This is a genomic window from Sphingobacterium sp. LRF_L2, assembly GCF_965644235.1.
GTDB lineage: Bacteria > Bacteroidota > Bacteroidia > Sphingobacteriales > Sphingobacteriaceae > Sphingobacterium.
Genome location: NZ_CBFFRI010000001.1, coordinates 115,343 through 576,715 on the forward strand (window position 1 = coordinate 115,343; position 461,373 = coordinate 576,715).

Sequence of the window (461,373 nt, forward strand, 5' to 3'; positions counted from 1 at the left end):
AATAAGGTATTTATGCCTACAATAATCTGCATAGCTCCCTTACGTACCTCGTTAACTTCCCGAGCCTGATTATAAGCCGGAGCCAGTAATGAAATCGTCACCGGATTTTTTGTTTCGGGAACATTATAATAAATACTCTGATCATGTAGATTGAACCCAAAAGAAGGTTTCACTTCTTGGGCAATACGTTTTAATAATGCTCCTTCCACTGTCTGCGTAGCCCTGGCATCGCGATTCAAATCTATTTGCTGTGCATTCCGCCTTGTGTAACGCTCTGCTCCATCTGGATTTAGCATCGGAATAAAGTGAATCTCCAAGTGTTCGTTCAACAGGTTTCTCAAGCTGTCGAAGCGATCATCCTTGCCTTCTAAAAAATTAAAAATATCGAACAATGCCATCGTAGCCGTTGGTTCATCGCCATGCATCTGCGACCAAAGCATCACTTTTTTGTTGCCTTGACCATACTTTAACTTGTAAATGCTTCTTTTTTCGGCGGATCTTCCAATTTCAGCGATTTCCAATACATCTTTTTCGCGATGAAACTGAATCAAAGAATCGATGTCGCTATGCTTAAATCGACGGTGAAATAATTTCGATTCTCTATATTTTTCGAATAGATTATTGAATTGTGCTGTATCTATTGTCATAGCATCTCTATAGTCGGATTGCGCTTTTGTTTTTTCCTCTGTGCAGGATTGGAGCGATACTAGCGTCGCTAAAATAAGAATCATTACTTTCATCTGTTTACTTTTGTTTCCGTTTATCAGATGGAATCTGAACGCCATGAACTATTCATTTTCCAATGCAATTAAATAGATTCGTTCAGATCCTTTTTAAGATAACGCTTTTTGAGATAACTGTATTACATACATGAACAGATTATTATATGCTGTTATCGGTTAAACAAAAGCCTATGTCCTGTTCCCACTTCCTGAATCTTTCCGTTAACAAAGGAAAGGTTGCCTGAAACAAAGGTATGAGTGATTGTAGAAGAAAAGGTATGACCTTCAAAAGGAGACCAGCCACATTTGGACAATATATTATCTTTAGAAACAGTATAGGGTTTATCTAAATCGACCAATACCAAATCTGCCCAATATCCTTCTCGAATAAAACCACGACTTTCGATCTGGAATAAAGTCGCTGTATTGTGTGCTGTTTTTTGCACTAATTGTTCTAACGTCATTTTTCCTTGTTTTACAAGATCGAGTAAAGCTTGTAAAGCATGTTGAACGAGAGGTCCTCCAGACGGAGCTTTTGCATATGCACTGGTCTTTTCCTCATAGGTGTGCGGAGCATGATCTGTCGCAATAACATCAATATGTCCATCTAAAACCGCACTTAAGATTGTATCACGATCTGTTGCTGTCTTTACAGCTGGATTCCATTTAATAAAATTTCCTTTTTCTTGATAATCTTGATCGGAAAACCAAAGGTGATGAATACAAGCTTCGGCCGTAATTCTTTTCTGCTCTAATGGTAAATCATTCGCAAAAAGGGATGTTTCTTTCGCTGTAGAGATGTGTAAAATATGAAGTCGTGCATTGTGCTTTCTTGCCAATGCTACGGCTTTTGACGACGAGAGATAACAAGCTTCTGCGGAACGTATCAAAGGATGCATATAGGGCTGTAAACCATCTTCGCCATATTTTTCTTTAAAAGCTACCAAATTCTGCTGAATGGTCTCCTCATCCTCGCAGTGCACAGCAATCAATGTGGGTGCTTGTTCAAATATTTGCTCTAAGGTGGTCTCATTATCCACCAACATATTTCCCGTAGACGAGCCCATAAAAATTTTTATTCCACATACATCTCGTGGATTCGTTTTCAAGACTTCCGCAAGGTTATCATTAGCTGCTCCCATAAAAAAGGAATAATTAGCCAATGATTTTTCTGCCGCAATCTCGTACTTATCTTGTAGCAGCTGTTGTGTTAGCGTATTAGGCACCGTATTAGGCATCTCCATAAAAGAGGTTGTACCTCCTGCTACTGCTGCCCTACTCTCATGCCATATGTCTGCTTTGTAGGTTAATCCCGGCTCACGGAAATGCACTTGGTCATCAATCAAACCTGGTAAAAGAAATAGACCGGAGGCATCGATAACCTGATCAGCCCCCTGTTCAATATGATCTGCGATTTTTTGAATACGTCCATCTTGAATATATACATCAGCTTGGAAGCTCTTTCCTTCGTTTACAATTTGAGCAGACTTGATAAGAATTGAAGACATGGAATAAATTAAAAAGTAAATATTGTGTGTATAAAGCTTAAAACATCTTTTCTATCAAAAACGTTAAGCGTTACTATTTTGCGTTTGCAAGTTACAAATACGATCGAAAAAAGCGAAAAACCTCTTAAAGAAAAAGCCCGCAATCGGGCGATTACGAGCTTTCCTATTAACCAATTATAAACTTAAATTATGAGACTGCAAATTTAACGTTTTAGTGATAAACCTCCAAGTTATAACTTGCATTTTTTCGCCCATAAATGCTATCTATCGACTTCACCAAGCACAATATCAATAGAACCCAATATAGCGATGAGGTCTGCAATAAGCTGTCCTTTACCTAACTCAGGCAAAACAGATAAGTTATTAAAACTTGGTCCTCTGGCCTTTACACGCTTAGGAATATCTGTTTTTTCCTGTGTCACGAAATGGAATCCTAACTCTCCTTTTGGGTTTTCCGCACGGATGTAATATTCTTGTGATTTTAAATTTACTTTCTTTGGAACCATCCCCCGGGGATCGAACTCTGGTGTTCTTTTAAAATCTGATCTTAAGCGATCGATACATTGTTCGATGATCCGGACAGATTCTTTAATTTCATCCACACGCACTTTATAGCGATCCCAGCAATCGCCTAATTCTCCCATTTCACCTTTACCAACAGGAATATCAAACTCAAGCTCTGGATAAACCGAGTAACCGTCTATTCTACGGAGATCCCATTTTATACCGGAAGCGCGCAGCAATGGACCGCTACAACCGTAATTGATAGCGACATCAGCAGGCAAAACGCCAATACGGGCTGTACGTGCAATAAATATTTCATTGTTAGAAAGTAAATCATCTAACTCGACAAGCTTGGGTTTAAAATACGTTACAAAATCTTTACACCGATCTTCGAAACCTACAGGTAAATCATAAAATAAGCCTCCAACCCAGATATAGTTATAGAGCATGCGCGAGCCAGAAGCCCATTCCAACATATTCATGATATGCTCCCGATCTCTAAAACACCACATAAAAGGCGTAAATGCGCCGATGTCGATACCATAAGTACCTATAGCTATAAGATGTGATGCTATGCGATTCAACTCACATACCAAAACACGGATGTATTCCACACGTTTCGGTATATTTCCCTCAATTCCCAACATACGTTCGACTCCCATCACAAAGGCATGACTGTTGTTCATGGATGCGAGGTAGTCCAACCGATCTGTAAATGGAATACTTTTTGCGTAATTCATAGACTCTGCATGCTTATCAAAACAGCGATGCAAGTACCCTAAATGAGGAATAATCTCTTTGACAATCTCTCCGTCTGTAATCAACTCTAAACGGAGAACACCATGCGTAGATGGGTGCTGTGGCCCCATATTAATAACCATCTCTTGCGAACTGATGGCTTCTATTTTTTTTCTATAGTTATCCAGTCCTTCTGTATAAGCCTTCATCACTATTTATTTTATAGCTATTCCATGATATGATTCTGCATCTTCATAATCCTTACGTAAAGGATAACCAATCCAATCGTCGGGAAGTAAGATCCTTCTCAAATCAGGATGATCGGTAAAAAATATACCCATCAGATCAAAAGCCTCCCGCTCATGCCAATCAGCAGTCCGCCAAACACTCGATACAGAGGGAACTTCCGGCAAATCGCGGAGATTCCTATCATTCTCTAGCTCCACCTTTAACGTTAACTGTGTTTGGTAAGGGATCGACGCGATATGATAAACCACGGTAAAGCGGTTTTCGGGATGGTAATCCACTGCTGTTATATTGGATAAAAAGTCAAAATAACAGCCTTCTGTATCTCTCAAAAAAAATGCAATCTCGACAAGATGCTTTTTCTGAATAACCAGTATAGGCTGTAATGCATGCTCTTCAACTCGGAGCACGACCTCTTGTCCGAAATTTTTTAAGAGGAGGTTTTTAATTTTTTCAAACATAGTTTAAGGAGCTAAACGTTGGATTTTCCAATCGCCCTGTTGAAATATATATTCTATGCGGTCGTGAAGCCTATTGCTTCTACCCTGCCAAAACTCCATTTTCAATGGTGTTACTTGATATCCGCCCCAATATGCTGGTCGTTGAATATTATCAACCTGAGCATACTCTTGGGTTAATTCATCTGCACGCTCTTCTAAAACTTCTCGACCAGCAATAACCTGACTTTGGGGCGAAGCTAAAGCGCCAATACGACTTGCCTTAGGGCGCGAGGAAAAATATTCATCAGAGTCTTCGGTAGGCAACTTTTCTGACCAGCCTTCTATACGTACTTGGCGTTGCAATTCGGGCCAAAAAAACAGTAAACTGACCTGTTTCCGGTTTACCATAGATTGTCCTTTTTTGCTGTGGTAATTGGTAAAAAAGCTAAATCCTGACGGTTTAATATCTTTCAGCAGAACCACCCGCGACGATGGAAAGCCATCATCACTTATTGTTGCTAGCACCATCGCATTAGGTTCTGTGACATCCGCTTGAAGAGCTTCTTCAAACCAACGTTCAAATTGCTGTATTGGATTGCTTAAAACATCACTTTCATCCAACTTATACTTGCTATAGTCCTCGCGTATCGCCGCTATATCTTTGTGAGTAATGGACATGGTATATGTATATTGATACAATGACAAACTTAATCAAAAGGAGTGGTTTTACCGAAAGTATACCTAAAAAATTGCTGTTTTGTGTAAAATATCTTATATTGAAACCAGCATGTATCGATCAGCTTGTTTGTTCGGTTTTCAGGAGTTTTGTCACACAGAATTGTTGTTTTTTTAGTTTGAGATATCATGTTTAACACCCACACCCCGGCAAAGGGAAGTCTTTTACTTTCCGAACCATTTATGCTTGACAGCAATTTCGAACGTTCCGTTATCTTGCTATGTGAACACAATTTAAACGATGGCACTATGGGCTTAGTGCTTAATCATAGGTCTACCTTTCTTCTCGCTGATATAGTTCAAGGTATTGAGAACCCCGACTTCCCTCTTTATATTGGCGGACCTGTCAATATGGAGGCCCTATTTTTTATACATAAGGCCACAGATAAAATTGATGGTGGTATCCAACTTGTCGATGACATGTATTTCGGAGGTGATTTTCAACAAGTCCTATTCTTGTTAAATGACCGTCTGATAACGCCCGAAGAGATTAAATTCTTCATTGGGTATGCTGGATGGAGCCCAGGACAACTTGAAGATGAAATCGCTCAAAATAACTGGGCTGTACACAGTAAGTTTCCTACAGATTTATTATTGGTTCAAGATGGGGAAGATCTGTGGAAACAAGCACTGATAAGCCTAGGACCAAAATATGCACATGTTGCTAATTTCCCTAAAAGCCCAAACCTAAACTAGTAGCTTATTAATCGTCTTTCGCAACAGCCTTTAAAAACTACTAAACAAATAGACATTAAAATTAAAAAAACACTATCTTTGCAGGAGTAAACAGCTCCTTCTTTCTGCTTATTTCGAGAAGGTTTGTTACAACGCAAGACAGCAAATATGATTAGACTGCAAAAGGTCAACAAATTCTTTCTTAAAAAAAAGGGAGCAGTGCATGCGCTGAAAGATGTCTCTCTAAATATCCATAAAGGTCAAATTTTCGGCATTATTGGCTACTCTGGATCTGGAAAAAGTACGCTCATTCGAACCATTAATTTATTAGAAAGACCTACATCGGGAGATATATTTGTATTCGAAAAGAATATCAGTATGCTTTCCGAACGAGAGCTCGTACCTTTTCGTAGAAAAATAGGTATGATCTTTCAACATTTCAACCTTTTGTCGTCTAAAACTGTATTTGAAAACATTGCATTTCCGCTCAGATTAACAAATACGCCAAAAGAAGTAATAGCTGAAAAAGTCAATAACTTATTAGATCTAATTGATTTATCGGAGAAAAAAGATGAGTATCCAGCGGCTCTTTCGGGTGGACAAAAGCAACGTGTTGCTATCGCTCGCGCATTAGCTTCTGACCCCGAAATCTTGTTGTGCGATGAAGCAACTAGCGCACTTGATCCACAAACTACGAAATCAATCCTTTCGCTCTTGAAACGCATTAATCAACAATTGGGTATTACGATTGTAATCATTACCCATCAAATGGAGGTTGTACGTGCTATTTGTCATGAAGTTGCCGTAATTTCTAAGGGAGAGATTATTGAAGTCAAAGGTGTTGATGATTTGTTTAACCAGCCTTCATCTCCTATAACTGCGGAGTTATTAAATCCATTTCTTACTGTCGATTAACTTATACCTATGTCTGAAGCAACTTTTTGGTTATTAGCAAAGGGAACGTGGGAAACCATCGTGATGACATTTACTTCAGGATTTTTCAGTTTTTTACTGGGGCTACCTTTGGGCATTTTACTTTTTTTAACGCGCGAAAGACAGTTGCTTGCTCATAAAACTTTAAATCGCGTTATTGCTTTCTTTGTCAATATATTCCGATCTATTCCATTTATTATTTTGATCGTGTGGATGATTCCGTTTACCCGAGCTTTAGTAGGCACTTCAATCGGTATGCAAGCGGCCATAGTACCGCTAAGTATAGGGGCGGCGCCCTTTGTAGCGCGACTGGTTGAAAACTGTTTGTTGGAAATTCCTTTTGGTGTGATCGAAGCTGCTCGATCTATGGGGGCAACTATCTTACAGATTATTGGAAGGGTACTTATCCCCGAATCTTTACCCGCTTTGATAAATAGTGCTTCTTTAACGCTGATTACATTGGTTGGATATTCTGCAATGGGAGGCGCAGTTGGGGCCGGAGGACTTGGTCATATTGGCTATCAATATGGATACGTAGGCTATGATGCGTTAATCATGAATATGGTTCTCTTACTCCTTATCGCTATTGTATTCGGCATCCAATTCTTAGGTGATCGTATCTCTAAGCATTTTGACCACAGGAAATAGTTTTCATATCATACGCTTTTTACTTAAAAAAATTAACATAAACTTACTATAAATATGTATCGCACCTTAAACCATAACATTTGTATATTCCTTGCAGCCATCTCGCTTTGGTCGTGTAACTCGGGGAATCAAAACAAGAATGTATTAAAAGTTGGCGTACAGGCGGGACCTGAATACAGCCTAGCGGAAACAGCACAAAAGGTAGCCAAGGAGAAATACAATCTCGATGTAGAGCTGGTATCTTTCAATGATTATGTTATGCCAAACGAGGCTTTACAACAGAAGGATATTGATGTCAATGTTTTCCAAAACAAACCTTATCTTGATGTACAATCAACGAGTAGAGGTTATGATTTTGCCATAGTGGGAAATACTTTTGTTTACCCGATGGCGGGCTATTCAAAAAAAATCAAACATATAAACGAATTAAAAGAGGATAATACAATCGTTATCCCGAATGACCCTACAAATCTAGGACGTGCACTTTTATTACTGCAAGAGGTCGGGTTAATAAAGTTAAAAAACGATGTAGGACTATTACCTAAATTGCAGGACATCACTGAAAACCGTCTTCATCTTAAAATCCTAGAACTGGAAGCGCCTCAACTTCCGAGAACGCTAGATGATGACAAAGTAACGGTGGCTGTAATCAACAACAACTTTGCGGCAAGCAATAATCTGACAGCCAAGAAAGATGGCCTATTTATTGAAAATGAAAAATCACCTTACGTAAATATCATCGTAAGCAGACAAGACAATAAAGAGGATGAGAAAGTAAAAACATTTGCCAAAGCTTATCAATCTGCTGAAGTAGAAGCAAAAGCTGAGGAAGTTTTTAAAGGTGGGGCGGTAAAAGGGTGGTAATGTAATTTCGCATCTCTGTCAGTTTCTATAGGAAAGCTTACAGAGATGCGAAAATTAACGCTTACCGTTCGTGTTCGGAAGACTTTGCCCAAATATTGATATGCCCATCTAAAGCGTATTGATCGATCGTTGACAATTCTGCTTCTGTGAAATCGAGTTTGTCTAATGCCCCTACGCAATCTATTACTTGCTGTGCGCTACTCGCTCCTATCAAAGCAGATGTCACTCCTTTTGTCTTTAATACCCACGCCAGAGCTAACTGCGCCAAACTTTGCCCTCTTTGTTCTGCAATCGCATTTAATGCGTGAATACGTTCGAGATTTTCGGTATTCAAAAAACTGGTAGACAAGGATCTATTTTTACTTGCTCTACTATCCGAAGGAATATTTTTTAAATATTTGTTGGTAAGCATACCTTGCGCTAGCGGTGAGAAGACGATAGAACCTAAACCAAATTCATCTAATGTATCTAAAAGACCATCCGTCTCTATCCAACGATTTAACATGGAATAGCTTGGTTGATGAATGATGAAAGGTGTTCCCAATTCCTTCAATATTGCATATGCTTCTCTTGTGCGGGATGCATTATAAGATGATATTCCTACGTAAAGTGCTTTCCCTGAGCGAACCAATTGATCTAAAGCAAGCATCGTCTCTTCTAACGGTGTCTCTGGATCAAAACGATGGGAATAAAAAATATCCACATAATCAACACCTAAACGACGGAGTGTTTGATCACAACTGGATATAATATATTTTCTACTTCCCCACTCTCCATAGGGGCCAGGCCACATCAAATATCCCGCTTTAGAAGAAATGATCATCTCATCGCGCAATCCGGCAAACTCTTCACGTAAAATACGTCCGAATGCCTTCTCAGCAGTCCCCGGAGGGGGACCATAATTATTTGCGAGATCAAAATGCGTAATCCCAAGATCGAAAGCTGTTGTACAAATTTCCACTTTTTTAAGATGGGAAACATCATCACCAAAATTCTGCCACAAGCCTAAAGAAATCGCGGGCAACAAGAGGCCGCTACGACCGCAGCGATTGTATTTCATTTTCTGATAACGATCAGGTTCGGGAATATATGTCATACCGTTTCTTTCTTATTTTAATCAAACTTAGATATTTTGTGTTTTTTCACAAAATACTCAAAGCAATTCGCAAAATGCCTATATTGTTTTTTATTTTATATACTATTCGCAATGTTCATGAAAGCTATATCATCGTTTTTTATTGCTTTAATCATAACAACAACATTAAACGCTCAAAGTCACAAGCTCCTATTTGAAACAGATTACGGGTCTTTTAAAGTATTGTTATATGATTTTACGCCTAAGCACCGAGACCTTATTTTAGAGGCTATTGCAAATGATGTTTATCAGGATGCATTATTCAACCGTGTTATTGAAAATTTTGTCGTTCAAGGTGGTGAACATGATATCGACATCGAGCGACGAGAAGCATTAGACCCCAAAGGGGGGAAACCTCGATTAGCCCCAGAGTTTGACTCCCGGGCATTTCACAAAATGGGTGCACTAGGTGCTGGTCGTGACAACAATTTGGAAAAAGCATCTTTTTTAAATCAAATCTATTTCGTCGTGGGAAAGCCGATAACCAACGAGATGCTGAAAGAGCTTGAGGAGAAAAAGGGAATAACCTATACCAACGAACAACGAAAAGTCTATCTCGATCAAGGTGGCCAGCCAAGATTAGATCATGATTACACTGTATTCGGTGAGGTTTACGAGGGACTGAATACGCTAATGAAGATAAGTCAAGCGAAGACCGATAGTGCGGACTATCCGATAAAAGCTATTCCCTTTCGCATCAAAGAGATAAAGGAAGAGTAGGCTTTACTTAACTACTCTTCGTAAAGTCGACTTGCCTCGACACCTTCTAAAGACAGCATAGAGATTATTTCTCTGTAGTCTAAAGACTTACCCTCGATAGTCAATAAGCGATAAGCCGAATCTAAATCAATTTGCCATTTATAGATTCCTTTTACTTTTCTTACAGCTAAATGTATTTTTTCAAATAGCGATGCGTGCTGTACATTTGTTTCAAAAATTAACTTTTCCATAGAAATCTGTGTTTACACATGTCTTAATTGACATGCTATGTTCAACCATATATCAACCGGTAGAAGTCAATGCTTCAAAGGGAATTTGAATATCGGCAATAAAAATCATAAATCAATGACTGTAAACACATTCCTGTAGCAAGAAGGGGAAATATTGTAATAAAAACAAAACAAGTCAATTAAAAAAAGGGAAAACGCAAACTTTTTTTTCTGCGGTCGGTTACCTATATAGACTGTATCAAAAATAATATGTTGACTTCTTTTATTGTTAGTGGAATTATCATTCTATGCTGTACAATCTTGCCACTCATACGTCAGGATTATTGGACATTTCGCATATTTGATTATCCTCGAATTCAAAAACTAATCTTAACACTGACCTGGATTGCTTTTCTGTTAGCGTTTGAGGGCTATAAATCAACCGTTCTGTTAACTTTCTCCGTCATCATGCTCCTGAACGCGATTTACTTATTTTACCTCATTTATCCTTTTACTACATTAGCGCCCAAACAAGTCCAGAATACTTCCTCGACACAAGAAAAGGACAATATCCGAGTTCTCATTTCCAACGTATATGAGGACAACGACGATATAAAAGGCTGTTTAGAAGTCGTATATCGATCTGACGCGGACCTTGTTCTGCTTTTGGAAACGGACGAGAAATGGGCTCGAGGGTTAAGCTGTTTGGATGAAAAATATGCTTACCAGGTTAAAGTTCCGCTAAACAACACCTATGGAATGTTGCTTTTTTCTAAGTACAAACTGCAGCAGATTAACATTCGTTATCTGGTGGAAGCTGATATTCCTTCGATTAGTTGCCACTTAGAACTCCCTAGCGGACAAAACATACAGATTTTCGCTGTCCATCCTACGCCTCCCGTCCCAAACGAGAACCCACGTTCTACAGAACGTGATAAAGAACTGCTACTTATTGCCAAGGAAGCTAAGGAATCTAAATTACCTGTTTTAGTTATGGGGGACCTTAATGATGTTGCTTGGAGTTACACTACTACTTTGTTTCTAAAGATGAGCGGACTACTTGACCCACGACGTGGCAGAGGTTTTTTCAATACTTTTCACGCTCATTATTTCTTTTTACGTTTTCCTTTAGATCATATCTTTCTTTCTCCCCATTTCAAATTAATCACGCTACGAAAAGAAAAGAACTTTCATTCGGACCATTTCCCCATTTTTGTTCAATTACAATATGAGGATACGGCTAATCGCGAACAAAAAGACGAAATACTTAAACCAGACGAAGAGGACAAAGAAATCGCACAAGAGAAACTAGAGGCCGAAACGTAAACGATTGTGTCTAGAATTTTATGGAGTAGAAAGCAAGAGTCTAAAAATTGACGAAGTTGTGGCAGATATAACGATTTTTGAAACAAAGCTGGCAAACGAGGACGAGCTAGTCCAATAAAAAATCTGTACCTTTGCGCAGTTTTTATTTTGAAGAGAGAATACATGCAACATATTTACGCTTCTAGACCATACGCCGCCATTACTGGGATCGGTGGTTATGTACCCCAACAGAAGAGAACAAATTTTGACTTGGAACAGGTATGTGACACATCCGACGAATGGATTATAAAACGTACAGGAATCAAAGAACGTCGCATATTAGAAAAAAATTTAGCTACTTCCGATATGGCTGTAATGGCTATTAAGGATCTTTGCACACAATTTGACAAAAACTTAGCTGACGTAGATGCGCTATTAGTAGCGACATCCACGCCGGATGTGATGATGCCCGCAACTGCAAATATTATCGCTAAGAAACTGGGATTAAAAAATGTTTGGGCTTTCGATATGAACGCAGCTTGTTCTGGTTTTTTATATGCCTTAGACATGGGTTCTTCATTAATTGAGACTGGACGTTACAAAAATGTTCTTGTGGTAGGAGCTGATAACATTAGCGCTTTTGTCGATATCCAAGATCGTTCGACAAACATTTTATTTGGTGATGGAGCGGGTGTAGTTTGGCTAGAGCCTTCGTTAGAAAATGGGATTATTGACGCTTTTATGCAAAGCAATGGTGACGGTCGTGAGTTTCTAAATATTGAAGGCGGAGGATCTCTCCACCCGGCTAACAATGATATCATTGAGATGGAAAAAAAATACATCCGACAAGATGGTAAAGTTGTCTTCAAGCAAGCTATCCAATCGATGAGTGATGCTTGTACGCAAGTGTTACGCAGAAATAATCTCGCGATAGACCAAGTGGACTGGTTGATTCCTCATCAGGCAAACAAACGTATTATTGATGCCGTTGGTAAAGAAATTAACATTTCGGCGGATAGAACGTTAAGTAATATAGAGTATTTGGGAAATACGATTGCAGCAACCATACCGCTGTGTATTTGGGAAAACCTTAAACGCATTCAAAAGGGCGATTTATTAATGTTAACAGCCTTTGGTGCTGGTTTTTCTTGGGGGGCAAGCTTACTACGCTGGGGAATATAACTAGAACGTTAAATAAAAAAAGCGGTCAGTATAGGTCTAAAAACTTTATACTGACCGCTTTTTCATTTCTTCGATTCTTACTGAACATTATTCAGAAAAATAGCGTTCTTTTTTAAGAATTTAGCTAAATTCAGGTCGCTAGCTTATTGAAATATGAAGATACTTACAGCAGATGCTATTCGAGAACTTGAGAAAGAAACAATTTTAAAGCAAAATTTAGGTCCTGCAATGTTGATGGAGAGAGCAGCCCGTGCCATCTTTCATGAAATTCAAAAAAAAGTAGGAGAATGTCATCGGCATTTCACCGTACTTTGTGGCTTCGGCAATAATGGAGGTGATGGTTTGGCTTTGGCCAGAATGCTAAATGAAGTGGGGCATGAAACCCAAATATTTCTTTTGCAACACGACCGTTATACAAGTGATAATCTTTTAAATCAGGAACGCCTGCGGAAAATTGGAATTGATATACATAACTTGGTGGACAAAACACAACTACAATTTCCTCCACAAAGCATTATTATAGACGCCTTATTCGGAAGTGGCTTATCCAGACCACTCACTGAGTATTATGCACACATTATCGCTCAAGTGAATGCTTCCGAAGAAAAAGTCATAGCCATCGATATCCCTTCTGGCATGCCAGCTTCGTCGGATATCGATTTGAATAGTTCTCCTGTTATAAAAGCAGATCTTACCTACTCATTTACTTGCCCCAAATTGAGCTTGCTGCTACCAGATTTTGCTGCATACAATGGTCGATTTGAAGTACTTGATATTCATTTGGATTTAGAAACTTTAGTAAGCCGTCCTAGCCCCTATTTTTACACCTGTTCTTCTCAAGTAAAACAATGGGTATCTCCTTCTGGAAAGTTTGCTCATAAGGGCAGCTTTGGACATGCCTGGATTGCCGGAGGAAAATATGGTAGCATAGGTGCATTGACCCTATCCTGCAAAGCCGCATTAAAAACAGGTTGTGGTTTAGTGACTGCGTTTAGCCCTTCTTGTGGTTATACGATACTACAATCCAGCTTTCCAGAGGCTCTCGTGCTTACCGATGATCAACCTGACATTATTTATAATTTCCCAGAGATTGATAGCAGGTATGCAGCATTAGCCATAGGAATGGGAATGGGCACTGCTCCACAGACTCAGAAAGCATTACAGGTCTTTTTAGAAAACCTTCAATGTATTTCACAGAAACCTTCATTACTACTCGATGCAGATGCGCTTAATATTATTTCTGAAAACTCCAATTTGATAACACTTATCCCAAGAAATTGTATTTTAACACCGCATCCGAAGGAACTTATGCGACTAATTGGCCATTGGAAGAATGATTTCGAGAAACTTGATAAAGTAAAAGCATGGTGTACACATCACCAGCATATCTTTGTGATTAAAGGTGCACACACGGCCGTCGTTTTACCAAACGGTGAAATACATTTTAATTCGACAGGAAACCCCGGAATGGCAACAGGAGGAAGTGGTGATGTACTTTCGGGAATAATCACATCTTTATTAGCACAGGGATATACAGCAGAGAAAGCTGCAATTCTAGGTGTATATCTCCACGGACTGGCCGGTGATATCGCTGCTTCTGAAATTCATGAAAAAAGCTTAACGGCGTCGGATATCATCGAGCACATATCCCATGCTTGGCATCGGATATCGCCATACGCAAATAATATATGCTAATTTTTTGAAGGCTAGATTTATTAAAAGCGTAACGCCCAATTTTCATTTATTGCTGCAGTTTATTTTGAAAGAAATGCCTTGGTGAATACCCTAAATATTTCTTAAAATCTTTTACGACATGGTTTGCATCATAATAATTGCACTGTACAGCAATACTATGAAGATTCCATTCAATGGAACTTGTCATCAGAAAGAAAGCTTTTATAAAGCGCTGCAGCTGTAGATATTGATAAGGAGCTAAACCTATGTACTTTTTGAATTGCCGTTGAATCTGCTTGGGATGTAGCTCTTGATTGCTGCTATGGTACGCTAGGACGCACCATTCCTTTTTATAAACCTGAGACTGAACGGCTCTCGGCACATGTTTCTGCATCCTTTTTTTAATCCAGTTTTTCAGTGTCTCCTGCAATCCTTCCGTTATTGTAGATGAGAGGTACATTTTCTTTAAATCGTCTGCTAATGTAGGAGCATAGTGGAATAAATCATGTACAAATGGATTTTGGATAGCATTTCTACCCATCAAAGAAGACCAAGCATGCGGATAAAAACGAACAATGGTTAACAGTCCATGCTCTATGTTTGGTGTCCAGGTTGCATTTTTAACTATTCCTGCAGATAACCAAATTGACCCAAGCTCTACCTGTTGCTTTCCTACTTGACACACACTGGAAGAAGAGGAATCCGGCATTAACATAATGGCAGGAAAACCATCGCTAAATAAGGAAATGTTAGGTCCCAATGCTGCCAAATCAAATTGATAAACACCTTCTATATAATCTACCAAGCTCTCATCTAAATCAAAATGTGTCAACTGCTGTAAAGAAGAAAATTGAATTGTAGCGAGACATTGAATGGGCATAAGACAAAAATAGGTAAATATGTCCAAATTTTACTACCTACCTTTTTTCCTATCGGCTAATTTTACATTAAAAAAATGATTATAGAATCTCAATCCGAACTTGTACAACTACAGGAAATTGGAAAAATTGTTGCAGAGACTTTACACCAAATGTTGCTGTATGTTAAACCGGGAATAACGACAAAAGAACTCGATGAATATGGTGGTCGATACCTTGAAGCCCAAGGAGCTCGATCTGCACCAAAGCTTACCTACAATTTCCCAGGTTACAGTTGTATCAGTGTTAATGAAGTCGTTGCACACGGTATTCCTTCTGAAAAGCAAGTTTTACAAGAAGGCGACGTGATCAATATTGATGTATCTGCTGAACGACAGGGTTTCTGGGCCGACAATGGGGCTAGCATCATTGTGGGACAAGATCTCCACAATCAAAGAAAATTAGTAAACAGTTCCTTTCAAATTTTAAATGGAGCCATCAAACGTGCTAAATCTGGAGTGCGCATAAATTTAATCGGTGACTATATTGAGCGCTCAGCGAAAGCTTCCAACTTTAAAATTATTAAAAATTTGGGGGGGCATGGAATTGGAAGAGCTTTGCATGAAGAACCAACAGACATTCTTAATTTTCGAGATCAAGATGATAAGAGACGACTTAGAAAAGGAAGTGTGATTGCCATCGAGACATTTTTAAATACAAGGTCGTCCTTGGCAATCGATCAAAGCGACGGCTTTACGTTAATTGGCAACAAGGGTGGTATTGCCGTACAGCATGAAATGACCATTGTAGTGACCGACAACGCTCCTATCGTGGTAACGCCTCCGCTCTATACAGATTTACTTTAATATAAAAAAAGATGAATACCTTCTATTTAATCTTCTATATATTTACATCATAAGATTTACTTATGACAGATTTAGTTTTTAGAGACGCAAATATTGATGATTTAGGGGTTATTGTAGCTATTTACAACAGTACGGTAGCTTCGAGAATGGTAACAGCTGATACAGAAGAAATAAGCACAGAAAGTAGAATCCCTTGGTTGGAAGCGCACGGTTCTCAACGTCCTTTATGGATTGTAGAAGATCCTTCTGGAAAAATATATGGATGGGTTAGCTTTCAGTCTTTTTATGGTAGACCTGCCTATAATGGAACTGCAGAAATAAGTATCTACCTCGATCCCGATGCTCGTGGTATGGGAATCGGAAAAAAAGTGCTTGAACATTCTTTGGAAAAAGCACCTTCGCTTGGCATAATTACATTACTGGCATTCATATTTGCTCATAACATTCCTAGTCTTGCTTTATTTTATCGCTACGGATTTGAAGACTGGGCAAATTTACCTCGTGTCGCCAAAATGGATGATGACGAGTACAGTTTAAAAATTCTAGGTAAACGATTAATTACCTAAGAGCAAAGCAACATTCTACGCAATGTTATTACAGCATCAAAAAAACACAAAAATTACTTTTGTGTTTTTTTGATGGAATCGGCCTTTGCCAGGGAATCCTGCTTCAAGGTATCTGTTGTACCGTAAAGAGGTTCGTCTGTTTGATTTAAATTATAACGTGACTTGTCCATTTCACTTACAGGTCCTGGATTTGAATCTTCAACTTTTTCGCTCTTCGAGTTGCCACAAGCAATCAACGATAAAGTAACTACCACCCCTGCAATACACATCATATTTCTCATAACTCTTTATTTTATTTGAATTTTGTCAACTACACTAAGTCTCTTGATAACGTAGTTTCGAAAATAAAACAGTCTAAGAGAGGAAGCAGTTCCATTTCCCACAACAAAACAGTATTTATCCCTACACATTCAGGGGATAGTACGCATTTGAGACAGCAAATTTAATTTCAATCGACCTGTATTTCAAACTACTTCTAGCCTGTTGAAGCTAATATTCACTTGAATAATAGAATGGAAAAATGAGAATAGCGTGAAAAAGCTACCTTAATACAATACACCTGTACTTCAAAAACAGCAAAAAAATAATTGCACATCCTTATTAACTTATAAATTGTCGTTAGATTTACTTATCCATCACCGCTCACCGCCTGAAAATAGATTTCTAAAGACTCTAATTAACAACAATAAAAAGATAAAGCTAAATCTATCCTATTTTACATCATTTTTCTATTTGCAATCCTTATATTTACAATAGTAAGACCGTATTACCCATTATTTTTTTCATCAATGAGAAAAACCTTTATTTTTTTTTACATATTAACTTCAGTTTTAGCAACCAAGTTAACATTTGCTCAATTAATGAAAGCTAAAGAGATCTTTAGCAAGGCCGATTCTCTACGAGGCACCTTAAGCCCTTTACGTACCTGCTACGACATCCAATATTATCATCTGGATGTACGCGTAGATATCGAAAACCGCTTTATTTCCGGTAGTAATCTATTCAAATTTTCAGCATTAAGAGATTTCGAACAATTGCAATTCGATTTATTTGAAAACCTCTCTGTAGATAAGATAGAGTACAGAGGAAAACCATTATCTTTTAAAAGAGCTTATAATGCTGTATTTGTAGACTTTCCATATCCGATTTTGAAGGGCAAAATAGACTCATTTACGGTCTATTACTCAGGACATCCTGTGGCTGCAACCCGAGCTCCTTGGGATGGGGGATTTGACTGGAAAACAGACAGCAAAGGCAAACCATGGGTAGCAACCGCATGTCAGGGTTTGGGGGCAAGTGTATGGTGGCCTAATAAAGATCATCAGTCCGACGAAGTGGATAGCATGCTTATATCTGTAAGCGTTCCATCTTCTGTCATGAATGTATCAAATGGTCGTTTGGTAAAAACCGAAAAAATAGATAAAAATTACACGAAATACCACTGGAAGGTCACGAATCCGATTAATAATTATAATGTCGCTTTAAACATTGGCGACTATGTACATACTTCCGAAATGTATCACGGAGAAAAAGGTCCCCTGAGCATTGATTACTACATCTTGAGAGAGAATAGCAAGAAGATTCCACATCTTCGTAAAAATGCAAAAGAGACTTTGGACGCTTTTGAGCACTGGTTTGGGCCATACCCTTTCTACGAAGACGGTTACAAATTAGTTGAAACAGCGCATTTAGGTATGGAACATCAGAGTGCGGTAGCTTACGGCAATAAATACCAAAATGGATACTTAGGTAGAGATGCTTCTGGAACAGGCTGGGGATTAAAATGGGACTTCATTGTCGTACATGAATCGGGACACGAATGGTTCGGCAATAATATTACCTCGAATGATCTTGCGGATATGTGGATACATGAGAGTTTTACAAATTACTCAGAGGCTTTATTTATTGATTACCATTACGGCAAGGAAGCGAGCTTAGCCTATGTTCATGGAAACCGCCAAGGCATACTCAATGATGCGCCGCTTCAAGGACCTTATCATGTCAATAAGGAGGGATCCGGCGATATGTACCCCAAGGGCGGCGTGCTGCTTAACATGATTAGAAGGATCATCGATGACGATGAAAAGTGGCGAAGTATATTAAGAGGGCTAAATAAAGAATTTTATCATAAGACCGTCGATTACCAAGACATTGTGAACTATCTCAATAGAAACAGTGTTACTAATTTTGACAAAGTCTTTCAACAATATATTCAATACAAAAGTCTTCCAATATTAGAGCTCCGCAAACTCAAAGATGGCAAGGTGCAGGCACGATGGATCGCCGAGACAGAAGACTTCGAAATGCCTGTGCATTTGTCTTTAAATGAGCAAGGATCTAAACGCTACAATATCCATTCTACTTTTACAACATTACCTCTCGAAGTCAACGACATACAAGAAATAAATGTGGATACTTTTAATTATTACATTGGTGTCTTAAGGCAATAAATTAAAAGAATATTCGTTACGCAGTGATAGTTGTTTTGAATGATTAAATGATTCAAAACAACTATCATTTTTTCCGTCATTACAAATGGGTAAAACCATTTTTTTTATTTAGGTTTGCATTAAATTTAAAAGATTAGACAATACATACTAAATGGGGTTATTTAACTGGTTTACGCAAGAAGTTGCTATCGATTTGGGAACTGCCAACACCCTGATCATCCATAATGATAAAGTAGTAGTGGACGAACCCTCCATAGTTGCTTTTGATCGGACTACGAACAAAGTTATTGCAATTGGTCGTCAAGCCATGCAAATGGAAGGAAAGACACACGATAATATAAAAACAGTAAGGCCATTACGTGATGGTGTAATCGCAGACTTCACGGCTGCAGAACACTTGATTCGTGGTATGGTTAAATTGGTTAACAATGGAAAATCTTGGTTTTTCCCATCGTTGCGCATGGTTGTATGTATCCCTTCCGGCATAACAGAGGTTGAGAAAAGAGCTGTACGTGACTCCGCGGAAATCGCTGGGGCCAAGGAAGTATATTTGATTCACGAGCCTATGGCTGCGGCTGTCGGTATTGGTATAGATGTGGAAGAACCTGTAGGAAATATGATCATCGATATCGGTGGAGGTACTACAGAAATTGCTGTTATTGCGCTTTCGGGTATTGTTTGTGACCAATCTATCCGCGTAGCTGGTGATAACTTTGACTCGGATATTGTACAGTATATTCGTCGTCAGCATAACATCATGATCGGTGAGCGTACCGCTGAAAAAATAAAAATTGAAGTTGGTGCTGCCCTTCCTGAACTTCAAGATCCACCAGAGGATTTCGCCGTTCAAGGACGTGATTTAATGACGGGAATTCCAAAACAGATTACAGTATCTTATACAGAAATAGCGCACTGTTTAGATAAATCTATATCTAAAATTGAAGAAGCAATCTTGAAAGCTTTGGAAATAACGCCTCCTGAACTATCAGCAGATATCTACCAAACAGGAATCTATCTTACTGGAGGAGGGGCTTTGCTCCGCGGCTTAGATAAGCGCATCCAAGCAAAAACTAAACTTCCAGTCCATGTTGCGGAGGATCCTCTGAGAGCCGTTGTACGTGGTACCGGTATTGCTTTAAAAAATATTGGAAGATTTAAATTTTTAATGCAGTAACGCTTTAAAATTTAAATATAGTATTCATACGCGATATAGAAGGAAAATGACTTCTATATCGCGTATTTGTTGACAGCATAATAAATGGATATTCATGAAGAACCTTTGGCTATTTCTAGTTAGATACAATGCTATTTTCTGGTTTATTCTCTTTTTCACAATATCCCTTATATTGGTGGTTCAGAATAATAATTTTCAACGTGCTTCGTTTATCAATTCCTCCAATGTTGTCGTAGGATCCTTTTATCAACAAGTCAACTCTTGGAAAAGTTATCTTTCTTTGCATGAAGCGAATGAAAAACTTGCTGCTGAAAATGTTCTTCTGCGAGAACAACTGCAAAACATATTACAAGCGGATACTTCTGGGGACTCTGTTCATATTGTAGACTCTATAGATCAGGGCCGCTACACATTCTTAGTTGCGAATGTCGCGAACAACAGTGTGCATCAGAAAAACAACTACTTAACATTAGATAAGGGTGCTGCAGATGGTATCGAAAAAGGAATGGGAGTAATAACGTCTAATGGCGTTGTTGGGATTATTATACAAACCTCTCCGCATTTCAGCTCTGTACAATCGTTGTTGCATCCGGACACTAAAATATCCGTTACGCTGGATAGCTCGTCTGTTTTTGGGTCTTTGGTATGGGGAAACAATATTGATCCTCGATTTGCAATGGTAAGGGATATTCCGAATCACGTCCAGGTTAAAAAAGGAGAAAAAGTATACACTTCAGGATACTCTTTATTTCCGGCAGGAATAATGGTCGGAGAAATTGTTGAAACAGGAATAAAATCTGGTGAGAGCTTTTTAGATCTCAAAATAAAATTGACAACGAATTTTAGTAATCTAAACCACGTTTATATCGTTCGTGATTTGCAGGTTAAGGAAAAGGAAGAATTAGAAGCAAACAGCCAAGATAATGGGTAAAGTCATCATTATAAATAGCATTCGTTTTATTGTATTATTGCTACTCCAAGTAGCCTTATTCAAAAATATAGGTTATTATAACGTTGCATCAACTTTTCCGTATATTTTGTTTCTATTTTTGCTTCCGATTGGCTTACCCAATTTACTTCTTTTTTTCATAGCTTTCCTAACAGGTTTAAGCGTAGATGCTTTTTACGATTCTGTAGGTGTGCATGCTGCGTCTTGTGTCGCATTGGCACTTTATCGAATTTTCTTTCATCAGATCACACTTGAAGTCGAGCTTAAGGATTCCTTTAATACTCCATCTCTTGGAGAAATGGGCGTAAAATGGTTTCTATCGTACATTTTCTTTGGAACCCTCGTGCATCACTTTGTTTTGTTTGTGGTGGAGACTTTTTCTACATCTAATTTTCTTTATACGCTAGCAAGCATCGTTTTAAGTAGTATATTTACAATATGCATCATCCTATTGATGAGTTTATTGGTTTATAAACGAAAATCTAGAATTAATAATATTTAACGTACTAACATAAGGAGACTTTACGTTCATGAATAGTTTTTTCGCACGTAAATTTGTCATTCAGGGAATATTTATTGCGATAGCATTAGTTATCGTAGCCCGGTTATTTTATCTTCAAATTATTGACGAATCTTACCTGCTTTCAGCCAACAACAATGTATTAAGGAAAGTTGTTGTATACCCTGCAAGGGGAGTTGTTTTCGATAGAAAGGGAAAGGTGCTTGTACAAAACGAGCCCGTTTATGATCTTATGGTCACACCTCGCGAAGCAAAAGATATTGATACGGCATTATTATGTCAACTAATCGATATTGATGTCGAAGGATTTAAAAATAGAATGGATAAGGCGCGGGAACATTCTCCCTACCGTGCTTCGATTTTTGAGAAACAGCTTTCGTCAACTACTTATGCTCAATTACAGGAACAACTCTATAAATTTAGGGGGTTTTATGTTCAAAACAGAACAGTAAGAAGTTATCCTGACAGTATAGCTCCTCAGCTATTAGGCTACATACAGGAAGTTAATGAAAAAGATATTGAAAAATCCAGTGGTTTTTACCGTTCCGGAGATTATATCGGTGGAAGTGGAATAGAACGTTCATATGAAGAACTGCTACGCGGACAAAGGGGTGTAAAAAATCAAATGGTTGATGCGCTAAATAGACCAAAAGGTGTATTTATGGAGGGCAAATATGACACCTTAGCTGTTTCTGGCGAAGGCTTAGTATCGACAATCGACGCGGATTTACAGCTTCTCGCAGAGAAACTAATGAAAGGAAAAATGGGGTCTGTTGTTGCAATCGAACCTTCAACAGGAGAAATCTTAACTTTCGTAAGTGCTCCCTCCTACGATCCAAATATGATGGTTGGTAGACAAAGGGGAAATAACTACATGAAACTGTTGAATGACGAAACGCGTCCTATGTTTATCCGTCCTATTCAAGCATCTTATCCTCCCGGTTCAGTTTTTAAAATTGTTGCGGCTCTGACTGCACAACAAGCAGGTATGATAACGGACCATACGATATTTAATTGTCCCGGAGGATATCGATATGGCGGAGGCCGTGCTTTTATGCGTTGTGAACACGTAGACGGACCGACCGATCTAATCAAATCTATTCAACGCTCTTGTAATACTTATTACGGTTATACCTACGCAAGAATGATTGATTCTCGTGGTATGTCTAGTCCAAAAGCCTATGACCTTTGGCGAGAAGCCTTAGGAAAATTTGGATTAGGCCATACTTTGGGTATTGATCTTCCTGGTGAAAAACCGGGATTAGTGCCTACTTCCGACTTTTACACCAAACGATATGGTAGCACGAAATGGCGATCCGGATTTAATATATCTTTATCTATTGGACAAGGAGAAATGGGGATAACACCTTTACAAATGGCTAATATTATGGCAATTGTTGCTAATAGAGGTTTCTATTATCGGCCACATTTGGTAAAGGGTATTGGAGAAAAAAAGATCGTCAAAGAAGAATTTAAAGAAAAAATAAGTGCGGGCGTAGACGCAAAATATTACGAACCTGTTATTGAAGGTATGAGTCGTGTAGTCAATATGCCAGGAGGTACAGGTTATCGTATTCGGATACCTGGCATAGAAATGTGTGGAAAAACTGGAACGGCACAAAATCCTCACGGAGAGAACCATGCTGTATTCTTTGCTTTCGCTCCTCGCGAAAATCCTAAAATTGCCATCGCTGTATTTGTTGAAAATGCTGGCTACGGTGGTACTTGGGCTGGTCCTATCGCAAACATGTTAGTAGAGAAGTATTTAAGGGATACGATATCTTTACCCAAATACGAACAGGACCGTATATTTAATGCGAATTTTATTCCGAAGTCTAAAAAGGAACCTGTATTAAAAAAAGATAGCAATAAAAAAGACAGCACGCAGCAGAACATAAAACAAACTAATGCCGCTGCTCCAAAAAAAGAATATTATGTACACCACAGCCAAGTGAGAAATAGATATGAATAGGACAGGCGAAAAAAGTTTTTTTGGAAGTATAGATTGGCTTTGTATTTTGCTATGGTTTTCCCTATGCATCATTGGTTGGTTTAATATTCATGCCGCAGTATTCGATGCCGAACAGCCTGGTCTTTTCAACCTGGCAACAAATTACGGAAAACAATCTATTTACATATTTACTGCACTTATTATTGGCTTTAGTATATTAATTATCGATGCTAAATTTTTTATTTCCACAGCACCAATAGTATATATTGCCGTGGTTCTGCTACTCGTTGCCGTACTTGTGGTTGGGAGAAATGTGGGCGGAAATCAAGCTTGGATACCATTAGGCAGTTTCAGATTACAACCTTCAGAATTTGGAAAACTAGCGACATGCCTACTGTTAGCCTCTTATTTGAGTAGTCAAACGAATAAACATCCTAATTTGCGGACAACATTAATTGGAGCTAGTATCGTCCTTTTCCCCGTCGCTCTTGTTATGCTACAACCCGATACCGGATCTGCATTAGCTTTTTTTTCACTCATATTTGTTTTTTATAGAGAAGGCTATGTGGGAAATAGCTTTCTGTTGCTCGGCGGATTGGCAATTTTTCTATTCGTACTTGCCTTGATTTTTCCTAATCAATGGCTTTTGATAGGTATACTATTCATCATCGCAGCAGGCTCGATGTATGTTTTCCGTAAGAAACGAAAACACCTAATCAACATCGCCGCTCTATTTATTGGCTGTACAGTCTACATTCTTTGTGTTGATTTCGCATACGAACAAATATTACAACCTCACCAACGTAACAGAATTGACATTATACTTGGTAAAATGGATGACCCCAGAGGACAGGGGTATAATTTAAATCAATCTAAAATAGCTATAGGATCGGGACAGTTATTTGGGAAAGGTTACTTACAAGGAACCCAAACGAAATATAATTTTGTTCCAGAACAAAGTACGGATTTTATCTTTTGCACCATAGGAGAAGAATGGGGATTTGTAGGCTGCGTTCTTTTAATCGCAATTTACATCACTTTATTAGTAAGGCTAGTTAATATTGCCGAACGGCAACGAACAGCTTTCGCCCGTATCTATGCATACGGAGTTGCTTCTATTTTATTCTTTCACTTCTTTATCAATATTGGCATGACTATAGGTATCGTACCGGTAATTGGTATACCTTTGCCTTTTATTAGCTATGGAGGTTCCTCCTTATGGAGTTTTACAATATTACTTTTTATTCTTTTGCGTTTTGACTCTAGTCGAAAGGGTCTAAATGGCTAAGTTGCTAGCATTATCTACAGACGCTTGAGAACATATTGAATAGTCTCATCGATAATCTTTCTTGGATCCTCAGCAAAAGCATCATCTACCCGACTTGCTAGTATTGCATTAATAGAAAGTGCGTGGTGCCCCAACGTATTTGCTAATGCATAAATTCCAGCTGTCTCCATTTCGAGATTTGTGATATGATGATCGTCACTCTGAAACCGATTGGCTCGTTGTATCAAATCAGGATATACATTGACAGCTCTTACAGAGCGTCCCTGAGGACCGTAAAATCCAGGAGCTGTCATTGTGATTCCCTTAGGCAAATCTTTGGCAATCTGTTCTAGCAATTTTTTACTTGCACTGCTGACGTAAGGTGTAAAAGACAATGTATCAAAATAAGCGGTGACAGCAGCCTGTATTCTCTCTTCTTCCTTGCTATAGTTTTTAACATAATATTGCATCAAGGTATCGAAACCTATAGCATATTCACTGGCCAATATAGTTCCCATTTTGATGTCACCTTGTATAGACCCCGATGTACCTATACGTATAATATCCAGACTCGTCAATTCAGACTTTAACGTCCTACTTTTAAAATCGATATTTACTAAGGCATCTACTTCATTAAACACGATATCTATATTGTCTGTACCGATTCCAGTAGAGATAACAGAAATGCGTTTGTTGCGCAGCCAACCGGTATGTGTAATAAATTCCCTTTTGCCTTTTTTAATATCTATACGATCGAAATATTTAGACACTTCTTCTACCCGATCTGGATCGCCTACAAAAATAACTGTAGCCCCCAGATCATCTGGCAGCAAATTTAGATGATAAATACTTCCGTCTGCATTTAAGATTAATTCTGAGTCTGGGATCATAACGTATTTAAATACATGTAGCTAACACCATCCATATTTTCTAATTTACGAATGACTTGATTAACCTGCAATTTTCTAATTTCCAGTTCCATAGAACATTTGTTATCGAAATTCTGATTTAAAATAGTCAAATTTTCTTCTTTAACCAAACGCATCACATCATTCATCTGCAAGTAATCAAAATTGATTTCATACAGATCATTAACAGTCTTTTCTACGATATCCGCAACACTCAGCGCTTCTAGCGTCGCATTTTTGTAAGCATTTATGAGCCCTGGAACTCCTAATAACGTACCTCCAAAATATCGTACAACCACGACTAATATATTCGTAAGATCTTTCGATAACAACACATTCAAAATGGGACGACCAGCGGTCCCTGACGGTTCCCCATCATCGTTAATACGATACACCCCTCTATCCGTCGTTAATCGATATGCCCAACAATGATGGCGTGCTTTTGGATGTTGATTTTTTAAATCAGCTATAATATTTTTCAATGAACTTTCGTCTCTAAAAGAAAAAGCATATGCAATAAATTTGCTTCCTTTATCTCTAAAAATTCCTTCAGTTGGTTTTTCAATGGTAAAATAAGTGTCTTCAAATAAACTCACAGATATGCGATAATTAAAACAGCAATAACAGCTAATCCTAGGCCAATTTTATTAAATAAGGTAAGTCTTTCGGAGAACAGTCCAACACCTACAAGGGTACCTATTAAAATAACACCAATGTTCATACCCGTAAAAACGATCGATGGACTTTCTGATAAAGAACGATGGGCCTTCATATAAAATAAAATGTTTCCAAAGTTAAATAATCCTAATAGGATTCCCCAAAATAGCGATCCAAAATTGATTCGCTCTTTTTTAAACAATACTTTAAATGCCAAAAATAAAAAGGCAAAAGACATTGCCAATATAAAAATAATGAGCATTGAGTATGTGTAAGGAACCTCACGATATAGGGCTACTTTTTTAAACAGTATATCGATTATACCCATACCAAAGAACACACAAACCGCATACCATCCCCCTCCTCGACTTTCGGCTGCATTTGTTTTACTCCATCCAATGGAAAAGATAACAGCAACGATTCCCACAATTATACCAATTAACTTCGCATTTTCGATTTTTTCATTAAAGAGAAAGAAAGCTGCCAATAATGGTATAAAAAGAGATAAACGTTGTGCAACTTCCGTTTTTACAATGCCATTATATTGTATCGCATATGCAATACATAAAAATATAGCAGGTAGTAATATCCCTAAAATCACATAATACATCCATGGCAAGTAGACGTATGAAGAACTTCCTCCTTCGGGCTGGAAGCTTACATAAGTCAATATAGCTGCAACAGGATAATTCCAAACAATTAAATGCAAATGATCGATACCTCGCTTTTTAGCTAACTTAATAATAATAGACACCGTAACACTACATAAAACACTAATAAATACGTACCACATACCGTTTTTTTGCAAATAATTTCACTTAGCGTTTCAAGTCTACAAAAAGTTATTCAATTTCTACTAGTTTATACTATTATAGTATGCTCATTCAATTCTTCGTTATATTGATTTATAAAAAATAACCTGCATAAAACCTTCTTATTTTATAACAAAAAAACTAAAAATAAACATCAAAATTAATAACAAAAAATCAATAAAAAACACATAAAAAAAACCACAAAAATAAAAAGCATCAGAGACTCAAAAACCTTCTTTAAATAAAAAAAAAGCTAAAAACAAGAAATAAACAGTTTAAAAAACAATGATTTTTTAGCATATTTTTTCACACAAAAAATAAGATTTTTAAAGCAAAAAAATAGGTGTAAAAAAAATATTTACAATTATAATTTTGGATATTAAAATATAACGCATATATTTGGATCATAATAACGAAGGAAATGATTAAACGCAACACATATTTTTATTTTGGATACTTTTATTTTAAAAGATAAGAGCTGGGATTTATATGGTTGTACAAAATAAACTAGAAGTCCCGAGAACATCGGGACTTTTTTTTGGATTAAAAGATAGATGAAAACAAAGATTGCTATACAAGGAGTGAAAGCCTCTTTTCATGAGGAGGCTGCTTATAAATATTTTGGAGAGAATATTGAAACCATCGAATGCGAGTCTTTCAAAAAAACCTGTGAAATGCTAAAGCAAGGCAAGGCAGATTACGTGGTTATGGCAATCGAAAACTCTATTGCAGGAAGCATCTTACCAAATTACAATTTATTAAGAGACTATCGCTTCCACATTATTGGCGAAGTACATCTTAATATACAGCAAAACTTGTTGGTACTTCCTGGTGTAAAATTATCTGATATTAAAATTGTAGAGTCTCATCCAATTGCAATTCGACAATGTGATGAATTCTTAAGCGACTACCCTGACTGGACCATTAAAGAAGGCATGGATACAGCTGCGTGTGCAAAAGCGATCGCAGACCATAAGTTGACCAATACTGCAGCGATAGCAAGTACTATGGCTGCGAAATTATACAACTTAGAAATTTTAGAGAAACGGATTGAGACAAACAAAAAAAATGCCACCCGCTTTCTTATCCTCTCAAACGAGGTTGTAGAACAAAAAAATGCGAACAAAGCTTCTTTGTCTTTTCAAACAGGAAATGCTGTGGGAGCCCTAGCGAATGTTCTCCAATGTTTCGCAGAACAAAATGTGAATCTCAGTAAAATTCAGTCGATGCCAGTGGTTGGTAAAAGAAATGAATATGACTTTTATGTTGATGTAGAATGGAAAAAACAGAGTGATTACGACGCTGCTATCCGAAAGGTTCTCAAACATACAGTGAATTTCAACATCATGGGAGAATATATTAAAAACGAAAAAGTATAACCAACAATCATTAAAACAGAAAATATAATACAAAATGAAACATACATTAGACATCGTTCCTTTAAAATCTTGGATAGATACAGGCGACAAACCTTTAATTATTGCAGGCCCTTGTAGTGCTGAAACAGAAGAACAACTCGTATCTACAGCACATTTATTAGCTAATACAGGCAAAGTTAATGTTCTGCGTGCTGGTATTTGGAAACCTCGCACTCGTCCAGGTGAATTTGAAGGTATTGGAAGCATCGGTTTAGAATGGTTAAAACGTGCAAAAGAAGAAACAGGATTATTAACAGCCACTGAAGTAGCTACGGCGAAACATGTGGAAGAAGCATTAGCTGCAGGAGTAGATATACTATGGATTGGTGCTCGCTCTACAGCAAATCCATTTACCGTACAAGAGATTGCTGATGCTTTAGTCGGTGTTGACGTCCCTGTACTCATCAAGAACCCTGTTAATCCAGATCTTTCTCTTTGGATCGGAGCTCTAGAACGTCTAAATCGTGCTGGCATCAAAAAATTGGGCGCAATCCACAGAGGATTCTCATCCTTCGAAAAAACAGCTTTTCGTAATGAACCTATGTGGGATTTGGCAATCCAATTAAAGTCAGCATGTCCTGAACTCCCAATCATTAATGATCCTAGTCACATCTGTGGTAACAGAGAATTAATTCCCTACATCGCACAGAAAGCAATGGACATGGATTTACAAGGTCTAATTATTGAGTCACATATTGATCCATCTGTAGCATGGACTGATGCGAAACAACAAGTTACACCAGCTGCATTAGCAGAATTGATAGATAATCTTGCCGTACGTCATCCAGAATCAGACAATCCTGCATTTGAAGATAAACTTTCTGAACTGCGTACTCAAATCGATAAATTAGACGATACTATTTTAAAACAAATAGGTGATCGCATGAAAATTGCAGAGAAAATCGGTGAATACAAAAGAGATAATAACGTCACTATTCTACAAGTAAATAGATGGGATGAAATCGTTCAAAAGCGATTGCAACTTGCTAAGGCTTTATCGTTGAGTGAAGAGTTTGCAGCTAAATATTTAGAGTTGCTCCACAATGAGTCTATTCGTAAGCAAAATGAAATCATGAACACAAAATCAGCTACGGAGGTATAATGAGTTCAAGTATTAAACTCATCCATCCCAGCAAAAAAATAAATGGCACGGTTCAACTCACTGGTTCCAAATCAGAGAGCAACCGTGCTCTTATTATACAAGCGTTAAGTAAAGGTATTGTAAACGTTCATAATGTATCAGAAGCGGCTGACACGATGATCATGACTCAGGCATTAAATACCAGTAAGGCGACACCTCAAGAGTCTACAATTATTAATATTGGTCCTGCTGGAACAGCGATGCGTTTTCTAACATCCTATTTAAGCTTGATCGACGGAAACTTCACCTTGACGGGAACTCAACGTATGCAACAACGTCCCATAGGAATTCTCGTTGATGCTTTAGGTTCTTTGGGAGCAGATATTCAATATCAGAAAGAGACGGGGTATCCTCCACTGGAAATAAAAGGTGGGATGAAGCAACTTAGCAACACCGTCTCGATTGCGGGAAATGTTAGCAGTCAATATATTTCTTCACTCCTGCTGATTGCAGCATCACTGGAGAAAGGCCTCAACTTAGAAATCGAGGGGGAATTAACCTCTAGACCTTATGTTAGCATGACACTTAACATGCTTTCAGAAGCTGGAATTCAACATGAATGGATCGGAAATACCATTTCCATCAAATCTCAAGAGTTCAAAGAAAGCTCCATCTATGTTGAGCCGGATTGGAGCGCGGCATCTTATTGGTATGCAATAGTTGCATTATCTAATCAGGGATCTATAATTTTACCTGGCCTTAAGTCACATAGCTTACAAGGCGATATTGCAATTATAGATATCATGGCTCATTTTGGTGTAGCAAGCTACTTTCAAGACGAAGGGCTGTGTCTAACAAAAGTTAACGAGGGAACCGACAAACAATTATTTGATTTCAAAGAATGTCCCGATCTGGCGCAGACGGTTGTTGCATTAGCTGCAGCTATCCGACGCGATATCTCTATCACTGGAGTAGAGACTTTAAAAATAAAAGAAACAGATCGGCTAGCAGCATTGAAAAACGAAATTGAAAAATTTGGTGCTACAATTATTGCAGATGGAGAAACCTACCATATAAAAACTGCAAATGTTCAAGTTCCAAATGAAATTTCTTTTGATACCTACGAAGATCACCGTATGGCTATGGCATTTGCACCGCTGGCTATGGTATTCGACAGTGTTGTCATCAATGAGCCTGAAGTTGTAGAAAAATCCTATCCTGCTTTTTGGGAGCATTTGCAGACACAAGGCTTTCAAATCAGCAAATAATTTCACTAAATCGGCAATAATAGTTTCTTGTTATTGCTGATTTGGTATATTTACCAAATATTATAGAATTATGGCTGGAAACTCATTTGGCAACCTTTTTAAAATAACGACTTTTGGGGAATCCCATGGGAAGGCAATCGGCGTCATTATAGACGGTTGTCCACCAAATATTGATATTGATGAAGAATTCATACAATCAGAGTTGGATAAGCGTCGTCCTGGACAATCAAAAATAACAACCCAAAGAAAAGAAAGTGATACCGCTCAAATTCTTTCTGGAGTGTTCGAAGGAAAATCGACAGGAACGCCTATTTCAATACTCATCCCGAATGAAGACCAACGCTCAAAAGACTATTCCCATATCGCGGATAAATTCCGTCCATCACATGCCGACTATACTTACCAACAAAAATATGGCATAAGAGATTATAGAGGAGGTGGGCGATCTTCTGCACGAGAAACAGCAGCGAGAGTTGCCGCAGGGGCCATTGCTAAACTTTTTCTGCAGACAAAGGGTATTGAAATTTTTGCCCATGTCTCTGCTGTTGGTAAAATAGAAGCTCCTAATCTCGACCTGTCAGATCTTCCACATCTACTGGAGACCCGAGAAAGTAACATCGTTCGATGTGCTGATCCAGCTACGGCAAATGAAATGATTAACTTAATCGATCAAGTCCGTAAAGACGGTGATACTATAGGCGGAAAGGTGTCTACAGTTATTCGTCATGTTCCTGTAGGACTAGGTGAACCTGTTTTCGACAAGTTACATGCAGAATTAGGAAAGGCTATGCTTAGCATAAATGCTGTTCACGGTTTTGAATATGGCTCTGGATTTGATGGGTCAGAGATGCGAGGTTCGGAACACAATGACATTTTCGTAAAAGAAGGCAATCAAGTTCGTACAAGAACCAACTTTTCAGGAGGAATACAAGGCGGGATAGCTAATGGAATGGATATTACTTTTCGAACAGCATTCAAGCCAGTCGCTACAATTATGCGCGACCAAGATACGCTAAATGAGACTGGAGATCCGACCACTATTTCAGGAAAGGGACGCCATGATCCTTGTGTTGTTTCTAGAGCAGTTATTATAGTTGAAGCTATGGCCGCACTCGTAATAGCAGATCAATATTTAAATTATAAAGCATATGCAGATGGAGAATAATTTTGTAGTAGCATCGGATATTGGTGGAACCCATATCACATCTGCAGTTGTTAATATTAATACATGGCAAATTCTAGAGAACACAATCTCTAGAAGCCATGTTAATTCGCACTCAGATGCTAAATCGATTTTCTCATCTTGGTGCTCTTCCATTAGCCGCGCTGTCGACCTTTGTGAAGCACAGGTTACAAAATTAGGTATAGCTATGCCCGGGCCTTTTGATTATGAAAATGGCATTTCTTTAATGAAAAACCAAGACAAGTACGATTCTCTTTACCAATTAAATGTTTCTAATGGAATACAGAAAAATTTAATTAATGAGAAGGACATACGTTTTATAAATGATGCTGCAGCTTTTTTACAAGGCGAGATATTTGCAGGACACTTAGAAAACAGGCCTAAAGTACTAGGAATAACTCTAGGAACAGGCTTAGGTTCGGCGGTATGGGAGAAGGGAGATAAAGCTTTCGATGCGGATCTATGGTGCACACCATACAAGAATAGTATTTTTGAAGAATTTCTAGTCACTAGATGGCTAACTAAGCGTTTTCACGAACTAACTGGAATACAAGAAGAAGGATTTAGGGATATTCTTAACAAACATATTGGAAGTAATGCATTTGATGAGCTCTTGCAGGAATACACCAATTCCCTCTATGATTTCTTAAGTTATTTTGCGGAAAAACATCAGAGTAAAACATTCATTTTAGGGGGAAATATTACGAATGCTTGGGATACGATAAAGACGTACAATTCTGCAAAGTTATCGGAATTTGAGATTTTTACCGGAAAATATGCAGAAAAGGCTGCTATCATAGGAGCCGCTTCTTTGTTCAAAATATAAATGAATACCCTAAACTTAAAAAAGTTTAGGGTATTCATTTTCATTATATTCGTTCATCATCTCATAAGCCAGCTCGATAACATCGTCTACGGAGGGCTTTGTAAAGTAATCACCGTCCGATCCATAAGGAGGTCTATGAGGCTTTGCATGCAAAGTTCGAGGTTGACCATCTAGGAGGTAATATCCTTTTTGATTTTCCATAATCTCTTGCAAAATGTAAGCACTGGCCCCACCAGGCATATCTTCGTCTACCACCAATAGTCTACTAGTTTTAGCGAGTGATTTTGAGCAAATTTTAGTTCTGTCGAAAGGTTGTAAACACTGTGCATCTATAATTTCAAGGGAGATACCCAACTTTTCCAATTCTATAGCTGCTTCTTGTACAACTCTAAGTGTAGCACCATAGGACACTACAGTTAAATCTTTCCCCTCCCGGATAAGTTCAGCTACACCTATTGGAACGGTAAAATCTCCCACATTTGCCGGCATTCGTTCTTTCAAACGATAACCATTTAAACATTCCACCATCAGTGCAGGTTCATCCGCACGAAGCAACGTATTATACATTCCAGCTGCTTGGGTCATATTACGTGGAACGCAAATATGTAAACCGCGAAGTCCTCCCAGCAAAACACTCATTGGTGATCCAGAATGCCAAATACCTTCTAAGCGATGTCCGCGGGTTCGAATAATCACAGGCGACTTTTGGGTTCCCTTTGTACGATAACTTAAGCTCGCCAAATCGTCACTAAGGACTGGCATAGCATATATAAGATAATCAAGGTATTGAATCTCAGCGATAGGTCTCAATCCTCTTAGAGCAAGCCCCATCCCTTTTCCAATGATTGCAGATTCACGTATACCTGTATCAAAAATACGTAGTTCTCCAAATTTCTCTTGCAAACCCGCAAATCCTTGATTTACATCTCCAATTTTCCCCACATCCTCACCAAAGGCCACAATACGTTCGTCTCTTCTAAAGTTAGCTTCAAAACAAGCATTCAGGACCTCACGACCATCTACAAGATGTGCATTATCATCATATACTGCCGCTATATTTTCTATTTGCAAAGGAGACTCTACAGTTTCCGTAAATAATTTATCGTTATATCGTCTGTAATTAATATCCTTTTGCTTTTCATACCAAGTTAGTAAAGCCTGTTTTTCAGCAGATTGAATTCCCCTTAAGTCTCTAATTGCTCTACGTACATTACTGTAAACCTCTTTCAAAGACGGCTCTGCGAGAGAACGCAAAGTGCCTAGTGGAATTTCCACTAAAGGATTATTAACAGCTTTCAAAAGCCTGATGGCCTCATCTAGATCAATCTGAATAGTTTTATGATAATCTGCCCAAGCACGGCGTTGTTCTGACCGAACAAACTCTTTAGCATCTTTCTCTAACTGATCAAGCTCTTCCTCCTTGGCTATTCCAGATTGTAAAATCCATTCCTTCATTTTGAGGTTACAATCAAACTCGCTTTCCCAAGTCAATCTATCTTTGGATTTATACCGTTCATGAGAGCCAGAAGTAGAATGCCCCTGAGGTTGAGTTATTTCCGTTACATGAACCACACACGGTATATGGTTATCTCGAGCAAATTGAGCTGCTTGCTCGTAAACTTCACAAAGCGCTGGATAGTCCCATCCTCTTACCTTGAAGATTTCTATACCGTTGCTATCTGCTTCTCGTTGAAAACCACGCAAAGCTTCTGAAATATCAGCCTTTGCTGTCTGGACCTCATTAGGCACAGAAATACCATAACCATCATCCCAAATAGAAATCACAACAGGTATTTGTTTAACGGCAGCTGCATTTACAGTCTCCCAAAATACACCTTCCGATGTAGACGCATTCCCAACAGTACAGAAAACCACCTCGTTTCCTTGTTTAGAAAAATATTTAAGATACGCTAGCTCTGAGTTTTCGCGATAGAGTTTTGAAGCCAATCCTAATCCCATAACACGCGACATCTGTCCACCAGTGGTAGAGATATCGGATACTGAATTTCTTTGCGCAGTTTGATCAAGCCAATTTCCTTCACTGTCCAATAATTGGGTTGAAAAATGGCAATTCATTTGTCGACCCCCAGAAGATATATCTGCCTCTAAATCCGGATTAGCATACAATTGGGAAAAGAAATGATAAATATTAGATATCTCTGCCGCAAATGCAAAAGTTTGATCACGGTAATAACCTGAACGCCAGTCACCCGGCTTAAAAACCTTGGCCAACGCAATTTGTGCAATTTCTTTACCGTCACCAAAAATTCCAAACTTTGCTTTTCCTGTCAGTACCTCTTTTCGCCCCAACAGACTAACAAACCTACTCTCTAGTGCTAATCTATAATCGTTCAAAATGATTTCACGAAAGTCATCAAAGCTGATCTTCGACGTTTCCAAATCATGATGTATGTTCATGGTGATATCCGACATATTTAATCGATGGTTTTAGCAAAAGTACTAAAATATACCTTTGATTCCCAATCCAAACCAGACAATGCTAATTCGAAAAAACTGTTGGTATCGAGATTACTTCAACTTAGACCGTTGTACCTCTTAGGATTATGATCTCATCCCTAAAAAACCAAAAGAAATTTTAGTTTACATCAATAATCGCTACTTTTAGACACTTTTTTAGGGAATGAAGAGATGAGCAACGTTGAAAGAAATAATATGGCGCAAACAAGTTTTTTAGGTGACTTAGAAAAAACTATTACAATCAACCATTTGATGAGTATTCCGTTTGCTGAACGAGATGAAAATTGGCGCAATGATTTTCTATTGAATATCTGTGGGGCAAATCTTAAAATTGGTGAGCCTCAGGTTGTCATGAGTGACGATGGTTTTCCTTACATCAATTTACAAACAGTATCAACCGGAGAGAGTTTTCAAGCTTATGTAATCGAAAATCAATTAGATGTTCTTCTACAGCAAGGTTTCGGAATCATAATTAATCCACAAAATGAACAATTAGATTGGGTATTCTCCTACGGGGATTTAGTAAATCTAAAATTAAGCGGAGAATTCTATTCCAAGCAAACGTTGTTTTCACCTACTAAAAGTTATTTGGGCATTGGGAAAGATGAAGAAATTCTAGTAGGTCAACCCAGCGAGAACATATTTCCTTATTATCTCAAAGCGCATATCCGTGAATTTCTGCAATATTCTGGTGTTAAACTCCCTAAAATAATGCTTATCGCTAGAAATTATCAGAGTGAAGAGAATGTTTCCCAGGACCTCGTATTTAACATCACTCCTGCACAGTTTGCTTCTGAAAAAGACTTCAATAATATCATGAATACGCTACAGTGGTTTTTACCCAAACATTATTCTTTCTTTGGAGTCGACGAAATGAGTATTAATAATGGATTTCAAATACTTTAGTTTTTCTTCTCTAGAACAAAATACAGTAAACCCCCGATTTTTATTAAATTTTAGGAAATAAAAAGGAATTCATGTATCTATTTAATGTTCGTGTTTACGGAATCTTAATCAATGAAAATGACGAAGTTTTGATCAGTGATGAAAAAACACAGAATGTATCTTTTACAAAATTCCCCGGAGGGGGACTGGAATACGGGGAAGGACTCATTGACGCACTCAAACGAGAATTTATAGAAGAGTGCGACCTGCCTATTGAAATCATTCAACATATTTATACAACAGATTTCTACGAAAAATCAAGTTTTAACGAAAGTCAGATTATTTCAATATACTACCAGGTTAAAGCATTGGAACCCCTTAAGTTTGAAATAAAGAAAAGTCCATTTGATTTCTCTAAAGAGAAACAACAGGATAAAGTTGAGGTATTTCGATTCGTTCCGTTAAAAAAACTCAAAGAAATAGATCTAACATTTAAAACTGATAAATTAGCTTGGAGGACCTTTTTAAGCAAAACAGTCAAAACCTAGCTTACGATTTCGTAACGAATAAGTTTTGACTGATCAAAAAAATGTTCAATTACATTACAGTTATATATTCTGTGTTAAGTAATACAACAAAATCATAACAACTATACAAGCTACGATTAAAAATTTATTCCGTCGTGAGTCGTTGTACGACTGTTCACTTTTAAACTTATATTCTCTCTTAAACTTATTGATATCCATAACGCCTCCTTTTTTGAATAGGATGATTTAAATCTCCAATTTACATAAAAAAAATCACTCATGGTGATAAGGTTCATTACGTATAATCGTAAAAGCTCTGTAAATCTGCTCGATAAAAAATAATCTAACCATTTGATGTGAAAATGTCATCTTTGACAAAGATAGTTTTTGATTTGCACGTTCATACAACTCGTCTGAAAAACCGTAAGGACCTCCAATAATAAATATGATATGAGACACAGATCCTATCATTTTTTGTTCTAAAAATTTGGAAAAGTCTACAGAACGATAGTCTTTACCACGCTCATCCAACAAAACAACGAAATCGACATTGTTTACCTGCTTAAGAAGCAATTCTCCTTCTTTGATTTTTTGCAAATCTTGCGTTAGGTTTTTTGCATTTTTTAGATCAGGAATGACTACAAGCTCAAAGTTAATATAATGCTTTAGCCTCTTCATATAGTTTTCTATTCCTTCTCTAATAAAACTTTCGTCTGTCTTCCCAATACATAACAAGCTAATTTTCATATTCTTTATTTTATATATTATACTTTCGTCTTCTTAAAATAAGGTCAAAAAAGAAAAAGCCTGGAATAATCGGGCGATTTTCCAGGCTTTAAAATATAACCTCTTTTGAGAGGTAATCAACCTAAACCTATTACAAAGGTATAACATAAATATTATAACTCACAACTGTTTTTTATTTAATAGTAATTTATTTTTTGATTTACAACTTAAACCACTGACAATCAGACACAAAAAAAAGGTTTTCAAACGGGGAGAATGAAAACCTTTACTAACCAATTATAAACCTAAATTATGATACAACAAAGGTAGTGTATTTTTGACACTATCCAAATTTTTTTTTCAATTCTTTTATCGCGCTAGTTCCGTACCTTTGTAAAAAAAGAACACGATGTTTACAGGTATTATTGAAACCTTAGGTACAATAACAAAAATTGAAAAAGACAAAAGTAACCTTGACATTTATGTAGAGTCTTCTATTTCAAATGATTTGAAAATTGACCAAAGTGTCGCTCATAACGGAGTCTGTCTTACAGTAGTTGAAGTAGATAAAACAATTCATAAGGTTACTGCTATTCAAGAAACACTTTCAAAATCTACGTTGGGTCTTCTAAAGATAGGTGACTTAGTAAATTTGGAGCGTTGCACGGCTGCTAACGGGCGATTTGATGGGCATATCGTACAAGGGCATGTAGATCAAACAGCAGTATGCGTCGAGAAAGAAAATCAAAATGGGAGCTGGCTGTTCACATTTGAATATGATCCTCTCCACCAAAATATAACTGTGGAAAAGGGCTCCATAACAGTAAATGGCATTAGCCTTACGGTAGTGAATTCTCTAAATAATAGATTTTCGGTGGCTATTATTCCATATACACTAGAGCACACCAATCTACAACAACTCGAAATTGGAAAAACTGTAAATTTGGAATTTGATATAATAGGTAAATATGTTTCAAAAATACTGTCTATGCAAAAATAAGCATAGCAGTATTTTGAAACAACTATTCAAGGTAATGTCCTTGTCGTACTAAAAGAGCTCTATATTTGTTAAACACGCTCGACTTAGAAATAAATCCTAAATAGCATTGTTCATCATCAATAACTGGCAATATCCAAACATCATCTCTATTCATTTTTGACATTACCACTTCCATATTTTCATTTTCGCGGATAACATCATTAGGTTTCTGAACCAGTTTATCAAATGTTTTGGCAGCCCCCTCCTCTTCTCCTAATAAGAGAGAAAATAGTCTTTCGCTGTAAATAATTCCGAGAAAAACACCTTCTTCAGAAACTACTGGAAAAATATTTCTTTTCGAATGAATGATATCCGATTTTCGATCCAACGGAGTCTCTGAAGGTCTTAAAATCACAAAATTTGTTTCCAGAACATAACGCAATTTCATCATACTAAGAACCGTCTTATCCTTGTCTTCATAGGATAGCAGATCACCGGAATCTGCTAAAACTTTAGTATAGATGGAATGTTTTAGCAGCGATCTATTGATTAGATAAGAAATCGAGGTAACTAACATCAAAGGAACCATTAATGTATACCCTCCTGTGATTTCTGCAATCAGGAATAATCCCGTAAGCGGCGCGTGCATAATCCCTGCCAAAGCTCCTGCCATTCCAGCCATCACAAAATTCGGCACATTTAACATTACAAAACCTGTTTGATTCATACCATATGCAAATGCAAATCCAATAAGCCCTCCCATTACCAAACTAGGTCCAAACACTCCCCCGTTTCCACCACCGTTCAACGTAAAAAGAGATGCAAATGATTTTGCGAATAAGGTTAATACGGTATAACAAATAACGACAACCCCCAAATGTTTATAATCTGAAAACAGACTATTTTTGACAATCGCATCAAATTGTCCATCTAATATCTGCTGAATTGTAATGTATCCCTCCCCGTATAATGCCGGAAACACAAAAATCAACAGTCCTAAAAAAATGCCACTTGTCCATACTTTATTATATGGATTTTTAATGGAAGAGAACCATTTTTTTACGGTATTACTCAATTTGGCAAAATAGACTGTATAAAGTCCTACAACAACAGCTAGCATAACATAGAAAAAAAGTGCTCCCACCACCCATTCAGTTGCTACGGTATGAAAAAGAGGTTCACTATAGAGTATTCTAGAAATAATTGCCGCTAAAGCTGCCGAGATCAGAAGAGGAATAAAAGCAGGAATAGAAAACTCTGGCAACAAAATCTCAATGGCGAAAATCATCCCCGCAATTGGACTATCGAAAGCTCCTGCAATTCCCGCCGCTGCGCCACAAGCAAGTAGCATCGTAATCTCCTTATAATGCAATCCAAAAAAACGCCCTATATTAGATCCTATAGCAGCTCCGCTATGTGCAATAGGTGCCTCTAGTCCGCAGGATCCACCAAATCCGACTGTGATAGCGCTGGTAATGATTTGGGAATAGATGTTATGTGGTTCTATTTTACTTGATTTTCTGGATATCGCATAGATGATAGGCGTAATGCCATGATCTAATTTTTTACCTTTCAAAAATTTCCGGACATAAATTACACTGAATAAAATCCCAAGTAAGGGAAGAACGAGGTAAAACGAATATTTGACTTGCCAATAAATATCATTTTGTAATGTAGACGCTATAAAATGTGTTAGCCCCTTTAGCAAAGCCGCTGCGATGCCCCCTATAATTCCAACCAAAAAAGCGAGTATAATCAGAAAATTTCTATTGGATATTTTCCGCATTCGCCAATGGTTTATCGTTTCTAATTTTTGCCAGATAGGATACTTCATCTTGTATGCATACTAGAGTTCAAAGCCTAATACTTCTTTTTTCTTTCTCGATCGAAATCTTTCTGGAACAACGTTTAATATCTCTTCCTTCAAGACCCTGACAGCCTGCTTCTTCACAAAATTATGGGTGGTCACTACGCTTATTTCTCGAACAGGTTCAGGAGCCTTAAAATAACGTACATTGCCCAATTGATCTTCATGATAACCTAGAATACTTAATTCAGGTAAAATCGTTACGCCCCCATTTATATCGACCATTCTTTTTAACGTCTCAACACTTCCCGTGTAATATTCAAAGGTTCCCTCAGAACTTTGATTATGTTTGTAATGACAAAGGTTAAGAACTTGTCCACGCATACAATGTCCTTCGTTTAGTAACCATAGCTTTTCAGCTGCAATTTCATCTGTCGTAACCATTCGCTTTTGATAAAGTGAACTATTTTCGGAAACGTAAGCAACAAAAGTTTCATAGTATAACGGAGCTTCACTTATTCCATTCTCCTGCAACGGAGTAGATAATATACCACAATCCAGGCGACCGACCTTTAACTCTTGAAGAATGCGTTCAGTAGTATATTCCCAAATTTGCAACTGCAATTTGGGATACTTTTTCAGAAAGACCGTCAACACATCCGGCAATAAATAAGGTGCTACTGTAGGTATAACGCCAACCTTCAGCTCTCCTGACAATTCCCCTCTTTCTTCCTGCAATAGCTCGTCGATCTTTTTACTTTCATTTAAAATAACACGAGCCTGTTTGATAATTTTCTCTCCTACTTCCGTGGGCACCACAGGTTGCCGACTTCTATCAAAAATTTTGGCTCCCAACGACTCTTCTAGTTTCTGAATTTGCATGCTTAAGGTTGGTTGAGTCACAAAACAATGCTCTGCCGCTGTGACAAAACTTCGATAGGTATCTACAGATATAATGTATTCTAATTGAACAAGCGTCATGCTATAAATTTTAACTATACAAAGATACCTATTTTTATACGTTTATAAGTTTTTCCTTACTATAGTATAGAACATTAAATGAGAAAGAAAATGTTTATTAACTTTGGTAGACGCTAAATTGAAACATTATAATGAAAAAAAATTTAAGAAATCATCTTGTATATATATTCTTATTGGGAATAATTACCTTTAATTTCTCCGCATCCATTCCCGACGAAGGAATGTTTCCTCTCAGTGAACTAAACAGAGCTGGACTGAAAAAAGCTGGATTAAAGATTTCTGAAAAAGATATTTATAATCCGGGCGAAGTCGGTTTGGTGGATGCCTTAGTACAGGTAAGTGGTTGTACAGGTTCCTTCGTATCTCCTTCTGGCTTGATTATAACCAACCATCATTGCGCGTTTAGCGCGGTACAACTGGCCAGTACGACAGAATTTAACTACTTAAAGAACGGTTTCGTAGCAAATGCATTAAACCAAGAAATTGAGGCGAAAGGATTGACGATCCGTATTACGGATTCCTATGAAGATGTTTCCAGCGAAGTTTTAAATGCAGCCGCGGCAGTGAATGATCCCATAGAGCGGATCAACACAATAAATAGAAAGAGGTCGGAAATTGCCCAAAGAGCCGAGTCTTCGGATCCCAGTATAAAGGCTGAAGTCTCCGAGATGTTTATTGGCAAAAGCTATGTTCTCTTCCGATATAAAACCATTGAAGATGTACGTTTGGTATACGTACCAAGACAAGATATCGGAGAATTCGGTGGCGAGACAGACAATTGGGTATGGCCAAGGCATACTGGTGACTTCTCTTTCCTACGTGCTTACGTTGCTCCAGACGGTTCATCCGCAAAATATAGTAAAGAAAATGTCCCCTATAAACCGAAGAAGCATCTTAAAATTAATCCCGCTGGAGTTAACGAAAATGATTTTATTTTCATTCTCGGATATCCTGGGCGGACATTTAGACACCGGCCAGCACAGTATATAGCATACCAACAACAGTTTTTATTACCTTACACAGCAGATTTATATGATTTCCAAAATCAGCAAATGTTAACAGCTGGGAAAGATGATCTAGCTACTGAACTGGCACTTGCCACACGTATAAAACGTAACGCAAATGTGCTGAAGAACTATCGCGGTAAATTAAAAGGGCTACACAATATAGATCTGGTTACGGAAAAATATAAAGAAGATCGTGAATTAGAACAATTTATCCGAAGTAAAACAGAATTAAACACCAAATATGGCACATTAATGAATGATATTGATCAACATTACAAAGCAGTATTTGAGGTTGCAAAAAAGGAACTTTGGTTTAACAACATATACAGCAGCACATCTTTATTACGAGTTGCTAGCGCTATAAACAGTTTCAAAATTGCGGTGTTAAAACAAAATGGAGTAAAAGCGCAAGAAGAATTCTTTAAATTAAACATTGAGGAGGTGAAAAAACATTTAGATGGCATTTATGCGAGCTACAACCTCACTGTTGATAAAGCCATTGCACAAAAAATGTTAGAAGACGCCTATGAATTCGGTGGATCTAATAAACTAGCATTTTTGACGAAACAAAATTTTCTTTCGAAGGACGACACTAAACAATACATCAACAGTATATTCGACAAATCAAAGCTTACAAATAAAGAAACTTTGTTTAGCAGCATTTTAAAAGATGTACAATCTCTAAAAAACTATACAGATGAACTTTTATCTCTTCAAAAAGAGATAAATACAGAAATGCTCGTTTTCAACGAAGAGCAAAAACGTCGGGAGGGCATTTTAAATAAATTAATGGGAGACTATGTCGCTGTAAAAGAGAAATACCAAGCTAAAAATTTTATACCTGATGCAAATTCTACTCTACGTCTTACATTCGGGAATATCAAGGGCTATAGTCCTGTCGACGCTACTTACATGAAGCCATTTACGACTTTAAAAGGTCTGGTAGAAAAGGGAAATTCAGGCTTACCTGAGTTTGAATATCCTGAGTCTATAAAAAATGCATGGCTTGCAAAAAATTTTGGTGCTTATGCAAAAAAAGATTTAAATGATGTGCCTGTAAACATCTTGTACAACTTGGATACCACAGGAGGAAACTCAGGATCGCCAATTATGAATGCAAATGGCGAACTAATAGGCGTCAATTTCGATAGATCTTACGATGCAACAATTAATGACTTTGCTTGGAATGAAAACTATAGCCGATCTATTGGCGTGGATATTCGTTATGTACTTTGGATTGCAGATAAAATAGATAATGCACAATTTATCCTAAAAGAAATAGGCATTTAGAAAAATAATCAGCTCCAGTGGGTAAAACTCACTTATTCACATGGAACTATTTTTTACAATCCAACGGAGATTTCTCATTGACCTAGAGACTCGTCTACAAGATAGAGGAACTCTTAAAACAATCTTTACATAGCGGCCCTATCTAATTGGAATTAGAATAGGGCCGCTATGTAAATGAAAATCTTACCGGTTGATTAAATCTTCTACAAATCAGAAAATTTCAAATAACCGACATGCAATTTATCGTCAAAAAGTCGACTTGCTGGAGATAAGCGAAGGTTGTATCTTTGGTACATCGAGGCTGGCAGAGCTTCTGTTACCTGATAAATGTCATCAACATCTAAACCATACTTATCATCAATATGAGGAGAAATGTGATTCTTGAAAAATGTGGTTTCTTTTGCTTTCTTACTCGCTTCTTCTATAGTGTTCGCGACAATAAGTTGTTTATAATGATACTCTTCGAAATCCTGATGTCGATAGCCTCCTAAATTTACAAAAAAAAGTTTTTCCAATTGCTCGTTTTCCTGTTGTTTGTCCACAACCTCAATCGAAAAACCATCTACAGTAGACACGTGACGCCAAACATCGACATGCAGTTTACCTTGTGCTTCCTTCCAAAACTGTTCCATATCAGATTTTAAACTAGATAAGGACTCTCCTATTCCAAAAAAAATATCATGCTGTTCCGTAAACCTTCCTTCTGGTTTACAGCCTAGCAAAACCATAAATAACTTTTTATCCATTATTACTCTTCCTGTACTTTATTTCTAAGTTAAGGATAATATCTCTTTTCTTTCCCTCTATAATAGATAAATTGCCTGCAACAAATACACCTTTCTTCCCATTTTTCAAATTTGAAATACCATAAACTGTAGACTCGTCATCTGGATTAGAGTCGCCTTCATACCGATACAAATGATCTATCTGATAATGGTCTGCATCATTAGCTATTTCATCAAACTCTACATTAAAGTCAATGACATACCCCAAAAGATGCAATTTAGCTAGCGCGACATCAGTAGTTTCGTAATTATGTGTAGTTCCCATATTTTAAAACTTTTTAAGTAAATAACAACGAGAAGAATGATTCGGTTTTATAATTTAAGACTTAGATGAATTAGATTGACAGTTTACTTTATTTATTGGACATACAGCCAAAATTGGCTAAGTTTGACTAAAATCTGGACAGCATAAACTTCGATAGACTATGGCTTATACGGCACCACAAACTCAAAATACAGCAGGCAAAGCATTCGAACGATTAATTACTATTTTGGACACTTTACGCATTGCATGTCCTTGGGATAAAAAACAGACGATGGAGTCTTTAAGGCATCTGACGATTGAAGAAATGTATGAGCTAACGGATGCCATCCTGGAAAAGGACCTTACAGAAATAAAAAAAGAACTAGGTGATGTCATGATGCATCTTTTGTTCTATGCAAAGATTGCGACTGAACAAGAAAAATTCACCATAGTAGATGTTCTCAATGCAGTCTGCGATAAGCTGATCGTTCGCCATCCCCACGTATATGGTGAAACATTGGCAACAAACGAAGACGAAGTGAAAAGTAACTGGGAAAGCATAAAATTGAAAGAAGGAAATAAGTCTGTGCTATCCGGAGTTCCAAAAGGACTTCCCGCCTTAGTAAAAGCTTATCGGATTCAAGACAAAGTACGTGGTGTCGGATTTGACTGGGAAGACAAAAGTGAAGTATGGAAAAAAGTAGAGGAAGAACTATCGGAATTCAAAAATGAATTTAACTTGGAAGATGGTTCTGAAATCAACCTTGATCGGGCAGAGGATGAATTTGGAGACCTAATATTTTCATTAATTAACTATGCACGTCATTTGGGCCTAAATCCTGAAAATGCGCTAGAGCGAACCAACAAAAAGTTTATCAAACGCTTCACACATATCGAAAACAGAGCCAAAGAAAATGGACAACAAATCAGCGAGTTATCTTTGAATGAAATGGATGTGTACTGGAATGAAGCTAAATATCTTTAGACGAATATTCAGGGCTCGTCGCAATCTAACGTTTCTACGTTTACAAAGAGTTTAGTAAATTGGTCAAACTGTGTACCATCATAGTTAATGTGTTCAATCAAACGATTAACGGCATTCCACCAACCATATACCAAAACGTAGTCAAAAGCAAGATCCAATCGATTAGATTTTTCCATATTACTTAGATAGTTATTCCATAGGATCTCGGGATAAGCATTTTTTTTCATCTGTTCTTTTACGAGCTTCATATAAGCCGCTAATAGATGTTCTCCGCCTTTATTTAAAGCTTGAGCATATTCAAACGCATCGCCATTCTTCGGAATAGCTTTCATTAAATCTTCGGGAGTATCCTTTGCACTTTTCTCTATCTTCTTAAATTCATAGGTTCTCTCCAAATAAGTAACGACGTCCTGTTTTAATTTTCTGAAATAGGAAGATTGTACCACATCTAGGTTTTTTATCCGATAAATCGCGGAATCGTACCTCGCAATAAACTCTTCTTTAGTTCCTCCATCGTCCACGTAATGCCCTTCATTAAATAAGACATATGTATCCAACAACTGCCTTTCGCTATATTTTTCACTGTTATAATATCCCTTATAAAAGCAAAGCCCATCTTGAAAAACAAAAGTTTTTATTTGTGCCACCAAGCTAATATTCCACATTAAAAACAAGATAAAAAACGTTGATTTCATGATGCTAAATTAGAAAACTAATATAAGGAGCTTGCCTTAAATTAGCAATTAATGCGTAAATTCGCGACATGAAAGAAACTGTTGTGAGCGGTATTAGAAGCACCGGAAAATTACATTTAGGCAACTATTATGGTGCATTAAGCAACTTTGTAAAAATGCAAGAAGAATACAACTGCTTCTTTTTTATTGCTGATTTACATTCGTTGACGACACACCCTACCCCAGGCGACTTAAGTCGTACTGTTAGAGATGTGGTTGTGGAATATTTAGCGGCAGGTATTGATCCAGAAAAATCAACAATATATGTGCAGTCAGACGTACCAGAAGTCGCTGAGCTATATTTATATATGAATATGAATGCTTATCTCGGTGAATTAGAACGAGCAACAGCATTCAAAGATAAAGTAAGAGCTAATCCAGATAATGTTAATGCGGGATTACTTACTTATCCTGTACTTATGGCCTGTGATATCCTTATCCACCATGGAACTAAAGTACCTGTAGGTAAAGATCAGGAGCAGCATCTGGAAATGACAAGAACTTTCGGTAATCGTTTTAATAGACTATACGACGTAGACTATTTCAAAGAAGCTTTTGCTTTTTCATACAGCGATAAACTTGTCAAAATACCAGGATTGGACGGTAACGGGAAAATGGGAAAATCCAATGGAGATGCGAGTTGTATATACTTAAGCGATACACCCGAAGTTATTCGTAAAAAAGTGATGCGAGCAGTCTCTGACTCGGGGCCTACTGAAATGAATCAGAAAAAACCCGAAGTTATTCAAAATCTATTTGATTTGATGAAAATTGTCTCTACAGATGATACTTTGGAACACTTCGAAAACTTGTATAATAATTGTTCTATTCGTTACGGTGATTTAAAAAAACAACTGGCGGAAGATATGATTATAGCTACAGAACCTGTACGATCACAAATCCAGGCATTATCCAATGACGACGAATACCTAAAAAAAGTTGTTAAGTTGGGTGCAGAAAAAGCTGCTGCAAGTGCACACAAGACAATAAGAGAAGTTCGCGAGATCATTGGAATTAGAAAATTATATTAAATAGAACTCAACTTAATATTAATATAATTTAGTTTTTATTTTTTTAACTTAACAAGGAACATGCATTTAGCCATCGTTGGAAATATAGGAGCAGGGAAAACGACGTTGACAGAGCTACTGTCGCGTCATCTGAATTTTGAACCTCAGTTTGAAGCCGTAGAAAATAATCCATATTTGGAAGATTTCTATAGCGATATGAAACGTTGGTCTTTTAATTTACAAATCTTCTTTCTCAATAGTAGATTTCGTCATATTGTCGATCTTCAAAGCCGTGGTATAAACATGATACAAGATCGTACGATCTATGAAGATGCCTATATTTTTGCAGAGAATTTATACGATATGGGCTTAATGAGCGCTAGAGATTTTGAGAATTACAGTAATATTTTCCAAAGCATTGTTCATTATATAAAGCCCCCTGATTTATTAATCTATCTAAGGGCTTCCGTACCAACATTGGTTAATAACATTCAAAAAAGAGGTCGTGATTATGAATCTGCCATTCGTCTAGATTACCTTTCTAAGTTGAATGAAAAGTACGAAAAATGGATTGGTAATTACAAGGAAGGTAAACTCTTGGTTTTGGATAAAGACAATCTTGATTTCACCAACAATCCTGAAGATCTGGGAAAAATTATAGAAAAAATTGAAGCAGAAATGTTCGGGCTTTTTTAACACCTTTATTTAACATGATGTTTGGCTTCAAGACAAGGAAAACCAAACATCATGTTCATTACTTCAATAAATAAGACAATCCTCAACGTTCTTTATATTAGCCCCTCATCTCTAAAACTGAAATAAGACCTGTCGGTAAAAATAACATGGTCATTTACCGTTATATCCATCGTATTTGCAGCTTGTACAATCTTTTTCGTTAATTGTTTATCCGCTTGGCTTGCGCTTAAAGTGCCGGATGGATGGTTGTGGATAAGAATTAAAGAATTTGCGTTAGTTTGTAATGCAAACTTCAAGATTAAACGAATATCTACTGGCGTAAAATCATTTCCTCCCCTACCTATCAACTGTTTGTCTAGAAACTTACAAGCTGTATTTAAATACAACACCCAAAATTCTTCGTGTGGCAGATCTTGCATTTGAGATTTAAAAAAATCATACACCCTTCGACTGCTATTCAGTATAGGTTGCGCTTCTGGTTCTGCCTCTGTTCGCCGTCGTCCCAATTCTAAAGCCGCAATTAGACTAATGGCCTTTGCTTCTCCAATTCCTTTATATTTGCATAAATCGTTTACATCCAATTTCGATAAATTGTGTAAATTATTCCTCACATTCGAAAGTATTCTTCGGCAAAGCGCTACCGCCGTCTCTTCGCGAGACCCAGAACCAATCAAAATGGCTAATAACTCAGCATCTGTTAAAGAACGACGCCCCTGCTCTAACAGTTTTTCTCGTGGACGATCAGCTTCTGACCACTCCCGAATAACAAGCTTGCTCATGGTTTTTCAAGTATATAATATGGTCTACCTAATATCGTAAAAATTCCATAAAATAAAAAACGAATTTACTGTCTATAAGCACCTTAACAATTCTTAACCAATAGAGTCCGTACATTTCCCCTAGAAACTTTATCTTTGCACTTCCATTAGTAAATAAGTAAAACTATGAGTAAAGCAATTATTAAGACAGAAAAAGGCGACATGACTGTACAGTTTTATACAGCAGACGCTCCAAATACCGTTGCAAATTTCATCAAATTAGCAAAATCTGGTTATTATGACGGACTAACTTTTCACCGCGTTATCCCTGATTTCGTAATCCAAGGTGGATGTCCTAACAGTCGTGAAGGAGCTACTGGAATGCCTGGTACTGGTGGACCTGGTTATAAAATTGATTGTGAGTTGACTGGAGAAAACCAATATCACGATCGTGGTGTACTTTCTATGGCACACGCGGGCCGCAATACTGGAGGTTCACAATTCTTTGTCTGCCATAGCAGAAACAACACAGCCCATTTAGATAGAAATCATACGTGCTTTGGTAAAGTGGTAGAGAATGTTGAAGTAGTAGATAATATCAGACAAGGCGATAGAATCTTGAGTATCGAAGTAATTGAAGATTAATTGACCGACGCATGAATTTAAGAGCTTTAGTATCAGTAACTGGAAAAGGTGGCCTTTTTAAGTTAATCGGCCAGAACAAAGGTGGATTTATTTTAGAGTCACTGGATGAAAAGAAAGTAAAATCCACAGTAAACCTTTCTACGACGAAAATGGCGACTCTAGAAGATATTACAATTTATGGTGAAGATGATGAGATTCGCTTAATTGATATTTTTGAAACTATTAAAGAAAAGAATTTAGCTACACCAGACGTAAAAGCCGATGGCACTACCCTTCGTGATTTTTTTCGTGAAGTAGCTCCCGGACACGACGAATCTCGTGTATATTCTTCTGATATCAAAAAAATAATATCTTGGTATAATATAATAAAAGAATTGCCACTTTTCGCAGAGGAAGCTCCAGCTCCTATAGGAGAAGAATAGCCCTGCTAATTTTTAAAAGGCAAAGATATTTCATAGGATATCTTTGCCTTTTTTGTTATTATCATCCTATCAATGTTCTCCTTATTTTAGAAAATAAGTACTTCCAAATATTCTGTCTTTTCTCTAGAAGAGATTTAGCTGTGCGTTATTATTTGGTCTTTCAAATAAATCCGTTCGAAGAACTGGGCGTTCATTTTCACCCATATACTTTTTTACTGACAATTTAAAAAGTTGCCGAATGCCTTCCGCAATTTCTCCATCTCCTTTTATACGCCTCCCCCACTCGCTATCATTAAGCTTTCCACCATGACAGGACTCAATACCATGTATAACCTTATCAGCCCTATCTGAATAGTTCTTATAAAGCCAATCTCGAAATATCGAAGCAATGGCTCCATTTAAACGTACAATTGTATAACCAGCCCACTTTGCTCCAGCATTAGCGGCTCGTTCAATTAACGCAGGCATTTCATCACTATTAATACCAGGTACTATAGGCGCAATCATTAAAGAGACAGGAATACCTCTTTCGGCAAGCTTTTCTATCAATTTCAACCGTGCTTCTGCAGTGGCAGTCCGAGGTTCCATTTTACGTCGAACTTCTTCCCGAAGACTATTAATTGTAACAGATACACTTACCAGTCCTAACCGCGACAAGTCAGTTAAGATATCCAAATCGCGCAGCATCAACATATTCTTACTAATCAAAGACACTGGATGTTTATAATTTAGTAGAGTAGATAGAAGCCCTCGAGTGATCTGTAATTTCCGTTCTAATGGCTGATAACAATCCGTATTCCCTGACATAAAAATAGGTTCAGGCTTATATTTCTTTTTACCAAACTCAGTCTTTAGTAAATCAACAGCATTATATTTTACAAGGATTTTACGTTCAAAATCAAGCCCCGCGCTGTAACCCCAATACTCATGTGAGTTCCTTGCATAACAATAAATACAACCATGCTCACAACCTTGATAAGGGTTTAGAGATCTATAAAAGCCAATATCTGGACTATTCACTTTGGAAAGAATAGCTTTTGGATATGTCGGTATAACTTTCGTTGCAGCTTCTCCTAAAAAAGGTTCGTCTAAGCCTTCAATATATTCCTGTACATAATCAACAGCAAAGAATTTATTATTAGGATTAACCTGTGCTCCTCTTCCTCTTAGGTAATTTTCAGCTTCTTCAGTATTCATAAAACAAAAATACTAAAATAATTAGTATTTTAAATTCTTAATACTCTTTTCTATGCTTAAATAACCAGTCATACATATCACTTTTATGAAAAAGACGTTCTACACTTCCATGCGTTCCACCAGGAATAATAGTTAAAACAGTTTCTGATTCAGGATTTGCCTTTTTAATTGCTTGATATATTTTTCTCGACTCTGACGCTGGAACCGCACGATCGGCACTACCATGTTGAATCCAGACGGGAACTGTAGCTAGTTTTTCAGCATCTCCTACTATTCCTCCTCCACATATAGCAACTGCTGCTGCTACAGATTCGGGGTACTTCCCTACGAAATCCATTGTACCATATCCCCCCATGCTCATTCCGCAAACATATACCCTCTTTTCGTCTACATTATAATTCGCTAAAACATAATTTAGCACATCTTTTATTTTATCTGGATCCCAACCACCAGCAGTTTGAGGAGCTACGACTAACGAAGATGGGATCTCCACTCCACGATTTTTGGCGTACAACACACCATATCGCTTCACGCGATTTAAATCATATCCAGATAGACTTCGGCCATGTAAAAAAATTAATAATGGACATTTAACTTCAGCTCGATACCCTACCGTATCAATAAGGAAATTATAGGCTGCTTCACCTTTTACGGCAAGCTGTTGCCCCGACACCATCTTCACGAAGGTTAACGTCAATACGAGTAAATATTTTCGCATGATGTGAAAATAAAAGTTGTAACGGTTATCATTTCTCTAAAATACAATTTCTATGTTAAAACGAGCGATCCAAATCGGTTTTATCTATGCGTTGTTTTCCTTATTTTTGAAAAAAGCGATGAGAATGAAACCGACAGTTACCATAATATATTGCCCAAAATGTGGCTGGTTGCTTCGTGCAGCCTACTTCGCACAGGAACTTTTAGTCACATTTGTAGATGATGTTTATGGTGTGACGCTTGTTCCGAGTGAAATTAGCGGACGTTTTTCTATCACAATAGATAACAATATTTTGTTTGACCGCAAAATTGAAGGTCGTTTTCCAGAAATAAAGGAAATAAAACAGTTGGTGAGAGACCAAGTTAATCCGAATAAGGATTTAGGTCACTCCGAATCAAAAACAAAAATTTAATTAAACAATATTTAGGTTAAGTAAAGTCTTTATTAAAGAAATTTCAAAAGATTTTAGCCTACGAGATCATGTGATGCTCTTATTTGTGATCTTCAAAAAAGCAAGAGATGAAAATACTACATACAGCAGATTGGCATTTAGGAAAAAGATTAGACTATTTCTCTCGTTTGCAAGAGCAAAGGAACGTTTTAGCTGAAATATGTGACATTGCAGACCACGAAGAAGTAGACGCCGTTATCATAGCAGGCGACCTATTCGACACCTTTAACCCACCTGTGGAGGCTATAGAACTCCTCTATAAAACACTTCGCAGACTTAGTATGAATGGCCAACGTCCGGTTATAGCTATTGCAGGAAATCATGATAGTGCAGACCGCATAGATGCCCCAGATATACTAGCTCGTGAATGTGGTATTATTTTCATCGGTTATCCAAAATCAAAAGTAACTCCCTTCGAAATACAACATGGCTTCGCTATCCGACAAACCGACAATAGTTTTATCGAATTAGTGCTTCCTAAATTTAATTATCCTTTACGTGTAATACATACACCCTTTGCCAACGAACTTCGCCTAAAACAGTTTTTAGGAACAGATAATAAGGAACAACAGCTAAATGAAATCCTTAAACATCATTGGGAAGAGATCGCCAACTTATATTGCGATCACGAAGGTATAAATATTCTAACAGCACATCTTTACATGTTGAAACGAGGAGGGGATCTACTTGAAGAGCCAGAAGGAGAAAAACCGATTCGCGTTGGATATGCCGACTTGATTTATTCTGACGGTATCCCTCGACAAATTCAATATACCGCATTGGGGCACCTCCACCGCTTTCAAGAAATTGGAGGACATCATTCACCGGTCGTCTACCCAAGTAGCCCTCTAGCTTATTCCTTCTCAGAAGCAGGTCAAGAAAAGGGGGTCGTTATTGTGAATATTACGCCCGATCAACCGGTTGAATATTATAAAGTTCCGTTAAAAACAGGTCGTAGCCTCTATCGCAAACGATTTTACAGTATTGATGACGCTGTGCTATGGTTACAAAACAATCCACATGCGTTAGTGGAGCTAACTTTAGTTAGTACCGAATTTATGAACTCTGCAGATTTAAAAAGAATACATGAAGCACATGATGGAATCATCCATATTATTCCCGTTGTTGAAAAGGAAAATAACACTTTAGGAAAAAGAGAATCTGTAAATCTCGACCAAGAAGTAGACGTTCTCTTTAAAGATTATTTTTTATATCGTTTAGGTCAGGAGCCTAATACAGAGATCATGGATTTACTAAAAGAGGTTATGAACAGTGAAACAGAAATGGAGGACTAATAGTGTTACCTATATATTTAAGTATCGAAGGATTATATTCTTATCAGGGGAAACAAGAAATAGATTTCACTCGACTCACTGAAGCAGGATTATTTGGAATATTTGGTAAAGTTGGTTCAGGAAAATCTTCTATTATTGAAGCGATTAGTTTTGCGTTGTATGGAGAAACGGAACGTTTAAATAAACAGGAAAAAAGAACATACAATATGTTGAATCTCAAATCTGATGCTGCCTGTATCGTATTTGAATTCTACAATTTTCAAGGGCGTCGATTTCGCTTCATAGCGCAATGGAAACGTCGAAAAAAATTTGAGGATACTACCACATTAGAACGTTTGGCTTACGAATGGCTAAACGAGGAATGGATACCATTGTCATCAAGCGATGGCACTGAAATAACAAGACTTACTTACCCAAATTTTAGAAGAACAATCATCATTCCTCAGGGTCAATTTAAGGAATTTTTAGAATTAAAAGGGAAAGATAGATCCGATATGATGAAAGAGATTTTTAATCTTAATCGATTCGATCTTGGTCCCAAAGTCGCTATATTACAACGAAAAAACAACACTTTTCTAGAGCAAATAAAGGGTGCATTATCTGGATTTGAGACAGTAAGTCTTGAAGTATTAAAAAAGAAACAAGACGATTTATCCAATGCACAAGAATCTCTACATCAAATAAAAACTGAAACATTTAGCTTGGAAAAAGAGCTGATACAGCTAAGTGAAAGTAAACGTATCCGTATAAATCTTATCAACAAACAAAAGGAAGTGGATGCCTACATGGCCGATCAACCAAAAATTCGTCAACAAGAGAAAGATCTACAGATTTATGAGAATACGAACTTGGCTTTTCGTGAAATACTAAATCACACGCATTTACTAAACAAAGAAAAAGAACAGTTAACCTACAAACTTGAACAATTAGCCATCAAGAAGAAAGACGTGCTTACACGTTTAGAAGAAAAGGAAGAAGAATGGTCTAAAATTGCTAACGATTATCATAATCTGGATCTTTTGAAAGCGGAAAGTGAAGATTTAAAACTACTGATTTTTATTGCGCAACAACAGGAACAAAAAAAACTACTAAACAAACGGCTTTCGGATGGTCAACCTCATATTCAGAAAGTAGAAAAGGAGGAGCAAGATCTTATACTTGAAATTAGAACAAAAGAGTCGATACTGGACGATCTCAAAAATAAAAAAATAGACACAACAGCGCTTTTGGCTTTAGAAACTTGGTATCAACAAAATGATCAGCTCACGATTAAGTTTTCAGAATTGATCACTCAACGCTCTCTTTTTGAAAAAGAGAGCGCAAAGGCAGCAGAAGAATTTGATCGTAGACAAGTTGCTCTAGAAAATTGGGAATCTATTCTTCAGCAATCAGAGACCGATTGGAACACACATCTTCTTTCTCTTCAAACAGAACTGACCCAACTGAAGGTAAATGTTAAACTTAGTGACTTTGCTGAAAATCTTGTCGATGGGGATCCCTGTCCCCTATGTGGTGCTCTGGATCATCCTACTCCTATGATTCCACACGATTTATCCTTACGTGAGCGAGAATTGTTAAAAGAACAACAAGATATTCATAGCGCACTAACAGATCTAAAAGAGAGCTTTCAAATATTGACCAGAGCAAGTATCATCTGGAAGGATAAACAAAAACAATGTGAGCAATTAAACAGCCAAATACTGCAAATTCAAGAGGCTCAAGAACAACACCTAGCCATCTTTCAATGGGAAGGTTTTTCTGCAACAGACAAAGAGTTTTTTTTAGCTTATAAAAATGAAAATCAGTTGCTGGAAAACACAATCCGAATAATGGAAAACGAACTTAAAGAGCTCGGAATAAAAGCAACAGAAACGCAATCAAAATTAGAAAAATACCGCAGTTCATTATCAACATTTGAGCGGGAGATACTCATCAAAGATAGTCTTATACAACAAAGTGAATCTCAGCTCCGCAAACTGAAACCTGGAGAGTTCACAAACTATAGAGAAACTGCATTGATTAATAGAAAAAAGCATCTAGAAAATCGAATCCACTACCTGGAAGACAGTTACAAGTCATTGACTGAAAATATCAACCGGTTAAAAACAGAATTCGCGACTGTAAATGGAGAACGATCTGCCTCTAAAGAACAGTTTCAACAGCTTTACCAACAACTTGGAGCTCGCCAGTCAGAGATATCGACATTACTCGTTGAGCATGGCTACAGTGACATTATTCAAGTTCAACAAATCTTACAGAAACACTTAAATGTACCTGAGCTAAGGAAAACCATTCAAGATTTTAATGTGAATCTTCAGACAGCCTTAAACCAAGTTTCAGATTTGCAATCTCGGGTAACGGTAGACGGCTTTGAAGAGACTACATATGAAGAGAAAACAAATCTTTATAGCATAAAAAAAGAGGAATTAGAACAGCAGATACGCCATGTAGGCGCACTAGAGAAAGAATATTCTCACCTTCAAGTTGAATTCGCAAAAAAAGAAAAATTGATCGAAGAGTTTCAAAAAGTAACATTAAGAAAAAACAATTTAAACACCTTAGAAAATCTGTTTCGAGGAGCAGGCTTTGTAAACTATGTTTCTAGTATACACTTAAAAAGGCTCTGTGAAATCGCAAACCTACGTTTCCACAGACTAACGAAAAATAACCTAAGTTTGACTATAAACGAAAGCAACGAATTCGAAGTAATTGATTTTCTTAATAATGGATTTAAGCGATCGGTCAAAACCCTATCAGGGGGACAGAGTTTCCAAGCTTCTTTATCATTGGCTTTAGCGTTAGCGGAAAGTATACAATCATTAAATAAGGCAGAAAAGAATTTTTTCTTTATCGACGAAGGCTTTGGTACCCAAGATGCAGAAAGTATGAATATTGTCTTCGAAACACTGCAGTATTTACATCGCGAAAACCGTATTGTCGGTGTAATATCTCATGTTGAGGAACTTAAAGAACGTATTCCTAGAGCAGTTACGGTAACTAACGATGTAGAAAAGGGAAGTTCGATACACTACCACTCATAACTCCTCGTACTCAAAAACCCGAACAAAGAACTTGCACATCATACCATGCAAAAAAGATATGTTATAGTAGTTGCCGGAGGAACTGGCAGTAGAATGAAGAATGCGTTACCAAAGCAATTTCTAACTTTATTGGATCGACCGGTGTTGATGCATACTTTAGATTGTTTCTGGAAAAGCGAGAGTAATCCAGAAATTGTAGTTGTTCTAAATCCAAAAATGGAAGACTATTGGAAACAGCTATGTAAATCTTTTAATTTCACAGTTCCCCATACTGTCGTCTTCGGAGGAGATAGTCGCTTCCAAAGTGTAAATAATGGCTTAAATTTTATTTTAGAAAAGGAAAAGAAATCCCTTGAAGAAGTAGTTGTTGCCATACACGATGGTGCCCGCCCTATCGTCAATTCAAAGCTTATTAAACAATGCTTTGAAGACACTGCAACATATGGAGCAACAGTTACGGCTGTCAAAAGCGTCAATTCAATTCGATTTGGAAACGAAGATAAAAGTAAGTCAATTGAAAGAGAACATGTCTGGATTGTACAAACGCCCCAAACTTTCAAAGCTGACATTCTAAGGAAAGCTTTTCTTCAAGAAGAATGTCAATCGTTTACTGATGATGCATCAGTAGTAGAAAAACTGGGCTATTCTGTACATATTATCGAAGGAGATTATCAAAATATAAAAATAACTTTCCCAGAAGATATTAGAATAGCCCAGCTTTATTTAGAGAATGCTTAATTATTTAGGCGGCACCTCTTATCACTCGAAGTAAGATTGCTATAATTGCAATTACCAACAAAATATGGATGATTCCACCCGATACATAGCCGCCAAAGAAACTGATTGCCCAGATTATCACTAAAATAACGGCGATTAAATAAAGAATATTTCCCATAACTTTTACAATTGAATTAAAACCCTTGTTTTTATAATATATCATAAGAACAAGGTTCGTTGCATAAAAGTTTTACTTATTTTAAGTAGTTGAAAATATTAAATATCTAGCTTCAACCCATCAAATGCTGCAAAGATTCCTTCCGGAAGCTGATCTTGAATAACTGTATGTTTACCAAATCGATGACTAATGTGCGTGAAATACGTTTTCTTTGAACCGATTTCCTCTGCAAATTGGATTGCTTCGTCCTTCGTAAAATGCGATATGTGAGGTTCTTCCTGCAACGCGTTAACGATTAAGATTTCCACCCCTTTTAACAAAGACTTAGAATATTCATCAACAGTTTTTGCATCGGTAATGTAGGCAAAGTTACCTATCCGAAATCCGATGACTGGCATCTTATAATGCATCACCTCTATAGGCATAACACAGATGTCGTGGATAAAAAAAGGTTCAGCCGCTACAATTGGCTTCAATTCCAAACGAGGAACCCCAGGGTATTTCAGCTCACCAAAAGCGTAATAAAACTCTCTTTTCAAGGCTTCGTGAGTCACTGAAGTTGCATAAATAGGGATTGACTCCTGTTGTTGGTAGTTAAAAGCCCTTACATCATCAAGACCTGCAATATGGTCCTTATGCGAATGTGTAATCAATATAGCATCTAAATGTCTTACATCTTCACGAAGCATTTGATATCGAAAATCAGGCCCTGTATCAACGACCAGGTTAAGTCCTTCAATTTCGATTAAAATGGCACTGCGTAATCTTTTATCTCGAAAATCAGAAGATTGACAAACTTCACATTGACACGCAATAACCGGAACTCCTTGGGATGTCCCTGTACCCAAAAAAGTAATCTTCACAATGGTTCCCCCAGTTTTTTTATCGTTTTATAAAATTCTTTTTTCTTATCATCCAACAACGAGATATCTATCTCCATATCTCCTAGTAACTGAATCAATGACTGAATTCTTACTTCCAAATTGGAGAATTTGTTTACCATTATTACCTTGGTATGCTGTAATACACAAGCTCCTGTACGAAAAGACCCCTTTTCATAACGAACTTTGTAGCCAAATTCTGCAAACAATTCTTCCAACTTCCCTAAATTATGCTGTGTAAATGCAATCACGATTGTAATATTTAAACAAAATAAAAAACTTTACGTTACATTTAAGATTTTAGCAACTAATTCTTAAACAACACCTTTTGCACATAGCTTTGTATAAAACCAGTGCCATAAGCTATCAACTGTGTGTATGCTGCGACAACACTCAAAAGTCCGACATAAAAACTCTTTGTCGTTGTCCAAGCATGAAGAAATAGCAAAAACGTGTAAATTAACAACAAAAAGTTACCCACAGTAGCAAAAAAACACCATGGCAAAAAACTTCCCGAAGAGAATACGGTAAAAATATTGGATAAGATCAAGATTAGTAAACCCAAAACAAATACTGTAGGCAATGCATGGACAAACTTTAGTTCCTCTGGAAAAAGTAGGTAAATATCAATCCTTCCCTTTCCGAAGAAATTGGTTTGTTTAAAAAACTGAAAGAATGTCGCACGCCGCTTGTGATAAACAAAACCTTCAGCAATCAAGCCTACTTTAAAACCAGCTTCGATCATTCGAATACTAAATTCAATATCCTCCGAACGGCGAGCTAACCTAAATCCCTTCGTCACTTCATAAACCTTTCTAGATATGCCCATATTGAAACTCCGAGGATGAAAAGCTCCTACATGTTTTTTATTACCTCGTATACCACCAGTAGTAAAAGGGCTAGTCATTGAATAGCTTATCGCTTTTTGAATAGGCGTAAACGAGGGGTGTGCTGCATCAGGTCCTCCAAAAGCATCCAAATGCTCTTTTTCTATTCCTTTCAAAATGATAGAAAGATAATCTTCTGGAACTAAAATATCGGAATCAAAAACAATAAAGTAGTCTCCCTTTGCTTTTTCAAATCCATAATTCCGCGCAAATCCCTGTCCCTCATTTTCCTTTTCAAAATAATAGACCTCCATCCTATCCCTATACGCTTCTACGATCTCCCTTGCAGGACAAGAAGAACCATCTTCCACTACAATAATCTCAAACATGGAATAAGATTGCTTCAGCATAGAATCAAGCAATTCTTTGATCTCATTTGGTCTATTGTATAGCGGAATAATAATAGAAAAAAACATATTAGATGATCTTTTCGATATGATACTTATTCCTATCAGACGAACTTCTAGCCAAAAGCTCAGCAAGAAATCCTGTTAAAAACAATTGTGTACCTATTAAAATAGCCACCAAAGAGAGATAAAAAAGTGGCTGATCAGTAACGTTTCTATAAGCAGTACCATTCGCAATACTCATCAACTTATCAAAAATTAGATAACAAGTAATAAAAAAGCCTATCATAAAACTTAAAACGCCAATCGTGCCAAAAAAATGCATTGGCCGTTTTCCAAATTTCCCAACAAAGAAAATTGATAATAAGTCCAAAAAGCCTTTAATAAATCGGCCGGCACCAAATTTAGTGGTACCATACTTCCGAGGATAGTGCTGTACAACCTGTTCTTGGATGTTTCTAAATCCCGCCCATTTTGCTAAAACAGGAATATAACGGTGCATTTCGCCATAGACTTCTATGCTTTTTACAACATCTTTACGGTAAGCTTTCAACCCACAGTTGAAATCATGCAAATTATATATTCCAGACATGCTACGTGTCGCTGCATTGAAAAGCTTTGTAGGAATGGTCTTCGTTAAAGGATCAAAACGCTTCTCTTTCCATCCAGAAACAAGATCTGCACCTTGATTTTTGACTCTATTGTACAATTCCGGGATCTCATCAGGACTATCTTGTAAATCTGCATCCATCGTGATTACAACTTCTCCCTCAGCAGCATTAAAGCCTACATTCAACGCAGCAGATTTTCCATAATTACGGCGAAATTTAATACCAATAATTTCTACATGTTGCTGTTTTAACTCTTGAATAACTCGCCAAGAAGAATCGTTACTTCCATCATCTACCAAAATTATTTCATAAGTAAAATGATGATCGATCATTACACGCCGAATCCAAGCTGTTAATTCTGGTAACGATTCTTCCTCGTTATATAAAGGAATTACAATTGATATATCCATATTAAATAAAAAAGAGGGCATTTTCGAGATACCCTACTTTGTCTTTTTGTTTTTAAATGCTATTGGTTATCTACTTCCGGGCGAGGTGTATCCTCGTTGGTGCTCACATTCAAAAAAGCTGGTCTTTCTCGTTTCAATATTGCAGCTAAAACGAGAGCAAATACGAAATACATAATTAAGCTTATACCAAGTCCCTTCAATGTCTGACCTATGGAAAAATTACGAGATTCATCACGAGCTTTTTCCAAATCTGCAACCTGCTTATCGATTAAATCATCATCAGCACCAATACTCTCCATCGTCTCAATAGTAAGATTAATTGTCTTATCGAAAAAAATCTGTTGAGGCTCAGGGTTCAGTAGATTAAAAACGCTACTGCCCAGACTGGAAATAGCTACAGCTAACGCAAGCATAATAAAAATACTTTTTAGCGCTTGGCTAAAGTTCCAGAAACCATTTGCAGCTTTTCTCAACAAGACCGAAAAATAAGCCGATAAGGCAATCATCAATAACCAAGTAACTCCACCTGTAACCATAGAGACAACCTTAAAATCAGTACCATTTATCATAACATACATGGAAATCACACTGACAACCAACAAAATAACACCAAGATAAAGGCCTAATTTAATCCCTTCTTTTTTAACAGTCTCCGATGGAAATGAATATTGGATTTCTTGACTCATAATTTTACTTATTAAAGTTTATAATAATCTGATAGGTAGCACTATCCAACGCTTTATTTATCGCCGCATTTTCGAATTCTTTCCATTGTTCTGTAGAAGGTGACTGTTCATTGAAAAAACTCATTACAGGATAAAAAAGATCTTTTAAATCGTCATTGTAAGGCAAGGCCGCTGCAACTTTCCCTATCTCTTCATAAGAACTTTCTACAAGAATTTGATTGGAAATAACCGCTTCATATATGGCATATTCATCTTGAAACTCATCTTCCTCCACCAATAAAAACTCCTTCAAATAGTCATCCAACGAAGGCTCTATATCATCATCTGCACATTCGTTAAGATATAAAAAGACATTTAATAGTTCCGTTCCGCGATCTATTGTATCTTCTTCAATTGCTTCCCATTCTTCAGACTCTAAATAATCTTCTTCTAATTTTTGGACATCCTCCGCGAAAAAATTCACCATGAGTAAATCAAAATAGATTTCACGAAGTTCTTCAAAACGTTGGTTATTATCAAAGACCTCGTCTAAATCCTGCAACTTATCCATAAAAGCAGCTTCTTTATCAAAAACTGCTGCAAGAGCATCCGCAAAAGTTACACTATCTATTTGTTCTACCGCGCTATATGCCGATATCCCTGCATCAAACGCCTTTTTTACTTTTAAATCCATAAATTATTTATTTTCGATCAATTGACCGTTATTAATTACCGCTTTTACTTTTCCTATCAACTCTTCCCCAAAGACTGGACTATTACTTCCTTTCGATTTGTTCGTAAAATTATCCAGTGTCCATTTTTCCTTTAAGCTGAACAAGACCATATTTGCCTCGCTTCCTTCTTGTAATGAGGGAACTTCTTGACCAAGTATTTCCCGAGGTGCAACGACTAGCTTGTTTACAATCTCTTCCGCTGTAAATCCCGCTTTAATCAAAAATGGAAGTGTCGTCTGAAGACCAATTATACCGTCTTTTGCAATATGGAATTCCACGTTTTTAAACTCCACTTCCTGTGGTGTGTGTTGTGATACAACAGCATCTACAGTTCCGTCTTTTAGCCCTGCCAATAAAGCGTCTATATCTCGCTGTTGGCGTAAGGGAGGGTTTACTTTAAAATTACTATCAAAACCAATAACTTCTTTATCTGTATAAACAAGATTGTGGGCCGCGACATCACAAGTCACCTTTACTCCCTTAAGTTTGGCCGCCTTTATTAAGTCTACAGATTCCGCGGTGGAAATACAAGTGAAATGAATCGGAGATTCATTATACTCTGCCAAAAATAAATCACGTGAAACCATGAGGGACTCGGCTAAATTAGGTTTTCCTTTCATTCCTAAATAGGTACTCATTTCTCCCTCATTCATTTGATTACCCCCAGCAATAGAATCATCTTCGGCAAATGAGATAATTAGAGCATCAAACCCTTTGCTGTATAAAAGAGCCCGTCCCATAAGTCCAGCTTGCTGAACACTATGATCTCCATCTGAAAAAGCTACCGCACCGACTGATTGCATATCAAAAAGCTCAGCAAGCTCTTTCCCTTCACGTCTTTTACTGATTGTCCCAATAGGATACACGTCAACCAAATTACCTTTAGCTGTATTTTTGATTAAAGACACTTCCGATCGGCTGTGTATAGGCGGATTAGTATTTGGATAAACAGCAACAGCCGTATATCCTCCAGCCATAGCGGCGGCTGTTCCACTAGTAATATCCTCTTTCGTTTCTAAACCCGGTTCACCAAAATTAGCATGTAAGTCAAAAAAGCCAGCGGAAACGAAACAGTCACTTCCATCAATAACATGTCTATCTGCCTTGTCGAGTTGCTTGTCTATCTTGCTGATCTTTCCATTTTCAATCTCGATATCAACGATATCACCGTTATTTGGATGACCAGGTAGTACAAGTTTAGCAGAAGAAATTAAAATATTGTTCATGGATATAAATTAAAGTAATTTATGTCAAAAAGTAGAAATAGATTAAAAAAGGTTTTTGTTTACTGCTGTAAGATTGGTAAACGCTCAAAAGTCTCAATGGAAATCCAATGAAATCTAACGTAAAATTTATCAGATCTGCGAGCTGCTTCATTGAAAAACAAATGTACAAAATATTTTTAAGCCGATTTGATAATGTATATATTTTTAAGGTTCTTTTCCCCAAGAATAACTATCCACTTGAATATCACATAAAGAAAAAACACGATCCACAACAGTAGCGGCAAGTTGTTCAAAACTATCAGGCCTACTATAAAATGATGGACTAGCGGGACAAATAATCCCCCCAGCCTGCGTAATCAAGGCCATATTATTAATGTGTATGATACTCAAAGGAGTTTCTCTTGTAACAAGAACAAGTTTCCTTCTCTCTTTAAGGATAACATCCGCAGCTCTCGTCGTTAAATCGGAGGAGGTCCCATGTGCAATACGCGAAAGCGTTCCCATCGAACAAGGACATACAATCATGGTATCAAATCCTGCAGACCCAGAAGCAAATGGCGCCATGAAATCGTTTTTTGAATAAAACCGATAGGGATAAGAACTATATTCTTCATTTCCCAACTCAAATTTCCAAACGTCTTTCGCATTATCAGACATCACCACAGTTACCTCTTCCACTTGATCTGTTAGTAAATGAAGTTTATCTAACAATAATTTCGCATATATAGAACCGCTAGCTCCGGTGATGGCTACCACTATTCTTTTTCTTTTCGTCATAACAATAAATCAAAGTTAACAAAAAAAGGGTCGAATAGTATATTCGACCCTACATCTACCTATGAAAAACATGCCCTTGGGGAGGGCAATACAAAAGTAATTCTTAGTTTAAGATTAGACAACTCTTTTACTCTAGATTTTCGGATATTGTAGTCTTTCCACTACAGGCCGTATAAATCAATCGATTGCACAATCTCTGGAATCTTATTACAAAGAATTAATATAATTTAAACGGATCAGTTTCTTGGCAAGAATCCATATAACACCTTTATAACTAGCAAAAAGAAAGGAATATCTTATTCTTTTTTATTTTCTACACGTTTTACACATCACAAATGTTATTCACAATTTATTTGATTTTCGTATTTTTTTATTTAATTCGTGAGCGTCAAACGATACAGGGATGAGTTTATACAAGTTAGAAGAATATATTGAGACAGGGAATCATCACGATTTGGAAATACTACTTAGAGCAAATGCGACATTGCTTAGAGAAAAAACCAGTCACGATATCTCACCTTTATTGCTGGCCTGTTATTATCATAAAGATCAGGTAATTAAAACGATACTAAATCATTTAAATACGATTACAGTACATGAAGCTTGTGCTATCGGATTGGTTCCGCAAGTAGAAATGATGATTAAACAGAAGCCTGATGTAATAGATGAGATATCATCCCATGGATTTACACCGCTTGGGATAGCAACCCATTTTGGACAGGAAGGCGTTGTACGTATATTATTATCAAAGCGTGCTGATCCGAATATTAGTTCTCAAAATGGGTATCAGGTGTATCCACTTCATACAGCCTTAACAGGAAATTACAATCAAATAAGTAAAATGTTGGTTGAGGCTGGTGCTGAAGTTAATATTTTTCAAAATGCTCGAATTACACCGCTGCATATTGCCGCTCAACAGGGAAATATTGACATGATTATCGTATTACTTGAAAATGGAGCCGATATCTCTTTAAAAACAGACTTCGGTGCTACTGCTTCTGATTTAGCCCTCGAAAAAGGTCATAAAGAAATTTCTGAGATACTAAAACCAACTTAGGGTTTAAAAAGAGATAATCCCACACAACATGACAAACACTTTTTTTGATTACAATAGTTTTTTTTCAACCATAAAACAGCTTGAGAATCTGAGGCATTACGTGCTAATAGACCTAATTGACTAAATTTTCGAACGATATTATTATCCTCAGCATTCAATCCCTGCAACCAACTGTAGGCTCGTTCTTGCAATTCTACATCCTTTATCATTTTACCATAGGTGAATATAATCGGTATAAATGCATTAATCACGACATGATCTTTAAATGCCTTTGAAAAAACTACCGAATGGATAGTAGATTGCTTGTCTAACCTAAAATGATTGTACCAAAAATTATTAATATTATCTATTTTTAAAAGCTCTAGAACTTGGTCAAGAGTTTTACAGCTTATAACTCTTTGAAACAAATAGGGATTTTTAGTATAAAAAGACACAAATTGAGCTAAACGAAAAGTAGGAAAATTAGGTGGTCGCATTCGCATAAAGCTCCATTCAGAAAACCTAATTTCCCTAAGTTTGTGCAAATGTTTTAATGAATGATATTCATTAATCAATTTCTCAATATACAAATCGTTATCCAAATCGTTTGCTAAAAAACCTGCCTGTCCGAAAAACATAGCTTCCAATTTTATCCTATTGCCGAAATACTTACGGAGTAATGTGATGTTGATTAGTTCCGCTAGTCGCAAAAACACATCAGCATTTACTTTTGTTCCAAAACTGCGACACAATTGAATAAATAGTACATGTTCCCAATCTCCTTTTACAGTATAGAAAAGCTCACGGACTCGGTAAAACTGCTCTTCAAGTCGATTTACGACCATTTTATCTAACAAATCGTACTTATGAATATCCTCTACCGACGAAAGTTGACTTTCGCAAGGTATCCAATTTTTATTTTCAAAAATGGACACATAAGTATCAATAACGCTAGCACTCAAATAGTGTTGCAACTGGAGCGTGACTATTTTCGTCCCATCTGCTCTCAATACATCCACTGGATTACAAAAAACAACATGCAAAACAACATTATTATATTTTTCATCCTCATGATGTTTGTGTTTTACCCAATCTTTTCCTTCCACATGCATTTCAACATGTCCAACCCATAAGGTATCGTCAATAACGATCTTGGCATGTAAAAAATCAGGCCCCGCATCCTTATTGTGTTCACCAATATGTAAAATCTTAATTTTTTCATCATCTAAGCTATAAAGTTCTAACTGGTTAAAAAGCCTAAATTGCCAGATGAAGTGGAGTAACTTTTCTGCAATCATAGCTAAAGATACAATAAAAAAAGTACATCTAACGTACAAGATTAACTTCCTTTAACTATTCTCAAAAACAGCGTCAAAAACACCTGTATCACTTTTGCAATAAAAAAGACTTTTTCCTAAGTTTATTAAAAAGTAAACAGATTATGAGTAACTATTCTAAAAAATTAAAAGCATCCCGAGGATTTCAATTAGAAAAGTTCCCTACAGATGTAACAAATGAGATCGGCATAGAATTCGCAAAAGTAGAATTAAAAAAAATCCGAAAAAAGATAGCAAAACTTCAGGACATTATGTATGCACACAATCGTTACAATGTACTGATCTGTCTTCAGGGCATGGATACAGCAGGAAAAGACAGCCTTATTCGCGAGCTTTTTAAAGATTTTAATGCACGAGGTGTTGAGGTTAAAAGCTTCAAAACACCAAGTACTCTCGAACTACAGCACGATTATCTTTGGCGGCATTACATAAACCTTCCACCGAAAGGAAAATTCGGGGTATTTAATAGAACTCATTACGAAAATGTATTGGTTACAAGAGTACATCCCGAATATCTTTTAAACGAGCATATACCCGATATTCATGAAACTTCCGAAATACCTAAATCATTTTGGAATGATAGGTTCTCCCAAATCAATAATTTTGAAAAACATTTAACAGACAACAAAATGATTGTCTTTAAATTTTATCTTCACTTAAGCAAAAATGAACAAAAAGAAAGGTTACTTCGCCGTTTAGAGAAAGGGGAACATAACTGGAAGTTTTCACCAGGAGATCTAACGGAAAGAAAAATGTGGGAAAAGTATATGGACTGCTATGAAGAAGCTATTCAAAAAACCAGCAAGCCAAATGCTCCATGGTATATTATTCCCGCTGACAATAAACAGATAGCACGTTATCTAGTGGCAAAAATTCTTTGGGAAAAACTATCAAAATATAAGGAGATCCAATACCCTGAACTCGAAGAGGATATTTACGAACAACTGAACCACTACCGAAAAGAATTAGAAAAAGATTAAAACTAAGGATAGAGGGACTTTTCTAAGTTAATAGTCCCTCTAAAAAATCTTCCTAAATTACACCAACACTAGCCCCTCCATCCAATGGAATAGCTGTACCTGTCAAAAAAGATGCATATTCTGAAGCCAAAAAGGCTACAAGTCGTCCGTATTCATCAGGCTTACCTAATCTTTGCATAGGAATTGACGAAATTCTATTTTTTTTCACCTCGGCAAATGAGATTCCTTTCTGCTCTGCCTGCAGTTTCATCAGCGTGTTTAAACGGTCTGTATCAAAAAATCCTGTCAAAATAGAATTCACAGTAACACCATACCTTGCCACTTCACCTGCTAAAGATTTGCTCCAGCTAACTAAAGCTGTGCGCATTGTATTAGATAATACAAGAGTTTCACTTGGTTCCTTTACCGTCATCGACGAAACATTAATCACACGTCCAAATTTTTGCTCCTGCATATACGGAATAGCAAGTGAAGTCGTAAATACAGCATTTTGAAACAACAGTTCAAAAGCTTGCTGATAATCTTGTTCCTCTTTGACCAACACCCCTCCAGCTGTTGGACCGTTGGTGTTATTTACCAGTATATCCACGTTATCATTCGCGAAAAAATGGCTCATCTTTTCCTTATGCGTATCGTAATCGTTAAAATCAGTAAGCAGATAACTATGATTTTGATTGTCTGAAGTACTTAATTCTTTGATTACATTTCTTAACTTATCTTCGTTTCTAGCCATCAAAACAACTTCAGCTCCGCAATCAGCTAATTCAATTGCAATAGCTCTTCCAATGCCTGAGCTTCCACCTCCTACTAAAGCTCGCTTTCCTTTTAATGATATCTGCATAAAACTTTATTATTGTGCTATTAAAACCGGTATCTTAACGGCGTGTCTTAATTTATTTACTGTTTCACCAAAAATAATATCCTTTAACCCTTTATGTCCATGACTACCAACTACTAATAAATCAGCATCATATTTTTCACAACTTCCCTTTATTGCTTTAATCCTGTTGTTGTATCCAAGTTCGAAGCTCACCACATACCCTCGATCTGCTAAAAAATCGGCATATTGCTTCACCCGAGCAAGATCCTTTCGGGCCTCATAATCGTCACTATGCCCACCCGTATATTTCACACTAGCACTCTCTACAACATGTATAAGAACCAATTTACAACCTATCGGATTAAATCGTAGTGCTTGGCTAATCACTTTCTCGTCAGATTTAGAAAAATCAAGTGCCAAAAGAACTGTCTTGAAAGAAGATGCTTCTTCAAAAACGAGCTCTTCAAACGCATTATGAACATCTAACGAAGTATGCTTTCTTTGCAAAATCCAAGGATAAACAACTGTCATGATTAACAAAAGTAAAAGTCCTACAGCTGCGAATACAATCAAACCTTGAAGCAGAACATTATCGACTTGCTGTATCCAATCGGTCACTTCAGCCAGGACAAGCTGAAAATTCAATATTGCAATTACAACCGCAATTGACCAACTGACAACTTTAAGAAGAGGGCTAATAACAAACTCTCCCATTTTCTTCTTATCGCTTACGAAGTGGATTAAAGGTATTACTGCAAATGCTAACTGCATACTTAACAAAACTTGTGAGAAGATAAGCATCTGTCCCACTTCTTTATCTCCAAAAATGACGATAACAATAACCGCAGGCACTATGGCTAACGTCCGTGTGAGGAGGCGCCTCAACAATGGACTGATACGGAGTCTCAAATATCCTTCCATCACAATTTGACCCGCCAATGTTCCCGTTATAGTAGAACTTTGGCCTGCTAGAATAAGCGCTATTGCAAATAATTTAGGAGCCCATTGTGTACTTAACGTAACCCCTAAAAGATGATATGCATCTTGCAGTTCTGCTACATCATGCATTCCATTTTTATGAAACACAGCCGCTGCTAAAATAAGAATAGCAGCATTTACAAAAAAAGCCAGATTGAGAGCTATGGCGCTATCAAAAAAATTATATTTTAATGCTTTCCGTATGGACTCAGGATTTCTTTCAATCTTTCGGGTTTGCACGAGAGCTGAATGCAGATACAAGTTGTGAGGCATTACTGTCGCTCCGATTATTCCGATAGCGATATAGAGTGCTGCATTATTGGGTAGCGAGGGAATAAAACCAGTAACTACTTCGTCTAAATGCGGTTTCGCGAAAAACATTTCGAGTAAAAAACACATACCAATCAACGAAACTAGCCCTACGATAAAAAGCTCTAACTTTCGCATACCCAAACGTTGAAGATATAATAAAAGAAAAGTATCAGCAAAACTAATGAGCACTCCCCATAAGATATCAATGCCAAAAAGAAGATTTAAACCGATAGCCATCCCTAAAATTTCCGCTAAATCACAAGCTGCTATTGCTATTTCGGCAAGCAAATAGAGTAAAAAATTCATTCTTTTAGGGTATATTTCTCTATTGCACTGTGCGAGATCCTTGCCCCGCACAATCCCCAAGCGAGCGCATAGACTCTGTAATAACAAAGCCATCACATTGCTCATCAATAATACCCACAAAAGGGAATAACCAAATGCACTTCCACCAGCGAGATCTGTTGCCCAATTCCCTGGATCCATATACCCCACACTTATTAAATAAGCAGGACCAAAAAAACTTAAAGCTTTCTTAAATTTAGATTTTCCCTGATGTATTTGCACACTTTCATGCACATCATCCAGCGACTTATGATGGGAATCTTTCATGGGCTGAAATATAACGATTCTTAGACAGAAACCCATATCTAAATCGTTCTTTTGGATCAGAATTTCGACAATTTGAGTTAAAGGAATAGAAATTCTTTAGATTCCAATTTTAAACACTTGGTCCTTTTACTAATTTTTGAAAGAGGAATAATCATTCTTTTAGGGTCGTTTAAAAAAGTAAATAAGATTTTTTTTGAGTGTTATCTTTTTATTACCTTTAGGTAACATTATAAACTTACAAATTATGCACACAAAAACTGAATACCTTATATGGGATAAGATTGTCCATAGTGCAAAAAGTAGAATAGACTTAAATAATTTGGGGTCTAAAGCAAGTATGGTAAGTCCGGAGATTATGGACAAATTTATATTGCACATTATTGCTGCATTTGCTTCCGGTGAAGAACATTGTAATATCGCTACTAATCTTCACAACGAATTGCATCACATTGGTCTAGATGTAAAGGAAGAGGCAATAGACAGAATAATTGCGGACAAGCATATTCTTTTTAGTGCCGAAATTTACGCAGCCTATCTTACCTTTTCCATGCTTGAAGACGGACATTCTGAACAAGAAGTGTTAGGCTATGTATGTGATCTACTTGACAGCCCTAGAATCCAATAAAACCTGTTGATTCACAAAATAGTTTAATAGATCATTACCGACTTTCTCTGAATAAGATACATCCGTATGGAGCTTTGGAGAATTTATGCCGCTATTCCATGCCATCGGAGAAACAAACACTCGTGCTTCATCCCAAACCCCCGCGTCGATAAAAGATTGTAAAGTCGCTGCCCCTCCTTCTATAATAATGGATTGCACATCCATTAAATAGAGTTGGTACAAAATGTTCTGCGGAAGATACAGCGAAAAATTTTCGAGTGCAATTTTTTTTACCTGAGGTTGCCAATCCGTTTTCTCGGCATTAAAAATTATCGTTTCCGCCGTGCCGTCAAAAAGTTGGGACGACAGAGGGATACGAAGGTCTCGGTCAATGACGACTCGCTTCGGATTTTTACCACGCCAAAGTCTTGTCGTTAATGAAGGATCATCAATCAGCGCTGTTGATGTACCAACTAATATTGCATCTTCTTCTGAACGCCATTTGTGCGTTAATTGTTTACTAGCCGCATTACTGATCCATCGTTGTTTCTGGTCGTCGGGAGCAAAGAAACCATTACGCGTTTCCGCCCATTTAAGAATAACATAAGGCCTTTGCTGCATAATTCTTGTAAAAAATCGGCGATTCAAGTGAATACATTGATCTTCTAAAACACCAACTTTAGTTTCAATCCCAGCAGCAGTAAGTTTCTGTATACCTAAACCATTCACTTTTGAATAAGGATCTACACAACCGATCACCACCCTTAGGAATTTATAAGAAACAATCATATCTGCACAAGGAGGTGTTTTACCAAAATGAGCACAAGGTTCCAAACTCACAAAAAGTGTTGAAGAAAGAAACATCTTTTCAGCCTCGTCCTTTCCTAGTTTGCGTAAGGCATCTTTGACAGCATTAACCTCTGCATGCGATCCGCCAAAAGGAGAAGTAAACCCCTCTCCTATGATTCTATTTTCGTGAACAATAACGGCACCTACCATCGGATTGGGGCTAACTGTCCCTCCTCCCAATAGTGCTAAATCCAAACACCTACGCATGTACAATTCGTCTCGCATCATTTTACAAACTTAGTATTTACAGAAGAATATCAAAAGTGTTTTAGGCTTTTGTAAGTTTGTAAAATGAAAGATTACAACATGCTTGCCAAAGAATACGAAGAGGAACTTTCTTCAATCTATGATCCAGGAGAAGTCAAACAACTATTCCTTATGGCATATAGCTTTATTACGGGTAAAAAAACAATCTTCTTTCCGTTAGAAAGTCGTCAAGAAATTCAAAATGAAATACAAATACGTTTTCTCCATATTTTAGAAGAATTAAAGAAAGGCAAACCTATACAACATATTATCGGGGAAGCCGACTTTTATGGACAACGTTTCCTGGTTAATGAACATACCTTGATTCCGAGGCCAGAAACCGAAGAATTAGTTGATTGGATTATTTCAGAAAATCGTTCGAAAAAAGATTTATCCATTCTAGATATTGGTACAGGATCCGGATGTATTGCAATTTCGTTGGCAAAACATCTACCGCAGGCAAGGGTACACGCTATAGATGTATCCGCAGAAGCTATCATAATGGCAAGGCAAAATGCGAAAAACCAGAAAGTCTCTATTGAATTTATCGAAGCCGATATTCTAGATTGGGCAAGTTATATGTCCGATAATCAGCAATACGACTTGATCGTGAGTAATCCGCCCTATATAACGCCATTAGAAAAAGAGCATATGCATATAAACGTATTAAACTATGAACCCGATAGCGCTCTTTTTGTAGAAGCACATATGCCACTGTTATTTTACAATACAATCGCGGATATAGGTCTTCATCATTTGCAACATGATGGAAGCATCTATGTGGAAATAAACCAATATTTGAGCACCGAAACCAAAGATATGTTTATGAAAAAAGGATACAGCGCAGTGGAAATACGTAAAGATTTAAATACTGCGGATAGAATGATCAAGACTTCCTTATATTAGCTGTATTTTTTCAAACTGAGAAACAACAAGTTAAAACAAAAGAAAGAAAATAAAAGTAGCACCATTTGGCAGGTATCAACTTTTTTTCTACCTTTGCATCACTTCAAACAAGGAAATATACTCCAAAAAGAAGTAAAGATTCCGTAGCTCAGCTGGTAGAGCAATACACTTTTAATGTATGGGTCCTGGGTTCGAGTCCCAGCGGGATCACAGAGAATAAAATCAAAACCCTGAAAATAAACAGATTTCAGGGTTTTTTTATTTTTATTAAAAAAAGAATCAAAATAAGCACGAAATCATATATTCTCGGTGAGTCATTCGGTTGCTGCTGCACCTCTCATACTGTTCGAAAAATGCTGATTTGTTTCTCATGGCCTATTATTCTTGAAAATAGGTTTTGAATTTTTGCGACTCGGTATCATATACAATAGCGAGCACCACATCATCTGCCGTCAGTATTACGCCATCTCTGGGTGCTGGCACAAATTCACTGGTATTCAGATAGATCTTTGCTTTTTCTCGAAAAGAGCGAATCCGCATCTTGTCGGCATAGTTTTCGGCAAAAGCAATGTAGGGCTGGTGCGTCACTTTATTGGAACAAAATATCAATAAACGACTGATCTGCTTTTCATTATTATCTACGATCACGGCGACATCCTGTATGCCATCTTCGTCAAAATCCCCAAAAGCGACGGAAGACTTAGAGCGAGCTTCATTCTGCGTGAGGCTGTAGGAATTGCCATCACTATACTGGTCATCCATTAGGATTTTTTTGACACCAGATGGCAATGTGGTAAATGGCGCCAACGAGAAATTCATTCTATACTTATCGAAACGATATTCCTCAATCAATAGATCGGCATTCAGTCGGAAAGTAGATTGGCTGTTGCGCTCCACATCAGGTCGAGCAAGCACTACCTTATACGCTTCTTTGGATTGCTCGTCATCCACCCACACTTTATCACCGAACTTAAGATCTCGATCTACTAAATCGTCGGTGTTCCCAATAATTCGGTAAGCAATCCAAGGCCCATTGTCGCCATCCCATTCAATGGGCAAGCGAGAAGGCACAGAATCTTGATGGAGGAACTCTTCCGGCACTTTTGTTTTTGAACTATCCACTACGTTTGTCGAATCGGCGACGATGAGCTTTGGCGTAGCTGTTTTATCTGATTGGTTGAATGTATACAGACCAAATACTATTCCAGCAATCACCACGCAAGCAATAATGCCGTAGATAATCCCATCGGATATTCGCTTATTTCCCGTTCCTCTATTCATGGTTAGTTGTTTTCGGTTAGCATCTGTTTAATTCCCAGATCATCTATAATTTTATCTCTCAAATCAGGATTGGGTAGCCTTTCGATGAATTTCATCTGTATGGGCACTAATCTTTTTTTATCCTCATCATGACGATAGTTGCTACGAAAAGCAAAAAGCAGACCTTCGATCAGATTTTCGATCCTTGGAATCGCTACAAATTCTTCGAAACTGTAGGTTTTATCCGATTCAAAAAAACCATCAAACAGGCGCAACAACTCCTTCATCCTACCGGAGTCTTGATTATGCTCGCTCTTTACAGCATCTTGGAGATACAACTGCAGCGCAGAAAAAAACTGAATTTGGCGAAATTCCAATTCAATTTCGCCCACATCATCTTTTAGATAATCAGTGCTTAGTGCATACGTCTCCTCAAAATCGTCGAGCGCATAAAAGCTAAATAAGAGGTCGTCATAACTATTGGCATCCTTTACCCATGCACGATAGAGTCGTAAAGACATTTCTGGACGGAGCTGGTAGGTTTTACAGATATTTTTAGGAGCTGTGAAGAAAGCAAGCATATCTTGGCGATAAAACACCATCGGATGTGCCTGTTGCGCATCCAAAATCTGCTGAATAAGTTGTGCTTGCTCCTCCTCGTCCGTACTTTGCGCCAATAGACAGAGGCAGGAATAGAGGTAAATGTTGCGATCGTCTTTTATGATAAGCGGCACCGTATCATCGCTAGGATCATAGCGGTCGAAAAAGGTTTTGTAGTGCTTTACCGCTGTCCTATAATCCTGTTTTTGATAATACGATCTCCCGTACAAGGTCTGGAAAGCATTGTGCAGTGTCGCAGGATCCGCCTCATTCATCAGTTTGAGACAGTCGTCGTATCGAGCGATATTTTGCGCCATAGAAGCCGCATTCCACAACATTTCTTTATCCATATAATACGCCTTGACCGCATGTTCGAACGCTTGCTCGTCCTCATCCAAGTTGGAATAGGCTGCCGATAAATTAGAATGATATAGCGCTAGCGTTTTCTTGTCGTCTACGTTGGCATATAAAGTGGCTAACCTGAATTTTTCTTTGGCCAGTTGGAAGTCCTGTTGTAGATAATAACACAATCCACATTGCGACAGCAGGTATGCATTTTTATAATCTTTTTCTAACAGTTCTTCATAAAGCTGTGCCGCCCGTGCATATTCCTCATCCTGATAATGGATCATCGCTTGGCTAGTCTTTTCTTCAATAAGACGATCTTGCGCATTAGTACATAAAGGTAAAACCAGACAACAGAGTATCCAGAAAGATTTTGTTATACCGTATACATTATTCATGGCTATTTCTATCATGTTGAGTCGAAATTTAAGCGATAAACCGTAATCTTCTATTTCCTGTTTACGATTCGCATCCAGGCATTTACAATTAGCGCCACAAGGATCGTATTTATTGACAAGACAAGAGATCGCCCGTATGAAACCGGCCGATAACCTGCTCAGCATGCTAATGATTTCGGCTGTCCGATGCAGCTATTCATGATGAGTAGCGATACTAATGAACTAAAGATTATCATTTGCGTGGATTTCAACCATGTTTCCCTCCTGTCGGTTTTGATGCTATGACGAATGATTAAATTTAAGCTAATTAATCAATATCACGTAGCACATTCACAATTCGCTGTTGCCCATTTATGAACTACTGCCCAAAGCACCACCAAGACGAATCTTAAATTACTTCTTGCAAATAATAAATCGTTGGATACGGTCATCATGGCAAATGCTATATTTGGGAATGCGAATACGGCATGAAAAATAAACTTGTCTTAGGATTACTTTTTGCCTGCCAGTTGGTACACGCACAACAGGTGGAGTTGGTCAAACCGCGATGGGAAGATTTTGTTCCAGTGGAGTGGAAAACCATCTTGCAGAAACAGGGCAACTTAAAGAAGGATGGTGCGGCTGATCTGGCGGTAATCTTTGAAGGCAATCTCGCGCTGCTCCTATTTCCAGATTTGTCGGTGGTAGATCGCTTACGAACCTCATGTTGCGTTTGTTTTGTTTACGGGGTTGCGAGTCTCAAAGGTGTGCTACCGATGTAACCATTTGAGTTTGCATTTGCGTATCCTTGTTGGATTCCATTAGCCCTTATCAATTTTATCTGTTTATACTTCGTTAATTAAAACATCACTATGAGAACACTAATTATGCTTACACTCATGCTTACTTCCACCACAGCCTTGCAATCCTGTGCGCAGGAAAGTGAATCCTATTGGCGCATCAAGAGCATTCATAGAGAAGACGGTGAACCATTCCTAGGACTGACAGCGATGTCGATGGAGGAAATAGCAGATTATAATTTTCACTTCGTGAAACGCAACGATAGCCTATATTTTGAATGGCCTGAAAAATTCGCTATCGGGTTGAACGATTTTAAAGAACTAAGCCAGTTACAGATTACAGACAAGGATTATTATGATATGTACGATCATCGCTTCCAGGGGAATAGTTTTCTAATCAAATTCGTAGATAAGGCGACCAATTCTAAATCAAAAAACACGATCATGGAATTTGAAAAGATAGATCACGAAGCGTACAAAAAAGACTTGGCAGAGGCTATTGCTTATCAAAAAACCATTTCGGATAAAATAGAAGACTTCAAAAAGACCTTGGCAAAGGATTCGCCCATCGTATTAGAACAGCTGGAAAAACTGCCCACAAAGGTCGACACCATATTTGATGACACGTATGATAGTGACATTATACTGCGCATACCCGAAAAAATAGCATTATGGGAATCCGGTGATCTTAAGAATGAAAAATTTGGTCCCATCAAAATTGGCACTTTTAAAGAGCACTCCAAAATCTACGATATCGAGCATGCAGATGACTATGGTCTGAAACAGCTGACGCTCTGGCTATCTACTGATCCTACTCCTTTTGATATGGAAAGTTTTATAGCAGAAAACACCCAGCTCGTGGTGGTCAAAGAGGAAAAAGACGCAATTGTAGGCTATACCATTAGTTACAATGTTGAAGAAGACAAGCCATTCATCCAATCCTTCATCACTCTAAAGTATTACTTAGTCGGCAAGACTCATGTATTTATTTACGGAGATGTCTCTGCTTCGCAAATGCAAAATGCTTCAGATATAGCTGAAATGAACAAAATACTCAATTTCAATCACCTGATTTTGAACCACATAACAATAGAACCCAATTCATAAAACAAGTCCTCACAATCTCCGAAAAGCATCTTTTAGTTAACAACTTACAATAAAGGCGATTAGCCCTGTAAAAGGAACTAATCGCCTTTAAACTTGCCAACAGCAATCATCATACCGCGATGAGGAGAGATATCAGATTGTTACGAACTGTCTTTCAATTGGTCCAAGTACTTTAAATCTACCAAAAAATATTTCGATTTTTGTACCTTGTGGGTCACAAAAAGGTGCTAGAAATAGTAACTTTTTTATTTTAAACGCTGTAAGCTAATAACAGCTGTACTATACAACACTATTTATCAATTATATAGCATTTACACAAAAAAAATAAATTATTTTTTTTTGTATCTATCAAACAGTTTCCTACCTTTGCAGCTCCTTCAAGATAAGGAAATAAAATTCCTTCTTGAATACAGAAAAAGATTCCGTAGCTCAGCTGGTAGAGCAATACACTTTTAATGTATGGGTCCTGGGTTCGAGTCCCAGCGGGATCACAAAAGAAAAGCTAATCGTGAGATTAGCTTTTCTTTTTTATAAGCTAATTACTAGCTTCTTTGGACCATACTAAGTTTTGGTGCATCCCCTCTTTCTCCCCTGTTTCCTTCCATGCCCCCCCCATAAACGACACTTAGTCTGAACCAACCCGATATAAATCTATCCCAACCGCATCACAGTCTATCACAACCGCATAGCAGTTTATTGCAAACTAGAATAAGTTTATCACAAACGTAAATGCGTCTGTCGCAAACGAAGACAAGTTTATCGTCAGCTTGCATCTGACACCCCAACCGCATATCAATCTGTAGCAACCGCGATTGCGTTTGTCACAAACGAAAATCAGTTTACCGCAAACGCTTCCAAGTTTATAACAAACGCATATCAGTTTATCACAAACGAAGTTCGGATACGACAAACTTACATCAGTTTATGACAAACTTTTTAGCATCTACCCTTATTTCGGCTCTCTTAAATAGCCTTCAGAAGGTCCTCTTCGACGTAAAAATCCTTCTCGTTCAAGCGTATAGGCTTGAGCAACCCCGAGCGAACGTTCCAATTATACTTGCTTTCGCGCATACCCAATTTTTCAATTTACTTTACGAATCCTCCTGCTGTAAATCCATCAAAACCATCCCTTCTTTCTTATTACATATTATTTTACATGCTTTGACAATTGCTCCCATTTCTTAACTATTTAAATGTTAGAGACCCCATGATGACAGGATATTTATCGTATTTCTGCCAGACGAAACAAACATACAATGCCGATCAAGAAAAAAATAGTACGGGGAGCGACTTGTCGGATAGTTGGCGGATCACTGGTTACATCTTGTCAGATACTGTCGATTGAATAACCGTTATTCGGATCTTCTTATAACAAACACGCTATCATCTTCGCTAAATGTTCATCCGCTGAAGTACATTTATGATACTCCCGTTATACTGTTTGGTTACTTCAGTAAAGAAAATGTATAACGACAGTAAGAAAAAAGTAAAGCGGCGACCGAAGAAAGGGCGAAGTTGGTCCGAAGAAAGTCAGAACAAAGGCAGAACAAGGGTAAAAGAAAAGGCAAGGAAAAGCTTAAAAAGGCATACACGTTCTTCGGCTTTAAAACCAATTATCTGTCAGTATGGTGTTACCGAAATAAACTTTCAGATACAAGTATAGATCATATTTTCTAAACTGTATCATATTTGGCAACGCAACATGTTCTAAAGAGATTAAATAATACACCATTATTCCTTACTGGATATGCCTGCTCTCACTCCAAGAATTCGGCATAATTTACTATCAGCGGAAAGAAATAATGGAAAAGAAAGAGCAATCCATTGACAAGAATAGCAAAAGAAAATAAGTGAAAATTAACACAAGTGATTTCTTTTCCATTCGTGATAAGCAGGATAAAGCACTTCGCTCCCCAGTTTTAAGGGAACGTCAGGATAACCTTCCATAAACACAACCTTATTTTTCTCTCGTTCAAAGAAATCTATATTAATTGCATAACTATTATGTATTCGATAAAAATTATCTTTCGGCAATAATTCGAGAATTGCCGATAACGAAATTTTGATGGTTAGTGTAGTTCCACCACAATAATAAATGGTGCTGTAGTTGCCTCGAACTTCAATATAAACAATCTTGCGACTATCAACTTTATGCTCTTCATCTCCGACCTTAAACACTAACGTACTATTTCTGCTGTGAATCTTCTTATCAAACAGTTCCATCAAACTTTCTATCTTTCGAGAAACTAGCTCCACCTTTCTCGCTGTTATTGGCTTCCCAAGAAAATGGATTGCATCGAAATCTGCCACGTGTTCATTATCATAGTTATAACCTGAGCAAAAAATCACGAAGACTGGCATTCTATTATTTTTCTGAGCACGATTATACGCATTAACTTCTTCTGTAAATTGAAAACCATCCATTTCAGGCATTTGCACGTCAACAAAAACAACATCTACCTGATGCTTCATAATAAGTTCCAATCCTTCAAACTGATCTCCAACTGTTATTACCTTAACTGGCATAGTCATAAATACCTCAACCAACCTCTTTAAACGTTCTAAATCGACAATATCATCGTCTATCAATAATATATTCAACTCTTTTTTAAATTGCGCAATCATTTTAATTTGTAATTATTTCTAATTCTAGTCGGTAGGTAGTCTCAGTAGAAAATATAGTCATTGTGGCATTCTCTCCATAAACAGCGTTCAATATCTCTCTAATACCTTTAATGCCCTCTCCTTCAGAAAAGCCTCTACACCATTTCCCTGCTTGTGACTTCTCATTCTCAATGAGAATACTTAATTGCTTTTTTGTATAAGTAACTTTAAAAAGAGCTAGTTTATCCCCAGAAGTTACCTCACCATGCTTACACATATTCTTAAACAAAGAAGCTAGCAATAGCGCAGGTATGGGTATATCACAGGCGTTTTCAGGAAAAACAATCAAGATATTAGCACCTCTTACCTCAGCTAGTTCATATACATATCTTTGTTCTACGGAAAGTGGGACCATACGGATATTTTCACAGCCATATGTATCTAGACTGTATGTTAATAGTTCATCTACAGAACTTATCTGACTCGCAGGTATAGGACCGCCAAGTTCCAGCCAATTAAACACCTTCCCAATCAAATTTGACGAAAAATGTCGAGCGAGGCCGTTCTTGGCAGAAGAAACAGCGTTGTACAAAAATCGTTCTTCCAATAATCGGATGATAACCTTGCAAAGAAAAAGAATAAGACTATACTTTGCCGCTTGAAGAAAGAAATGAGAAAAGTTCTTTAGATAAAGTATCCATGTAGCCGGCACCTCCTTATTCCACAGATTCGCAGATATGATATTATCAAATCCATGAAAAAAAAGATAACCTAGCAAAGCTAAAGAAATATACAAACCAACTAATACAAAGAAAAGATTTCTCCATAACTGCATATGCACATCCTTATACAAACGATAATAGATAAAGTCAACCAGTAGTAGAAAAACAACGGAGACTATAGCTCTAGAAAAAAATTGGCCATAAGTATAAAACTTCGTATTGGAGAACTGCATAAAAAGAAAATAAAGACTATATAACTCTATTTTAATCCACTGCCTCCAAGGCAACAAAATTTTTAATAATCTCATAAAATGAAAAATAGGTCCAAAAAGGTTTGTGAGAAACACCTTCTACACGTAGGACAATATAACATTTTTTTTAACAATCATCAAATCAATTCAGCTTGAATTTATTTGATGATTATGCCCGCCTCTTTCAAACAATTTCCATCACCGTAAAACGAGCATTCGTCACCTCAAAACGACAACGTAAACTTTTATTTGCTCACCGATAGAATTATATAGAGTTTAGTAATACGAACAGGGAAGTTCATTAAAAGAAGTCTGGCCGCGTGCTCACAAAAAGATAAACTTCTTCAATGTAATTTCAAAGGAGGTGAAAAATTAGACGAATGAAGTGGGTACGGGCGTCCCGCAATTCAGAAGCACCTCCGCTGTTCTTTTCGTTTCTCAGTTAGGTTAGTAAAAGGTTCCCATTCTCCCCGTTTGGGGCCTTTTTATTTGATTATTATAGAATACCTCAAAAAATACAATCCCTCATTTGTAAACAAGCTATAATAAAAAAAGAGCTTCACCCCAATAGTGAAACTCTTTTTTTATTATAGTTTTTTCTGCTTACTTCGTCGAGTATGAAGCCTTTACAAAAGGTGCGGCCAATAGGTAATCAATACTTTGTTTTAAACCTGTCTCCAAATCCGATGTGATTTCTTCCAATTCAACAAAAATATGCTTTACTCCAGCGACGTCAGTATTGGCGAAGATGGCGTCAAATCCAACCATTCCACTCTGGCCAATTTCACGATGGTCTTTAATATGAAGTGCACTGAAGCGTCCTGGATACTTCTTAAAATAGTCTACGGGACTTGCTTTACCTATTACAGTCCAATACACGTCCATCTCAAAGAAAACATTTTCTGCATCTGTATTTTCCAACATATAATCCAACATCACAACCTTATCTTCTACTTTCTCGAACTCATGCGCATGGTTATGATACCCATACTTGATTCCATTTTCCTTACACAATTTCCCTACTTCATTTAAGTATCGGCACTGTACCGCCAACTCTTCAACCGAGCTTGGCACACTTAACCAAGGTGTAACAATATAAATCATACCAGCAGCCTTATGTGCTTTAATACATTCTTTCCACCAAGCTAAAGATTCAGAAAAATCTCCCGAAGCAATCTCCTCTTTCGACAGTTCCTTTGTAGCATGAGAAGACACCACTTTCATACCTGCTTTTTCTACATTCTTTTTAAACTCTTCCGGTGAAGTATTGTAAAACTTACCATCGCGATAACCTGCCGCTTCAACAAAAGTATATCCCATGTCAGCTAGTTTTTTTAACACTGGATAATAATCCGTATTGTAAGCATTTGGATCTACATGACTTCCCATCATGCTTCGTACAGAATAAAGCTGAAGACCGATATCTTTCTTCACCTTTGCCTTTTGGGCATAACCATTCATCCCCATTACACACATACCTGCTAATAACAAGGATGTAATTAAAACTTTCATTTTCATTTGAACTGTGCTAATTGTTATAATAAAATAAAACTACGTTAAAACCTAATACACATTTGCCGCGATCTGATCTTATTTTACAGATACATTTCTTTCCTACCCTGTTTTTTTTATAAGGATCTCTCCTTTTCATAATTGAATACAAGGTAACACTTACCACCAAACACCTATTTGCAATAATATGGATAATCCCAAAGAAACCCAAAGCATATATTTTCTTTCAAAAAAAAGAAAAAAAATTATACTTAGTGTAAAAATTACACTATATTTGCATCATCATAATTTAGGTTTATAATTGGTTAGCTAAAGGTTTTCATTCTCCCCGTTTGAAAACCTTTTTTTTATCTACAAAATCGAAGAACTGCTATCTTTACTGAAAAGACAGACAGTTGTCCGGAACAATTAACGAACCATTTCGTATTTTTGGTTCATCTTTTGATACACTACTAAAAAACACAAGATAATGATGAAACCTCTACTCTTTGCATTCGTATTTCTTAGTGCATGCCAGACCAAAAACACAAAAAAAGAGAATCTTCAATCAACAGAAGAAATGAAGTCGAAGACTGATACGACATTGATTGCCTCACTCGAGGTTGATAGTGTGGTTACATTGACAGATAGCATATCGGTATTATTCTTAGTCAATAATCCGACAGAAGACACGCTACGTTTTACGCAATACCACACCCCGTTTGAAGGATTTATGAGCAATTTCCTCACGATTACTGACGAAAAAGGCAATGAAGTAAGCTATATAGGTGCAATGACCAGAAGAGTTATGCCACCTCCCGAAGACACCTATCACTCCTTAGCACCTGGGCAGACCGACTCCGTTCGATTTATATTAAATAAAGGTTATCGTTTCGACAAAGCAGGATTATATACTATACAATATAATGGAGGTTCTGTAAATGGACTATCGAGTGACACTATCGTAAAACTAAATATTCAATAGCTCCACATTTTATTAAATTTGACATTACTGAAGCCCATTCTACGAAACAACGGGCTTCAGTAATTATTATTCGGGTAATACATGTGTAACGCTAACCAAAGTAACATCTTTTAATGCACTTCCATACTGCCTTTTATCATAATACGCTAAAGTATCCAAGACACCTACAACAGTCACTAAACCTTGATCATTACTCAACAAGAAAGAATGGAGATCTTGATCATCATTTTCGATATGAATCCAGATCGGTTTAAATTCGGATTCATCATTAAATGGATAAATTGCAGAATCATCATACTCATATACTAATCTCCCTCTGACTCTTACCTCTTTTCCATGCAAGCGTGCTTTTTCACTGTGGACTTCATCAAAATACGACTGATCTTTGGCACTATCCCTCATCGCTACACTATCTTGAGCCCAATACTTTTCTACTTTCTGATAACGTGTATCTTTACAACTCGTTAACAAAGCTACTAATACCGCCGCACTTCCGAATTTTATCATTACTTTTTAATTTGAAGACTTTTCGCTAAAATTTCCATCAAGCCATCTAAAAAAACATTCGTTCCTCAATTATAAATTTGAGAAAAAATATAGAAACAAACCACAAAAATCTACGTCAATTTATGCAACAAACGCTGAATAGTACACCATTCCTGATATTCCACTTCATTCCATACTTTCCTAAATTTATTCAATAGCTCAAAAGATCGTTTTTTTAGATATTCCACATCGCGTTTATCAGATTCTAAACCCGCTAAAAAAATACTGTCGGCCTTTTCAATGGCAAAATTAAAAGCTTTCATAACTTAATATCTTTAGTCGGTTAAAATTAAGAACACAACCTAAATTACTGACATACTTTTAGTTAAGATTTTGTTAATTTTAAATACAGCTGTACTTTCACTCATTCAGTTCAATAACTATTTTCTCATTCAAACCTTCTACACTTCCAACCAGTTTATTATCTACCCACACACACAGTCGACTTTGATTGCCTACCGCATTATCATTCCAATCTTTTTTCCAAATGATATCTACATCGTGCCCGTGATATGATAACTTACCCAAATAGAAATAATCCCACTCTTCATAGGGAAGCAACGTTTCTATCGAGAATTTGTTCTCATGATACCCTTTAAACCCCAATAAATCGGCAATAATGATATCCGGAAAAGTCGAATGAAAATAATCCTGTTCACCGCCAAAAGACTCTCCAACACTCGGAATATACCATTCGCCGATATTCGGCTCGTCCACACCATGCATTACCGCCAACTTTTCAATGTAGTTATACAATAAAATCCTATCACTATTTTCAACATCCTTTTTGTAATTCTTTAAATAATTCGCAAAAGCCTTATACACAACAGAATTTTGAAACGGCCACCCACGCCCATTCCAGGCATAGGCTTGTTCATTGTAGTAGGGATGCTGCCTTTCCGCCGTAGTCATCCCTTTATCATGAAAAAAGCCTTTTTCCGAAGCAAACATCGACCAAGACTTAGCATACTTCTGATAACTGGAATCGGGAATCATATTAAAATACCAGGGGGTATAACCTACAGATTCGCGAACCTTAGCTTCAAAATCTTGCACACCGAATTCATTATCTCCGGCACTATACGAATTAAAAAAAACATCATCGTTGTTCCATAACACGTCCAAGACTTTTCGCTGCAATGTCTCTGCTTTATCAGCATAATACAATGATTTGGAGGAATCTCGCTTTTTTACCTTCTGCCCTAACAAGTCATACAAATTGGACAACGATCTTAAATTTGCGTAAGCATATCCGTTAACAGAAGGTCGCACCAAATAAAAATCTGGATATCCCTTGCGAAACGCCCTAGGATATTGCCTAGCCTGTGAAGATCGAGCCACCTCATCGGTCGTTCCCCACCCTAGATAAAGCTTTCGCCAGGTCTCATCTGTATATATAGCATAAGGTCCTCCACTTTCAATCAAACCTAAAACAGCAGATAGGCTAAACTCCATCCCATCATATAGATCTAATATCTTATACATTCCGTTTGTCTTTGAATCTACGCGTTTTACAGTAAAAAGGCTATCCCAAATCGTCTGATGCTTTTCCATACTGGGCAAAATTTCCCTCAACCACAAAGTGTCAGGATGTATGGTTAGATACGCCTCTATACCATCAATCATCCAACTGGAAAAATGATGACTTTCTGGTCGACTTAAATAAGTAAGAAAATTGCCATTTTCACGCTGATTTATTCTCGAAGCCGATCCGCTCATGAAATAATCAGCATAAGATTTTAAATACTTAGAATCTCGTAACCACCTGAGATCGTAAAATTGGTGTCCAGCAGGACAGGTTATTGCGCCGCTTAAAGAGGCCCAAGGCTTAAAACCAAAAAACTCTGTAACAACCCAATACTTCTTTTGATCTATTGCGTCCTCATATTCCCGAAGATGCTTACTAATCATCCACCACCTATAATTATACACCTTATTAATCGTATCGTTGGAAGAAATAAAAAGAGGGACATTTTTTTGCAGAAAATCTTTATTATTTGTTGCATTAAAGGGTCCATCAGAAATTGGACGTCCTTCGTAACTATTAAATTCATCAACAGCATCATTAAGCCCGATACGTGCCTCCCTTTCAAAACGTTGTAATTCGGAGTTATATATAGCATATTTATTCGAAGAACATGCTGTACAAAGGAATAATGAATATAATACCAGAAAGATTAAAAGAGAAGGTCGAGTCTTTTCAGTGTAATTTATCATAATATGAATCAGTCAACAGGGACAGCATATTGTCCCATGTTAACTAAGATAATAATTGTAAAGCACAAGACCTAGTCACAGATGGGCTAAAATGCATGCTAAAACGGTATCTCAAATCAGTTGACCTTTTTACTGAGGTTAACTATCCATAACGTTATTGGCCACGAATCCGCTTAAATCTAAAGCATTCCAGCCATTCTTAAGCTATTCTTCCATAGCCGTTTTAACATTTATAACATAACGCAGTTCCCCACCTGACTTTAATTAAGTTTCTTTCTACGGAACCATACGAACGGATCAAGGCCGAATGCCCTACATAACTCATAAAAAAAAGGCCTAACGGCCTTTTTCAGAATTATTTAATGTCCTCCCTTAGACAATCCATCATTTCTTACCTGCCCTAAAGTCTTCAAACAGTACAAACCGAAGATTAAAATGACAATATAGCATAAAGCCGGCACCAGAAACGACTGTTGAACTCCTATGTTATCTGCTAGATACCCCTGAATAATCGGAACAATTGCCCCACCTAGGATAGCCATTACAACGAGAGACGATCCCTGACTGGTATATTTTCCAAGTCCTGCAATTGACAAAGTATAGATATTCGAAAACATAATCGAATTAAATATACCAATTCCAAGAACACTATACATAGCCCATTCTCCCGTATTCAATATTGCGGAGAAAAGTAGGCACACATTCATGCTAGCAAACACAACCAAAGTACGGGCAGGCGCAGATTTCCCCAATAAGAATGCGAGAAAATTCAAGGCTATAAATACCAAGAAGAAACTAATCTGCGAAAAAGAAAGGCTTACTACGGCGTAAATAATCAAAAACACAGCTAACGACGTAACGAGCATGTAAATAATCTTTTTACCACTCGCTAATGCGTTATTGAGAGATATTGCTCCCAAAAAACGACCGATCATTGCACCTCCCCAATAGAGTGCTAAATAATTTTTACTTATTGCCTCATCAAACCCCATAATATCGGGCAATTCTAAAAAACTAATAATAAAACTTCCTACAGCAACTTCGCCTCCTACATAGCAAAACATGGTTCCCACGCCGTAAAGAAGGTGTTTAAAACGAAGTGCTCCCCATCCTTTGACCGGTAACGCATCATCGGTTTGAAAAGAAGGTAATTTAACTCTTGCAATTAAAAGTGCAACTAGTAGCAGAATACCTCCAAAAATTAAATAAGGAATACGCGTAGCTACAGCACTAAAACTTCCGTCAGAGGAAGAAAACAATTCAAAAATCAAATGTCCGCCAAGCACGGGAGCGATTGTGGTACCGAAGGCATTGAAAGCTTGCGTCATATTTAGACGACTGGAAGCTGATTCTTCTGGACCCAACAGGGAGACATAGGCATTCGCCGTAATTTGAAGAACCGTAAAGCCTAGGCCTAAAACAAATAGCGCACCTAAAAACAAACCATAAGAAGATAAACTTGCTGCCGGATAAAAAAGAACACAACCTGTAGCTGCCAAGAAAATACCGAAAATTATCCCTTTTTTATATCCAACTTTATTTATAGGATCTTCTATCAGCGTAGAAAACAAGAAATAAGCTAAAGAACCAATAAAATAGGCTCCGAAAAAGCAAAATTGAACCAGCATCGACTCAAAAAAACTCAATTTAAAGAGTTGCTTCAAATAAGGAATCAAAATGTCATTCATGCACGTAATGAATCCCCACATAAAAAAAAGTGCTGTAATTGTAATTAAGGGCACTAGAAAATTTTGTTTTGTTGTTTGTGTTTCCATATATGTAATTATCGAACATGCCGTAGCCTTCGAAAGAAGACTTACGACAATTCATCCGTTGTTTAGTTTAATCCTTTATTTTTTGTTGAATAAGCAATCGAAAAGCAGCTAAAGCTAACCCGTACTGTAGAATATGTACGGTGACCAATTGAAAATATAGTGGGCATCCCTCCAAAAAAACTCCCTCAAGTAAATCCTCCAAAAAACAACATGCTTCATAAAGAAGCGATGCAATTCTACGGTGATAAACTTACAAATCCAAATAGATAGGGAAATTTCCTACAATAAAAGTAAGTACCCACTATTTTACTATTCTTTTTTACTTCATAGACATCGAGTATATCAACCTAAAATTATGGTCGCCTATTTAAGGCCGATATCTGCAAAAACAAACCAGATATGTTCAAGACAGTATACTTCAACTTTCTCTATATAAACAACATCTATATCAAGATGTCTACAAGACGGAAGAGATACGTGCTAATGCAAACAGCAAGTTTAATCAGCAATATGATCTGTAACTTGATTAACGAGATCTAACGTTATTTCATAGGAAGTCCTCTTATCCCAAAGAGCAATAATCCATGCAATAAAATTCAAATTGAAAATATCCTTATTTTCTCTCGCTTCTAACATAGAGAACACCGTCTTTTGATACGTAGCCGAAAAGACAATTTCCGGTTTCAAAAGATATTTCTCCACTAAGCTCAAAAAAAACAGAACACGATCTTCATGCGTACTCTTAAGGTATTGACTATATTTCCGTTTAAAACTGGACAATCTAGAAAGAGCAAGATCTATATTTTGAAATTGTATATGAATCAAAATTTCCATCAGATGTTTTCGTATCGTCCATAACATACCCATTTTTTTCTCATACCATGCATCCGTATGATTCAACTTTGCCAACTCTTTTAGGCAGCGTTTATCACCATATTGCGCTAAAAACATAGCTAGACAAATTTGCAGATCTTCTATATCCTCTTGTTTACATATTCTGACGGACTTCATCTTCAAAGCTTTTTCCAAAGTAGCAATAGCGAGCTTTGACTCACCTTGAAAATATTGATTTAATGCAACCAATAGTTGATAACGCAAGTAAAACAGTTGATAATATCTTTTATTATTTTCAATCAAATTGAAAAGTTGAGCCAAACAGACCTCACTTTCTGAAAACCTCCTACTCCTCAAATTAAAATTTGCGAGGTAATATAGAATAGAAAGGTAATAAAATGCATGCGATTCATTATGTTGATTTAGGTTTTGAATAAAGCGATGGCTTCTTCGTATATACCCTTCTATCAGTGTGTAATCCTGATAAATAGACGCATATTCATTAGCAATAAATAAAATTTGGTAAAGAGACTTATAGTTCATAAAATCCACCACAGCTATTTTATATCTTTTAACTGTATTCGAAATCAACGCTGTAAGATTAACAATCTTTCCTCCATGATGTATTGCACTCAATTCTTTTCGAAGATAGGCATATGCTAAATTTAGCTTCACCTCCCGTTGCATGTTACTTTGGTTCGCCAAAAAGCGTTCTTCCATAGCGGCCAGAGATTCAGAAACATCCACATGGGCATATTGAATTTTTAACAACAAAATTTCATGTATTAAGTTAAACTGCTCGAGTTTCCCAGCTAACTTCTCGGCCTTTGACAAGCATTTAAAAGCAACTTTTGTCAGATTATTTTCGAGCAGAAAACGACCAACAACAACCATCCTAAGAACCTCATACGCCTCATTACTGCTGGTCTCAAAAGTTCGCTGAGACAAAAACAACAGAAGATTATCTTGTAATCTTTTACGCAAGGCATGGTAGGCATCTTTATTTTTAGAAGATTTATAAAGCTTTTTTTCATTATTTATATCGTCATTTTTTATCAAATTTAAGAGTCGGATATTCTTCACATCAATACGTTTATTTTTGTGCTTAAGAAACTCTTTAAAGCTATTTAAATCTGATTCATTAAATAAATTTACCAATTCTACTAGTGTATCCATTCGTTTAAATAAAAAATAAATTCGTATAAATTAACGAAAAATATCGTCAGTTTTTATCATTTTATCACTTTCAGAAAATAGTATTCAGACCTAGATTTGCTTCCATATTAATCACTAAAACATTTAAATATGGAATCGCTAAAAAATCAAATTGAAGAAAACGCATTAACAACAAAACGCGAAGAAAAAGTAAGAAATCCTTTTAAACCTACGGGAGCTTTCATTGGTGCATCTTGGTTTGCGCTGCTCACGGGCACCGTTGGGTATTGCGTCGGACTGTGGAACGCAGCAATGGAGCTCAACGAAAAAGGATATTATTTCACTATTCTGCTATTTGGTCTATTCGCTGTTATTTCCGTTCAGAAAAGTGTAAGGGATAAGTCTGAAGGATTGGCAGTAACAGAACTCTACTATGGTTTAAGCTGGTTTGCAACAATAGCATCAATCATATTGCTAGTGGTAGGCCTTTGGAATGCAAACCTGACCCTGAGTGAAAAAGGATTTTATGGTATGTCTTTTACACTAAGTATATTCTCGGCAATTGCTGTACAAAAAAATACCAGAGACGCTAAAATGTTCGACGAAAAAGAAATATAACTTAGCGGTTCCCCGTAGTCCTTGCTCTGCAAGGCTACGGTTTTTGAACTTATCGCTATAATTCCAAAATACCACTTAGAGAAAATCGTCCAAGTGAGAACGTTCCCAAAATTTGGGAACGTTCTCACTTAAAAAAAATCAATTCTTCCTTCAGCTCCCACCAACTACTAAATATATTTGATTCATTGCTAACCAAAAAAACTATGATGAATCAAATTAAAATGTCGCATACCGACCCCTGTCCATAACAGGTGACTCGCGCTATATAAGTACTTTTATATAGTTTTTCATGTATACTATCGTCCGAGTTAAAATGTTATTATAACCTATTTAAACCGTAAAAAGTATGATATTTTTCAAACAACTTTTAGGAGTTAAAGCTGTTGTTCTCTTCCTCTGCTGTATTCCAATATATACCAAAGCTCAGCTGGATAAATCAACAATTTCAAACAACAACGACACCTTAAAAACTTATCCTTTAATATATTATAGCATACCACAAGATAACTCTGTCTCTTCAGTCGCAATTTTATCAGGAAATAAAATTGCCCATACGCCTGTTGCCTCATACCCCTTGGCTCTTTCTGGAACACTCACAGGTCTTCGCGTTAATCAAACCAATGGACAACCTTTAAATGAGGAAATATCTATTGCATTGCGCGGACGTAGCCCCATGATTTTGATAGATGGCATCCCAAGATCCGTAACAGAAATAGGCATGCAAGAGATTGAATCAATCACTGTTCTAAAAGACGCAGTATCACTAGGAATGCTCGGGATCCGGGGGGCCGGTGGAGCAATTTCAATCGTCACAAAAAAAGGAAGCGCAACCAAGTCTGAAATAAATTTTTCTGGACAATGGGGAACCCAATACATGTTACAAAATCTTATTGGCGAACCGCTTGGTGCTTATCAGTATGCTTTATTGTACAACGAAGCCTTAACTAACGATGGCCTTTCTGTACAAAATAGGGGCTTCAACGAGACTACCCTCGCTGGCTATCGTAATCGGACAGATGACCTCATTTACCCAGATGTAAATTGGCGTGATGAGCTCTTAAAGGACCAAGCTGCGATAGCACGGTATAACCTGAATACACGTGGAGGTAATAATTTTGTACGTTATTTTGTCAATCTAGAACATCTTAGACAAGACGGATTCCTGAAAACGGACAATGCGAACAACTACAGTACAAATACAGGTGCAAAAGGTTACTTTATACGTTCGAACGTAGACCTAAAACTATCCGATAAACTTGAGGCTGGCATATACCTTCAAGGACGGTTGATGCAAGGGAATAGTCCTGGAAATGATGCTGCCCCGGCTATTTTCCAATCTATTCTGAATACGCCCAATAATGCATATCCGATATACAATGCAAATGGTACATACGCAGGGAATGCGCTATTCCAAAATAACATTCTTGCGCAAGCCATGGGATCGGGCTATTCTATTGCTAACACAAGAACAGTACTAACAGATTTCTATCTCAAAGGTAATATGGATCATTTAATAGCCGGACTATGGGTTAAAGCTAGAGCGTCTTTTTTTAGCAACTTACGTGAAAACTACATCAGAAATAAATCTTTTGCAGTTTTCCAATGGGTTAACAACGATCCAAACAATGCTTACTACAAACAATATGGAAACACCACAGAGCAAAATAACAGTAACAATATTGCATTCCAAAATCGTTCGAATTTTCAGGAGCTATCTATTGGCTATAGTAAAACAACCAATAAACATGAAATACAAGCTGTAGCTCTTGTTAATCGAGACAATCTTGTCAATGGTTCAAACCTCGCCTATACCGTACAAGGATTAGCTGGACATTTAGCTTATAATTTTGACAGCCGTTACCTCGCGGAGGTATCCTTTGCCGTTAATGGTGCCAATCGTTATCCTAATGATGGCGGATTCCGATATGGAACATTCCCCGCATTAGGTTTAGGTTGGAATATCCATAAAGAGACCTTTTTAAAAGATACACCTTGGCTAAATGCCCTCAAGCTATATGGCTCGTTTGGAGCTGTAGGGAGAGATAATGCAAGTTATTATACTTACCTACAGTCGTACAATGCTGCCCCTACGACTTACTTCGGATCGAGCGCCACAATTCCAGCTACTATTGGAGAATCCTATCTCGCTTATCCAGATGTAACCTGGGAAAAAGTAACAATGTTAAATATTGGATTAGATGCTCGCTTTTTTCAAAACCGCCTTACAATCAGCATGAATCATTACACGAACAAACATACTGACCTCAGCATAGTTAGAGGTACAAATAGCGAAACTTTCGGTATAAACTACCCCGCAGAAAATATAGGCAAACAACAATACTCAGGTTTTGAAGGAGAGCTAGGATGGCAAGAAACAAAACAAAAAATCGGGTACTATGCATTTTTTAATGCCAGTATCCAACAGTCAAAACTAATCTACGCGGGTGAGCCAACACCGGCTTACGAATGGATGGTGAAAACAGGAAATCCTGTGGGACAAGCATACGGATATATTGCAGAAGGTCTTTTCCGTGACGAAGGTGAATTACTATCTCACCCTACGATAGAAGGGTATCAGGCGCAATTAGGAGACATCAAATATAGAGATTTAAACAACGACAGTGTTATCAATCAGTATGATCAGAGTCCTATTGGCTCAACAAAACCCGAAATTTTGATTGGAACAAGACTAGGCCTTCAAGTTGGCGCTTTTGATTTCAATGCTTTTCTTCAAGGCGAATTAAACCGACAGGTTTATTTATCGGGTAATAGCTACCGTGAGTTTGCCAATGGCACAGGACAAGCTTACAGCTTTCATCTCGATCGCTGGACACCAGAAAACATATCGGCTTCCTATCCGCGTCTAAGTACGAATTCAGGCCCCCGTAATGGCGAGATAAATAATAATGTAACTTCTACCTTTTGGCTTCAAAATGGAAACTTCCTTCGATTACGCACCATTGAACTTGGATACGCATTGCCGCAATCTTTACTCCGTAAAGCTAAATTACAAACGGCTAGGCTATTTGTCCATGGATACAATCTATTCACAATAGGATCGAAAACTTTTCGTGATGCAGATCCTGAAAACTTTAAAGGATTGTATCCCATCCAAAAAACAGTCAGTCTAGGTGTACATATCCAACTATAAATTAAGATGAAAAAGATAACAACTTACTTAGCTATATTCACCTTTTTAGCGCTAGCATCTTGTGACAAATTTGAGCAGGAACCTAAAGAACGTATATTAGAAACAGACATCTTTGATGCCACGGACAAAGAGGGAATTCAAGCAAAAGCTTATCTATTTGGCATTTATTCCTTCCTTCCCAATGGATTTAATCGTATAGACGGGAATTTCTTAGATGCCGCAACAGATGATGCTATCCCCTCTTCCGAACGTTCTGCTATTAGTTTGTTTACCAATGGTCAACTAACAGCCGTAAATTATCCTGACAACAATTGGCAAAACAGCTACACGATCATTAGAAGATGTAACATCTTTATCAACAATATCGGGATTGTCCCGATCCCTGAAGAACTAATAAGCCGTTACATCGCAGAAGCACGATTCTTGCGCGCTTTTGCTTACTTCGAACTTCTCAAAAGATATGGTGGAATACCGCTAATAGGCGACCGTGTATTCGACTTAAAAGATGACATGCAGATTCCGAGAGCAACTTTTTCCGAATGCTTAGACTACATCGCGGCCGAATGTGATGCAATCAAAGACATCCTTCCAAAGGGATCAGACATTGCAGCTGTAGATTATGGGCGCGTCAATTCCGAAACTGCTTTAGCACTAAAATGCCGCCTATTATTATATGGAGCAAGTCCACTTTACAATGGCGGTGCAACAGCAAATGACCTAACAATTAAAAATCTAAACGGATATACAAACTATGACAAGAACCGTTGGAACCAAGTGATATCAACTGCTGAAGCAATTATAGCGCAGGGTTATTTCAAATTACCCGCAGCAACTGGAACTGCCGCATACAGAAACATCTTTATAACCAAGATAAACACCGATATTATTTTCGCAAAACAATCCGCCAATTCCACGATACTAGAAAACAACAATGCACCGATTGGATATGTAGCTCCCACGACGAGCAACGGACAAACGAGTCCAACACAGGATTTTTTAAATGCTTTTCCGAATAGCAACGGAACACCATATACTGGAACTTCCACCAACTTAGAGCAATATCAGAACAGAGATCCTCGCTTAAACGCTATCATTTTTTATAACGGTGTACAATGGTTAGGAAGAGCTGTAGAAACTTTCGAAGGCGGTTTAGATAAACCGAACAAACCATATCAACTGCAAACACGAACATCGTACTACCTACGAAAATTTTTAGGAGACTTTACGACAGCTACTACCTATGCCAACCAAAGTCACAACTTCCCGTATTTCAGATATGCCGAAGTATTGCTTAGCTATGCAGAAGCACTTAACGAGATGGAACGAACGGAAGATGCAACTAAACAGCTCATAGCTATCAGAACAAGAGCAGGCATTAGCGCTGGTTCTAATGGACGGTACGGAATTCCAGAAAATGTAGACCAAGCTACATTACGACAACTGATAAAAAATGAACGGCGTATAGAACTTTCCTTCGAAGAACATCGTTTTTGGGACATCCGTCGTTGGAAAGATGCAGAATCAATCAACGATAAACTTACAGGACTCACACTCAGTAAAACCAACGAAGCGATAACAGCTAAAGAAACAGTGGTGTCTGATTTCAAATTCAATCCAAAAAATTACTATATGCCCCTCCCATATGATGAGGTATTAAAAAACAAAAAACTTATCCAGAATGAAGGTTACTATTAATCTATCGACATTATGAAACCAATCATGAAAAACTTTGTATATCACGTTATATGCTTTATTATATTATCCAATATAACATGCCTCTATGCGCAACCTCGCCAAATGAGCGGGATCGTAAAAAATCTAGCAGGTCCCATGAAAGATGTCACCATTATGGAAAAAGGTATTTCTCAAAACCAAACAACTACAGATGACAAGGGACATTTCACCCTCAACCTAACGAATAATATCATTGTATTAACACATATTGGATACATTTCACAAGAGGTTAATATCCATGAAAGATCGTTTATTGAGATTCTGCTAACAGAAGATTCCAACGCGCTGGAGGATGTTGTCGTTGTTGGCTTTGGATCTACATCAAAAAAAACATTAACTGGTTCCGTAAGTTCGATCACTGGAGATGAAATACGACAAAGTCCGTCACCTAATTTACAGAACACATTAGCAGGCCGAATCACGGGTTTCAGTAGCCAGCAGCGAAGCGGGCAACCAGGCAGCGACGCAGCTACATTCTACGTTCGTGGCGTGAGTTCCTATACAGGCAATAATCAACCTCTAATCATCGTGGACGATATCGAGTTCACCTACGCCCAATTCTCTGCACTCAACGCAAATGAAGTAGAATCAATTAGCATTCTAAAAGATGCAGCAACAACATCGATCTATGGAATAAAGGGTGCTAATGGGGTTATTCTAGTGACAACTACACGCGGTAAAGAAGGCAAGCCACGCATTAGTTTTCAGTCCGAGTATGCACTAAGCCAGTTGACACGTCGCCCCACTTTCCTGAATGCCTATGAGTCTGCATTATTGTTAAATACCGCGCAAATTAATAGCAACAATTTAAATCCAAACCAAAGTTTTGTTCCACAATTTTCAGAGGATGATCTCGAACTCTTCCGTAATGGAAGTGATCCTTATGGACATCCAGATAATAACTGGACAGATATTTTGCTTCGAAAATTTGCCCCTCAATTTCGAAATAACTTTAGTGTAACTGGAGGTACCGATCGTGCAAAATATTTCGTTTCATTAGGTCAGCTTGATCAAGGTGGCCAATTAAAGGATTTCAGCGCAGATCTGAATAGCAAGTTTTATTACAAACGGTATAATTATCGTTCAAACATAGACTTAAAAGTAAACGCAGACCTGGATATTCGATTCGATTTTTTCGGAAATCTAGACGAAACCAACTCAAATAATGCTAGTGCAAACAACAATATATTTAGTGACCTCTCCCGCACGGCAGAGACTGCCCCATACAACTATCCCATCTATAATCCAGATGGAAGTCTAGGTTATAGTCAATGGCAACGCAACTCTTCTGGAAGGAACAACAATAACTTAGTAGGACGGCTAATGTATAATGGCTACTACCGCACATTTAGCAATAATATCAATGTCGCGACATCAGCTACCCAGCGCCTAAATTTTATCACACAAGGTTTATCTGTGAAAGGAACTTTAGGCTATCGCAATAACTACTTTTACACGAGAAGTATGCAACGCCCCGCGAGTGGAACAGGTTTTATATCTTACATCTATGACCAAAACACAGACACCTATTCCTTTGGACAACGCGACAATATCTATCGCTTGACCACCCCTTCATTAAGCTATTCCCCCGGAAGCACCAATGCTTCATTAACTCTTCAAGCTATTTTAAACTACAACCGAACCTTTGCGGAACACCATCATGTACAAGGCTTATTTTTGTATAACCAAAACAGTAAAACCGCAAACAACAGTAATAGGGATTATAATTTCATACCAGAAAATTTTAAAGGCTATACTGGCCGGTTTAGTTACGATTATAGAAACAAATATCTTATAGAAATTAGTGGTGCTTACAACGGTACAGATCGCTTTGCTGAAAACAAACGTTTCGGTTTTTTCCCCGCAGCCTCCGTGGGATGGAATGTTGCAGAAGAGCAATTTGTGAAAGATCATTTCTCTTTTATTAATCTATTCAAAATTCGTGGCTCCTATGGTCTAACGGGAGTCGACAACACGGGAGGAGTTTACTCTTACATACAAAGTTACACTATTGGAAGTGGCACCGGATTATTCGGCACATCCAACAACAACACCTACTTTACAGCCTTGGAAGGTACACTCGCAAACAGCGAAGTAACCTGGGAGAAGGAGAAAAAAATGGATATTGGCTTAGACCTAGCGTTGTTTAACAGAAAGCTAAATGCAACTATTGGATATTTTGCTAATGAGCGTTATGATATTCTTACCACACGTGGAAGCGTATCTGCCATATTCGGACAAACATTGCCTAATGTTAATCTCGGAAGAACAAATAACAAAGGTTGGGAGTTAGAAATCGGCTATACCGACAACATTCAAGAAAATTGGCGTTACACAATCAAAGGAACATATTCCTTAGCAAGGAATAAGATCTTATTTATGGATGAACCCGAGCCACTTTATCCTTACCAACGTCTTACAGGACAATCAATAGGCTCTGCATTGAAATACAGTTGGACAGGAGAATTTTACACCACAGAAGATATTGAAAACCCAGCAGTACCAAAGCCAGCTGTTGGAGGACGACCAGGTGATCTAAAGTATAAAGATTTAAATGGTGATGGTATTATCAACTCGAGCGACCAATCCTACTTTGGCTACACAAACTTACCAAATACAACTTATGGATTGACGTTAAGCGCGGGTTACAAAAATTTAAATGTAACCGTCCTGTTTCAAGGCGCAAGCAATTTTGTATCCAGTGCACAAGGAGCTATCATTCATCACAATGCAAGCAAGTCCCTCCCCATACATCAGCAGCACTGGACCCCCGAGCTAGGCAACAACGCCAAATATCCACAACTTTACACCACAGGCCTCAGTCAGAGCCCTCGTGATTTTTACTCAGATTTTTGGGCAATACCCGGAGATTACATCCGCTTGAAAACAGCTGAAATAAGCTATACGTTAAGCAGCGAGCTGTTAAGACGAATGCGGATAAAAGACCTTCGCCTTTATACCAGCGGCTATAACCTCTTGACTTGGACCAAACTGGACAAACTGTACAATTTAGATCCCGAAGTATTAGAATCAGTTGCGGACTTACCTTATCCCCCAACTCGCATCTTTAACTTCGGTATAAATCTAACCTTTTAATTCTTAACACATGAAAAAATATATTTTAGCGATCATTTGCGTTGGATTTTTTCTATCCTGTCAGAAGTCAAAATTCCTCGATGATAAAACCAATGTAATTTCAGAAGATGACGTATTCACTGATAGTGTTAGAACTTTGGGCTTTTTAGACCGAATTTATGTCGATATGGGATTTGCCTTTGGCCCTTATCGTTTTTCTTCTGCAGGAGGAGCGGGAACGACCGAACTAGCTACCGACAATGCGGAAGGCAATAACAACCTATCTGTATGGGCTGTCTCTTACGTTCAAGGTGCTATAGGTCCCAATAACGTACTAACAGGTTTCGCAACGGACAAGGATTTTTGGAATACACCCTATAAAAACATAAGACGTGTCAACTTACTATTATCTAAACTTCCTTCAGCACCTTTCCATGAATCTATAAAGCGGCGTATGCAAGCAGAAGCTCGTTTTTTAAGAGCTTTCTATTACCATCATCTCATCAGTGCATTTGGAGCTGTACCATTGATAAGTGATCAAATATTTGACATTAACGATATGATTAATATACCACGAAATAGTTATGAAGAATGTGTAAACTATATTGTTAGCGAACTCGATCAATCCGCTCAGATACTATCTACATACCGATACTCGGATATTGACTATGGACGCATTACTGTTGGTGCTTGTTTAGCTTTAAAATCGAGAGTATTACTCTATGCCGCTAGCCCATTATTCAATGGAGGCTTAAATGACAACGTTAACGAGCTTGCTCCTCTTCTAGGTTATGTCAATAATGAAAAAAGCAGATGGCAAATAGCTGCCGATGCAGCACAGCAGTTGATAAACAGCAACATGTATAGCCTACACGTGGATAATACAACCCGAGCAGGAAACGGGTTCTATGAAGTATTCTTAAAACGTGTCAATAACGAATACATTCTTCCATACAACCGTCCAGCTCAAAAGGAACTAGAATCGTATTATCTGCCTCCATCTCGCTCGGGAAGCTCTGTCATGAAGCCTACACATAATCTTGCTGAAGCATTCCCCATGCGTGACGGAAAAAGTATACACGAAAGCAGCTTATACGATTCTGATCAGCCCTACAGCAATCGAGATCCCAGGTTTGACTACTCTATTATCTACAATGGTTTGCCATATACTAGCAACACTGGTCCTAAAACAACGATTTTCACTTATACGAGTGCTGGCTCCGTTATCCCCAATAGCACTTCTGATGCCTACACCTCAAATAATTATTTTACAGGATATTTTTCAAGAAAAATGCTGGATGAAAATTTAGCTTCCAATACTGCTGGTAATACAGAACGTAGCTGGCCTTTAATTAGATACGCGGAGATATTATTAAATTATGCTGAAGCCATCAATGAGGCTGGTTTTCCAGAAAAAGCATACAACAGTTTAATAGAAATACGCCAAAGGGCAGGGATACTTGCTGGCACAGACGGACTTTATGGCCTTAACGCCAATATGAATACCGAAGAAATGCGTGCCATTATTAGAAATGAACGACGAATCGAGTTAGCCTTTGAAGACCACCGTTTCAACGACATCAGAAGATGGATGATTGCAGAAAATGTTTTAAAAGGATTTAACAAAATTGCGATTATTACGCGTACTGGTGAAAATGCATTTTCCTATAACATAGGATCTGCCCCTCGTCCTCTAAATTTTCGAAAAGCCATGTATCTCTTACCGATACCTTTATCAGAAATACAGAAAATGCCACTTCTATTGCAAAATCCGGGGTATTGATCGTAGTACCCCTTTTTTCACCTATTTGTCTTTTCATTTTACCAAATAAGAGTTATTTTAGGTATTATTATAAACATAAGCGGTCAAAAACCTATTAATAAATGAAGAGCGATCAAGTAACTATTGTCGATATTGCAAAAGAATTAAAAATCTCTAAATCAACTGTTTCTAGAGCCCTAACTAATCATCCGAATGTAAAGGCAGAAACACGTCAAAAAATTATAGAGTTAGCAGAAAAGCTAGATTATCAACGCAACATGCAATCGATAAGCTTGATAACCAATAAAACGAAGACAATAGGTATTGTACTCCCGGAATTCATTACGTCGTTTTTTCCACAGGTAGTCGTTGGCGCACAGGAAGAGGCTAGTAAAGAAGGTTACTCCGTACTTATTTCGCAATGCAACGAAGATTATGCCACGGAGGTCGCGAATTCAAAAGTTATGCTTGCCAACCGAGTGGATGGCGTTTTAGTTTCTCTCACCAAAGAAACACTAAATTTTGACCATTGGAAAATATTCGTACGCCGTAATATTCCTATTGTATTCTTTAACCGAGTATGTAATGAAATTATGGTTCCCAAGGTGGTTGTTAACGATTATGATGCAGCTTTCAAAGCTGTTGAACATCTCATATCTATTGGAAAAAGACGTATAGCCCATCTATCCGGGCCAAAACAATTGGTGATCAGCCAAAAGAGATTAAATGGTTACCGAGACGCATTAATTAAACATGGCCTAGAGGTCGATGAAGATCTCATTATAGATTTCGATTTAAGCCTTCCGAAGGTAAAAATATACGTTAAATTCTTAATGGAATTGGAAAATCCTATAGATGGAATTTTCGCAGTAAATGATCCTACCGCATTGGAAGCAATGCAAATTATAAAAAAGATGAAAAAACGTATTCCTGATGATGTTGCAGTTGTGGGGTTTAGTGACAATTACGGCTCTAGTTTTGCTGAACCGAGCCTAACGACACTGGCCCAGCCTGTCAAAGAGATTGGCCGAACCGCTGTACAATTGTTATTAAACCTTATTGATAAAGACCAAAGCGAATGGAAACCCATCATAAAAACCCTAGATGCAGAGCTTATCATTAGACATTCTACCGTTGCAGCAAAAGATTAACTGACCATATCTAAAAACAGTTAGGGAGCATTCCCGTTTAATATTCCCCATTCAAGATGTATTAATAAGTACATAGATGGCTAAATTTGCGTATAACGAATAAACCAAATCATCCATTTAACAGCCATCATCCTTTCTTAGAGATCCATTCCCCACCACGAATTAACCACCTTATTGATAGGTAAATAGCCTATTTTAAAAAATAGGCTACGGGATACGCTTTTGCAAGTCAATAAAATGTATTGTTCAAATATTTCAATACAAAAAATGAATAGATGACATTTGACTAAAGAAGAACATTATCGCTTCAAATCAATAGGCATCAATGTAGGGAATGTCCAAGCAAAATGGTGTTTTACGAAAGAAACAGGTCTATACGGAGCGGCGAAATCGTCAAAAGTAGAATCCTTATATACATCCTTCATCGACTCGAAAAGATTTGGAGGCCAAAAGCCGGTTATTGTATTTAAATCAGCGACATCGGGATTTTTAAACCAAGGCCATTCTTGCGCATGAGCCACATAATACTTCAAATATGTTAACGCTTTGTAAACAGATGCTCCCTCGCGTTCTAAGAAAAAGAGATTTTCTCCAGTTTCATTATAGATCGTCCAAAGTGACGCTGTTAATGGCGCTAATGAAAAGTACGTATACCATAATCCTTTTCCTTCGCGTTTAACTTCCTCAATCATATGCCCATCCGGTGCAATTTTATCAAACAAATCTTTTTTGATTAAATTGGTCGTATTACGGAAATCGACCGTATCTCGCAGGTAAGAAGCAGCCAAAAGCGTAGCAAACCGAGACCAGTCTCCAGAGTTATTATTCCGATATTGAATACTGTGAGACGCCTTTAGAAAAACATTCTTTGTCCATTCGTCAAACTGACGCTTATCAGATCTTTTCCACAATTTATCATCACGAAGCAACCCTGCTGCAATCATCAGCCCTGGACCTGCATAGGAAAGTACCAATGAACCATCCAGTTCCGCATATTCCTTATTTATTGTAGCCCATGCTTTCAAGAAATATAACGCTTTATTACCATATTCTTTTTCCCCACTCAACACATAAGCTAGAGCTGTACTATAAGCACCAAAAGCGTCTGTTTGAAGATGCATAGCCATTTCCCTATGCGTTTTTTTATCAGAATAGAAACCTGGTATTTTAAGATTCTCCACAGCGTGATGTTCAATTTGCAACATGGAATCTGCCTGCTTCAAGAGCTCTTTATAGGCTGTAAAAACAGGTTCCTCCCTGTTCTTAATCTTTTCCTTTACAAGCTTGATCTGCCAATTCGGATGCATACCGGAAGGCTGAGCATGTAACGATGGTAAAAAAAATAGCAAAAACAAAGTGAGTGTACTCAATTTCATCTGCATTATCTGGCTCAAAATGGTTAGTCTTTTCATTATATCATTTTCACAATTATCAAAAAAATCATTCTGATCCTAAAATAGCCGAAATAGAACCGATCTAGAAGTACTGATCTTCTTTATTTCTATAGAACCGTTCCCAACAATTGGGAACGGTTCCAAACAAGGAATTATTCTACTAACCACTTATGTTCTTTCGAAAGCATACAACTAGCATATAATGTACTAGATCGCTGCAAGAAATTACAATTTTGAAACTATTAAAACCAATACGTATTTATATAGGATCAAAATTTCTAAAAACTTTTTTTTCTCCACTATTTATTGGATATTGGCATATACGGTAACAACAACTAAAATACGTAAAGAATGGAAAAACCGGTAAATGCAGATGAATTCGTCGACCGATTTATGGTCGGTAGTATGGAGCATCTACGTCACCAACTATCTCCAGTTAAAATATTCAGGCTAACAGAGATTGCTCCTTATCTTAAAATCCCTATACCGCCAATATTTCTCGGCTATAACCTGCTCGTACATTTAACAGAAGGCTATTTCGAGCATCAAATTGGCCCCAAAGTCTATGTTGTTAAAGCACCTGCCGTATTAATAAACACCTACGGCAATATATCCGCCATACGATCAGTTGATACTTCAGCCAAAGGACACTGTGTGTTAGTGAATGATAGCGCGATGACTTCTATATTTCGAGAGCAGGAGATTTTAAATATCTTTACTGTCTCTCCACTGCTCAATCTATCTACCGAAGGCAATTCCAGTTTAGATAAGCTTTTCGGTTTGTTGTATGATGAACTACATACTGAGACGCCCTACAAAGAGCTTTCAGAAAGCCTACTAAAGTCTTTACTCCTAAAAATCATTAAGCTATCGGCATCCAATAATCAACTTAATCGAAGACAGGAAATTGCGATGATGTTCAAGCAATTAGTGCATAAGAATTTTAAAAAAGAAAAAAACATAAGCTTTTATGCTGACAGATTAGCTGTTTCTATAAACTATCTGAACAGATGTGTTTCCTCGGTATACAACAAATCTTCCAAAGAACTCATATTAGAAGTTTTAGTTATGCATAGCCAACTGCTATTATTTGAATCCACAAGAAGCATTGCCGATATCTGCTATGAGTTAGACTTCCCAGACCCTTCCTATTTCTCACGTATCTTCAAAAAGATAGTGGGTATTTCTCCTACCACTTATAGAAAAAATGCCAAATAGAAAACACACATGCACGATTTATCCTATTTTTTATACTGATTCAATCAAGATCTTTTTAATTCTACACATTAACTTTGTATAAAGTGGTCGTGCATACACCGTTAGTTTAAAGCATATTGATCATGAAAAGTTAAGATGTATTTATACTATAACGTTCTTTAAATCTACAGTTTTACTTTTCACACTTCAATTGTACCGGAAGAGGTTTCGATAAACTAATTTGGTATAGCACGTTTGGTACCACCCTTCATTCGATTACAATAGAAAAAATGCTTAACGTATTGCAGCCTCAAATTATCAGCCCAGATTTTGATGTTTTCATCAAATCGTTCAGGGAAAGGTTATCCGATTTATTCAATCATACTTACGATTACAATAATCTAAGTCTCGATCGTGGTTTACCCGACCACTTTTTAAGTGAGATTATGGATATGAAGCCTCTTTCTGTAGCTATTCCCGAGTGTTACGGGGGGCGAGGCGTTCTTGTTAAAGAGTGTCTTAGTGTTCTATCTGCAGCGTCTTACGAATCGCTATCGCTATCCCTTATATTTGGTATCAACATTGCACTCTTTCTCGAACCGTTTGCTAAATATGGAGATTCGTCTCTAAAACCAGCTGTTTTTCATAGATTTTTGGAAGAAAAAGCTATGGGAGGACTCATGATAACAGAAAAGGCTTATGGCAGTGATGCCTTAAATATGCGGACTTCGTACGAACAATATGGTTCTGGATACCAGATTAAAGGACAAAAGCATTGGCAGGGTTTAACCGGAGCTGCAGATTTTTGGCTTGTTACAGCACGTAAAAAAAATGCCCAAGGAGAACTCGCAAGAGATATCGACTTCTTTCTAACTGATAATAACCTTCCAGAGCAAAAGATTGATGTAGAACGTTATTACAACAACCTTGGTTTATATGCTATACCTTATGGCATTAACAACATAGATATAGAAGTTCCTCAGGAACACAGATTGCAACCGGAAAGTACAGGTATCAAATTAATGTTAGATACCTTGCACCGCAGTAGACTACAGTTTCCGGGAATGGGCATGGGCTTCATCAAACGACTATTAGACGAAACTTTAACACACTGTAAAAACAGACAAGTTTCCGGGCTAAGACTTCATGAAATCGATGCCGTAAAACAGCAGCTTTCACGTATACAAGCCGCATTTACAATTTGCTCAGCAATGTGTTCTTATAGTACCTCTGTGAGCTCTATCTCGGCAGATCTCTCAGGGAATGGCATTGACGCAAATAGCGTTAAGGCATTAGTGACGGATCTTATGCAAGAATCTGCACAAATATCTTTACAGCTTGCAGGTGCAAACGGATACAGACTTGATCATATCGCTGGGCGTAGCGTAGTCGATAGTAGACCTTTCCAAATATTCGAAGGTTCAAATGAGATGTTGTATTCACAGGTTGCCGAAGCGGTCACCAAGCTTATGCGCAAAAGCAAAGAACAAAATTTGCTTGCTTTTCTAAATGTTTATCACCTCACACAACACGCTTCACCTTATTTTAAGAAAGCTTTGGATCTAAATCTTTCTGATCAAATAAAACAAAGAGATTTAGTCACATTAGGCAAAGTCATTGCTAGAGTGATCTGTTTCCAATTTGTACTACAAATCGGAAACAACGGATTCAACCCGCAACTAGTCAGTATTACTCAAGACCACGTTTCAATGGATATCGCAATGCTTATTGGACAATTAGCGAGCAACAATCAAGCGGCACCTCAAATGGAATACGAAGAGAATTCTGATTGGACAAATTTTACAGCAATCTAAGTGCCCTTAAAAAAGAAAACTTTTAAATAAAATAATAAAGCGTGGTATTGATAGTGCCACGCTTTATTATTTTATAAACTGAAGAGTTCCGCACGCTATCGTTCAAGTCTAGCTGCAAATAGACCTTCAATCTGTTTTTTTAACACATTCTTCGTTTCTTTTACTATAGCCTGTAAATCCTTTTTCAGTATAGCGGTGTTTTCAATAAAACGTCGAACAGAAAGTACTGCATTCTTAAAATCAACTTTATCAACATCTTGTCCCTGAAGCGGGACATAAAATAATATATGATCTACAGTTATTTCCATATCCGAAGGAGATGCTTCTTTGATAATTTCAAATAAAACCGTTGAATTGAAATGGAAATAAATAGGATATGATATCCTACAAAAAGGTGTATTTATTTCACCAAAAGATTCTTGATTACTATCAAAAATTTCTAATTTCCCATTAATATCACTTAATTTAATCTCAAAATCATAAAAATCATCTAATTCCCCAAGCGTTTCCGCTAGTAATTTTTCCTGATCTGTAAAAGGATATTCATTCAACGTTGATCGCACCGCATCAACCGCCATCGACACGCGGCTTTTAATTTCTTCTACTAACTTATCATTAACTTCCATACAATAAATTTGACAGGTATATGCTTCTAAACAAGGAATCTACTTTTAACCGATAAAATAACCTCAGCAAATTCCTTTTAAATTGAATAATTAACTTAATATAGTAACGAACAAAAAAGCAGTGGATTCGTTCAACCTAATACAAAAAATCGAAGTCCTGACAAAAATTGCCAGGACTGATATGATTAAGATCCAACTTACAATAACTTCTAATAACCGTCTTTAGATATTATTTAAACGGTACATCTAGCAGTGCACCAGTATCTCCCTGTTCTTTCATCCATTTTTCCAGTTCTTTTCGCATACGCTTAATACGGTTACTATACTTGGATTCAGCGGCTAAATTATTCAACTCATAGGGGTCGTTTGCCAAATCGTAGAATTCTAGTTCAGGATGTTGAGATATTCGATCGGTTAAAAACTTAGCATAACGATCGGTTTTTGCCTTCTCCGCCCAAGAGGTGTATACTTGATTTTTATCACGCAGATTCGTCATATACTTGATATAATAACTACTATCAGGTTCCAGATTAACAATCAGCTTAAATCGCTCATCTCGAATACTTCGTATCGGAAACGCAGGTCCCTCGGGAAAGTTATTGTGGATACCATATGCAAAGTCCCTATGCTTAGCTTTATTGCCCGCTATTACCGGAAGAAAACTTTTTCCGTCCAAGGTCTTCAAAGGGCTTTCTCCAGCAATTGCGACAAGCGTAGGTGTTATATCCTCATATTGAACGATAGCATTCGTCTCCGAAGAAGGTTTCAATAGTTCTGGCCAACGAATTAACATAGAGCTTTTTTGACCATTATCGTACAGCGTCCACTTTCCTCCGGGAAACTGTGGACCTTGTTCGCCTAAAAAGATCACAACAGTATTGTCCAATAGACTTTTATCTTCCAATAGTCTTAACATATCCCCTACCTGATTATCCAACCTTCTAACCTCGGCCAGATATTTCCCAAATTGCTGACGCGTCGATTCTGTATCTACCCAATGTGCTGGTAGCTTAAGCTGTTGGGGATTAAACTCATTAGCATCACCTACTGTCCAAGGAGCATGAGGATTTATACTCATAATGAACAGACAAAATGGTGCACTATCCTCCTCTACGAAAGTAGCTATACTATCTAAAAAATAGTCATCGGTAGCTGCGACACAATTTTTTTCAAAACCTGGGATAATCTCAAAAGGAAATACAGCGCGAGGTTTTGTCATATGATCTTTACCACTTAAACCGACACGATAACCAGCTCTTTGCAAATATTGCGCAACACTTTCCAAACCCGATTTAACAGATTTATGATTTTGGTAAGAGCCGTGACGAACGGGGTACAACCCTGTAAATAGAGAAGCCCTGGTAGGTACACACATTGCTTCTGAAGCAATCATGTTATTAAATTTAAGTCCTTCAGCAGCAATCCTATCAATATTTGGCGTTTTCATATTCTGTCCGCCGTAGCAACTCAATTGCCTGCTATCCAGATCATCTGCCATAATAATCAGAATATTCGGTTGTTTTTTCTTTCCATTCTCCAAATTCGTCCCCTGAGAAAAAGCGCCAAAGGAATGCGTAATTGCGGCCAGTAGCACAAAAATGTTTATAAAAAATACAGTTCCTTTCATATTACTTCATTAACGTTAGCGAATGTAAAATGGGTTTCCCCCTTTTCTACTCAATTTATCATCTACTTGATTAGTCAAAACTGACAAATATTTTTCACCTTGAATTGATTTTCTATTTCATTCTATACCAATTTTGTCTCATCGAAGACTAAATTGAAAAGCTGGCTACACATAAAAATACATGCACCCACGAAACAGTGAACAACAATATCAACTTCAACTGATGTATTCCCAGTTGACACTTTATATATTTTTGAAAAGATCTAAAGAGCATAGAAAGAAAATGAAAAGATGAGATGGAAATTTCATTACCTTAGTCAAAGAAGAAAAGGCCCCTACATGAAGAACAATACCAATATCACAAATGCAAGTATAGAATCTGCCGGATTACCGAAAGATTATAAGAACGCTATTGCCGAATACATTTGGAATGGATTTGATGCAAAAGCCGATCATATCGAAATACAATACGAAAGTAATGAATTGGGATATCTAAATAATATCCGTATAATAGACAATGGTGAAGGAATAGACTACAATAGCTTAAATAGATCCTTTGGAAATTTCCTTGACTCCATAAAAAGAAGCTCATTAAAAAGAAGCTCATATACACGTGGTAGAAAAGGAAAGGGAAGATTTTCTTTTTCTCTATTCGCAACACGTGCTACCTGGCAAACAAAATATCTCGAAAATGAAATCGTTCAAGAGTATCAAATTATTATAGACCGTGATCAAAAAGAATCCTATGAAGACTCTTTTCGCATACCAACCCCCGGTGCATCTACAGGCACTACGATTATTCTCGAAGGAATTTTCGGACTCACGGAGAGCTATTTAACATCCGAAGACTTTCTTGATTTCCTTGCTCAAGAATTTGGGTGGTTCTTATTCCTAAATAAAGAGCAAAACTACCAGATCAAAATCAATGGCACCCCCATATCATACAAACATCTCATTTTAGAAAACGAAACTGTACTTTGGAGACTCGAAGACAACGAGCAAAAGGAATACAAATTTAAAGTCAACTTTATACGGTGGAAAAAAAATATAGGAGACCGTTATTACTACTATTTTTTAAACAGTCAAAAGCTTGAAGTCGCAAAAGAGCTAACAAGTTTCAATAATAACGCTTTAGATTTTCATCACTCCATATATATTGAATCTTCCTTTTTCAACTTATTTCAGCAAGAATCTTTAGAGATAAGTCGTGAAAACAACCTCTTTAACGATCTACAGCAACATGTTATATTAAAAAAACTTAATGCCGATTTGCGAATTTTCCTAGATCGCAAACAAAAAAAATACGTTCGGGAGCAAGTTGCCGATACCGTCATCGCCAGTATCCAGCACAAGTATATTTTGCCTAGATATAGCACCGAGATAGAAGATCAAAGGAGAAAAGTTCAAATCATAAACTTACTCCGGGAACTTTGTATCGCACAACCAAAGGTCTTCACCAGCATGAAAACAGATTACTTAAAAGCCTACATCGGTTTCATTGATTTACTGCTACAAACCGATAAACGATCCGAAATCCTTTGGGTTATTGAACAAACCATTCCCTTGGAAGACGAGGAAAAAATGACACTTTCCAATATTTTGAATACAACTTTTTAATGTCTTACTTAGATGCGATGGGATAATAAATGCTTGTAGAAAATTTCAGACAGGTAATCCGAACTTCCTTGTGGTGTAACAAAGAAAAAACAGCGCTGTATCTCCAGCCCTTTCACATCCACAACCCTCATATCGCCATTTTTTAATTCTCCAAACACAGAATGTATAGAGAGAAAGGCAAACGTATTAGAGTTTAAAAGATAGCATTTCGTACCTTCGGTGCTCGTTATTTCCATATCAATGCTCAAATCAGAAAAATTGATATCGGCTGACTTCAACGCGGCCAAAAGTACTTCGCGGGAACCAGATCCCATTTCCCGAACTACCAGAGGTAATTTCTTCAATTCGGCTTTGTTAATAACGCCTTTCTTTACATTCGGATTTTCGTTCCGTGTACAAAGAACAATCTCATCTCTAGCTATACTAGTATACTTTAGATAATGACGTTTAGACTGTCCTTCCACAATACCAATATCAACCTTACTCTCCTGTAGCATACTTTCTACATACTCTGTATTATGAATAGAAAGCACGAGTTTCACATCTGGATATCTTTCTTTAAAGGATGAAAGATATTTTGGCAAGAAGTAATTGGCTACAGTCGTACTAACGCCAATTTTTAGTGTCCCTTTGACCTCTTCCGAAAGGGCTGCAAGTTCAACATCTATTTTTCTATAAACATCCCGTAAACTTTCTACATTCCGAAGTAAAATTGCACCAGCTTCTGTTAATTTAATCTTCGAGCCATTGCGTTCAAACAACCTCATTTTGTAGAAAGTTTCAATTTCTTGAATATGTTTACTAACAGCAGGTTGACTTATAAATAATTCTTTTGCTGCCTTTGTAAAATTTAAACGAGTTGCAACAATGTAAAACACCTTCAGTCTGAAATCAAACATAAAACTCTCGCTATTGTATGTATAGAATGCCTAGCGTAAATGTATAAATAATGAGCCTAAAAACAGCAGCTTAAGTAGTGCACTTTAAAAAATTCTTCTATCTCATTTTCAACCGACACTATTTTTGTAAACGCGTTACATTTTCTTGCCATAAGCTAAGTGATTCCTTTTTATTTTCCTTTAATTTCGATTATTTCACTAATAAATGTACAGTATGCATATCGTCTTTTTTTCAGTCGCGGCATTGGCGATCTTCTTCTTTCTATTAGCATCTAAATCTATTCTCTCTGGCATTCTCTTATTCATCTGGTGTATCTTGATTTCTATTGCCGCAATCGGTAATGTATTTATCGAAACACCTATTTTCTTACCAGTAACTTTAATTGCTACAGCATTACTAACATTAATATTATACCTCAGACTTAAAACCGACAAGATAGACTACAGATTTTTTTTATGGATTCACATCTTACGTATACCCGTGGAAGCTGTTCTATTTGGCCTATATCTGAAGCACAAAGTCCCATTGCAAATGACTTACCTTGGTTGGAATTTTGACATCTTATTCGGGATAACCGCTGTTATATTGTTAGCTGTCCAGATACTTTGCAAAAAACGGTCTTTCATTAACCTCCGTATTATCTGGAATATTCTCGGGATAATTTCCCTTTTGACAATTCTATCAATAGGTATCCTTTCATCCCCTATCCCTTTACAACGCATAGCATTTGAACAACCCAATATTGCAGTACTTGAATTCCCCTTTGTACTACTTCCGACAATAATTGTTCCCATCGTAATGTTATCACATTTCCTTACGCTAAAACACCTGTTTTCACGATCAAAAAACGACGAGAAGAATGCGTTGCGTGGAGCATAAGAAGTGCTCATCATTTTTGAAAAAACACGAAATAAAAAGACCGTATTTCCTTTCAGAAATACGGTCAAAAATCAATAATCTACAAGAATTTAATCTTCTTCACGAAGGAAATTACCTGCAGCATCAAATTCGAGTTCGATATCTTTGAAAGTTAACGTGTTCGTAATCTCTATGGCATAACTTCCATCTCCCTCCAATTCAATTTCAGTAACGATGTAACCGTTATAGTTTGCCAATATATACTCAGCTATTTTAAGGGGTAATAATGCGGAAGAAATTGCCTCTTGCCCTTTACTTTCGATTTCCTTCCACACGCCTTGAGCGTCGAACTCAATCTTTATACCGTTAACAAGATAAACTTCGTAAGAAACTACACCATCATCCGTCTCCTTTTTAACTGTTACTACAGAAATATTTTCAAAGGAGGTCGTTAAAAAATCCTGTGCCTGTTCTGGCAAATCTGTAAGTGCAATACGTTCATCATCTTCAGTATCATCTAAGTCAACACCAATAAAATGCTGTTCTTTATCAAAAACCAAATCAATTCCATTATTCAGTTCTAACGTAAAACCATTGCTTTCTCTTTCGATCTCTACAACATAATTGCTTTCATAATTTGCATTAAGATAAACATAGATTTCAGACAACTCTCCTTCCAAAAAAGTCGTAGGAATAGCAATATCACCTTCACTCTCTATCTCCGTCCACAAACCATCTTTATCAAAATCGACCTCGAATTTATTGCTTAGCAAAACCTTGTAAATAGAATTATAAATATTTGCAGAACTAGCCATTGAAGCCGAAGTAACCGTAGCATCTGCAAAATAAGTGTTTAAAGTTGTGCGAGAAGCTTCTGGAAGTGCCGACTCTGAAATTGATTCGCCGTTGGTTCCTCCGTCTAAACTATCATCTTTACTACAACTTAATAGCGTTCCAAAAATAATTGTAGCTAAAAGGACGCGAAATACAGTAACATGTTTTTTTATCATACTTTCTAAATTATTTTGTTTCGTGCATGGTTTAAACAACAATTAAGCCAAAATTCGAAACCCTGATTGAGCTCATAACTATACCAGTCAAAATATAAAATTTGAAATGTTACCACCTTGCGTAAAAAATAAACTAAACTTTGCATCTAGTATTTGAAATTTTCGACGAAATACACGTCGCCATATATAAGAAAGTGTTTAAACCAAAATTACCTAACGAAAGCTAAATTAGCCTTCACAAAGGTCTTCGTTCCACGCCATGGTATTTGCGAAGGCCTTTTTTTCTTCTAAACTAAAATACTTCTTTGTTTAATTACTGTAATAAAGTTTGAAATACACAACATTTAAACAAGCAGTAAATTCCCTTTCCTACTTATTGTTGGTATATTTGGTATCCATGAGGGCAAAGAAAAATAAATCAAAAAGGAATCCTTATAACGGTACTCAACGCAGCGTCGAAGAAAAGAAAAAACTTTTTAAAAAGGCAGTTGGAAAAATTATCCGCGAAGAAGGATTCTACGGACTTGGGGTAAACAAAGTCGCTAATGTTGCCGGCGTAAGTAAAAACTTAATTTATCGTTATTTTGGCAATTACCGTAACCTCGTTGAGCAATATGCTACCGACGTCGATTTTTGGTTATCTGTTTTTCCAAAACTCGAATTTACAGAGGGAACTGAATTCGAGTATGCGAGTTCTGTATTGGTTGAACTGTTTGATTACCTCATTGCAAATCCCGAGATGCAAAAACTGATATTATGGGAGTTACATGATTCGAATTATAATACAGCAACTATTTTGAGAAAACGTGAAGAAGTGGCCGAACCCTTTTTCAAAGAAGTTGACAGTACTTTGTACAAAAAAGTCGATTTTAGGGCCCTTTGCGCTATATTAGTCAGTTCGGTTTATCATTTATCAGCTTATTCCGCCGTTCAACAAGAAACATTTTGTGGCATCAATCTACGTGACGAAAAAGAACGTAAGCGTATTTTTGATACCATAAAATTTATCTTAACAAGTATAGAAAAAAACAGCTCCCGAATCATATGAACACAACGGAATAACAGCTAACGTTAACTACATCTCTTATTTTCTTTCCAATTCATGTTACTTAAGAAGTTATCCCTTTATCTTGAGTATACGCATTCCAAAACCACAATAGTGCAAACATATAAACAGCATGTAATAACTGGGACTTTATTGCATCCCATTTCTCAATAGAACAAGATCCTAAAATCAATAAGCTCATCAATACCAATCCACAATAAAGTACATAGTTCACTTTCCAACCTAGCAATAGCCAAATCCCAATAAGTGCTTCAATAATAGGCAAAGCATAACTGAAAAGAAGAACTATCCAAAGTGGTACTATTGATGTTTCCATCGTTCGCACCATCCATTCACTAAATCCACTTAACTTTGGCAAACGAACTAATCCATGGCCTGCCAATGATGCTGCCAACGGTAATCTCAAGCAAAAAAAGGCAATTTTAAAATCTTTTCTAAACATATCAAACAATAATTTTAGGAGCAACTTTCACAATACATTTCTTTAAAACACTTTCTCTGGCGGCATCCATAACCAACATCGTCTTATAGCCATCCAATCCGGAAACTGCAATTGGAGCACTATTTCTCATCGTTTGATAAACTGATTCGAAATAAGCGTAATAGTTACCATCTTCTGTATCCACAGGAAGCACTACTTTTTCTCCCTCTTCCATATAACTCAACCGTCCTCTCATCTCTTCTGGCTCCACACTCCACGCATTTTCTTTAGGCTTCTCGCCTTTCAGTAATCGCTCTTCCTGTATATCAGAACGTAGTTTAATAAAACTTCCCTCAGTCCCGTGTAAAATATAGGCCGGTTGATGCATAAACGAAATATCCGTAGCTCTCACCTTTACTCTCTTGTCTGAATAGAAAAGTATTATTTCAAAATAGTCTTCCACAGGCGAGCTTTTTCGGAAGGCAGCAAAACCTGCAAAAACCGCTTCAGGTAAACCAAATAAATAAATCGCTTGATCGACCACGTGTGATCCTCTATTATTAAATTCACCTCCACTTGCAGGTTGCTCGGTATGCACATCTCCCCTCAATTCTGGCAAAAATATATCATAGGATATAGACGCCTCGACTATATTTCCCAATTTACCAGTCTCTAACACTTTCTTTGTTGTCAAAAAGTCGCTATCCCACCTTCGATTCTGGTATACAAAAAGATGTAAGTTCTTCTCTTTTGCTAATTCGTACAATGCTAAAGCCTGAGCAGCAGTATTGGTAAATGTTTTTTCCACAATCGTATGTTTTCCTGCGAGCAGAGATTGTTTTGCAAGTTCAAAATGCGTTTCAATAGGTGTATTTACAACCACAAGTTCTACAGAAGCATCCTTCCAAACCTCATCTACCGCATTATACGACTTCACCTGAGGGTAGTCTATTTGAATTCGCTTTCTATTTCTTTCAACAGCTCCATGCAATTCAAATGCTGGATGAAGATCAAAAAAGGGTGCAAAAAAAATGGAACCTGAAAATCCATATCCTAGGATGACAGTATTAATCTTTTTCTCTATCATAATCTTATTTTTTCGTCCATCGACTATTTACCGTCAGCAGACTTAAAATTAGTGTTCTGACAGCACTGCAATTTCAAAAAATTAAAAAGTGAAAAGACTGTAAAAAAAACACATATTATTGTATTTTCACACTATGAAACGAAAACAGTTTGCACCCTTAGAAATCGAAACCTACACAGCAGACACCTACCCACTTCCAACCCATAGTCATACTTACTACGAATTAATTTATATTTTAAAGGGTTCTGGTAAACATCACGTCAACAGCATTATTGTACCTTACAAAGGAGGCGATCTCTTTTTGATATCCCCCGACGATCAGCATCACTTTGCAGTCGCTAAAAGCACTACCTTTTGCTTTATCAAATTTACCGATAGTTACTTTGAAGAAAATAAACAGCTACTGCCAGATCTTTTCAAACAAACACTTCCTACAGCTATCATGAGACATCCCAATCTCAAAGAAGGAAAATTAAAATTCAACGAGACATATGCCATTCTACTAAGAAAAACAGTACAATACATTTCCATTCATGAAAAACTACAAATTGCGCTGCACTCACCAATTTTATTCTTTCAAATTCTTTCTATTTTTTTACTAATATGGGAGAGCGAATTGCTGCCCAATGAAGATACACATCAAAAACAGCTTAATAGAGAAAACATTATATACTATATTCATCAAGAGATTTACCATCCGACAAAAATCCGTATCAAGAATATTGCAGCTGCATTCAATATTGCGCCAAATTACTTTAGCTTATATTTTAAACAGAAATTTGGAACCAGCTATAAAGCTTACACCGATCAATACAAAATCAAACTTATTGAAAATAGACTACTTTCTAGAAAAATGACCATGAAACAGATTTCCTATGAATTTGGATTTGTGGATGAAAGCCACTTTAATAACTATTTTAAAAAGAGAAAAGGGACAACTCCAGGAGAATACCGTACAAACAATACCTAAAAAAATTAACTGCTTCCAAATAGAAGCAGTTAACCATTGTGAATTATAATTTATCTACCGATACAAATTACGAGGTTCACCATATAAAAACCAACAAAGAAACCCATATTTAAGAAATTTTCAAACCAACTCCTCTCTATACCATAAAAAATTCGAATATCATCACCTTAAACTATTTAAACAAGAATTTGAACACCTTTGCTTTTTGGGTTTATGCCCTGGCTAGCGGTTGAGCAACAAACTTGTCATAATGAATGGTCCCACCGCCTTAGGATCATTTTCGCGAACGGGTTCTGATATGTAGTATTCAAAACTACCATCTCTATCTGCACTAAGACCAGCTACTGCACAACAATCTGTAATAATTAAATAATCATCTGGTTCTTCTTTGACAAATCGGACAACGTAATCCTCATATGCTTTAGTCCCACGATCTAGAAATGCATGATCAATATATCCTTTCTGTGCAGCTTTAACCCAACTATAGATAAACATTATAGAACCCGTAGCTTCCAAATAATTTCCTTCGCGGTGACCTTGATCTGTCACCTGATACCACATACCAGATTCTCTATCTTGAAAATTTGCAACTGCATTTGACAACTCTTGTAAAATATAAATAAGTTCATTTCTCTTGGGATGTTCCACTGGAATAAAATCTAACGCATCCACCAACGCCATCATGTACCAACCAATACTTCGCGACCAAAAATTAGAAGACAGGCCGGTTTTCGGATCTGCCCATCCCTGTATTTTTCTTTCATCCCATCCATGATAATAAAGACCCGTTTTTTTATCATACAGATGTTTGTGTACATCAGCTAGTTGCAGCACAACATCATCGAATATTTTTGGTTCTTCAAATTCCAAAGCAAATTGTGCTAAGAAGGGCATCGCCATGTACAAGCCGTCAAGCCAAACTTGATGAGGATAAATCTTCTTATGCCAAAAACTGCCGTCTAACGTACGAGGATGACTTTTCATCTGGCTACGTAGAAGCAACAAAGCTTTCTTAAAACGTTCATCTCCTGTTTTGCGTAGAATTGGAAATAATATTTTTCCTGTATTCACCCGATCGATATTATACTCTTCAAGGTTATAAGTCTTAATGGATCCATCTTTCAGCACCATCATATCAGCATACTTGAAAACGTAATCGTAATATTTCCTTTGTTTTGTTTTTTCCTCAAGCTGTAATATGGCCTGCATCACTAATCCATGACAATAATTCCATTTGGGAGCCTTAGAGAAATCGATCATCCAAGCTTCAGGATTACGTTTAATCTCTGAGTTCACCATATTTATCGCATTGTCCTGCCCTACTAAACGAGATGTTAGAAATAAAAGAAAAATCACTGAAGTAGAACATTTGATTTTTTTCACCAACTTCATCATAACTTTTGGTTTTCATGTAAAAAAGGTTGCCAAGTTCCAAACAGGGCCTCTATATAATATTTGTTTGCATCAGGCTTTGTTAATTGGTGGGACCAAGCTACGCGTCGCCCTTTGTTTGCGCCCACCCCTATAGATTCATATTCCGCATAATACGCAGTCTTTTCATTCTCTGCTTTTCCCCAGTTATGCCAGCCCTCACCTTTATATGCCCATCCATGGTACAAGACAGGTAAACTACCTTTGCATAAGGACGCCATGGCCGTCCCAAATAGACACTCTCAGCTTTCACACTAGCATCTGCAGATAAATGACACCGATCAAAAACATAACCATAATCTTGATCTACTGCCGTAGACGCAGCTGTAATATACCCAGCCCGGGTACTATGTAGCTCACACTGTTCGAAATAAGCTGCTGAACCCCCAAAAACAAAATCTACCGACCCCGCTACATAACAATTCTTCAAATACTGTTTAGTACCATTTCCCGCATACCACGTATCCTGATGTCCAAGAAATCGACAATGTTGAAATGCAGCATGTGGCGCATTTATATTAATAGCTAAAGCCTGCCCCGCATTCACACCTGACGTATTCTGAAAAGTCAAATTTTCTGCAACAAAAAAATCGCCATAAACAAACGTTGATGCTGACCCCGAAGTTCCAAACTCTAATCCTCTCCCGTTCAATCGCTTCGCGTAATTATCATAAGTCAATATTGTCTCATCCCAATTTTGACCTCTTAGGCAAATATGTGTTTTCTCCGCTGGCACACGAATCACTTCTTTATACACCCCATTCTTGATGTAGATTATATAAGGTTTAAGTCTGCCAACAGGAGCCGCGTCAATCGCATCTTGCACCTTAGTGAATTGTCCCGACCCATCTATCGCCACAACAACATGAGGTTCCACATCGCCTATCGAATTATCGACCCGCGAAGTACAATCTTTGCTTTGTAATCTTGCTGCCACAACGACGAAGTTTGAAAGAAAAAGAACTAACAAAAGTAAGCTGTGACACACGACTTTCTCTGTAAAGCTGTATTCTTTTATTAAGTAAATATTCATCTGATTGTTATTTTATTTTTTATATTCAATCAATCTCTCGTTATTCTGAACCAATCAAAATCAGCATATCCCCCATCATTAGACGCCTTTAATCTACAACTAAAAATCCCGATCTTAGCACCGATCCATTTCCCTTCTTTGGCAGAAAAAGATTTGCCTAAGCGTTCGAAATTTACACCATCTATACTATAAAGAAAAAGACAGTCCTTACCCTTAGAAACCTGAACCCTCAAATAAACTTCACCATTCGTTAGATTCACACGCTCGACAATCGTCTCTGGTTTTTGTCTCTCTGCATTAACACATTCAATCTGGGCCAAGGTAAATCCTCTCTCGTCAAATTGTAAAGAAAGAAGTCCATAATCCAATCCCATAACAACTAATCCTGTACGTTCGGCCATCAACTTACTATCCGGTCTAAAATTGACCTTAGTCGTTGCGATGAAATCTGCTGCGGGCATCTTCTGCAGCATCAAATTAGGCACATCCCAAAGGTTTTTATAATTTTCAGGAACCTGAACAGAAAATAAGCGTAAGACTCCTTTTGCTGCATCACTAAAATACCACCAATCATGAGGGTTTGCATGCCATTGCCATTGTAGTCCAAGATTATTTTCATTAAATTCATCTGTCTCCACAGGATTTATCCTTTCAGACACATGGAGAGGCTTTTTATAGGTAGAAACGGGTTTACCAATGCCCGTGTTATCTGCATCTTCACCAATTACGGGCCAATCATTCTTCCAACGCATAGGTTGCAAATGAACGATCCGTCCTACGGTCCCTACATCTTGAAAATGAAAAAACCAATCCTCACCCTTCGGAGAATCTACCCACGCACCTTGATGTGGGCCATTCACTTCTGTGTCTTTCTGTTCCAATACCACTTTACGTTCGTACGGGCCAAAGATAGACTTAGACCGTAGCACTGTTTGCCACCCTGTGGCCACGCCACCTGCAGGAGCAAAAATATAATAGTACCCGTTCCTCTTATAAAACTTGGGACCCTCGATCGTAGGATCTACATCATGTCCATCATATATTATTTTACTGGTTCCTATCGCTTTCTTTCCATCAGCGCTCAATTCCGTAATAGCAAGCACACTCTTTATTCCAGCCCGACTACCGGCATAAGCGTGTACCAGGTATGCCTTACCATCTTTATCCCAAAAGGGACAGGCATCAATTAAACCTTTTCCCGACTTCACGAGCGCAAGAGGTTCCCACTCTCCACGAGGATCCTTTGTTTTTGTCATATAAATTCCAAAATCTGGATCTCCATAAAAAATATAAAAATCCCCGTTATGGAATCGAATTGCGGGAGCCCATACCCCATTTCCATGTTGTGGTCTATCAAAAAATTTTAATGGAATACCCGCTTCTGCCTGTAATCGAGGTATTGCGTAATTTATGATTTCCCAATTGACCATATCTTTAGAATGCAAAATAGGCAATCCGGGTACTGCATTAAAGCTAGAAGCTGTCATGTAGAAATCATCACCAACACGACAAACATCAGGGTCGGAATAGTCGGCATAAATAATTGGATTTTTATAATTTCCATTTCCTAAATCAGGAGACCAAACCTCCGAGAGATATTGGGCTTGACCAAATAAAGGAAAGTTAAACACAACGGTAAGCAGTCCCAAAATCACTGGAACATATCTCTTTTTCATCTGTAAATAATTATTCATTTCGGTATACTAGATCATGTTATAGTTATGCCTCTTCTCAATTATCACTGTTGGCGATTGTCAATATTTTAAATAAAATTCAGTTTTTTACTTTACCTCAAACACATATCGTCTCCCCTTCTCGGTTTTCAAATCCCACAATTGTGTGTCAGGGACTTCAAAAGGAGAGATGTCAGCTTGTGCGGCCTTTAGCACCTGTTTGATTGGGTGTATCTTATAATAAGGATTTGGATTCTCGCCTTCGGCTTTTATCAATTCGTTAGTTTTAAAACTCACATCGTTAGCCACACGTAACCTACATACGCCACCTTTCTCAGAGAGTATACTTACCCTTTTTAGTCTATTATTTTCCCACTCCAAATCCACTTCAAAACTTCCTCGTGCACGCAATCCTGTTACTTTTCCCTTGTCAAAAGCGTCAGGTAAAGCAGGTAATAAATACAAATTACCATCATATGATTGCAGGAACATCTCTGCAATTCCTGAAGTACATCCAAAATTACCATCAATCTGAAAAGGGGGGTGTGCATCCAGTAAATTCGGATACGTTCCTCCGCCTTGTCCCGTTTCTCCTAAAGGCGGGCTAAGTTGATCTTTAATTAATTTATATGCTTGATTACCATCTAACAGACGCGCCCACCAATTTACTTTCCAGCCCATAGACCATCCGGTTGACTTATCTCCCCGATAAAGAAGAGAATTCTTGGCAGCCTGTGTTAATTCCGGTGTCCGAAATGGAGATATTTGTCCGGCAGGATACAAACCATAAAGGTGTGAAATATGCCTATGTTTATCCGTTGTTTTATCCCTATCGATCAGCCATTCTTGCAACTGATTATGTTTACCTATCTGCATAGGAGGAAGTAGACTTAACGCTTGTTCTACAGAATCAGCCAACCTATTATCAACTCCAAGTATTTTACTTGCATCAATAAAATTATTAAATACATCAAATATCAATTGATTATCCATTGTATTACCTGCTGCAATACCAACGCTCCCTGGCATATACGAATTTTCTGGTGATATTGAAGGACTCAACACCAACCATTTTCCAGTTACATCTTTTTGCAACACATCCAAATAAAATAATGCTTTGCCCTTTAACACATCGTAATACTCCTTCAAAAAATCTTCATCGGCATTAAATAAATAATGTTGCCAAATATGTTGACTGAGCCATGCTCCTCCCATTGGCCACATACCATAAAATCCACCATCTACAATACCAGTAATACGCCACAAATCTGTATTATGATGCATATTCCACCCCCGCGCATGATACATCTCCCGTGCACTCTCCACACCCGTAGACGACAGGTCTTTCAGCATTTCAAATAACGGCTGATGAAGTTCTTTCAAATTCGTAACTTCCGCAGGCCAATAATTCATTTCGGTATTAATATTAACGGTGTATTTACTGTCCCAAGGAGGAGAAAGCTTATCGTTCCATACACCTTGTAAATTAGCTGGTTGGCCACCTGGTTGCGAAGAACTAATTAAAAGATAGCGGCCAAACTGAAAATACAAAGCCACAAGTTGTGGATCCGCAACCGAAGCAAATTCACGAACCCGCCTATCGGTAGTTTTTGCGACCTGATCATCTGTCCCCAAGTCCAATGTCACGCGATTAAAATAGGACTGATATTTTTTAATATGATTTACTAGCGCCTGTTTATATAAAACCCGCTCAGCTTTCACGATTTTAGTTTGAGCAAGTTGCTTTCCGTTTCCACTTAAATCATCATAGCGTTTAAAATTAGTTCCGATAGAAATATAAAGAATAACCTCATCAGCACCTTCAATACGGAGTCTATCTTTTTCGGTTGTCAAGTATCCCCCTTTTAAAACGGGTTTTACAACTCCGTAAAATTTAACCTTTCCTATTTTTGCATCCACATTTCCACTAATACCATGCAATGCCAAAGCGGCATCTTCTGTTTCTATCGTAGCATTTTTATGTGGCGACGACATTCCCAACAAAAACGAAATACTTTTCCCTTTACTTGCAGACAAACGTACCACAATAACATCATCTGAAAACGAAGTAAACACCTCTCGTTGATAACGGACATTTCCGACTTTGTAACTTGTCTTCGCTACAGCTTGGCTGATATCCAGCTCTCTTTCGAAATCCTGATATTTTTCGTGCCCCTCAAAGCTCATCCAGACACTCCCAAACGTTTGGTAAGGCATCCCATAGTCTAACCCTTCAGGAGCTGCCCGAGGAAACGTCTCATTAGAAAGCTTTTGTGCTTCCTGAGGCTTATCGTTAGCTAACAAAGTTCGAATTTTTTGTATCTGCATAAACGTTCCCTTAGGCACGTTATTTCCAGGTTCTCCTGCCCAAATGGTTTCCTCATTTAGCTGTAATTCCTCCTTTTCCGTCCCTCCATACACCATAGCACCTAGTCTTCCATTGCCTAGAGGAAGTGCTTCATTCCAATTTTTAGCTGGTTGGTCATAACGAAGCTTTAAAGTACTTTGCGCATACCCAAGATTTACCGAGATACATAAAAAAAACACACAGCGTACAAAGCATCCAAATTGTTTTGTTCTCATTGTATAATTTATAAAATAGTTATCATTTGATTCGTAGCTCCATGTCTTGTTTGAATGTGTGATGTGTCAAGCGTCGTATTTTTAATTATTACTTGTTCCGATTTAGAACCATTCAATTCCAACGTAAGTTGATCAGCTCCTTTCGCTTCTAAGTTTTCGAACGCTGCCTAACATTTTCCATATAGATGGTTGGTTTGAGGTTCCTGTACAACGGGAATATGAAGCCAAGGATCATTATTTTACCCTCCAGCTTATCAATACAGTACACAAATAAATTGCTATTACGATCTTTCTCATAAAAAAATGATCATCTAAAACTATAATAGTTGAAGCTGTACTTTCTTTAAGTCCTCTTCACGAGAACTCCTCCCAATCTCCAATGTGAACGAACCCGATTCAGGCGCCATCGTTTGGTATGTATCACTCCACCACTCTAATTCTTTCATTCCTACAGTAAAAGAAACATAGACAGTCTCTCCTGCAGGAATAAAAACCCTTCTCACTGCGCGTAAGGTTCTTATTGGTCCCTCATCGTCGTCATTTCTTTTCACATACAACTGCACAATTTCTTCCCCGTCTTTAAGAGATACATTTTTTACCGGCACCGTCAATGTTGTTGAATCTCCTATATGCAAGTTCGCTTTGGTTAAGACAGGTTTATCATATGTAAAGCAACTAAAACTCAAACCGTATCCAAAAGCAAACAAAGGTTTATCTCTGAAATAACGATAAGTTCGTCCCTCCATATCATAATTCTCAAAATCAGGCAGTTGAAATACATCCCTATAAAAGGTAATAGGTAAACGTCCAGAAGGATTATGATCCCCAAATAAAACTTCTGCCACAGCCTGTCCTCCAGCTTGTCCAGGATACCAGGCCTGAAGAATAGCCGGACAAATCTCCATTACTTCTCCCAAACCTATGGCAGAACCAGAACAATTTACATAGACAACAGGCTTTTCCTGTTTTCCCAAAATCCGTAAAAAATCTTGCTGCACATCAGGTAGACGAATATCGGTCCGATCTCCTCGTTTAAATCCGGGCAGATCTACGCCCATTTCCTCCCCTTCCACAGATGGAGAAATACCACCCACATAAATAATCACATCCGCCCCCTTCACTCGCTGCAGCGACTCTTCAAAATTTACATCTTCCTTAAAGCCAATATCCATGTTTAACTGTGCATCACCACTATGATATATAAAATCGACCTCCACAGGATAACTTTTCCCCTTCTCCACTACAAAAGAATACGCTATCTTCCGCGCACCATGTCCTGTACGAATACTTCGAACAATCTCCCCATCAATTTTAATATCCGCCTTTCCATTTACATAAAGTTCCAAGGTAGCTTTGCCAGCAGTATCGGGATAGAAAACCGTAGAATATCTGGCAGAGAAATCAGTCAATGCTACTCCAGGAGCAAAAACCGTAGCGCCGGAAGTACACAATGCAAATGCAGAACTTAGCTGTTGCTCCACAACAACTTCACCTTTTCGCTCTATATTATTCCAATATTGGGCTAAAACACCTTGGGTATTCCCTAAGCGACACCGATCAAAGGCACTACGAAACAGAGAACGTTCTACCAAACCACTGACTGGCTCATAAATTATTTTATCATTTTCACCCAATGCGGATTTTATACCTTCAAGAATAGTAATCGTATGTGCAGGTGTACCGTTGTAATTTCCCCATTGCATAACAGAATCATTCGCATTAGGTCCCATCACGGCCACTGTCAAACCTCCTCTTTTCAAAGGCAGTACATTATTGCTATTTTGCAAAAGAGTTATTGATTTACGTGCCACATCTAGGGCGAGGGCATGGTGTTTTTCCGAAGCAATGACATTCGGGTTTATCTTTGCCCAAGAAACTGTTTCGATATCGTCCATTTCACCAAGTCTGAACCGTGCTAATAGCAATCTTTTCACCGAGATATCAATATCCGCTTCGCCAATATCGCCCTGAGCTACAGCCGCTACGAGATCTTTATAACTCGAACCACAATCCAGATCGGTACCGCTACGTACCGCATCAGCGGAAGCTTTCGCCGCATTCTCATGGGTATGATGAGCGTTCTCCTTATAAAAATCAGCAATAGCTCCACAATCAGCCACAACAATACCATCAAATCCCCATCTCTCCCGCAGAATTTGCATCAAAAGTTGGTCACTAGAACAACAAGGTTCTCCCTCAAATCGTTTATAGGCGCACATAACTTCACGCACGTTACCGTCTTTTACCAATGCTTCAAATGCAGGGAGATAGGTTTCATATAAATCACGTGGTTTTATCAGTTTAGCATCAAAAGAATGTCGATTCCATTCCGGTCCAGAATGAACAGCAAAATGCTTCGCACATGCGTGCAATTTATCATATTTTGACAGCTCCGTTGGTCCCTGTAATCCCTTTACCGCAGCGACTCCCAAAAGGGATGTGAGAAAAGGATCTTCGCCATATGTTTCAATACCGCGGCCCCAACGAGGATCGCGTAAAATATTAATCGTAGGCGTCCACATCGTCAACCCCTGATATCGACCGAATTTTCCAGCATTAACATATAACGTGTTTTTTGCCCTAGCTTCATCTGATACCGCCGTAAAAACCTCTTGAATCAATTCCTCATCGAATGTCGCAGCCATACCAATAGGCTGAGGAAAAACAGTCGCTAGACCAGATCGAGCAACACCGTGAAGCGCTTCATTCCACCAATTGTAAGATTGAATTCCCAATCGTGTAACCGGTTGCGAAACGTCTTGCATAAGAGACACCTTTTCTTCCAATGTCAACCTCCCCACTAAATCCTCTGCCCGTTTTTCGAAGGACAGGTTTACATTTTGAAAGGGATATTGCTGTCCCACACCTGTTAAAGGATATACGAATCCTAAACAAAAAATGCTATAGACAAAAACTTTATCTAGTACATAAGTCATTAACATAGAAATTTTTATTTGCATATTATCATTTTTAATGACCACTCTAGGGCCCTCGGTTTATAATGTAAAGATCGTGTGGCAATGACGATACCATTGCATAACAAAATCACGAACGAAAATAGGCTTAGCTAGGCTATAAAAGGTTTAATAATTACCAAAAAAGGTACATTTTAAACACCTACACTATTCTCACAAAAAAATTACTTAAAAACAGTATTTTGGTCATCTATTTTTTCACACTTCTATTTGCTTTTGTAAAAACTCCTTAGGCGAACACCCATATTTTTCCTTAAAACAAGTACTAAAATATTTGGGATATTTAAATCCCACTTTGTAAGCTACTTCTGTGATATTATAGCCCCCATTTTTCAAATACATAACAGCTTTTTGCAGACGGATATCGCGCACAAATTCCACTGGTGCTTGATTTGTAAGACTTTTAAACTTATTATAAAAGCTATTCCTACTTAGAGCCAAAGTTTCTGCTACGGTGTCGATTGTAAATGTGGGATCTATCATCTTCTCCTCTACGATAGCGAGAACCGTGCGTAAAAATTCTTCATCTTTATCTACCAACACAACATTCGACGCAGTCGGGATTATCGTTTTCTTTGCCACAATTGCTTGTACTACTGTTTTTCTTCGCTCTAAAATGTTTCGAACCGAAGCCATTAGATAATCCATATGAAACGGTTTTGTCATATATAAATCGGCACCATATGTAACACCTTCCATTTTACTTTCTATCGCATGTTTCGCTGATAACAAAACAATCGGAATATGACTGGTTTGCGGATTACTTCGAAGTTGTCTCAATAATGAAATACCGTCCAATTTAGGCATCATAATATCGCTAATAATAAGTTCCGGCAAACGAGATACAGCCATTTCATAGCCTATCTCTCCATCCTCGGCTAATATCACTTCGTAATGCTCTTTTAGCTGTAAAGCCAGAAACGTACGTAAATCCGAATTATCTTCCACAATCAACACTTTCCCCTTTTCATCGTGATCCCCTACAGAAACTAGTATATCTTCTGTTAAAATTCCCCTATTACCACCTTCCTTCTCATCATCTATTTTTCCTAAACTAAGATTAACTTCATCAACAATAGGCAGCAATTCCGCTTGTTCCACAACGGGCAAAGTAAACGTCACAATTAATCCTGTCGGTTTCGCATTTTTCGCTTCAATCGTTCCATGATGGAGCAATATTAACTCACGGCTCAACGCCAATCCAACTCCCGTACTCTTCATCCCATCCTTCGCCGATTCATGTCCAACATAGAAAAGGTCAAAAATATTCAAGAGTGCATCATCTGCTATACCAGGGCCTTGATCTTTTACCGCTAGGTAAATCCTTTGCTCTTTCTTGTCTAAAGAAAGAGTAATTTCAACTTTAGTATCCGCAGGTGCATATTTCAAAGCATTTGAGAGCAAATTACACAATACAATTTCGATTTTTTCCCTATCTATCCAAAGCGGTAGAACATCAATTTCAGTTAAAAAGATCAAACGAATGTTAAGCTCTGCAGCGTATACGGCGAAACTATCCCGTGTCGATTTCACTAAATCAACTACATCAACCAATCTCGGTCTCAATACATATTTATCTTCTTGAATTCGTCGAAGTTCCAACAATTGATCCACAAACCCTCCCATTCTCGTTGCGTTATTCTTTACCATCTGCACGTATTTCTTCCCATCAGCAGACAATCCCTTTTCTTTCAATAATTGATCAATGGGTGTCGCGATCAAAGTCAGTGGTGTACGTAATTCATGTGATATATTCGTAAAAAAGTCCATTTTAATATTGGCTAATCTTTTCTCCAACAACACCTTCTGTTTAAGATGTAACATAGATTTAGTCACCATCTTCACGATCCAAATAGCTAAACTAAGAATTAAAACATAACATACGTAAGCCCACCAACTTGCCCACCACGGAGGAGACACAACAATCAAGATCCGCTTAAAAGGCATTGTACTATAAAGATCTGTTTCACACTTAACTTCAAAAACATATTCACCAGGCTTTAAATTGGTAAATGAAGCACGGTTTATGGCACCATTCTGATGCCATGAACTATCCAATCCAACAAGGCGGTAATAAAAATTCTGGTGGTTAGCATTATGATTATTTACCGCAAAATCTATACTTAGATTGTTCTGATTATGGGACAATAAGAGACGATCTAAGTATTGAATATTAAACATCCCTTTTCTAGATCGAGGATTCCATTCTTCACTATTTACTAAGAGCTTGGTAAAAACCAATGGCGGTGTGTTACTCTTTCGTTCACTATTTTTATTCTTATAGATCAGTAAGCCCTTCGTTGTACCCCAAATAATCTCATCTGTATTAAGCTTAACCACCACTTTTTCAGAAAAACCAGCATGCGCAAAATGAACATTAGCGTCTACGTTGAAAAATCTACCACGTGCTGTATCAAAACGAACGATCCCTCCTTCCGTTGCGAGTAAGAGATTACCGGTAGCATCCACTACACAACTCAAAATAAATCCATTTGAAAGCCCTTCCCCAGCTCCATACTTGGTAAACAGCGGTTTTTCAAAAGGATCGCCTGATACCTTTATCAAACCTCCACCCGCAGTACATAGCCACATATTACCTTTCGAGCCACTAAAAATATATTGGATATCATTATCACCCAACATAAATTCTGTTTCAGCATTATTAACAAAATGTTTGCTTTTCTTTGCACCATCGTATACAAAAAGTCCAGTTGTAGTCGCTGTCCAAAGGTTACCACTTTCATCCAAAGCCATGTGTCTAACCTTTATCTTATTTTGTCCATTCAATGCGTTCGTTCCTGCTAATACCTCCTTAAAGCCTGTATGTCCAAAGTTCTCTTCCAACTTGAATAATCCTTCATCAAACGTTCCAACCCAAAGTACATCCTTATTGTCTTCCACAAGAAAGTAAATTTGAGTAGCATTCAACAAACCATTCTCTCGGTTATAATGTTCTAAACGATAAGTATCGGTAGGCCCATCTCCTATTGGTATAGCTTTATGTAAACCTTTATCTTTTGTACCAATCCAGATATTACCGCGCCGGTCTTCCAAAAGAGCATAGATAGCACCAAGTCCATTACGAGGAACATTTAAGAATTTAGGCTTACTATATTTTCCATCCTTCAACATATAGAGGTCACCATTTTTCATCCCGATCCAAAGTCGCGCATAACGGTCAGATAACAAACTACGAACTTCTTGTGTTACTCCCCTTTTTTGATTTTGGAACTCGGGCAGCAACACCTGTTGAAAATCAGCTTGCTGTATCATCATTTTAACGAGTCCATCCTCTTCCGAACAAAACCAAGCAACACCATCAGAATCGTAAAAAACGTTATAATTATATTGAGGCAACTCGGACATTTTCCCTTGAATATCAACAGTTTCAAACCGCATATCTTTACTTACTGGATCAAAATATCCAAAGCCTCCTCCTTTCATCGAAATCCATATCGTCCGATTAAAGTCTTCAAAACATCTAAAACCTACCGATCCGCTAAAATGTGTTGTAGGCGGGAAGAATTTTTGAGACTTATTGGCTTTCCTATCCAAATAAGTTACTCCAGGTCCTTCATGTTCCAGCCAGATATTACCAAAAAAATCTTCATAAATAGCGTAAAGTGGTCCGGTATTGGAATACACGACAGTTTGCTGCCCACTAGCAATATGAAGCTGCCAAAGCTCCCCCCGAACATTTGTCAAATACAGGTGTTTTCCAGATTTTGAAAAAAAAATATCATTTATAGCTACATTTCCAATCTCCAAAACACGAAAAACTTCATGCTTTTTATCATACAAAACCAGTTTATTCGAAGCCCCAGCAAATGCGATAAAACATTCATCCTCTGATATTTTAGTTATCGATCTACCTTCTGTTGGATTCTCGGCGAGCCTCTTTATCGATAACTTTCCCTTGCCGGATGCTAACAAAGAAATACCTCTATCTGTGGTTACCCAATAATTTTGATCTTGGTCCTGATGAAGAATATTAATCTCATTTGAAAAAATACGAGAAGACTGCTCCCCTCTTACATCAAAACACTGTATATGTTCTTCAGGATTTTTTTGAGAAACGGCAATTAACCCCAAATTTTCTGTCCGCAGCCAAATGTAAGCCGTATCCAATGCTAATATTTTCTCTATGAAAATTCGCTTCTTAAACCTCTTTTCCAATATTTTAGATAGTGAATGAAACGTTTCAGTCACCTTATCGAACCAATAAACTCCTTTATTATAAGAAACAATCCATAATTTATTATCTGAACCATCCAGCAATTGTGAGACACGCCGGCTTTCTAAATACGTCATATCGTCAGCAGAAAACTGACTAAAATTTTTGAATGTATATCCATCAAACCTATTGATACCATTCCAAGTACCAAACCACATGAACCCATCCTTATCCTTTACAATGGAGCTCACATTATGATGCGACAATCCATTTGCTCCTGTATAGAAATTTAGCTTCACTTTTTCCTGCGCATAACCATACTGCAAGAAAAAAAGTAAAAACATTATCCTTCCAATGCTTGATAAGCTCATTATTTTTTACTTTGATGATACTGCAAGAACAATCCGTTGATTGGCGCCTGTAGTTCTAGACAAGGCGGGATTCGGCGATCTCATAAAATGCATGATAACACTACTTTTCATTATTTATCAGGTTTACAGTCTAAAGACACAAGTTGTCTTTCAGACATCAGCGACCTTTTTCACAGGTTTAACTAGTCGTTTTAACAAATTTACATAAACTACCTGTAGTAAGAAAGTCTAAAACTCATTAAATTTTGAACCTTATTTATCGATCAAAGCTTCGTTTCCAACAAATAAATCCACAAGTCAACCAAATTCCTCGAAACGTATAGCACATTTCGAGGAAATAAAATTACGAACCTAGATACATGAACACAACTAAACTTACTATGTACAAATAAAAGGGTCTTTAAAATTATTGCTGAGGCAAGCCATAGCCATTTGTTATTTTTCCATTTGATTTATTGATCGTTTCGAAAGGAATCGGAAAAAAATAACGAGGCGGATCTTCTACCGACTTAATACCAGACAAAAGATTTCTATCGTATACACTTTCATTATTCACAAGATCAATCCCCCAATTTGTTCTCGAATAGCCATCAGCAACTAAAGCCATTGCTTCAGTACTTTCGGGATCTATATAGGTAAACAAACCACGAATAGCGACATTATGATTCGTGCCAACCACTTTACCACTCACATCCGATTGCGACCAATCATATTGACCACGCCAACCAGGGTAAAGTGCAGGATCATTTTCACTCGTACTTTCGTAAGTTAATGGGTTATCAAGTTTTACTTTTTTGGTATAAATGTAATTCGATATAGTCTTTCCATTGGGAAAAGAGTGATAACCTTTCGCACGTAAATCTGAAACCATTATCGACATCGCATTTCTGACTGCAATAGCATCTTCGGAGAACTTTCCAGATCGAATCATATCCCAGCGACGTGTACCTTCCCCAACAAGTTCTAACTTTCTTTCGTTCCAAATCGTTTGTTTTAAAATAGTTCCTGAAATTCCCGATAAATTATATGCTGTTGTTCCAAATGCTCTTGTACGTATCTGATTAAGCAATGCTAAAGCCCCAACATCATCACCTAATTCCGCCTTTACTTCTGCTAACATCAGTAAAACATCTGCCATACGGAGGATAGGAAAATTAATACCAGAATTTCGTTGTCCAGCTGTATAAGGCGGCGACATCCTATTCTCGTCCCATTTATTTAGAGCAATTCCACCATCCAATTTTGATCCTGGAATAAATGTCAACATCGCTTCATTACCATCCCCCGTACTTCCTGTAACGGTAGCGCTCACGTCACGACGCCGATCTCCTTCCTCATAACCACCATAATAGAATGTAGGGACAATACGTAGCGCACCAAAGGTCTTCGTTGGCGCGGCATTAGTTCCACCTCCATTCGATGGACGACCAAAATTATATGGATATTCACTCGTTGTCGTCTGTCCGCTCTGTCCGCCTTGAATATTTCCAATCTCAAAAATAGACTCTGGACTGACTTCCAAGTCCTGCATATATTGAAAATGCCGTTGATACGGATTCGTTGTATAGGAACGCGTATCCACATCAATTAACCGAGCTGTTCCGCTGTTATCTACCGCTTTTTCAAAATATTCTTCAGCGATTTGATAATAAGTCTGATAGTCGGTACGCCTAGCATATACAGAATTATACTGTTCGTTACCTACCCTGGTAAATTGTACATCGCCATATAATCCAGATACATCCGTACGAATAGTTTGATAGCTCCCCGAATATAACGCCAACTGCCCTATCAATGTATTCACAAATGTCCTAGACATACGCTCCGCAGTGATATTCCCTTCGCCTAGTCTATACATCAAAGGTTCCACGGATTTCAATTCTGCTATTAATATGTCAAACACCTCAAACCGCGAACTCAGTACGTAATCCTCTACATATCTATTCTCGTAACCGTAGGGTACATCACCAAAATGTTTCAACAGGTTAAAATAACAGAAAGCTTTCATCGCTATTGTTTCTCCATACAACTGCGTCCAATCTGACAAAGTTGAATTTTCAACATCCTGGATATAAGCTGGTTTTTCTTTGATAAGCTCTGACAGACGTAGTGCTCTAGCCAATGTGGCATACAAATTATCAAAAGGATTCTTCATCGCATCAACTGTCATCGCTTCCGATTGCATAATAGCATTTAAATTATTGGTAGAATTCGCTTCCGGATACATTTCGCAATCAGAACCTATAGGATCATTCCAATTGTAAAGCGAAGTAGCGACATTCTGCCTATAATTGGCATAACACCAAGACAATATTTTAAAAGCTTCCGGAGGGGTATTGGTAACAAAAGCGTCATCGGTATTAGATGGCGACTCTGTATCCAGATAATTCTTACATCCTGTATAGATCGTACAAAAAAATAGAAACGATAAATAAATAATAATTTTCTTCATAACTAAAATCCGCTTATTATTAAAATCCAAGATTTAAACCAAAAACAAACGTACGTGCCCTCGGGTAAGCCCCCCAATCCAAACCTGTTGTTGGATAAGAAGCATTATTCGTTGCAGCATTCGCACTTACTTCCGGATCAAGGCCAGAATACCCAGTCAAGGTGACCACATTAAATATGCTGGCATACAACCGTAGCCGATTTAATTTAACCTTAGCCGTCCAATTTTTTGGCATTGAGTAACCCAATGTTAGGGTATTCAACCGTAAATACGATCCATTCTCTATCCCCAAAGAAGATGTCACGCCGTTTTCATTGTAAGCTAATGGTAATGTAGCATTTGCATTCAGGGCATCTAGTTGCGCAGGATCCGTATATCGAACCAGTTGTCCATCTACCACATCGTACAAAGCATAGGAATTTTTCACAATAGCCAACTTATTTTCATACACACCACTCTCTTTGTAGCCATACAGAGACGCAAGTTTATTTACGTTATACACTTGATTTCCATAACTCCAATTAAAATATGCCGATAAATCGACGCCCTTATAATTGGCGCTCAGGTTAAATCCTCCAGTATGTATAGGATTCATATCGCCAATCACACTAAGATCCTCATCACCAATTTTACCATCTCCATTCAAATCTCGGTACTTGACTACACCAGGATAAGCAATTTGTCCTGTAGGACGTTCATTTGTACCAATACCATGTACCGCACCTATAAAACTACCGACGTCCGCTACACCATCTTTTAAGGTGTAGACACCAGCTGCGTAGTTAAAATCATTGGTAGTATAAAAACCGTCATAGGTAAGTCCACGGATCAAACCAACAGGCTTACCTTCCTGCAACACATAATCATACACAGGATAGGTACTCGAACTCGCCCATGAAGTTCCATACAATCCCGAAACATTATCCGCCAAATGATCCACATTCCCTCGATTAAAATTGATGTTTCCCCCCACACGAACACTCCAATCGTCTCGTTCTATCAACGTTCCAGATAGGGAAAGCTCAACACCTTTATTACTCGTCTGTCCAATATTAGCTAGTATAGACGTAAACCCAGTAATACCTGGAATGGTGGTAAGCATAAGCAGATCCTTTGTGGTATTTTTATACAAATCCACCGTTCCAGATAATTTCCCTCCAAAGAGTGTAAAATCAACACCCAAATTACGCGTAATCGTAGTTTCCCATTTCAAGTCTGGATTTGCCAACTCGGAGGACGTAAGGTCGTAAGCTGATTGATATTGGTTATTCAATACATATTGCCATCTCAAATCCGTCTCAGACGTCCAGTTCTGCATCCACCGTCCAGGATCTATACCATCATTTCCTACCGCACCATAAGAAACACGTAATTTAAGATCATCTATCCAGTCCGATTCTTTTAAAAATGATTCATCTGAAAGTCGCCAAGCTAAAGCTGCAGCTGGAAAATACCCCCACCGATTACCCGGCGCAAATTTCGATGAGCCATCCGCTCTGAAAGTCAATGTAAACAGATATCTTTCCAGAAAGCTGTAATTAGCTCTAGCGAAGAAAGAGAGTATACGTCCTGGTTCACTGATACTAGAGGAAAAGGAACTCGTCCCTGCATCTTGATCAAATTGGTTAATCATCGCAAACGCATTATCCTTTGTAAAATTCGAAGGAAAGTGATTTGCCGTTATTCGCATCGTATTACCGCCCGAATTCGATATTTCTTGGCCTAGTAAGACATTAAGACTATGTTTATCCGCGAAATTTGTCGCATAAGATAGGGTATTAATCCAGCGGGAATTCCAACTATCAGACTTTGCATAATCTACCGATCCGGCGAACATTTTTTCGCCAGTCGCATCATCCAAATAATTGTTATAGATGGCTCCTCCCCATATCTTCGATTCACTCCAGGGCCTACTCAGATTCAAATCAGTACGATAAGTCAAAAACTTGGCAATTCGCCAATTCAACGAGGCATTTGCGCGTAAATTCTGGGCTACTTCTAAGGGCTCATAATCAGAGATTCTTGCGACTGGGCTGTAAGCATCCCAACTCGAAAACTTTCCATATTGCTCCATATTACCTTCCCTCAAGGCATTTAAATCACCCAATATATTTCCGGTAGCAATAGGGCGAAAACGATAGGCAGAAGACAATAAAGAGCCACTACCATTCGTGGTCCCTTCATTTCCTAAGTTTCGCATGTCAGTATAACGTGTATCCAATATAAAATCCAGATTGTCAGTAATCTTCTGATCAACTTTCAACGAAATATTAGCCCGCTTGGAATAGGAATTCAATTTCATTCCCTGATCATCGATATAATTAGCAGCAAATAGAGCCTTCGTTTTATTTGTTCCGCCAGAAACAATGACATCATGATTATGTGTCACAGAACGATTGTAAACCTCACGTTGTATATCGTCAGAAGCCATATCTTTATAAGCTTCTATGCCGTCCGTATTTGTTGTAGCGTAATCGCCAATGCCATAAAGTTTTTCAAAAGACGTTCTGTATGCATTTCCATTCGCATCTGCATTCGCCCATACATACTTGAGGTAATCATAAGGGCTAAGTGACTCCAAGTATCCTGTTGGTGTATTTATCCGTAAATAATTGCTATAAGAGACATTTACCCGGCCTTCTTTAGCCTGCTTAGTCGTCACCAAAATTACGCCATTAGCTCCTCTAGCACCGTAGATAGCCGTTGACGAAGCATCTTTCAATACATCAATACTTTCCACAAGTTCACTAGGCACATCGTTCAATGAACTTACAATCATACCGTCCACCACGATCAAGGGTTGATTACTCTGTGAAATCGAACCTCCACCACGCACGCGAATGGAAACGTCTGCATTCGGTCGGCCGTCTTGTGAAACCACATTTACACCAGGCAACTTTCCTTGAATAGCCTGTGCTACGTTTGCAACAGGAATCGCGGCAATATCTTTACCACTTACCGAAGCAACCGATCCTGTCAGATCTTTTCTTCTTACAGTCTGATAGCCTATCACAACCACTTCATCCAACTGTTCATCGGCTTTATTCAAAACGACTTCTAATAATACATTATCTACAAGCGGACCAGCTTGCCGATGTACGCCCAAATAGCTGACTGAAAGATAGGTTATCGTATCCGATACCGTAAGCAAAAAATCACCATTTAAATCGGAAAAGGTCGCGGTTTGGTCATCTGCCAAGGTTCGTATCGTAGCACCTTCAATAGGTAGTCCTTTACTATCTTTCACCTGGCCTCGAACGGTCTTACTTTGACCTAACGCAATTCCGATCGATGAACCTACACATAACAGCGTAAGTAGATAAGGAAAACTTGTTTTAAGACGCTTGTTTTTAAAACATCTATTTTTGATAAAGAAAAATGCAACCGATTGCATTTTGTAAAAAAAAGGAAGACATCTATCCTCGAAAAAAGAAAAAAGAATTCCATAACGAGCAACGATAGCTAGATAGCCTTGTTTTACACAAAAACTTTTAAAATTACGCATATGGTTTATAGTTTACTTTGGTTTATGTCGACAACCGAAATATCCAGAATATCGACATAACAAAACTAGAATTAAGTTTAAAATCTAAGGTTCATATTTTACCAAAAAAGGTACAATTATTCCTTCATTCCACCTTAAAAACAGTGAATTTTAACAAAATTCATCCAAAAAATTAAAAGCTTTATTTTTCATTTTCAGTATTTAGGTTTTTTATCTATCCTTGTAGCAAGATGCTAACTAAATCACTTGTTACCAGACACAAAAGCATAAAACCTACTATTTATTTAGATGATCAAACTCATGTTTAAAACACCGCTTTATACGACCTTTTTATGTATCATGCTGCTTCGTTTCAACGTTGCTCATGCACAAGATTTCCCTCGGGATACGAGCTTCAATCTACGCGATGATTATGCGAAAAACGTTAAAAAGTACCCCTTCATTAAAGCAGTACCGATTTTGCAAGAAGGAATTGAAGCTATACGGGATATCCCTTATTTGTCAAAAAGTAAACGGCAGCTTCATCTCGATTTATATCGTCCTCTAGTGGCCCCCCGTAAGATGCCTGTTGTTATCATGATTCATGGTGGAGGCTGGCGATCTGGCAGCAAAGAGATGATGGCTGGCTTTGCATCCCATTTATCCTATTATGGCTATACTGTCATCGTACCCGAATTCAGGTTATCTTTAGAGGCAAAATACCCCGCCGCCATTGACGATATAAAAGATGTTATACAATGGTGTTACAAAAATGAAAAAAAACATCAACTCAATAATCGTCAACTGGTCGTTTTAGGAACTTCTTCTGGAGCTCAAATGGCTAGTCAGCTAGGCAATAATGTAGATGCAGCGCTAAAAATAGCGGCCACTATAAACGTAGACGGCGTTTTAGCTTTCCGACATCCCGAATCTTCCGAAGGAAGTCCAACCAGTGAATGGTTAGGTGGAACGTACGAAGAAGCAACTGAAAACTGGCTTGAAGCATCTGCTTTACATCATGTCAGCAACCATACAGCTCCCATTCTATTCCTAGCAAGCTCTATTCCTCGCTTCCAAGCAGGAAGAAACGATATGATAAAAAAATTAGAAGAAGAACATATCTATTACGATCTAAAAACCTTTGAGGACGCTCCCCATACGTATTGGTTTTATGAGCCTTGGTTTACCCCCATGCTCGAAAAAATTGATTCATTTCTCACAAAAGTACTTCCACAAACTAAAACCAAAAAAATAGTTACATATCTTCACCAACAGTAAAGCAGAAAACAAAAACTGAAAATTTTATTTATTAATAATTATAAACAAGAAAATATTCGTTAGCACTGCAACAAAAAAAGCAACGACCATTAAAAATTCTTGTGTAATCCCCTCTTCCTAATTTATCAAAATCGCTATATAAAGCAATTTTCATTACGATAATGACAACAAAATTCTCAAATAGAAATAAATTTACTATCATTGGTTGCTTTAACTAGTATTAACCTGTGATCTTGTTGATGAGGTGGTTTCTTCGATGGAAAAACCATTCGATAATTTTCAAAAGGGAAAAAGGTCATGAGTGAGAAAAATCTGAAAAAGATAAAATATAGCGGATATGATGATAGGCAGTTAATCGATCTTCTACAACAAAGAGATTTAGCTGCATTCGACGTTATTTATGATCGTTATTGGTCAACACTATTTAATGAAGCTCACAAACGCGTTCGTGACCTCGCTTTGTCCGAGGAAATAGTGCAAGATGTCTTCACCTCATTATGGGATACTATTCCTCAAAGAGAAATAGCGGATTTAGGAGCCTATCTTTTTTCCGTCATGCGCTTCCAGGTTTTTTCAAGTTATAAAAGAGCTGAAAGAAAGCAATTCATAACGAACAAGTACCAGCAGATCCAAGGACAAATAGTTGGAGAAAATACAGATCAAGCATTTCTTGAGAAAGATCTAGTTACCTTTATAAAACATTGGTTACTCAGTTTGCCGGAGAAACGGCGTGAGATATTTCGATTAAGATACCTTGAGGGGTTTTCAACAAAAGAAATTAGTGAACGAATGGACGTATCCCAAAATACAGTTCAAAATCATTTAGGTTTGTCGTTATCAAAATTAAGATTGCTATTAAAAAAGCATTTCACACTTCTTCTATTCATTTTTTTAAACTATTAATCAACACTTTAAAAAAAAACTTTTTTTTCATTAGTACATTTCCCACTCTTATCACACTATATAGCTGTAACGCAGATAAACTAACCGTATGCAGCACAAAATAGATAAAGAGTTTGAGGTACTCGTAGAAAAATATATTCGAAAAGAGACTTCTGCAGAGGAGAATAAAGTTGTACATGACTTTTTTGATTCTTTTGCTTCTGAGCCTGAAATTCTAGAAGCACTTCCTCCAAGGGTAGTGGAAATAATCAAAAAACGCATGCATAACAAACTTATGCAGCGTTTATCGAACAACAGACGTCAACATCAGCCAAGAAAAGCGGGCTATTCTCGGAAAATAGCAGCAAGCATTGCTGTTGTTTTATGCCTATTTTCCTTTTTCTATTTTTACTCCCGAGAAAAAACAGAGACCAACCATACACTAAATCTGGTCAAGGGGCAACAACGCCAGATAATACTAGAAGATGGAACGAAGGTCACTCTAAATGCTTCGAGTAAGCTTATTTATCCGCAGTCTTTCAAAGATAAAACCACCCGCGAAGTAACACTCGAAGGAGAGGCATATTTTGATGTCGCAAAAAACCCCAAAAAACCCTTTCTCATTCATACCCCCCGAATGGAAATTAGTGTACTGGGAACTGCATTCAATGTTCGAGACTATAGTGAAGAGGCTACCGCAGAAACTGCCCTTATTCACGGAAAAGTAGAGATCTGGAAAGTTGGAAATCAAAGTAACAAATTCATATTAAGGCCAAAGGAAAAATTTGTATTAGCAGAGAAAAAGAAAGACATCAATATATCAGACAAAACTACATCCGTTAACAATCATCCTGAACCTAAAATTGAATCATTTAAAATCTCAGAAAGAGACGGCAGCGCACAAGAAACAGAGTGGATGCTAAAACGCATTACAATTCAGGATGAGCCCATGTCGCAAATCGCGTTACGACTCGAACGCATGTATGGTATAAATATACATATTACGAATACACAAGTATCTCTGCAAATGTATTCTGCAACATTTGACAACGAAAATCTTGATAATATATTGAAGGCTCTACAAACTGTAAATCCATTCATCGTAAAAAAACAGCCTAACGGAGATATAGAAATTAAATAAAAACACAATAAACACTATAACCAACTCAACATTTATGAATAAATTCATACCTAAACTGGGTAAAGAAGCACGGTTAACCTTGTTGTTAGCATGTCTCAGCGTTACCCATATCCCCAGCTTCGCCTATTCACAGCATGAAAAGATCGATGTATCTATCAAAAATGGGCAACTAGAAGATGTTTTTCAAGCGATCAACGAGAAAAGCAATTACAAAATGTTCTTTAGCAAAAATATGCTTCCTACCTCTAAAATTAATTTAGAAGGAAAGCAACTCAGTGTTAAAGATGTCTTGAGTCATTCATTGAAGGGCAGTAATCTAACATGGGAAATACTTGATAACAATATCATAGCTATCAAAGAAAAATCCCAAATACAGCCGAAGATTATTACAGGACAAGTAATCAATGAAAGCGGAAGCCCTTTAGCCGGAGTATCTGTAATTATGAAGAATTGGCAGAAGTTAGATTACCGAAATGTGCAGACAAGTACTGCGACAGATGCTGCTGGCCATTGGAGTATGCATCTTCCCGATGAAGATGTCATTCTTATCTTTTCGTTTGTAGGTTATCAAAAAATTGAAATATCTGCAAAAAAAATGTTGGAAGATCCTAAGCCACTCAAACTTCAACCAGAAAAAGGAAGCTTAGATGAAGTAGTCGTTATAGGCTACGGAACAACGACACGTAAATTAAACACCGGATCTGTCGCGTCAATTACAGCGAAAGACATTGAAACACAACCCGTAGGCAACCCATTGGCCGCACTCTCTGGCAGAATGTCGGGCGTTCTGATTGCACAAAACAACGGCGTACCGGGAAGTGCTGTACAAATCCAGATCAGAAATCAAAGTACATTGTCGGGAACGACCTCCGGGTCTATACCATTGTATGTCATTGATGGCGTCCCATTTACCAATTTCAATGGCGCACAGCCCGCAACCGATAATCTAAATTCCAATGGAATTTCTGCCTCTTCGGGGGGGCTTAGTCCGTTTAGCATGATTAATCCTGCCGACATTGAACGTATCGACGTTCTAAAAGATGCAGACGCTACCGCTATTTACGGTAGTCGTGGAGCAAACGGTGTTGTCCTTATTACGACAAAAAAAGGCACATCAGGCCGCACGCGTGTCGGTGTAAATTTCAATACCGGTATCACAGAAGTAGGGCGATTTATCCCCATGTTAAACCTGGAAGAATACTTAACCATTCGGAAAGAAGCATTTGCAAATGATGGTGTGACACCAACAGAAGCCAACGCCCCAGATCTAACTTTATGGGATCAAGAAACAGGTACAGACTGGCAAAAACTACTAATAGGAAATACAGGACACATCACTGATATACAAGCGAACCTTTCTGGAGGAGCCGAACAGACGAGGTTCTTTTTCAATTCTGGCTATAGAAGAGAGAGTTCGGTTTTTTATGGCGATAGCAAAAACACGAGATTTAGCTCCCGCTTAAATCTGGATCACCGTTCTAAGGATGATAAATTTAATGCTAGCATATCCGTAAGCTATGCAAATGATAACACTGATATGCCCTCTTCAGATGTCAGTTCTTACTATAATTTACCACCAAATCTTCCGCTATACAATGAAGACGGAAGCTTTTATTGGTCATCGAATTTCACAAACCCTTTAGCATTACTAAAAAGGAGGTATATTGGTACCACCAACAATCTCATTTCCAATGCAAACTTGAGTTATAAAATAATGCCGGGGTTGACGGCAAAGGCTAATTTTGGTTATACAATTACCCAATTGAATCAAAACAACAGAACACCGGCATCTAGCCTTAATCCAGCTAGTAATCCCAAAAGTTCGTCCACATTCTCCAACACCAAAGCACAAAATTGGATTATTGAACCTACTTTAGATTACAGTAAACAATTGGGGAACGGTAAATTAACAGCATTAATAGGTACGAGTTTCCAACAGAATTCTTCTAATTCACAAACAACTTACGGTTCAAATTACGATATTGAATCTCTTTTAGGCTCTTTAAGTGCTGCTGGAAATATAACTGCAAGCAACAATCTGGTTTATTATAAATACAATGCTGTGTTCGGAAAAGTTAATTACGATTGGCAGGAAAAGTACCTTATTAACGGAACTTTCCGTAGAGATGCCTCCTCGCGCTTTGGCCCGAACAACCGGTTTGGAAATTTTGGAGCTTTAGGCTTAGGTTGGGTCTTTTCTAAAGAGAGTTTTATTGAAGAGAACCTCCCCTTCTTAAGTTTTGGTAAATTACGCGGGAGTTACGGCACAACGGGTAACGACCAAATACCAAACTACATCCACCTACCACTTTATTCTTCTAGTACCACTGCATACTTATTAAACCCCGCAATGAATGTTTCCACATTGTCAAATGAAAATATTCAATGGGAAACGACGAAAAAATTAGAGTTTGCTTTAGATTTGGGATTTTTAAACGATCGGATCTCTTTCACCGCCAATTATTTTCGAAATCGTTCGGGCAACCAGATTTCTTCATTAACGATGCCTAGCCAAACTGGCTATAACAGTTATTATGCAAACCTTCCTGCTGTTATCCAAAATACAGGGCTAGAACTGGAATTAAACACCACAAACATTACCAACGATCAATTCACGTGGAAAACTTCTACCAATTTTACGTTCTTTAAAAACAAATTGCTCGAATTTCAGGGACTAGAGAAATCATCCTATGCCAATACCTATATTGTTGGAGAGCCCTTAAATTTTGTTCGTCTTTATCATTATGAAGGAGTCGACCCAACAAATGGTCAAGCGATCTACCAAGATGTAGATGGAGACGGATCAATCACAAATGCGGATACCTATATCGCTGATTTAGGCACACCTTTTTATGGGGGATTCAACAACACCTTTTTATATAAAGGATTCGAACTGGGGGTTTTCTTTCAGTTTAATCATCGGTTTGGTGTTACTAAAATCTTGAATACAAGACCAGGAACTTTTATAAATCAAAACGAGTATTGGTTAGGGCGATGGAACGAAGATAATACAAGTTCAGATATACCAGGAGCTACCGCAACTACAACAAGCAATTTATACAAATCATACGGTCAATATACGAGTTCAGATGCTGTTTATGGAGATGCCTCTTATATTAAATTGCGGTCGGTCAATCTCTCTTACCATTTGCCAACAAGTTGGACATCCCGGCTTAAGATGTCGAACTGCAGTATTTTTGCACAGGGACAAAACTTATTTACCTGGGCAAAAAACAAATATATTCTAGATACAGAGACGACCGTACAGGGAGGCCCTGCTGGATTAGGGACGGGTACTATTGGACAAGTGCTTCCGCCGTTGCGCACTATTGTCTTCGGATTTAATTGCCAATTTTAAAAGCTATCATCATGAAAAATATTTTAAATAAATCGCTACTTTATACCCCTATTATTTTAGGATCCTTCTTATTTTCTTCCTGCGAAAGCTTTGTTGATCTAGGATCCCCCCCCACACAAATACTATATGATGAAGCCTTTGCTACAGATGCCTCCGCTTCCACGGTTATTCGAGGATTGTATGTCGCTGCCGTAGGATCCATTACCACTGCAAATATGTCAACAATGACTACATTTTATCCCGGGATTGCAGCGGATGATCTCCAATACAATGGAACAGAAGCTTCTATAGCAGAATTTGCCGATAACGAATTGCTAAATACGAACGGTTACGTATCGAATTTATGGGCAAACCTATATACATTAATTAAAAATACAAACAATGCCATCGATGGTTTAGAAGCGTCGAGCACCCTGACACCTTCCACTAAAAGTCAACTTATTGGCGAAGCCAAGTTCTTGCGTGCTTACTTTTATTTCTACTTAGTTAACTTTTACGGAGGCGTCCCACTTTCGCTCAAGAACGATTATGCGGTTTCCGAAACCGAATCGTTAGGCAGAGCTTCGGTAGACGAGGTGTATGATCAAATCATTACAGACCTATTAGATGCAGAAGAAAAAATGTCAGAGACCTATATTACAGGGGCATCTCCAAGAGGACGTGCCAATAAATATGCGGCCAGTGCGCTTCTTGCTCGGGTGTATCTTTATCTGCAGGATTTTGAAAATGCAGAGCGCTATGCGACAAAAGTATTAGAAGTCTCCGATTACGCACTTCCTTCGACGGCTTCTAATTTTATAAATACGAGTAATGAAGTAATATTACAATTAGCCACCGCTACATACACAACGTTTGGTTACAATTACGTTACCACATCAACCAGCACCCCGCCGAACTATACGGTACCTCTTAGTGTATATTCGACTTTCGAAACATCGCCTAACATCGATGCTCGACGAAGCAATTGGATAAGCCCCAAGACCATTTCTACTACGACATATTATGCTGTTACAAAATATAAAGTAAATTCGGGCACAGGAAATGAATATCATGTTATACTACGTTTAGCCGAGCAATATTTAATACGAGCAGAAGCTCGTGCAAATCTTAATAACCTTAGCGGAGCAAAAGAGGATATTGATGCTGTACGAACCAGGGCCGAATTAGAAGGTGTAAGTAGTTCTCTCACCCAAGCACAAACGATGACAGCAATAGAAACAGAAAGATTGCATGAGTTTTTCGGAGAATATGGGCATCGTTGGTTAGATCTCAAAAGAACCAATCGTGCTACAGCCGTTTTATCCCCGATTAAAAGTGGATGGCAGTCGACGGATGTACTGTTCCCTATTCCAAATGCACAAATCTTAGTTAATGTAAATTTGACCCAAAACCCTGGTTACGATAAATAGAAGAAAAAAAATGAAACGAACTCATTTATTCCAATGAAATCTAACACTTATAAATAATAATATACATATGAAAAAAGCATTCGTAGCGGCTTTAGTTCTGACAGCAAGTCTTAGCTATGGCCAACAAAAAGAAGTCGACAAATTTCAAAAATACCGCCCTATTTGGGAAAATGGCACGCTTGATCAAAAAGATTCTTTAGCGACAGTCCTCATCAATGAGACCAAGAGCTATAAAACAGAACAGGAATACCGAACAACCATCAACCTTTTGCGTGCATTAGGTCATGAAGATAAAATGGAAGCGGTGGAACAGGTTGCCAAAAAGAAATATCCCAAAGGAAGCCTCACACGCGACGCCTATATCACAGCGGTATTTTACAAAGCAGAAACCAGCGATAGTAAAGAGAAAACATACAAGGAAATCCTAAAAAAATGGCCTGTAAAGAATTTTCCCGGTGAAGAGCTGACCTATGACTATATCCTAGCAAATCTTGCAGGAAGCCTTGCCAAAGAAGGAAAGTCACAACAGGCAACAGCCTACCTGGGTCAAATGCAAGAACGTTTTTGGCGAGGCAATGGTTATCTTCCTGTAGGACAGAGCCTATTGGCCGCGGGCGATACTACAGCCGCAGCTCCATTATTAAAAACAGCGATGGAAGATGCATATTATTACATCAGCCTACCGGAAGAGCAGAAAGATAACAAAGCTCGTTTTGCCTCGATGGGCTATGCCAGTTCAATGTCGGCCTATGTCAATATCTTGGTCAATCAAGCAAAATATACCGAAGCTCTTGAATATATAGAAAAAGCCTTACAAGTAGCTCCCGAACAAGCAGATGCACTTTCTTCAGTTTATTACAAATCGTTGATGGGAACAGGTCGCAAACTAGAAGCTTATAATATTTTAACAAAGCTATACGCAAAAGGACAGTTCGGAGTAGAAGATGATCTAAAAAGACTCTACAATGAATTAAACGGATCGCTGAATGGTTATGAGCGATTTAATGCAGGTTTGAAGGAAGAATTAGTAAAATCAATCCGTGACCATATTAAGGAGATGGCAACATTTAAACCTGCACCAGCTTTCGAATTGACCAACTTAAAAGGCGAAAAGGTTTCCTTGGCAAGCTTGAAAGGTAAGGTAGTAGTACTTGATTTCTGGGCCACATGGTGTCAACCCTGTATACGATCTTTCCCTGGTATGAAAGCTGCACAAGCGCAATACGAAAACGATTCGGATGTACAATTTTTATTCATCAACACCTGGGAACGTGATAAGAATTACAAAACCAACGTCGTATCTTTCATCGAAAAAAACAATTTTCCTTTTGAAGTTCTTTATGACGATCAAAAAGATGCAGAAACGGGTCAGGTTATGGCCGCTAAATATGGGGTACAAGGTATCCCTGCAAAATTTGTTATCGACAAAGAAGGCAATATCCGCTACTTCCTGACAGGATCGACACCAAATGTGGATTACATCAAGATGGAAATGAAAGAACTTATTGAAGCTGCAAAGAAACCTCATAAAGGTTAATTAGGCATAAACATTATATCAAACTAAAGGGGCATCAAAATGAATGCCCCTTTAGTTTATCTTAACCAAAAGATACTATAATGATTTCACCACCTCTAAAAAATCTAAAATAACATCACGCGGAATAGCGAAACAAGCCGTATGACTGTAACGTGCGATATTCAAGCCTAGAAATCGCCCCTCTACATCAACAACTGGACTCCCACATTCGTAGCTGTGAACCCTGGAATCGTGCAGAAATACATTTGAAAAACCATCTTTTCTTAAGGATTTTCCGCCTGGAATATGATTTGCCGGGTGAGAACTTTCCCGAAGAACTTTTGCATCGAGAACAACATCCGTACGAAAGTCTTTTTCTCCGCGCCGATAAGTAAGTTGAATAGTATCTCCCGCAAAATAGTTTAACATCTCCTTATTGATTTTTTCAGCACTAGACACATCATGGTCATTCACTCGAATCATTTTATCCCCATCCTTTAACCCAGCAATGTAGGCTGCCCCGGCACTATCCACTTTAGTCAAAGTAGGCAATCCATCTATTTCCTGCATGCGTGTGCCCAGACTACCCGAGCTAGTCCATGCAGGTATTATTTGCGAAACCATCCCTAAGGTACCAGTCTTCATACGTTGATCGTTCAACAAAGACCAAATGTTTATTCCTATATCATCAACAGCAATTGAATCCAACGCAATAGCTGTAACCTTGAAACCAGACTTTAATTTTTTCGACGTTTCTAAAGCAACCAAATCATGCTTCTTGTCTCGAAAAAGCACCTTTAAAGGATACGTTTTATTTTCAATTTTCAATACAGGATCTTTGCCGACTACACTACTCTTTGTCACAATAACCTGTCTTTTTTCAGAGAGAACAAAGACAGTCCCCAAAATGGAGCTAGTCTCTGACTTTACCAAACTATTAATAGAAACTACGGGAAAAGCTTTTTTTTCTGATATACTAGAAGAAACAACAGTTCTTTGATTGTGAAGCAATTCCAGTAAGGGATCCTCCCTTATCTCATCTGCATCTTTCGGATACACTTCGATATCTAAGGGCATTTGCAATACCGTCCAATACTTACGATAAATATCAACAGGTACCTCGAAGCTTTTCCCTTCAGCACGATCAATACGACTATGAAGCGCAACAACCCTCCCCAATGCATCAAATAACGGCCCTCCTGAATCACCAGGTTCCATGATACAGGTACTCACCACAAAACCATAAGGATCCAAATCATCTGTAATACGGCCAACACGTAGAAAAGGTGTATTTAACAATAAGGTTTCCGGATATGACCAACCAAAACACAGTTGATTTTCCTGCAACGAAGAAGACCATCCCATCTGCGCAAAAGGCCACAGTCCTTCACCTTCCATCTTCATCACCGCCACATCAGGAAGGTTCGTTTTACTGTCCACAACCAATCTTCCTAATGCCTTAGCAAACCCCTCTTTACCATCAGGAAATAAAACTTTATAGAGGTTTCCAGGTTTAGTTGCATGGGCTGCTGTCAAGATACTTCCATCAGCAGAAACAACGACACCACTAAAAGGTGCACTGTTCTGTTTACGCGTAACAGAATCCACTCCATACATTTTGATACAAGCAGGGTAAACTTTATCAAAAACATCTTTCGATGGCAATCTATTTTTCGCTGATTTTTCCTGTGCAAAGGCATTAATGACAAGAAAAAAACAAACAACAACAAATACTACATTATTTTTCTTCACTAGCGGCAATTTTAGGTTAATTTATATAGCGCAAATGTAGTAAAACGTCATTGATAAAATAATTCATCAATTTATTGTCATTAAATTAATACAAAAACAGACTATACCAGTTAAAAACCTACTCCACACCGACCCACCATTGTTTAAATTGCTGTGTACTATCCTGCAAATTCACAATCTCCCCTATGATTGGAGTGAGAAGGGGAATATTGTAAGCTTCATTAAGTGCTGTTAATCTGGATAGCGGTTCATCCCAAGGATGAAGTGCCAACACAAATTTAGAAGAATGAACAGGTAAGACACGCTTTGCCTTAAGATCTTGAGCAGCCTTCAACACATCTTCCGGTAAATTATGTATATAACGCCATGCTTCGTTGTATTGCCCATTGTCCAAAATAGCCAAATCAATTGGTCCGAATTTTTCGCCAATACGTGCATAATGCGTATCATAGCCACTATCTCCCCCAACATAAATTTTCATGGAAGGTGTCTGTAAAAGATAAGAAGCCCACAGGGTATTATTTCTCGAGAAACCCCGGCCGGAAAAATGCCGCGAAGGTTCTACAAAAATCGTAAATCCCTTATCCAACTCAACTTTTTCATTCCAATCCCTTTCTACAATTTTACGAGGATCATATCCCCAAAATTCGAAATGCGCACCAACGCCTAGTCCACAAATTACAGTCTTCACTTTATCTTTCAAGCCTATAATCGTTTCATAATCCAAATGATCATAGTGGTCATGCGAAATAAACAAAAGGTCGATTTCAGGCATATCCTTTACGCCATAGATATCGGCACCTGGAAATGATTCCGTTGTCTTAGGAATTGGAGAAGCATTTCCACTAAAAACCGGATCAACTAAAATTCGCTTTCCATCGATCTGTATAAAATAAGATGAATGCCCGAACCAAAGCAAAACATTCGAATCAAGTGGCAAATTCAACAAATCGGTCTTTACAGAAGGGATAGCCACTTTAGGTCTCCTTCTCGGTACCTTCTGGAAAAACTGTTTATAAATGACATCAATATATGTATGTCCTTCTACCAAGTCAGGAGTTACACTCAAGTTCTGAAACTTTCCATCCCTAAAATTTGGCGATTTTTGTATCCTTTCAAGCCTCACCGCATTTGGACTTTTACCAAATTTATCCTGTTGCATGTAAAGCACAGTTACTAAAACTAATACGGCGACTAAAATTAAGACTGTTATCATTACTTTTTTAACTATTCTCCAAAGATTCTTTTTCATTTGTTATCTGTATCACTTTATAATAGCAACGGAAAAGAAAAGTTATTTCAGCATATAATTTCAAGCATCCACCCGAAAAAACAATTACTCCGTTTTGCTGTCGACAAAAATACAGTAGTAAATTAGTGATTTGGACAAAAAAAACACCACGCTAATACACAGATTACGATAGTATGACTTATTGACAAACAATATCAGCGTAGATAGAACAAAATCACCTCATCTACCCTTGCAAAACAGTATCCGCTCTAAAGACAGTCTATACCAAAACAAAAAGGGCACCTATCGCTAGGCACCCTTATTTCAAAATTAAAAATAGAACTATTTTTTTGCAGTAAGATTGATACCGATCTCGATATCCTTGCTAATCATCCATTCTGCAGGATCAGTTTCAGTCGTACCAAACTTAATACCCCAATCTGCGCGATTCACCGTGAATTTAGCGTTCACTGAAACCACACCTTCACCTGAAACTTCAATTTTCGCTGGGAAAGAAATATTCAATGTCGTACCCATTAAAGTTAAGTTTCCACTAACTGTTTTGTTAGCACCTTCTACTGCTCCTTCTACAGCTCCGCTAAGAGCAGAAACACCTGTAATATGAAATTCAGCAGTCGGATTTGTTTCCACATTAAAGAAATCAGCATTTTTCAAGTGATTTTCTAAATCAGAAGCTTTTTTACCTTCTTCTGTAACAGAAGCCGAATCCACGTGTAAAGAATTCATATCGATAACAAAATCTCCAGAAGTAATTTCACCATTATCGACAGAAATTTCACCAGATGAAAGACTTAAAGTTCCCCAACGAGGAGCAAAGCCACCTTTGTGAAAAGCTTTCCAAGAAACATTAGATGCAGCTAAATCTACCGCAAAAACATCACCTTGTTGACTCGCAACCTCTTGCTCCGTAGACGTCGCCGTGTTTGATCCATTTCCTCCACAAGCTGCGAAAATCATACCTGCAGCTAATAATGCGTAAACATTTTTTGTATTCATGATTGATATATTGATTTTTATATTTCTCAAAACCTATTGTGTCATTCCTTACAGTTCGCAAAGCTACAACAGCAAATTGTACAATCCATTAACATAGATCAAGAAATAAAAAAAAGCCTATCATCCTATAAAAACAGCACGACAAATGTTTTATAGATTGTTCCACTTTGGAAATTCATCCTTCCATGCTGTATAACGCCATTCTTCAGCCTCGTCGTCTGTTATCAAGCACCGCTCCAAAGCACGAATACATTCGGTCTTATCCAGTTCCTGTCCGATAAATACGAGCTCAGTCTTTCGATCTCCCCATTGCGGATGCCAACGAGACTCAATATAATCACGGTTTGCTCGGAATCCTGTATAACGAAGACGCTCTTCAATAGGCATACTACACCACCATGAGCCCGCATTTTCAACCCGAAGACTTCCACCAGCCTGACTGAAATTAATTGCCTCATCCGGACGCGACGCCATCCAAAACAGTCCTTTTGCCCGAATAATATTATGCGGATAAGAATCATTAAGATACTGGTACCACCTCTGTGGATGAAAAGGTTTCGAGCTTCGAAATACAAAAGAAGATATACCATATTCCTCCGTTTCTGGCGTATGCTCCTGTTCCAGTTCTTTTATCCATCCGGCAGAAGAAGATGCCAAATCAAAGTCAAAACTATTTGTACCTACGATTTCTTTTGGTGCCACCTGACCAAAACTAGAACGGATAATTTTTGCCCCAGGATTCAATTTTCCAATAGCCGCTTCCAAAATTACGACTGTTTCATCAGCCACTAGATCCGTTTTATTCAAAATAATAACATTAGCGAACTCAATCTGATCGGTCAATAAGTTGACAATAGTCCTCGCATCCAGATCATCATCTGAAAGTTCCCGATCCTGCAGGGTATCCATGCTACCAAAATCCTTAAAGAAATTGAAGCAATCCACCACCGTGACCATCGTGTCTATATAGCTGAACGCAGACAGATCTATACCACTATTTTCATCCACATAATTGAACGTTTGGGCTACGGGTATTGGCTCGGATATACCCGTACTTTCGATAAGCAAATAATCGAATCTATTTTCCTTTGCCAATCGTTCCACTTCAACCATTAAATCCTCCCTAAGAGTACAGCAAATGCAGCCGTTGCTCATCTCTACCAAACGCTCTTCTGTTCTAGATAGTGTATTTTCCTTTTCTACAAGTTGCGCGTCAATATTCACTTCACTCATATCGTTGACGATGACGGCAACTTTCAAGTTATCCTTGTTGTGCAAAACATGATTCAACAACGTGGTTTTACCAGCCCCTAGGAAACCACTCAATACCGTAACCGGCAACTTTCTCTCTTCCATATGTAATATTTAGAACCTATACACTTAAACCTCAACCAAAGCCCTGCGCAGCCAAGTCAATACATTTTGATGATGTTCATCTCCATACAACGCGATAAAACGCTTCGTTTCCAGAAGATCCAAATCTTCATAAACGGCGATACGCCTTTCAAGAAAATCACCGGTAAGTGGAATGCCACACTTCACGACGATACATGCTCGCCAACTGTCAAAATCTTTTGGAATAATCATCATACTCTTCTTTGTTTTCAAAACTAAAAACAAAAAATAACAAATGCAACACAATTGCGTTTGTTATTTTTTTAATACTTTTGTCATGAAGTTTAAATCGCAAAAAAAGATGTATAAACAAGATAATGTGCCTTTGTTAAGAATTCGTAGTTCTAGGCTATTAAGCCAAGTCTCTTTTTATTTCCTGGTTCTAGTTTTTTGTTTTACCCCCTATTGCAGCTATGCACAAGGTAAGCCTCAACACCTAGCCGATCACCGGCCATTGATGAATAAGATTTGGGAAACCTTCGATATGCTAATGTATAAAGTAGAAAAAGCAGATGGAAAAACTCGCTATACAGCTTATTTTCCACCTGCTTTAAAAGACCTAAACGGAAAAAATGTAACGATACAAGGCTATATGATCCCTATCACCACAGGCAGAAAACATGCACATTTTCTCCTGTCCGTTCTTCCTGTTTTTCAATGCATGTTCTGCGGACAAAATGGAATACCATCCATGGTAGAAATCAAAATGAAAGATAACATAAAGATCAATTTTACAGACCGACCAATTACCGTTACCGGCGTGGTTTTGTTGAACGGCACAGATCAAAATCATGCAGAAATACAACTGCAGAATGCCATTGTTAAAAATAACGACTAGCCAGAATCAATAACATCGTCAAACGTTTACCGTAAACTAACGGATAGGCGCTTGCCACTATATTTGATGGTACGTGTTCCTTTTAGGTTCATGTCCACACCAATCGGCTGCTTCTCGCTAACCAACAAAACAGAAAAATGCCTATACTTTAGCATATTCGGAAATTCCCCCTGACGAGCGGCAAGTTCCAGCGTACCTTTCTTGTTATCGTACTTAATCTTAATCATACTGTAGAGGCCTTTTTCATAGTCGTAATTATCACCGGCATCTTCATACAATGTGAATTCCCCATCGGCACCGTCATAGACAAGTAGCGTAAGTTTATCCTGGGGTTTCTCCTCACTATATTGCAGTGGTTCTCCCCAAGGAACAATAGCCCCCGCCGGAACAAATACAGGGATACGCTCATAAGAAGCAGCTGCATCGATATGTTGCCCCCCAATATATTTACGACCATTGTAAAAGTCATACCAATCTTTTCCCTTCGGCAGGTAAACATCCCGGGAAGTCATTCCTCTAGAAGTCACCGGGTTCACCAATAAGGATGGCCCCCATAAATACTGGTCATTGATCGTAAAAACGGCAGTATCTTTCGGAAAATCCATTGCCAGTCCCCGGATCATCGAATAATCATTAAAATATGTTTGTGCCGCTAAACTATAATTATAAGCCAAAAGCCTATAACGCAAATCGATATAATACAGTATACTCTTGTAAGCAGGGTGATTATCAGGTGCAATGGCAAAAGGTTCACGAGCAGGAAACTGTCCATGAGCACGGAACAGTGGCAAAAAAGCCCCATACTGGTACCAACGGGTGTTCAATTCACGCCATTCTTCTAAATCAGCCTCCGTTGGTTTATAATACTTCCTTTGTACCAAAAAGCCTCCCGCATCCATCGTCCAATATGGAGTACCCGACATCGAGAAATTCACACCAGCAGCGATTTGGTCACGCATATCCCCCCAAGTGGACGCGATATCACCGCTCCATGCCGCTGCCGCATAACGTTGTTGCCCAGCAAAGAAAGAACGAGTAAGAATAAACACACGTTTATTTGGATCCGTTTCACGCTGTCCCTCATAAATTCCCTTTGCATTCATCAATGGAAAAGTATTGTAGTAACGCACCGAAGAGCCGATACTTGGCTGCAATACCGACTTCCGTTCATCAACACTGATATTTGAATGAATATCTGGTTCACTTGCATCCATCCACCAAGCATCCACCCCCTTCGAAAAAAGTTTATCATTCATCAGCTTCCAAAAAGCATCCCTAGCCTCTTGGTTATAAACATCATAAAATGTGGACGTATATCCCTTCCCGATCCAATCTTTACGTCCATCATAAATATTTCGCATATACAACCAATTATTTTCTTTAAACGACTTATACACGCTGGATCGTTCATTTATCTTTGGCCACACAGAAATCATGAACTTAAATTGTTGATCATGTAGACGCTGGATCATGCCCAAGGCATCTGGAAAACGTGATTTATCAAAATCATGACTTCCCCAATCCTGTTCTGCCCAATACGACCAATCCTGCACAATATTATCTATAGGAATACGACGTCTGCGAAACTCCTGTGCGACGCTCTCCAATTCAGCTTGTGTTTTGTAGCGTTCGCGGCTCTGCCAAAAACCGAAACTCCATAAAGGCATAATCGGTGATTTGCCGGTCAATTTCCTATAGCCTGACACAACCTCATCCATAGTAGAACCTGAAACAACAAAATAATCGATTGCATCCCCCGCTTCAGAAGAAAAGCCAAATCGCTGTTTATCATTTGCCTGAGGCGATTGCCAATTCAGCGTAAAATAAGTCTCATCCCCTTCCGGAATCCACTCGATCTTAATCCGATGCCGTTCATCTTTAATGAGTGAAATAGGCAATTCAAAAGTCCCCGCATTCCACGCTTCACGCCAACGATCCTGCAACAGTTTGCCATCTAACCAAATCTTGATATAGCCCGAATATTTCACGTGCAAAAAATGATTCCCCGAATAGGGAGAGGCAAGTTCTCCTTCATAATATACCTTCGCTTTCGATAGCTTTACAGCAGTAGGATACTTATGTTGATCACTCAAGTAATTATAATCGACAATTGATTCAGGACGTGAAAGATAAACCTCAGCCTCATTCTCTTTGTTCACATACGTCGCCGTAAGCCATCCCTCCTGTCCGTCCGCAGAGAACAACTTAAAGGCATTTAACGGTAAAAGTGGTCGCGTATCACCCGCTGTTGTAATCGAATAATTATGCCAGAGGATACCATAGTTCTTCGTCGATAAAAGAAAAGGCACAGCAATTTCTGTGTTATATTGTAGAAGCTTAACCTGACGACCATTATTATAGTTCATAACACCATTCTGGTGCTGCCCCAGTCCATACAAACCTTCCGATTTATCCACCTCAAAATCTTGTTGCAGTCTATAAAAAGCATCGCCATTGTATGCATCTGACTTAAAGGCATCTGTTTCCCGTTTTGCCTCTTTCACAAGAAGTTTGCCCTCTCCATCAAAAAAATGAATTTTTCCTGTTGGTAAGCTCATCCGCACTTGCAAATTCGCACTCCAAAGCAACAAACTATCGTTCCGTTCAATCAGTTTAAAATCAATGTTGTCTTGCTGAAGGGTATCCAAAAGAATTAAACTGCCCGTTGTTGGAAGCTTCGCATCAGCAGGCAGCGCACGCACACGTACAATGCGATCTTTGATCATATCAATGTAGATATCTTGATCTAGGGCCGTTTCCATTCCACGATATGATACTTTCACCCCCGTACCCGTTTTCTCATAAGTCGGGGATATCTTTTGTGCCCATGCCGATGAAGCTGTAGCAAAAACAATCGTCCCGAAAAGCACTTTCTTAAAAAACAGCATATTTTGTCTATAAAAGTTTGGTTAACTGACACCTGTAAAACACACAGGCTTCTACAAACTTAGAAAAATTCCTCCTTAAAGACAAGGATACACGTCCTTCTTACATTAATTTCCCCAAACAGTAATAACTAGATTTCTGGGACCGCCATAGTTCCGGTGTTCGCATAAATAAATCCCCTGCCAAGGCCCCAGATTCAAACGACCATCCGTAATCGGAATCATTACCGATGCTCCTAAGAGCGAACTTTTAATATGTGCAGGCATATCATCCGATCCTTCGTAATCGTGGAGATAATCTGGATCATTTTCACGCACATTCTTATTAAAAAAAGTTTCAAAATCAAGACGCACTGTCGGATCAGCATTTTCATTGATGGTGAGAGAAGCTGAGGTATGCTGAATGAATACCTGGCATACACCTATTGAAATAGCCCCTATTTCAGGTATAGCATCCATTACCTGTTTTGTGATCAGGTGGAAGCCTCTTTCTTTTGAGGCAATACGTATCGTGTTTTGATATATCATCATGTTCTTTGTTCATTATTAAATGGGCATATCCACTGTTCCGGTCCCGATATCGGAAATTTACGATTTCTTCTCCCATAAGCAAGCAAAATTCAAGCTTAAGTTTCAGATATTTGTATCCAATAAGAAGATTTATTATGCATTGGATAACAGCTCCCTGGCCTTGGTACGTTGCCGGCCCCTTGATTGCCTTGATTATGTTTTTGCTGCTATATATGGGCAAATCTTTTGGTTTTTCTTCCAATTTACGTACCCTTTGTACCCTTTGCGGTGCAGGAAAGACCGCTTCATTTTTTCGGTTTGACTGGCGCAAGCAACGTTGGAATCTGCTCTTTCTCGTCGGTTCTGTCTTCGGAGGCTTTATTGCGTCACATTACCTTTCGGACCATCAAGTTCCGGCGCTCCAAGCCGAAACTGTAAAGCAGCTGCAACAGTCAGGATTTGAGAGTGCAGGAACACAGTACATGCCAACAGAGCTGTATAGCGAACAGGCACTTTCCCAACCGAAAAACATCATCATTTTGCTTATTGCAGGCTTATTGATTGGTTTTGGAACACGATATGCTGGCGGATGCACCTCTGGCCATGCCATCTCTGGTATCAGTAACTTGCAGATCCCCTCGATGCTGGCTACAGCAGGATTCTTCATCGGAGGATTGATCATGATCCATCTCCTCTTTCCCTTTATTTTCGGATAATTTAACAACTGGAGCAATGAAAAATTTGATATATATATTTTTAGGAACATGCTTTGGCATTGTCATGTACAAATCAGAAGCCGCCTCCTGGTTCAGGATTTATGAGATGTTCAACTTCCAATCGTTTCATATGTATGGTATTATCGGTTCGGCATTAGGACTAGGCATCATCATCATGCAGTGGATCAAGCGTAGTCGCCTGAAAGATATTACAGGAGAAGACATTCATCTTCAAGATAAATCCAAATCGATTACGAGATACCTAGTCGGCGGTATACTGTTCGGATTGGGTTGGGCATTAGCAGGCGCTTGTCCTGGGCCGCTTTTCGTTCTTCTTGGAGCAGGATATCTCCCCATATTAATCGTTATTTTAGGCGCGTTATTGGGTACTTGGCTGTATGGACTACTCAAAGATAAATTGCCACATTAGTCCATCACGTGAAAAAAATACGGTAAATTTGTTGCCATAGAATAACATTTATGTTTTTTGAGCACGTATACGATAAAAGCCTATCACAGGCAAGCTACGTTATTGGATGTCAAGCGCAAGGTGTTGCGATGGTAATAGATCCCAAGCGCGACGTAGATACCTATTTGACTATTGCTAAACAAAATAACCTTCATATTACACATATTACCGAAACACATATTCACGCGGATTTCCTATCTGGATCGCGTGAACTTGCTTCCCTCACCGGAGCCCAACTTTACCTTTCGGATGAAGGCGGCAAGGACTGGCAATATCAATTCCCCCACGAAGGTCTCCACCACGGCGATAAAATACAAGTAGGCAATCTTACGTTTGAAATCCTTCATACAGGAGGCCACACTCCTGAGTCTATTAGTTTTTTATTGACAGACAATCCTGCAAGTACACAACCTGTGATGATCTTCACGGGCGATTTCGTTTTTGTCGGTGATATCGGACGACCTGATCTATTGGAGAAAGCAGCAGGCATCGCGGGTACACAAGAACAAGGTGCCCGTCAAATGTACGCTTCCATAAAACAGTTTGCTGCATTACCAGATTTCGTACAGGTATGGCCTGGACATGGAGCAGGTTCTGCCTGCGGAAAGTCGTTAGGCGCTGTTCCAAGTAGCACAGTAGGCTACGAAAAAATTAGAAACTGGGCATTCCAATATCCAAAGGACGAAGAAGGCTTTGTAGATAATCTTTTGGAGGGACAACCCGAACCACCGACCTATTTTGCAATGATGAAACACCTGAACAAAGTAGATAGGCCACTCCTTATCGAGGTTCCTAAACCAAAAAAACTTTCTAAATCGGATTTGCAAACAGCGTATCACGATGGTGTAACCATAATCGATACCCGACACAAGACAACCTTCGCAAAAGCACATCTACCGGGAAGCTTGAACATACAGGGCAATAACTCCTTTTCAACTTGGATGGGATGGGTTATGAATTATGAATCTCCCTTTATTCTCGTCGCAAGCGAAGAGCACATGGAAGATCTTACGCGCAAACTTATGCGTATTGGCCTTGATAACATCCTCGGGTATATCAGTTCCATAGACGACTTAAACATAACTTTAGAGAGCGCAGACATTATCACCCTTCAAGAATTCGAAAGCTATATAGGCAAAGAAAATGTCCAAATTGTAGATGTTCGAAGCGAGAACGAGTACCGTGCAAATCATATAGAAGGAGCCGATCATGTTTTCGTCGGTACCCTACCAGAAAACCTGCATAAGATTGATCAAAAAAAGCAGATAGTGATTTACTGTCAGTCTGGTGATCGCGCCACAATAGCACAATCGATATTAGCCAAAAATGGATTTGAAAACGTGAAGAACTTCTCCGGCGGCATGAAAGCTTGGCTGGCGAAAAATGAAAACCTATAATCGGACTCCATTCTTAAAACATGAAAAAGACCATCATTATCCTTGCCTTATTTTTTCAGATTTTAAGTCTGCAAGCACAGGACAGCCTATCTTACCAAGGAATAACATTGTATTCCGGAGATCTAATCTTCGTTGGAGCACAAGTAGACAATCTTTCAGGTGCAATTAATAGGGTCACGCAACGTAGCAGTGCTATATCATTCGATCATATTGGTCTGATCGAGCTGGCCGATGGCAAGCCTTGTATTTTACACGCCAGTACAGCCAAGGGTTCTGCTCGTGAGCCGCTAGATAGCTTAATCCAACGAAACAAGGATAAAAAACAAGCATATGCCATCTATCGAGTCAATACCGATTTTCAATATGCTATTCCGAAAGCCCTTGCTCAAGCCAAAACCATGTTGGGAAAACCTTACAATTGGAGTTATATACTGAACGACAGTTCTTACTACTGCTCTGACTACGTACAACGTGCTTTTCAATCGGCACAGCTATTTAACTTAGAGCCCATGACCTTCAAAAATCCAGAAACCAATAGCTTTGACGAGTTTTGGATATCCTTCTATGCCAAACTTCAACTCGATATCCCAGAAGGACAACCTGGATGTAATCCCAACGGCATGGCAGCAAATCCTAACATTCATTATATTGGTTCCTTTTCAACAAGCAATTGATTGATAGCCTCACGAATGTGAGGATAGGAAAATTGGAACCCCTCTTTCAATGTTAATGAAGTTGTCACAGGAATTGTCTGTAGCAACAGTCCTGGATCCACCCTTTTTACAGATGCCCCAAGCTTTAGCCCCCAATCAGGCAGTGAGATCGCTATAGGCACGCCCATACATTTGCGAAAAGTGTCCATAAATTCTTTATTCAATACCGGAAAGGGGCTACAAGCGTGATACAAACAAGAAGGATTCTGCTGCTGGATAATCCAAAGCACCAAACGCGACAAATCGAGCTCATGTATCCACGATACCATCTGCCTACCATTCCCCAGTTGCCCACCCAGTCCATAGCGAACCAAGGGATAAAGTTGCGCGAAAAAGCCCTTATCTCTCGATAAAACAGGACTAATCCGCAATGCTACCTTCTTGGTCTTTTTAGTGTTGCATCCAAAAAAAGAGTCCTCCCATTGCTGAGTTAAAACGGCTAGAAAATCTATGCCAAGTTCAATACTATGTTCATCGTGTACCCCCTGTAAACCACCAAAGAGAGAAACACCTGAAAAATTAATCCAAAGGCGTGGTGGCACCTTTAGTTTTCCAATCGCTTCTCCCAAAATACGCGTTGGTAATATTCGTGAAGTCTTCAAGATTTCTTTGTTTCTGTCCGTAAAACTGCACTGAATACTTTTGCCACTCAGATTAATTAACGTATCTGTGCCTTCCAAAATAAAAATCCAATCCCCTAATGTCTTTCCATCCCAATACACAAAAATTACTTCTGCAGACTTTCCGACCAGCCTGCGGTTCCTGGTCAACACAAATACTTCGTAACCGTTGGACAAGAAGGCTGTTGCGAGCAACCTTCCCAATTGTCCCGTTCCCCCAGCTAATACGACCTTAGCATGCATATTGCCTATTATAAATAAACCAACAAAACCGTTATTATTTTTAACAAAATAATCTGTATTAAATATCCTTTACATCGGCTAAAAAAGTTTCTCCACTCTTCTCAATATCCCATCCCACTACTGGATTAAAGTGATACCCTCCTTTTTCGCCTCTGGCCTCCACCAGCTGGTTATAAGTCGGCTGCTCATAACCTGTCTCATCAATAGCCTTGCTCAAAACTCTTGTGGGTTTCCCATCCCAGTTCCACATGAATCGAAAAGCTGTATGCGCCTTTTCTAAAACCGGGCCTTGTAAATGTGCATCCTGCCAAGTCTGTCCATTATCAACGCTCACCAGCACGCGTTTGACTTTACCTCTTCCACTCCATGCAATTCCACGTAGCTCCTGCCAACCTTTCTCAATTTTTTTAGGATAAGAAGGAAAAGTAATGATCGATCGTGCGTCCATCACCAAGCTAAACATCCGAATCTTTCCATCTTTGATTTTCTCGGTGTACTTTGACGTTTCCTCGCGAGTCATAACTGGTTCGTCAGTCAGTTCAATTCTGCGCAACCATTTAATTTGAGTATTCCCTTCGAATCCAGGAATAACCAAACGCATGGGATAGCCCTGTTGAGGACGGATAGCCTCCCCATTTTGACCGTACGCAATAATTGCTTCCGTTAGCGCCTCTTGTAAAGGCACACTTCTTGCCATCAAAGCCCCATCAGCACCTTCAGCCAATAGCCACTTTGCATCCGCCTTCACGCCCAAATCCCTTAGCACGGTAGAGAGCAACACTCCCGTCCATTCACTTTGGCTGGTCAGTCCACAGACCTCCCCCGGGGTCATCTCGCGCTTGCCGTATCTAAAATTGCCCGAACATTCGATAAAGCAAATACGAGATACCGAAGGATATTTTTTAAGATCCGAAAGTTTAAGGCGTATGGGCTTATCCAATAAGCCATGAATAAGTAACTCATGCTGTTCCGGGTCAATTTCCGGAATACCGGCATGGTGTCGTTCAAAATGCAAATCCGAAGGCGTGATACTACCTTGCAACTCCTCTAGCGGCGTTCGGGAAGCCGTTGCATAGGTGTTAATTTTTTTGGTATCCTCAAACTTAGAACGATAACCTTCTTTTGATGCAGATGCCCCCTGTACTTTGCTGGGATCCACCACAATTTTCGAATCGAAAGAAGGCTCTATCACCTGGTTCGCTCGATATTGGTAAACCACAAGTCCAATACCAGATACTAAAAAAACAACCACGACTGCTATTAACCAACGTACATACTTCGTGATCCTGTCTATATACTCTTTTTCCAGTGCCATTTCAATTTATCTAATTTCATTACCACCTCGTCTATCATCCAACACATATCTTTTCTTTGCAGGCATTTCTACCTCCGGCAGGGTCTTTTCATTAATCGGATCATCTGCTTTTGTAATACCATTCAGATAAAGCAAATAAGCTGTTATATCATACACCTCTTCATCACTCAGCGAGCCCGGAGCATCGAAAGGCATGGCTCGGCGCACATAGTCAAATACCGTCGTTGCATAAGGCCAGTAATTGCCAATAGTATTTTGCCCTGTTGAATCCGTAACCAATTTATCTTCCGGACCTTCATAGCCATTTGCTCCATGGCAATGAGCACATTTCCGCTGATAAAGCAATGCACCACGACTCACCTTCCCCTCTCCATTCGGAAGGCCCTTACCATCTGGACGCACATCAATATCCCACTTTGCGATAAAATTCTTATCCGCCCTTTTACCGATTCCAAATTCTGACGGCCATGTTGCTTCATAAGTATCCAGACCATCTGACCAATTTCCTATAGGCGGTGAAGCCGTATCCTTTATATTTTTTTCTGGTTGGCGTTGACATCCGATCAGTAAGCCAATCACCAGAACAAAAACGCATTTAATCATATTGTCCCGCAACAAGCTTTCCTGGCGACAACTTGTAATCCTTTTTTACCCTATCCAAAACCACATATATCGAATCTCTATTTTCGTCAATTCCCTCCAGCACCACTCGATTTCCAGCATCGACCACTTGATATCGTACGACAAACCGTTGTCGGATCTCATTCTTCGCTAAGGCATCAGACTTAGCGAACTCCCGAATACGACGTGTTGTACGCGCCTTATTATGTACATCGTCCACCTCATTACTAAACTTCGTTTTAATCGAATCCGGTATCCACTCAGTCAAAGAGATTGCTGGTGCTTCCGATTTTTCCTCCAAAGTTTTTAGGTAATTCCGCACGCCCCCATCGCCCCCCTCACCTGCCGTCACATTCCGTTGGTCGGGGATCAACTTAAATTTATCTTCCAGATAGAGGGTCCGGTTGTCCGTATCCGCATAATAATGAAAAGCCCGTTGTCCTCCCGCCACACCAGAAATTTCGAAGGTACGATTCACATCCCTTTTAGGATCACCCCCACCGTTTGATAAATCCAGTTTCAGGGGCTTATTTAGACGAAAAGTCAATGTAGACCAATTTTCAAAAGTCGCCGACTGCCAGCGTATCGTATCGTACGGATTAAAAGGTCTAAGTTGTCCATTCAATCTAAATTCTGTCACATTATAATTTCCGCGCAACTCTTTCACACCCGCAGAGGAAGGCTGTTTATAGGGGTCATAACGGAAATCTAAATATTGCAAGTAGAAGAATACTCCAACGAAAACAAAGATGATCAATGCCTTCAATCCCAACCTTACATAATTCAGCCCTGTAGAGAACAACGGAAAAAATAGAGATACCCTCGATGGAATTTCCTTCACAAACAACTTATAAAAGGGCACATAGTAAGGGACAAGTAGAAATAAACTCAATAGAACAAAATACGAGCTGTACACATGCACACCACCATCATAAGCAAAGTTCACTACAACGATAGCTCCAAGTGCACCTACAAGCAAGGCCGATCCAATCGCTACGGTACGCCTGAAAAACAATAATGTGCCTGCAGTAACTTCCAGCACACCAGCAAAAATCTGGTACCAGGGTACAATACCAAAAGATAACCAAAAGATCTTCTGCGCAGTCAGATCCCCATAATCTGTGTCTAGAATTCCCAAAGAAGGATAAGGCATCTGTACGGGAAGAAGCTTGGTAAATCCGAAACCAATGATCCCTAAGCCCGCTCGATAGCGGACAACCACATTTAACCAATAGAACAACCTATTGTATTCGGTACGATCTTTTTTCAATATCCTTAATAATAACGTCCATAACAACCCGGCAATAACCGAAAAGAAAAACGTATTCACCCAAATGCTATACCCCTCCAGGCGATAACCAAAAGTGGTTTGCCCAAACCAATTTACCCCAGACCCGAACCGGCAAATATCGTACAGATCACGGTAATCTAAATTTAGCCAATCAATTGCGGCCACATGTTTATACCACAACGGGTTATTGGGGATAGAGATAATAATAAAAAACAAAAAGCTGACGCGAAATCCTATTCGTTGGAAAGTCGTCCAATGCCTGTTCAGATTTTCTTCTTTCGATAAATTAACTACTGACATTTTCAAAAAATTTAAACGTGTTTACAATTTATAGCCCAGACTACGACGCCCAACTTTCTTCACCTCATACAGTAAATATTTCTTATCCACTTTGTGTAGAGCAACCTCTAAACTGTCCTTTTTCAGGTTCGTCCCAAGTAGATTCACATGTAAACTATCAGGTCTAACCACTTGAAATACATAAGAATCTTCGCCGTAATTTTCATTTGGATTTTTTAGCACGATCTTATCGCCATCAATCGTATAACGATAATAAAGGCGATCTCCCACCTGCGTATATTCATAATCACGCTGCGTATTTCCCCGTTGAAGAAAAGCAAGCGATTTCTCTGATTTAATTACGGTATTTTCTTTACGCACACTTAACGTATTCCATTGTTCAAAAACCACATCTTTCCACCTCAACGTATCATCAGGCGAATACGCCAGCGTATCTCCGTTCAACACAAAAGAGTCGACAATATATTTACCTGCAATGACTGGCAACCCCGGTTCTTCAGGATAGTGGAGCGAAATTGTTGGCTGCTGATACGTAACATACGATTTGACACCAATAAGCCCAATAAAAACCAGTGAAAAAATAAGTTTCAGCACAATACGCCATCTTCCTCCCCTCACCTTCCGCCACTCAAACACCCAAAAGGCAGGCTTGGTATTCTCCAATGCGACAATCAAAGACCCCAGACGCTGGGCATCGTAAAAAAAAATCGGCAAAGTCAACAGAACGATATATATCGAGACCAAATAAGCAGGTCCCTCATACGCTAAATCTCCAAGAAATGCATTTCCATAAAATGGGATAATAAAAATAACAGCCAAGAAAGAAGTCTTGCGAAACAACAAGAGAAATGCAGCGATAAGTTCGACGATTCCCAGGAAGACCAAGTAAGCCGGTGCTACCGACAAACTCAGCAGTAAATGCTTCCAATCTTCAAAATAGCCGTAACCGGTGTTGAGATGACTGATCGATAATTCGGGGACAAAAACCGGAAACACTTTGAGAAATCCTGCGATAAAAAGAATAGCTGCTAGCTTAAAGCGCGCGAAAATACGCAGGAAATAAAAAAGAGAAGCCTCTCTATTTGAATTCGTTTCCTTTTCCATCCTGAGCCAAACCAACGCTCCGATTAAAGCGACCCCTAAAGTTAGTATCCAATCATACAAACTACTATATTCACCAAAGTAATGCGGTAAAAAAGTAACCAGATTAAAAATATCTGTCAGAAAATACGTCCAGCTAATCGTCGTCAATATCCGATAAAAATCTCCTTGCAATGGAATACTAAGCAGTAGAATAAACAAAATACTTAGTCGAAGCAGTAGCTTCTTCCAAAGCTGTATTTGGTTCTGTTGTGTCATCTTTTCTAAAATTTAGGAGGAATAACCTGGGTTCTGTGTTAAAACTGGATCCGCCAATATCTGGCTATAAGGAATTGGTAATAGCAGTCTAAATGACTCTGTAATGCCAAGCACTGTTTGCGCCCTTCCAGTGCGCACCAGATCAAACCAACGATGCGCTTCAAAAGCAAACTCCAGTCTTCTTTCATTCTCGATCCAAAGAAGAATATCCGTCTTACTTGTCGAATATGCCCTCGTGCTCAGCAGTGCCCTTGTTCTGATCTTGTTGAGATCGTCGATTGCGAGATCATATTCGCCCAGTTCCGCATAGGCTTCCGCACGAATAAAGTAAAGCTCTGCGATACGAATAATATACGTAGGATCAGAATCGTCGGTACGGTAATACAGATTACCATACCAACGATCCTGATTATCCTTTGCAATCAATTCACTCCGCGCACCAGCTGTCGTGCTGTTTGTTAAAATAGTGATCAACTCGTCACTAGGAGCCCATTGGCGCGTTCCTCCATTTGTTTGCGGTTGCCACTGCGTCATGTGCGAATTAGGCTCATCAGCACTATAAAACAATTCAAAAACCGACTCTTTTGTTCCAGTCACATTATTTTTAAAAAAAGCATAATAGGGATTTAGCAATTCATAATTTGCTTGATCATCGATCAACAATTTCGCATAATCTCTCGCCTGTTCCCAATCCTTCTGGTACAAATAATAACGTGCTTTCAATGCCCAAACCGTCTTTTTCGTAAACACAAACCGATCCGTCGTAGCGGATAAAAGCTCCTCCGCACGATCCAAATCTGCAATCACCAATGCATAAGTTTCGGTCACCGTACTCCGCACAATGCCCATATTCTCGCCCACAGCCTCTGTAGGCTCCGTAATAAGCGGCACCCCACCCCATACACGTACCAAGTCAAAATAAGCCAAAGCGCGAATCGCATAAGCCTGCCCTAATACAGCATCCTTTACCGTAGAAGAAATATTGTCTCCGCTATAGTCATTCAATGCTTTGATGACGTTATTAGTCCGATTAATGGTCTTATAGATATCGATCCAAGTCGATGACAGGGTCGCATTTTCCGGGTTCACTCTATTGTTGATAAATTCCTGCACCAGAGATTGCGAACCTGTCCATTGCACGTTATCGCCCGATAAATAAGCAATAGATTGGTAATTTACGCTGTAGTAGTCACGTAGCCCCGCGTATACACCATTAAGCGCAGCATTGGCTGAAGTTTCATCATTGATAATATTTTCACCAGATATCGACGACTTGGGATCTACCTCCAAGAAAGAAGAACAACTGCTGCTTAAAGCAATAAAGAATATATAAAGATATTTTCTCATGATTTTCTTATAAAGTTAAATTAACACCCACTTGAAAGCTCCTTGGTTGCGGAGGCGTTCCTAAATCAATTCCTTGTTGATTCGCATCACTACTCGCTGCCGATTCAGGATCCAAGCCTGTGTACTTGGTAATAGTGAATAAGTTGGTTGCTTGCACATATACACGTAATTTGGATAAGGACAATTTCCCTAGGCTCTTTGGACGGAAATTATAGCCCAAACTCAATGTTCTGAAACGCAGGTAAGAACCATCTTCCAGCCATCGTCCGCCTCCATCTTTATAGTTGTTATTATTCACGCCATCCGAACGAGGTACATCTGTGATATCCCCTTCCTTCTGCCAGCGATCCAAATTAGATTTGAAGATGACACGCGCCGCATCCCTTGCTCCACCTGCCTCTCCAAAAAATCGGTTATGATTATAAATCTTGTTCCCTACAGAAAAAGTAAAAAATGTGCTTAGATCAAAATTTTTATAGGTAAAATCATTACTCAATCCGCCGAAATAGTCTGGCCATATACTACCAAGAATCTGCCGATCGTCAGTCGTTATCTGCCCATCATTATTCACATCCTCATATACAGCATCCCCGGTTGCAGGATCTACATACAATTGATTGTACACCCAAAAAGAATACATTGGAGACCCTTCCTTAAACTGAATCAAATTACGACTACCATAATTTTGCGGTGTTTCCAACTTTTCAATTTTATTGATATTTCGCGCAATGTTAAAAGAGCTGTTCCAAGAGAAAAACTCGTTGCGGATATTCTCACTAGAAATACTAAATTCAAAGCCTCTGTTGCTAATTTCCACGGCATTATTTGTATAGTTATTAAAGCCTGTCGTGGCAGGTAATGTCTCCGTCAACAAACCATCTTTTGTATACTTGTAATAGTAATTTATGGCGGTGCTTATCCGCTGGTTTAGTACAGTCGCATCCAGGCCTATATTGAACTGCGAAGTAGACTCCCAGCTCAACTGTTGGTTTGCCAATTGCTCAGGAACAATACCGGCTACCCCTTGATAGGAAGTACCTACGCCCGACCAAAGTTGTCTAGAAGCAAATGAGTTAATATCTTGATTTCCGGTAAGGCCATAACTACTTTTTATCTTCAATTCATTTACGAAAGACACCTCTTTCAGGAAACTTTCGTTACTCAGCCGCCACGCCACACCTACAGCTGGGAAATAGCCCCATTGATACCCTCTATTAAATTTTGAGGAACCATCTGCTCTTAAGGAAAAATCAATTAGGTAGGTATCAGCGTATGCATAATCCACTCTTCCGAAGAATGAAGCCAATTTGTATTGATCCCAATCCTGCGAACTCGTTGTTGTAGCCGCTGTATTTATCAATGTAAAATCATTCGTTGCAAACCCTCTTCCTTCAGCCGATGTTAAGGTAAAATAACTTCCTTGCAAGGTATTTCCCAACAGCGCCCCTATCGTGTGCTGTGGGTTTATTCTTTTTCTATAAGTAAGGGTCTGTTCATTGATCCAGGTTGTCGACTGTGAAATTGCTGAAGTAGCAAGCCCGACGGGAGCCCCTGCAATCAGCAACTTGTTCCAGTATTCATGTTCATCATACTGATTGTAATCTAGGCTAAATGTAGAACGGAATTTTAAAGAAGGCGTAATTTGGTATTCCCCATATATATTGCCAATATAACGCAAGCTAGTCGAGCCCACATCATAATTGTCCAGCAGTAAGGTCAGGTTATCAAAACCCGCTCTTCCTACCAGGACACCTTCCTCATTATATGGTGACAAATAAGTAGGTGTATGGAGTGCCGCCTGTAAAATTCCCCCCTGCGGCCCGTCGCCTGCACGGCCTTGGTTACGACCCGTACGAGAAAGTGCATTGCTTGATCCAATCTTGAAGTTATTGTTCACCTTTTGATCCAAGTTAAATCGAAAACCTGCTCGATCAAATGAAATAGGTTTGAGGATAGATTCCTGCTTGTTATAGCCTGCGCTTAAATAATATGCGGTATTTTCACTTCCACCATAGACTGAAAGATCAGCATTATATACCCCTGCCGTGCGGAAAGCCTCGGATAAACGGTCGTAAGTCTTTTGCTCAGCTGGCAACCCTCGTCCTCCATCCGCTACAGCGCGAAAGGGCTCCGTTCCGCCAATATTTCGAAAATACTCATTAACCAAGGTTGCATGTTCTTCACCCGTTGTAAGCTCCCATAGCTTAATTGCTTTGGCTTTGCCAGAATAGAGATTCACATCAATTTTTGCCGATTGAGAGTTTTTCCCCCTTTTTGTTGTGATCAAGATGACTCCATTTGCTCCTCTAGACCCATACAGAGCCGTAGCTTCTGCATCTTTCAATACTTCCACATACTCAATGTCCGAGGGGTTTAAGTCTGCTATAGGTGAAGTTGCCTTACCGCCTGTATTAATTGTTTGTAAACTTTGGGAATTAAGAAATACCCCATCGATAACATAAAGAGGGTTATTATTCGCATTAATAGAAGTTGCACCGCGCAAACGTATATGCAATGCTTCACCGGGAACACCTGTACTGGCAGCAACCTGCACCCCCGGTAGCTTACCTTGTAACTGTGCATCAAAACTTCCTGTTGGAATATCCTTTACAGCTTGTTGAGAAACTTTATCTACCGCTCCAATAAGATTCTTTTTGGCTATAGTGGTATAACCTACTACAACTACTTCGTCTAGATCTTCAGTACTTGGTGTTAAAGCAATTGTCGCTGGCGACTTCGATATAATTAACGTCTGCGTTTCGTAGCCGACAAAAGAAACCTTAACCTGAAAAGGCAATTTTTGCCCCGTCACAAATTGAAAATTACCGTTTCGATCGCTCTTTACACTATGTGTCACTGCTTGCAGTTGCAAGGTAACGCCCTCCAAAGTCTTTCCTGTTATCGCATCAATTACTTGCCCCGTCAGGGCTGCATTTATTATTGGGGTTGCTTGATCTTGCCCGTAAACGGAGTAAGAGGCCGTTCCCGATAGGGCAAACAATAGCAGAGCATAACGTAATACGTTATTTTTCTTCATAAAGTCGAAAAGTTAATAGTGAAAATTCAACAAATGCCAACGCCAATTGAAACTTGTTTTTGTTAGTAATTTTTGAAAGAGGGAGACAAAGTCTCCCCTTCCTTAATTAAGAAATATACAGATTAAACCCACACATTCGCATTCGCGTGGACAAACAGTAGAGATTGACATAGTTGTTGTAAAAAAAAGATTTCACTTGCCTTCTATCCATAACGGTCTTGTATAATTTTATGTAGAATAAATCTGTTTAATTAGTAGGCATTTCATAATGGCAGTATATCAGTATACCATTACAACCACCTGTAGTAGACAAATGTATGACAAAAAAACTAATAATCTACCAAATTAGTAGATTTTATTTTTTCATAATTTATTCAACTGATAGATGCACCTGTATACATTTCTCCACTTTTCCCTCACACTTGCGTCTATCGACGCAAAAGTTTAGGAGATATATACCTACAAAAAACAGTAAAGAATCGATTTTCAGATCTTACCACATTAACTCTTTTCGTCAACCCTCCGTTCATTCACGATGACCGTTATCTTTATTCGCAATTGTAGTCTCCCATCCTAGACATTCATTAAGGTTATCAAAATGGTAGCAAAAGCCACAGCTATGGTAGCATCGTCTGTTGGCTAGCAAGCTACTTTTGTGTGCACATTAAACAAGCAATGATATGAGAAAATTAGGGGTTACATTCGTATTGGTTACCTTACTTATAACCACACAAGCACAGACAACAAAAAAAGACACTTTTAGACTAATCAGAAATGCAACGATGATCTTCAATTATGCAGGTCATAAAATATTGGTTGATCCTATGCTTTCGCCCAAAGGAGCCTTTGGATCTATTGGTGGAGAAATCAAAAGTCCTACGGTAGATTTACCCGTACCTGTTTCAGAAATTGTAGAAAACATCGATTTGGTATTAATCACGCATACCCATCCCGACCATCTAGATGCAGAAGGCATTGCTCATCTTGATAAGAACACAAAGCTTATCAATCAGCCGGCCGATGAAGAAGCAATCCAAAAACTGAATTTCACGAATCAAGAGACACTAACAGATGCAACTGTTTGGAAGAATATCAAAATTACACGTACAATTGCCGAGCATGGGACAGGTCGTGTGTTAGATCTGATGGGCAAAGTTTCAGGCTTTATACTCGAAGCAGAGAACCACCCAACGATCTATATTGTTGGTGATGCTGTCTGGACCGACGATATTTATCAAAATATTAAAAAATACCAGCCCAACTATATTATCGTCAATAGCGGCGGTGCAAAAATGCCTGGATTCGACGCAACTCCTATTATTATGGACGAGCAGCAAACAATGAGCTTAATTCAGGAAAGCGGCGACGCTAAAGTGATTGCCATTCATATGGATGCCATCGACCACTGCCGCACGACAAGAGAAATACTAAAAAAGGAAGCTCAAAAATACAATATCAGTTCCGATAAGTTGCTCATTCCAGCAGATGGTGCCTTTATTTCGCTACATTAAGCTAAAAAAATCAAGAAACAGAAAGCCCCTATATTGCCAAGAAAAGCTATTTCGGATGAAATGAAATCCGTAAATTGCAACCATCAAAGCTTTTAAGTTAGCTGTAGGAAGACACATCAAACATTTTCCGCAGCTAACTTTATCATCTAGGAAATACGATTACTATGGAAACCCTAAAATTCCACAAAACAGAATGTGGCGTGGACGTCCTTTTGAATGTATTACATTTTGAAAGCCCCAAAGGCGTCTACCTAAAATCAGTTCCGTTCACCGCCGATTTCTTCGAAGTCATATTCATGAAGAAAGCCAGAGGAAACGTCATTTTAGGCGATCAAAAGATCGAACTTTCAGACAATAGCGTACTTTTTATTTCTGCATTTCAAAAACGACAGTGGAATTTTACAGCTTCCGATCAAGATTTCACCATTCTTTTATTTCAAGAGGATTTTTTAAATGATTTTTTCGCCGACAAGTTATTCGCCTACCGTCTTCTTTACTTTTACCAACTGCATTGCCCGCTAAAGATAGACGTTACAACAGAAGCTCTTGAACGTTTTTGCAGTATACTGGAAGAAATCAAAAGCGAATTGGTGCTTCCTAAATCGGACAGCGTACATATCATCCGTTCGCTGCTGTACTATATCCTTCAAAAACTCAACAGAGCATATGCTTCCCAAAATCAGCTGAAGCTCCAACAGGACGGCGAACACTACGCTTTTCAGTTCAAACGCCTCATCGAACTCCACATCAAAGAAAAACAGCGTGTGCAAGATTATGCTACTATGCTCGGCATCAGTAGAATTTCTTTAAATAAAGCTGTAAAGGAACAATTCAGCATTACTGCCACGCAGCTGCTCAAGCAGCGTCTACTCCTTGAAGTGAAAAACTATCTACTGCATTCTCAATTAACCATCAGTGAAATTGCGTACAAGCTGCATTTTTCGGAACCCAACCATCTTATGCGTTTCTTCAAAACCCAAACAGGCATCACCAGCAGCGAATTTTTATCTGAACATAGCAGCTCTTGATCCATAATTAACCTTGTACTACTTTGCCAAGAAAACCAAAAAGCCCCTATAAACGACACTTAGTCTGAACCAACCCGATATACGTTTGTCCCAACCGAATCACAGTCTATCACAACCGCATTGCAGTTTACCACAAACTAGAATCCGTGCATCACAAACGCAACTGCGTCTGTCGCAAACGAAGACAAGTTTAACGTCAGCTTGCATCTGACACCCCAACCGCATATCAATCTGAAACAGCCGCGATTGCGTTTGTCACAAACGAGAATCAGTTTGTCACAAACGCATCTAAGTCTACGACAAACGAAGATACGTTTATCACAAACGAAGTTCGGATACGACAAACTCATATCAGTTTATGACAAACTTTTTCTATGTTCTGCTGTATTTCGGTTCTCTAGCCTAGCATTCAACAGCTCTGCTTCGACCTACATACCCCTAAAAATCAAGCACATCGCATAGCGTAACTCCCATCGAACATTCGGATTAAAAGTACTTCCCCTGCATCTCATTTCTCATCGCGGGACTCAATAGCTCCTTTACTATCTGCGCCAAAACCCCATAGAAAGGAAATCAATTTGAACAATCAGTGGCGTTGAATACCGCCCTGTCACTATCTTACTTTAAAGCTAAGAATATTAACCCGTCTTCGACTAATGTTCGACTGTTCTTCGAGTGCTGTTCGACTCCGACTCGAAGAACAGTCGAACAACACTCGAACAAGGTACGAAGCAGGTACGAAGGAGAGTCGAAGAAAAGAGGATTAAATACGTCCTTTGTTGATGCTCATGCGGTAAGCTTCTTCTAAATCCTGTAGTCGGTAAAAATCTGTATTACCTACGCGTACAGCCTTTATCAGCCCCTCCTTCTTCATTCGATCAAATGTGCGAAGGCTTACTTTCAATCTTTCAGCAGCCATCGTACGCGAAAGCAAATCTTCCAACAGAACGGGCTCATTGCTATTTCGTTAAATTTTAACATACTCCACAAGAAAAGAAATTTTTAAAAAAAACAACTACTTATTTGACATTTGCATAAAATTCTTCTAAAAAAAACAATTTTCCCACAAATATGGCAAATCAACCAAGCATTCCCTAAGTAATCCATAAAGATTACAAACACCATTACTAACACACAATTCTTTACTAGATAATTTGTTAACGAATATTAAAATATCTAATAAACAACATGTTAATCCCCTGAACTGTACGCTTACAGCAAATTGGATAAATTGGTATCCCAAGCTGTAGAGATAATAGCACGATACCGGTTCTTACGATTATTGGCTTATGAAAAAATGCAACCGATGTCCGGTGCTTAAAAAAAGAGAAACCCGTAGCAGCGCACTTTCCGAAAGACTCTGACATGCAAGCCAGGTTTCTTGAAATTATTCAGGATATGAAAGAAAATATCGATATCGATGGGAACGATAATCTGCTGGATGAGCACAGTATCTTTGGCATACTCTCCGCGCTTCATCCACCCGACACCGTCTTAACCTACCAAGAAGTGTACGGACAATGGCCTAAAGGATATCCCTTAAATCTGGACGACTACCAAACCCTTTGATACGGGCATGTGGCATGAAACCTGCACGTTTGTATCCCCCTAAATGCACGTTTCTATCCCCTGACGCAGCCCCTTTCCGTTATACCTTTGTTTTGTTAGCCCGTCGCTAGCGAGATAAAGGTTTTCGTCATGAAAAAGACACAGATTATAGTATACACGATCATCGGCCTGCTGTTCCTCTTATGGATACCTGCATCCCTCGATAAAATTATCCACTTCGAGGCATTTAAACAAGGTATGCTTGCCCAACCTTTTGACGATCTGCTGGGAATTTTGTTAGCCTACACGCTGCCTATCGCAGAAATCATCACCGTTGTTTTATTGGTCAAACGTACCACTGCGAAAGCAGGCTTCTTGCTATCCTCGGTATTAATGGCCGCCTTCACCAACTATATAGGTATGGCATTATTACTAACGGAAAACAATCTTCCCTGTGTCTGCGGCTCCCTCTTACCAAAATTAGGCTGGCGCTTACATTTCTTTTTTAACATCATCTTTCTCATACTCAGTATTGCAGGATATTTTTCACAACGCAAATACAACAGAGCGATAGCTGCAAGGCAGCCATTGCCGCGGGCTGGTCGGCCAAAAGACGATATACTAACTTCTATTTCAAAATCTTAAATTTTAACAAAATGAAAAAGTTCATTTTAAAAAACATTATGCCAGCCGTTGCCCTGACGATCGCCGGCTTAAGCCTTTCCCTTATGTCATTCGGAGACAAAACGGCGAAAACAGAAACTTCTAAGTTGGCCGCCGTAACACTTTACTTTGCAGGCAACGCACACGATCAGGACGAAGTTGCCGATCCATCTAACTGGGCAGAAGACAACCCTGCATCATCCTGTGCAGGATCCGCAAAAGCCTGTTCGATGATCGTCGAAGACAGTGATCTACAGGGAGCAAGCGGAAGCCGCACCTTGAACCCTTCCAGAATTGAACTGCAGGCCGTTGGCAATGATACAAACGGCTACAAAGCTATTAAATCTGGTGGAACAAGCAGTACAAACCCAACCTTTGCCTATCAGAATTAACTGCTGACAACGGTAAAAAGGTACAAAAGTGAGAAGGTAGGGAACTGATCCCCTACCTTCTTTTTTTAACGTTCATCAACAGCTCCACAAGCCGATCCTTTATCAGATCGGATTCTGCTGCATACCGGTTAAACTGATGATATCGGCCGGCAACGGCAAGGCATACCTGTTATCATTAGGTAGCAGTTCCAGCACCTCGCCATTTATATTTCTACGCAGCACAATCCCCGCCCCCAACCTGTTCAGGCGTTTGATATCAATCCAGCGCAGCCCCCTCAATAACAGCTCCTTACGGCGTTCCTCTAAAATACGCGCCAGCAGCTGATCTGCATCCTGCAGATCCAGTGGAACATAAGCCTGCGCACTATACCTATTTTTCAGCAGGGTATTCAGATCGGCCAATGCAGCAGCTCCCTCCCCGTTGCGCGCATTGCACTCCGCCCGGATCAGATATAACTCAGCCGTCGTCATTCCCGAGAAAAGATACGTTGTCCCCGCATAAGTTCCCCTGAACTGGCAGTAGCCCTCGCTCCCCTTGTTAAAAAACACCTGCTTGCGGATATCTGCATCCTCGTAACTTCCGTAAAGAGCCGTATCGACAAATGCAACAGAATAAGTAATCGCAGGGCTGTAGTTGATCATCTGTGTATAAAACAGCGTTTCCTTATTGAAGCGTGAAAAAGGAAAAGTATTTGATGCCGTCAACGATGCCGCATCATTATAATCCAACAGCACATCGTTCAGCAACAGTACCGAATCCGCATACAGTTTTGCCTTCTCAAATTCACCCATACTCAGGTAAGTACGGGCGAGCAGCCCATAAGATGCAATCTTAGAGGGACGCAGCTGATGGATACTTTTCTCCGGCAGATAGGCTAAAGCTTTCCTGGCATCCTCCACGATATATTCATAGCAGACCTTCACCGATGCCCGCGTCGAAACCTCATAAGGATCAGAACTATGCCGGATCACTATGCCCAGGTCGGTATCGGCCGTCTGGGGATCAAAAGCCCGGGCATAGGTCCACAGCAGATGTAGATAGGCATGCGCGCGGAAAAAGTATGCAGAACCCATCACATTGTCCCAATCCGCACTGTTTCCGGTTGTTCGCCCGATATCTGCCAGATTCTCCAGCACCGTATTACATACATAAACGGGTGTGTAGCCCACCGCCCAATCATTGGTAAATTCATAAACGTACCGCTGCCAGGTGTAGACCTCCCGTCCACTAAGTGCCTGCGCATCGTAGACCGTTGCCGTCAAAAAATAATCATCGGCAGAAGCCTCACCGTATGAGTTTGTCGAAAAATTCATCGTGTTGCTCTCATCCAATAGACTCTGCAGGACTTCCAACGTATTGGGCGTCGCAAGCGCACTGTTGGATTTGATATCAAGATAATCACTGCAGCCTGCACAAACGAGCGCAAACAAACAGCATAGTAGAAATGGTCTCATTGTTTATAGATTTAAGTTCAGACCGACGGCATACGTCGTCGGCCGTTTCATACTTCCCTGGAACATCGGATCGATGCCCTGTTTATTCGCTGTCCACAGCAGCCCCAGATTTGTCACATTCAGATACAACGTGAACGGATATTTCCGGGCGATCTTATCAGAAAAGCCAACACGCACATATTCAAAACGGATATGGTCTGCTTTCAGGATGTTGATCTCCGCATACTTGTAGAAGCTCTCTCTGTTGCTATTCACCGGATATATCAGCGAAGGCACATCGGTATGCAGTTCATCCCCCTCGTTCTGCCAGCGATCCAGAAAATCGGCCTGACCAACGCCCGTAGAGAACAACGTACTATAAGAGGTCACATCCTTCCTAAAATAATAATCGGCCATGAACGACAGGTTGAAAGCCAGGTTCATCTTCCAATAGGCGAAGGTGTTCATCAAAGATCCAAACCACTGCGGCGTTGACGAGCCTACGAACAGGATATTGCCGTTTGTCTCATCCGCTGAGGCCTGCGTGCGGATCTGCGCATAATCCGTACTCAGCTCGCCGAACAGATAACCCTGAGGATTCCCCTGGGCATCCAATCCGCCCCATTTATAGGCCGATATCGCATTCAGGGGCTTACCCGGAACCGGTGTTATCGAACTGGAAGAAATAAAAGAACTCAGCCCCATGGTCGAGGTGGAATAATATTCCAGCGTCTTATTTTTGTTGGTGCTCACATTGTAGGTCGTCTGCCAGGAGAATCTACCCTCCATATTTTTCATGCTCAGCAGTAACTCGGCACCCCTGCCCCGCATACTTGCCACATTCTTCATAACAAAAGATTCTACCCCCCAGGCCGTATAATCGTAAGGGCTCATCCCATAAAGATCCACCCCCTTTTTCTGGTAAAAATCAACATTACCGTGGATACGTCCTCTCCATGCATTAAAATCCAGACCGACATTCCAGGTTTCCACCTTTTCCCAGCGCAGGGCAGGATCGTTCAGCTGACCGATCTTCATACCCACGAAATCCGAATACAGCTGCGGCGACACGCCCGCCACCGGCAGAGGTGTACGCCTTAGATCTACATTCCCACTCTTGCCATACGTTGCCCGCAGCTTCAGCGTTCCAAATCCCCTATCTGCCATGAACTGTTCCCTATCGAGGTTCCAGAAGGCCCCTACCGACCAAAAAGGGCTCCATTTATCATTTGTCTGCGCACCGAATATATTTGCGCCATCACTTCTCATACTTGCTGTCAGACCATACCTATCCATCAGCGAAGCTGCCCAGTTGCTGTAAACCGATATGAAGCGGTTTACCGTTTCGGTAAACACAGGCTGGCCGGTTATGTTGGAAGAACTGAGCGAGATTGCAATGGGATAAATAGCCGTATAATCCACCGCAACATAACTTAACGGATCGTCCTTATAGCCATAGAGCGTAGAGCTCTCCCCATTCTCCTTACGCTGCCGCATTTCCCATCCGGCCATCCCCACAAGGTTGAACAGTTCCCATCGCTTATTGACATCCACCTGACCGCGCAGTGTATAGGACGCCACATCCCCACGAGACATGGATTTTATGCCTCCTTTCGGAATCGGAAAATCAACCAAGCCCGTCGATGTATTCGCCGCGGCAAACTGGTTGATCAGCACGCGCGCGTAGCGGCTCTGTTCGCTGTAACGAATATCATTCTGCTGTTGCTGCAGCTGCCCCTGGTAGGCAAGGGTGGCAGTCAGAAAAGACCAGGGCGCATAGCTCAGCGCAAAACGGCCGAAATATTCGTTCACCTTCGTTTCATTATCAACATAACGGTAGTCTTCCAGTGGGATATAATCCCAGGAGTAAAGACCCGAGAGCGCATAGCTATCCGTATATTCTTTACGGTAAGTATCTGCCAGTACCATCCCTTCGCCATTTTCATCAACAAACTGCAGGTAAGGTACTTTTTTGCTCCGGATGGCAAAGCTCGAATACGCCGGCTTTCCCACCTTACTGTTATCGTTGGTGTAGTAGATTCCGAAGTCGACATTTACTTTGTTGCCAAGACGTAGACGGTCCGAAAACTGCAGGTTCAGCTTTCTCTGCTTTGTAGCATACTCGTTCTTCTGATAGGTATAGCCCGCAAAAAGATTGAAGCGGTTCATATCCGATCGACCCGAGAGGTTCAGCCCGTACTGGTCTATCAACGGATGCTCCATAAAATAGTCCATATACTGCTGCCTCCCATCGATTGTAGCAAGAGCAGCCAGACGCTCCTCCATTACCCCGTCCGTCATTTCACCCTTCCGGTTTTTCAGCAGCAGTTCCACCGCCGGAGTCAGTGCATTCTGCGGATTACGGCGGATATTCGTATCGAAATAGCCCTTTCCGAAAAGCAGACGCTCCACATCTATAAAATCGGCAGCCGGCAGCTGGAACTGATCGTAGAGATCCGGTTTATCGCTGAAAATCGTTGTTTTATCGATCGAAAAGTTATACCCCGGTTTTGTACTTCCCTGTTTTGTGCTGATCACCAGCACACCGTTCCCGGCACGCGCCCCCCAGATCGAACTGGCAGCAGCATCCTTCAATATAGAAACAGACTCCACACTGTTGGGATCAATATTTTTGATATCCCCCTCGTAGATAAAGCCATCCACCACCAGCAGAGGATCTAGCTGCCCGTTTATCGTACTGATGCCCCGCACCGTAAAATTCAGCTTCCGCGTATCCGACACCGTTACATTATTATCAAAACGTACACCCGGCGATACATGGTTCAGGCGGTCAAGGATATTCACGCCAACCTGTTGGCTGAGCAGATCCTTATCCAGTAGCTGCACAGCGCCTGCCATCTCATTGGCCCGCAGCTTCTGATAGCCCGTACTGACCAGCACCTCCTCTATCTGTCCGTAATCCCTTATCAGCTCTATACGCAGTTCATCGTACGAAACGACAACAATAGACTTTGCTCCGTACCCCCTACGGGTTACCTGCAGGGTATCCGGCAATACCGCCCCGGAGAGGGCAAACACACCATCCTCCGCTGTTACCAGCGTTACGCCCAGACGGAGGCTCTTCACCGAAGCCAGCCCTATGCCCGAACCGTCCTCCGACTGTACCCGTCCTTTAAGTTGCTGCCCGGAACATTCCAGTCCCAGGATAAGTGCAGCAAAAAATACAATAATCAGTTTAATTGGTTTCATTGGTATATTTTATATTTTTAGGTGTAAAAACTACAATGGGTACAGCAACCTGCTTTTCAACCGGAGTGAGACCATGGACAGCAAGAAATTTCTCAACCTGCTCTCTGCTACCAAAATCCAGCCCCACAGGCACGTCGAATACCATACCCTTTGCTATTCCGCTGTGATCGACAACAGGTAGCTTCCAGGTCTCCTTAAAGCGGCCCAGCAATACCTTCCAACTCCTTTCTTCAGCATGCTTCCCCGCAGCACGCCTCTTACCCCGCTGTTGCGGTTCTACACTCACCGCATCCATAGGAACCAGTTCCATCACCTTCTGCAGTTTTTCATCACGGTGCAGCTCCACATCAAAATTGGTCCCGAGCACCTCGGATAGCCTCTTCCTCACCATTTCGATCGTAAGCGTATCTTTAGAAAACAGCTCGAAACAATAACCATCCTCATATGGAACAGGAGCTACCAGTTCACGGCGGAGATTCTCCTGTAGTGTTTCAGAGAACACGATATCATCGGTTTTTACCCCATGGAAAATCTCCGGAAAGGCTATATAAAAAAAGTACAGCAGCTCAAAGTTGGAAATACGGTAGAGCAAGCCCGCATCGTGCGTGTAGAAGGTACCCGAATCAAAACCTAAACCTTCTATATATCGTGTAAACAGCACATTCTGCTCCCGTGAAATGGAAGAAAACGGCAACTGTTCGGCGATCATCCTCGTTGGCGAAAAAGTCAGAAGATCTTTTTTAACAGGCCTCTGCAGCCCGCCGCTATGCAGCACAGCTTTGATATGTTCGGTGGTCACGGCTTCCGCATAGGTACTGCCGATATACCGGCCTTCAAATATCCAGACCACATGTGGCAGTGCTTTATGAGGAAAAAAGCGGTAGAGATCCCGGTCGGGAAAGACGTAGCACTGCCTATCCAATGCGGTGCCTGTCGATTGTTGGAAACGTGTAAATGTGTTTCGGATCTTTTCCGGTATATCCCCTGTTGTTTCAGCGTTTACGGGCAGGAAAAGCACGCTATCGTTCCAATCCTTTTCCAGGGCCTGGATCTTTGCCATGCTCCTCAAGCAGCTCCCACACCAGGTTGCCCAGAAATCCAATATGATCAACTTCCTATCCTGATAATCCCCCAATTTTATTGTTTCGTTGCCCAACGGATGGTTTACGACATTCAGAGGGAGTTCCCATAATGCCGGCGGAATAAGCTCGCCGATGGCGATAGGAAGGATTTCCGGAAGCCTATCGGCCCCGCTGTCCCTGCGGGGCTCCTGAGCAGTCAACTGATTACTAAACAACAAAACGAAACATATCCCGAAGCAGAACAGCGTCCGGCTCCGGTTATTTTTTGATTTAAACAGGTGGAATATCCAATCGAAATAAGACATATCTCTCCCACCCTTATAAAAATTCTTCATTTTTTTAAGGTGTTGTGCGAATCAATACAAGGATGGCAAAAAGCCCCTGCAGTGGCCTAAAACAGCCTATCCATTACCGCTTCGCGGTTAATAAATAAATTGAAAAAAAATACGAAAGCAGCGGGTTTCACTGTAATCAATACGGTTATGCATGTTTCGTATTCTAAAAGAAACCGACCTCTTCATAATTCAAAGAGAAAAATTTTGTACTAAACGAAAAGAAATATTTGCAAAGCAATAGAAGATTTCATAATTTTAAGCTGCAACACTTTTTACGTCGTGAAACCGATCTATTGACCAGGAAAAACCCATTTTGTTTTATACAAGCAGAGGTCGGTAACAGGCTGTTATTTTAAGAAGGAAGAGAAGGCTATCTTGTGGCCTTTCTGCTGAGAAAACCGTATCCAGAACCCCTTTGCGGGCGATTAATTCGCATGCTTGGTTCTATGTCCGATCGATCAGAACTCCCCCTACTGTTAACACCTGTCGCTTATGCACGACCTATTCCGGTGGCGCAGAAACGTTCTTTATAAGTAATGAATACGAAAACCGATGACATCGATCCTGGATCGGTATCTGCTGGTTTTTAGTGGTCTTGTTTAATCGTCTCATAATCCTTTTTTTGGTTATTAGAACGATGCACCCGGGAAGTTAGGAGATATGCTAATTGGTGGTTAAACCAATAGAGCGATGCTCAAAGCTTCTGAACTGGCGCTGTCAAGTACCACCACAACCGAAATTGTGGGTCCACAGAAGTCTAACATGAGCATCGCTCTATTGAACTTATATCGCAAAGATAATAAAATCCAATAGATAGCGAGCCCACGATCTACTCATGTGGAAATTGACAGCTTCGTTCATGAGTGACAATCGTTATGAAGTGGTAATGCCCCACTTCCGTATTTGTCGCTGTTTATAGTTCAAATATATAAATAATATAACGAATTAGGAAATTTTAAAACCAAATTCTACATAAAACAATTTAATGACTACCAAAATAGGTACATATTTAGACAAACTAAGTTCCAACAAAGCGAAGATATCACGTCTATCTGGGATATCTACAAATCGTATAAATTCTATTTCGAATAATGAAGACGCCAAACCTTATGCAGAGGAGTTTTATAAGATTATTTATTTAGCAAATGAACAGGCTGGTTTAGGAGAAGACTATTTCCAAAAAGCTGTAGACGAAATCTTTCCAAATCGGCCAAAAGTAAATCTTCTCGCGGAATTTAAAAACATGTCACCAGAGGGACAGTTTTTTAAAAAGTATACACAGAAGCAAACGGATATTGAACAAAGACTTGGAATAACCAATGGCAAAATCAGTAAGTATTTCGGAGACAACAGCAAGCGAGCGCTTGCAACTGAAATAATTGCTTTCGCTGATGGCATGGGGTTGGATCTATTAGAAGTGTTTAGAGAAATTTATGGGGGGATAAGACTAAACGATTAAGAATACAATATTGCTTTTGGTAAAGATATAACGACAAAAAAACCATTTTTTAAAATAAAATTAAAATTATGAACCTACTTTTTTTGAATCTAGGAACACAGGAGCTGATAATTATACTCCCTTTGCTAGTAATTTTTGTATACACGCTGTATCACGCGACTGCCAACAGAAACCTAAGCAGCAATCAACGTATATTATGGATCGTAATCATTCTCTTGACAAACATCTTGGGATGGATTGCTTATTGGATAATAGGGAAGAATGGTAAAGCGAAAGCAAGGCAGTGAAGGAATGTGGCTTGATGAAGGAAAACCAAAAATTAGATTAGAGCAATTAGATTATGAAATTCGACAAGCTAGTCATAAGCATAAAAACTACGCACGATGAGTTGCAGCGTTCGGCCGTAAAGGCTGTCAATCAGTCGCTCACTGTGCGTAATTGGCTGATAGGCTTGTACATCGTCGAATTCGAGCAGAAAGGGGAAGACCGCGCCAAATATGGTGAACGACTGCTACAAGAGCTTTCAGAGTCTGTGAGAATCAGAGGTTTGTCCAAAACAAACTTAAAGCTTTCTCGACAGTTTTATACGGCATATCCGCATTTGGTCTCCGCTGTTAAAGAAGTATTAGAAAATAACGGCATACAAGTCAATCGAATTGGTCAGTTGTTGACTGACCAATTACAAGATATTGATAAACAGTGTTTTAAAAATGAAAAATCGACAGATGATGAATTGGATCAATCAAAAGAAAATGTTAAGACTAGTGACAGATTTTTCATAGATTCCACAGAAATACTCTCAAAAATATCGTATACGCATCTCGTTCAACTACTGCCTCTACAAGATATAAGAAAACGTACTTTTTACGAAGTAGAATGTATAAAGCAAGCTTGGAGTGTAGAAGAGTTAAAAAGACAGATCAATACACTATACTACGAACGAAGCGGAATAAGCAAAAAGCCAGATCAACTGTCCAAAATTGTCAATCAGAAAGCGGAACGCTTGACGGCAGAAGACATCATTAAATCTCCATTCACCTTTGAATTCTTGGGATTCAAGGCGAAAGATGTGGTGTATGAAAATGATCTGGAGAAGGCTCTACTGGAACGCTTAGAGGATTTCTTGCTCGAACTAGGCAATGGTTTCTGCTTCGAGGCTAAACAAAAGCGTATCCTGATTGGTGGTGAATATTTCTTTATCGATCTGGTGTTTTATCACCGGGTACTGAAATGCCACGTCTTAGTAGAACTCAAAGTAGATGAGGCTAAGCATGAACATATCGGCCAGCTAAAGACCTATGTAAACTACTATAAAAAGGAGATCATGCAGGAAGGCGACAATCCTCCTGTAGGGTTGTTACTGGTGACCAACAAAAATAGTGCATTGGTAGAATATGCGATTGCAGATAGTGATCAGCAGCTATTCGTTAGTAAGTACCTCCTTGAACTGCCATCGGAAGAAGATCTAATCGCCGAGATAGAACGTGAGAAAAATATATTGCGGGAACAAGGTGTGGTATATGGGGAGGATTAAGACTATAATGATTATGAAAGGGCAAAGTATATTTACTATTTTAGCGGGTAGACAACCATTATAATATAATTACAAACAGAAAAACCATTTTAAAAATAAGATTAAAATTATGACATCACTATTCATCGGCACTCAAGAATTATTCTTAACCTTAATACCCCTAGCCTACGGCCTCTTCATCGTAGCCATATTTTATGGATTGTACAAAGTACTATCTATTCTATTAGACCGTTACTTGGTAGCCAAACGAGAACATACCTCAGCCCTACTTCAACAGAGCGAAGCACTGAAAGAAATCGCTTCGGCAATTAGAGATTCGAATGATAAACACAACACGCCACCAGAGATAATCTAACATGAAAGGCAAAAGCACTATGAATTCGTAAGAAAAATAAAAAATCTAAAGAGAATAAAAGTGAAGATTGATTGGTTGTGGTGGAAAGGCTTAAAAAAATAGATTTATTCAGTGCAATGGAAGCGGTAATTACAGACGTAATCAACATTATTGAAGAGGGGCGCCGGAAAGCATATCAAGCGATCAATTCTTCTATGGTCGAAGCTTATTGGCTTGCGGGGAAACGGATTGTAGAGGATGAACTGGAAGGTCAGGATAGAGCAGAATATGGTAATTAAAAAACTAGCTGATGCGCTTACGCTCTGATTTGGCAGTGGCTATCTCCTTCAACTTTGTACAACTATAAACTATTCTACACGACATTCTGTGATGAGGAGATTTTCTACACAGTGTGTAGAAAATTGAGTTGGAGCCACAACAAATCTATAATGAGGGTGTTATACAAAAACGCACAGCTATATTATCTGAAGGAAGCCGCAGATCAAAACTGGGCTGTTTGTGGTGATCGATCCAGATGGCTATTTAGTCCGCTTCACCCAAGAATTGGGGTTGCGAGAAGTAAGAGAACCGAATAGCTGAGCGACAGAATATATAACGTAAAATATGAAAAAAAATTTATTGCATCTGATTCTAATTCTACTAGTGTCAACAGCCGCGATCGATCGTTCATCAGCGCAAACGAACAATTCCGCACATGATGATTTTTTTCACACTGTGGTGAACAACCACAATCAAATCTTTCAGATGTCTTGTATTCCATCAGTCGTCGAAATTATTCTGAAGTATTATAAAGCAGTAGGTTTCAATTTCTACGACCTACAGAACGAGTGGCAAAACAAAACTGATGGTTCTTTCCGCAATTTTGACAACAAAGAGCTGTACGGTATCACTTTTCACCAAAAATTTGTACTGCCGCGAGATGAAACCTTTCCCATCGATAGCCTTTTCCAAGCTATAGAAAAAGAGCTAGCCTCGGGTAAAAAAGTGATTATCTCACTTCCTTCCGATACGGGATGGCATATGTTTGTTATCAATGAGCAGACGCCGGATGGAGAATTTATTTCATACAGCAAACTCGGATCCCACACATTGATCGTTCGAGACACCAAAGAAATTGTAAAGAAATCTAACGGTACAGAAATCATGACCTACACGATGTCATCTCGTTAGGACTTTGAGTAAGCTCCTTTCAGTCGGTTCTTTGATTTACCAAAAGGAGCTTACTGAATAATAATTCAATTAACTTCATATCCCTTATTTTTTTTCTTGCTCAAATTGACATTCCAAGGTCAACTTTACGAAATTACGGGAAACCATAAAATAATCTTATCCTATCAAGATATCTTTGATAAAGACATGCTTTCACAATAAATTGTGATCAAAATCATTTCTATTTAATAAGAAAATTAATTATTTTGGAATGAAAATTAAGACAAACCATTTGACCAATAGATACCGATATGCAATTCAAGATAAAGCTTAAGGCGTTTGAACCAAATACTCTTATCCCAATCAATTATCAATACTCTGTTTCCGCAGCTCTGTATAAGATTATGGAGAAAGGAAATACAACTTATGCGGATTTTCTACATAATACTGGTTATGGACGTGGCTTTAAATTCTTCACTTTTTCTGACATCAACTGTCCTTTTGAGGTTAAAGGCGATCGATTGCGTCTGAAAAAAGATGAACTGACTTTGGCAGTTTGCTTTCATGTTACGGAGGCAATGGAAAGTTTCATCAAAGGCCTTTTTACTTCTGAGAAGATTGATATCGCGGACAAAAAATCAAAAGCAAGCTTTCAGGTTGCATCGGTGGAGACCGTACCAAATCCTCTTTCGATGTATAACGAATCTGAAATTGTGTCGAAACTGTTGAAACCACTATCCCCTATTGTTTCGGGAGTACCGAATGATAAGGGCAACGATGATTACCTTGAACCTAGCGATCCTCGATTTATCGAACGCTTACTGCTCAACTGGCGTAGCAAGATCGAAGATTGCTATGATAAGGCTACTGCAAATGGTGCGCTGTTGATGATGGAGGTGATTCCGACGAAACATGACTTTAAATCTCGTTTAATCACCATTAAAGCGGATACCGAGGCCGAAACTAAAATACGTGGCTGGGTAAATTTTGAACTGAAAGTTACGGCAGAGAAACGATTTGTAGAGTTGTTGTTGAATGCGGGCCTAGGATTGTTTAATGCACAGGGAATGGGGTGTGTGGAGGTAAGTATAACATAAATCAAATATTGAAAACGAGAACTATGACCATATTTCAAACATACACTGGAAACGCTATGCTCAACAATGCATTGATGACCATAGAAGCACTCGCCAAGCTGAGCGACATATCGGAAGTCAATCCTAGTCTATTGTTAGAGCTATACAGAAAGTGTGACTTAAAAAGCACGAATAAACGCTTGAAAAGCTACACGATGCTTTTCACAAAGAATGGACCTTTGCATAATGACAAAACAAATGGCGACAGGATCTACGAATCATTGCTTAATACCATTATTTCGAACTACGAAAACGACGGACCTATAATATGTGAAATATCTGGGTTAAGATTCAAATCAACGTTTAGTAACCTTTATGAATTAGCATTAAAGAACGTTGGCTTTTCAGAAAAAGAAATCAAATCTAAGGACACCAATATTAGCAGGACTTGGTTTCCTTTAATAGGTGGCTTAGGTTCCGATGCACAAGCCTTGCCTCAGGCAAAGTTTACAGTGCAGATCCACCCTATATGTATCGCTATTCTCCAGTTCCTACCGTTGTCGGCCGTGTTGTATAAGGGAGGAATTTTACTAGTAGACTCTTCCAATTTTGGTTTATCCAGAGAGATGGTTTCAGCCAATGTAAAAACATTATCCGAAAAAATCCAAGCGGTTTCTTCAAAAGAATCCGTTGAAAATGTACGAGACTTTGCTAAAGGAGATTATTTGTTAAAGGCACTGTCCATTCTAACTGAAAAAGAGGATTATGAGGAAACTTATTCCGACTTGAATATGTGGAGCTTCTCCAATTCAGGCACGGGAGCAAGTTGCGAAATTGACAGAGTGCCAAACGCATTGATTAGGAAACTACAAAGGCTTTTAAGGAGGCCTACAGTCAGTACGGAACTAAAAGGAATTTTATCGAGAAATGAAAGCGCGTATAGTTTCCTAGACTCGCTGGAAGGAAACAAAGACTGGTTTTTGCTATACCCCAATGTATTTGGTAGTGGAAAAAAAGCAACTAAATATGATGGGGTTACTGCTGAATTTTTGGAAGCATATTACAATGCTATTGAAAAAGCAGAGCTTATCCCGACAGCAAAATACATTGCTGGATTAATTGAAAAATATAAATCAAGACAGTCAGAAAAGATACTAGATAAAACAGATGCTTGGGGCGATTCGGAATATAAACTTGAATTATTCAAAGTACTGGTAAAAGCGACAGAAAATAGTGAATGGAATTTGGAACAACATATTGCTATACTAGATAATACAGACGAGCTACCTATTAAAAACAATTACTATCAATACCAAAAGCTTATTCATTATTTCACTCAAAAAAAGATTCAAAGTGATACAATTACTAAAGTAGACATTCTAAACACTAGAGTGTTTAATGCGTGCAAATGGATTATTGGTTTGATTCAAAAAGATGAAAAAGTAAATACTATAAAATCTAACCTTACCAATCCGAATGAAAATCAAAAAGTTGGATTTAACAGAGTGACATTTGATGCATTGGATAAGACCGAAGTTAAATTCGAAGATATAGTTGAGATCTTTTATGATGAGGACTACAATTTCAGAAAATACGGATTGAATGAACTACTTCGGATTTTCTTTTCCCAACCAAATCAAGAAACATTTGAGTTCCGCAATTTAAAGAACCTTCTAAAAAACAAAGTCATTTTTCGGAATTGGATGAATAGAATACAAGAGTTTGCCAACGACTATCAAACTTATTTTTATGCTAACAACTTCAATTTAGAAACAGGAAAACCTTCTTACAAAAAATTCAAAAAAACGATTAATGCTTTAGTCAAAGAGAATGACAACTTCTATTCTTTACTAAACGAAGTGATTTATAACACGAATCATCATATCAAACAAGCAGAACAAAATAAGAAAGACAAATGGTCGATTGAAGAATTGATGACCAATCCACTTGGCAATAGCAACCACAACATTTGCACATTGGCAGTCAAATTTTTATTAAAACAAACAGCAATAAGCCCCATAAAAGAATCATTAACCAACGTAAATTAATAAAAGTAGATCATGGCAAAATTAAACAACATTACAGGCGCATTATTGATAGATGCAACCGCAACATTCTTAAATGGAGCAGGCCTGGGTGTACAAGAAGACAAAAATCGTGTAATTCCTAAAACGTATAAGGAAAAGGTTAACAACAGACTGGAAGATGTCCCTTATGTGTCTGCACAAGCATGGAGAAGATGGCTAAGAGATACCTGCAATGAAGAGAATAATTGGAATCCAAGTGAACTACGAGCCGTGGGTGAAGGCTCTGAAAAAGGAACAACCAATAAAATCTCAACAGAATTAAATCCAATCGAATTTCCCGAAGATGATTTATTCGGATATATGAAAGCTGGAGCAAAAGGTGAAGAAAGTGTTCAAAGAACCTCTCCTTTTAAATCATCCATATTGAAAGGTATCAAAAACATGCGTACTATTAATATTGATGAAGCCTTTGTGCATTTGAAAGAAGGTACACCACTACCTTACTCAACCAAGTTCTACTCCGCACATTTGGAGGGTTTTTTCAATTTGGAGTTTTATCGCTTAGGAGTATATGATAATCTTGGGAGTAAACAAGAACTTTCATCTGATATAGCAGAAAAGCATAGTGACAAATTAAACCGATCTAGCTTAGGTGCCAAATTCTCCCGCTATGAGCTAAAAAACGGAGAGGAAAACAGGAGAAACAATGCTTCAGGACTACTCAAAGGTTTAGCTTATTTGAGAGGTGGCGCAAAGCAAGCTGCATTTGGTGCGGATGTGTCTCCAAAAGTGTTAATTCTTGCCGGCTTGGAATCTGCCAATCCAATCTTTAACAATCTGTTTATTGGAACTGGTGAAAAACCAATCTTAAACGTTGAATTATTGCTAGAGCTATCAAACGACTATAAAAACAAATTAGCTACCCCTATTTATGTGGGGTTCAGAAAAGGGTATTTGCAAAATGAAGATGAAATAAATGAAAAACTAAAAGATGGATTCGTATTGGCATCACCAGTTGAAATTGTCAGTCAATTCAACCAAAACTATTTAACGAATGGATAAAATACTGGAAATACAATTTTCAGGATGGACTGCAACACCTCGGCTTCCGTTTATTCTTTCGGGAAATGCTGTGTGCATGCATACACCAAGTTATTCGCTTATTCTCGGTATAATTGGCTGTTGTATGGGAAGGCTTGTTTTGGCTAGTGAAGTCAAATTGGGATTCAAGTACACCTACGATACCACTGCACAAGACTTAGAAACAAGACAGCGATTGGAGTATGACGGACGTAAAGTGAAAACACATAGCAAAGGTACGGATGCTTATACCCGGGAATTTCATACTGATCCCAAACTCACCATATGGATTAACAAATTGGATTGGCAAAAATACTTTGACAATCCAATTGGTACACCCTCACTGGGTCGCTCGCAGGATATTTTGAAAATTGACAAAGTGTCAGTTGTCGAAGTAGAGAAAACGGATAGAGGAAACTTAGGAGGTTCATTATTACCTTTTACGGGCGGTTTACAGGCGGGCGGACAATTAGTACAGTTAGCCGAATCTTATCTTGAAAATGAAGAAGTGGGTTCTGGAAGAACACCACAATCCTCAAAGGTATTTATTTCTATACCGCACGATAATGATGCAGAAGTAACATTTAATAATCTATATAAAACCAAAGGGGAAAATTCTGTCACGTTTTATTTGCACGAATTTATTAATGAATAAGAATTACTTTGACCAGTTTTTCGCTAAAAGTGATGGTGTCACCACACTCGAAATGCATACCCGACATGTAATAACTGCCGGAGAAAATCTATTACGATCGCTTCCTTTAAATGGGGAAGAAAGAAGGCACTGGAATGAAAAGCTGGTCAGAGTAGCTGTTTTACATGATTTAGGTAAAATCCATAAAGATTTTGTCAAAAGATTAAGCGGTGAGAAAAGTAGCGATATTCGTCATGAACTTGTATCTCTACTATTTTGCATCAAATATTTACATTTGGACGATGATGAATTGTTTGCTATTGCTACCCATCATAAAGGAATTGTAAACACACATTCAACTGCAAAAGGGACCTTATCTCCGGATCATATTATAAATTACATTACTGAATGGTATGATGCCGATCTAGCAATTTTCTCCATAGAAAATATGCAAGCCTGGCTCAATATCTTTGACATAGAAGACGACCTTGTTTTACAAAACAGCGTTAAAGAATTGCCTAAAGATGTTAAAATGTATTTGAATGCCAAATATCAGAAAAAGGCCATTCAAAGCATTGCTATCAGAAAACAATTTTCATTGATGAGAGCATTGTTAATGGCAGCCGACCATTTGGGCTCTGCAAGAAAGGAGGATGACATACCTAAATACAAACAGCTTACGCTTGCCGATTTTCAACCGAGTAAAGATAATATCTATTTTCCTTTCCGACCTTTTCAAGAAAGATTACAAGAGATAAAAACAGATGTAATATTGCATGCTCCAACAGGATCTGGCAAGACAGAAGCTGCGTTGAATTGGGTATTTGCCAATCAATCTGAAAACGCCAGAGTATTTTACTTGTTGCCATATACAGCTAGTATCAACGCAATGGTTACTCGTTTGCAAAGACACTATAATGATGAAGTAGTTACGGCGCTACATTCCAAAACATTAGATTTTTTCTACGACCAAATTTCGGGAGAATACAGCAATAATGAGAAGGATTATCAAAAAATAGAGCAAGAAGCAAAGAACAAAAAATCCTTATCGAGAGAACTGTTTTATCCAATAAAAGTAGCAACACTACATCAGATTTTAAAAACTTCTCTAAAAGGGAAAGGTTGGGAATTTGCTTTGTTCGATTATAAAAATGCTTTGTTTATCGTCGATGAGTTTCATACCTATGATGCATTATTGACTGGTATGTTATTGGCAACAATAAAGCTGTATCGCAGGCTATTCAATGCAAAGTTTTTCTTCTTGTCAGCCACTATTCCTGACTTCATGTTACAACTTATCATCAGAGAAATATATGATGGGGACTACTCAAAACTGATACGACCTGATGCTAATAAAGAACAAGATAAAGTTGTATTAGAAAGAAAAAGGCATCAACTGTATTGCATGAGTGATGCAACGATTGAAGATGAAACGTATTTAATTAAAGAATACTTGAATGAAGGAAGATCTGTTCTAATTATTGTCAATAATGTGAAGACTGCTCAAAAGCTGTATAAGGAAATCCAATTTGCGGGCTCTGTACAACTATTACATAGTGGATTTAATAAGAGAGATAGAACAATTATCGAAAGAGCTATTACTAATGAAGATATCCTTAGCCGACCTCAATTATTGATTGCTACACAAGCGGTAGAAGTAAGTTTGGATATTGACTATGACATCGCTTTTATCGAAAATGCTCCGATTGATGCTTTGATTCAGCGTTTTGGCAGAATTAACCGAGCAGGCAAAAAGAATATCAATCCAATAGATAGAGAGATGAGCTTACAAAATGATACTGTTCCTGTTTATGTCTTTGAAAAATCAATTGGAAATACGCCGTTTTATGATAATAAGGTTTTAGCGGATACATGGACTGAACTCTCAGTCCTCAACAATTGTGAATTGGGAGAAGATGATTTAATCAACGTTTGTAATATCGTATACAAAGATGGTTATAACGAAGTGCAGCAAAGAGATTTTGAAACTGGCTTAAACAATACGATCATTACTGAATTTGAAGAAGATTGGATAGCTGGACATTGGCGAGATTGGGTAGATGATATTTTACAGAATAAGAACCAAAAGGTTGAAGTGCTATGTCGTAATCTTATTGAAGAATATGAAGCAAAAATCACTGAGCGAAGGTTTTTAGAAGCTAATCAACTGTTGGTTCAAGTATATAATTACGAAGCGAAAATTTCAAAAGATAGAAAATCTGGAGATGTTTTAATTGCAAATAATCTAACATACAATCCTATAATAGGTTATTACGTTGCGGAAGAAAATATTGATGATCAAATGCTGTAATAGAGACGAGTACTTTAGCTTTTATTTTTTGTTATCAAATATGTAAAATCTTAGTGTATTAACTATGCAAATCACCGGAACCCATATCGCCTATCTCCACACCTGCCACCGAAAACTGTGGTTATTTGCCAATGGTATTCAGATGGAGCATACTTCGGACACCGTAAGTGAAGGAAAACTCATTGCCGATACGACCTATCTTGATCGATCTCGCAAATACACCGAGTTAGCTATCGATGGGATCAAGATAGACTTTTATGATGCGAAGGACAAGGTAATACACGAAGTAAAAAAATCAGACAAAGTGGAACATGCACACATAGCGCAGGTCAAGTATTATATGTATGTATTGTCTAGAAATGGTATAGACGAACCTGAAGCTATACTCGAATACCCTAAGTTAAAGCAGCGAGATATCGTTCATTGGGATGATGACGTGATATTATTAGGCAGGCAATGGGAACATGAAGCTGATAAAATCATCAGTCAAGAGAATTGCCCTCCATTAATCAAAAAAGGGATTTGCAAAAACTGTAGCTATTTTGATCTATGTTATATTGATGAAGAATGAATGAAATAGAAATATATAAAACTGCAGATGCAGCCATTGAAGTTGACGTGACGCTTCAAGGAGATACTGTTTGGTTAAACCGTCACCAGATGGCATTGTTGTTCGACCGTGATGTCAAGACTATCGGGAAACATGTCAATAATATTTTCAACGAAGGAGAATTAGAAGAAAATGTGGTTGTCGCAAAATTTGCGACAACCAGTAAACATGGTGCAATTAAGGATAAATCGCAAACAAAGAATGTCACATACTACAATTTGGATGTAATCATATCAGTCGGGTACAGAGTAAAATCCATTAGAGGCACCCAATTTCGACAATGGGCAACACAACGACTAAAAGATTATTTGGTAAAAGGTTATGCTATTAACGAAAAACGTCTTGCTGAAAAACAGCAACAGGTAGAACATCTTAAAACAGGAATCAGAATATTAAGTCGAGCCATCGAACAGCAAGCATCCCTACAAGATAGTGTGACCTTGAAAGCTTTTGCAAATGGTCTCCAGTTATTGGATGATTATGATCATGAACAATTGGATCAAAAGGGCAAAACAGTAAAAGATACGGTATATCCATCTATAACAGACTATCTGGAGCTTATACTAAACATGAAATCAGATTTCGAGTCCGATGTGTTTGCCAAGCCTAAAGACACGGGTTTTGAGAGTTCTGTCAATCAAATCCAGCAAACCTTTGACAATGTAGAGTTGTATGCTACGATTGAAGAAAAAGCAGCCATGCTATTGTACCTCATTGTCAAGAACCACTCTTTTGTGGACGGCAATAAGCGTATTGGCGCTGCTTGCTTTCTTCATTTTTTGAACATGAATAGTCTTCTATTTTATTCCAATGATCAACCTGTCATCAGCAACGAAGCCTTAGCTGCACTCACCTTGTTTGTAGCGACGAGCAAATCCGATGAGATGGAAACGGTAAAACAGTTTATCATAAGTATTTTGAACAGAAGTGAATAACCCCGGTCTGCTATGAAAAAAACCTATTATCTGTTCAATCCTGGAAGGATGTCTCGTAAAGACAATACCCTGAAATTTATTCCAGTAGATGAAAATGGTTCAGAAGGTCAACCAAAATATATTCCTGTAGAAGGTGTAAGTGATTTATTCTGTTTCGGTGCATTGGATGCCAACAGCGCCTTATACAATTTTTTAGGAAAAGCTGGAATTGCTGTACATTTCTTTGATTACTATGAACACTATACAGGAAGCTTCCAACCTAAAGAATATCTACTCGCTGGGAAAATGCAAATCGAACAAACCAAACGCTACATCGACAAAAAGAAACGAATGGAGCTTGCTCGAAAGTTTGTCTCGGGAGCTGCATTCAACATGGGTAAAAACCTGCGTTACTATATTAATCGTGACAAGGACCTCTCTCCTATCTTGGAAGTAATGGAAAATTATGCTGGATTAATAGAGGGAGCTAACGCCATTGATGAACTGATGGGTATAGAAGGCAATATTAGGCAAACTTACTATAGCGCTTTTGATGGGATCGTTTCGGCAGACTTCCAAATGGAGAACCGCAGCAAACGGCCTCCTCAAAATGAAATCAATGCTTTAATATCTTTCGGCAATATGCTTTGCTACACATTGTGTTTAAGTCAGATATACCATACTCAGTTAAATCCTACAATCAGTTTTTTACATGAACCAGGGTATAGACGCTACTCTCTTGCCCTCGATATTGCTGAGATATTTAAACCGCTATTGGTGGATCGCATTATTTTCAGGGTACTGAATAAAAAAGAGATACAGAGTAAAGATTTCGACCATCAACTCAATAGCTGCCTACTGAAAGAATCAGGAAGAAAAGCATTTGTGCGTATATGGGAAGAAAGAATAAATGAGACGTTTAAACATCCAGTACTTAAACGCAACGTAAGTTATAAACATCTTATTAAATTGGAATGTTATAAGCTTACTAAGCATATCTTAGGTATGGAGGAGTATAAACCTTTTAAAGCGAGGTGGTAATATGTATGTTATTTTGGTATATGATATTGGAGAAAAACGGGTTGGTAAAATGCTAAAGCTTTGTCGAAGATATCTCAACTGGATTCAAAATTCTGTATTCGAAGGTGAAATAACGGAGGTTAAGCTGAAAGAACTTTTAGTGCATGCAAAGAAGATAATGTTTATTGAGGAGGATAGCATTATTATTTTTAAAAGCAGACAGGAGAAATGGATGGAAAAAGAGGTTTTAGGTAAAGAGAAAAATGAATTGGACACTTTTCTTTAACTCTCCATAAAGTTGTCGATGATGACATTCTTAGGTAGCTCTTTGACATATTGGTTGTGCGTTTTTGGTAAAATCGGCCTTAAATACATTAAAAAGTAGGTTGTCGATCCCCCACTGTTTTCGGCTTATTGTTGATCGACTAATTTTGGGATAAATATAGTGAGCTTTAAACACAATTATTACTACAATAAACGTACATTTGTGCACCGTTTTCGGACGGACCTTAATCGCACCATACAGGAATTGAAATTTCGTTGGGGTCGTGTAAAATAATAATATCGTACACCTTAATCGCACCATACAGGAATTGAAATTGTGTTGGGGGATATTCAAAACGGATTAGTGGACAAACCTTAATCGCACCATACAGGAATTGAAATATTGCTCCTTATCCGGGAACTCGGGAACCGGCATAACACCTTAATCGCACCATACAGGAATTGAAATAAGGAGATACGGAAAGTTACGGCGATGGTACGTTTACCTTAATCGCACCATACAGGAATTGAAATAAAAGAGGAAAAAACGGAATTAACGGAAAACGGGAACCTTAATCGCACCATACAGGAATTGAAATAAGTCGAAATACTTGTTTGATTGGATTTTGTCAAAAGACCTTAATCGCACCATACAGGAATTGAAATATCGACGGGGTTAGGCATCATAATTTTGTAGAAAAACCTTAATCGCACCATACAGGAATTGAAATAGTGACGATATTGTGGGGCAAAACCGGAATTACCGTACCTTAATCGCACCATACAGGAATTGAAATAATGGTTGAGGACGAAATTTTTATTAACAATTATTTAACCTTAATCGCACCATACAGGAATTGAAATACGGCTGCATCCGGGTTGTACACGGGTCGAATGAGACCTTAATCGCACCATACAGGAATTGAAATCATACACAAACAAGCCTTTGCCGGTCGCTTGTTCGACCTTAATCGCACCATACAGGAATTGAAATAATTAGCGGCGGAAATAAATAGTAACATTCCAGTCAACCTTAATCGCACCATACAGGAATTGAAATTGATGTTTATTACACCGTGTTGGATATGTTCGCACAACCTTAATCGCACCATACAGGAATTGAAATTGGGATTTAAGAGAGGTTATTTTGTCAGATTCCAACCTTAATCGCACCATACAGGAATTGAAATAAAATATTTTCTTTTATTTTTTAATTTTTCTCAAAACCTTAATCGCACCATACAGGAATTGAAATTTGGCGAACGGAACGGAATGTTTGTATTGGTTCGGTACCTTAATCGCACCATACAGGAATTGAAATTGGTTTGAGTTGCACGGGTGTAGTAATAAAGCCGGACCTTAATCGCACCATACAGGAATTGAAATATCGTTGAAACGCTACCTTTTGAATTTGCCCGAATGACCTTAATCGCACCATACAGGAATTGAAATATGTTTCCGTTTGTTACTCTAATTGGAGCAATTGGTACCTTAATCGCACCATACAGGAATTGAAATTAGTCCGCCCGCTCCTCTTTATACCGCTCCGCCTCACCTTAATCGCACCATACAGGAATTGAAATATCGTAAACAAACATTTTTTCCAACCCCTCCAATAACCTTAATCGCACCATACAGGAATTGAAATTTACTTAATCAATTTTTTATTGAAACTTAAACCAACACACCTTAATCGCACCATACAGGAATTGAAATGTCTGCGCGGCTAATTCGTGCCTGTGGTCGTGAAGTACCTTAATCGCACCATACAGGAATTGAAATATTGTAGTAGGTCAAAAAAGCGGAGAGAGTACAGCAGACCTTAATCGCACCATACAGGAATTGAAATCCTATTCTTCATGCAGCGTTTTCAAAAAGAAATGAACACCTTAATCGCACCATACAGGAATTGAAATTCGTAACGGTAGAAACTACCGACAGAGCTATTAGAAACCTTAATCGCACCATACAGGAATTGAAATCTTCTGATTTCGAAATAAACATAAACAATGTTTCACCTTAATCGCACCATACAGGAATTGAAATGAAGACGAGCTACCATTTTAAAGACGTCAAAATATTACCTTAATCGCACCATACAGGAATTGAAATTTATGTAAATACAGTCAAATAGGAGCGATTTATAAAAACCTTAATCGCACCATACAGGAATTGAAATTCGGAGAATGATGTTGATTACCCCATTTTTCAATCTGACCTTAATCGCACCATACAGGAATTGAAATTGAATCAAACGGGGTTAAGTTTTATTACGGACATCCGACCTTAATCGCACCATACAGGAATTGAAATTTGAAGACTGTTTATTATATTCAGCACCGTCTTTCGAACCTTAATCGCACCATACAGGAATTGAAATTGTGGTTAATACTCCTGACGGGTCAATACCGCCTAACCTTAATCGCACCATACAGGAATTGAAATACAGGATCCACCCACTGGGGCACATCAACAATAAGGAACCTTAATCGCACCATACAGGAATTGAAATAGCAGAGAAACATCCGCTTTTAGGTTCTCCAATCACCTTAATCGCACCATACAGGAATTGAAATAGTTTTTAAGGGTTGGCGGCAATTCGAAGGTTAAAACCTTAATCGCACCATACAGGAATTGAAATGATGCAGAAAAAGCGGTGATCATCGCTGAGGGTGACCTTAATCGCACCATACAGGAATTGAAATAACTGACGGCAAGTCAACTGTCCATCCGTAACCTGACCTTAATCGCACCATACAGGAATTGAAATACCCTATATTCCTAGGAAGTTTGCTTTTCCGCATAGACCTTAATCGCACCATACAGGAATTGAAATTCCTGTGAGCCTTTTCGTGTTCCCGCTTACAAAAACCTTAATCGCACCATACAGGAATTGAAATAACGGAGAAAGTTCTGCAATGGCTTCAACGGGGGTTATTACCTTAATCGCACCATACAGGAATTGAAATAATGGCGCAGTTTCAGGCACGGTGTACGAACAGACAACCTTAATCGCACCATACAGGAATTGAAATGTTGTTGCCGTTCCAAAAATTAAATCCCCTACAGGTTACCTTAATCGCACCATACAGGAATTGAAATAAGGCTATGTCAGGAAACTCACTCCAATAGAGTGTGAACCTTAATCGCACCATACAGGAATTGAAATTGAGTATTAACAAAACTTTATCGGGTGTAATGTAACCTTAATCGCACCATACAGGAATTGAAATAAAGATGAAAGTCTATTTCCTGAATTTTTGTCTTTACCTTAATCGCACCATACAGGAATTGAAATAATAGAAAAGGCTGTACGCCCATTCGCGGAGCAGGACCTTAATCGCACCATACAGGAATTGAAATAACAGTTTGTGAAACGATTTTAATAGGCTTTAAACAAACCTTAATCGCACCATACAGGAATTGAAATTACGCTGAAAGCATCTTGTTTATCAAAGGTCGCCTAACCTTAATCGCACCATACAGGAATTGAAATAAGCTTCGAGCCAGATCCATTTGTAAAATATGAGACCTTAATCGCACCATACAGGAATTGAAATTGGCTATCTTTAAGGTTATACGTATTTGCATACCACACCTTAATCGCACCATACAGGAATTGAAATTTGCTAAAAAATGCTAAATAAAATCAAAAATAGGACCTTAATCGCACCATACAGGAATTGAAATATGGTCAAAGTATGTAAGGTAAAAATTAGCAAAGTAACCTTAATCGCACCATACAGGAATTGAAATACATGGGGATAGACGGTGATGCGAATTAGATTACTCACCTTAATCGCACCATACAGGAATTGAAATCTATCTCTAATCTTGACAATGTCTCCTAAATGGGGCACCTTAATCGCACCATACAGGAATTGAAATTCAGGTGTTTTGATAAATTCAATCATGCTGTTTTTAACCTTAATCGCACCATACAGGAATTGAAATAAGAAAATGCAATTCTGCAAAACGACCAAACCGCCAAACCTTAATCGCACCATACAGGAATTGAAATCGACTTCTGGGATCTTATGCTCTGTTCGCCTGTAAACCTTAATCGCACCATACAGGAATTGAAATCAAGTTGCCACATGTTTGAAAATCTTGTGGCTAGGTACCTTAATCGCACCATACAGGAATTGAAATGAGCATCATTTCAGGAAAGACAGCGGTTAGCGGAACCTTAATCGCACCATACAGGAATTGAAATAAATCTAAAATCTATAAGTTTCAACCTGAAGGATGACCTTAATCGCACCATACAGGAATTGAAATTAGACAGGATTCATAAGGTTAGCCGGAGCTACATATAACCTTAATCGCACCATACAGGAATTGAAATATCAGCTAAAGGACTAGATAATCCGAATTCGAAAGAAAACCTTAATCGCACCATACAGGAATTGAAATTGAGGAGGTTAAGCGATTCGAACAGCAAAGGGCGAACCTTAATCGCACCATACAGGAATTGAAATAAACGGAAAGCGTCGGGTCATAATAGAACAATTCGCGACCTTAATCGCACCATACAGGAATTGAAATCTGCTTATCCTGTTGGAAGTTTGATTAAGTATACTATACCTTAATCGCACCATACAGGAATTGAAATATCGAAACAGTAATTCCGTACGTTCGTTTTCGTGTGACCTTAATCGCACCATACAGGAATTGAAATATCTTTGCCGCGCTGAACAAGAACCAAAGGCTTACGCACCTTAATCGCACCATACAGGAATTGAAATGATTTTAATTATACCGAATTCGGTACAATTAAAAAACACCTTAATCGCACCATACAGGAATTGAAATAAACGGAAAGCGTCGGGTCATAATAGAACAATTCACCTTAATCGCACCATACAGGAATTGAAATGTGAAAAGGAAGATATTCCGAAATATGAACAAAAACCTTAATCGCACCATACAGGAATTGAAATAATATTTTCACTCCATGCTTATCTAAGAGAATTTAACCTTAATCGCACCATACAGGAATTGAAATTATCATTTTTTGATAAACTAACTGATATGTACAAAAAACCTTAATCGCACCATACAGGAATTGAAATAAGAAGAGATCGATATTTTTATGAGAGAGGTATATTTACCTTAATCGCACCATACAGGAATTGAAATGATCTTAGGAAGTCTATAGCTGCTTCGAAGCCTGAAACCTTAATCGCACCATACAGGAATTGAAATTATATCCCCCTTCCTGAGATCGTCTATAGCTCTTTCAAACCTTAATCGCACCATACAGGAATTGAAATAAACTAAAGTTAGCTACCGTAGACGACGAGCTAGTAGACCTTAATCGCACCATACAGGAATTGAAATGTCGTATTCTTTATTATAGCTGTGCCTTTTTCAGAACCTTAATCGCACCATACAGGAATTGAAATGAATATCCATAATAGTGTCGCTATTTGGTGTTATCACCTTAATCGCACCATACAGGAATTGAAATATGTTACAGGCAATCGACAATCCTGTTATCCCAGATACCTTAATCGCACCATACAGGAATTGAAATTTCTTACCCTGCCGTGTCTTGGTCTGTTGCATCGATAACCTTAATCGCACCATACAGGAATTGAAATAGCTTCTTGGGTAGGAGATGGAATTTTATCCGTAAACCTTAATCGCACCATACAGGAATTGAAATAGATTGGCAGCAACTGTCGACGAGGCCTTTTGGGAACCTTAATCGCACCATACAGGAATTGAAATATGGCTACGGATTGCTTTATGGTCATGATTGACACAACCTTAATCGCATCATACAGGAATTGAAATTTGAAAGGCAAAACCTTCATGAAAGGATTACGAGAACCTTAATCGCACCATACAGGAATTGAAATTTTGGCAACATCGTAGAATTGTCGAATAACTGATGATACCTTAATCGCACCATATAGGAATTGAAATCGTCTTCCCGGAACGCGTACCGCCATTTAAGACGACCTTAATCGCACCATACAGGAATTGAAATGAAGTCGCGCACTTGCCAGAGGACATGCAAAAACCAACACCTTAATCGCACCATACAGGAATTGAAATGTTTGCAGGATGCTCTACATTTTGGAACATGGCTAACACCTTAATCGCACCATACAGGAATTGAAATGATCGAAAACAACCGGGTGTGGAACAAAGCCGCACGACCTTAATCGCACCATACAGGAATTGAAATGGAGATAATAAGATCGTGGTGTTTTTTCCTCCGATTACCTTAATCGCACCATACAGGAATTGAAATTATGATGAGGCAAAGATAAACGAGCATTCTGCACAACCTTAATCGCACCATACAGGAATTGAAATAACTGTACCTTAATATTGATCGAAATCGAAGTGAGACCTTAATCGCACCATACAGGAATTGAAATAAGTCAGAAGATAGAAGAGAGGGCGATATCACGATGACCTTAATCGCACCATACAGGAATTGAAATTTTGATCTTTGTGCATAAAGGAGCAGGGAAGGGTAACCTTAATCGCACCATACAGGAATTGAAATTGGAGATTAAAGAATCCGGAGCTGTGGCAGCCTTGACCTTAATCGCACCATACAGGAATTGAAATGCAAAAGGAAGCAGAAATTGAACTGGCTTTAATCACCTTAATCGCACCATACAGGAATTGAAATCCAATTCAGGTTATAGCAGGACAAGCAATAGAAATAACCTTAATCGCACCATACAGGAATTGAAATAGCATTTTTTTATTATATAACACATGAAGATAAAAACCTTAATCGCACCATACAGGAATTGAAATACTATTCGTTAATGCTATAGGCTCAACGCCTGAGGAACCTTAATCGCACCATACAGGAATTGAAATGAAGATCATGCTTATTTTGTGGGCACTCCACAGGAAGACCTTAATCGCACCATACAGGAATTAAAATCAGTAATTCCCGACAGTCAAGCATACCCCTATTAATTCAGATAATTTTAACAAAAATCACAATACGTTATCCTTACAATCATTATATTCGCACAAAACAAAAAGTATTGCATTAAAGAAAAACTAATTATGACCACTACCGTATTAACTGAACATCAAGAGGCGCTACGGCCGAATGCGCAACGAGCAAAGAATGTAATTCTAGTACTGAAATTTATTCTAGCACTTGAATTTATTGGCATCTTTTTAAATTACCTCCAGTACGAAATGTTGTCGGTTCCAGAAATATCCGAAGAAGCAGCCAACAGTAGCGACTCACGACGGCTGATTTTCGGGATCCTTTACGCAATATGTTTTATCGCAGGTGCCGTAACATTTATCCAATGGTTTCGACGGGCATACTACAATTTAAGTTTGAGAGACAGCTACCTTTCGCATACAGATAAAGACGCTGCGTATTGTTGGTTTATCCCCGTCCTTAACTTATTTAAACCCTATCAGATTATGAAGGATATGTATGTAAAGACAGCTGACCTATTGGAAAGCCGCCATCCTGATATTAAAGAAGGGTTATCAATACCATTACTCACTACTTGGTGGATATTTTGGATAGTTAATAATTTTGCTGGACAACTCTCCTTTAGGTTGATGAGCAAGGCTGATACAATCCTGGATTTAATAGAAGTTACATTTTTGGATATTGCTATCAACTTGATCAGTATTCCGTTAACGCTTTTGGCCATCAGGGTCATTCAACGTTATGCGAAAGCAGAAGAGCTACTAAAAGAAATCCCAGAAGATGACAATGAATGGCAAATAGCAGCTGCCGAGGATGGAGAATAGCATGTTGTTAAGATGTGTTAAACCTAGATAACTGTTATACAAAATAGAGAGGAACTGCCGTTAAGATAGTAATTTTCATAAATTAAGTTAATAATTGGTAAGTTCGTGAGAATCCTGAAGTTCATCCTTCAGGATTTCTTATTTTATGTTTTACAGAAAATTCATTGAATTTTGAGGATGCGCAAAACAGCATCATATCAATTCTATCTCTTTACAATAGGCCACCAATTGTTCATTTTTAGTAAAGCCGAGAACATCTTTCATAAGATTTAATCGTTTCTCTATAGTACTTAAACTCGATGGCTTTATACCTCGCTGCTGAAGGTATTCCGGCATCTGTTTTTGTGAAATACCTTCGTATAAAAACTTAACGATATGGAGGTCAAACGCTGTAAATTCATGCGAATTTTGTTCTTCTGTAAACTTCTTGCTATCTGGCGACTGATAAATACGATTTTGAAAAACAGCCTTCAGAGCTTCGGAAAGATGCTGTCCGTCTCGGCGGGCCTTTCTAACGAGGCCATCAATTTGATTATTCTTAAACATCTGATTCAGTACAGCTGAACGATCTTTTGCCGTCAACACAATAACTTTGATATCCGGTTGGATCTTCTTAACGGCTTTGATCAGCGAAAGGCCATCCTTAATTTCTTGTGGATTATCGTCATCTTCAAATTCGATATCAGTGACAAGCAAAGAATAAGGTTCGTCTTCGCAAATAGCCTTCTTGATCCACGTCAAGGCGTGATCACAATAGTAAACATATTTGGTGTGTTGAATACCTAGATCGTGCAAGGCCTTTTGTAATGAAATGTTAGTTATCTCGTGATCTTCGGCGATAAGTACTTTTTTGAACATACAATTATAGTCTTTTACAAAATTGGAATATCGGTAGTAATACTGAGTCCTTTCCCTAACTCACTGGCAAAGATAATTTTACCCCCTAGACTTTCAATACGGGAAACCGTATTGGCGACTCCTTTACCTTTGCCTTTTTCTTCCGGCACACCGATTCCATTGTCTTTGTAAAAGATTTTCAGATCATTACCGCTCCTTTCAAAACGTATCATCACCTGGCTAGCCTGACTATGTTTCTTCATATTGACCATCCATTCCTGAAGAACATGTTGTATTTCTTGCTTAATTTGTGTGTTGATGTCAATCCATTGTTCCACATCATTCCCCGCTATAATTACGCTGCAATCATCACCGGCAAATGACTTGAGCTTATTTGCGAGGCCTTCGCTATGAGATTTTTATAAGATCCCGCTGTTCTACCTCATGTGATATATCGCAAGATCGGTTATGCATGTCTTCCAACCGATCAAGCACGCCTTCTCGATCTATATTTACGTTTATCCGATATCAGGGCATCATCTGCCTATAAAAGTGGAATATCAATTGTAATACCGAGCCCTTCACCTAATCCGCCTGAAAATAATACGCTACCACCAAGATTTTCAATACGAGATATCATATTAGCTATACCTTTTCCTTTACCCTTCTCTTTTGACATACCTACTCCATTATCTTTATAATAGATCTTCAAGTGATTATCATTCCGTTCAAAACGTATTACAACCTGTCCGGCCTGACTATGTTTCTTCATATTGACCATCCATTCCTGAAGAACATGTTGTATTTCTTGCTTAATTTGTTTGTTGATGTCAATCCACTGTTCCAGATCATTCCCCGCTATAATTACGCGGCAATCATCACCGGCAAATGACTTGAGCATATTTGCAAGGCCTTCGCTATAAGAAATTTTTGTAAGATCCCGCTGTTCTACCTCATGTGATATATCGCGAGACCGGTTATACATGTCTTCCAACCGATCAAGTACACCGTCCCGATCAATGTCTTCCGTGTATTCGATTTCGGACATTACGCGATAGAGCCCGTTGGCAACTACATCGTGGATCTTTTTCGACAGATGGAGCTTCGTTTCCTGAATATTATTCTGTGCTTCGTACTCCAGTCGTTGTTTTCTTCTTCTGTGATATGATATTCCAATGAAAGCAGCTATGATAAACAACGCTGCGATACTCCCACTTAGCACCCGTTGGCGTATTAATCGATTCGAATTTTCTGCGTTGTCCTTCTGTAGCTGCAGATTGTCTGCTTTATTTTTTTCGACTTCATACCTAATCAATGCAAATTGATTTTTGGCTTCTGCACGAGCACGCTGTAAACTATCACCCAGTAACTGGTAGGTCTCAAAATATCCTTTTGTAGCGCTTTCTGAACTCAGTTCAATAAGCTTACTTAAAGCATAAATTTGATCTTCTGGATTTCGGATTCGTTCCGCAACCTCATACATTTTCTTGGCGTACCAAAGTGCTGAATCTAAGTCTTTAGCTTGGTAATAGTCTGTTAAATGTACATAACTGGCATTCAGCCCCAAAAGATCCTTCTCTTTCTTCCGAATAGACAATGCCTGAAGAAATTCTGGCAATGCATCATATGTCCTATTCTTTAACCATTTTGTTCTAGCTAAGTTGGAAAGTATACGTGCATGTTGCATCGATTCCTTTGTAGCTTGCGGAAGAATTTCTTCGAATATCCGAATAGCTTTATCATACTCTGTTAGATTCTGATAGCACATTGCCTTGTTATTTTTGTAGGTTATAGTGTAATCAAAATTATCAGAGTAATGAATCGCAACATCAAAATAGGATATCGCCTTTAGGTAATCAAACAAATTCATTGAAGTATTACCTAAGTTGTTATAAGTTGAACTAAAATATATATTATGACGAGGATCACTCGTATCGAGATAAGTCAAGGCTTGTATACCTGTTTCTTGTGCTCCAAAATAATCGCCTTGTTCATATTGTGTAATTGACATCTGAATAAGGCAGTTTGCAGTTCTTAAGCTATCGCGTTGTTCAATAAAAATATCTTTTGCTTGACTAAATGCAAGAAAGGCGCTGTCTGCCTCACCTTGATCTAGGAATTCATAAGCTTGGTTATAACGTAAATTATTAATAGGCTGTATTTCGTCTTCTCGTTGTCGCGAGCAAGACATGAAATACAACATGATAATATATATAAATAACGGTCTCAACCAGGTTTGTTTTTATACGCTGATTGAAGATAAAAAAAAACAAATAAAAAAAGGCAGCAGTCGCTGCCTTTTTACAATTTATTAAGTCTTTTAAAAAAGACGAGGGGGCCGGGTCGATCCATTCTCTCCGTTGTGATCGCTGGTAGCACTCGTTGTTTGTGTGGTCGACTGTCCACTATTTGAAGTATCTCCACTTGTTTGTCCGCCTTGGCCGAATAAAAGAGCCAATATTAAATACCACATTTTTCAAAAAATTAAAAGTCAAAAACTTGGTAGGTCCTCGCGCGCCGTGCACGGGATTGCTACTTGGGTTTTCAGAAGGCCTTCTGAATTTTTTGGGAAGTGGGAGTGTCCATCGCGGGAGGCAGTAACTGCTTCCCAAACCGGTTAAAGACTACCGCGACTTTTTCTCTTTTGTATTCTTTCGTGTCTTTTTGCAAAACAGAACGAATGTGTATCAGCTGATTACGGAAACAAATGTATTACAGGCAAACACCTAAACATCAAAGCTTTCCAATGTTTCCACTTGTTTCAAAATCTTTCAATAGTTTTCCAGATATTTCCAATTTATCTCTGTCTTTTTGGACAAAGCCAGAATTACGGTTTCCCGTATTTTGAAATGTTGAATAGGCTTAATTTTGAGATTATGTTTAATTTATTCCAACAGGCTGTAAGGACAGCCTACCTAGATTTGAAGAAAAATAATCGACTAGATTTTGTACGCGAATGGCCATCTACCAAAGACCTAAAAAACTGGTGTCTACAATGTTGTGAAAACAACTTAGATCAACACGATGAACGTGTGTTCAGAAACTTTTTTAACGCGACGCAATCGAATCAACCTCTATCCGAGATCATAAAAAAATTTGACACAGATAAATTACGTCCATTACGTAATTTCATTGTCGGAAATACGTTGGCGAGACCAAACTGGAATGTGGTCAAGTTACTCGCCGTACTTATCGACTTTCAACCACGTCCTTATCGGATGGAAACATGGGGAAAAACAGAAACGATTATTAGTCTAATCCAGACAGAGCTGGAGGAAATGTCTCCGTCCATTAGCGTAACGACGACTAATGATAAAGAAGAGGACAATTCTTATGCAAACGGGGAAACAGAAATATTTTTGAAAATTCAAGTGTGCCGAAGGGGACAAGTGGTACACAGGTTATAATCTGATTATTAAAATAGATTCTAAAATTTAGATACAGTCATGGAGAGGAATATAGGATTCTAAAAACCTGGGAAACAAAGCCTTTGTGGTTTATTGTGTGACGAGAAGATGTAGAACATACGTACTTTTTCGCACAAGGACTATGCTGCACGTTGCTCCGATTTTTAGGTATAACGGTGATTAGGATTACGCATGCTCATTTTATATTGTATAGCTTTGGAATCCTAACCTTAACCATGTAATGTCAAAGCATACAGTTGAAACGAATCATAATTCGTTTATCTCATAGATTTTTGAACGGTTCTTTCGGCAATAGAAAAAGTGACCAAGGTGATAAATAGATGGGAAAAGGATATTTCAAAATCTGAAGAAGCACTAAAAGTTCACATACACGCATAATTAAGACATTTCATCTTAGAAATTTTGGTTAAGGTGTTCGAAAGAACAGTTTCAAACACTTATTTCTTATTACGTAGTAGTAATACCAAAAGGTGGCATAATTTTTATAGCTATACCGTTTTTTAAAATAATTAAACACATGAAAAAACTGAATGCTATTCCCTATTTATTATTACTTGCGACAATCACTTTTATAACGGCGTGCAATCGGCCTAGTCCTGATCAGTTCTTCCAAACGACTATCCTAAACACAAATATTCTACATGAATTTGCATCGGAAAGATTTACAAAAACACTAGTAGAGAGCACAATAGAATTTCCAGATATACCTGCAACCAAAAATAAAGGAGACGAAGCTCAACAAATTGTACAAACCAAAACAGCTTATATCGAGCAAACCATTAAAAAAATTGAAGATGCAACGCCTCCGGATGAAGATGGAGAGACTATAAAAATCAAAGCTTTGGAACTGTATAATTTTGTACTCCCCATTTACAAGAAAGAGTACTTAGACTTAGCATTGTTATGTGACAAAAAAAGTGGAGATAGTGAAATCGCCAAAGCTTCTGAAAAGATCATCGCAACTTATGGCCCCAGCTTCGAACAAAAATACAACACCCTACTGGATTTAGGAAAAGCTTATGCGGAAAAACATAGTTTAAACGTTTCGTTTGGCAACTAACTTTTAGCGAAATGTATATTCTCGAAAATAGGGCTTAATACAATGAAGCCCTATTTCTTCTTTAAGATATTGTCGCTATACTATTTCTTAAATATCAACCTGTATTCTTGGATTGCTAACGTATCTTTTGCACGTAAAAATGACACATCGCCACTAAACTCATTAGAAAGTTGGCCAGAATACAAGCCTCTACTACCATTTCTATCGTAACTAAATTTATACACCAAAACGCACCATTCCAAAGAATGATAATTGCCATACGCTACGTTTACCGCATTTGTCAAATATCCTCCTCCAAGGGTAGGTTCACGTAATGGAGCCTGATACTTCAATATATAATCAAATCTATCGTAATTCTGTACATCTTCGACATAGGACCTTACAGAATACAGTAAAAATTGATCGCCCTCGTTTTTAACAATATACTTGTCCTTCATATTTGAATCGATGATAACTGTATCAGCAGATAAAAAAGTAATATCCCCAATTACAGGTCCACCTTGTCGATTAAAATAATTTTCATCCACAAACCTGTTAATGAGGCTTTTATTAAATTGTTCCTCTCCAGCGATAAAGAGTCTGATTTCTCCGTTTTTTACGAGATTCACTGCTTTAACAGTAACTGGAAATTCAACGATCATATCACCCTCATTTTTGTCACAGGAAAATAGCAATCCTAATATAATCGCCAAAGCAGAAAAACATTGTTTCATAATCTCACTTTTCATTTAGTCAATAATCTGATTTTTTCTTAAAGATAGGAATATTATCATGGTATTTTTTCAAATATTGATATCCCAACTCTACTAGTGAACACAATTAGAGCATTTCAATATTTTTAAAAATTTCACAAGGATTCCTCTCTATTTGCAAACTTTTGAAGCGACATTATCATCACGCCACTTCCTATTCCATTGACATAATTCATCTACCAACGATAAGAGCTCCTTTCCTTTTGAGCTCACACTGTAGACAATTTGTACAGGAATAGCATCTGAAATCACTTCTTTCGAAATAAGTCCCTGTGCAGTCAGATAACCGACTCGAGTAGCCAACATTTGTTCCGATATTTCAGGAATACTTTTTCTTAGAGACGAAAATTGGTTGTTCCCTAAAGATATCTCGTACAGTATGGTCATCAACCATCGCTTGCCTATAAGATCAAGCGTGTCATTGACGCCACAGCGTATTGACAAGATCTTTTTGTTCACTTGATTGGTCGAATTTTCTTTGATACCGCTTCCCATTGATCTGACTAATAAAAAAGTGAGTTATTGCGCTTTTCCATTGATCGGAATAGCTTTGTCCTAAAGTTAAACAAATTAGTTATGGAAATTAAAACAGTATTGCTCCCCATAGTAACAGATACATTCGAAAGCACCGTAGAATTTTATAAAAAGATAACAGGCAAAGAGGTTTCCCTCTATGCCGCACATGATGGCTATCAACTGAGTCAAGTCGATAATTTTGTTATTTTAGGAGCTGTGGATGGCCCTGAGGCACTCGAGATCCCTAGCCGTGTTCATGCCATCTTTGTCGTAGACGACTTAAACGCTTTTTGGAAAATATTAGAGAAAAAAGCTAGGAAAATAATCATTCCAATAAACCGTGTCAGTACAGGCGTACGATTTATTGTAGAACAACCTGACGGAAAAGTAATCGAATATATTCAAACCAATGAAAATTAATGCCTAAACGGAAGTAAAAATTTTGTTCGTAGTGCCTTAGGCAAACAACTGGAGGTGGTAAGTTTAGTAATAGCCACCTCAGTTATTTAACTTTGCATTTCATAAGGGTTTTCATAAATTTATAAAGAGATGATCAGTAGAGCAATAAAACACATTTTTAAATTGTCTGCATTAGAGTTAACAAAAGAGAATCTATTGACAATTAAGCACCTATATCCCGCTCTTCGAATAATGAAATCTAGACAATGCATAAGTTAAAAAGTGTTCCAATCCTCACAAAACAGGAGCTGAGGAGGCTAAATACTTATCAGATTTAAAATGAATGTTTTAAAGCGAGAATACGCATGGGTTATGGAGCTACACCACCGTCTTTCTTAACTTCTGATTTGCAATAGCGATTAATAGATTATCTAGATGTCGTGGTGAAATATGAAGTGTGGGCTTCAACTGTCTAAGATACCTCAAAACAGCCATACAACGGATATAAAAAGAAGAGTAATCGGTATCACATAGATCTGTTTTTGGCCAGCTTCTTGGAGATTTAGCGTCAGGGAATGCTTTAAAAAATATATTTAGAGCTTCTACGGCTCTGCTATCATAAATGAAATAGCTACTTGGCAAATGAAAATGCAAATATTTAGAAGCAAAGGATCGTTTGTTCAGTCCTGTAATCCCCAAAAAGGCTACACTTAATTGTTTATGCAACTGGAGAATGGTCTGAATCTGCCCCTCATGAAGATCTAAAATTCCTAAACCTACCCACTGTCCGATCTTATCAATTTTTGCATCTAAAGCTAAATCTTCAAATACAGAAACAACGCTCGTTGTATAGAAATCATCGTTGATCAAAGCTTCCTCCATTAAACCACTCTGTTCCCTGTTCTTTTTCCTTCGTTCTAGAGCTACAGCATATACCCTACCTATAATCAATGTTTTTGCAAGAACAGCTTGTCTTTCTATATTACTTGGGTATTTCTGACACATTTCATACAGAATTTGATTGGATAAATCCCATTCGTCCGTAGCATATTTGTCAAGAGATTCTAAAAAATCATCGATATTCATATTCCTTATATTCTTAGCGAGATGGCCTAGCAGATTCTATTTATATCGTTCAATTTTAACGAAACTACCATTTCGAAAATCAAGCTTTTGAATGTAATCCACGCTATTCGGACTTGATGCAACAGCCGCACCAATTACACCAAATAGCATCGAAGATACAAGAATAGACGATGCAGAAGCCGTTTCCAAAGAAGGGCCTGTAAAATAATAGTCTGTACCGTCTTTATATAGCGGATAAAAATCTCCCAAACAACTGATATAAGGGCTGCCATTGACAACTAACGCGTAGTACCATTTGGCACCTATTTCTTTCAACTTATCTTTTTTATTACGTTGATAAAAACGAGTCCGCGGTTTCTCTTGGTTAATCTCCATAAGGCCCCCAGATGGTGTTTGTTCTTTAAATTCCTGAAAATCCAGATAGAGCCCGTCCTTCAAGGTTTCAGTCTGATACAAAGGAATCTTCTGCTTCAAAAGTTCTGGATACCGTTCGATGTCAGCCAATGAATATCCTTGCTTTATATCAAACACAGGGTTCAGATTATGCAGTAGAAAATGGTTAACAATCTGGCTTGATTTATTTAATATTTTCTTCGTTACGTCAATGCCTCCCACAACTAAACAGGTATCTATTGCCGCAATTTCTTGATAAGAGTCCTCTCCCACTTTCGCAAAAAGAACAGCCGTAAAATCAAAGTACCCAAATTCTGACATTGCGCCCGTCACTTCTGCAAGGCAAAACTTGTCCAAACGCAATAGCAAAGTCCCTTCTTTCTTTTCTCCCGAAATTGCTTTCGTAAGCTGCTCTTGTAACTGGATATCTAACGAAGGCTCTGCGACCACTTGAGCCCTAGAATTGAATGCTCCAAGTTGCACAATTCCTAAATTACCTTTAAAATCCCTTCTATCAAGCAAAATCAGTTTATCAAACAAGGAAATAGAAATACTTTCCGACGGCGGGTTAAGCTTATAGATACGAGTCTTCTTTTGAGAAAATCCATAACTAAGACATAGCGATAGCAAGACGACTAATGTTATTCGAAACATGGGATTCTTTAAGTTAAAAATAGCAGATCTTAGAAATAAAGTACTAAATTAAATAAACAAAGCTATTTTTCAAAGCAACAATTTCTCGATTGTTTAGCTCATTATTATTTGCTAATTTTATATGAAAAAGAAATAGAATTACATCTATCGTAAATGCCTTTTCATGATCGATCAGGGAGCTGCTCCCAGACAGAAAAGGGTCAATCTTAAAAAATAATAACACATGCCGTGGAATCCAGACAAGTATAATCAATTCAAGAACATCAGGTATCAACCTTTTTTCGACTTGATGGAAATGATCTCTGAAAAGAATATTCAAAACGCTGTAGATATAGGCTGCGGAACTGGCGAACAAACCTCCATACTCGCTAAGAAATTTGAGAACACCTCTTTTTTAGGGATCGATTCTTCCAAAGAAATGCTTGTTGAATCCGAGAAACTGATCAATAATCGATTACAATTTCAAAATTTATCCATTGAAGATTTTGCAGAAAAGGAATCTCTTTGGGATCTGATTTTCAGTAATGCCGCTTTACAATGGTCCGACAATCATCAAACGTTATTTACAACGTTGATTTCCAAGCTGAACACAGGAGGGCAGTTTGCAGTACAAATGCCCGTACAAACAGAAAATAAACTCAACAAAATTCTACTTGATTTAGTATCCGAGCAACCTTTTTCTGACTACTTACACGGCTGGAAAAGAGAGTCTCCAGTGTTGAGCATAGACGACTATGCTCAGATCATGTTCGAAGGTGGCTTGCAAGACATTCATATCGTACAAAAGGCATATCCTATTATCGCCGAAAACGCTGAAAAATTGTTTGATTTTATTTCTGGCTCTGCTTTAATCCCTTATTTGCAAAGACTTTCAGAAGAACAAAAACAGATATTCATTACCGCATATAAAATTAGGATTGAAATCGAATTTAAAAAATTCCCTGCAATTTATGCTTTTAAACGTTTGTTATTGTATGGAAGACGATAGTGAGGTTCGGTATAATGTTTCTGTTCAGGTTTTAATAAAACAATTAAGACCAATTCACTACCATTAAAAATGAACAATTACACGGTGCTGATTGGCAATGATATCAATAACTTAAATCCGGGCATAAGCTGGTCAGATCTATTGACGACCATAAAAAACAAGTATAATATCTCTCCTTTAGAAAATGGGAAGAAGCCTTTTCCTATGCTTTACGAGGAGATATTCTTACATGCAATAAAACAAGATTTGATCAGTGAAAAAGAGCTTAAAATGTATATCGCCGATAATCTGTCTTTGATCAAGCCTAACGAAATCCATCATTTGATAAGAGAACTGCCTTGCAAGAATATAATTACCACAAATTATGAATTTAGTCTAGAGGGATTGAAGCCTGAACGGAACAGTAGCGTTATTAAAGAAACTACATATAGTGTATTTCGACAGTATGAAGTTCAACAGAAAACATATTGGCATATTCATGGAGACTGCCATAACCCTTCATCAATTAACCTAGGCTATGAACATTACTGTGGGCAGTTACAAAAAATGCGTGATTACGTTGTAAATGGGCCAAATTATACATCGGACAAGATCTACAAATCATCCCTAATAAAAAGATTAAGTCAAAAAAAACACTTAAAACTACAGTCTTGGATTGATTTATTTTTCACCCACGATATTCATATCTTCGGTCTTTCCTTGGATTTTGTTGAAATTGACCTTTGGTGGATCTTGACCTATCGTGCAAGGAACAAGTTTTATAAAAAAAGTGGCTTCATTACCAACAGGCTCTTCTATTATACTCCAGAGAAATATATAAAGGAAGCAAAAGACAAAATACAATTACTAATAGCCAATGATGTGGAGGTGATCGCCATCAAAGAAAAAGATAAAGCTAAATATTACAAAGCTGTGATTACGGAAATCAAGGCTAGACATAACATTGGATAAACATGATAAAACTAATAAAGGACAACATCACGAAAATAGAAGTGGATGCTATTGTCAACGCAGCGAATAGTTCTCTATTGGGTGGAGGTGGCGTGGATGGCGCCATACACAGAATTGGTGGAAAGCTCGTTATATTTGTTTGTTATGATGATGAAAATTAAAGAATATACAAGCATCTAGTGGACAACTAAATATTTATAAATGCTAACCAAACGTGACAGATTATATGACAGTTCTTTTTACTAAACGTTTGCTATTACGTCCTTTTACAAGAGAGGACGGAGAGGCAATGCATGCACTGAACGCGGATAGAGAGGTTCTCCGCTATACCGGAGATTCGCCATTTGAAAACGTGGAAGCAACAGCAAATTTTTTAGACGCATACGACCAATACGAAAAGTATAGTGTAGGTCGAATGTTAACAGTTCGACAAGATACCGGTGAAACTTTAGGATGGTGTAGGCTCAAATACCATCCTGAAAGCGATGAATATGACATTGGCTACCGTTTTTTCAAAAAGTATTGGGGGAATGGTTATGCTACTGAAAGTGCTAAAGCGGCTATAGAAGACGGATTTAATAGACTGCATATAACGCGTATCGTAGGAAGGGCACGTGTTGAAAACATCGCTTCTATCCGTGTTCTCGAGAAACTAGGGATGAAATGGGTGAACAATTTTGTGGAAGACGATGAAAATTGGGTGTTGTATGAAATTGTATGCTAGCAAAATATACTATTGTAATAGAAAACCTATTGATAAAGTCTGTAACCGGCAAACTATTTAGACACAAAAAAACTATAAAATAGTAAAGCATAGTTAGAAATAAAAAACAAAATATTCATCGATAAAATATAAATTTATCATTTCCGTATTAGCCTCGTATTTAAATTAATCCTGATACAAAATTTCCAACTGCATCAAATCTCAATTTTACAAAACAGCCATTAAACGATTTAAACGCACTTTTAATTTCTTTTAACAAATTTTAACAACAAATTTGTTACAAAAGAAAAACTATATCCTCTATATTAGACTTAAGTAAATGTTAATAGTTAATTGTTTTATCAAAAATAGAATGTCATGAAAAAATTAATCGTTTTCAATCTTCTTTTATCTTTAGGTGCAGGTTTAATCGTCAATGCAGGAAACTCTAACAAACAAGACACTACTACTTTTTCACTCGGACAGGATTCGAGTTCAATCGCCAGAACAGCAGATTCTGCAGCCTTTATCTTACCACAGGATTCTAGTCAGATCAGTAATATGAAAGACTCAACTACTGTCGCATCACTAAAAGATTCCAGTGTTAGAATGAACATGCTAGACTCAGCAGCTTTTGCTTATACAGCAGATTCCAGCGCTAGAGTAAACATTTTAGACTCAGCCGCTTTCGCTTATAAAACAGATTCCAGTGCGACAGTAAACATGTTAGACTCAGCAGCTTTCGCTTATGCTACGGATTCCAGTGCTATAGCTAACAGACTAGACTCAGCAGCTTTTGCTTATAATACGGATTCCAGTGCTAGAGCGAACATGTTAGACTCAGCGGCTTTCGCTTATAATACGGATTCTAGCGCGACAGCGAATAGGCTAGACTCAGCAGCTTTTGCTTATGCTACGGATTCCAGTGCGATAGCTAACAGACTAGACTCAGCGGCTTTCGCTTATACAGCAGATTCCAGTGCGACAGTAAACATGTTAGACTCAGCCGCTTTCGCTTATACAGCAGATTCCAGTGCTAGAGCGAACACGCTAGACTCAGCGACTTTCGCTTATACAGCAGATTCCAGTGCTACAGTAAACATGTTAGATTCAGCCGCTTTCGCTTATACAGCAGATTCCAGTGCTAGAGCGAACATGTTAGACTCAGCGACTTTCGCTTATAATACGGATTATAGCGCGACAGCGAATAGGCTAGGCTCAGCGGCTTTTGCTTACACTACGGATTCCAGTGCGACAGCGAATAGGCTAGACTCAGCGGCTTTTGCTTATTTAACAGATTCCAGTGCGACAGCGAACAGGCTAGACTCAGCGGCTTTTGCTTATTTAACAGATTCCAGCGCTAATGTTCAACCTTCCGATTTACAATTGGAAAAAAGACATAGCCATGTTCATTCAACTAAGATACTTGCAATACAGCATCAAAGACAAGAAGCTAAAGTCAAAGATTTCCCCTTTACTTTTGCATAAAACAAAAGCAATGAACTAAAATCAAAAAGGGCTAGATTATCGAAAGGTATTCTAGCCCTTTAGTATAAGAATTACACCTTAAAAATCTCAACAATTTATAGTATTTTGGTCTTCGGATTTCAAGACCAAGAAAATATGACCATATCCGTTACCATAGATGAAAACGACTTTTTAATTTATCAACTCTATATTACCTCACAGTCTGCACGTGTCAGGAAGAAAAGGTTAAGAAGTAAAATACTAGTACCAATAATATATCTATTTATGGGTATCTGTTCATTGATCTATGGAAGTATATTTTTGGCATTTTTCTTTTTTTTAGTTGGGGTTTTATGGTACTTCTTTTACCCTTCCTTGGAACGACGTCGCTATGTAAAACATTTTAAAAGTGTCATTAAAGAAAATTTTAGCGATAGATTTAATAAAGTAGCCTTTTTAAGTATAAGTGATGAATCTATCTCTGCTAGAGATGATTCCAGTGAAAGTAAAATTTCTACCTCAGAAATTGAAGCTATAATAGAAATATCATCCTCTATATTCATCAAAATTAATGGAGGAATGTCCTATATTTTACCAAAAAACAAAATAGAAGAAATAGATATGCTGGCAATCAACCTAAAAAAACTTGCAAATCATCTCAAGATCAACTACGTTATGGATAACGAATGGAAATGGAAATAATTCAACTTAGTTCATTGTTAACTTCTTATTGGCCTCCCAATACTCCGTAACAAGTTCAAAAAGTTGTTGTGCATCACCTTGTATTTCTGAAACTGTATACATGATTCGATAACGTTTATTCACATGATCATAGGACATTTTCCGAAAATAAGCAGAAAGTCTTCCGTCATATTTGCTACCGTCTTTAACTGTAAAAAACAACCAAGGTATCCCCCGCAACTTTTTCAAGATGGATGTCTTCGACATCGCTCCATTCGATTTCGCCAAACGCTTTTGATAGTAACGTTGTATTCCCCACAATATAGTTAGAATTAATTCGAATCAACGGAGACTTGTCTCTTAGTTTTAGAAGAGCATTAATCAACAGAAACAACATTATGGCTAAAATCAATGCCGATCCGACAACTAGTTTCACTTTCAAAACATGATCAAATACACCCAAGCCGTAAATAAGAGTGGCAGCAAGAACGACACAAATGCCAGTCGTCTTCAAAAACAGATTTTTACTTTTTCTTACATCACGATATAGTTGTATTTCCTCTTTCATTTTTCGTAACTATTTTTAGTTCCTAAAGATAAATATACATCCTCGTAATGAGAATTGCGCTATAACCAATATTTTCATTGGATAGGCAATGGAGTAAAGAAACTACATAATCGTCAGAAATATGCAATGAACTAGGTGCTAGAATTAGTAAATAAGCACTTGATCCAAAATGACACCTTCATCCAAAGCAGTTAATTTAAGCTCATGTTTTCTTTGCTCCTTAATTGGCAATTTAAAACGACGTATGGCCTGATTTCGTAACACATTTTGTTTCCATTCCTCGCTCCGCCCTTCAGTCTTATACGAAACTTCCACAGGAGATTGTCCATCCAACGACACCGAAACTCTTAACTTTTTCCCGTCTACAGCATGATTTGGAAGCAAACGTATATCAATTTCGACGGAGTCTTTTGATGTATGTGAAAACTTTACTCCAATTTGTTTACCCGATTTTATCGCTAGAGCTTTCCCTTGATAACCTAGGCCTTTTATTAGTTTGACATCCCCCTTTACCATCTGAAAATCGGAACCCTTGAATACGTATTGCAGAGGTATATCAGCGATTAACTCGTTCACGTTCTTCTCCTCTACCATCCGTCCAAAAACAGCTAAGTTGCGAGGTTTATAGTCCATGATGCGGTTCCATTTACCATTTTCCAATTCATTATAGCGTTTCGTCAACGAAACTATACTATCGAATGCCCGATGACTATCATCCCAACTAGCCTTCTGATGTCGAGCAAGTTGCGCATACAAAACTTTGTTATTCATCTGTGCAGAAGCCTGAACAGGGTACTTCACCAATTGAAAAAAGGCAGATTGTAACGTTTTTGGAATCTTAGATGCTGTACGTTCGACTTCATCGGAAATAGCACTATAGTCTTTTATACGTTGATTAATTTCTGAAGTGCTCCACGCTAAATCTTTTACTAACTTATAAGAAGGATCTTGCTCCTCTACACGTGTATTTCCCATATGCTCAGGCTTACGTATATAGGCTAAACGGTAATATTCCCATTGGATATCTGTCAGATCCTGAGCAAAAGTAGAACCAAATTTATCCCCCAACCATGTTGACAAATGTTTTTCTAATCCCATGTCATTAACCTTATCAATATTCCAAGCCATATCTAAAAAGAGCTCAGTTTGATATTCCGCTGGCTTAATATCACCAACATTTAATATCCACAACTTCCGTACTCCCTTATCATAAGCTAGGGACATTTGCTGATGTAGTAAAGCTGGATTAATGGTAGATAGCCATAAGTAATCGTGCGGACGTCCCCAATAGGACACATGATAATATACGCCATTCCCACCAGTGCGTCTACGTTCCTCATCCGTGGGAAAATGCTTCAAATAACCATAGTTATCATCACACCAAACCAAAGTTACGTCCTCTGGGACCTCAAGGCCGTCATTATAGACATCAAGCACCTCCTTATAGGGAATAAAGACCTGAGGCACGGTGGTCGGATCTGTATCAATATACTTCTTTAACAATTCCCGTTGATCAGGTATCACTTGCGCAAGTACATCCTTATGTTCTTTAAGGGTCTTTACTCCCTGCATCATACCATCATGCTTCCCTCTTAGACCGATCGTAAAGATATTTTCTCCTCCTTTCAACTGCGACAGGCGCTCCGACCAATAACGAAGCAGTTCTGACTTATTGGTCACGTAATTATACGCTCCTTTTCCTACAACATCCCATTCTCTTGCACTATTTCGCATCAGTGGCTCACAATGTGATGTCCCCAATAGAATACCATATTTCGCAGCGGCCTCCTGATTACCAGGGGTAAAATAAAACGGTATAGACACTTCATGCATTGCTGGCCACAGGGTGTTTGCACGCAACCTAAGCAAAAGTTCGAAAATACGGGAATACGTTTTTGGACCTATTTGCCCCTTACGATCAGAAGGTTCATATGTCAGGCTACTCCAAGGCATCAATCCCCAATCCTCATCGTTCAGAAAGATGCCCCTATATTGCACAGAAGGACTCTGAATATCGCTATAGTTTGATGGCAAGGCCAACTTTTGTTTTTTTGTTGGTACAACATCCCCCCACCAAATCCAAGGTGATACGCCAATTAAACGGGAAAGTTCCAATACACCATAAGCAGCGCCTCGTGCATCGCTACCAATAACCATAAGAAAACTTGTTCCTTCATCTTGCACAACCTGCAATTGAAATGTTTCCCAGCGGCCTTGAACTCTAGAAAAGTCAATATTATATTTAGAAAGTAATTGATCAAATGCAGGATTTTCACCTACTATCCCAACAACAATCCCTTCTTTCTCTATTGAGGACGAAATTTTAAACCCTTTTTCTGAAACACTTTTTCCATCATCAAGAAGCATCGATAATGCAGTTTGAACAACGACTTCCTTTCCTACATAGGAAATGGAGACCTCTTTTTTGGGATTGATCAAACAGAATTTTTCTGCAGCTTTTCCATAGGTAAATGAGATGCAAAACAAAATCAATCCGATAATTTTCTTCATTTTGTAGGGGTTCTTTAACACAATTTCTAAAAAACTCGTGGACATACGTACAGAGAATGGGTTTAATATGGCATGAATATTTGGCTAAATATATACATTACAAAGTAAGTCAGCAACCTGCTGCGTCCTAGTGGCTGTAAAACCATTATCAAAATAGATGACGTGCAAAGGAGCCTGTAAATTAATCGCGCTCTAACTGTGCAAAAAGTTCCACGATACGTTTTGTTTTTGAATTTTCTAAAGTTCCAGCATATTGCCCTGTTAAATTCTCTTGATTATACTGAAGCCAAAGACTAGATATCATAGCATGAAGACGATACATATCGATATGTACAAGCTGTATATCGACAGTAGACGAAGCAATTTCTCCCGGTTCTTTTTGGGACTGCAAAACAGCATCTGACAATTTGGTTAGCGACAAAAATGCCCTTTTTCTAGCTAATCGGATTTCATAACGTTCTCCTTTCTCTCCTTTTAAAATATAGCTGCAAATAGCCTTATAGTAAAGATTGTTTTCTTGCCAAGCATTGGATAGTAGAGATTGGAGATTTTTATTGTGTCGCACAGGTACTAAAAACCAACCCAAATAGGCTAGCGCACACCCTAAGAATGTGAAAATAAGACGATTTCTAAAAACGTCTGACCAGTTGTCGTTATGCAGATGAAGTGCTATAATCACCATCGCCGTTATAAAAAAAACACTGATCATGTAATAGCGCTTATTGAAGAGCAGAAAACAGAAAAGCAAAAATCCAATTGTAGTCAACAATAAATAGGTGTTGCTAAAGATAAAAATGATCGACAGTCCAATACATACTCCGCCCATCGTCCCCAACAAACGCTCTTTATTCCGCCTCTGCGTCAGAAGATAACTAGGTCTAGCAACTACAATAATCGTAATAAGTATCCAATAGGTATACTTCATATCTGACAAGAGCTCTCCCAGCAATCCTCCCAATAAAAAGAGAACCAACATGCGCAACGAAAACAAAAATAATGGAGAATAACTCCGGATATGGGCAAACATATCCCTAAGCCCCAAAGAAAGTGGCGGTAACAAATTACTAAAATCAAAGCTACGTGCGTAAAAATCCTCCATGAGATTATCTCCCTTTTTATCATGAAGTTGTGTGATTGAGCTTAAAAAATTTCTCGCATTAGCAATTGCTCCCTGAATAATCTCCCCTACTTCAATAGGATATTTCTCCTGTATATTTTTTAACGTTTCCAAGCAGTCTTCGATCTGATTTTGTACGTCAAGAAGTTCTCTACTTTGTCTATTTCGATTTCTTGAGGCCAGATCGGTTCCATCAGCGATAAATAGCACCAATTTTTTTACTACCGCTAGTGCTCCTGATGGTTCTAGTTTATGACGAATAAGTTCATAATCATGATCTATTGCAGTCGTCATTCCGTAAAGATCAATGAGAACATAGGCTCTTAACCATAGGGTGTATTCTTTCTCGTCTTTTCCCTTGATATAATTCCGTCCGCGCAACAGCAAATGCCTTACGGTTTCCTGTTGATCAGCTAACTTTATGCTCATTGCAGCAACTTGATGATAAAGCATATCTAACGGCTGTTGGGCATCGTAACATAAGGCCTTCAAACGCAAAAGATTTGCAGTAGTTCTATAAGCATTTGAAATCGCCCGTCTTAGCTCCCATAAAGGATCAAACGCAGCATGTACAAGATTGACAAGATAAAACCAAGCGGTTCCAACCCCAACTCCAAAAGAAAATTCCAGAATATTCGAGGGCTTTAGCCCCATAACAAAAGCGATGAGAAAAAGCGAGGTGACACCGATCATTCCCAACCGAGGCCCTAATGCGGAAAATAACGTAAAAAACCCTCCCAATACCCCTATCAATAGAATCAACAGCCAATTGTAAGGCAGACTATAACCTACAATCAAACTGACCGAAACTGCACAGACAACGCCCCATAAAGCTGCGCGCAGTTTCTCTTTCCTAGAACCGGGAAAATCAGTCATCGAAGCATTCAAAGCGCCAATAACAAATGGGATAGTGAGGTCAAGCCCCCAAATGAGGGCTATACAAACGGCCGGTAGCATCGCACTTATCGTCGTACGAAATGATTCGGCACCGTATTCTGCAAGCAGTCCCCTGATTATCTTATTAACGCTATGTAGTTTCGCTTTCAATTATATAGTAGTTTACAGAAATCGTTTCTTTGTATCAATTGAAGACAAAGTTACAAACTTTAATTATTCTGCCATTCTTCCCGTAATTCTACCCAGCAAAAGGCAACATTGTAACTTCTATTTAAACAATTTGTATATCGGCAACCTGCTCTACGGCAAGCATCGCCCGGGCGACCCTTTCCAAATTATTACTATTAAGACCTGCGATACACATCCGTCCACTCCCAACCATATACACACCGTAATTTTCCCGCAATTGTTGAACCTGCATAGCTGTAAAGCCAGTGAAACTAAACATACCTTGCTGATCAATCAAAAAACGGTATCTTGAAGGATCAGCCCCCTCCAGACATAAAATGTCAAACAATTTGTGTCGCATGGTACGCATACGTATACGCATTTGATCTACTTCTTCCAGCCATAAGCCCCGTAAATTTGCATCTCCAAGAACTTCGTTTACTAACTTGGCTCCATATGAGGGCGGACTTGAATAGTTTCTTCGCACCATTGCCTTTAATTGCCCCAAGACACGGGCCGCCTCTTCTTCGGCATGACAAACAACGGATAATGCGCCGACCCGTTCGCCGTATAACGAAAAAATTTTCGAAAATGAAGTACTGAGTAAGAAATTGATTCCACGATCAACCATTGCATGTATAGCATATAAATCGTCTTGCAAATCCTTCCCTAATCCAAAATAAGCCATATCAACAAACGGAATCAAACCTCTTTCGGCTATGATTGGGATAATGATATCCCATTGTTTTGGGCTGAGGTCTGCTCCAGTTGGATTATGGCAACATGGATGTAAGAGAACTACACTGTTGGAAGGTAACTGACTTAGAAACTGAACCATCCCTTCAAAATTCACTTGATTTGTAGAGGGATCAAAATATGGATACTTACGAACGGCTAGCCCTGCACCTTCAAATATGGCGATATGATTCTCCCAGGTGGGATCACTAACCCAAACCGTACTTGTAGGGAACCATTTTTTCAAAAAATCAGCCCCGACTTTTAATGCTCCGGAGCCTCCCAACGTCTGAATACTGGCAACCTGCTTCTCCCTGATAAGCGTTGAATCTTTACCAAATAGCAATTTCTGTACATTGTCACAATATTCCTGATGTCCCTGCATAGGCAGATACAACAACGGACTTTGCTCCCTGCCATACAAATTACTTTTAGCATTTTTTATGCTCTCTAATAAGGGTACGTTTCCATTTTCGTCATAATACAACCCTATACTCAAATTGACTTTTGACACCCGTTTGTCATTAATATAGGCTTCCATTAATGAAAGGATCGGATCTCCTGGATATGTTTCGATATGTGCAAACATTTTATTCTTTGTATTTATAAAACCAAAAAAATCCTCTTTAAAAAAAAGGAATTGCTTTATTTTATCACAAAAATCGAATTAGACAAAACAAAAAACAACAATAGAGTATGCATTCAAAAAATAACATAAAAAAATAACAGAAAAACAAGAAAAACAACAGATAAACAATCTATAAAATCATTATGGGCAACAATCAAAAAAGACTGCATTGGGCAATGCAGTCTTCAGACTAACTAACTAAACATTTTTCACGGATCTAGCGAAGGAACAAAAATCAGGTAAAATCTAGATACCGCTGACGAAAATTTTGGACTATCGGTGCTGTCCCTGCACTATATAAATGTTGTAAGTATTCTTAATCAATTTCCCCCACGTCGAACTCTTTTCCTCACACCCGTTACACAAAAGTATTAACCTCAGCAGCCATCTCCTAGTTGAATTTTAGCTTTCATTGCTTAAATTTTAGCCGTTTCGAAATTTCGATATGTATCAGCAATTTTTACACGAAATAATAGCTTGATATTTAGCCTTATTTTCATCCATTAGCGTTGATAGATCAATAAAGTAAAATGATTGCCAACATTTTGTTTGTTTTGCCTGTTTATTGTTTACATTATCCCAGCTCGTATAAACGCGAAAACCGCGCTTACCTTCACCTTTCGCACTTGTTAAGATAGATTCACGCGCTAAAACATGACGAGGAAATACAAAGAAACCTTGGTGTTCTCCTTCTTCTGCAAATACAAGATAAAAATCATAGGGATCTTCCCCATGATAGGGTTCGGTTTCCCCATTTTTGGACCGTTTCCATAAAGTCACAAATTTACCTACCTTCTTTGGGGTAACTTTCGCAGTCCTACATATTAACTTTACAGCATTAATTTTAAAACTCCCTCCAGCATACACTATGCAGGTAGGATCCTCTTCCACATCAGAAATGCGCTCTCCGGTAAGTTCCAATAAAAGCCGTTCAAATCGTTTCAAATTTTCCATAGGGGATTAAGATCGTTTCAGAAAAAATAACTCCAACGGCCAACAACATACCATCGCAATTACCAAGTGTACGAAATTACGGAAAGTAAAATAATATAGACTAAGCGGCACCAATTACAGCAACAGATTGAAGCTTATCTACTTCCTGAACAGCCTTTGAATACCCAACATCTGTTTTTTTTTCTACTGTACCTGTGGAATACATTTTTTCTTGAAGAACATCAATAGCAAACGGCATAAAACATTAATCCATACATTACAAATTTGAACACGAAAAATCACATTTTTGTGTTATCGACTTTACGAGTTCGAAATGGCCTATTTATATATTTTCCAATAATACGTCCATATCAAAATGATCTTTTAGCGCTATTTTCGCCGCGTGAAATCCTGACATACCATGTACCCCTCCTCCTGGTGGGGTGGCGGAGGAGCATATATAGGTATTCGCTAAAGAAGTGCGATAAGGTGTTAAAGATAGCGTAGGTCGGGTATAGAGCTGAAAAATATCCATTACTCCTCCATTGATGTCCCCGCCCACATAATTGGGATTGTATGCTTCCAACTGTATCGGGCTGAAAGTATGACGAGACAAAATTGTATCTTTAAAACCAGGAGCAAAACGTTCTACCTGATTTTCTATATCTTCTGTATAATCTTCTCCAGATCCATTGGGAACGTGACAGTATGCCCACCCCGTATGCTTGCCTTCGGGCGCCCTCGTAGAATCGAATATGCTCTGCTGTGTAAACAGGACAAAAGGTTTAGTTACTTTTTTTCCAAGATGACTATCCTTTTCATTTTTTGCTATTTCTGCATAGGTATTCCCCAAGTGTACGGTAGCTGCCTCCTGACACCTGATATCCTTGAAAGGCGTCTTCTCTGATAAGGCCCAATCAATCTTGAACACCCCCATTCCCTGCTTATAGCGTTTTAACTGTTTTTTATAGCTTTCCGTAAAATTCAAACCTTTGATTTGTAAAAGCTGTTTTGGTGTAAGATCCAAGATCCGTATACTGTGAGCCGGTAAATCGGCAACATCTTCCAACCAGAAATTTGTTTGTATTTCTCCTCCAATAGACAAGTAATAAGATGCCAAGGCATCGGCAATTGATTGAGAACCTCCTATGGGAATAGGCCATCCATAACGATTTCCTATCGCAGATAGTACAATAGCTATGGCTGATGTCGTCCAATTGTCTAAAGGTTGAATACCGTGAGCAGCCATTCCTGACCAAAGCGCTTTCGCTTGTTCTGTTGAAAACCGACTTGCAATCCAACTCGCAGGTTGTAAAGCATCGAGTCCAAAAGAAGCCAACTGTAATGGTTTTTTGGGAAAACGGAGAGGCCCCATGATCGCTAATGCGAGATCATCCCAATTGTCAATTACCTTTTTAACTAAGGAAGAATAAAGTTTGCCATCCACGCCTAATCCTTTGACAGTTTCAGCAAGATCGCGGTATAAAAATGCCGTAGCTCCATTCTCCAGCGGATGCGCTGCTGCATAACGAGCTTGAACAAATTGTAGACCATGCGCTTCTAACGGTAATGTACGGAAAAATGGAGAAGCCATCGCCATAGGATGAATTGCAGAACAAACGTCATGTCTAAATCCTGGCAACGTTAATTCTTTGGTTCGTAACCCACCACCTATCGTATCTGCCCCCTCAAGAAGTAGTGTAGATAGGCCTCGCTGCTGTAATGTGATCGCAGCCGCTAAGCCATTAGGTCCCGAACCTACTATAATTGCATCATATTTACGCATAAAAGCCCTTTCTTTTCACGAATATACACGAATAACTTAGCATCAGCAGCACACTAATCACATCCTGTGTTCGGTGTATCTTCTCCTTTTCCTTTTTCATCCGTTATTGTTGTATCTGACAATTCTTTATCAGCATTCTTTTTGTTCGTTTTCGTTGAATCACATGCAGCAATCAGAACCGTCGTTACTGCAGCTAGAAATCCAATTTTTATAAGATTTTTTGTCATCATTTTTATGTTATTTTACCGTTATATATTACTTACCTGTACAGGAACCATCTAAATGGATGTCGCTTCAAACTCCTGTGTAAAATACTTTCTATAGCGTTGCTTCAATTCTTCACGTTGTGTCGAATCCAGCTTCTGCGCTGCATCTGTTTGCGACACAACAGTCGAAACAACCTTATAAACAGCTTTCCCATTTTCAACATAAAGCACAGTGGGAGATGATATCCTCTTTATAGAATCCACTCCTAAAACAGCATATGGATTTAAAATATCATGAAATTTACGGAGAATAGCCTGATACCCCTTACTGCCGGCTTCCGTTGTGATAACTTGACCGTTCTCCAATTCTTTTTTATCACGTATGTCATGAATATTAAGATAGTAAATCGTAGCGTGTTCTTCCTTTGCGAATTCCAAAAGTGGCCCTATTGCATTTCTAAACCAAGGGCATTTTGGCCAACCAAATAACACTATACCATTTTCTAAAGCCAATACACTATCTTCATTCGTGTAAACAATACGTGCATCATCAGGAATAGAAACATGTACTTTGCTGCTATCATTCAGCCGCTCTAATTCTTCTTTAAATCGAGTGGATTCTTCTTTCTTTACTACAACATCAGAATTTCGCACAGCATTCTTTTTTGCTGCACTATTCTCACACCCCACAAGTAGTGTAAAAATGGTTACGATTCCAAAAATTAGTTTCATATGTAAGTAATTTGTTTTTTAAAGGTCATATGGAATGTCCAAATTATTTTCATTCGTATTTGTGCTTTGCAAGCATGGACATTTCATATGTAAATAGTTATTTATGAGTGTTAGATTTCATTGGAATAAATGAGCTCATTACATTCGGTTTGCAATAATGGACATTTCATATATAGTTTTTTTGCGCTTTATCGATCGCGAAAAAGCTTTTTTTTGAATCTTATTTATTTTCCTCCTATCTCTCCTTGTTCTCTCCATATGTCTTCACAAGCTCTCCCACATCATAGACTGTAGCTTCTGGATATTGTCTTTTGATAATACTTACTGCAATCGCCGATCGGTAACCTGATGCACAATGCACAGCAAGAGGTCTATCCAACGGAATCTTTTTAAGCTGCTCATCAAGTTCTGCCAACGGTATATTGAGTGTATTAGCGAATACAGGAGACTCCTTCGCCTCTTTTTCTGTTCGAACATCAAGAACCAAATATTTGCTTCTCTCCGAATCGAAATTATTTTTATTAAAAGCTGTAAAAGACTTTGCTTGATAATTTCCAAAAGTGACCACACCTTTGATAAGTTGTTCGTACCCTATTTTAGCTACCTTTTCGAGTTGAGGCTCGATATCAGATTCGGAGTCAACCACTAGATAAAATTTTGACGTTGGATCCACTACTGTACCTAACCATGTTTCCGATTTCAATCGATCTGGAATATTGATTGCTCCTGCCGCGTGAGATTTGCTAAATAGATCTGAAGAACGCGTATCTATAATTAGATCCTGCGCTTCAGCTAATGCGATGGGATCTAGCCGAGGAATAGCTTGTATTGCAACCTGCAAACCAATAGCGCCCTGCTTATTCAGTTCGACATCGAAAGGAAAGTACTTCGGTATGTAAGGTTGATCGTTTAACAAGAGTTTAACAAACTCTTGTTCTGAACGATTCTCAAAGGCAAAATTGTGAATTTTCTCTTCTCCTATCGTGCTTTGCGTAGCCCCCTTTAATGCATTACCACAAAGGGATCCTGCGCCATGTGCCGGATAGACGACAACGTCATCTCCTAATTTCGCATACTTCTCGTGAACAGTGTGATAAAGCTGTTGAGCCAACTTCTTGCGTTCTGTCGCCGCTTCACCAGAATATGCTCTTAAATCTGGTCGTCCCACTCCTCCGACCAAGAGTGCATCACCAGAGAATAACGCCACTTCCCTATCTTCAACTTTTAAAAGTATGGATATACTATCTGGTGAATGTCCAGGGGTATTCAGAGCGTGGAGAATAAGATTATCGGTGAGTTTTAAACTATCCCCTTCATCAAATTTTTCATGGGGATACACGGCATTCGCAAGCTTACTATTATAAATAGGAACCTGCCTCTCTTCGTGAATCTGCGCATGAGAACTTACAAAGTCTGCATGGGGATGCGTCTCTATCACAGCTATGATTTCAGCATCGTGGCTCTTAGCGTATGCATAATAGGGCTGAGGATCTCGTGCTGGATCAATTAGAACAACCTTTCGATCGGCCAAAATCGCATAGGAAAACTGAGACAGACCTTTATCTTCAAATTGTTTAATCTCATATCCTGTTTCTTTTCTTCGATTTACACGCGAACAGGAAAAACTTTGTCCCCCCGCTGCTACGGCGAATGCCACCATCGAATTATATATAAATATTCTTCTTTTCATATGTAAATAATTTGTTTTTTAAAGGTCATATGGAATGTCCAGATTATTTTCATTCGTGTTTGTATTTTGCAATCATGGACATTTCATATGTAAATAATTATTTATAAGTGTTAGATTTTATTGGAATAAATGAGCTCGTTTCACTCGGTTTGTTTTTTAATGGTCATATGGAATGTCCAGATTTCCTTTGGAGAGCTCACTTCGTTCGGTTTGCAATCATGGACATTTCATATGTAAATTATATGTCTTTAATACCCAAATCCACTTAATACGTAAATAGCGTATTTTTCATATACCACTCTTTACCCGTCAAATAAGTTTCATCAATTTTTTCTAGCGTAACATCTAACGTATCACTGTTTATATCCACTCCACTCAAGCGAATAACATTTGGATTGGGTCTTTCATAACGCCACTTCAGAATATGTAAACTATCTCCAGTAGCTTTTCCATATAGCGCTTTTAATCCCACATCTAACTTTTTATCGAGGAGTGTGCGAAGGTCTTTAGAAAACTTTTGGTTTTTGTCTAGCAGATATAATGAATTCGCCGAGGAATCTATTTCATAATAAAGATAACTTTTCCCTCCTGCTCGTCCGGTAAATTCATAGGTTTTCAATACATCATTCAAGGCCGGAGTTCCATTTCCTAAGTTAATATCGTTTGGTTTATTCACCTTATATACAAACGTTGAATAGCGCTCAAAAAAAGCCTCATGCCAACGTACAGAATCTTTTGGGGAATAGGCTAATGTATCGCCGTTAAGAACAAAACGGGTTACATTGTAATGTCCAGCTGCCTTTGCAAGCCCTGGATTCACGGGTTCTTTTAATCTACCTTCATTATAAAATCGATCATATCTATAATATCCATAAACGAAGACGAACAAAAAGATAAGCAGCGATTTCACACCTATATAAGAAAACTGAGCCCATTTTTGAGTAAATTTTGGCACATAATAATCTGGATTGACAACTTCTCCTTTGATAAATAATTTCCATATATCAGGAATATATTGAATCAAGAGGAACAAAGACAGTAAAACGAAATAGGAACTATAGACATGGACTCCGCCATCATAAGCGATATTTGCATGCCCAATATTAAAAAGAACACCAGCATTAATAATTGCGCCAATTGCAATGGTTGGCCTAAAAAACAACAAAGTTCCCGCAGCAATTTCTAAAAAGCCTAAAAATATCTCGTAGCGGTATGATACGCCCACAATTTGCCAATACAACTTGAAAGGTGCATATTCTCCAAAATCTGTATTTAAGTTTGCTAACGAGGGAAATGGCATCTGCATCGGAAAAAACTTAATAAAGCCGAAAGCAATCAAACCAAGCGCGATTCTATAACGTACAACAACCCGCAACCAATAGTATAGAACTTTATAATTCGTATACCTACTATTCCTCGCGAGGATAGTCCATATCGCAGTCACCAAAGCTGCTATAAGTGCCGTCAACCACCAAGAGGCATAGGACGCAAATCCCCATCGACCACTTTCTGAATCAATATCGATCCATCCCTCTCTCGAACCTCCGGCAATTGTTGCTAGAAAATCGTAAAGAGAATCTGGCGCGAACAACTTTCCATACCAACTTCCGTCCAATGGAATAATCAGTAAAAGAAAAAAAACAAAAGCAAATCTAAATCCTACTTTCTCTCCATATTCCCATATCACAACATCCTTTTTGTCCGTCAGTGAATTAATATTTTGTATAGTTCCCATATCTATATCGTTATTCATTTAATAAATCTGTATTGGATTTCTGCGACCTTCTTTCAAGAGATATTTCTTTTGAATTCTTTCCAACCTAACATTTAGCGAATCCCCTGCGTTATTTATACCGCTTAATAATATCGTGTCAACACCAAGCTTCTTGTAAGAAAACTGAAAAAAAGCTGTAGAATCGGTTTTTCCTGTTACCTTCAATAAAGTATTGTCCTTGCCTTTATCTTTCTTGTATGTATACCGATAGAAATGGCGTCCAGCATTTCCTGCTGATTCGTAATTTCTATTTTTACTAAAGGCTATCCTAGGCTTTAAACTATCTACTTTGACCGGCGAATTATCTCTCACACTCAAGGTATTCCATTCTTCAAACACAACGTCTTTCCATCGAACAGGATCATCAAAACCATATGCTATTGTGTCCCCTTTCCACACAAAATCTTTCACATCGTAAACACCTGCTATTCCAGGAATTCCTTTTTCTTCTGGAAAAGGATAATTCGTCTGCTTCCAATAAGTATAAGCCTGCACACTGAAAATCGCTATTAAAAGCAGAAAGAAAGCCTGCAAAAATGGTCGCCATCGTGCAACAAGAAAACTATATGTCGGACGATAGCCGTCAGGATAAACAGTACGTTGTTTTAAGACCAACAAACTGTAAAAGCGAGGAAAATCGTACAGAAAAATCACCAAGGCCAAAAGAAACAGAAACGAGCTATAAACTTGTTCGCCTAATTCATAAACATAATTGACTATGACGACATTCAACAGAACCGCCAACAAAAGTCCCGATCCAATAACAGCTGTGCGTCTGTTCAAAAGAAATAAACCGCCCAAAATTTCAAGAGCTCCAACGACGGGCAGATATCCTGCAGTAGCAATCCCATTTGTCAGATAATAAAGTTTCCATAAGATAAAATCACCGTATTCAGTATGAAGCTCACTTAAAGTTGGTTCCGGAATCTGTATCGGCAAAATCTTAACGATACCAAGAAAGACGATAGCCAAAGCTAGCCTATAGCGTAATAAAACACGAAGCCAATAATAGAGTGTCTCCGAATTAGTGTTTGATCTTTTTGCCAGCAATCTATTTATGAAAGGGGTTACAATCAATGCAAAAGTAAACGCTACGCCCCAATTGTAATATCCCCGAATATCTGTTCCGGCATATAGACTTTCCGAAACAAAAGAGGTTCTGTAGGTTGCCAATTGAAACCAATTCTCAAAAGAGAAAAAATCACCGTTGGCTAATGATTGAAATAAATGCAGATCATACGGAATAAATAACACCAGAAAAAACAGTAGGCCAAAGTGAAGAAGAAAATCACTTCTCCTTCCGGAAAATTTAGTTAGGGTACGCACTGTCATAACAATATTTTTAAAGAAGATAAAATCAAAAGATAGTGCTAATCTAAGCCAGGATTTTGCTCGAGATTGGCGTCAATAGCGATTTGCGAATAAGGAATAGGAAGAACCAGTCTATTAGCAGTAGAAATATTCAACACCTCCTGTGCACGCCCTGTTCTGATCAAATCATACCAACGATGGTTCTCCAAAGCGAATTCCACTCTATTTTCCAACTCTATTGCCGTTATTAACTCTTCCTGCGAAAGAGATGCAGTTATTACTGCAACATTCGCTCTCGTCCTTATCGAATTCAAGTCTACTAAAGACGCGGCAAGGTCACCTGTAGCATTTCGTTCTGCTAAGGCTTCGGCACGTATCAAATATAATTCCGCCGTTCTTATCAAAAAGGCCGGGTCTGTCCGATCCGTTCTGTAATAAAGGTTGCCAATTAATACGGTAGGCTCGGTTGCTGTAGATGTTTGATAAACCAATGCCGATCGGTCACCTCCAACAGCTGTATTAGTAAGCAAGGTAAAGATATCAGTAGAAGGACGGATCCATGCGGTTCCACCATTGGCACTGGCAAGCCACTGTCCCGCTTGACTGTTGGTATTATTAACATCATAATATAACTCAAATACTGACTCTTTTGTATTCGATGTATTATTTGCATAGAAAGACTTGTAAGGAGAAACCAACGCGTAATTAGACACATCTTCTATCAGGTAGGATGCATATTTGATCGCATTATCCCAATCTTTTTGATAGAGATAATACCGAGCCAGTAACGCCCAAGCTGTCTTTTTTGTAGCTCGGATACGATTGGTGGTTTCTGGCAACAATTCCTCTGCTTTAAGAAGATCTTGTAAAACTTGTGCATATGTTTCTTCAACGGTACTTCTCTTCACTTGAGGTAAAGAACTGGCAGAAGAAGTTGGAGCAAGTACTAACTGCACGCCTCCCCATGTTCTAGCAAGATCGAAGTAAGCTAATGCACGAACAAAATAAGCTTCCCCTGTCAATTGATTTCTGGATGTTTCCGTAAAAGTAGCCGTGAGCGACAATTGAGGAACTTTCTCTATCACATGATTGGCTCGGTTAATCGTATTATAGATCTGATTCCATGCCGTTGCCAAAACAGCCAAATCCGATTTAACAGTATGGCTAGTTAAGGTTTGGTGAACAGTTTGACTGCCTCGATAAACGATATTATCGGCAGAAAAAAAGCCCAATAATTGGAAACTATAACCGTAATAGTCATCGGACCTCAAAGCGCTATAAATTCCACGTACAGCCGTCTCTGCCGATGTTTCATCGACAATAGTAACCTGATCCGATACGGAGTCCTGTGGCTCTACATCTAAAAATGATGTGCAACCTGTAAAGGCAAAAGTTAAAAAATATACGGCTAAATATATTATGTTCTTTTTTTTCATCTTTTTAATTATTTATTCATTTATCTCTGTTTTCAATGCATTCATATAGATATCAACATGATGATTCCCAGAATAAGGCAAGAAAATGAGTCTTTACACTTGGTTTGAAAAAATCATGATCCTCGGTAAAATCTATAACGTCACCTGAACTCCAAATTGAAATGTTTTAGGTTGAGGAGGCGTTCCAAATGAACCTATCCCTTGTGCATTTGCATTGCTTGTTACATTCGATTCTGGATCCCCCGTGTATTTAGACCATAAGAATAAATTTGAGCCTAGAAAGTAGATTCTTGCATTCGATACCCCCACTTTTTGAAGCAATGGCTTTGGAAGTTTGTACCCAAAAGATAATTGCCTTAATTTAAGGAACGAAGCATCTTCCAGGTATCTACTATTTGCATCAATAGTGTAGTTTAAACCTACGGAAGTCAAGCGGGGAACATCTGTAACATCACCTTCTTTTTGCCATCGATTCAGTACATTTTTAAAAACACCCCCGCTACTTGGATTCCGTTCACGGAAATAACGGTAGAGGTTTAGTGAATAATTCCCATATTGAAATCCAAAATCCACACCTAAATCAAATTGTTTGTAGGTGAATGTATTACTGATACCGCCATAGAATTTTGGATAGGCATTTCGGAACACCTTTCTTGCGGAGGTCGGAAGTGAACCATCCTCAAGCTGCCCGTCGAATACTGCATTTCCTGTAGCAGGATCGACATAGAGCTGTTCATAAAGCCAAAAGGAATTGAGTGAATAACCCTCCTTGAGAATCACCCAATCCCGCGTATATTGCGTGATCTGTGTAGGGAGTTTCTCGATTTTATTTTTATTTCCTGATATATTAAAACCTGTGCTCCAAGAAAAATTCTCCTTCTTTATGTTGATAGAGTTTATGGAAAGCTCATAACCCTTATTACTAATCTCACCAATGTTGGCCCAGTAATTCGAGAATCCTGAAGCTGCAGCTATCGGTTGTTCTAAAAGGAGATCGGAAGTATATTTATTGTAGACATCGAAAGTTAATGACAGGCGTTCATTAAACAATGAAACATCTAGACCTAAGTCAGTTTGCGCCGTCTTTTCCCAACGTAAATTGTCATTTCCCAATTGGTATGGACCAACACCTGGTAGCGAAGCTCCGAAAGAATCTGCATAGCTGTCTCCACCAGACCATAGGCCTCTCGCTGCAAAATTGCTGATGCCAGCCTGATTTCCTGTAAGACCATAAGATGCTCGAATTTTCAGGTCATTTAGCCAAGAGATATTCGTTAAGAAACTTTCCTTACTAATTCGCCATCCAAGCGAAAATGCAGGAAAATATCCCCATCTGTTATTGGCGCCAAATTTAGACGATCCATCTGCACGTAAGGTAGCCTCTGCAAAATACCTATCTGCATAGTTATACCCAGCTCGTCCGAAGAACGACGAAATTGTATACTTACTCCAACTTTCGGAACCTTTGATTGTAGCAGCTGAAGAAATCAGTTTATAACTATCATTTGCAAATCCATTCCCTTCTAAATAGGAGTAATCAAAAACATTGCTTTGTAGCGTATTACCGATCAGCGCATTGAATTGATGTTCTCCAAATCCTTTTTGATAGGACAACGTTTGTTCATTGATCCACGTGCTGTTTCTTGTGATCCCAGAGGTTGCCTGATTGTCGTTCGCAATACCAATACTCGTTTTACTATTCCAATATTGGGACTCATCATATAAATTGTAATCTGTACTGAAGCTTGACCTAAATTTCAAACCTTTTGCTATTTCCAATTCAGCAAACACACTTCCTACATAGCGAAGACTTACGGTATTAACGTCGTAATTATCGACTAAGGTATAGGTGTTATCTGTCCCGTTGAGTGCGCCATCATCTGTAAAAATGGGCACATTGGTAGCTGTTGCAATAGCCGAATTAAACAAACTTACCTGAGGACCATCACCGGTTCTTGCTTGATTTCGATAGGTTCTGGAAAAATTGTTGGTCAAACCGATCTTTATACGTTTAGTCAGCTGTTGATCGAAATTAAATTTAACATTCGCCCTCGAAAAATCAATCACTTTGATAAACGCTTCTTGCCCTGTGTAACCTGCGCCTACGTAGAATCTAGATTTCTCACTGCCTCCTTGTATCCCTACACTATAATCTTGTAGCCTACCGTGCCTAAGCAAGAAGCCCAATCTATCGTATGTTTCTTGATCTTCAGGGTTCCCCTTTCCACCTTCCGATACAGGCCTGTAGGGTCTGTTTTCGTAAGTCTGATTTAACGCACTATTGTCGTTCCCCGAATTGATCCACCATTCGTTGGCCAAAGTGGCTGTTTCAGGTCCAGTAGCTAGTTCTGGTAAAAGGGATTTATTGGCCTGAGCCCAACCACTTTGTATATTGAGATCAATCTTCGTCCGACTTCCATAACTCCCCTTTTTTGTCGTTACTATAATTACGCCATTCGCCCCCCTTGAACCGTATATAGCCGTTGCTGCAGCGTCTTTCAAGACCTCAATAGATTCAATATCAGATGGATTAATATCTGTTAGAGGGGATGTCGTCCTTCCCCCTAAACCTATAGTTTGCAACGAAGTATTATTCAGGAAAACACCGTCAACGATATATAATGGATCACTGCTCGAATTTATAGAAGTCGTTCCCCGCACACGCAAGAAAATACTTTCTCCAGGCACTCCCGAGTTCGTGGTTACCTGCACACCCGGTATTTTCCCCTGCAGTTGCGCATCGAAGCTTGCTACGGGAATTTTATTTACTTCCGCAGCATCTATTTTTGAAATGGATCCAATAATATCCCTTCTCTTCTGCGTGCCATAGCCAACGACAACCACCTCATCAAGATTTTCTGCTGATGGTTGTAATAAGATTTTGATTTCAGGGTTGCTTGCTATGATACGCTTAGGCTTATAGCCTAAAAAAGAAACATTTAATGTAAATGGCAACTTCTGTCCCGTTACAAATTGAAAACGTCCAGCATCATCTGTCTTAACGCTGTGCGTTACACCTTCCAATTGTATCGTGACTCCTTCAATCGTTTGGTTAGTAATGGAATCTACGACCACACCCGTTAAAGTCGCATTAATTAATGGTTTTGATTTCTGAGAAAATAATGGCAGGAATAACCAATTTGACAAAATAATTGCCAATGAGTATCTCAATACTCTTTTTATAGTCATGAGTATCTTATTTAATAGTTAATAATTGCAAGTGCCAACGCCAATTGATTACTCGCTTTAAAGAAAATAGAAACAGACGTTTCTTAAATGATTCGATTTAGTTTAGTTTAGCCTAGCTACACATTCGCTCACCGAGCATTTCTGGTAACAGAGCAACATTTTTTTTCGTTGTAGGGGTTTGATTGTTGTACAGATAATCCATAACAAAACGTGTGACTTATTCTAGTAAATTAATATAAGGAGCCTTCAGTAATTTAAACAGTCTGAGGGGAATCTCCAGGTTGATTTTATTTTTGTTGTTCGTTTGACTTCACAAATATAGAAAACAAAAAAATAAAGTCTACTATTTTTATAGATATTTTTTTTCAAAAAATATCTACAGCAGAATTAGCCCACTTAAACATCCTTATTCGATGATTTTATCTACAAGAGCATGTTCACCTTTCTATTTTTTGCAAACAGATAGAAAAGTGAAGATTAATCATTTCACTCATTTCGCCCCTACACGATGACGTTGCATATAAAAGTGAATTTATGTAAGTTTGAAAAGACCCGCATAAAGTTGAAAGCTCGAACGAAATACATATGATGATAGGCAGAATATTTAGGCAATTCTATTTGCATATTATCACGTGGCTCATACTATTGCTGCTCCCTTTTATCACCTATCTTTATGAGCCCAACAAAATAGCTGATTTTGATCCCTATTTTGCGAAGGCTCATTTCATCAATATCATTTTTCTGGCCAGTAGTTTCTATTTTCATATATATTATATTGCGCCCAAATATTTTTTTACCAGAAAGAAAATTTTTCTTTTTCTTTTACTCGGTCTTACTTTCTATATCGTTCTTAATTTTTTGACCATACGTTTCAATCCTGCTACAGTTACCTCGTCTTCGAAAGAAACAATGTCGTTCATCCGTCTATTTGTTGGCCCTACAATTGTTTACGCCCTATGTATAATTATTGCCTCTATGGTATTTCTATACGAAGAACAGGCAAGACAAAAAGAACTCAACAAGCAAATTAAACTCGAAAAAACTACTGCAGAACTTACGATGCTGAAGTTGCAGATCAGTCCACATTTTCTGTTCAATACATTGAATAACATTCGTTGGCTAATTCGAAAACAGTCGCCAGATTCGGAACATTCCATCATAAAGTTATCGGAGATATTAAGGTATATTATCTACGAAGTCGATGGACCGAAGGTTGAATTTGTAAAGGAGATTGAGCACATGAAAAATTTTATAGCATTACAAACGCTTAGACTTCCAGTCAAAGGAACTATAGCGTTGCAAATTGCCGACGATATAAAAAACAGGCTCATCCATCCCTTACTTTTCATACATTTTGTCGAAAACGCATTTAAATATGGAGTTGATAGTAAAACATCCCCCGATATACAGTTTAGTTTCTATGAAGATCCTCATGGCATCACTTTCGTTTCTCGTAATAAAATTTTGTTACACAATTTAAACCCGCAAACCGAAGGTATTGGCTTAACGAACGCCCAACGCCGGCTACAACTGCTCTACCCGAACAAGCATCATTTGTCCATACATCGGGATGAAGAATATTTTGAAATAGTACTGCAATTAACCATCGATGAAGATTAAATGTATACTTATTGACGACGAACCATTTGCACTAAATCTATTAGAAGATGATTTACTCAGCTTTAGTCATATCGAAGTGCTGGCAAAGTTCTATAGCCCAATAGATGCGGCCGAATATTTACTAAAAAACGAAGTGGATGTATTATTTTTAGATATTCAAATGCCTGAAATGCTCGGAACGCAGTTCATTAGACAATTGGAAAATCCGCCGCTTGTAATTTTCACCACAGCCTATCATCAGTATGCTGTAGAAGGTTTCGAGCTAAACGCCATAGACTACCTGTTAAAACCGATAGGAAAAGAGCGATTAACGCTTTCGCTTCGAAAAGTAGAAGATTTGATAAGACTTCGCAAAAACCAAATACCGCAACAGGATAAAACGTTTATTGTGATTAACGTAGAGTATCAAAAGACTAAAATCTTTTTTAATGAAATCAACTATATTGAGGGACTAAAAGATTATGTTAAAATCTATCTAAAAAACCGTGCTCATCCATTATTGACCAGAAGTAATCTGCGCGGTATGGAAGCAAAGCTTCCTTCTTCACAATTTATAAGAATTCACAACTCCTTTATTGTAAATAAACTCAGTATCAAAAAGATTACGCAAACCAAACTTCTACTCCCCGATGTAGAATTACCCATCGGTAAAAAATATGCCGACAATATAACTTCATTTGATTGGGCAAACGCTATTAAAAAATAAACGTCTTAACAGCAAATCGATTGGTATACACATTAACCCGTTTTGTATACGGATTCTTGTAATCCCCCTAAATAGTTCTCAATTTTGTTCCTTAATTGGCATTTGTTCCTAGTAAATAAAAGCCAAGTTTATATAAAAGAGAAAAGATGAAGAGATTAATGTCATTACTTATTATGACCTGTTTTGCTTTAACCATTTTTGGGCAGCAAGTCACCAATCGTCCCAATTCAGCACCCACAGGTAAGCTCTCGGGGCAACTTGTGGATGAAGGGGGAAAACCCGTGTCACAAGCTTCCATAAACCTTCTTAAAACAATAAAGGACAACAATACAGGCCTGGAGAAGGATGTATTGGTAAAAAGTTTAAGTTCGGATGAAAATGGCAAATTTAACTTCAGTGAAATTCCTGTTTTTGATCAATTAAAACTTAAAATTAGCTCTATTGGCTATACTCCGTTGGAACTTCCCGTGGTATATGAACTACCAAAAATGGATTCCTCTAACAAATCAGGAGGACAACCCGACCCGGCTACATTAGCCAAGCTGATGGCGGCATTTGACAAGAATATTGGTTCGATACCTTTGGAGACTGACAGTAGGCAAATTGACGAGGTAACAGTGACAGCACGCAAAGCCTTATTGGAAATGGATATAGATAAAAAAGTGTTCAATGTTGAAAAAAACATTGTATCGGCAGGCGGGACAGCAATAGATGTGCTACGAAATGTGCCTTCGATTCAGGTGGATATCGATGGAAACGTAAAATTGCGGAATGCAAGTCCTACTGTTTTTATTGATGGCCGTCCTACAACACTTTCATTGGATCAAATTCCCGCTGATGTGATCGAAAAAGTAGAGGTCATTACAAACCCATCCGCTAAATACGATGCGTCGGGTAGCATGGCTGGTATCTTGAATATCGTACTGAAAAAAAACAAGAAAACCGGGTATAACGGCATGATCAATGCCGGTGTTGACCGCTTTGGAGGGTCGAATGTAATGGCGAGCTTAAATGCACGTCAAAATAAAGTGAACGTATCGTTTACAGGGATGAATATGCGTATGCGGACAAACGTTGACGGAAATAGCGAACGTACAAGCGACATCAATGGTATCAGTTCTCTAGTTAATCAAGATATTGAGAGTAAAACAAAAGGCATGATGACTTTTGGTCGTCTTGGAGTAGATTATGATTTCTCCGAACGAACAAGTTTATCTATCGCAGGAATTATTGCTGGAGGAAGATTTAAACCCAACGAAATCACCGAAATAAACACAAATTCAGAAGGTATAAACTCAATCAGCAACCGGATTTCAGAAACAGAACGTAGTTTCAAACCAAGAGGAATCCAAGCGGCTTTCGTTCAAAAGTTTAAAATAGATGGTGAAGAATTGACCGCTGACTTCAACTATTTCGGTGGAAAGAACAACTCATATGGACTGTATACGACCAATTATCCAAGCAACGGCAGCTCACAGATACAGATCAATGATGGTTCTGGAGATAATCAATTTATTACTGCTCAGATCGACTACGTAAGACCTTTTAAAAATGGTATGAAACTCGAAACAGGCCTACGAGCTCAAATTAACAATTTACAAAATATCAATCAAAATAAAATAAAAGCGGCCGGTGAGGATGATTTCGAAGATGTTGCTGCTGCATCATCGAATTATGATAGCAAAAACAGTGTCTACGCAGCTTATGTATCTGTCGACGGAGAAATAAAAAATTGGTTTTCTTACAAAGTGGGGCTTCGTGGTGAGCGTTCTATTTACAACGGAGAGTTGTTAAATACAGGCGAAAAATTTAGCAACCGCTATCCATTAAGCTTGTTCCCATCTGTCTTTTTAAGTAAAAAACTTACAGAGAAAGATCAGTTGCAAGTAAGCGTGACACGTCGCGTAAATCGGCCAAATTTCTTCCAAATAATTCCTTTTATAGATTATACAGATAGCTTAAATATTACCCGTGGTAATGCAGATCTTGTACCGGAATTTACCACCTCAGGAGAGTTGAGCTATAGCAACACACATAATGGAGGAACCTTTTTGGCTTCTGTGTATTATAAATATACCGATAACTTGATCACTCGCTATTTAACTCAGGAGTTAAATCCTATCACAGATAAGTTAGACTATATCAATACCTATATCAACGCACGCTCGAGCAAAAACTATGGTGCTGAATTTACCTACACAAAAGGATTAAAGAAATGGTGGGATCTAACGGTAGATATGAATATATACAATTCCGAGATAGAAATCGATGAGGAGACTTCCTCAGGAGATCTTTGGACCGTATTTGGTAAATTAAATAATACCTTTAATTTGAAAAAACACTGGAATATACAGCTTTCCGCTGATTATCAAGGAAAAACCAATGTACCTGTAAGTCAAAAACAAGAATTTGGCCCACCGATGTCTCAAGCACAAAGCTCTTCTCAAGGTTATATCAAACCTTTCTATGGTATAGATTTCGCAGTAAAGAAAAGTTTCCTGAAAAATGAAGCCGCATCCGTTACGCTCTCTGTTAACGATATCTTTCGAACAAGAAGCAATACGATAGTATCATATGGAGAAGGATTCTCGCAATCTTACTATAGGTTATCGAATCCCCAGCTGGTTAAATTAAATCTTTCTTACCGCTTTGGCAAAATGGATATGAACATGTTCAAAAAGAATAAAAACCAGAATTCAATGGAAGGTATGCAAATGCAATAAAAAATTGAGTATACAGTAAAAAGGGAGGCATATGCCTCCCTTTTTACTGTATATATACCTTTCGGAATAATTTACTTCTGTTCAACCTGACCACCAGAGGATTTATCTATCTTCAGTTTTTTCGGTTTTACAACATAATACACTTTTCCTGAAGAAGATACGTCGGCATTCAGTTCTTCAGAAACATTGATAGTTACTTTGGCAGACGAGCTTGCATCTACATTTGCCGTTTTAATTCGCATATCCGTCATGTTCACATTCGCAGATGAACTAATATCTACAATTGCTCTATTCGCTTGCCCCAACAAGTTTAATTTACCGGAGCTAGAAGCTTCGACTTCCAAGAAATTTGCATTTATCCGTGCATCAAAACGACCGGAAGATGTAATTTCTAAATCTACTTTTTCGGCCGTGATATTGCTCGCAAATAATTTTCCTGAAGAATTCACATCGATATCAATTTCAGAAGTTTTAATGGGATCCTCTATACGCAGAGACGCGCTAGAAGACACTTCTACATCACTTAACTTCCCATTGGAATAGACCGTAACACGATTAGGCTTCTTCGTCCGAATAGTAGAAAACGACTTATATCTAATATGCAATTTCCCATACTCAATTACCGTTTCTATTTTTTTTAGATGATCGGGGTCCTCTACCTCTACGACGACTTCATTACGATCTGAAACAATATATTTTGCCTCTATAGAGGATGAAACAGCAACGCCCTCTAATTTTCCAATTTTACGTACTTCTTTGTGTTGCGCTTGACTAAGAGTGACCAAAGTCACAAAAGCAAGGGTTAGTATTTTTTTCATAAAGTGGTATACTTTTGTGAATAATCTTTAATATTTGATTAATAAGGTTAAAGGTATTTACAATTTCTAAAAATAACAAGCGTTTATTTATCGGCAATACCCACCACTCGTTTTGCATCCCGTATTTTTTTTTTCAATACACTCTTAACAAAGCTCCTATGCAGAAAGATAATCTTTTGAATATCTTTGTAAAATGAAAGAGAAGGATTTAATGACGGAAATCTGGGAGTCCACATTTCAAGAACACCAAGCACTATGGGGCTTTTCTCCTACGCTGTCGGCAAAGCTTGCGAAAGACTTTTTTTTAGAAAAAAATGTAAAAAACATATTAATTCCAGGTATAGGCTACGGTCGTAATGCAAAACTGTTTATAGATCATGGAATCGAGGTTACAGGGATTGAAATTTCAAAGACAGCCATAGAGATGGCGCATACCTATTACGGTAGCCAGATGAAGATTCACGAGGGATCCGTTACTTCTATGCCCTTTGATGATGCAATATACGACGGTATATTTTGTTATGGCCTATTGTACTTATTGGATAAAAACCAACGTGCAAAATTCTTAGAAAACTGTTTTAGACAATTGAAAAAAGGTGGTTTCATGTTTTTTTCTGTCATCTCAAAAAATTCCCCCAATTATGGAAAAGGCTTACAAGTTGACGAAGACACCTTTGAAGTGACGAAAGGAGCACGAGTGTTTTTCTACGATTTAGAGGCTATAAAAGAAGAATTTCAAACCTATGGTTTGATAGATTTTATAGAAGTTGAAGAAATAGCCAATCCAGAAAAGCCAAACGTAAAGTTCAATTTCTTTACTGTCTACTGTAGAAAGGGTACTTAAAAAATACGGATAATTCAGATGGTCATTTTTGGCATAATAAATGCACATTTCGGTTCGTTAGCATAGGAGAGCAAATTACATCCTCGTTCTTTTTGAAATGATCATTTATAAACAACAAAATCACGTCATGAATTTATTTTTTAAACATTTTCGAGTATTTCTGTTACTCGCTTTGTTAGGGACTGTCTTCGTAGAGAGCAAAGCACAGGGTACAGACGAACAACGCTTCAAGGTAGAACTGAAACTCGTTGCTTCCAACAAAGAGGTTCTGATTAAATTAAACTCCGCATCTATAAGTTTTGCAAGGTATCCTTCGGTTTTAGCGGCAGCAGCAGATACTGCAAAAACAAAAATAACGGACGATGGAAGTAAAACCATATACATCAATCTGGATGGTGCAAACATCGGAAAGGAAGCATTATCCGTTCTAACGAAAAGAAACGCATCCCTGAAAGGAATAATCACCGTTACAGACAGCTACAGCAAATCGATCGTCAAAACTATGGAATTCAACGACGCCACCTTAGTCAATTTTTCCGATCAAGTTTCCTCCTACAGCTATACAAGTCTGCCGGGCAATATGGGATTCTCCTTAAGCAGCAAATCGATCACGATTGATGGTATCGTCATCGAGCCTTAAAAGTAAACAAAGGGAGCCTAAACAGGACTCCCTTTTATTTTGAATTGGCGTTGATTCTATATTAACAAAAAAAAGTAGGGAACAATAAAACTTATTGCTTACGCAGTGTAAATACGCGCGAAATATTAAACCCGAAATGAATCTCCCCTTTCTCCCATTTTGACAATGTGTTGGTAAACATCGATCGTTCACTAATACCCGAAGCATTCGAGAGGAAAAGTTGAAATACGTGTCCCCCGGTTTCAATATCTAGCCCTAAAGTAAAAGGATTAGCATTGCCATTGCGTTGAAACTGCTTTGGGACATAATAATACTCCATTGTCAACGCGATTCTCTTATTTAACTTGTATCTTCCACCAACCCCTAGTGCATACAATGTATTTTCTTCGGAAGAAAGGTTGGTCATATTAAAATGCATCAGTGTTGGTACGAGCTGTAGGCTTAGATTCCGATTAAATTTCCTAGCCAAGAGGAGCTGCTGGAGATACGAAACTCTATTCATAAAAGAATATTGTTGTATCTCTCCTTTTTCCGTGACAACATATATGCCTCCAACGTAGCTTAGCGTCAGTGGAAAATTCCGTTTTCCCTGCTTCCAAATAGCCCCTTTTACAAATCCATCGAATTCTTTATTTAACGTACTTCGACCTATCCCTACCATCCAGTCATTAGTAATTCCATAATCAAACCCGATCCGCGTCACCGCATTATCCAACCCCAAAAAATTATTTACACCATCGCTTACACTCCCAAACCTATGGTTAATACGCATATCCAACACGCCTATTTTACATTGTTCTACTGTGTGACCATTGGCTATTCTTGTTGTTTTGAAGGTTGCTGTTGTCTCATCGATTCCCTTTTCCCATTTCGAAACATCATCCTCAAATGCTTGAAATAACGAATCAATTTCTTGTGCAGCCATATCAAAATGAACGAAGATTAAGATAAAAAGAAATGCGATACTCTTAAAATATATCATAGTTATATTTATTGCTTTGAGAGTAACGTATGAACATTTATTTGTATAGCTTTAGCCAATTTCTTTTCGACTAAGCGCGGAATTTCTATTTCATAATCCGCTAGCAATAGGGTAAAATTTGCCTCCAACAAAATTTGATGATTATCTTTCACCGTTATAAAACCAGGTATTGCCACTTGTTTTTCTTTATTTTTGATTTTAATTACCCCTGTCGTATTCACATTGTATTTACCTGTTTTAGCAAAATCAACATGAGCAATATTTGTAACCGAAAACTTATAGGTGGCCTTCGGATACCGATCGCTCTCCAAATAATTTTCATTGAAATGTTCCTCTAGGAGCGCATTTTTAAACCTAAAAGATTTAATCGGAATAATAACCTGTCCCCTACCTTCATTTATAAATAGCTGTGCAGCTACGTCATTATTTTTTGCTTCAATAAGCTCCTCGGCGGCTTCCGATCGAAAACTCACTTGTCCACTTCGCGTTAGAAATGTTTGCCCTTGCGCAGAACCAAAAAAGAGGAAAAGGCAAAATAAAAAAGCTGTAACCCGCATAAGATCTAAAATTTTTATATTCGTTTAATTGTTCAGTGCACCATCTACTATCCAAGCTGTGATTTTTTTTATATTACAGTCGGACAGCTTGGAGACCGACTTGGGCATAGGTGATACCCCTGCTTCATGATTGATACTTTTCAAAAGAAGACCGTTATCGACCTGTTCTTTTAATTCGGAATAAGTTGTCAATGGAAAAGTTAAAATTGCTGAAGCATGATGGCATCCATTTATCGCACAGGAAATATTCATAATTGGGCGAATACTGCTGCCGTAAGAAACATTTTCTACATTACAATTATCCGAACCTGAAAGTTCTTCCAAACTATTCTTATAACAAGAAGAAAAAAAGCAAACAAGACTTAACGCGCAAAAAAGACAAAACACTTTCATAACTGATTTAAAAATTTACATTGACTCAAAACAACAACCAACGTGTAGCCACTACAAAAACCACTGATAGTTACCTTATCCCCTACATGAACGTGTTCATTACTATCGATCAAGGTACATTGAACGCCCAAGAGTGTCGTTTCTCCTTGTAGAAGAATTACTTGTTTTCCATCATCATTATAAGATATATCTTTGACCTCCCCTTCCACAGTCAATGGTTTGTTTAAGTATTTTTTATTCGCCGTTTGCTCGTCTTCCTCAAACAGTCGGGCAATTGAAACCGCGTTCACCTGTGTTGTTTCAAAATTTTCAATTTTCCGATGGGGCTTATTCCAGAATAACCCGTAAAAAACAATACCCGATAGAAGTAATACAAACACGATATAAGTCCATTTATTCTTCAACATGCACACGATATATTAGAAAGTTACGGATTGCCCGATATCTACAGATCTGCTATTCAGCACTACTCTATCAGAAAATCCTTTGGCTTCGACAACATAAGCGACAACGGATAAATTATCAATATTAACACCGTTCGGCACCGAGTAAGTAAATTTCTTCGAGTAGATTTCATCATCTACAAGCGTTCCTATAAGGTCTCCAAAATAATTTTCACTAAGGAAAGCACGTAACACATGATTATGCTCATAGTTATCTATCCATTGCAAACCACCATCTACCAAATCAGCCTGTTTATAGATAATTTTATTTTCCAGGACTGCAACTGCTAAACGATAGTTTGCCGTGTTTTTTTTGTTATTGGCAATACCTGCTACAATTTGCACTTGATCATCGCTAGTCTTAAGCGTGCTGATACTTATACCGACTGGCGATACTGCATCGAAACGAGATAAAAAAGAACTTGTAGTCGCATCAAATGATCCCACAGTAACCAGATCTTCGCGTTGATCCACGATTACAGCAGGATATCCCGTAATATTATAAAAGTAGTTTTGAAACTGCTTGTATCCTTTAAATTCCATAGGATCCTCCTCTTCTAATCGACCATGTACACTAATTATATCAATCCTATTTGGAAATTTTTCGTTAGCAGCGATCTTGAGCACTTCCGTCACGGACGGACAATACACGCAGTCAAAAGAGACAAATTCCATGATCAAAACATTTTTACCGCTACTGTTATTGATTGCTTCTGAATCTTGCCCTTCTTTTACGCCACTTCCTTTCGTACATGCAGAAAGGATAAGGCAAAGAAGAAGGTATTGGTTTAGCATAATTTTCATTCGAATAAATAGTTAAAGGTTTTAATAGTTGAAAAACATAATAGTGAACTACTTCAAGTAATTTCGGGCGAATTAGGCATTCAAAAAATATTTAGAAAGCCGATACAATAGATAGATTGAGCCCTGTATAAGCTGGCATATACAAACAAACCCCACCCGCACAGATTATTCCTTCTCGATTACGTCCATATTGAGCTGCAAACCGTGTTCGAGTTAGCGAATAACTGCATCCAACCTTATAATAGTGAATACCTGTTTGCCCATAGTTAAACATATCACCTATTAATACAGCCGATCTGGCTGACAACGAAAGTTCCACCAAACCTGCTACCCAATTTTTTTGATAATCTTTACTCCAAAGATGCTGACCTTCGAATCGTAGCGACTGTCTATCTGTTGTTTTCCAAGTAATATCTGCGACAGCAATCTGTGATGAATATTTTGTATCTTCTTTTCCAATCACAATAGGGTTGTATTGTTGTGCGGAATAGAGCATCCGAAGAAACCAGGTTTCACTAAGCCGCCTTTCCAAATCCACACCTATATCTTGATAGTAAAGCCTATCGCCTTTGGCAAAAAAGCGGTATCCATTTTCGACATCTCCTTTGAGGTTATAAAAGCTTGCGACATTTAAACCAATCTTCGTCCCATACTCTCCTCCAAACCATTGCCAGTCTTTTAACCGATAATGCAAATCCAGTTGCCCTCCAATCTCTCCATTCCCCATTGTATTATGTGGGTTCAAAGTGGCAAGGGAGTAACTATATTGTTTAGTCAATGCAGGCAAATAATTTAAATCACGACCTATCCCTGTAATATCCCTTGTCGTTCCAAATTGCATATATTCCAGTCGTCTAAAAGTTAAAGAGCTAGAAAATCCAGCTTTACTATAATCAAAATCGACAAGAAATGCACTTCCATCTTTATTCAGATCAGCACTATAGGTACTTTTGTCTGCCGTTTTATAAGCATATTCACCGGTTAGGGAAAATGCTCGAAACTGCCAATTTGCGTTTATTGAATACGCTCGGACATTAGGGTTGATATCCGCTTGTCCAGTATAGGGTACATACCTGTCAATGATGCTAATCTCCGAATTCAAACTCGACTGTTCCAGCTTAAGTAACCTATCGATATAGAGGTAAAAATCTAATCCTTTCACCGTCGATTCTGCCTTCTCCATGAAAGACCTTGGTCTACCAACAATCCCTTTTATTACCGCAACATCGCCAAAACTATAGGTAACTCGAACACCTTCAAGAGCAGTATTTAAGCCTAGTGCCCGTTCTTCATAGCTTCTTAAAATCAGACCATGCCCAAATTGCTCATAAAAATCTCCGACGGTAACAGAAAAAGCACTGTCTTGAAATGAAGCATATTTAAAAACCAAACCATTACCATGAAGTGAAGTGGGATATCCCTGCAAAACAGGCAAATAGGCCTCGTATTGTAAACCTCCCTTCAACTTATGAAACTGAAAATCCAATTTCAGATAATTATTACTGCCCAATTTATCTTCAGGAACAGCGGCCTTTGTCTGCCCATCTTCCAAATATCTAATCGTACTCGTTTCAAAACTCCCCGAAACATAAGACTGCGTGTAAGCATCCAACTGAAGAAAAGAAAATATAATCAACACAAAAAACCGACTCCATATGTTGCTATTCATTTCAACCCTTTAAGAATTTCCAAAACCTCAATTTCATTTCCAGGATAATAGCCCACCCGAGAATAAATCACCTTGCCATTTTCGTCTAGGACAAACAATTGCGGAATCATATTTACTTGCAATGCGCGTTTGAATTCCTGATTTTTATCAAGAAGAATATAGAAAGGCCAATCACGACTTCGTACTAAAGGACGTACCCTAGACGCTGTTCTCGTATCATCAATGGATACAGCCAACAGCTTAAACTTCACCTGAGATTGCCACAGCTTCCAATTTTCGGCAAAAGCATCCAGTTCTTGTATACATGGTTTGCAAGCTGTCGTCCAAAAAGAAACTACAACGGGAACTCTATCCTTCAATATCGCCTGTGTTTGGATACGATCTCCTTTCAGTGTCTCCATAGAGAAATCTGGTAACTGCTGTTGTGCAACAGCAGTACCAGTTAACAAACAAAAGATAAAAGTCAATAGCATCACATATTTTATATCTTTCATATTCGCTACCGAAAAGTGATTCGTTAAATAGCAGAGACCAAATTAATGTTCATGAGTATGTTCACCACTTCCGTCCCCTTGCTTCACCGTAAAATCAGACTCTACTTTTCCAACCTGTCCTTTCTGATCGGTAACTTTGATTATCAGACGGTACTCACCTATTGGAGCATCATCAGATAATTCTGGGTGATCGTGATAAGTCACTTCCTTTTGTCCCACGTAATCTCCTGTATACTCTTTTTTAAAACTGTAAGTACCATAACCGCTAGTTTGGTAAGCTTCCAGTTCGATCTTAGCGACGAGACCTGATGCGACAATGTCAGCCTCAAGATGTATTGCTTCTCCAATAAGTACAATCTTATCATCCGGTGAATCATGTGTTCCCAAATGTACCAATGCTACGGTAGGAGCTGCAGGTAATAAATCTTCGTTACTGTTACTGCAAGAAAAGAGGAACAACGCAAATAGATTCAAGAAACATAAGAAGGTCCTCAGTATATATTTTTTATCCATAATCATATTTTTTATCATGTTTTTTAATTCAAATCCGCTTAATAGAAAGCGAAGGTTTGCCACCTCTGTATAAATCGGCAAACCTAATTTTTTAATAACCTGGATTTTGAGTTATTCCTAAATCATTACCAGAAAGTCCTTTTGGTATTGGAAAGCGGTAGAATTTACCACTGACATTATCTGTTTTCGCATGAAGGTGTTTATAAATTTTTGCAAAAAACGGATAATTGGTTTTTACAGTACCCGAAGAAGTACCGTCGTTCTCGACGCCAAATTTACTAGCAATAGACTCTACGCTCTTGTACTGATCTTTATAATATTCAAATGTAGGAACATCAGCAAGAACCGTAGAAACAAGCTTACGCCAACGTACCAGGTTTGACCAATGGCGTTGTTCAAAAAACAATTCAAGATACCATTCCTCTTCCAACTGGGCATGTGTCAATGTCGTATAAGTCTCCAAGCCGGCCCGCTCACGGAGTTGGTTTACCAAGGAAGCAGCTTCGCTAGCTCTTCCAAGCTGTAATAGCGCTTCTGCTTTGATCAGCAAAACCTCAGCATAACGTATCTCAATCCTGTTAATATCATTAGGTTGTCCAGCTTCAGAGCCTGGTGCTACTTCGGTCAACACACTATTACGATGAATAAATTTGCCGATGCGCGGAGAAGTAACCGGAAAAACATAATCGTATCCTTTATAGTCTGCTGTTTTTGTCGGACTAGCGACTAAAGGTTCATCTTCGTTATATAAACGGGTCAAGAGAGAGAAGCGTTTGCGTTTATCTGTATCCGAAAATTTTTCCAATAAAGAAACATCTGCCGGACCAATATGGTTGTCTTGATACAGATCAAAGCGGAAGGTAAAAGGACAATGCGTTTGATGGTTTCCCTGTGCATCACCTTGACCATCTCCATCATGGTGAATCGTAAAGATATGTTCAGGCGAAACATTCTCAGCTGGCACACCAAAGTTATCTTCAAAATCAGCTTCTAGTCTAAAGTTCCCACTATTGATTACTTTATCAGCATATTCTATAGCTTTCTGTAGTTTATCAGTATCCCAAGTTGCAGCAGAGGGATCAGTCTTGCTTGTGGCAATAGTTCCCACTTCATTTTGAGACAAAGGTTTGCTGGCCCAGGTAAGATAGGTCCTCGCTAATATTGCATTAGCAGCGCCTTTGCTAGGATTAGAACGCTTTTGATCAAAAGCTGGCAAACTTGCCTCTGCTTCTGTAAGATCCTTTACGATTTGGCCATAAACATCGTCGATAGAGCGACGCGTAGTCTGTTCAGCCGTGGTTGATGAAGTTGTTAAGATAAGCGGTACTTCACCCCAAAGATTGGTTAAGTAAGAATATCCTAACCCCCGGATAAACTTGGCACGGGCTCTTGCTAAATCAATCGTCTCTTGCGAAAGATCTCCTCCTGCCTTACTGGAATCCGCTTTCTCAATGGTTCGATTTGCTTCACCAATACTTACATAGAGATAATTGAAAATTTTAGTAGGATACCAATTGTTTACATCGGTTTTAAATTGACTAACCAATGGTCCCGCCTCATCATCTGTTCCTTCAAAACTAATGGTATGCTCTGATGTCGATTCCAATAAAAAGGAATAAGATGAGCTTAGGCGTTGCCATGGTGAAAAGGCCGCACTTGCAGTAGCCAATGCCTCTTGATTGGATGACCAAGAAGATGCTCCAGTGATCACATTTGGATCATCTGAAGTACTCTTTTTACACGAATGTAAAGCCAGCGAGCTCAACGTTATAGCAGTTATAACGGCACGATTAAAATACTTCTTCATGATATTAATTATTTGATTAGTAAAACTATTTGATTTCAATAGATTAGAATGTTATACTTAACCCTGATAGAAAAGTTCTGGGCATCGGAAACGCACCTAAATCAGTGCCTTTCGCAATTTCAGGATCATAACCTTTATAGCCTGTGATGGTCAAAAGATTTTGTGCGGTTGCAAATATGCGCAAGCGCAATGGCCATTTTTTTACGGGCTGTCGTCCTTGACCAAATGTATAGCCGACCGTCAGTGTCTTCAATCTTAAGTAGGAAGCGTATTCTATATAGCGGCTGTCTACCTCAGAAGACAGTCTTGAATTCGTTATCCTTGGTACAGTCGTAGATGGATTATTCTCTGTCCAGCTATCCAACAATACTGCCGAAGCATTATACGCATCATTCGGACTCTCTAAATATCTTCGTAACTGATTATAAACACTATTACCCGATACGCCTTGCAGCAAAACAAAAAAATCAAAGCCACGATAATTTACAGCGGTAGAAAAACCATAAGTTAAATTTGGCTGAGTGCTTCCCAACACAATACGATCATTCAGATCAATATGATTATCCTGATTGACATCCCTAAATTTAGGGTCGCCAGGCTGCAGGTTCGTATAAGACGGGGTTGTAGGCAACGCCGTTACATCTTCATCTTTCTGCACAACGCCCTCAAAGAGAAGCCCTGAAAAAGAGCCAATAGATTCCCCGACCTTTAAAACCTCTACCCCTAATTTTTTCTCCGTTACACCATCGTAAAGTTCTGTTATGCGGTTTCTGTTATAGGCTATGTTTCCAGATAGTGTCCATTGAAAATTCGTCCTCTGAATAGGAGTAGCATGGAGTGAAAACTCAATTCCTTTATTCGTCAAATTCCCCACATTTCTCAATTGTTCATTTTCTTCACCTAATTTTGGCGGAATTAACAACAATAAATCAGAGGTCTTCTTTTGGTATACATCCAAAGTCGCAGCTATTTTATTTTCAAAAAAGGCGGCATCAATGCCCACGTTATACTGTTCCGTCGTCTCCCATCTTAAATCTTCATTACCACTGTTTCCAACCTTATAAGCAACCTCATCTCCGTAATAAATTGCTTCCAGCAGCTGCAGGTACTCATAGTCTCCAATTTCCTGGTTACCTACATTTCCCCCGCTTAATCTAAGTTTCAAAGAGCTTAAGTTTTTCACATCTCGAAGGAAGCTTTCATCACTTATATTCCAAGCCAATCCCAAAGAGGGAAAAAGTCCCCATTTATGATTTTTCGCAAAACGGGTGGAATAATCGCTTCGAAAATTAGCAGTCAAATGATAGCGGTCGAGCCATGCATAATTCACACGCCCTAACAAAGAATAGAGCTTACTTTCCGTAGCACCGCTTCCAATAGGTCTACTTCCGTAAGGCTTTCCATCTTGAAGATTATCTACACCCAACGATTCATTGGTAAAACCCGAACTCAGCGTAGAAATATAATTTGTTTTGGTATCCTGAAAAGTAAAACCACCTAAAACATCAAGGGAATGAAACTGGTTGATTTTTTTGGCATAATTCAACGTAAACTCAGACAATAAAATTTCCGACCTTTTATTGCCGATTCCACCGATTCCGCCGGGTTCAAGACCAAGAGCTGTATATGATGGTGAAAAATATCGTTGCGTAACATGTCCAATATTACTCCCTACGCTCACTTTTGCTGTAAGTTCTTCGATCGGCTTGTATTGTGCATAAAAATTTCCAAGGAAGCCGGTGTAGATCGTTTCTGCGGTGCTATTGTTCAGGTCTGATATTGGATTAGCCGTTTTCTGTCCTTGACGTAAATAAGCATACTCAAATGGATTGTTGTAATTATATTCACCGGTATTGGTATAAAAGGGAACCACAGGAGGTATATACAGCGCATATGTTAATGAATTTGCGATACCCGCTGAATAAGGCGAACTATTATAATTTACCTCCTCGAACGTAGTTAGGCTATTCTGTGTACTCTTATTTGCCGTTAAACTAAAGCCTACCTTGAGTCTAGAAAATACTTGGCGGTCATAATTTGCTCTCCCAACGAAGCGCTTAAATCCCGAATTAAGTACTACTCCATCTTGATTCAAATGATTCCCCGAGATAAAATACTGTGATAATTCGTCACCGCCACTGATAGACACCGCATGATTTTGAGATATTCCCGTCTGCAAAACCGCATTTTGCCAATTGTAACCTTCACCCAAGCTTGCAATCTCATCATCACTATAGCCTGGTTTATTCAGAAAATAATCTTTCTGCAAACGTGCCCACTGTTGTGCATTTAGCAGATCCAGTTTCTTCGCAGAATTTGCCGCACCAAATGTATATTGATAATCCACCACACTTTTATCTTTATCGCCCCTCTTGGTCGTTATCAGAATAACGCCATTAGAGCCCCTAGATCCATAAATAGCTGTTGCAGAAACATCCTTTAGCACATCTATCGAGGCAATGTCAGCAGGATTAAGCATATTCAACGGATTAAATTCTCCATCTATGCCTCCGAATCCAGTTTTTGTAGAAGAATTATCACTGAAATACAAAAATCCATCAATAACATACAAAGGGTTGTTACTGGCATTCACAGAATTACCACCACGAATACGTATTGTCGCGGGAGCTCCAGGCTGACCAGAAGCCTGCGTAACATTCACACCAGCTACCGCACCTCCCAACAATACGTCTACGGAAGGAGCCGTGTTATATTCTAAATGTTTCTTAGATACCGACGCTATCGCTCCTGTCAGATCTCTACGACGCTGTGTACCATAACCTACGACAACGACTTCATCAAGGATATCACCATCATCTGGTATCAGCGATATCTCGAAAAAAGTAAACGCGCCTATCTGACGTTCTATTGTCTTATAACCTATTGAAGAAAATACAAGAATACCTGTGGCGGCTGCCTGAAGATCAAATTGTCCATCTTGGTCTGTCGTCGTCAGGCTATTTTCTCCCCGCAGAGAAACCGTTACCCCTGCCAGCGGGTCGCCACTTTCATCCACGACTTTACCTCGAATTGTGGTCTGTAAATTACTTGCTTTGGCAGATTTAGTATTACTATCTCTCAATATAGCGATATGCTTTCCTGTGAGTGTATAACGATATCCCAAAGGCACCAGATGCCCTCGTAAAAGCTCCCCAATTGTATATCTTCCTCCTTTTTTTATCGTGATTTCCTTTTCCTCAGCAAGCTCTTTCGAATTGTATATAAATTTATAACTGCTTTGTTGTTCAATAAGTTTAAAAAGCAACGGAAAGGAAGTAACTCCTTTTTCTACTTTTACATAAGCAGATGATATATCTTGGGCTATACAACGATTCGAAAAAGCACCTAAATTTAAAATCAAAAGACAAAATGCCGTTATAACGATGTCTTTTTTAGGTATGCTTTTTAAAGATCTCCCCCAGTCTTTACAAACACGACTGGTTAGAAATAATAAGCCAAAGAATACCCTTTGCAAGAAAAATCTTACATCATTCTGTATATTCATATACTATTAATTATTGATTATTTGTTGACTATCCCTCTATTCTATATGTGTCAAAAATTGTTCATATAGCTTTAATAAAAATTTATATTATATATAGATTTAGTAGATTTTAATTGCAAAAAAAACTAACATCCTTTTCCTGAAATCTGCACACGTTTTCCTTCTTTATCATATTTCACGGTAAGGTTATTTACTGATGATATAATATCCAGAACTTCTTCTAACCTAACATTTTGGTCGAACACCGCGGTATAAATACACTTATCTAAGTTATTTCCAATGATTATAATCTCCTTGCCATACCATCGGGACAACACAGCTGCTATCTCTTTCAAGTTTTTCTCTGTAAATTGCAGTCGTCCAGAAGCCCATGCTACCGCATCATCTGCTGCCGTCTTTTCTACAGAAATCTGACTTGAAGTTTGATAAGATAGGTGGTCGTTAGCTACTAAATAATATACCCTATCTTCACCACGTTTTCCAACTTTAACCTTACCAGATTTTACAATAACATCTACACTTCTTTCGCGAGGAAAAGCTTTAATATTGAATGAAGTTCCCAATACCTGCGTTTCGATGTCACCACTTTCAATTTTAAAGGGTGAAGATGGATCTTTCTTCACTTCAAAATAGCCTTCGCCTTCAAGAATAACATTTCGACCATCAGCGAAATCCTTCTTATACTTAATTGTCGACTGGGCATTTAACCATACGATAGAACTATCTGGCAACATGACCTTCTTCACTTCCTCTACGGCCGCTGTTTTTGTAATATAAACGGCATTATTATTCAGAAAGAACAACCAATACCCCAATGCAGCTATAAAAAAAGTCGTAACTACACTCGCTACAGCAGATAACCATCTATATGGTCTCACATATACTACAGGGTTATTCGGATGTACATTATGCATTATCGCTTCCCATATTTCTGCTCGCAAAGTATCAAAAGAAGTATCTTCTTCTATTTGGAAAGGCTGTGCTTTTAAAGACGCTAAATACCAGCGTTCAAGAAGCTGCTTTTCTTCAGCAGACAATCTACCACTTTGGTATTTTTCTAAAAGATGTACTATCGCTTCTTTTTTATGCATCGTTATATTCTTCCCTTATTAAATGTATGACAGGATAAGTAGAGCTTGGTAGTAGAAAAATTTTATTTTTTTTCAAAAAAAGTAAAAGCTATACGATTTTACTTACAGAAGTAAATGATAATCAACAGTAAATCAGTTGAAAGATGGAGCTTACGCTTGAGAATCTTTATAGCATTGTTGATTTGCTTTTTTACGGTTTTATCCGAGATATTAAGCTGTGCAGCTATTTCTTTATGGCTTAACTGTTCTGTTCTACTCAATTCAAAAATCTCCCGCATTTTCGAAGGCAATAAGTTTATTTCTGCTTCCACAAGCTTGATCAATTCTTTGATGTCAAAGTTATTTTCTGTGGTTGGAGCATGTTGAGCGAAAAAATACTGCATAGACTCGATATAATGGTCATGCACTTTACTATGTTCAATAATATTAAATATTCTATTTCGAACCGAAGTATGTAAGTAAGAATGAAGTTCACCATGTATCTCAATCTTATCGATTTTTACCCAAAGTGTTGTAAACACTTCTTGTACCACATCCTTTGCCATCTCCACATTATTCATCATCTTTTGCGCATGAACAAATAGCTTCAGCCAGTAACGGTCATAAATCTCATTAAAAGCTATCTTATCTCCTTCAGCAAAACGTTGAAAGATCTCTCTATCGGATAAATCTTTATACATAATCAAAACTTTAAGTCGCAAATCTGCCACGACTAATCAATAGTTATATCAGCCTATACTGGTTTGAAAACACAAACAGCTGGGCACAAATCATAGAATTAAGAAAGGAAAGGAGCCGATTTAGCGGCAGTCCACAACGAATGGTATAAGTATTACCTAGAAAGACATTCGCATTCGAGAAAGATCATTCGCATATCGATCAGAAAAACGAGTAAAATAACAACTGCGAGTTAGCATTAATTTCTTCATAAACTGTTTTTAAGTTAAGTACTTTCGTCGCCAACGCCTATTGAGAAACGAATATGAGGCAAATATAGAGCAAAAAATAAAATCTACAAAAAAAGTAGATTTTATTTTACATCAATTATTTCAAATTATTCTTACTCCTTTTCCTCTGAATTTCGAATCACCAGACGATGAGTCATCCCCCAATCAATAAGTATTTCCGTCACAGGGAAGACCGATTTGCCATAATCTGTCACGGCATATGTCACACTAAGCGGTTTTGTTTCTTGGACAGTTCTCGTGATAAGATGATTTGCTTCAAGTTCTTTAAGTTCTTTGCTAAGCATCTTTGCTGAAATACCTTCAATACCTCGCTGTAAACTTTTGAAATTGATCAAACGGTCGGTTCTATTTGACAAATAACGAAGGATCATAAGCTTCCATTTCCCTCCCAATACATATAGGCTATCCCTTAATGCCATCAATTTCTCTGAACAGGAGCTCGTCCGTTTTAGTACATTATCTGTTACTTCTTCCATGTGGTGATATTGAGGTTACCGGTTACCTTGAGTATACCTATGGCAAATATACTCCATTTAGTCCATAATTTTGAACCACTCGATAATGGTCCCGACGGATGGCCTTATCCTATTATCAATCAATAAAAATATGGACATAACAAAACAAACTCCCCGAAGAATAGTTACAGGCATACAAGACGGAAAATCAACAATCATAGAAGATCGACTTGTAGAAAATGTCGTCGAACATTTTCCTGGGCTTTTTATTGCAGACGTCTGGAATACTGGCAACATGGCCTCTATTCTCGATCTTTCTCTACCGATTCCCAACCTTCCATTTCCAGAGACGCCCAAAAATGGGACGTATTTTCGGTATGTAGTTATACCTCCAGACACATCACTAGGTGTTACCATAGCCGAAGATAAACCACATCCACTCATGCATCAAACCCATACATTAGACTACATCATTATTCTTTCCGGTGAGTTATATCTGATGATGGAGGATGGTGAGACAAGGTTGACGGCGGGAGACATCGTGATACAACGCGGAACGAACCACGCCTGGAGTAACCGCTCAGATAAACCTTGCATACAATTAGCAATTTTATTGGATGCAAGCTAAAGTAACTTAACAGGCGCAATTGTTCTAATTACTTTTTGAGCGCAATTTTCATGATACTAAAACAAGCCCAATTATAGCATATGCATAGAAGATACGAAGAGCGTCGACATCGATGCGCTCTTCGTATAGGGAAAGTCAGCTATCTACATGATAAATATCATTTTCCATACTGAACAAGAGGCCCCTATTTCAAGCTCATTTTGGTCTGCCCTCTAGCAGTTCCCGTAAAATTAACAAACGATAGCGGTACAGATCATGCTAGAGGTACATACATAAAAGCGAAAATGCACATGAGTACATTCTCGCTTTATCCTTTCTAAGTATAAGAATTAAAAAATTAGCGCAAGACCTCCTTTAAAAACAATAAGGTATGTTGCCACGCGCGTTTAGCCATTAACTCATTATATTCAGGCGATTTAGGATCTGTGAAAGTATGACCCGAATTTGCATAGGTAATAATTTGCCAATCTGCCTTTCCTTCATTCATTTCCTGAATTAACCCTTGCAATACTTCCGGAGTAACCCCTTTATCCTCTGCCGGGTTTTCCACCAAAACCTTCGTCGTTATGACATTATTGGGTCTACCGACATCCTTTGCCAAACCACCATGGATAGACACGACTCCTTGAACAGGGAAACCAGCACGGGCAACTTCCAAGGCGCCAGTTCCACCAAAACAGTATCCGATTACAGCCAGTTTTTGAGGAACTGCGCCTGCTTTCTTAAGCTCTTCCAACGCTAGCGCTATCCGGTGTTGATAAGCCTTATAATCGGTCTTATATTTTCCTGCAATCTTCCCGGCACTGACGTTATCACTAGGAATGTTTCCTTCGCCATAGATGTCTGCAACAAAAGCAATATAGCCTTCCTTCTGTAATGCAAGCGCAGCATCTTTTGCTTCCTGATCAATTCCTTTCCAAGCAGGCAAGATCAGTACACCCGGCAATTTTTGTCCCGAATTGCTAGTCAACAATCCCTTTAGCTTCTGTGTACCATCCTCATAATCTACAGTTTTTAGTTCCTGAGCAGATAGCGTTATAGTCATCAGTATAAACGCCAATAAAGGCAACATTTTTCTATATTCCATTGTTACATATTTAATTTAAACAAATAACGATTAATTTTTGAAAGTGTTTCACGTTATTCAGCATTAATTCGAAGCAGGTTTGATAAAATTTTATTTTTCCTGTCGCAACAGCTACCCTTTCAAAGACCGACATTGTTCTTCCACACCTTCAGGTAAATAATAAGACACTGCTCTTCCCTCCCGTTTAGTCCGTTTCAATATACCGTATTCGCTCATTACACGCAGTACGTTATAGGTCGTAGCCCAAGATATTTTATGTACAGCGCGAAGATCCAACCAAAACTTTTCGACATCCATGATGGCACGCATTCTACAAACCTCTTCCACAATCACGATTCGGTTCTCACTAATTGTAATTCCCTTCTCGCGCATCAATTCTATGACTTGTTCTTTGCACATACATATTATTTTACACTATCTATTTTGGAATCAGGGTCTATTTGGAAAAAGAGAGACCCATTCAAGCATATAGCGAAGCTAACGGTTTCTTTAATTATGGAATAGCGAAAAACAGGAAAGTTATTCGCGATATTGAGAATATATAATATTAGGATTTAGGAGGTCAACGGATCATAAACCCAAGGTCGTTGAAACAAAATTTAAAAGTAACCGATTAAAATTCTGAAAAAGGCTTAAGACTTATCAAGTAAAGAATACACTTCCTTCATATAATAGGCCTCGTCGAGCGCATCTACTAAAGACAATATTTCAACATGCTCAAATGAGAAGGTTATTCCGGAATAGGGAGTGCGAAGGATGATGCGGCGAGTGCCATCAGGAAATTGAATCAACAAACTCTCAACCAGTAGTTGTTTCGTCATTCTTCGAAAAGCACAAAATTCGGCCAAAGAAAAATTCAACATCAAGTTTTTGAAAGATAAGTGCACAAGATCATGCCCTTCCCGAATACTTATAAATCCTGATTCATTTGATGTTAATATCTTCAACTTACAATGGTTTATGCACTTTTTGACACGACTAAGGCCAGATTACTTTTGCGCCTGTCTTACCTGCACACCCTTTTGTATGCAGGTAAGCAGGACTTAATACCATAAGTTCCACACCTATATTGAGACAAAGATAAATCTTATTTAGAAAGATTATAAATAATAATTTCGTTATTACTATTTTATGACAAATGCCCTATTTGTTGATCTTTTTGGAAGACTATTGAAAATAAGCTTAATTTCAATAGTCTTAATCTCTACGGGCAAAACTCATCTTCTGAAAAAGAAAAAGGGAGGCACGTAAGCCTCCCTTTTTCTTCATCCATAAATTTAACATCGTTTACAAGCTAATCAACGAAATAATATCACCATTCGGATCATTTGAAGGCTTTGGCTTTTCGCCTTGCTTAGGACGACCAGCACCTTGCGCTTTGTTAGACACGTAAGCATTTCCCTTCCCATCTACAACCACGGTATTAGGCAATGACCCCACTTCCACGGTATTGACAACAGTGTAATCCGCCGCATTTATGACTGTAACGGTATTCGCACCCCGGTTTGCAACAAACACACGATCATTCGCCGGACTATACGTAATACCAAGCGCTCCAGTACCTGCCGGTATTGTTTTTAGGATTGTTCCCTTATCCGCATCTAAAACGGTAACCGTTCCTTCCCCTTGATGTGACACAAACAAGTGATTGCGTTTCGCATCTAAAGCTAAGTTGATTGCTTTTTCAGCACCGGTCTCAAAACTATCGATCACTGCATTCTTTTTGAGATCGTAAAATACCACTTTTCCTTTACTGATTGTATATAGGCGATCTTTTGCAGGATCAATCGTCAGACCTGTGGCTCCTTTAATATCATTTAACATTCCGATGAAACTATTGGTTTTACCGTCAATAGCCCAAACACCACCCTGCACATCAGAAGCGTAAATTTTGTTATTTTTCTCGTCGATGACAGCCTCACGTGTATGGCCTTTTTCAGCTCCATTTTTTACATCCGCCAGCACTTTCTTCAATTTCAAATCGATAGCAAGCACAGAGCCACCACGTGTGGAAGTCCCATACAAGGTCTGCGTAGCAGTATTGATCCCAAGCCCAAAAGCAGAGGTTTCCAACATGATGCTATCTTTCACCTGTAGTGTATTCGCATCCAATTGGTAAATCGTGGGCTTCTCCGAATTACCACGCGTAGTAGTCACGTATACTGAATTGTTCTTACTGTTATAAACCAATTCATAGACCCCGTCACCTATTTTCGATGATTTTCTTACGGTCTGGGCCTTATTTACTTGTATTGTTCCGATAACCAATGTACAAGTAAGTGCTATTTTTAATATGTTTTTCATTATTGCTAAAATTTAAGTTTTAACTGATATCCATTCGCCAGAATACCAGATTTTTACTACTTGAATAAAGTAAATAGAAACGATTACAAGCTAAAAATTAGTCAGCTACAAAAGTCCCTGAATCTATTCCTGATACACCTGTTACCTTTAATCCTTTGACAGCTGTAGCCGTCTCAGGATCCAATACATAAAAACGAGACTCAGATGCTGTCGTAACTGGCATATACATTTTACCATTGTAGGCATACGGCCATTTCATTCCTAAATCAACAATATCTCCTTTATCAGGTACGCCCTGTAACCATGTCAATTTCTTTTCAGACATATCTAAAACAGCAAATTGCGATGCCGCGGCAGTATTACCTGGGACACCTGTTGCATTATAAAATTCTACTAAAAATTTATCATCCTTAATCAACCAAATTTTACGAAAATGATAACCACCAGAGGCCGTTTCAATATCCCAGTAGTAGTCCGCGTCAAATCCAGTAGCACCTTTTTTGATTAATAAAGCGCCAGCTTTCTTATCTCCTGTATAAGCTCCGGAGAAAACATAAACACTGCCATCTTCTGCATTACCGATTTGAGCATAACGAGCTGAACGGTATCGTCCTCCAGAAACTTCTAAACGATCGTCTTCGTATAATGCTTCTACCGCTAACGTAGTCCCATTAACCTTTGCAATAACAGCTTTATTTACACCCGAAAACTCTAAGCTTGTATAGAAAGAACCATCTCCCGCGTCTACAACTCCAATTAAAGAAGCTTCTTGCCCTTCATATCCAGCTATCGTAGTTGTAACCATTGATTTGGATTCCGCTCCCCCACTACTCATATTTATCCGATTGACAATTGCTCCTTTTGCATCATTGTTATTTGCATCTTTAATAGTTTGCCCACTACGAACAGCGTATATTACATTGCCAAAAGAACCTGCTGTAGAGAAACCAGACGAAATCACAAATTCATCCCCAATACTCGTCGCACGACCATCTTCAGCTATTGTGAAACGAGCTCCATAATGTGCATTTCCAGAACCATATTTCAAGCTCACAAACCCATCAGTACCATTCGAGACAAAATGTGTGAAGGTCATACTGTACTCATAGCCATTGTTATTCGTAGGGCTTATTTCAGCATTTGCATCTTCTAGATCATCCGTTACCATAAAATATGTAGCATCTCCATTTGGCGCTGCTACTAGAAATTTCCCTTCCACCGGTGTTTCTGTTTCGGGTTCTACCTCCGTCACAGGATCATTGCTTTTACAACCAACAATAGCTAAAAGAGCAAGACTCAATACCCATGATCTTTTTTGTAAAAAATTTGTTTTCATATTTATCCTTATTTACTGTTATTTTTTCTTTTTATAAAATAGTATCGCAACTTCACAGCGAAGCTTCTGCCTGGTTTTTGTAAGCTGAAATTGTCATACAGAAAAGCATTTTCTAGGTTACGCGCTTCAAAGGAGATATTGTATTTTCCGTTCTTCAACATATAAGTCGCTGAAAAATCACTGTACATTTGCCTCGGGATAACATCTTTAGAGTCAAGATATCCTAGATTAGGTGCATTTAAATACATTTTTTCAACGAAGTTGAACGTATAGTTGAGATTTAGTGTATTTCCATCTCCGAATAAATTATGCAAATAATAAGACGCATCTGCATTTCCGAAAAAGTAGGGTTGGTTTGGCATTCTTTCACCATAGGAGAGGTTTGGATTGGTTGACACACCTGGATTTGCATAAGGCTCCTTGTCGCGGATATTCATGTAAGTCACCGTAGTGCCTATTGTTGCTTTATTTTTATAATATAATCGAGCTTCGATATCAGTCCCCAAATTGGTCACGCGCCCATGGTTCGAATTAACAAATGCTGTAGCTTGTCCTTCTTTTGTACTAAATGTGCTTAACGATTTTTGAATAAAATCATAGGTATTTCTATAATAACCCGACCAATCCACATACAGGGTATATACTGAATTAAATTCCTTATTAAGCGTTAAACCAATATTATAGTTATTGGACTCTTCAGGCTTTAACGTAAGATTGCCTACTTCCAAAAGCTCATCACCGAATAACTCCTGATCAGTGGGTAAGCGATAAGCTTTTTCAGCAGAGGCCTTTATTTGGACATCCTTGAAAAAATAGGTCGTTGCTATACCGTATCCTATCTTACTATTTTTCTCTTCTCTTCTGGTAACCACACTTTCCTCTTCCTGTGGACCTGTTCCTTTATTAAGATAATGCTTTGCAAAAATATTGGTATTCCATTTCCGTTTAAATGTATAGCGATATTCTAATCCCATCGTATTCTTTAAACTTGTTCGCGTCATGCTATCAGCCGCTGTCGGCAGTTCGATTTCCGATAAATCAGGTTTTCGTTCATACCCAGAAATAATATCATTAAAGGAAACAGAGTGACTTTGGCTAATACGATATCCTATATTTGCAGTTGCGGAGGAATTAGAAGTTGAATAATTAGAAAGAACATTATTTCCTGCCTCGCCTCTCTTAAGACCTTCAACAACTTGTCCTGCCCAATTATATCGATTATAGGTCGTGTCAACAGAACCACTCTCCTGGTAATTATAATTTCCATTAATTCTTACACTCAATCCCTTTACAAGAAGATCTCTTTTATTATAAGTAAAGGAAGGAAGCACCGATTTACTATAAGCAGTGCGCTCCCCATAAGCAAACGCCATATCAGCTCCATTTTGTACATCTTTATGTACCTGTCCCAAAGTAATACCAAATAACATACGATCTGCCCAACTTTTACCTACTATTCCTAATTGGGCAATTAATGTCTCATTCCTATATTTATCGTGAAAGCGTTCCGACCATATTTTAGGTTCTCTAACACGGATGGCATCTTTCACCGTTGGCGTTCCCCCTCCCCAACCGTCATCATCAGTGCTAGCCTCCGGATAATAAAAATATCCTGTCTTAACCTTATAATTGTTGTCAGAATAATTTTGAAATGCTGTCAATTGTAGCGAAATACCAGAATTGAAGGTATGATTGAAACTGAGATTTGTCTTGTGCGTATTGAAAGAGCCGTAAGAATACGAAGCGTCCACAGTTGTATTTGCAGTCTGATTAGTGACAATATTAATCACCCCCCCTAACGCATCTGCACCAAATTCAATAGGTACAACACCCTTATAAATTTCAATACGATCGGCAACATTTACTGGAATATTGTTTAGCTGAAAAGCTGACCCAAATCCCTGCATAGGCACCCCATCCATAAACACTCTAATGTTCCGTCCAGTAAATCCATTTATCGTAATAGACATATCCGAACCAACACCGCCTGTTTCTCGAATCTTAACCCCCGATGCTCTGTCTAGTAAATGGGCCAAATCTAGCGTAGAATTATACTGAGATTTCGCATCAAGTGCAACAACATTAAAAGGCGTTTCCCTTACTTCCTGGATCGCCGATTTCCCATCCACTACGACCTGATCGATTGTCGTACTGGGGTCTATTTTCAATATAAATTGCTGGTGTTTATTCTCTCCCTTACCTAAACTAACTTTTTTCTTCTCTGCGATGTAACCAACCGCCGAACTGATTATTTCATATTCGCCTGATCCAACGACTAAGATATAATGCCCCTCTTTATCCACTTCTGTGCTATAGGCGGTATTCGGGATATAAACCGTCGCATTGGCGATAGCCTTGCCGTTACTGTCCCGAACAAACCCTATAAGTTTGGCCTGATCTCTATGTTGTGCAGTGAGCTGCAAGCTCCACAGTATCGCAATACAGAGGATCAGCACATTTTTTATCCGAGGATTTTTAAGTCCGTAATAATTTGAATACATTTAAAAACAGTAATTGATATTTAGATTAATTATAAACAACTTTGCAAAAGTATTCGGTTTAACCTAGATGAATTAGCGATTATTAGGACAAAAAATAACGAAATAAGGTATGCATATTTACTCGAAAATTGTGGAACTTGATCAGGAATTGGGGAATCTGATTATAGACGATAGTTATACAGAAGAAGCTCCTATAGAAACCAAAAGCCATCGTTTCGAAAATGAGAGTTTGCTGGTCGAAGCGGAAACTTTGTATACAGCCGGTTTACATATCGTCGAATCACACATCAAGACAAAATCTGCTTTTAGTAATAAATGGTTTACCAACGGTCCACACATCCGCTTTTTCTTTTACCTCAAAGGCAACTCAATGGTAAAGAATGGAGCTGGCAATCAAACGTACGATCACGACATTGGTATGCTGCAACGTAACTTTTTGGATTCCAATGGTGGAGGTGGTACCGCCCTGTTAAAAGCAGATGACGAAGTGCACCATATTATCGTGAAAATGTCCCGTGATTTTTATCTCCAACTGCTCGCCAACGAAAGCTGGATTGGTGAAGACGCTTTTCACGATTATATCGTAGAAGGCATTCCGGAAAACCGACCTAACGAAACGTTGTATATGGACTTAAAAATGTTACGTATTCTGCAAGATATTCTAAGCAGTAGTGATATACAACATCATCGCTTTCATTTCCTTAAGCTTAAGCTTCGCGAACTTCTTTTCAGCATTCATCAGCTCACCCATTTCGGTCCTGCTGCGCAGGTGTCCACGACTTCCCCTTCTTATTTGGATATGATGGAAAAAGTGCGGGGATACCTCATTTTACATTTAGATAACCCACCCAATCTACCCCAACTTGCCAAGAAGTTTGCCCTAAATGAAAAAAAGTTAAAGCAAGATTTTAAACTAGCTTATGGCAAAACCATTTATGCATTTGTAATTCAAGAGCGTATGGAGAAGGCTAAAAAGTTACTTTTTGAAAATTACAACGTAAATGAGTTAGCCACACTTTTGGGCTACCAAAGTGTATCCCACTTCATTAAAGTCTTCAAATCTTACCATGGTCACACCCCAAAAGAAGCCTTGCTTCACTTCAAAGCCATAGCCGCACGTAGTGTCAAAGGCATACAGATTATTGCTTCATCTTCTTTTCTCATCGACTGTTGTATGAATATTCTTTAGAATTCACCACTAGAACCGAAACCTATTTGCATCTCTGGTAGGCAGCGAAAAATACTCCTCGTCCCTTTGTCTAGGACTATATTACGCCGTTCTTATTTTGTAGATCTTTTGAAAAACCAAAATATCGCTGTAAGAGCAACGAGCGTAGCTAATATATACCAATTATTAATGTCGACAATTTTACGTGAAGCAACTGTCTTGTATGTATTTTCAATTTTCAAATCGTTCGTTGAATCGAGAATTTCCAATTCAACTGCCGAAGCTCTTGCTCCCTTCTCCCGTATCCATAAATAACCTGAATTTGCTCGCAAACCGCTATCGGCATGATAGGTAAATGATGTATCTGTCCAGAAATACAAATAACGATCTAGACTATCTTTTTCTTCCCATTGATAAAAGTATTGATGGCTTTTGCTTTCTTCGGTTAATCCATAGCTTCCGCTCTCCTGCTGTACTTTTTCTTTATACGTACGGCAGGAGGATAATAGTATGATTATTAGTGTTATTGTGATTGTTTTCATAATTTTTTTTGTTATGTAATGCTTTTGCTCTAGCAAAGGGCAAAAGCATTACTTTTTTTAATAAAGTTGTGCCCCTCAAGCCGGGGCAAGCTTTCTTTTTGTCCTTTGCCAGGACAGGGCATTACTTTTTTCTTCATAAAGTGGTTGCCCCTCGAGCCGGGGCAGGCTTCTTTTTTGTCCTCTATGGGCGGACTGCCCAGTTCTTTTTCCCGAAAAAAGAACCAAAACCTCGTCGCTGGAAACCTTTGCAGGATAAGTCTGTGCTAAGGCAAACTTCTACATATTGCAAAGCTTTCAAGGCGACATTGATTGTTAAGGATTTGTAGTGCAATTGTTCTTTCTTCTCAACTTTACGAATTCACGACTTTACAATCAAGTAACCTTGTAACTCTTCTATCACTCTGTAACTAATATCCTCGTAACTAATACTTACAACTTTACTACCCAATCTGATAATGCGTATACTGTTGCTAAATGCCGGCGTTTGGATTGTACTTGGTTGTTGACGTTGCCTTCGATGCTGATGATGTACTTGTCGGTTGTGGTTTTGATGAGGCCGACGTGGTTGATTCGCTTGGCGCTGCTGCTGTAGATGCCGAAGAGATCGGCCGGCTTTGGCAGCGATTCAGCACATCCCGATCTGCTTGTGCAATAGGATCGCGCTGCGGGAAAGAGTGCCGGGCTCCAGGGGTTCTTTGGTTGGCTGAGACCGGCTTGTGCGTAAGTCCAACAGATGAAAGCCGCACACCATGCGTGGCCTTTGCCAAGCCCGGTATAGCGGAGGTACTCTTCTACCCGATCGCCATCGTTGTTGCCGGTTTTCTCTTTTACGCCTAGTTCCTGCTCGGCAAGGACAACGATACGTTGGCGGAGATCAGGTATCGGCTCATCAACCGATACCACAACCACCGTATCTATCAAAACATTGGCCTGTTCCCCTTCGAACTGCAAAACGTTTTCTGCATCGAGCATGTCGCCTTCGTTACTTAGAAAACGATGGCCAAAGCCCACAAACAGGCAAATACCGATAAGAAGAACACCGAAAAATAAAGAATAGCCTGTTGCCATGATGTCAATTGATTAAAGTGGTAATTAAATTCGTTGCGGAAAGTCTTGAAGGGCTGCCAAAGGATTTCCTGCAACCATAGGCTACAGAAAATAGCAGTGATGCCCAACAATAGGCCCAAAGCAAAAACCGATAGGATACCGATATCCAGAACGCCGGCGGTAGGATCCACAAACTGTAAGACCGTACCCGTAAAGAAGAATACCCCGATCAGCAGTAGCAAAGCGATACCGACCTTATGTTTTCCTGATAATTCCAAGGCTATATCCTCGATAAGCCAGGTTGTATGTGCTGTTAATGTGTTCATATTAAATTTTATTTAGAAATTAGTGGCTGACGGAACCAAACCTCCCTGTTCAAAAAGGAAATGGAACAGGTATCGCCAGCCACTGTAGATTCATTACCGTACGATCATCGATGCAGATTCGCTCCAATCTCCAGTTCCCTTCGAATTCCTTGCCCTAACCCGTACATGGTATCTCCGTGCAGGAACCAATGAAGACACGATATTGCCACGGGAGCTCGTCGTCAGAAAACTATCTTCCCAGGTTACGATTCCCGAATCATCCAACACCTGTCCCAACTCGTACTCGTAATCCCAGATATCCTTTTGTGAAGTAAAATCCACACGCATCTGACCGCTCAATGGGCCATCTTTCAACATGATGCGGGCCACGACGATCGGTTCGTTCTTACTCCCCGGCTGTTTGGCCAGTATCAGTGCCGAACTCGTCAATGCAGCCAAATTTCCATTGGCCGTAGTATTGACATAATGTGCCAGCACAGTAAGGCCATTCAGCAGGTTATCCCGGCTTTCACGTTTGAGCCGTTTGTCCAGTACACTTCCTCCACGGATAGATGTCTCCTGTTTCAGTCTGTAATCTTCTGTCAGTGCCGTAAGCTCAGCGACTGTGGGATTGGGGGTTGTAAAATTTGCATTGTCCGTCATGGCGGTTACAATCTTGCCAGCCAGCACAGCCAGTTCATCGTGATTCAATTTGCCGTAATTGGTCACTACTTTCTCTTTTCGCATAATACTATGATTTATTTCTGTTAAACTTTTTTCGACTCCAAAAACGTGATCTCTTTGAACACGTCATCCTATAATAAGGAAGAGGAGGAGCCCTTGACCTATCTGCGTTTGTTTCCATACCCAAAAGTGGAGCTTGGACAGAAAAAATCAGAAAATTCGGCCAAGATCGGCCGAGATCAGACCGCCAGCGGTCAAGACCGGTCAACTAGCGTTAAAAAGCAACTGTCATTGAACCAATACCAGTTGGTATCACACAAAAGACAACTGTCATTGAACCAATGCCAATTGCTATCACAACAATGACAACTGTCATTAAACAAATACCAATTGCTATCACAACAATGACAACTGTCATTGAACCAATACCAATTGCTATCACAACAATGACAACTGTCATTGAACAAATACCGGTTGCTATCGCAACAAAGACAACTGTCATTGAACAAATACCAGTTGCTATCACAACAATGACAACTGTCATTGAACCAATACCAGTTGCTATCACAACAATGACAACTGTCATTGAACCAATGCCAATTGCTATCACAACAATGACAATTGGCATTGAACAAATACCAATTGCTATCACAACAAAGACAATTGGCATCAAACCAATACCTGTTGCTATCACGACAATGACAACTGTCATTGAAGCAATGCGAGTTGCTATCACAACAATGACAACTGTCATTGAACAAATACCAGTTGCTATCGCAACAACGACAACTGTCATTGAACCAACACCAATTGGTATCACAACAAAAGCAATTGTCATTGAAGCAATGCGAGTTGCTATCGCTACAAAAGCAACCGCTTTAGAGCTGCAAAAAAAACAAAAAATTATACCTTTCCCTTCGGTACGCTATACCATTTACGGACCAATTTCAGTTCACTCAGGCGAAAGCGCACACTTCTCCCCTTTTTGATATCGGTGATGTGACCTGTCTTGCGAAGTTCGGACAACGTAGAGCGGGCTATACCGAGAAATCCACAGGCATCATCGATATTGAGCAGTTCTTCGTCCTCAGCCACATCGCCCAGCGACAGCCCGCTACTTTTGCCATACGTCAAAGGGTCTACAGCCTCCAATGGCTTTGGCGGATCCGTCATCTGCAACCTTAATACACTAAGGTGCCCTTCGATCAGCGTTAGCTGCAAAAGGATTGCTTCCATAAAGTGTAGGGCATCAGGTTTCATAACAGACCATAATTTTGAACAATAGCAAACCTGGCAATAGCAAAAAAGGGCTACGCTATTACCTAAAGCCTGAGCGGTAAAAGAGAACATCAATAAGCAAAGTAACAGCTTCGTATCAGCTCCACTCTAACACAGTTTTCCACGAATAGGATTCGACTCCAGCCATCGATCGAAAGAAGGGTAAACCCCTCTATCCTGCTTCTTGATATCTACCTTTGTCAGGCCAAGCAAAATAATCTTTTTGCCTTCGATCCTATCGAAATACAAAAGCGATATCGCAAAACTGCGGTGGACCTTCATAAAAGTTCCCGGAGGAAACCGTTTCAGAACATCACTGAACAATCCGTTAATCGCATAACATTCATTATCATTTACCCATACCAGAGTCTGTTTTCCATTTGCTTCAAGACATCGGATTTCTTTGTAGCAGATCCTTTTGATTCGTACACCCCGATCGGAATAGAGAAAAAAATAATCCTCCTCAACAGTCAGCCGCAATAACCCTCTTTCTAGAAAACGTTGTTTCACACGTACAAGCGCTTTCGAAATCCTTTCGTAATCGACCGGTTTTACCATGTAATCTATCACGCCATGTTCGTAACAATCCGCGGCATAGTTCCGGTGCGCAGTAAAGGCAACCACCTGTACGTCTCTCAGACTCCGGTTGGACTGCTGAACCAACTTCAGCTGGGACAGAAACCTGAGGCCTGACAGGCGGGGCATATCCATATCCAGAATAATGATATCGACTTCTAACTTATACAGTTCTTTTATCGCGAATTGGGCATCTGTACCCGCATACACCACTTCGACATCCTGAGTCGACATCAGTTCGTTCTTCATATAGGTCACATGGTCCGGCTCATCGTCGATCACCATAGCCCGCATCTTTCTAAATTCTTCGTAGTTATAGATCATAAGCTATTAATTTGTTTTTCAGATTTATCGGGATAATCAGCTCCAGAACAAACCGATCTTCCTGTTCAAAATATCTCAGGGTATAAGTATCCCTATATTTTTCCTTCAATAATCTCTTTAGGCTACGTAAGCCTGTCTTCCCCTCCCCAAATGTCCATACCGAAGCATCTGCAATCAGGTTCTCCGTGTGTATCTTTAAACAATCGCCTTCCGGACGCAGTACAAAACGAGCTCCTGTACAGTCTCCTGCAAAATCACCATGCTTGCACATATTTTTATAGAGTGACACCAGCACGAATGGGAATATATCGATCTGCGGTATACTCTCGGGAAGCTCGATCCCTATAGTACACTTCCAATAAATCTTTGACATCAAACGCAGGTGATCTATCTCTTCTTCCAATGGGCATACTGATAGATCATCTGCCAAACTCCATTGCGCAACACGGGCCGAAAGCTTGGTATAGCTAACCGAAACTTCCGTGGGGTTCGGACAGGCTGCGCTATTGCAGACCACGTTCTGAGCTATATTCCCGACAAGATGGTTCAGCCATTCCCGCAGACCTTTCTGAAATTTCTCTTTTTTCCGTTTGAGCCTCTTTTTCCTCATGCGACGCACACCTGAACTTACCAGATTGATGATGAGCTCGGCCAGCACCAATAGCACACCTTTTATCGCGAAGTTGAAGTAGAAAGCAAAAAAATCGATCAGGTATTCATAAAAACGATGGGCGGACGGATCCTTTACGAGAATTCGTGTCAGAGAGTTTGGAAATACATAGAGATGGATATAGGCCGGAACCATCAGCAGTACAAAACAAGCGAGCCAAGATAGCAATCTACGCCGATGGATTCCACGGGTTAGCGTTACCTTAAATAAATATCGGTTCAGGTAGGTTATACCGACCATAACAGGTATCAAGTATATGACCAACCCGAGATGCTGCCAGCCATAGCGTACAACGTTGATAACTGCAATCACTACGATATAAGTAGAACATATCAACAAATGGATCCAGAACGGAAAAGGTTTCAATAACTTCGTCTGTAACATAGGTTCAAAAAAATGGAGTGCATAGCCACCCTTACGATCCCCACGCACAATAATCCGCCACTATAATACTCCTGGTTAGTTAAAATATATTTCCAAGCAATCTTAAATATAAAAACAAGTATTCAAAAAATAAAACATCCTTTAGCAATTATGAAAAAAATGTGATTTTTTCATAACAGATATCACAACATTTCACTTGTTTTCTCCCGGTAACCTCCCTTTGGGAATTTTCCGGATGCCATATTAACATCCAAAAGCGAATATGAAAATTAATACAAACAAAAGCGAAAAAAGGAGCAGATAGCTTTCCCAGCGCCCCTAGAATGCGAAATCAAGATCTACTAATAACTTTTACTCCCTTACAATCAGGTATTCATTCCCTTACAAAGACAATTCATTCCGATTTTCGTCACTTAGCCCATTTTTTAGTAACATGATAACACAAAAGGAACCAATAAGATGAAGAAAACATTCCATAGCGACCTAGCATTAAACGCCGCCCCCTTAGGAAACAGTGCGGTCGAGAAATGGACATCGACCACGAAGATAGGCTATATTGAAAAAGAGGCTCTCAAACTGCGGGAAGGAATCTTCGAGAGCCATTACGTACTGCCCCTAGCGTTACAACCTGCAATGTTATAAAACACAGCACATCTAAATAAGTAACAGTTATAAAGACATCCATATCATCTACCTGCTCGCACCAGCACATCCATTGCACAGCACAGCAGGCAGTAAAAAGACTGTATTCTACATTACGCCCCTATGAAAGGCACTTCTTTTTTAAATTTTGTCATATACTTGAAGTCTATTTAATAAATTCAAACATTCCTTCTGCGAAATCTGCTGTTCTACCTCCTCGTTCACTATTTTCATCGCCATAGCTCAGATAAGCTGTTACCTTATTCGTTTTTAAATCGATAACCTGACTCACGGTAAAACCATCGGCTTCTATCCAGTTTAAGAAAAACTGATGATTATTGATTTGCTTGTAGCTCACCTTTTCAGTACCTTCTATTTTGCTGCCATCTGCAGTTGCCTGACTCCAATGAAGTGTGTTTTCGTCAATATATTCCACTTCTGCTCTTAATTTGGGGTAGGTTAAGACGGCTTTTTTACCGATCAACACATAGGTTTGCGTATTAGTTTCTGTTATCTTGGTTGAGGAAGATTGTTTGTTGTATGTGCAAGAAGATGCTATTGATAATAGTGCAATAGCACCAATTGCTGATTTTGAGATTTTCATTTTATTAAACTTTAAACGTTTGACGTATTTTTTGTGATTAATAACGGTATGATTACCAATGCGGATAATAAGAAAGCCAATCCAATACCAAAAACTGTTCCATCCGAGAGTTTTCCAAAGAACATAGTCATCAGAAAAGCAATTCCTAGTTGTATAGAACCGAATAAAGAGGATGCCGAACCACTACTGTTTCCTGAAAAAGGAGTCATCGCTATATCAGTGGTTGTCGGGAAAAGTATACCCATTGGAAAAATATAAAAAAACAGCACGACTAGTAATATCGGGATTGATAGTCCCGCTTCCGACAGGATGATAAATATGAATGCAAATACGCACATCATAGCAGAAGCAAAAGAAACAATTTTCTTTGATGCGAACTTCTTCTGTAATGCGGAAGTTAAGTAAGCACTAAACATCATTCCCAAAGCATTCAAGGCAAATATTACACTAAAAATATCGCCCGACAAACCTGCTTTTTTCATAATCAGGAAAGGTGCATTGCCAATATAAATCATCAATGCTCCATTTAAAACACCTGCAATCAGGGTGTAGATCAAAAATTGCCTGTTTTTTAAGACGGCTAGATAGTTAACAACCACATTCTTTCGTTCGGATTGCATAGCATTCTTTTTGACAAGAGTTTCGGGGAGATAAAACAAACTCGCTAATATTCCGATCACACCAAAAATAGTCATGGCTTCAAAGGTAAATTCCCAACCGCCAATTTTGATTAACTGATTACCAATAATTGGAGCGATAATTGGAGCAACGCCCATAATAAGAGCAAGGATAGCAAAAATACTCAGCGTTTGACTTTTGCCAAAATAGTCTGTCACCACTGCACGGGCAATTACGATCCCTCCACATCCTCCAATAGCCTGAATAAAACGCATTGTCCATAACTGCTCAATACTGTGTACATAAACACATCCTAGGGAAGCAATCGTGAAAATAAGTAGCGATATAATAAGCGGTTTTTTACGACCGTATCGGTCAGCCAATGGCCCCCAGATCAATTGTCCGATGGCAAATCCACCCAAAAAGGTGGATAATGATAACTGTACCTGTGCTTCCGTTGTTTGAAAATAATCAGCAATCTGGACGAAGGCAGGTAAAAATAAATCAATGCTCAACGGTTCTAGAGCGGTTAAAAAAGCAAGAATCAATACGATGATAATCTGTTTTTTATTTAAATATTTCATTAATAATTACAAATAAATCTTAGGATACAAAAGTACCTTGACAAATCCGATTGTTATTACACAAAGTGGCGGAAGTGTAGAACATTTGAAGTCTTATTAATTAATATTAGTAGCCTATTTAGTACTTACGTTAAGTAAAATAAGTCTTGCTGTGAGTATCAATTAAGACAAAGAAATTGAAGAAGCCATTGCTGCCGGCAGAAACCATCAGTATGGATGAAATTGGCAGAGCAATAAATGAATGATTAACCTTGCATTTACTATTGAAAAGCTATGGTATAAAATAAACTTGAGTTGAAACAAGAATCTTTAATATCCGTTAGTAAAATTCTTGAAGACTTTTTTATACTAACTATTTGCTGTATGTTTTCTTTTGAATTCTTCAGGTGTAAAACCTGTCTTGCTTTTAAATAAACGGGAAAAATAAGCAGGAGAGTTAAAACCTAACTCATAAGCTATCTCTTTCATCGAGAGATGTTGAATTCCCATATATCGTTTGGCGGCGATAACAAGCCGGTTTATGATGTGTTGTTTGACCGTTTGACCTGTAAATTCGACCATCAGTTCATTAATCCTTCTTTTACTTAAATGAACTTCATTAGCATAAAAATCTACTTCTATTTCCGATTTAAAGTGCTTATTAATAAGCTGTAGAATAGTCAGCACTTTGTCCTTGTGCTTGCTTCTAAGGGTCTTATTTGGTTTTAAATGAATGATAAATGCCTGCATATATACCTCTAGTAATTCACGTCTTCGTAATCCTGAATACTCTTTTTCGATCAGGCTTATCAGTTGGAGGAGTGTCTGCGAAGTTTCTTGATCCAATGTTTCTTTCAGAAAATAGGGGAATATCATCAAGTCCGTTTTTAGAAAAAAGAGCGATTCAAAGAAGTCAATAGCAATTGGTAATAAAAATCCTTTTTTTGCTCCAACGTCCATTGTGTGCACCTGATGTGGCGAAAGAATGAAAACATCATTCTTTTGGATAGCGTATTGCTCAAAATCGATGGAATGTGTGCTATCATGTTCCACATCTGTAAACCAAAGGATTTCATAAAAATTATGACGGTGAAAATCTCTAAATCCACTTTCATCTGCGGATTCAATTCTTTCTAGCAAGAAGAACTCATCAGGTTCAAGATGATGTATGGGTATTAGCTGTTTCATTTATTTAAAATTTTATTAGTAGTAAACTTCAGTTAAGTTAAACTTTCTTCTATTCATAAACTTATAAAATCTATAAAACAAAAGATTTGAAGGGTCTATAGCGAGTAGACAAATAACGAATATTAGGACAAAAGATAGCGAAATTGGGGCCATACAGTTAATTCACAACAGAATTTAGGTTATTTACTTATTTTGTCAACATATAATTAAGCAGGTAGAACTTTTATCAAAAGTCTATAAAACTTCAAACATTAACATATGGACACGAAAGGTCTGTCTAGACGCAAATTTATAAATACAGCGGCATTTGCAGGAGCAGCAATACTTCTAAACCCAAGGCTATCACTAGGCCTATCAGCACAAGATGATAAAATAAAAAAGCTCATCGCCAAAGTAATTGGAATTGATACCCATAACCACATGGATATGCCTTTCAATCATGAAGAATTCAAACCTCAACATTATGATCTGGCAAATGAATTGGCGGTTTCCGGACTAACAACTTTCTGCATGACTTTCTGTGTTGATCGCCCTAAACTTACCCATGAAGGTGAAGCTTATGAACGTTTTTTATTAACTCTTGACGAACAAGATCAGTTACTCGAAGCAGACAATCTTAAACGTGCTCTCCACTTTGCCGATCTAAAGAATGCGCGAAAGAAAAACAAACAAATTGTTATCCAAGCCGTCGAAGGAGCCCATTTTACGGAAGGGAAAATCGAGCGTATAAAAGTAGCTTATGATCGAGGATTACGGGTTTTCGGTTTAATGCACGATGAGCAATCCACGCCACCGGTTGGCGATATCTATACAGAAAAACCTCAATTTGGCGGCCTTACCCAATTGGGAACTGACATTATAAAGGAATGTAATCGCTTGGGTATCCTTGTCGATCTTGCACATTGTAATAACGAAGCCATTGACAGCGCGCTGGATCTGTCGACAAAACCTATGCTGATCTCCCATACGGGACTAAATACAAGATTAGGAACAAATGAACGGATGGCGAAAATGATGATGCCCCGACTAATCAGCAAGGAACAGGCTAAAAAGTTTGCGAACGCAGGCGGCGTTATCGGCGTATGGACTCACCTTGCTGATACCCCATTGGCATACGCTGAAAATATAAGGGCTTTGGTCGATGTAGTAGGTTCGGAGCACGTATGTATTGGTACGGATTCTAAGATGGCTATAGCAAGTAACAGCAATGATAAATTTGGAAAAAAAACAAATCAAAGCTGGGAGGATACCAACAAAGGTTTCCTCTATATAGTTGCAGAAGCGTTGCTAAAAAGCGGATTTAGTGAAAAAGAAATCTTGCAAATTGCCGGTGAAAATTTTTGTCGGATATTTAACAAAGCAACAGCTGTTTAACTGTATAGCATAACGAAAATTCTACATAGGTTCAAGGGACAAAACATATTTATAATCAACTAAACGGGTGCTGTCCATAGTATTTTTTCGGTAACACCCGTTTAGCTCCCATTACCTTATGTACAATATTTAGCCGACACCTCTTGACAAGAACTCTTAACAATCTATTAAAATAAACTTAAAAAGGAATGTTGCTTTTTCTTAATTTCAAAACAACACTTTGAATTTTAGGCAGTAGGAGTAAAATAACGATTACGAAAACCAAGCCGATCAACATCATGTCATAATAATCTCGGGTGGCACGAGCCAATATCTGTTGAGCTACTATTTTGTTCAAATAGCCTGTCGAAATCCCTTTCGCGGTATAGATATCATTACCTGCATTCCAATATTGATTTTGAATATCCCGTAAAGTAACTTGCAATTGCGGGTTGATTTCTGTTAGAGTTTCTCGAATCTTTTCCTTTACGGCCGATTTTGCAAATAGTTGAAGTTCGTTGCTCAATGCCAAACTAGCTGTAAAACCCGTGAATCTTGCTAAGATACCAATAAGTGAAGCATTTATCGCGATTTTAGGAGGTGCTGATGAAGCGGTAAATGAAACAATCGGAACAAATAATACACCTGTCGCCACCCCATAAATAAACATCGGTAAGATGAAATCCATTGTTTCTCCCTGTATAGACACAAATAGTATCATATAAACATAATATAACGCCATAATCACAAAACCAACAATAATAATCCGTATCAGATTATATCCCGTCAAGATAAAACGAGAGGTAATAAACATGCTCAATATTGTACCTGCAATTACGGCAATCCATATCGGAATAGTACTCAGCGGATCATTGCCCAAGATCACTTCAATATAGCCGTACGCAAGCCCCGTACTGCCTTTGAAGATGTAAAACGTAAAAAGCAATAATAAGCCAATGACAAAATTCTTTGCTTTGAAAATCTGCAAATCGATCAATGGCCGTTTCAGCTTTGATGCTCTAACAACGAAAAGTGAAAAAATAATCAGATTACCAATACTTAGCATAAGGATTAAAGGGCTGTAAAACCATCCCAACTGTCGTCCATATACAAGAATGTATCCTAATGTTAAGATAAATGACACATAAAATAGGTAGCCTACCCAATCTACCTGATAGAGAGGTAGCTTTTTGGTAAACCTTGCTTTACTACTCATCGTAAATAGCACGATAAATGCCAGGATGATGAGTATAATAGTAAAGCCGTAGAATAGCCAGTTAAAATTAAAAAAATGAATGACCACGCTGGTATAGATGGAGTAAAATGGCACGGCAATTTGTATACTCCCGTAAAGAAGGCTATAAGCAATCACACGAGCACGTACAGATTGCAATCTTGGGAAGATAAGTTGTAATACAATACCTGACATCAATGCACAGGTAATCCCTTGAAAAAACTGACAAATGACAAACAATGTCCAGTCTTTGCAATGAAAACAGATAACAGAACAGATAGCGTTGATAACGAGGGCTATCAGCAGATATTTTCTAGGAGCAAAATACTTTACAATACGAAAATCAAGCGCCAAGAATGCTACTGTTGAACCGTAGATAACAACCATACCATATTGTACATCGGTAGGTTGTATTCCATAGAACCCCATTGCGGCAATCGGGCTGCCGTAATAAGCAAAGCTGAATAGACAAGTCATCAGAATAGAAAATATGACAGATCTTGCTCCCCATTCGGATACCCATGATTTGAAAATTGGTATTTTATGTGCTTGCATCATTAATCTTTTAAAACATAAACATTCGCATTCATTCCAGCAGACAGTTTCGCCACTTTGTTGGACTTATCCGTAAATCGAATCCGAACAGGAATACGTTGGATGATTTTAACAAAATTGCCCGTAGCGTTATCAGGAGGAAGTAATGAGTACCGGGCTCCAGTGGTTGGCGAAAGTGATTCGATGACGCCATTGAATTTCTCATTCGGAAAAGCATCCACCTCTATGGATACCGCTTGTCCAATACTGAACTTACTGATCTGTGTTTCCTTAAAATTTGCCAATACCCATTTTTCCTCGGCTTTGTTTACCAAAAAAGCTAATGTTTGTCCTGCTTGGATCAGCTGCCCCTCTTGAATAGTCTTTTTACCAATTTGTCCATCAAAAGGCGCGGTGATAACGGTATATCGAATGTCCAGTTCCTGTCTTTGAAGAAGTGTTTCTTTGAGCTTTATTTCAGCCTGTATAGCATTGCGCTGGGCGCTGAAATCATTTAGTTTGGATTCAGCAACTTGTAAAGAGGCTTTTGTCTGCTCATAATCCGATTGCGTTATCGACAGCGAAGCGCTGACCTTGTCGAATTTTTGTTGCGTAGTAGATTCATCGGCAAGTAGATTTTTATAACGGTCAAATTCTTTTTGTTGTTGGTCCAGTCTTGCTTTAGCACCTGTCAATTGCGCCTTTATAACCCCAATACTTTTAAGCTGTGTTTCTTCGTTCACAGCTAAGATAGGCAATTTGGCATGTGCGCTCATGAGTTCTGCCGCCGCTGCATCTTTTTTTAATCCGTACTCATCCAATTCAATCAGCACAAGTGTATCTCCTTTTTTTACCTGTTGATTGTCTTTGTAGTATATACTACTGACATAGCCACCTACTTTTGCATTAATAGGTGACAAATAAGCATCGACCTGTGCATCATTGGTCTGTTCATAGCGATATCCGTTGAAGAAATAGGTTGCTCCCCAACCAATAAGCCCTAACAATAATGCAATTCCAGACCATGTGGTAAGGGTTATGATAATTTTATCTGTTTTATTCTTGTTCATGATATTTTATTAAAGAATTCCTATGATTGCCAGCAATCTGATATTCGTTAGTCTTACGTTTGTTTGTGCCGTTGTTAAATTAAATCTCGCTTCCAATAAGGTGTTTTCAGCTTCTAAAAGATCCGTCAGAAGCGATTCTTGATTTAGATAGCTACTTCTGATAACGCGGACTGTTTCGGTATTTTTTGCTATATTTTTTACCGCTGTTTCCACACTTTCCAATGCTTGCAGTTGCTGTAAGTAAGCTTCTTTGACCAGCAGGGAAATTTCATCCTTCTTCATCTCCGCTTTTTCCTTTGCCTCATTGCTGACAACCTGAGCGCGAGTTATTGAATGTTTACTCTTGTATAGATTGTCGATAGAAAACTGTACTTTAATGCCTGTTTGACCAAATCCCCACAGGTCATTCGAATAGGGGTAGAATGAAATCTGCGGATAGGTATAATTGTAATTGGAGAATAAGGAGATTTTGGGCAATAGGTTGGCTTTAATCTGTTGGATGTTTAATTCGCTCCATTTGATGTCGCTATTAACCATTTTATACTCGGGCGATTGATTTAGCGCAATGTCTATAAAGTCACTATAATCAGTCGCTACAGTGGTAGCTGGTTTAACTATTTCTTGATAATTGATCGTAAATTCATCTTCAGACTCACGCCCCATTAGGATGTTAAGTCTCTGCTTAACGATTTCAACCTTTTTCTCAATATCAGAAAGACTAAGTTCTAATTGTGATAATTTAACGGCAGCTCTCAGTACATCACTTTTTAACACAGTTCCATTTTTATGCAAGCTTTCTATCAATGCCAACTGCTTCTTTTCTGTATCAATTTCTGCATCAAGAAAATCATGGAAATGCAGGAACTTATATAAATCGAAATACGCAGCTGCTACATTATATTTTACGCTGTGCCTTTGCAGATCAACTTCATATTGTTTTCGTATTTCTTCTTCCTTCTTTATAACGACGTTTCTTCTGTCTTTACCGCCACTAAAGAGATTAAAATTTAAGACGTATCCCAGTCCATAGCCATATGCTTTTACAGGTACGTCTTGGGGAGCGGAAAATAATCCATTGTCATAAATCAGAAATTTGGTATTGAGTTTCGCATCCCCACCTATCAAAAGCTCTGGCAGCAACAAATCTTTTGCTTCGAGAACTTCTAACCTACTTTGCTGAAGATGTAGATCAGCTAGTTTTAATTGACGATTGTTCGCTTCGGCAACTTTCCATATCTCTTCTAAACTTAATATCGGCTTAGTTTGTATGTGCTGACAATAAATAGGCGGTGCAAATAGCAGCAAGAGTATACCCAAAATTGGGATGGTTCTATATCGTTTCATCAATTTTGGTTTATAAGTGAAAGATCTTTTTTAGGTGTCGTTAACCATTTCTTAAACAGATGCTTGTTACTGGAATTTTCGCCTTGAATTTCAAAACCTTGGCGATAAGATGTCTTTTTGTGTTTCATGATAATTTATTCGCATTTACAGCACAAAATTATCCAACACAGCAACTATATATTTTATATAATTAGCCTAATATTTGCTATATTTAGCCACATGGACATTCTTAACCAATTAATAAATAGTGTTGATGGACAGCCTGATTCAATTCTGGTGATGAGACAACAGACCGAACAGCGTTTGCCATCACATCAACATGATAAGGCGCAGTTATTATTGGTGTATGGTGGCATTGCATACCTGCAAACAGACGAAAAAGACTTCTATATTCCCTCCAATCATTATATCTGGATACCTAAAAATTATCCTCATAATCTGATGTTTAATACGCAAGATCTGTATATCATTAATATCTATTTCCCTGCAGATGAGGCGAATGGCTTTTATGATGAATTGGGCATTTATCCAGTGAGTAAGCTTCTAGCAGAAATGCTTTCATTTAGTGAAAAATGGCAAGGAGATTACTGTAAAGGTTCTTGGGAATTTGAGTTTCTAACGACACTTAAGAATATGTTATCCAAAGAGAACTTAAAAAAATTTTCAATCCAGCTTCCCACAACAGACGATCAACGACTCCAAACTATTATCGAAAATATAAAAAGTCGGTTAAATGAAAATCTGACCTTAGATGACACCGCGAGTTTATCCGGAATGAGTGTGAGAAGTTTGACAAGACTATTTCAGACAAAACTGCACATCACTTTTATTCAATATTTAAAAATGTTGAGGATTATCCGGGCTATGGAACTAATCAAAGATACGGATTTGAATATGACGCAAATAGCTTACGAAATCGGGTATTCAAATATATCTGCTTTTAGCAATAACTTTCAACAATTGACAAATATGAGGCCCACAGAATTTAAGATAGTTTCTTCTCATTAAGTAATGATTTGAGGTTTCCAATTAATTACATTGCGGAGTAAATTTAGTTTCTTACTTCAGAATACAGATGAACCATCATCACTGCACGCTAATTTATTCACGTTTAAAAAAACTCCCTTTTACGGATATTTTAATCCTTTTTGCGTACTGCACACAAAACAACATCAACTATTTTTGAGCAACATTTTTTATTTAGAAACATTCTTAACAAGAATCAGTATATTAGCAAAAGGTTAAAAAGAAGCGATTACAATTCGGAAAAATTGTAGTAAAACATATTCAGCCTATGGGGTTTTGAATAAAATAAAAGTTTCAGAAAATCATACGCAGTAGATTTTTCTCGATTAGGATTGCTGACGTTCAACAGAAATAAAAAACTATGCCTAGAGTTCCCAAATGGATGGCGGATGCCATGCAATCGCTTTTCAGCGGGATGTATCATCCTGCACAAATAACAGCTGTAGAAGATCTCGCTGGTCAACTGCGAAAGATCCGTTTCGAAGGTGATTTTTCAAAATCAAAAAAGCAATTCGTACCTGGCAATGTGATTGAATTTAGAATAAGTGATACAGAATTTAGGCACTACACCCCTTCTTATTTCGATCAGCATGATGGTGTATGCGAAGTCTTATTTTTTCTACACGACAAGGGGCCTGGAAGTAGATGGGTCGCAAACCTAAAAACAGGTGATACATTGAATCTATTGGGCCCTGGTGGTAAGATAAAATACAATTCCGAATTCAAAACGCATATTGCTTTTGGAGACGAAACATCCTTGGGTCTTTTAATGTGCCTTAGAGACGAAGCAATAAAGCAACAGCATCAATTTATAGGTCTTGCAGAAATGCATGCAGAAAACAAAAATTGGCTGGATATATTAGAACTTAACATCGCTGCTGTCGAAAAAAAGGAAGAACTTAAAAAAGCCGATACGATCGATAAACTAAAAGAGCTAATAGAAAATCAAAATACGGCTAAAAGTGATATGGTATTTTACCTAACCGGAAATGCGAAATCCATTTTAGGATTAAAAAAATTTCTGTTAGAAAATGGTCTAACGAACAAGCAAATACAAACTGAGCCATACTGGGTAGAAGGTAAACAAGGGCTTTGATAGTTGAAATCACAAAACCAACAGTTACAAAAGAATAATGGCAAACGAAAATAAAATACAGCTCAGTCATGTACTTTACCGTGTACAAGACCTTCACCAATCAGTCAAGAAGCTACAAGAAGCAGGATTCACCGTGCAATATGGTACTGCTCCCGAAAAAGCATATAATGCTTTAATTTGGTTTGAAAGTGGCGTTTTTATCGAAATATATAAGAACTCAGGTCTGCCAGCACCGATAAAATGGTTCATGAAAACTTTTGGTTATCAACCTATTCTGGATCGAATGGACAAATGGGATCAGATAGACAACAACTGGTGTGAATGGTCGCTGGAATCAACAATGACGCAATTAGATACTCAAAAAGCCTTGTTTAAGGAAAAGAATGTTCCATTCAAATTTCACAAAGCGAAACGAAAAGATATCAACGGTCAAACGTTACGGTGGGAACTATTGATGCCTAACGATATTATATTTCCTTTTATAATGTCCGCGTATGCCCCCAATCCCAGACCCAAATACATTCGACATGCCAATGGAATTTCAGGTGTATCTTCTTTGGTTGTTGGGAAAGAGAACCTAAACACCGAACTATTGTATCAATTGCTTCCTAATAACGGAGAACTCCGGTTAATTGACGGTAAAAGTGGCCTACAAGAAGTCGAACTTAGCGATAGCAGTATCAACATCCGAGATATTTTACGTTCTTAGAAACCTTGATTAACCTGTTGAGCGAATAGATAAGATACGAAAATTGCTAAGTGGGGTATCTCGCCTTTTACCGACCGCAGTCTTCCGTCCAAATCATAGTCAAGTCTAGCCTGCCCAATTTTAGATACACGGCCTTCCAAATCATATTGGATCTGCTCATCCCCTAGTCTACTGATCTTTCCATCCAAGTTATAATTCAGGCGCATTTCTCCAACACGACTTAGCTTTCCATCAAGGTCATACCGCAGATAAAGGTCTCCAATCTGGCTAATTCTCCCATCTAAGTTGTAGGAGATACGTTGATCGCCTATACGATCTATTTTACCGCCTAAAGCGTAGGATACGCGCTGATTGCCAATGCTAGCAATACGACCTTCTAAATCGTATTGGATTCGCAAATCACTAACATCGCTAACCAATCCATTCATGTCGTATCCAAAACGTATATCACCGATCGCGGCTAGCGTATTATCTGGTCTGTAGGTTAGATTAACTGATCCAGATTCTTTTAGATCTGACAGCAAATTTTCTCTCAACTTGTCATTCATCAGCATCAGAAACAAGAATTTCACTTGCTTATTTGAGCTTTCTAAAGATGGAAGTGAAGTAATATTATCCAACAAGACAACAGGATAGCTTCTAACAGCACATAATACCAATAAAAGTATGAATACAAAAATTCGTTTTTTAACAGCCATAGCAATGCTTTTAATGAACACAATTCCTTTTGTGTTAAGATAGCAAATATTTTGTTTCGTTTTATAAAGAATAATTCGATTAAAAGCACGAAAGTAATCACCGACAATGTCTCGTGATAAACGGATAGGGTTATTCAAAAAAAACGGGCAAGTTTTACAACTTGCCCGTTTAAAACGTGTTAAATTAGTAACTCACTTTTGTACCTTTCCATCCCCAATCCAAACCAGCAGTAGCGGTCTCTCCCCAAATACCTTTTTGACCAGCATTTTCTATGCCACCGAAAGAATACGGTGTAACATTCGTTAACAGCAACTGATTCTGTGTAATCGGGAACTGCGTAGGTGTACCTGGCTGTAAAAGGTTATGCCTGCGCATAAATGCAAAAGGTCCCAAATTACCTCCTGCAATATCAATTTCAATCGCATACTCATAATGTAAGGCATAACGCAGCGCAGCCTCTGTTGCTGGAACAGGAGACAAATTGCCTTTTGCGATCCGAGCCGCCGAAGTCGCGTTTAATTCTGCAGCTGCGTTAACCAAGTCTCCTGACCAGAATAAAGATTCGGCGCGGAGTAAACGCAACTCTTCGACTAACATAATAATTTGACGTTTGTTGTACAACGCATCATTAGCACCATCCCCATAACGAATCCGTCCATAGTTACTAAACATTTGACGGCCCAAGTTCGCCTGCAGATAGCCTCCAAATCCAGCATAATATTTAAAGTACTTATTAAACCGGCTATCGTTCGTTTCTACAGGTGACAACACCGTACTGCCGCTAGGATATTCATCTGGATAAGTTCCCGTTCTATCGGCCAGATAAGCGAGCTTATGATCTGCGGGTAAATAAGGAAGCCCACTAACCAAAAAAGATAAGTAATAAGTAGAATAATTGTAAAATGTACCTGCCCCCGCATAAGGAGCCGTTGTAAAATCTTCAACCAATCCTTTCTGTGCATATTGTAGAACGCGATTCCAAAAAGCTTTACCTAACGTTTGTGATTCATTTTTATCTCTAGGTATACTGGCTAAAAATCGTGCTGCCAAAGAATTTGCGTACCGAATAAACTGTGGTTTATCGGCAACAATCCCTGTATTAAAATCTTGTAATAGAATACTGGGAGCCAGATCCGCATAGTGAATAGCTTGATCAAGATGCATAACGGCATTCTCTATGAGTTCCTTATAAGAATTAGGATAGGTCTGTGCCGTTTCGACACCACGATCTTGATCTACAATAATTCCCCGGTCATAGGTCGACCCTAAAAAACCTTGGGATATCCCCTTTATCAAATGTGCTACGGCATAAATCTCATTGGTTCTGTCCGTTCCTTCGTCATCTATTCCCACATTCCCTGCATCGAGGCCTCCAATCACTTTTGTTGCATCAAGATTTGCCTGATAAAAATATTGATAGGGCGCATACATAACGGCTGTACCTCCGTAAGAATCACTTGTATTTAATTGTGTTCTCGGTTCTAGATTAAAATCGATCCAGCGATAAGAGGTGTTATGAGTGGTTATCTGATCAGCAAGCAAACCAAACCCCGTCGTAGATGATACCGCGTCATTCGACCACATCATTGCTGTAGTGAAAGCGCTTGAAGTCAGTTTAAAATAATAATCCGGTGTAATTTCCAATGCTTCTTCCAATGTGAAAGTTGAAGCATCATCAAATTGCAGTTTCTCACAACTGCATATGAAGGTCATTCCTAAAATTAATAAGGCTACTAGTCTCATGATATTTATAGTCAAATCATCCAAAAAAATTACTAAAAGTTTACCGTCAATTTTGCAGTAAACGTACGATATACAGGATAAGGATATTCATCAAAATACCCTTCAGGATTACTCCCACTGAAATTTGACCAGGTATATAAATTGCGTCCTGTAACAGCAATCCGAACAGCCTGTAATGATCTTATTTTTGGCAAAGAATAACTTAAAGATATTTCCCGTAGGGACAGATATGAACTGTCTTCAATCCAGAAACTGGTGTAGCTATTCCCGTTATAAAGTGCCTGTATATAACTGTTTGGTAATCCCGCCTGTGCATATTCTTGCCATAGCCCTGATCGATCAAAACCAGTTAAATATTGTGTGGTCCGGCTATATTTACTTCCTCCTTGCTGCCAATCCAACGTAGAATACAACTGTACGGAGTTAAAGAGTGTCATGGAAATATTCAAGCCTGTAATAAAATCGGGTTGAGCATCACCAATAACCATACCTTTGCTCACACCATTTTCTTGTAAAATTAATGGCGATTCAGTGGCAGTTCCCATTGCAGAAGCAAGCACAACATGTCCTTGTTTATTCACGACAAAATCGGCTAACGGATGTGTTCCTCCCGCGGCATTCTTAACTACACCATCCACAACATCCAATTCATTTAAACTCGTCAATATTTTCTGTCCAAAAAATGCCCAAGGACTTAGGCCAATATCCTTTCTATAGATACCACTATAAAAAGGGGGAAGTCCATCGCCAAGCTCTTTTATTTCACTTCGTGTTCGTGCAAACGTGAGACCTAAATCCAACTTAAAATTCCGTTGGTCAACAATCCCTGTCGCACGTGTTTCAAGTTCGAAAGAACTGGAACCTATAAGACCAAAATTCTTATAAGCTGGCGTAACACCCATTGTTGGAATAAAAGCCGGCGGACGGATAAAATCACCTCGACTATTTGCTTTAGCGTAATTAAATGTCACATCAAGTTTCTTGAACAATTTCGCATCAAAACCAAGTTCCAATTCGGAGGTTGAAGAGCGTTCTAGTCTGGTGTTTTCATTTTGGGTGATACTTATCCCCGTGTTCGTTACTGTCGCCAAACTCTCCTTAGCATTAAAGTCTGGAATTCGTCCCGCTTTACCCCACGACGCACGAAGTTTCAGCTCATCTATTTTGTCTCCTAAACTGAAATCTTGTGTAAGTCGATATCCCAAAGAAACGCGAGGAAAAAATGCGGACTGTGCATCGCTACCGTATCGAGAACTTTGGTCAATACGTCCCAAGACATCCACAAAAATCTTATCTTGATATCCCGTCCTTAGATTGAGGAAGTACCCATAATTCACAGTCTTCCCTGTTGGTTCATCAGATCCCGCAATGGATCTTCCCCCGGCTTGGGTATTCGCCAAGGTATATAACGGTACAGAGAAATTATAACCCTGAGCAGAAAAAGAGCTGTTGTAATAATGCTCATAAACGCTCTTCGCACTCGCTGCAAAGTCGAAATCGCCTATACGCTCCTGATAATTGATCTGTGCCTGTCCATTAATAAAGTTACTTCTTCCGGTGTAAAGATATAGGTTACCGTTATTGAGCTCAACATTTTCTAATACCGTTTTATATCCCTTTGGGTAAAGGCTTGATACATTGACAAAACTCTGATTTATAGATCCGGAAATTTCCGCAGAAAGATTTTTCAAAATTGCATAACGAATTTTTCCCCCTGCTAGAATTTCGTGTTCTCTATTTTTATACTCTCTCGTATTATATTCGTATAGCGGGTTGAAATTTAAATTTAATGTCTGAATATTGTATCCGGCAGGAGCTACTACCCAGTCTCCATCGGCATCCCGCTCATCTAGATTGAGGAAGGGTTCCTGCAAAAGTACATTGCCGAACAACGTATATGCACCACCACCACTGGCCATTACCGAGGGTCTAGAATTGTAAAAATAATGTACGTTAGTCTCTATAGTCCATTTTTCATTAGGCCGAAGTTCCAGATTTAATTTTGCTGTTCTTCGGATATTGGCATCTATCGGTTCGACGACTCCCGCGTTACGCTGGTTCTGAAAAGACAAATAGGTATTGTAACGTTCGCCCGCATTGGCTAATGATAAAAAATTTGTATAATAAGGTTTGTCGCTCAACAAAAGTTCGGCATTATCATAGTAGTTTTTATAGGGGCTTAAAACCATTGAAAAACCATTTTCTGCATAGTTAGGAATTCTGGTGGTCGTTGAATTACCATTTTGATCCGCTAAATAAGCAAACCCAAATTGATCATCCGGATCAGTTTTCCAACGGTGTAATGTCGCCAGCTGGGGCAATCGTTGTACATTATTGACCCCATACTCATTATCTAAAGTAATATTTAACCGTCCTTGGGCATCTTTACCTTTTTTGGTGATGACCTGAATAACGCCCCCCTCAGCACGCGTTCCGTAAAGTGCAGCCGCTGCTGCTCCTTTAATAATTTCTATGGATTCCACATCCTGAGGATTCAATTCACTTAACCGCAAGTTACTGACGTACCCGTCAACGACAATCAAAGGATCAATATTACCGCTGAAAGATTTTGCATCTCTTAGGGACACTGTAGCTCCTTCATCTCCCTCTGTCTGTATAATCGAAATACCAGCAACTTTTCCCCGCAAACTTTGCGACAAATCGATTGCCGGAACTGTATTGATCAAGCTACTCTCTACTTTCGTAACGGCAAACGGGACTTTATATTTATTCGTACCAACAGCTAAACCTGTCACGACAACCTCTTCGATTCCCGTGTTGTCAACAAGGAGTACAACATTTCCAACATCTTCTTTGACAGGAATACTTTTACTTTTGTATCCGACAAAAGCAATTCGAACGCTACCATCTGTTGGTACACCAAGTAAAATAAATCTACCATCGGCACCTGTTTTCGTCGCAATGGGCAATTTCTTACCTTCAGATGAAAAAGCGGTAACACTTGCGCCGATAAGTGGTTTACTTAGCGAATCGACGACCTTCCCTTTCAGATCCAAGAGTTCCTGATACGCTACGCTTTCTTCATTTGATGTATCTGTTGAACGAAATAAAAAAATGTTATTTCCATCTTTCTTATAGTGCAGTTTTTCTTTCTCAAAAACGAAATTTAAAAATTCCTCAACAGGCATATCTTTAACCGTTATGGCTAGGCGCTTTTTATCATTTAGAATAGCTTTATTTATTAAGATACGATATCCGCTTTGATTAAAAACCTCCTTAAATAAACCACTGTAGGAAATATTTTTATGGTTTAGTGTGATATTTTGTGAGTACGATGCTGCATGAAGACTTATAAAACCGCCTAAGAGCAGCAATGAAATTAGCTTCATGGCTCTCCAATAAAATTTATTCATTAATTTTGTAATGTTTTGGATAGTTAAAATGTGTTATCTAGGCTAAATGGATATACTGAGAGCTATCCAGGCTCACACCGGGGGTGCTACCAACACCCTTCGGTGTATCTTTAAGACACCTCGTGTCGTCTTGATTCTTGGTTAATAGACGTCTTTATCTGTAGGTTTAGATTTTTCCTCCTTTTCTTTCTTTCGCAATTATCGTGAGTTTATTTTTCTCAAGCCTATAATCAAGATGATTCGTTTCGAGTAATGTCATAATAGTTGATAAACGATTATTTCTTTCGATCGTACCATAAAACATTATCTTGGGAATTTTTCCCTCATAGGCAATATCTACACCATACCAGCGCCCCAATTGACGCATAACTTGATCCAAAGGCATATTCGTAAAATCAAAATAACCCTCCTTCCAAGCTGTTTGCTGCTTCGAGGATAAATCATTTAACAATAAGCCGCCAGTTCCTGTTATCGTTGACTCTCCCGGCTTTAGAACCATCTCATTGATACCGCCGTGTGCCCCTACACTATCCATTGTAACTTTAACTTTTCCTTCTACCAACGTCGTTGAAATGCCTGGTTCATCACCGTAGGCAGATACATTGAATTGAGTACCCAAGACTTCTATTGTCTGTTTTGCCGTTTTGACAACAAAAGGAACACGCCTTACCGTATCGCCCTCTGAAACATATAATTTGGCGACCTTAAAATAGGCTTCTCCTTCCAAGAAAACTTCTCTTTTTTGTTTACCGAGTTGAGCCGAATAATACAACTTCGATTCGGAATTGAGCCAAACCTCCGAACCATCGCTCAATGTGATCTGATAGACTCCTCCTCTGGGGACAGTTAGTGCAAGCTGATCTGAGGCATCGATTTTATTCTTCAATCCACTTACTGGATCTCCGTCAAGGTATCGAATCTCGCCTTTCATCGATAGCCCTTGCTCTTGTTCGCTGAGGGAGACAATCTCGCCATTAGGTAGAACAATATTTGCTTTATTTCCACCAGGTTCTATATCCGCAAGTTGTCCCGACGGAGAAAAATCAGAGAATACGAAGGTATAAACTGTCGCTACTAAAGAGAAGAATAGCACAATAGCAGCAACAACACTATAAGTGCGTCTATAGCTTCGCTTTTGTTGCTCCTTAAAAATTGTACTTAAAATCCGTTCGTTATTCGGCTCCCCTTGGGATTGAAGTTCACCAAGTGACCAGCATCCATCTAGCCACTGCTCTCTGAACAGCGCATATTGATCTTCATGCAGCAATGCGAAAAATTCAGCATATTCACTTTCTGAAAGTTTCTCCTCGTGGTAGCCATTTAACAAATACGTTGCTCTTTCTATGTCCATCATATATAAAGACACCCAAAGCATAACCATCGAGGTAATGGTTTTTTATTTTTTTTAAAAAAGTCTAAAAACAACTAAAATAGCCATCAAATCTGTAACATGACGCATATAAGATCTTACAAATTTCAATGCCAGTTTTACGTGTACTGCTACAGTTTTAGCACTAATTCCCATTTTTTTGGCCGCTTCATCATATTTGAGTCCATCGATATGGCATAGTCTAAAAGCCATTTGTTGCTGAGGGGGAAGTCGAACAACAGCTTCTTCTAATATTCGCCTTGCGTCGTTAAGTAATATCTTTTCTTCCGTATGTTTATCTTCGTCAACATAGTTGCTCTTCAGAAATAGATCAGCTTTCTTTTCTAAAGCTATTCTCCTTAATAGATTCAGTGAAATATTACGTGATGAAACCCGCAAGTAAGCTTCTAAATTATCTATTTTACGCAGTCCCTCTCCCAACCGCCATAATTTAAGCATGGTTTCTTGCAAAACCTCTTCGGCCAGCGTCTCCGATCTTAATATATGATAAGCAAAACTGAAAATTTTCTGATGATATCTGTAGTAAAGTTGTGAAAACGCAAGCTGATTCCCCTCGCTAACCCATTTTAACAAAGTCGTATCATTTTCCGGGATAGATTTTCGTAAAACCATCTACTTGATCAGTTATCATTATTAAGATTCCTGTATTTCTCATCCTAATTGACATCAAAACTAACAAAAGCTTAACAGAACTTTAATCTTAATTAAAAAAATATGTTAGACAGACATATCCAGACGTTCAATGTATCAATACAAGGAGTGCAAATATAGAGATTAAAATAAAGACTACAAAAAAAGTAGACTATTAAAATTTAGCACGCAAAAATAAAAATAACGATGAATATATTTTTAGCTCAAAAGAGGTTCAGGAATATTATCAGCTGTCGACACCTGTATCAAAAACAGAAATCTAAAACATCAATTGAATAGAAAGTGCAATATTCCGTCCAGGCAAAGGCGCTAAATATTTTAAGAAGGAATTTTGAGGACGTGCTTCTACATTAAGCAGATTATTACCAGATACCATCGCTTTGAGTCCATAATGGAATAGTTTAAATTGATAACCAGCTTGTGCCTGTAACAAAGCATAAGCAGGCATGGCAGGTTCCATGTTTATATTTTTCCCTAGATAGCGTTGTTTGAGGTATCTTTCAAAAGTACTATTAAAAAACATATTGTTTAAAGTACAAATTGTTGTAAACCCATAACGACTAGTTGGTAAATTAGGCATATAATCTCCTTCGGCCCACTGCCGCATATGATCGTCCGAAACGTTTTCGTTTTTCACCAAATCTGCAAATATCTGAAGCTGCAGACTAGCTTTCTCCCGCCAAGAATACTGATAAGAAGCATCCATTTCCCAGCCTGTAATTTTAGTATCGGATGCACGCCATTCTTTCACGAGAAAACCTCCAGCACGGGACATACCTGTATGTGCTAAATACAAGTAATCCTGGAAATAGGTATGATAATAGGCCACAGAAAACCTAAAGTTGTTAAAATCCGTTCCAGCAGACAATTCATAACTATGAGCACGTTCTTTATTTAGCCTATCATCACCGTTCTCTTCAACAAGAATGGCGAAATGTTCGTTTCCTGCATACAACTCATTTACTTCAGGAGCACGCTCAGCCTGCGATAGCGCAACCTTTACAAAGGTCGTTTTCAACAGATTCCATTGCACATCTCCAGACAATTGATTGAGATCAAAATTTCTTGCGGAAAGATTCCCTCCAGCCAACCCGCGGCTCGGCTTATACTGGGAATCACCGACAGCCCTACGTTGCACCCAATCGTGACGATAGCCCAGATTGGCTTCCATACTTTTCCAGCGCAAACGATGTGTCGTAAAAACGCCCAAATCACGACTGAGATTATTGGGCAAGTAACGTCGAATACCGTCTCCATTGAGCTTCAAAAATGAAAATTCCAGCCCCGACAGCCCAGTCCAAAATTGGTTAAAGTGCTGTGATAACTCAGAACGAACAGCATGCCGATGACTTGTAAACTTATTTACACGATATATGCCAATTAGCTCTCTATCATCTGAGTACTGTGCACTATACTTTAAATTTACCTCATCTACAATTTTATTTCTAGGCGTATAAGCAGACTCCAACTGTACGGCATGAGAAAGTGCGCGTGTATTTATCGCTTGATATTCTATGGGCGGTTGAACAGCATCATGTGTATGCTTCGCCTGTGTTGTTTGAGCAAAACCAGGAATACCATAATAGCCTTCCAATGCACGATAACCTATCCCCAATCGGTACTTTTCTTTAATCAAGCCAGTTCCAAGATTAATCGCTCTGCTATCAGAATGACTATTAGGCATTACACCATGCTCAACAGGATGAAAATCGGTAATGCTTCGAACAACAGTGGTGGATAGTGGTGTGCCAGGATCTTGCCCTGCAATATATTTATCATTGGGCGGATTTAGCACTTTCTGTCCACCGATAGAAGAATATTGTTCAAAGGTATATAAATCGCCCTCACTCAAATCCCATTTCGGATTATCCAAATTGTTTAATACAAATTGGCTTAGATAAGGATAAAGCGTTAAATTTCTTATTGTTTGGCGGTCCACATTCACCTGGGCCATATCGGCAGTCATATGATCTATCGAAGGATCATAAGCAATAGGCGCTTTGGTGTTTCCAGGAATCTTTAAATCTCCATGCCGTTGATTCATACCCGAAAAATGCCAAGCCCAAGAAGTTCCGAAACGCCCCGTCAGTTGAGCAGATTCGCGATGTCCCATATTCGTGCCCGCCTCTATTTTTGCTAGTCCACTTACTTTTTTGTCAGGTATAACACTCGGAACAATATTATCTTTTATATTCACAGCTCCTCCGATAGCTTTTCCCCCAAACAAAACATTAGCCGATTGTTTGTAAAGCTCTACCTCCACAGCATTATCGAGATCCACATTAACATTTAAATTAGGGCTGATCCCCGAAAGATCGTTCACGGAAATGCCATTCGAGAGCACGCGCACACGATTCCCACTTAAGCTTCTAATCATTGGTGCCCCGCTATTCGGACCAAAATAAGCGTTCTGCACACCAGAAACATGGCTCATTGTTTCTCCCAGCGTTTGTCCTTGAATGCGGTTTAATGTCTTTCTATCAATTGATAAAGCCGAACCTGATTTCTGTAAAGCCCAATTCACCACAGCAGAGTCTATTCGTATAGACTTCACAGTATCTACCGGAGTAGCCCTACAAAACAAACAAAGCAGTAAAGCGACGGTAATAGAAAAGAGAGTGGGTAAGATTGAACTTTTGAAGAATTGCATGTGCTGTAAAAATTTATTTCGGAGCAAAAGTATAAAAACAAACACAAAACGCAACCATGTTGCAATTATAATTTTTATTACTACCTTCGCGAAAAAAAACACGTTATAGAAATGAAAAAATTGAACAAAGTCTACTACTTCGCAGCTTTTGCCACAATCCTTATTTCCGGATTGGCATCCTGCTCTAAAGATTCAGCAGATCCAACTCCTGCAGTCGAATTCTCTTTGGGGGAAGACCTCACGTTAACGTATGGTCAAAGTAAAACAATTGAACTACCACAAACATTACTTGAAAATACAGCACTTACATTAAGTTTAGATTTCAGTCAAACCTCAAACGTAAGCATTAGCTCCTCCATTAACTTACACGATCAACTTGCAAAAGCGATTACTTTCGATGATCAAAAGAAAAATCTAATCGTTAATACAGGCTTGCTCTATCCCAATGGAGAAGTATCAACAGTAAATGGGCAATCCATTCCAGAGCAATATACAATCACAGTAGTAGCTAAGAATGTCGATGGAACAGCAATAGGAAAAGATTCTTTTCAGGTCAAAGTTTCTTCGGCAACAATTTCGGTTAAAGACGCACAAAATTCGGGTACTGTACTTTTCGCCTATGCTTTGTATGGTGACACGGGAGCCAGCTTTGAGTTAGACGCATTAGATCTTCCTACCCAAGGCACTTCTTGGTATCTAAAACCAAATACTAGCCAAGCGAACATAGTCTCGATCGAAAACAGTACAATTAAATTTTCTAATTCTGCCGGAGATCCAGACAAAAAAACAGAGTTCAGCTATGACCTTGAACCTGTTTTATTGAAAGATGGAATTGCTGTGGCTAGCACAAAATTTAAAGTCAACTTTATTCCACAAATCAAATTCTTATTTGGGGCTTACTATCCTGATTTAGGCTTCACAATCGATTTAAGCTTAATCCACATTGGGATAGGCAATGGTTATCTTTCTGCTAATCCAACCCTTTTCCCTGAGGAATACAAGTCGTCATTTAGTTTAGTTTCGGTTAATAAAGACGGGCAAGCCTACGATAATACGTCAGGAATTTTTTCAGTAAACGATCAAACAGGAGCCGTTTCTGTGAAAAACGATGATTCATTGGTTGCGGGAAGTTATGTAATACGCGTAAAAGCCACCACAACTACGGGGCTTGAATTTCAAACGAATCTAACATTAGTCATGTCAGGAGGATAGTTCTTCATGCTGCAAAAAAACTCCAGCTTCTTCATGGAGAAGCTGGAGAAAATCTTAGATCGTACTTATTAGCGTGAAAATTGAACGATTTCAATATCGGAGCTTAACAAACATCATTTGCATAGACTTCGCAGCCCATCATAAATTGCAGGAGAAATAATCGAACCGTGGTTCTCTCTTTCAAATCGTCGTAAATCTACCTTTAGAATTTCACCAATACCGTCGGATTCTAAAAAACTAACAAATGAAAATATAGCTTGTTCATGATTACGTTTTTCAATTGTTTTTCCGTTAGTTCCTGCAGTAGCCAAATACAACTGTGGCTTATTGCTTCTATTTTTGCTTAACCCTTTTGTCTTAAAAAGTCTGTTTACATACTCATCATCCCACCAAAGACTAGGATCTATCACAAGATAGTTATCAAACACATCGGCTTTGCTAATCAAGGTATAAAGGGCAAAAAGACCGCCAAAAGAATGCCCAACAAGCATTTTTTTACCATTTGTACGGTATCGATTATCGATCTCTTGAAAAAGCTCCTTATGTAGAAAACGTAAAAAATCGTCTGCAGCACCACTTGTATAAAAACGCTCCTTACCTTTAAATACAACCGGAGCATGGGTAGGTGTATAATCTCGTTCCCGATCTACATTCATGATTCCAATAATAATAGCTGGAAGTGCGTCAACACATGCTTCTTCAAGCAAAATTTGCTGTGCAGATATTACTTTTTCAAAATTAGCTTCGCCATCCAGAACATATATCACTGAATAACTTCTTTCTTCAGAAGAAGTGTTACCGTAGCCTTCTGGTAAAAAAACAGCATACGGTCTTTTCTCCTGCAATATATCGGATTGAATATGATACATCTTTCCGCTAATAACTGGCTTTTGAGACAGAACAGGCAAACGCTGAGGAAACAGCTTCATACACGAAAGAACTAGGGTTAAACTTAAAAACAAACTTTTCATAGACTATCGAATAGGTTATCACTTAGTACATATCCCGATCTTTGCACCAAACGAACTCTAGAAACAATACCATTTCGAACAAGCACATTTAGATTATTGTAAACCGAAGCTAAGCTTATCTTCGCTTCTTTGTTAATGTGAATCCAGATGTCTTCCGCTTCGGTAATTTCTTTGAGGTGATATACAGCATGAAGCACCAACACCCGCTGTTTTGTTGGCTTATGGCCAATTGTTTTTAGATAGCCTTCTACACGACACAAAAGTTGATCATACGATAGATACATAAGCAATTTATTGATATAGATGAGCGCCGGTCTTCTATCCTTCGTAAAAATAGAAGACCGGCGCATTTTTTATACACTATCTTGTATACACCTTACGAATGGCATTATTCGAATTATCCAACACGTAAACTAAACCATCTGGACCAGCCACCATATCATTAACCACAGCTCCGAACTTCGCAGTCAAGCCATCTCCGTCTGCGAAACCAGTTCCGCCTGTCCAAGAGAAAATTTCTTTCGCAGATTGTTCCCGCAAATTACTTTGAAGGATTCCGTAAGAATATGTAGAAAAACTCAATAGATTTTCATAATCGATCGCACAACTTGCATTGGCCTGTTTTGATAAACGTATCCAATATGAGCTTACCGTTGGCGGATTCGTCGTTAGATTTGTATACTGAGCGATGTAGCTTCCACTCGGGTAATACATATTTCCGTCATAACCAAAGAACCGCTCCCCCGTATTTGTAGAATTACTTGGTCCGTAAATTGTCGTAGTTTCCAGCGTTACCGGATTTAATCCGACTATAGCACGATTACTCTGTTGACTAAAGTACAATTTACCATCTGCCGCCACAGTAACCTGGTGTACAGCAGAAGAGAATCCTGTATAGATGGTCTGAACCTGCCCCGACAAGGATATGGAACGAACCGTACGATTGGTATTATCCATAAAATACAGTTTCTGCGTCACAGGATTGAACACCAGTCCGATCAGTCCATTAATATTGATACGGGCAGCGGTACCTATACCATCTGCATCACCAGCTTCGCCAGTACCACTACCTGCAAAAACAGACAAACTACCTTGAGGAGTTAGCTTGTAAATAGCTTTTGTTGTCATAACGCCAAAATAAAGATTTCCTTGACCATCCACAGCCATTACAGATGTAGAGGTTGGAAACGTAAATCCATGATCTACTCCACGAACAACGGTCTCCACACCGGCTCTTCGAAAATCTACCGGAGAAAGTGCCGATAAGCCTCCAGTACTTACCTGAATTTTTCCCGTGCGAAGCCCTGTAGGTGCCGTCGCTGTAATACTATTTTCAGTAGCTGAAATAACCTGACCAGCTATCCCATCAAATAGTACGTCGTTTTCTGCAGCGATTGCACTAAAGCCTACCCCCGTTATAGTTACACGTGTACCCGCTAAGCCATTATCCCGAGATAAATTCGTGATTCCTAAATTTTGCGACTTAAATGCCGGTCCTTCCGTTACTTGATCATTTACGACAACTTTCACGTTCCCTGACGGTACATCGGCGGGTAATATTAATTTAATTTCTTTCGAACTGACAGAGGAGTGGGTTAAAGCCTTCCCGCCAATATACACATATGTTTCACCCTCATTTTCACTGAAGTAATTACCTGATATAGTCATCTCCATACCTGATGGTCCACTTAATGGACTAACAATATCTAACGCTGGCGGAGGTACAACCGTAAAAGTAGGTCCATTAATATTTCCCTCTGCTAATTTAACAATGACGTCACCAGTTGCAACATCTACTGGGGCACGTACGACCAACTGTGTGCTCGAAGCTTCTAACACCTCAGCAAAAACCCCATTAAATGCAACCTCATTCCCATTTATCCCCTCTGCAAACCCCTCACCTTCTATAGTTACACGAGTACCAGCCCCTCCTGTCAACGGTTTAATGCTTTGAACAGACATATAAATTAGTGATGGACCAGTCGAAACCATTTCGCCCAGCTTCACAACCACCGGACCAGAACCAACATCTTCCGGTACTCTCACCACAAGCTCCTGTGCTGCAGATTGGACAATGACAGCTTCAATTCCATTAATCGTTACAACAGGAACTCCACTCTTGCTTTCAAAGCCTTCACCAATAATATGAATCTCAGCATTAGCCTGTGCACGTTCCGGAGTAATCCGTTGTACACTAAGCGACTGATAAGTATATTCTCCAACCTCCAACGCATGATCGCCCAGTTGTAAACGTAAAAGTCCATCCGTTCCTTTTTCAGGAGCGCGCACCACTATCTTTTCCTCTGTAACCTCGATCACATCTGCTTCGATTCCGTTGAAAGTAGCTTGTGTACCAATCCTATCCTTGCCAAAACCGCTACCTACTATCGTTACAAGTGTACCTGCATTACCACTATTCGGATAATAGTTTGCTATTTGAGGATTTGTATTTCCTGAGTCATTCAAATCTTTATTCTTCTCACAGGAATATTGCAAAGCAACAGCAAACAGCAGCAGAAAGCATATCCATTTTATATTTGTTATTCTTTTCATCTGTATCATTATTTATACTGCATCACACGGTTGACGGTGTGTAAAACACCATTTTCTGCTACCAAATCTGTATCTACGATATAAGAATCATTCGATTTAGCATCAGTTAATGTAAATTGAGTGACTTCCCGATTCACAGTTCCATATATCGTTCCCTTTCGTATAGATTGTTTTACGCGATTACCATCGTACATATAAGCCGTCTGCTCATACAAAAGTCCCCAACTTGTCGCAGTCGTTGTTCCCGTGTACAACAACACACTCGCCGGAGTAGTAGGCGTGGGTAGTGCCAAGATGAAATCTTGATGATACCGCTTTCCTGACAAAAGATGATAACCAACAATTTCAGCTAAATAGTCGGGATCTGCGGCATCAATTTCCTGTAAACTACTCAATCCAAAAGTCTTAACCGCCGCATTAGTAGGCGCAAATAAGGTAAATTGCTCCTCGGCACTCAACAAATCTTTCATACCAGACCGCTGCACGATATGGGAAAAAAGAACCAAGTCCTGTCTAGACGCCAACGCATCTAAAATAGTCTTGTGCTGACTTGGTTGAAGTGCCACATCCAAAATCTGAATCAAGCCATTATTAGTTTGGTAATTAATAGGAGGAACTATTTTCTTACCATTCACTGTCATCGTCGTATCTCCATCCTTTGCCCAACGTGTAACGAATATCTTTCCTCCACGCGATTTCAATTCGTGATTAAATCCAAGAGGAAGCTTATTAAATTCATAATTACCATCCAATAGATGATATTCAACCAATGCTGCCAAGGTCGCTTTTGGCAGTGTGTGCACTGTCGTGGTGTCGTATCCAGCAGCGAGCAACGCTGCATTGCTTGGTACTAACAACGTAAAATCGCCATCCTTACTTAGCTCACCTTCTAATCCACAGGCACGTACGATGCGTCCAAAAACATTTAGGTTATAGTTATCCGCTAACACATAGCGGATCTTATTGTAATCAACAGGAGCTAGGTCATCGCTATCGGATTTACATCCCCAGACAACCAACACCAGTAAAAAAAACAGGATATTATTTTTATTCATTTTTTCTTGTCTTTATGATCTTAATTCTGCTACTTATCTAAAGAGAAACCTGGAGGTATAATTAGTTTATCCACGGCGTGGATTGGACCATTCAACGTCGCAATATCCTTTCCTGTAATTGGAACATACGCGGCTCCTGAATTTTTTATGCGCAGCGAAACCTGGTCGCCATCGCGTCGAAATTCGAAAGGCATATAATAGAAAAGACGTTTATCCTCATTGGTGTTAGAATTTGTTCTCTCATTGTACAAGCCATTCAACATGTAGTCACCCAGAATAGCATTATCGAGGTCTTGACTATAGAATGCTGTAATATTTGAAATACCTGTACGATACGTTGTCGTATTCTTCGGAGCATACAATCGTCCCCAATCGTGATGATAATTCAATAATGTATCTGTTGCGTATAGCTTCTTATAGTAAAAAGTATATTGCACATTCACGATACTGCCCGATACTCTGGTAATAGTCGGTGCCGCATTACGATCGTTTAATGCCCAAACCTCATCGGCCGTTTGAAATCCAGCGTCTTGAAAAGCTTTGTTTGTAGGAATAAACCAGCTCGCCAAAGTACTGATGACAGGTTTTCCTTGCGTAAACAAAGCATTTGTATAGGGATGTGCCGGCCAAATACCGAGCCCGAGACGTTGAACATAATTTGTAAACAGTGGGCTGTCAAACGTCAAGGATGGCGAAATAATCGGTGTGACAACCGTATTGATAAGGTTCAATTTTCCCTGCTCCATACGGTCCATCAAATCCACATATATACTAAACTGCGGATCCTCCCTGAGCACCTCTATCGCCGTTTTCGTCGGGTATTCAAGTACCGTATCAACTGGCCAAAAAGAACCATTTCTTGCAAAAAAAGGACTTTGATTTCCCACTTTATTTCCATTGGCATAAAGCTCATTACCGGTACGATGAAGGTACAAACGATGACGGTAAGGCCATACTTCCCTGCCTGTCGTTAAGTAGATACCGCTAATAGTATTGGGCTTTCCTTCAAAATAATAATAGTCCCTACTCTCCAAAATATTAATAGCAACATAACTATCCGGTCTCAAACTTAAATCTACCTCCGAAATGGCTCCGATAAAGGTATGTCTTAAGATCAATGTGTCCAATGTGCCACTAGTCGCTGCTGCAATAACTTGACTATTCCATCCCTTCGCAAGCATAGCTTCATCCGTAGGTACAAGAACAGTAAATCCATTTTCCGGATAACCTTTATAGATCATAAAATCATTCATACCACTTCGCTTCCATGCTTCATAAAATAAGGTATGTGCTGATTTAGCTAAAGCTTCCGGGAAATTATCCGTGATTTCATCTTCCAATTTAATGGCTTCTCCGACCGCAGGAGGCATAAATTCTTCCTTGTTGCACGAAAAAAGCAACAAAGTTATCAGTAAACCTAATCCTAAGGCTCTTATATCTATTTTCTTTTTCATGGGTATAGATTACTCTTTCTATTTAAATCAGTTTTTCAACGCTTCATCAGGTAATACTAATAATGCATGTATATCATGTATCAAACCATTAGAAGCGATGTGATCGTTTCGCTCTGGACGATCACCATAGGTCTGTGCTTCATGAGATTGCCGACCTGAGCCCAAAAACAGATCAAAATCCAACGCACTATCATAAACCAAACTTGAAGATTTTCCCGGATACTGTCCATAAGGAAAAGCCAACTTCGAGATACCGAAACTATATAAATTCTGATCCAAGGCGGTCTGTGGAAATATTTGTTGTCCTGGTACGTTATGCGAATAGCCTGTCAAATTCTGATGATAGTCTTCATCATCTTCGAGTACTCTAGTTACAAACTGTTGGCCACTATTGTAATAATAATATCTAAAATCTGAGATAAAAATAAGCAGATCAGGCACAATGTAAGCCCCAAATAAACGCGCACCAATCAGCTTATTAACATCCATTCGCGCGATGCTATCCACCGTGATCCCTCTACTTTCAAACTCTTCATTATCCGGCGCGAAAACAGAGAAGTTGCGATCTTCATTTCCAAGCAGATCTAACAGATTAAAATGTCTCAGACCTGCAGTAAAGATGCTATACTGTTCGTTTTCCTCCAACCACTGCTTGATGCTTCCTTTAGGGTAGAATTTAAGCACCTTATCGAGTACCTGCACATTTCCATTGATAAAGGCCTGATCGAACGTAGTAACACGCGAGCCCGAAAAAGTAAGGTACGTCGTTGTCACATAACTCACCTTGGAGGCCTGTTGCTCCATCCCTTCCAAAGTCGTGTAAACTATTCCATTATCAAAAGGGATATCATCAACCAGGAGACGCTGCGGAATAATATGGAATGCCAACGCTTTATACAAACTATCTTTATCCAACTGATAAAAATCGCTAGGTCGAGTTATTCCCAAGGCTTCAAAGGCCGAATTGGGCGGAGCAAGCAGCGTATAGTTCCCCAAGTGATTATTTAACGTATCCATAAGCCCTGTATACTGCAACGCGCTAGAGAGAAGCGTAAACTCAAAATTGTTACTAATAAATCCTGCAACGGTACGTTCTTCTTCGTTAGGCTGATAGAGTTCCACTTCATCATAATCACAACTTTGCAAACCAAAAACAAGGGCTAAGCCGTATAAAATTTTTTGCATTCGCTTAAAATTTAATAGACATATATTCTTTCTTAATTTTTTCATCTTTATTTATTAATATAAAACCGGCGGTGCATACCGTCTTTGGATGGTCATTAGGTATATACTATTATTAATTACCTCTACCGTATTCACCGTTGCAAAAGATCTCGGATTATCTTGCCCTGATGGCGTTGTAATGATCATATTGGGCATATCCGGCATGATAACCCATTGATAAATTCCATTTGCGCTATAATCAAAACTATTTTTGAAAAAATATGCCATAGCTAATTGGCTTCCATTACTTGCAGCATATGTATTTTGTCCTGTTATGTTGATAATTGGGTCTTTGAAGGGGACCAAGCCTGGTGCCAAGAACTGTAATCCCTGGAACATTTTCGTACGTATTCCATTATCTAATGGATTCAGCCAAAGCGGAAAACTTTGGTAGGGTGCAACTTTACCAGACGTATTATCCCGATAAATTGTAGTCATATACCGTCCTGCATAATCATCGCTGATCAACAAATGATTTGGCGTACTATTTACGGTCTGCGCATAGGGCCCATCGTAGAGCGTCATAAAAACATTCATCGTATCCCGTATGCCTTGCTTGAAATAATTCCACTGTGATATTGATGTATTGGTTTTGTTGAAAATATTTTTACGATTATCATCTGCTTGCCAAAATCCCTTTGCACTGTAATTATAAAAATTAACGTAGACCAAGCTATCAGCCATCCCTTGTTTATGAAAGGTTTCTTGACGTACGACGATGCCTCGCTCGCGCGTATTGAAATCTCGCTCTAATGCTTGTAACGTATACACTTCACCTGCTGTCAAATCAAGTAGGGTATCTTTGAGTACATTAATCTTATAGCGCTTTTCCAATTGAAAAAAGGGTACATCACTGAGCGGTCGATAATAAAATGCTATACGCACTTTACCAGAAGGCACCTGCGCCCATGAACTCAGATCATAACCATTCAATACAGGAGCTACGAGCACACTTTCTTTACCGGGATATTCCGTATTCCATACAGAAATAGATTCGCCAACATGCGTAGGAAAAGGTGCAGCATAGGTTTCTCGCTCTTCGAGAAAATCCCCTATAATTTCTGCTCCAACCGGAGTTCCATCTGTGTCAAATTCTGGATTAATCAACATCGTAAGATAAGGCGGATTCAATCCTCTATCTTCTATGTTCGTCCCCGTATTAATACTATTAAATACACGCAAATATGCTGGGCTATTCATCGATACGTAGTCTATTTTCTGGCAACTAGTCATCGAATTGCAGACTAGTCCACAGCAGAGCACAAGAAGTAAAAACCTGTGGTTCCAACAAGGATATAAGAGACTTTTTAGCATAAAATATAGGCTTTCTTCACTTAAGTTATTCATCTTCATTATTTATTATGTTTGACCTTCCATACCTTCGCTTTCTCAGCTGCAGGCACATCAGCACCAGTCCGACCAATCAATGCCAATGTATAATACCCGGTTTCATAGGTTGGGACAGTACGCCCTACTTGGCTGTAAAGCTCCGCATTATCAACAAAGCCGCTACTTGCAAAAACAGGTACATCATTTGCCCATACTCCCGGGATGGTACCTGCATTCGACCTAAAGACAAACAAGTCAAAAGGCGTCGTACTATTAAAATGGAAATATACATATGGAAATTTTACAGGAATTTTCCCTGGTTCCAGATTATAAACTGCACTTTCGTCTTTCGCATAGGTATATCCCCGATATTGCAGATTAAAAGGATTATCCGTTAACAAACTCTTTCCATCGTTCATCGTGAAACTTACTTGCTCAAAATCTGCTGACAGATTTAAAAAACGGAAAGCTAGAGGCATATCATAAGTTTGTTTATTATAATAAGCATCATCCGAATTGATACCTCGGTAAGCAACTCCACTGAGATCGTTAAACACCATTTTCAATTCGGCAATTCCCTCGGTATTCGTGTATAACCATGCAGAAACATTTGCTCCCGCATCAACATGCGAAGTTGTCGATGCAATGATTTCGCCGGAAGCAGCTCTCGCTTCAACTTTTACATCTCCAGTGGATACAATTTTATATGCCGAATAATTGTTATAGGCAAGGTTAGATTGAAGTTCTTCACCATTGACATAAAAAGAAACCAGTTGTCCAATATGTGCATTAACAGCCTGTACACGTGCATAAGCTGAATTTATAGGGATAATATTATCGACGATACGTACAAAACCATTTTGCACCGTACCTCCAAATTGCATAGGACATACAACTAAGGTATAAACGCCTCCTGGTTGATAGGTCTTTATGGGCGCATAGGTCAGTAGTGCCGAACCAGCACCAGTCTGTGTTGTGGCACGAGACGTTGCAGGATCGATACTGATCACCAAATTGTCACCATTATCATTTTCTATGTTATTGCCACTGATCTGCCGACCATCTGCAGTCAATAATTTAAACTGATAAGTTCCATAAGGCAACTCAATATACTCCGAACCGCCGTTGTCTACGGGAATAGCGGTCGTTGCTTTATGAACGGCAGATCCATCAGCGTAAGCGAGTGTAACCGGCCCCGATACATCTTCAATCACGTTTCCGTTAGAGACCTTACGGGTCAGATTTAGTACACGAATTTTAAAATGATCCGGTTTACTGGAAGAAGCAACACTGCGTTCCGTCGTGACGATCTCTGCAGATCCATCCAGCAAAGGCGGAATGATATAATGATCCAAATGGACCGTATTGTCTTCCTCCACCGTAAAATTTAACGAATTTTGATCTCCATTATCTATTGCTTTATTCATATAGAAATCAATTGTGCCTTCTTCAAAAAGCTCCTGAGGAATTTCCCATACAGGCGCTTGCCAAATCCCACCATACATTCCGCGATCCGGAAAATATTCACTGCCCTCATAAGGACGCACGATATTGGTCACCATCTTTCCATTTGCGACAACTTGTTCATACTGCTGATTGAACATGACAATTCTTGAATTAGAAAGTTCATGCTCCATCAGCGGGGCTGCGATAGAAACATCGACTTTATCTTTATCGCAAGAAGATAAACTCAGCCCCATTATAGCTACATAAGTCCAATTCAGCAGACGATTGTACATATCTTTTTTATACATTTTTGTGCATTTTATACGATTAGAAAAAATTGTAACTTACCCCCATCATAACATCTATACCACGACGGTAACTACGCTGGATGTACTCATTCCCATACCACTTTCCTCCTGTGCCTGGATTTGCATAAACCGTCTTGATTTCAGGATTCAGCAGATTTTTTGCATAGCCTTTAAAGAAGAGCTTCTTATAAACTTTCTGACTCCACACAAAATCCAGCATCGCAACAGGCCTCGTGTATAAATCTGGTTCACCTAGCATATTGATCTGTACAAGGCGCTCCCCAACCATATTAAATGTGGTCGTAAAATCTGAACCCCATTTGTTATTTTCATAATTCAACCAGGCATTAATGGAATAGGGTGCTTGCTCAAACAGAGGACTATTTCTAGGCGTATGTCTATCCAATGTTTTAGACGCATTATAACGAGAATCACTTTTTTTAATATTACTTTGTGCCAATAATAGATTAGATCCGACCGAGAATCCTTTTGCATATTCCCACATGTTGCCAAGGTTCTTTACCATTTCTAATTCAAATCCCCATACTGTACCCACATTTTGTTCGTTTTCAAAACGGATAGTCGGAAATTCTGGATAAATAGCCGCTGCACCACTCGTTTTTAGACTAAATGTTCGTACAAGTTGGTCATGAATTCGCTTGCCAAAAGCTGAGACAGCGATCACTTCGCCCGATGCTGGAAACCATTCCCATCGGAAATCTAAATTTTCGGTATTTTGATTCTTCAAGTTTGGATTTCCAACGACCAGCCCCATTTGAAAGGCATCATATTCAAATACGTTTGTAATCTCCCGAAGTTCAGGACGCGCCAATGTCGTATTAAATGCCAATCTAAAATTCATGTCTGGACGCAAAGAATAGATCACATTCATTGCATAATACGGCTTATAGCCTGTTTTGTAGCGTGAATTAGTTTCCTTATCTTCAAGACTAGTGCTATTCGAAGCAACGATTGTAGGATCGACGTAAATGCCGACAGTATCTACTCGAGATCCGATATTCGTTGTTTCTAGTCTTATCCCCCCAACGATTCGCCAACGTTCATCCAATCGCAAATCAGCCATTCCGTAAAGAGCCATAGTTTCAAAGTAACTCTTATAATTGTTGGCTGATTTTTGAATATTGTATAAAAATCCACCTCGAGCGCCAGCACCTTCACCGTCAGAAGCTGTACCCTGCCGAACACCTATAATTTCGTTACTCACCAGTTTATCCAAGTCTCCCCGTACTTTTTGAACCCAATAATTCCCCATATCGGTATAATTTGAACCGGGCAGAAAGAGATGATTTTCTGAAAAATCTCTCCTCCTAAACAGGTAGTTACCACCGAATTTCACTTCCTGTTTCTGGTCTAACCACTCGAACGGAAGGCTAAGATCTACCTTATAGTTGTAATTTTCTTCGTTAAGCTCCCGCCACCTCCGACCATTTGGATCCACCTGTAAAGTACCTTTAGGTCCATAACCATTCACATAACCCGACATCAACGTATAGACACGATCGGTATAAGCAAATCGCGATGTAGAATCCAGATAGCCGTCAAAGTTGTCATCCATTTGCGGCTGCTCATACAGTATGCCCCCGTCTGCGGGAATATACTCCACTAAGGACGTATAACGATAATCGGGATCTCGTTGTACAGACTTTGATGTCGATCCGCTATAAGCTAGACGTGCTGCATAAATTCCTTCAGATAATTTGTGATCACCATGAATCTGTACCGTATTCAATGTACGGAAGGTTTGTTTTAGTGCATATACATAGCTATTTACAGGACCATCCAAACCTGAATAATCGTAGGCTCCTAACATACTTGTGGCGTTGTTTTCGCTCCCCCAGCTCCCCATATACTGAACAGAAATCTCATGCCGAGGAGAGAAACGGTAGGCTAATCCTCCTAACACGCCATAATTAAGCGTTTCGTTTCCCGTATTCTCATTATACGTTTGATAACGCCCCAAATAAAGGTTATTTGGCGTAATGTAATTGGGAATATAACGCGGACTGTTAATCTGTCCACCTGTCACCACACCTTGATAAACACTGAATTGATTCAGCGATCCATTATTGATATCTGTTGTTCGACGAAAATAATTACCTCCTAGGATTAGTCCGATCTTGTGCTTCCCAAATACGTCGTAGTTATTACCAAATGTGAGCGAGTAGCGCTGATCGGGAGTCGCATTACGGTAGCGGGTGATCAATACGGGATCAAAGCTTTGCATAAGACCATTGATACGTTTCACCTCTGCGGTCGCTTGCTCACTATATTTAGCATTCGCAATATATTCTTGGATAGATCCTACGCCATTGGGATATTGTTGTGAAAGTTGAAGAAATTCTGGAGAAAGCTGTTTATCGTTGACTTTCGTTCCAAACGTGCCCATATTACTATTCTCAAAACTATTAAACTGCCCACCAAAACCGATATTTGAGTTTGTTCCGCCCATAATTTCAATCTGTAGGATTTTTTTATCAGGAATCGACTTTGTTTTTAGATCAATGATTCCTGAAGCTGCGTCAGCAGGTTTGTCAGGTGTATATGTTTTTAAAACAGTAATATTATCCAATAAAGCAGCTGGCACAAGATCAAGTGAAATAGCACTACGATCGGGGTTAGAAGAAGCCAAACGTGCACCATTCAATTGTGCGATGACGCTACGGTCGCCCAATCCACGCACAGCTACATATTTTTCATCAGTGACAGTAACCCCAACGACCCGCTGCAATGCTTGAGTGGTAGTTATACTCGCCGTTCGCTCAATCAATTGGGCAGAAATACCATCCTGCACGGTGGCGGATTTTCTTCGCTCTTCCAAAAGAGAGGCTTCGTTATCCAACCTTTTGCGCACAGCGACCTGCACTTCATCAATGACTCGAGATGAGGATGTGAGCATGATAAGCGACTCGCGCGTCACACCGCGTGCAGCAACTTCTCTAAATTGATAGCCTATGTGTCTAAATTCCAAAACAGCAGCATCGGAGGAGGTACTAATTTGAAATTCGCCTTGGCTGTCAGTTACAGTCGTCGTCGACTGACCTTTGACACGTACACTTACATCTGGGATGGGACTCTTATGAACCGCATCTATTACTTTTCCTTTTATTGTAGCCTGTGCAAATACATTCTGTACTCCCAAGCAAAGGAAAAAAAAGAGCATAGCATAGGTTTTCAGATGTGTTCTCATCCGTAAAACAGGGTTTATATTCATTTTAAGTTATTTCTATTTCGTACGTTACTTGGTTATTTTGTTAACTTACCAATACCTACAATTGATCCAGCCTGTATCTGCACCCCACGTGTGGCAACAGCAGTTTCTGGATCAATTTTGTAGACATAAGGATATGCCGTGGAGCTAGTTATCGGCAGAATCACTTGACCATTTTCGAGAAGAGGCGCATTGGCTATTCTCGTGATTACCGAAGTCTGTGGAATTCCAGTAACCCATTTAAATGTTTTCGTACTTACATTTAAGATGCCTAAGCGTTTCATATCAGGGAACTCTTGACTTTTCGCCGTTTCTGTATAAGTCTGTATCAAAAAATTATCGCCACCAACATACCATACCTTGTAAACCGATCGATTCTGTGTTAATTGGTCGAAATTGATATAGAAATCTGGATCAAACTCCTGTTCACCGTTTTTAATACGTAAAACCCCTGAAGGCTTGTCCGTTTTTTCAAAAGAGGACGAGAAAACATATAAGTCACCATTATCGTTCATATCTATTTGAGAAAACAAAATAGAGCGAAAACGACCTCCAGAATAGCTCAAGCGATCATCGACGATCAAACGCGTATTAAGATTTTCGTCAAACTCTACGATACGTACCTTGTCGGTTACTTCATAGTCCTCCGATCCTACTACCGAAGAATAGAACTTATCACCTTTTCCAACAACACCAGCAAAATATACATTGAAATTTTCCTCGTCCCCTGTAATAGAGGAGGTTGCCACATTTTTGTTAACAACTCTTTTTGTCTCGGGATCGAAGAAATGTACATCTGTATATGCCTTGCCTGCATCTACATGTCCTGTTATCGTAACCATTTTTCCTTCCCAAACGCCAAAGGTTCCTTGCCCTTCTTCAATTTGATACTCTATTGTGCCTTTTCCCAATTGACCATTCGTGTCCAGGTAATACGATGTTACGTCTGAAGGGCCTCGTCTATACGCATAATGGTAGGCAGCCTTCTCATTCGGATAAAACCAAATAGATCCGTCGGCAGTTCCTCCATTCTGATCCGCTTGCCAACCGTTATTCAACAAACTTATCGTTCCCGCATCAATCTGCGTGGTCTGCAGAAGATAGGACGGTCCTTCCACATTATCCGAACTCTGCCTAGCTGTAATAATATATTGCGAATCCGTTGCGGGATTTCCTGTATCTGGTTCTGGAGTGTCCACCTTTTTGCTGTCACAAGCGGATAGTAGCAACATAGCAACCCCCACCATTAAGCTACTTTTTTGAAATTTATACATAAGTTTTCGTGTTATTTAATTTATTGATTTCTAGATATTGAATAGGCTAACTTGAGTGAAAAGCTTCGACCAGGTTTTTGGAAACTCCAATTGTCATAGACATTCTCATCGGTGATATTCCAAACTTCTCCTGTTATGGTCCACTTACTTCCATCCATACTGTATGTACCAAATACACTATGCGTAAACTGTGTAGGAATCATTGCAATGTCATTTCCTCCATAATCGGCCGTATGAAGAGGAAACTCGTATACATATAACATATTGTACCCCAAACGAAACGTATTCCCTGGACGCAAGACATTGAAAACACTATAGTCTACAAAGGCATTACTAAATAAATAGGGCGTATTTGGTACCCGTGTATTATAAGACAAGCTTATTTTTTCGCCGGAATCACCTGGATCATACTTGTTCTTAAAGCGTAGATCTTGATACGTCAGATTTGCACCCAAAGAGAGATATTTTCCATAATAGTATTTTACTTCGCCAGATATCCCTTTATTATCTACTAATCCATGATTGCTTAGCGTAGAAGGAGCAGAAGCTGATCCTCCAACAGATCGGATGATAAAATCTTTTGTATTTCTATAGGTCAATCCTAACGCAAACTCCAGTTGATGGACATTTTGTAAAGTCATGTCATAGATCAGGTTCAAGTTAAAGTTGTTACTGCGTTCGGGTTGAAGAGAAATATTTCCCGCATTGTATGTTTCGTTACCAAACAGTTCTTCGGTCGTTGGCAAACGCAAGGTATTTTCGAATGAAAATTTTGTCTGCAAACGTGTAAAAAAGTAAGTAGTTGCAAACCCATAACCGAAATCTTTGTAATTCTGAGAAGCTAATGTATAGCCTCTTCCTCCCCCGGAAGACTGCGGCCCTTCATTCCGCTGCAAAAAGCTTTTAAAAAAAAGAGAACTGTTCCAATGCTCATTAGGTATAAATTGATACGACAAGCCCGTCACATTCTTTACACTTTTTTTTTCAGCCTCAATCATATCAGCACCATCGTCATAGTTGAGAGAATCTCGTCCAGACCGCGCGTAGAAAGTAACAATATTGGTCATTGCAAATCGATGTTTTTCCCATTTATTATATTGCAAGTTCAACGTTGTTCCCCCATCGCGGTAGTTAAAGACGGCCATCGAATAATTAAATTCCCCAGGGCTGAGTTTCTTCTTTGCTTCTCCTAACCAGTTGTAATAAACCGTAGCCGTATCTATATTTCGAAAAGTACCCCAATCGTAATTTATCGTAGCTCGTAAATCCAGAGGACTATTGAATAACTTTTTCTTCTCATAGTTCAGAAAAGGTGACACAGAATGTGAGCGTCTACGCACCTGCCCAAATACGAATTTCATTTGCGATCCAGTTTGCTCCTCTTTATTTTCAAATCCGGTGTTAAATCCCAGAAAAAACCGATCCGCATAAGACTTATTGATGACGCCTACCTGTGCAATTATTATGGTATTACGAAAGGCATCGTGGAAGCGACGCACACGTTTTGTTTCAGGTAAATACTGACCTGTAGCCATATCCAATATAGTCGCGTCTACTTTATAATCGTTGTCCGAATAATTATGGATAAGATTTGCCTTAAAGACCCAGTTCTTATCTGTTTTATACCCCGCACTGGCGAAGGTTTTCCGCGTGTTAAATGATCCATAAGAGTAGGACGCATTGACAAAAGATTTCTTCGATTCATCCGTAACAACATTGATAACGCCTCCCAATGCATCCGCAGCGAGGCTCACAGGAGAAACGCCTTTATAAATCTCGACTCTATTTGCTAAAGCAACAGGAATATTGCTCAATTGGAACGTGGTACCAAATGACTCGATTGGCACACCATCAACAAAAACCTTGACGTGGTTACCGGAAAATCCATTAATAGCAATATCAGCTCTCGACCCAACGCCACCGGAAGTTCGTACACGTACACCTCCTGCACGATCCAAAGCTTGGGCCACATCCAAACTCGTATTGTGTAGCTCCTTCGCATTTAAAACTTCTACATTATAAGCTTGTTCTTGAACATCTTGCAATGCCGACCTCCCGACAACCCTTACCGCTTCAATCTGCTGATCAGAAAAAATAAACGTTAAATCTCTCTTTAGCCTTTTGTTCGCTTCAATCTTTACAAGCTGACTTTGATCCTTCTGTCCCACAAAACGCATAGTTACTTCTAGCTCACCCACAGGCAGTCCATTGACGCTGAATGTGCCATCTTCTTTCGTAATTACGGATTGTCTACCCGCTACAATTACCGTGAGAAAACCTACCGGCTTTCCAGAAGGATCAACAACACGTCCAGCTAATCCACCTTGACCTATACCGAATTGCAGAACAATTTGTCGATTGTTCTTCACCTGCCAATTCGAAAGATAAGCACCAAATATTTTCTTTAACACGTTAATAAGTGGTTCAGATTCGTAGTTGCCACTAATTGGTTTCAATGTTCGTAAATCGTGATCAGAATATACAAATGAGCATTTCGTTTGTTTTTCCAGAAGACGTAAAGCGGTTTTTACTGGAGTTTTTTCAAAACGTATCGTAACATCGGTATTCAAAATACCTTGCGCAGCAAGTCTACTCCCAGAAGCGAGAGAGAGGAGAAAAATTAAAAATAAAATGTATGCAGGGTGCTTCAGATTGTTGCATAGGAATCCCAGGCCAAATAATGGCGTTTTTTTCATACTTTCGCAAAAATTAATTGTTGTTAACAGTTAGTCCCCAGTGTATTGTTTTTCCAGAACCTCATGCACTGGGGTATTATTTCCCTAAATAACTGTAGATCGACAGTTACTTTTTAATTTCATCTAATATCACTTGTCCATTTGGTATTATTTCATAGTTAAATTTCAAACTGAAAGAGAGCATGTCAAGAACCTCTTTCAAGCTATTGTTCTCAAATGTAGCAGATACGGTTTGTGCCAATAGTCGTTGATCTTTCAGATGAACAGAAACCCGATAACGACGCTCAATCGTCTGTATGGCTTCCTTCATTGGTGTTTGATCAAAAAGTAAGATGTTATCCTTCCACCCAATGTAATCTACAGCGTCTACAAGAGACTTGGCGGCAAATATGCCGTCCGACCAACGAATTTGCTCGTTAGCTACCAGAATATGTTCTTCGCCATCATGGTCCGTAATACTTACTTTGCCTTCAAGTACTGTTAATTCCACCCTACTATCCGTATATGACTTATAATTAAAAACGGTCCCCAAAACCTTGACCGATGTATGCTCACCTATTACTCTAAAAGGTTTACTCGCATCTTTAGCGACTTCAAACAATGCCTCACCTTTCAAATGTACAAGACGTTCATTTTTCCCAAAATCTTCATCCCACTTTAGTTCACTACCTTCATTGAGTGTAATCACCGTACCATCAGTCATTTTCAAGATTTCCTGTTTTCCAGATACCGTGGAACGTATATAAACCATTTTATCTAGCTCTCCTTTACTGTAGAACTCCTGATAGACCACCCAGCCCATGGCAAAAAACAATAAAAGCGATGCTGCCAAAGACATCCATTTTACAGATAGACGATATGCTTTTTTCAACTGTAAAGGCTCGTCAATAACAGCTGATAAATTTTCTCGAACATCCTTCAAAACCGACGCTTCTTTACTGTCAGATTCAGCATGAAGCCACATCTCCACCTGCATTTTTTCCTCTGGTGAACAGTGTCCGCTGTAATATTTTTCTACCAATTCAGTTGTTATCTTCATAGCTGCTATATAAACAAGACGAACAAGTGCATAAGAAGTCCTAGTGTGAATTAGAATTAATCCAAATAAAAAAGATAAAACGCTACTAATAAAAACTTTAATTTTACGATCTAAGCTTATCTCTCAATGTATTCAAAGCTCGGGTGAGATGATTTTTCACTGTTTTTTCGGAAATATTCAATCGATAGGCGATTGTCTTATTGTCTAAATTTTCCCTTCTACTAAGCTGATAGACCTCTCTACATTTCTCAGGCAAACCATTTATAATCTCATTGATTTCCTGTTGCAGAAAACGAAAAGATGTAACTCTCTCCGTGTCTTCCGATCCTAATTCCAGAAATGGCTTTACAGATTCGGCATAAGAGAGCTGAATTTTGGATTTACGAAGAATATCAATAGACTTATTTCTTGCACTTTGAAATAGATATGATTCAATAGATGCTACTGTACCTTGTAAAGGATGTTGATTCTTCCAGAGCATCATAAAAACATCCTGCAGCACATCTTTAGCCAGCTCTTCATCTTGGGTATAAAGAAATGCAATACGATAAACTTTTGGTGAAAGTCGGTCGTACAGTGCAATAAATTCATGGTCTGTATTCGTATCGGACACGGCAAGGCTTTATATTGTTCCTTTTACAAACACAAATATAACCTTATTTAGAATAAATAAAAATAAGAAATGAATTTACCGCTTTTAAACTTTTAACTCTAGACTAAAATCAATACAGAAGATACTCTTTTACTGAACGTATAAACACTTGTAGAGGTAATCGTACCTTGTTCCGGAGCATGATGAAGTCCGTTTGGTAAGTTAAGGCCAAACAAAAATCGCCAGCTGAAAAGCTAGCGATTTTTGTTCTTAGATGAAGTGGATCATGTAGCCATAATACAAGTAATTACCTAAGATTTCTTCAACGTTATCACCGTTATTTCTGGCCATACTCCGATCCTACCTTTCAATCCATGATAGCCGAAACCTCGGTTTACATAAAGGTATTTCCCATCTTTTTTATACAATCCCGCCCACTGTTTGTAAAAATACTGTATGGGGCTCCATTTAAATCCAAAAATTTCCAGTCCGAATTGCATACCGTGTGTATGCCCTGCAAGCGTTAAGTGCACATGTTTATCATGTTCGAGGGTTACCTGATCCCAATGTGAAGGATCATGAGACATCAAGATCTTAAATGAATCGTCCGGAACCTTTGACGTTGCTTTATTTAGGTCACCATATTGATGAAAACCACCTTTGCCCCAATTTTCTACACCAACAAGAGAAATACGTTTGTCATCTTTCTGAATATCTATAGATTCATTCAGCAATAAACGAAATCCCATCTCTCCATGGATCTCCTTGAGTCTATCCAAATTGGCAGCCTTTCGTTCCGCGCTATCCCATTGTACATAATCGCCATAATCATGGTTCCCCAGTACAGAAAATTTACCTGAGGGAGCGTCTAGCGTATTGAAGTGCGAAATCCAGGGATCCATTTCTGACGCCTTATTATTAACCAAGTCTCCTGTGAACAGAACCAGATCACTCTTCTGCGCATTAATCAGCTGTATTCCTTTACTCACCCCTTTGGTATCGGATAAACTCCCCGAATGTATATCTGAAATCTGGGTAATCTTAAAACCATTAAAAGCATCCGGTAGATCCGGAAAAGTCAGCACTTCTTCCCTTACCTTGTAAAAATGACGTCCGCTTGTAAGTCCAAAAATAATCACCAAAACGATGAATACTGCCAAAAAGAGTACAAACTCGCTCAAGAAGATGTTCCTTGCAGGGAATCCACGAAATATACGCACAGCATCTTCCGCAAATAAAAGAGGAAAGGCGAGCAATTTAGGAATAAACACAACCAGAAAGGAAGTCATCAGAAAGCCTGCCATTTGCTGTATATCGTGTCCTATTCTCCGAAGGAAAATAAGACTGAATATCCCCATGACAAGAAATAAATCGATCCACCAATAGAGCCTATGCAATAAAGGCGTATCGAACACAGTCGAAAATGCCTGGAAAAAATACACGTCTCCAAGTATGAAGAGCGTTAATATCAATAGAAGTCTTTTTGCCATTTTTTAATATATCTGACATTCGACTAGCCAACGATATGCCAATCCCAAACATGACGATTCTACAAAAGAGCTTAGTTCCCAAATATGGAGTCCCGATGACAATTCCCTGCTGTTTACCCCAAAACCGTTAAAAAAGTCACTGCCAATATGTCCGACAGTGCTGTCAAACAAAAGCTAACCATCGTACTATGATGCGAATAAAATAAACTGTATAACAAACAAAAAGGGGAGCTAATTAAGCTCCCCTTTTTGTTTACCGCAATTGAATCTTACGCACAACATTGTTTCCACAATCTAGAACATAGATTGCGGAGCCATTGGAGTTTACAGCGATGTCACGAACGGAATTACTAAATTTGGCCGTCCTAAAGTCTCCATCCTGAAAACCTTCCGTTCCTTTCACAATAGTAGAAACGGTGGCTGTATTTATATTGACTTTTCGAACAGCGAAATTCAACCCATCAATAAGGACCATATTTTCAGCATCTAACATGTCCATACCATTAATCTGGTTAAAACGTGCCACGTTTCCTACACCATCAATATAACCGGTAGCAGTACTTCCTGCGAACGTGAGATTACGTGTTCCCCCAGCATTAGCTACAATCCGATGCAAATAAGTTGTTGCAGTACTATAAATATTATATATTCCTCCGGAAGGACTAACCGCAGGTCTACGATCGCGGGAAGCCGCAACGGTATATCCACCACTATAAGACTCTACTGTCCCCAAAGTAGGTGATACGACCCACATCGTATTGTTTAAACTTTTAAGAATATAGAGTAAGCCATCACTACGCACATCGAGCTTACCAATAACACTGCCCATGGTCGGAATAACTGTACTTACTTTTCCCTGCAAAGTAATAGCACGTAATGACTGGTTCCCAACATCCGTAAGATATAGCAGCTGCGTTTTTGAATCGAAAACAATACCCGAATAGATGTCCAAGCGGAATGAAGCAGCCTGTCCTTCACCATCCGTATTCCCCTGCATGCCACTTCCTGCAAATACAGAAACTTGACCACTTGCTGTGATTCTCTTAATTTGCTGCGTATTAACTTCTAAAACATATAGATTATCGTTATCGTCAACAGCCAATGCACCGCCAGTACTAGCAATACTCAAAGCGCCCGCACCTAGCGAGAAAACACCTGCCTTATAAAAGGGCGTAGCTCCATAAGCTTCAAAGCCATCTTTGCTAACCTTAATTGACCCTGTTGTAAAATTTTCTGGAGCTTCGACAGTTAACGTATTAGATGTTGCACCTAACACCGTAGCTCTTACACCGTTAAATGTGACAGTGTGTTCGGCTAAATTCGAACTAAATCCTGTCCCTGTTATTAAGACTTGTGTCCCTGCCAATCCGTTATCAGGAGCAAAAGACAAAACACCTAAGTTCTGATCCCTAAATTCCGGTCCAACTGTACGTTGGTTATTAACTTCTACATCCAAGGTACCTGTGCCCGTACCTCCAGGAATATTCAAGCGAATCTCATTCGCAGTAACTGATGTTAATGTAACTTCTGTGTCGTTAATAAAGACTTTATTTTCATTCGCAACCGTAGAAAAATAATTTCCTTTGATAATCATTTCCGTTCCAGCAGGACCACTCAATGGGGTAACCACCGTTATTGAAGGAAAAGGTACCACTGTAAAAATCGGTCCAACTACAGGCTCATTGTCAATACTGACAACTACTGGACCTGATGCAATATCTACAGGAGCTACCACAAGCAGTTGGTTTGCTGATGCTTCTAAAACCTGGGCACGCACACCATTGAAAGTAACTTCATTATCTTCTGGTAAACTTTCAAAACCCTCACCTGTAAGTGTAACTCGCGTTCCCGCTCCTCCTGTCAAGGGTTTCATTTCACGAATAGCCATGTAGGTAAACAATGGTCCCGAAGCGTCTTCATCGTCTAAATTAACTTCAACAGCTCCAGTACCGGAACCATCTGGCACTTCCACCAAAAGGACGGTATCCCGAGCACTCACCACAGTAGCCTCTATAGCGTTTATTTTTACAGTAATAGGAGCAATCAGACTGCCAAAACCCTCTCCTATAACGCGAATTTGAGAACCAATCTGTGCCTTTTGAGGTGTTATGCGTTGTACACTTAACGATTGATAATTATACTCTCCCACCTCTAACGCATTTGCCCCTTTGTACAGAACAATCTTCCCACTACTCCCTTCTGCAGGAGCACGTACGATAATTTCATTCTGACTTGACTGCAATACATCCGCCTCTATGCCATTAAATGTAACGCGATGCTTACTTCGATCATTGTCAAAACCATCACCTTCTAGTGTGACCAAGGTACCACCTTTTCCACTGTTCGGATAAAAATGATCCACCTGAAAAGCAGTATTATTATTCTCATCTCCTCCTGTCTCTTTCTTACAGCTCGTTGTTAACAATGTTGTCACAATGATTGCGAACATTGTAAAATATCTATTTAAATATTTCATCAAACTTGATGTTTAAATTATAAAAGCTTTTAGTTTTCTGTTTTAAGTACCCCATCAATAACATGAAGTACACCATTATTGGCCATTATATCACTTTTACCGCCTGTCAACAGACTTGACACCAACATGCTTGTATTTGTCATATCAATCAACTCTAACATATGCCAATTAAAAAGCGGATAATATTGCACACGAAAGGTCAACGTATTTCCGTTAAGCATACGGCCATACTGCCTTCCTGCCGTTCCATATATATTTCCTATAAACGGATCACTGATCACGACCTGCCCATCATTCAATGGGATAGTTAAGGCAAAATCGTTAATAAACCGACGATCGGGTAGGATGTGGTATTTGACGAGCTCTGTAAGTACGTCTATATCGGCTTGTTCTACAGATTGAACAGAAGTAAATCCGTGCGCAGCCATCGCTGTATTGCTCGGTGCAAAAACCGTATAAACGCCTTCACCCTGCGAGATCAGCTGATCTAAACCCGTGCGAAAAACGGCATGCGAAAACAAGGTAATATCCTCCTCATCGGCAATAGCGTCCCAAACGTTCGCATACACATTTGGACTTAACGCTTTATTGATAACATAAGCTATACCATTGCTACAATCAATACGAACGGGTGACACCCGTGCACCATTTACCGTTATAATGGTATCCACGCCACCTACACCTTGTTCATTGATCCAATGTGTTACATAGACAGGATTACCCCCTCTTGTTTTAATTTCTTGGTTAAAAAGGTATGGTAATTTTTCTAATTCAAATTCACCATTTAATACATGGTAGTTGGCCAGGTTACTCGCGGCTACTGCCGAATAACCATAAATAGTCTCTGGCTCTCCCAATACAGTATTACTAGGAACAAATGCTGTAAAAGGTCCTGGTTCAAGCAATACCTTATCTAAACCTCCTCGACGCATCAACGCCCCAAAAGAGGATATATTGAAATTATCTGAATTGTCGGACAATACATACCCCATCAAGCTGTAATCAACCTCATTATAGTAATCGTCCTTAGGAGAACAAGCTCCAAGACACACTAAGCAAAGGCCAAGTATGTACATATAAATTGATTTAGACATAATCTTCGATTTATTCATTTTAGAATCCCTCCGGTGCTAAAATATTATCTAGTACGTGAATAACGCCATTTAATGTGAGCACATCCCCTTCGACAAGTTTTGCTATTTTTTGCGTTTCCTTCGACTGCAAGTTGATAGCAGAAGATGTTCTCTGTATATCGAAAGGTATGTACTGGGCAACACCCTCATACCCCAGTGGCGTACCGATTGTTCCTGGCAAGTAAATGGGCTGCAGTTGGTAGTTTATCATATAATTACCCAATAACTCGCTCCGAAGATCATTCGTAAAAAACAAACTCCACTTTGCTGAAGTTGCAGCGAATTCAATACTTGCGGAACGGCGCCCCCAATTGTGATGATTATCCAACAACGAGTCGGTTGCAAACTCGCCCACAATGCGATAATAGGAAGCTGTTGTACCTCCTGGAATATGCCAAACTGCCTGTGGCAAAGTGCGACTTCTATTATAAGCAATTAAATCGTCCAGACTATGAAATCCCGCTTTTTCAAAAGCTTCATTCGTAGGAATAAACCAGGTACTTAGCACGGGGATAAAGTCATACCCTTCCACTGATCGCTCTGTTGTCATTTTATAACGCACAGCAGAGTTCCTGTTATAGGTTTGAGCCAAGGCATGTCCTTCTGAAGGAGCATAGCCATTTGCTACACGAAAAATCTCCTTATACCAATTGTCTGTGTATTCCAATAGAGAAGTATACAAACTAAATCGACTATCTTCCTTTAAATATTGCCAAGCTGTTTTCGTTGGCAACGCTAAAACATGTTCTATTGGATAAACTGTCGCCTCCTCTGTAGATATTGCCTGTACAACTCCTTGTTCCCGACCATTGACGATCAGCTGATTTTGAGAAATGCCTAGCAATGCATGAAAACGATAGAAGTCATACGTCACCCCACTGTAAAGGGTACTATTTGCGTAACGTAGATTCGCATCAGCCAATAAACTCACTGCCGGATAATTTTCTCCTCTATTGAGCAGTTGGCTTTCGGTAATTCTACCCATCAGTACGTATCTCTTTAGGTAAGCATCTAAACTCTCTACCGATGCGGCATTAATCGCTGTTTCGGACCAACCGGAAGACTGCAATGCGGTATTTTCAGGGATTAAAATTGTATATTTCGTTGTAGACGGAGTTGAAAGTAAATCCTTTAATGAACTCTTTTGCCAAGCTTGGTTAAAAAGTGTATAAGGGGATGTTGCTAAATAATTATCCAGCTTCATCGAAATACTATCCTCGTAAGGAATAATCTCTCCTACAGCAGGAGGCATATATTCTTCTTTACGGCAACTCGCGAATGCAAGCATTCCCAGACACAAAAAAAAGAAGTAGCGGGCTATTGTCATGTTGTTTTTAATTCTTTTCATACGTTCGTAAATTTGATTACTTTCTAGCCTCATCCGGCATAACCAATACGGCCTGCAAATCATGGACAACACCATTATCGCAAACATTGTCGTTCAACGCTGGAAAACGTCCTGCATTATAGTCACGAAGGACCTGCCTGCCACTTCCTAAAAAATTCTCTTGATTAAAGTAAGCCTTCTGCCCATTTGCGCTTGTGAACCCATAACTATAAGGCACCTTCAGTTGTGACAAAGCTAAAGTATACATATCTAGAGTCAAACTTGAAGGCTCTTCCATCCTCGCTATAAATAGATGATTGTACGTTTCGTCTCCCTGAACAGGCGCAACATACCAACGTTGATCCTGCGTCCACATGAAGAAGTTACAATCCAAGATAAAAAAATGCCTGTTGTACATAATATAGGATCCGAAAAGTCTTGCACCAACATATTCATTCACATCCATCTCCGAGATACTTTCTTCCGTAATTCCCCACTGCTCAAAAATATCGTTGTTAACCGCAAAGACAGTAAACGGTCCCTCACCTTCTATCGAGTCCCAAATATTGAACTTTTTCAAACCAGCCACCAAAATACTATACTGTGGTTTAGACAACAACCACTGCTGCACTGTTTGCCCTCCAAAGGGTTTCATCATCTTTACTAACGTATGCATTACACCATTAGAAAATTCGAAATCCCTATTCTGAGCATAAGAATATGCTCCAGAAAAGTAGAGCTGACTATTGATAAGTAAAGGATTAGTTGCTGTCGCAGAACCAATCGTAGACATGGCTCTCGAAGCATATAGCTGTTCTCCAGATAGCGTTTGATAACGCAGATCGATCATATCAACAGGTATATCAGACTCCATTAATCGATAAGGCAAAATATGATAAGCTAAAACTTGACGCAGACTATCTCTATCCATCGATGCAAATTGAGATACGTGGGTAATTCCTTGCAGATTAAATGCTGTATTATTTGGAGCCAAGACCGTAAATGGGCCGGGGCTATCCGTCAGTGAGTCCATCAATCCAGTATACTTCAAGGCCTCAGCAAACAGGGTGTAGTCGAAATTATTCCCAATAAACCCACCTAACGAGCGTACATCTTCGTTGGGTTGGTTAAGTCGTATCTCAGGCTTTTCACAGGCTTGCAGCAATCCTAAAAACAGGATACAGCAGCACCATTTTGTAAATTGATTTTTATATTTTTTCAATCTCATAGTATTAGATTTTTGCTTAAAAAACGGGGACAGTTCCCGGTCACATTCAAGCTTGTATTCGTTTGTTTTCAAAATTATCAATATACCGGAGGTGCGTATCGCCGCTGAATTGTCATAAGATAAGCTTCTCCGTTGACGACCTCGATGGTATTTACCGTCGAAAACGACTGTGGATTATTCACATCAGAATGCGTGCTAACAATCATATTTGGAAAGTTAATCCCCGTATTGTAAATCAGGTTGTTGGTCAATGAAGTGTAAATACGAGGCCCATTTAGCAAGCAATTTATTACAGCGAGATTACTGCCATTTTCTGTAAGTTTTGAGGATACATTAGATGTTATTGGAAACGAATTCATCTGTGATAAATCATTTCCAGGTGCTAAAAAGAAAAAACGCTGCCAAATGTCGGTATAAATACGATTATCATCCTTCTTAATCCACATAGGAAAGCTATGGTAAGTATTAACCTTTGTCGATTTGTTATCACGATAGAGCGTCATCATATATTTTGCTAGATAATCAACAGAAGTAGCTCCCGGGCGTAAAAGTCGAACTCGGTCTTGCGCTAAATTATACTCTACCTCTTGGTTATCCATTAATGTATAAAAGACATTCATTGTGTCGCGGATACCTTGCACAAAGAGATGTTCACCTTCCTGCCCCATTGGAACCTTTAGCGTAATGTCTGATGTCCAGTAATTATCTGCGCTGTAATTATAAAAGTTAACGTATACAGAAGAATCTGAAAAGGCTTGCTTATGGAAATTTTCTTCGCGCATCAATACGCCCACATTTTTCTTCAGAAAGTCTTTCATCAATACATTCATCGTATAGACCTCACCAGATTTTAAATTTAAGGTTGTATCTATAAGAATATTCCTTCGCTCGCGTACGGGCAAATCGAAAAACTTAGTGGTTACGCCTTTAGGGCGATAACAAAACATAAACCGCAATTCGCCCGATGGTACTTGCGCCCAAGAGCTTAAATCAAACCCATTTAAAACGGGCCCAACAAGTACACTTGCTTTTCCAGGATACTCCGGATTATCGACACTTGTACTTACACCAATATGGCTCGGATAAGGAGGTGCATAACGGTCGCGTACGTCGAGAAAATCTCCAACAATTTCGGCCCCTGTGGGGATCCCCTCTGAATTTAGCGTCGGGTTGATTAATAAACAAAGATAAGGTACAGTATCTCCCTTTGTTTCTTGGACATGGAAATATTTCAAACTATTGAAGACGCGCAAATAGGCTGGATCATCAAGAGTGGTATATTCTACTTTTCGACAACTAGACAAAATTAAAAGCACACAGCACACAGCAAATGCAGTTAAGGGTTTGTGCTTTGGCAACGAAAAATGCAGTTCTTGTAAGAAAGTAGATATCTTGTGTCGAATATCAAATGGTCTATTATTCATATCTATTTGCTAAAACTATCGATTGTGTTTAACTATTAAAATCCTTGCTTTTTGTTCATCAGGAACGTTATCTCCCGTTCTACCGATTAAGGCAAAGGTGTAGATACCAGGCTCGTAAGTTGGCGCTGCTCGGCCTGCTGCCCAATATAACTCAGGACGCTTAATCAAATCGGTGCTTGGTACAGTTGGTATATCCTTCGCCCAAACACCAGGAGTAGCGGCCGGCGTAGACCTGTAGGCCATAAATTCAAAAAGCATCGCAGTATCCCAACGCCACCAGGAATACGGAAATTCCTTTACAATTTTCCCTGGCGTCAGATTATACATTGACTCATCCAAATGAAAAACATAACTACCTCCAAGAAGAAATATAGGGACAATGTTACTTACCCAATAATCTCGCATATCCTGTCCGTTGTTTATCGTAAAGCTTAAATAAGGCACGTCGGGACAAAGATTAAGGTATCGAATACCAAAAGCCATCGTATATTGATATCGATTATTTGCGCCATCATCTTCATTCCAAGGATCATATAAAGTACCACTTAAGTCATTGACAACGACATCTAGTTTTGGATTTCCATTTTCATCAGGAAATAACCATACTGTATGATTCTGACCTGCACCAATAGGATAAGATAATACTTCAGCAACATTTCCTACACGCGATTCTGCCTCTACAGTGTAAGTTCCAGCAGGAATAATTGAATAGTCGGAAGTTCCGCCAAAAGCGATAGTGCTCCCCATCCCCATTCCATTTAAACGAAAAGAAACATTAGATCCAGGCATCGCATTTACTACCTGAACTCTGGCCAGACTCTGGTTAACAGGTACAACATTATCCTCAATAATCTTGAATTGATTCTGGAATGCAACCTGATTTAACAAAGAGGCCGGAGTACGATAACTCATTCTAAAAGGAGCCACAACCAACGTATAGACACCTCCAGGTTGATAGGCCTGCATAGGTGCATACGTTAACCCCGTAACTTGAGTAGTAGCAATAGCACCGGGAATAACCATCGGAATACGGGAAGTTGCAGGATCTAACAATCGCGCCGCTTCTGGATCTTCATATTTTCCGTGAACGGTAGCAGAGATTTGTCGGCCATCGGTGGTCAGGATTTTAAATTGATACGTTCCATAAGGAAGTTCTATATACTCCGAAGTCCGTTTGCCTACAGAAATGTTACTGGTTGCGTCGCTAACAGGAGTACCATCCGCATAGGTCAGTGTAATAGCACTCACCAGATTCTCTAAGGCTCCCGTATAGGACGGATATGCTGCAGATAGTGGTTCAACCTGCTTAGCGAGGTTCACGATACGGATTTTAAAATAATCAGACCGAGAAGGGGCCGCATTATCCCGTTCCACGGGGACAATGTTTGCCTGACCACGTCCTCCAGGCCAAATCGTGTAGTAATCCATTGCCTGATTATTCACCGTAAAACGCAAAGATGGTTCGTAGACACTATCAACACCTGCAACAGTACGAATACGCCCTGATACGGCAAGATCAAGTGACTTCTTGCCTGCAAACATATCTTGTGGAATCCACCACGTATTTTCCAAAGCACCATCAGTCTTAAAGTGGGTCGTCGGCGTACCAGTCGTATTGGTCAACAGTTCGTCATTTATAGACACTTGACTATATTCTACTAAATTGACTAGACGTACTGCAGAAGATTCAAACACTTCGGGAGAATGATCATAAGTATAATCCAGCTTATCTTTTTTACAGGATATAACAAACAAGGAAAAGAATATGCAAAGCACAAGCGTTCGATATATCGTTGAAAACACGTTCTTCATTTTAATAGATATTTAAAGTAAAACCCATCATAATTTCTGCCCCCCTTTTGTAGCTCCGCTGGATATATTCCTTCCCATACCATGTTCCTCCTGTTTCAGGATTGGCATAGACGGTCTTAATAGCTGGATTGAGTATATTTTTGGCATAGCCTTTAAAAACGAGACGTTTATGTATACGTTGGCTCCAAACTAAATCAAGCATAGGTACTGGCATGCTGTACAAGTCGGGCTCTCCCATCAAATTAATCTGCACCAGACGCTCGCCTACCATATTAAAAGTTGCCGTAAAATCTGAGCCCCAACGCTTATTTGCGTAATTAAGCCATGTATTTACACTATATGGAGCTTGCTCGAAAAGCGGGCTATTTTTTGGTGTGTTTCTGTCCAATGTCAGATTTGCCTGGTAACGTTGTTCACTTTTCTTGATATCACTCTGAGCCAACATCAGGTTTGCTCCCAAGAAAAAATGGCGTAAAGGTTCATAAACCTTACCCAGGTCTTTCACAACTTCAAATTCCATCCCCCAGACTTGTCCAATATTCGGTTCATTCTCGAAGCGGATAACCGGAAACTCAGGATAAGTAGCTGCCAACCCCTCTGTCTGTAAACTAAAAACCTTGATTAATTGATTGTGAATCCTTTTGCCAAATGCTGAAACAGCGATTACTTCACCTGGCCCTGTAAACCATTCCCAACGAAAATCAAGATTTTGTGTCGTTTGATTTTTTAGACTTGGATTTCCGACAACGAGACCCATTTGAAAAGCGTCATACTCAAAAACATTCGTAATCTCGCGCAGCTCAGGACGTGCAAGCGTCGTATTATATGCCCCACGAATATTCATATAACCGTCTTTCAGACTATACACCGCATTTAAGGCATAAAAAGGTTTATAGCCTGTTCTGTACAAAGAATTTGGTTCGATTAACAACAATGGCACTTTCGTTCCATCTGAACTTGGTGTTGTCAATGAAGGGTCTAAAAATACGCCAGCCGTATCTACAATAGAGCCCATGTCGGTTGTTTCGAAGCGAACACCTCCTGTCAGGCGTAATTTCTTTATCGGTTTAATATCCAACATTCCATAAAAAGCATTGGTTTCGTAATAACCGTCGTAATTATTGGGAGACTTTTGGCTATTGTAGATAAACCCACTGAGTGGCATAGCACCTTCTCCCACCGGGCTACTCGGCAAACGGACACCCACAATTTCGTTGCTCACTAGGCGGTTCAGATCGCCATTAACATCGTACAACGCATCTGCTCCTCGGTTAGAGAAATTAGAACCCGGTATGAACAACTGATTCTCTGTAAAAACGCGCTTTCTATGTAGGTAATTGGTTCCTATTTTAAACTCCTGTTTTGCACCTAAAAGACGAAAAGGCAACAATAAATCAGCTTTGTAATTGTAATTATTCTCTTCCAAATGCCGCCAACGTCTTCCGTTGGGCTCAGCCTGAATAATTCCATAAGTACCATAACCATTCACATAGCCCGATGTTAACGCATAGAGATGATCTGTAGCAACAGTCTCCGAAAAATCGTAGGGACTATTTTCATCTGTTGTCACATTACGTGTATATCTTCCTCCACCGGTCGGCATATAATCCGCCAAAGAAACAAAACGATAGTCGGGATCATTATGACGGGAAACCGATGTTGAAACGCTATAACTTAACCTAGGACTGTATTCGCTTGCCAAGAACTTATGTTCACCATGAAACTGATAGGTGTATAAATTCCTATAGGTTTGCTTCAACGAATAAATGTAGCTATTTACGTCGCCAGGCAGACCTGTATATTCATAGCTCCCGTGCATATTTGTTGCCGCATTTTCGCCTCCCCAAGACCCCATAAATTGTCCACCAATCTCGTGTCGCGGAGAGAAGCGATAGGCCAAACCACCAAGAACGCCGTAATTCAGTATTTCTGTTCCTGTATTTTCTTTGTAAGTCTGATATTTACCTAAGTATAAATTATTGGGTGTGATATAATTCGGAATATTCCTTCGACTATAGACATAAGGGTTACCGGTGACCACACCTTGATAAACACTCCATTGCGTAAGTTCTCCTTCATAAATATCTGTGGTTCGACGGTAATAATTCCCGCCTAGAATAACCCCTAATTTATGTTTTTTGAACACATTATAGCTGTTACCAAAACTCACTGAATACAATTGATTCACAGGGGCATTACGATACTTCGTTGTTAGGTTCTGATCAAAGCTTTGCATAATTCCATTAATACGCGACATCTCTTGCTGAGCAGCTACATCATAATTGCTATTTGCAATAAAACGTTGAATAGAACCTAAGCCATTCGGATATTGATCCGCAAGATCTAAAAAGTCCTGTCGCAAATTTTTCTGATTAATCCGTGTCCCAAGAATTCCCATTTCGCTATTATGGAAGCTGTTATACCGGCCTCCAATGCCAATATTGGAGTTGTAACCCGTTTGTGCAATCACCTCGAAAACCATGCTATCGGGAACCGATTTTGTTTTCAGGTCAATGATACCTGATGCTGCATCTGCTGGTTTATCAGGCGTAAAGGTTTTAAAAATTGTGATGTTGTCGAGCAACGAAGCAGGTACTAAATCCAAAGGAATAGCAGCTCGATCAGGGTTGGAGGATGCTAAACGTGCGCCGTTGAGTTGTCCAATGACACTTCGATCACCAAGTCCACGTATCGCCACATATTTGTCATCGGTAACCGTTACCCCAACCACACGTTGTAGCGCCTGTGTTACCGTAATACTGGCCGTACGTTCCATCAGCTCGGCCGAAATACCATCCTGAATAATACCAGCTTTACGACGTTCTTCCAAAAGAGCCATTTCTGTATTGACACGTTTACTATTATTTACCGTCACCGCATCAATGGTATTCGTTACCACGGTCAATGCAACCTCAACGCGTGAGGTGCTCGCTGTGATCTCCTTTTGCTGATAGCCAATATGCCTAAAAACAAGAACTGTTCCTTCCCTTGGAATACTGATCGTAAAGTTCCCATTTCTATCGGTTATGGCTTTGTGCGTATTCCCTTTGATTTGAACGGAAACAGCTTCCAGCGGTCTATTCGTCGAAGCGTCCACCACATGTCCTTGCACAGTCTGCTGCGCATAAACATGTTGTGCAATGGAAAATACCAAGAGAAGAATAATTCTCATAGGGGTAATGCCCAACTTCGTTATTTTAAATATATATGTTAATTGTCTTTGCATTGTTCTCTAAGAATTTACTTTATTCAAATCGAATCCATTTTTGTCCTGCTGTCACATTTATTGATACCAAATCATAATTGACACCTCCTGTGTGAACCACAAAAAAACCAAGCTCATCCGTAAATGTGCTACTTGTCGTGTTGATGATAGTAGCAATTTCGGCGGGAGGAGAAGCAAACTCTCCTAAGCGCACAAATCGGATGATACCTCCGGCATTAGAATATTGACGCAACACTGCAGGCCCATAATTGCTTAAGGTATTACCTATCACAAACCAAGCAGCACCATATTCCTGTCTAGAAAGTTTATGAATGAACATAAAGAAGTTAAAACCAGCAATTGTTTGAAGACCATAGGCGTCTTCAACTCCAGCGACGGTAAAACCAGTTGTACTGGCGCTATAACGTTCAGCAACCGTTTCGTCAGGATAATTGATGTTGATTTGATAAGGTGGGTTATTATAAAACCTAACCGCAGCATTTACATCGTACGCGGAAGGCGCATATTCGTTGGTAAATACTCTCGGTATCCCATTCGTACTTAAAGCCAGTTCGCCTTTCTCTACATCTACCAGGAAATCGTCGAGGTACGAAATAACATTCACACCATCTACCAACGGCTTTTGTAAAGCGACACCAGTTGCTGTAGGCGCATATGCCGTTTCATGAACCTTAAATCGTTCGGTTCCTCCGTAATGAATGAACAACGTTTTCAATTCGGGTCTGAAATGTAAATCATACTCGGCGCCATTGACGACCATTCGTTTAAAATAACGCGGTAATTTCGCCAAGTCAGACACGCTATGTATCAATTTGGCTATCCCGTCTTCCTTATATGCCGTCGCTTTCGCCAAACTACTTTTAACCAAAGTCAGTTGGTTTCCAAACCGGTTTCCCAGCAAGAAAATAGAATCTTGACGTATCGCCTGGAAGGTGTACGCGGTATCTATATTACCCTGTTGTTGTGCAAAATCGTTAAATATGCCTGTAGTAAAAGACAAGGAAGGATTGGTATTCGAAACGAAGGTCCGATAATTATTTGACTGCAAACCACTATGTGTAGCAGCAAAAGCATCTACCGTAAATTGTAGCGATGTTTCAGAAAAATCAAGGTATCCGGCAAAATAGCCTACGTTCGAAGTTGCCAAACCAAACTCCCATCCATCTGTAGCCGTACCCAATTCATTTACGAAATTAGCTAATGCTACATCAGGTTTCTCGAAAGATGTCTCAACAGGTATTGCCTCTAAACTATCTTTGGAACAAGACGCCATGATAAGGACTGACGACAATAGCATTGCCATAGACAAAGCCCGTCGTACAATAGTTGAATTAAATGTATATCTTTTCATGTGCTCTCTCTTCATCAATTAAATCGTATCCAGATTTTACTATCCGATACACTTACTAAATCATAACTCTGCGTTCCCGTTTGATAGACATAATAGCCCTCCGGAGATAACACTTGGCTTGTAAATTCCTGAATTTTCGCTGAATCATCGTCAGTCAAAAGATCGAGGTTACCATTATTTCCATAGCCTGCTAACGAGTGAAATAAAATTTTTCCATCCGAGGAGAGCGAAGTTTTAACTGCTGGACCAACATAATTAGCCGCTTGATTCCAATACACAAAAAATGCATCATAGCCATCCACATATCTACGTGGATAAAAAGTTACTGCAGCATATCCCGAAATATCAGACATATGAAAGCCGTCCTCTACGCCGTTCACAGTAAATGCATCCAAGGAAACGTATTGATAAGGTTCTATATACATCCGTTGAGCAGCCGCTAGGTCTATTGCAATAGGCGTTGCTTTATTTGTTGTTTGCAAGCTCAGCTCTCCCGCTGTTGCACGGATTGTATGCGTTGCCGTATTAACATTTAACCCCTTTAAGGTATGCAGTAAAACATTTCCAGCAACAAAAGGCTCCTGCAAAACTACCCCATCTTCTGTTGCCGCATAGGTCGTTGAAAACGTCGTTCCGTCTGTCCCATAGAAACTTAATGTATTTTTATCAGCGTTAAAGGTCAGGTTATATGAACTTCCACCGATCGTGATCTCATTGTAGTAATATGGAAATACCTTTGTCTGCGCTATCGCATTCAATTGCGCATAAGCTCGCGCGGTGAAATTATCCTTTTGTGTGGCCGTAGCTTTTATAAGGACCAATTCGCTTCCGTTTAGATTACCTTTAAGGCGCAATGTATCCGCACTTGCAGACAGAATAGAAAATTCAAAATCAGACAGATGCCCCTCGCCTACACTGCCACCACTTTTCAACGGGTCTGGATCCGCTAGCTGGTGGATATAATTATAGGTATCAAAATACAAGCTAGGTACCTGCGTCGCGCGCAACCTATAGGAACTCTCTTTAGGCGTATTGGCATAGGTTTCCTCTACAGTCGCCGACATGGTAACCCGATTCTGTGCTGTAAAATCAAATTTGAAGGTATAACCGCCGCCGCCTGCAGGAAAAAGGTAGGCAATCCATCCATTGGGAGCCTCTACAAGCTGCTTCTGATATTCTTCCAAGACGGCACCTAGTCGTACATCGACACGTTCCCCCTCAAATTCATCTTTTTTGCTACAAGCTGTGATGATCAATAAGACAACACAGATATAGATTTTATTTTTTATGATGTTCATCTTGTTGTCTATTGTGTTATTTTAACAATTCCGGCTCTTACCTCAGTCTGCAGTGCTCTAAAATCCACACCCAGTTTGGCAAAATATTCGACTACTAAATTTTCTTTCGCACGAAAGGTCGATGCTACCGCAGGATTTGCTGCGACAATAGCATCAAAAGCCTCTTGGCCTTCCACCAGTAAGAAAGCAATAGTTTCTACAAAATCCTCACGTTCAGCGGCCTTTGCATATGCTGTAATCATACCCTGCGTATTTGCTGTTGCATTACTCGTATTAAACCAGGTCGCCGTATACCATTGCGTACTTAGACCACGCCAAGCTTGTGGGTAATCAATCTTTTGGTGTAAAATGTGTGCAAATTCATGATGGATTGTATGCATCATACGGATAACCTCTTCGTAATCCGATTTTGCAAAATCGTTAATTACAAACAACGTAATTTGGTTTCCACCTTCAGCTGTTCCCAGTATGATGGTTCCGTTACTTTGATATTCGGCGCTTCCAACCAAGACATACTTGAGCAGCTGATAAGTCCTCAAAAAATTTAGTCCAGCAACCTTTTCGTAAGGGTCAACCCAAATTGCCTTAATAGTCTCCATGACGGGAATTACCTTCGTTTCATCAGGAGGAACCAAGTTTTTATTATAATTTACTTCATAAGGATCCCATTTATACTTGACATCAATATTATAGGGTAAAGTAAAATTTTGATAGAGATATTCGTCCAGGTCGGTCCAAACCCAGTCATCTCCACCGAGGCCTATAATCTCCTCCTCCGGTAACGATTCGTCACCTTTGCATCCGGAAAAACAGGAAAAACAAGCGAGGATTAAAAGGCTAATGCTAAAAAATTGTATCTTCGATATTTTCATCTCGTTTTCGTTTTTTAAGTTTAAGCGACTAGTTATCGTGGATTAATTTCCATACCAGACAAGGACGCTTCAAGAGGTATTTGCAATACCCGCCGCGGGTCATTCGGTCCTAATTCATACGTATCCTTGCCATCGTTCGAGGTATGAGACACGGTTAATTGATGTCTTAAAATATCCAGATACCGTAATCCTTCAAAAACAAACTCTCGTCTCTTGAAATCCAGCGTTGCCTCAACGATACTCTGTTCCAAGGATGCTGTATTATAGAACCGTGTTAATTTTGCAACTGTGATAGCATGTAAATCCGAACTATAAACAGGTTGATCTTCCGACGCAAATACCTTTTTACTTGCAAACGTATTCAGATCGGCTATTGCTAAGTCGAATTCACCTGACATTGCGTAGGCCTCTGCCCGGTTCATTAAGACCTCTTCCGCACTGAATAATGGGATTATATTATATGGTGTTCCATAATTTGCATTGATATCCGTTCGCACAAAGTGTTCACGAAATTTAGGCATGTTGTAAACCAGTTCAGTACCCCCATAGATCATATACGCATAACGCCCCCCCGTTACGTTACTTGCAAAGAAAAGTTGACTCAAAATAGGTGTTGTCACCCCATAACGATACGAGGAAAAGCTTCGTCCCCAAACAGAAGGTGCCTCCACAAGCAATAGATTTGCGGGGTTTGTAGCAATAGTGTAATCCGCTTGCTTACTGTAGTATTCCATACTGCGATAACTTACCGCATTAATAGGCCGCAGATAATCCCCTTCTGTTCCGGATGGAAAAACAGAAGAAGCATGTTGAATAACCTTAGTCCAACTACGCTTAAACAAGTAAAAGCGCGCAGCAAACGCATGAGCAGCAGCTACCGTAAAGTGATATTTAGGGACACTGTATCTATTGTCATCGAGTAGTTTCAACCCATTGACAAGATCTGCCTCAATCTGCTCGTAGACATAAGAAACCGTCTTGCGTTCGTATTTCTTCAACACGGTCTCTTCGGGTTCAGTTACATAAGGAATTCCTGGATCGGTATCGGATGTTATAGGATTATATGTTTTGGCATACAAGGCGACTAGCATAAAATGTGCATACGCCCTGGCAAGAAGAGCTTCTCCTTTGTGTGATTGATAAGCCTCCGTATCTCCCAGAGCCTCGATTACCGCCAAAGCCCTGTTGCTTGCAGCAATAGCAGCATAACAAGCATACCAATAATAATCTGGAGAGTCAACATTCCTATTCCGTACATCCAAGAACATCCAAGGATCACTATTGATGTAAATATTGCTTCCAGCGGCAGCGCCTTTATCTCCAGCATTATCAGACATCGATTCCAAAAATGGAATATAGCTAGCCCGTGGATAGGCCGACGTTAATAACTCGGAAACCTTTTCAGGCGAATCAATTTCTGCGCGCATATCGGGCGCCGTTTCTAAATATTTCTCACAACCAGAAAATAGACCGATTCCTAAATAAAGCCCCGCAAATAATAAAACATTCTTCATCTTCATCTGATTTAAAGGTTTGTTTTTAAGGATAGTGTAAACTGTCTTGGCAGTGGCATAGCAACCCCACCCGATCCATAAAATTCAGGATCTTGACCATTCAATTTTTTATCCGCATAGATCAACCAGAGGTTATTACCGACTATACTCAACGACAATGTCTTAAGTCCTAGCTTTTCTACAAATTTTTGTGGACTCTGATAGCTTAACATCACCTGTTTCAAACGGATAAATCCGCCATCGGCAACGCGCTCCGTAGAATAGTTGTAGGCGTTGTATACTTGATCCCCAGGAAGCTGTGACTCATTTCTAATTTCTACGATAGACGGCGTTCCTTCGTCGTTCGGTAAAACAAATCGATTCAAAAAATCATAAGACATAGCTTCCATGTCAGAATAGGAATTTTTGAAGATAGGATTTAGACGAATTTTATTACCAGCACTATATGTCACCAAGAAAGACGCTGAGAAATTTTTGTAGTTAAATGAGTTAAAGAAGCCTCCATTAAAGGTAGGATCAACTGGCCCTTCGTATTTGAGATAATCTGTATATAAACTTTGCAGATAGACGTTATTTGACGTGGTACCATCTTCATTTACATAAAGAGGTGTTCCCTGTTCCGCATTCAAACGTTCAAAATCAATGGAAAACAACCCACGATAAGGAAAACCTTGCTTTGCCCCACCAATAGAAGTCACCAAATTCCAAATAGACGGTTCACTCGATAAACGCGTAATCTTTCCTGTATTGATAGCGTTTGTCAACTGTGTCTTCCAACCCCAGTTATCCCGTTTTATTACATCCGCTTTGATTAACAGTTCGATACCTTTCGAGTTCATATCGGCATAATTCGCATATTTTAAAGCCTCTCCTCCGACACCCGCTGTACGAATCAAACCAATCAGATCAAAACCATCCCTGTTGTAGAGGTCCAAAGAGAATTGGATTCTACGATTAAACATACTCGCATCAATACCAATATTTGTTTCGTATTGTTTTTCCCATGTTAACGCATTATTGGGATTATAGATAATGTTAAGCACAGGCTCTACCTCCGTTAAATAAGGTCTTGGCGTGCTTGCGCTACGTACAACCAAACTAGAGTTCGTTGCAGCCCCCATACTTGCAGTCAATCCGTAAGTTGCTCGTAAAGTAAGCGTATTAAAGAAATCCTGATTCTTCATAAATGCTTCCTCATCCACATTCCACGATCCACTCAAGTTCCAGGTCGGCAACCACCTCGCTGTAGCTGATTCCCCCATCTGGTTAGAACCGTCATAACGGACAGTACCATTAAACTGAAAACGTCCTTGATAAGAATACGCCGCGTTTCCGGCAAAAGCTAAATGTCTGTCACTAAATACACTCGCATTATAGTAACTCAAATTCCCCTCAACCTCACGTTTGATCGCATTTGGATCGACATAAGGAACACCCCCACGTGCAAACTGATAGCCATAACCAGTAAACGCATCGGTTGTGCGGTCCAGGTATCTCAATTCTTGGCTGAGGAATGCACGTAAATTATGCGAGGAACCAAATTCCTTATTCCAGTCGAAACTATTTCTAAGGTAGTAACTCTTTAAGCCATCATTATTTGTTAAATAGAATCCACCATACGGCAACACGGTGACAGGTCGTCCATCGGGATCCGTCGGATCGGTGTATAAAAACCGGTTTCCATCAATAATAGTCGAATTTTCAGGTTGTCCAGAATAAACCGTACCAGCACGATAAGCCATAGCCATATTCGAAGATTCCTGAATGCGGTGCTTTTGTGCTGTAGACACATAACGATAAGAACCTAAAAAAGTATAGTTCACTTTTTTAGGTAATTTATATTTTACTTCTCCCTGTACTTTAAAATCTATCATACGAAGATCAATACTATTATTTTGCAGCTCATGCAAAATATTGAAGGGAGCATAGTTCATCGTAAAATATTCGAGATTTCCGTTCTCATCATAAGGCGTTAGTGTCCTTGTCGTATTCAAGGCATAACTAAAAGGATTGATATCAAAGTCACGGGATACCTCGCCCGTAACAGGGTTGCTACGCTGCCCCAATGAACCTGGTGCTTGTTGATCGCGTACAGAACCTGTTGTGATCAACCCCAGGGACAAACGCTCGTTAATGTTAAAATCACTCCGCACATTTCCTGTAAAACGTCTAACCCCGTTTCCAATAGACCAACCGTCGTCTTGTAAATAACTGGTGGAGTAGTATTGCTGACTACGCTCCGAACCGGAAGTTAAGCTCAACGAATGTTCCTGCTGTAGGGAGTTCTTGAACAACACATCAAACCAATCGGTATTTGCATATACGTAGCGTTCGAGGAAGGCACGCCTACCTGCGACAGAATTCTCCACAACAGGTAATCCACTCCCATTGTTTGTAAACAGCAGTCCTTGTGCCATCTTCGTATAAACACCGCCGTCGGAATTATTTGCCATATTTGCATAATCCAGCCAACCTTTTCTTTCCATTTCGGCATAAACAGACATTTGATCGTACGAATTGACGATATCAAACTGACTGTAGCTCGGTTTAAGAAAAGTGGTAAAATTGCCGGTATACGAGATGGAGGAAGGAACATTTGAGCGGCCCTTCTTTGTCGTAATCAAAATGACACCATTCATGGCACGAGCACCATATAAAGAAGTCGCTGCAGCATCCTTTAAAATCTGAAACGATTCAATATCATCAGGATTCAAACCCGCTACAGAAGATCCCAGCAAAGTAGAAGGGTCACCTGTAGATAATTGATCATTTGATACATTCACAATATCTTCTAGGATAACCCCATCAATAACCCAAAGAGGTTTATTGTCACCCGTTATCGAAGTTGCCCCCCGCACACGGATTTTAGGTGCTGCTCCAAAAGTTCCTGAAACATTTTGGACGGATACGCCTGCAGCTTGCCCTTCCAACATACGACTAATATCAGGTACCCCGGCACGTTGTGCATCGGCGGCCTTAATAGTCGCTGCCGCCCCCGTAAACTTTTTTCTATCAATACTTTGATACCCGGTATTGATTACAACTTCGGTCAATTCATTCATGCGTTCACGCATGGTCACGTTAATCGTTTGCTTTGTACCAACAGCGATCTCCGTATCGTTGTATCCCATCATTCGAAACACGAGAACATCACGCGACGTTGCCGTAATCGAATAAAGTCCATTCTCATCTGTTGCTGTCGCTGTACGTTCGCCTTTAACTCCCACGTTTACGCCTGCCAGTGTGTTTCCATTGGCATCCGTAACCAAGCCTTGTACGCGAACCTGTATAGCGGGCGGCAGTTGCCGAATAACAACGCGCTGTCCAACAAGCTCATAAGTAAGCTCCTTCCCGAGCATCTGCTCTAAAATCAGCTTTAATGGTTGTCGGGTGGCTTTGACCGACACAGGAGTACGGATATCCTCGAGTTCACTGTAAATAAACTGAACTTTAGTTTGGCGACTTAACTCTTTGAGAATACTAGCACGGCTTTCATGGGAAGCCTCTATGCTCGCACTTCGATTCAACACGCCTTGTGCATTTGAATCGAAAGAGAAACCTAGACTAAAAGTGACCAGTAAAACCGTAAGGGTAGCTATAGAAAAACGCATAATCCTTGCAACTATGTATAGCACATTGCTATCTATGTGAAAATTCTTATATTTATGCACTTTTATCTAGTAATTAGGTGTTGTTCAGACATAGGTTATCCAGACCCATGAACAACAAGAGTTACACATTGAGGGGTGCGCTCCACCGCATCCCTTATTCATTAATAAAATAAGTTGATTACTACATTTCAGTTAGGTCGTGTCGTAGACACTCCATAAGGGAAGATTATTCATAGTGTTAAAAATTTGTTAGTGTTTTTTTATTAAAAATATTTCTCAATGATTACCTGCAACTTCCAGGACTGTTGGGAGTTCATTGAGTTATCCATTACTTTTTAGAGTTTAAATTCAACAGCATGTTCACCTTTTCTTACAAAACGAGTACCTGTAGAACGTGCAATACTTTTTAGAACCACATCGACCGATTCTCCAATAGAAAATGTTGCTGTAATTTTATGTTTACGTGCCTTTTCAGGATCAAATGATATGTCTATCCCGTAAGCGTTACCAAGCTGAAAAAGAGCTTTATCCAGTGTTGTATTGTCAAACTGTAAACTACCAACCTTAAAATCATCTGCTGAATCGAACACAGGTAAATCACTTTTCTGAACGGTATTATCAGCTATATCAAACAGAGCAACTTCACCTGCAGCCAAAACAACTTCTGCCTTTATCAGCCCAGCTGTATCGACAGCCCGAACAGCCAAACGCCCTTCGACCAACGAAATAACTTTTTCAGAAAGCTGTTCGAATGCCTTAACATTAAATGAGGTACCGAGCACTTCAGCTTCCAATGTTCCCGATTGAACAACGAAAGGCTTATCCTTATTGGGAAAAACTTCAAAATACCCCTCACCTTCAATTTTCACCGTACGCTTTTCTCCGTCAAATAACGCTGGATACGATAAACTACTACCACCTTGTAACCACACCATCGTTCCGTCAGTTAGCGTTACTTTCTTACGTTTTCCGGGTTCTGTTTTTAAAACAACCCATTGATTTGGCTCCACTTTCACAACATCTGTCTTTAAACGCTGAGAAATAATATAACCAAGAGAAAGTAGCAGCACACTAGCTGCAGCACCAAACCACATACGTCTCCATTTTGTAGTTCGTGGCTTAAGCGTCTTCACAGGCGTGATATCTTGAATGGTATCCGCAATCCGATCATAGAGATTGTCTACATGTATCTTTCGCTCTTCTGCTGTAAAATGTGCCCAGGTATCTTCACGATTTAGGTTGACATTCTTCAACCATTTTTCAACCCATTCCTTTTCTTTTTCGGTACAGGTTCCTTCGTAATAGCGCTGTAATAATTGTTCAAATTCAGTTAAACTCATATATCTTCACTGGTCGTTATACCCTAAAGACACACAAGTACAAAAAAAGTACTATAACTTTTTTAAAAAAAATATAGATTATAGAAAATCAGTAATTTATAAAATAGCTTGAACCAATTTTCAGCAAGAAAAAAGTAAAAATTATTTAAATGGGAGATAAAAAGGAAAGGAAATAACAAATATTGCAGCATGTTTTACCATTTTCCGAATAATAGACATCGCTGTACTTAACTGATTCTTCACCGTTTGTTCAGAAATATTAAGTTTTTGTGCAATTTGGGCATTGGTTAAGTGATCTTCACGACTCAAGAGGTAAATTTCGCGGACTTTAGCAGACATAGACTTAACAGCACCATCAATCATGGACTGCACTTCTTTAGCCTCTACAAAGCTGTCGGGTGCCAAGAAATATTGTTCCTCCATCCGTTTCAACTGCGCTGCATAGCTAGATCTGTAGCTATTTTTGCGATAATGGTTAATAACACGCCTATTAAGCAACCAAAAGAGATAAGCACCGACAGATTGCTTGATATTAATTTCTTCCCGCTTCTCCCATATGTAAACAAATAAATCATGAATCAGATCATGCGCTTCATCCAACGATTCCAATTTCGTTGCCGCATAGCCCATCAATGCCTCTATGTATTTATTATAAAGCTGGACAAATGCCTGATCATTGCCCTCTTTGAAATGTTGGAATAATAAGTTGTCAGTTGATTCGGTATCCATGTTCAGTTGCCGATGGCTACAGCTAAAGTACAAAAACAGAACTTTAGTTCAAAGAAAACAAAGACAAATGTTACAATCCTGTTAACAAATTGTAAGCAAAAAACTTTATTGTTTAATAGAAGTATAAATTAAAAATAGAAAAATTATCATTTTTAAAATCAATTTACCTTATTTAACTGATCCTGTTTCTCACATACGCTATTCCCTAAAAATATGCTCGAACAAAGATGTTCGCCGTGCGGGCTAAGCTATAATTATCAATCTCCTCAATCATTTCATTGTTGCTATTTATCCTATAATTTCTATTAATTACCGTAGATGTATTAAATATATTCTGAACCGCAAAGCCTGATTTTAGCCGAAACCTTTTCTTTACATAAATCGATCGACTGCAGGAAATATTGAGTTGAAAGTTGCCTTCGAGCTGGCTCTTGTTTGGTTCATCGTAGTTAATAAATAGCGAACCATCTTCGGCGATAGCGGGAATCCTTGTACTTGGCTGCGTATAATAGCGTCCTGCAGTCCAAATACCACCTAAAGCAGCTTCCCAACGTTCACCATTGTAAATAAGCCCCCAACGCAAGGCGTAGGGCGTCTCATAATTATTTCGAAAAGCTTTTGGATTTAAGCTTTCAAAATAATACTCACTCTTATTGATATGAAAGTTAATCCAAGCTGTGAAAGGTCCTCGTTGTTTTTGGAGCTGAAATTCTACTCCTCTAACCGTATAATCTCCGATAACGTTCGAATTTGAAAACTGGTTTTGAAAACCTTGACTTCCGCTATGGATATCACGCACATTCTTTATAAAAGATTCAGTCGTAATCAACCATCCTCCCTTTTTAAACTGTATTTCGAGTGCGGCCTGACTACTCTTTAAGAAAGGAACGTCTTGCTCATTTGCTAATTTCCAACGCCTGGTTTCTATTCCAAAAAAATCCTGTTGCCGCTCAATTTCCTGGAAAGCCGTTTGGCTTTTAAGCTCTCCTGCAAAGGTGATTGTCCAAGGTTCTCTCCAATGGTAAGAAACAACCAATCGCGGTTCAGGTCTGAACTTTCTATAGGAAATAAAATGATGATTTCTTATACCTGTAGAAAAATAAAACCGATCATATCGACCGTTAAATTGTACGGCGAGAGACTGACTTAACAGTGAAGTTCTTTCGTTATCATTCTTGACAGCAATATCTTGCATCTGATAATCTATCGACAGATCCACAACATCAGACAATTTCATTTCATGATTTACGACAAGCCCTTTATCCATCACTACATTCTGCTGAAGAGATACATTATCATCATCGATATTAAAATCTTCCGAAGAGAGTTTATAATGCGATAACGATGCCTGGATTTTGCTTTGCTGTCTGTCGTCCCATTTTTTGTCATAAATTAGATTCGCAGCTATTGAGTTTTGTGCCAATTGGCTCGTTTCTGCAGTGGAGTCTTGATTGCTCCGCTGTGTGACTTCCAGATTATTCGCGATAACAATAGCGTTGACCGATAATGCAGACCCATTGTCTAAATACTGCTTCAACTGCGCTGTGAAATCGTGGAATCTAAAATCTTCTGTACTTGTGTAATCTAAACTTTGATCGGCGAAAAAATTAGTCACTTTGGTATTCTGAAAAACCCGTTCATGGTATTTCTTATAAACTGGGGACCGAAAGACATCGGTAATGGATCGCCTTCCACTAAACTGCCAGTATGTTTTCGGCGATGTACGGAACGATGTATTAAAGTCCGCATTAATCAAACTAAGTCCTATAGAGGATCGCTCCTTCTGCTGCAAACTATCGGGACGACTGTCAATCAAAATAGTACCGGATACCGATTCGCCATAAGATGCAGGTGTACCATTTTTGTAAATCGTGACTGCATGGGGTAGATTCGGGTTAAAAGCAGATATCAATCCAAAAAAATGCCCCGTTTGAAATAGTCGGACACCATTCCAAACAAATAAATTTTGATCATGAGATCCCGCACGTACACTGATATTGGATACAGATTGATCGATACTTACAATTCCCGGTAGTTGCTGAAGTGTCTGAAGCACATCTGGATCAGTCAAACCAGGAAGGAGTCCTGTCTGTTTAGGATTCATATGGTAGCTTCTATCCGTCTTGATATGCAATCCTTTTGTTAGAAAATGGTTGACTGCGATTTCTTCCATTCTCGTCACCTTTCTTTCCAAAAACAATGACATACATCCGCTTTGAGACTCAGCTGTCGCTATTACAGCCTGTTGTTTATAGCCCACGTGGGAAATCACACAAGTATTGCCTCGAGGTACGGTCAGCGAAAAATAACCACTTTCATCCGCATACGTTGACTCGCCATTTGCACTATATACAGAAGCATGTGCGACCGGGCGATTACTTTCCGCATCCTTAATAAAACCACAGAAGACCAGCATTGGATTCGTCTGCTTATGTATTACAACATAAGAGTCGGTCAGTAAAGTAAATACAAGTCCCGTCTGACGCGTCAGCTCCTTCAGAAGCACTTCTTTGCTCTGCGTCAGCGCAGGGACATCTATTAAGACATCCTTTACTTCTTTATCAAGGAAACTAAAAGATAACTTATAGTTTTTTTCTAGAACTGGCAGAACATCAACCAATCGTTTCAAGTTGGTTTGTCCAAATCCAGTATTAGCGAAAAAAAAAAGTAAGAAAAAAAAGAAAGCAACTCCCCTCATGTATAAACTATCGAGAAAGGATTTGATAATGCGTTTCAGCAGATTTTATCCATTTAACAGAAAATGCTTTTTCAAGTATATCGATCGCAACCTGCAGATCATCGATAGGCAAAGCTCCGCTGAACGTCTTTCCTTCAACGAACGTGGTTACGTTCAAATCTATTTCAAGGCTATAGGCACGTTGCATCTCTTCAACAATATCTGCTAAGCGCTTTGATTGAAACGCCATCTGCTTTTTCTGCCATAGAGGTTCTTTTACAAACAAGGTATCACTAGCCCAGTTATCCCCTTCGATAGAAAGAGATTGACCTTCAGCGATAATTTTCTGTTTGTCGCCATGTTCAACCGCCACCTTACCGTGGTAACAGTTTACGACCAGTTTACCTTGCTTCGCGCTAACATCAAACCGTGTACCTAACACGCTAACTTCTCCAAGATTAGTTACTACGGTAAACACCTTACCCTTTTCAACACTAAAGTAAGCAGTGCCCTGTAAATGTACATTTCGTTGCCATGACCAAATCGCTTTATTGTAACGAATAGTTGAATGATTATTCAAGAGCACTTCTGAAGCGTCTGGAAGTTCAAACTCCATTGTCGTACCTGCTGTCGTCAGCAATACCTGGCCCTGATTCCAGAAATACCAACCTCCAACTAGTGCAAACAAAACAATAGCAGCAGCCAGCCATCGCGTAGCAAAATAGATCGTTTTATTCTTCTGGACAACCTTCTTGTTCTCCAGAATATGTTGCAACATCTGCCCATGATCCGTTATTTCGGGCACCGACAGTTTTCCTGTATACGATTTGATCTTTTGATAAAGCTCGTAATCTGGGTCTGCGCTCAATTTCTCTTTTTCTCTTTCAGACAGCCCATCATCTAAAAGTTTTGCCAGTAAATTATCTTTTTCCATTGTATTGTTTCTCTTTTTACCGCAATTCGTTTTTAAGTGCCTTCATGGCAAGATGTATTCTTTTTTCTACAGCTTTTACTGTAATCCCCAAATGTTCAGCAATTTCGCTGTATTTCATTTTATCTATTCTATGCATCAGAAAGGCCACTCGCTGTGTTTCATTCAGATTAGCAATGGCAGTCAGAAGTCTTTCCTTAAATTGCTTTTCTTCTAACAAAAATTCGGGAGATTCGTGGTTTTCGTTTTTATGATTTGCCGATTGTTGATACGTAAGCACAACCTTTTCATGCGCTTTCTTTTTCAAGGCTTTATTATAAGCCACTTTATAAATATAGGAGCGGGCTCCATCATAAGAAACACGACCGCAATTCTGCCATAATGCGACAAACGCCTCTTGCGCTACATCGTTTGCCTGATCGTCATCCCCAAAACGATAAAACAAAAAGTTTCGCAAGGCTTTTACCTGCTTGTGAAAGAAATCTGCAAAAACCTCCTTTTTACAGATAGACATATTATCTAATGAGCAATTATCCACTTTTCTATATCTGCTTTTATGATTCAAATAAAGATATAACCGTTGATTATAACAAAACCCTACCAAGAAAAAAAAATAAAAAAAAGGTAGGGTTATTCTAAAACTAGGGGTTATACAGTCATAAAACAAAATAGAAAGAAATGAATAAAATTTTAATGACATTGGCACTTATCGTTGCTGGCCTTTATCTACAGGCACAAGAAGTAAAATTCGGCATTAAGGGTGGTGTAAATCTATCTTCATTGGGTGAGTACGAATATATGTTAAATCCTACAGAAGACGCCCAGTTGGAAAATCAATTTGGAGCCTATGCAGGACTTTTCTCGCAAATCTACCTCAACAACAAATGGGGATTGGAAACTGGATTATTCTTCACGCAGTTGGGTGGTCGTGAAAAAGAAAGAGACTACGACGAAAATTACAGCGTGAAGGCCAAAGCATCCTACCTTCAATTACCATTAAGTGTTTTTTACGCAATCCAGCTACCGGGCAAGGTAAAACTGTATCCTTCCATAGGTGTTTATGGTGCGTATGGATTATCAGGTAAGATTAAAGCATCAGGACAAGTTCTAGGAACAGATATCAGCCAGCAACAAGATTACTTCGGAGACTTTGCAAAACGCTTTGATTTCGGTGGTACCGCTGGAATACAAGCAGGATTGGGCAATTTCTTGCTCGGTGCTTCTTACGACCAAGGTGTTATACGTGTCAACAAGCAGAAAGCAACTTGGGAAGACAATGCATACAACTCAAACTTTCGAATTAGTGTAGGTTATTTATTTTAATATATTTGAGACATGAAAAATCAGAACATTTTCACTTTATTTTTCGTCGCAGTCGCCCTATGGATCGTAGGTTGTGACAAAGATGATAACGACAACATACAGAACGAAGAGACGGCAAAAGTAAGTGCGCTAATGCGTGACGGCAACTGGACTATTACACGCTACAAAAAAGACGGCATAGATCTAACCACGCGCTTTGATGGATTTAGTTTTCAGTTTAATACAGAAAACAGCTTACTTGCTATAGTTGGAGAAACAACATACACAGGTAGCTGGTCAGTTACTGCAGATGACGATAGAACAGTCGATCTAGACCTCAATATTTTCTTTTCCACAGCAGCAAATCTACAATCACTGAATGACGATTGGGACATCATCAGTTATACAGCAACCCGCATAGAAGTTGCTGATGACTACGGCGAAGCGGACGAAGATTTGTTGATCTTTGAAAAACAATAATATATAGCGCAACAATTCCTTTTTAGCGTTGATGAAAAAATAGCGCCTTCTTTCTATAAAACGGAAGAAGGCGCTATTTTTTCTACGCGTAGGCGCTCGTTAGAGTATGCTTCATAAGACTAGAAACTAAGCCGTTCTTCGTTATACTTCAAAATATCAGTAGAATCTCCATTGAACTTTTCATATTTAGTACAGTCGATTTCTTTGGTTAACCCTCCAGGCGGCAAAGGAAAATCACCTTGCGTATACTTTAAATGAGGATCATTATATATCCGTTTCATAAAAAGACCAAAAATAGGCAAAGCAGCTGACGCGCCTTGTCCAGAGGCTGTGCTATGGAAACGGATACGTCGATCCTCGGCTCCGGTCCACACCCCCGTAACCAATTCCGGAGTGATGCCAATGAACCAAGCGTCGGCATTATCATTCGTCGTTCCTGTCTTTCCACCGATAGGATTTGTTAATCCCCCATATTCAGCCTGCCTCAACCGGGACGCAGTCCCACCATCGACTACACCTTTCAACATGTCCACCATAATATAGGAACTTTCAGCATTCAGGGCTTTTACGACTTCGGGCGATTTTTCATAGAGTGGCATACCATTTTTATCCTCCACACGTAAAATCATGGTCGGCTCCACCCATGTACCATGATTCACGAAGGTTGAATAGGCTCCAACCATATCAAATACGGAGGCCTCATAGGCTCCTAACGCAATAGAAGGGTATGCAGGAACGTCTGTCGTTATTCCCATTTTCTTCGTCAATGCTACTACATTTGTCGCCTGCACTTCGTTTATGAGGTATGCCGTAGCAAAATTCTGAGAATATTTAAGTGCATCTTTCAAGGATATAGGATCGCCACCTTGGGCTGTACCCCGTGGCGTCCAGTCGCCGTATGTTTGCATATGATTAGGAATCAAAAAACAGGGCGAATAACCATTATCGATCGCCACGGCATACGTGAAAGGTTTAGCCGTAGATCCCACTTGTCTTTTTGCAGCTCTCACATGATCATACTTGAAATGTTCAAAATCAACACCACCTACCCAGGCCTTAATATGTCCAGTTTGTGGTTCCATCGACATCAAAGCATTCATCAAAAACAACTTATAATAACGTATAGAATCCATAGGCGAGGCTACGGTATCTACCATCCCATTGTAGCTAAAAAAAGTCATACGGACCTTGTTATTAAATTCCTTTTCGATTTCTCCTTCAGAAAGTCCTTCCGCCTTAAGTTCTTCATAATGTTCAGAAGCATACATCGCATCCTTTAACAGTCTAGCATTTGCACCTCTAAACGGATCTCTATTTTTATATTGACGGTCAAAATCCCGTTGCAATTTGGTCATCCACTCCTTTTGCGCTTCTTCTGCATACTGTTGCAGGGTGTAATTTATCGGTGTATAAATCTTAAGGCCATCCCTATCTAGGTCATAATTGCTACCGTCGGGCTTCTTAATCGCTAGTCGCGCAAACTCCTTCTGAACCAACTTCTTCAATTCAGCCCTAAAATAGGCGGCCAATCCATAAGCGTTAGATAATACGCGCAGTTTGAGTCCTAAAGGTTTTTGCTTCGCTTCCTCCAATTGATCAGCGTTGAGAAACTCCATTTTTTCCATGTTGATCAGCACCTGATTTCTTCTGCGCAGTGCACGCTCCGGAAACTTGACGGGTGAATATGTATAAGTACCTTTCAACAGTCCGACCAGCATAGCAGCCTGCTCAGGTGTAACTTTATCGGGGGTCGTATCGAAAAATATGCGCGCGGCTGATTTAATGCCATAGGTATTCATGTATCCGAAATCTACGGTATTGAAATACATCGTAATAATTTCCTCCTTCGTATAACTTCGTTCTAGACGCACAGCAGTTATCCATTCTTGAACCTTTTGCATCATACGCTTAATGCTGTTACGTTCTCTGCGTTCAGCAAAAAGATTTAGTGCCAACTGTTGCGTAATGGTACTTCCCCCCTGTTTGTTGCCTACCAAAGTATACAGGATTGCTGTAACATTCCTCGAATAATCTATTCCAGAATGATCGTAAAAACGACGATCTTCGGTAGAAATCAAGGCTTGGATTAGGTAAGGCGATAGTTCGCTATACTTTACATTTGACCTATTATGTTGATAATACGTTCCTAGCACACGCAAATCATCGGCAAGAATTTCCGATGCCAAGTTGCTTTTCGGATTTTCCAGTTGCTCAAATGTTGGCAGCGGACCAAATAATCCCAAGCGTACACTAAAAAGAAATAAAAGAAAGAAACTAATGCCTCCCAAAAGAAAAATCCAAAAGGCACGCGTATATTTTTTAATATCATTATCTGTCAGGGCGCTGTCTAACGTCTGTCGCTTCATTGTTGCTATTTTATTCCTAAGAATTCTACAGAACTATTGGTCTGCAAAATTAGACCCGAATATAGTGAATGAAAAAGTTTTTTTTACAGTGTTAACACTTAAATGCTTCCCTTTTTAATCATGCATTTAAAAAGTCTATTTCAACATATGTCGTAGAAAAAACAGGTTAGCACGGGTTGCGATCTTTTCGAAATTAAATTAATATTGTAACAGGTAAACCTACTTACTAGATTCTTTTTTATGAATACAGCATCGATCATCAAGACGATAAGCCTATTTTTAATTCTTCTCCCCTTTTTCGGGACAAGTCAAATCCATGAGAAACACAAAGCATATCATACTATAAAAAACAACAGCTTTTGGAATACCAAAGAAGGTGTAGCAATTTACAGTCAAGGCGGGGGTATTTTTCGGTTCAAAGATCCCAAAACGGGGCAACCAAAATATTATTGGTATGGAGTCCGTTATCAGGAAGCAGAGGCCTATCGAAAAGATCCCTCTATCACTTATGAGCATGCTACCTTTGCCGCAGTAACTTGCTACAGTTCTACAGACCTGGTAAATTGGACTTTTGAAAACAACGTCCTTCGTAAAGAGGAAACCAACAAGGAAGTAAAAAATCCATGGGTAGGTCGGCTAGGTGTGGCATTCATTCCGGAAATAGCTAAATATGCTTTATTTGTCCAACATCAGGCTCAAGTATTAGTAGCATTGTCCGATTCACCGACGGGTGAATTCAAGTGGCACCAGCTGATCAATATGGAGCCTATAATCGGAACGACAAATACCGGAGACCAAACTGTATTTACAGATGAAGACACCGGCATATCCTACTTAGTCTATTCTTACGGAAAGGGACGAAACAAAATTTATATTTCCGAAATAGGCATTAAAGACGGAAAAGTAGGACTACTCGATTGCACAGAAATTTTCAGAGGTGAAGGACGAGAAGGCAACTGCATGTTCAAATACCAAGGAAAATATTACATGAATGCATCGAACCTCTATGGCTGGGATTCATCTTTCGCGTATTACCTTGTTTCCGATAACATAAGAGGCCCCTACTTACCCACAAATGACATGCGAGTGATGCAAGGATCTGAAAAAGACTATGCTCATGTCACACAAACAGGATTTTTCGTTACGCTACGAGGTACCGAACAAGAAACTGTAATCTTCTGCGGTGACCGCTGGGCAGAATTTGCCGGTAATGGATTGGGTTATAATCAATGGTGTCCACTTTCGTTCGAAGGTGATGTACCCCAGTTTAATCCATTAAGTTCTTGGTTGTTGGACGTTCAAACAGCCAAATGGAAAGTAGGAAAGGACAATAATTACGTAAAAAATGGAAGTTTTGAAGCTGATCGTCGCCATATCCCAAGCAAAGTAAAACCCGTTCAAGAACAGTTGTTGGGCTGGACGACCTCGGTAATAAAAGGACATCCTATTTCTGTTACAGATTCACTTTCGCCTGTGCTAAACTATTTCAACAGTACTGCCGATCGCAAAATCGTAACAGGCGAAAAAAGCCTCCAAATTACCGACAACATAGACTTTAAACGTCAAGTTAAGCAAGAAATCAACGCAACCGCAACCGTAGCACTAGAAGATGGACGCTATACGCTTACCGCCACATTGAAAAATAGTGCCGGTTTTTCGAAACTGGAGATGTATGCCTCAAGTCAAGGAAAATATTATTATAAAAAAGTTAAAAATATAAACAAAAACTGGACGACGATTAAAATCGAAAACGTAGAAATAAAAAATGGGAATGTCGAATTGGGTTTCTTAGCAGAAGGAAAAGCACAGGCCTACTGTTATATAGATGATGTTTCTTTGGTAAAAAATTAAAAGGACTATTTAATCATTTCCTTTTTTCCTTATCTGCTTCTGAAAAACTTAATGATTGGTTGAAACGAATTGTACAGCAATAAAAAAAGCAACAGTAGCATACCAGCTACTATTAAAATCTGCCCCAGCAAATACACATGGATAATCTTGATAAATAAACCAGCTAATACAAAAAAGTGCAAGTATTACTATTTTTCTCTTTTGAACATATTTCATAACACAAATATAAAATAACATATATCTTTTAACAAAAACAGCATCAGAAAGATATTTACTGAGCTATGAAACTACTTAGTACTCTTTAATACGATACACAAGATTTCTGCCGACAGAATTATCTTTTTCTAGAATTTTGTGCAAATAGAGTTGGTGCAGAAAACTATGCACAGTTGCCCAAGAGATAGGCGTTTTACTTCTCAATTTTAGCCAAAATTGCTCTATATTCACAACCTTTCCCTCCGCGATAATTTCATCTAGAATCTGTAGACGTTTCAAACTAATTCGGCATCCTGCCCGTTCTAATCTGTTGATTATTTCTTCTTTTTCCATCTCGTCCAACATACCAATAATCGATTTCATTTATCAAATCTAATCAGGTTTATTTGACGAATTGCATTGATCAACAACATCGCTAGCTGATCACATTTTAGTTCTATCTTCTAAAAGTTGACCTTTTGGAGCAACTCTTAGAAGATAAAACAAAACTATTGTTTAATTGGGTGTATGAATAGCAGATAGTGCTATTTTAAAATTAATTTCTTTTGCAATAAGATCGTCTGCCTTACCCTCGTAGTTAATCCCCCAATCTCCTCGAACAATATTAAAATCTGCACCTAGTTTAATTACATGGCCTGTATTTTCAACAACATGTGCTTCGAAAGTAATATTCTTCGTGATCCCTTTGATCGTCAAATTACCCGATATCTTAAAAGCTTGATGTAGCTTTCCTTTTTCCACTGCCGTAATCTGAAAGTTTGCTGTTGGATATTTTTCGACGTCAAAAAAATCGCTGCCCTTTAAATGAGCATCCAACTTATTTTTTGCCTCCCCTTCTAAATCCGTCGTATGAATCGTCGTCAAATCAATATTAAACGTTCCACCAAGGATTAAACTATCCTTTAGCAGCAAAAATCCATCTTTAATATCAATCGTCCCCGTGTGTTGCCCCGTAACCTTTGCTCCAGTCCAAACCAGCTCCGATTGGGCCGTATCTACAACGAAAGAAACACCATCGGTCACATTACCAACAGCAACCGAATCTTTGGTATCTGCTTTTTCACCATTCGGATTATTTACACAAGAACTCACTAGCAGTAAGGCTAGTGCAGGAATTAATACCATTTTTTTCATGACTATTATTTTTTGTTTAATTAAATTAATCTTTAATCAGCTACATATTTATATAAACTCGCCGTCAGCGATTTAACGCCGATCTACACGATTTTACCTATTCCTTATTCTACGGTAAATGTGATTGTTTCAGCACCCGTATTATTGGTGACACGATCGAAAGCATATACTTGCAACGTATATCTGCCTTTTTTAAGTACTTTGGAAAATATCCCAGTAAATGTACTCGGTGAATCATATTTAAATAGAATATCTTCTTGTTTTATGCCTTCATATTTCAACAGGCCTCTCACTTCGATCGTATTCGCATCCCAAATCCCCCCAGGCGTTATCACACAACCACATTGTAACGCCAGGTGGTTTTTTACTATTAATTGACCATCTTTTATAGCCGACAGTTTCAAAGCCCCTTTTTCAGCAGGATTTTCAATGTCCACAATTAGGCCCGGTATTTCCAGCAACAACCCTTCACCTGTGATATGCCTACCGGGAATCACCCAAGTCTGCGTTGAAGCTATTATAGCGTCTTTTGTTTCATATTTAAAGCCTTTTTCATGCGATACTTTTTGCTTTTTTTTGTTGGAAGGTGCTTGTGCAGTAATTGTAACTAAAGTCGGTTCATTAATATTTAATTTTGCCACAAACTTTGCCGTAGAATCTGCTGTTAGTCGATCATAGCGATTTATAGGCTTTTCCAACAACAGCTTCGTATCCCCAGAATCACCTTCTGTTACACCCTCGGCCAGTAATTTACCTGTAACTGCATCATACACGTGTACAATTACCTCGCCGTAAGCTTTCGCGTGTTTAGTTCCAATAAATTTCGCATCCTTTGCTCGCGCACGTATTGTTAAATCTGTAGTCTGCGCCATTACATTTGTTACAGTGATCAACAATAATGCGATAACCGTCGTCATTTTAATTGTTTTCATTCGTATAATTTTTAGTGATAAATTAATAAGGATAATACAGCTTGTCTTTGGATCTTCCATCAACCAAAGGGTATTCTTTGTTTACCTTCTTCAGTTCTACTTTCACGGAATCTCCGTTTTGATTTATGCCAGATAGTAACCATCGATCTTTCAACCGATCATCGTAGCTAAAATGATATTGTTCCGTTGTGTCTGCTTTGTATTTCAGGACAAGTGTTTTCGCAATGGTATCTGCTTTGTAATAGTAATAATGTCTTCCGGCCACGCCCAATGTTTCTTTCAACGACCTCTCTCCTTGACGACCTTTTTTTAGCAAAACCGGCCTAGCCGTTTTAACACTCAACGTATTCCAATTTTCAAAGACAACATTCTGCCAACGCAGCGTGTCCAAATAGGAATACTCTAAACTATCATTGCCTAGTATAAACGATGGAACTTGGTAGTATCCCGCCCAAGCGGCAACTCCCTTTTCCTTCGGTAATTTATCCGATTCTCCTTTAGCGTACCAATCATACATACCAATCCCTCTTAGCAAAACTGCACTCGTGATGAACAATGCGAAGCCTCCCCACTTTGCGAGCTTTTGCCATCTTCGTTTAAATAAATCAGGTGCTTTACGGAGCACACCTGTCTTTCGAAGTACAAAGAAGTTCCACAACGCTTTATAATCATAACTAATCACTACAGCAAGGAGCAACAATAAAGTAAATGAGGGTTTTTGCACACCTGCATCGTAAAACACATTGACAAACAGAATAGGAACTGTGATGGATAACATTGCTAGAGCACCCAGAGTCGCTGTGCGTCGAAAAATTAAAAGGAAGGCTGCCAGCACTTCAAAAGTGCCACAAAAGATTTCAAAATGCGGCGCGGCACCTGTCGTTAGCCAATAGAGTTTCCACGGGTGAATATCTCCTAAATTTGTATTCAGATAACTTTCTGTCGGAAAAGGCATCTGAATCGGAAAAATTTTCTCTATCCCAAACCAGAACATCACGTCGGCAACTTTAAAACGCGCAAGCACCCAGGTCCAATAGAATAATTTATTGTATTGTTTATATTTCCTGTCTAACAATTCCCACAAATAACTAACAATAAAAAGCCCTATAAATAGGTAGATAAAGGGCAAAAAATCACGTTCGTCGCCACCTCTAGATAAGAATGCACCCAAATAGTAACGGTTATATACACCTAACGTAGTCGCTGATTTAAAAAATTGTACCCAGTTGACAGGAATGGTTACAATAAGAGTAAATAAGAAGAAAGCACGAAAGACTACTCTTTCATAGCGTTTCCATGGTTGTTGTATGTTTAAGTCGATTGCTGACATGGCATTTTTTAATTTGATACGTTATTATTCCGATAATTTCCAACCCTGATTTTTAGCAGTATTCACTTCCCCAAATTCGCCGAGCTCTCCAACACGTGCTATTCCACCAAAGGAATAGACGGATTTTTGTATCAACTCCAGTTGAGACTGCGGAAGAGGAAGTTCTGTAGGCGTGCCTCCTATCAGTAAATCATTTCTCCGCATAAATGTGAATGGCACAAGAGTTCCTCCAGCTAAATCAATCTCAATAGCATATTCATAATGGATTGCGGCAATAATATCCGACTTACTTGTAGCAACATTATCCTGCAATTTACCTTTAGCCTTCCGTGCACCAGTAGGCTCGTTGAGAATATTCGCAGCAGCCTGTAAGTCACCGAGTCCTAAAAATGCTTCTGCTCTAAGCAATCGAATCTCTTCATACAAAAAATAAGGATTTAGAGCTCCAACGCGATTCAAACTATTCTGTGTGTTGTACCATCTCTTTCTGTAATAATTAGAAGCTGTGACGGGTGCTCTTTCAGGATATTGCCCTGATCCTAGGCTCGCAGAATATGCAAAATATTGATCGAAGCGATCATCATCAGATTCAATTGGTGGAGGTATTGTAGGATAAGGATGTGCATTCAAAGGATTAGGCGACTTATCCGCAAGATAGGATAGCTTTATATCCACCCAACTCGCTCCAGCAATACCCGAGGTACGTGCTAAAGCGGAACTCAATAACGTATTGTAGTATCCACCCGTGGCAAATGTGACGATAAAATCAGCATCGATGCCTGCGTTTGCATAATTCAGCACTTTCTGCCAATGATCAGCTCCTAACGCTTCCGCCTCCGCGTTATCACGCGGGATAGAAGCGAGAATACGTGCAGCAAGAGAATTTGCCAGTCTGATAAAGCCAGTCTTATCCAATGAGACGCCTGGTATAAAGTCGAACTTAAAATTCGATTCCTGATTCACCAATTGAATGGCCAGATCAATATGTTTAAGTCCATTACGGATCAAGGCTTCGTAAGAGTCTGGAAAATCCGAGGTAGCCAGTAAATCGTCTACAATCAATCCTCTATCATAAACCGCCCCAAGATATCCCTGCGCCAAGCCTTTAGCAAAATGTGCAACAATTCTTGAGTCATTAGAGCGATCTGCTCCCGTCACATCGTATATGATTTTCCCTTGATTTTCAACGATATCCAATGCCAGTGTGGCATCTAAATTTGCCTGATAAAAACTAGTATATATTGCCAGCAATGGCGTATGCATACGATGTGCAGCATTATTAACAATCTCTAACCTAGGCTCTTCAGCAAAATAACGCACACCTCCAGCATTGGAAGTAGTCGTGATCTGATCTGCATAAATTGCAAGCACGTTGTTACCCGTCGTTGCACTAAAAGCATTTTGAATACTGCTGGTTGTCAATTTATAGCCTAGATCCGGGATACGGTCTACAGCCTGTTGATTAGTAAGTGTTGCCGGATTTTCAAAATCGATTTTTGCACAACCGCTTAATAGCAGGATCGTGGATATATAGAGTGTGATTATTTTCATAATATATTTCAACTGCATAAACTAAAATGTGACGGTCAACCTTCCACTGATAACTTTATAATTTGGATAATCAAAGCTGTCATAGAGTCCCTCTGGTGACACGCCATTGTATGTCGTCCAAGTATAAAGGTTCCGTCCCGTCAAAGCGATTTTTGCTTGACGGACAACTTTTGCGTTTGGAAACAATCGCTGTACAGGAAGAGCATATGAAACCGATAATTCGCGCAGCGAAAGATAACCAGCTTCTTCGATCCATAAATACTGCTCGCCGCCGTAAACAGCATCAACAAAAGCTAAAGGCAATCCATGGCGCAACAAATCTTCCGTAACCGTGGAACGGTATCGGTAAGTAATCAGCTGCTGTGTTCGATTTCTCTTATATCCTCCTTTTTGCCAGTCTAAAACGCCATAAAGTGAAAATCGCCCAAAAGTAACGGTATTGCTAAAGCCTAGGTTAAAATCGGATTGTGCACTACCTTGGTACGTTTGATTACCTGTATTTTCGTTATAATAGGCGACGGGTAATTCAGCAGCTGTCCCTAGTTTGTCTTTCTCCACAACATAACCTGCCGCATTGACGATATAATCATCCAAAGTCAACGTCCCATCCCCCGCATTGACAGCAATACCGTCTATCAGCTCAAGCTGATCTAAGGAAGTCAGATAATATGGACCGAAAAACTCCAAAGGATTATGTCCTACAGCCTTACGGAATCCTCCAGTAGCGGTAAACTCTGGCACCCCTCCTAAAGAAGTAATTTTACTTCTTACTTTACTAAACGTTATACCTGTGTTCCAACTAAACCTATTACGCACAACAACATTGCCATTGACTTCAAGCTCAAAAGATGTAGATCGTACGGAACCTAAATTGCTATAAATACTTGCCGATCCAGTGGTAGGCGTGAAAGCTGGCGCTTGAATGAAGTCATTTTTACTATTAGCAATAGCATAGTTCGACTGAATATTAATACTGTTGAACAGTACCGCATCGAAACCATATTCTATCTCCTCTGTTACAGCACGCTTTAACGCTGTATTTTCATTTTGAACATAACTTATTCCACCGGAACTTGAAATCTGTACCTGACTATCTTTCGCTCCAAAAGGAGGTAAAGATCCTGCTTGGCCATAGGCGACGCGTAGTTTCAATTCATTAACTGGACCTAAATTTATATCCTTTGTTACGCGATATGCAGCAGATACTCTTGGAAAAAAAGCAGTCGCTTCATCATCGCCGAACCTTGAACTCTGATCCAACCGCCCAAGTACATCAAGAAAAACCTTGTCCCTCCAACCTGATCTAAAATTCAGAAAATAGCCATAATTGACTGTTCGCTCCCAAGGCGAATTTATAGACCTGGTTTCAACTGCCGACACATTTAAACTTTTAACGGGTGCTGTTAAAGTATATCCGGAAGCTTCGATGCCCTCGAGCAAAGTTTCCTCATATACCCCTTTTAGAGCCGTTGCAAATTCAAAATCGCCAAACTTGTCCTCATAGGTGATTTGTAGTTGGCCATTTTTTGCTGTCGATGTCAATTCGTTCAAGCCATAGTAACCGTTGTTTAGGGTTAAATTAGCGGTCGGTGTTTGGAACCCCACAGGATAATAATCTTCCACTCGCCCTTGTTCCTTTTGCAATGCACCATAAACCTCTGCCTTGATTTTGTCTGTCAGTTTATAATTTACTCTACCACCTATCAGCAAGTTAGAAGCCTTGTTTGCATACTCACGTTTACTCAATACATAGAAAGGGTTAGGCACATCCTTATTCACGCTGTAGGATGTCCCGGTAGGGCTAACTAAGTAATTTCCAAGATCATCCTTTTCCGCAAGATCGATATATGGTTCATAAGTAAGTACTGGATATAGAAGCGTGTTATTATAAGAACCTCCTGTAAAAGAAGACGGTACGGCGATCGATTGTGAAGGTCTCGAATTGTTAAAATATTGGAAAATCACCTCCGTTTCGATGTTTTCGATAGGACGGTAACCCAAATTTAGTGAAAAAGCCTGTCGTGTGTCAGCTTCTTTCAAGGGTGTGATCAAGCTTCCTTTATGCTGATTCTGGAATGAGCCATACAACCTAAACTTATCTGTTGATGTACCCAACGAGACAAAATTGTTAACGTATTGGTTGGTCTTAAATAAGCTTCTTAAATTGTTATAGCTATTTTGGTAACTATTGAGATTTACCGAAAAACCATTGTCCTTATAATCGATAATGCGATTATTACCATTAAAAACAAAAGATCCATCGTCATTTACCTGATAGAAATGATATGGCGTCGTTTCAATTTCACGTTGGATGCTACTGCTTCCTATCTCGTTATCCACGACAATATTTAATCTGCCATTCCCCTTTTTTGTTATGACCTGTATCACACCACCTTCACCACGTGTTCCGTAGAGTGCAGAAGCTGCAGCTCCTTTCACCACTTCTATTGATTGGATATCCTGCGGATTTAAATCGGACAAGCCCAATCCCGTTACAAAGCCATCAACAACCAATAAGGGTGCTATATTCCCATATACAGACTTCGCCCCACGAAGATAGATCGTAGACTCCTGATTTCCTCCTGCTTGGTTGATTTGAATACCAGCCACTTTAGCACGCAAAGTTTGTGATGCATCGACAGCAGGCACGGTGTTAATTTGCTGTTCGTTGATCTTCGTTAAAGCAAATGACAATTTCTTTTGCGCAGTACCTGCCGAAACCCCGGTGATAACCACCTCTTCCAAATCCAGCGACTGCGCTCTTAATTCGATCACTGCTGGTGAAGAAGCTATCACCAGTGATTGAGCGATATAACCTATAAAAGAAACACGCACTTTAAAAGGCAATTTTTGCCCGGTTATAAATTGAAATTTGCCCTGCCGATCTGTTTTTACAAGGTGCGTAACAGATTCTAATTGAACCGTTACCCCTTCTATAGGTTCTCGAGTTTGCGCATCAATAACAGTTCCGATAAGAGATGCGTTGATAATAGGTTGTGTTTCCTGCCCATATGTTAGCTGCGACAAAATCAGCGACAAGAATAAAAGGTAAGAGTATCTCCGTACTCCAATTTTTTTCATATTTTTGGATGTTTAATAGTGAAAAAAACAAGCTCGCAACGCCAATTGATGACTTGTTTCGTTATTATTCGATCTAGAGGGAAGCAAACGCTTCCCTTTTGCTATTTATAAGCAATGAATGTTAATTCCGATAGTAGTTTACACGCATGTTAAAGGTTGATTTTTTAGTTGACATTGATTGTTATTTTCTTTTACGTTGTTAATGTTGGATAGTCCTATCCAAACACTCTTTACGATGTTTCGAAGGATTAGGTCAACAAATATATAACATAATCAATAGACTACCAAATTAATAGACTATTATACTTATATATAGTTCCAGTCGTCCTCCACAAGCTTAACTACAAATGGCAAAAGGATAAAAAATGGTTGCAGGAGCGCGAGCTATTACTTTTAAAAGAGTTCCTAAAAATACCCCAAATGAGGTATTTATTTAGTTGACCAGAATAACGTTCTTTACAAAAAACTGTCCATTATGAAATACTTAAAAGCGCTCATACTATGCTTTACTTGTACGCTAGCTCCTTCTTTACTATTTTCCCAAACCGCCATGAGCAGAGCGGAAGAAACCTTATTGGAGATACAAGAAATTCTACTGCGGTATGGAGCAACCGAACATGGAATCTATGAAAAATTTGAAATGACCTTAGAAGGTGACATTACTATATTAGCGAGTGACGAGGAAGGAGAAGAACATGTCATTCAATTTAAGCTCGGCCCTAAACTTAGTTATGTTTTAAAAAACGATGCGTATGTTTTTACGGAGCCAGGAAATAAAGCGACAATCACCAACGAAGAAGATAAAGAGAGCGTATCCAGCACTTTGGTATCTTTAAAATATGCCAATAAAGAAATTGCAGACAGATTAACTGTACTTTTCAACACGATGGATCAATCTTTAAAAGATGTAAAAACAGAGGCTGAAGAAAAGGAAAAAATAATCAAAGAAAACAAAGTTAATCTTTATCAGAAGATTAAAAATATGAATATCCAAGGTACTTTTACGACCGTGACTTTACCTAATACGCCCAATAAAGAAAGCAAAAGCTATACATTGTTTAAAAACCCGCTACAACTTAACGGTCTATTCTATTCAGGGTTTGCCTTTACGCCAAAAGAGGATGGTTATCTGTATTGGTACTTCCAAGCTCCTGCAAAACTGAGACCTAGCTTTTTCATCGCAGACACCGATAAAACTATCGATGACAGCGCAATAAGGTACTTCAGAAAAATGGCTTACGTACAATCTACGGATCCAGCTCTTTCTTCATGGGTTGTTCAAAAATCCAATGAAAAGCTAAAAAAAGGAAAAACATACGTACTTTGGTTTGAGAGTTCTTTAGCCGTAGACACTCCACAGACGTTCAAAGCTTCTTTTCAGCTACAGAGCTCGGATGAACAAAAAGTGGGCGATTTTTTCAAAGATCAGTTTCCTAACGTCCTTAATGATTTCTAACCTACAATTTATTAAGAAACACGTAGAGGGGGAAAAATCCCCCTCAGATAAACAAGAGCAGCTTAGTAAGATTTCATATAGCCTTCCTAAGCTGCTAACATTTTTTTCCGGGAAAGTTGCCATAACACAACAAAAGCCAATACCCCAATGATTAAATAAGCATAGCCCAACGAAGATTGATTATCAGGTTTCAAGAAACCGACAGCAGTATAACTGGCTATAGAAGTAATAATATAATTAACGCCTCCTGCTAAACCGCTTGCCATTCCTGCCATCGAAGGAAAACGTCCCAAACAAAAGGCAAAGTAATTATTGAACATAAATCCTACGCAGACATGTATCAAAAATGCAAACAGTAGTAAAGAAAAAATATTATCGAGCCAGAAACCAGTTACGATCATCGCGACAACAAATGCTAACTGTAGGTAATTGCTGATTCGTAGTTTCGGCAGAAAAGAAAGGTGAAGTAAACTTTTTCCAATAAATCCTCCACTCATCCAAGCCAGTCCCATAAGCAATGCGGCATAACCCGCAACCACCGGAGAAAAGCCCATTCCATGCTCTATAATAAACGAACCAGAAAGTCCAAAAATCATTGTGGAACCATAAGAAAGTCCACAGATTAACATCCCTGCGACAAATACCTTGTCCTTAAGCATCAATTTATAGTCATTCAATACGTGCTTGGGACTGAAACTCCGCCAAACTTTGACAGTTTCCCCCGAAAATATCCATTCCAGGATAAGCATAACCAACCCGTAACCTGCAAGCACATAAAAATTCGCTTGCCAGTTAAAATATTTCTCAAGGTAGCCCCCGATGAATGGTGCCAATACCGGAGCTGACGACCAAACGATAGACATAATACTCAAGTAATGCTTACGCTTTTCGCCCTCGTACACATCAACAAAAAAAGCACGCTTGGCGGTTACAATGAAACCGGTCGTAATTCCTTGTACAATCCGCATAGCATAGATCATTTCAATATGACCTGTGGATACAATCACCAGATTACTTAATACAAAAACGGCTAATGAAAACAACACCAACCGGAATCGTCCATAGCTATCAATAAGTCCACCCGCTATAAACTGGGAAGCGCCATAACTAATCAGAAACAACGTCAGGGTAAGCTGTATTGCTGCTTCAGACTGTTGCAGATCATGTGCCATATGCGGCATCGAAGGAATATAAATGTCGGTAATCAATCCCGATAATGGTATCAATAGGAACGCTAACCATGTCGCTATCTTGATATTGCCCTCGGGAAGTTTTCTTACATTAGTGAAGGATTTTGCCTGTATTGTCAAATCGTCGGTATGCATAAATTTAAACTGTATATTTCCACTGTGCAGTGGTTCTTCTTTTGGAATGATTGTATATTAGAAAGCTGCAAAGCTACTAATTCTAGCCTTGCTTTAATTGTGGAAATATAGTAGGAAAGTAAAATTATGAAATATACACGTTTTCAAATCCAGACATACATGAAACAAGTGGAAAACCAGCTAAGAAAATATATTTAATGAATACAGCAGTGCACTTACAAAATATCTCCGATATGCCCAATACCAGTTTTTACTGCTTCTTTTACCTCGCTAAACCTTCCCATTCCTACTTTTTTAACTAATGAGGTGGCAAATCCTTTCATCTGCTCAAACGTGATATGTGGCGGCATAGCCAACGTATCGGGATTGGTATAAATATTTACCAGCACAGGGCCTTCGTGTTCAAATGCCTGACTAATTACTGCTTCTGCCTGATTTGGGTCTTTTAATTCAACACCTTTAATGTTCATTAGCTCAGCAATTCTATCAAAAGGTGGGTTGACCATATCCGTCTGCCAATCTACATAACCTGCAACTTCCATTTCCAATTTCACCATCGCCAAACTATGGTTGTTGAAAACGAAAATTTTCACGGGATACTGGTATTGCATAATTACTGCTAGGTCACCAAGAAGCATAGAAAGCCCCCCATCGCCACACATGGCAACCACTTGTCTTCCTGATTTTGCCGCAGCGGCACCAATTGCCATTGGGAGAGCGTTTGCCATTGACCCATGGTTGAAAGATCCTGTAAGATAACGTAAACCTTTTGCTCGGATAAAACGAGCTGCCCAAACAGAAGTCATGCCTGTGTCTACAGTATAAATAGCATCATCAGAGGAATAATGATCGATCAACGTCGCGATATATTCTGGCTCTATTCTTCCATGTGCACCTTTCTTGTCGCCAAAATCATGAAATGCCGTCTCATCTTTCGCATATAGTTCCTTCATCTTTTTCAGAAACCCATTATCTGATTTTATTTCGAGTTTCGGAAGCAGTGCCACTGCGGTCTCTCGAACATCTCCTGCATAGCCATAATCAACATGTGCCCTCCGACCAATACGCTGCGGGCTTCTGTCAATCTGTATAATTATATTTTTTTGGGGCAGAAATTCAGAATACGGAAAATCAGTACCCCAAAGAATCAAAACATCAGCCTCATTACAAGTTTCATAACCCGATTTGTTGCCCAAGAGTCCATTCATACCTACCGCAAACGGACTTTCTACGCTATCAAAAAAGATCTTTCCACGGAAAGAATAGGCTATGGGAGCATTTATTTTTTCGGCAATAAGTTCAATTTCTTTTACAGCATCCTTACAGCCATGCCCACAATAAAAAGCAATTTTTTTATTTGAATTAATAATATGAGCGAATTCCGCCAGTTCCTCTTCGGAAGGACGGTATATAGGTTTCGTTAAGAAAGCTTTTGAACCAGAAAGCACTTCTTCATATTCTGCCGACGCGACATCTCCCGGCAGTCCCAAAACAGCGACACCTTTTTCGTTGACCGCTGTTTGAATAGTGCGTTGTATCATCGTTCCGAACATCTTGGATGTTGTCGCCATAAAAACCGCTTTACTGCAATCGGAAAACAATTTCTCTGGATTTGTCTCCTGAAAATAATCTGTACCGAATTTATCCGTAGCACAGGTACTTGCAATTGCAATAACAGGGTTTGAAGACCTATTTGCATCATAGAGCCCATTTACTAAATGAACGTGACCAGGACCAGAACTCCCCATACAGCAACCTATCCCATTGAGTTCCGCATCCATAGATGCAGCATACGCAGCAGTTTCCTCATGGCGGACGTGTATCCATTCTATAGTTCCATCCCTTCTTATTGCATCATTTACGGGGTTCAAACTATCACCAGTAATTGCATATACCCTTTTAATACCTACCTGTTTCAGCATTTCGACCAAATGGTCGGACACATTTTTCGCCATAGTATAATTATTTATTGCCTTCTGTTTTTTTGCTTTATCCCCCGAAGAAAATGCTATTCAACTCGTAAACCTTCTTGTCGAAGATCTGTTCATATTTCCAAAATTCTAATGCCGCACTTTTTAAAAACACACTAACGACACTATTGTTTCGAAAAGCAAATAAACTATGCGAAGAAAAGCCATAATTTACTGGATTCAAAGCAAAAAACAAATTGTTGATCTGCATATTATATTTCACAAAATGTTAGTTTTGGATTAAGACTTGCATTACAACAGCTGAAGGTTTCTGACACTTTATATGTTTCATGTCGTCACCGGATATTAAACAGCGATATTTATAGTTAATTAATACAAATATCGCAATAGCAATTTGCTCTATATCTGCAATCTTACTCATCAGATTCCGTGAAATATTTTTTATCCAATTGAAAGTAAAGTATAGCATGGATAACTATAGACCAGATTAACAAAAAAACTGCCAGTGGTATCTTAGTTTCGTTCATTATTAGTGTAAAGACAATCCATATCCTGTGATACCTATAACAAAGGTGTTGCAAGCGCTATATAGGCCTAACTTTTAAGGATAGTACTCTTCCATCTTATGGAGCTACAAAATTTTGGCAGAAAAGCATTTGTATTTTTAAAAATTTTAGAGCTCCCCCCAGTTTATTTACGTCTTGAGCAATTTATTACCCAAAATATTCGAGTTAATTAAAGTTGGTTATTCTGAAGATAAAAATCGCTATACACAGCAAATTAACATTTGGGATTATGCTTACAAAAACGCGTTTGTTACTGTCTTTTCCGTTCTTAAAAATGCATCACTAGATTTAGTTCTGACGCTTGTATTTCTGCTCTGGTTATTTACATATATTCTCTACCGTAGGAAAATATTTATCAAATTGTAAAATATTTACCGCAGGAATAGTCAATCCGATATGAGTAAATATTAACGGTTGCCCCCCTTTTTTGCACTCAATTATGCAAGACATTACTTTTTACAGACTGCCTTCTTATGGAAAACCGAAACTAATCCAAGAGACATATCCTTTTTGTAAAGCTCCACAGTTATAAGTAGCATGTTTACTTTATGAAAACAGACTCGACAAGGTTATGGAGATAGATTTTACGTTCAGTCATAAGCCTTTGGAATTTTCGATCACTAAGGTTCATTAATGTTTTTAACATTCCCATACCCGCATAAGGAAACATACAAATTGATAGTAGTGTGATGAAAATTTGAGTCGGATCCCCTATTAGCACTCCTTTTTCGACGGCATTTTCGAAAATTGAGATAAATACATCGGGCATCTTTTTTTGAATGGAATTCTTCATTTTATTAAATATTTCGGGGTTTCTATGGTACTCGACTAATAGAAAGAGATCTATCTCAGGATTTTTTGAGACCGTATCCATATAATCTGAAACGAAGTATTTAAGCTTTGCTACAATGTCATCATTATCTGCATTCATTTTCATTAATCTCCTGCTTACCGTAGAAAAAAAATCATTGAGCAGTGTTTCAAACAGAGTCTCTTTGTTGCGAAAGTAATAATGAAGAGCGGTTCTACCTATTCCTGAATTGTCTGCAATTTCTCTAAGACGTGCTGCCCTATAGCCCTTCTTTATAAATATTTGGGCAGCAGAAATTTTAATTATGGTTTCAGTATCAGTTGCGTTTTTATCGTATAACATGATAAGTAGAAAACTTTTAAAATATCAATAAAACACGGTATATAAACAGGCGAGAGTATCAATCCCTTAGCTACAAAACTAAAAGATTGATAGACGAAGAAAGATAAAAGGTGGGTCTGTCGAAATGATTTTTTCTTTCTCAAGTCCTCTCGCTAAATATTCTATTCAATAACTAAATCCATATAATTTACTGTATGGGCAGAAAAAATGCCTAAAGCTCCATTTGTTATATTACTAGGTGGATTCGATGGTGTTACGCCTCCGCCAGGTCCTCCACTATCCAAAAGTTGAGAAAGCGCTGTATAATACCGATAAACTGTTTGATCTATGCAGTGCATCTTCACATGTATTGTATCTCCAACTACAATCTCATCATCCTCATCTTCTTCATCTACGGATGGCATTAGACTTCTTTTGTTCATAACTCCATTATCGATATTATCAGAAATTGTTGCGATATTTATTTTTGATCTATCATTCACAGAAAGTATAAAAAGGTAACGATTCCCCAATTCCTCAGGGTCAATAAATTCCGGTAGTACAGTATATCGGATTTCTCCTCCCAACTTCATCGTATCCTGTTTAAGCGATAATAATTCGACTCGTTCCGGCATTTTACTGGAAGCGACGTAATGTTCTCCCTGCACCATAACATCCAGTGTATAAGTCCGACCAGGGATACCTTGTAGCGCAGAAGTGCTGTAATATCCATTTCCAATATATGTCAGTTCGTCCTCTTGTCCAAAATCATCAGATATTTTCACTACCGCATCAGACAAAGCTGGATATTTATTACTTTCTGAAAAGGCAACAGACTTCGTAATCCGTACAAGATAAGGCCCGTCTTCATCTGTAACATTACCTTCAATTACTATGTTACCGCTTTGGTCGTCAAGCTCGAGATCAATCTCCTTTTCACAACTTGCAAATAGGAAAAATGATAAGATTAATATGTAGATTTTTTTCATGGTTTTCATCTAGAATTTAAAATTGTAAGTCACATTCGGCACCCATTTAAAAAGCGATGTCTGCATAGCGCGAGTAGTACCAGGTCTGTCCGGATTATCTTCAAAATTAATTGTATAAGCATTCTCTCGCCCATAAACATTATAAACACCAAAAGTCCATGATCCTTGAAAACGCTTACCTTTGTTAGGCTCGTAGGTTGCACTGAGATCCATTCTATGGTAAGAAGGCATTCTATCGGCATTACGATTAGTATACTGGAACACCGTCTGCCCCAATACTTCGTATTTTCCTGTAGGATAAGTAACAGCATTGCCTGTACTGTATACAAACAAACCCGAAAGCGTCCAAGCCGGCGTTAGCTCATATGTGGCAACAACAGAAAGATCATGCGTCTTATCCTGTCTTGCATTATACCATTCTCCATCATTTATTCCATCAATTTTCCGTTCTGTTTTGGATAGTGTATATGAAATCCAACCTGTTAATTTTCCACTTTTCTTTTTAAAGATTAATTCTAATCCATACGCTCTACCATCTCCAAAAAGCAATTCGCTTTCAATATCTTCCGATCCGTTAAAAGTGATTTCCGCACCATTTTTATAATCGATCTGATTTTGCATTTTTTTATAATAAACTTCAGTATTTAACTCATAGTTGTTACTACCAAAATTGCGACTATAACCTAAGCTAATTAAATCTGAAATTTCGGGTTTTACGGTATAGCTAGTCCCTATCCACTGATCAGTCGGATTTCCACTGCCACTATTGCTCAACAAATGAAGATTTTGAGTATTTCTAGCATAGCCAATTTTTAAACTTGTATGATCATATAACCGATAATTCGCTGTAAAACGAGGTTCTAGGTTTAAATACGTTTTACCAAATTTGCCATCTGCAAGGACAATACTATCAGTCTTTTCTCCACTTTCATAAATATTAAATGTATCTCCTCCTAGCACGGTAAAAGTAGACAAACGTAAACCATAATTGACAGTTAGCTTACTATTGATTTTAAAATCGTCATTGGCATAAATAGCATTTTCCCACGACCGACGTGTTTGTGACGGAAAACTACTCACACTAGAGCCAGAAACTTGGCTAGGATCTATAGTATGATAAATAGACTGTAAGCCAAAACGAACTGTATGTTTAGAATTTGCATAAAAAGAAAAGTCCTGCTTAAGATGCCAATCCGTAATTTTTGAATTTAGCCCAAAATCATTTCCACTACTTTGAAAATTAATTTTGTAATCATAATCACTATAAATGACCGATGTATTAGAAAACAAGCGACTATTAATTATGCTATTCCATCTTAATGTAGCGGTTGTATTACCCCAGTCGGTGCCAAAAGTATCTCCAAACCCCAGCACATCTCTACCGAAATACCCAGATATATATATTCTGTTATTTTCATTGATTTGATAATTCGCTTTTGCATTTAAATCGTAGAAATAGAGTTTACTATCTGAAAAATCTTCAGAACCTCTTAAAAAAATATCAGCGTATGTCCGTCGTCCGGATACGATAAATGAGGATTTATCTTTTTGAATAGGCCCTTCCACACTCAGGCGACTACTAATTAAACCAATCCCACCAGAAACATTGTAATCCTGATTATTTCCATCTTTCATTTTTACATCCATAACAGAAGAAAGCCTTCCACCGTACTGGGCTGGACTATTTCCCTTTATAATATTTGCATCTTTTAAGGCATCGCTGTTGAACGTGCTAAAAAATCCGAGCAAATGAGAAGCGTTATAAACTGGAGCTTCATCTAATAATATCAAGTTTTGATCAGTCGCTCCCCCCCGTACACTAAAACCGCTGCTTCCCTCCCCATTACTTTTTACGCCAGGTAATAATTGAATTGTCTTCATAACATCTTTCTCACCAAATAGAACAGGCAATTTAGATATGCTTTTTATATCTAAAGTTTCTGTTCCCATCTCCGCAACGGTTAGGTTTTTATTCTTTTGGGCAGATGTAACCATAACTTCTTCAATGTTATTTCCTGGTTCCAAAAACCAATCCAACTTAAGGTTTTTATTAAGCTGTAGTACCTGTTTTTGTTCTGTATACCCCGTACAAGAAACCACAACAGTCAATTCACCTGCGGGGACAGTTAAAGAATAAAATCCGTATTCATTAGCTGCCACTGCCAAATTTTGGTGGTTTTCAACACGGACTGTAACACCAATAAGTAATTCGCCTGTTTGTTTGTCTTTTATCGAACCACTTAAAGTAACATTTTGTTGCGCTTTTACAAAGCTACCTCCGCATAAAAGGAGGATCATCCAGGGTAATTTAATCAAAAATGCTCTCATTTATTTATTATAATTTACTAATAAAAATCACTATTAATAGTTTTAACTAAAGGCCTAAAACATCTCAAGCGGACGAAAAAGTACCTGAACTGTATACCTTTCGCAACTGCAAATAAGACTATTGGTAAATTTTGCAAAATTTATTGCTCACTAGTTATGTATTCTCATCTGATAGCCGACTTTACGTATGTTTACAATCTCTATACTAGGATCATGTTTAAGGTATTTTCTAAGTTTACACATGAAAACATCCAAACTTCTTCCTTTGTAAAGATCTTGAGTTGCCCAGAATTCGTCCAAAATTTCTTTTCTTGGTAAGACGTCATTACGTTTATCATAAAGTCGGACTAAAATTTCACTCTCGCGAAATGAAAGTTTGGTTTCATGATTATTAATTTGCAATATTTGTGTTGATGGTATAAAAACATACTTACCTATATACCTAGTCAAAACGGGATTAAACTGATTTCGAAGTTTTAAAAGAGCTACTATTCTGGCTGCTAATTCATCAATGTGAAAAGGTTTTCTTAGATAATCATTGGCTCCAGCTTCAAATCCAGTTAGAATATCGACAATAGTGTGCCTTTCAGAGAACAATAAAATCGGAACAGTTTTATCAATAGCACGAATCTTCCTTACAACTTCAAATCCACCAATCGTTCCACGTAACACAACCTCAAGTAAAACAACCTCTGGTCGATATTTGCGAAATAAACATACACCAGTTGCCCCAGCGACGGCATGTAGCACACTATAACCTCTAGATTGCAACAAATTTTTTAACTCAACGCTAAATCGAGCTTGAGGCTCAATTAACAATATATTGATCATAATTCAATAAATATAGAAAATGTCGACATATAAAGATGGGTGCTATACGCAATGTGGCAAATAATTAGATTACAAAGTTGACGTGGTTAATATGTTTAAAATTTCTACTACTGGTGGATACTATTTGATTAATCTCCTATTGTTATTAAACATTAAACCGTTCAAATCTAAAGTAATTTTAGCGATACAAATCTTTTAGCGCTTTGAGAAAATACCTTGCTCAAGCATTTTTCGTATTCGCTGGGGTAATTTATACAACTCTTCCCATTTCCCTATTATATAAACCTGAAATCCCTGCGATTCTAAAATCAAGGCATTATGATCAACGTCATCAGGAAACGGATGAACGAATATAACTACACTAGATTTTTTCTCTGATTGAATCAGTTTTGCCATATCCACATCTAGAGCATTAAATAGAACAATTATATCTTTCATTATCTAGTACAATATAAAATGGTTAATAGCTTTTATTATACATTAAAGAATGTAGCGTATTTGAAGATTTAAGCTCCAAATACGCTATTATGTTACGAGTGTGTAGGGATAACCTCCTGCTCTTTCTTACCAAACTTTTGATTCCATTTTTCTCGAATTCGATCAATACAATAGTAGGCCATCGGAACGACAAACACAGTAAGACAAAGACTAGTTGTGAGACCACCAATAATTACCCAGGCCAATCCGTTCTTCCATTCACTTCCTGCGGCTGTACTGGTTGCAATGGGCAGCATACCAAAAACCATTGCCAATGTCGTCATTAAGATGGGGCGAAGCCTTGTGCTTCCCGCTTTGATGAGTGCTGTCCAGGTACTGTCGCCGGCTTCCTTACGTTGGTTGGCAAAATCCACGATCAGAATGGCATTCTTGGCCACCAGTCCCATAAGCATAATCATACCCAGTAATGTGAAAATACTCATCGAAGATTTGGTCAATGCCAGGATAAGAAATACACCGATGAATGCAACAGGAATAGAAAGGAACACCACAAAAGGATAGATAAAACTGTCGTACAGTGCAACCATTACTAGATACATCAAAATCAATGCGGCTATGATGGCCGTAATCAAAGACCCGAAAGCCTCTTCCTGACGTTCGGCATCACCGCTCCACTTAGCCTCGATACCATGTTCCAATGGTTTCCCGGTCAGCGATTGATTGATCCGTTCCACCAGCTCTCCCGATGTGATACCTAAAATATTGCTGGTAACGGTTACGGAAGTTCTTCTGTCTTTACGCTCCAACACGCTTGGTCCGCTGCTTTGCACCACATCAGCAAATTGAGAAAGCCGGATCAGTTGCCCTTTGTCATTTAGGAAAGAAATGTTTCGGACATCTTCGACATTTCCTTTATTGAAGTCATCAAATTTTACCAATATATCGTACTCATTATTTCCCACCCGGTACTTGGCATCATCGTTACCGGCATACGCATTCTGTAGTGTAGCCCCCACACTGTTGATGTTCAGACCCAATTGGCTCATCTTCTCCCTGTTGATTTCAACCTGCACTTCCGGGTTACCATCTTCCACACTTAGTGCAGTATTGATAGCTCCCGGCATAACAGCAATACGTGCTTTCAGGTCATTGGCCGCCGCCATCAGGTGTTCGCGGTTTTCGCCATTAAGCACCAGCTTAATCGGGTCTTCTCCCGTATTGACCATGCTCACCATACTTGGATCCACTTTCACGCCAGTGAATTTTTGGGTAATTTCCTGAGTCTTTTTCAGCATCAGTTGTTCTGTTGTTGCCGAACGTTCAGCTTTATCAACCAATGTTACGGTAAGTTCGGTTTTGTAATCCGAACCTACACCGGCCACCAAAGAAGCCGTACTACTGCCGGCAACGTTACTGAATACGGTGGTAACGTCGGCTTGCTGGCGCAGGTAACTTTCTATTTCCAGGCTTCGCGCATTGTTCTGCTTTACCGTCAGGTTTTTATCATATTCCAAAGCCAGTCTAAATTGTCCTTTATCGGATTGGGCAACAAATTCGCTTCCTATTATTCCCATATTCATCACCAGTGGGATGGTAGCAAATAATGCCACAACAAATAATGACATTACAACTTTATGACCCAATGCCCATTTCAGCGCATGGGTATACCAGTTGGTAAGGCTGGTTATCATTTTTTCGAACCAGATCAAAAAACGGTCAAAAATTCTTTTTTCGTTTAGTATGGTAACTTTTCCAAAGCGTGATGCCAACCAGGGGGTCAAGGTAAAACACACGAATAAACTCATCAGTACGGCTACCACAATTGTTCCTGAATACTGACGGAGCAAATCCCCGATAGTGTTGTTAATGAATAGTAACGGACCGAATACCACCACGTCCACCGTAGTTATTGCAAGGGCAGAGAAACCTATTTCATTTCGACCTTCCAGGGCTGCCGTCCGTTTATCCTTGCCCATGTGCAGGTGTCGGTGAATATTTTCCAGAACCACGATACTGTCATCTACCAATACTCCGATGACTAAAGAAAGTGCCAGTAAGCTCATCAGGTTCAATGAAAAACCAAACAGATACATCGCCAAAAACGTCGAGACTAATGAAGTCGGAATGGCCACCAGTACAATGAGCGAATCTCGTAGGCTGTGCAGGAATAATAGCATAATTAATGCAACCAGTATAACGGCTATTTCCAGATCGTGTACTACGCCATCAACCGACTCCAATGTGTAGTCAGCAGAGTCATCTGCTATAACAAATTTCACCCCATCTGCCTGATATTTTTTCTCGATGGATACAATTCTTTCCCGAATCTGTTCGCTGATATCCACCGCATTGGCATCGCTTTGTTTCTTAATCAGAAGTCCAATACCATTTTGCCCATTGTACCTGAATATCGAGCTCGGATCTTTTGTAACATCGGCCACGGTTGCCACATCCGATAATTTTATGGGGCTTCCGGCCAATGGCAGGGAAACGGTAAGGTCATTGATTTGCGCTACCGAGCTAAATTCTCCTGCCAGACGCACTGTCATCTGTCCGCCTGCATCTTCCGATTTTACTTTTCCAGCCGGGAACTCCACATTGGCATTATTTATCGCCTGTGTTACGTTGAGTATGGAAATACCGTAATAATCCAGTTTGTCTTTGTTGACCTTCACCTGTATTTCCCTTTCTTCACCACCGATAAGTGTAATCTCTCCCACACCACTAATCTGCTGGAACTGAGGGTTGATTTCGTCGTTCATGATGTCATAAAACTTGGCATTATCCAGATTCGAAGTAGCCATCAGCTGCATGATAGGTGCATCACTGGGCGTCACTTTAGTTATGCTGGGGTTTTCGACATCATCGGGCAAGTCGCTAAGGATATTGTTGATTTTCCGTTGCACTTCCTGCTGTTTATCGTCGATATCTTCGCCTACATTAAATTCGGCGGTAATGATGGAGTTACTCTCCATGGACTGCGAAGAAATGGTTTTGATACCATCTACGGCACTCAGCACATCTTCTATTTTTTTGGTTACGGTCTGCTCAACGTTGGTAGGAGCGGCTCCCGGGTATTGGGTAGTAACCACCAACGTAGGTGTACTCATATCCGGCATCAGCTCGTAGCTGAGTTTGGTGTAGGCGAAAGCCCCACCCAAAAGAAGCACCGAAAAGATCACGATGATCAAAGACGGTCTTTTTATGGCTATTTCGGTTAATGACATATTAATCTCTTTTTAAAAATTCTGATTTTTTCCGTTGAATATCTTTATTTGGCAATCGATACTTTGCTGCCGTCTTGTAGATTTACCAATCCGCCTGACACGACAATATCTCCATGCTGTAATCCGCTTGTTACTTCCACGCGGGTTTCATTACCGCTTCCTGTCTGGATATCGCGTAGTTTAGCCACACCGTTTTCCACCACGTATACCTGAGGTTTTAAAGAAGAACCTATCAGTGCAGATCTTGGTATGGTAAGGACATCACCCGCCACGGTATTGCGAAGCGATACGGTTCCGTACATACCTGCCTTTAACGATGATTTACCGTTAGGTACCAGGATTTTTATCAGAAAATTATAAGAGGCATCTGCCTTGGAAGCCACCATATCCACCTTACCTGGGAAAGTAATTCCCGGATGTACGTCGGTAGTAATATCAATAGTTTGTCCTGTTTTGAAGTTTGACACACTTCTTTCCGGTACATTTATTTCTAATTTTAACGAACTTATGTCGGTAAGTGTCGCCATCTGCGTTCCCGGAGAAACGATGGCACCCAGATCGAAATTGCGGCTGGTAATAATACCGCTGAATGGGGCGGAGATCGTATGCTGGCTGATCTGTTTCTTCAGTTGGTCTATCTGAGCCTTGGAGGTAAGCACATCCGTATTGGCATTGTCTATCTGCAATTGGGTAACACCGGAAGCCGCCTGTTGGTACCTGCTAAGCGTGGTGCTCGCTCTTTCATAAGTAGCCTGTGCAGCCTGTAACTGAGCCTGTAATACGCCTGCATCCAACTGTGCGATCAACTGCCCTGCATGCACGGGATTACCTTCTTCAACATTTACTTTGATTACCTTACCCGAAGTTTCGGTACCCACTACGACCTCTCTGTTAGGACTGAAAGCCCCGGTGAAAGAGGAAGACAGATCAAAACTACCGGCTTTTACGGTATCTACCTGCACCATAGCAGCTGTGTTTACATCAGGATGGTAAACTTTTTCCTGAACTTCTTTTTTGTTGTTCAATAGTTTGAAGGCAGTGGCGGCAATTACGGCACCTACTATCACCACGGTTGCTACGGTTTTTATTTGTTTGTTCATTATCTTAAAATTGAAAATTAGTAAATGTTAGGTTTTTATTTAGTTCAACAGTTTGCCCTGCGCTTTTTTAAGGCTTAATTCTGCTTGTTTGATATTGATCAATGCGGTGACGTAATTATTCTGTGCCGTTTGCAGGTCGTTGGTCGTGTTGATGACGTCATTTACTTTTACGATACCGCTCTGGTATTGCTGGTTAATATCTTTCATTACCTTTTGGGCTAGTTCCAGATTTCTTTTCTGGCTTTCGAAAGTTATCCGGTTGCTATTGAGATCAGCAATTGCATCTGCGACTTCTTTTTCGTTTTGCTGCTGGATCTGCTCTGCTTGAACAGCATATTTATTTATTTCTAGTTGTTTATTTTTAGCTTTATATCTTATATTGAAGCCATCAAATACCGGAATTTGAAACTTTACCCCCACAGTAGAGGCAGGATAAAATTTGCTATTAATATTTTTGAACGGATTTGCAGTATCATGATATCCGTAGTATCCATAATTAGCAAATAATGAAACCGTTGGTAAGTAACCTGCTCTTATATTTTTATATTCCAACTCAGCAATCTTCTTACTTTGTTGCACTTGCTGATAATTTGTCCGTTTTTGGAGATCTGTTTCTACAAAAAACACATGACCAGCTTCGTTGTTATTAAATTCGACAACACTGATTACCTGATCTAACTTCATATTCATTAAAACTTTCAGCAGGTTATAATATTTCTGTTTGCTGTTTTGAACATTTTCCAGACTTGCTTTTGTATTATCCCTAGTTACTGAAAGTCGATCTACATCTGTCTCAGTAGCTAGACCAGCTATCCATTGATCTTTCGTACTTTGAAGTAATGATTCCGTATTATTTAGGTTAAGCTTAGTTAACTCTTCTTGTTTTAATAGCGATTGTATACTATAATATGTTGCCGCTATATTGTATACTAAATCTTCCTGACTACTTTTTATTTGAAGTTCGTTGCCTACCACTAATATTTTCGCCGCTTTAAGAGCGATAACAGCAGAAGGGTTATAAAGCGTTTGGTTTAATTCAGCCGTTGCATATTTGGTCTGAGCAATACCTAGCTGTGCAGCGGTATACTGGCCAGCGGGCCCTCCGAAAGATTCTGCGGGAATTACCGAAGTCTGTACGTTCGGGGCGTATTGATATGCTCCATTAATATTGATAGCTGGAAGTAGAGCACTGTAAGCTTGCTTAATATTTGCGTTCGTCCGCTCTAGATCGATTCCATCAGATTTGAGTTGCAGACTGTTCTTTAAAGCTATTTCTGTACATTGTTGAAGTGTATATAAATCCTGTCCTTTAATGTTGGTTTTAATCAACAAAAGTAAAAGCCCTGTCAGGAGCATACTAATTTTAAAATTCATATTATATTTTATTTATAAATTTCTATCAATTTCCGACTTTTCTGTTCGACTTTTTTGTCGATAACCGGTCAAAAAAATACTATGCTTTAAACATAGTATCTATAAAGCCTTCCAAATAAGCTTTTCGTTCACTCATTAAGCTATTAAATTCACTATCCGAAAGACCTATAAATGACTTCACCATAGCCATTCCAGCAAATGGAAACATACAGACCGACATAAATGTGAGTAATATCTGTCGAGGATCACCAATTAAATTTCCATTAGCAACGGCTTTGGTGATTGCTTCCATAAGAAATGAAGGCAAGTCATCGGGCATGGATTGCTTAATTTCTTTAAAAACATCAGGATTTTCATTACATTCGTTCAACATAAAAAGATCAATCTCTGGGCTTTTTATTGCCGTATCAATATAATCATTAACAAATAACTTCATTAACTCCTTCGCACTTAAATCCTTACTACCAATTTCCGGCATTCTGGTCCCCACTTCTCCGAAAAAATCTTTTAAAACCTCCGCAAAAAGATTTTCTTTACTACTGAAATAATAATGAAGAGCCGTACGTCCGATACCAGCTTCGTTAGCTATCTCTTGTAATCTAGTGCCTGCAAATCCTTTTTTTAGAAAGACCTTTTTAGCCGCTATTTTAATCAGCGTCTTACTGTCAGCGGTATTTTCATCGTATAACATATTACTTCTTTTAATATTCGACTTTTTTGTTCGACACAAATGTCGAAATTATTTTCGACATTACAATTATTTTTTTTAAATTTTAAAAATCATTCTGCTAAAAGAATGAAAACTATGGATTTGAATAACATGACCGCGCTACACTAATGCTTCAAAATCCTTTATGGAACGATAGTTAAATTTTGTTTTTTCCAAATGCCAATTTCCTGAGGCAGCTTATTGCGATCTCTCCAACTTTCTAAGAAAAAAAATACTTTACCCATTTTATGTAGATCTATTGCGATATCATTCATCTTAATTCTTTCAGGGTGTAGTAGAATAAAAATATCATGTTTAGCTACCAATATGTTGAAAGCATCCCGATCCATGTAAAGTACGCCACCTACAATGATTGCTATTTTATTCATACGTTTTCTTTTTATAATAAGACTAAAAGATTTTTAAACACATTTTCTCACTTAATCCTATACTCGATCAAAATTTCCTATCGAAACTAGCCTACGCTTGCAAACTTTAAATATTCTCCACAATGAAGACCTTTATTACAACTTGCACTTACCAAATATTACATAATAAAGGAAGAAGCAAAAATCACCGACAAAACTGTTTGACAATATTGTCTGACACAAATGTCGATTATATTTTTAATTAAAACAAATTATTATTCAGTATTTATTTTATTCCTATTAAAAAGCATATTCAAAGCCAACACATACGCGATATCGATCTCCTTTGATTTTGTAGTCGTAACGACATATCAGAACAACATATTAATCTTCATCGGAAATAAATTAATGGTGACCTTTCGCCGTATATTATAAAATAAAAGAAGGTAGCCTTTTGAGCCACCTTCTTCTTACGTAGAATTCACTTTAGTATCTAAATTACGATTGCCACCGACTTATTTATGCATTTCTTATACCAACAGGGCATATAAAAGAAATTTCATAGCTTTCATCCAGATCATTAAATCATTTGGCATTTCTACGCATTAAAAGAGATTTAATTATAGCGATCTAACTATTTCTATCTTGGTAGAGATCTCATTAACAATTCTATCTACGTCTGTTCCGCTGCCGGATGATTGAAACCTGATAAAACCCTCTTTGTCGATAACAACTTTATTCGGAATTCCTTTGATATTATACCCTTTGGTTATTGATTCGTTTTCAGACATATGATCGAATAAAACTTGGAATGCATACTTGTTTTCTGCTATGAATGACCTGACTTGAGCTTCATAATTTTCCTGTCTTTCAAAACAATCAATAAATAGAAACACGACATCTTTATCCTTGCTATATTTTTCAACTGCTGCCTGCATTCCAGGAAAAGAACCTATACATGGTTTGCACCATGTTGCCCAAAAATCCAGAACAACCACTTTTCCTTTAAAGTCTGACAGCGAAACTACTTCTCCTTGCATATTCTTTAACGAAAAATCAGGTGCCTGCTTTTTGATCATTTCTCCTTTATATTTAGCCTTCAGCGCTTCAAGATCCTGCGTGCTTCCATTATCTTTCTGTTGTTCAGAGGAACGTTCCTTTTCAGCTGTCGAAGAGGGACTATTAAGAAAAGATATGGTCTGACCACCATTCATTTTGCCCGCCTTTAAGTCATCTAATAATTTCCATAACGATTCCACAGGAATGGTACTTTTTAACACCATTTGCACACTTTGATCGGGATCATGATATTTGATTGTGCGTGTGCTAGAAACTGTACCAATAATATTTCCATAGGTATCGATAACAGGTCCTCCACTCGATCCAGCCGCGTAATCTGCTGAGATATTCATTACATCGAAGAAATTTCCATTTTTGCCTCCCCGGTAGGGTTCCTGAAATTTGGCATTAACTATTCCCTTTGTAAAAAAGTAATACATCCCCTTTGGATGCCCAAGAACATAAGCATCATCACCTATATATGCGCCTTTAGACAATCCGAAGGCAGGAAGCTTTTCTCCATGTGCATCCAATTTGAGTATGGCTATATCATCCTTTTCTGATAGTGCAACCACCTGCGTCGCTTCAAAAGTCCTGCCGTCATATAATCGAACAAATAATCCCAAAGGCTTATCGCCTTCGGGCATATTCACGTAGCCTTTAACCACATGTGCATTGGTAACAACATATCCTTCCTCAGATATAATGTACCCTGAGGCATTGCTGAGATGCGTATTGGAACAGTGCGGACAAAGATAGGCACTACCAACGATCACTGTCGACATAATTGCTTGGTTATAGATGTCTTTAGAAGAAAGCAACTTCTTTTTCGTCTTTCCTAACTTCACTTGCCTAGCACTTGGACTAGACATGGAAGATTTGAATAGCTCCAGCGAAGTCATCTTACCCTTACTCAGAATAGAATCTGCCGAAATTTCAAAAGCTTTGACAATAACATTAGTATTATTTCGAAATTGCTGAACTTGTCCTTTCGAATATAAAATCACGAGTGAAAGGGCAAGTATTATTGATAGTTTTTTTCTGTTATTACTCATTATTTTTTTAACTTTTTGACTGTTCAATCATCAAACTCAATTCCTTTACAGCAACATCTTCCTGCGACGAAAAGCCAGAAGTAATGAATCGAATATCGCCTTTGGTATCAATGATAATTTTGGTTGGTATCCCATTTACCTTGTATGCAGATGCGACAGCACTTTGTCGTGTTGAAGGATCCCGAAGATCCATCAATACACGAAAGGTATAATTATTATCTACTACATATTTCTTAGCTTCAGCTGTCGCATTACCGCCATTTTTTTCCCAGGTGTGCAAAAATAGAAAAACCACATTAGGATCATCCTTATATTTATTTACAGCCAGCTGCATAGATGGAAATGACGCTTTGCATGGACCACACCAGGTCGCCCAAAAGTCTAGTACAACCACTTTGCCTTTCAGATCGCTTAAGCGCACTTTTTTACCATCCACATCGCTCAACTCAAAATCGTGCGAAGCTTCTCTTACAGCCATTTTATTGATCTCTTCCAATATTAAAAGATCCTGTTCAGCCAATAATCCAGCTTGATAGTTTTCAAATCCTTCTTCCGATCCATGTGCAGCAACGTATGCAGGCTTTAACTTTTCTTTCAGTTGTTCAGCAGGCAAACCGCTTTTGATCACTTTTTCAATAATAGGAAAAGCTTCTTTATAGCGATTTGTAGCGATTAATGTTTGCGCATAATCGCGTTCAACAAATGACAAGGTACGCTCATCAACTGAAGTATCACTCACTAATGACGTATATAATTCATGTGCCTGTTCATAGCCTTTTTCAGGGTTTTTGCCAGCTGTCAGTGCGCGTACATACGTGTTAATCGCTGCAAAATATGTCGATTTAATGCGGTCAATACTGCCTTTGTCAAAACCTTTCTGTATAGCATCATCCACATTGGCTCTAGCTTCGTCTGCAGCTTGTTTTAAAAATGGTTGAGCAGCGTCAGGATTCGACCTGATCATAATCGCCGCATAGGGTGCGTATAATTTAGATTTGCTTAATCGATTACCTCTACCATCGGTCATACCCTCTCCTGCCATGTCTGCATAGTAAACCATCTTATCCGTGTCACCCAGCAACGCAAATTCGCGGGCTAGATGTTGAGCAATTTGGGTAGCATAAGGTCCTGGATATTCTTCCCGGAGCTTTTTAAGTGCAGCTTCCTTTTCATCCAACGTTTGCAGACTCATAATACCCTGATATTTTTCCGAAATTGCTAAGCGCCCCTTCGGAAATTTCTTCACAACAATTGCTTTTATTTCATTTGCTTTAACGTCATTTTTATTGAAGTGATAATAGTAGTAAGGAATTAGGTTCTCATCCTCTACGTCACTTTTCAAAAATTCAGCAATTTTCTTTTCCTTCTCTGTCTGGTTTTCTATAGCATCTAACTTTTTGAACTCCTCATTGAACTTTAGTCCACTGTTCATTTGCTGTGCTTGACCTGTTAAGAGCGAGGTTACCATAACCACCGCTAGAATTAATTTTCTCATTTTCAATATATTTACATTTTATTTTTACACTATGAAGCTGCCCGATAATTTAAGAAAACGATATTGCCAAAACCAGTGAATACCTGCACATCCTTTCCACTATCATAATTACCCTGATCGTCTAAATAGATGTAATGGACTTCTCCTTGATCTCCCTGATTAACCGCGGCTACTAGCATCTTATTGGCATTTGTTCCAGTCTTCATCATTTTAAGGTCTCCGATTTTCACATTATTGGCGAAGGTATAAAGCAATGATACTTGCCCGTTGTTAGCGTTTACTTTATAAATTTTATTGCCAGCAGTGTAATAGCCATGATAATATAACGAAGAGCTTGCAAATAATGGATTTTCATCAATCTCCGATGGTGTAAATGACTGCTCAGCATATGTCGACCCAGCGGTAGAGGCTAAATAACAATCTAAAATTGAATAGCTACTTCCATTTTGCATTAAACAGAGATGGTGGCTGCTCGCTGTTAAGTCTGCGCCTAACATTGTCGAGCCTATAGACTTACCTGTATTTACATATCGATAATATCGCGGCGCGCGGAGAAATCGTTTGTTTTTATTATCGTAAAGGAATACATCCCTATTGACATCTGGAAAAACATAAGGAAACAGTACATAATCGCCGTCTACGCGCGAAGAAAACGTTTCCATTGGTTTAGCCCCATAGCTATCCGGCCCATATGCAATATACAGATTACCGTTTCCAATTATATATTGATCAGTATATTGGCTATTCATCTTATAAGCAGGTTTGTCTGTGAAGGCAATTGGTTCAAAGATATTCTGATTAGTTTCTGCAATCTGAAGCATGGTCGACGGGTCAAAAAGAGTCAACCCCTGATCCGTAAAGTACATAATTTGAATCACGGTGGAATTATAAAAGGTTACTTTAAGTTGTGTAATTGCACCTGAGGCTAATCCGGGATAGGTCTTGTTATTTATCTCCTCTACAGGATTAAAAAACACTTCGCCATCGGCGCGTAGAAATGAGAGTTGCCCTTTTCCATCCCTGTTGTTTGTCACTACCCATCCTTCATAAAAAGAGCCATTTACCTTAAGCTTGTACATTGCGCTGATGGCTTTTACCTTTGTAGCTTGATCCATAGCAGAAAACTGCATATAGTAAGTACCTTCGGGCAAAGCAATAGCCTCGTTTATATTTCGCTCTACAGACAAAATCTGAGGCTCGTCGTCAACATATAATTTCCATTCATACGAATATGTTGTCCCATCTTTCAATCCTTCGATCACCGGCGTGACACGAAGTGTATCTAACTGGTTTATATTTAATGTTGTGTCTCCCGGGTAGCTAATCGCGAATTCACTGTATTGATCTGTCGAGACAAATTGTTCTTGTTTATCGCAGCTTGCGATAAAAGCTATTATGGAAAAAAAAAATAAAATTATCCTTTTCATAAAAATTCTTTTAAAATGTTAACCTATTACCATTTTCTTCATATAGGGGGCCATTTTCTGCTTCGTATTTAGCCAAGGCTACACGCAAATTGAGCGCCGCATTTGCTGATTCGCCATAAGACCATACCGAAAAGTCGGTGATGCCGTATACATACACCATAAACTGGAACCTTACAATAGAAAATTCGCCAACATAATAGTCTAAATATTGCTCTTTCCAATAGGCTGGTTCGGATAAATAATCATTAAATTTAATCTTGAATGTCTCCACGCTGTTGCTTCCCCTGATTTCTTGACCCAGTGCTGGTTCTACAAAGTAATCATTGGGCTTAATCGTAACCACAATAGTCTCATCCCCCTCGGCTAGTTTCGCAGTCCTATAGAGTATTACGGGATACTTGGTTTCGATTTGTCCGGCGTACAATGTATATTGAGGAAGGTCAAAATCCTCACCCTGTACAGCTGTGGTCTTATCCGTAGGTTCGAGCTCAAACACACGGTCATAATCTTTTGCAGCCCCTTGTGCCCTCACCTTGATCCATACCGTATCCTGCAATACCTCAGGCAATTCAAGCCCGAATGAGTATATGGTACTATCAGCCTCTCCAGAAGCTAAATAAATGCTCAAGGCATCAGGTCCTTCATAAAACATGATATCGTCTTTTTGGCAAGACACCATCGTAAAAACGAACAATATCCCCCAAAATTTGTAAGCTATTTTTTTCATAACGTTTTCTGGTTAATAATTTGGATTATATTCTAATTCATTGTCAGGGATAGGGAGCACGTAGTTGCCCGTATTAAAACTATCTGACAAAAATTGCATACTTGTAGCATTTAACCTTTTATAATAATAGAAAAGCTGTCCTTCAGCATAAAATTCCTTTTGGTATTCCTTAGTGATTTGTTCTCTTAAATATGCTGAAGTAATAACAGAGGGCGTTAATATAGGGAGATTTCTTGCTCGACGTACTTGGTTAAGCCAGCTTAGCGCTTCATCAGAATTCGTTGAACTTTCCGCTAATATATAAAGCATTTCTGTTTTTCTGATCATCGGAACTAATTGATCCAGACGCGAACTGTCAGAGGATGCTGTCCATGTTTGCCAATATTTGGTGGTGACCATGATGTCATTTGACGCTCCTGTGGGTGTACCGAACAGATAAGTCCAACGCATATCGGTATCTGCATTATCTGATACTTCATATAAAGAACGATATTCGGCGACCGACCGATTAGGTACCCTCGTATCTCCCCTATAATTTTTAAAATAAATATCAGCCCAATCAGCTATCTCCCTTACGCGCAGTCCAAAAACCAACTCGGATTTTAAAAGATAATCATATCCAAATGTCGCATTGATCGATTCGCCTTCCACAAAGGAAAATTTATCTGAGTCAATCACTTCTTTGGCAGCGGAATACGCATTTTCTTTATCACCTTTGTACATGTAAATGCGTGCCTGTAATGCTTTTACCGCATAATAATTCATTTTAATCTGCCTTTCCAAACTATTGCTGACTATGGGATCAGATTGTTTCAACAAGTCCCCAGCCAGACTCAGATCGTTCAAAGCAGAATCAATAACATTAGAAACTGTTGATGGCAATTTTGAATACTGATCTATTGAGGTCTTGTAAGGTATTGCTAGATCGTTGCTGCCTACCTCAAAGGAAGGCCCGAATAAGCGCAGTAGATCGAAGTGTAGCAGGGCGCGTAGGGCAAGCGCTTCACCTCGGATAATATTGTAATTATCACTCGATAGCACGGAACGATTCGTTTCGGTATGTTTAATTATATTATTAACAGCTGCTATGTTGGCATAGGCTGTATTCCAGACAGATGTAGTATAGCCAATGACTTTAGCAGAACTATAATCATACCGCGCCACTTCGTAAAAGTTTTGAGCAACTGTTGTGGGATTATAATTTTGAGCAAGTGCTGAGGCAAATCCCATTGTCAAATTATCACCATATAGACTTTGTGTTGCAAGTTGTGCGTACACACCTGATAGAGCCTGTTGAAATCCAATTTCAGACGAAAAAATATCCGATTCCGAAACACTCGATTTAGGTGACACGTCCAAATATTTGTCACAGCTACCTAGCAAGCATGTCAAGAATATTATCGTTGACGATAAATAAATTCTTCTTATAGTGTATATCAAATTTTTCATAATTCCTCTAAATTTAAAATCCTGCACGAATAGATAATGAAAATGTTCTTGCAAAAGGATTACTTGTTCCGCGCTCTATTTCAATAGAACTGAATTGTAAGAGATCATTTGTTATGGCTGATAGATATAGGCTTTGTACTCCTATCTTTTTTTGCCAAGCTTGCTGTGCAATATTATATCCTAAAGATAAAGAGCTTAGTTTTAATATATTATTGTCCTGCACAAAACGAGATGTGACACGGGTGTCAACAGTGCTAAGCCCAATACGTGTAAATTGACTTATATCTCCCGCTTTCGCCCATCCCAGGTCGTAAGCCCTACGATCTACATTTTCATTCGGATTAACCGATTCAACGCGATCCACCAGTGTTTGATTATATAGCTGTCCGCCAAATTGATAGCTCCATATCATTCCCAATTCAAAACCCTTATATCCTATATTTGTACCGAAATTACCATTCCACTTTGGATCAGTAATACCTACAGCTACTTTATCACTGGCGCTCCAATTGAAGGTGCGTACTCCATCCTTAGTCAGAAAGATTTCGGACCCTGTAGCCGGATCTACACCAAGAGAACGCACAGCATAAATGGTACTCATTGACTGTCCCTCTTCAAAGAGTATATTAGGGGCTGTCTGCGCATCGTTATTTTCGTTTAGAAGTTCATTCGACGCTTTTAGTCGATTGGAAATTTCCTTAAGAATATTCTTATTGGTATAGCCGTTTACGAAAACAGACCATGTTGTTCTCGATGAACGATTTTCAAGGATCTTGTAACGAGCAGAAAATTCAAAACCGTCATTTTGTACTTTTCCAAGATTTTCGGAAAATGAGGTGAAGCCCGTAGAGGGTGCTAAGCTGATAGTCGTCAAAGCATTCTGTGTAATATCCCGATAAGCATCTAACCGCACGTCCAATCGTTCGCGGAACAACACCGCATCCAAACCTATATTCAATTTGTTTACGGTCTGCCAGCTCAATTGGTCGTTCCCAAGACTCGTAAGTACAGCACCTAGTTCATTGTAATAATTGTTACTTACGCCATAAGTGTAACGTGTCTGCGCAGAGTATGCAGGAATGTTTAAGGATCCTGCAGTACCATAACTACCACGAATTTTTAAGCGATTGACCACTTCATTTTGTACAAAAAACTTCTCATTGTGTATATTCCAGCCTATCCCTGTAGACCAAAAATTACCAAAGCGTTTGTCCGTACCATATTGAGAAGATCCATCTCTTTTTATAGAGACGTCGAACAAAAATCGATTATCATAACTGTAGTTTCCGCTGTATAGCATACCTACGCGACGCACCGTACTTTCATCGCCTGTCGGAGTTCCATTCTCTTCATACTGATTGGCGTACAAAAGATTGTCCAGTTTGTCATAAGGAAATCCCTCTGCAACAATCTGTTTGAACTCATTGGTTGTACTGGCCAAGTTAAAAGATGCCGTAGATATCCACTGATGTTTGCCTTTTGAAAAGTTATAGTTGATATTAGTCAAACTTTCATAACCTGAAGCCTCATCATTTTTTGCAGTATAACTTCCTTTTCGATTTACATCTTCGATATTATCAAAGCGGCTGTCCTGAGCAGAAAAAAATTGGTCTGTAGACCCCAGCGTTTTGTTCAAGCTCAGGTTAGATTCTATAAAAAGGTTGCTCAATATATTGTATTTCACCTGAAAATTATTCGTAACGCCTAACTGTTTAGTCTTGTTAACCGAATTTAAGGTTGCATCATACAACGGATTGGTCACTCTTGAAGATCGGAACTGATCCATTTGCAAATTCTCCACATATTGCTGGACATTTCCCTCAGAATCGTAAGGGCTGAAATAGGGATTCATTTTTAGGTATTCGCTAAAGTTTCCATAAGGCGATTCATTGGCAACAGTATTATTAATCCGAATAGAGTTTCTAAATTGCACTTTTTTGACTTGATAGGAAAGGTCAAATTGAGCAGAATAATTGTCACGTGTTTGCCCCTTCATTACGCCTTCTTGAAGATCAGCCGCCGCGAGCAGGTTATATCTCAAATACTCATCACCACCTTGCAGGTTCAAAGAAGTACGATTATTTTTCCCAATCTGTGTGGGAATGCTTTTCCAATCGGTATCAATGCCATTTGCTGCATTTTTTAAGCGAGCATTATACTTTATTTCATTAGCGTAGCTTTCTTGGTAATTCGAGCCCGCGTAGATACCTACACGATTTTCGAAATCCAGCTTCTCGTAAGCATTGAGGTAGTTATAAACCGATAAATCAGGTGTAGACAGACGAAAATCGTTAGTTAATGATACTTGAATTTTACCCGGTTTTGGTGCAATCGTATTGATTACCATAACACCATTTGCCCCTCTCGATCCATATATAGCTGTTGCAGATGCATCTTTTAAAATCGTAACGCTAGCAATTCTATTCATATCAAGATCTACAATACGTTGCAGATCGACTTCAAAACCATCCAAAATAAATAACGGTTGATTAGGATTTGAGGACAGCTCGCCATTGACAATCGGAAAGGAGTTTTGGCCGCGCAATTGGATGTCTGGCAGCTGATTAATATTACCTCCTAACTCATTGTTTGCGATCATGCGGAATGAAGGTTCAATAGCTGAAATCCCTGCAAAAATATTATTCGCGGAAATCTTTTTCAATTCTTCTCCAGATATGGTTCGTGATGCGCCTGTGAAGCTTTCTGCATTACGGTTAAAAATACCCGTTACTACGACATCTTCTATTTCCTCGGTTTTTTCTTCTAGTTCCACCTGATACTTTATAGACGCAGTAATAGGGATCAGTAATTTTTTAAAACCTATATAATTAAATTCCAAAGCCTTTGCGTATTCAGGTACATTTATACTAAAATTCCCTTTACTATCCGTTTTGGTGTGAATATTTTTTTCTCCTATACCTACGGTAACGCCGGCCATAGGTTGTTTTGTCGTACTGTTAAGAACCTGCCCCTGTAAAAGTATATACTCCGCTTTTTCTTCATCGATCAAGACGATGGTTTGATTCTTAAGAATATGAATGACACCCGAAGAAGGATTAAAATATTGTCCTAATATATCTACAACACTAGCGTTGCGAAATTTGGCATTTATTTTTTTTTGAAAATCTATTTTTGACGAAGTAAATACAAAATCGTAATTTGTCTGTCTACGAATTTCAGTTAAAAGTTCGTTAAGTGTAATCCCATCTTTTTCTATCGTAACTGTTCGGTTCTGCGCCGAAGCAGTATGATATAATATACAGGAGAGTACTACAAATACGAATCTAGCTAGTACCTTTTTATAAAAAGTCCCCATAAATTGATTTTGTTAAGACCCTCTACTTTTTAGGAAGCAGAAAGAAGTCTAGGTTAGTAGTTAATGATTTCAGTTTCTGTTGTTTTCTACGTTTAGGTTGATTCACTCTAATCCATGATATACACCTCCTTCCCTCGGATATCAAATTTCAGTTTGCTCATCTTTGCTATTATTTCCAAAAGCTCTGGTAGTTTTTTCTTTCGGGAGATCTGCCCCCAGAATTTGTCTGTTGGCACAGGACCTTGATACAGTATATCTACATCATACCAGCGGCTGATCTGCGACATTACCTTTTCAATCGGTTCGTCTGCAAAATAGAAGACATTATTTTTCCATGCGAGTGTTGCATCCAAATCTGCCACATCTTTGGTCAATCCTCCCATGCCCAACAATGCTGCTTCGTTCGGCTTCAAGAACAGCTCCACCCCAGCATATACAGATTTAACCTTCACACTTCCTTCGATCAACGTCGTACGTACGCTCTCCTCTTCTGGATAAGCCGAAAGATTAAATTCTGTTCCATATACGCGAAGTTCCTGCTGCTGCTTTCCCGAACCACTAACAACAATAAATTGCCTTTTTTTGTCTTTAGCTACGTCGAAGTAGGCTTCACCTTCAAATGTAACACGTCGCTCATCCGCCGTAAATGTAGTCGGAAAGCTCAACTTAGAATCCGCATTGAGATGGACAATAGTACCATCAGAAAGCACCACTTTATACGTCCCACCGCGCGGTGTTCTTATCGTATGAATATGGTTTGCAAATCGCTGATTGCCCTTCAAATCGGACAAAAACCGCAAAACTAAACTTCCGTCAATAGATCTTTCCATTGTAACGCCCTCTCTTTCGAAGGTTTTACCCGCAGCAAGATTCGCTAAAGCAATACGAGTACCATCAGCCATTTCCAGTACAGCTTCCTCTTGGGCAGGAAGTAGATCCTCCGAATGCGCTGGCCCTTCGACGATCTTTTGTTGGGTTTCCTGCTTCGGCGCTGTATCCGTGAGAGTCCATTCATGCTTCGTAATTGTAGTTTTATCAATTAAGAATGGCATGAGTATGAACAAGAATAAGGCTGCGACGCCTGCCCATTTCCAATAATTAATTTTTCGAATGGGCCGATCTATTTGCTCTAAAGCATATATCGCCTCTAATATCTGTTCTTGTTTTTCTGGTGCTATATCGACTAATTTCTTTTCTTGATAAAAAGCATCCAAAATTTCGGCATCCAATAACTCCTGCGATTGTTCACTTTCGAAATAGCCATCCAACTCCGCACGTTCCTCCGCGGTTTCCTGCCCGCTTAAACAGCGGTCTAGTAGGTATCGTAATTTATTATCGTTTGGGGTATCCATCTGTATCGTGTTTAGCGGAGTGAGCCAACTAAAAATATTCTAAAAAACAACGGTAATAAAAATCAGATTTGCAACACAAAGCTGATTTTATTGCCGTTGTATAAATATGACAGTTGAAAAAATACTTTGGGGGGTAAGGATTAAAAAAAAATTAAAAATATTTTAAGAAAAAGTGAAGAAGCACAACAAATGGCATTTCTTTCATGTTAGCAAGGCAATAAGCACGGATGCTTTTCATAGCCTGATCCAAATTCCACTTAACGGTTTCAGGGGATACATGAAGTATATTCGCAGCTTCATCCCGCTTAAGGTATTGCTCTCGGATCAAGCGATAGGTTTCCTTTTGCTTAGGAGGTAACCGATCAACCGCTTCTTGCAGCATGCGTTGAAATTCTTTATCCTGCACCAAATAGTCTGCCTCGGGATAAACACGTATTAAGGCAGCCCGTGCCTCCTCTTGCGCATAAGCCTTATAGCTGTCCTGTTTTTTAATAATATTCAGGGTAATATTCTTTGCCAGAACATAAAGCCAAGCTTCAAAATTATCAAGAGAATGGAGAAGATGTCTGTTAATCCAGACTTTGACAAAAGTGTCCTGCACAATATCTTCAGCCATCCATTCATTGTTAGTCACGCGCAATGCCGTGGTGTAAATATTAGGACGATAAGTATCAAACAAGCTTTTAAACGCTGACTCATCGCCATCGCCCACTTGTTTTAAAACGACATTACTAATCTCCTTAACCATGCTCATTTGAATTTACCTCAGGCAATAGCTTCCGCTCATCACCATTCAATCGTCCGCAAATATAACAACGTTCACACTAAAGTCTATAATTTTAATAGATTTTATTTATACTCAATATAAAACTTCAAAATACGTATAGATGTAAACCAGTATTTGTGAAATTATCAGCTTTACTACTTGTATCAAAATTCAAAAATAACCAGCAAATATCCAACAACACCATTAAAAATCAATAAAATAAACAGAAAATAAAATTAAAAACGATAAAAAAAATCAATATACAGTTGCGCAAACACACCAAAAACTTTCCCAGCTCGGATCAGCCCCCCCCTGTGAATTCACTTTTTGACTATATTTTCAATTATCTCCATTTCTTTACTTTTTTAAATGTGAAAAAAACCAATTATGACAGGCTATTTCCGACTGACTGAACAAAAATAGGCAGCTAATCAACAAAAAAAAGTGCTTGAACCGACTTGTCGGACGATTGGCGGGTGATGGTTTACATCTTGTCGGAGACTGTCGGATGGATAACCTTTCTTCTGGTCTTCTTATAACAAACACGCTATCATCTTCGCTAATTGTTCGGTCGCTGAAGTACATTTATGATACTCCCGTTATACTGTTTGGTTACTTCAGTAAAGAAAATGTATAACGACAGTAAGAAAAAAGTAAAGCGGCGATCGAAGAAAGGGCGAAGTTGGTCCGAAGAAAGTCAGAACAAAGGCAGAACAGAGCTAGAACAACGATCGAAGAAAAGTTGGCTAGACTTAATACTTTCTTCATCTTCAAAACAATCATAATGCAAATATTGCATTACCTATTTGCCCTATATCTGCATTCTTATTCATCAGATTCTGTGAAAGATTCTTTATCCAATTGAAAGTAAAGTATAGCATGGATAACTATTGACCAAATTAACAAAAAAACTGCCAATGGTATTTTAGTTTCATTCATTATTAGTATAAAGACCAATCCATATCCTGTGATCACTATAACAAAAGTGTTCCAAGCTATGTATAAGCCTAAACTTTTAAGGTATGTAGGCTGATGTTTAGCTAACCAATGATCTTTCAATAATTGAAAAGGCAGTAGACTAAGTAATCCAAATGCTGTGCCTGCAAATAAAAAATTAGGACTTATTTTATTCCAATAGGCTTGCACACTGATAAACCGTTCTGCATAATAGGTATACTCTCCAGAAATCATTTTAGGCCAATAATCAGAAGTGATCAAAATCGGAAAAATCAGGTAAGCTACCACTAAATTGACAAGAAGCTTTTCTTTCATAACTTATGTATTTATCAAGGACAATTCGAAGATAATGTATTTAATGGAAATTCGTTTTCAATTACACTTGATACTATTCTAGAAACTTTCAATTGAGTGATTAAGGATTTGCCTGAAGTCTTGAAATCATTCTTTCTACATGCATTAAAGAAAATGATAATTAAAAAAAAGATACAGATAAGACAAAAGGTTTTTTTAAATTTCATAAAACGTTTAATAGTTTGGACAGCCAAATATAGCATATATATACATCAAATAAAACAGAATAATTAAACAATTAAAAATGTATAATAAAGAGTTTTCGTAAGCGTATTTATTTGAAAAATTTAACATATAGATATACTATAAGTAGTACAAATAGAATTCCGCCTCCTATGAAAAAGTACGAGCTCCCTCTATGGAGTGCTTTACTAGTGGTAAGCGACTCATAAGTTTCCTCTTTTGTTGAATGGTCTTCGGATAAATATGCGTTGGATTCGACACTTGAGGATCCGGAAGCCGTTTCTGTCACCAGTATGAATCCTGAGGTTGCTCTTAAACCGCTGTCGGGATGGTAGGTAAAGGTGCTGTCTGTCCAGAAATACCATTGCCGATTTTGACTGTCTTGCTGTAGCCACTGGTATCTGTGCTGCACTGTTTTGCTTTCTTCCGTTAGGGTAGTGCTTCTACTCTCCTGCTGTACTTTTTCTTTATACGTACGGCAGGAGAATAATAGTATGATTATTAGTGTTATTGTGATTGTTTTCATAAGGTTTTTATTATGTAATGCCTTTGCTCTAGCAAAGGGCAAAAGCATTACTTTTTTTAATAAAGTTGTGCCCCTCAAATACGAGCTGACTTCTTTTTTGTCCTTTGCCAAGACAGGGCATTACTTTTTTCTTAATAAAAAAGTAATCAAAAAATCAAGGCTAGGTTATTTCTACTATCTTTTATCGTAAATTCTTAAACGAAACAAACTCGCTTCGCTCAGACAGTGTTTCGTTCTTAACAGAATTTCCTGATCAAAGATTTCCGTAGAAAGAACCAAGGCCATTCCTAAAAAGATCGCTTTGCAATGATTTCCTTTCGCAAGCTCTAAAAATCGGTTTCAAGGTGTTATTTCTTGTACAATTGTTTTTCCTTTACAACTTCACGACTTTACAATCAAGTAACCTCGTAACTCCTTCATCACTTCGTAACTAATATCAACGACTTCACGACTTTACGAATCAACGACTTTGCAAAAAATGTAACCTTGTAACTCTTCTATCACTCTGTAACTAATACCTCACTACCCAATCGGATAGTGCGTAGATTGTTGTTTGATGTCGGCGTTTGGATAGTACTTGGTTGTTGACGTTGCCTTCAATGCTGGTGATGTACTTGTCGGTTGTGGTTTTGATGAGGCCGACGTGGTTGATCCGCTTGGCGCTGCTGCTGTAGATGCCGAAGAGATCGGCCGGCTTTGGTGACGACGTGTCGCATCCCGATCTGCTTGTGCAATAGGATCGCGCTGTGGGAAAGAGTGCCGGGCTCCAGTTGCAATTCCAAATGGCGGTTGCTATGAAGAATTATGGTCAAGGAGGGAAAATTAAAAAAAGAAAACTAAAGGGGCTTTCATTTTGATGCCCCTTTAGTTTGATATAAGGTTTATCCCTGATTAACCTTTATGAGGTTTCTTTGCAGCTTCAATAAGTTCTTTCATTTCCATCTTGATGTAATCCACATTTGGTGTTGATCCTGTCAGGAAGTAGCGGATATTGCCTTCTTTGTCGATAACAAATTTTGCAGGTATCCCTTGTACCCCATATTTAGCGGCCATAACCTGACCCGTTTCTGCATCTTTTTGATCGTCATAAAGAACTTCAAAAGGATAATTGTTTTTTTCGATGAAAGATACGACGTTGGTTTTGTAATTCTTATCACGTTCCCAGGTGTTGATGAATAAAAATTGTACATCCGAATCGTTTTCGTATTGCGCTTGTGCAGCTTTCATACCAGGGAAAGATCGTATACAAGGTTGACACCATGTGGCCCAGAAATCAAGTATTACTACCTTACCTTTCAAGCTTGCTAAGGAAACCTTTTCGCCTTTTAAGTTGGTCAATTCGAAAGCTGGTGCAGGTTTAAATGTTGCCATCTCCTTAATATGGTCACGGATTGATTTTACTAACTCTTCGTCCATACGATCAAAGTAGCTTTCGAGCCCACTGTCTGAACCATTCAGGGCTATGTATAGCTCTTTCATCTTATCCTTTTGTGCGAATGTACCTTGCTTGTAGATGATTTCAAGCTGTTGCAAAGCTTCGAGTTTACGTCCTGCAGCTTCTAGTCCTTTGAAGTAGCTACCACTAAAACGAGAAGCTTGGTCAGGAACTAAAGAAATAGCTTTTTCAATGATATGTAAAGCCTCTAATTGTTTGCCCTGAGCGGTGTAAACCTCGACCAACTGACTGACATATCCCGGATAACCAACACCTGCAAATCCGGATTTACCATCTCTTTGCTCTTTCGGCAGACGAATATAGTATTCGGCGTCATCGATGGCTGTCTGGATCAATGGTAAGGCTGTGACGGTATCACCTTGCTGCAAAAATTTTGTCGCTACGGGGATATACCCTTGTGCGCGCCAAAAGCGTTCATTCATCTGTCCTAGGTAATAGATGGCTCTGTCTTTATTGCCCTCATCGGCAAAAGATTTTGCTAAGCTGGCAATCACGTAATCATAGGTAATGTTATTGTCTGAAGTTTTGTTAACAGGCCAGGTTTTGATTAGGTACTTATAGCTTTTTTCCTTCGCATCGGCTCCCTCTTGTTTGTAGTAGACATTTTGGATATAGCTGTCGCGTGCTACCTTGCTTTTAGGGAATTTCCTGGTCGTGATTACACGCAAGGAATCTGCCGATTCTTTTTTCCCCAGACGGCCCAGGTAATCCACTGCACGCTCATAGTCTTCGACCGATTTGGATTTCTTTGTCGCTGCGATAAGGTCTGCGGCCAGACTGTCTTTCGCTTCGGGCGTGCCCTCCCGCAAGACCCTGTTCAGTTCCTGATTTCTACTCCTACTATCGGGAGACTGTGCCCGTAACAATGCGATTGGCCAAGCTGCAAGTAATGCGAATGCCAGAACTATTCCGTAAAATCTGATCATGTTTTTGTGATATTATAATTGTATATTTTGTTGTGTAATGAGCCCGCTGTCACATGTTTATTGAAAAGGCTATCTAACAACGTTATCAATGTTAACGAAGCAATCCGGCGATGTCAGAACGCAGATTGCCTCGTCATATTTCTCGCAAGGAACGCGTTATTTTTAGTAGTACTCGACTTTCTTTAAACCTTAGGTCTTCGGTGCCATACCGATAATCTTACCAAACCCTGTATAGGCCGTATTATAGGTTAGGTCATTCGTGGCAGATACGTCAAAATAGTACACTTTTCCTTCGCTGCCATTCCACGTCGCGACCATCAGCGTAGGCAGATTAGTTCCCCGGGCATCCTTATCAAATTCGATAAAGGTAACCTCTTCTCCCCCACCAAACGTATAGGGAGCCGTATAACTATCCGACAGGTATTCGTAGCGGTATAGGGTATTGCCCGATGCATAGAACAAATAGCCTCCTGTTCCCGAACTTTCCACAGCAGACATCGAGGCGGCATTCGGCGCATGGATCACCTGCTTGCTGATCGTCATGGCCGGAGCCGAGGTGGGTACGGTATTCTTGAAGCGCAAAAGGTAAGGTGTTCCCGCATCATCTTTCATAACTGCATCGTGGTAGTGTTCCTGATAGGACGGAGTCATAGAGAACATATCTAGGCCTACATCGTTCATGTCAAATATATCCTTATTGCTCGCTGATGTAGCGAAGGCACTCAGAGTACTGTAAGTTACGCTGTAAAATCTACGATTTTTATTATCGTACATGACCAGCGGGTGGACAGAAGTGGTATACCTGTAATATGGCGCAAGAAACGGCGCCAGCTCATAGTCATATCCGTTTGCCGGTGAGGCCAGTGGTTCGGCCCATTTTTTAGTACCGGGAAATCCCCCGACATAATTCGTATGCAACAGTCCGTCGTTGATACTAATTCCTAATGCAGTAGCCTGACTTCCTGATGACGACAAGTATCCGCTCCATCCCAGCCACTGCGGCTTGATTTGGGAAGGAGGCGTAAAAAACAGGTAATTGTAATCAAATTTTTTCTCCATCGTCAGGTAATTTATCTCTACCCCATCTGTTTCCGACCAGATGTAGAAGCGTTTCCCCACATCAGACAGATTATCGGTCACGTTGGCTTTTGTGATGGTAATCCCCAGAGGATTGTGGAGCGGGTGCGATGCATTGCGGTCGGAATAAATATTATGGATGGTCGTCCCATCTGTCCGGATCATGGACAGATCCGCATATCCGGCCTTGTCTTCCAGAAACATCCAGCCCGTCGTAAATACATCGCTGATCACCAGATCGTAGAAGTGATACGCGGATACGCCGGTCTTGTTACTCGTGACCTTGTAGGTCAGCCGGTAACTCTCGCCCAGGGTAAAGATATTCCCGTCGATGCTGTAGTTCAAATCTCTGGTGAATGCGATCGTATCATAAGGCTGCGCATAACTGACTCCCTGTGTGTTGCGATAAGCGAACCACAGGTAGCTTACGTCATCGGTATTGCCGTTCAGCTGGATCTCGGGAACGAGAGACAGTGTCTCGTTCTGTGCGATATGTATGGTCTCCGTATTTTCCGTATCCGTGATCACAATATCCCCCAGGTAATCGTAGTCGTAGTTGCCGTCGTCTTTATAGCAGGACGTCACGAAGAGTCCGATCATCAAGAAGTAACAAAGGCTTATATTAAATTCTTTTTTCATCATGAACATATTTTATAGGTCAATTTAATGTTACTCGTTCTCCGTTTTCGTCAATCAAAGGGCCGTTGGCTAGCTCGTATTCGTAGAGCTCTACCTTAGCCTTTTGCCAAATGAAATTTAGAAACTGGGGATACGAAGAAAGACGGGTATTCCAATCCAGTTCGACTCCATCTCTGGCTTCATAGTACGCATCGGCCAAAACGGAGTTCAAAAAGCGGATCTTAGTTTCTGAATAGGTTCCGAAATAGGTTGCCCAAAACGAATCCCATATAGAAGGCTTGGTAAGCTGATCCGTGAAACTGAACCTATACTCCAAAGTACTGTATATCGTACTGGTCACCACATGGTCGTATCCAGGTAGGAAATCATCGGATTCACCGATGTGAAGAAATACCTGATAAGTACTGTCCTTGAGATCTTCAGTGCGGTACAGGATCACTGGAACCTCCGTATTGTAGGAATTGGCCGGGATAATCGCTTCTCCGATTTCAAAATGGTGTCCTTGCGTAGCCGTAGAAGCCTCATCGATAACCAGATTTACCTTGCGGTCATAATCTGTGGCTAGGCCTATAACGTGTAAATTGAGGTAAAAAGTATCCTTCGTGATCGTTTCAGGTTCCAGCGCAAAGCTGCGGTAGATACTGTCTGCAGTACTGCCCGCAGTATTTTTGTAGAAATAAACATAGGCCTTATCCGTATTGTAAATCAGCCGCTCGTCTTTGGCGCAGGAGAAGATGGTGCCGAACGTAACAAATAAAAGAATGCTTTGAAATATTTTTTTCATTTTTTAAATATTAATTTAAACAAAAAACCATTATTTATTCTGCACCTGGGTTGAATTCCAGTTCGTCATCCGGCAATGGCAGTACGTACATACTTTCCGTCATCACATTACTGCTTGGGCTATTCGGAATACTCAGGATATTCTTTCGCTTGAAATAGTACCACAGCTGGCCTTCCGCATAGAACTCTTTACGATACTCTATAGCAATGGCAGCATTCAACTCCTCAGTGGTCCTCACGTCTGTCTCAGTAAGCATAGGAATGAGTCTTGATGTCCGCACGGCATTCAGGTAGCTCAATCCTTCACTGACTGTAGGCGAAGCCTCGGCAGCGATGTAATAGACTTCGGGCAACCTGATCAGCGGAATCAATCTTTGCTTAACATTAGCCGAATTGTCTGCATAGTATTTTTTGGTATACACTATACTCTCCGTCAGCTGGCTCCATCTATTCTGTGCTGCTGTGAGCGAACGGATATCCTGGCCGTAGCCAGAAGCATTCTGCTCATATAGGGAGGATAATATTGTCAAGGTTGTGTACAGATCTGAAGATTCGGCGGTAGTAGTGGTTCCGCTCTTGAAATAGTTGTTGGCTAGCGCATCCATGCCGGTCACGTACAGCGAGAACAAGTGCTCGTTGGTAAAGGTGATGTCCGAACTTTCGGATGTGGCGTCTGTGTTGATCGCTGTCGTAGTCACAAAGGAGACCGACGCGTTATTGATTACCTCCTCCGCATAGTAGAGCGCATTATCCTTGTCCCCGACATACAAGTATACACGAGCCAGCAGCGACTTCACAGCCCAATAGTTGAGGTGATTTTGCCGGTAGGTCATGAAGAGTGCCCAGGTTCCTTTGAGAGAGGTATCTCCCTGGTTGTCGGCGATACGATCCAGCCCCGGGGAAACGGAAAGCAACGATTCTGCCTCCGAGAGGTCAGCCAGGATCAGCTTGACTACTTCTTCCACCGTTAGGCTCTGCGTAGGTGTCACGCTATAGGTAGTGACATAGGGAATAGCTATTCGCCCAGCATTCACACCATCAAGATAGGCCGGAGCATAGAGCCGCAGCAGGTCAAAATGTAAAAATGCACGGAGTGCCAGTGCTTCACCTTTCACGATGTTAAAAGCATTCTCAGAGGTTAGTACCGAGCCGCGCTCTTCGATGTTTTTCAGTATGTAGTTGAGATTTGCGATGGCATTGTACTGATTGGACCAGATGTTGGCGATTGTTTGCTTAACGTTCAACTGACCTGAAAGCTCTTCGGATTCATAGTTGTAATAAGCTGCCTCGCCATAATAATCTGTGGTTTGAGCAGATTTATTTTGATACTGCTGTGCAAGGACATCGACGAATCCGAAACTTAAATTTGTGCCATAAATACTGGTAGAGGTAAGCTTCTGATAAACACCGGTTAGCGCATCTACAAATCCTTGTTCTGTAGAAAATTGATTATCCTCACTAAATTCATTCGATGGTTGTACGTCCAGCCATTTGTTGCAAGCTCCCAACAATAAGATAAGGGATAATGTTATGATGCTGTAAAAAATATTTTTCATGCTTTGATATCTTAAAATGAGGTAGATAGTTGGAGGGTAAATGTCCTACTAAAAGGATAATCAAGGCCTCTCTCCCGCTTAATGCTGCTAATACGGAACACATCGCTTGTGAAAGCCGTAATACGCGTATTACTCAACCGACACCTTCTGTTGAAGGTGTCCTTGAAACGATAATAGACAGATAAACTTTCCAGAGACAATAGGTTGTTATCCTGCACAAAACGTGAGGTAGCGTATGTAGGATCCGATATAGAAACCCCTCTTTCATCCAACAAACCTTTGAAGAAAGTAATGTCTCCAGGCTGCAGCCAACGCTCTTCGGCTACACGTCTGTCTACATTGTAAAGGTCTACATTTACATTTTCTACACGCTCGACCAATGTCTGGTTGTAAGCTTGTCCTCCGTATTGGAATCTGAAATAAGCGTTTAGTCCTACACCTTTTATTTCTAAATTGGCACCAAAAGTTCCTTCTATTTTAGATCGGGTGTCACCTACAATAATCTGATCTACGGGATCATACGTATTGGTTATCTTACCATCTCTCGTGAGATAAATTTCCCGACCTGTAGCAGGGTCGATTCCTAAGGACGGTACAGCCCATATTGCAGTGGTAGACTGTCCCACTTCATATTTAGTCACTGGACGTGAAGAATAAGTTGTATCAGCAGTCTCGTTCAACTTGGCTATCGTATTGGAAATCCGCGAGATCTTATTCTTGACTGAAACAAGATTTAGAAAAACGGAAAGATTATTTCTGTTTGCATTGTCATTGATTACATTGTACCTGAAATATGCTTCCCATCCTTTTGAGTTCAGATCACCAATATTTTCGCTATAGGTGCTAAAACCGGTAGAAGGAGCTGAAGATATTGTTGCAATAGATCCCTCTGTATTTTCAATGTAATAGTTTGCCGAAATATTCAGCTTATTAAATACTGTTAGGTCCAGACCAAGGTTATTTTTTCTAGTTTTTTGCCAACTAAGCGCACTATTACCAAAAGATAACAGATATGTCCCCATGATTCCCCTGTATTCCGAATCATTATAATAGCGACTCGTTGACGTCCCCAGATAACTAGCAAAATTCTGTGATCCTGTATACCCCAGTGAATACCTCAATTTGAAACGGTTCAGCCAGTCTATATTTTTCATAAATGTTTCTTTCTCCAAATTCCAGCCTGCACCAAGCGACCAGAACGGTGCCATTCTATTGTCTTTTCCAAACTGAGAAGATCCATCGAGACGATACGAAACATCCAGTAAATATTTACTGTCATACGCATAAGAACCATTAGCAAAAAGGCCTGCAAGCCTCGTATAGCTTTCTGAACCTTCGGGTGATGTCCCGGAGGGATATTGGAGACCCTGTGTCAGGCTTTTTAGATTTGCATTTGGGAAACCGATTACAGAAAAAAGTTCTGTATCATATTTTGTCTGCTGTAAATTTCCTCCCAATGTCGCAAAAAACAGGTTTCGGCCAATGGATCTATTTAAATTAGCGGAGAGGTTTCCCTCAAATCCAGATCTCTTACCATAGGCTTTGTCGTACGATCCTTTTTCTAATGTGGTAGTTGCGCTAAAGGATGTATGCTGTGCCGGCAAAAACTCATCGCTTTCATCCGCTTGATATTGATACGCAAATGTTCCGTTTAATCGCAGCCAGCTTTTTACTTGCCATTGCGCTGAGAAATTATTAACAAAACTCTTATATCTTGATTGGTCAACAATTCCCAACGTAGCGTTGTATAAAGGGTTAGTGGGTCTGCCAACATAACCGTCCAGATTATCGTAACTATCAAACAGAGTGAGACGATTTCCACTATTATCATATACCTCTTCGAGGTACAGTTTCAGACTACCGTCCTCATTGTAGGGTGTCCAATAAGGGTTTAGTTGAGCATACTGCGTAAAAGATCCGTAAGGAGAATTATTTGCTGTATTACTTATGATGGTCAAGTCGTTTTTAAACTGAAAATTTTTGACACGATAAGACAAAAATGTATTACCGGTCAATGTTTTACGATCAGACCCTTTCATTACCCCTTTGGTATCGTAATAATTCAAACTGACACCATAAAGCGCATTATTGTTTGATCCACCTTCAAGGTATACATTATGTTTTTGTCCAATTCCTGTGCGTAAAGGCAGCGCCATCCAATCGGTTTCTACACCACTCTCAATTGCTTTTTTACGGGATTCGTAATAATAAGCAAGGTTCTGCTCGCGTTGATTCCATCCGTGATAGGTGTACACGCCTGCCTTTTCCTCCAATTCCAACTTTTCACGGGCGTTCAGGATGTCGTATCCGGATAGGTCTGGCATTTCAATAGTCGTATTACCTGTATAAGTAATTCGAATTTGACCTTCTTTGGGTTGAATAGTTTCAATGACGACAACACCATTGGCCGCCCTTGATCCATATATGGATGTCGCGGTGGCATCTTTCAGGAGATTCACGCTTTTGATGCGCGTGATGTCCAGATCATTGATCCGGGTCAGCGATACTTCAAAACCATCCAGGATAAACAAGGGTGTGTTGACACTATTGGCGTAGTTGAACGTGTTTGTTGAAGACGAGCTAATATCAACAAGGCTATTGCCCCCGCGTAATGTAACTTCGGGTAAAGCGTTTGGGTTAGACCCTAAATTGATATTTTCCGGAAGTTGGAAAGAGGGATCCAATGATTTAAGTGCAGTCAGTACGTTGTCACTAGTGACCTGCTGTAACTCTTCTTGCGTAAAAGATCTTGCAGCCCCCGTGTACATTTCTTTTGGACGTTCGAAAAGACCCGTGACGACCACATCTTCTATTTTTTCCGTTTTTTCTTGTAAATAGATAATATATGTGCTCGCTGATGATAATTTGAGAACACTTCTTTCATAGCCTAAAAAGGTTGCTTCAATCTCCCTGGCATACTCAGGAATATGTAAGGAAAATTCCCCATCTTCATTTGTGCGTGTCTTAATTGCTTTCGGTAAAAAACTAATCGTTACTCCTTGTATAAGATCTCTACCCTTTTCAGTTGATACACGACCTGTTATAGTTCGATATTTAGCTTTTGTTTCGTCCATCAAAATGATATTCTTATCTTTATAAACAAAAACGACCCCGGACTGTACGTTGAAGTATGTCTCTAAAACATCTTCCAGATCTGTGTCTTTAAATTTTGGATTAATTTTTTTAGAAAAATTGAATTTTGAGGTCATCGACACAAAATCATACCCGGTCTGTTGTCTCAAGTCGGTCAGCAACTCATCCAGCGTAATATTTTCTTTGTCAATATTGATCTTCTGTTGAGCCGAAACAACGTTAATGAGACATACACATAGTAGTGTGAAGTAAATTTTTATATTTTTTTTACAATCGCTTATATTCATAGCGGTACGGTTTAACGGCAGTATAGCTTGTTAAAAATGTTTAGGTGAATAGTTCTTAATTTAGGTGATTTTATTTTTTTTGGAAAGGTTTAATCAGTCAAATAGACCTCCTTTCCTTTTATAAAATACTTGATATCCTGCGTTTTTTCAAGCATATCCAATACTTCAAACAATGATTTATCTCTGGAAATTTGTCCCAACAGCTTCTTCTCTACCGCAGTTTTTTGATAACGGATTTTGACACCGTACCATTTTTCTAATTCGACACAAACTTTAGTCAATGGGGTTTGTTTAAAATAGAATATATGATTCTTCCAAGCCAATGCGACATCAATATCTGCATCGCCAACATGAAAATCGGATCCTACATTGATTTCCTTCGACGGATGCAACAAAATCGGATGAGGATCTAACCCTAATATTTGAATAGAGCCTTCTAACAACGTAGTAGTACTGGTTACATCATTTTTTAAAGCTTTTATATTAAATTTAGTTCCTAATACTTGAACTATGTAATCCTTCCTATTAAAGTCTCCTGATACATGGACATTAAAGTGACGATCCTTAGATTTTGCGACTTCAAAATAGGCTTCTCCATTTAGATATACATGCATTTGTCGATCGTTGAACGTAACAGGATACTTCATTTCCGTTCCAGAATTCAAGTATACCACCGTGCCATCAAGCAATCTCACAGAAATTCTTTTGCCGAAAGGCACTTTTAACGTGTGATACAATTGTTGAGCACTTAAATTTTTAGTACTATCTATATAGCTGTATGACACACGATCAGATTCTTGCTTAACTAAAATATTACCTTCGGAACTGATAATTGCGGAATCCTGGGCCAACAAACTAAACCGTTTTCCCGACGAGAAAACAAGATGGATATCTTTTGCCCTTAAATCGATATTAGACTCCTTTTTCTCCCTAAAAAAGCCATCAAAATGCTGCGCGACTTGATATTCTATTGAATGCAATGGGAATAAGTCCCTGTAGACATAAAAAGGTAACATCAACAGCAAAACAATCGCTGCAACGTATTTTAAAAGACTTAAGATGTTGATATTACGAACAGTTTTCTCCCGATTTGTAGAAAGACTTTTTTCTATGCGTCCCCAGACTTTATCGGAGGGGGAATGTCCTAAATTATTTTTATAAAAAGCTTGAACGATCTTTCTCTCTAGTTCATCATCTTCTAGATAACGAAATATAGACATCAGAGTATCCCTTTCTTGTATACTTGCAGAGCGGTTCAAACATTTCGTTATCAAATAATCTATATAATCTTTGTTGAAATTCATGATTAGTATCACAATATGCCATCGGTAATTATGGAATATTACTATTTGTTCCTATAATATTAAGACTTCATGAAATGCAACTTTGGGGGGGGGGGAATTATTATTTTTCTTGTAGATAATATAATATCGCAACCAACGGAATATCTTTTAACAATTCAATCATAATTTTGCGGATCTTTTTGACGGACTCATCCAGATTCCATTTAACTGTTTCAGGAGAAACATTCAGTAATTTAGCAACTTCTTTCCTTGATAAACCTTCATTTTTCACCATTTTATAAGTTAACTGCTGTTTTGGAGAAAGATTTTCTATAGCGGTATGGTAAGCCTTCTCTAAATCTACATATTCGGTATCCTTATAATCCATCGCTGCAAAAAATACATCATGAAGTATGAGATCTAAAGGTTCATGAGAAGGTTTTAAACTTCTAATCTTAGTCAAAAACACATTTTTTGCAACCCGGTATATCCATGCATTAAAATCTTCAACATTCGTCAACTTTTCGCGGTAATGCCATAAACGGATAAAAGTTTCTTGCAAAACTTCTTCCGAGACAAATTCATCATCACAAAGATTAAAAATAGTGGAATAAATATTTACTTTGTAGCGTTCATACACCTGCCTATACGCCTTTTCCTTTCCGGCAGCTAAATCCCGAATTAACTCCAATACTTCTAAATCATGATTACTCTCCATCACAGCTTTATATTGACAAAAAAAAACAGTTATTACATCAAATTTGATAATTACTATCCAAAATAAGCGATATTTTTCTCCTTTTCACAAAAACAACAACACTAAAATCAACAATAATATCGTCATTTAAAAAAAACATATATATACGGATCAAATTTTTATTAAAAAAAAAAACGAAGGGTTTCTATTTTTTTTATTTTATACAAAGATAAGTAGGTTTACCCAAAAGTCTATAAGAATAGTAGTTTTTATTTTCACTTTACTTCTTTTCATCCATTAAAGTCTATATATTTGCTCCGGAGACATTCTTTAATGAATGTTTTTTTAGTTGGCTGATTAAACGACATAATTTCATCTAGAACATACATACGGTTAAAGTATTTGTAATTAAATCTTAAAATCGGTATCATTGAGGAAATGAACATATATAGCGAACTTTCTGATGGCCTTTTGGTTGACTTGCTTAAAAAGCAAGACAGTAAAGCTTTTACGGAATTGTACAACCGATATTGGGGCGTTATGTTTAGCCATGCACGTCGTATGGTGAAAGATGATGATTTGGCGCGGGACACCGTGCAAGACATTTTTTCTAACCTTTGGGAAAAACGAGGTAAAAACTTAACTATAGAAAGTTCTATTTCCGGCTATCTCTATAAATCTTTACGATACAAGATAATTAATCTTATACAGCGGCAAAGAGTACGAGAGGACTACCTAGGTCACCTGGAAAGCTGGCTGGATTCAAGCCACAACGATGTAGCAAATTTGGTAGAAACACTTGAGCTAAATCAAATAATCGAGTCGGAAATCGACAATCTACCTCCAAAGATGAAGGAAATCTTTCTAATGAGCAGAAGTGCTTACCTATCGTACAAAGAAATTGCCGAGAAAACCAACATATCAGAAGGAACAGTAAAAAAACAAATATATTACGCTTTAAAAATACTAAAAAGCAAAATAATATATACAATTTCCTTAACAACCATGAAATTTATATTCTGGCTATACCTAAAATAAGTCCCTTTTAGCTTTTTTTCACAACGCATATACCACTATTAACCAAACTAACTGTCTTTACATTTAGACGGGGTTAATTGGACATATATGAACAACAGAAAAAACGATATAAAAAGTTTATTGCAACGATATTTGAAAGGTAATAGCACCGATATAGAAAGAAAATCGATTGAACAATGGTATTCGTACACTGCAAAACAGCAAGCTAACCCAGCAAATAATCTTGACTACGAGGAAATCCAAAAGCAAAGCTTAAGTGAAATACTACACAAAAAGGACGATTTGCAAAAAGGCTCGGGCTTTAGATCTATAAAATATTGGCTTCCTTCTGCTGCCGCCTTATTATTATGCGTTTTGGGTCTCTTATGGTTTAAGTCCGACAATAGAAATACGCTGCCTCAAGAAGTCAGTATTTCGGAAATAACTTCAGGCGACACCAGGGCGACCTTAACTTTCGAGAATGGCAAAAAACTAATATTAAACAACCATAAAGAAGGGATAGAGGTCAGAGATAATATTATCTATGCAGATGGGTCAAAAATAACGGACGATGAGCAAAATTTCGACCAAATCAAACAGCAAAATTTGGTATTATCTATACCACCGGGTGGCACCTATCAGGTTAGGTTGTCAGATGGCACGCAGGTTTGGTTAAATGCTGGATCCCTTCTCCGTTACCCGGTTACATTCGCAGATAATGAGCGTACAGTCGAATTAGAAGGAGAAGCTTATTTCGATGTCAAAAAGCAGCGTACTAAAGCAGGCCAAAATAGACCATTCAAAGTTTTGACCAAGGGTCAAGAAATTCATGTACTAGGAACGGTATTTAACGTCAATGCATATATGGATCAGATTGAAGAAAGAACCGTTCTATTAGAAGGAATTGTTCAGATCAATGCCAAAAACAGCGCGACAAATAGCTCTACAGTATTAACACCTGGAAAACAGAGCACCATCACAAAAAAGGGAATAACAATCTCCAACGCCGACATTTTCGCTACAACGGCTTGGCGCAATGGACGATTTAGCTTTGATGGAAAACCGTTTTCGGAAATCATGGCTGAACTCTCTCGATGGTACAATTTCGATATTAAATACGTAAATGGCATACCCGATGTACAATTTATCGGTGGAGCTCACCGCACAGAAGATATCAGCACAGCATTAAAAGTAATAGAGAGCGCTAACATCTCCTATCGTGCAGAAAAAAACAGTAACGGAAAATACACACTAATTATCACAAATAAAAAGAAGGAGGTGGCAACGAGATAAAAAAGCACCTTAACTAAACACGAAATTAATCAAAAAATTTAGTATAAAATTAACCTTAACCTTTAATGAATGAACATTATTTAAATAAAGTGATAAGAATATTGCTTATCTCTCTCTTCATTTGCTTGCATACGGACTATTCCAACGCGCAAACAATTACCTTAAAAGCAAAGACCAAGTCTATTGAGGAAATTATCAACATCATTCGGCAACAAACGGCATATGAAGTCTATATTTTAAAAGACTATCTATCGGATACACACCCCGTCACTGTAGATGTAAAAAAAATGCCTCTATCTCAATTTTTGCAAATTATCACAAAAGGTCAACCTATTGAAGCCAAAATTGAAGGAAAAACAGTCATATTAACCAAACGTAACAGTAAAAGTGATATAACAACGACAAAACAACCTAACATAACCGAGAAATCTATTGCCGCCCAAGAAGGTCTTATCCAAGGTCGTGTAGTCGATAAAGATGGTGCCCCCATAAGCGGGGCGTCGGTTGAAGTTAGCAGTAACAACAACCGCACTGTAGTAAGCGATAGAAATGGAAATTTTCAAATAGTTGCCCATATCGGTGATGTAGTTGCAGCACATTACATTGGTTATCAACCACTCAAGATTGCTATTATAGATCTGAAACAACATTTGGTGATGACGTTAGAGCAATCCATTAACGAAATGGAAGATGTCGTAGTGACTGGAATATTCGAAAAGAAAAAGGAAACATACACAGGTGCTATGACCGCCATATCAAGTGAACAGATCCAAGCAAATCGCGGACAGAACCTACTGCAAACTCTAAAAAATATTGATCCAGCATTTCAGATCCAGATCAATAATGAACTAGGCAGTAACCCGAATAACATACCTGAAGTCACATTGAGAGGGCGTTCATCATTACCAACCAGTGTAGAGGAATATAACACGGGAGCCAGCACCTCTGTCAACACACCGCTCGTAATAATGGATGGCTTTGAGATTTCACTTACAAAATTAATGGACTTCAACGACGAAGATATTGAATCCATCAATATTTTAAAAGACGCCTCTGCAACAGCCATCTACGGATCCCGTGGTGCAAATGGGGTTATTGTCATCGTTAGAAAAAAACCTAAGCCTGGAAAGCTCTTGATTACACCACGCTATGACCTAACTTTTGAATTGCCGGATCTCAATTCCTACAATCTTTTAAACGCTAAAGAACTTTTGGAACTACAATATCGACAAGGACAATATTCAGGAACAAGTGCTGCTACAGAAAGTTCTTTAAAAAATACGTACAATAACAGATTAAAGGAGGTACTAGAAGGTTTGGATACAGACTGGTTACATTATCCAGTGCGGACAGGTATCAGCCAGAAGCAAAGCTTACGCGTAGAAGGAGGTAGTGATCAATTTGTTTGGGGAACCAATCTAGCCTACAACAATGTGAACGGTGCGATGAAGGGCTCGAATCGAAAAACATTCAATGGCGATATTACACTCGCGTACAATTACAAAAACGTCATTTTCAGAAACCAATTGAGTGTTGGACTAAATAAGGGAACAGAAAGTCCCTACGGTTCATTTAGCACCTGGGTGGATATGATGCCCTACTACAGCCCTTATGACAGCAACGGGAATTTACTGCAGTATCTACCTGGATTTAATGAATACACAACCGACGGTGCGAATCCACTTTATGATGCTACATTAAACAATATCAACCAATCAAAATACACCGAGTTAATCAACAACTTCTCCCTAGAATGGAAAATAAGTAGTCCTCTACGCTTCTTTACTCGTTTGGGTTTATCGAAGAAAGGTACTTCGAGTGATGTATTCATACCGGCCAATCATTCTACCTTTATCACCTATAACACCGAAGACCTCTATTTTAGAAAAGGTCGCTATACCTATAATACGGGCGACGCAACTGGAATTGAGGGGCAACTCAACCTAAGTTATTCAAAAACCTTCGCTGGAGTACATCAGCTTTACGGGGGATTGGATTACTTTATCCAACAAAAAAACGCTTATGATTACGGTTTCATCGCCGAAGGTTTTCCTGCAGATAGTAAAGGTTTTCTAGGAAATGCTTTACAATATGCATCAGAGGGTAGCCCCTCGGGTAGTCAGAGCACGACGCGGAGCATTGGTATCACTGCAAATGCAAACTACGCCTATGACAACCGGTATCTTGCCGATTTATCTTATCGCGTAGACGGAAGTTCGCAATTTGGCAGTCAAAACCGATTCGCGCCTTTCTGGAGTGCGGGAATAGGTTGGAATCTACACAATGAAAACTATATCAAACTGCTCAAGTTCATAAATTTACTACGTATACGCGGCTCTTATGGTGAAACAGGTGCTCAACAGTTTTCTGCATACCAAGCCGAACAAACCTACGAATATTTTACTGGTGATAAATATTTAAACCGAAGTGGCGTATACCTTGTTGCACTTGGCAATGAAGACCTGAAATGGCAAGTTACAAAACAGTTTAATACCGGCATCGAATTCGGAATCTTCAACAACCGAGTGAATGGTACCTTTGACTATTACGTAAAAAACACATCGAATCTGCTCTCCGCAAGAGATCTTCCCCTTTCAACGGGCTTCGCATCCTATATAGACAATATTGGCACAGTTAAAAACACAGGTTTTGAATTATCTCTAAATGTCAATATCATCAGAAAAAATGGAGATAAACCAATCAATTGGATATTAGGCTCCAAGATCGCCTACAACAAAAACAGAATAACCAAACTGTCAGATGCTATTAAAGCACAAACGCAAGCATATATGCTACAAGGCACAGACGTAAGCACATTGTTCTTTGAAGGATTCGATCAAAATTCGATTTGGGCCGTTAAATCATTGGGGATTGACCCCAGTACCGGTAATGAACTGTTCCTTGATAAAGATGGAAACATAACAGAAGAGTGGGATGCCAGTGCAAAAGTATACGCCGGGGTACCGAATCCAAAATATAATGGGAACATCACGTCTATGCTACGCTATGGTAATTTCACACTCAATCTGAACTTCGGATATCACTGGGGAGGTCAGATATACAACCAAACATTAATAGACCGGGTTGAGGTTACAGAGGCAACACTTCGTACAAAAAATGTAGACAGACGTGTACTGGATGATCGATGGAGCAAAAGTGGTGATCAGGTATTTTTTAAAGCTTTTTCTGATGAATCTACACGTGCAACAACCAGGTTTGTGATGGATGAAAATGTGATCGAACTACAAAGTGCAAGTATCGACTACCGTATTGTTGACAACCCATTCCTTAAGAAATATAAAATCCAAAACATGCGTTTTGGACTTAACATGTCTGATTTATTCTATATCTCTACAGTCAAGAGAGAACGAGGAACTTCCTACCCTTATGCTCGACGAGCAGGCTTCTTTCTAACCTTCACTCTTTAAAACGTAAATCATGATAAAAAATACAATAACGTTTCTCGGATTATTATCGGTTCTATTCGTATCATGTAATAAGTGGTTAGATGTGAAACCAGAAAATCAAAAAACTTCAGAAGAACAATTTAATTCTTATAGCGGCTTCGCCGATGCGCTCAACGGTTGTTATATCTTATTAAAAGATCAGAGCATTTATGGCGAGAAGCTGACTATGTCCAATATTGAGTCGCTAGCTCAATTATGGGATCTATCAACAGCAAGTGCTAGACTTTCCGATTACGAGTTAAGTACGTTTGACTTCGAAGCTGACAACGCGAAAGCTTCCATCAGCGAAATTTATGCGGGCCTTTACACGGTAATAGCTCATGCAAATATGATTATCGCCAATATGGAGACCAAAGGTGACGTTATTAGTGACGAATCAACCCGTCAGGTTCTATTAGGGGAAGCTTATGCCATCCGTGCTTTTTGTCATTTCGATGTGCTTCGTCTTTTTGGTCAACTTCCCAACAATCCCTCAACTTCTGTATCGTTACCCTATTCGGAGACCGTTTCTGCAAAAGATTTACCAACATACTATTCCTATAGTGAATTTGTGAATAAGATCGAGTCAGATCTTTCTACAGCTGAAACCCTACTGTATAACAACGATCCAATCTTTAAGAACTCATTCTCAGCCCTAAACACGGTAGCGGAAAGTGGTGAAGATGATTTCTTACGTTTCCGCCAAAACCGCTTTAATTATTGGGCTGTAAAAGCGATAAAAGCTCGATTTTATTTGTATACAGGAAACATCACACAGGCAAATAGTAATGCTTTAGAGATCTTAAATGCCATAGGAGCAGACGGCGCAAAATTAATTTCATTAAGTGGTACATCGGATATTCAGAACGGCTATTTAGCGCTGCCTTCCGAATGTTTACTCATGCTAAATGTACACAACATTATGGACTATACACCCGATATATTTGGATACGGCGCAGATTATATTACGACATCACACCTTTTGACTACCCCAACAAAACTAAATACACTCTTCTCCAATCAAGGAATTGCGTCAAATAACAGATATCAATCGGTATGGGCGCAGGATCAAATGAATTTTAGTGGAACTACATATGCAACACTCAAAAAGTTCTATCACAATAGTACGCAGACAGCTACTATACCAGTAAACATATCTAAAAGACAAATCGTACCCTTAATCCGCTTATCCGAAATATACCTCATTGTAATGGAAACAACAGAAAATCTCGGAGAGGCAAACGCTTTGTGGCAGGAATATCAACTATCTCATAATGTACAAGTAACAGCCAACGTTTTCTCTACTTTGGAGAGTGTAAGATCTGCTGTATTAGATGAATATCGACGAGAATTTTTTGGTGAGGGACAAATGTTTTATACCTACAAAAGAATGGGATCTACGTCAATGCTTTTCAACTCGAACACCATCACGGAATCCAATTATTTAATTCCATTGCCTGATAGCGAGTTCAATTCCAATAACGATTAATTTCAAAGAAAATGACAAAAATTACATATTTCATTTCATTTCTGACATCAATAATTTTGTTTAGTTCGTGTGAGAAAAATTTGGAGACTTATGGATACGGAACAGGCTTGAACTTTTATTATGAACAGGCTTCCGACACACTAATCAACCGTTCATTCGTGTATGGTGATCCAGAAGCTATCACCGACACCGTATGGTTGGTGGTGGAAACCATAGGGCCATTAACTGAAAATGACAGAAAAATAGAATTCGAACAAATCGAAATAGATGCAGATGCTGCAATCGCCGACAAGCATTTTGTTGCATTCGACGACCCAACGTTGGCGACCTCCTATGTCGTTCCAGCCAACCAATCCACAGCAAGAATTCCAATAATATTGAAAAGAGATGAAAGCCTCAAAACTTCGCTGGTAAATTTATCATTACGCATCAAGACAAACAGCGATTTCGAACATACAAATCCAGATAGAAATGTCGTAAAGATTGTTTTCACAGATAAATTAGAAAAACCGAACAATTGGGCGGCATACGCCAATTATTTTTTCGGCAAATATGGTCAAGAAAAGCACCAATGGATGATCAATCTGACCGGCGAAAAATGGGATGACGACTATCTCAATAGTATAGGTTTCACTAGTGCTGGAGTGAATTCAAATATTGACGCTTCTTACGTGCTGTTCTTACAGGATTACTTCACAAAACAACTTGCAGCATACAATGAAGAACGAGTTAATCAACAATTGGACGTTTTAAAGGAAAGTGACGGCACTGCTGTTTCTTTTTCAGCTTATTTGGGCCAATAAACTGAAAAAAAAATTATAAATATACACGATTTGAGATGAAAAAATATTTATCAATAATAATTCCACTTCTTTGCAATTTCTTGATAATATCTTGTTATAAAGATAAAAGCAACTACAATTATACAGAAGTAGATAACATCGTAATAGCTGGAATAGAGGCGGAATACAGCCAGATAACTGGCGCAGACACACTTACAATCAACCCTATAATTCAAACAACACACGATACCACGAATTTCGAATATACTTGGCTATTATATGATAAGGACAATAACATTGACACCATCGGAAAACAAAGAAACCTATCCTTCCCTATTGTCAAAGCTCCAGGGGAGTTCAAGCTTTTATATTTCGCAAAAGACAAAAAAACCAATCTGGTGGCGAACGTTACGGCAAACCTTGAAGTATCAAGTGTCTATAGCAAGGGACATTACATATTAAAGGAAACTAGCGATGGTAATACTGACATCGATTTGCTGCAAGATGGCGGAGATCTAGTTTCAGACATCCTTTTGAAATCACAGGGAGCAACAATGAATGGAAAACCTAGAAGCCTTGGAATCCTGTACAATAAACCAATTATTGATCCAGAAACACTCGGTAAAACGACTGCAAACTGTATGGGAATTATTACACATAATGCGAGGGTTAATATTCTACGTGTAGCAGATATGGCAAAATTAGGGGATCATTCCTCGATGTTTTTTGCCGAGGTAGAAAACGACGTCCCCTACAAATTTTACACCAACTACATTTATAGCGTTTATCTTTCGAGCACAGGAACATACTCCGTTGGTGGTAGCGGAACTGGAATTTACGGATCGCCGACCAATTCGTCCATATCCGGAGCTAGTGACCAATGGGCTTTTGTAGAGGCGTCCTTAGGATTTATGTATTGGGACGAGAGTAATCGTAGAATATTATATAATAACTATGGTTCGACTACCAGTACTCTAACCAGTGTAAATTATCCCACATCTAATCTAAATTATGACTGCCTACATATGGGAAACTACTTCGGAATGGTCTATATCCTTTTTAAAGATAGATCTGATGCTTCCAAAGTTTATTTATACAAAGTCACTGGCTCATCGCCTTTCTCCGTTCCCTCTGTAACTAGTGTGACTGAAATTCCACAAAATTCCAAATTAAAGACAGCTACATACTTTGCGAACAACGCTAAAACGGCACAATTAATCTATTTTGTAGCGTCTAACAAGCTTTATGCTTACGACATTACAACAAATTCGGAAATGGAGGTATCTCCACAAGGGCTTCCCGAAAACGAAACTATCACTTATATTTCCAATCGCTACAATTACTACACAAGCCCTAAACAGGACTATTTAACTATTGCGACTTATCTCAACGGAGAGTATAAAATTTTGATGTATAACATCGTCGGAGGCCTGCCTTACGGTAATGCGGCAAGGATTACATCCGGAAAAGGGAAAGTAAAAGAGACACACTACATGTTATCAACATTTTCTTCTGTATACGAAGGAAGCCCAAGTTATGGGTATGCTAGATAACGGGATACATTTAGTAATAAAACGAGCCTTTGCTAGCTAACAAAGTAATTATTTAATATGAGCAAAATACAATTTCCCCACTTAGTAAGTCTGCTAACTTTTCTACTGTTTTCAGTCATATCACTTGTACGTGCGCAAAACAGTATCTCGGACTTAAACACTTTCGAGCTTAAGTACCGACAAAGTTTAAAACAGGCATATGAAGCAAGTGTTTTTATCGCGGATTATGACACGATATCAAAGAAGCTATTAGGCCCAAGATTCAGCGGTGTTGTCGTAAGTAAAGACGGGCTTATCCTGACCGCTGCACATACTGGACAAACTGATCGTGTGTATCTTGTCCGATTTCCTTCGCAAAAAAGAGACTTTATCGCCATAGGCCTTGGTCGGATTGCACTATTTGACGCTTCGATGTTAAAAATTGAGCATGCTGATAATCTACCGTTTGCCGAGCTAGGCACCTCCGCTAATCTTCAAGTTAGCGAACCTTGTTTCAGCATCGCTTACGCAGGAAGTTTCGCCATACCGCGACCTGTCCTGAGGTTAGGAAATGTCGCAGAACTTAATACGCAAACAAATCCTATGCTACGTACGACCTGTCTGATGGAACCGGGGGATTCAGGGGGGGGGCTTTTCGATATTAATGGAAAAGTGATAGGGATACGAAGCAATATATTAAAAAACTTAGATCAAAATTTTGACGTGCCTATTGATATTTTTAGGCAATATTGGACTGCCCTTCAACAGGCGGAAAACTATCAGTTTTTACCAAAATCGGACAGCTTATCCCGTTCGGCATTGGAAACAGAGAGTTACAACATAAATCTACAGGAGCTTTATGAATCTCACTTCGTTAAAAGCAAGCTATCGACTAAAAGCATATATAACATAAAGCTAGTTGACAAAAAAGACAGCCTACTAGCATTTGGAACTAAATTCTGTATCGATAAGCGGATGAGGGACAACAAAAGTACAGACAACACCTATATTATTAGCAAAAGTTCATCCCTTCCTGATGAGTTTTTTGTCATCTTAAAAGGCAAGAAAGTGTCTCCAACGGTGATTTATCGCGATAAAAAAGCGGATCTCGTACTTTTAGGTCTAAAACAAAAAATAAAAGGTGCAATAAATATGCAAGAACTATCGGATCTTCCTTCCGATAAGGAGATATTTGGATCTCTTACATTCAGCATTTTTGAGAACAATAAAATAGTGACAGGAACTGCTGGTACGCCAATTTTTACATTAACAGGGAGCACTGGAAGTGGTTATCTGGGATTAGGTTTACGCGATGATTCTACGAAAACGTTGGTTCAAATGGTCGTACCAAACTCTCCAGCCAGCCTAGCGGGCTTCGAACAGAACGATGTTATACAAGAAATCGATGGTCAAACAGTACTTTCAGCTTCAGCATTTACAAACGAAGTACAACTTCATGTACCGAACGATACTATTGATGTAGTCTATACGAGACTTGGTAAAAAGCATACAGCGAAGGTAGTCTTGGCATCAAAGCCTGTCCCTAAAAACAACTCGATAGCTGAACAATTTATAGGTGGAAAAAGTGCCAGAAGGGATAACTTCGAAAATATCTTCATCCATGACGCTCCTATCCTTCCAAACGAATGCGGTAGTATCATAATTAATACTAAGGGCGAAATACTGGGCATCAATTTAGCCCGTTTCAGTAGAACGACAACTGTTGCTCTATCAAAAGATGGTATACTTCATTTTTTGGATAAGGCTCTAAAAAAATCATAATTCTTATAACATGTGTAAATCAATTAAATTAATTGCCTCCTTTTTTTTCCTCACAATAGCTATAACAAGAGCGCAAGAGAAAAATTTCGTTCTTCTTGGACAGGTAGATAATGCAGAAGGTAAAACTGTTTACCTTACTTATTCAACGAAGAACACTGAAAAAATGATAACAGATAGTGCTAAGATTAAAGCCAATAGATTTCGCTTTGAAGGATTCTTGGATGGGGCAACGAACTGTTTTATAGCAACAACTAATAATCCACAAAGTCTGGATCAATTTCTTCAAGTAATTATCACGCCTGGCAACTCAGAAATATCCTTAAATAATAGGGAGATTTTCAAAAGTACCATTTCAGGTAGCCGGGCACAAGAGGAAAGCAATCTGCTCAATCAGTCTAAAATTTCCATCATAGATGACTTGCAGACTGTCGGTAGGCGACAGATGGAACTTATGGCCAACATGCAAGAAGCTTATAAAAAGAATAATGCAGAACAGGTGAAAGTGCTTAGAGACTCTATAAATAGTATTCAAAAAGAATTAAGACCTTATTACGCGCAAATAAATCAGAAGGAAATTGAATTCATGGAAAACCATCCGGATTCTTATCCTGCAGCAAACATATTATTAAACTCATTTAATATGATGAAACTGGAGGAAATAATCAGTAAATATGACCTTTTTTCTAACGAAATTAAAAACAGCACTTTAGGTCAACGACTATTCCATCAGATAAATACATTGAAAGCAAAATCAAGTGGATCAATGGCAGAGGAATTCAAGACTATTAACATGCACGGGAACCCAATACAGCTTTCTGATTTTAGCGGAAAATATGTATTGCTGGATTTTTGGGCATCATGGTGTGTACCATGCCGTAAAGGAAACCCCCATTTGTTGGCAACTTACCAAAAGTACCATAGTAAAGGTTTTGAAATTATTGGCATAGCAGATAATGATAGTAGTCCGGAAACCTGGAAAAAAGCGATTGCTGACGATGGTATTGGTATATGGCCGCACGTTTTGAGAGGTTACGATGCCAAAACAAGTGGAAAAGAGAATACGCAAGATATCAGTAAGAAATATCTCGTAACCGCTTTACCGACTAAAATTTTGATCGATCCGCAGGGCAAAATAGTTGGAAGATATATTGGAGATGAAGGAGAAAAGGAACTTGATCAGAAGCTCTCAGAACTTATTAAATAAATACTTTTTTAAACTATACAATAATATTATGAATTCTAATATTCTAAAATTTTTCGCAAGTGTCTTGTTACTATTCAGCATACTTCAAGTAAGTGCTCAACTAAGTGACGACTTCGTTGTAGGCGATCCTGCACCTCCTATTCGATATTCAAAATGGTTAAAAGGAACGCCTGTTGAAAATTATGAAAAAGGCCATATCTACGTCATTGAATGTTGGGCCACGTGGTGCGGCCCTTGTATTGCAGCAATGCCACATCTCTCGGAGTTAGCAAAAAAAATATGAAGGCAAAGTCACATTTATCGGTATGAATGTGTGGGAAAAAATTCCAGAGAGCGACTCATACGAAAGTGTGTTACCCAAAGTCAGCAACTTTGTAAAAAGTATAGGAGATAAGATGTCCTATAATGTGGCTGTTGATCATGGTGAACGCTACTTTGCTAAAGAATGGCTAAAAAAAGCACAAGCACCAGGAATTCCCACGACTTTCTTGATTAAAGATGGTCAATTTCTATGGATAGGACATCCTAGTAAATTAGAGGCTGTTATTACACAAGTAATCGATGGTACATTTAATATCCAAGAAATGCGTGCTGCACATCAAGCTTCTATCGAGTTGTCTAAAAAAGCGACTAATGCCCATCTTGCAGAAATAGCCCCTATTGACCAGGCTATTAAAGAAAAAAAGTTTGAAAAGGCATTTGCACTTATAGATACTGTGATAGCAAGAGACCCTATGCAGAAATACACATTAAACATCCGAAAATTCAATATACTGTTAGAAAATGTTAGTGAGAAAGAAGCCCTCACATTTGTTGACGAATGGAAGAAAAAGGATGGCGATAGAGTGGCTATATATCCAGCTCAATCTATAGTAGATAAAACCGGGCTATCCAAAGAAACTTATCTCTATGCGGCAAATGTCTTTAACCGGGGGGCACAAGAAACACAAAAACCTAACCCAATGTTCTACGAACTTGCTGCGAAAGCATACTCGTTAGCTGGTGACTACAAAAATGCGGTAGATATACAAACTAAAGCGGTGGAGAGTGCTAAAGAAAGTTTAAAATCGAGTAATCATGTAGGAATTATACATGATTATACTGTTACAGAATATGAGCAAACGCTCAAAACATACCAAAACAAACTCCTTTAAGCGTTTTTATGTAGCTTTAGTCACTACTTCATCACGACAACACTGATTAAACATCCAAATTTAGGTTGTTCATTACTTCATTTAAAAAATGAAGAGGTAGTTAAAGGGGGGAAAGGAATTTCCCCCCTCTTTCTTTGAATATTGATCGAGAACGGCACGTTATAACTTTACTTTCCGCATATAGTTTAAAAATAGATTTAGGAAAAGTAGCACCATCTAAACAATTAATATTTTTTGCCTTATTATTTTTAAGCTATTTTATTAAATTTACGGCCACGACTCGGTGATATTGAATAATGAAGAGATATACTAACTATACCGACCTGCAGTTGTCCGAAATGCTTAAGGCCGGAGACCATGCGGCATATACTGAAATTTATCATCGGTATAAGAAATTACTTTATCTTTTCGCTTTTAAGAGACTTGGGAGTAAAGAAGAGGTATTGGATGTTGTACACGAAGTTTTTCTATCTCTTTGGTTAAATCACGCTAGCATACAAATACAATATACACTTTCCACTTATTTGCACGCAGCAGTACGAAACAAGATTGCTAATATTTTTGCTCATAAACAAGTAGAAGAACGTTTTCTCGAAAGTTTGGATAATTTTCTAACTACCGAGTTCGATGTATCCGACCATTTGGTAAGGCATCACCAACTGGAAACGCAGATTGACAAAGAAATAAAAGCATTACCTATAAAAATGCGTAAGGTTTTTGAGTTAAGCCGTATATCCGAATTGAATCGAGCAAAAATTGCGGAAGAATTAGGATTATCTGAAGAAACAGTGAAGAGTCATCTACACAAGGCATTAAAAAGGCTTAGAGCAAAATTAGGCCCTTTGATTAATATCTTTCTTTAATCTAACTTTTGCATCAAACATTTCGATTTTTCTACAGAATAAAAACATCCATTTGGATATTTTTATCAATAGCACCCCCCTATCCTTTCCAGAAAACTTTTTTTTAAAAAAAAATATATTTTTTTTTAAAAAAAGCATAACCCTAAACACACTTTTACCTGACTAACTAACGAAGTTTGAAAAAAAGCAATAAATGAATCACAAATACGCTCAAGAATTACTTATAAAATATAAATCGGGCCGATGCACTCCTGCTGAGAAGCAAAAATTGGAGGATTGGATCGCATATGGCATTTTCCCCGAAACATATATTACGGATGAGGAAGTGGAACAAGAATTGAAAAAAATAGATAGTGCATTATCCTTAAAGAGAAATAATCGAATAAGCATCTGGATTGGAGCCTCTGTCACTTCCATAGCCGCTGGATTACTCATGACATTCTATTTTAATTATCATCTTCCCTCCGTTAAACCCGAGTCAAAACAAGAGCTCGTTGCTGTTCAAGAGATTGCACCGGGTAAAGTTGGAGCAACACTTACATTGGCTAATGGGCAAAAGATTCGTTTAGCTGACGCTGCCTACGGAAGAGTGGCTTTTCAATCAGGTGTTGAAGTTAGCAAAACCGCTGATGGCAAATTATCTTATGAAGTTAACAGCAATGTTGCTGACCGGGATTATAGCAATACCTTATCTACATCCAAGGGAGAAACATATAAAGTTTCGTTACCTGACGGTACTATAGCTTATCTGAATTCAGCATCAAGCTTAACGTATCCTGTAGTATTTGCGGCCTCTGGAAAACGTATTGTAAAATTGACGGGCGAAGGCTACTTCGAGGTAGCAAAAGATCCTTCGCGGCCATTCATAGTTGAGACCGATAAACAGAAGGTGGAAGTACTAGGAACACATTTTAATATCAATGCCTACGAAGATGAGCCAAACATAAAGACAACTTTGTTAGAAGGAAGTATAAAGGTCTCCTCCCATGGATCTACTAAATTGCTGACTCCAGGGCAACAATCGACACTGATAAACGGAGCTATCCAAGTAAATAATATCGATCTGGAAGAGCCAGTTGCTTGGAAAAATGATCAAATTATATTGGGAGGACAGGATGTTCCTACAATTATGCGGATGATAAGCAGATGGTATGATGTAGACATAAAATACGATGGTGAAATTTCCAAAGAATTGTATTATGCAAAAATATCCAGATTTGATAATATGAATAAATTATTAAAACTACTTGAAAAGGCCCAAGGAATTCATTTTAAAGTAGAAGGGAGGACAGTTATTGTAAGTAAGTAACGTAAAATTTAAAGCCATTCTGGAGGATACCAGAATGACTTTGCGCACGACCATTAATTAATCAAAAATTAGGAATAACCCCAGCATCGTCGAAAAATGAAAGGTTATCCAATTAAATCCATGCATAACAAATGTACAATTTTTACCACAAACTATTGTTACGGTCACATGGCTGTATACCTAAAATCCTATTGATCATGAAGTTGACAACACTTTTATTACTCTTCAGTATGATCTCAGTAAACGCAAAAACTTTTGCCCAGAAAATTACGCTTTCCAAAAAGAATGCTGCGTTAGTGGATGTTCTCAATGAAATTCGTTCACAGTCTGGCTATGGCTTTATTTTTAATTCCACCACATTGAAAGATGCGCATAGAGTTACTATCAATGTTAAGGAATTAGAATTAAAAAAAGTTCTCGACCTCATCTTCGCTGATCAAATATTGCAGTATACTATTGAAGACAAATCTGTGATTGTCTCAAAAAGAAATAAGCCGAACGCGATAGCGGAAATACAAGTCATTTCGTCGGATTTAAATATCGGGGGGACAATCAAAGATACCCAAGGAAACTTGCTACACGGCGCTCGTGTGCAGGTCAAAGGATCAAAAATTGAAACCGCAACCAATAAGGACGGAAAGTTTGCTTTAACTGGCGTACCAGAAAAAGCAATACTTATTATTTCTTATGTAGGCTATAAAACAAAAGAGATTACCGCAACAGAAAATCTGAGTATAACCTTAGAAATACAAATATCGGAAATAGATGAAATAGAGGTATCTACTGGCTACCAAACACTACCCAAAGAAAGGGTAACAGGTTCCTTTCACACACTGGGGGAAAAACAATTTGAACAACAACGCCTTAGTAGCCTGTCTTCATTATTGGAAGGTCGTGTGCCTGGTTATAATAATGGACTTATACGTGGCAACAGCTCGCTCAGTACAGATGCCCAAAGTGGCCCATTATATGTCGTAGACGGTTTTCCTGTAGAAAATAATACAACAGACGAATATGGTATAATCAATGGCGGAATACCAGGTCTAAACCTGGAAGATATTGCGTCTATAACTGTTTTAAAGGATGCTGCCGCAGCTTCAATTTATGGAGCAAGAGCAGCTAATGGTGTCATTGTTATTATAACAAAGAAAGGGACAATAGGCAAACCACAGATTTCCGCTTCGAGTACTTTTACGGCAAATCCATATAGATATTATACCGGAAATCTTGCCACTTCAGCCGATGTGGTAGAACTTGAGAAAGAGTGGGCAGCAAACAATACCAATTTACAGGGGACAGAAGCTTCTTCTTATGCACAAAGTCTACTGGATAATGTGGTATATCAGAGTCAAGGCATAAAAGCTATTTTGCAGAATGCTACCGGGGCATTATCTAATACCGATCTTTCTGCCAAATTAAGCAATTTATCTGCTGCAGGATTTAAATATTATGATGATGTAAAGAAATATAGTAAGGTGAATCCTTTTTATCAGCAGTATAACCTCAATATTGGTTCTGCAACTGCGGGAAATTCATTTTACACCTCTGCTACATATAGGAAAAATCAATATGAGGACAAATACACGGCGGATGACCAATTGGGCTTAAATGTAAAAAATAATGCCCAACTAAATAAATGGCTTAACTTGGAAATTAGTTCTTATCTAAACTATGTTTCAGGCGCAACTCAAACGTATACGACACTCTCTCCAGGTTATCAATATCAAATTTACGACAGTTTAATTGATGATAGCGGTAACTATATTACGAATGCGGCATCAAGCCGTTATAACACAGATATTATTAGTCAGCTGGACGCTAATGGCATGTATAGTATGGATATTACGGCGTTGGAAGAACAGGCAATGAATCTGACACAGAAACGAAACATCAACAGCAGATCGTATATCAAACTAAAAGCCGACATTACCAATTGGCTATCTTACACACCTAGTTTTCAATATGAATATACAGGTAATAGAAATGAAGTGTTGTACGATAAATCAACTTACTATGTCCGTAATTTAGTCAATAGTTTCGCCAGCGTAGATGGAAGTTCGGCAACATATAATCTACCATACGGAAATATTAATCAAACACAGACACAGTTTACAAATGCATACAATTTCCGTCAACAATTAAATATCGACAAGCGTTTTGGTGACAAGCATAACATCACCGCAATCTTAGGGTCTGAAATCAGGCACACGAAATTAGAATTTGATTCAAAATATCAATACAACTACGACTCACAATTATTGTCATCATCTGCTGTCGATGAAACTTTGTTGAGTGCTTTTTATGATGGAATTTTGGGCTACCCAAGCTTCAATAGAGGCGCAAGAGCAGAAGTCACGAGTCGATTTGTCTCATTATACAGTAATGCAGGTTACAGTTACGATGATAAATATTTGCTAACTGCAAGTTTGAGACTTGATCGCTCCAACCTCTGGAGTACATCTTCTGAATATCAGGATAAACCTATGTGGTCAATAGGTGCCGGTTGGAATGTCGACAGAGAGAGATTTTTTGACGTACGCTGGATCAACAAATTAAAGGTTAGAGGATCTTACGGTATTTCGGGAAACGTTGACCCAACCACATCTCCGTTTATAGTGGCTGCCTACTGGAACAATACAAACCTAGGCGGGCTCTACGCTATAATCAATAATCGTCCTAATCCTCTACTCACGTGGGAACGAACAGCGACCCTGAATGCTGGTATTGATTTCAAAATACTAAACAACAGATTAGGGGGATCCGTGGACTTTTACGAAAAAAAAGGATCTGACCTACTTGCCAGTACGCGCGGAGTTGACACAGAGGGATATGGAAGCAGTACTTTTAAGATGAATAATGGCAAAATGACAAATACAGGGGTAGAGATTGCTCTTAATGGTGATATCCTTCAATCTAATTCTCTCAACTGGAATCTCGGTATACAATATGCATTCAACAAAAATAAAGTGACTTATGTAGACCTGACAACAACAAACGCATCACTCCAACGCGATTATTCAACAGCTTATCCTGTTGTCGGAAATCCGTATCAAGCAGTTTACGCGTACAAATGGGCAGGACTTAGCGCAACAGGCTTGCCACAGGTTTACGAAGCTGACGGAACCGTTACGACAGAATTACCATCCACAGGTGAAGCACTTGAATATGCAGGAACTACAGTTCCAAAATACAGCGGAGGAATAAGCAGTACGCTATCCTATAAAGCATTTACCTTTGCATTCCTGCTAACGTATGAAGGTGGTCATGTGATGCGTAATACCTTCCTCCCCATGCTATCCAACAGCTACAACAGCTCCATTGGTAGCTATTACACATTATTCGGCAACATCAACAGTGATATAACAAACCGTTGGAAACAAGCTGGAGATGAAAGTAAGACAAATGTACCGAGAGCGATGTTTGCCGAAGATGCTGATTTTGTGCAAGCAAGTTATGATGTCTACAGATATGCCGATATCAATATACTCGATGCTTCAAATATTCGATTACGGAATATTTCATTGGCTTACGCTATCGCTGATAGATGGACTAAAAAAATTGGAATAGGGAATGCGAGACTCCAATTTAATGTGGAAAATGCCTTTATTCTAGCAAAGAGCAAGACTGCAAAATACCTTTTAGATGGTTACAATACGCCTAATTATGTTTTGGGACTGTATCTACACTTGTAATGAACATTAAAAGACACAAAATGAAAACGACAAATATTATAACGATAAAAATTTTCGCTCTCTTTATTATAATACTCGCTGGGTCTTGCAAGAAATTTCTTGATGTTAAGCCAAAAGGCTCAAAGATCCCAACTACATTTGCAGACTACGATGCTTTTGTGAAAGATGAAAGTAAACATAAGACAGTGATACATCAAGCTGTACTACTTCTAAACGACAGATTTGAAGCAGCGACAACATTAAACGTGACGCCATTAAACAATGCAAATTATTTTTGGAACGAAGATGCAGACCGTATTGCGTTAAATAATGGTTCAGACCAAACCTATACGGAGAACTATGCCGCTATTTCCAATTGGAACTTAATTATTAAATATGTTCCCGAAGCGACAGAAGCAACGGAAATTGCTAAGGCTGAGCTTATTGCTCAAGCTAAGGTATTACGAGCTATGAGTTATTTCGTTTTAGCAAACTATTATGCAGATACTTACGAAACAAGTAATGCGTCAACAAAACTTTCGGTTCCTTATATCTCCAGTCCTGACGTAAATGCATCTTTTACACAAGTGACTATCGCCGAACTTTATGAACTGATGCTTAAGGATGTTGATGAGGCTATTCCTCTATTAAATGAGACAAGCAGCACACCTCTACACCCTAACCTAGGAACGGCATACGCGTTTAAAGCACGGCTTTACCTACAGATGTCCAAATATGAAGAGGCACTTGATGCAGCCAACAAAGCACTAACGTATAATGACCAGCTCTATGACTGGCGTGCGTACTACACCGCCAATAAAACACGTATCGAAGCTTCTGGAACTTATACTCAAGGAGTATCTCCGATGGGGTATTCCTATATAGAGAATTACAACATGAGATTTGGATCTTCAACTTATTCTGGACGTGAATCTTCCATACGTCTAGACAGAGCATCTCGTTTCGAAACTGGCGACGCAAAATTTGCTTCGCGTTATAAACTCAGAACTGCTAGTGGTGAAACGTACTATTATAGTATCGGGTCGGGACTTTACAATCACGCAGGGCTTACCACAACGGAAGTCTATTTGATCAAAGCTGAATGCCTGGCACGATTGAACCAAATCACAGAAGCTTTAGTAACCTTGGACAAGGTACGGATAACTCGTATTTTTGCAGAGAATTATACGCCTTCCACAGCAAGTACTATTGTAGAAGCTGTAAAGTTGATTATAAAGACCAAAGCAAACGAATTGATATTAGGACCTATACCTTTTGCCGACCGAAGAAGACTAAATAAAGACACCAATTACGCTACTACGTACACAAAAACAGAAAACGGAAATAATTATACGCTTTTGCCGTCTTCACATTTGTATACGATGCCTTTTCCTCTTTCGGCAACGCAAAATCCAGGCAACGGCACTATAACACAAAATGTTTCAAAATAAAAAAAAATTAAAGACCTCTTCCATTGGCTATTTGCTCTGGAAGAGGCTAATACAGAATACAGTGACAAAATATTTAACTTATTAAAATGAAAAAAACATTAATTCTAATTATACTCGCGATATCTACATTTCAGATTAGTCAGGGTCAGCGATTGAAGCCAAATGCAACACTCAACCTACTTATGAATGAAAAAGACGATGCGCGACTAAACTTCCTTCTCGATTCTCTGACAGCGACCAATAAACAAGAAGATTTCACCACGTATGAAATTTACATCACAATGCAGGAAAACAAGGGCTTATACGAACTTCTGACTTTAGTCGACTCGAATGCCTTGAATAAACGTCTAAATAAACTAAAAAAATCCCCAAAAGAGGAAGATGAAATGCTTGCCTTAGCCTTCTACAATTTCGAAAAAGAAGGTAAAAATGCGGATGCGCTGGAACAACAAATGTTAAAAAAATTTCCTACAGGATTCGTTGCGTTTCAGAATGGTATGACGGAAATTTTTAACGAAACCGATGGACCTACAAATGAAAAAAGATATGCGGATTATGTAAAATTATTTAGCAGCAACCCAAAGCTTAAGGGCCATCGTTTTTTTGAATATGTTAAATATTATGTAGCTATGTCTTATATGGGAAGTGATCCAAGCAAAATGAAACCTTGGATTAGTAAAATTACAGACTCTATTTATCGGGCGAAGGCTTTTTCATACGGGGCCTACGAATTGAATAACAGGGGAAAATCGGCATATGCGGAACCACTTATTCTTGAGGCAATAGCAGAACTTGAAAAACAAGGTCGAACAAAATCTAATGACTATCCGGATTTTGCTATGACGGCAGCTAAAACCTTATTGGAAAATAAAAAATATGAGGAGGGCTATGCGTGGTTTATGAAAGGTTATGGTAAAAATAACCAAAATGACCCAAGCGTAAAGAAGACATATTTAGGATTACTCGTTGGGACAGAACGTTACAAAGAGGCCTTTCCTCTAATGGAAGCATCTTTACGTACAGGCAGCGCTACACCTTTTGTTAAGGAAAGATTTCGAGATGCTTACATAGCTGTTAACGGAGACACAACAGGTTATTCAAAACACTACAATGGATTACGACAAAGTTTTGCGGATCATGTAAAAAGCAAAGTTGCGAAAGAAATGCTGAATGAACCAGCGTTCAACTTTGCCCTAAAAACTGTTGACGGCAAAACGGTAACCCTCGAAGATTATAAAGGAAAAGTCATTGTACTTGATTTTTGGGCAACTTGGTGTGGTCCCTGCAAGGCTTCTTTCCCAGCTATGCAGCAAGCCGTAAATATGTTTAAAAATGATACAGATGTGGAATTTTTGTTTATCCACACGCTCGAACAAAGTAACCAGCCTACCAAAGATGCCGAAAATTACCTTAAAGCAAATAATTATAACTTTAATCTGCTGATGGACTTAAGAGATTCAGGAACAAAAAAGAATCTGGCAGCCATTGGTTTTGGTCTAAAGGGAATCCCTACGAAAATCATCATTGATAAGAAAGGTAATATTCGCTTTCGTAGTGTAGGGAATATGGGTAATGAGGAATTGCTACTTCATGAGATCAATGCAATGGTTGAACTGGCTAAGCAAAATTAATTAGCCTAATCTAAAAATATCAAATCTATTCACTGAAAGATCATCTCTTCTGAACATAGAGCCCTAATAAAAAAAGCCGTGCATATCTGCACGGCTTCAACTAACTAAACAATATACCTAAATTTAGGAAATCTTATTCGCCGAATATTTCAGCAAGTTTGTTATCCAATTCTTCACCACGCAAATATTTTGCGATGATTTTACCATTCGGATCAACCAAAAAGTTCATTGGAATAGCTTTAATTTCATATAATACGCCGGCGGCATTATCCCAGCCTTTCAAATCGCTTACTTGTTTCCAAGTAAGACCATCGTCTTGAATAGCTTTTAACCATTTTGCTTTATCCGCAGCTTTATCCATCGATACGCCTAAAATTTCAAAACCATTTTTTTGGTATTTTGCATAAGATTTAACCAAATTTGGGTTTTCGCGACGACAAGGAGCACACCAAGACGCCCAAAAGTCGATCAACACATACTTACCACGATAGTCGGATAAGTTAACCGGATTACCATCCACATCAGGCTGCGTAAAGCCTGGAGCCTCTACGCCTTCCTGCGTCTTTTTCACTGTCGCAATCCGAATCGCTACCTCTTTTCCTAAAATAGAAGTTTGCAAACTCGGGTCTAGCGTTGCAAAAACTTTTTCCGCTTCGACAGCGTCAAAATCCTCTGGAGGTAATGTAGAATTAAAAGCCATCAAAGCCATATAGCTTTTTGGATTTTTCGCCACATAATCCATCTTTGCATCGATAGTCTGTTGCTGAATAGCTGCTGCACGATCTTCTAACGTTTGAATATATTTAGGATCCTGCTGATCAGCAAGTGATTTCGATTTAAACTCCTCATTTAAAGCATCATATTGTGCATAGATCGGTTTCAACATGTTATTTACCTTTTCATTCTCAGCATTAAGCGGAGAGCCTGAAATTTTTGCATGTTGGATTGAGTCTTTCGCCACAAACTTAATGGTAGTACCTTCAATCAGAAAAGGCAATATATCTTGTTTTACAGGCTTTGCAGGGTCAAACGGTACATTATCATGTATAATACGTAAATGTGCCTCCATCGGTGATGGTATTGTACCTTTAAATTCAAATTTTCCATTTTTCATCTCTACCGAATCAATATGCTCTACGCCGTCATATTTTAACCGTAAAAATGCTTTCGCTGGCTTATTCAATTTACCAACCTGCCCCTGCAGGGTATAATTCTGTTGTGCAAATCCAAAAACTGGCATCGCAAAGGCGAGCATCAAAGCCCATTTCATATTCTTCATCTTCATTCGTTTATGTTCGTGTAAACCACTGTCGTAACGATCTACTGTATACACGGGATTATTTTTATTTTGTTTTCTCTCCTACTGTTGTGCTGTGCAATAATTTCTTATAGCGTTTTTCATCTCGCAACACGCTTAATGCTTCTGCAAAACTTGCATTGGCCTCATTACGTATGCGAGCTCTATAATCAGCTCCCGTATAAAGTAAGGAAGCAATCTGTGCTTTTAGTTCTACATCAATCGCAGTATGCGCGCTGGTATGTTCTTCGGTCGGCACTTGGACCGATAAATTTCTCGCATACGCCACCAATTGTTTATGAACTTCTACAGGCACCTTAAACCGACTGTTAAACGTATCAAAATCAGCATACGCTTTTAGTAAAGCGGCCCTATTTTGCTGCACAAATTCAAACCCACCTTTCGAAACAATGCCATGGTTCATTAACTCCGACATCCAAGCACTGTATTCATTGGTATCAATAGGAACGAAACGATCAGGCATAATACCGCCACCACCGTACACCACACGTTTTGTACTCAGGGTATTGTATTTTAACGAATCAGGAAACTGTACATGTCCCTCTTCTAATAGTTCCTTTGATTCCATTCTGCGGTTGAAGTCTTCAAAGTAATCTTCACGGCCCTTACTGTAAGGTTTTTGGATCGAACGTCCCGAAGGGGTATAATATCTTGCGCCTGTAAGTTGCATTTCTGATCCATCAGAAAGAGGGACTGGTTTTTGCATCAAGCCTTTTCCAAAACTACGTCGTCCCACAATGACAGCCCTATCCCAATCTTGCAATGCCCCAGTCACAATCTCGCTGGATGAAGCTGTAGACTCATCAATCAAAACAACCAATTCGCCTTCATAAAACTGACCGAAACCGCCTGTAAAATAGTAGTCCTTTCCTCCCTCGTTTGGAACCGAATAGAAAACCACACGCTCTTTCGGCAAGAATTCATCTGCAACACCTATCGCAGACTCTACATAACCACCACCATTACTCTGCAAATCCAGAATCAGCTTTTTCATCCCCAATTCTTTCAGTTTCTTGATCGCATTATCGATCTCTGCTCGCGTTGTTCTGTTAAAAATGGAAAGAGCAATATAGCCTATTTCATGATCCACCATATAGCTTTCGCGAACAGATTTCTCCAAAATATTTTCCCGTACAATACTGATATCTTTCACGGCATTTGTACCCGGAGATTTAATGCCCAATAAAACAGGTACATCCTTTTCCCCACGGAGCTTCAGCATAACTTCTTTATTGCCCCAACTTTCTCCGGAAATAGATTCTCCATCTATACGCACAATTTGGTCACCGACACGGATACCCGCACGCATAGCAGGGCCATCAGGATTGACAATCGTAACAAATGTACTGTCGTTGTTCTTTAAAAACTGTATACCAATTCCCGCAAAACTGCCACTCATTGCTTCCCGCATTGCTTCCGCTTCTTCCCGACTGGTATAGCGTGAATGAGGGTCCAAGTCTGCAATCATCGCTTTTATCGCTGCATCAACCAGATGCTCTTCATTTACTTGATCCACATAATTCTCCTGAATCAGCTTTAACGCCTCTTCAAACTTATATTTTGGATTCATCTGTGCTTGCAATGATAAACTTAATGCTACCATACTTACCAACAAGCCTGCACCTTTCCTCTTCATATCGTATATCTTCTTTTTTATTTTTCGTTTCTTAACGTTTCTATAGCCAACGAAAGCTCGTCCATTAATTTACTTGGGCTACCAGAGTAACCACCGGAACAGTAACGTACTTTTCCGTCCTTAACAACTATTTTGCGAGGAATAGAAGAATCTCCAAACAAAGGCACGAGCTGTTTAAAAACCAAATCCTGTTCGTTGGTTTTAGGATTTACCGAGTCGTGCAAGAGGTTGAAGCGGAAACCTTCACCACGTACATAGTTTACCGATTTACTCTTATAATCACCCGTTTGCATCGTCCCTACCATATAGACCGCCACCTCTTTATCGTTTGCATATTTATCGACCAAGAGCTGCATACCTGGAAACGCCATAATACAAGGGCGACACCAAGTTGCCCAGAAATCCACAACGACGATCTTCCCTTTCCAATCTTCCGGTGTTACAAAAAGACCGTCAGCATCTTCCAAACGGAAACTAGGCATCGGATGATTTACCCAATTGTGATCGACATAGGCTTTCATGGCAGCTTTTTCTTCGTCCGATTTTAAACTTGCCAAATACACTTGGTATTCGCTTTCGTTGCCATCGTGCTGCTCTAAATAAATAGCCTTCAATTTATCAAACATACGAGGCGTCATCGCATTCTGACGGGCACTCATTTCCAGCAAAGGAAGAATCTGCTTCTCATCTTTAAGCCCCTCCAATACTTGTAAATTGATTTCGTTTAATTCCGCATTGCTATATTTTCCGTGCTCCGATAATTGTAAAAAATAGGTTCTAGCCTCTTGATACTTCTTCAGATCGTTCAACAACGAAATATGGGTAAATAGACGATCGTCTACTTGTTGCATCATGTTCGAGTCGGCCTGCGATTTTCTATCAAAATCTTCGCCATAGGAATTATCGTCTTTACGTGCTAATAACTTAGGCAAAATAGCTTCCGAGATCGTATACAAGGTATCCTGTCCCACCATCTTAAACATATAAGCGCGCATAATATTCCAACGCATCAATTCGTTTCCTGTTCGGAAATCGACATCATCATATAACTTAATGAATTTATCGAATTGCTTACTGTCGAAATAGGCTGATCCTAAGCCACGGTATACCGTATAATATACGAAGCCTTGTCTGTTCGGATTTTTACGCCATTCATTAACCGGAAACTGTCGCAAAAAATCTTCGTAAGATGCTATAACGACGTTTTTATCGGGATTGGATCCTTTTGTATTATTGAATGCCATAAAGCGCGCAGTGGCTCCTTGTGGAAAATCTTTCAATATGCGAGCTTCAACCAGTTTTGTAAGGTTCTCATCTTTTAAACGGCTGTTAGCATAGGTATAAAATACACCTAAGGTTTCGTCACTTATTGTTTTTTCTGCAAGAGCATCACTAATAAATTTGTTCGCGAAGGCAGGAAATGCATCTCCTAATGCAAGTTGCTGCAATTTCATAAAAGACTCGAAATATTTGAGGTACTGTTTACCAGATAACGCCTGTTCTTTGCTCGCTAATGTTTTTAGATAACTTGTATCCAAAGCAACTGGTTCGCCAGTGTAATAACCAAACATACCACCGCCTGCAATGATAGGTTGTTGAAAAGCAGCTTCGGCCAAATAAGCTCCAGAAATAGCATTTCCTTTTACATCTGTTCGTGTCACGGCATAACCTTTATCCCCGTTATTATCAAAGGCATCAGGTCGGTTTATATCCCCCTGAAAGAACTTCACGCCAACCAAAGCTGTGTTCGGCGTCACCGGAACAGCGGCTGTCCATAAACCTTCATCATTTTTCTTTAACGCTAAACTTTCTCTTTTCCAGTTAAAATTATCGAAAATAAATAATGCGGCCTGTACCTCGTCGCTAAACTCTAAATCTTTGCCCTTTGCATTGTACTGCAACTGCACAACATCTCCATTCGAGGTTTGTTTCGGCTTAAACACACTGCTGTCATACCGTGGCTGCGCATGTAATACAGCCTGAACACATAACAACAGCAAAAGAATCATCTGCTTTTTCATGGAATCTATTTATAATAACTTCGTGAGCATTCTGCTCTGTTTCTCTTTTGATCAAACTTTCATGGAGACTTCCGGCATACGGCGATCTCCATGAAAGTGTTGGTGTAAAAATTGACTATCTTGGATTTTGCCCTATTTCAGGATTTAATTCCAATATGTTTTCGTGAATAGGATATACAAAACGAGGACTATTCGCTTCCAATGTGTAGGTAGCTCCTTTATAAATACGAGTAACAGTTTTGTAATAACCTGCATCCAATGTCAACCTACGCATATCATACCAACGAATATCGGTCCCAACAAACTCACGTCTTCTTTCATCGATCACATATTGAAGGGGATCAGAAGCTATATCTGCAGTTGTCAGCGCGACATAATTTGCGGTTTCAAAACGCGCAATACGCAATTTATTTAGCAGCTCAACAGTTTTCTCTACATTACCTGTACGTGCATAAACTTCAGCTCGATTTAGTATAATTTCAGGAGTTCGCACGCCAATGTAAATACCTTGGTAAGTAAAATTAGGTCTCACGTATTGATACCCCTGCAAATTAGTACTATAACCCAACCACATCTGCAAACGTAAATCATTAGCATTATATAAAGCAACGAGTTCTGGATTAACAGGTGCGTTAAATGTGCCTGAAGCCGTTTTTGACAATAATACTTCAGGATCCTGAGTTAATACTGGAAAAGTTGAAGTTTTACCTTTGTAAGATTGTAAATCATTTAATCCTGGAGTCAACTCGAGAGCCAGGTCTGCATACTGACCGGATTTTTCAAAGTCTCGTGTAATTAGATACACCCTAGACAAAAGTGCGTAAGCAGCGAGCTTAGAAGGATGATAATTCCACGTAGGATGATTTGGCAAATAATCTAGCGCACTGGTTAAATCCGATATAATCTGATCATACACATGCTGCAGGCTTGCTCTCGACAAATTCTGGAATAAATCAGTAGTTGTCAGCAATGGTAATCCTTGTTGCGTGCTAGCTTGTCCCGGCGTATAGATGGGCGCATATTGATTCACTAAGGATAAATAAGCAAATGCACGATGTACTTTGGCTTCTGCAGCGATACTCTGTTTATCATCAATCGATCCGTTTTCACTATCCATTACTCCAGCGAGTACCTCATTTGCAATATAAATATGCTTATATAAGTTGGTCCAGCCACCATCAGATTGCGTAGCAGAATAAAACTGTTCGGCCCAAATATAGGCATTTTGAAATTCAGAGCTCCAAGTCGTTGGTATAGATTCAACAGAAGTTCCAAAATTGTCACTAGTTACCAAAGGCAATATATAGGAATTGGAAAAATTCGAGCTATTATTCATTAAATACTGATAATCAACAGTATACTTCAAAGTACGGGAACCATAAGTATCTACTTCAACATATTTGCGACAAGAAATTACGCTAGTCAGTATCAAAAAGCACATTGTACCAACGAGCATTTTTTTCATTTTTATACTATTTTTTTTCATTATAAAGGATCTTGCTGGTTAAAATGATGTGTTAATACTAAAAAAGAATTGCTTAACAGGCGACATGTTACCGTAGTTTGACGTAGAAAGATATTGCGGATCTATACCGTCTTTATTTTTTCGCCAAAGAATTCCTAAATTACGTACGCTAGCATTTGCAGACAAAGATTTGAACGGTGTTCGTTTCAAAAAGTTAGCAGGAAAAGTGTATCCAAAATTAATCTGTTGAAGACGAACATGACTTCCACTAATAACCAATAAGTCCGCATTTTTATAACGATCAATACTATTGGACATATTACCGTCACTTACAAGCCCAGGGACATTTGTCTTCATTTCGTCACCCGACTCTCTCCAACGTAAAGTGAGATCTTTCTGTGTTCCGATTAGTCCAGATAGAGACGTTGTATTCCATGTAGGATAATTTTCTATTGAAATACGACGTAAAACATGCCCCATCTCATAGGATAAACGGACACCTAACGTAAAATTTTTGTAAGCAAAATTATTAAACAAACCACCAAAATATGGTGCAGTTGTACGCCCCATGTATACTAAATCATCAGTTGTAATAGTATTATTGTATTGTGCAGACGTTATAATTTCTCCATCTTTATTGTAAATCTGAGACTGCCCATTTTCATCCAATCCTGCCCAACGATAGGCATACAAATAACCTACAGGTTTACCTACAGTCGGCGTCCCTCCTCCTAACCAAGAACTAAGATATGTGCTAGCTTCAAACCTTGAATCTGTTACCTCATTTGTATTATAGGAGAAGTTAACTGTTGTACTCCAATTGAAATTCTCTGTACGCCACCAATTGCCATTTATTCCCAAATCTATTCCATGCGCATCCATACTTGCTCCATTTACTGTCAATTGTGTCCAACCATATGTTGGATTGAAAGGTAGGCTATATAGTATATCCGTGGTACGCTTTGTGTAATAATCTGCGCTGAATGAAAGTCTACTATTCCAAGTAGAAAAATCCACGCCTAAGTTAGTTGAACGCACTTTTTCCCAACCTACGGCATTATTCCCAGGAGTACTGATAGACGCTGTAGTTTCATTTGTAACATTGTCCATACTAGTTGTAATCACGGTAAATGCACCAGGATTAGATGGAATAGTCCCATTAACTCCGTGTGTTAATCGAATTGCCAAACCATTTACCCAAGATAAATCGTTTAAGAAACTCTCTTGCTTTACATCCCATTTACCACCAATAGACCATAATGGCTGAGCCCTTTGCGAACGAGTCGCACCAAGTAAAGTAGCGTCATCGAAACGCACACTAGCAGAAAGCACGTATTTATTACCAAAGAACGCCCCTGCTCCATTTGCATAGTAAGAAAGTGCACGGTTTATACCTTTCTGTGAACTGTTACTCCCCCCGATTGTACTGGAATAGGTATCAACCGTTGTGTATGACACCGTTGGATTAACAGTCGCAAACCCATAAGTATCTTCATTAAACCCATAAAAGCGCTGTCCAATAATTCGATAGGTATTTTGCTTCATTTCAGTGCCTACAATTGCCGTAAAGTTATGTTCTTTGCTCTGACCAAAGTTTTTATCTAGATTCAGTTGAGAACGTAATACATATTGCCAACCGGAATTAAACTGACTTTGCAACGATCCTCCTAAAGGCACGCCATAAATTAATTTTCCTGTACTACTTACTGTCGTTCCGTAGTTAATCATATTCCGCATAGAGTAGCTACTAAGTTTATCGACGTTTTCCGAATCTTCTATATTTCGGTAAAGCTGTCCTGACAGACTTAAGTTAATCCACGAATTTATCTTTGTATTGATATCTGTATGGAAGCGAAGACGATGCGATTGTGCCACGTAATTAGTCGCATCAATTTCATTTATCGGACTATAAGACCAGTCTAAATAACCTTGATCGACAAAACTTTGGGCCACCTCGTCACGATAACGTATATTACGTGAAATAACATTACCAGTCTCATCTTTTAACAATTCATAAGGCCGGAGGCCGAGCGTTGTTCCTCCTATCGCATTTGCGGCGGCTTGATTACTTAAGCTTTTACCATAGTTGTAATTCATTCCAGTAGTCAACTTAACACGATCATTGAAAAACTGATTGGTTAAATTACTAGTCATAGAAAAACTTTCTCCTTTAGCCCCTCTGTATACGGGAACATCCTTACTATAGTTACCTGATACATAATAACTGTTTTTGTTTGTTCCTCCAGAAATCGATAGATTATACTGCTGTGAGGTTGCATTCTGCAATAGATAATCACGGATTTGATCCGTATTATCGATACTTGCCAACTTATCGAGAGCAGCATCACGCTCAGCTTCTGTTGCTGTACCTCTATCAACCTTGAACATCCACTCAACAGCCTCACTAAAAGGCGCCTTTTGGTTAAAATTCATCCAAGAATCCTTTACATAATTATCAGTATAGTACCCTCTCTCCTTTAACTCTTTTTCCAATTCAATATACTCCGCAGAAGACATACGGTTTAAATCTTTGAGATCCGCTGGAGCAGAAATACTAAGATTAGTACTAAAATTAATAGTCGGCACGCTATTTCTTCCGCGTTTAGTTTCAATGACGATAACGCCATTCGCAGCCTGAGCTCCCCAAATAGATGCAGCAGCAGCATCCTTTAATACTGTGATATTTTGTATATCCTCAGGATTAATAGTACTCAATACAGCATTGTTAGCTGCTGAACCTACCCCACGTGTCGTTAATCTCGTTTTACTATCGACATTGTCTGTCATTGGAAATCCATCAATAACAATCAGCGGTTCTTTGTCAGTTGAATTACCAAAAGAACTAATCCCTCTAACCCGAATAGTGTTATTTCGCACATCCACTTGAACCCCTGGTACAACTCCTTCAATACGCTCCATAATATTAATCGTAGGAGTTTCTTTAAGTTGTTTTTCAGATATTGTCCCAAAAGCACCAGTAGCTCTCTCTTTTGAAATTTTTTGATAACCTGTCGATACAATCTCTACCTCTTCCAATTGATTCACTAATGATCCCATGGATACATTAATCTGGTTACTATTACCTATAGGTTGGCGTTGTGGTTCCATGCCGACATAAGAAAAAACCAAAGCTTCGGCCGGTTCAGCTAGGCGTAAGGTATAGTGTCCATCACTACTGGTGGTAACACCCGAACGCGTTGCATACCCCACAGGTAATACAGTGACCCCAACCAATGGCTTTCCTTCGCTATCTTTGACATAACCTGAAATAACCTTCCAGAAACGTTCGTCTCCTTCATTATCCTTGCTCCCACGGCTATCACGGATAATGGTGTAGTAATTATTCTGCACATATAAAAACAGAAAGCTATTCGGATACAGAAGCTCCTTCAAGACCGATTCTACAGGCGTATTTTTGTTTTTGGGAACCTGATCCGCATTCACCTGGGCGTTACGTAGCAATCCATCTTCGTAAGAGAATTTGGTTCCATAAAGGCGAGTTACTTCACCTAAGGCCTGCGCAAGGCTCACCCTCTTTTGGGCATATCCACCTACAGAAACGAGTAGGCAGACAAAAAGCACGAGTAATTTTGGCTTCATAAATGTTAATTAGTAGTTTTTGTTCTAGTTTGAGTTGATTGTAATTTGTTTATTATTTTTTTGGATGTTGACGTTCATCGTATGCTTGACAACAAACAGGATATCATCAATACTTTTCAAAGGGATCACCCCTGTCAAATGCTTCTCTAATAGGCTGGAATCTTCCAAGACAACCTGGTAACCATAATTATCTTCAAGCACCTCAATAAGATTGGAAAGACTAGCGTGTTCCATTTCAAGTTCACCACGCATCCACGATCCAGCCTTTGACAGGTGCTGTTTCACCAGTTGATCAGTCTTTTCTTCTTGATCATAAATAAATACTTCGCCCGGTGTCATCACCTTATCCAATCCATCCGCTGTTGTGATCCGCACACTGCCTTCAAAAAGAGAAACTTCAATCCGTCCTCTACGTTCTTTCACATTGAACTTTGTTCCCAAAACTGTTAATGCCAAGTCGCCGACATGGACAATGAAATGATCACTTTCCCTTAATCGATTCAGAATAGCCGTATGCTTAACTTCAAACATCGCCTCCCCATTCATCCAAACCTCTCTTGGCTTGTCTGATTTCCAGTCGCGCACATAGGAAAGTGAAGAATTGCTATTCAAGTTAATTTTAGACTCATCAGGCAACAACACCTCCCGACGTTCGCCAAAGTTGGTATTGGCAGACTTGGTACCAAACTGACTTACCTCGTAGATAAACAGCACAGCCAAAAACAGTGCAGCAATACGCGCGGACCAAGTTGTCAGACGTTTGATACGAACAGCACGATTTTGTTGACGCGCATAAACGGGCAAACGATCCTGTATGCGCTCCCAACGCATAGCAGAAGATGTTTTACCTTGGTATACAGGTTGCTGACGAACCAGCAAGATCCAGCTACGTGCCGCATCCATCTCGACACGCAAATACGGATAGACTCCTGCCAAATCTTCCCAAAAGCGATCATCTTCCACCTGCGGCGAAAGTACCGCAGTAGCGAACGCCGGATCTTGAAAAAAGTCTACCGCTTTAAAATCTTTGTATGTGACAAACGTTGGATTCATATGCTGATTTATTAGATATATACATGAGGTTTAAAAATTACCCCACTTGTTTTTAATTTTTTTTATTTTTTTTCTTCAACAACTAACAAGAACTCAAAATAACAGCAGGAAACTTATCAAAAAACTAAAAAAGGAAGAAAATAGAAGTGAGCTTAAAAATGAGATTTAGGGAATAATCCTTTGTCAATGATGAAGATTTTGTGATTTGTTTTTTAACGAATTATGAAGAACCACGCAAATGTGCAATAAGTGCGAGCAATGCCAAAAGATTGATGTTTCCTATATTTTTCCGCAAACTATCCATAGCTCTGTAGAAGAGCTTATAAGTATCCTTCACCGATAACCCCATAATATCGGCGATTTCTTCGTAGCTTAATTCTTCAAAATACCGAAGATGGATCACTTCACGTTGACGTGGAGACATCTTGTCCAATGCTTTACTTAGCTGCTGTTTAATTTCCGACAAACGCTCCCGTCGCATGATGTCGACATCGTGCGGCAATTCAATTTCGAAGGGAAGATCTTCAGCAGAGCTACTTTGCAGGCTAAAGAAACGTTTATTCTGCTCGAGTTTTCGGGACATCGAACGACGGAATGATTTTAACAGATAATTTTTAACAGAAGCCGTTGTTCCGATATTCGGATGATTATACCATAGCTTCACAAACAACTCCTGTATACAATCTTCAATCAGGTCTTCATCTTGCGTAAATTTGTAACCGTAATTAAATAGCAAGCCCTGATATCGCTCAAAAATTTTCTTGAACGATACCTCATCGCCTATGCGAAACATCTCCCACCATTTCAACTCATCTTCCATGTGCAAGTATAGGATAACTCAAGGGTATGTTAGTAAAAACCTGTTATTCAGCCAACAATAAACGAAAATCATGCGTTTCAGTTTCCAAACTTAGATAATTTGCAGGTGTTTGCAAAATAATTATCCTTTAGAAAAGACAATTTTCCACTTTTTACATGCTGATGTTTTACGGTAAGACACAGAACAAATCAACAGAAAAAAAAGATAACCATATGCCTATTAAGGTCTATTCCAACATTCGTTCTGTTCCATATACAGCATAAAAAAAACTATGCAACCTACTTAAAATCAAACTAATCTATGGATTTTATAGGATTAATTTAATCTTTCATTTTCTGTAATAAAACAAAACCAGGCACGTTAAATTTAAAGAAACACAGTTCTACATATGCCCACGCAACATTAAATATTCAAGAAGTTTGACAACAGCAATCATTGGAAACACGCCGTTTCGCAAATGCGAGACATTATCTCAGCTATATGAAAGCCAGTTTTTCATAAAAGAAGAATTTCACAACCCAAGTATGTCTGCCAAAGATCGGCCAGCGTTCTTTATGATTCGCGAAGCCATAGCGAAAGGTCAAATCAAACCTGGAGGCACCTTCGTCGAGGCAAGCAGTGGAAATACAGGGCTGGGCATTGCTACTTTTGCGAAGCAACTGGGGTATCAGTCGCAAATATTTGTTTCTAAAAGTTGTTCCTCGGAAAAAATTGATGCATTGCGTATGGCGGGAGCCCGGGTGGAAATTTGTGAAAACTCGAATGGTCTACATGATTTTTATTCTACACAGTTTCGTGCCCAAAGCTATGCTGCAACACATCCCAACAGTTATTTTACCAATCAGTATTACAATCCACAAAACATCCGCTCGCATTATAAGACCACAGGGCCAGAACTTTGGAAACAGACAGCAGGTCAAATTACGCATTTCATTGCGGGCATAGGGACAGGAGGAACCATCTCGGGTGTTGGTCGCTACCTGAAAGAGCAAAACCCAAACATCACTATTTGGGGAGTAGAACCTAAGGGGTCTATCTTAAGTGAGTTTTTAACAACAGGCGCGATTCCAGAGCAGCATGCTACCTATGATAAAATAGAAGGTATAGGACGCAGCTTTATCCCTGGCGCGTTTGATCGTGATGTGGTTGATCACATCTTTCAGGTAGATATAGAAGAAGCCGAGGTGGCAGCTAGACAGTACCGTCAACTGACCGGTTCCTTAGTTGGTTATTCAAGCGCTGCTTTGCTAGCCAGTTTACAACGACACAAAGAACAGATGGGGCTAACAAAAGAACAGCATATCGTATTATTTTTTCCAGATCATGGCAGCCGCTATGTCAGCAAAATATACAGTGACCTATTTGATCGTTTGAAAACATCGTTAAACATTTCCTAGTATGGGTATGTTCACATTTGATGATATAGCTATACCATTGGCGTGGCCCGACCAAACTGCTCGGGGTGATGAAAAATGGATGTCTTTTTTCAAGAAAATAGGCCTTGTAAAAAACTTAAATTTCAAAGTAGGGCATGCTGCGATCTTGCTCATCGAAAAGAGTACCGGCACCATTCAATATTATGATTTCGGCCGGTACTTGGTTCCTCGTGGCTATGGGCGTGCACGTTCTTCGCTTTTTGATCCACGATTAGCTTTATCTACAAAAGCGATCATCACGAGCAGAGCAGACATCGAAAATTTACTGGATATCCTCCATGAACTGCAAGCAAAGGAAAAGGCAACACATGGTGGCGGCAGGTTACTCTTCTCCATTTGCTTTGGCGTTTCGTTTCGAAAAGGTAAACAATTAGCCGATACAATCGTAGAAAGAGGACCTATACTTTACGGTGCCTTTGCACACAACAACAACAGCTGCTCCCGTTTCGTGGCACAGATTCTCCTCGCGGCAATGGAAACGACCGACCCAAAACGTCGACGTATTTTATATCCCGAATGCATTGCTTTAAGCCCAACAAGCAATGTCGTCAATGCGGCCAACGACAAGCAGATTTTATGTTTTCAACACAGCAATCTCCAATTATTGGAAATGAACCGGAAAACATCTTTACGATTTCAGTACAACTTATTAAAAGAAAATTTCAGCACAAAATATCAACTAAATTTAGGAAACGATTGCGTTGCAGGGATGACAGAAATGCCTAAACGAGCGGCGAATATTCCCCCTACAGCACAATGGCTAGGAGGAATTGGCGAAGGTGCCTGGTTTCATTTACAAAACCAGCCAGACAGCTCCTACACGATTTCGAAATATGATGTGCATGGTCAACAAGAATACCAAGTATGGACGAAAACAGATCAAACCTTCAACCAAGAGCTTCCTTTTCAATTCACTTTTCATTTCAATCATCAGTATTATGAAATTCGACAGGAGGGAAAAATCTATTTTTTTAATACTGAAGATATACACAAAACAGAACAACTCAAACAACAATCGCTATAATAAACATGGAATTAACTATTTTAAAAGCTAAAATTCATACTGTCAAAGTAACAGAAGCCAATGTGGCTTACAACGGTTCTATCACCATTGACGCCGATCTTTTAGATGCTGCGGGGATCAAAAAATATGAACAGGTCTATGTTAACAACGCGGTTAATGGCAGTCGTATTATGACCTACGTACTTCCAGGAAGAAGAGGAAGTGGTGAAGTATGCATGAATGGTGGAGCGGCTTTACACGCCAACGTTGGCGACACGGTACATATCCTTTCTTTTGTACATTTATCACCTGAGGAGGCAGACAGCTACCAGCCTACCCTTGTTTTCACAGAAGGAGAAAATAAAATTAAATCGATTGAAAAATACAGTCACGCGTAATTTTTCTCAATCCGCAACTATTCATGATGATGTTCATCATCATGGCTGTGATCATGGTGGTCATGCCCATCATGATCACAGCCATGTTGATGACCTTCATGCTCATGTTGATGATTGCTATCGTGGCCATGATCATGTCCTCCAAAAAGCATACTAGATAAGGATAAAGCAACACCCAGCAATACAGCAATCATTTTTTTCTTGTTAAAGGTATGGTGATCTGCAGACCCCGACTCAAAAAGAATAGTTGTGGAGACATGTAAAAAGATACCAATCACAACAGCCATCATCTTATCGAAATAAAGAGCGATATTACCGACAGCCTGTTCACTGATGGTTTTACTGGTTAAAAAACCAAGTGGTGTCATCAATGCAAATACAACAACACAAACAGCAAGTTTAACGCGAGAGACTCTCGCCGCAATCAACAAACTTCCTAACGCAAAAGCAGCTGGTATGTGGTGAATAGCAATACCAAACACCAATTGAGCTTGTTGCTTAGCCACCAAAGGCATTCCTTCCAGAAAGCCGTGTAAACACAAACTGATCATCACCGCAATAGGAAATGCTGCAGGTTTATGTTTGTCTACATGAACATGACCATGCTCCACTCCTTGTGAAAAATGTTCCAGGAACAACTGAAACAGAAATCCGCCAAGTATATATAAACCTATTGTTTCTAGATCACTGCCGGCTTCTTGATACACGTGGGGAATCAAATGAAGAACAGTCAAACCAAACAAGTAAGCCCCACTAAAGGACAATACAAGCTTCAAAAAAGTTGAGCTATCTTTTTTCACAAAAAGTACAGCCAAACCACTCGCTAAAGCAGAGAAGAAAAGTACAGAAACAACCGCTACAGAATTCATTTGATACTGTTTTTAAAAATACATAGGCCGTTAAGGCATGAACGACAAAAGGCAAAGGTAATTATTAAAAACATTAAACGCAACACTACTGCATTTAATTCCTTCACAAATTCTTAACGTATACTTTCTTCATAGGTAGGACCATATAAGCCGGGCACTTTGTTACCTGTAGCACGAAGATAAACGATCAATTCGCCGCGGTGATGGTAAATATGATTAAAGAGAAAGCCTCGCGAAACGATGCCCCTAGGCATAGGTCCTAACAGTATTTTTTCTCCTGCTTTCATTGTCCAAGAATCTTTCAACTTATCTTCGGTCAGGGTGTATAATGCTGCCCGCGCTTTTTCTACATTGTTTTCAAAAAGAGCTAAAGTTGCCTCGATATCGTGGGCATCTCCCCGCTCAAGTCTATCCGTTGCCAAATCGTATACCTCCTGTGTTAAGGTCCCTACGTACCAATAATAAATGGTCGCAATATGTTGCGCCAATTCGCCCATAGTCCAGGAAATAGCCGAAGGCTTATACAGCAGGTCTTTCTGAGGTACAGCCTGCAGTAGTTTACGGGTATTATTGACTTCATGTTCAAATTCTTGGAGTAGATAAGAAAGTACCATAGTATGTTTTTTTGTTAAATTACAAAAACAGGTTCATAGCATAAACAGCTGTTGCCAGATATTGTTCTTCTCCAACACCTCATTTGTAAAAGTGCTTACAAAAAAATAACAGGAGAGAAATGCTTGGCGTCTAATCACTAGCTTATATTTTCTATCTTTGCAATTCATTTTAATGCAAGTATATTTTGATTAATGTAAATAATGTCTCCGTATCTTTTGGCGGAACAACTTTATTCAGCGATGTATCTTTTTCCATCAATGAAAATGATAAAATCGCTCTAATGGGTAAAAATGGTGCAGGTAAGTCTACCCTATTAAAAATAATAGCTGGAGTCGGCAAACCTACAAATGGCAATGTGACAGGCCCAAAAGATGCTGTCATTGCCTATTTACCTCAGCATCTCCTTACGCAGGATAATGTGACGGTCTTTGAAGAAGCATCATGCGCCTTTGAAGAGGTATATACGATGCGCGATGAATTAGAAGCATTAAATGAGCAGCTGAATATACGAACAGACTACGAAAGCGATGATTACATGAAACTAATCGAGCGTGTTTCGGAACTGAGCGAGAAATTTTATTCTATCGAAGAAACAAATTATGACGCTGAAGTAGAAAAAGTATTAAAAGGATTGGGATTCGAGCGAGCGGATTTTAATAGACAGACTTCTGAATTTTCAGGAGGGTGGCGGATGCGTATTGAGCTTGCCAAAATATTGCTAAAAAAGCCGGACCTTATTCTCTTGGATGAGCCAACAAACCATATGGACATCGAAAGTATCCAATGGTTAGAGGATTTTTTATTAAATGCAGCCAAAGCGGTGATTGTTATATCGCACGACCGTGCTTTTGTAGATAACATCACGAATCGTACGATCGAGGTCACAATGGGCCGAATCTATGATTACAAAGCGAAATACAGCCATTATCTGGAGTTACGCAAAGAACGTCGTCAGCATCAATTGAAAGCTTACGAGGAGCAACAGCGTTTCATTGCAGACAATCAAGAGTTTATCGACCGTTTCCGAGGAACCTACTCCAAAACATTGCAAGTGCAATCGCGCGTAAAAATGTTAGAAAAACTGGAGGTCATTCAAATCGACGAGGTAGATACCTCGGCACTCCGACTAAAATTCCCTCCTTCACCACGCTCTGGACAATATCCAGTGATTGTTGAGGAACTGACTAAAGCTTATGGAGATCACCTCGTATTTGAAAAAGCATCTATGGTGATTGAGCGTGGAGAGAAGGTAGCCTTTGTGGGGAAAAACGGTGAAGGTAAATCGACCATGATCAAGGCAATTATGGGTGAAATTGATTATGGAGGATCATTAAAAATCGGACACAACGCTAAGATAGGCTATTTTGCGCAGAACCAAGCGGCTCTACTGGATGAAGAACTCACTGTCTTCGAGACGATAGATCAAATTGCAATAGGTGATGTACGCGTCAAGATAAAAGATTTATTAGGTGCATTTATGTTTAGTGGTGATGATACGACCAAAAAGGTGAAAGTATTATCGGGTGGCGAAAAAACACGTTTAGCAATGATCAAATTGCTATTAGAACCTGTGAATGTACTGATCCTGGATGAGCCGACCAATCATTTGGACATGAAAACGAAAGATATTATTAAAGATGCTCTACAAAATTTTGATGGCACATTAATTCTTGTTTCTCACGACAGGGACTTTTTGGATGGATTAGCGAAGAAAGTATTTGAATTTGGCAATAAAAGGGTACGTGAACATTTTGAGGATATCAAAGGTTTCTTGGAATACAAGAAAATGAATAACCTTAAAGATATCGAACGTTAACAGTACCCATAAAAAAAGTGTTTCTTAAACGAAACACTTTTTTTATGGGTATTAAATCACATGAAGTGTATCAAATTTTATTTTTCCCATACCAACGCACTTGCACCAAGAATAGCTGCATCTGCCTCAGGGAGTTCACTGAAAACTAATTTAACCTTGTTTCTAAAAATAGGGAAAAGGTTTCTCTCCATATGCAATTTCGCAGGTTGAAGGATAAAGTCTCCTGCCTTAATAACTCCACCAAATAATAAGATGGCTTCTGGTGAAGAGAACATTACAAAATTGGCAAGCGCTTCACCTAGTTTCTGTCCAGTATATCGAAAAACTTCAATAGCAATTGGATCTTCCTTGATTGCACATTCATAAACCGTTTTGGAATTGATAGCATCCTCAGGATATTGGTTGAGCATAGAGCTTGGGAACTCCGCCCTCATTTTCTTTGCTGTAATCGCAATCCCTGTAGCCGATGCGTATGCCTCTAAGCTTCCTTCCGACCCTGTACTCCAATGCTTTCTTCCACCGGGCTTGACAATGGTATGTCCCAATTCTCCTGCAAATCCATCATGACCATAAATCAGACTTCCATTGGCGACGATGCCACTTCCTACACCTGTCCCTAAGGTAATCATGATAAAGTTCTTCATCCCACGGGCTGCACCAAAAAGCATTTCGCCAAGCGCCGCCGCATTCGCATCGTTGGTAATTGTACATGACATACCAAACTTTGCTTTCATTAAATCTGCGAATGGGATAATACCTTTCCATGGTAAATTCGGGGCCTGTTCGGTGGTACCTTTGTAATAATTACCATTGGGAATTCCAACACCAATTCCATCAAAATTGTCCTTCGTGCCGTATTTTTCAATTAACGGAGAAGCTCTTTCATATAGAGCATCGATAAAATCATCTATTTTTTCGTATTCATCCGTCCTCAGGTCACCTTTTTCAAGTACTTCCCCTCTATGATTAACCACGCCAAATTTAGTATTCGTACCGCCAATATCTATTCCTAGAGCAACACGACTTGATAAGTTTGTTAATGACATTTTTTTATTTAAAAATCTACAGGCTTAAAGCTATAAAAAAAAATGATAGTTTCATAGACTACTTTTGAATGAACCTTTTCCTTAATCTATAGATAACAAAACATGCTCTTGTTCATCCAATTCCCAATCGTAGAAAATATTTACTAATTTTGTTAGCATGAAAAATATACAATTGTTGTACAAAGGAAAAATGAGAACCATACGGTTCGATCCTGTAGAAGATTATTTCGGAAGAATCACCGCTCGGGTTTATGATAAAAACGATAAGTCGTATCTATTTACGAAGAATATGTATGGGCGGTTCATTTCCGACTTCCATAGTGCACATTGGCCCATAGATCTAAAGGAGCTGATCGATCAAATTCTTCAGAAAGAAATTCCAATAATTAAAAAAAAACCGGGTATTTATGGGAAGGATGTATGATATCCTCTCTTACATAAAGTGGTATAATTTACTATTTTCTTAAATGCAATCGAAGCAATATGGTGTATACTGCCCCATTAGAACGGATGGTCAGATTAAACTTTTTTGGATAGATTAACGATAACCTACGACGTACATTCTCCATACCAGTGTATAAAGAATTAGGATGTTCCAGTTCCTCTTTGTAACTATTTTCTAAAGATAGCAGGAGAATATTTTTTTTCACGCTCAGATCAAGATTTACAAAGCACCCTAAAGAAGATTTTCGCACATGTTTAAAGGCATTTTCAATAAAAAAAATCAATAGAAGCGGTGCTATTTTGCAAGAGAGGTCTTCGGAATCTAACGCAAAATTAGATTGCACATTTACATAGTTTTTTTGCCTGTCCGATTCAAAAGAGAGATACTGTTGAATAAAATCCACTTCATCCTTGAGGGATATCCATTCCAGACGGCCTAATTTGATTTGATATCTGAGAATATCTGACATCTGTAAAATTTTATCTGGCACCTCCTCCGATTTCTCCAAGCTAAGACCATATAGACTATTTAATGCATTAAATAGAAAATGAGGGTTAGAATGTCCTTTTAACATATTCAGTTCCATATCCCTTAGCAACACTTTCTCTTTCTCCCTTTTGATCTGTTCTTCGTATTGTTGAAAGAGGCTATGAATAGCAATTAACAAAGGAACTGTCATAGAAAACGAAAACACATAGAATTTACTAAGATAGATTTTGCTATGTTGAATTTCATCAAACCAGCCCACATTGGTCAAATAAAAATCGCAGAACAAAGCTAAACACGTGAATAGAACAATTAACCCAAGAGTACTTGCGCCATATAAAATATACCTTCTACGTTGTAATAGAGGAAGAATAAAGAAACGATGCGCCTGCAGATGGAAATAGAGCAATAGAAAAACAAAAAGACCGTCGATCCAACCGTGATCATTCGAAAAATCTTCTCTCTCGTTGAGTAAAGTCACTACCAACAGAAAGAGAAAAAGCAAGATCTCACGCCACCATATATTTTGAATAATCAATTTACCAAACTTCATATCAGAGGAGACCAGAGAGTAATTTTCTATAGGTTATACCAACAGGCAAATATGTTTGATTTTTTAGAATGATGTAATCGATATCAAACCGTTCTACATATAGCATATTTACCACATAAGATTTGTGAATACGTACAAAGAGATTTCTGGGCATTCTACGTTCAGCCTCCGAGGTGGTAGAGGTACAGATGAAACTTTTATCTTGGGTAAATAACTTAACATAATTTCCCCAACTCTGCAGATACAGGATATCTTCCACTGGAAAAGATACAATATGTCCATCTATTTTCATATCGACCATGGACGAAGTCGCATAATCAGCCTCCAATTTAGGTAAAGTATACCTATGAATCGCTTTCGAAAACCGCTCGTATGAAAATGGTTTAAGCAGATAGTCCAATACGCCATATTCGTATGATTCCAGAGCATGTTCGGCGTAAGCTGTTGTTAAGATCGTTGGTAGGCCATAGTCCTTGGAGACAATAAGATCAAACCCTGAATAATCTGGCATATTCAGATCTAAAAACACCAAATCAAATTCCATATCCTTTAGCAACAGTTTCGCTTCATTAACATGATAAGCGTGCGCTTCAACAACAAAATCAGGTGTTTTTCGGATGTAATTATTCAACACTAAATGTGCATTAGGTTCATCATCCACTACCAAACATCTTACCATAGGATAATACTTATGTTCTTTATTATTTAAACCCGTTCTAAAGTATTCATTTTTTTCTTCTTTTTAACTTTCTTTTTTATTCTATTCCACCACAAAAATATACCCGTTATCGGAAAAGAAGCTGATAATAAACAAACGAAAAAAGCCACTAACTTTGTCGATAAACCACCAATTGCACCCGTATGTACAGGTTTCATATAACGTCGAAGTTGCCAACCGGCAGGCGATGTTTCGTGCCGTGTAATCTGAAGCACATTTCCGGTATAGGGATCAAGAACAAGCTGATCAAACCCATTTCTATGCAATACTTTGGTGTTTGCACTACTTACCTGAATTCCTTCGACAGACTCTTTCTTTGGCATACTGATGCGCCAATAGGGAGCGTCAGGAAGATGATAACAGGCCTGCACAAAAGCCTGTTCCCAGCTTATCATGTGCCGACTAGCGATCTGTTCCACATGCAGTGGGACACTTTTAGGCGGTTTTGATCCTGTCAAGGTATACAGGGCCTCATTCGCCCATTTGAAGGACCAAGGCAGGCTGGTCACAAGAAAAATAAGAAGAAAAAAAGAACAGTAAAATCCTAATACAACATGCAGATCATGATTGATTCGTTTCCAACTTCCCGATGTTTTTACTTGAAGTCGTTGTTTTAATATTATTCGATTTTTGGGCCACCATAATATCATGCCTGTGAGCAGTGTAAAAAAAACGACGAAAGTCGAAATACCGAGCAAGGTCTTTCCCAACGAGTCTAACAGCAAGTTTTGGTGAATCTTAAGTACACTCTTAAAAAAGGTTTCTTTAGTAGGATCTACACGTGCTGTTACCAATCCCGTTGAAGGATCTACATATACTATATCTTGCGGTTCCCTTCTGAAATTTCCGCCTATGGCAGCCTTATTTCGGCTTTTCCCATTGGAATTTCCCTCTTTTCGATTCATTTTATCAGGCCTCTTCTTCACACTCATTTCTGCAGTTCGGCGGTTGTCCGCATAAAAAGTAAGCCCTGCTACTTCTTCTCCAGAAGACAACTGGTCAGAAACGCTTTTTATTAATTCATCAGCAGGCAATCGCACTGCATCCTCACTTTTTTTATAGAATCGTTCCCTATACAGCATTTCCGTAATCTCTTCCTCAAAAACTAAGATACAGCCAGTTAGACACTCCACAAAAAAGAATAAGCTAATAGCTAAACTCAAATAGAGGTGCACATTTCTCCAAATTTTTTTCATGTATTCTTCTCTTCTCATTATAGTGCCCCATACCGTATACACAGCATGAGGCTCGTCTTATTATATCGCTTTAGCTATTTTTGCCAAAACACTTTAAATTCTTTACTCGTACCTACAATATTGCCCTGAGCAGAGACCTGTTCACGATTGTTATTCACTTCAGAAGCAGGGTAACGTAAGCGAATAGGATGTACGTTTCCTGTAGGATCTGCTAAAAGCGACCCCGGTATGTTGGGTATTCCTAGTCGTCGATAGTCGCTCCAAGCTTCAGCTCCATTAATCCCATTCAAGGCCAGCCATTTTTGTTCTATTATTTTCGTCAGTTTATCCGAAGCAGTTTCTATTTTAACGTTTTGCTGATTTACATAAGCCTGCTGTTCGGCCGAACTCACACCAATATAGTTAAAGGATGCCTGTATAGCCTTCGTATATAAGCTTTCCACAGCCGTCGTACTAGTCCAACCTCGAAAAGCAGCCTCTGCCTGCAAAAAGTAACTTTCCGCAGCAGAAAAAATAAGAGCCGATTGTGTCGCACTCTTAAAAAGTCCTCCTGCATTGTTATTATTCTCTTGTGGTCCTTTAAATGCCGATGTCACGGCATAGTTCTGCGTAACATCGTTTCCTGCACCAAGAACAACACCATTATATTCACCATTAACAGCTGTATAGATGTAACTCATCCTTGGATCATTAAATTCTTTGTATTTCGCAAGAAGAAAACGTGTCGGCCGGTAACCATTATAAGCCGCTACCGCATTATTGTTCGTTGTACGGTAAAAACTAGTCCAGAAGCCATTCATCTGTCCAGCACTGGTCGTATAACCTGGATTTACCAATGCATCGACTGTTAAGAAGCCTGAACCGTCACTACTGATCACCGCTATTTCTTGCTGTATGTAGGCGGAAGAGGCGACTTCGCTTTGTCGTATCAATGCCCGTAGTTTTAGCGTGTTCGCCAGCTGTCTCCATTTGATCAAATCTCCCTTAAATAAGATATCATCGCTGCCTGGAATAATAGTTCCTACAGGCACACTAGCCAATAGCTTTGTTCCTTCTGTAATCAAATTGACTGCCTCCCGGTAGACAAGTTCACCCCCATCATATTTTGCTGTCGCTACAGAAGGATTAGAAGCTTCATAAAAAGGAACATTATTATAGTGATCAACGAGTCGTAAAAAGTACCAACCACGCATGATCTTCGCCAATCCTGCATAAGCAGGATTAAGCTCCTGTTCTTTCTCTTCAATAAGTTTTATGTTGTAAAGATTACTGTATGCACTTTCCCATATCGTATTGGCAAATTCATCATTTATACTGTAATTGATGATCATATCTAAATAGGAGTTTGTAGCGCCGCCACCACCGATAGTAACATCATTGGCCTTTCCCCAGTAACCACCAAAGAATGACCCCAATTCATTTAATGTTACCGTTTCATAGTCTGCTAATTTCAAGATAGCAGGTGGAAGCAGAAAATCCGAACTAGATTCCGATGGTCTATTAGGATTCACATTGATGTCCATATCGCAAGCTTGAAAACAAAACGTCGCCAACGAAAGGCAGATAACGGCTTTTATAGAAGAATATTTCTTTTTCATGTAAATAGTAAGAATTGAAATTAGAAAGTCAGATTAAGATTCAAGCCATAAGTTCTGGAGGCTGGCAAAGTTCTCCAACCACTAAAACCTATATTAGATAAGTAGATAAATTCAGACTCTCCAAAAATATTGGATTGATCACGAAGGTTAATTAAATTTCGGCCAATCAAAGCAATAGATGCCGATTTAATAAAGTTGACACGCTGCAATGAACTTACTGGTAAGTTGTAACGTATAGACACCTCTCGCAGCTTGATATATCTTGCATTAAATGAATTCGGCGCTAAAAATGAGCGTTGTGCACCCAACCACCAAGCTTGATCACCAGCGCTATATATGTCAGTATTCTCTTGGTAAACGCCTGGTGATACTTCAACAACTGAATTTGGAATAACAAATGGTTCTCTTCCATATTCCGCAGTTCGAGGCAATAAACCATTGTTCAATGTACTTTCGGCTGCAGCGGTATGGAACACACTTCCCCATCTAGCATCTATTTGCCCGCTCAGTTCTATATTTTTGTAACGTACAGCAAAATTGGCTCCGAACATATGTACGGGTTGCGAGGTCCCCACCTTCCTATCTTGTGCTGCTTGCTTCACATTGCCATTACTATCCACAATAATCCGTCCCTGTGGATCTCTAGCATAATCTGACAACATAAACGTAGGAAAACGTTCGCCAACCACAAAATAGTTGTTTTTAAACAGCTCCAATGCACCTTCACCAGGAAGTTCAACCGCTTTATTGTCATTATGGGTATAATTCGCACCTAAGGTAACCGTCCAGTCTTTATTCGCCAATACATCTCCTGACAATGTAAATTCCCAAGATTTACTTTTCATACGTGCGGCATTCAAGATCGAGCTTCCAAATCCAGTCACATACGAAGTTCCGACTTCTAGTGCTTGGTCACGAGCATCGGCATTTGCATACGTTACTTCTGTACGAAGCCTGTTTCTAAAGAATTGCAATTGTGTTCCAACTTCCCATGAATACACGAATTCAGGTTTAAGATCAAAATTTGCATTTGTCCCACTCATTTCAAAACCACTCAGATTACCATAAGGAAATCCCGTACTCACAACATAGGTATTCAGCAGTTGATAAGGAGCAATCGATACATTCGCTGTTTTACTTGCCGACGCATAAAGTTTACCGTAAGAAAGAATTGTATTATCTTTTAAAGCCTCAATAGCATCACTAAAAATGAATGAGACATTTCCTCCAGGGTAGAAAAACGTACGGTTGTCTGGACTCAGTAAAGAAACTGACTCATTTCGTCCATTAAATGTCGCGAACAAATAATTATTATAGCCGAGTGTAACTTCTCCAAAGAAAGAATAACGTCTAGCATGTGTTTTATAAGTACCTCCGCTCAGATTACCTGTCCTGTTATCTTGATTGTAAGTACCCGGAATAAGTACGGCACTGGAACCTACCTGAACCGAGTTTGCAGTCTGATCTTGGTAATTATGTCCTACCAAAGCATGCATAGAGAACTTACCAAAGTTGCGATCATACTGCAAAATTAAATCACTATTTAACTGAAGCGTCCCTAACGTTCTATCAACGACAGATCCTGCTTGGTTCGCTGGACGAGCATAAGCTTTTCCGTCAGCACCTAACACTGCGGCATATTTGATCGGAGCATTCTCTGTCCGCAATGCTGTATTTACGTTAGTTGCCCCCAAACGATAAATTGCTTTCAAATAGGTATTGAATGTGTACGACACATTAACATTCCCGTTCCAATTGTGCTGCGTATTATACCTTCGTTGATTATCAATTCCCCAATATGGGTTTATGCTACTGTTCGAAAAGAAATAATCAGGACTAGCCTTTGGATCATTCTGCCAATCTTGAAGTTCGGTAATAGGAATATACAGAGGTAACCCACGAACATTGTTCCAAGGTTCAGACGTCGTGGTGTTATCATTTGTACGTACATAAGCAACATTATACCCTACATCAAGTTTTTCGAAGTTCCGCGTTCCGCTGAAACGTAAACTGGTTTTATTGCTTTTGTCTTTTGGTATAATACCTTTTGTTATGGCATGCTGTGCAGACATATAAAAAGTAGATTTTGCATCTCCTCCTGAAAAAGTCAATCCATTTTGCTGCGTTACTCCGGTATCAAAGAAATCTCTTTTTTGATTCTTTATAGGAGAATAGGTTAAATCCCATTGGGTACCATCAGGTAATACAGGCCCCACTTGTACGGTACTTCCATCGTATTTTGGTCCCCAAGAACGGATTTCATATGGCTGAAAAACTCCGTTAAAGCCTGCTCCGAATTCCTCTTGAAATTGTGGCAGCCACCCGACATTTTCCAACAGTGTGCTATTGGTAAAAGAAATCTGACCATGTCCTGGCTTTCCTTTTTTCGTGGTCACTAAGATGACACCATTCACGCCTTGAGAACCATATATTGCCGCGGCATTGGCTCCCTTCAAGACCGTAATTTCTTCGATATCGTTGGGGTTTATAGCCGAAAAGGCAGATGTCGTTCGAGATGAATTTGCCAATTGTGGATTGAGTGCTTCAATAGCAGGCATAGGAACCCCATCGACCACAAATAATGGCTCGTTTGCCCCGTCCGCAATATTTCGGGCACCACGTAAAGTAACACGCACCTGCGGATTGACGCCTGAGTCAAACATATTGATTTGCAGTCCTGCCACCTTACTTTGAAGCCCTTCAAGTGGATTGACGACTGCCGTTTGATTCAGTTGCTTATCAGATACCAAACCTGTAGACACCCCCATTTGCCTAGCGGCACGCTTAATTCCAAATGCCCCTGTTACCAAAACCTCTTCCAATTGCTGCTGATCCTGAACCAGCTCAATAGCAACATGTCCTTCACGTGTAACTAATAATTCACCCGATTGGTAGCCTACCGACTGTAACAACAGCACTTCTCCTTTATTTACCAACAATTTAAATTTACCTTCATTATCGGTACGTGTTATCGCCTCACGCCCTTTGACCCGGACAGTAACACCAGAGAGAGGTTTTCCACCTTCTCTATCTTGAACAGTACCTCGCATTCGAAGATCTTGCGCAGATACAGCCTGACAATAAAAGGCAAGGGCTACACCATAGAGTATTTTTAAATTTCGCTTCATAGTAAAACTTGAGATTAATAATGCTGCGAATCTAAGCTATTTAGAATTAGTCTATGTTATTAAGCACGCGACTTTATGATGAATTGCATTCGTCAGCTAATAGAAAAAATAAGGCGTCGAGGAGATGAATAGCTATAAATAACTTTTTTACACACACTAGCAAATAACTACAGTCCCTAAATTTTCCAATATCACAAGAATACGATCGATATCATGAATAAAATGCGCATATAGGGATCCATGAATTTGCATTTAACAAAAAAGAGCTATCCTAAAAATAGGATAGCTCTTTTTATAGTTAAAAAAAACAGTTTATTAGCGACGACCAAACTCGTAGCCTATACTGATGGATACTACTTGATTTCTAAAACTTGCTCCACCTTCTTGGTTAGAAATATTAACGAACCCAATAGAATTAGAAAGGCTCAGGCTTAGTCCGCTATTAAATGTATATCCTGCTAAAATACCCAATCCTGCATCAAATGGGTTTAACTGATCAGGATTACTCCCCCATTCTATATGCGTTGCATTTCTTTCATATTTCACACGTGCATCTAGTCCGTAAGCCAAATAAGGTCCTCCACCGAAAAAGACTTCACCACGACCTGCCTGAACACGTCCCAGAAAATTAACTGGAATTTCTAAATACAACAAACGATCCGTGAATTTTTGTCCATTAGCTTCGTAACGTCCTCCTTTTCCCTGTAACGAAAGTCCAGGCTGTATCGAAAAACCTCTAGACACCCGTCCATCAAAATAACCGGTAATGTGAAAACTCGCTGCCACGTCGGTGGTTGCCGATTGATTGTCAATTCGCGAATATTCATTCGCAAGATTAAGTCCGCCTTTGATACCGAACCTACTCTGCCCGATGACACCTGAGACGCACATAAGGAGTGCGCTCATCAAAAAAAACTTCTTCATACTAATATTATTTCATTTAAAGGTTAACAATAACATAAGCACAGATAATCCATATTATACTGTTCTAATTAATAATTGTTTCGGGCGCAAGTATAGCAAAAAGTCATAAATAAAAGAAAAAAATCAAAGCTATATTTTCATTTCGTTTTTATCCTTAAAAAAGGAAGAGTCTGTCGTCAATGATCATTAGAGGGCTATAAGCGTAACATTAAATATGGATTAAAATAGTAAAAAAGCCATTTACCATTCGTAATTTTTATACTTTTGCTTGACTAAAGAACAAATAATACGTTTTTGTTCTTCTAATTTATTTCTTATGACAGTTTTGACCTTTACGTTAATTGTGCTCGCAGGTTCTATGGCCGCTGGAGTTATCGGCTCTCTTTCTGGACTTGGAGGTGGAATTGTAGTCATCCCGCTGCTTACTATTGTACTTGGTGTCGACATACATTATGCTATTGGCGCTGCGCTGGTTTCAGTCATTGCAACTTCTTCAGGTTCGGCAGCTGCCTATGTTAAAGAGGGTATTACAAATATGCGGCTCGGTATGTTTTTAGAAATTGCAACAACGGCGGGCGCTGTCGCTGGCGCTTTAATTTCTAGTGCGGCACCTAGCTCATTTATCGCCGTATTATTTGGCCTAGCTTTAATCTTCTCTGCTGGCAACTCCTTACGCAAAAAAACAGAACATGTGGTAACGAGCTCCAGTTCAATGGCTCAGGCACTTAAACTCCCCTCATCTTATCCAGTGTCCAAAACACAAGAAATAGCCTACGGCACAAAAAATGTTATCGGCGGTTTCAGTATGATGGGATTAGCGGGAATGCTCTCGGGAATGCTGGGAATTGGTTCTGGTGCTTTTAAAGTCATTGCCATGGATACGATTATGAGAATCCCATTCAAAGTGTCGACCACAACCAGTAATTTTATGATGGGGGTTACCGCATTAGCGAGCTGTGTTATCTATATCCAAAAAGGCTACATCGTTCCTGACATCTGTTTGCCTGTCATGATAGGCGTGCTACTGGGAGCAATGGTAGGGGCAAAAATTCTAATGGCAACAGATCCGAAAAGATTACGGGTATTCTTTGCCTTTATCATTTTTCTTCTAGCTGTCAACATGATTTACAACGGGATTAAAGGGAACATATAATGCAAATTACAGATAAAACCATACAAAACGTTGTTGCAAATGTACTCAAGTATGGCGTACGCACGGTTTTGTTTTTTGGGATCACTGGCGGATTAATATTTTTAGTCAACCATTCCACAGAACAGGTAGACTACTCGAAATTCATTGAGAAAGACAATAGTATCTTTGAGGTGATTAGCCATGTCATAAGGGGAGCAATTGCTCTTGATGGACGAGCAGTTATTTATCTCGGTATTCTTATCTTATTTTTCACCCCTTTTTTAAGATTACTGTTGTCGTTAGGGAGTTTCATCCTCGAAAGAGATAAACTATATGTATTTATCACGTTACTCGTACTTGCCATTATTGCGCTCAGTGTATCCTTAGGCCTTTCTCACTAACTATATCCTCAAAAAAATAGCGCGGCCAGGCGTAGTATCATTTCCCTCGTTTTTAACTAAGAATGAGGATGTACTGATTACACGAGCTGTAAATGCTATGAAAATACGACGAAAAAAGAGAAGTAGAGTTTATATTAGGAACAGATTCTAGCGTTGAAAGTACAATTACGTTATACATGAATATAAAGCAATATTCTGAGAAGCAATTATTAAAAAGGTAGACTATTATCTTTATGTTAAATCGATCTTTAAGGGGACCAGAAAGCTTTTATGCCGAATTATATAGTGTATATTTGACACTATAATTCAGACTCAGATTTATAATTGGTTAGTAGAAAAACCTTCGGTCTCCCCGGCCGAAGGTTCTTTTTTTTTGAGAAAAATTGTTGGATAATATCAAAAGTAGCTGTTTAATCAGGAGCATAAGAAAGCATACAAAATACTTTCCTCCTATTTTGGACCAACACTGTATACGATTATCGTCAACTATTGAATCATTGCATTATTTAAAGGATTTTACCCTTTCCGTATTTTGTCGGTTCCTGAAAAGAAAAACACCCCTTTTAGACCTAAAGAAAATGAAAGAACTATTTTCATATAAATAAGAAAAATAGGTTTTAGCTTCCCGATATTCCCCCTTTCTTAGACAAAACGTACTAATAAGCGGCAATAAGTATTTGTAGCAACTAATTTATCTTCCCCCATCTACACTCGCTTTTCGACCGTAGTTTGCATCATTTTTGTTCAATGTTGAGCTCATCACTACTTAAAACATACGACCATGGAAAGCAAAGAACTGAATCTAGAACTATCAAAAAACCAAAGCATTTTAAAGAATATAGCCTTTAAATTCACAAAGGATCCGGAGGAAATGGAAGAACTTGTACAGGAAACCATGGTTCGATCGATAAGGTATCTTGACAAGTTATTCAACAATCCGAAGTTAGTGGCATGGCTCTACGTTATCATGAAAAATGTATATATAAACCAATACCGACGCAATCAAAAGCACATGCTTTATGAAAGTAGTCAATCTGCTGATTACCGCGATCAAGGTTGTTCGGAACCTTACTCGACAAACACTGTAGAGGGTAAATTTGTGATGGCAGACATCCAGCATGCATTGAAAAAACTACCACAAGATCATTATGAAATTTTCACACTCTATATGGATGGGTACAAATACAGGGAATTAGCCGAACAATTTGATATTCCCGAAGGAACGATCAAAACGCGCATCCATCATATTCGCAAATTTTTACAAAAACGCTTGTCCATTTACAAAAAAGCAAACTAATAAGTTGATACGAACGAACGCCATACCGTTCGTCACAAACGGCTAAAAAAAGGACTGTTTTGAAGCTAGCTGACAAAATTGTCAAAAATATAAAATATTCATGTTAGACAAAAAACAAACACGCATGACCACAAAATAGCATAAGTACCTGTGAAAACAAAAGTAACACGAATAATATTCCATATGGTCATTAAAGAACAAAATGAGTGAAACGAGCTCATTGATTTCAATGAAATCTAACACGGATAAATAAATATACATATGACAAGAGAAATAAGCTCACTGCAACATGCCGGCCGAGTCATCTTAGGATTATTTCTGTTATTTGCTGGTATAGGGCACCTCACGTTTGCACGTCGCGAATTTCAAGCGCAGGTACCGGATTGGATACCATTGGATAAAGATAACACAGTCTTGTTATCTGGTATAGTCGAAATAGCTCTTGCTCTTCTAATTTTGATATTAGGCCATAAGAAACGATGGATACCTTGGTTTATGGTATTATTTCTGGCACTTGTATTTCCTGGAAATTGGTCTCAATACATACATCAGCGCGATGGTTTTGGTTTAAACACAGATGCCGCCCGCCTCATACGATTATTCTTTCAGCCCGTACTCATGCTATGGGCTTTATGGAGCATGGGAATTATAGGCTCACGAAAAAACCAAAAAAGCAAAATCTTTTGATAAAAAAAACAAACCATCACATTTTTATTACATAAAGCTATTTTTTTAACCATTTTCCGAAATAACCATATTTAAAAACAAAATAAAACACATAAAATGCGACTATTTTTCAAAAACAAATAGAAATAATTAAAAATTAACTTTAATTTCTTATTCTTTTTGCTAGTTTTGCTAGCAAATGACGAAGAGACAAGGCAAATGGCTTTCCATAATATTTATCTTGCTGCTCCATATATCGGGGCAACTGTCCTTCTTACCCACACAAAAAAAACTATCTCCTCTTCCAAAGCACTTTCACCAAATAGAGATAGTAAATCAAGAGATACTGGATAGCATTGATTTTGACTATCAGATTCACAAAAGAGCAACCATTCACAGTCATGATAGCGAAAAAGCCATAGAGAGCAGTGCGGAAAGTGAATTGTCCAGTACTACAAAATCGAAAGAAACGCCTCCTTTTCTTTCAAGAAACCTACTCCCTCAAAAATTTTCATTTCACACGTTTGCTTTTTCTCTACCAAATTACCGCTTGTTAGCTACACAAGAAGCAGAGAAATACAATAAAACAAGACATATTCTTTTCCAAAATTTCCGTATTTAGATTTTATCTTTTTCTTAAAATAGGTGCCTTTCTGGCATCTTAGTAAAACTTGTCTATGCTTTCACCATATGTGATTGCCTGAATTTGCTATTTACACAAATCAACTTAATATCACTTAGTTACAGAACCAAGATTCGTATGAATGTCATCATTATTTATTCACCTATACACGAGAATAAGTAGGATAGCTTCATCACGATTGAAAAACAAATTTATGCCGATGAAAACGAACATCATGCTTATGGGATCTCTTGTCTTGTTTGCGCTTAACAGCTGCAACTTCCATAAGGACGTAAAAGAAGAAAGCACAAACTTTTTAGTCTCTTCCCCTTTAATTAATGACACAACTATTGTGAAACAGTACGTTAGTCAAGTACGATCGATTAGACACATCGAAGTCCGTTCACAAGAGCGGGGGTATTTGGAAAAAGTAATGGTTGACGAAGGACAATTTGTACATAAAGGACAACTCTTGTTTCAGATTATGCCTAAAATCTACAATGCCGAATTGCTTAAAGCGCAGGCTGAAACCGAGGCTACAGCAATAGAGTTACAAAACATCCAAACGCTGGCGGATAAAAATGTAGTAGCACCAAATGAGCTAGCGATGGCGAAAGCTAAATTAAAAAAGGCACAAGCTGAAATGGAGTTAGCCAGTGCTCATTTGGAGTTTACGAAAATTACAGCTCCTTACGATGGAATTATAGATCACCTGGATTTGAAACTTGGTAGTCTGGTCGACGAGGGAGACCTCCTGACCACGCTTTCCGACAATAGTACCATGTGGGTATACTATAATGTCCCTGAAACGGAATATCTCAATTATAAAACAAATGCGAGTGATCAAAACCGCGACTATGTGCAACTTCTACTGGCAAATCAAGAAGTGTACAAGCAGGCGGGAAAAGTCGAAACTATAGAGGCAGACTTTAACAATGAAACTGGAAATATAGCTTTTAGAGCAACCTTTCCTAATCCAGATAATCTACTGCGGAACGGCCAAACAGGAAGTATCTTGATGTCTATTCCTTTAGCACATGCCATTATCATTCCACAAAAAGCAAGTTTCGAAATCATGGATAAAAAATATGTCTATGTGGTGGACAAGGATAACAAGGTGAAATTAACGCCTATTACCATAAAAGCCGAGTTACCCGATTTATTTATTGTACAGAGTGGCCTTAAAGGGGATGAAAAAATACTCCTTGAAGGGATACGGAAAGTGCAGAACGGCGATAAGATTGAATACACCTATAAGCAGCCACGTGAAGTACTGCAACAGTTGGTATTGCCTAGCGAATAATAGTTAAACGTAGTATACAACAAAAACGTTAGATTATGTTTGAAAAATTTATAAAACGCCCTGTACTAGCGATAGTACTATCTATAGTGATTATTTTTATGGGATTGTTGGCAATAAGTTCCCTGCCCATCTCCCAGTTTCCAGATATAGCTCCACCCGTGGTCGTTGTCAATATCGCTTACCCAGGCGCTAGTGCCAACGTATTGACGGAATCAGTTCTTATTCCCATGGAAAAATCCATCAATGGAACGCCAGGGATGAAATACATGACCTCCGATGCGACCAGTGCAGGAGAGGCGACGATCATGGTTTATTTTGATTTAGGAACCGATCCAAGCCAAGCCATGGTAAATGTAAAAACACGGATTGAGCAGGTTACCAACCGACTTCCCGAGCTGGTACAGCGTGAGGGTTTAGTGGTGAGTTATACGTCGCCCAACATGTTAATGTATGTCAATGTATTCAGCACCGATCCACAAGCGGATCAGAAGTTTCTGTACAACTTTTCGAATGTAAATGTCATTCCTGAAATCAGTAGGCTGAAAGGCGTCGGTAGTGCAAAGATTTTGGGAAGCCGAATTTACGCCATGCGCGTGTGGCTTAATCCGGAACGGATGCGAGCTTACAATGTTTCGACTGACGAAGTGATGGAAGCAATGAGCCAGCAAAGTATCATCGGAACGCCAGGCCGTATCGGACAAAGCACAGGGAAAAGATCACAAGCTTTAGAATATGTACTTACCTATAAAGGCCGCTACAATAAAGTCGAAGAATATGAAAGCATCATTATCCGCTCAAATCCTGAAGGAGAAAGCTTGAAATTAAAAGACATCGGAAAAGTCGAGCTCGGGAGTGAATTTTACGACATCTATTCCAACCTTGACGGCTTACCATCGGCTTCAATTACATTGAAACAAAATTACGGCAGTAATGCCAACGAGGTCATCAAAGAGGTAAAAAGTAAATTGGACGAGATCAAAGCAGCGTCCTTTCCTCCAGGTATGGACTATAAAATTACCTACGATGTTTCAAATTTCTTAAATGCATCCATCGAGAAAGTTGTACATACGCTAGTCGAGGCCTTTGTATTGGTTGCTTTGGTTGTATTTTTATTTTTGGGTGATTGGCGATCCACCTTGATCCCAACAATTGCCGTTCCCGTCTCTTTAATCGGCGCATTTATGTTTATGCAGCTGTTTGGTCTCACCATCAATCTGATTACTTTATTTGCATTGGTATTGGCCATCGGGGTAGTTGTCGACGATGCCATAGTCGTCGTAGAAGCCGTCCATGCGAAGATGCACGAAAAACATCTCTCCCCCTATAAAGCGGTGATCGAAGTTGTTAAAGAAATTAGCGGAGCAGTCATTGCTATCACGTTGTTGATGACAGCCGTTTTTATTCCAGTAGCTTTTATGCAAGGACCGGTTGGTGTATTTTTCCGTCAGTTTTCAATCACTATGGCCTGCTCTATCGTCATTTCAGGATTTGTAGCCTTGACCTTGACGCCTGTACTCTGCGCCATGATACTTAAGAACAACCACGGAAAAACGAAGAAAAAGACCCCTGTCGACAAGTTTCTCGATGCTTTCAACAAACGATTTGACCGCTTAAATCTTCGTTACGCCCTATTTTTAAAGCGTATTGTAAATAGAAAATTGATTACTTACCTATTACTCGCTTTATTTTCGTTCGGTATTTTCGGAATTTCAAGAACTCTTCCTAGTGGTTTTATTCCAAACGAAGATCAAGGTATGATCTATGCTATTGTACAAACACCTCCAGGTTCGACATTAGAACGCACCAATGATGTTGCTCGTCAACTACAAGAAATCACAGAACATATGGATGGCGTTTCTTCAGTGACGGCACTGGCGGGCTACGAAGTATTGACAGAAGGCCGTGGATCAAACGCTGGAACTTGTCTAATTGAACTAAAAGATTGGTCGGAACGCAAGGAAAGCGTTGCCGAAATCATCGAAGAATTAGAAGAAAAGTCTAAAGAAATATCGGGTGCTACAATTGAGTTTTTCGGACCTCCCGCTGTTCCAGGATACGGTGCTGCAGGCGGTTTTTCGATGCGATTGCTCGACAAAACAAATACAGACGACTATAAAGAACTGGAAAAAGTGAATGATGAGTTTATGGAAGCATTGAAGAAGCGGAAAGAGCTCACTGGCCTATTTACTTTCTTCAGTGCCAATTATCCACAGTACGAATTGGAAATAGACAACGAGGCAGCGATGCAAAAAGGTGTAAACATTGAGAATGCCATGAATAACCTATCCATTCTTATTGGTAGTACATACGAGCAAGGTTTCATCCGCTTTGGAACATTTTACAAAGTTTACGTACAAGGATCGCCCGAGTCTCGCGCACTTCCCGAAGACGTTATGAAACTTTATGTCAAAAACAATAGGGATGAAATGGTGCCTTATTCGGCTTTTATGAAAATGAAAAAGACGCATGGTCTGAATGAAATCACACGCTACAACATGTATCCTTCCTCTGCTATCAAAGGAGAACCTGCCCCTGGCTACAGTACAGGAGAAGCTATACAAGCCATACAGGAAGTTGCAAAACAAACGCTCCCACGTGGTTATGATATAGGTTGGGAAGGATTAACCAAAGACGAAGCCGCGCGAGGAAATGAATCTATTTATATTTTCTTAATTGTATTGGGCTTTGTCTACTTAGTACTTGCGGCGCAGTATGAAAGTTTCATCCTTCCGCTATCGGTGATCCTCTCACTTCCTGCCGGAATCTTCGGAACGTTTTTACTCCTCAAAATATTGGGATTAGCAAACGATATCTATGCACAGGTAGGGCTTGTCATGCTCGTGGGGCTTCTAGGAAAAAATGCCGTACTGATTGTGGAATTTGCAATGCAAAAACATGCCGAGGGAATGACTGTTTACAAAGCAGCTATTGAAGGGGCACGCGTAAGGTTCCGCCCAATTTTAATGACATCATTTGCATTTATCGCTGGGATGATCCCCATGGTCTTGGCACATGGTCCTGGTGCCATAGGAAACCGGACCATTGGTGCCGCCGCTGCAGGAGGTATGCTGCTAGGTACCGTGTTTGGTGTCATCATCGTCCCGGGTTTGTACTTCATATTCGGAAGCATAGCCGCAAAACGTAAATTAATTAAGCATGAAGATGAATTGCCTTTATCTGAACGTATCGAAAATCCTCTGCTAGAAGAAATACATAGAAACTAATGAATAGAACTCAAGCCTTCAAATATACTGTTTACATATGCAGTGCTGCTTTTTTAGCAGCCTGCAATGTTCCTAAAATAAAGGAAAAAATAGCCTCTACCAACACGCTACCCGACAGCTATGTTGGACATGCCGATAGTACAAATATAGCCCTCACAAACTGGAACGATTATTTTGCGGACCCATTTCTTCGCCGTTTAATCGACTCCGCACTAAACAACAACCAGGAATTGAATATCATGTTGCAGGAAATCAAAATGTCTGCGAATGAAGTCATGGCTAGAAAAGGTGAATACCTTCCTTTTGTTGGTGCAAAAGCGGGAGCCGGTGTAGAAAAGCGAAGTGAATATACTACCCTTGGTGCAGCAGAAAGGCAGGTCGATATCCGTGATGGAAAAGAAAATCCAGACCCAATGCCCGATTTAACAGCATCTCTATTCGCCAATTGGGAAATCGACATTTGGAATAAACTGCACAATGCAGCACAAAGTGCTCAATTGAGATACCTTTCGTCGATTGAGGGAAAGAACTTCATGGTAACAAACCTTGTCGGTGAAATAGCGAACCTGTATTATGAGCTTCTT

At 38.8% G+C, this 461,373-nt stretch carries 364 protein-coding genes, 2 tRNA genes, 2 pseudogenes and 1 CRISPR repeat array (2 of these 369 only partly in view); of the genes and pseudogenes, 144 read left to right on the top strand and 224 right to left on the bottom strand.

Annotation, left to right across the window (positions count from 1 at the left end):
* The 5 genes from ACSZOX_RS00480 to pdxH all read right to left on the bottom strand — a co-directional run.
* A protein-coding gene (locus ACSZOX_RS00480) for a M14 family zinc carboxypeptidase (RefSeq protein ID WP_437917735.1) crosses the window boundary here: on the bottom strand, positions 1-740 show its start. 757 nt of this gene lie to the left of the window's left edge; 740 of the gene's 1,497 nt are visible here — the first part of the coding sequence; it begins with the start codon at positions 738-740; the stop codon falls past the left edge of the window.
* A gap of 152 nt (positions 741-892) precedes the next feature.
* A complete protein-coding gene (locus ACSZOX_RS00485) occupies positions 893-2,230 on the bottom strand; it encodes a dihydroorotase (protein ID WP_437917736.1) in 1,338 nt (445 codons plus the stop codon).
* 260 nt (positions 2,231-2,490) lie between these two features.
* Positions 2,491-3,681, bottom strand: coding sequence for an NADH-quinone oxidoreductase subunit D (locus tag ACSZOX_RS00490; RefSeq protein WP_437917737.1), 1,191 nt, complete (start codon positions 3,679-3,681; stop codon positions 2,491-2,493).
* A 6-nt stretch (positions 3,682-3,687) separates the two neighbouring features.
* Positions 3,688-4,179, bottom strand: a complete 492-nt coding sequence (locus ACSZOX_RS00495; RefSeq protein WP_437917738.1) for an NADH-quinone oxidoreductase subunit C — start codon at positions 4,177-4,179, stop codon at positions 3,688-3,690.
* Positions 4,180-4,182: 3 nt separating this feature from the next.
* On the bottom strand, positions 4,183-4,836 hold the full coding sequence (pdxH, locus tag ACSZOX_RS00500) for a pyridoxamine 5'-phosphate oxidase (protein WP_437917739.1): 654 nt from the start codon (positions 4,834-4,836) through the stop codon (positions 4,183-4,185).
* 186 nt (positions 4,837-5,022) lie between these two features.
* Between pdxH and ACSZOX_RS00505 the strand changes: the two genes are divergently transcribed.
* The 4 genes from ACSZOX_RS00505 to metQ all read left to right on the top strand — a co-directional run bounded on the left by ACSZOX_RS00505 (position 5,023) and on the right by metQ (position 8,013).
* Positions 5,023-5,589 (top strand): YqgE/AlgH family protein, encoded by a 567-nt coding sequence (locus ACSZOX_RS00505; RefSeq protein ID WP_437917740.1) that lies wholly within the window; start codon positions 5,023-5,025, stop codon positions 5,587-5,589.
* A gap of 147 nt (positions 5,590-5,736) precedes the next feature.
* A complete protein-coding gene (locus ACSZOX_RS00510) occupies positions 5,737-6,483 on the top strand; it encodes a methionine ABC transporter ATP-binding protein (protein WP_437917741.1) in 747 nt (248 codons plus the stop codon).
* Between the two features lie 9 nt (positions 6,484-6,492).
* Complete coding sequence (gene metI, locus ACSZOX_RS00515; protein WP_437917742.1) at positions 6,493-7,149, top strand: methionine ABC transporter permease MetI; 657 nt, start codon at positions 6,493-6,495, stop codon at positions 7,147-7,149.
* Positions 7,150-7,203: 54 nt separating this feature from the next.
* Positions 7,204-8,013, top strand: coding sequence for a methionine ABC transporter substrate-binding lipoprotein MetQ (gene metQ / locus ACSZOX_RS00520; RefSeq protein ID WP_437917743.1), 810 nt, complete (start codon positions 7,204-7,206; stop codon positions 8,011-8,013).
* A 61-nt stretch (positions 8,014-8,074) separates the two neighbouring features.
* On the opposite strand, the gene mgrA is transcribed toward metQ, so the two are convergent.
* Positions 8,075-9,109: an L-glyceraldehyde 3-phosphate reductase gene (mgrA, locus tag ACSZOX_RS00525; RefSeq protein ID WP_437917744.1), complete on the bottom strand. Its 1,035-nt coding sequence runs from the start codon at positions 9,107-9,109 to the stop codon at positions 8,075-8,077.
* 117 nt (positions 9,110-9,226) lie between these two features.
* Here mgrA and ACSZOX_RS00530 point away from each other — a divergent pair, with 117 nt between their 5' ends.
* The gene (locus ACSZOX_RS00530) at positions 9,227-9,868 is read left to right on the top strand and encodes a peptidylprolyl isomerase (protein WP_437917745.1); all 642 of its coding nucleotides are present in this window, start codon (positions 9,227-9,229) and stop codon (positions 9,866-9,868) included.
* 11 nt (positions 9,869-9,879) lie between these two features.
* Here ACSZOX_RS00530 and ACSZOX_RS00535 read toward each other — a convergent pair whose 3' ends face one another.
* Complete coding sequence (locus ACSZOX_RS00535) at positions 9,880-10,098, bottom strand: hypothetical protein (RefSeq protein ID WP_437917746.1); 219 nt, start codon at positions 10,096-10,098, stop codon at positions 9,880-9,882.
* Positions 10,099-10,347: 249 nt separating this feature from the next.
* Here ACSZOX_RS00535 and ACSZOX_RS00540 point away from each other — a divergent pair, with 249 nt between their 5' ends.
* From ACSZOX_RS00540 to ACSZOX_RS00550, 3 genes are all read left to right on the top strand, one after another.
* The gene (locus ACSZOX_RS00540; protein ID WP_437917747.1) at positions 10,348-11,403 is read left to right on the top strand and encodes an endonuclease/exonuclease/phosphatase family protein; all 1,056 of its coding nucleotides are present in this window, start codon (positions 10,348-10,350) and stop codon (positions 11,401-11,403) included.
* Positions 11,404-11,565: 162 nt separating this feature from the next.
* Positions 11,566-12,564 (top strand): beta-ketoacyl-ACP synthase III, encoded by a 999-nt coding sequence (locus ACSZOX_RS00545; protein WP_437917748.1) that lies wholly within the window; start codon positions 11,566-11,568, stop codon positions 12,562-12,564.
* A 153-nt stretch (positions 12,565-12,717) separates the two neighbouring features.
* Positions 12,718-14,259 carry an NAD(P)H-hydrate dehydratase gene (locus tag ACSZOX_RS00550; protein ID WP_437917749.1) on the top strand — a complete coding sequence of 514 codons (1,542 nt, stop codon included), beginning with the start codon at positions 12,718-12,720 and terminating at the stop codon, positions 14,257-14,259.
* A 46-nt stretch (positions 14,260-14,305) separates the two neighbouring features.
* Here the strand turns inward: ACSZOX_RS00550 and ACSZOX_RS00555 are convergent, their stop codons facing one another.
* Positions 14,306-15,118, bottom strand: coding sequence for a helix-turn-helix domain-containing protein (locus ACSZOX_RS00555; protein WP_437917750.1), 813 nt, complete (start codon positions 15,116-15,118; stop codon positions 14,306-14,308).
* Positions 15,119-15,193: 75 nt separating this feature from the next.
* On the opposite strand from ACSZOX_RS00555, the gene map reads away from it, so the two are divergent.
* Positions 15,194-15,961, top strand: coding sequence for a type I methionyl aminopeptidase (gene map, locus ACSZOX_RS00560; RefSeq protein ID WP_437917751.1), 768 nt, complete (start codon positions 15,194-15,196; stop codon positions 15,959-15,961).
* Between the two features lie 62 nt (positions 15,962-16,023).
* A complete protein-coding gene (locus ACSZOX_RS00565; RefSeq protein WP_437917752.1) occupies positions 16,024-16,527 on the top strand; it encodes an N-acetyltransferase family protein in 504 nt (167 codons plus the stop codon).
* Positions 16,528-16,580: 53 nt separating this feature from the next.
* Here the strand turns inward: ACSZOX_RS00565 and ACSZOX_RS00570 are convergent, their stop codons facing one another.
* Positions 16,581-16,808, bottom strand: a complete 228-nt coding sequence (locus ACSZOX_RS00570) for a hypothetical protein (RefSeq protein ID WP_437917753.1) — start codon at positions 16,806-16,808, stop codon at positions 16,581-16,583.
* A 579-nt stretch (positions 16,809-17,387) separates the two neighbouring features.
* Between ACSZOX_RS00570 and ACSZOX_RS00575 the strand changes: the two genes are divergently transcribed.
* From ACSZOX_RS00575 to rodA, 6 genes are all read left to right on the top strand, one after another.
* On the top strand, positions 17,388-18,977 hold the full coding sequence (locus ACSZOX_RS00575) for a M1 family metallopeptidase (RefSeq protein ID WP_437917754.1): 1,590 nt from the start codon (positions 17,388-17,390) through the stop codon (positions 18,975-18,977).
* Positions 18,978-19,128: 151 nt separating this feature from the next.
* Positions 19,129-20,151, top strand: coding sequence for a rod shape-determining protein (locus tag ACSZOX_RS00580; RefSeq protein WP_274268854.1), 1,023 nt, complete (start codon positions 19,129-19,131; stop codon positions 20,149-20,151).
* A 94-nt stretch (positions 20,152-20,245) separates the two neighbouring features.
* Positions 20,246-21,082 (top strand): rod shape-determining protein MreC, encoded by an 837-nt coding sequence (mreC, locus tag ACSZOX_RS00585; RefSeq protein ID WP_437917755.1) that lies wholly within the window; start codon positions 20,246-20,248, stop codon positions 21,080-21,082.
* Positions 21,075-21,602, top strand: coding sequence for a rod shape-determining protein MreD (locus ACSZOX_RS00590; RefSeq protein WP_437917757.1), 528 nt, complete (start codon positions 21,075-21,077; stop codon positions 21,600-21,602). The genes mreC and ACSZOX_RS00590 overlap by 8 nt, the downstream gene beginning before the upstream one ends.
* 28 nt (positions 21,603-21,630) lie before the next feature.
* Positions 21,631-23,592: a penicillin-binding protein 2 gene (gene mrdA, locus ACSZOX_RS00595; RefSeq protein ID WP_437917758.1), complete on the top strand. Its 1,962-nt coding sequence runs from the start codon at positions 21,631-21,633 to the stop codon at positions 23,590-23,592.
* A complete protein-coding gene (gene rodA / locus ACSZOX_RS00600; RefSeq protein ID WP_437917759.1) occupies positions 23,585-24,859 on the top strand; it encodes a rod shape-determining protein RodA in 1,275 nt (424 codons plus the stop codon). Before mrdA ends, rodA begins: the two co-directional genes overlap by 8 nt.
* Positions 24,860-24,873: 14 nt before the next feature.
* Here the strand turns inward: rodA and ACSZOX_RS00605 are convergent, their stop codons facing one another.
* The 3 genes from ACSZOX_RS00605 to ACSZOX_RS00615 are packed head-to-tail and all read right to left on the bottom strand — an operon-like array spanning position 24,874 to position 27,196.
* On the bottom strand, positions 24,874-25,728 hold the full coding sequence (locus ACSZOX_RS00605) for a nucleoside phosphorylase (protein WP_437917760.1): 855 nt from the start codon (positions 25,726-25,728) through the stop codon (positions 24,874-24,876).
* Positions 25,725-26,342, bottom strand: a complete 618-nt coding sequence (locus ACSZOX_RS00610) for a YigZ family protein (protein ID WP_437917761.1) — start codon at positions 26,340-26,342, stop codon at positions 25,725-25,727. Before ACSZOX_RS00610 ends, ACSZOX_RS00605 begins: the two co-directional genes overlap by 4 nt.
* Positions 26,339-27,196, bottom strand: coding sequence for an EamA family transporter (locus ACSZOX_RS00615; protein ID WP_437917762.1), 858 nt, complete (start codon positions 27,194-27,196; stop codon positions 26,339-26,341). Before ACSZOX_RS00615 ends, ACSZOX_RS00610 begins: the two co-directional genes overlap by 4 nt.
* A gap of 573 nt (positions 27,197-27,769) precedes the next feature.
* On the opposite strand from ACSZOX_RS00615, the gene ACSZOX_RS00620 reads away from it, so the two are divergent.
* The 5 genes from ACSZOX_RS00620 (at position 27,770) to ACSZOX_RS00640 (ending at position 32,991) form a co-directional block, all read left to right on the top strand.
* The gene (locus tag ACSZOX_RS00620; RefSeq protein ID WP_437917763.1) at positions 27,770-28,594 is read left to right on the top strand and encodes a prephenate dehydratase; all 825 of its coding nucleotides are present in this window, start codon (positions 27,770-27,772) and stop codon (positions 28,592-28,594) included.
* 34 nt (positions 28,595-28,628) lie between these two features.
* Positions 28,629-29,735 (top strand): chorismate mutase, encoded by a 1,107-nt coding sequence (locus ACSZOX_RS00625; RefSeq protein WP_437917765.1) that lies wholly within the window; start codon positions 28,629-28,631, stop codon positions 29,733-29,735.
* Complete coding sequence (aroA, locus tag ACSZOX_RS00630) at positions 29,732-30,982, top strand: 3-phosphoshikimate 1-carboxyvinyltransferase (protein WP_437918292.1); 1,251 nt, start codon at positions 29,732-29,734, stop codon at positions 30,980-30,982. Before ACSZOX_RS00625 ends, aroA begins: the two co-directional genes overlap by 4 nt.
* Before the next feature lie 70 nt (positions 30,983-31,052).
* Positions 31,053-32,147, top strand: coding sequence for a chorismate synthase (gene aroC, locus ACSZOX_RS00635; protein ID WP_437917766.1), 1,095 nt, complete (start codon positions 31,053-31,055; stop codon positions 32,145-32,147).
* Positions 32,137-32,991, top strand: coding sequence for an ROK family protein (locus ACSZOX_RS00640; protein WP_437917768.1), 855 nt, complete (start codon positions 32,137-32,139; stop codon positions 32,989-32,991). The genes aroC and ACSZOX_RS00640 overlap by 11 nt, the downstream gene beginning before the upstream one ends.
* A 15-nt stretch (positions 32,992-33,006) precedes the next feature.
* Here the strand turns inward: ACSZOX_RS00640 and ACSZOX_RS00645 are convergent, their stop codons facing one another.
* Positions 33,007-35,424: an alpha-ketoacid dehydrogenase subunit alpha/beta gene (locus ACSZOX_RS00645; protein WP_437917769.1), complete on the bottom strand. Its 2,418-nt coding sequence runs from the start codon at positions 35,422-35,424 to the stop codon at positions 33,007-33,009.
* Positions 35,425-35,640: 216 nt separating this feature from the next.
* Between ACSZOX_RS00645 and ACSZOX_RS00650 the strand changes: the two genes are divergently transcribed.
* Both ACSZOX_RS00650 and ACSZOX_RS00655 read left to right on the top strand, forming a co-directional pair.
* The gene (locus ACSZOX_RS00650; protein WP_437917770.1) at positions 35,641-36,375 is read left to right on the top strand and encodes a hypothetical protein; all 735 of its coding nucleotides are present in this window, start codon (positions 35,641-35,643) and stop codon (positions 36,373-36,375) included.
* Between the two features lie 71 nt (positions 36,376-36,446).
* Positions 36,447-36,902: an NUDIX domain-containing protein gene (locus tag ACSZOX_RS00655; RefSeq protein ID WP_437917771.1), complete on the top strand. Its 456-nt coding sequence runs from the start codon at positions 36,447-36,449 to the stop codon at positions 36,900-36,902.
* A 252-nt stretch (positions 36,903-37,154) separates the two neighbouring features.
* On the opposite strand, the gene rlmH is transcribed toward ACSZOX_RS00655, so the two are convergent.
* Entirely contained in the window at positions 37,155-37,628 is a 474-nt protein-coding gene (gene rlmH, locus ACSZOX_RS00660; RefSeq protein WP_437917772.1) for a 23S rRNA (pseudouridine(1915)-N(3))-methyltransferase RlmH, read from the bottom strand.
* Positions 37,629-38,016: 388 nt separating this feature from the next.
* Here rlmH and ACSZOX_RS00665 point away from each other — a divergent pair, with 388 nt between their 5' ends.
* Positions 38,017-38,607 carry a riboflavin synthase gene (locus ACSZOX_RS00665; RefSeq protein ID WP_437917773.1) on the top strand — a complete coding sequence of 197 codons (591 nt, stop codon included), beginning with the start codon at positions 38,017-38,019 and terminating at the stop codon, positions 38,605-38,607.
* A gap of 22 nt (positions 38,608-38,629) precedes the next feature.
* On the opposite strand, the gene ACSZOX_RS00670 is transcribed toward ACSZOX_RS00665, so the two are convergent.
* A complete protein-coding gene (locus ACSZOX_RS00670; protein ID WP_437917774.1) occupies positions 38,630-40,420 on the bottom strand; it encodes a chloride channel protein in 1,791 nt (596 codons plus the stop codon).
* A 12-nt stretch (positions 40,421-40,432) separates the two neighbouring features.
* Positions 40,433-41,374 carry a LysR substrate-binding domain-containing protein gene (locus ACSZOX_RS00675; RefSeq protein WP_437917776.1) on the bottom strand — a complete coding sequence of 314 codons (942 nt, stop codon included), beginning with the start codon at positions 41,372-41,374 and terminating at the stop codon, positions 40,433-40,435.
* Positions 41,375-41,505: 131 nt separating this feature from the next.
* Between ACSZOX_RS00675 and ACSZOX_RS00680 the strand changes: the two genes are divergently transcribed.
* Positions 41,506-43,671, top strand: coding sequence for a S46 family peptidase (locus ACSZOX_RS00680; protein ID WP_437917778.1), 2,166 nt, complete (start codon positions 41,506-41,508; stop codon positions 43,669-43,671).
* 203 nt (positions 43,672-43,874) lie between these two features.
* Here the strand turns inward: ACSZOX_RS00680 and ACSZOX_RS00685 are convergent, their stop codons facing one another.
* Positions 43,875-44,417, bottom strand: coding sequence for a DUF1543 domain-containing protein (locus ACSZOX_RS00685; protein ID WP_437917779.1), 543 nt, complete (start codon positions 44,415-44,417; stop codon positions 43,875-43,877).
* Positions 44,410-44,721: a hypothetical protein gene (locus tag ACSZOX_RS00690; protein WP_437917780.1), complete on the bottom strand. Its 312-nt coding sequence runs from the start codon at positions 44,719-44,721 to the stop codon at positions 44,410-44,412. Before ACSZOX_RS00690 ends, ACSZOX_RS00685 begins: the two co-directional genes overlap by 8 nt.
* 160 nt (positions 44,722-44,881) lie before the next feature.
* Here ACSZOX_RS00690 and mazG point away from each other — a divergent pair, with 160 nt between their 5' ends.
* Entirely contained in the window at positions 44,882-45,685 is an 804-nt protein-coding gene (gene mazG, locus ACSZOX_RS00695) for a nucleoside triphosphate pyrophosphohydrolase (RefSeq protein WP_437917781.1), read from the top strand.
* 8 nt (positions 45,686-45,693) lie between these two features.
* On the opposite strand, the gene ACSZOX_RS00700 is transcribed toward mazG, so the two are convergent.
* Complete coding sequence (locus tag ACSZOX_RS00700) at positions 45,694-46,380, bottom strand: hypothetical protein (protein ID WP_437917782.1); 687 nt, start codon at positions 46,378-46,380, stop codon at positions 45,694-45,696.
* 68 nt (positions 46,381-46,448) lie between these two features.
* Between ACSZOX_RS00700 and trpS the strand changes: the two genes are divergently transcribed.
* Both trpS and ACSZOX_RS00710 read left to right on the top strand, forming a co-directional pair.
* The gene (trpS, locus tag ACSZOX_RS00705) at positions 46,449-47,450 is read left to right on the top strand and encodes a tryptophan--tRNA ligase (RefSeq protein WP_437917783.1); all 1,002 of its coding nucleotides are present in this window, start codon (positions 46,449-46,451) and stop codon (positions 47,448-47,450) included.
* 60 nt (positions 47,451-47,510) lie between these two features.
* A complete protein-coding gene (locus tag ACSZOX_RS00710; protein WP_437917785.1) occupies positions 47,511-48,125 on the top strand; it encodes a deoxynucleoside kinase in 615 nt (204 codons plus the stop codon).
* A gap of 92 nt (positions 48,126-48,217) precedes the next feature.
* Here the strand turns inward: ACSZOX_RS00710 and radC are convergent, their stop codons facing one another.
* On the bottom strand, positions 48,218-48,904 hold the full coding sequence (gene radC / locus ACSZOX_RS00715; RefSeq protein ID WP_437917786.1) for a RadC family protein: 687 nt from the start codon (positions 48,902-48,904) through the stop codon (positions 48,218-48,220).
* A gap of 165 nt (positions 48,905-49,069) precedes the next feature.
* Between radC and ACSZOX_RS00720 the strand changes: the two genes are divergently transcribed.
* Both ACSZOX_RS00720 and ACSZOX_RS00725 read left to right on the top strand, forming a co-directional pair.
* Entirely contained in the window at positions 49,070-49,528 is a 459-nt protein-coding gene (locus tag ACSZOX_RS00720; RefSeq protein ID WP_437917787.1) for a peptidylprolyl isomerase, read from the top strand.
* 11 nt (positions 49,529-49,539) lie between these two features.
* Complete coding sequence (locus tag ACSZOX_RS00725; RefSeq protein ID WP_437917788.1) at positions 49,540-49,950, top strand: DUF5606 family protein; 411 nt, start codon at positions 49,540-49,542, stop codon at positions 49,948-49,950.
* A gap of 123 nt (positions 49,951-50,073) precedes the next feature.
* Here ACSZOX_RS00725 and ACSZOX_RS00730 read toward each other — a convergent pair whose 3' ends face one another.
* Positions 50,074-51,147: a PA0069 family radical SAM protein gene (locus tag ACSZOX_RS00730; protein WP_437917789.1), complete on the bottom strand. Its 1,074-nt coding sequence runs from the start codon at positions 51,145-51,147 to the stop codon at positions 50,074-50,076.
* Positions 51,148-51,184: 37 nt separating this feature from the next.
* A complete protein-coding gene (locus tag ACSZOX_RS00735; protein ID WP_437917790.1) occupies positions 51,185-51,865 on the bottom strand; it encodes a dienelactone hydrolase family protein in 681 nt (226 codons plus the stop codon).
* Positions 51,866-51,917: 52 nt separating this feature from the next.
* On the opposite strand from ACSZOX_RS00735, the gene ACSZOX_RS00740 reads away from it, so the two are divergent.
* The 4 genes from ACSZOX_RS00740 (at position 51,918) to ACSZOX_RS00755 (ending at position 57,390) form a co-directional block, all read left to right on the top strand.
* Entirely contained in the window at positions 51,918-52,277 is a 360-nt protein-coding gene (locus ACSZOX_RS00740) for a SelT/SelW/SelH family protein (protein WP_437917791.1), read from the top strand.
* A 107-nt stretch (positions 52,278-52,384) separates the two neighbouring features.
* Positions 52,385-53,611, top strand: a complete 1,227-nt coding sequence (locus ACSZOX_RS00745; protein ID WP_437917792.1) for a metallophosphoesterase family protein — start codon at positions 52,385-52,387, stop codon at positions 53,609-53,611.
* Between the two features lie 2 nt (positions 53,612-53,613).
* Entirely contained in the window at positions 53,614-56,652 is a 3,039-nt protein-coding gene (locus ACSZOX_RS00750; RefSeq protein WP_437917794.1) for an AAA family ATPase, read from the top strand.
* Between the two features lie 45 nt (positions 56,653-56,697).
* Positions 56,698-57,390, top strand: a complete 693-nt coding sequence (locus ACSZOX_RS00755; protein ID WP_437917795.1) for a 2-C-methyl-D-erythritol 4-phosphate cytidylyltransferase — start codon at positions 56,698-56,700, stop codon at positions 57,388-57,390.
* A 4-nt stretch (positions 57,391-57,394) separates the two neighbouring features.
* Here ACSZOX_RS00755 and ACSZOX_RS00760 read toward each other — a convergent pair whose 3' ends face one another.
* From ACSZOX_RS00760 to ACSZOX_RS00800, 9 genes are all read right to left on the bottom strand, one after another.
* The gene (locus ACSZOX_RS00760) at positions 57,395-57,547 is read right to left on the bottom strand and encodes a lmo0937 family membrane protein (RefSeq protein ID WP_437917797.1); all 153 of its coding nucleotides are present in this window, start codon (positions 57,545-57,547) and stop codon (positions 57,395-57,397) included.
* A 98-nt stretch (positions 57,548-57,645) separates the two neighbouring features.
* The gene (locus ACSZOX_RS00765) at positions 57,646-58,410 is read right to left on the bottom strand and encodes an MBL fold metallo-hydrolase (protein ID WP_437917799.1); all 765 of its coding nucleotides are present in this window, start codon (positions 58,408-58,410) and stop codon (positions 57,646-57,648) included.
* Positions 58,407-58,679, bottom strand: coding sequence for a hypothetical protein (locus ACSZOX_RS00770; RefSeq protein WP_437917801.1), 273 nt, complete (start codon positions 58,677-58,679; stop codon positions 58,407-58,409). The genes ACSZOX_RS00765 and ACSZOX_RS00770 overlap by 4 nt, the downstream gene beginning before the upstream one ends.
* A 56-nt stretch (positions 58,680-58,735) precedes the next feature.
* On the bottom strand, positions 58,736-59,731 hold the full coding sequence (locus ACSZOX_RS00775; RefSeq protein ID WP_437917803.1) for a glycosyltransferase: 996 nt from the start codon (positions 59,729-59,731) through the stop codon (positions 58,736-58,738).
* Between the two features lies 1 nt (position 59,732).
* Positions 59,733-60,683: a glycosyltransferase family 2 protein gene (locus ACSZOX_RS00780; protein WP_437917805.1), complete on the bottom strand. Its 951-nt coding sequence runs from the start codon at positions 60,681-60,683 to the stop codon at positions 59,733-59,735.
* A 59-nt stretch (positions 60,684-60,742) separates the two neighbouring features.
* The gene (locus ACSZOX_RS00785) at positions 60,743-61,369 is read right to left on the bottom strand and encodes a DUF4199 domain-containing protein (RefSeq protein ID WP_437917807.1); all 627 of its coding nucleotides are present in this window, start codon (positions 61,367-61,369) and stop codon (positions 60,743-60,745) included.
* A 4-nt stretch (positions 61,370-61,373) separates the two neighbouring features.
* Positions 61,374-62,042 carry a hypothetical protein gene (locus ACSZOX_RS00790; RefSeq protein ID WP_437917809.1) on the bottom strand — a complete coding sequence of 223 codons (669 nt, stop codon included), beginning with the start codon at positions 62,040-62,042 and terminating at the stop codon, positions 61,374-61,376.
* A gap of 3 nt (positions 62,043-62,045) precedes the next feature.
* Positions 62,046-63,308, bottom strand: a complete 1,263-nt coding sequence (locus tag ACSZOX_RS00795) for a dihydroorotase (RefSeq protein ID WP_437917811.1) — start codon at positions 63,306-63,308, stop codon at positions 62,046-62,048.
* A gap of 204 nt (positions 63,309-63,512) precedes the next feature.
* Complete coding sequence (locus tag ACSZOX_RS00800) at positions 63,513-64,085, bottom strand: UbiX family flavin prenyltransferase (RefSeq protein ID WP_437917813.1); 573 nt, start codon at positions 64,083-64,085, stop codon at positions 63,513-63,515.
* A 403-nt stretch (positions 64,086-64,488) separates the two neighbouring features.
* Here ACSZOX_RS00800 and ACSZOX_RS00805 point away from each other — a divergent pair, with 403 nt between their 5' ends.
* The gene (locus ACSZOX_RS00805) at positions 64,489-65,142 is read left to right on the top strand and encodes an ankyrin repeat domain-containing protein (protein ID WP_437917815.1); all 654 of its coding nucleotides are present in this window, start codon (positions 64,489-64,491) and stop codon (positions 65,140-65,142) included.
* On the opposite strand, the gene ACSZOX_RS00810 is transcribed toward ACSZOX_RS00805, so the two are convergent.
* Positions 65,139-66,419, bottom strand: coding sequence for a DUF2851 family protein (locus ACSZOX_RS00810; RefSeq protein ID WP_437917817.1), 1,281 nt, complete (start codon positions 66,417-66,419; stop codon positions 65,139-65,141). The genes ACSZOX_RS00805 and ACSZOX_RS00810 overlap by 4 nt on opposite strands.
* 143 nt (positions 66,420-66,562) lie before the next feature.
* Between ACSZOX_RS00810 and ACSZOX_RS00815 the strand changes: the two genes are divergently transcribed.
* Positions 66,563-67,438, top strand: coding sequence for a PPK2 family polyphosphate kinase (locus ACSZOX_RS00815; RefSeq protein ID WP_437917819.1), 876 nt, complete (start codon positions 66,563-66,565; stop codon positions 67,436-67,438).
* A 52-nt stretch (positions 67,439-67,490) separates the two neighbouring features.
* On the opposite strand, the gene ACSZOX_RS00820 is transcribed toward ACSZOX_RS00815, so the two are convergent.
* Both ACSZOX_RS00820 and ACSZOX_RS00825 read right to left on the bottom strand, forming a co-directional pair.
* Positions 67,491-68,279 carry an SDR family oxidoreductase gene (locus ACSZOX_RS00820; RefSeq protein ID WP_437917821.1) on the bottom strand — a complete coding sequence of 263 codons (789 nt, stop codon included), beginning with the start codon at positions 68,277-68,279 and terminating at the stop codon, positions 67,491-67,493.
* Positions 68,280-68,288: 9 nt separating this feature from the next.
* Entirely contained in the window at positions 68,289-70,160 is a 1,872-nt protein-coding gene (locus ACSZOX_RS00825; protein WP_437917823.1) for an Nramp family divalent metal transporter, read from the bottom strand.
* 244 nt (positions 70,161-70,404) lie between these two features.
* Between ACSZOX_RS00825 and ACSZOX_RS00830 the strand changes: the two genes are divergently transcribed.
* On the top strand, positions 70,405-70,785 hold the full coding sequence (locus ACSZOX_RS00830; protein ID WP_437917825.1) for a hypothetical protein: 381 nt from the start codon (positions 70,405-70,407) through the stop codon (positions 70,783-70,785).
* On the opposite strand, the gene ribD is transcribed toward ACSZOX_RS00830, so the two are convergent.
* Positions 70,759-71,841, bottom strand: coding sequence for a bifunctional diaminohydroxyphosphoribosylaminopyrimidine deaminase/5-amino-6-(5-phosphoribosylamino)uracil reductase RibD (gene ribD / locus ACSZOX_RS00835; RefSeq protein WP_437917827.1), 1,083 nt, complete (start codon positions 71,839-71,841; stop codon positions 70,759-70,761). The genes ACSZOX_RS00830 and ribD overlap by 27 nt on opposite strands.
* A gap of 63 nt (positions 71,842-71,904) precedes the next feature.
* On the opposite strand from ribD, the gene prmC reads away from it, so the two are divergent.
* Complete coding sequence (prmC, locus tag ACSZOX_RS00840) at positions 71,905-72,765, top strand: peptide chain release factor N(5)-glutamine methyltransferase (RefSeq protein WP_437917829.1); 861 nt, start codon at positions 71,905-71,907, stop codon at positions 72,763-72,765.
* A gap of 137 nt (positions 72,766-72,902) precedes the next feature.
* Positions 72,903-72,975 (top strand) — tRNA-Lys (locus ACSZOX_RS00845).
* A gap of 168 nt (positions 72,976-73,143) precedes the next feature.
* Here the strand turns inward: ACSZOX_RS00845 and ACSZOX_RS00850 are convergent.
* Positions 73,144-74,046, bottom strand: coding sequence for a hypothetical protein (locus ACSZOX_RS00850; protein WP_437917831.1), 903 nt, complete (start codon positions 74,044-74,046; stop codon positions 73,144-73,146).
* 2 nt (positions 74,047-74,048) lie between these two features.
* Positions 74,049-75,533, bottom strand: a complete 1,485-nt coding sequence (locus ACSZOX_RS00855) for a tetratricopeptide repeat protein (protein WP_437917833.1) — start codon at positions 75,531-75,533, stop codon at positions 74,049-74,051.
* A gap of 362 nt (positions 75,534-75,895) precedes the next feature.
* On the opposite strand from ACSZOX_RS00855, the gene ACSZOX_RS00860 reads away from it, so the two are divergent.
* The 4 genes from ACSZOX_RS00860 (at position 75,896) to ACSZOX_RS00875 (ending at position 78,599) form a co-directional block, all read left to right on the top strand.
* Positions 75,896-76,129 carry a hypothetical protein gene (locus ACSZOX_RS00860; protein ID WP_437917835.1) on the top strand — a complete coding sequence of 78 codons (234 nt, stop codon included), beginning with the start codon at positions 75,896-75,898 and terminating at the stop codon, positions 76,127-76,129.
* A gap of 90 nt (positions 76,130-76,219) precedes the next feature.
* A complete protein-coding gene (locus tag ACSZOX_RS00865; protein ID WP_437917837.1) occupies positions 76,220-77,254 on the top strand; it encodes a hypothetical protein in 1,035 nt (344 codons plus the stop codon).
* A 418-nt stretch (positions 77,255-77,672) separates the two neighbouring features.
* Positions 77,673-77,745 (top strand) — tRNA-Lys (locus ACSZOX_RS00870).
* A gap of 716 nt (positions 77,746-78,461) precedes the next feature.
* Positions 78,462-78,599, top strand: coding sequence for a hypothetical protein (locus ACSZOX_RS00875; RefSeq protein ID WP_437917839.1), 138 nt, complete (start codon positions 78,462-78,464; stop codon positions 78,597-78,599).
* Positions 78,600-79,111: 512 nt separating this feature from the next.
* On the opposite strand, the gene ACSZOX_RS00880 is transcribed toward ACSZOX_RS00875, so the two are convergent.
* The 3 genes from ACSZOX_RS00880 to ACSZOX_RS00890 form a co-directional block, all read right to left on the bottom strand.
* Positions 79,112-79,879, bottom strand: coding sequence for a LytR/AlgR family response regulator transcription factor (locus ACSZOX_RS00880; protein ID WP_437917841.1), 768 nt, complete (start codon positions 79,877-79,879; stop codon positions 79,112-79,114).
* A 1-nt stretch (position 79,880) separates the two neighbouring features.
* Entirely contained in the window at positions 79,881-80,888 is a 1,008-nt protein-coding gene (locus tag ACSZOX_RS00885; protein WP_437917843.1) for a hypothetical protein, read from the bottom strand.
* 546 nt (positions 80,889-81,434) lie between these two features.
* The gene (locus ACSZOX_RS00890; RefSeq protein WP_437917845.1) at positions 81,435-82,349 is read right to left on the bottom strand and encodes a sugar phosphate isomerase/epimerase family protein; all 915 of its coding nucleotides are present in this window, start codon (positions 82,347-82,349) and stop codon (positions 81,435-81,437) included.
* 463 nt (positions 82,350-82,812) lie between these two features.
* On the opposite strand from ACSZOX_RS00890, the gene ACSZOX_RS00895 reads away from it, so the two are divergent.
* Positions 82,813-83,307: a hypothetical protein gene (locus ACSZOX_RS00895; RefSeq protein WP_437917847.1), complete on the top strand. Its 495-nt coding sequence runs from the start codon at positions 82,813-82,815 to the stop codon at positions 83,305-83,307.
* Positions 83,308-83,373: 66 nt separating this feature from the next.
* On the opposite strand, the gene ACSZOX_RS00900 is transcribed toward ACSZOX_RS00895, so the two are convergent.
* The 5 genes from ACSZOX_RS00900 to ACSZOX_RS00920 all read right to left on the bottom strand — a co-directional run bounded on the left by ACSZOX_RS00900 (position 83,374) and on the right by ACSZOX_RS00920 (position 89,855).
* On the bottom strand, positions 83,374-83,814 hold the full coding sequence (locus tag ACSZOX_RS00900; RefSeq protein ID WP_437917849.1) for a hypothetical protein: 441 nt from the start codon (positions 83,812-83,814) through the stop codon (positions 83,374-83,376).
* A gap of 110 nt (positions 83,815-83,924) precedes the next feature.
* Entirely contained in the window at positions 83,925-84,116 is a 192-nt protein-coding gene (locus tag ACSZOX_RS00905) for a hypothetical protein (protein WP_437917851.1), read from the bottom strand.
* A gap of 97 nt (positions 84,117-84,213) precedes the next feature.
* Complete coding sequence (locus ACSZOX_RS00910) at positions 84,214-86,070, bottom strand: MGH1-like glycoside hydrolase domain-containing protein (protein ID WP_437917853.1); 1,857 nt, start codon at positions 86,068-86,070, stop codon at positions 84,214-84,216.
* Positions 86,071-86,429: 359 nt separating this feature from the next.
* Entirely contained in the window at positions 86,430-87,845 is a 1,416-nt protein-coding gene (locus ACSZOX_RS00915; RefSeq protein ID WP_437917855.1) for a sugar MFS transporter, read from the bottom strand.
* Positions 87,846-88,343: 498 nt separating this feature from the next.
* Entirely contained in the window at positions 88,344-89,855 is a 1,512-nt protein-coding gene (locus tag ACSZOX_RS00920) for a hypothetical protein (protein WP_437917857.1), read from the bottom strand.
* Between the two features lie 129 nt (positions 89,856-89,984).
* Here ACSZOX_RS00920 and yiaA point away from each other — a divergent pair, with 129 nt between their 5' ends.
* From yiaA to ACSZOX_RS00950, 6 genes are all read left to right on the top strand, one after another.
* The gene (gene yiaA, locus ACSZOX_RS00925; protein ID WP_437917859.1) at positions 89,985-90,452 is read left to right on the top strand and encodes an inner membrane protein YiaA; all 468 of its coding nucleotides are present in this window, start codon (positions 89,985-89,987) and stop codon (positions 90,450-90,452) included.
* A gap of 346 nt (positions 90,453-90,798) precedes the next feature.
* On the top strand, positions 90,799-93,603 hold the full coding sequence (locus ACSZOX_RS00930) for a SusC/RagA family TonB-linked outer membrane protein (protein ID WP_437917861.1): 2,805 nt from the start codon (positions 90,799-90,801) through the stop codon (positions 93,601-93,603).
* A 6-nt stretch (positions 93,604-93,609) separates the two neighbouring features.
* Positions 93,610-95,298 (top strand): RagB/SusD family nutrient uptake outer membrane protein, encoded by a 1,689-nt coding sequence (locus ACSZOX_RS00935; protein WP_437917862.1) that lies wholly within the window; start codon positions 93,610-93,612, stop codon positions 95,296-95,298.
* 24 nt (positions 95,299-95,322) lie between these two features.
* Entirely contained in the window at positions 95,323-98,433 is a 3,111-nt protein-coding gene (locus ACSZOX_RS00940) for a SusC/RagA family TonB-linked outer membrane protein (RefSeq protein WP_437917863.1), read from the top strand.
* A 10-nt stretch (positions 98,434-98,443) separates the two neighbouring features.
* Complete coding sequence (locus ACSZOX_RS00945) at positions 98,444-100,195, top strand: RagB/SusD family nutrient uptake outer membrane protein (protein ID WP_437917864.1); 1,752 nt, start codon at positions 98,444-98,446, stop codon at positions 100,193-100,195.
* A 101-nt stretch (positions 100,196-100,296) separates the two neighbouring features.
* Complete coding sequence (locus ACSZOX_RS00950) at positions 100,297-101,325, top strand: LacI family DNA-binding transcriptional regulator (protein WP_437917865.1); 1,029 nt, start codon at positions 100,297-100,299, stop codon at positions 101,323-101,325.
* 299 nt (positions 101,326-101,624) lie between these two features.
* On the opposite strand, the gene ACSZOX_RS00955 is transcribed toward ACSZOX_RS00950, so the two are convergent.
* Positions 101,625-102,737 (bottom strand): alginate lyase family protein, encoded by a 1,113-nt coding sequence (locus ACSZOX_RS00955; protein ID WP_437917866.1) that lies wholly within the window; start codon positions 102,735-102,737, stop codon positions 101,625-101,627.
* Positions 102,738-103,070: 333 nt separating this feature from the next.
* Between ACSZOX_RS00955 and ACSZOX_RS00960 the strand changes: the two genes are divergently transcribed.
* Positions 103,071-103,937 (top strand): helix-turn-helix domain-containing protein, encoded by an 867-nt coding sequence (locus tag ACSZOX_RS00960; RefSeq protein ID WP_437917867.1) that lies wholly within the window; start codon positions 103,071-103,073, stop codon positions 103,935-103,937.
* Between the two features lie 269 nt (positions 103,938-104,206).
* A complete protein-coding gene (locus tag ACSZOX_RS00965) occupies positions 104,207-105,730 on the top strand; it encodes an acyl-CoA dehydrogenase family protein (protein ID WP_437917868.1) in 1,524 nt (507 codons plus the stop codon).
* Between the two features lie 95 nt (positions 105,731-105,825).
* Here ACSZOX_RS00965 and ACSZOX_RS00970 read toward each other — a convergent pair whose 3' ends face one another.
* Positions 105,826-106,356, bottom strand: coding sequence for a hypothetical protein (locus tag ACSZOX_RS00970; protein ID WP_437917869.1), 531 nt, complete (start codon positions 106,354-106,356; stop codon positions 105,826-105,828).
* Positions 106,357-106,585: 229 nt separating this feature from the next.
* On the bottom strand, positions 106,586-107,983 hold the full coding sequence (locus tag ACSZOX_RS00975; protein ID WP_437917870.1) for a sulfatase family protein: 1,398 nt from the start codon (positions 107,981-107,983) through the stop codon (positions 106,586-106,588).
* A gap of 291 nt (positions 107,984-108,274) precedes the next feature.
* On the opposite strand from ACSZOX_RS00975, the gene ACSZOX_RS00980 reads away from it, so the two are divergent.
* Complete coding sequence (locus tag ACSZOX_RS00980) at positions 108,275-109,600, top strand: ATP-binding protein (RefSeq protein WP_437917871.1); 1,326 nt, start codon at positions 108,275-108,277, stop codon at positions 109,598-109,600.
* 8 nt (positions 109,601-109,608) lie between these two features.
* Here the strand turns inward: ACSZOX_RS00980 and ACSZOX_RS00985 are convergent, their stop codons facing one another.
* A complete protein-coding gene (locus tag ACSZOX_RS00985; protein WP_437917872.1) occupies positions 109,609-110,499 on the bottom strand; it encodes a LysR substrate-binding domain-containing protein in 891 nt (296 codons plus the stop codon).
* Positions 110,500-110,713: 214 nt separating this feature from the next.
* On the opposite strand from ACSZOX_RS00985, the gene ACSZOX_RS00990 reads away from it, so the two are divergent.
* The gene (locus tag ACSZOX_RS00990; RefSeq protein WP_437917873.1) at positions 110,714-111,379 is read left to right on the top strand and encodes a hypothetical protein; all 666 of its coding nucleotides are present in this window, start codon (positions 110,714-110,716) and stop codon (positions 111,377-111,379) included.
* Between the two features lie 89 nt (positions 111,380-111,468).
* On the opposite strand, the gene ACSZOX_RS00995 is transcribed toward ACSZOX_RS00990, so the two are convergent.
* The gene (locus tag ACSZOX_RS00995) at positions 111,469-112,368 is read right to left on the bottom strand and encodes a PepSY-like domain-containing protein (protein ID WP_437917874.1); all 900 of its coding nucleotides are present in this window, start codon (positions 112,366-112,368) and stop codon (positions 111,469-111,471) included.
* A gap of 397 nt (positions 112,369-112,765) precedes the next feature.
* Here ACSZOX_RS00995 and ACSZOX_RS01000 point away from each other — a divergent pair, with 397 nt between their 5' ends.
* Complete coding sequence (locus ACSZOX_RS01000) at positions 112,766-113,416, top strand: TetR/AcrR family transcriptional regulator (protein ID WP_437917875.1); 651 nt, start codon at positions 112,766-112,768, stop codon at positions 113,414-113,416.
* A 61-nt stretch (positions 113,417-113,477) separates the two neighbouring features.
* Here ACSZOX_RS01000 and ACSZOX_RS01005 read toward each other — a convergent pair whose 3' ends face one another.
* Positions 113,478-113,828: a MauE/DoxX family redox-associated membrane protein gene (locus ACSZOX_RS01005; protein ID WP_437917876.1), complete on the bottom strand. Its 351-nt coding sequence runs from the start codon at positions 113,826-113,828 to the stop codon at positions 113,478-113,480.
* A gap of 49 nt (positions 113,829-113,877) precedes the next feature.
* A complete protein-coding gene (locus ACSZOX_RS01010) occupies positions 113,878-114,942 on the bottom strand; it encodes a Gfo/Idh/MocA family oxidoreductase (RefSeq protein WP_437917877.1) in 1,065 nt (354 codons plus the stop codon).
* A gap of 133 nt (positions 114,943-115,075) precedes the next feature.
* On the opposite strand from ACSZOX_RS01010, the gene ACSZOX_RS01015 reads away from it, so the two are divergent.
* Positions 115,076-115,912, top strand: a complete 837-nt coding sequence (locus ACSZOX_RS01015) for a helix-turn-helix domain-containing protein (protein ID WP_437917878.1) — start codon at positions 115,076-115,078, stop codon at positions 115,910-115,912.
* Positions 115,913-116,134: 222 nt separating this feature from the next.
* On the opposite strand, the gene ACSZOX_RS01020 is transcribed toward ACSZOX_RS01015, so the two are convergent.
* The 8 genes and pseudogenes from ACSZOX_RS01020 to ACSZOX_RS01055 form a co-directional block, all read right to left on the bottom strand.
* A complete protein-coding gene (locus tag ACSZOX_RS01020) occupies positions 116,135-117,307 on the bottom strand; it encodes a glycoside hydrolase family 88/105 protein (RefSeq protein WP_437917879.1) in 1,173 nt (390 codons plus the stop codon).
* Positions 117,304-118,376 (bottom strand): annotated as a pseudogene (locus ACSZOX_RS01025) (pectinesterase family protein). The gene ACSZOX_RS01020 and the pseudogene ACSZOX_RS01025 overlap by 4 nt, the downstream one beginning before the upstream one ends.
* A 29-nt stretch (positions 118,377-118,405) precedes the next feature.
* Entirely contained in the window at positions 118,406-120,052 is a 1,647-nt protein-coding gene (locus ACSZOX_RS01030; protein WP_437917880.1) for a glycoside hydrolase family 43 protein, read from the bottom strand.
* Between the two features lie 105 nt (positions 120,053-120,157).
* Positions 120,158-122,632 carry a glycoside hydrolase family 95 protein gene (locus tag ACSZOX_RS01035; RefSeq protein WP_437917881.1) on the bottom strand — a complete coding sequence of 825 codons (2,475 nt, stop codon included), beginning with the start codon at positions 122,630-122,632 and terminating at the stop codon, positions 120,158-120,160.
* A 317-nt stretch (positions 122,633-122,949) separates the two neighbouring features.
* The gene (gene xyl3A, locus ACSZOX_RS01040) at positions 122,950-125,592 is read right to left on the bottom strand and encodes a xylan 1,4-beta-xylosidase (protein WP_437917882.1); all 2,643 of its coding nucleotides are present in this window, start codon (positions 125,590-125,592) and stop codon (positions 122,950-122,952) included.
* Positions 125,593-125,805: 213 nt separating this feature from the next.
* Positions 125,806-130,152 (bottom strand): two-component regulator propeller domain-containing protein, encoded by a 4,347-nt coding sequence (locus ACSZOX_RS01045; protein ID WP_437917883.1) that lies wholly within the window; start codon positions 130,150-130,152, stop codon positions 125,806-125,808.
* A 406-nt stretch (positions 130,153-130,558) separates the two neighbouring features.
* Entirely contained in the window at positions 130,559-132,604 is a 2,046-nt protein-coding gene (locus ACSZOX_RS01050) for a RagB/SusD family nutrient uptake outer membrane protein (RefSeq protein WP_437917884.1), read from the bottom strand.
* A 19-nt stretch (positions 132,605-132,623) separates the two neighbouring features.
* The gene (locus ACSZOX_RS01055; protein ID WP_437917885.1) at positions 132,624-136,109 is read right to left on the bottom strand and encodes a SusC/RagA family TonB-linked outer membrane protein; all 3,486 of its coding nucleotides are present in this window, start codon (positions 136,107-136,109) and stop codon (positions 132,624-132,626) included.
* A 288-nt stretch (positions 136,110-136,397) separates the two neighbouring features.
* On the opposite strand from ACSZOX_RS01055, the gene ACSZOX_RS01060 reads away from it, so the two are divergent.
* From ACSZOX_RS01060 to ACSZOX_RS01085, 6 genes are all read left to right on the top strand, one after another.
* Positions 136,398-137,366, top strand: coding sequence for an alpha/beta hydrolase (locus ACSZOX_RS01060; protein WP_437917886.1), 969 nt, complete (start codon positions 136,398-136,400; stop codon positions 137,364-137,366).
* 297 nt (positions 137,367-137,663) lie between these two features.
* Entirely contained in the window at positions 137,664-138,269 is a 606-nt protein-coding gene (locus tag ACSZOX_RS01065; protein WP_437917887.1) for an RNA polymerase sigma factor, read from the top strand.
* Positions 138,270-138,357: 88 nt separating this feature from the next.
* On the top strand, positions 138,358-139,389 hold the full coding sequence (locus ACSZOX_RS01070; protein ID WP_437917888.1) for a FecR family protein: 1,032 nt from the start codon (positions 138,358-138,360) through the stop codon (positions 139,387-139,389).
* A gap of 34 nt (positions 139,390-139,423) precedes the next feature.
* Positions 139,424-142,747 carry a SusC/RagA family TonB-linked outer membrane protein gene (locus ACSZOX_RS01075; RefSeq protein ID WP_437917889.1) on the top strand — a complete coding sequence of 1,108 codons (3,324 nt, stop codon included), beginning with the start codon at positions 139,424-139,426 and terminating at the stop codon, positions 142,745-142,747.
* Between the two features lie 11 nt (positions 142,748-142,758).
* Entirely contained in the window at positions 142,759-144,156 is a 1,398-nt protein-coding gene (locus tag ACSZOX_RS01080) for a RagB/SusD family nutrient uptake outer membrane protein (protein WP_437917890.1), read from the top strand.
* A gap of 67 nt (positions 144,157-144,223) precedes the next feature.
* Positions 144,224-145,693: a redoxin domain-containing protein gene (locus ACSZOX_RS01085; protein ID WP_437917891.1), complete on the top strand. Its 1,470-nt coding sequence runs from the start codon at positions 144,224-144,226 to the stop codon at positions 145,691-145,693.
* Positions 145,694-145,768: 75 nt separating this feature from the next.
* On the opposite strand, the gene ACSZOX_RS01090 is transcribed toward ACSZOX_RS01085, so the two are convergent.
* The 5 genes from ACSZOX_RS01090 to ACSZOX_RS01110 form a co-directional block, all read right to left on the bottom strand.
* Complete coding sequence (locus tag ACSZOX_RS01090) at positions 145,769-147,424, bottom strand: trypsin-like peptidase domain-containing protein (protein WP_437917892.1); 1,656 nt, start codon at positions 147,422-147,424, stop codon at positions 145,769-145,771.
* A gap of 118 nt (positions 147,425-147,542) precedes the next feature.
* Complete coding sequence (locus ACSZOX_RS01095) at positions 147,543-148,676, bottom strand: MBL fold metallo-hydrolase (RefSeq protein ID WP_437917893.1); 1,134 nt, start codon at positions 148,674-148,676, stop codon at positions 147,543-147,545.
* A 321-nt stretch (positions 148,677-148,997) separates the two neighbouring features.
* Complete coding sequence (locus ACSZOX_RS01100) at positions 148,998-149,672, bottom strand: YceI family protein (protein ID WP_437917894.1); 675 nt, start codon at positions 149,670-149,672, stop codon at positions 148,998-149,000.
* Between the two features lie 150 nt (positions 149,673-149,822).
* The gene (locus ACSZOX_RS01105) at positions 149,823-151,028 is read right to left on the bottom strand and encodes a GTP-binding protein (protein WP_437917895.1); all 1,206 of its coding nucleotides are present in this window, start codon (positions 151,026-151,028) and stop codon (positions 149,823-149,825) included.
* A gap of 24 nt (positions 151,029-151,052) precedes the next feature.
* On the bottom strand, positions 151,053-151,262 hold the full coding sequence (locus ACSZOX_RS01110) for a hypothetical protein (protein ID WP_437917896.1): 210 nt from the start codon (positions 151,260-151,262) through the stop codon (positions 151,053-151,055).
* An 82-nt stretch (positions 151,263-151,344) separates the two neighbouring features.
* Between ACSZOX_RS01110 and ACSZOX_RS01115 the strand changes: the two genes are divergently transcribed.
* Entirely contained in the window at positions 151,345-151,905 is a 561-nt protein-coding gene (locus ACSZOX_RS01115) for a hypothetical protein (protein WP_437917897.1), read from the top strand.
* 26 nt (positions 151,906-151,931) lie between these two features.
* Here the strand turns inward: ACSZOX_RS01115 and ACSZOX_RS01120 are convergent, their stop codons facing one another.
* Together ACSZOX_RS01120 and ACSZOX_RS01125 are read right to left on the bottom strand one after the other, a co-directional pair.
* The gene (locus ACSZOX_RS01120) at positions 151,932-154,793 is read right to left on the bottom strand and encodes a TIM-barrel domain-containing protein (protein ID WP_437917898.1); all 2,862 of its coding nucleotides are present in this window, start codon (positions 154,791-154,793) and stop codon (positions 151,932-151,934) included.
* A 105-nt stretch (positions 154,794-154,898) separates the two neighbouring features.
* Entirely contained in the window at positions 154,899-155,321 is a 423-nt protein-coding gene (locus ACSZOX_RS01125) for a secondary thiamine-phosphate synthase enzyme YjbQ (RefSeq protein ID WP_437917899.1), read from the bottom strand.
* A gap of 134 nt (positions 155,322-155,455) precedes the next feature.
* Here ACSZOX_RS01125 and ACSZOX_RS01130 point away from each other — a divergent pair, with 134 nt between their 5' ends.
* From ACSZOX_RS01130 to ACSZOX_RS01145, 4 genes are read left to right on the top strand one after another with little or no spacing between them, the layout of a single operon-like run.
* A complete protein-coding gene (locus ACSZOX_RS01130) occupies positions 155,456-156,016 on the top strand; it encodes a YeeE/YedE family protein (RefSeq protein ID WP_437917900.1) in 561 nt (186 codons plus the stop codon).
* Positions 156,017-156,032: 16 nt separating this feature from the next.
* Positions 156,033-156,446 carry a YeeE/YedE family protein gene (locus ACSZOX_RS01135; RefSeq protein WP_437917901.1) on the top strand — a complete coding sequence of 138 codons (414 nt, stop codon included), beginning with the start codon at positions 156,033-156,035 and terminating at the stop codon, positions 156,444-156,446.
* Between the two features lie 50 nt (positions 156,447-156,496).
* Complete coding sequence (locus ACSZOX_RS01140) at positions 156,497-157,882, top strand: MBL fold metallo-hydrolase (RefSeq protein ID WP_437917902.1); 1,386 nt, start codon at positions 156,497-156,499, stop codon at positions 157,880-157,882.
* A 20-nt stretch (positions 157,883-157,902) separates the two neighbouring features.
* Positions 157,903-158,556: a YiiX/YebB-like N1pC/P60 family cysteine hydrolase gene (locus ACSZOX_RS01145; RefSeq protein WP_437917903.1), complete on the top strand. Its 654-nt coding sequence runs from the start codon at positions 157,903-157,905 to the stop codon at positions 158,554-158,556.
* Here ACSZOX_RS01145 and ACSZOX_RS01150 read toward each other — a convergent pair.
* The 7 genes from ACSZOX_RS01150 to ACSZOX_RS01180 are packed head-to-tail and all read right to left on the bottom strand — an operon-like array spanning position 158,526 to position 168,728.
* Positions 158,526-159,458: an epimerase gene (locus ACSZOX_RS01150; RefSeq protein WP_437917904.1), complete on the bottom strand. Its 933-nt coding sequence runs from the start codon at positions 159,456-159,458 to the stop codon at positions 158,526-158,528. The genes ACSZOX_RS01145 and ACSZOX_RS01150 overlap by 31 nt on opposite strands.
* A 58-nt stretch (positions 159,459-159,516) precedes the next feature.
* Positions 159,517-160,773, bottom strand: a complete 1,257-nt coding sequence (gene soxC / locus ACSZOX_RS01155; RefSeq protein WP_437917905.1) for a sulfite dehydrogenase — start codon at positions 160,771-160,773, stop codon at positions 159,517-159,519.
* A gap of 6 nt (positions 160,774-160,779) precedes the next feature.
* Positions 160,780-161,376: a c-type cytochrome gene (locus ACSZOX_RS01160; RefSeq protein ID WP_437917906.1), complete on the bottom strand. Its 597-nt coding sequence runs from the start codon at positions 161,374-161,376 to the stop codon at positions 160,780-160,782.
* Complete coding sequence (locus ACSZOX_RS01165) at positions 161,369-162,985, bottom strand: hypothetical protein (protein ID WP_437917907.1); 1,617 nt, start codon at positions 162,983-162,985, stop codon at positions 161,369-161,371. Before ACSZOX_RS01165 ends, ACSZOX_RS01160 begins: the two co-directional genes overlap by 8 nt.
* A gap of 21 nt (positions 162,986-163,006) precedes the next feature.
* The gene (locus ACSZOX_RS01170) at positions 163,007-164,344 is read right to left on the bottom strand and encodes a hypothetical protein (protein WP_437917908.1); all 1,338 of its coding nucleotides are present in this window, start codon (positions 164,342-164,344) and stop codon (positions 163,007-163,009) included.
* A gap of 12 nt (positions 164,345-164,356) precedes the next feature.
* Positions 164,357-165,691, bottom strand: coding sequence for a RagB/SusD family nutrient uptake outer membrane protein (locus ACSZOX_RS01175; RefSeq protein WP_437917909.1), 1,335 nt, complete (start codon positions 165,689-165,691; stop codon positions 164,357-164,359).
* Positions 165,692-165,698: 7 nt separating this feature from the next.
* Positions 165,699-168,728: a SusC/RagA family TonB-linked outer membrane protein gene (locus ACSZOX_RS01180; RefSeq protein WP_437917910.1), complete on the bottom strand. Its 3,030-nt coding sequence runs from the start codon at positions 168,726-168,728 to the stop codon at positions 165,699-165,701.
* A gap of 680 nt (positions 168,729-169,408) precedes the next feature.
* Here ACSZOX_RS01180 and ACSZOX_RS01185 point away from each other — a divergent pair.
* Positions 169,409-170,239 carry an MBL fold metallo-hydrolase gene (locus tag ACSZOX_RS01185; protein ID WP_437917911.1) on the top strand — a complete coding sequence of 277 codons (831 nt, stop codon included), beginning with the start codon at positions 169,409-169,411 and terminating at the stop codon, positions 170,237-170,239.
* Positions 170,240-170,403: 164 nt separating this feature from the next.
* Complete coding sequence (locus tag ACSZOX_RS01190) at positions 170,404-171,267, top strand: helix-turn-helix domain-containing protein (RefSeq protein ID WP_437917912.1); 864 nt, start codon at positions 170,404-170,406, stop codon at positions 171,265-171,267.
* Positions 171,268-172,030: 763 nt separating this feature from the next.
* Here the strand turns inward: ACSZOX_RS01190 and ACSZOX_RS01195 are convergent.
* Positions 172,031-172,210 carry a hypothetical protein gene (locus ACSZOX_RS01195; protein ID WP_437917913.1) on the bottom strand — a complete coding sequence of 60 codons (180 nt, stop codon included), beginning with the start codon at positions 172,208-172,210 and terminating at the stop codon, positions 172,031-172,033.
* Positions 172,211-172,632: 422 nt separating this feature from the next.
* Between ACSZOX_RS01195 and ACSZOX_RS01200 the strand changes: the two genes are divergently transcribed.
* The 3 genes from ACSZOX_RS01200 to ACSZOX_RS01210 all read left to right on the top strand — a co-directional run bounded on the left by ACSZOX_RS01200 (position 172,633) and on the right by ACSZOX_RS01210 (position 173,870).
* Positions 172,633-172,836, top strand: coding sequence for a hypothetical protein (locus tag ACSZOX_RS01200; protein WP_437917914.1), 204 nt, complete (start codon positions 172,633-172,635; stop codon positions 172,834-172,836).
* Positions 172,837-172,965: 129 nt separating this feature from the next.
* Positions 172,966-173,460: a MauE/DoxX family redox-associated membrane protein gene (locus tag ACSZOX_RS01205; RefSeq protein WP_437917915.1), complete on the top strand. Its 495-nt coding sequence runs from the start codon at positions 172,966-172,968 to the stop codon at positions 173,458-173,460.
* Between the two features lie 83 nt (positions 173,461-173,543).
* Positions 173,544-173,870, top strand: a complete 327-nt coding sequence (locus ACSZOX_RS01210; protein WP_437917916.1) for a hypothetical protein — start codon at positions 173,544-173,546, stop codon at positions 173,868-173,870.
* 102 nt (positions 173,871-173,972) lie between these two features.
* Here ACSZOX_RS01210 and ACSZOX_RS01215 read toward each other — a convergent pair whose 3' ends face one another.
* Genes ACSZOX_RS01215 through ACSZOX_RS01225 form a run of 3 tightly spaced genes read right to left on the bottom strand, consistent with a single transcriptional unit; the run spans position 173,973 to position 179,931 of the window.
* The gene (locus ACSZOX_RS01215) at positions 173,973-175,325 is read right to left on the bottom strand and encodes a RagB/SusD family nutrient uptake outer membrane protein (RefSeq protein WP_437917917.1); all 1,353 of its coding nucleotides are present in this window, start codon (positions 175,323-175,325) and stop codon (positions 173,973-173,975) included.
* 3 nt (positions 175,326-175,328) lie between these two features.
* On the bottom strand, positions 175,329-178,514 hold the full coding sequence (locus tag ACSZOX_RS01220) for a SusC/RagA family TonB-linked outer membrane protein (protein ID WP_437917918.1): 3,186 nt from the start codon (positions 178,512-178,514) through the stop codon (positions 175,329-175,331).
* A complete protein-coding gene (locus tag ACSZOX_RS01225) occupies positions 178,501-179,931 on the bottom strand; it encodes a TlpA family protein disulfide reductase (protein WP_437917919.1) in 1,431 nt (476 codons plus the stop codon). The genes ACSZOX_RS01220 and ACSZOX_RS01225 overlap by 14 nt, the downstream gene beginning before the upstream one ends.
* A gap of 985 nt (positions 179,932-180,916) precedes the next feature.
* Between ACSZOX_RS01225 and ACSZOX_RS01230 the strand changes: the two genes are divergently transcribed.
* The 16 genes and pseudogenes from ACSZOX_RS01230 (at position 180,917) to ACSZOX_RS01305 (ending at position 202,125) form a co-directional block, all read left to right on the top strand.
* On the top strand, positions 180,917-181,390 hold the full coding sequence (locus ACSZOX_RS01230; protein ID WP_437917920.1) for a hypothetical protein: 474 nt from the start codon (positions 180,917-180,919) through the stop codon (positions 181,388-181,390).
* A gap of 68 nt (positions 181,391-181,458) precedes the next feature.
* On the top strand, positions 181,459-181,677 hold the full coding sequence (locus ACSZOX_RS01235; protein ID WP_437917921.1) for a PLD nuclease N-terminal domain-containing protein: 219 nt from the start codon (positions 181,459-181,461) through the stop codon (positions 181,675-181,677).
* Positions 181,678-181,730: 53 nt separating this feature from the next.
* Positions 181,731-182,924, top strand: coding sequence for a PDDEXK nuclease domain-containing protein (locus ACSZOX_RS01240; RefSeq protein WP_437917922.1), 1,194 nt, complete (start codon positions 181,731-181,733; stop codon positions 182,922-182,924).
* A 109-nt stretch (positions 182,925-183,033) separates the two neighbouring features.
* Positions 183,034-183,279, top strand: coding sequence for a hypothetical protein (locus ACSZOX_RS01245; RefSeq protein ID WP_437917923.1), 246 nt, complete (start codon positions 183,034-183,036; stop codon positions 183,277-183,279).
* A 116-nt stretch (positions 183,280-183,395) separates the two neighbouring features.
* Positions 183,396-183,854 (top strand): annotated as a pseudogene (locus tag ACSZOX_RS01250) (DUF1016 N-terminal domain-containing protein).
* Between the two features lie 28 nt (positions 183,855-183,882).
* Positions 183,883-184,449 carry a hypothetical protein gene (locus tag ACSZOX_RS01255; protein WP_437917924.1) on the top strand — a complete coding sequence of 189 codons (567 nt, stop codon included), beginning with the start codon at positions 183,883-183,885 and terminating at the stop codon, positions 184,447-184,449.
* A gap of 290 nt (positions 184,450-184,739) precedes the next feature.
* Entirely contained in the window at positions 184,740-185,525 is a 786-nt protein-coding gene (gene cas6, locus ACSZOX_RS01260; protein WP_437917925.1) for a CRISPR-associated endoribonuclease Cas6, read from the top strand.
* Positions 185,526-185,548: 23 nt separating this feature from the next.
* Complete coding sequence (locus tag ACSZOX_RS01265) at positions 185,549-187,552, top strand: hypothetical protein (RefSeq protein ID WP_437917926.1); 2,004 nt, start codon at positions 185,549-185,551, stop codon at positions 187,550-187,552.
* Between the two features lie 12 nt (positions 187,553-187,564).
* Positions 187,565-188,593 carry a type I-B CRISPR-associated protein Cas7/Cst2/DevR gene (gene cas7i / locus ACSZOX_RS01270; protein WP_437917927.1) on the top strand — a complete coding sequence of 343 codons (1,029 nt, stop codon included), beginning with the start codon at positions 187,565-187,567 and terminating at the stop codon, positions 188,591-188,593.
* Positions 188,586-189,266, top strand: a complete 681-nt coding sequence (locus ACSZOX_RS01275; RefSeq protein WP_437917928.1) for a hypothetical protein — start codon at positions 188,586-188,588, stop codon at positions 189,264-189,266. The genes cas7i and ACSZOX_RS01275 overlap by 8 nt, the downstream gene beginning before the upstream one ends.
* On the top strand, positions 189,259-191,556 hold the full coding sequence (gene cas3 / locus ACSZOX_RS01280) for a CRISPR-associated helicase Cas3' (RefSeq protein WP_437917929.1): 2,298 nt from the start codon (positions 189,259-189,261) through the stop codon (positions 191,554-191,556). Before ACSZOX_RS01275 ends, cas3 begins: the two co-directional genes overlap by 8 nt.
* Positions 191,557-191,620: 64 nt before the next feature.
* Positions 191,621-192,127 (top strand): CRISPR-associated protein Cas4, encoded by a 507-nt coding sequence (locus ACSZOX_RS01285; RefSeq protein ID WP_437917930.1) that lies wholly within the window; start codon positions 191,621-191,623, stop codon positions 192,125-192,127.
* Entirely contained in the window at positions 192,124-193,101 is a 978-nt protein-coding gene (gene rhuM / locus ACSZOX_RS01290; protein ID WP_437917931.1) for a RhuM family protein, read from the top strand. Before ACSZOX_RS01285 ends, rhuM begins: the two co-directional genes overlap by 4 nt.
* 12 nt (positions 193,102-193,113) lie before the next feature.
* A complete protein-coding gene (gene cas1b / locus ACSZOX_RS01295; protein ID WP_437917932.1) occupies positions 193,114-194,121 on the top strand; it encodes a type I-B CRISPR-associated endonuclease Cas1b in 1,008 nt (335 codons plus the stop codon).
* Between the two features lies 1 nt (position 194,122).
* Positions 194,123-194,386 (top strand): CRISPR-associated endonuclease Cas2, encoded by a 264-nt coding sequence (gene cas2 / locus ACSZOX_RS01300; RefSeq protein WP_437917933.1) that lies wholly within the window; start codon positions 194,123-194,125, stop codon positions 194,384-194,386.
* Positions 194,387-194,606: 220 nt separating this feature from the next.
* A CRISPR array of direct repeats spans positions 194,607-201,283; the repeat unit is 30 nt; unit sequence ACCTTAATCGCACCATACAGGAATTGAAAT.
* A 128-nt stretch (positions 201,284-201,411) separates the two neighbouring features.
* Entirely contained in the window at positions 201,412-202,125 is a 714-nt protein-coding gene (locus tag ACSZOX_RS01305) for a DUF4328 domain-containing protein (RefSeq protein WP_437917934.1), read from the top strand.
* Between the two features lie 192 nt (positions 202,126-202,317).
* Here the strand turns inward: ACSZOX_RS01305 and ACSZOX_RS01310 are convergent, their stop codons facing one another.
* From ACSZOX_RS01310 to ACSZOX_RS01325, 4 genes are all read right to left on the bottom strand, one after another.
* Complete coding sequence (locus ACSZOX_RS01310) at positions 202,318-202,983, bottom strand: response regulator (RefSeq protein ID WP_437917935.1); 666 nt, start codon at positions 202,981-202,983, stop codon at positions 202,318-202,320.
* A 14-nt stretch (positions 202,984-202,997) separates the two neighbouring features.
* On the bottom strand, positions 202,998-203,300 hold the full coding sequence (locus ACSZOX_RS01315) for a sensor histidine kinase (protein WP_437917936.1): 303 nt from the start codon (positions 203,298-203,300) through the stop codon (positions 202,998-203,000).
* Between the two features lie 206 nt (positions 203,301-203,506).
* On the bottom strand, positions 203,507-205,165 hold the full coding sequence (locus ACSZOX_RS01320) for a tetratricopeptide repeat-containing sensor histidine kinase (RefSeq protein WP_437917937.1): 1,659 nt from the start codon (positions 205,163-205,165) through the stop codon (positions 203,507-203,509).
* A 117-nt stretch (positions 205,166-205,282) separates the two neighbouring features.
* The gene (locus ACSZOX_RS01325) at positions 205,283-205,435 is read right to left on the bottom strand and encodes a hypothetical protein (protein WP_437917938.1); all 153 of its coding nucleotides are present in this window, start codon (positions 205,433-205,435) and stop codon (positions 205,283-205,285) included.
* 403 nt (positions 205,436-205,838) lie between these two features.
* Between ACSZOX_RS01325 and ACSZOX_RS01330 the strand changes: the two genes are divergently transcribed.
* Both ACSZOX_RS01330 and ACSZOX_RS01335 read left to right on the top strand, forming a co-directional pair.
* Positions 205,839-206,369 carry a hypothetical protein gene (locus ACSZOX_RS01330; RefSeq protein ID WP_437917939.1) on the top strand — a complete coding sequence of 177 codons (531 nt, stop codon included), beginning with the start codon at positions 205,839-205,841 and terminating at the stop codon, positions 206,367-206,369.
* Between the two features lie 538 nt (positions 206,370-206,907).
* Positions 206,908-207,450, top strand: a complete 543-nt coding sequence (locus ACSZOX_RS01335; RefSeq protein ID WP_437917940.1) for a hypothetical protein — start codon at positions 206,908-206,910, stop codon at positions 207,448-207,450.
* An 80-nt stretch (positions 207,451-207,530) separates the two neighbouring features.
* On the opposite strand, the gene ACSZOX_RS01340 is transcribed toward ACSZOX_RS01335, so the two are convergent.
* Positions 207,531-208,178 (bottom strand): hypothetical protein, encoded by a 648-nt coding sequence (locus tag ACSZOX_RS01340; RefSeq protein ID WP_437917941.1) that lies wholly within the window; start codon positions 208,176-208,178, stop codon positions 207,531-207,533.
* A 135-nt stretch (positions 208,179-208,313) separates the two neighbouring features.
* Entirely contained in the window at positions 208,314-208,697 is a 384-nt protein-coding gene (locus ACSZOX_RS01345) for a winged helix-turn-helix transcriptional regulator (RefSeq protein WP_437917942.1), read from the bottom strand.
* Between the two features lie 81 nt (positions 208,698-208,778).
* On the opposite strand from ACSZOX_RS01345, the gene ACSZOX_RS01350 reads away from it, so the two are divergent.
* Positions 208,779-209,138 (top strand): VOC family protein, encoded by a 360-nt coding sequence (locus ACSZOX_RS01350; protein WP_437917943.1) that lies wholly within the window; start codon positions 208,779-208,781, stop codon positions 209,136-209,138.
* 357 nt (positions 209,139-209,495) lie between these two features.
* Here the strand turns inward: ACSZOX_RS01350 and ACSZOX_RS01355 are convergent, their stop codons facing one another.
* Together ACSZOX_RS01355 and ACSZOX_RS01360 are read right to left on the bottom strand one after the other, a co-directional pair.
* Positions 209,496-210,203, bottom strand: a complete 708-nt coding sequence (locus tag ACSZOX_RS01355; RefSeq protein WP_437917944.1) for a hypothetical protein — start codon at positions 210,201-210,203, stop codon at positions 209,496-209,498.
* 36 nt (positions 210,204-210,239) lie between these two features.
* Positions 210,240-211,250, bottom strand: coding sequence for a hypothetical protein (locus ACSZOX_RS01360; protein ID WP_437917945.1), 1,011 nt, complete (start codon positions 211,248-211,250; stop codon positions 210,240-210,242).
* A 223-nt stretch (positions 211,251-211,473) separates the two neighbouring features.
* On the opposite strand from ACSZOX_RS01360, the gene ACSZOX_RS01365 reads away from it, so the two are divergent.
* The 6 genes from ACSZOX_RS01365 (at position 211,474) to ACSZOX_RS01390 (ending at position 216,061) form a co-directional block, all read left to right on the top strand.
* Complete coding sequence (locus tag ACSZOX_RS01365) at positions 211,474-212,238, top strand: methyltransferase domain-containing protein (protein ID WP_437917946.1); 765 nt, start codon at positions 211,474-211,476, stop codon at positions 212,236-212,238.
* 69 nt (positions 212,239-212,307) lie between these two features.
* Positions 212,308-213,189 carry an SIR2 family protein gene (locus ACSZOX_RS01370; protein WP_437917947.1) on the top strand — a complete coding sequence of 294 codons (882 nt, stop codon included), beginning with the start codon at positions 212,308-212,310 and terminating at the stop codon, positions 213,187-213,189.
* Between the two features lie 2 nt (positions 213,190-213,191).
* Positions 213,192-213,350, top strand: coding sequence for a macro domain-containing protein (locus tag ACSZOX_RS01375; protein ID WP_437917948.1), 159 nt, complete (start codon positions 213,192-213,194; stop codon positions 213,348-213,350).
* Between the two features lie 65 nt (positions 213,351-213,415).
* Entirely contained in the window at positions 213,416-213,913 is a 498-nt protein-coding gene (locus ACSZOX_RS01380; RefSeq protein ID WP_437917949.1) for a GNAT family N-acetyltransferase, read from the top strand.
* Positions 213,914-214,270: 357 nt separating this feature from the next.
* Entirely contained in the window at positions 214,271-215,380 is a 1,110-nt protein-coding gene (locus ACSZOX_RS01385) for a hypothetical protein (protein WP_437917950.1), read from the top strand.
* A 135-nt stretch (positions 215,381-215,515) separates the two neighbouring features.
* The gene (locus ACSZOX_RS01390; protein WP_437917951.1) at positions 215,516-216,061 is read left to right on the top strand and encodes a YcxB family protein; all 546 of its coding nucleotides are present in this window, start codon (positions 215,516-215,518) and stop codon (positions 216,059-216,061) included.
* A 6-nt stretch (positions 216,062-216,067) separates the two neighbouring features.
* Here ACSZOX_RS01390 and ACSZOX_RS01395 read toward each other — a convergent pair whose 3' ends face one another.
* The 15 genes from ACSZOX_RS01395 to ACSZOX_RS01465 form a co-directional block, all read right to left on the bottom strand.
* The gene (locus ACSZOX_RS01395) at positions 216,068-216,307 is read right to left on the bottom strand and encodes a hypothetical protein (protein WP_437918294.1); all 240 of its coding nucleotides are present in this window, start codon (positions 216,305-216,307) and stop codon (positions 216,068-216,070) included.
* Complete coding sequence (locus ACSZOX_RS01400) at positions 216,246-216,608, bottom strand: STM3941 family protein (protein WP_437917952.1); 363 nt, start codon at positions 216,606-216,608, stop codon at positions 216,246-216,248. The genes ACSZOX_RS01395 and ACSZOX_RS01400 overlap by 62 nt, the downstream gene beginning before the upstream one ends.
* 144 nt (positions 216,609-216,752) lie before the next feature.
* Positions 216,753-219,119, bottom strand: a complete 2,367-nt coding sequence (locus tag ACSZOX_RS01405; protein ID WP_437917953.1) for a glycosyl hydrolase 115 family protein — start codon at positions 219,117-219,119, stop codon at positions 216,753-216,755.
* A 181-nt stretch (positions 219,120-219,300) separates the two neighbouring features.
* Positions 219,301-221,283 (bottom strand): FUSC family membrane protein, encoded by a 1,983-nt coding sequence (locus ACSZOX_RS01410; protein ID WP_437917954.1) that lies wholly within the window; start codon positions 221,281-221,283, stop codon positions 219,301-219,303.
* A 121-nt stretch (positions 221,284-221,404) separates the two neighbouring features.
* Positions 221,405-222,625: an aromatic amino acid transaminase gene (locus tag ACSZOX_RS01415; RefSeq protein ID WP_437917955.1), complete on the bottom strand. Its 1,221-nt coding sequence runs from the start codon at positions 222,623-222,625 to the stop codon at positions 221,405-221,407.
* 489 nt (positions 222,626-223,114) lie between these two features.
* Positions 223,115-223,618: a MepB family protein gene (locus tag ACSZOX_RS01420; protein WP_437917956.1), complete on the bottom strand. Its 504-nt coding sequence runs from the start codon at positions 223,616-223,618 to the stop codon at positions 223,115-223,117.
* 100 nt (positions 223,619-223,718) lie between these two features.
* Complete coding sequence (locus ACSZOX_RS01425) at positions 223,719-223,856, bottom strand: hypothetical protein (protein WP_437917957.1); 138 nt, start codon at positions 223,854-223,856, stop codon at positions 223,719-223,721.
* Positions 223,857-223,940: 84 nt separating this feature from the next.
* On the bottom strand, positions 223,941-225,383 hold the full coding sequence (locus tag ACSZOX_RS01430; protein WP_437917958.1) for a phytoene desaturase family protein: 1,443 nt from the start codon (positions 225,381-225,383) through the stop codon (positions 223,941-223,943).
* 53 nt (positions 225,384-225,436) lie between these two features.
* On the bottom strand, positions 225,437-225,613 hold the full coding sequence (locus ACSZOX_RS01435) for a hypothetical protein (RefSeq protein ID WP_437917959.1): 177 nt from the start codon (positions 225,611-225,613) through the stop codon (positions 225,437-225,439).
* A 48-nt stretch (positions 225,614-225,661) separates the two neighbouring features.
* On the bottom strand, positions 225,662-226,321 hold the full coding sequence (locus tag ACSZOX_RS01440; protein ID WP_437917960.1) for a hypothetical protein: 660 nt from the start codon (positions 226,319-226,321) through the stop codon (positions 225,662-225,664).
* Positions 226,322-226,556: 235 nt separating this feature from the next.
* Positions 226,557-228,011 (bottom strand): MBL fold metallo-hydrolase, encoded by a 1,455-nt coding sequence (locus tag ACSZOX_RS01445; RefSeq protein ID WP_437917961.1) that lies wholly within the window; start codon positions 228,009-228,011, stop codon positions 226,557-226,559.
* Positions 228,012-228,276: 265 nt separating this feature from the next.
* On the bottom strand, positions 228,277-229,764 hold the full coding sequence (locus ACSZOX_RS01450; protein WP_437917962.1) for a hypothetical protein: 1,488 nt from the start codon (positions 229,762-229,764) through the stop codon (positions 228,277-228,279).
* Positions 229,765-231,117, bottom strand: a complete 1,353-nt coding sequence (locus ACSZOX_RS01455) for a beta-carotene 15,15'-monooxygenase (protein WP_437917963.1) — start codon at positions 231,115-231,117, stop codon at positions 229,765-229,767.
* Positions 231,118-231,155: 38 nt separating this feature from the next.
* The gene (locus ACSZOX_RS01460; RefSeq protein WP_437917964.1) at positions 231,156-232,532 is read right to left on the bottom strand and encodes a RagB/SusD family nutrient uptake outer membrane protein; all 1,377 of its coding nucleotides are present in this window, start codon (positions 232,530-232,532) and stop codon (positions 231,156-231,158) included.
* Positions 232,533-232,664: 132 nt separating this feature from the next.
* A complete protein-coding gene (locus tag ACSZOX_RS01465) occupies positions 232,665-235,721 on the bottom strand; it encodes a SusC/RagA family TonB-linked outer membrane protein (protein WP_437917965.1) in 3,057 nt (1,018 codons plus the stop codon).
* A gap of 585 nt (positions 235,722-236,306) precedes the next feature.
* On the opposite strand from ACSZOX_RS01465, the gene ACSZOX_RS01470 reads away from it, so the two are divergent.
* The 3 genes from ACSZOX_RS01470 (at position 236,307) to ACSZOX_RS01480 (ending at position 240,770) form a co-directional block, all read left to right on the top strand.
* A complete protein-coding gene (locus ACSZOX_RS01470; RefSeq protein WP_437917966.1) occupies positions 236,307-237,341 on the top strand; it encodes a sensor histidine kinase in 1,035 nt (344 codons plus the stop codon).
* Positions 237,331-238,047: a LytR/AlgR family response regulator transcription factor gene (locus tag ACSZOX_RS01475; protein ID WP_437917967.1), complete on the top strand. Its 717-nt coding sequence runs from the start codon at positions 237,331-237,333 to the stop codon at positions 238,045-238,047. The genes ACSZOX_RS01470 and ACSZOX_RS01475 overlap by 11 nt, the downstream gene beginning before the upstream one ends.
* A 146-nt stretch (positions 238,048-238,193) precedes the next feature.
* The gene (locus ACSZOX_RS01480) at positions 238,194-240,770 is read left to right on the top strand and encodes a TonB-dependent receptor domain-containing protein (protein WP_437917968.1); all 2,577 of its coding nucleotides are present in this window, start codon (positions 238,194-238,196) and stop codon (positions 240,768-240,770) included.
* 71 nt (positions 240,771-240,841) lie between these two features.
* On the opposite strand, the gene ACSZOX_RS01485 is transcribed toward ACSZOX_RS01480, so the two are convergent.
* The gene (locus tag ACSZOX_RS01485; protein WP_437917969.1) at positions 240,842-241,588 is read right to left on the bottom strand and encodes a head GIN domain-containing protein; all 747 of its coding nucleotides are present in this window, start codon (positions 241,586-241,588) and stop codon (positions 240,842-240,844) included.
* 193 nt (positions 241,589-241,781) lie between these two features.
* On the opposite strand from ACSZOX_RS01485, the gene ACSZOX_RS01490 reads away from it, so the two are divergent.
* Together ACSZOX_RS01490 and ACSZOX_RS01495 are read left to right on the top strand one after the other, a co-directional pair.
* On the top strand, positions 241,782-242,432 hold the full coding sequence (locus ACSZOX_RS01490) for a class I SAM-dependent methyltransferase (protein ID WP_437917970.1): 651 nt from the start codon (positions 241,782-241,784) through the stop codon (positions 242,430-242,432).
* A 127-nt stretch (positions 242,433-242,559) separates the two neighbouring features.
* Positions 242,560-243,072 (top strand): hypothetical protein, encoded by a 513-nt coding sequence (locus tag ACSZOX_RS01495; RefSeq protein ID WP_437917971.1) that lies wholly within the window; start codon positions 242,560-242,562, stop codon positions 243,070-243,072.
* A gap of 91 nt (positions 243,073-243,163) precedes the next feature.
* Here the strand turns inward: ACSZOX_RS01495 and ACSZOX_RS01500 are convergent, their stop codons facing one another.
* The 13 genes from ACSZOX_RS01500 to ACSZOX_RS01560 all read right to left on the bottom strand — a co-directional run bounded on the left by ACSZOX_RS01500 (position 243,164) and on the right by ACSZOX_RS01560 (position 256,774).
* Positions 243,164-244,054: a DUF5777 family beta-barrel protein gene (locus tag ACSZOX_RS01500; protein WP_437917972.1), complete on the bottom strand. Its 891-nt coding sequence runs from the start codon at positions 244,052-244,054 to the stop codon at positions 243,164-243,166.
* An 8-nt stretch (positions 244,055-244,062) separates the two neighbouring features.
* Positions 244,063-244,611: a YceI family protein gene (locus ACSZOX_RS01505; protein ID WP_437917973.1), complete on the bottom strand. Its 549-nt coding sequence runs from the start codon at positions 244,609-244,611 to the stop codon at positions 244,063-244,065.
* 24 nt (positions 244,612-244,635) lie between these two features.
* Positions 244,636-244,935 (bottom strand): hypothetical protein, encoded by a 300-nt coding sequence (locus ACSZOX_RS01510; protein ID WP_437917974.1) that lies wholly within the window; start codon positions 244,933-244,935, stop codon positions 244,636-244,638.
* 65 nt (positions 244,936-245,000) lie between these two features.
* Positions 245,001-245,411 (bottom strand): OB-fold protein, encoded by a 411-nt coding sequence (locus ACSZOX_RS01515; protein ID WP_437917975.1) that lies wholly within the window; start codon positions 245,409-245,411, stop codon positions 245,001-245,003.
* A gap of 12 nt (positions 245,412-245,423) precedes the next feature.
* Positions 245,424-246,251: an Omp28-related outer membrane protein gene (locus ACSZOX_RS01520; protein ID WP_437917976.1), complete on the bottom strand. Its 828-nt coding sequence runs from the start codon at positions 246,249-246,251 to the stop codon at positions 245,424-245,426.
* A 91-nt stretch (positions 246,252-246,342) separates the two neighbouring features.
* A complete protein-coding gene (locus tag ACSZOX_RS01525) occupies positions 246,343-247,920 on the bottom strand; it encodes a DUF6029 family protein (protein WP_437917977.1) in 1,578 nt (525 codons plus the stop codon).
* Positions 247,917-248,414, bottom strand: coding sequence for a peroxiredoxin family protein (locus tag ACSZOX_RS01530; protein WP_437917978.1), 498 nt, complete (start codon positions 248,412-248,414; stop codon positions 247,917-247,919). The genes ACSZOX_RS01525 and ACSZOX_RS01530 overlap by 4 nt, the downstream gene beginning before the upstream one ends.
* Positions 248,415-248,456: 42 nt before the next feature.
* Positions 248,457-248,927, bottom strand: coding sequence for a DUF4625 domain-containing protein (locus ACSZOX_RS01535; protein ID WP_437917979.1), 471 nt, complete (start codon positions 248,925-248,927; stop codon positions 248,457-248,459).
* A 91-nt stretch (positions 248,928-249,018) separates the two neighbouring features.
* Positions 249,019-250,734, bottom strand: coding sequence for a RagB/SusD family nutrient uptake outer membrane protein (locus tag ACSZOX_RS01540; RefSeq protein WP_437917980.1), 1,716 nt, complete (start codon positions 250,732-250,734; stop codon positions 249,019-249,021).
* A gap of 43 nt (positions 250,735-250,777) precedes the next feature.
* Positions 250,778-254,239, bottom strand: a complete 3,462-nt coding sequence (locus ACSZOX_RS01545; RefSeq protein ID WP_437917981.1) for a SusC/RagA family TonB-linked outer membrane protein — start codon at positions 254,237-254,239, stop codon at positions 250,778-250,780.
* 125 nt (positions 254,240-254,364) lie between these two features.
* The gene (locus ACSZOX_RS01550; RefSeq protein WP_437917982.1) at positions 254,365-255,330 is read right to left on the bottom strand and encodes a FecR family protein; all 966 of its coding nucleotides are present in this window, start codon (positions 255,328-255,330) and stop codon (positions 254,365-254,367) included.
* Between the two features lie 98 nt (positions 255,331-255,428).
* Complete coding sequence (locus ACSZOX_RS01555; RefSeq protein WP_437917983.1) at positions 255,429-256,010, bottom strand: RNA polymerase sigma factor; 582 nt, start codon at positions 256,008-256,010, stop codon at positions 255,429-255,431.
* A 380-nt stretch (positions 256,011-256,390) separates the two neighbouring features.
* Positions 256,391-256,774, bottom strand: coding sequence for a winged helix-turn-helix transcriptional regulator (locus ACSZOX_RS01560; protein WP_437917984.1), 384 nt, complete (start codon positions 256,772-256,774; stop codon positions 256,391-256,393).
* Between the two features lie 130 nt (positions 256,775-256,904).
* On the opposite strand from ACSZOX_RS01560, the gene ACSZOX_RS01565 reads away from it, so the two are divergent.
* Positions 256,905-257,381 carry a cupin domain-containing protein gene (locus ACSZOX_RS01565; protein WP_437917985.1) on the top strand — a complete coding sequence of 159 codons (477 nt, stop codon included), beginning with the start codon at positions 256,905-256,907 and terminating at the stop codon, positions 257,379-257,381.
* A gap of 337 nt (positions 257,382-257,718) precedes the next feature.
* Here ACSZOX_RS01565 and ACSZOX_RS01570 read toward each other — a convergent pair whose 3' ends face one another.
* The 6 genes from ACSZOX_RS01570 to ACSZOX_RS01595 all read right to left on the bottom strand — a co-directional run bounded on the left by ACSZOX_RS01570 (position 257,719) and on the right by ACSZOX_RS01595 (position 264,609).
* Positions 257,719-258,468, bottom strand: a complete 750-nt coding sequence (locus ACSZOX_RS01570) for a dienelactone hydrolase family protein (protein ID WP_437917986.1) — start codon at positions 258,466-258,468, stop codon at positions 257,719-257,721.
* A gap of 111 nt (positions 258,469-258,579) precedes the next feature.
* Complete coding sequence (locus ACSZOX_RS01575; RefSeq protein WP_437917987.1) at positions 258,580-258,867, bottom strand: transcriptional repressor; 288 nt, start codon at positions 258,865-258,867, stop codon at positions 258,580-258,582.
* A gap of 233 nt (positions 258,868-259,100) precedes the next feature.
* The gene (locus tag ACSZOX_RS01580; protein WP_437917988.1) at positions 259,101-259,415 is read right to left on the bottom strand and encodes a DUF6686 family protein; all 315 of its coding nucleotides are present in this window, start codon (positions 259,413-259,415) and stop codon (positions 259,101-259,103) included.
* A gap of 340 nt (positions 259,416-259,755) precedes the next feature.
* Positions 259,756-260,772, bottom strand: a complete 1,017-nt coding sequence (locus ACSZOX_RS01585; protein ID WP_437917989.1) for a YncE family protein — start codon at positions 260,770-260,772, stop codon at positions 259,756-259,758.
* Between the two features lie 97 nt (positions 260,773-260,869).
* Entirely contained in the window at positions 260,870-262,108 is a 1,239-nt protein-coding gene (locus ACSZOX_RS01590; protein ID WP_437917990.1) for a DUF4374 domain-containing protein, read from the bottom strand.
* A gap of 8 nt (positions 262,109-262,116) precedes the next feature.
* Positions 262,117-264,609: a TonB-dependent receptor gene (locus ACSZOX_RS01595; RefSeq protein ID WP_437917991.1), complete on the bottom strand. Its 2,493-nt coding sequence runs from the start codon at positions 264,607-264,609 to the stop codon at positions 262,117-262,119.
* A gap of 109 nt (positions 264,610-264,718) precedes the next feature.
* Here ACSZOX_RS01595 and ACSZOX_RS01600 point away from each other — a divergent pair, with 109 nt between their 5' ends.
* Positions 264,719-265,798 carry a helix-turn-helix transcriptional regulator gene (locus ACSZOX_RS01600; RefSeq protein ID WP_437917992.1) on the top strand — a complete coding sequence of 360 codons (1,080 nt, stop codon included), beginning with the start codon at positions 264,719-264,721 and terminating at the stop codon, positions 265,796-265,798.
* Positions 265,799-265,890: 92 nt separating this feature from the next.
* Here the strand turns inward: ACSZOX_RS01600 and ACSZOX_RS01605 are convergent, their stop codons facing one another.
* The 8 genes from ACSZOX_RS01605 to ACSZOX_RS01640 form a co-directional block, all read right to left on the bottom strand.
* Positions 265,891-266,319 carry a hypothetical protein gene (locus tag ACSZOX_RS01605; RefSeq protein ID WP_437917993.1) on the bottom strand — a complete coding sequence of 143 codons (429 nt, stop codon included), beginning with the start codon at positions 266,317-266,319 and terminating at the stop codon, positions 265,891-265,893.
* A gap of 429 nt (positions 266,320-266,748) precedes the next feature.
* Entirely contained in the window at positions 266,749-267,387 is a 639-nt protein-coding gene (locus tag ACSZOX_RS01610) for a hypothetical protein (protein ID WP_437917994.1), read from the bottom strand.
* Positions 267,306-267,692 (bottom strand): hypothetical protein, encoded by a 387-nt coding sequence (locus tag ACSZOX_RS01615; protein WP_437917995.1) that lies wholly within the window; start codon positions 267,690-267,692, stop codon positions 267,306-267,308. The genes ACSZOX_RS01610 and ACSZOX_RS01615 overlap by 82 nt, the downstream gene beginning before the upstream one ends.
* A 93-nt stretch (positions 267,693-267,785) precedes the next feature.
* On the bottom strand, positions 267,786-268,418 hold the full coding sequence (locus tag ACSZOX_RS01620; protein WP_437917996.1) for a fibronectin type III domain-containing protein: 633 nt from the start codon (positions 268,416-268,418) through the stop codon (positions 267,786-267,788).
* 211 nt (positions 268,419-268,629) lie between these two features.
* The gene (locus ACSZOX_RS01625) at positions 268,630-269,193 is read right to left on the bottom strand and encodes a hypothetical protein (RefSeq protein ID WP_437917997.1); all 564 of its coding nucleotides are present in this window, start codon (positions 269,191-269,193) and stop codon (positions 268,630-268,632) included.
* Between the two features lie 65 nt (positions 269,194-269,258).
* Positions 269,259-269,591, bottom strand: coding sequence for a helix-turn-helix domain-containing protein (locus ACSZOX_RS01630; protein ID WP_437917998.1), 333 nt, complete (start codon positions 269,589-269,591; stop codon positions 269,259-269,261).
* Between the two features lie 150 nt (positions 269,592-269,741).
* Positions 269,742-270,533 (bottom strand): LytR/AlgR family response regulator transcription factor, encoded by a 792-nt coding sequence (locus ACSZOX_RS01635; protein ID WP_437917999.1) that lies wholly within the window; start codon positions 270,531-270,533, stop codon positions 269,742-269,744.
* Positions 270,523-271,587 (bottom strand): hypothetical protein, encoded by a 1,065-nt coding sequence (locus tag ACSZOX_RS01640; protein ID WP_437918000.1) that lies wholly within the window; start codon positions 271,585-271,587, stop codon positions 270,523-270,525. Before ACSZOX_RS01640 ends, ACSZOX_RS01635 begins: the two co-directional genes overlap by 11 nt.
* Positions 271,588-272,046: 459 nt before the next feature.
* Here ACSZOX_RS01640 and ACSZOX_RS01645 point away from each other — a divergent pair, with 459 nt between their 5' ends.
* On the top strand, positions 272,047-272,229 hold the full coding sequence (locus ACSZOX_RS01645; RefSeq protein ID WP_437918001.1) for a hypothetical protein: 183 nt from the start codon (positions 272,047-272,049) through the stop codon (positions 272,227-272,229).
* A 166-nt stretch (positions 272,230-272,395) separates the two neighbouring features.
* On the opposite strand, the gene ACSZOX_RS01650 is transcribed toward ACSZOX_RS01645, so the two are convergent.
* From ACSZOX_RS01650 to ACSZOX_RS01660, 3 genes are all read right to left on the bottom strand, one after another.
* Positions 272,396-272,833, bottom strand: coding sequence for a MoaF-related domain-containing protein (locus ACSZOX_RS01650; protein WP_437918002.1), 438 nt, complete (start codon positions 272,831-272,833; stop codon positions 272,396-272,398).
* Positions 272,834-272,844: 11 nt separating this feature from the next.
* Positions 272,845-274,035: a multidrug effflux MFS transporter gene (locus tag ACSZOX_RS01655; protein ID WP_437918003.1), complete on the bottom strand. Its 1,191-nt coding sequence runs from the start codon at positions 274,033-274,035 to the stop codon at positions 272,845-272,847.
* A gap of 348 nt (positions 274,036-274,383) precedes the next feature.
* On the bottom strand, positions 274,384-275,202 hold the full coding sequence (locus ACSZOX_RS01660; protein WP_437918004.1) for a helix-turn-helix domain-containing protein: 819 nt from the start codon (positions 275,200-275,202) through the stop codon (positions 274,384-274,386).
* A 258-nt stretch (positions 275,203-275,460) separates the two neighbouring features.
* On the opposite strand from ACSZOX_RS01660, the gene ACSZOX_RS01665 reads away from it, so the two are divergent.
* Entirely contained in the window at positions 275,461-276,576 is a 1,116-nt protein-coding gene (locus ACSZOX_RS01665; protein WP_437918005.1) for a dipeptidase, read from the top strand.
* A gap of 178 nt (positions 276,577-276,754) precedes the next feature.
* Here ACSZOX_RS01665 and ACSZOX_RS01670 read toward each other — a convergent pair whose 3' ends face one another.
* Genes ACSZOX_RS01670 through ACSZOX_RS01680 form a run of 3 tightly spaced genes read right to left on the bottom strand, consistent with a single transcriptional unit; the run spans position 276,755 to position 280,737 of the window.
* The gene (locus ACSZOX_RS01670; protein WP_437918006.1) at positions 276,755-278,344 is read right to left on the bottom strand and encodes an MFS transporter; all 1,590 of its coding nucleotides are present in this window, start codon (positions 278,342-278,344) and stop codon (positions 276,755-276,757) included.
* Between the two features lie 2 nt (positions 278,345-278,346).
* Complete coding sequence (locus ACSZOX_RS01675) at positions 278,347-279,393, bottom strand: HlyD family secretion protein (RefSeq protein WP_437918007.1); 1,047 nt, start codon at positions 279,391-279,393, stop codon at positions 278,347-278,349.
* 9 nt (positions 279,394-279,402) lie between these two features.
* Entirely contained in the window at positions 279,403-280,737 is a 1,335-nt protein-coding gene (locus tag ACSZOX_RS01680; protein WP_437918008.1) for a TolC family protein, read from the bottom strand.
* Between the two features lie 219 nt (positions 280,738-280,956).
* Here ACSZOX_RS01680 and ACSZOX_RS01685 point away from each other — a divergent pair, with 219 nt between their 5' ends.
* The 3 genes from ACSZOX_RS01685 to ACSZOX_RS01695 all read left to right on the top strand — a co-directional run bounded on the left by ACSZOX_RS01685 (position 280,957) and on the right by ACSZOX_RS01695 (position 283,568).
* Positions 280,957-281,745: an AraC family transcriptional regulator gene (locus ACSZOX_RS01685; protein WP_437918009.1), complete on the top strand. Its 789-nt coding sequence runs from the start codon at positions 280,957-280,959 to the stop codon at positions 281,743-281,745.
* A gap of 379 nt (positions 281,746-282,124) precedes the next feature.
* On the top strand, positions 282,125-282,859 hold the full coding sequence (locus ACSZOX_RS01690; protein WP_437918010.1) for a siderophore-interacting protein: 735 nt from the start codon (positions 282,125-282,127) through the stop codon (positions 282,857-282,859).
* Positions 282,860-282,896: 37 nt separating this feature from the next.
* Complete coding sequence (locus ACSZOX_RS01695) at positions 282,897-283,568, top strand: VOC family protein (protein WP_437918011.1); 672 nt, start codon at positions 282,897-282,899, stop codon at positions 283,566-283,568.
* Here ACSZOX_RS01695 and ACSZOX_RS01700 read toward each other — a convergent pair.
* The 6 genes from ACSZOX_RS01700 to ACSZOX_RS01725 form a co-directional block, all read right to left on the bottom strand.
* Positions 283,565-284,266, bottom strand: a complete 702-nt coding sequence (locus tag ACSZOX_RS01700) for a hypothetical protein (RefSeq protein ID WP_437918012.1) — start codon at positions 284,264-284,266, stop codon at positions 283,565-283,567. The genes ACSZOX_RS01695 and ACSZOX_RS01700 overlap by 4 nt on opposite strands.
* A gap of 184 nt (positions 284,267-284,450) precedes the next feature.
* A complete protein-coding gene (locus ACSZOX_RS01705; protein ID WP_437918013.1) occupies positions 284,451-286,010 on the bottom strand; it encodes a hypothetical protein in 1,560 nt (519 codons plus the stop codon).
* A gap of 32 nt (positions 286,011-286,042) precedes the next feature.
* Positions 286,043-289,360, bottom strand: a complete 3,318-nt coding sequence (locus ACSZOX_RS01710; RefSeq protein WP_437918014.1) for a SusC/RagA family TonB-linked outer membrane protein — start codon at positions 289,358-289,360, stop codon at positions 286,043-286,045.
* 190 nt (positions 289,361-289,550) lie between these two features.
* Complete coding sequence (locus tag ACSZOX_RS01715) at positions 289,551-290,738, bottom strand: FecR family protein (protein ID WP_437918015.1); 1,188 nt, start codon at positions 290,736-290,738, stop codon at positions 289,551-289,553.
* Between the two features lie 51 nt (positions 290,739-290,789).
* Positions 290,790-291,386 carry an RNA polymerase sigma factor gene (locus ACSZOX_RS01720; protein WP_437918016.1) on the bottom strand — a complete coding sequence of 199 codons (597 nt, stop codon included), beginning with the start codon at positions 291,384-291,386 and terminating at the stop codon, positions 290,790-290,792.
* A gap of 298 nt (positions 291,387-291,684) precedes the next feature.
* Entirely contained in the window at positions 291,685-294,075 is a 2,391-nt protein-coding gene (locus ACSZOX_RS01725; protein WP_437918017.1) for a TonB-dependent receptor, read from the bottom strand.
* 111 nt (positions 294,076-294,186) lie between these two features.
* On the opposite strand from ACSZOX_RS01725, the gene ACSZOX_RS01730 reads away from it, so the two are divergent.
* On the top strand, positions 294,187-295,287 hold the full coding sequence (locus ACSZOX_RS01730; protein ID WP_437918018.1) for a hypothetical protein: 1,101 nt from the start codon (positions 294,187-294,189) through the stop codon (positions 295,285-295,287).
* A 113-nt stretch (positions 295,288-295,400) separates the two neighbouring features.
* Here the strand turns inward: ACSZOX_RS01730 and ACSZOX_RS01735 are convergent, their stop codons facing one another.
* The 31 genes from ACSZOX_RS01735 to ACSZOX_RS01885 form a co-directional block, all read right to left on the bottom strand.
* Positions 295,401-296,216, bottom strand: a complete 816-nt coding sequence (locus ACSZOX_RS01735; RefSeq protein WP_437918019.1) for an alpha/beta hydrolase — start codon at positions 296,214-296,216, stop codon at positions 295,401-295,403.
* 38 nt (positions 296,217-296,254) lie between these two features.
* Positions 296,255-296,542, bottom strand: a complete 288-nt coding sequence (locus ACSZOX_RS01740; RefSeq protein WP_437918020.1) for a transcriptional repressor — start codon at positions 296,540-296,542, stop codon at positions 296,255-296,257.
* A gap of 76 nt (positions 296,543-296,618) precedes the next feature.
* Complete coding sequence (locus tag ACSZOX_RS01745; RefSeq protein ID WP_437918021.1) at positions 296,619-298,811, bottom strand: IPT/TIG domain-containing protein; 2,193 nt, start codon at positions 298,809-298,811, stop codon at positions 296,619-296,621.
* 8 nt (positions 298,812-298,819) lie between these two features.
* Positions 298,820-299,866: a fasciclin domain-containing protein gene (locus ACSZOX_RS01750; RefSeq protein WP_437918022.1), complete on the bottom strand. Its 1,047-nt coding sequence runs from the start codon at positions 299,864-299,866 to the stop codon at positions 298,820-298,822.
* 29 nt (positions 299,867-299,895) lie between these two features.
* Positions 299,896-301,320, bottom strand: coding sequence for a hypothetical protein (locus tag ACSZOX_RS01755; protein ID WP_437918023.1), 1,425 nt, complete (start codon positions 301,318-301,320; stop codon positions 299,896-299,898).
* 27 nt (positions 301,321-301,347) lie between these two features.
* Positions 301,348-302,505 (bottom strand): fasciclin domain-containing protein, encoded by a 1,158-nt coding sequence (locus ACSZOX_RS01760; RefSeq protein ID WP_437918024.1) that lies wholly within the window; start codon positions 302,503-302,505, stop codon positions 301,348-301,350.
* A 54-nt stretch (positions 302,506-302,559) separates the two neighbouring features.
* The gene (locus ACSZOX_RS01765; RefSeq protein ID WP_437918025.1) at positions 302,560-303,744 is read right to left on the bottom strand and encodes a hypothetical protein; all 1,185 of its coding nucleotides are present in this window, start codon (positions 303,742-303,744) and stop codon (positions 302,560-302,562) included.
* Positions 303,745-303,896: 152 nt separating this feature from the next.
* Positions 303,897-305,627 (bottom strand): hypothetical protein, encoded by a 1,731-nt coding sequence (locus ACSZOX_RS01770; RefSeq protein ID WP_437918026.1) that lies wholly within the window; start codon positions 305,625-305,627, stop codon positions 303,897-303,899.
* Between the two features lie 19 nt (positions 305,628-305,646).
* Complete coding sequence (locus tag ACSZOX_RS01775) at positions 305,647-308,835, bottom strand: TonB-dependent receptor domain-containing protein (protein ID WP_437918027.1); 3,189 nt, start codon at positions 308,833-308,835, stop codon at positions 305,647-305,649.
* 56 nt (positions 308,836-308,891) lie between these two features.
* Positions 308,892-310,130, bottom strand: coding sequence for a DUF4374 domain-containing protein (locus ACSZOX_RS01780; RefSeq protein WP_437918028.1), 1,239 nt, complete (start codon positions 310,128-310,130; stop codon positions 308,892-308,894).
* Between the two features lie 20 nt (positions 310,131-310,150).
* Entirely contained in the window at positions 310,151-312,826 is a 2,676-nt protein-coding gene (locus tag ACSZOX_RS01785) for a TonB-dependent receptor (protein WP_437918029.1), read from the bottom strand.
* Between the two features lie 106 nt (positions 312,827-312,932).
* Positions 312,933-313,865, bottom strand: a complete 933-nt coding sequence (locus tag ACSZOX_RS01790) for a FecR family protein (protein WP_437918030.1) — start codon at positions 313,863-313,865, stop codon at positions 312,933-312,935.
* Between the two features lie 103 nt (positions 313,866-313,968).
* On the bottom strand, positions 313,969-314,478 hold the full coding sequence (locus ACSZOX_RS01795) for an RNA polymerase sigma-70 factor (protein WP_437918031.1): 510 nt from the start codon (positions 314,476-314,478) through the stop codon (positions 313,969-313,971).
* A gap of 290 nt (positions 314,479-314,768) precedes the next feature.
* Positions 314,769-315,947 (bottom strand): metallophosphoesterase, encoded by a 1,179-nt coding sequence (locus ACSZOX_RS01800; protein WP_437918032.1) that lies wholly within the window; start codon positions 315,945-315,947, stop codon positions 314,769-314,771.
* A 253-nt stretch (positions 315,948-316,200) separates the two neighbouring features.
* Entirely contained in the window at positions 316,201-318,396 is a 2,196-nt protein-coding gene (locus ACSZOX_RS01805; RefSeq protein WP_437918033.1) for an IPT/TIG domain-containing protein, read from the bottom strand.
* A gap of 56 nt (positions 318,397-318,452) precedes the next feature.
* Complete coding sequence (locus ACSZOX_RS01810) at positions 318,453-319,517, bottom strand: fasciclin domain-containing protein (RefSeq protein WP_437918034.1); 1,065 nt, start codon at positions 319,515-319,517, stop codon at positions 318,453-318,455.
* Positions 319,518-319,536: 19 nt separating this feature from the next.
* Positions 319,537-320,904: a fasciclin domain-containing protein gene (locus tag ACSZOX_RS01815; RefSeq protein WP_437918035.1), complete on the bottom strand. Its 1,368-nt coding sequence runs from the start codon at positions 320,902-320,904 to the stop codon at positions 319,537-319,539.
* Between the two features lie 16 nt (positions 320,905-320,920).
* Positions 320,921-322,111, bottom strand: coding sequence for a fasciclin domain-containing protein (locus ACSZOX_RS01820; protein WP_437918036.1), 1,191 nt, complete (start codon positions 322,109-322,111; stop codon positions 320,921-320,923).
* 77 nt (positions 322,112-322,188) lie between these two features.
* Positions 322,189-323,535: a hypothetical protein gene (locus ACSZOX_RS01825; RefSeq protein ID WP_437918037.1), complete on the bottom strand. Its 1,347-nt coding sequence runs from the start codon at positions 323,533-323,535 to the stop codon at positions 322,189-322,191.
* A 15-nt stretch (positions 323,536-323,550) separates the two neighbouring features.
* Complete coding sequence (locus ACSZOX_RS01830; protein WP_437918038.1) at positions 323,551-325,347, bottom strand: DUF4397 domain-containing protein; 1,797 nt, start codon at positions 325,345-325,347, stop codon at positions 323,551-323,553.
* Position 325,348: 1 nt separating this feature from the next.
* Complete coding sequence (locus tag ACSZOX_RS01835; RefSeq protein ID WP_437918039.1) at positions 325,349-328,573, bottom strand: carboxypeptidase-like regulatory domain-containing protein; 3,225 nt, start codon at positions 328,571-328,573, stop codon at positions 325,349-325,351.
* 19 nt (positions 328,574-328,592) lie between these two features.
* Positions 328,593-329,924 carry a DUF4302 domain-containing protein gene (locus ACSZOX_RS01840; protein WP_437918040.1) on the bottom strand — a complete coding sequence of 444 codons (1,332 nt, stop codon included), beginning with the start codon at positions 329,922-329,924 and terminating at the stop codon, positions 328,593-328,595.
* Between the two features lie 14 nt (positions 329,925-329,938).
* Entirely contained in the window at positions 329,939-331,222 is a 1,284-nt protein-coding gene (locus ACSZOX_RS01845) for a DUF4302 domain-containing protein (RefSeq protein WP_437918041.1), read from the bottom strand.
* An 8-nt stretch (positions 331,223-331,230) separates the two neighbouring features.
* Positions 331,231-332,094, bottom strand: coding sequence for a substrate import-associated zinc metallohydrolase lipoprotein (locus tag ACSZOX_RS01850; protein WP_437918042.1), 864 nt, complete (start codon positions 332,092-332,094; stop codon positions 331,231-331,233).
* A gap of 32 nt (positions 332,095-332,126) precedes the next feature.
* A complete protein-coding gene (locus ACSZOX_RS01855; RefSeq protein WP_437918043.1) occupies positions 332,127-333,608 on the bottom strand; it encodes a RagB/SusD family nutrient uptake outer membrane protein in 1,482 nt (493 codons plus the stop codon).
* Positions 333,609-333,619: 11 nt separating this feature from the next.
* Positions 333,620-337,219, bottom strand: a complete 3,600-nt coding sequence (locus tag ACSZOX_RS01860; protein ID WP_437918044.1) for a SusC/RagA family TonB-linked outer membrane protein — start codon at positions 337,217-337,219, stop codon at positions 333,620-333,622.
* Positions 337,220-337,554: 335 nt separating this feature from the next.
* Positions 337,555-338,559: a FecR family protein gene (locus ACSZOX_RS01865; protein ID WP_437918045.1), complete on the bottom strand. Its 1,005-nt coding sequence runs from the start codon at positions 338,557-338,559 to the stop codon at positions 337,555-337,557.
* A 141-nt stretch (positions 338,560-338,700) separates the two neighbouring features.
* Positions 338,701-339,288 (bottom strand): RNA polymerase sigma factor, encoded by a 588-nt coding sequence (locus ACSZOX_RS01870; RefSeq protein WP_437918046.1) that lies wholly within the window; start codon positions 339,286-339,288, stop codon positions 338,701-338,703.
* Between the two features lie 205 nt (positions 339,289-339,493).
* On the bottom strand, positions 339,494-341,986 hold the full coding sequence (locus ACSZOX_RS01875) for a TonB-dependent receptor (RefSeq protein ID WP_437918047.1): 2,493 nt from the start codon (positions 341,984-341,986) through the stop codon (positions 339,494-339,496).
* Between the two features lie 7 nt (positions 341,987-341,993).
* On the bottom strand, positions 341,994-342,899 hold the full coding sequence (locus ACSZOX_RS01880; protein WP_437918048.1) for a FecR family protein: 906 nt from the start codon (positions 342,897-342,899) through the stop codon (positions 341,994-341,996).
* Positions 342,900-342,915: 16 nt separating this feature from the next.
* Positions 342,916-343,410: an RNA polymerase sigma factor gene (locus tag ACSZOX_RS01885; protein WP_437918049.1), complete on the bottom strand. Its 495-nt coding sequence runs from the start codon at positions 343,408-343,410 to the stop codon at positions 342,916-342,918.
* A gap of 164 nt (positions 343,411-343,574) precedes the next feature.
* Between ACSZOX_RS01885 and ACSZOX_RS01890 the strand changes: the two genes are divergently transcribed.
* Positions 343,575-344,219 (top strand): porin family protein, encoded by a 645-nt coding sequence (locus ACSZOX_RS01890; RefSeq protein WP_437918050.1) that lies wholly within the window; start codon positions 343,575-343,577, stop codon positions 344,217-344,219.
* 12 nt (positions 344,220-344,231) lie between these two features.
* Positions 344,232-344,678 carry a hypothetical protein gene (locus ACSZOX_RS01895; protein ID WP_437918051.1) on the top strand — a complete coding sequence of 149 codons (447 nt, stop codon included), beginning with the start codon at positions 344,232-344,234 and terminating at the stop codon, positions 344,676-344,678.
* A gap of 119 nt (positions 344,679-344,797) precedes the next feature.
* Here the strand turns inward: ACSZOX_RS01895 and ACSZOX_RS01900 are convergent, their stop codons facing one another.
* Positions 344,798-347,044, bottom strand: coding sequence for a transglycosylase domain-containing protein (locus ACSZOX_RS01900; RefSeq protein WP_437918052.1), 2,247 nt, complete (start codon positions 347,042-347,044; stop codon positions 344,798-344,800).
* 240 nt (positions 347,045-347,284) lie between these two features.
* Here ACSZOX_RS01900 and ACSZOX_RS01905 point away from each other — a divergent pair, with 240 nt between their 5' ends.
* Positions 347,285-348,895, top strand: coding sequence for a family 43 glycosylhydrolase (locus ACSZOX_RS01905; RefSeq protein WP_437918053.1), 1,611 nt, complete (start codon positions 347,285-347,287; stop codon positions 348,893-348,895).
* Positions 348,896-349,186: 291 nt separating this feature from the next.
* Here ACSZOX_RS01905 and ACSZOX_RS01910 read toward each other — a convergent pair whose 3' ends face one another.
* The 3 genes from ACSZOX_RS01910 to ACSZOX_RS01920 all read right to left on the bottom strand — a co-directional run bounded on the left by ACSZOX_RS01910 (position 349,187) and on the right by ACSZOX_RS01920 (position 351,177).
* Positions 349,187-349,474: a hypothetical protein gene (locus tag ACSZOX_RS01910; protein WP_437918054.1), complete on the bottom strand. Its 288-nt coding sequence runs from the start codon at positions 349,472-349,474 to the stop codon at positions 349,187-349,189.
* Positions 349,475-349,606: 132 nt separating this feature from the next.
* A complete protein-coding gene (locus tag ACSZOX_RS01915) occupies positions 349,607-350,245 on the bottom strand; it encodes a YceI family protein (RefSeq protein ID WP_437918055.1) in 639 nt (212 codons plus the stop codon).
* Positions 350,246-350,349: 104 nt separating this feature from the next.
* The gene (locus ACSZOX_RS01920) at positions 350,350-351,177 is read right to left on the bottom strand and encodes a hypothetical protein (protein WP_437918056.1); all 828 of its coding nucleotides are present in this window, start codon (positions 351,175-351,177) and stop codon (positions 350,350-350,352) included.
* Positions 351,178-351,198: 21 nt separating this feature from the next.
* On the opposite strand from ACSZOX_RS01920, the gene ACSZOX_RS01925 reads away from it, so the two are divergent.
* A complete protein-coding gene (locus tag ACSZOX_RS01925) occupies positions 351,199-351,348 on the top strand; it encodes a cyclic lactone autoinducer peptide (protein ID WP_437918293.1) in 150 nt (49 codons plus the stop codon).
* A gap of 1,183 nt (positions 351,349-352,531) precedes the next feature.
* On the opposite strand, the gene ACSZOX_RS01930 is transcribed toward ACSZOX_RS01925, so the two are convergent.
* Both ACSZOX_RS01930 and ACSZOX_RS01935 read right to left on the bottom strand, forming a co-directional pair.
* Positions 352,532-354,058, bottom strand: a complete 1,527-nt coding sequence (locus ACSZOX_RS01930; RefSeq protein WP_437918057.1) for a hypothetical protein — start codon at positions 354,056-354,058, stop codon at positions 352,532-352,534.
* Between the two features lie 21 nt (positions 354,059-354,079).
* The gene (locus ACSZOX_RS01935) at positions 354,080-357,139 is read right to left on the bottom strand and encodes a SusC/RagA family TonB-linked outer membrane protein (protein ID WP_437918058.1); all 3,060 of its coding nucleotides are present in this window, start codon (positions 357,137-357,139) and stop codon (positions 354,080-354,082) included.
* Positions 357,140-357,614: 475 nt separating this feature from the next.
* Between ACSZOX_RS01935 and ACSZOX_RS01940 the strand changes: the two genes are divergently transcribed.
* Positions 357,615-358,595 carry a hypothetical protein gene (locus ACSZOX_RS01940; RefSeq protein ID WP_437918059.1) on the top strand — a complete coding sequence of 327 codons (981 nt, stop codon included), beginning with the start codon at positions 357,615-357,617 and terminating at the stop codon, positions 358,593-358,595.
* Positions 358,596-358,681: 86 nt separating this feature from the next.
* Here ACSZOX_RS01940 and ACSZOX_RS01945 read toward each other — a convergent pair whose 3' ends face one another.
* The 21 genes from ACSZOX_RS01945 to ACSZOX_RS02045 all read right to left on the bottom strand — a co-directional run bounded on the left by ACSZOX_RS01945 (position 358,682) and on the right by ACSZOX_RS02045 (position 387,547).
* Positions 358,682-359,920, bottom strand: a complete 1,239-nt coding sequence (locus tag ACSZOX_RS01945) for an MFS transporter (RefSeq protein ID WP_437918060.1) — start codon at positions 359,918-359,920, stop codon at positions 358,682-358,684.
* 215 nt (positions 359,921-360,135) lie between these two features.
* Positions 360,136-361,875, bottom strand: coding sequence for a thiamine pyrophosphate-dependent enzyme (locus ACSZOX_RS01950; protein WP_437918061.1), 1,740 nt, complete (start codon positions 361,873-361,875; stop codon positions 360,136-360,138).
* 34 nt (positions 361,876-361,909) lie between these two features.
* Positions 361,910-362,113: a hypothetical protein gene (locus ACSZOX_RS01955; RefSeq protein ID WP_437918062.1), complete on the bottom strand. Its 204-nt coding sequence runs from the start codon at positions 362,111-362,113 to the stop codon at positions 361,910-361,912.
* Positions 362,114-362,958: 845 nt separating this feature from the next.
* A complete protein-coding gene (locus tag ACSZOX_RS01960; RefSeq protein WP_437918063.1) occupies positions 362,959-363,570 on the bottom strand; it encodes a TetR/AcrR family transcriptional regulator in 612 nt (203 codons plus the stop codon).
* A 161-nt stretch (positions 363,571-363,731) separates the two neighbouring features.
* Complete coding sequence (locus ACSZOX_RS01965) at positions 363,732-364,538, bottom strand: DUF4249 domain-containing protein (RefSeq protein ID WP_437918064.1); 807 nt, start codon at positions 364,536-364,538, stop codon at positions 363,732-363,734.
* A gap of 9 nt (positions 364,539-364,547) precedes the next feature.
* A complete protein-coding gene (locus ACSZOX_RS01970) occupies positions 364,548-366,866 on the bottom strand; it encodes a TonB-dependent receptor (RefSeq protein WP_437918065.1) in 2,319 nt (772 codons plus the stop codon).
* A 150-nt stretch (positions 366,867-367,016) separates the two neighbouring features.
* Positions 367,017-367,697: a response regulator transcription factor gene (locus ACSZOX_RS01975; RefSeq protein WP_437918066.1), complete on the bottom strand. Its 681-nt coding sequence runs from the start codon at positions 367,695-367,697 to the stop codon at positions 367,017-367,019.
* Positions 367,698-367,892: 195 nt separating this feature from the next.
* Entirely contained in the window at positions 367,893-368,135 is a 243-nt protein-coding gene (locus tag ACSZOX_RS01980) for a hypothetical protein (protein WP_437918067.1), read from the bottom strand.
* A gap of 92 nt (positions 368,136-368,227) precedes the next feature.
* Positions 368,228-371,362: an efflux RND transporter permease subunit gene (locus ACSZOX_RS01985; protein ID WP_437918068.1), complete on the bottom strand. Its 3,135-nt coding sequence runs from the start codon at positions 371,360-371,362 to the stop codon at positions 368,228-368,230.
* 44 nt (positions 371,363-371,406) lie between these two features.
* Positions 371,407-372,462, bottom strand: coding sequence for an efflux RND transporter periplasmic adaptor subunit (locus ACSZOX_RS01990; RefSeq protein ID WP_437918069.1), 1,056 nt, complete (start codon positions 372,460-372,462; stop codon positions 371,407-371,409).
* A gap of 39 nt (positions 372,463-372,501) precedes the next feature.
* Positions 372,502-373,836, bottom strand: a complete 1,335-nt coding sequence (locus tag ACSZOX_RS01995; RefSeq protein WP_437918070.1) for a TolC family protein — start codon at positions 373,834-373,836, stop codon at positions 372,502-372,504.
* Between the two features lie 79 nt (positions 373,837-373,915).
* Positions 373,916-374,527, bottom strand: a complete 612-nt coding sequence (locus ACSZOX_RS02000; protein ID WP_437918071.1) for a TetR/AcrR family transcriptional regulator — start codon at positions 374,525-374,527, stop codon at positions 373,916-373,918.
* Positions 374,528-374,688: 161 nt separating this feature from the next.
* A complete protein-coding gene (locus tag ACSZOX_RS02005) occupies positions 374,689-374,934 on the bottom strand; it encodes a hypothetical protein (RefSeq protein ID WP_437918072.1) in 246 nt (81 codons plus the stop codon).
* Between the two features lie 599 nt (positions 374,935-375,533).
* Positions 375,534-377,027, bottom strand: coding sequence for a trypsin-like peptidase domain-containing protein (locus ACSZOX_RS02010; protein ID WP_437918073.1), 1,494 nt, complete (start codon positions 377,025-377,027; stop codon positions 375,534-375,536).
* A 7-nt stretch (positions 377,028-377,034) separates the two neighbouring features.
* Positions 377,035-378,522, bottom strand: a complete 1,488-nt coding sequence (locus ACSZOX_RS02015) for a redoxin domain-containing protein (protein ID WP_437918074.1) — start codon at positions 378,520-378,522, stop codon at positions 377,035-377,037.
* A gap of 29 nt (positions 378,523-378,551) precedes the next feature.
* Positions 378,552-379,949, bottom strand: coding sequence for a PKD-like family lipoprotein (locus tag ACSZOX_RS02020; RefSeq protein WP_437918075.1), 1,398 nt, complete (start codon positions 379,947-379,949; stop codon positions 378,552-378,554).
* A 10-nt stretch (positions 379,950-379,959) separates the two neighbouring features.
* Positions 379,960-380,676: a DUF4843 domain-containing protein gene (locus ACSZOX_RS02025; RefSeq protein WP_437918076.1), complete on the bottom strand. Its 717-nt coding sequence runs from the start codon at positions 380,674-380,676 to the stop codon at positions 379,960-379,962.
* 12 nt (positions 380,677-380,688) lie between these two features.
* Complete coding sequence (locus ACSZOX_RS02030) at positions 380,689-382,029, bottom strand: RagB/SusD family nutrient uptake outer membrane protein (protein ID WP_437918077.1); 1,341 nt, start codon at positions 382,027-382,029, stop codon at positions 380,689-380,691.
* A 109-nt stretch (positions 382,030-382,138) separates the two neighbouring features.
* Complete coding sequence (locus ACSZOX_RS02035; RefSeq protein WP_437918078.1) at positions 382,139-385,441, bottom strand: SusC/RagA family TonB-linked outer membrane protein; 3,303 nt, start codon at positions 385,439-385,441, stop codon at positions 382,139-382,141.
* 107 nt (positions 385,442-385,548) lie between these two features.
* The gene (locus tag ACSZOX_RS02040; protein ID WP_437918079.1) at positions 385,549-386,793 is read right to left on the bottom strand and encodes a FecR family protein; all 1,245 of its coding nucleotides are present in this window, start codon (positions 386,791-386,793) and stop codon (positions 385,549-385,551) included.
* Between the two features lie 151 nt (positions 386,794-386,944).
* Positions 386,945-387,547: an RNA polymerase sigma factor gene (locus ACSZOX_RS02045; protein WP_437918080.1), complete on the bottom strand. Its 603-nt coding sequence runs from the start codon at positions 387,545-387,547 to the stop codon at positions 386,945-386,947.
* Positions 387,548-388,007: 460 nt separating this feature from the next.
* Between ACSZOX_RS02045 and ACSZOX_RS02050 the strand changes: the two genes are divergently transcribed.
* A complete protein-coding gene (locus tag ACSZOX_RS02050; RefSeq protein ID WP_437918081.1) occupies positions 388,008-388,196 on the top strand; it encodes a hypothetical protein in 189 nt (62 codons plus the stop codon).
* 188 nt (positions 388,197-388,384) lie between these two features.
* Here ACSZOX_RS02050 and ACSZOX_RS02055 read toward each other — a convergent pair whose 3' ends face one another.
* The 9 genes from ACSZOX_RS02055 to ACSZOX_RS02095 form a co-directional block, all read right to left on the bottom strand.
* Positions 388,385-388,831, bottom strand: a complete 447-nt coding sequence (locus ACSZOX_RS02055) for a hypothetical protein (protein WP_437918082.1) — start codon at positions 388,829-388,831, stop codon at positions 388,385-388,387.
* A 313-nt stretch (positions 388,832-389,144) separates the two neighbouring features.
* A complete protein-coding gene (locus ACSZOX_RS02060; RefSeq protein WP_437918083.1) occupies positions 389,145-389,579 on the bottom strand; it encodes a hypothetical protein in 435 nt (144 codons plus the stop codon).
* An 891-nt stretch (positions 389,580-390,470) separates the two neighbouring features.
* Complete coding sequence (locus ACSZOX_RS02065) at positions 390,471-391,961, bottom strand: TlpA family protein disulfide reductase (RefSeq protein WP_437918084.1); 1,491 nt, start codon at positions 391,959-391,961, stop codon at positions 390,471-390,473.
* 189 nt (positions 391,962-392,150) lie between these two features.
* Positions 392,151-393,686 carry a PKD-like family lipoprotein gene (locus ACSZOX_RS02070; RefSeq protein ID WP_437918085.1) on the bottom strand — a complete coding sequence of 512 codons (1,536 nt, stop codon included), beginning with the start codon at positions 393,684-393,686 and terminating at the stop codon, positions 392,151-392,153.
* A gap of 10 nt (positions 393,687-393,696) precedes the next feature.
* On the bottom strand, positions 393,697-394,461 hold the full coding sequence (locus ACSZOX_RS02075; protein WP_437918086.1) for a DUF4843 domain-containing protein: 765 nt from the start codon (positions 394,459-394,461) through the stop codon (positions 393,697-393,699).
* Positions 394,462-394,495: 34 nt separating this feature from the next.
* Complete coding sequence (locus tag ACSZOX_RS02080) at positions 394,496-396,016, bottom strand: RagB/SusD family nutrient uptake outer membrane protein (RefSeq protein WP_437918087.1); 1,521 nt, start codon at positions 396,014-396,016, stop codon at positions 394,496-394,498.
* A gap of 11 nt (positions 396,017-396,027) precedes the next feature.
* Positions 396,028-399,396 (bottom strand): SusC/RagA family TonB-linked outer membrane protein, encoded by a 3,369-nt coding sequence (locus ACSZOX_RS02085; protein ID WP_437918088.1) that lies wholly within the window; start codon positions 399,394-399,396, stop codon positions 396,028-396,030.
* An 89-nt stretch (positions 399,397-399,485) separates the two neighbouring features.
* Positions 399,486-400,616, bottom strand: coding sequence for a FecR family protein (locus ACSZOX_RS02090; RefSeq protein ID WP_437918089.1), 1,131 nt, complete (start codon positions 400,614-400,616; stop codon positions 399,486-399,488).
* A gap of 184 nt (positions 400,617-400,800) precedes the next feature.
* Positions 400,801-401,397, bottom strand: a complete 597-nt coding sequence (locus tag ACSZOX_RS02095) for an RNA polymerase sigma factor (RefSeq protein ID WP_437918090.1) — start codon at positions 401,395-401,397, stop codon at positions 400,801-400,803.
* 417 nt (positions 401,398-401,814) lie between these two features.
* On the opposite strand from ACSZOX_RS02095, the gene ACSZOX_RS02100 reads away from it, so the two are divergent.
* The 15 genes from ACSZOX_RS02100 to ACSZOX_RS02170 all read left to right on the top strand — a co-directional run bounded on the left by ACSZOX_RS02100 (position 401,815) and on the right by ACSZOX_RS02170 (position 424,000).
* Positions 401,815-402,414: an RNA polymerase sigma factor gene (locus tag ACSZOX_RS02100; RefSeq protein ID WP_437918091.1), complete on the top strand. Its 600-nt coding sequence runs from the start codon at positions 401,815-401,817 to the stop codon at positions 402,412-402,414.
* A gap of 87 nt (positions 402,415-402,501) precedes the next feature.
* A complete protein-coding gene (locus tag ACSZOX_RS02105) occupies positions 402,502-403,686 on the top strand; it encodes a FecR family protein (RefSeq protein WP_437918092.1) in 1,185 nt (394 codons plus the stop codon).
* Between the two features lie 65 nt (positions 403,687-403,751).
* Positions 403,752-407,114: a SusC/RagA family TonB-linked outer membrane protein gene (locus ACSZOX_RS02110; RefSeq protein ID WP_437918093.1), complete on the top strand. Its 3,363-nt coding sequence runs from the start codon at positions 403,752-403,754 to the stop codon at positions 407,112-407,114.
* 10 nt (positions 407,115-407,124) lie between these two features.
* Positions 407,125-408,621, top strand: coding sequence for a RagB/SusD family nutrient uptake outer membrane protein (locus tag ACSZOX_RS02115; RefSeq protein WP_437918094.1), 1,497 nt, complete (start codon positions 407,125-407,127; stop codon positions 408,619-408,621).
* An 11-nt stretch (positions 408,622-408,632) separates the two neighbouring features.
* Positions 408,633-409,424, top strand: a complete 792-nt coding sequence (locus ACSZOX_RS02120; protein ID WP_437918095.1) for a DUF4843 domain-containing protein — start codon at positions 408,633-408,635, stop codon at positions 409,422-409,424.
* Positions 409,425-409,459: 35 nt separating this feature from the next.
* Positions 409,460-410,956 (top strand): PKD-like family lipoprotein, encoded by a 1,497-nt coding sequence (locus ACSZOX_RS02125; RefSeq protein WP_437918096.1) that lies wholly within the window; start codon positions 409,460-409,462, stop codon positions 410,954-410,956.
* Between the two features lie 57 nt (positions 410,957-411,013).
* A complete protein-coding gene (locus ACSZOX_RS02130) occupies positions 411,014-412,717 on the top strand; it encodes a trypsin-like peptidase domain-containing protein (RefSeq protein WP_437918097.1) in 1,704 nt (567 codons plus the stop codon).
* Positions 412,718-412,727: 10 nt separating this feature from the next.
* Positions 412,728-413,921: a redoxin domain-containing protein gene (locus ACSZOX_RS02135; protein WP_437918098.1), complete on the top strand. Its 1,194-nt coding sequence runs from the start codon at positions 412,728-412,730 to the stop codon at positions 413,919-413,921.
* Between the two features lie 28 nt (positions 413,922-413,949).
* Positions 413,950-414,204, top strand: a complete 255-nt coding sequence (locus tag ACSZOX_RS02140) for a TlpA family protein disulfide reductase (RefSeq protein ID WP_437918099.1) — start codon at positions 413,950-413,952, stop codon at positions 414,202-414,204.
* Between the two features lie 22 nt (positions 414,205-414,226).
* Positions 414,227-415,075: a hypothetical protein gene (locus ACSZOX_RS02145; protein ID WP_437918100.1), complete on the top strand. Its 849-nt coding sequence runs from the start codon at positions 414,227-414,229 to the stop codon at positions 415,073-415,075.
* Between the two features lie 296 nt (positions 415,076-415,371).
* Positions 415,372-415,938 carry an RNA polymerase sigma factor gene (locus tag ACSZOX_RS02150; RefSeq protein ID WP_437918101.1) on the top strand — a complete coding sequence of 189 codons (567 nt, stop codon included), beginning with the start codon at positions 415,372-415,374 and terminating at the stop codon, positions 415,936-415,938.
* 193 nt (positions 415,939-416,131) lie between these two features.
* Positions 416,132-417,247: a FecR family protein gene (locus ACSZOX_RS02155; protein ID WP_437918102.1), complete on the top strand. Its 1,116-nt coding sequence runs from the start codon at positions 416,132-416,134 to the stop codon at positions 417,245-417,247.
* 197 nt (positions 417,248-417,444) lie between these two features.
* Positions 417,445-420,939, top strand: a complete 3,495-nt coding sequence (locus ACSZOX_RS02160; RefSeq protein ID WP_437918103.1) for a SusC/RagA family TonB-linked outer membrane protein — start codon at positions 417,445-417,447, stop codon at positions 420,937-420,939.
* A 20-nt stretch (positions 420,940-420,959) separates the two neighbouring features.
* Complete coding sequence (locus ACSZOX_RS02165; RefSeq protein ID WP_437918104.1) at positions 420,960-422,369, top strand: RagB/SusD family nutrient uptake outer membrane protein; 1,410 nt, start codon at positions 420,960-420,962, stop codon at positions 422,367-422,369.
* An 86-nt stretch (positions 422,370-422,455) separates the two neighbouring features.
* Entirely contained in the window at positions 422,456-424,000 is a 1,545-nt protein-coding gene (locus tag ACSZOX_RS02170; RefSeq protein WP_437918105.1) for a TlpA family protein disulfide reductase, read from the top strand.
* Between the two features lie 133 nt (positions 424,001-424,133).
* Here the strand turns inward: ACSZOX_RS02170 and ACSZOX_RS02175 are convergent, their stop codons facing one another.
* The 7 genes from ACSZOX_RS02175 to ACSZOX_RS02205 form a co-directional block, all read right to left on the bottom strand.
* Complete coding sequence (locus ACSZOX_RS02175; protein WP_437918106.1) at positions 424,134-425,333, bottom strand: redoxin domain-containing protein; 1,200 nt, start codon at positions 425,331-425,333, stop codon at positions 424,134-424,136.
* Positions 425,334-425,343: 10 nt separating this feature from the next.
* Positions 425,344-426,954, bottom strand: coding sequence for a S41 family peptidase (locus tag ACSZOX_RS02180; protein ID WP_437918107.1), 1,611 nt, complete (start codon positions 426,952-426,954; stop codon positions 425,344-425,346).
* A gap of 17 nt (positions 426,955-426,971) precedes the next feature.
* A complete protein-coding gene (locus tag ACSZOX_RS02185; protein WP_437918108.1) occupies positions 426,972-428,975 on the bottom strand; it encodes a TlpA family protein disulfide reductase in 2,004 nt (667 codons plus the stop codon).
* Between the two features lie 115 nt (positions 428,976-429,090).
* Positions 429,091-430,440, bottom strand: coding sequence for a RagB/SusD family nutrient uptake outer membrane protein (locus tag ACSZOX_RS02190; RefSeq protein WP_437918109.1), 1,350 nt, complete (start codon positions 430,438-430,440; stop codon positions 429,091-429,093).
* 39 nt (positions 430,441-430,479) lie between these two features.
* Positions 430,480-434,040, bottom strand: coding sequence for a SusC/RagA family TonB-linked outer membrane protein (locus tag ACSZOX_RS02195; protein WP_437918110.1), 3,561 nt, complete (start codon positions 434,038-434,040; stop codon positions 430,480-430,482).
* A 24-nt stretch (positions 434,041-434,064) separates the two neighbouring features.
* Complete coding sequence (locus ACSZOX_RS02200; RefSeq protein ID WP_437918111.1) at positions 434,065-435,093, bottom strand: FecR family protein; 1,029 nt, start codon at positions 435,091-435,093, stop codon at positions 434,065-434,067.
* 220 nt (positions 435,094-435,313) lie between these two features.
* Complete coding sequence (locus ACSZOX_RS02205; RefSeq protein ID WP_437918112.1) at positions 435,314-435,913, bottom strand: RNA polymerase sigma factor; 600 nt, start codon at positions 435,911-435,913, stop codon at positions 435,314-435,316.
* 419 nt (positions 435,914-436,332) lie between these two features.
* Here ACSZOX_RS02205 and ACSZOX_RS02210 point away from each other — a divergent pair, with 419 nt between their 5' ends.
* From ACSZOX_RS02210 to panD, 3 genes are read left to right on the top strand one after another with little or no spacing between them, the layout of a single operon-like run.
* Positions 436,333-437,310, top strand: a complete 978-nt coding sequence (locus ACSZOX_RS02210; RefSeq protein ID WP_437918113.1) for a PLP-dependent cysteine synthase family protein — start codon at positions 436,333-436,335, stop codon at positions 437,308-437,310.
* 1 nt (position 437,311) lies between these two features.
* Positions 437,312-438,373: a DUF6695 family protein gene (locus ACSZOX_RS02215; RefSeq protein ID WP_437918114.1), complete on the top strand. Its 1,062-nt coding sequence runs from the start codon at positions 437,312-437,314 to the stop codon at positions 438,371-438,373.
* Between the two features lie 5 nt (positions 438,374-438,378).
* Positions 438,379-438,750 (top strand): aspartate 1-decarboxylase, encoded by a 372-nt coding sequence (gene panD / locus ACSZOX_RS02220; protein WP_437918115.1) that lies wholly within the window; start codon positions 438,379-438,381, stop codon positions 438,748-438,750.
* A gap of 17 nt (positions 438,751-438,767) precedes the next feature.
* Here panD and ACSZOX_RS02225 read toward each other — a convergent pair whose 3' ends face one another.
* Both ACSZOX_RS02225 and ACSZOX_RS02230 read right to left on the bottom strand, forming a co-directional pair.
* The gene (locus ACSZOX_RS02225) at positions 438,768-439,619 is read right to left on the bottom strand and encodes a ZIP family metal transporter (protein WP_437918116.1); all 852 of its coding nucleotides are present in this window, start codon (positions 439,617-439,619) and stop codon (positions 438,768-438,770) included.
* Positions 439,620-439,732: 113 nt separating this feature from the next.
* A complete protein-coding gene (locus tag ACSZOX_RS02230; protein WP_437918117.1) occupies positions 439,733-440,233 on the bottom strand; it encodes a DinB family protein in 501 nt (166 codons plus the stop codon).
* 185 nt (positions 440,234-440,418) lie between these two features.
* Here ACSZOX_RS02230 and ACSZOX_RS02235 point away from each other — a divergent pair, with 185 nt between their 5' ends.
* Complete coding sequence (locus tag ACSZOX_RS02235) at positions 440,419-442,050, top strand: ABC-F family ATP-binding cassette domain-containing protein (RefSeq protein ID WP_437918118.1); 1,632 nt, start codon at positions 440,419-440,421, stop codon at positions 442,048-442,050.
* Between the two features lie 77 nt (positions 442,051-442,127).
* Here the strand turns inward: ACSZOX_RS02235 and ACSZOX_RS02240 are convergent, their stop codons facing one another.
* Positions 442,128-443,096 carry an ROK family protein gene (locus ACSZOX_RS02240; protein ID WP_437918119.1) on the bottom strand — a complete coding sequence of 323 codons (969 nt, stop codon included), beginning with the start codon at positions 443,094-443,096 and terminating at the stop codon, positions 442,128-442,130.
* 157 nt (positions 443,097-443,253) lie between these two features.
* Here ACSZOX_RS02240 and ACSZOX_RS02245 point away from each other — a divergent pair, with 157 nt between their 5' ends.
* On the top strand, positions 443,254-443,520 hold the full coding sequence (locus ACSZOX_RS02245; RefSeq protein ID WP_437918120.1) for a hypothetical protein: 267 nt from the start codon (positions 443,254-443,256) through the stop codon (positions 443,518-443,520).
* Between the two features lie 31 nt (positions 443,521-443,551).
* On the opposite strand, the gene ACSZOX_RS02250 is transcribed toward ACSZOX_RS02245, so the two are convergent.
* The 6 genes from ACSZOX_RS02250 to ACSZOX_RS02275 all read right to left on the bottom strand — a co-directional run bounded on the left by ACSZOX_RS02250 (position 443,552) and on the right by ACSZOX_RS02275 (position 452,144).
* Positions 443,552-444,580, bottom strand: coding sequence for a sensor histidine kinase (locus tag ACSZOX_RS02250; protein ID WP_437918121.1), 1,029 nt, complete (start codon positions 444,578-444,580; stop codon positions 443,552-443,554).
* A gap of 1 nt (position 444,581) precedes the next feature.
* On the bottom strand, positions 444,582-445,259 hold the full coding sequence (locus tag ACSZOX_RS02255) for a LytR/AlgR family response regulator transcription factor (protein ID WP_437918122.1): 678 nt from the start codon (positions 445,257-445,259) through the stop codon (positions 444,582-444,584).
* 26 nt (positions 445,260-445,285) lie between these two features.
* Complete coding sequence (locus tag ACSZOX_RS02260; protein ID WP_437918123.1) at positions 445,286-446,494, bottom strand: PepSY-associated TM helix domain-containing protein; 1,209 nt, start codon at positions 446,492-446,494, stop codon at positions 445,286-445,288.
* A 74-nt stretch (positions 446,495-446,568) separates the two neighbouring features.
* On the bottom strand, positions 446,569-448,092 hold the full coding sequence (locus ACSZOX_RS02265) for a SusD/RagB family nutrient-binding outer membrane lipoprotein (protein WP_437918124.1): 1,524 nt from the start codon (positions 448,090-448,092) through the stop codon (positions 446,569-446,571).
* Between the two features lie 20 nt (positions 448,093-448,112).
* Positions 448,113-451,220: a SusC/RagA family TonB-linked outer membrane protein gene (locus ACSZOX_RS02270; protein WP_437918125.1), complete on the bottom strand. Its 3,108-nt coding sequence runs from the start codon at positions 451,218-451,220 to the stop codon at positions 448,113-448,115.
* Between the two features lie 315 nt (positions 451,221-451,535).
* On the bottom strand, positions 451,536-452,144 hold the full coding sequence (locus ACSZOX_RS02275; RefSeq protein ID WP_437918126.1) for an outer membrane beta-barrel protein: 609 nt from the start codon (positions 452,142-452,144) through the stop codon (positions 451,536-451,538).
* A 316-nt stretch (positions 452,145-452,460) separates the two neighbouring features.
* Between ACSZOX_RS02275 and ACSZOX_RS02280 the strand changes: the two genes are divergently transcribed.
* From ACSZOX_RS02280 to ACSZOX_RS02315, 8 genes are all read left to right on the top strand, one after another.
* The gene (locus ACSZOX_RS02280) at positions 452,461-453,297 is read left to right on the top strand and encodes a sulfite exporter TauE/SafE family protein (protein WP_437918127.1); all 837 of its coding nucleotides are present in this window, start codon (positions 452,461-452,463) and stop codon (positions 453,295-453,297) included.
* The gene (locus tag ACSZOX_RS02285; RefSeq protein ID WP_437918128.1) at positions 453,297-453,677 is read left to right on the top strand and encodes a DUF1634 domain-containing protein; all 381 of its coding nucleotides are present in this window, start codon (positions 453,297-453,299) and stop codon (positions 453,675-453,677) included. Before ACSZOX_RS02280 ends, ACSZOX_RS02285 begins: the two co-directional genes overlap by 1 nt.
* Before the next feature lie 781 nt (positions 453,678-454,458).
* Positions 454,459-454,974, top strand: coding sequence for an RNA polymerase sigma factor (locus ACSZOX_RS02290; RefSeq protein ID WP_437918129.1), 516 nt, complete (start codon positions 454,459-454,461; stop codon positions 454,972-454,974).
* 261 nt (positions 454,975-455,235) lie between these two features.
* Entirely contained in the window at positions 455,236-455,661 is a 426-nt protein-coding gene (locus ACSZOX_RS02295) for a DoxX family protein (protein ID WP_437918130.1), read from the top strand.
* A 178-nt stretch (positions 455,662-455,839) separates the two neighbouring features.
* On the top strand, positions 455,840-456,262 hold the full coding sequence (locus ACSZOX_RS02300; protein ID WP_437918131.1) for a hypothetical protein: 423 nt from the start codon (positions 455,840-455,842) through the stop codon (positions 456,260-456,262).
* Positions 456,263-456,482: 220 nt separating this feature from the next.
* Entirely contained in the window at positions 456,483-457,565 is a 1,083-nt protein-coding gene (locus tag ACSZOX_RS02305) for an efflux RND transporter periplasmic adaptor subunit (protein WP_437918132.1), read from the top strand.
* 35 nt (positions 457,566-457,600) lie between these two features.
* Positions 457,601-460,789, top strand: coding sequence for an efflux RND transporter permease subunit (locus ACSZOX_RS02310; RefSeq protein WP_437918133.1), 3,189 nt, complete (start codon positions 457,601-457,603; stop codon positions 460,787-460,789).
* A protein-coding gene (locus tag ACSZOX_RS02315) for a TolC family protein (RefSeq protein WP_437918134.1) crosses the window boundary here: on the top strand, positions 460,789-461,373 show its 5' end (the start). Its footprint extends 852 nt past the window's final position; the window shows 585 of its 1,437 coding nt (coding positions 1-585); the start codon lies at positions 460,789-460,791; its stop codon lies beyond the right edge, outside the window. The genes ACSZOX_RS02310 and ACSZOX_RS02315 overlap by 1 nt, the downstream gene beginning before the upstream one ends.

Bases quoted from the DNA above. Each gene is read 5' to 3' on its own strand.
- ACSZOX_RS00485 (WP_437917736.1), bottom strand. From the start codon at position 2,230: ATGTCTTCAATTCTTATCAAGTCTGCTCAAATTGTAAACGAAGGAAAG.
- ACSZOX_RS00490 (WP_437917737.1), bottom strand. From the start codon at position 3,681: ATGAAGGCTTATACAGAAGGACTGGATAACTATAGAAAAAAAATAGAA.
- ACSZOX_RS00495 (WP_437917738.1), bottom strand. From the start codon at position 4,179: ATGTTTGAAAAAATTAAAAACCTCCTCTTAAAAAATTTCGGACAAGAG.
- pdxH (WP_437917739.1), bottom strand. From the start codon at position 4,836: ATGTCCATTACTCACAAAGATATAGCGGCGATACGCGAGGACTATAGC.
- ACSZOX_RS00505 (WP_437917740.1), top strand. From the start codon at position 5,023: ATGTTTAACACCCACACCCCGGCAAAGGGAAGTCTTTTACTTTCCGAA.
- ACSZOX_RS00510 (WP_437917741.1), top strand. From the start codon at position 5,737: ATGATTAGACTGCAAAAGGTCAACAAATTCTTTCTTAAAAAAAAGGGA.
- metI (WP_437917742.1), top strand. From the start codon at position 6,493: ATGTCTGAAGCAACTTTTTGGTTATTAGCAAAGGGAACGTGGGAAACC.
- metQ (WP_437917743.1), top strand. From the start codon at position 7,204: ATGTATCGCACCTTAAACCATAACATTTGTATATTCCTTGCAGCCATC.
- mgrA (WP_437917744.1), bottom strand. From the start codon at position 9,109: ATGACATATATTCCCGAACCTGATCGTTATCAGAAAATGAAATACAAT.
- ACSZOX_RS00530 (WP_437917745.1), top strand. From the start codon at position 9,227: ATGAAAGCTATATCATCGTTTTTTATTGCTTTAATCATAACAACAACA.
- ACSZOX_RS00535 (WP_437917746.1), bottom strand. From the start codon at position 10,098: ATGGAAAAGTTAATTTTTGAAACAAATGTACAGCACGCATCGCTATTT.
- ACSZOX_RS00540 (WP_437917747.1), top strand. From the start codon at position 10,348: ATGTTGACTTCTTTTATTGTTAGTGGAATTATCATTCTATGCTGTACA.
- ACSZOX_RS00545 (WP_437917748.1), top strand. From the start codon at position 11,566: ATGCAACATATTTACGCTTCTAGACCATACGCCGCCATTACTGGGATC.
- ACSZOX_RS00550 (WP_437917749.1), top strand. From the start codon at position 12,718: ATGAAGATACTTACAGCAGATGCTATTCGAGAACTTGAGAAAGAAACA.
- ACSZOX_RS00555 (WP_437917750.1), bottom strand. From the start codon at position 15,118: ATGCCCATTCAATGTCTCGCTACAATTCAATTTTCTTCTTTACAGCAG.
- map (WP_437917751.1), top strand. From the start codon at position 15,194: ATGATTATAGAATCTCAATCCGAACTTGTACAACTACAGGAAATTGGA.
- ACSZOX_RS00565 (WP_437917752.1), top strand. From the start codon at position 16,024: ATGACAGATTTAGTTTTTAGAGACGCAAATATTGATGATTTAGGGGTT.
- ACSZOX_RS00570 (WP_437917753.1), bottom strand. From the start codon at position 16,808: ATGAGAAATATGATGTGTATTGCAGGGGTGGTAGTTACTTTATCGTTG.
- ACSZOX_RS00575 (WP_437917754.1), top strand. From the start codon at position 17,388: ATGAAAGCTAAAGAGATCTTTAGCAAGGCCGATTCTCTACGAGGCACC.
- ACSZOX_RS00580 (WP_274268854.1), top strand. From the start codon at position 19,129: ATGGGGTTATTTAACTGGTTTACGCAAGAAGTTGCTATCGATTTGGGA.
- mreC (WP_437917755.1), top strand. From the start codon at position 20,246: ATGAAGAACCTTTGGCTATTTCTAGTTAGATACAATGCTATTTTCTGG.
- ACSZOX_RS00590 (WP_437917757.1), top strand. From the start codon at position 21,075: ATGGGTAAAGTCATCATTATAAATAGCATTCGTTTTATTGTATTATTG.
- mrdA (WP_437917758.1), top strand. From the start codon at position 21,631: ATGAATAGTTTTTTCGCACGTAAATTTGTCATTCAGGGAATATTTATT.
- rodA (WP_437917759.1), top strand. From the start codon at position 23,585: ATGAATAGGACAGGCGAAAAAAGTTTTTTTGGAAGTATAGATTGGCTT.
- ACSZOX_RS00605 (WP_437917760.1), bottom strand. From the start codon at position 25,728: ATGATCCCAGACTCAGAATTAATCTTAAATGCAGACGGAAGTATTTAT.
- ACSZOX_RS00615 (WP_437917762.1), bottom strand. From the start codon at position 27,196: ATGTGGTACGTATTTATTAGTGTTTTATGTAGTGTTACGGTGTCTATT.
- ACSZOX_RS00620 (WP_437917763.1), top strand. From the start codon at position 27,770: ATGAAAACAAAGATTGCTATACAAGGAGTGAAAGCCTCTTTTCATGAG.
- ACSZOX_RS00625 (WP_437917765.1), top strand. From the start codon at position 28,629: ATGAAACATACATTAGACATCGTTCCTTTAAAATCTTGGATAGATACA.
- aroC (WP_437917766.1), top strand. From the start codon at position 31,053: ATGGCTGGAAACTCATTTGGCAACCTTTTTAAAATAACGACTTTTGGG.
- ACSZOX_RS00640 (WP_437917768.1), top strand. From the start codon at position 32,137: ATGGAGAATAATTTTGTAGTAGCATCGGATATTGGTGGAACCCATATC.
- ACSZOX_RS00645 (WP_437917769.1), bottom strand. From the start codon at position 35,424: ATGTCGGATATCACCATGAACATACATCATGATTTGGAAACGTCGAAG.
- ACSZOX_RS00650 (WP_437917770.1), top strand. From the start codon at position 35,641: ATGAGCAACGTTGAAAGAAATAATATGGCGCAAACAAGTTTTTTAGGT.
- ACSZOX_RS00655 (WP_437917771.1), top strand. From the start codon at position 36,447: ATGTATCTATTTAATGTTCGTGTTTACGGAATCTTAATCAATGAAAAT.
- rlmH (WP_437917772.1), bottom strand. From the start codon at position 37,628: ATGAAAATTAGCTTGTTATGTATTGGGAAGACAGACGAAAGTTTTATT.
- ACSZOX_RS00665 (WP_437917773.1), top strand. From the start codon at position 38,017: ATGTTTACAGGTATTATTGAAACCTTAGGTACAATAACAAAAATTGAA.
- ACSZOX_RS00670 (WP_437917774.1), bottom strand. From the start codon at position 40,420: ATGAAGTATCCTATCTGGCAAAAATTAGAAACGATAAACCATTGGCGA.
- ACSZOX_RS00675 (WP_437917776.1), bottom strand. From the start codon at position 41,374: ATGACGCTTGTTCAATTAGAATACATTATATCTGTAGATACCTATCGA.
- ACSZOX_RS00680 (WP_437917778.1), top strand. From the start codon at position 41,506: ATGAAAAAAAATTTAAGAAATCATCTTGTATATATATTCTTATTGGGA.
- ACSZOX_RS00685 (WP_437917779.1), bottom strand. From the start codon at position 44,417: ATGGATAAAAAGTTATTTATGGTTTTGCTAGGCTGTAAACCAGAAGGA.
- ACSZOX_RS00690 (WP_437917780.1), bottom strand. From the start codon at position 44,721: ATGGGAACTACACATAATTACGAAACTACTGATGTCGCGCTAGCTAAA.
- mazG (WP_437917781.1), top strand. From the start codon at position 44,882: ATGGCTTATACGGCACCACAAACTCAAAATACAGCAGGCAAAGCATTC.
- ACSZOX_RS00700 (WP_437917782.1), bottom strand. From the start codon at position 46,380: ATGAAATCAACGTTTTTTATCTTGTTTTTAATGTGGAATATTAGCTTG.
- trpS (WP_437917783.1), top strand. From the start codon at position 46,449: ATGAAAGAAACTGTTGTGAGCGGTATTAGAAGCACCGGAAAATTACAT.
- ACSZOX_RS00710 (WP_437917785.1), top strand. From the start codon at position 47,511: ATGCATTTAGCCATCGTTGGAAATATAGGAGCAGGGAAAACGACGTTG.
- radC (WP_437917786.1), bottom strand. From the start codon at position 48,904: ATGAGCAAGCTTGTTATTCGGGAGTGGTCAGAAGCTGATCGTCCACGA.
- ACSZOX_RS00720 (WP_437917787.1), top strand. From the start codon at position 49,070: ATGAGTAAAGCAATTATTAAGACAGAAAAAGGCGACATGACTGTACAG.
- ACSZOX_RS00725 (WP_437917788.1), top strand. From the start codon at position 49,540: ATGAATTTAAGAGCTTTAGTATCAGTAACTGGAAAAGGTGGCCTTTTT.
- ACSZOX_RS00730 (WP_437917789.1), bottom strand. From the start codon at position 51,147: ATGAATACTGAAGAAGCTGAAAATTACCTAAGAGGAAGAGGAGCACAG.
- ACSZOX_RS00735 (WP_437917790.1), bottom strand. From the start codon at position 51,865: ATGCGAAAATATTTACTCGTATTGACGTTAACCTTCGTGAAGATGGTG.
- ACSZOX_RS00740 (WP_437917791.1), top strand. From the start codon at position 51,918: ATGTTAAAACGAGCGATCCAAATCGGTTTTATCTATGCGTTGTTTTCC.
- ACSZOX_RS00745 (WP_437917792.1), top strand. From the start codon at position 52,385: ATGAAAATACTACATACAGCAGATTGGCATTTAGGAAAAAGATTAGAC.
- ACSZOX_RS00755 (WP_437917795.1), top strand. From the start codon at position 56,698: ATGCAAAAAAGATATGTTATAGTAGTTGCCGGAGGAACTGGCAGTAGA.
- ACSZOX_RS00760 (WP_437917797.1), bottom strand. From the start codon at position 57,547: ATGGGAAATATTCTTTATTTAATCGCCGTTATTTTAGTGATAATCTGG.
- ACSZOX_RS00775 (WP_437917803.1), bottom strand. From the start codon at position 59,731: ATGTTTTTTTCTATTATTATTCCGCTATACAATAGACCAAATGAGATC.
- ACSZOX_RS00780 (WP_437917805.1), bottom strand. From the start codon at position 60,683: ATGGATATATCAATTGTAATTCCTTTATATAACGAGGAAGAATCGTTA.
- ACSZOX_RS00785 (WP_437917807.1), bottom strand. From the start codon at position 61,369: ATGAGTCAAGAAATCCAATATTCATTTCCATCGGAGACTGTTAAAAAA.
- ACSZOX_RS00790 (WP_437917809.1), bottom strand. From the start codon at position 62,042: ATGGATTTAAAAGTAAAAAAGGCGTTTGATGCAGGGATATCGGCATAT.
- ACSZOX_RS00795 (WP_437917811.1), bottom strand. From the start codon at position 63,308: ATGAACAATATTTTAATTTCTTCTGCTAAACTTGTACTACCTGGTCAT.
- ACSZOX_RS00800 (WP_437917813.1), bottom strand. From the start codon at position 64,085: ATGACGAAAAGAAAAAGAATAGTGGTAGCCATCACCGGAGCTAGCGGT.
- ACSZOX_RS00805 (WP_437917815.1), top strand. From the start codon at position 64,489: ATGAGTTTATACAAGTTAGAAGAATATATTGAGACAGGGAATCATCAC.
- ACSZOX_RS00810 (WP_437917817.1), bottom strand. From the start codon at position 66,419: ATGATTGCAGAAAAGTTACTCCACTTCATCTGGCAATTTAGGCTTTTT.
- ACSZOX_RS00815 (WP_437917819.1), top strand. From the start codon at position 66,563: ATGAGTAACTATTCTAAAAAATTAAAAGCATCCCGAGGATTTCAATTA.
- ACSZOX_RS00820 (WP_437917821.1), bottom strand. From the start codon at position 68,279: ATGCAGATATCATTAAAAGGAAAGCGAGCTTTAGTAGGAGGTGGAAGC.
- ACSZOX_RS00825 (WP_437917823.1), bottom strand. From the start codon at position 70,160: ATGAAAGATTCCCATCATAAGTCGCTGGATGATGTGCATGAAAGTGTG.
- ACSZOX_RS00830 (WP_437917825.1), top strand. From the start codon at position 70,405: ATGCACACAAAAACTGAATACCTTATATGGGATAAGATTGTCCATAGT.
- ribD (WP_437917827.1), bottom strand. From the start codon at position 71,841: ATGATGCGAGACGAATTGTACATGCGTAGGTGTTTGGATTTAGCACTA.
- prmC (WP_437917829.1), top strand. From the start codon at position 71,905: ATGAAAGATTACAACATGCTTGCCAAAGAATACGAAGAGGAACTTTCT.
- ACSZOX_RS00850 (WP_437917831.1), bottom strand. From the start codon at position 74,046: ATGAATAGAGGAACGGGAAATAAGCGAATATCCGATGGGATTATCTAC.
- ACSZOX_RS00855 (WP_437917833.1), bottom strand. From the start codon at position 75,533: ATGCTGAGCAGGTTATCGGCCGGTTTCATACGGGCGATCTCTTGTCTT.
- ACSZOX_RS00865 (WP_437917837.1), top strand. From the start codon at position 76,220: ATGAGAACACTAATTATGCTTACACTCATGCTTACTTCCACCACAGCC.
- ACSZOX_RS00875 (WP_437917839.1), top strand. From the start codon at position 78,462: ATGATGACAGGATATTTATCGTATTTCTGCCAGACGAAACAAACATAC.
- ACSZOX_RS00880 (WP_437917841.1), bottom strand. From the start codon at position 79,879: ATGATTGCGCAATTTAAAAAAGAGTTGAATATATTATTGATAGACGAT.
- ACSZOX_RS00885 (WP_437917843.1), bottom strand. From the start codon at position 80,888: ATGAGATTATTAAAAATTTTGTTGCCTTGGAGGCAGTGGATTAAAATA.
- ACSZOX_RS00890 (WP_437917845.1), bottom strand. From the start codon at position 82,349: ATGAAAATGAAAGTTTTAATTACATCCTTGTTATTAGCAGGTATGTGT.
- ACSZOX_RS00895 (WP_437917847.1), top strand. From the start codon at position 82,813: ATGATGAAACCTCTACTCTTTGCATTCGTATTTCTTAGTGCATGCCAG.
- ACSZOX_RS00900 (WP_437917849.1), bottom strand. From the start codon at position 83,814: ATGATAAAATTCGGAAGTGCGGCGGTATTAGTAGCTTTGTTAACGAGT.
- ACSZOX_RS00905 (WP_437917851.1), bottom strand. From the start codon at position 84,116: ATGAAAGCTTTTAATTTTGCCATTGAAAAGGCCGACAGTATTTTTTTA.
- ACSZOX_RS00910 (WP_437917853.1), bottom strand. From the start codon at position 86,070: ATGATAAATTACACTGAAAAGACTCGACCTTCTCTTTTAATCTTTCTG.
- ACSZOX_RS00915 (WP_437917855.1), bottom strand. From the start codon at position 87,845: ATGGAAACACAAACAACAAAACAAAATTTTCTAGTGCCCTTAATTACA.
- ACSZOX_RS00920 (WP_437917857.1), bottom strand. From the start codon at position 89,855: ATGGATACACTAGTAGAATTGGTAAATTTATTTAATGAATCAGATTTA.
- yiaA (WP_437917859.1), top strand. From the start codon at position 89,985: ATGGAATCGCTAAAAAATCAAATTGAAGAAAACGCATTAACAACAAAA.
- ACSZOX_RS00930 (WP_437917861.1), top strand. From the start codon at position 90,799: ATGATATTTTTCAAACAACTTTTAGGAGTTAAAGCTGTTGTTCTCTTC.
- ACSZOX_RS00935 (WP_437917862.1), top strand. From the start codon at position 93,610: ATGAAAAAGATAACAACTTACTTAGCTATATTCACCTTTTTAGCGCTA.
- ACSZOX_RS00940 (WP_437917863.1), top strand. From the start codon at position 95,323: ATGAAAAACTTTGTATATCACGTTATATGCTTTATTATATTATCCAAT.
- ACSZOX_RS00945 (WP_437917864.1), top strand. From the start codon at position 98,444: ATGAAAAAATATATTTTAGCGATCATTTGCGTTGGATTTTTTCTATCC.
- ACSZOX_RS00950 (WP_437917865.1), top strand. From the start codon at position 100,297: ATGAAGAGCGATCAAGTAACTATTGTCGATATTGCAAAAGAATTAAAA.
- ACSZOX_RS00955 (WP_437917866.1), bottom strand. From the start codon at position 102,737: ATGAAAAGACTAACCATTTTGAGCCAGATAATGCAGATGAAATTGAGT.
- ACSZOX_RS00960 (WP_437917867.1), top strand. From the start codon at position 103,071: ATGGAAAAACCGGTAAATGCAGATGAATTCGTCGACCGATTTATGGTC.
- ACSZOX_RS00965 (WP_437917868.1), top strand. From the start codon at position 104,207: ATGCTTAACGTATTGCAGCCTCAAATTATCAGCCCAGATTTTGATGTT.
- ACSZOX_RS00970 (WP_437917869.1), bottom strand. From the start codon at position 106,356: ATGGAAGTTAATGATAAGTTAGTAGAAGAAATTAAAAGCCGCGTGTCG.
- ACSZOX_RS00975 (WP_437917870.1), bottom strand. From the start codon at position 107,983: ATGAAAGGAACTGTATTTTTTATAAACATTTTTGTGCTACTGGCCGCA.
- ACSZOX_RS00980 (WP_437917871.1), top strand. From the start codon at position 108,275: ATGAGATGGAAATTTCATTACCTTAGTCAAAGAAGAAAAGGCCCCTAC.
- ACSZOX_RS00985 (WP_437917872.1), bottom strand. From the start codon at position 110,499: ATGTTTGATTTCAGACTGAAGGTGTTTTACATTGTTGCAACTCGTTTA.
- ACSZOX_RS00990 (WP_437917873.1), top strand. From the start codon at position 110,714: ATGCATATCGTCTTTTTTTCAGTCGCGGCATTGGCGATCTTCTTCTTT.
- ACSZOX_RS00995 (WP_437917874.1), bottom strand. From the start codon at position 112,368: ATGATAAAAAAACATGTTACTGTATTTCGCGTCCTTTTAGCTACAATT.
- ACSZOX_RS01000 (WP_437917875.1), top strand. From the start codon at position 112,766: ATGAGGGCAAAGAAAAATAAATCAAAAAGGAATCCTTATAACGGTACT.
- ACSZOX_RS01010 (WP_437917877.1), bottom strand. From the start codon at position 114,942: ATGATAGAGAAAAAGATTAATACTGTCATCCTAGGATATGGATTTTCA.
- ACSZOX_RS01015 (WP_437917878.1), top strand. From the start codon at position 115,076: ATGAAACGAAAACAGTTTGCACCCTTAGAAATCGAAACCTACACAGCA.
- ACSZOX_RS01020 (WP_437917879.1), bottom strand. From the start codon at position 117,307: ATGATGAAGTTGGTGAAAAAAATCAAATGTTCTACTTCAGTGATTTTT.
- ACSZOX_RS01030 (WP_437917880.1), bottom strand. From the start codon at position 120,052: ATGAAAAAGAGATATGTTCCAGTGATTTTGGGACTGCTTACCGTTGTG.
- ACSZOX_RS01035 (WP_437917881.1), bottom strand. From the start codon at position 122,632: ATGAGAACAAAACAATTTGGATGCTTTGTACGCTGTGTGTTTTTTTTA.
- xyl3A (WP_437917882.1), bottom strand. From the start codon at position 125,592: ATGCAAATAAAAATTTCTATGTTAATGACTTATGTACTAGATAAAGTT.
- ACSZOX_RS01045 (WP_437917883.1), bottom strand. From the start codon at position 130,152: ATGAGCTTATCAAGCATTGGAAGGATAATGTTTTTACTTTTTTTCTTG.
- ACSZOX_RS01050 (WP_437917884.1), bottom strand. From the start codon at position 132,604: ATGAAGAAAATTATTATTTATTTATCGTTTCTATTTTTTTGTACGATC.
- ACSZOX_RS01055 (WP_437917885.1), bottom strand. From the start codon at position 136,109: ATGCGTAATTTTAAAAGTTTTTGTGTAAAACAAGGCTATCTAGCTATC.
- ACSZOX_RS01060 (WP_437917886.1), top strand. From the start codon at position 136,398: ATGATCAAACTCATGTTTAAAACACCGCTTTATACGACCTTTTTATGT.
- ACSZOX_RS01065 (WP_437917887.1), top strand. From the start codon at position 137,664: ATGAGTGAGAAAAATCTGAAAAAGATAAAATATAGCGGATATGATGAT.
- ACSZOX_RS01070 (WP_437917888.1), top strand. From the start codon at position 138,358: ATGCAGCACAAAATAGATAAAGAGTTTGAGGTACTCGTAGAAAAATAT.
- ACSZOX_RS01075 (WP_437917889.1), top strand. From the start codon at position 139,424: ATGAATAAATTCATACCTAAACTGGGTAAAGAAGCACGGTTAACCTTG.
- ACSZOX_RS01080 (WP_437917890.1), top strand. From the start codon at position 142,759: ATGAAAAATATTTTAAATAAATCGCTACTTTATACCCCTATTATTTTA.
- ACSZOX_RS01085 (WP_437917891.1), top strand. From the start codon at position 144,224: ATGAAAAAAGCATTCGTAGCGGCTTTAGTTCTGACAGCAAGTCTTAGC.
- ACSZOX_RS01095 (WP_437917893.1), bottom strand. From the start codon at position 148,676: ATGAAAAAGAATCTTTGGAGAATAGTTAAAAAAGTAATGATAACAGTC.
- ACSZOX_RS01100 (WP_437917894.1), bottom strand. From the start codon at position 149,672: ATGAATACAAAAAATGTTTACGCATTATTAGCTGCAGGTATGATTTTC.
- ACSZOX_RS01105 (WP_437917895.1), bottom strand. From the start codon at position 151,028: ATGGAAGAGAGAAAGTTGCCGGTTACGGTATTGAGTGGTTTCCTAGGG.
- ACSZOX_RS01110 (WP_437917896.1), bottom strand. From the start codon at position 151,262: ATGATGATTATTCCAAAAGATTTTGACAGTTGGCGAGCATGTATCGTC.
- ACSZOX_RS01115 (WP_437917897.1), top strand. From the start codon at position 151,345: ATGAAGTTTAAATCGCAAAAAAAGATGTATAAACAAGATAATGTGCCT.
- ACSZOX_RS01120 (WP_437917898.1), bottom strand. From the start codon at position 154,793: ATGCTGTTTTTTAAGAAAGTGCTTTTCGGGACGATTGTTTTTGCTACA.
- ACSZOX_RS01125 (WP_437917899.1), bottom strand. From the start codon at position 155,321: ATGATGATATATCAAAACACGATACGTATTGCCTCAAAAGAAAGAGGC.
- ACSZOX_RS01130 (WP_437917900.1), top strand. From the start codon at position 155,456: ATGCATTGGATAACAGCTCCCTGGCCTTGGTACGTTGCCGGCCCCTTG.
- ACSZOX_RS01135 (WP_437917901.1), top strand. From the start codon at position 156,033: ATGAAAAATTTGATATATATATTTTTAGGAACATGCTTTGGCATTGTC.
- ACSZOX_RS01140 (WP_437917902.1), top strand. From the start codon at position 156,497: ATGTTTTTTGAGCACGTATACGATAAAAGCCTATCACAGGCAAGCTAC.
- ACSZOX_RS01145 (WP_437917903.1), top strand. From the start codon at position 157,903: ATGAAAAAGACCATCATTATCCTTGCCTTATTTTTTCAGATTTTAAGT.
- ACSZOX_RS01150 (WP_437917904.1), bottom strand. From the start codon at position 159,458: ATGCATGCTAAGGTCGTATTAGCTGGGGGAACGGGACAATTGGGAAGG.
- soxC (WP_437917905.1), bottom strand. From the start codon at position 160,773: ATGGCACTGGAAAAAGAGTATATAGACAGGATCACGAAGTATGTACGT.
- ACSZOX_RS01160 (WP_437917906.1), bottom strand. From the start codon at position 161,376: ATGATTAAATGCGTTTTTGTTCTGGTGATTGGCTTACTGATCGGATGT.
- ACSZOX_RS01165 (WP_437917907.1), bottom strand. From the start codon at position 162,985: ATGTCAGTAGTTAATTTATCGAAAGAAGAAAATCTGAACAGGCATTGG.
- ACSZOX_RS01170 (WP_437917908.1), bottom strand. From the start codon at position 164,344: ATGACACAACAGAACCAAATACAGCTTTGGAAGAAGCTACTGCTTCGA.
- ACSZOX_RS01175 (WP_437917909.1), bottom strand. From the start codon at position 165,691: ATGAGAAAATATCTTTATATATTCTTTATTGCTTTAAGCAGCAGTTGT.
- ACSZOX_RS01180 (WP_437917910.1), bottom strand. From the start codon at position 168,728: ATGAAGAAAAATAACGTATTACGTTATGCTCTGCTATTGTTTGCCCTA.
- ACSZOX_RS01185 (WP_437917911.1), top strand. From the start codon at position 169,409: ATGAGAAAATTAGGGGTTACATTCGTATTGGTTACCTTACTTATAACC.
- ACSZOX_RS01190 (WP_437917912.1), top strand. From the start codon at position 170,404: ATGGAAACCCTAAAATTCCACAAAACAGAATGTGGCGTGGACGTCCTT.
- ACSZOX_RS01200 (WP_437917914.1), top strand. From the start codon at position 172,633: ATGCAAGCCAGGTTTCTTGAAATTATTCAGGATATGAAAGAAAATATC.
- ACSZOX_RS01205 (WP_437917915.1), top strand. From the start codon at position 172,966: ATGAAAAAGACACAGATTATAGTATACACGATCATCGGCCTGCTGTTC.
- ACSZOX_RS01210 (WP_437917916.1), top strand. From the start codon at position 173,544: ATGTCATTCGGAGACAAAACGGCGAAAACAGAAACTTCTAAGTTGGCC.
- ACSZOX_RS01215 (WP_437917917.1), bottom strand. From the start codon at position 175,325: ATGAGACCATTTCTACTATGCTGTTTGTTTGCGCTCGTTTGTGCAGGC.
- ACSZOX_RS01220 (WP_437917918.1), bottom strand. From the start codon at position 178,514: ATGAAACCAATTAAACTGATTATTGTATTTTTTGCTGCACTTATCCTG.
- ACSZOX_RS01225 (WP_437917919.1), bottom strand. From the start codon at position 179,931: ATGAAGAATTTTTATAAGGGTGGGAGAGATATGTCTTATTTCGATTGG.
- ACSZOX_RS01230 (WP_437917920.1), top strand. From the start codon at position 180,917: ATGACTACCAAAATAGGTACATATTTAGACAAACTAAGTTCCAACAAA.
- ACSZOX_RS01235 (WP_437917921.1), top strand. From the start codon at position 181,459: ATGAACCTACTTTTTTTGAATCTAGGAACACAGGAGCTGATAATTATA.
- ACSZOX_RS01240 (WP_437917922.1), top strand. From the start codon at position 181,731: ATGAAATTCGACAAGCTAGTCATAAGCATAAAAACTACGCACGATGAG.
- ACSZOX_RS01245 (WP_437917923.1), top strand. From the start codon at position 183,034: ATGACATCACTATTCATCGGCACTCAAGAATTATTCTTAACCTTAATA.
- ACSZOX_RS01255 (WP_437917924.1), top strand. From the start codon at position 183,883: ATGAAAAAAAATTTATTGCATCTGATTCTAATTCTACTAGTGTCAACA.
- cas6 (WP_437917925.1), top strand. From the start codon at position 184,740: ATGCAATTCAAGATAAAGCTTAAGGCGTTTGAACCAAATACTCTTATC.
- ACSZOX_RS01265 (WP_437917926.1), top strand. From the start codon at position 185,549: ATGACCATATTTCAAACATACACTGGAAACGCTATGCTCAACAATGCA.
- cas7i (WP_437917927.1), top strand. From the start codon at position 187,565: ATGGCAAAATTAAACAACATTACAGGCGCATTATTGATAGATGCAACC.
- ACSZOX_RS01275 (WP_437917928.1), top strand. From the start codon at position 188,586: ATGGATAAAATACTGGAAATACAATTTTCAGGATGGACTGCAACACCT.
- cas3 (WP_437917929.1), top strand. From the start codon at position 189,259: ATGAATAAGAATTACTTTGACCAGTTTTTCGCTAAAAGTGATGGTGTC.
- ACSZOX_RS01285 (WP_437917930.1), top strand. From the start codon at position 191,621: ATGCAAATCACCGGAACCCATATCGCCTATCTCCACACCTGCCACCGA.
- rhuM (WP_437917931.1), top strand. From the start codon at position 192,124: ATGAATGAAATAGAAATATATAAAACTGCAGATGCAGCCATTGAAGTT.
- cas1b (WP_437917932.1), top strand. From the start codon at position 193,114: ATGAAAAAAACCTATTATCTGTTCAATCCTGGAAGGATGTCTCGTAAA.
- cas2 (WP_437917933.1), top strand. From the start codon at position 194,123: ATGTATGTTATTTTGGTATATGATATTGGAGAAAAACGGGTTGGTAAA.
- ACSZOX_RS01305 (WP_437917934.1), top strand. From the start codon at position 201,412: ATGACCACTACCGTATTAACTGAACATCAAGAGGCGCTACGGCCGAAT.
- ACSZOX_RS01310 (WP_437917935.1), bottom strand. From the start codon at position 202,983: ATGTTCAAAAAAGTACTTATCGCCGAAGATCACGAGATAACTAACATT.
- ACSZOX_RS01320 (WP_437917937.1), bottom strand. From the start codon at position 205,165: ATGTTGTATTTCATGTCTTGCTCGCGACAACGAGAAGACGAAATACAG.
- ACSZOX_RS01325 (WP_437917938.1), bottom strand. From the start codon at position 205,435: ATGTGGTATTTAATATTGGCTCTTTTATTCGGCCAAGGCGGACAAACA.
- ACSZOX_RS01330 (WP_437917939.1), top strand. From the start codon at position 205,839: ATGTTTAATTTATTCCAACAGGCTGTAAGGACAGCCTACCTAGATTTG.
- ACSZOX_RS01335 (WP_437917940.1), top strand. From the start codon at position 206,908: ATGAAAAAACTGAATGCTATTCCCTATTTATTATTACTTGCGACAATC.
- ACSZOX_RS01340 (WP_437917941.1), bottom strand. From the start codon at position 208,178: ATGAAAAGTGAGATTATGAAACAATGTTTTTCTGCTTTGGCGATTATA.
- ACSZOX_RS01345 (WP_437917942.1), bottom strand. From the start codon at position 208,697: ATGGGAAGCGGTATCAAAGAAAATTCGACCAATCAAGTGAACAAAAAG.
- ACSZOX_RS01350 (WP_437917943.1), top strand. From the start codon at position 208,779: ATGGAAATTAAAACAGTATTGCTCCCCATAGTAACAGATACATTCGAA.
- ACSZOX_RS01355 (WP_437917944.1), bottom strand. From the start codon at position 210,203: ATGAATATCGATGATTTTTTAGAATCTCTTGACAAATATGCTACGGAC.
- ACSZOX_RS01360 (WP_437917945.1), bottom strand. From the start codon at position 211,250: ATGTTTCGAATAACATTAGTCGTCTTGCTATCGCTATGTCTTAGTTAT.
- ACSZOX_RS01365 (WP_437917946.1), top strand. From the start codon at position 211,474: ATGCCGTGGAATCCAGACAAGTATAATCAATTCAAGAACATCAGGTAT.
- ACSZOX_RS01370 (WP_437917947.1), top strand. From the start codon at position 212,308: ATGAACAATTACACGGTGCTGATTGGCAATGATATCAATAACTTAAAT.
- ACSZOX_RS01375 (WP_437917948.1), top strand. From the start codon at position 213,192: ATGATAAAACTAATAAAGGACAACATCACGAAAATAGAAGTGGATGCT.
- ACSZOX_RS01380 (WP_437917949.1), top strand. From the start codon at position 213,416: ATGACAGTTCTTTTTACTAAACGTTTGCTATTACGTCCTTTTACAAGA.
- ACSZOX_RS01385 (WP_437917950.1), top strand. From the start codon at position 214,271: ATGAAAAAATTAATCGTTTTCAATCTTCTTTTATCTTTAGGTGCAGGT.
- ACSZOX_RS01390 (WP_437917951.1), top strand. From the start codon at position 215,516: ATGACCATATCCGTTACCATAGATGAAAACGACTTTTTAATTTATCAA.
- ACSZOX_RS01395 (WP_437918294.1), bottom strand. From the start codon at position 216,307: ATGTCGAAGACATCCATCTTGAAAAAGTTGCGGGGGATACCTTGGTTG.
- ACSZOX_RS01400 (WP_437917952.1), bottom strand. From the start codon at position 216,608: ATGAAAGAGGAAATACAACTATATCGTGATGTAAGAAAAAGTAAAAAT.
- ACSZOX_RS01405 (WP_437917953.1), bottom strand. From the start codon at position 219,119: ATGAAGAAAATTATCGGATTGATTTTGTTTTGCATCTCATTTACCTAT.
- ACSZOX_RS01415 (WP_437917955.1), bottom strand. From the start codon at position 222,625: ATGTTTGCACATATCGAAACATATCCAGGAGATCCGATCCTTTCATTA.
- ACSZOX_RS01420 (WP_437917956.1), bottom strand. From the start codon at position 223,618: ATGGAAAATTTGAAACGATTTGAACGGCTTTTATTGGAACTTACCGGA.
- ACSZOX_RS01425 (WP_437917957.1), bottom strand. From the start codon at position 223,856: ATGCCGTTTGCTATTGATGTTCTTCAAGAAAAAATGTATTCCACAGGT.
- ACSZOX_RS01430 (WP_437917958.1), bottom strand. From the start codon at position 225,383: ATGCGTAAATATGATGCAATTATAGTAGGTTCGGGACCTAATGGCTTA.
- ACSZOX_RS01435 (WP_437917959.1), bottom strand. From the start codon at position 225,613: ATGATGACAAAAAATCTTATAAAAATTGGATTTCTAGCTGCAGTAACG.
- ACSZOX_RS01440 (WP_437917960.1), bottom strand. From the start codon at position 226,321: ATGAAACTAATTTTTGGAATCGTAACCATTTTTACACTACTTGTGGGG.
- ACSZOX_RS01445 (WP_437917961.1), bottom strand. From the start codon at position 228,011: ATGAAAAGAAGAATATTTATATATAATTCGATGGTGGCATTCGCCGTA.
- ACSZOX_RS01450 (WP_437917962.1), bottom strand. From the start codon at position 229,764: ATGAATAACGATATAGATATGGGAACTATACAAAATATTAATTCACTG.
- ACSZOX_RS01455 (WP_437917963.1), bottom strand. From the start codon at position 231,117: ATGACAGTGCGTACCCTAACTAAATTTTCCGGAAGGAGAAGTGATTTT.
- ACSZOX_RS01460 (WP_437917964.1), bottom strand. From the start codon at position 232,532: ATGAAAAAAAAGAACATAATATATTTAGCCGTATATTTTTTAACTTTT.
- ACSZOX_RS01465 (WP_437917965.1), bottom strand. From the start codon at position 235,721: ATGACTATAAAAAGAGTATTGAGATACTCATTGGCAATTATTTTGTCA.
- ACSZOX_RS01470 (WP_437917966.1), top strand. From the start codon at position 236,307: ATGATGATAGGCAGAATATTTAGGCAATTCTATTTGCATATTATCACG.
- ACSZOX_RS01475 (WP_437917967.1), top strand. From the start codon at position 237,331: ATGAAGATTAAATGTATACTTATTGACGACGAACCATTTGCACTAAAT.
- ACSZOX_RS01480 (WP_437917968.1), top strand. From the start codon at position 238,194: ATGAAGAGATTAATGTCATTACTTATTATGACCTGTTTTGCTTTAACC.
- ACSZOX_RS01485 (WP_437917969.1), bottom strand. From the start codon at position 241,588: ATGAAAAAAATACTAACCCTTGCTTTTGTGACTTTGGTCACTCTTAGT.
- ACSZOX_RS01490 (WP_437917970.1), top strand. From the start codon at position 241,782: ATGAAAGAGAAGGATTTAATGACGGAAATCTGGGAGTCCACATTTCAA.
- ACSZOX_RS01495 (WP_437917971.1), top strand. From the start codon at position 242,560: ATGAATTTATTTTTTAAACATTTTCGAGTATTTCTGTTACTCGCTTTG.
- ACSZOX_RS01500 (WP_437917972.1), bottom strand. From the start codon at position 244,054: ATGATATATTTTAAGAGTATCGCATTTCTTTTTATCTTAATCTTCGTT.
- ACSZOX_RS01505 (WP_437917973.1), bottom strand. From the start codon at position 244,611: ATGCGGGTTACAGCTTTTTTATTTTGCCTTTTCCTCTTTTTTGGTTCT.
- ACSZOX_RS01515 (WP_437917975.1), bottom strand. From the start codon at position 245,411: ATGTTGAAGAATAAATGGACTTATATCGTGTTTGTATTACTTCTATCG.
- ACSZOX_RS01520 (WP_437917976.1), bottom strand. From the start codon at position 246,251: ATGAAAATTATGCTAAACCAATACCTTCTTCTTTGCCTTATCCTTTCT.
- ACSZOX_RS01525 (WP_437917977.1), bottom strand. From the start codon at position 247,920: ATGAATAGCAACATATGGAGTCGGTTTTTTGTGTTGATTATATTTTCT.
- ACSZOX_RS01530 (WP_437917978.1), bottom strand. From the start codon at position 248,414: ATGAAAGATATAAAATATGTGATGCTATTGACTTTTATCTTTTGTTTG.
- ACSZOX_RS01535 (WP_437917979.1), bottom strand. From the start codon at position 248,927: ATGGATAAAAAATATATACTGAGGACCTTCTTATGTTTCTTGAATCTA.
- ACSZOX_RS01540 (WP_437917980.1), bottom strand. From the start codon at position 250,734: ATGAAGAAGTATTTTAATCGTGCCGTTATAACTGCTATAACGTTGAGC.
- ACSZOX_RS01545 (WP_437917981.1), bottom strand. From the start codon at position 254,239: ATGAATATACAGAATGATGTAAGATTTTTCTTGCAAAGGGTATTCTTT.
- ACSZOX_RS01550 (WP_437917982.1), bottom strand. From the start codon at position 255,330: ATGCATAAAAAAGAAGCGATAGTACATCTTTTAGAAAAATACCAAAGT.
- ACSZOX_RS01555 (WP_437917983.1), bottom strand. From the start codon at position 256,010: ATGTATAAAGATTTATCCGATAGAGAGATCTTTCAACGTTTTGCTGAA.
- ACSZOX_RS01560 (WP_437917984.1), bottom strand. From the start codon at position 256,774: ATGGAAGAAGTAACAGATAATGTACTAAAACGGACGAGCTCCTGTTCA.
- ACSZOX_RS01565 (WP_437917985.1), top strand. From the start codon at position 256,905: ATGGACATAACAAAACAAACTCCCCGAAGAATAGTTACAGGCATACAA.
- ACSZOX_RS01570 (WP_437917986.1), bottom strand. From the start codon at position 258,468: ATGGAATATAGAAAAATGTTGCCTTTATTGGCGTTTATACTGATGACT.
- ACSZOX_RS01575 (WP_437917987.1), bottom strand. From the start codon at position 258,867: ATGTGCAAAGAACAAGTCATAGAATTGATGCGCGAGAAGGGAATTACA.
- ACSZOX_RS01585 (WP_437917989.1), bottom strand. From the start codon at position 260,772: ATGAAAAACATATTAAAAATAGCACTTACTTGTACATTGGTTATCGGA.
- ACSZOX_RS01590 (WP_437917990.1), bottom strand. From the start codon at position 262,108: ATGAAAACAAATTTTTTACAAAAAAGATCATGGGTATTGAGTCTTGCT.
- ACSZOX_RS01595 (WP_437917991.1), bottom strand. From the start codon at position 264,609: ATGTATTCAAATTATTACGGACTTAAAAATCCTCGGATAAAAAATGTG.
- ACSZOX_RS01600 (WP_437917992.1), top strand. From the start codon at position 264,719: ATGCATATTTACTCGAAAATTGTGGAACTTGATCAGGAATTGGGGAAT.
- ACSZOX_RS01605 (WP_437917993.1), bottom strand. From the start codon at position 266,319: ATGAAAACAATCACAATAACACTAATAATCATACTATTATCCTCCTGC.
- ACSZOX_RS01610 (WP_437917994.1), bottom strand. From the start codon at position 267,387: ATGGCAACAGGCTATTCTTTATTTTTCGGTGTTCTTCTTATCGGTATT.
- ACSZOX_RS01615 (WP_437917995.1), bottom strand. From the start codon at position 267,692: ATGAACACATTAACAGCACATACAACCTGGCTTATCGAGGATATAGCC.
- ACSZOX_RS01620 (WP_437917996.1), bottom strand. From the start codon at position 268,418: ATGCGAAAAGAGAAAGTAGTGACCAATTACGGCAAATTGAATCACGAT.
- ACSZOX_RS01625 (WP_437917997.1), bottom strand. From the start codon at position 269,193: ATGACAATTGCTTTTGTTGTGATACCAATTGGTGTTGGTTCAATGACA.
- ACSZOX_RS01630 (WP_437917998.1), bottom strand. From the start codon at position 269,591: ATGGAAGCAATCCTTTTGCAGCTAACGCTGATCGAAGGGCACCTTAGT.
- ACSZOX_RS01635 (WP_437917999.1), bottom strand. From the start codon at position 270,533: ATGATCTATAACTACGAAGAATTTAGAAAGATGCGGGCTATGGTGATC.
- ACSZOX_RS01640 (WP_437918000.1), bottom strand. From the start codon at position 271,587: ATGTTACAGACGAAGTTATTGAAACCTTTTCCGTTCTGGATCCATTTG.
- ACSZOX_RS01645 (WP_437918001.1), top strand. From the start codon at position 272,047: ATGAAGAAAACATTCCATAGCGACCTAGCATTAAACGCCGCCCCCTTA.
- ACSZOX_RS01650 (WP_437918002.1), bottom strand. From the start codon at position 272,833: ATGAAAATCTCAAAATCAGCAATTGGTGCTATTGCACTATTATCAATA.
- ACSZOX_RS01655 (WP_437918003.1), bottom strand. From the start codon at position 274,035: ATGAAATATTTAAATAAAAAACAGATTATCATCGTATTGATTCTTGCT.
- ACSZOX_RS01660 (WP_437918004.1), bottom strand. From the start codon at position 275,202: ATGAAACAGCTAATACCCATACATCATCTTGAACCTGATGAGTTCTTC.
- ACSZOX_RS01665 (WP_437918005.1), top strand. From the start codon at position 275,461: ATGGACACGAAAGGTCTGTCTAGACGCAAATTTATAAATACAGCGGCA.
- ACSZOX_RS01670 (WP_437918006.1), bottom strand. From the start codon at position 278,344: ATGCAAGCACATAAAATACCAATTTTCAAATCATGGGTATCCGAATGG.
- ACSZOX_RS01675 (WP_437918007.1), bottom strand. From the start codon at position 279,393: ATGAACAAGAATAAAACAGATAAAATTATCATAACCCTTACCACATGG.
- ACSZOX_RS01680 (WP_437918008.1), bottom strand. From the start codon at position 280,737: ATGAAACGATATAGAACCATCCCAATTTTGGGTATACTCTTGCTGCTA.
- ACSZOX_RS01685 (WP_437918009.1), top strand. From the start codon at position 280,957: ATGGACATTCTTAACCAATTAATAAATAGTGTTGATGGACAGCCTGAT.
- ACSZOX_RS01690 (WP_437918010.1), top strand. From the start codon at position 282,125: ATGCCTAGAGTTCCCAAATGGATGGCGGATGCCATGCAATCGCTTTTC.
- ACSZOX_RS01695 (WP_437918011.1), top strand. From the start codon at position 282,897: ATGGCAAACGAAAATAAAATACAGCTCAGTCATGTACTTTACCGTGTA.
- ACSZOX_RS01700 (WP_437918012.1), bottom strand. From the start codon at position 284,266: ATGGCTGTTAAAAAACGAATTTTTGTATTCATACTTTTATTGGTATTA.
- ACSZOX_RS01705 (WP_437918013.1), bottom strand. From the start codon at position 286,010: ATGAGACTAGTAGCCTTATTAATTTTAGGAATGACCTTCATATGCAGT.
- ACSZOX_RS01710 (WP_437918014.1), bottom strand. From the start codon at position 289,360: ATGAAGCTAATTTCATTGCTGCTCTTAGGCGGTTTTATAAGTCTTCAT.
- ACSZOX_RS01715 (WP_437918015.1), bottom strand. From the start codon at position 290,738: ATGATGGACATAGAAAGAGCAACGTATTTGTTAAATGGCTACCACGAG.
- ACSZOX_RS01720 (WP_437918016.1), bottom strand. From the start codon at position 291,386: ATGGTTTTACGAAAATCTATCCCGGAAAATGATACGACTTTGTTAAAA.
- ACSZOX_RS01725 (WP_437918017.1), bottom strand. From the start codon at position 294,075: ATGCAATTCTTCAAAAGTTCAATCTTACCCACTCTCTTTTCTATTACC.
- ACSZOX_RS01730 (WP_437918018.1), top strand. From the start codon at position 294,187: ATGAAAAAATTGAACAAAGTCTACTACTTCGCAGCTTTTGCCACAATC.
- ACSZOX_RS01735 (WP_437918019.1), bottom strand. From the start codon at position 296,216: ATGAAGCTGTTTCCTCAGCGTTTGCCTGTTCTGTCTCAAAAGCCAGTT.
- ACSZOX_RS01740 (WP_437918020.1), bottom strand. From the start codon at position 296,542: ATGTATCTATCGTATGATCAACTTTTGTGTCGTGTAGAAGGCTATCTA.
- ACSZOX_RS01745 (WP_437918021.1), bottom strand. From the start codon at position 298,811: ATGAAAAGAATAACAAATATAAAATGGATATGCTTTCTGCTGCTGTTT.
- ACSZOX_RS01750 (WP_437918022.1), bottom strand. From the start codon at position 299,866: ATGAATAAAAATAATATCCTGTTTTTTTTACTGGTGTTGGTTGTCTGG.
- ACSZOX_RS01755 (WP_437918023.1), bottom strand. From the start codon at position 301,320: ATGAAAAAGAAAATAGATATAAGAGCCTTAGGATTAGGTTTACTGATA.
- ACSZOX_RS01760 (WP_437918024.1), bottom strand. From the start codon at position 302,505: ATGCAAAAAATTTTATACGGCTTAGCCCTTGTTTTTGGTTTGCAAAGT.
- ACSZOX_RS01765 (WP_437918025.1), bottom strand. From the start codon at position 303,744: ATGAATAGCCCAGCATATTTGCGTGTATTTAATAGTATTAATACGGGG.
- ACSZOX_RS01770 (WP_437918026.1), bottom strand. From the start codon at position 305,627: ATGTATAAAAAAGATATGTACAATCGTCTGCTGAATTGGACTTATGTA.
- ACSZOX_RS01775 (WP_437918027.1), bottom strand. From the start codon at position 308,835: ATGAGAACACATCTGAAAACCTATGCTATGCTCTTTTTTTTCCTTTGC.
- ACSZOX_RS01780 (WP_437918028.1), bottom strand. From the start codon at position 310,130: ATGTATAAATTTCAAAAAAGTAGCTTAATGGTGGGGGTTGCTATGTTG.
- ACSZOX_RS01785 (WP_437918029.1), bottom strand. From the start codon at position 312,826: ATGAAAAAAACGCCATTATTTGGCCTGGGATTCCTATGCAACAATCTG.
- ACSZOX_RS01790 (WP_437918030.1), bottom strand. From the start codon at position 313,865: ATGAAGATAACAACTGAATTGGTAGAAAAATATTACAGCGGACACTGT.
- ACSZOX_RS01800 (WP_437918032.1), bottom strand. From the start codon at position 315,947: ATGGCAAAAAGACTTCTATTGATATTAACGCTCTTCATACTTGGAGAC.
- ACSZOX_RS01805 (WP_437918033.1), bottom strand. From the start codon at position 318,396: ATGTTCGCAATCATTGTGACAACATTGTTAACAACGAGCTGTAAGAAA.
- ACSZOX_RS01810 (WP_437918034.1), bottom strand. From the start codon at position 319,517: ATGTCTAAATCAATTTATATGTACATACTTGGCCTTTGCTTAGTGTGT.
- ACSZOX_RS01815 (WP_437918035.1), bottom strand. From the start codon at position 320,904: ATGAAAAGAATTAAAAACAACATGACAATAGCCCGCTACTTCTTTTTT.
- ACSZOX_RS01820 (WP_437918036.1), bottom strand. From the start codon at position 322,111: ATGAGATTGAAAAAATATAAAAATCAATTTACAAAATGGTGCTGCTGT.
- ACSZOX_RS01825 (WP_437918037.1), bottom strand. From the start codon at position 323,535: ATGAATAATAGACCATTTGATATTCGACACAAGATATCTACTTTCTTA.
- ACSZOX_RS01830 (WP_437918038.1), bottom strand. From the start codon at position 325,347: ATGAAGAACGTGTTTTCAACGATATATCGAACGCTTGTGCTTTGCATA.
- ACSZOX_RS01835 (WP_437918039.1), bottom strand. From the start codon at position 328,573: ATGCAAAGACAATTAACATATATATTTAAAATAACGAAGTTGGGCATT.
- ACSZOX_RS01840 (WP_437918040.1), bottom strand. From the start codon at position 329,924: ATGAAAAGATATACATTTAATTCAACTATTGTACGACGGGCTTTGTCT.
- ACSZOX_RS01845 (WP_437918041.1), bottom strand. From the start codon at position 331,222: ATGAACATCATAAAAAATAAAATCTATATCTGTGTTGTCTTATTGATC.
- ACSZOX_RS01850 (WP_437918042.1), bottom strand. From the start codon at position 332,094: ATGAAAATATCGAAGATACAATTTTTTAGCATTAGCCTTTTAATCCTC.
- ACSZOX_RS01855 (WP_437918043.1), bottom strand. From the start codon at position 333,608: ATGAAGAATGTTTTATTATTTGCGGGGCTTTATTTAGGAATCGGTCTA.
- ACSZOX_RS01860 (WP_437918044.1), bottom strand. From the start codon at position 337,219: ATGCGTTTTTCTATAGCTACCCTTACGGTTTTACTGGTCACTTTTAGT.
- ACSZOX_RS01865 (WP_437918045.1), bottom strand. From the start codon at position 338,559: ATGAGTTTAACTGAATTTGAACAATTATTACAGCGCTATTACGAAGGA.
- ACSZOX_RS01870 (WP_437918046.1), bottom strand. From the start codon at position 339,288: ATGGATACCGAATCAACTGACAACTTATTATTCCAACATTTCAAAGAG.
- ACSZOX_RS01875 (WP_437918047.1), bottom strand. From the start codon at position 341,986: ATGAGGGGAGTTGCTTTCTTTTTTTTCTTACTTTTTTTTTTCGCTAAT.
- ACSZOX_RS01880 (WP_437918048.1), bottom strand. From the start codon at position 342,899: ATGGAAAAAGATAATTTACTGGCAAAACTTTTAGATGATGGGCTGTCT.
- ACSZOX_RS01885 (WP_437918049.1), bottom strand. From the start codon at position 343,410: ATGTCTATCTGTAAAAAGGAGGTTTTTGCAGATTTCTTTCACAAGCAG.
- ACSZOX_RS01890 (WP_437918050.1), top strand. From the start codon at position 343,575: ATGAATAAAATTTTAATGACATTGGCACTTATCGTTGCTGGCCTTTAT.
- ACSZOX_RS01895 (WP_437918051.1), top strand. From the start codon at position 344,232: ATGAAAAATCAGAACATTTTCACTTTATTTTTCGTCGCAGTCGCCCTA.
- ACSZOX_RS01900 (WP_437918052.1), bottom strand. From the start codon at position 347,044: ATGAAGCGACAGACGTTAGACAGCGCCCTGACAGATAATGATATTAAA.
- ACSZOX_RS01905 (WP_437918053.1), top strand. From the start codon at position 347,285: ATGAATACAGCATCGATCATCAAGACGATAAGCCTATTTTTAATTCTT.
- ACSZOX_RS01910 (WP_437918054.1), bottom strand. From the start codon at position 349,474: ATGAAATCGATTATTGGTATGTTGGACGAGATGGAAAAAGAAGAAATA.
- ACSZOX_RS01915 (WP_437918055.1), bottom strand. From the start codon at position 350,245: ATGAAAAAAATGGTATTAATTCCTGCACTAGCCTTACTGCTAGTGAGT.
- ACSZOX_RS01920 (WP_437918056.1), bottom strand. From the start codon at position 351,177: ATGAAAACAATTAAAATGACGACGGTTATCGCATTATTGTTGATCACT.
- ACSZOX_RS01930 (WP_437918057.1), bottom strand. From the start codon at position 354,058: ATGAAAATAATCACACTCTATATATCCACGATCCTGCTATTAAGCGGT.
- ACSZOX_RS01935 (WP_437918058.1), bottom strand. From the start codon at position 357,139: ATGAAAAAAATTGGAGTACGGAGATACTCTTACCTTTTATTCTTGTCG.
- ACSZOX_RS01940 (WP_437918059.1), top strand. From the start codon at position 357,615: ATGAAATACTTAAAAGCGCTCATACTATGCTTTACTTGTACGCTAGCT.
- ACSZOX_RS01945 (WP_437918060.1), bottom strand. From the start codon at position 359,920: ATGCATACCGACGATTTGACAATACAGGCAAAATCCTTCACTAATGTA.
- ACSZOX_RS01950 (WP_437918061.1), bottom strand. From the start codon at position 361,875: ATGGCGAAAAATGTGTCCGACCATTTGGTCGAAATGCTGAAACAGGTA.
- ACSZOX_RS01960 (WP_437918063.1), bottom strand. From the start codon at position 363,570: ATGTTATACGATAAAAACGCAACTGATACTGAAACCATAATTAAAATT.
- ACSZOX_RS01965 (WP_437918064.1), bottom strand. From the start codon at position 364,538: ATGAAAAAAATCTACATATTAATCTTATCATTTTTCCTATTTGCAAGT.
- ACSZOX_RS01970 (WP_437918065.1), bottom strand. From the start codon at position 366,866: ATGAGAGCATTTTTGATTAAATTACCCTGGATGATCCTCCTTTTATGC.
- ACSZOX_RS01975 (WP_437918066.1), bottom strand. From the start codon at position 367,697: ATGATCAATATATTGTTAATTGAGCCTCAAGCTCGATTTAGCGTTGAG.
- ACSZOX_RS01980 (WP_437918067.1), bottom strand. From the start codon at position 368,135: ATGAAAGATATAATTGTTCTATTTAATGCTCTAGATGTGGATATGGCA.
- ACSZOX_RS01985 (WP_437918068.1), bottom strand. From the start codon at position 371,362: ATGTCATTAACCGAAATAGCCATAAAAAGACCGTCTTTGATCATCGTG.
- ACSZOX_RS01990 (WP_437918069.1), bottom strand. From the start codon at position 372,462: ATGAACAAACAAATAAAAACCGTAGCAACCGTGGTGATAGTAGGTGCC.
- ACSZOX_RS01995 (WP_437918070.1), bottom strand. From the start codon at position 373,836: ATGAATTTTAAAATTAGTATGCTCCTGACAGGGCTTTTACTTTTGTTG.
- ACSZOX_RS02000 (WP_437918071.1), bottom strand. From the start codon at position 374,527: ATGTTATACGATGAAAATACCGCTGACAGTAAGACGCTGATTAAAATA.
- ACSZOX_RS02005 (WP_437918072.1), bottom strand. From the start codon at position 374,934: ATGAATAAAATAGCAATCATTGTAGGTGGCGTACTTTACATGGATCGG.
- ACSZOX_RS02010 (WP_437918073.1), bottom strand. From the start codon at position 377,027: ATGAGTAATAACAGAAAAAAACTATCAATAATACTTGCCCTTTCACTC.
- ACSZOX_RS02015 (WP_437918074.1), bottom strand. From the start codon at position 378,522: ATGAGAAAATTAATTCTAGCGGTGGTTATGGTAACCTCGCTCTTAACA.
- ACSZOX_RS02020 (WP_437918075.1), bottom strand. From the start codon at position 379,949: ATGAAAAGGATAATTTTATTTTTTTTTTCCATAATAGCTTTTATCGCA.
- ACSZOX_RS02025 (WP_437918076.1), bottom strand. From the start codon at position 380,676: ATGAAAAAAATAGCTTACAAATTTTGGGGGATATTGTTCGTTTTTACG.
- ACSZOX_RS02035 (WP_437918078.1), bottom strand. From the start codon at position 385,441: ATGGGGACTTTTTATAAAAAGGTACTAGCTAGATTCGTATTTGTAGTA.
- ACSZOX_RS02040 (WP_437918079.1), bottom strand. From the start codon at position 386,793: ATGGATACCCCAAACGATAATAAATTACGATACCTACTAGACCGCTGT.
- ACSZOX_RS02045 (WP_437918080.1), bottom strand. From the start codon at position 387,547: ATGAGCATGGTTAAGGAGATTAGTAATGTCGTTTTAAAACAAGTGGGC.
- ACSZOX_RS02055 (WP_437918082.1), bottom strand. From the start codon at position 388,831: ATGAAAGAAAAGCTTCTTGTCAATTTAGTGGTAGCTTACCTGATTTTT.
- ACSZOX_RS02060 (WP_437918083.1), bottom strand. From the start codon at position 389,579: ATGAAAACAATCACAATAACACTAATAATCATACTATTATTCTCCTGC.
- ACSZOX_RS02065 (WP_437918084.1), bottom strand. From the start codon at position 391,961: ATGATCAGATTTTACGGAATAGTTCTGGCATTCGCATTACTTGCAGCT.
- ACSZOX_RS02070 (WP_437918085.1), bottom strand. From the start codon at position 393,686: ATGTTCATGATGAAAAAAGAATTTAATATAAGCCTTTGTTACTTCTTG.
- ACSZOX_RS02075 (WP_437918086.1), bottom strand. From the start codon at position 394,461: ATGAAAAAAATATTTCAAAGCATTCTTTTATTTGTTACGTTCGGCACC.
- ACSZOX_RS02080 (WP_437918087.1), bottom strand. From the start codon at position 396,016: ATGAAAAATATTTTTTACAGCATCATAACATTATCCCTTATCTTATTG.
- ACSZOX_RS02085 (WP_437918088.1), bottom strand. From the start codon at position 399,396: ATGAATATAAGCGATTGTAAAAAAAATATAAAAATTTACTTCACACTA.
- ACSZOX_RS02090 (WP_437918089.1), bottom strand. From the start codon at position 400,616: ATGTCTATATTTCGTTATCTAGAAGATGATGAACTAGAGAGAAAGATC.
- ACSZOX_RS02095 (WP_437918090.1), bottom strand. From the start codon at position 401,397: ATGGAGAGTAATCATGATTTAGAAGTATTGGAGTTAATTCGGGATTTA.
- ACSZOX_RS02100 (WP_437918091.1), top strand. From the start codon at position 401,815: ATGAACATATATAGCGAACTTTCTGATGGCCTTTTGGTTGACTTGCTT.
- ACSZOX_RS02105 (WP_437918092.1), top strand. From the start codon at position 402,502: ATGAACAACAGAAAAAACGATATAAAAAGTTTATTGCAACGATATTTG.
- ACSZOX_RS02110 (WP_437918093.1), top strand. From the start codon at position 403,752: ATGAATGAACATTATTTAAATAAAGTGATAAGAATATTGCTTATCTCT.
- ACSZOX_RS02115 (WP_437918094.1), top strand. From the start codon at position 407,125: ATGATAAAAAATACAATAACGTTTCTCGGATTATTATCGGTTCTATTC.
- ACSZOX_RS02120 (WP_437918095.1), top strand. From the start codon at position 408,633: ATGACAAAAATTACATATTTCATTTCATTTCTGACATCAATAATTTTG.
- ACSZOX_RS02125 (WP_437918096.1), top strand. From the start codon at position 409,460: ATGAAAAAATATTTATCAATAATAATTCCACTTCTTTGCAATTTCTTG.
- ACSZOX_RS02130 (WP_437918097.1), top strand. From the start codon at position 411,014: ATGAGCAAAATACAATTTCCCCACTTAGTAAGTCTGCTAACTTTTCTA.
- ACSZOX_RS02135 (WP_437918098.1), top strand. From the start codon at position 412,728: ATGTGTAAATCAATTAAATTAATTGCCTCCTTTTTTTTCCTCACAATA.
- ACSZOX_RS02140 (WP_437918099.1), top strand. From the start codon at position 413,950: ATGAATTCTAATATTCTAAAATTTTTCGCAAGTGTCTTGTTACTATTC.
- ACSZOX_RS02145 (WP_437918100.1), top strand. From the start codon at position 414,227: ATGAATGTGTGGGAAAAAATTCCAGAGAGCGACTCATACGAAAGTGTG.
- ACSZOX_RS02150 (WP_437918101.1), top strand. From the start codon at position 415,372: ATGAAGAGATATACTAACTATACCGACCTGCAGTTGTCCGAAATGCTT.
- ACSZOX_RS02155 (WP_437918102.1), top strand. From the start codon at position 416,132: ATGAATCACAAATACGCTCAAGAATTACTTATAAAATATAAATCGGGC.
- ACSZOX_RS02160 (WP_437918103.1), top strand. From the start codon at position 417,445: ATGAAGTTGACAACACTTTTATTACTCTTCAGTATGATCTCAGTAAAC.
- ACSZOX_RS02165 (WP_437918104.1), top strand. From the start codon at position 420,960: ATGAAAACGACAAATATTATAACGATAAAAATTTTCGCTCTCTTTATT.
- ACSZOX_RS02170 (WP_437918105.1), top strand. From the start codon at position 422,456: ATGAAAAAAACATTAATTCTAATTATACTCGCGATATCTACATTTCAG.
- ACSZOX_RS02180 (WP_437918107.1), bottom strand. From the start codon at position 426,954: ATGAAGAGGAAAGGTGCAGGCTTGTTGGTAAGTATGGTAGCATTAAGT.
- ACSZOX_RS02185 (WP_437918108.1), bottom strand. From the start codon at position 428,975: ATGAAAAAGCAGATGATTCTTTTGCTGTTGTTATGTGTTCAGGCTGTA.
- ACSZOX_RS02190 (WP_437918109.1), bottom strand. From the start codon at position 430,440: ATGAAAAAAATGCTCGTTGGTACAATGTGCTTTTTGATACTGACTAGC.
- ACSZOX_RS02195 (WP_437918110.1), bottom strand. From the start codon at position 434,040: ATGAAGCCAAAATTACTCGTGCTTTTTGTCTGCCTACTCGTTTCTGTA.
- ACSZOX_RS02200 (WP_437918111.1), bottom strand. From the start codon at position 435,093: ATGAATCCAACGTTTGTCACATACAAAGATTTTAAAGCGGTAGACTTT.
- ACSZOX_RS02205 (WP_437918112.1), bottom strand. From the start codon at position 435,913: ATGGAAGATGAGTTGAAATGGTGGGAGATGTTTCGCATAGGCGATGAG.
- ACSZOX_RS02215 (WP_437918114.1), top strand. From the start codon at position 437,312: ATGGGTATGTTCACATTTGATGATATAGCTATACCATTGGCGTGGCCC.
- panD (WP_437918115.1), top strand. From the start codon at position 438,379: ATGGAATTAACTATTTTAAAAGCTAAAATTCATACTGTCAAAGTAACA.
- ACSZOX_RS02225 (WP_437918116.1), bottom strand. From the start codon at position 439,619: ATGAATTCTGTAGCGGTTGTTTCTGTACTTTTCTTCTCTGCTTTAGCG.
- ACSZOX_RS02230 (WP_437918117.1), bottom strand. From the start codon at position 440,233: ATGGTACTTTCTTATCTACTCCAAGAATTTGAACATGAAGTCAATAAT.
- ACSZOX_RS02240 (WP_437918119.1), bottom strand. From the start codon at position 443,096: ATGTCATTAACAAACTTATCAAGTCGTGTTGCTCTAGGAATAGATATT.
- ACSZOX_RS02245 (WP_437918120.1), top strand. From the start codon at position 443,254: ATGAAAAATATACAATTGTTGTACAAAGGAAAAATGAGAACCATACGG.
- ACSZOX_RS02250 (WP_437918121.1), bottom strand. From the start codon at position 444,580: ATGAAGTTTGGTAAATTGATTATTCAAAATATATGGTGGCGTGAGATC.
- ACSZOX_RS02255 (WP_437918122.1), bottom strand. From the start codon at position 445,259: ATGGTAAGATGTTTGGTAGTGGATGATGAACCTAATGCACATTTAGTG.
- ACSZOX_RS02260 (WP_437918123.1), bottom strand. From the start codon at position 446,494: ATGAAAAAAATTTGGAGAAATGTGCACCTCTATTTGAGTTTAGCTATT.
- ACSZOX_RS02265 (WP_437918124.1), bottom strand. From the start codon at position 448,092: ATGAAAAAGAAATATTCTTCTATAAAAGCCGTTATCTGCCTTTCGTTG.
- ACSZOX_RS02270 (WP_437918125.1), bottom strand. From the start codon at position 451,220: ATGAAGCGAAATTTAAAAATACTCTATGGTGTAGCCCTTGCCTTTTAT.
- ACSZOX_RS02275 (WP_437918126.1), bottom strand. From the start codon at position 452,144: ATGAAGAAGTTTTTTTTGATGAGCGCACTCCTTATGTGCGTCTCAGGT.
- ACSZOX_RS02280 (WP_437918127.1), top strand. From the start codon at position 452,461: ATGACAGTTTTGACCTTTACGTTAATTGTGCTCGCAGGTTCTATGGCC.
- ACSZOX_RS02285 (WP_437918128.1), top strand. From the start codon at position 453,297: ATGCAAATTACAGATAAAACCATACAAAACGTTGTTGCAAATGTACTC.
- ACSZOX_RS02290 (WP_437918129.1), top strand. From the start codon at position 454,459: ATGGAAAGCAAAGAACTGAATCTAGAACTATCAAAAAACCAAAGCATT.
- ACSZOX_RS02295 (WP_437918130.1), top strand. From the start codon at position 455,236: ATGACAAGAGAAATAAGCTCACTGCAACATGCCGGCCGAGTCATCTTA.
- ACSZOX_RS02300 (WP_437918131.1), top strand. From the start codon at position 455,840: ATGACGAAGAGACAAGGCAAATGGCTTTCCATAATATTTATCTTGCTG.
- ACSZOX_RS02305 (WP_437918132.1), top strand. From the start codon at position 456,483: ATGAAAACGAACATCATGCTTATGGGATCTCTTGTCTTGTTTGCGCTT.
- ACSZOX_RS02310 (WP_437918133.1), top strand. From the start codon at position 457,601: ATGTTTGAAAAATTTATAAAACGCCCTGTACTAGCGATAGTACTATCT.